401 protein-coding genes, 17 tRNA genes, 3 rRNA genes, 1 other RNA gene, 2 pseudogenes, 8 riboswitches and 2 other annotated features (2 of these 434 cut by a window edge) are annotated in these 461373 nt (G+C 37.2%); of the genes and pseudogenes, 300 read left to right on the forward strand and 124 right to left on the reverse strand.

Translation table 11 applies throughout. The annotated features are described in order from the left end of the window. The 4 genes in view from LCP48_RS01200 to LCP48_RS01215 are tightly spaced (each overlapping or abutting the next) and all read left to right on the forward strand, a layout consistent with a single transcriptional unit that may run on beyond the window. Nucleotides 1-1349, forward strand: partial view of a Na+/H+ antiporter subunit D gene (locus LCP48_RS01200; protein WP_004233145.1) — the 3' portion only. Its footprint begins 157 nt before the window's first position; only the last 1349 of its 1506 coding nucleotides appear in the window; its start codon lies off the left edge, out of view; it ends in the stop codon at nucleotides 1347-1349. Beyond that, on the forward strand, nucleotides 1349-1831 hold the full coding sequence (locus LCP48_RS01205) for a Na+/H+ antiporter subunit E (protein WP_004233146.1): 483 nt from the start codon (nucleotides 1349-1351) through the stop codon (nucleotides 1829-1831). Before LCP48_RS01200 ends, LCP48_RS01205 begins: the two co-directional genes overlap by 1 nt. Further along, entirely contained in the window at nucleotides 1831-2115 is a 285-nt protein-coding gene (locus LCP48_RS01210) for a Na(+)/H(+) antiporter subunit F1 (RefSeq protein ID WP_004233151.1), read from the forward strand. Before LCP48_RS01205 ends, LCP48_RS01210 begins: the two co-directional genes overlap by 1 nt. Next, nucleotides 2093-2461 carry a Na+/H+ antiporter subunit G gene (locus LCP48_RS01215; RefSeq protein WP_004233152.1) on the forward strand — a complete coding sequence of 123 codons (369 nt, stop codon included), beginning with the start codon at nucleotides 2093-2095 and terminating at the stop codon, nucleotides 2459-2461. Before LCP48_RS01210 ends, LCP48_RS01215 begins: the two co-directional genes overlap by 23 nt. Before the next feature lie 165 nt (nucleotides 2462-2626). On the opposite strand, the gene LCP48_RS01220 is transcribed toward LCP48_RS01215, so the two are convergent. Together LCP48_RS01220 and LCP48_RS01225 are read right to left on the reverse strand one after the other, a co-directional pair. Further along, nucleotides 2627-3340 (reverse strand): DNA-binding response regulator, encoded by a 714-nt coding sequence (locus LCP48_RS01220; RefSeq protein ID WP_009371508.1) that lies wholly within the window; start codon nucleotides 3338-3340, stop codon nucleotides 2627-2629. Nucleotides 3341-3354: 14 nt separating this feature from the next. Then, nucleotides 3355-6363 carry an ATP-binding protein gene (locus LCP48_RS01225; RefSeq protein ID WP_225340590.1) on the reverse strand — a complete coding sequence of 1003 codons (3009 nt, stop codon included), beginning with the start codon at nucleotides 6361-6363 and terminating at the stop codon, nucleotides 3355-3357. A 422-nt stretch (nucleotides 6364-6785) separates the two neighbouring features. On the opposite strand from LCP48_RS01225, the gene LCP48_RS01230 reads away from it, so the two are divergent. From LCP48_RS01230 to LCP48_RS01240, 3 genes are all read left to right on the forward strand, one after another. Continuing rightward, on the forward strand, nucleotides 6786-7580 hold the full coding sequence (locus tag LCP48_RS01230; protein ID WP_004233155.1) for a transporter substrate-binding domain-containing protein: 795 nt from the start codon (nucleotides 6786-6788) through the stop codon (nucleotides 7578-7580). A gap of 133 nt (nucleotides 7581-7713) precedes the next feature. Further along, on the forward strand, nucleotides 7714-8373 hold the full coding sequence (locus tag LCP48_RS01235; protein WP_004233158.1) for an amino acid ABC transporter permease: 660 nt from the start codon (nucleotides 7714-7716) through the stop codon (nucleotides 8371-8373). Continuing rightward, the gene (locus LCP48_RS01240) at nucleotides 8366-9088 is read left to right on the forward strand and encodes an amino acid ABC transporter ATP-binding protein (protein WP_004233160.1); all 723 of its coding nucleotides are present in this window, start codon (nucleotides 8366-8368) and stop codon (nucleotides 9086-9088) included. Before LCP48_RS01235 ends, LCP48_RS01240 begins: the two co-directional genes overlap by 8 nt. Nucleotides 9089-9139: 51 nt before the next feature. On the opposite strand, the gene LCP48_RS01245 is transcribed toward LCP48_RS01240, so the two are convergent. The 3 genes from LCP48_RS01245 to LCP48_RS01255 all read right to left on the reverse strand — a co-directional run bounded on the left by LCP48_RS01245 (nucleotide 9140) and on the right by LCP48_RS01255 (nucleotide 11320). Next, entirely contained in the window at nucleotides 9140-10183 is a 1044-nt protein-coding gene (locus tag LCP48_RS01245) for a saccharopine dehydrogenase family protein (protein ID WP_004233162.1), read from the reverse strand. Continuing rightward, the gene (locus LCP48_RS01250) at nucleotides 10180-10884 is read right to left on the reverse strand and encodes a class I SAM-dependent methyltransferase (protein WP_004233164.1); all 705 of its coding nucleotides are present in this window, start codon (nucleotides 10882-10884) and stop codon (nucleotides 10180-10182) included. The genes LCP48_RS01245 and LCP48_RS01250 overlap by 4 nt, the downstream gene beginning before the upstream one ends. Nucleotides 10885-11026: 142 nt before the next feature. Then, nucleotides 11027-11320 carry a hypothetical protein gene (locus tag LCP48_RS01255; protein ID WP_004233172.1) on the reverse strand — a complete coding sequence of 98 codons (294 nt, stop codon included), beginning with the start codon at nucleotides 11318-11320 and terminating at the stop codon, nucleotides 11027-11029. A 131-nt stretch (nucleotides 11321-11451) separates the two neighbouring features. Between LCP48_RS01255 and LCP48_RS01260 the strand changes: the two genes are divergently transcribed. From LCP48_RS01260 to LCP48_RS01300, 9 genes are all read left to right on the forward strand, one after another. Next, nucleotides 11452-12504, forward strand: coding sequence for a helix-turn-helix transcriptional regulator (locus LCP48_RS01260; protein ID WP_004233174.1), 1053 nt, complete (start codon nucleotides 11452-11454; stop codon nucleotides 12502-12504). 1080 nt (nucleotides 12505-13584) lie between these two features. Continuing rightward, entirely contained in the window at nucleotides 13585-14649 is a 1065-nt protein-coding gene (locus tag LCP48_RS01265; RefSeq protein ID WP_009371511.1) for a hypothetical protein, read from the forward strand. Between the two features lie 19 nt (nucleotides 14650-14668). After that, nucleotides 14669-15781 (forward strand): hypothetical protein, encoded by a 1113-nt coding sequence (locus LCP48_RS01270; protein ID WP_225340591.1) that lies wholly within the window; start codon nucleotides 14669-14671, stop codon nucleotides 15779-15781. Nucleotides 15782-15808: 27 nt separating this feature from the next. After that, nucleotides 15809-16927, forward strand: a complete 1119-nt coding sequence (locus LCP48_RS01275; RefSeq protein WP_004233182.1) for a hypothetical protein — start codon at nucleotides 15809-15811, stop codon at nucleotides 16925-16927. A gap of 42 nt (nucleotides 16928-16969) precedes the next feature. Continuing rightward, nucleotides 16970-17446, forward strand: coding sequence for a GNAT family N-acetyltransferase (locus LCP48_RS01280; protein WP_004233183.1), 477 nt, complete (start codon nucleotides 16970-16972; stop codon nucleotides 17444-17446). A gap of 94 nt (nucleotides 17447-17540) precedes the next feature. Then, nucleotides 17541-18236 (forward strand): phage tail protein, encoded by a 696-nt coding sequence (locus tag LCP48_RS01285; RefSeq protein WP_009371514.1) that lies wholly within the window; start codon nucleotides 17541-17543, stop codon nucleotides 18234-18236. A gap of 208 nt (nucleotides 18237-18444) precedes the next feature. Continuing rightward, nucleotides 18445-22530 (forward strand): S-layer homology domain-containing protein, encoded by a 4086-nt coding sequence (locus LCP48_RS01290; protein ID WP_225340592.1) that lies wholly within the window; start codon nucleotides 18445-18447, stop codon nucleotides 22528-22530. A 172-nt stretch (nucleotides 22531-22702) separates the two neighbouring features. Further along, nucleotides 22703-24457, forward strand: coding sequence for an RTX toxin (locus tag LCP48_RS01295; protein WP_202342712.1), 1755 nt, complete (start codon nucleotides 22703-22705; stop codon nucleotides 24455-24457). A 22-nt stretch (nucleotides 24458-24479) separates the two neighbouring features. Beyond that, nucleotides 24480-26954, forward strand: a complete 2475-nt coding sequence (locus LCP48_RS01300; RefSeq protein ID WP_225340593.1) for an S-layer homology domain-containing protein — start codon at nucleotides 24480-24482, stop codon at nucleotides 26952-26954. A 48-nt stretch (nucleotides 26955-27002) separates the two neighbouring features. Here the strand turns inward: LCP48_RS01300 and LCP48_RS01305 are convergent, their stop codons facing one another. Continuing rightward, the gene (locus LCP48_RS01305; RefSeq protein WP_225340594.1) at nucleotides 27003-27710 is read right to left on the reverse strand and encodes a response regulator transcription factor; all 708 of its coding nucleotides are present in this window, start codon (nucleotides 27708-27710) and stop codon (nucleotides 27003-27005) included. Nucleotides 27711-28220: 510 nt separating this feature from the next. Between LCP48_RS01305 and LCP48_RS01310 the strand changes: the two genes are divergently transcribed. Beyond that, nucleotides 28221-29036: a metallophosphoesterase gene (locus tag LCP48_RS01310; RefSeq protein ID WP_004233924.1), complete on the forward strand. Its 816-nt coding sequence runs from the start codon at nucleotides 28221-28223 to the stop codon at nucleotides 29034-29036. Between the two features lie 14 nt (nucleotides 29037-29050). On the opposite strand, the gene tatC is transcribed toward LCP48_RS01310, so the two are convergent. From tatC to LCP48_RS01330, 4 genes are read right to left on the reverse strand one after another with little or no spacing between them, the layout of a single operon-like run. After that, a complete protein-coding gene (gene tatC, locus LCP48_RS01315) occupies nucleotides 29051-29896 on the reverse strand; it encodes a twin-arginine translocase subunit TatC (RefSeq protein ID WP_225340595.1) in 846 nt (281 codons plus the stop codon). 11 nt (nucleotides 29897-29907) lie between these two features. Further along, nucleotides 29908-30111 carry a twin-arginine translocase TatA/TatE family subunit gene (gene tatA / locus LCP48_RS01320; protein WP_004233914.1) on the reverse strand — a complete coding sequence of 68 codons (204 nt, stop codon included), beginning with the start codon at nucleotides 30109-30111 and terminating at the stop codon, nucleotides 29908-29910. A 27-nt stretch (nucleotides 30112-30138) separates the two neighbouring features. Beyond that, nucleotides 30139-31851, reverse strand: a complete 1713-nt coding sequence (locus LCP48_RS01325) for a GMC family oxidoreductase (protein WP_004233912.1) — start codon at nucleotides 31849-31851, stop codon at nucleotides 30139-30141. A 13-nt stretch (nucleotides 31852-31864) separates the two neighbouring features. Further along, nucleotides 31865-32614: a gluconate 2-dehydrogenase subunit 3 family protein gene (locus LCP48_RS01330; RefSeq protein WP_004233910.1), complete on the reverse strand. Its 750-nt coding sequence runs from the start codon at nucleotides 32612-32614 to the stop codon at nucleotides 31865-31867. A 329-nt stretch (nucleotides 32615-32943) separates the two neighbouring features. Between LCP48_RS01330 and LCP48_RS01335 the strand changes: the two genes are divergently transcribed. After that, on the forward strand, nucleotides 32944-34941 hold the full coding sequence (locus LCP48_RS01335) for a methyl-accepting chemotaxis protein (protein ID WP_225340596.1): 1998 nt from the start codon (nucleotides 32944-32946) through the stop codon (nucleotides 34939-34941). Nucleotides 34942-34989: 48 nt separating this feature from the next. On the opposite strand, the gene LCP48_RS01340 is transcribed toward LCP48_RS01335, so the two are convergent. Beyond that, complete coding sequence (locus tag LCP48_RS01340; protein ID WP_004233904.1) at nucleotides 34990-36165, reverse strand: alanyl-tRNA editing protein; 1176 nt, start codon at nucleotides 36163-36165, stop codon at nucleotides 34990-34992. Nucleotides 36166-36321: 156 nt separating this feature from the next. Here LCP48_RS01340 and LCP48_RS01345 point away from each other — a divergent pair, with 156 nt between their 5' ends. From LCP48_RS01345 to LCP48_RS01375, 7 genes are all read left to right on the forward strand, one after another. Continuing rightward, nucleotides 36322-36609, forward strand: coding sequence for a DUF6509 family protein (locus LCP48_RS01345; protein WP_004233902.1), 288 nt, complete (start codon nucleotides 36322-36324; stop codon nucleotides 36607-36609). A gap of 150 nt (nucleotides 36610-36759) precedes the next feature. Continuing rightward, nucleotides 36760-37905 (forward strand): VanZ family protein, encoded by a 1146-nt coding sequence (locus tag LCP48_RS01350; RefSeq protein ID WP_225340597.1) that lies wholly within the window; start codon nucleotides 36760-36762, stop codon nucleotides 37903-37905. Nucleotides 37906-37918: 13 nt separating this feature from the next. Next, nucleotides 37919-39253, forward strand: coding sequence for an FAD-dependent oxidoreductase (locus LCP48_RS01355; protein WP_004233896.1), 1335 nt, complete (start codon nucleotides 37919-37921; stop codon nucleotides 39251-39253). A 14-nt stretch (nucleotides 39254-39267) separates the two neighbouring features. Then, a complete protein-coding gene (locus LCP48_RS01360; RefSeq protein ID WP_004233894.1) occupies nucleotides 39268-39744 on the forward strand; it encodes a glutathione peroxidase in 477 nt (158 codons plus the stop codon). A 149-nt stretch (nucleotides 39745-39893) separates the two neighbouring features. Continuing rightward, nucleotides 39894-40661: an ABC transporter ATP-binding protein gene (locus tag LCP48_RS01365; RefSeq protein WP_004233892.1), complete on the forward strand. Its 768-nt coding sequence runs from the start codon at nucleotides 39894-39896 to the stop codon at nucleotides 40659-40661. Continuing rightward, nucleotides 40648-42516: an ABC transporter permease gene (locus LCP48_RS01370; protein ID WP_225340598.1), complete on the forward strand. Its 1869-nt coding sequence runs from the start codon at nucleotides 40648-40650 to the stop codon at nucleotides 42514-42516. Before LCP48_RS01365 ends, LCP48_RS01370 begins: the two co-directional genes overlap by 14 nt. A 1-nt stretch (nucleotide 42517) precedes the next feature. Further along, nucleotides 42518-42877 (forward strand): YxeA family protein, encoded by a 360-nt coding sequence (locus LCP48_RS01375; protein ID WP_004233888.1) that lies wholly within the window; start codon nucleotides 42518-42520, stop codon nucleotides 42875-42877. A 72-nt stretch (nucleotides 42878-42949) separates the two neighbouring features. Here LCP48_RS01375 and LCP48_RS01380 read toward each other — a convergent pair whose 3' ends face one another. Both LCP48_RS01380 and LCP48_RS01385 read right to left on the reverse strand, forming a co-directional pair. Continuing rightward, nucleotides 42950-44368 (reverse strand): sensor histidine kinase, encoded by a 1419-nt coding sequence (locus tag LCP48_RS01380; protein ID WP_225340599.1) that lies wholly within the window; start codon nucleotides 44366-44368, stop codon nucleotides 42950-42952. Continuing rightward, on the reverse strand, nucleotides 44365-45087 hold the full coding sequence (locus LCP48_RS01385; RefSeq protein WP_004233885.1) for a response regulator transcription factor: 723 nt from the start codon (nucleotides 45085-45087) through the stop codon (nucleotides 44365-44367). Before LCP48_RS01385 ends, LCP48_RS01380 begins: the two co-directional genes overlap by 4 nt. A 191-nt stretch (nucleotides 45088-45278) precedes the next feature. Between LCP48_RS01385 and LCP48_RS01390 the strand changes: the two genes are divergently transcribed. The 4 genes from LCP48_RS01390 (at nucleotide 45279) to LCP48_RS01405 (ending at nucleotide 49763) form a co-directional block, all read left to right on the forward strand. Next, nucleotides 45279-45893, forward strand: coding sequence for a PH domain-containing protein (locus tag LCP48_RS01390; RefSeq protein WP_004233883.1), 615 nt, complete (start codon nucleotides 45279-45281; stop codon nucleotides 45891-45893). An 84-nt stretch (nucleotides 45894-45977) separates the two neighbouring features. Continuing rightward, nucleotides 45978-47336 (forward strand): acetamidase/formamidase family protein, encoded by a 1359-nt coding sequence (locus LCP48_RS01395; RefSeq protein ID WP_225340600.1) that lies wholly within the window; start codon nucleotides 45978-45980, stop codon nucleotides 47334-47336. 198 nt (nucleotides 47337-47534) lie between these two features. Further along, entirely contained in the window at nucleotides 47535-48089 is a 555-nt protein-coding gene (locus tag LCP48_RS01400) for an HPP family protein (protein ID WP_004233879.1), read from the forward strand. A 228-nt stretch (nucleotides 48090-48317) separates the two neighbouring features. Then, on the forward strand, nucleotides 48318-49763 hold the full coding sequence (locus LCP48_RS01405) for a hypothetical protein (RefSeq protein ID WP_225340601.1): 1446 nt from the start codon (nucleotides 48318-48320) through the stop codon (nucleotides 49761-49763). Between the two features lie 39 nt (nucleotides 49764-49802). Here LCP48_RS01405 and LCP48_RS01410 read toward each other — a convergent pair whose 3' ends face one another. Next, entirely contained in the window at nucleotides 49803-50987 is a 1185-nt protein-coding gene (locus tag LCP48_RS01410; RefSeq protein WP_004233875.1) for a CaiB/BaiF CoA transferase family protein, read from the reverse strand. A 504-nt stretch (nucleotides 50988-51491) separates the two neighbouring features. Between LCP48_RS01410 and LCP48_RS01415 the strand changes: the two genes are divergently transcribed. Further along, nucleotides 51492-53060 (forward strand): sensor domain-containing diguanylate cyclase, encoded by a 1569-nt coding sequence (locus tag LCP48_RS01415; protein WP_225340602.1) that lies wholly within the window; start codon nucleotides 51492-51494, stop codon nucleotides 53058-53060. A 354-nt stretch (nucleotides 53061-53414) separates the two neighbouring features. Here LCP48_RS01415 and LCP48_RS01420 read toward each other — a convergent pair whose 3' ends face one another. Next, the gene (locus LCP48_RS01420; protein WP_004233871.1) at nucleotides 53415-53771 is read right to left on the reverse strand and encodes a winged helix-turn-helix transcriptional regulator; all 357 of its coding nucleotides are present in this window, start codon (nucleotides 53769-53771) and stop codon (nucleotides 53415-53417) included. 125 nt (nucleotides 53772-53896) lie between these two features. On the opposite strand from LCP48_RS01420, the gene LCP48_RS01425 reads away from it, so the two are divergent. From LCP48_RS01425 to LCP48_RS01440, 4 genes are all read left to right on the forward strand, one after another. After that, nucleotides 53897-54523, forward strand: a complete 627-nt coding sequence (locus LCP48_RS01425) for a nitroreductase family protein (protein WP_225340603.1) — start codon at nucleotides 53897-53899, stop codon at nucleotides 54521-54523. Between the two features lie 308 nt (nucleotides 54524-54831). Next, nucleotides 54832-59190 (forward strand): S-layer homology domain-containing protein, encoded by a 4359-nt coding sequence (locus LCP48_RS01430; protein WP_004233867.1) that lies wholly within the window; start codon nucleotides 54832-54834, stop codon nucleotides 59188-59190. A 712-nt stretch (nucleotides 59191-59902) separates the two neighbouring features. After that, complete coding sequence (gene slmA, locus LCP48_RS01435) at nucleotides 59903-60085, forward strand: salivaricin M family lantibiotic (RefSeq protein WP_004233864.1); 183 nt, start codon at nucleotides 59903-59905, stop codon at nucleotides 60083-60085. Nucleotides 60086-60190: 105 nt separating this feature from the next. Continuing rightward, on the forward strand, nucleotides 60191-61453 hold the full coding sequence (locus LCP48_RS01440) for a DUF4135 domain-containing protein (protein ID WP_225340604.1): 1263 nt from the start codon (nucleotides 60191-60193) through the stop codon (nucleotides 61451-61453). Here LCP48_RS01440 and lanM read toward each other — a convergent pair. Together lanM and LCP48_RS01450 are read right to left on the reverse strand one after the other, a co-directional pair. After that, a pseudogene (lanM, locus tag LCP48_RS01445) lies at nucleotides 61408-62613 on the reverse strand (type 2 lanthipeptide synthetase LanM); the annotation flags it as partial. The gene LCP48_RS01440 and the pseudogene lanM overlap by 46 nt on opposite strands. A gap of 73 nt (nucleotides 62614-62686) precedes the next feature. Continuing rightward, nucleotides 62687-62917: a plantaricin C family lantibiotic gene (locus tag LCP48_RS01450; protein WP_004233859.1), complete on the reverse strand. Its 231-nt coding sequence runs from the start codon at nucleotides 62915-62917 to the stop codon at nucleotides 62687-62689. A 167-nt stretch (nucleotides 62918-63084) separates the two neighbouring features. Between LCP48_RS01450 and LCP48_RS01455 the strand changes: the two genes are divergently transcribed. The 3 genes from LCP48_RS01455 to LCP48_RS01465 are packed head-to-tail and all read left to right on the forward strand — an operon-like array spanning nucleotide 63085 to nucleotide 65473. Beyond that, complete coding sequence (locus tag LCP48_RS01455) at nucleotides 63085-63999, forward strand: ABC transporter ATP-binding protein (protein WP_202342732.1); 915 nt, start codon at nucleotides 63085-63087, stop codon at nucleotides 63997-63999. Next, entirely contained in the window at nucleotides 63992-64726 is a 735-nt protein-coding gene (locus LCP48_RS01460) for a hypothetical protein (RefSeq protein ID WP_009373593.1), read from the forward strand. The genes LCP48_RS01455 and LCP48_RS01460 overlap by 8 nt, the downstream gene beginning before the upstream one ends. A 12-nt stretch (nucleotides 64727-64738) precedes the next feature. Beyond that, nucleotides 64739-65473, forward strand: coding sequence for an ABC-2 transporter permease (locus LCP48_RS01465; RefSeq protein WP_004233856.1), 735 nt, complete (start codon nucleotides 64739-64741; stop codon nucleotides 65471-65473). A 7-nt stretch (nucleotides 65474-65480) separates the two neighbouring features. Here the strand turns inward: LCP48_RS01465 and LCP48_RS01470 are convergent, their stop codons facing one another. Both LCP48_RS01470 and LCP48_RS01475 read right to left on the reverse strand, forming a co-directional pair. Next, nucleotides 65481-66506, reverse strand: coding sequence for a sensor histidine kinase (locus LCP48_RS01470; protein WP_225340605.1), 1026 nt, complete (start codon nucleotides 66504-66506; stop codon nucleotides 65481-65483). After that, nucleotides 66503-67165 carry a response regulator transcription factor gene (locus LCP48_RS01475; protein ID WP_004233853.1) on the reverse strand — a complete coding sequence of 221 codons (663 nt, stop codon included), beginning with the start codon at nucleotides 67163-67165 and terminating at the stop codon, nucleotides 66503-66505. The genes LCP48_RS01470 and LCP48_RS01475 overlap by 4 nt, the downstream gene beginning before the upstream one ends. Nucleotides 67166-67364: 199 nt before the next feature. Between LCP48_RS01475 and LCP48_RS01480 the strand changes: the two genes are divergently transcribed. Further along, nucleotides 67365-68132 (forward strand): ABC transporter ATP-binding protein, encoded by a 768-nt coding sequence (locus LCP48_RS01480; RefSeq protein ID WP_009373595.1) that lies wholly within the window; start codon nucleotides 67365-67367, stop codon nucleotides 68130-68132. Beyond that, nucleotides 68119-70119: an FtsX-like permease family protein gene (locus tag LCP48_RS01485; RefSeq protein WP_004233849.1), complete on the forward strand. Its 2001-nt coding sequence runs from the start codon at nucleotides 68119-68121 to the stop codon at nucleotides 70117-70119. Before LCP48_RS01480 ends, LCP48_RS01485 begins: the two co-directional genes overlap by 14 nt. A gap of 468 nt (nucleotides 70120-70587) precedes the next feature. On the opposite strand, the gene LCP48_RS01490 is transcribed toward LCP48_RS01485, so the two are convergent. From LCP48_RS01490 to LCP48_RS01515, 6 genes are all read right to left on the reverse strand, one after another. Further along, nucleotides 70588-71388: an alpha/beta hydrolase gene (locus tag LCP48_RS01490; RefSeq protein ID WP_225340606.1), complete on the reverse strand. Its 801-nt coding sequence runs from the start codon at nucleotides 71386-71388 to the stop codon at nucleotides 70588-70590. Beyond that, nucleotides 71385-72383, reverse strand: coding sequence for an ABC transporter substrate-binding protein (locus tag LCP48_RS01495; protein ID WP_004233840.1), 999 nt, complete (start codon nucleotides 72381-72383; stop codon nucleotides 71385-71387). Before LCP48_RS01495 ends, LCP48_RS01490 begins: the two co-directional genes overlap by 4 nt. A 45-nt stretch (nucleotides 72384-72428) precedes the next feature. Then, nucleotides 72429-73613: a helix-turn-helix domain-containing protein gene (locus LCP48_RS01500; protein ID WP_004233839.1), complete on the reverse strand. Its 1185-nt coding sequence runs from the start codon at nucleotides 73611-73613 to the stop codon at nucleotides 72429-72431. A 32-nt stretch (nucleotides 73614-73645) separates the two neighbouring features. Continuing rightward, the gene (locus tag LCP48_RS01505) at nucleotides 73646-73840 is read right to left on the reverse strand and encodes a hypothetical protein (RefSeq protein ID WP_004233838.1); all 195 of its coding nucleotides are present in this window, start codon (nucleotides 73838-73840) and stop codon (nucleotides 73646-73648) included. A gap of 75 nt (nucleotides 73841-73915) precedes the next feature. Then, entirely contained in the window at nucleotides 73916-74068 is a 153-nt protein-coding gene (locus tag LCP48_RS01510; RefSeq protein WP_225340607.1) for a hypothetical protein, read from the reverse strand. Then, nucleotides 74047-74622 (reverse strand): ABC transporter substrate-binding protein, encoded by a 576-nt coding sequence (locus tag LCP48_RS01515; RefSeq protein ID WP_004233834.1) that lies wholly within the window; start codon nucleotides 74620-74622, stop codon nucleotides 74047-74049. Before LCP48_RS01515 ends, LCP48_RS01510 begins: the two co-directional genes overlap by 22 nt. A gap of 145 nt (nucleotides 74623-74767) precedes the next feature. Here LCP48_RS01515 and LCP48_RS01520 point away from each other — a divergent pair, with 145 nt between their 5' ends. The 3 genes from LCP48_RS01520 to LCP48_RS01530 all read left to right on the forward strand — a co-directional run bounded on the left by LCP48_RS01520 (nucleotide 74768) and on the right by LCP48_RS01530 (nucleotide 79481). Beyond that, a complete protein-coding gene (locus tag LCP48_RS01520; RefSeq protein ID WP_009373601.1) occupies nucleotides 74768-76330 on the forward strand; it encodes an AraC family transcriptional regulator in 1563 nt (520 codons plus the stop codon). Between the two features lie 101 nt (nucleotides 76331-76431). Then, nucleotides 76432-77376: an ABC transporter substrate-binding protein gene (locus tag LCP48_RS01525; RefSeq protein ID WP_004233831.1), complete on the forward strand. Its 945-nt coding sequence runs from the start codon at nucleotides 76432-76434 to the stop codon at nucleotides 77374-77376. 179 nt (nucleotides 77377-77555) lie between these two features. After that, entirely contained in the window at nucleotides 77556-79481 is a 1926-nt protein-coding gene (locus tag LCP48_RS01530) for an ABC transporter substrate-binding protein (RefSeq protein ID WP_225340608.1), read from the forward strand. 199 nt (nucleotides 79482-79680) lie between these two features. Here the strand turns inward: LCP48_RS01530 and LCP48_RS01535 are convergent, their stop codons facing one another. Then, complete coding sequence (locus LCP48_RS01535; protein WP_009373605.1) at nucleotides 79681-80958, reverse strand: hypothetical protein; 1278 nt, start codon at nucleotides 80956-80958, stop codon at nucleotides 79681-79683. A 943-nt stretch (nucleotides 80959-81901) separates the two neighbouring features. On the opposite strand from LCP48_RS01535, the gene LCP48_RS01540 reads away from it, so the two are divergent. Further along, nucleotides 81902-82567: an AfsR/SARP family transcriptional regulator gene (locus tag LCP48_RS01540; RefSeq protein ID WP_263643092.1), complete on the forward strand. Its 666-nt coding sequence runs from the start codon at nucleotides 81902-81904 to the stop codon at nucleotides 82565-82567. Nucleotides 82568-82606: 39 nt separating this feature from the next. On the opposite strand, the gene LCP48_RS01545 is transcribed toward LCP48_RS01540, so the two are convergent. Then, nucleotides 82607-84247: an S-layer protein gene (locus tag LCP48_RS01545; RefSeq protein WP_225340609.1), complete on the reverse strand. Its 1641-nt coding sequence runs from the start codon at nucleotides 84245-84247 to the stop codon at nucleotides 82607-82609. Nucleotides 84248-84501: 254 nt separating this feature from the next. On the opposite strand from LCP48_RS01545, the gene LCP48_RS01550 reads away from it, so the two are divergent. From LCP48_RS01550 to thiC, 3 genes are all read left to right on the forward strand, one after another. Then, nucleotides 84502-86601, forward strand: a complete 2100-nt coding sequence (locus tag LCP48_RS01550) for a methyl-accepting chemotaxis protein (RefSeq protein ID WP_004233815.1) — start codon at nucleotides 84502-84504, stop codon at nucleotides 86599-86601. Between the two features lie 111 nt (nucleotides 86602-86712). Then, nucleotides 86713-87642, forward strand: coding sequence for an AEC family transporter (locus tag LCP48_RS01555; RefSeq protein ID WP_225340610.1), 930 nt, complete (start codon nucleotides 86713-86715; stop codon nucleotides 87640-87642). A 60-nt stretch (nucleotides 87643-87702) separates the two neighbouring features. Further along, a riboswitch (TPP riboswitch) is annotated at nucleotides 87703-87817 on the forward strand. Nucleotides 87818-87957: 140 nt separating this feature from the next. Continuing rightward, complete coding sequence (gene thiC / locus LCP48_RS01560) at nucleotides 87958-89736, forward strand: phosphomethylpyrimidine synthase ThiC (RefSeq protein ID WP_004233811.1); 1779 nt, start codon at nucleotides 87958-87960, stop codon at nucleotides 89734-89736. A gap of 122 nt (nucleotides 89737-89858) precedes the next feature. Here the strand turns inward: thiC and LCP48_RS01565 are convergent, their stop codons facing one another. Continuing rightward, nucleotides 89859-91364: a catalase gene (locus LCP48_RS01565; RefSeq protein ID WP_004233810.1), complete on the reverse strand. Its 1506-nt coding sequence runs from the start codon at nucleotides 91362-91364 to the stop codon at nucleotides 89859-89861. A 297-nt stretch (nucleotides 91365-91661) separates the two neighbouring features. After that, complete coding sequence (locus tag LCP48_RS01570) at nucleotides 91662-93116, reverse strand: helix-turn-helix domain-containing protein (protein WP_004233808.1); 1455 nt, start codon at nucleotides 93114-93116, stop codon at nucleotides 91662-91664. A gap of 290 nt (nucleotides 93117-93406) precedes the next feature. Between LCP48_RS01570 and hutH the strand changes: the two genes are divergently transcribed. The 30 genes from hutH to LCP48_RS01720 all read left to right on the forward strand — a co-directional run bounded on the left by hutH (nucleotide 93407) and on the right by LCP48_RS01720 (nucleotide 112851). Beyond that, nucleotides 93407-94912, forward strand: coding sequence for a histidine ammonia-lyase (hutH, locus tag LCP48_RS01575; protein ID WP_192807182.1), 1506 nt, complete (start codon nucleotides 93407-93409; stop codon nucleotides 94910-94912). Between the two features lie 167 nt (nucleotides 94913-95079). After that, complete coding sequence (hutU, locus tag LCP48_RS01580) at nucleotides 95080-96750, forward strand: urocanate hydratase (protein WP_202342744.1); 1671 nt, start codon at nucleotides 95080-95082, stop codon at nucleotides 96748-96750. After that, nucleotides 96747-98024 carry an imidazolonepropionase gene (gene hutI, locus LCP48_RS01585; protein WP_004233803.1) on the forward strand — a complete coding sequence of 426 codons (1278 nt, stop codon included), beginning with the start codon at nucleotides 96747-96749 and terminating at the stop codon, nucleotides 98022-98024. The genes hutU and hutI overlap by 4 nt, the downstream gene beginning before the upstream one ends. Before the next feature lie 153 nt (nucleotides 98025-98177). Beyond that, nucleotides 98178-98978: an NUDIX domain-containing protein gene (locus tag LCP48_RS01590; RefSeq protein WP_004233802.1), complete on the forward strand. Its 801-nt coding sequence runs from the start codon at nucleotides 98178-98180 to the stop codon at nucleotides 98976-98978. Between the two features lie 80 nt (nucleotides 98979-99058). Further along, entirely contained in the window at nucleotides 99059-99613 is a 555-nt protein-coding gene (locus LCP48_RS01595) for a cysteine hydrolase family protein (RefSeq protein ID WP_004233799.1), read from the forward strand. 19 nt (nucleotides 99614-99632) lie between these two features. Beyond that, nucleotides 99633-101090 (forward strand): nicotinate phosphoribosyltransferase, encoded by a 1458-nt coding sequence (locus LCP48_RS01600; protein WP_009373611.1) that lies wholly within the window; start codon nucleotides 99633-99635, stop codon nucleotides 101088-101090. A 25-nt stretch (nucleotides 101091-101115) separates the two neighbouring features. Further along, on the forward strand, nucleotides 101116-101730 hold the full coding sequence (nadD, locus tag LCP48_RS01605; RefSeq protein ID WP_009373613.1) for a nicotinate-nucleotide adenylyltransferase: 615 nt from the start codon (nucleotides 101116-101118) through the stop codon (nucleotides 101728-101730). A 170-nt stretch (nucleotides 101731-101900) separates the two neighbouring features. Beyond that, complete coding sequence (locus LCP48_RS01610; RefSeq protein WP_009373615.1) at nucleotides 101901-103754, forward strand: SLC13 family permease; 1854 nt, start codon at nucleotides 101901-101903, stop codon at nucleotides 103752-103754. Nucleotides 103755-104145: 391 nt separating this feature from the next. Further along, nucleotides 104146-105698 (forward strand): 16S ribosomal RNA (locus tag LCP48_RS01615). A gap of 180 nt (nucleotides 105699-105878) precedes the next feature. Further along, nucleotides 105879-108806: ribosomal RNA gene (locus LCP48_RS01620) — 23S ribosomal RNA — on the forward strand. Between the two features lie 66 nt (nucleotides 108807-108872). Then, nucleotides 108873-108988: ribosomal RNA gene (rrf, locus tag LCP48_RS01625) — 5S ribosomal RNA — on the forward strand. Together the 16S, 23S and 5S rRNA genes with 17 tRNA genes alongside form the textbook arrangement of a ribosomal RNA operon. Nucleotides 108989-108999: 11 nt before the next feature. Beyond that, nucleotides 109000-109075: transfer RNA gene (locus LCP48_RS01630), tRNA-Val, on the forward strand. A gap of 4 nt (nucleotides 109076-109079) precedes the next feature. After that, nucleotides 109080-109155, forward strand: a tRNA-Asp gene (locus tag LCP48_RS01635). An 8-nt stretch (nucleotides 109156-109163) separates the two neighbouring features. After that, nucleotides 109164-109239: transfer RNA gene (locus tag LCP48_RS01640), tRNA-Thr, on the forward strand. 7 nt (nucleotides 109240-109246) lie between these two features. Continuing rightward, nucleotides 109247-109330: transfer RNA gene (locus tag LCP48_RS01645), tRNA-Tyr, on the forward strand. Between the two features lie 4 nt (nucleotides 109331-109334). Further along, nucleotides 109335-109408: transfer RNA gene (locus tag LCP48_RS01650), tRNA-Trp, on the forward strand. Nucleotides 109409-109456: 48 nt separating this feature from the next. Next, nucleotides 109457-109532 (forward strand) — tRNA-His (locus LCP48_RS01655). Nucleotides 109533-109541: 9 nt separating this feature from the next. Beyond that, nucleotides 109542-109616: transfer RNA gene (locus tag LCP48_RS01660), tRNA-Gln, on the forward strand. A 13-nt stretch (nucleotides 109617-109629) separates the two neighbouring features. After that, nucleotides 109630-109702: transfer RNA gene (locus LCP48_RS01665), tRNA-Lys, on the forward strand. A gap of 18 nt (nucleotides 109703-109720) precedes the next feature. Then, nucleotides 109721-109797 (forward strand) — tRNA-Arg (locus LCP48_RS01670). Nucleotides 109798-109812: 15 nt separating this feature from the next. Then, nucleotides 109813-109889, forward strand: a tRNA-Pro gene (locus tag LCP48_RS01675). A 15-nt stretch (nucleotides 109890-109904) separates the two neighbouring features. Then, nucleotides 109905-109980, forward strand: a tRNA-Ala gene (locus tag LCP48_RS01680). A gap of 13 nt (nucleotides 109981-109993) precedes the next feature. Next, nucleotides 109994-110086, forward strand: a tRNA-Ser gene (locus LCP48_RS01685). A 6-nt stretch (nucleotides 110087-110092) separates the two neighbouring features. Next, nucleotides 110093-110168, forward strand: a tRNA-Phe gene (locus LCP48_RS01690). A gap of 5 nt (nucleotides 110169-110173) precedes the next feature. After that, nucleotides 110174-110247: transfer RNA gene (locus LCP48_RS01695), tRNA-Gly, on the forward strand. Between the two features lie 4 nt (nucleotides 110248-110251). Then, nucleotides 110252-110325: transfer RNA gene (locus LCP48_RS01700), tRNA-Ile, on the forward strand. 7 nt (nucleotides 110326-110332) lie between these two features. Further along, nucleotides 110333-110409, forward strand: a tRNA-Asn gene (locus LCP48_RS01705). Nucleotide 110410: 1 nt separating this feature from the next. Next, nucleotides 110411-110482 (forward strand) — tRNA-Glu (locus LCP48_RS01710). 740 nt (nucleotides 110483-111222) lie between these two features. After that, on the forward strand, nucleotides 111223-112269 hold the full coding sequence (locus tag LCP48_RS01715) for a nitric oxide synthase oxygenase (RefSeq protein ID WP_004227663.1): 1047 nt from the start codon (nucleotides 111223-111225) through the stop codon (nucleotides 112267-112269). Nucleotides 112270-112320: 51 nt separating this feature from the next. Beyond that, on the forward strand, nucleotides 112321-112851 hold the full coding sequence (locus LCP48_RS01720; protein ID WP_216485943.1) for a hypothetical protein: 531 nt from the start codon (nucleotides 112321-112323) through the stop codon (nucleotides 112849-112851). Between the two features lie 67 nt (nucleotides 112852-112918). On the opposite strand, the gene LCP48_RS01725 is transcribed toward LCP48_RS01720, so the two are convergent. After that, on the reverse strand, nucleotides 112919-114127 hold the full coding sequence (locus tag LCP48_RS01725; RefSeq protein ID WP_202342920.1) for a CynX/NimT family MFS transporter: 1209 nt from the start codon (nucleotides 114125-114127) through the stop codon (nucleotides 112919-112921). Between the two features lie 177 nt (nucleotides 114128-114304). After that, a riboswitch (Lysine riboswitch) is annotated at nucleotides 114305-114481 on the forward strand. A gap of 82 nt (nucleotides 114482-114563) precedes the next feature. Between LCP48_RS01725 and LCP48_RS01730 the strand changes: the two genes are divergently transcribed. The 5 genes from LCP48_RS01730 (at nucleotide 114564) to LCP48_RS01750 (ending at nucleotide 119549) form a co-directional block, all read left to right on the forward strand. Continuing rightward, nucleotides 114564-116027 (forward strand): amino acid permease, encoded by a 1464-nt coding sequence (locus LCP48_RS01730; protein ID WP_009373363.1) that lies wholly within the window; start codon nucleotides 114564-114566, stop codon nucleotides 116025-116027. A 152-nt stretch (nucleotides 116028-116179) separates the two neighbouring features. Next, on the forward strand, nucleotides 116180-116872 hold the full coding sequence (locus LCP48_RS01735) for a response regulator transcription factor (protein ID WP_318528166.1): 693 nt from the start codon (nucleotides 116180-116182) through the stop codon (nucleotides 116870-116872). A 4-nt stretch (nucleotides 116873-116876) separates the two neighbouring features. Beyond that, entirely contained in the window at nucleotides 116877-117812 is a 936-nt protein-coding gene (locus LCP48_RS01740) for a sensor histidine kinase (protein WP_225340612.1), read from the forward strand. Nucleotides 117813-117943: 131 nt separating this feature from the next. Next, a complete protein-coding gene (locus LCP48_RS01745; protein ID WP_004227675.1) occupies nucleotides 117944-118867 on the forward strand; it encodes an ABC transporter ATP-binding protein in 924 nt (307 codons plus the stop codon). Next, nucleotides 118860-119549: an ABC transporter permease gene (locus LCP48_RS01750; RefSeq protein WP_004227677.1), complete on the forward strand. Its 690-nt coding sequence runs from the start codon at nucleotides 118860-118862 to the stop codon at nucleotides 119547-119549. Before LCP48_RS01745 ends, LCP48_RS01750 begins: the two co-directional genes overlap by 8 nt. A gap of 47 nt (nucleotides 119550-119596) precedes the next feature. Here LCP48_RS01750 and LCP48_RS01755 read toward each other — a convergent pair whose 3' ends face one another. Then, on the reverse strand, nucleotides 119597-120862 hold the full coding sequence (locus LCP48_RS01755) for an Nramp family divalent metal transporter (protein ID WP_004227679.1): 1266 nt from the start codon (nucleotides 120860-120862) through the stop codon (nucleotides 119597-119599). 208 nt (nucleotides 120863-121070) lie between these two features. On the opposite strand from LCP48_RS01755, the gene LCP48_RS01760 reads away from it, so the two are divergent. From LCP48_RS01760 to LCP48_RS01795, 8 genes are all read left to right on the forward strand, one after another. After that, entirely contained in the window at nucleotides 121071-121766 is a 696-nt protein-coding gene (locus LCP48_RS01760) for a response regulator transcription factor (protein WP_004227680.1), read from the forward strand. After that, entirely contained in the window at nucleotides 121756-123051 is a 1296-nt protein-coding gene (locus LCP48_RS01765; protein WP_004227681.1) for a HAMP domain-containing sensor histidine kinase, read from the forward strand. Before LCP48_RS01760 ends, LCP48_RS01765 begins: the two co-directional genes overlap by 11 nt. Further along, on the forward strand, nucleotides 123048-123716 hold the full coding sequence (locus LCP48_RS01770; RefSeq protein WP_004227683.1) for a PepSY domain-containing protein: 669 nt from the start codon (nucleotides 123048-123050) through the stop codon (nucleotides 123714-123716). The genes LCP48_RS01765 and LCP48_RS01770 overlap by 4 nt, the downstream gene beginning before the upstream one ends. 90 nt (nucleotides 123717-123806) lie before the next feature. Beyond that, nucleotides 123807-124331, forward strand: a complete 525-nt coding sequence (locus LCP48_RS01775; RefSeq protein ID WP_004227684.1) for a PepSY domain-containing protein — start codon at nucleotides 123807-123809, stop codon at nucleotides 124329-124331. Between the two features lie 187 nt (nucleotides 124332-124518). Beyond that, nucleotides 124519-124668: riboswitch (cyclic di-AMP (ydaO/yuaA leader) on the forward strand. 118 nt (nucleotides 124669-124786) lie between these two features. Next, nucleotides 124787-126610 carry an APC family permease gene (locus tag LCP48_RS01780; RefSeq protein ID WP_004227686.1) on the forward strand — a complete coding sequence of 608 codons (1824 nt, stop codon included), beginning with the start codon at nucleotides 124787-124789 and terminating at the stop codon, nucleotides 126608-126610. A 164-nt stretch (nucleotides 126611-126774) separates the two neighbouring features. Next, nucleotides 126775-126876: riboswitch (purine riboswitch) on the forward strand. A gap of 135 nt (nucleotides 126877-127011) precedes the next feature. Then, on the forward strand, nucleotides 127012-127596 hold the full coding sequence (locus LCP48_RS01785) for a xanthine phosphoribosyltransferase (protein ID WP_225340613.1): 585 nt from the start codon (nucleotides 127012-127014) through the stop codon (nucleotides 127594-127596). Continuing rightward, on the forward strand, nucleotides 127596-128894 hold the full coding sequence (locus LCP48_RS01790; RefSeq protein WP_004227687.1) for a nucleobase:cation symporter-2 family protein: 1299 nt from the start codon (nucleotides 127596-127598) through the stop codon (nucleotides 128892-128894). The genes LCP48_RS01785 and LCP48_RS01790 overlap by 1 nt, the downstream gene beginning before the upstream one ends. Before the next feature lie 206 nt (nucleotides 128895-129100). Next, nucleotides 129101-129487, forward strand: coding sequence for a DUF5071 domain-containing protein (locus tag LCP48_RS01795; RefSeq protein WP_004227689.1), 387 nt, complete (start codon nucleotides 129101-129103; stop codon nucleotides 129485-129487). Between the two features lie 22 nt (nucleotides 129488-129509). Here LCP48_RS01795 and LCP48_RS01800 read toward each other — a convergent pair whose 3' ends face one another. Beyond that, nucleotides 129510-130421 carry a hypothetical protein gene (locus tag LCP48_RS01800; RefSeq protein ID WP_004227690.1) on the reverse strand — a complete coding sequence of 304 codons (912 nt, stop codon included), beginning with the start codon at nucleotides 130419-130421 and terminating at the stop codon, nucleotides 129510-129512. A gap of 211 nt (nucleotides 130422-130632) precedes the next feature. Here LCP48_RS01800 and LCP48_RS01805 point away from each other — a divergent pair, with 211 nt between their 5' ends. Next, on the forward strand, nucleotides 130633-131154 hold the full coding sequence (locus LCP48_RS01805) for a DUF2179 domain-containing protein (protein WP_004227692.1): 522 nt from the start codon (nucleotides 130633-130635) through the stop codon (nucleotides 131152-131154). A 43-nt stretch (nucleotides 131155-131197) separates the two neighbouring features. Here the strand turns inward: LCP48_RS01805 and LCP48_RS01810 are convergent, their stop codons facing one another. Continuing rightward, on the reverse strand, nucleotides 131198-132484 hold the full coding sequence (locus tag LCP48_RS01810) for a DUF2252 domain-containing protein (protein WP_004227693.1): 1287 nt from the start codon (nucleotides 132482-132484) through the stop codon (nucleotides 131198-131200). A gap of 181 nt (nucleotides 132485-132665) precedes the next feature. Between LCP48_RS01810 and LCP48_RS01815 the strand changes: the two genes are divergently transcribed. Continuing rightward, nucleotides 132666-133235 (forward strand): YitT family protein, encoded by a 570-nt coding sequence (locus tag LCP48_RS01815; RefSeq protein WP_004227695.1) that lies wholly within the window; start codon nucleotides 132666-132668, stop codon nucleotides 133233-133235. Nucleotides 133236-133266: 31 nt separating this feature from the next. Here the strand turns inward: LCP48_RS01815 and LCP48_RS01820 are convergent, their stop codons facing one another. From LCP48_RS01820 to LCP48_RS01835, 4 genes are all read right to left on the reverse strand, one after another. Further along, complete coding sequence (locus LCP48_RS01820) at nucleotides 133267-134163, reverse strand: DMT family transporter (protein WP_004227698.1); 897 nt, start codon at nucleotides 134161-134163, stop codon at nucleotides 133267-133269. 103 nt (nucleotides 134164-134266) lie between these two features. Next, nucleotides 134267-135427 (reverse strand): PucR family transcriptional regulator, encoded by a 1161-nt coding sequence (locus LCP48_RS01825; RefSeq protein ID WP_009373348.1) that lies wholly within the window; start codon nucleotides 135425-135427, stop codon nucleotides 134267-134269. Nucleotides 135428-135588: 161 nt separating this feature from the next. Beyond that, entirely contained in the window at nucleotides 135589-137007 is a 1419-nt protein-coding gene (locus LCP48_RS01830) for an amidase (RefSeq protein WP_216487086.1), read from the reverse strand. After that, nucleotides 136997-137182, reverse strand: coding sequence for a hypothetical protein (locus LCP48_RS01835; protein WP_004227701.1), 186 nt, complete (start codon nucleotides 137180-137182; stop codon nucleotides 136997-136999). The genes LCP48_RS01830 and LCP48_RS01835 overlap by 11 nt, the downstream gene beginning before the upstream one ends. Before the next feature lie 296 nt (nucleotides 137183-137478). On the opposite strand from LCP48_RS01835, the gene LCP48_RS01840 reads away from it, so the two are divergent. From LCP48_RS01840 to LCP48_RS01850, 3 genes are all read left to right on the forward strand, one after another. After that, on the forward strand, nucleotides 137479-138360 hold the full coding sequence (locus LCP48_RS01840; protein WP_004227704.1) for an EAL domain-containing protein: 882 nt from the start codon (nucleotides 137479-137481) through the stop codon (nucleotides 138358-138360). Continuing rightward, nucleotides 138338-139288 carry a GGDEF domain-containing protein gene (locus LCP48_RS01845; RefSeq protein WP_004227707.1) on the forward strand — a complete coding sequence of 317 codons (951 nt, stop codon included), beginning with the start codon at nucleotides 138338-138340 and terminating at the stop codon, nucleotides 139286-139288. The genes LCP48_RS01840 and LCP48_RS01845 overlap by 23 nt, the downstream gene beginning before the upstream one ends. A 419-nt stretch (nucleotides 139289-139707) precedes the next feature. After that, nucleotides 139708-141102, forward strand: coding sequence for an L-cystine transporter (locus LCP48_RS01850; RefSeq protein WP_004227708.1), 1395 nt, complete (start codon nucleotides 139708-139710; stop codon nucleotides 141100-141102). Between the two features lie 47 nt (nucleotides 141103-141149). Here the strand turns inward: LCP48_RS01850 and LCP48_RS01855 are convergent, their stop codons facing one another. The 3 genes from LCP48_RS01855 to LCP48_RS01865 all read right to left on the reverse strand — a co-directional run bounded on the left by LCP48_RS01855 (nucleotide 141150) and on the right by LCP48_RS01865 (nucleotide 143473). After that, nucleotides 141150-141464, reverse strand: coding sequence for a hypothetical protein (locus LCP48_RS01855; protein ID WP_004227712.1), 315 nt, complete (start codon nucleotides 141462-141464; stop codon nucleotides 141150-141152). Between the two features lie 100 nt (nucleotides 141465-141564). Continuing rightward, the gene (locus tag LCP48_RS01860; protein WP_404805882.1) at nucleotides 141565-142104 is read right to left on the reverse strand and encodes an SLOG family protein; all 540 of its coding nucleotides are present in this window, start codon (nucleotides 142102-142104) and stop codon (nucleotides 141565-141567) included. A gap of 223 nt (nucleotides 142105-142327) precedes the next feature. Then, complete coding sequence (locus LCP48_RS01865; RefSeq protein ID WP_004227718.1) at nucleotides 142328-143473, reverse strand: DUF418 domain-containing protein; 1146 nt, start codon at nucleotides 143471-143473, stop codon at nucleotides 142328-142330. A gap of 103 nt (nucleotides 143474-143576) precedes the next feature. Here LCP48_RS01865 and LCP48_RS01870 point away from each other — a divergent pair, with 103 nt between their 5' ends. After that, nucleotides 143577-144278 (forward strand): response regulator transcription factor, encoded by a 702-nt coding sequence (locus LCP48_RS01870; protein WP_004227720.1) that lies wholly within the window; start codon nucleotides 143577-143579, stop codon nucleotides 144276-144278. Further along, nucleotides 144275-145918 (forward strand): sensor histidine kinase, encoded by a 1644-nt coding sequence (locus tag LCP48_RS01875; protein WP_004227722.1) that lies wholly within the window; start codon nucleotides 144275-144277, stop codon nucleotides 145916-145918. Before LCP48_RS01870 ends, LCP48_RS01875 begins: the two co-directional genes overlap by 4 nt. A gap of 128 nt (nucleotides 145919-146046) precedes the next feature. On the opposite strand, the gene LCP48_RS01880 is transcribed toward LCP48_RS01875, so the two are convergent. Next, complete coding sequence (locus tag LCP48_RS01880; RefSeq protein WP_004227724.1) at nucleotides 146047-146943, reverse strand: TetR/AcrR family transcriptional regulator; 897 nt, start codon at nucleotides 146941-146943, stop codon at nucleotides 146047-146049. 158 nt (nucleotides 146944-147101) lie between these two features. Between LCP48_RS01880 and LCP48_RS01885 the strand changes: the two genes are divergently transcribed. The 12 genes from LCP48_RS01885 to LCP48_RS01945 all read left to right on the forward strand — a co-directional run bounded on the left by LCP48_RS01885 (nucleotide 147102) and on the right by LCP48_RS01945 (nucleotide 162685). Then, on the forward strand, nucleotides 147102-148616 hold the full coding sequence (locus LCP48_RS01885) for an MDR family MFS transporter (RefSeq protein WP_225340615.1): 1515 nt from the start codon (nucleotides 147102-147104) through the stop codon (nucleotides 148614-148616). Between the two features lie 158 nt (nucleotides 148617-148774). Then, a complete protein-coding gene (locus LCP48_RS01890; RefSeq protein ID WP_004227730.1) occupies nucleotides 148775-149794 on the forward strand; it encodes a serine hydrolase domain-containing protein in 1020 nt (339 codons plus the stop codon). Continuing rightward, complete coding sequence (locus LCP48_RS01900; protein ID WP_404805646.1) at nucleotides 149791-151104, forward strand: ABC transporter substrate-binding protein; 1314 nt, start codon at nucleotides 149791-149793, stop codon at nucleotides 151102-151104. Before LCP48_RS01890 ends, LCP48_RS01900 begins: the two co-directional genes overlap by 4 nt. Nucleotides 151105-151190: 86 nt before the next feature. After that, on the forward strand, nucleotides 151191-152138 hold the full coding sequence (locus tag LCP48_RS01905) for a carbohydrate ABC transporter permease (protein WP_004227732.1): 948 nt from the start codon (nucleotides 151191-151193) through the stop codon (nucleotides 152136-152138). 12 nt (nucleotides 152139-152150) lie between these two features. After that, a complete protein-coding gene (locus LCP48_RS01910) occupies nucleotides 152151-152978 on the forward strand; it encodes a carbohydrate ABC transporter permease (RefSeq protein WP_004227733.1) in 828 nt (275 codons plus the stop codon). Further along, nucleotides 152965-153963 (forward strand): N-acetylglucosamine kinase, encoded by a 999-nt coding sequence (locus tag LCP48_RS01915; RefSeq protein WP_216485458.1) that lies wholly within the window; start codon nucleotides 152965-152967, stop codon nucleotides 153961-153963. The genes LCP48_RS01910 and LCP48_RS01915 overlap by 14 nt, the downstream gene beginning before the upstream one ends. Before the next feature lie 20 nt (nucleotides 153964-153983). Further along, a complete protein-coding gene (gene murQ, locus LCP48_RS01920; protein WP_009373331.1) occupies nucleotides 153984-154889 on the forward strand; it encodes an N-acetylmuramic acid 6-phosphate etherase in 906 nt (301 codons plus the stop codon). A gap of 51 nt (nucleotides 154890-154940) precedes the next feature. Then, complete coding sequence (locus LCP48_RS01925) at nucleotides 154941-155822, forward strand: MurR/RpiR family transcriptional regulator (RefSeq protein ID WP_202342940.1); 882 nt, start codon at nucleotides 154941-154943, stop codon at nucleotides 155820-155822. A gap of 304 nt (nucleotides 155823-156126) precedes the next feature. Then, nucleotides 156127-156633, forward strand: a complete 507-nt coding sequence (locus LCP48_RS01930) for a phage tail protein (RefSeq protein ID WP_004227739.1) — start codon at nucleotides 156127-156129, stop codon at nucleotides 156631-156633. 12 nt (nucleotides 156634-156645) lie between these two features. Further along, nucleotides 156646-157146, forward strand: coding sequence for a phage tail protein (locus LCP48_RS01935; protein ID WP_004227740.1), 501 nt, complete (start codon nucleotides 156646-156648; stop codon nucleotides 157144-157146). A gap of 22 nt (nucleotides 157147-157168) precedes the next feature. Next, a complete protein-coding gene (locus tag LCP48_RS01940) occupies nucleotides 157169-157693 on the forward strand; it encodes a phage tail protein (RefSeq protein ID WP_009373329.1) in 525 nt (174 codons plus the stop codon). A gap of 48 nt (nucleotides 157694-157741) precedes the next feature. Further along, on the forward strand, nucleotides 157742-162685 hold the full coding sequence (locus LCP48_RS01945) for an S-layer homology domain-containing protein (protein ID WP_225340617.1): 4944 nt from the start codon (nucleotides 157742-157744) through the stop codon (nucleotides 162683-162685). 180 nt (nucleotides 162686-162865) lie between these two features. Here the strand turns inward: LCP48_RS01945 and LCP48_RS01950 are convergent, their stop codons facing one another. From LCP48_RS01950 to LCP48_RS01960, 3 genes are all read right to left on the reverse strand, one after another. After that, nucleotides 162866-163948 (reverse strand): ABC transporter ATP-binding protein, encoded by a 1083-nt coding sequence (locus LCP48_RS01950; RefSeq protein ID WP_004227743.1) that lies wholly within the window; start codon nucleotides 163946-163948, stop codon nucleotides 162866-162868. 106 nt (nucleotides 163949-164054) lie between these two features. Next, on the reverse strand, nucleotides 164055-164915 hold the full coding sequence (locus tag LCP48_RS01955; RefSeq protein ID WP_004227745.1) for a PucR family transcriptional regulator: 861 nt from the start codon (nucleotides 164913-164915) through the stop codon (nucleotides 164055-164057). Nucleotides 164916-165056: 141 nt separating this feature from the next. Further along, complete coding sequence (locus LCP48_RS01960) at nucleotides 165057-167243, reverse strand: MMPL family transporter (RefSeq protein WP_004227747.1); 2187 nt, start codon at nucleotides 167241-167243, stop codon at nucleotides 165057-165059. Between the two features lie 124 nt (nucleotides 167244-167367). On the opposite strand from LCP48_RS01960, the gene LCP48_RS01965 reads away from it, so the two are divergent. The 6 genes from LCP48_RS01965 (at nucleotide 167368) to LCP48_RS01985 (ending at nucleotide 171976) form a co-directional block, all read left to right on the forward strand. After that, nucleotides 167368-167988: a TetR/AcrR family transcriptional regulator gene (locus LCP48_RS01965; protein WP_004227749.1), complete on the forward strand. Its 621-nt coding sequence runs from the start codon at nucleotides 167368-167370 to the stop codon at nucleotides 167986-167988. Nucleotides 167989-168181: 193 nt separating this feature from the next. Continuing rightward, nucleotides 168182-168478: a cupin domain-containing protein gene (locus LCP48_RS01970; protein ID WP_004227751.1), complete on the forward strand. Its 297-nt coding sequence runs from the start codon at nucleotides 168182-168184 to the stop codon at nucleotides 168476-168478. Nucleotides 168479-169011: 533 nt separating this feature from the next. After that, nucleotides 169012-169143, forward strand: coding sequence for a hypothetical protein (locus LCP48_RS23285; protein ID WP_009373326.1), 132 nt, complete (start codon nucleotides 169012-169014; stop codon nucleotides 169141-169143). A gap of 83 nt (nucleotides 169144-169226) precedes the next feature. Beyond that, nucleotides 169227-169655 (forward strand): helical membrane plugin domain-containing protein, encoded by a 429-nt coding sequence (locus LCP48_RS01975; protein ID WP_004227758.1) that lies wholly within the window; start codon nucleotides 169227-169229, stop codon nucleotides 169653-169655. Between the two features lie 45 nt (nucleotides 169656-169700). Further along, nucleotides 169701-170885, forward strand: coding sequence for an NAD(P)/FAD-dependent oxidoreductase (locus LCP48_RS01980; RefSeq protein ID WP_004227760.1), 1185 nt, complete (start codon nucleotides 169701-169703; stop codon nucleotides 170883-170885). Nucleotides 170886-171016: 131 nt separating this feature from the next. Continuing rightward, nucleotides 171017-171976, forward strand: a complete 960-nt coding sequence (locus LCP48_RS01985; protein ID WP_004227762.1) for a methyl-accepting chemotaxis protein — start codon at nucleotides 171017-171019, stop codon at nucleotides 171974-171976. Between the two features lie 96 nt (nucleotides 171977-172072). Here LCP48_RS01985 and LCP48_RS01990 read toward each other — a convergent pair whose 3' ends face one another. Both LCP48_RS01990 and LCP48_RS01995 read right to left on the reverse strand, forming a co-directional pair. Then, a complete protein-coding gene (locus LCP48_RS01990) occupies nucleotides 172073-173569 on the reverse strand; it encodes an alanine/glycine:cation symporter family protein (RefSeq protein WP_004227764.1) in 1497 nt (498 codons plus the stop codon). 101 nt (nucleotides 173570-173670) lie between these two features. Continuing rightward, nucleotides 173671-175275 (reverse strand): M20/M25/M40 family metallo-hydrolase, encoded by a 1605-nt coding sequence (locus LCP48_RS01995; RefSeq protein WP_225340618.1) that lies wholly within the window; start codon nucleotides 175273-175275, stop codon nucleotides 173671-173673. 403 nt (nucleotides 175276-175678) lie between these two features. Here LCP48_RS01995 and LCP48_RS02000 point away from each other — a divergent pair, with 403 nt between their 5' ends. Then, nucleotides 175679-176407 (forward strand): IclR family transcriptional regulator, encoded by a 729-nt coding sequence (locus LCP48_RS02000; RefSeq protein WP_009373710.1) that lies wholly within the window; start codon nucleotides 175679-175681, stop codon nucleotides 176405-176407. 81 nt (nucleotides 176408-176488) lie between these two features. On the opposite strand, the gene LCP48_RS02005 is transcribed toward LCP48_RS02000, so the two are convergent. Next, nucleotides 176489-177733: an MFS transporter gene (locus LCP48_RS02005; protein WP_225340619.1), complete on the reverse strand. Its 1245-nt coding sequence runs from the start codon at nucleotides 177731-177733 to the stop codon at nucleotides 176489-176491. 66 nt (nucleotides 177734-177799) lie between these two features. Next, nucleotides 177800-178064, reverse strand: a binding site (T-box leader). Nucleotides 178065-178116: 52 nt separating this feature from the next. Next, nucleotides 178117-178740 carry a hypothetical protein gene (locus tag LCP48_RS02010; RefSeq protein WP_004229871.1) on the reverse strand — a complete coding sequence of 208 codons (624 nt, stop codon included), beginning with the start codon at nucleotides 178738-178740 and terminating at the stop codon, nucleotides 178117-178119. Nucleotides 178741-178804: 64 nt separating this feature from the next. Between LCP48_RS02010 and LCP48_RS02015 the strand changes: the two genes are divergently transcribed. Then, complete coding sequence (locus LCP48_RS02015; RefSeq protein ID WP_202342972.1) at nucleotides 178805-179773, forward strand: quinone oxidoreductase family protein; 969 nt, start codon at nucleotides 178805-178807, stop codon at nucleotides 179771-179773. A 47-nt stretch (nucleotides 179774-179820) separates the two neighbouring features. Here LCP48_RS02015 and LCP48_RS02020 read toward each other — a convergent pair whose 3' ends face one another. Further along, the gene (locus LCP48_RS02020) at nucleotides 179821-180627 is read right to left on the reverse strand and encodes an EcsC family protein (protein WP_009373716.1); all 807 of its coding nucleotides are present in this window, start codon (nucleotides 180625-180627) and stop codon (nucleotides 179821-179823) included. 105 nt (nucleotides 180628-180732) lie between these two features. Next, a complete protein-coding gene (pdxR, locus tag LCP48_RS02025; protein ID WP_004229860.1) occupies nucleotides 180733-182094 on the reverse strand; it encodes a MocR-like pyridoxine biosynthesis transcription factor PdxR in 1362 nt (453 codons plus the stop codon). Between the two features lie 98 nt (nucleotides 182095-182192). Between pdxR and LCP48_RS02030 the strand changes: the two genes are divergently transcribed. Further along, on the forward strand, nucleotides 182193-182777 hold the full coding sequence (locus LCP48_RS02030; protein WP_004229859.1) for a GNAT family N-acetyltransferase: 585 nt from the start codon (nucleotides 182193-182195) through the stop codon (nucleotides 182775-182777). A 118-nt stretch (nucleotides 182778-182895) separates the two neighbouring features. Beyond that, nucleotides 182896-184068, forward strand: a complete 1173-nt coding sequence (gene ldmS, locus LCP48_RS02035; protein ID WP_216485292.1) for an L-aspartate--L-methionine ligase LdmS — start codon at nucleotides 182896-182898, stop codon at nucleotides 184066-184068. On the opposite strand, the gene LCP48_RS02040 is transcribed toward ldmS, so the two are convergent. The 4 genes from LCP48_RS02040 to LCP48_RS02055 form a co-directional block, all read right to left on the reverse strand. Beyond that, the gene (locus LCP48_RS02040; protein ID WP_004229855.1) at nucleotides 184065-184772 is read right to left on the reverse strand and encodes an ABC transporter permease; all 708 of its coding nucleotides are present in this window, start codon (nucleotides 184770-184772) and stop codon (nucleotides 184065-184067) included. The two genes, ldmS and LCP48_RS02040, sit on opposite strands and share 4 nt — an antisense overlap. Then, complete coding sequence (locus tag LCP48_RS02045) at nucleotides 184769-185617, reverse strand: ABC transporter ATP-binding protein (RefSeq protein WP_004229854.1); 849 nt, start codon at nucleotides 185615-185617, stop codon at nucleotides 184769-184771. Before LCP48_RS02045 ends, LCP48_RS02040 begins: the two co-directional genes overlap by 4 nt. Before the next feature lie 146 nt (nucleotides 185618-185763). Next, nucleotides 185764-186720 (reverse strand): LytTR family transcriptional regulator DNA-binding domain-containing protein, encoded by a 957-nt coding sequence (locus tag LCP48_RS02050; RefSeq protein ID WP_009373724.1) that lies wholly within the window; start codon nucleotides 186718-186720, stop codon nucleotides 185764-185766. Between the two features lie 11 nt (nucleotides 186721-186731). Further along, nucleotides 186732-187310, reverse strand: coding sequence for a dienelactone hydrolase family protein (locus LCP48_RS02055; RefSeq protein ID WP_009373726.1), 579 nt, complete (start codon nucleotides 187308-187310; stop codon nucleotides 186732-186734). 368 nt (nucleotides 187311-187678) lie between these two features. On the opposite strand from LCP48_RS02055, the gene LCP48_RS02060 reads away from it, so the two are divergent. From LCP48_RS02060 to LCP48_RS02070, 3 genes are all read left to right on the forward strand, one after another. Beyond that, nucleotides 187679-188728, forward strand: coding sequence for an NAD(P)/FAD-dependent oxidoreductase (locus tag LCP48_RS02060; RefSeq protein ID WP_009373728.1), 1050 nt, complete (start codon nucleotides 187679-187681; stop codon nucleotides 188726-188728). Between the two features lie 449 nt (nucleotides 188729-189177). Beyond that, a complete protein-coding gene (locus LCP48_RS02065; protein ID WP_036219543.1) occupies nucleotides 189178-190692 on the forward strand; it encodes a DEAD/DEAH box helicase in 1515 nt (504 codons plus the stop codon). An 18-nt stretch (nucleotides 190693-190710) separates the two neighbouring features. Continuing rightward, nucleotides 190711-191490, forward strand: coding sequence for a YqhG family protein (locus LCP48_RS02070; RefSeq protein WP_004229840.1), 780 nt, complete (start codon nucleotides 190711-190713; stop codon nucleotides 191488-191490). Between the two features lie 39 nt (nucleotides 191491-191529). Here the strand turns inward: LCP48_RS02070 and LCP48_RS02075 are convergent, their stop codons facing one another. Beyond that, a complete protein-coding gene (locus LCP48_RS02075) occupies nucleotides 191530-191850 on the reverse strand; it encodes an ArsR/SmtB family transcription factor (protein ID WP_004229838.1) in 321 nt (106 codons plus the stop codon). Then, complete coding sequence (locus LCP48_RS02080; RefSeq protein WP_004229836.1) at nucleotides 191850-192272, reverse strand: SRPBCC family protein; 423 nt, start codon at nucleotides 192270-192272, stop codon at nucleotides 191850-191852. The genes LCP48_RS02075 and LCP48_RS02080 overlap by 1 nt, the downstream gene beginning before the upstream one ends. 224 nt (nucleotides 192273-192496) lie before the next feature. On the opposite strand from LCP48_RS02080, the gene LCP48_RS02085 reads away from it, so the two are divergent. Beyond that, entirely contained in the window at nucleotides 192497-193126 is a 630-nt protein-coding gene (locus LCP48_RS02085; protein WP_009373732.1) for a LysE family translocator, read from the forward strand. A gap of 257 nt (nucleotides 193127-193383) precedes the next feature. On the opposite strand, the gene LCP48_RS02090 is transcribed toward LCP48_RS02085, so the two are convergent. Then, nucleotides 193384-194067, reverse strand: a complete 684-nt coding sequence (locus tag LCP48_RS02090) for a hypothetical protein (protein WP_004229831.1) — start codon at nucleotides 194065-194067, stop codon at nucleotides 193384-193386. Between the two features lie 241 nt (nucleotides 194068-194308). Between LCP48_RS02090 and LCP48_RS02095 the strand changes: the two genes are divergently transcribed. From LCP48_RS02095 to LCP48_RS02115, 5 genes are all read left to right on the forward strand, one after another. Continuing rightward, entirely contained in the window at nucleotides 194309-195217 is a 909-nt protein-coding gene (locus LCP48_RS02095; RefSeq protein WP_004229830.1) for a LysR family transcriptional regulator, read from the forward strand. Between the two features lie 83 nt (nucleotides 195218-195300). Then, entirely contained in the window at nucleotides 195301-196008 is a 708-nt protein-coding gene (locus LCP48_RS02100; RefSeq protein ID WP_004229828.1) for a CoA transferase subunit A, read from the forward strand. Further along, entirely contained in the window at nucleotides 196005-196646 is a 642-nt protein-coding gene (locus tag LCP48_RS02105; protein ID WP_081456923.1) for a 3-oxoacid CoA-transferase subunit B, read from the forward strand. Before LCP48_RS02100 ends, LCP48_RS02105 begins: the two co-directional genes overlap by 4 nt. A 70-nt stretch (nucleotides 196647-196716) precedes the next feature. Beyond that, entirely contained in the window at nucleotides 196717-197130 is a 414-nt protein-coding gene (locus LCP48_RS02110) for a VOC family protein (protein WP_004229824.1), read from the forward strand. Nucleotides 197131-197225: 95 nt separating this feature from the next. Next, entirely contained in the window at nucleotides 197226-197570 is a 345-nt protein-coding gene (locus tag LCP48_RS02115) for a monothiol bacilliredoxin BrxC family protein (protein WP_004229822.1), read from the forward strand. A 22-nt stretch (nucleotides 197571-197592) separates the two neighbouring features. Here LCP48_RS02115 and LCP48_RS02120 read toward each other — a convergent pair whose 3' ends face one another. Beyond that, nucleotides 197593-198057: a hypothetical protein gene (locus LCP48_RS02120; protein WP_225340620.1), complete on the reverse strand. Its 465-nt coding sequence runs from the start codon at nucleotides 198055-198057 to the stop codon at nucleotides 197593-197595. 178 nt (nucleotides 198058-198235) lie between these two features. Beyond that, nucleotides 198236-198428, reverse strand: a non-coding RNA gene (gene ssrS, locus LCP48_RS02125) — 6S RNA. Between the two features lie 246 nt (nucleotides 198429-198674). Here ssrS and LCP48_RS02130 point away from each other — a divergent pair. Further along, on the forward strand, nucleotides 198675-199013 hold the full coding sequence (locus LCP48_RS02130) for a zinc ribbon domain-containing protein YjdM (RefSeq protein WP_004229817.1): 339 nt from the start codon (nucleotides 198675-198677) through the stop codon (nucleotides 199011-199013). 51 nt (nucleotides 199014-199064) lie between these two features. Here the strand turns inward: LCP48_RS02130 and LCP48_RS02135 are convergent, their stop codons facing one another. Further along, nucleotides 199065-199577, reverse strand: coding sequence for a zf-HC2 domain-containing protein (locus LCP48_RS02135; RefSeq protein ID WP_004229815.1), 513 nt, complete (start codon nucleotides 199575-199577; stop codon nucleotides 199065-199067). Between the two features lie 103 nt (nucleotides 199578-199680). Further along, complete coding sequence (locus tag LCP48_RS02140) at nucleotides 199681-200319, reverse strand: YfbR-like 5'-deoxynucleotidase (protein WP_004229813.1); 639 nt, start codon at nucleotides 200317-200319, stop codon at nucleotides 199681-199683. A gap of 172 nt (nucleotides 200320-200491) precedes the next feature. Here LCP48_RS02140 and LCP48_RS02145 point away from each other — a divergent pair, with 172 nt between their 5' ends. Continuing rightward, nucleotides 200492-200932 (forward strand): hypothetical protein, encoded by a 441-nt coding sequence (locus LCP48_RS02145; protein ID WP_004229811.1) that lies wholly within the window; start codon nucleotides 200492-200494, stop codon nucleotides 200930-200932. A gap of 388 nt (nucleotides 200933-201320) precedes the next feature. Here LCP48_RS02145 and LCP48_RS02150 read toward each other — a convergent pair. From LCP48_RS02150 to LCP48_RS02170, 5 genes and pseudogenes are all read right to left on the reverse strand, one after another. Continuing rightward, nucleotides 201321-203161, reverse strand: a pseudogene (locus LCP48_RS02150) (FtsX-like permease family protein). Beyond that, entirely contained in the window at nucleotides 203151-203912 is a 762-nt protein-coding gene (locus LCP48_RS02155; protein ID WP_004229809.1) for an ABC transporter ATP-binding protein, read from the reverse strand. Before LCP48_RS02155 ends, LCP48_RS02150 begins: the two are co-directional and overlap by 11 nt. A 103-nt stretch (nucleotides 203913-204015) precedes the next feature. Continuing rightward, entirely contained in the window at nucleotides 204016-205002 is a 987-nt protein-coding gene (locus LCP48_RS02160; RefSeq protein ID WP_004229808.1) for a sensor histidine kinase, read from the reverse strand. Further along, entirely contained in the window at nucleotides 204999-205688 is a 690-nt protein-coding gene (locus LCP48_RS02165; protein WP_004229805.1) for a response regulator transcription factor, read from the reverse strand. Before LCP48_RS02165 ends, LCP48_RS02160 begins: the two co-directional genes overlap by 4 nt. Before the next feature lie 132 nt (nucleotides 205689-205820). Next, a complete protein-coding gene (locus LCP48_RS02170) occupies nucleotides 205821-208859 on the reverse strand; it encodes a hybrid sensor histidine kinase/response regulator (RefSeq protein ID WP_225340621.1) in 3039 nt (1012 codons plus the stop codon). A gap of 280 nt (nucleotides 208860-209139) precedes the next feature. On the opposite strand from LCP48_RS02170, the gene LCP48_RS02175 reads away from it, so the two are divergent. Continuing rightward, a complete protein-coding gene (locus LCP48_RS02175) occupies nucleotides 209140-210156 on the forward strand; it encodes a GGDEF domain-containing protein (RefSeq protein WP_004229802.1) in 1017 nt (338 codons plus the stop codon). Between the two features lie 56 nt (nucleotides 210157-210212). Here the strand turns inward: LCP48_RS02175 and LCP48_RS02180 are convergent, their stop codons facing one another. Together LCP48_RS02180 and LCP48_RS02185 are read right to left on the reverse strand one after the other, a co-directional pair. Then, nucleotides 210213-211373, reverse strand: coding sequence for a response regulator (locus tag LCP48_RS02180; protein ID WP_009371788.1), 1161 nt, complete (start codon nucleotides 211371-211373; stop codon nucleotides 210213-210215). Nucleotides 211374-211409: 36 nt separating this feature from the next. Continuing rightward, complete coding sequence (locus LCP48_RS02185; protein ID WP_004229797.1) at nucleotides 211410-211595, reverse strand: putative motility protein; 186 nt, start codon at nucleotides 211593-211595, stop codon at nucleotides 211410-211412. 298 nt (nucleotides 211596-211893) lie between these two features. Here LCP48_RS02185 and LCP48_RS02190 point away from each other — a divergent pair, with 298 nt between their 5' ends. From LCP48_RS02190 to nhaC, 8 genes are all read left to right on the forward strand, one after another. Beyond that, nucleotides 211894-212658, forward strand: coding sequence for a 3D domain-containing protein (locus LCP48_RS02190; protein ID WP_004229795.1), 765 nt, complete (start codon nucleotides 211894-211896; stop codon nucleotides 212656-212658). 161 nt (nucleotides 212659-212819) lie between these two features. Then, nucleotides 212820-213371, forward strand: a complete 552-nt coding sequence (locus tag LCP48_RS02195; RefSeq protein ID WP_004229793.1) for a superoxide dismutase family protein — start codon at nucleotides 212820-212822, stop codon at nucleotides 213369-213371. Nucleotides 213372-213661: 290 nt separating this feature from the next. Further along, nucleotides 213662-214651, forward strand: coding sequence for a TAXI family TRAP transporter solute-binding subunit (locus LCP48_RS02200; protein WP_004229790.1), 990 nt, complete (start codon nucleotides 213662-213664; stop codon nucleotides 214649-214651). Nucleotides 214652-214776: 125 nt separating this feature from the next. Beyond that, nucleotides 214777-215292 (forward strand): DUF1850 domain-containing protein, encoded by a 516-nt coding sequence (locus tag LCP48_RS02205; protein WP_004229786.1) that lies wholly within the window; start codon nucleotides 214777-214779, stop codon nucleotides 215290-215292. Then, nucleotides 215289-217331 carry a TRAP transporter permease gene (locus tag LCP48_RS02210; RefSeq protein WP_004229779.1) on the forward strand — a complete coding sequence of 681 codons (2043 nt, stop codon included), beginning with the start codon at nucleotides 215289-215291 and terminating at the stop codon, nucleotides 217329-217331. The genes LCP48_RS02205 and LCP48_RS02210 overlap by 4 nt, the downstream gene beginning before the upstream one ends. A 225-nt stretch (nucleotides 217332-217556) precedes the next feature. Continuing rightward, entirely contained in the window at nucleotides 217557-217700 is a 144-nt protein-coding gene (locus LCP48_RS02215) for a hypothetical protein (RefSeq protein WP_004229777.1), read from the forward strand. Nucleotides 217701-217904: 204 nt separating this feature from the next. Continuing rightward, entirely contained in the window at nucleotides 217905-219014 is a 1110-nt protein-coding gene (locus tag LCP48_RS02220) for an amidohydrolase (protein WP_004229775.1), read from the forward strand. Nucleotides 219015-219293: 279 nt separating this feature from the next. Next, entirely contained in the window at nucleotides 219294-220742 is a 1449-nt protein-coding gene (gene nhaC / locus LCP48_RS02225) for a Na+/H+ antiporter NhaC (protein ID WP_036219355.1), read from the forward strand. 85 nt (nucleotides 220743-220827) lie between these two features. Here nhaC and LCP48_RS02230 read toward each other — a convergent pair whose 3' ends face one another. Then, the gene (locus LCP48_RS02230; protein ID WP_225340622.1) at nucleotides 220828-222069 is read right to left on the reverse strand and encodes a PadR family transcriptional regulator; all 1242 of its coding nucleotides are present in this window, start codon (nucleotides 222067-222069) and stop codon (nucleotides 220828-220830) included. 80 nt (nucleotides 222070-222149) lie between these two features. Between LCP48_RS02230 and LCP48_RS02235 the strand changes: the two genes are divergently transcribed. Together LCP48_RS02235 and LCP48_RS02240 are read left to right on the forward strand one after the other, a co-directional pair. Continuing rightward, nucleotides 222150-223262 carry a mandelate racemase/muconate lactonizing enzyme family protein gene (locus LCP48_RS02235; protein ID WP_004229770.1) on the forward strand — a complete coding sequence of 371 codons (1113 nt, stop codon included), beginning with the start codon at nucleotides 222150-222152 and terminating at the stop codon, nucleotides 223260-223262. Between the two features lie 11 nt (nucleotides 223263-223273). Continuing rightward, nucleotides 223274-223957, forward strand: coding sequence for a hypothetical protein (locus LCP48_RS02240; RefSeq protein ID WP_004229769.1), 684 nt, complete (start codon nucleotides 223274-223276; stop codon nucleotides 223955-223957). A 61-nt stretch (nucleotides 223958-224018) separates the two neighbouring features. Here LCP48_RS02240 and LCP48_RS02245 read toward each other — a convergent pair whose 3' ends face one another. Then, nucleotides 224019-224729: a Fe-S oxidoreductase gene (locus LCP48_RS02245; RefSeq protein ID WP_004229768.1), complete on the reverse strand. Its 711-nt coding sequence runs from the start codon at nucleotides 224727-224729 to the stop codon at nucleotides 224019-224021. 119 nt (nucleotides 224730-224848) lie between these two features. On the opposite strand from LCP48_RS02245, the gene LCP48_RS02250 reads away from it, so the two are divergent. Continuing rightward, nucleotides 224849-225280 carry a DUF4395 domain-containing protein gene (locus tag LCP48_RS02250; RefSeq protein WP_004229767.1) on the forward strand — a complete coding sequence of 144 codons (432 nt, stop codon included), beginning with the start codon at nucleotides 224849-224851 and terminating at the stop codon, nucleotides 225278-225280. A 260-nt stretch (nucleotides 225281-225540) separates the two neighbouring features. On the opposite strand, the gene LCP48_RS02255 is transcribed toward LCP48_RS02250, so the two are convergent. The 3 genes from LCP48_RS02255 to LCP48_RS02265 all read right to left on the reverse strand — a co-directional run bounded on the left by LCP48_RS02255 (nucleotide 225541) and on the right by LCP48_RS02265 (nucleotide 228649). Further along, nucleotides 225541-226503, reverse strand: coding sequence for a DMT family transporter (locus tag LCP48_RS02255; RefSeq protein ID WP_004229766.1), 963 nt, complete (start codon nucleotides 226501-226503; stop codon nucleotides 225541-225543). A gap of 175 nt (nucleotides 226504-226678) precedes the next feature. Next, nucleotides 226679-227908, reverse strand: a complete 1230-nt coding sequence (gene pepT / locus LCP48_RS02260) for a peptidase T (protein WP_225340623.1) — start codon at nucleotides 227906-227908, stop codon at nucleotides 226679-226681. A gap of 90 nt (nucleotides 227909-227998) precedes the next feature. Next, a complete protein-coding gene (locus LCP48_RS02265; RefSeq protein ID WP_004229764.1) occupies nucleotides 227999-228649 on the reverse strand; it encodes a lysoplasmalogenase in 651 nt (216 codons plus the stop codon). A 132-nt stretch (nucleotides 228650-228781) separates the two neighbouring features. On the opposite strand from LCP48_RS02265, the gene LCP48_RS02270 reads away from it, so the two are divergent. Beyond that, nucleotides 228782-230461 (forward strand): hypothetical protein, encoded by a 1680-nt coding sequence (locus LCP48_RS02270; RefSeq protein ID WP_225340624.1) that lies wholly within the window; start codon nucleotides 228782-228784, stop codon nucleotides 230459-230461. A gap of 42 nt (nucleotides 230462-230503) precedes the next feature. Here LCP48_RS02270 and LCP48_RS02275 read toward each other — a convergent pair whose 3' ends face one another. Beyond that, entirely contained in the window at nucleotides 230504-230929 is a 426-nt protein-coding gene (locus LCP48_RS02275) for a hypothetical protein (protein WP_004229759.1), read from the reverse strand. Between the two features lie 204 nt (nucleotides 230930-231133). Beyond that, nucleotides 231134-231865 (reverse strand): class II chromate reductase ChrR, encoded by a 732-nt coding sequence (chrR, locus tag LCP48_RS02280; protein ID WP_004229757.1) that lies wholly within the window; start codon nucleotides 231863-231865, stop codon nucleotides 231134-231136. Between the two features lie 367 nt (nucleotides 231866-232232). On the opposite strand from chrR, the gene LCP48_RS02285 reads away from it, so the two are divergent. Then, nucleotides 232233-233756, forward strand: coding sequence for a succinyl-CoA:acetate CoA-transferase ScpC (locus LCP48_RS02285; protein WP_202342076.1), 1524 nt, complete (start codon nucleotides 232233-232235; stop codon nucleotides 233754-233756). 73 nt (nucleotides 233757-233829) lie between these two features. Here LCP48_RS02285 and LCP48_RS02290 read toward each other — a convergent pair whose 3' ends face one another. Together LCP48_RS02290 and LCP48_RS02295 are read right to left on the reverse strand one after the other, a co-directional pair. Then, nucleotides 233830-235311, reverse strand: a complete 1482-nt coding sequence (locus LCP48_RS02290; protein WP_004229752.1) for a DASS family sodium-coupled anion symporter — start codon at nucleotides 235309-235311, stop codon at nucleotides 233830-233832. 195 nt (nucleotides 235312-235506) lie between these two features. After that, nucleotides 235507-236139, reverse strand: a complete 633-nt coding sequence (locus LCP48_RS02295; protein WP_004229750.1) for a glycerol-3-phosphate acyltransferase — start codon at nucleotides 236137-236139, stop codon at nucleotides 235507-235509. A gap of 157 nt (nucleotides 236140-236296) precedes the next feature. Further along, a riboswitch (SAM riboswitch) is annotated at nucleotides 236297-236410 on the forward strand. A 116-nt stretch (nucleotides 236411-236526) separates the two neighbouring features. Here LCP48_RS02295 and LCP48_RS02300 point away from each other — a divergent pair. The 3 genes from LCP48_RS02300 to LCP48_RS02310 all read left to right on the forward strand — a co-directional run bounded on the left by LCP48_RS02300 (nucleotide 236527) and on the right by LCP48_RS02310 (nucleotide 239992). Then, nucleotides 236527-237828, forward strand: a complete 1302-nt coding sequence (locus LCP48_RS02300; protein WP_004229748.1) for an O-acetylhomoserine aminocarboxypropyltransferase/cysteine synthase family protein — start codon at nucleotides 236527-236529, stop codon at nucleotides 237826-237828. A 330-nt stretch (nucleotides 237829-238158) separates the two neighbouring features. Next, nucleotides 238159-238542 carry a hypothetical protein gene (locus LCP48_RS02305; protein WP_004229747.1) on the forward strand — a complete coding sequence of 128 codons (384 nt, stop codon included), beginning with the start codon at nucleotides 238159-238161 and terminating at the stop codon, nucleotides 238540-238542. 463 nt (nucleotides 238543-239005) lie between these two features. Beyond that, a complete protein-coding gene (locus LCP48_RS02310) occupies nucleotides 239006-239992 on the forward strand; it encodes a homoserine dehydrogenase (protein ID WP_004229746.1) in 987 nt (328 codons plus the stop codon). Between the two features lie 59 nt (nucleotides 239993-240051). Here LCP48_RS02310 and LCP48_RS02315 read toward each other — a convergent pair whose 3' ends face one another. After that, nucleotides 240052-240282, reverse strand: a complete 231-nt coding sequence (locus tag LCP48_RS02315) for a MerR family transcriptional regulator (protein ID WP_004229745.1) — start codon at nucleotides 240280-240282, stop codon at nucleotides 240052-240054. Between the two features lie 155 nt (nucleotides 240283-240437). Between LCP48_RS02315 and LCP48_RS02320 the strand changes: the two genes are divergently transcribed. The 4 genes from LCP48_RS02320 (at nucleotide 240438) to LCP48_RS02335 (ending at nucleotide 244430) form a co-directional block, all read left to right on the forward strand. After that, nucleotides 240438-241301 (forward strand): DMT family transporter, encoded by an 864-nt coding sequence (locus LCP48_RS02320; protein WP_225340625.1) that lies wholly within the window; start codon nucleotides 240438-240440, stop codon nucleotides 241299-241301. 76 nt (nucleotides 241302-241377) lie between these two features. Further along, complete coding sequence (locus tag LCP48_RS02325) at nucleotides 241378-242070, forward strand: response regulator transcription factor (RefSeq protein ID WP_225340626.1); 693 nt, start codon at nucleotides 241378-241380, stop codon at nucleotides 242068-242070. After that, nucleotides 242048-242203 (forward strand): hypothetical protein, encoded by a 156-nt coding sequence (locus LCP48_RS02330; protein ID WP_225340627.1) that lies wholly within the window; start codon nucleotides 242048-242050, stop codon nucleotides 242201-242203. The genes LCP48_RS02325 and LCP48_RS02330 overlap by 23 nt, the downstream gene beginning before the upstream one ends. Nucleotides 242204-242219: 16 nt before the next feature. Then, nucleotides 242220-244430 carry a sensor histidine kinase gene (locus tag LCP48_RS02335; RefSeq protein ID WP_225340628.1) on the forward strand — a complete coding sequence of 737 codons (2211 nt, stop codon included), beginning with the start codon at nucleotides 242220-242222 and terminating at the stop codon, nucleotides 244428-244430. 36 nt (nucleotides 244431-244466) lie between these two features. Here the strand turns inward: LCP48_RS02335 and LCP48_RS02340 are convergent, their stop codons facing one another. Then, complete coding sequence (locus LCP48_RS02340; RefSeq protein ID WP_225340629.1) at nucleotides 244467-245615, reverse strand: acyl-CoA dehydrogenase family protein; 1149 nt, start codon at nucleotides 245613-245615, stop codon at nucleotides 244467-244469. Nucleotides 245616-245924: 309 nt separating this feature from the next. Here LCP48_RS02340 and LCP48_RS02345 point away from each other — a divergent pair, with 309 nt between their 5' ends. From LCP48_RS02345 to LCP48_RS02360, 4 genes are all read left to right on the forward strand, one after another. Continuing rightward, nucleotides 245925-247010 carry a metallophosphoesterase gene (locus LCP48_RS02345; protein ID WP_225340630.1) on the forward strand — a complete coding sequence of 362 codons (1086 nt, stop codon included), beginning with the start codon at nucleotides 245925-245927 and terminating at the stop codon, nucleotides 247008-247010. A 97-nt stretch (nucleotides 247011-247107) separates the two neighbouring features. Beyond that, nucleotides 247108-247944, forward strand: coding sequence for an undecaprenyl-diphosphate phosphatase (locus LCP48_RS02350; protein ID WP_004229718.1), 837 nt, complete (start codon nucleotides 247108-247110; stop codon nucleotides 247942-247944). A gap of 295 nt (nucleotides 247945-248239) precedes the next feature. After that, nucleotides 248240-249532: a globin-coupled sensor protein gene (locus LCP48_RS02355; protein WP_004229715.1), complete on the forward strand. Its 1293-nt coding sequence runs from the start codon at nucleotides 248240-248242 to the stop codon at nucleotides 249530-249532. Nucleotides 249533-249747: 215 nt separating this feature from the next. Continuing rightward, entirely contained in the window at nucleotides 249748-250710 is a 963-nt protein-coding gene (locus LCP48_RS02360) for a 2-hydroxyacid dehydrogenase (RefSeq protein ID WP_004229713.1), read from the forward strand. Nucleotides 250711-250748: 38 nt separating this feature from the next. On the opposite strand, the gene LCP48_RS02365 is transcribed toward LCP48_RS02360, so the two are convergent. Further along, nucleotides 250749-251549 (reverse strand): TIGR00266 family protein, encoded by an 801-nt coding sequence (locus tag LCP48_RS02365; protein ID WP_004229711.1) that lies wholly within the window; start codon nucleotides 251547-251549, stop codon nucleotides 250749-250751. A gap of 580 nt (nucleotides 251550-252129) precedes the next feature. Between LCP48_RS02365 and LCP48_RS02370 the strand changes: the two genes are divergently transcribed. The 4 genes from LCP48_RS02370 to LCP48_RS02385 all read left to right on the forward strand — a co-directional run bounded on the left by LCP48_RS02370 (nucleotide 252130) and on the right by LCP48_RS02385 (nucleotide 258238). After that, complete coding sequence (locus tag LCP48_RS02370; RefSeq protein ID WP_004229708.1) at nucleotides 252130-253608, forward strand: aldehyde dehydrogenase family protein; 1479 nt, start codon at nucleotides 252130-252132, stop codon at nucleotides 253606-253608. 26 nt (nucleotides 253609-253634) lie between these two features. Further along, nucleotides 253635-254807 (forward strand): saccharopine dehydrogenase family protein, encoded by a 1173-nt coding sequence (locus LCP48_RS02375; protein ID WP_225340631.1) that lies wholly within the window; start codon nucleotides 253635-253637, stop codon nucleotides 254805-254807. A 9-nt stretch (nucleotides 254808-254816) separates the two neighbouring features. Next, nucleotides 254817-256010 (forward strand): acyl-CoA dehydrogenase family protein, encoded by a 1194-nt coding sequence (locus LCP48_RS02380; protein ID WP_004229701.1) that lies wholly within the window; start codon nucleotides 254817-254819, stop codon nucleotides 256008-256010. 128 nt (nucleotides 256011-256138) lie between these two features. After that, on the forward strand, nucleotides 256139-258238 hold the full coding sequence (locus tag LCP48_RS02385) for a beta-propeller domain-containing protein (protein WP_225340632.1): 2100 nt from the start codon (nucleotides 256139-256141) through the stop codon (nucleotides 258236-258238). Between the two features lie 424 nt (nucleotides 258239-258662). On the opposite strand, the gene LCP48_RS02390 is transcribed toward LCP48_RS02385, so the two are convergent. Next, nucleotides 258663-260072 (reverse strand): polysaccharide deacetylase family protein, encoded by a 1410-nt coding sequence (locus tag LCP48_RS02390; RefSeq protein ID WP_004229690.1) that lies wholly within the window; start codon nucleotides 260070-260072, stop codon nucleotides 258663-258665. Between the two features lie 336 nt (nucleotides 260073-260408). Between LCP48_RS02390 and LCP48_RS02395 the strand changes: the two genes are divergently transcribed. After that, entirely contained in the window at nucleotides 260409-261161 is a 753-nt protein-coding gene (locus LCP48_RS02395; protein ID WP_009371811.1) for a threonine/serine exporter family protein, read from the forward strand. 12 nt (nucleotides 261162-261173) lie between these two features. Further along, nucleotides 261174-261650: a threonine/serine exporter family protein gene (locus LCP48_RS02400; RefSeq protein ID WP_004229681.1), complete on the forward strand. Its 477-nt coding sequence runs from the start codon at nucleotides 261174-261176 to the stop codon at nucleotides 261648-261650. A 45-nt stretch (nucleotides 261651-261695) separates the two neighbouring features. Here LCP48_RS02400 and LCP48_RS02405 read toward each other — a convergent pair whose 3' ends face one another. Beyond that, nucleotides 261696-263720 carry a GGDEF domain-containing phosphodiesterase gene (locus LCP48_RS02405; RefSeq protein ID WP_004229679.1) on the reverse strand — a complete coding sequence of 675 codons (2025 nt, stop codon included), beginning with the start codon at nucleotides 263718-263720 and terminating at the stop codon, nucleotides 261696-261698. A 186-nt stretch (nucleotides 263721-263906) separates the two neighbouring features. On the opposite strand from LCP48_RS02405, the gene LCP48_RS02410 reads away from it, so the two are divergent. The 4 genes from LCP48_RS02410 to LCP48_RS02425 all read left to right on the forward strand — a co-directional run bounded on the left by LCP48_RS02410 (nucleotide 263907) and on the right by LCP48_RS02425 (nucleotide 269643). Beyond that, nucleotides 263907-264803 carry a DMT family transporter gene (locus LCP48_RS02410; protein ID WP_004229677.1) on the forward strand — a complete coding sequence of 299 codons (897 nt, stop codon included), beginning with the start codon at nucleotides 263907-263909 and terminating at the stop codon, nucleotides 264801-264803. A 66-nt stretch (nucleotides 264804-264869) separates the two neighbouring features. After that, entirely contained in the window at nucleotides 264870-266591 is a 1722-nt protein-coding gene (locus tag LCP48_RS02415; protein ID WP_225340633.1) for an ABC transporter ATP-binding protein, read from the forward strand. Further along, complete coding sequence (locus LCP48_RS02420; RefSeq protein WP_004229670.1) at nucleotides 266591-268423, forward strand: ABC transporter ATP-binding protein; 1833 nt, start codon at nucleotides 266591-266593, stop codon at nucleotides 268421-268423. The genes LCP48_RS02415 and LCP48_RS02420 overlap by 1 nt, the downstream gene beginning before the upstream one ends. Nucleotides 268424-268773: 350 nt before the next feature. Then, on the forward strand, nucleotides 268774-269643 hold the full coding sequence (locus tag LCP48_RS02425; RefSeq protein WP_004229668.1) for a GNAT family N-acetyltransferase: 870 nt from the start codon (nucleotides 268774-268776) through the stop codon (nucleotides 269641-269643). Nucleotides 269644-270346: 703 nt separating this feature from the next. Here the strand turns inward: LCP48_RS02425 and helD are convergent. Next, nucleotides 270347-272569 carry an RNA polymerase recycling motor HelD gene (gene helD, locus LCP48_RS02430; RefSeq protein WP_225340634.1) on the reverse strand — a complete coding sequence of 741 codons (2223 nt, stop codon included), beginning with the start codon at nucleotides 272567-272569 and terminating at the stop codon, nucleotides 270347-270349. Between the two features lie 155 nt (nucleotides 272570-272724). Between helD and LCP48_RS02435 the strand changes: the two genes are divergently transcribed. Further along, nucleotides 272725-273441 (forward strand): glycerophosphodiester phosphodiesterase, encoded by a 717-nt coding sequence (locus LCP48_RS02435; RefSeq protein WP_225340635.1) that lies wholly within the window; start codon nucleotides 272725-272727, stop codon nucleotides 273439-273441. 91 nt (nucleotides 273442-273532) lie between these two features. Here the strand turns inward: LCP48_RS02435 and LCP48_RS02440 are convergent, their stop codons facing one another. Continuing rightward, a complete protein-coding gene (locus LCP48_RS02440; RefSeq protein WP_004229659.1) occupies nucleotides 273533-274555 on the reverse strand; it encodes a DUF2804 domain-containing protein in 1023 nt (340 codons plus the stop codon). Nucleotides 274556-274738: 183 nt separating this feature from the next. On the opposite strand from LCP48_RS02440, the gene LCP48_RS02445 reads away from it, so the two are divergent. Together LCP48_RS02445 and LCP48_RS02450 are read left to right on the forward strand one after the other, a co-directional pair. Continuing rightward, nucleotides 274739-275233 (forward strand): amidase domain-containing protein, encoded by a 495-nt coding sequence (locus LCP48_RS02445; RefSeq protein WP_004229655.1) that lies wholly within the window; start codon nucleotides 274739-274741, stop codon nucleotides 275231-275233. Nucleotides 275234-275330: 97 nt separating this feature from the next. Next, nucleotides 275331-275903, forward strand: a complete 573-nt coding sequence (locus tag LCP48_RS02450; protein ID WP_225340636.1) for a nitroreductase family protein — start codon at nucleotides 275331-275333, stop codon at nucleotides 275901-275903. 56 nt (nucleotides 275904-275959) lie between these two features. Here LCP48_RS02450 and LCP48_RS02455 read toward each other — a convergent pair whose 3' ends face one another. The 3 genes from LCP48_RS02455 to LCP48_RS02465 form a co-directional block, all read right to left on the reverse strand. Beyond that, nucleotides 275960-277342 carry a dipeptidase gene (locus tag LCP48_RS02455; RefSeq protein WP_225340637.1) on the reverse strand — a complete coding sequence of 461 codons (1383 nt, stop codon included), beginning with the start codon at nucleotides 277340-277342 and terminating at the stop codon, nucleotides 275960-275962. Nucleotides 277343-277436: 94 nt separating this feature from the next. Further along, a complete protein-coding gene (locus LCP48_RS02460; protein ID WP_455906472.1) occupies nucleotides 277437-278636 on the reverse strand; it encodes a site-specific integrase in 1200 nt (399 codons plus the stop codon). 59 nt (nucleotides 278637-278695) lie between these two features. Then, nucleotides 278696-279268, reverse strand: a complete 573-nt coding sequence (locus tag LCP48_RS02465; RefSeq protein WP_225340639.1) for a helix-turn-helix domain-containing protein — start codon at nucleotides 279266-279268, stop codon at nucleotides 278696-278698. A 168-nt stretch (nucleotides 279269-279436) separates the two neighbouring features. Here LCP48_RS02465 and LCP48_RS02470 point away from each other — a divergent pair, with 168 nt between their 5' ends. From LCP48_RS02470 to LCP48_RS02515, 10 genes are all read left to right on the forward strand, one after another. Further along, nucleotides 279437-279661: a helix-turn-helix transcriptional regulator gene (locus LCP48_RS02470; protein WP_225340640.1), complete on the forward strand. Its 225-nt coding sequence runs from the start codon at nucleotides 279437-279439 to the stop codon at nucleotides 279659-279661. 2 nt (nucleotides 279662-279663) lie between these two features. Further along, the gene (locus LCP48_RS02475) at nucleotides 279664-279933 is read left to right on the forward strand and encodes a hypothetical protein (protein ID WP_225340641.1); all 270 of its coding nucleotides are present in this window, start codon (nucleotides 279664-279666) and stop codon (nucleotides 279931-279933) included. A gap of 45 nt (nucleotides 279934-279978) precedes the next feature. Then, a complete protein-coding gene (locus tag LCP48_RS02480) occupies nucleotides 279979-282642 on the forward strand; it encodes a phage NrS-1 polymerase family protein (RefSeq protein ID WP_225340642.1) in 2664 nt (887 codons plus the stop codon). Between the two features lie 358 nt (nucleotides 282643-283000). Beyond that, nucleotides 283001-283237 (forward strand): hypothetical protein, encoded by a 237-nt coding sequence (locus tag LCP48_RS02485; RefSeq protein ID WP_225340643.1) that lies wholly within the window; start codon nucleotides 283001-283003, stop codon nucleotides 283235-283237. A 660-nt stretch (nucleotides 283238-283897) separates the two neighbouring features. After that, the gene (locus LCP48_RS02490) at nucleotides 283898-284221 is read left to right on the forward strand and encodes a hypothetical protein (protein WP_225340644.1); all 324 of its coding nucleotides are present in this window, start codon (nucleotides 283898-283900) and stop codon (nucleotides 284219-284221) included. Nucleotides 284222-284284: 63 nt separating this feature from the next. Beyond that, complete coding sequence (locus LCP48_RS02495) at nucleotides 284285-284446, forward strand: hypothetical protein (RefSeq protein ID WP_225340645.1); 162 nt, start codon at nucleotides 284285-284287, stop codon at nucleotides 284444-284446. Next, complete coding sequence (locus tag LCP48_RS02500; RefSeq protein ID WP_225340646.1) at nucleotides 284433-284882, forward strand: hypothetical protein; 450 nt, start codon at nucleotides 284433-284435, stop codon at nucleotides 284880-284882. The genes LCP48_RS02495 and LCP48_RS02500 overlap by 14 nt, the downstream gene beginning before the upstream one ends. 149 nt (nucleotides 284883-285031) lie before the next feature. Continuing rightward, on the forward strand, nucleotides 285032-285301 hold the full coding sequence (locus LCP48_RS02505; RefSeq protein WP_225340647.1) for a hypothetical protein: 270 nt from the start codon (nucleotides 285032-285034) through the stop codon (nucleotides 285299-285301). 535 nt (nucleotides 285302-285836) lie between these two features. After that, nucleotides 285837-286835, forward strand: coding sequence for a HipA family kinase (locus LCP48_RS02510; RefSeq protein ID WP_225340648.1), 999 nt, complete (start codon nucleotides 285837-285839; stop codon nucleotides 286833-286835). Further along, nucleotides 286802-287686: a DUF3037 domain-containing protein gene (locus tag LCP48_RS02515; RefSeq protein ID WP_225340649.1), complete on the forward strand. Its 885-nt coding sequence runs from the start codon at nucleotides 286802-286804 to the stop codon at nucleotides 287684-287686. The genes LCP48_RS02510 and LCP48_RS02515 overlap by 34 nt, the downstream gene beginning before the upstream one ends. A 93-nt stretch (nucleotides 287687-287779) precedes the next feature. On the opposite strand, the gene LCP48_RS02520 is transcribed toward LCP48_RS02515, so the two are convergent. Beyond that, a complete protein-coding gene (locus LCP48_RS02520; protein WP_225340650.1) occupies nucleotides 287780-287995 on the reverse strand; it encodes a helix-turn-helix domain-containing protein in 216 nt (71 codons plus the stop codon). A gap of 320 nt (nucleotides 287996-288315) precedes the next feature. Between LCP48_RS02520 and LCP48_RS02525 the strand changes: the two genes are divergently transcribed. Further along, on the forward strand, nucleotides 288316-288645 hold the full coding sequence (locus LCP48_RS02525; RefSeq protein ID WP_225340651.1) for a hypothetical protein: 330 nt from the start codon (nucleotides 288316-288318) through the stop codon (nucleotides 288643-288645). 82 nt (nucleotides 288646-288727) lie between these two features. Here the strand turns inward: LCP48_RS02525 and LCP48_RS02530 are convergent, their stop codons facing one another. The 6 genes from LCP48_RS02530 to LCP48_RS02555 form a co-directional block, all read right to left on the reverse strand. Further along, nucleotides 288728-289168, reverse strand: coding sequence for a hypothetical protein (locus tag LCP48_RS02530; RefSeq protein ID WP_225340652.1), 441 nt, complete (start codon nucleotides 289166-289168; stop codon nucleotides 288728-288730). 145 nt (nucleotides 289169-289313) lie between these two features. Then, the gene (locus LCP48_RS02535; RefSeq protein ID WP_016995199.1) at nucleotides 289314-289472 is read right to left on the reverse strand and encodes a hypothetical protein; all 159 of its coding nucleotides are present in this window, start codon (nucleotides 289470-289472) and stop codon (nucleotides 289314-289316) included. 171 nt (nucleotides 289473-289643) lie between these two features. Beyond that, nucleotides 289644-290180 (reverse strand): ImmA/IrrE family metallo-endopeptidase, encoded by a 537-nt coding sequence (locus LCP48_RS02540; RefSeq protein ID WP_225340653.1) that lies wholly within the window; start codon nucleotides 290178-290180, stop codon nucleotides 289644-289646. 5 nt (nucleotides 290181-290185) lie between these two features. Continuing rightward, nucleotides 290186-290542, reverse strand: a complete 357-nt coding sequence (locus LCP48_RS02545) for a helix-turn-helix domain-containing protein (RefSeq protein WP_225340654.1) — start codon at nucleotides 290540-290542, stop codon at nucleotides 290186-290188. Nucleotides 290543-291288: 746 nt separating this feature from the next. After that, nucleotides 291289-292032 carry an SDR family NAD(P)-dependent oxidoreductase gene (locus LCP48_RS02550; protein WP_004225564.1) on the reverse strand — a complete coding sequence of 248 codons (744 nt, stop codon included), beginning with the start codon at nucleotides 292030-292032 and terminating at the stop codon, nucleotides 291289-291291. A 23-nt stretch (nucleotides 292033-292055) separates the two neighbouring features. Beyond that, the gene (locus LCP48_RS02555; RefSeq protein ID WP_225340655.1) at nucleotides 292056-292811 is read right to left on the reverse strand and encodes an SDR family NAD(P)-dependent oxidoreductase; all 756 of its coding nucleotides are present in this window, start codon (nucleotides 292809-292811) and stop codon (nucleotides 292056-292058) included. 192 nt (nucleotides 292812-293003) lie between these two features. Here LCP48_RS02555 and LCP48_RS02560 point away from each other — a divergent pair, with 192 nt between their 5' ends. Both LCP48_RS02560 and LCP48_RS02565 read left to right on the forward strand, forming a co-directional pair. Next, a complete protein-coding gene (locus LCP48_RS02560) occupies nucleotides 293004-294134 on the forward strand; it encodes a LuxR C-terminal-related transcriptional regulator (protein ID WP_004225562.1) in 1131 nt (376 codons plus the stop codon). Nucleotides 294135-294426: 292 nt separating this feature from the next. After that, nucleotides 294427-294975 (forward strand): RNA polymerase sigma factor, encoded by a 549-nt coding sequence (locus LCP48_RS02565; RefSeq protein ID WP_004225561.1) that lies wholly within the window; start codon nucleotides 294427-294429, stop codon nucleotides 294973-294975. A gap of 106 nt (nucleotides 294976-295081) precedes the next feature. Here LCP48_RS02565 and LCP48_RS02570 read toward each other — a convergent pair whose 3' ends face one another. The 5 genes from LCP48_RS02570 to LCP48_RS02590 form a co-directional block, all read right to left on the reverse strand. After that, nucleotides 295082-295528, reverse strand: a complete 447-nt coding sequence (locus LCP48_RS02570) for a MarR family winged helix-turn-helix transcriptional regulator (protein ID WP_009371643.1) — start codon at nucleotides 295526-295528, stop codon at nucleotides 295082-295084. Nucleotides 295529-295551: 23 nt separating this feature from the next. Further along, complete coding sequence (gene spx / locus LCP48_RS02575; RefSeq protein WP_004225558.1) at nucleotides 295552-295956, reverse strand: transcriptional regulator Spx; 405 nt, start codon at nucleotides 295954-295956, stop codon at nucleotides 295552-295554. 437 nt (nucleotides 295957-296393) lie between these two features. Further along, entirely contained in the window at nucleotides 296394-297965 is a 1572-nt protein-coding gene (locus LCP48_RS02580) for an ABC-F family ATP-binding cassette domain-containing protein (protein ID WP_004225557.1), read from the reverse strand. 34 nt (nucleotides 297966-297999) lie between these two features. After that, a complete protein-coding gene (locus LCP48_RS02585) occupies nucleotides 298000-298185 on the reverse strand; it encodes an SE1832 family protein (protein ID WP_004225556.1) in 186 nt (61 codons plus the stop codon). A gap of 191 nt (nucleotides 298186-298376) precedes the next feature. Beyond that, entirely contained in the window at nucleotides 298377-299423 is a 1047-nt protein-coding gene (locus LCP48_RS02590) for a PseG/SpsG family protein (protein ID WP_009371641.1), read from the reverse strand. A gap of 365 nt (nucleotides 299424-299788) precedes the next feature. Between LCP48_RS02590 and LCP48_RS02595 the strand changes: the two genes are divergently transcribed. From LCP48_RS02595 to LCP48_RS02615, 5 genes are all read left to right on the forward strand, one after another. Beyond that, a complete protein-coding gene (locus tag LCP48_RS02595) occupies nucleotides 299789-300619 on the forward strand; it encodes an oxidoreductase (RefSeq protein ID WP_009371640.1) in 831 nt (276 codons plus the stop codon). Nucleotides 300620-300746: 127 nt separating this feature from the next. Then, nucleotides 300747-301301, forward strand: coding sequence for an NADPH-dependent FMN reductase (locus LCP48_RS02600; RefSeq protein WP_009371639.1), 555 nt, complete (start codon nucleotides 300747-300749; stop codon nucleotides 301299-301301). Between the two features lie 112 nt (nucleotides 301302-301413). Beyond that, nucleotides 301414-305196 carry a DEAD/DEAH box helicase gene (locus tag LCP48_RS02605; RefSeq protein WP_225340656.1) on the forward strand — a complete coding sequence of 1261 codons (3783 nt, stop codon included), beginning with the start codon at nucleotides 301414-301416 and terminating at the stop codon, nucleotides 305194-305196. Between the two features lies 1 nt (nucleotide 305197). Beyond that, nucleotides 305198-305950, forward strand: a complete 753-nt coding sequence (locus LCP48_RS02610; RefSeq protein ID WP_225340657.1) for a hypothetical protein — start codon at nucleotides 305198-305200, stop codon at nucleotides 305948-305950. Nucleotides 305951-306099: 149 nt separating this feature from the next. After that, the gene (locus LCP48_RS02615; protein ID WP_225340658.1) at nucleotides 306100-307170 is read left to right on the forward strand and encodes a glycosyltransferase family 2 protein; all 1071 of its coding nucleotides are present in this window, start codon (nucleotides 306100-306102) and stop codon (nucleotides 307168-307170) included. 235 nt (nucleotides 307171-307405) lie between these two features. On the opposite strand, the gene LCP48_RS02620 is transcribed toward LCP48_RS02615, so the two are convergent. Then, nucleotides 307406-309595 (reverse strand): DNA topoisomerase III, encoded by a 2190-nt coding sequence (locus tag LCP48_RS02620; RefSeq protein ID WP_004225545.1) that lies wholly within the window; start codon nucleotides 309593-309595, stop codon nucleotides 307406-307408. A 235-nt stretch (nucleotides 309596-309830) separates the two neighbouring features. Here LCP48_RS02620 and LCP48_RS02625 point away from each other — a divergent pair, with 235 nt between their 5' ends. The 19 genes from LCP48_RS02625 to LCP48_RS02715 all read left to right on the forward strand — a co-directional run bounded on the left by LCP48_RS02625 (nucleotide 309831) and on the right by LCP48_RS02715 (nucleotide 329145). Next, nucleotides 309831-310700: a MurR/RpiR family transcriptional regulator gene (locus LCP48_RS02625; protein WP_004225544.1), complete on the forward strand. Its 870-nt coding sequence runs from the start codon at nucleotides 309831-309833 to the stop codon at nucleotides 310698-310700. 5 nt (nucleotides 310701-310705) lie between these two features. Next, nucleotides 310706-311821: a M20 peptidase aminoacylase family protein gene (locus LCP48_RS02630; protein WP_004225542.1), complete on the forward strand. Its 1116-nt coding sequence runs from the start codon at nucleotides 310706-310708 to the stop codon at nucleotides 311819-311821. Between the two features lie 23 nt (nucleotides 311822-311844). Then, a complete protein-coding gene (locus LCP48_RS02635; RefSeq protein WP_225340659.1) occupies nucleotides 311845-312657 on the forward strand; it encodes a GNAT family N-acetyltransferase in 813 nt (270 codons plus the stop codon). Nucleotide 312658: 1 nt separating this feature from the next. After that, a complete protein-coding gene (menC, locus tag LCP48_RS02640; protein WP_004225539.1) occupies nucleotides 312659-313765 on the forward strand; it encodes an o-succinylbenzoate synthase in 1107 nt (368 codons plus the stop codon). A 39-nt stretch (nucleotides 313766-313804) separates the two neighbouring features. Then, nucleotides 313805-314857, forward strand: a complete 1053-nt coding sequence (locus LCP48_RS02645; protein WP_004225538.1) for a YkvI family membrane protein — start codon at nucleotides 313805-313807, stop codon at nucleotides 314855-314857. Between the two features lie 306 nt (nucleotides 314858-315163). Then, on the forward strand, nucleotides 315164-315781 hold the full coding sequence (locus LCP48_RS02650; RefSeq protein WP_009371632.1) for a TetR/AcrR family transcriptional regulator: 618 nt from the start codon (nucleotides 315164-315166) through the stop codon (nucleotides 315779-315781). Between the two features lie 119 nt (nucleotides 315782-315900). Further along, nucleotides 315901-317043: an acyl-CoA dehydrogenase gene (locus LCP48_RS02655; protein WP_225340660.1), complete on the forward strand. Its 1143-nt coding sequence runs from the start codon at nucleotides 315901-315903 to the stop codon at nucleotides 317041-317043. Nucleotides 317044-317086: 43 nt separating this feature from the next. After that, nucleotides 317087-318721, forward strand: coding sequence for an AMP-binding protein (locus tag LCP48_RS02660; protein WP_004225535.1), 1635 nt, complete (start codon nucleotides 317087-317089; stop codon nucleotides 318719-318721). Between the two features lie 15 nt (nucleotides 318722-318736). Beyond that, nucleotides 318737-320095, forward strand: coding sequence for an acetyl-CoA carboxylase biotin carboxylase subunit (locus LCP48_RS02665; RefSeq protein WP_202342054.1), 1359 nt, complete (start codon nucleotides 318737-318739; stop codon nucleotides 320093-320095). A gap of 68 nt (nucleotides 320096-320163) precedes the next feature. Continuing rightward, nucleotides 320164-320376 (forward strand): acetyl-CoA carboxylase biotin carboxyl carrier protein subunit, encoded by a 213-nt coding sequence (locus LCP48_RS02670; protein ID WP_004225532.1) that lies wholly within the window; start codon nucleotides 320164-320166, stop codon nucleotides 320374-320376. A gap of 14 nt (nucleotides 320377-320390) precedes the next feature. Next, complete coding sequence (locus tag LCP48_RS02675) at nucleotides 320391-321308, forward strand: hydroxymethylglutaryl-CoA lyase (protein WP_216485778.1); 918 nt, start codon at nucleotides 320391-320393, stop codon at nucleotides 321306-321308. Beyond that, nucleotides 321305-322087 carry an enoyl-CoA hydratase gene (locus LCP48_RS02680; RefSeq protein WP_004225529.1) on the forward strand — a complete coding sequence of 261 codons (783 nt, stop codon included), beginning with the start codon at nucleotides 321305-321307 and terminating at the stop codon, nucleotides 322085-322087. The genes LCP48_RS02675 and LCP48_RS02680 overlap by 4 nt, the downstream gene beginning before the upstream one ends. 53 nt (nucleotides 322088-322140) lie before the next feature. Then, complete coding sequence (locus tag LCP48_RS02685; protein ID WP_004225528.1) at nucleotides 322141-323679, forward strand: acyl-CoA carboxylase subunit beta; 1539 nt, start codon at nucleotides 322141-322143, stop codon at nucleotides 323677-323679. Nucleotides 323680-323723: 44 nt separating this feature from the next. After that, complete coding sequence (locus LCP48_RS02690) at nucleotides 323724-324377, forward strand: VanZ family protein (RefSeq protein ID WP_004225527.1); 654 nt, start codon at nucleotides 323724-323726, stop codon at nucleotides 324375-324377. 332 nt (nucleotides 324378-324709) lie between these two features. Continuing rightward, nucleotides 324710-325435: a hypothetical protein gene (locus tag LCP48_RS02695; RefSeq protein WP_004225526.1), complete on the forward strand. Its 726-nt coding sequence runs from the start codon at nucleotides 324710-324712 to the stop codon at nucleotides 325433-325435. A 24-nt stretch (nucleotides 325436-325459) separates the two neighbouring features. Then, nucleotides 325460-325954 carry a Cys-tRNA(Pro) deacylase gene (ybaK, locus tag LCP48_RS02700; protein WP_004225525.1) on the forward strand — a complete coding sequence of 165 codons (495 nt, stop codon included), beginning with the start codon at nucleotides 325460-325462 and terminating at the stop codon, nucleotides 325952-325954. 119 nt (nucleotides 325955-326073) lie between these two features. Continuing rightward, nucleotides 326074-326709 (forward strand): YczE/YyaS/YitT family protein, encoded by a 636-nt coding sequence (locus LCP48_RS02705; RefSeq protein WP_225340661.1) that lies wholly within the window; start codon nucleotides 326074-326076, stop codon nucleotides 326707-326709. A gap of 101 nt (nucleotides 326710-326810) precedes the next feature. Next, entirely contained in the window at nucleotides 326811-327887 is a 1077-nt protein-coding gene (locus LCP48_RS02710) for a hypothetical protein (protein WP_009371628.1), read from the forward strand. A gap of 58 nt (nucleotides 327888-327945) precedes the next feature. Then, the gene (locus LCP48_RS02715) at nucleotides 327946-329145 is read left to right on the forward strand and encodes a glycine C-acetyltransferase (RefSeq protein ID WP_225340662.1); all 1200 of its coding nucleotides are present in this window, start codon (nucleotides 327946-327948) and stop codon (nucleotides 329143-329145) included. Nucleotides 329146-329277: 132 nt separating this feature from the next. Here LCP48_RS02715 and LCP48_RS02720 read toward each other — a convergent pair whose 3' ends face one another. The 6 genes from LCP48_RS02720 to LCP48_RS02745 form a co-directional block, all read right to left on the reverse strand. Then, nucleotides 329278-330474, reverse strand: a complete 1197-nt coding sequence (locus LCP48_RS02720; RefSeq protein ID WP_225340663.1) for a CaiB/BaiF CoA transferase family protein — start codon at nucleotides 330472-330474, stop codon at nucleotides 329278-329280. Further along, nucleotides 330471-331631, reverse strand: a complete 1161-nt coding sequence (locus LCP48_RS02725) for an alpha-hydroxy acid oxidase (RefSeq protein WP_009371625.1) — start codon at nucleotides 331629-331631, stop codon at nucleotides 330471-330473. Before LCP48_RS02725 ends, LCP48_RS02720 begins: the two co-directional genes overlap by 4 nt. 14 nt (nucleotides 331632-331645) lie before the next feature. Then, a complete protein-coding gene (locus tag LCP48_RS02730) occupies nucleotides 331646-332425 on the reverse strand; it encodes an enoyl-CoA hydratase/isomerase family protein (RefSeq protein WP_004225519.1) in 780 nt (259 codons plus the stop codon). A gap of 13 nt (nucleotides 332426-332438) precedes the next feature. Next, nucleotides 332439-333110, reverse strand: coding sequence for a methionine ABC transporter permease (locus LCP48_RS02735; protein ID WP_004225517.1), 672 nt, complete (start codon nucleotides 333108-333110; stop codon nucleotides 332439-332441). Then, a complete protein-coding gene (locus LCP48_RS02740) occupies nucleotides 333103-334128 on the reverse strand; it encodes a methionine ABC transporter ATP-binding protein (protein ID WP_225340664.1) in 1026 nt (341 codons plus the stop codon). Before LCP48_RS02740 ends, LCP48_RS02735 begins: the two co-directional genes overlap by 8 nt. A 106-nt stretch (nucleotides 334129-334234) precedes the next feature. Continuing rightward, nucleotides 334235-335065, reverse strand: coding sequence for a MetQ/NlpA family ABC transporter substrate-binding protein (locus LCP48_RS02745; RefSeq protein ID WP_004225511.1), 831 nt, complete (start codon nucleotides 335063-335065; stop codon nucleotides 334235-334237). Nucleotides 335066-335153: 88 nt separating this feature from the next. Beyond that, a riboswitch (SAM riboswitch) is annotated at nucleotides 335154-335258 on the reverse strand. A gap of 122 nt (nucleotides 335259-335380) precedes the next feature. Between LCP48_RS02745 and LCP48_RS02750 the strand changes: the two genes are divergently transcribed. Continuing rightward, nucleotides 335381-335884 (forward strand): PPC domain-containing DNA-binding protein, encoded by a 504-nt coding sequence (locus LCP48_RS02750; protein ID WP_004225507.1) that lies wholly within the window; start codon nucleotides 335381-335383, stop codon nucleotides 335882-335884. 42 nt (nucleotides 335885-335926) lie between these two features. Here the strand turns inward: LCP48_RS02750 and LCP48_RS02755 are convergent, their stop codons facing one another. Further along, the gene (locus LCP48_RS02755) at nucleotides 335927-337096 is read right to left on the reverse strand and encodes a pyridoxal phosphate-dependent aminotransferase (protein WP_004225505.1); all 1170 of its coding nucleotides are present in this window, start codon (nucleotides 337094-337096) and stop codon (nucleotides 335927-335929) included. A 96-nt stretch (nucleotides 337097-337192) separates the two neighbouring features. Here LCP48_RS02755 and LCP48_RS02760 point away from each other — a divergent pair, with 96 nt between their 5' ends. Continuing rightward, a complete protein-coding gene (locus tag LCP48_RS02760; protein WP_004225501.1) occupies nucleotides 337193-337987 on the forward strand; it encodes a carbon-nitrogen family hydrolase in 795 nt (264 codons plus the stop codon). Between the two features lie 53 nt (nucleotides 337988-338040). Here the strand turns inward: LCP48_RS02760 and LCP48_RS02765 are convergent, their stop codons facing one another. Continuing rightward, nucleotides 338041-339609, reverse strand: a complete 1569-nt coding sequence (locus tag LCP48_RS02765; protein WP_009371623.1) for a PucR family transcriptional regulator — start codon at nucleotides 339607-339609, stop codon at nucleotides 338041-338043. Nucleotides 339610-339842: 233 nt separating this feature from the next. Here LCP48_RS02765 and LCP48_RS02770 point away from each other — a divergent pair, with 233 nt between their 5' ends. The 14 genes from LCP48_RS02770 to LCP48_RS02835 all read left to right on the forward strand — a co-directional run bounded on the left by LCP48_RS02770 (nucleotide 339843) and on the right by LCP48_RS02835 (nucleotide 356162). Beyond that, complete coding sequence (locus LCP48_RS02770; RefSeq protein ID WP_225340665.1) at nucleotides 339843-341255, forward strand: amino acid permease; 1413 nt, start codon at nucleotides 339843-339845, stop codon at nucleotides 341253-341255. 22 nt (nucleotides 341256-341277) lie between these two features. Further along, a complete protein-coding gene (locus tag LCP48_RS02775; protein ID WP_004225494.1) occupies nucleotides 341278-342807 on the forward strand; it encodes a CoA-acylating methylmalonate-semialdehyde dehydrogenase in 1530 nt (509 codons plus the stop codon). A gap of 33 nt (nucleotides 342808-342840) precedes the next feature. Next, nucleotides 342841-344193, forward strand: coding sequence for an aspartate aminotransferase family protein (locus LCP48_RS02780; protein ID WP_225340666.1), 1353 nt, complete (start codon nucleotides 342841-342843; stop codon nucleotides 344191-344193). A gap of 492 nt (nucleotides 344194-344685) precedes the next feature. Next, on the forward strand, nucleotides 344686-346269 hold the full coding sequence (locus LCP48_RS02785) for a glutathione ABC transporter substrate-binding protein (RefSeq protein WP_009371622.1): 1584 nt from the start codon (nucleotides 344686-344688) through the stop codon (nucleotides 346267-346269). Nucleotides 346270-346335: 66 nt separating this feature from the next. Continuing rightward, nucleotides 346336-347259: a nickel ABC transporter permease gene (nikB, locus tag LCP48_RS02790; protein WP_004225489.1), complete on the forward strand. Its 924-nt coding sequence runs from the start codon at nucleotides 346336-346338 to the stop codon at nucleotides 347257-347259. A 13-nt stretch (nucleotides 347260-347272) separates the two neighbouring features. Continuing rightward, a complete protein-coding gene (locus LCP48_RS02795; RefSeq protein ID WP_225340667.1) occupies nucleotides 347273-348169 on the forward strand; it encodes an ABC transporter permease subunit in 897 nt (298 codons plus the stop codon). Between the two features lie 11 nt (nucleotides 348170-348180). Continuing rightward, nucleotides 348181-349173, forward strand: a complete 993-nt coding sequence (locus LCP48_RS02800; protein ID WP_004225486.1) for an ABC transporter ATP-binding protein — start codon at nucleotides 348181-348183, stop codon at nucleotides 349171-349173. After that, a complete protein-coding gene (locus tag LCP48_RS02805) occupies nucleotides 349166-350131 on the forward strand; it encodes an ABC transporter ATP-binding protein (protein WP_225340668.1) in 966 nt (321 codons plus the stop codon). Before LCP48_RS02800 ends, LCP48_RS02805 begins: the two co-directional genes overlap by 8 nt. An 18-nt stretch (nucleotides 350132-350149) precedes the next feature. Then, nucleotides 350150-351028 carry a sugar phosphate isomerase/epimerase family protein gene (locus LCP48_RS02810; RefSeq protein ID WP_004225483.1) on the forward strand — a complete coding sequence of 293 codons (879 nt, stop codon included), beginning with the start codon at nucleotides 350150-350152 and terminating at the stop codon, nucleotides 351026-351028. Between the two features lie 13 nt (nucleotides 351029-351041). After that, entirely contained in the window at nucleotides 351042-352100 is a 1059-nt protein-coding gene (locus tag LCP48_RS02815; protein WP_225340669.1) for a Gfo/Idh/MocA family protein, read from the forward strand. A 1-nt stretch (nucleotide 352101) separates the two neighbouring features. Continuing rightward, a complete protein-coding gene (locus LCP48_RS02820) occupies nucleotides 352102-352983 on the forward strand; it encodes a sugar phosphate isomerase/epimerase family protein (protein WP_004225480.1) in 882 nt (293 codons plus the stop codon). A gap of 14 nt (nucleotides 352984-352997) precedes the next feature. Next, on the forward strand, nucleotides 352998-354149 hold the full coding sequence (locus LCP48_RS02825; protein ID WP_225340670.1) for an ROK family transcriptional regulator: 1152 nt from the start codon (nucleotides 352998-353000) through the stop codon (nucleotides 354147-354149). Between the two features lie 18 nt (nucleotides 354150-354167). Beyond that, nucleotides 354168-355169, forward strand: a complete 1002-nt coding sequence (locus LCP48_RS02830) for an asparaginase (protein ID WP_225340671.1) — start codon at nucleotides 354168-354170, stop codon at nucleotides 355167-355169. 12 nt (nucleotides 355170-355181) lie between these two features. Next, nucleotides 355182-356162, forward strand: coding sequence for an N-acetylglucosamine kinase (locus LCP48_RS02835; protein ID WP_004225471.1), 981 nt, complete (start codon nucleotides 355182-355184; stop codon nucleotides 356160-356162). Between the two features lie 57 nt (nucleotides 356163-356219). On the opposite strand, the gene LCP48_RS02840 is transcribed toward LCP48_RS02835, so the two are convergent. Beyond that, nucleotides 356220-357386 carry an FtsW/RodA/SpoVE family cell cycle protein gene (locus tag LCP48_RS02840; protein ID WP_004225468.1) on the reverse strand — a complete coding sequence of 389 codons (1167 nt, stop codon included), beginning with the start codon at nucleotides 357384-357386 and terminating at the stop codon, nucleotides 356220-356222. A gap of 243 nt (nucleotides 357387-357629) precedes the next feature. Here LCP48_RS02840 and LCP48_RS02845 point away from each other — a divergent pair, with 243 nt between their 5' ends. From LCP48_RS02845 to LCP48_RS02855, 3 genes are all read left to right on the forward strand, one after another. Next, complete coding sequence (locus LCP48_RS02845) at nucleotides 357630-359300, forward strand: methyl-accepting chemotaxis protein (protein ID WP_004225466.1); 1671 nt, start codon at nucleotides 357630-357632, stop codon at nucleotides 359298-359300. Between the two features lie 351 nt (nucleotides 359301-359651). Beyond that, a complete protein-coding gene (locus tag LCP48_RS02850) occupies nucleotides 359652-360605 on the forward strand; it encodes an L-threonine 3-dehydrogenase (RefSeq protein WP_004225462.1) in 954 nt (317 codons plus the stop codon). A 189-nt stretch (nucleotides 360606-360794) separates the two neighbouring features. Beyond that, nucleotides 360795-362414: a long-chain fatty acid--CoA ligase gene (locus LCP48_RS02855; protein WP_004225461.1), complete on the forward strand. Its 1620-nt coding sequence runs from the start codon at nucleotides 360795-360797 to the stop codon at nucleotides 362412-362414. A 43-nt stretch (nucleotides 362415-362457) separates the two neighbouring features. Here LCP48_RS02855 and trpB read toward each other — a convergent pair whose 3' ends face one another. Together trpB and LCP48_RS02865 are read right to left on the reverse strand one after the other, a co-directional pair. After that, the gene (trpB, locus tag LCP48_RS02860; RefSeq protein ID WP_004225459.1) at nucleotides 362458-363621 is read right to left on the reverse strand and encodes a tryptophan synthase subunit beta; all 1164 of its coding nucleotides are present in this window, start codon (nucleotides 363619-363621) and stop codon (nucleotides 362458-362460) included. A 58-nt stretch (nucleotides 363622-363679) separates the two neighbouring features. Further along, nucleotides 363680-363879 (reverse strand) — a binding site (T-box leader). A gap of 68 nt (nucleotides 363880-363947) precedes the next feature. Then, complete coding sequence (locus LCP48_RS02865; RefSeq protein WP_004225456.1) at nucleotides 363948-364430, reverse strand: QueT transporter family protein; 483 nt, start codon at nucleotides 364428-364430, stop codon at nucleotides 363948-363950. Between the two features lie 6 nt (nucleotides 364431-364436). Then, a riboswitch (PreQ1 riboswitch) is annotated at nucleotides 364437-364481 on the reverse strand. Nucleotides 364482-364802: 321 nt separating this feature from the next. Between LCP48_RS02865 and LCP48_RS02870 the strand changes: the two genes are divergently transcribed. From LCP48_RS02870 to LCP48_RS02880, 3 genes are all read left to right on the forward strand, one after another. Then, nucleotides 364803-365825 (forward strand): ABC transporter substrate-binding protein, encoded by a 1023-nt coding sequence (locus LCP48_RS02870; RefSeq protein WP_009371613.1) that lies wholly within the window; start codon nucleotides 364803-364805, stop codon nucleotides 365823-365825. Nucleotides 365826-365909: 84 nt separating this feature from the next. Further along, nucleotides 365910-366938 (forward strand): ABC transporter permease, encoded by a 1029-nt coding sequence (locus tag LCP48_RS02875; protein ID WP_009371612.1) that lies wholly within the window; start codon nucleotides 365910-365912, stop codon nucleotides 366936-366938. Beyond that, nucleotides 366931-367725: an ABC transporter ATP-binding protein gene (locus tag LCP48_RS02880; protein WP_004225432.1), complete on the forward strand. Its 795-nt coding sequence runs from the start codon at nucleotides 366931-366933 to the stop codon at nucleotides 367723-367725. Before LCP48_RS02875 ends, LCP48_RS02880 begins: the two co-directional genes overlap by 8 nt. A 475-nt stretch (nucleotides 367726-368200) precedes the next feature. On the opposite strand, the gene ilvA is transcribed toward LCP48_RS02880, so the two are convergent. Next, a complete protein-coding gene (ilvA, locus tag LCP48_RS02885) occupies nucleotides 368201-369463 on the reverse strand; it encodes a threonine ammonia-lyase IlvA (protein WP_009371610.1) in 1263 nt (420 codons plus the stop codon). A gap of 288 nt (nucleotides 369464-369751) precedes the next feature. Here ilvA and LCP48_RS02890 point away from each other — a divergent pair, with 288 nt between their 5' ends. Beyond that, nucleotides 369752-370495 (forward strand): TerC family protein, encoded by a 744-nt coding sequence (locus LCP48_RS02890; RefSeq protein ID WP_004225430.1) that lies wholly within the window; start codon nucleotides 369752-369754, stop codon nucleotides 370493-370495. Between the two features lie 42 nt (nucleotides 370496-370537). Here LCP48_RS02890 and bshB2 read toward each other — a convergent pair whose 3' ends face one another. From bshB2 to LCP48_RS02905, 3 genes are all read right to left on the reverse strand, one after another. Next, nucleotides 370538-371227 (reverse strand): bacillithiol biosynthesis deacetylase BshB2, encoded by a 690-nt coding sequence (bshB2, locus tag LCP48_RS02895; protein WP_004225429.1) that lies wholly within the window; start codon nucleotides 371225-371227, stop codon nucleotides 370538-370540. A gap of 13 nt (nucleotides 371228-371240) precedes the next feature. Beyond that, on the reverse strand, nucleotides 371241-371591 hold the full coding sequence (locus LCP48_RS02900; RefSeq protein ID WP_004225428.1) for a YojF family protein: 351 nt from the start codon (nucleotides 371589-371591) through the stop codon (nucleotides 371241-371243). Nucleotides 371592-372148: 557 nt separating this feature from the next. Further along, nucleotides 372149-372430: a hypothetical protein gene (locus tag LCP48_RS02905; protein WP_004227607.1), complete on the reverse strand. Its 282-nt coding sequence runs from the start codon at nucleotides 372428-372430 to the stop codon at nucleotides 372149-372151. Between the two features lie 196 nt (nucleotides 372431-372626). Between LCP48_RS02905 and LCP48_RS02910 the strand changes: the two genes are divergently transcribed. Further along, on the forward strand, nucleotides 372627-373175 hold the full coding sequence (locus LCP48_RS02910; RefSeq protein ID WP_004227610.1) for an acyl-CoA thioesterase: 549 nt from the start codon (nucleotides 372627-372629) through the stop codon (nucleotides 373173-373175). A gap of 45 nt (nucleotides 373176-373220) precedes the next feature. Here the strand turns inward: LCP48_RS02910 and thiD are convergent, their stop codons facing one another. Continuing rightward, nucleotides 373221-374051, reverse strand: a complete 831-nt coding sequence (gene thiD, locus LCP48_RS02915; protein ID WP_004227611.1) for a bifunctional hydroxymethylpyrimidine kinase/phosphomethylpyrimidine kinase — start codon at nucleotides 374049-374051, stop codon at nucleotides 373221-373223. A 175-nt stretch (nucleotides 374052-374226) separates the two neighbouring features. On the opposite strand from thiD, the gene LCP48_RS02920 reads away from it, so the two are divergent. The 5 genes from LCP48_RS02920 to LCP48_RS02940 all read left to right on the forward strand — a co-directional run bounded on the left by LCP48_RS02920 (nucleotide 374227) and on the right by LCP48_RS02940 (nucleotide 377168). Then, nucleotides 374227-374904: a uracil-DNA glycosylase gene (locus LCP48_RS02920; protein WP_004227613.1), complete on the forward strand. Its 678-nt coding sequence runs from the start codon at nucleotides 374227-374229 to the stop codon at nucleotides 374902-374904. Between the two features lie 75 nt (nucleotides 374905-374979). Continuing rightward, nucleotides 374980-375156 (forward strand): hypothetical protein, encoded by a 177-nt coding sequence (locus tag LCP48_RS02925; RefSeq protein ID WP_004227616.1) that lies wholly within the window; start codon nucleotides 374980-374982, stop codon nucleotides 375154-375156. Beyond that, on the forward strand, nucleotides 375156-375422 hold the full coding sequence (locus LCP48_RS02930) for a YwdI family protein (protein ID WP_004227621.1): 267 nt from the start codon (nucleotides 375156-375158) through the stop codon (nucleotides 375420-375422). Before LCP48_RS02925 ends, LCP48_RS02930 begins: the two co-directional genes overlap by 1 nt. 26 nt (nucleotides 375423-375448) lie before the next feature. Further along, nucleotides 375449-375829 carry a DUF423 domain-containing protein gene (locus tag LCP48_RS02935; protein WP_004227623.1) on the forward strand — a complete coding sequence of 127 codons (381 nt, stop codon included), beginning with the start codon at nucleotides 375449-375451 and terminating at the stop codon, nucleotides 375827-375829. A 163-nt stretch (nucleotides 375830-375992) separates the two neighbouring features. Further along, nucleotides 375993-377168, forward strand: a complete 1176-nt coding sequence (locus LCP48_RS02940; protein ID WP_004227626.1) for an amidohydrolase — start codon at nucleotides 375993-375995, stop codon at nucleotides 377166-377168. Between the two features lie 82 nt (nucleotides 377169-377250). Here the strand turns inward: LCP48_RS02940 and gerQ are convergent, their stop codons facing one another. Together gerQ and LCP48_RS02950 are read right to left on the reverse strand one after the other, a co-directional pair. After that, complete coding sequence (gene gerQ, locus LCP48_RS02945; RefSeq protein ID WP_004227629.1) at nucleotides 377251-377586, reverse strand: spore coat protein GerQ; 336 nt, start codon at nucleotides 377584-377586, stop codon at nucleotides 377251-377253. Between the two features lie 22 nt (nucleotides 377587-377608). Continuing rightward, nucleotides 377609-378034 (reverse strand): cell wall hydrolase, encoded by a 426-nt coding sequence (locus tag LCP48_RS02950; RefSeq protein ID WP_004227631.1) that lies wholly within the window; start codon nucleotides 378032-378034, stop codon nucleotides 377609-377611. 245 nt (nucleotides 378035-378279) lie between these two features. On the opposite strand from LCP48_RS02950, the gene LCP48_RS02955 reads away from it, so the two are divergent. Then, complete coding sequence (locus tag LCP48_RS02955; protein WP_004227634.1) at nucleotides 378280-378450, forward strand: hypothetical protein; 171 nt, start codon at nucleotides 378280-378282, stop codon at nucleotides 378448-378450. A gap of 470 nt (nucleotides 378451-378920) precedes the next feature. Here LCP48_RS02955 and hemQ read toward each other — a convergent pair whose 3' ends face one another. Next, nucleotides 378921-379670, reverse strand: coding sequence for a hydrogen peroxide-dependent heme synthase (hemQ, locus tag LCP48_RS02960; RefSeq protein WP_004227638.1), 750 nt, complete (start codon nucleotides 379668-379670; stop codon nucleotides 378921-378923). Between the two features lie 156 nt (nucleotides 379671-379826). On the opposite strand from hemQ, the gene LCP48_RS02965 reads away from it, so the two are divergent. Then, a complete protein-coding gene (locus LCP48_RS02965; RefSeq protein ID WP_004227640.1) occupies nucleotides 379827-380660 on the forward strand; it encodes an octanoyl-[GcvH]:protein N-octanoyltransferase in 834 nt (277 codons plus the stop codon). A 36-nt stretch (nucleotides 380661-380696) separates the two neighbouring features. Here LCP48_RS02965 and LCP48_RS02970 read toward each other — a convergent pair whose 3' ends face one another. Further along, nucleotides 380697-381347, reverse strand: a complete 651-nt coding sequence (locus LCP48_RS02970) for an RsfA family transcriptional regulator (RefSeq protein WP_004227650.1) — start codon at nucleotides 381345-381347, stop codon at nucleotides 380697-380699. Between the two features lie 235 nt (nucleotides 381348-381582). On the opposite strand from LCP48_RS02970, the gene LCP48_RS02975 reads away from it, so the two are divergent. The 3 genes from LCP48_RS02975 (at nucleotide 381583) to LCP48_RS23290 (ending at nucleotide 389047) form a co-directional block, all read left to right on the forward strand. Next, nucleotides 381583-381807, forward strand: a complete 225-nt coding sequence (locus tag LCP48_RS02975; RefSeq protein ID WP_004227652.1) for a YuzB family protein — start codon at nucleotides 381583-381585, stop codon at nucleotides 381805-381807. Nucleotides 381808-382009: 202 nt separating this feature from the next. Beyond that, nucleotides 382010-383317, forward strand: coding sequence for an HD domain-containing protein (locus LCP48_RS02980; RefSeq protein ID WP_225340672.1), 1308 nt, complete (start codon nucleotides 382010-382012; stop codon nucleotides 383315-383317). Between the two features lie 372 nt (nucleotides 383318-383689). Continuing rightward, a complete protein-coding gene (locus LCP48_RS23290; RefSeq protein ID WP_263643093.1) occupies nucleotides 383690-389047 on the forward strand; it encodes a collagen binding domain-containing protein in 5358 nt (1785 codons plus the stop codon). A 52-nt stretch (nucleotides 389048-389099) separates the two neighbouring features. On the opposite strand, the gene LCP48_RS03000 is transcribed toward LCP48_RS23290, so the two are convergent. Further along, nucleotides 389100-389768 (reverse strand): class A sortase, encoded by a 669-nt coding sequence (locus LCP48_RS03000; RefSeq protein WP_004231515.1) that lies wholly within the window; start codon nucleotides 389766-389768, stop codon nucleotides 389100-389102. A gap of 121 nt (nucleotides 389769-389889) precedes the next feature. Beyond that, nucleotides 389890-390075, reverse strand: coding sequence for a 2-hydroxymuconate tautomerase (locus LCP48_RS03005; RefSeq protein ID WP_004231516.1), 186 nt, complete (start codon nucleotides 390073-390075; stop codon nucleotides 389890-389892). A gap of 166 nt (nucleotides 390076-390241) precedes the next feature. On the opposite strand from LCP48_RS03005, the gene LCP48_RS03010 reads away from it, so the two are divergent. Continuing rightward, the gene (locus LCP48_RS03010; protein WP_004231517.1) at nucleotides 390242-390760 is read left to right on the forward strand and encodes a YwhD family protein; all 519 of its coding nucleotides are present in this window, start codon (nucleotides 390242-390244) and stop codon (nucleotides 390758-390760) included. A 351-nt stretch (nucleotides 390761-391111) separates the two neighbouring features. Here the strand turns inward: LCP48_RS03010 and LCP48_RS03015 are convergent, their stop codons facing one another. Further along, nucleotides 391112-393166 carry a transglycosylase domain-containing protein gene (locus LCP48_RS03015; protein WP_004231518.1) on the reverse strand — a complete coding sequence of 685 codons (2055 nt, stop codon included), beginning with the start codon at nucleotides 393164-393166 and terminating at the stop codon, nucleotides 391112-391114. Between the two features lie 301 nt (nucleotides 393167-393467). Between LCP48_RS03015 and speB the strand changes: the two genes are divergently transcribed. From speB to LCP48_RS03120, 21 genes are all read left to right on the forward strand, one after another. Continuing rightward, nucleotides 393468-394340, forward strand: coding sequence for an agmatinase (speB, locus tag LCP48_RS03020; RefSeq protein ID WP_225340673.1), 873 nt, complete (start codon nucleotides 393468-393470; stop codon nucleotides 394338-394340). Nucleotides 394341-394562: 222 nt separating this feature from the next. Continuing rightward, complete coding sequence (locus tag LCP48_RS03025) at nucleotides 394563-394838, forward strand: hypothetical protein (protein ID WP_004231520.1); 276 nt, start codon at nucleotides 394563-394565, stop codon at nucleotides 394836-394838. Between the two features lie 24 nt (nucleotides 394839-394862). Beyond that, nucleotides 394863-395495 (forward strand): membrane protein insertase YidC, encoded by a 633-nt coding sequence (gene yidC / locus LCP48_RS03030; protein WP_004231522.1) that lies wholly within the window; start codon nucleotides 394863-394865, stop codon nucleotides 395493-395495. A gap of 156 nt (nucleotides 395496-395651) precedes the next feature. Then, nucleotides 395652-396083: a YwiB family protein gene (locus LCP48_RS03035; protein WP_004231523.1), complete on the forward strand. Its 432-nt coding sequence runs from the start codon at nucleotides 395652-395654 to the stop codon at nucleotides 396081-396083. Beyond that, the gene (argS, locus tag LCP48_RS03040; RefSeq protein ID WP_225341007.1) at nucleotides 396083-397750 is read left to right on the forward strand and encodes an arginine--tRNA ligase; all 1668 of its coding nucleotides are present in this window, start codon (nucleotides 396083-396085) and stop codon (nucleotides 397748-397750) included. Before LCP48_RS03035 ends, argS begins: the two co-directional genes overlap by 1 nt. Nucleotides 397751-397981: 231 nt before the next feature. Further along, a complete protein-coding gene (locus LCP48_RS03045) occupies nucleotides 397982-398371 on the forward strand; it encodes a MerR family transcriptional regulator (protein ID WP_036219385.1) in 390 nt (129 codons plus the stop codon). Further along, a complete protein-coding gene (locus tag LCP48_RS03050; RefSeq protein ID WP_004231528.1) occupies nucleotides 398364-399866 on the forward strand; it encodes a class I adenylate-forming enzyme family protein in 1503 nt (500 codons plus the stop codon). The genes LCP48_RS03045 and LCP48_RS03050 overlap by 8 nt, the downstream gene beginning before the upstream one ends. 1 nt (nucleotide 399867) lies before the next feature. Next, nucleotides 399868-401535, forward strand: coding sequence for an acyl-CoA dehydrogenase family protein (locus LCP48_RS03055; protein WP_225340674.1), 1668 nt, complete (start codon nucleotides 399868-399870; stop codon nucleotides 401533-401535). A gap of 57 nt (nucleotides 401536-401592) precedes the next feature. After that, a riboswitch (cobalamin riboswitch) is annotated at nucleotides 401593-401775 on the forward strand. Between the two features lie 136 nt (nucleotides 401776-401911). Further along, a complete protein-coding gene (locus tag LCP48_RS03060) occupies nucleotides 401912-402880 on the forward strand; it encodes an ABC transporter substrate-binding protein (RefSeq protein ID WP_004231531.1) in 969 nt (322 codons plus the stop codon). Next, entirely contained in the window at nucleotides 402877-403878 is a 1002-nt protein-coding gene (locus LCP48_RS03065) for a FecCD family ABC transporter permease (RefSeq protein WP_004231533.1), read from the forward strand. The genes LCP48_RS03060 and LCP48_RS03065 overlap by 4 nt, the downstream gene beginning before the upstream one ends. Next, complete coding sequence (locus LCP48_RS03070; protein ID WP_009371951.1) at nucleotides 403875-405335, forward strand: adenosylcobinamide amidohydrolase; 1461 nt, start codon at nucleotides 403875-403877, stop codon at nucleotides 405333-405335. The genes LCP48_RS03065 and LCP48_RS03070 overlap by 4 nt, the downstream gene beginning before the upstream one ends. A 12-nt stretch (nucleotides 405336-405347) precedes the next feature. Further along, on the forward strand, nucleotides 405348-405911 hold the full coding sequence (locus LCP48_RS03075) for a cob(I)yrinic acid a,c-diamide adenosyltransferase (RefSeq protein ID WP_004231536.1): 564 nt from the start codon (nucleotides 405348-405350) through the stop codon (nucleotides 405909-405911). 361 nt (nucleotides 405912-406272) lie between these two features. Then, nucleotides 406273-408492: a heterodisulfide reductase-related iron-sulfur binding cluster gene (locus LCP48_RS03080; protein WP_225340675.1), complete on the forward strand. Its 2220-nt coding sequence runs from the start codon at nucleotides 406273-406275 to the stop codon at nucleotides 408490-408492. Between the two features lie 196 nt (nucleotides 408493-408688). Next, nucleotides 408689-409894: an acetyl-CoA C-acetyltransferase gene (locus LCP48_RS03085; RefSeq protein WP_225340676.1), complete on the forward strand. Its 1206-nt coding sequence runs from the start codon at nucleotides 408689-408691 to the stop codon at nucleotides 409892-409894. Beyond that, a complete protein-coding gene (locus LCP48_RS03090; RefSeq protein WP_004269435.1) occupies nucleotides 409894-410745 on the forward strand; it encodes a 3-hydroxybutyryl-CoA dehydrogenase in 852 nt (283 codons plus the stop codon). Before LCP48_RS03085 ends, LCP48_RS03090 begins: the two co-directional genes overlap by 1 nt. 59 nt (nucleotides 410746-410804) lie before the next feature. Beyond that, on the forward strand, nucleotides 410805-411941 hold the full coding sequence (locus LCP48_RS03095) for an acyl-CoA dehydrogenase (RefSeq protein ID WP_004269436.1): 1137 nt from the start codon (nucleotides 410805-410807) through the stop codon (nucleotides 411939-411941). Between the two features lie 127 nt (nucleotides 411942-412068). Then, nucleotides 412069-413205 (forward strand): acyl-CoA dehydrogenase, encoded by a 1137-nt coding sequence (locus LCP48_RS03100; protein ID WP_225340677.1) that lies wholly within the window; start codon nucleotides 412069-412071, stop codon nucleotides 413203-413205. A gap of 3 nt (nucleotides 413206-413208) precedes the next feature. Beyond that, nucleotides 413209-413841: a TetR/AcrR family transcriptional regulator gene (locus tag LCP48_RS03105; protein ID WP_004269438.1), complete on the forward strand. Its 633-nt coding sequence runs from the start codon at nucleotides 413209-413211 to the stop codon at nucleotides 413839-413841. A gap of 91 nt (nucleotides 413842-413932) precedes the next feature. Then, nucleotides 413933-417181 (forward strand): fused isobutyryl-CoA mutase/GTPase IcmF, encoded by a 3249-nt coding sequence (gene icmF, locus LCP48_RS03110; RefSeq protein ID WP_202342017.1) that lies wholly within the window; start codon nucleotides 413933-413935, stop codon nucleotides 417179-417181. A 448-nt stretch (nucleotides 417182-417629) separates the two neighbouring features. Then, nucleotides 417630-418172, forward strand: a complete 543-nt coding sequence (gene rpoE, locus LCP48_RS03115) for a DNA-directed RNA polymerase subunit delta (protein WP_004269441.1) — start codon at nucleotides 417630-417632, stop codon at nucleotides 418170-418172. A gap of 444 nt (nucleotides 418173-418616) precedes the next feature. Continuing rightward, nucleotides 418617-420209: a CTP synthase gene (locus LCP48_RS03120; protein ID WP_004269442.1), complete on the forward strand. Its 1593-nt coding sequence runs from the start codon at nucleotides 418617-418619 to the stop codon at nucleotides 420207-420209. Nucleotides 420210-420260: 51 nt separating this feature from the next. On the opposite strand, the gene LCP48_RS03125 is transcribed toward LCP48_RS03120, so the two are convergent. Beyond that, the gene (locus LCP48_RS03125) at nucleotides 420261-420791 is read right to left on the reverse strand and encodes a DUF2529 family protein (protein WP_004269443.1); all 531 of its coding nucleotides are present in this window, start codon (nucleotides 420789-420791) and stop codon (nucleotides 420261-420263) included. 153 nt (nucleotides 420792-420944) lie between these two features. Here LCP48_RS03125 and LCP48_RS03130 point away from each other — a divergent pair, with 153 nt between their 5' ends. The 40 genes from LCP48_RS03130 to LCP48_RS03325 form a co-directional block, all read left to right on the forward strand. Then, nucleotides 420945-421304: a response regulator gene (locus LCP48_RS03130; protein WP_004269444.1), complete on the forward strand. Its 360-nt coding sequence runs from the start codon at nucleotides 420945-420947 to the stop codon at nucleotides 421302-421304. A gap of 707 nt (nucleotides 421305-422011) precedes the next feature. After that, nucleotides 422012-422866 carry a class II fructose-bisphosphate aldolase gene (locus LCP48_RS03135; RefSeq protein ID WP_004269446.1) on the forward strand — a complete coding sequence of 285 codons (855 nt, stop codon included), beginning with the start codon at nucleotides 422012-422014 and terminating at the stop codon, nucleotides 422864-422866. Between the two features lie 153 nt (nucleotides 422867-423019). Then, on the forward strand, nucleotides 423020-423670 hold the full coding sequence (gene fsa / locus LCP48_RS03140) for a fructose-6-phosphate aldolase (RefSeq protein ID WP_004269447.1): 651 nt from the start codon (nucleotides 423020-423022) through the stop codon (nucleotides 423668-423670). Nucleotides 423671-423732: 62 nt separating this feature from the next. Beyond that, a complete protein-coding gene (locus tag LCP48_RS03145; RefSeq protein ID WP_004269448.1) occupies nucleotides 423733-425019 on the forward strand; it encodes a UDP-N-acetylglucosamine 1-carboxyvinyltransferase in 1287 nt (428 codons plus the stop codon). A gap of 94 nt (nucleotides 425020-425113) precedes the next feature. Further along, entirely contained in the window at nucleotides 425114-426070 is a 957-nt protein-coding gene (gene glpX, locus LCP48_RS03150; RefSeq protein ID WP_004269449.1) for a class II fructose-bisphosphatase, read from the forward strand. 224 nt (nucleotides 426071-426294) lie between these two features. Next, complete coding sequence (rho, locus tag LCP48_RS03155) at nucleotides 426295-427578, forward strand: transcription termination factor Rho (RefSeq protein WP_004269450.1); 1284 nt, start codon at nucleotides 426295-426297, stop codon at nucleotides 427576-427578. Nucleotides 427579-427713: 135 nt separating this feature from the next. Then, complete coding sequence (locus tag LCP48_RS03160) at nucleotides 427714-429615, forward strand: helix-turn-helix domain-containing protein (RefSeq protein WP_009371946.1); 1902 nt, start codon at nucleotides 427714-427716, stop codon at nucleotides 429613-429615. A 77-nt stretch (nucleotides 429616-429692) separates the two neighbouring features. Continuing rightward, complete coding sequence (locus tag LCP48_RS03165) at nucleotides 429693-431417, forward strand: ABC transporter ATP-binding protein (RefSeq protein WP_009371945.1); 1725 nt, start codon at nucleotides 429693-429695, stop codon at nucleotides 431415-431417. 37 nt (nucleotides 431418-431454) lie between these two features. Then, entirely contained in the window at nucleotides 431455-432249 is a 795-nt protein-coding gene (locus tag LCP48_RS03170) for an ABC transporter ATP-binding protein (protein ID WP_004269453.1), read from the forward strand. 32 nt (nucleotides 432250-432281) lie between these two features. Beyond that, nucleotides 432282-433334: a FecCD family ABC transporter permease gene (locus LCP48_RS03175; protein WP_216485804.1), complete on the forward strand. Its 1053-nt coding sequence runs from the start codon at nucleotides 432282-432284 to the stop codon at nucleotides 433332-433334. Next, entirely contained in the window at nucleotides 433331-434365 is a 1035-nt protein-coding gene (locus tag LCP48_RS03180) for a FecCD family ABC transporter permease (protein WP_004269455.1), read from the forward strand. Before LCP48_RS03175 ends, LCP48_RS03180 begins: the two co-directional genes overlap by 4 nt. Before the next feature lie 123 nt (nucleotides 434366-434488). After that, nucleotides 434489-435538 carry an NAD(P)/FAD-dependent oxidoreductase gene (locus LCP48_RS03185; RefSeq protein ID WP_004269456.1) on the forward strand — a complete coding sequence of 350 codons (1050 nt, stop codon included), beginning with the start codon at nucleotides 434489-434491 and terminating at the stop codon, nucleotides 435536-435538. Between the two features lie 203 nt (nucleotides 435539-435741). After that, nucleotides 435742-435945, forward strand: coding sequence for a 50S ribosomal protein L31 (gene rpmE, locus LCP48_RS03190; protein ID WP_004269457.1), 204 nt, complete (start codon nucleotides 435742-435744; stop codon nucleotides 435943-435945). 116 nt (nucleotides 435946-436061) lie between these two features. Then, nucleotides 436062-436634, forward strand: a complete 573-nt coding sequence (locus LCP48_RS03195; RefSeq protein WP_004269458.1) for a thymidine kinase — start codon at nucleotides 436062-436064, stop codon at nucleotides 436632-436634. A gap of 173 nt (nucleotides 436635-436807) precedes the next feature. Continuing rightward, complete coding sequence (gene prfA / locus LCP48_RS03200) at nucleotides 436808-437884, forward strand: peptide chain release factor 1 (protein WP_004269459.1); 1077 nt, start codon at nucleotides 436808-436810, stop codon at nucleotides 437882-437884. Then, nucleotides 437871-438731, forward strand: a complete 861-nt coding sequence (gene prmC / locus LCP48_RS03205; RefSeq protein WP_009371939.1) for a peptide chain release factor N(5)-glutamine methyltransferase — start codon at nucleotides 437871-437873, stop codon at nucleotides 438729-438731. Before prfA ends, prmC begins: the two co-directional genes overlap by 14 nt. 44 nt (nucleotides 438732-438775) lie before the next feature. Further along, nucleotides 438776-439363, forward strand: coding sequence for a stage II sporulation protein R (locus LCP48_RS03210; RefSeq protein ID WP_004269461.1), 588 nt, complete (start codon nucleotides 438776-438778; stop codon nucleotides 439361-439363). Nucleotides 439364-439464: 101 nt separating this feature from the next. Next, nucleotides 439465-440499 carry an L-threonylcarbamoyladenylate synthase gene (locus LCP48_RS03215; protein ID WP_004269462.1) on the forward strand — a complete coding sequence of 345 codons (1035 nt, stop codon included), beginning with the start codon at nucleotides 439465-439467 and terminating at the stop codon, nucleotides 440497-440499. A gap of 169 nt (nucleotides 440500-440668) precedes the next feature. Then, complete coding sequence (locus LCP48_RS03220; protein ID WP_004269463.1) at nucleotides 440669-441166, forward strand: manganese efflux pump MntP; 498 nt, start codon at nucleotides 440669-440671, stop codon at nucleotides 441164-441166. Between the two features lie 22 nt (nucleotides 441167-441188). Beyond that, nucleotides 441189-441629, forward strand: coding sequence for a low molecular weight protein arginine phosphatase (locus tag LCP48_RS03225; RefSeq protein ID WP_004269464.1), 441 nt, complete (start codon nucleotides 441189-441191; stop codon nucleotides 441627-441629). Nucleotides 441630-441637: 8 nt separating this feature from the next. Further along, nucleotides 441638-442921, forward strand: coding sequence for a methyl-accepting chemotaxis protein (locus tag LCP48_RS03230; RefSeq protein WP_004269465.1), 1284 nt, complete (start codon nucleotides 441638-441640; stop codon nucleotides 442919-442921). Nucleotides 442922-443249: 328 nt separating this feature from the next. After that, entirely contained in the window at nucleotides 443250-443687 is a 438-nt protein-coding gene (gene rpiB, locus LCP48_RS03235) for a ribose 5-phosphate isomerase B (protein WP_004269466.1), read from the forward strand. A gap of 86 nt (nucleotides 443688-443773) precedes the next feature. Next, a complete protein-coding gene (locus LCP48_RS03240) occupies nucleotides 443774-444316 on the forward strand; it encodes a TIGR01440 family protein (RefSeq protein WP_004269467.1) in 543 nt (180 codons plus the stop codon). 54 nt (nucleotides 444317-444370) lie between these two features. Next, complete coding sequence (glyA, locus tag LCP48_RS03245) at nucleotides 444371-445612, forward strand: serine hydroxymethyltransferase (RefSeq protein WP_004269468.1); 1242 nt, start codon at nucleotides 444371-444373, stop codon at nucleotides 445610-445612. A gap of 285 nt (nucleotides 445613-445897) precedes the next feature. Further along, nucleotides 445898-448054, forward strand: a complete 2157-nt coding sequence (locus tag LCP48_RS03250; protein ID WP_225340678.1) for an EAL domain-containing protein — start codon at nucleotides 445898-445900, stop codon at nucleotides 448052-448054. A gap of 124 nt (nucleotides 448055-448178) precedes the next feature. Next, complete coding sequence (gene upp, locus LCP48_RS03255; protein ID WP_004269470.1) at nucleotides 448179-448808, forward strand: uracil phosphoribosyltransferase; 630 nt, start codon at nucleotides 448179-448181, stop codon at nucleotides 448806-448808. A gap of 157 nt (nucleotides 448809-448965) precedes the next feature. Further along, nucleotides 448966-450087: a non-hydrolyzing UDP-N-acetylglucosamine 2-epimerase gene (gene wecB / locus LCP48_RS03260; RefSeq protein WP_004269471.1), complete on the forward strand. Its 1122-nt coding sequence runs from the start codon at nucleotides 448966-448968 to the stop codon at nucleotides 450085-450087. A gap of 537 nt (nucleotides 450088-450624) precedes the next feature. Continuing rightward, on the forward strand, nucleotides 450625-450996 hold the full coding sequence (locus LCP48_RS03265) for an ATP synthase subunit I (protein ID WP_009371933.1): 372 nt from the start codon (nucleotides 450625-450627) through the stop codon (nucleotides 450994-450996). Nucleotides 450997-451033: 37 nt separating this feature from the next. Further along, on the forward strand, nucleotides 451034-451744 hold the full coding sequence (gene atpB / locus LCP48_RS03270) for a F0F1 ATP synthase subunit A (protein ID WP_009371931.1): 711 nt from the start codon (nucleotides 451034-451036) through the stop codon (nucleotides 451742-451744). Between the two features lie 63 nt (nucleotides 451745-451807). Continuing rightward, the gene (atpE, locus tag LCP48_RS03275; protein ID WP_004269474.1) at nucleotides 451808-452032 is read left to right on the forward strand and encodes a F0F1 ATP synthase subunit C; all 225 of its coding nucleotides are present in this window, start codon (nucleotides 451808-451810) and stop codon (nucleotides 452030-452032) included. Nucleotides 452033-452204: 172 nt separating this feature from the next. Then, nucleotides 452205-452726 carry a F0F1 ATP synthase subunit B gene (atpF, locus tag LCP48_RS03280; RefSeq protein ID WP_225340679.1) on the forward strand — a complete coding sequence of 174 codons (522 nt, stop codon included), beginning with the start codon at nucleotides 452205-452207 and terminating at the stop codon, nucleotides 452724-452726. Continuing rightward, nucleotides 452723-453259 (forward strand): F0F1 ATP synthase subunit delta, encoded by a 537-nt coding sequence (locus tag LCP48_RS03285; protein ID WP_004269476.1) that lies wholly within the window; start codon nucleotides 452723-452725, stop codon nucleotides 453257-453259. The genes atpF and LCP48_RS03285 overlap by 4 nt, the downstream gene beginning before the upstream one ends. Before the next feature lie 28 nt (nucleotides 453260-453287). Beyond that, complete coding sequence (gene atpA / locus LCP48_RS03290) at nucleotides 453288-454796, forward strand: F0F1 ATP synthase subunit alpha (protein WP_004269477.1); 1509 nt, start codon at nucleotides 453288-453290, stop codon at nucleotides 454794-454796. A 47-nt stretch (nucleotides 454797-454843) separates the two neighbouring features. Next, a complete protein-coding gene (gene atpG, locus LCP48_RS03295) occupies nucleotides 454844-455701 on the forward strand; it encodes an ATP synthase F1 subunit gamma (protein ID WP_004269478.1) in 858 nt (285 codons plus the stop codon). 51 nt (nucleotides 455702-455752) lie between these two features. Continuing rightward, a complete protein-coding gene (gene atpD / locus LCP48_RS03300) occupies nucleotides 455753-457168 on the forward strand; it encodes a F0F1 ATP synthase subunit beta (RefSeq protein WP_004269479.1) in 1416 nt (471 codons plus the stop codon). 24 nt (nucleotides 457169-457192) lie between these two features. Beyond that, nucleotides 457193-457600, forward strand: coding sequence for a F0F1 ATP synthase subunit epsilon (locus LCP48_RS03305; RefSeq protein ID WP_004269480.1), 408 nt, complete (start codon nucleotides 457193-457195; stop codon nucleotides 457598-457600). A gap of 81 nt (nucleotides 457601-457681) precedes the next feature. Next, nucleotides 457682-457921: a DUF1146 family protein gene (locus LCP48_RS03310; RefSeq protein WP_004269481.1), complete on the forward strand. Its 240-nt coding sequence runs from the start codon at nucleotides 457682-457684 to the stop codon at nucleotides 457919-457921. A 460-nt stretch (nucleotides 457922-458381) separates the two neighbouring features. Further along, a complete protein-coding gene (murA, locus tag LCP48_RS03315) occupies nucleotides 458382-459692 on the forward strand; it encodes a UDP-N-acetylglucosamine 1-carboxyvinyltransferase (RefSeq protein ID WP_009371928.1) in 1311 nt (436 codons plus the stop codon). Between the two features lie 81 nt (nucleotides 459693-459773). Beyond that, nucleotides 459774-460712, forward strand: a complete 939-nt coding sequence (spoIID, locus tag LCP48_RS03320; RefSeq protein ID WP_225340680.1) for a stage II sporulation protein D — start codon at nucleotides 459774-459776, stop codon at nucleotides 460710-460712. 37 nt (nucleotides 460713-460749) lie between these two features. Continuing rightward, nucleotides 460750-461373: the 5' portion of a M23 family metallopeptidase gene (locus tag LCP48_RS03325; RefSeq protein ID WP_004269484.1), read on the forward strand. Its footprint extends 54 nt past the window's final position; 624 of the gene's 678 nt are visible here — the first part of the coding sequence; it begins with the start codon at nucleotides 460750-460752; its stop codon lies beyond the right edge, outside the window.

The following is a 461373-nucleotide window of genomic DNA, read 5'->3' on the forward strand; positions in this document are numbered from 1 at the left end:
AACAGGGTGTGATGCGCATTGACTTTAGTGGATGGGCACCACCATTTGGAATCTCATTTGTAGCCGATTCATTTGCGACACTATTAGTGTTAGTTGCAAATATTGTAGCCCTTATTTGTATGCTATATGCAATTTTTACAATGGAGCTAAGATATGAAAAAATGTATTTTTATCCATTTACCTTGCTGATGATAGCAGGTGTCAATGGTTCATTTTTGACGGGCGATATTTTTAACTTATTTGTGTGTTTTGAAGTGATGTTGCTTGCTTCCTACGCACTGATCAGCTTAGGTGGCGAAAAAATTCAGCTACGTGAAGCATTGAAATATGTGCTTATCAATATTGTAGCCTCTTGGATTTTCTTAGTAGCACTAGCTTTTCTGTATGGAACAGTAGGCACATTAAATATGGCCCATATTTCAGTTCGTGTAATGGAGGCAGGAGCTAATCCTCTTATTACAACAGTAGCGCTTATTTTCTTAATCGTCTTTAGCTTGAAGGCTGGACTTTTATTATTCTTCTGGTTGCCAGGCTCGTATAGCGTACCACCAACTGCCATTGCTGCTTTATTTGCTGCTTTATTAACAAAGGTAGGGATGTATGCACTTGTTCGTTCCTTTACATTGCTGTTCCCTAATAATCCTGAAGTCACACACACAGCTCTCGGCATCATGGCTGGAATTACAATTATAGCAGGCTGTATCGGTGCACTTTCAGGTCGTGATGTTAGAACAATAGCCTCCTACAATGTATTAATTGGTGTTGGTTTTATAATAATTGGGCTAGCAGTAGGTACAGAGTCAGCCTTACAAGGTGTTATCTACTATTTAATGCACGATATGATAGCTAAGGCTATGTTGTTTTTAGCTGTTGGCATGATGATCTATCTCACTGGGGAAACAGTAATTGATAAGATGAGTGGACTTATCCGTAACTATCCCTTTTTTGGATGGTTGTTCTTTATAGCAATGTGTTCACTAGCTGGTATACCCCCACTAAGTGGTTTTTTAGGAAAGGTTTTAATTGGACAAGGAGCGATAGAAGGTGGCCATTTCGTTCTATTAGGTCTAGGGTTTTTCTCTAGTTTAATTGTTTTATATTCATTGTTAAGGATATTTCTTTCTTCGTTTTTTGGCGAAACCATTATTAGCCTAGAAGATGAAAAACCTTTACCTAAACGTATATTGTTGCCTTTAACATTACTGGCTGTTTGCACATTTGGATTAGGGATTGGGGCAGAAAAACTGGCACCATTTGTCACAGATGCAGCTGAAACTCTTTATACACCATCTATCTATATCGATGCAGTTTTAGATGGCGAACAATGGCAAGGTGAGGTGAATAAATAATGGCGATGCAGTTTATTTTAAATTTATTTATCGCAACACTTTGGTTACTTCTACAGGATGAAGTAACACCACAATTTTCGACATTTTTAATGGGTTTTGTTGTAGGCATGGGTATTCTATATGCGATGCATCGCTTTTATGGTACTCAATTTTACATGCGGAGGGTCTTTTCCATCATCAAGTTATTATGGTTGTTTAATTGGGAGCTATTTTTATCAAGCTATAGTGTATTAAGACAAATCACTACACCTAAGCTAAATATTACACCTGGTATTTTCACATATAAAACTGTATTGGAGGGTGATTGGGAGATTACAGCTCTTGCCTTACTATTAACATTAACACCTGGCTCTGTCGTCATGGAGGTATCAGAAGAGGGAGATATCTTTTATATCCATGCTATGGACATAGAAGAGTCAAAGGATGCAGTTATACGATCAATTGGAAAATTTGAACAAGCAATAATGGAGGTGACACGCTAATGATTAACAATATATTACTTCTTGCACTTGCTTTCTTCAGTATTTCCATTGCGCTGTCGTTATATCGTGTTATTCGTGGTCCATCAATGCCTGATCGAGCGATAGCTCTCGATACAATTGGTGTTAATTTATTATCAGCTATTGCGATTGTCTCTATTATATTGAAGACTAAAGCATATTTAGAAGCTATACTTATTTTGGGCATTTTAGCGTTTATCGGAACGATTGCATTTACAAAATATATAGAAAGAGGTGTAATTGTTGAACGTAAATCAAATGATTGAATGGGCAGCAGTTATCCTTATTCTTATAGGTTCCATTGTGAGTGTTATTAGCGCATTTGGAATGATTCGCCTACCAGATGTTTATACACGATCACATGCTGCTACAAAAAGCTCTACATTATCTGTCTTAACCTGTTTGTTAGGAGCGTTTATCTATTTTTGGGTGCATGACGGTTTTGTTAGTGTACGGCTCATTTTAGGTATTCTTTTCGTCTTTGTGACAGCGCCCGTTGCAGGGCATTTAATTTGTCGTGCAGCCTATCGTTCTCGCGTTCCATTAGCCAAGGGCTCTGGTGAAGATGAATTAAAGTCAAAATTGTTCCCTGAAGAACATACGATAAAATAGAAGGAGAACTGCTTTGCCCTAAAGCAAACATAGATTGTTCAAAGAGAGCGGGGAAATCCCTGCACAAGAGATGAGAGAGCATAGCCAGAAGGTAGTAAACATTGGACATTTCATAACATTCAAGTGAAAGGGAAGTTGATTGGTTTAATCAACTTCCCTTTCAAATTATTCTTGAAAAACTAATTGATACCCAGAGCCTCTTACCATCACAATTTTAGCTGTATGACCTGGAATCGTTTCAAGTTTTTTTCTTAAATTGCTGATATGAACTCGTAAGGCTTGTGTTTGTCCAAAGCTATCCTCGTCCCAAATAAGTCGGTACAGCTCGGCAGCTGGAAAAGCTTGATTACAATGCTGTGCTAAAAAGAATAAAATTTGGAATTCCTTTGTTGATAAAGTTAATACAGTATCACCAATTGAAACTTTTCCTGAGTGTATATGGAAGTGTAATGTATGAATAATTTTGGTTCCTTCATTTACAGAAGTATGTTCAATTGGTTGTATTAATTTTTTATGCTGCCTTCGTTCAAGTAGCCGCTCAATTGTTTTTAAGAGTCGGTTGTGGTCAATGGGCTTTAAAATATAATCTATAGCCTGTACATTAAAGGCCTCTAAAGCATAATTTTCGTAAGCTGTAACAAAGACAATATCTATATAGCTTGAAACATTTTCTATTTTAGAAGCAAATTCAAGACCAGTCATTTCAGTCATTTCAATGTCTAAAAACAAAATATCAGGTTTTAACATATCAATATTTACTAAACCATCTTTAGGATTCTGGAAGGTTCCAATAATCTCAATAGAGCCACTTGCCTTTAGCATGGATTCTAATAAACGTATGGCTAAAATTTCATCATCTATAATAACTGCTTTTAACAAGCTGCTCACATCCTCTATAAAGTAATTATTGGAAATCTTATTTCAACAGTCGTTCCTTTGTTTTCGTGGCTATCAAAATGGATAGTAGCGTTGTCGAATTTTTTTAATCTTTTGGAAATATTTAAAATACCAATGCCTTGACTAGCTGTTTTTTCACCATTTTGAATTTGCCTTAAAAGCTCTGAAGATATACCAATGCCGTTGTCAATCAGTTGGAAAATTACCATATGCTCTTCCTGCCTTATAACTAATAGTAGCTCGCTAAGCTCTTTTCTGATTTTCAAACCATGAAGAAGGGCATTCTCTACTAAAGGCTGAAGCAGTAAAGGAGGAATAAGGCATTGGATAGGCTCATCCATGCAAATATTAAATTCTAATTGCTCAGGATATCTAGTGCGATGAATATTTACATAGGCCTCAATAAGACTAAGCTCCTTTTCCAAAGGGACGAGACTGTTGGCATTTTCAAAGGCAAAACTATTACGTAAAAATGTGGCAAAATCTGTAATCATTGCCCGTGATTTATCTAAGTCTAAATAGCTTAGAGACAGAATGGAATTTAAGACATTATAAATAAAATGCGGTTTAATTTGTGCCTGTAAAAATGCGGTTTCCATCTTCACAGCTGTTTCTGCAGACTCCTTCAATAAAAGAAGATTGCGTACCCTTGTCTTTAGCTCGGTAGCATCTAAAGGTTTATGTAAAAAATCATTTGCACCAGTTTGAAAGGCTGCAATCATATCCTCTGGGCGAACCGCCGCAGTCAACATTAGAATAGGTAGCTCTGTAGACGTGTAATTTTGTCTAACTTGTTGACATATCTCATAGCCAGAAATAGAGGGCATCATAATATCTAAAATTAATAAATCGATACTAGGTTGTTGTGTAAGGTACTCAAATACATGATGTCCATTATCAATTGCTATAATAGAATAGTTTTCTTGTGTCAATATATCTATTAGTACCTTTAAATTAACAGCATCGTCATCCACAATAAGAATTTTTTTCTTTCCTATTTTTTCAACAATATGTGGAAATGTTAGAAAAGGATGCTGGTATGTTTGGATTGGCAATGATGGTAATTCCTCATTAGTCGGCTGACCTTTTCGTAATTTGAATGAAAAGGTAGTACCTTGTCCGACAATAGAATCCACAAATATTTTTCCACCCTGCCGCTCGACAAGCTCCTTTGTAATATGTAAACCTAATCCACTGCCACCGATTGAATAATTGAATTGTTGGAATGGGTTAAAAATGGTTTTTAAATTTTCTGGTGCTATCCCACACCCAGTATCCTTAACCTCAATTACTAGGAATGACTGTTTCTCATAACAAGTTATATCAATTTTTCCTTCATTTGTATAATTCACTGCGTTATGAATTAAATTATATAAAATTTGGCGAAGACGGTTTTCATCAGCTTGGACAAAGGTTCCCCGTTCTATATGATTATAAATTTTGACATTCTTGCTAATCGTGTAGGAAAGCACTTCTACAGTCATATGTGCAATGGCATATAAATCTACAGATGTCATCCGCAATGTTAATTCATTCTCCTTCAACTTTGAAAAATCAAGTAAATCATTGACTAAATAGGATAGACGTTCTGCAATATTGAAAATAAGTGATACTTTTTCTTTTTGTTCGTCCGCTGAGATAGGTAAACTATTATCCTTTAGCATAGACTGCGAAATGCCTATAATGCCATGTAAAGGCGTTTGGAATTCATGAGAGGTTTTAGCGAGAAACTCATCCTTTAATTTATCTACACGTATCAGTGCCTCTGTTAGCTTGCCTTTTTCTAAATAAGAATCTGCAAAACGATGAGAAATATATAGGGAAAGCATTGTCAGGCAAATAAATGGTAACAATGGTGGTAGAGCACTCAGTTCAAGATTAATATTTGTATTTAACGTTGCAACGATAAAATAAAGCAAAATGGCTAGGGAGCTTAATGTTAAATACATTACTCCAGTCGCACGTTTGTAAATTGCTATAATTTGCACATAGAAAATATAAACAATATTTGCGAATACATACAATGAGTTGATATTCTGAAATAGTGAATTAATGGACGTTGGAAGCAATGCAACAAGCATTAGAAGGGTACCTATTGCGCAAAACACTTTCACAACTAAACGGTTCATATGGTTTATTAGAGCACGGTAAAAATATAACAATATAAAAAGGCCTACAGCTATACTAGAGATCATTTGTATTTTCTGAAATGGAGCATAGGGAATATTTATAAAGTCTAGTAATAACTTTTCCCCATGGGTAAGGGTGTAGACCCCACTTGCAAAACAAAATATAGAGAAGTAAAGCTGTTCTATACCAAATTTTGAATAAAGATATGAGCCAAAAAAATAGATAAACATTGTTAAAAAACCTGCTAGGGTAATTAAATCGTAGAATATGGCACCCTCTCGAAGCTTTGCAATACTAGATTGATCCCCTAAAAAAATGGAGCTAATAATTCCTCCTCCTGGTGCATAATCAAAATTGGCAACATGTACAATCAATTCAAGTTCTTTTTTATCAGGCGAAAAATAAGCTGTATATGGAGTATTGTGGGGTATATAGCTGCTATCCTCAGCTGGCTCTCCACTATGTCCAATGCGCTTTCCGTTAATATACAATGCGTTCGACATTCGAATGTTACTCGTTTTAATTCCTAAAATATCTTCGGTATCATCGATTAAAACCTTGAGACGATAAGTTCCACTTTCAAATACAGGTATTTGTTGCCCATCAATTGTATATTTTGTCCAAGCTGAAGGGACATTAACAAGATAGCTTTGATAAGAATCAAAGGTTTCACCGTCCACTAAATGATTGGGGATAAATGCCCACTCCCCATCTAATTTGATAGGCGTATTATCGTGAAATGAATGATGACGTAAATCCATCACACCTTCAATCGCTTGCGGCCCATGCGACTTAGGTTGAGTTAAGAAAAAGGTAATGCCTGCTATCAGCACTGAGCCAATAATAATTGCGAACAATAACGATAATTTTTTCATCGTAAAAATCCCTTTCAAATGATTTATTTGGATTATACAAGATAACTTACGGCATTAATACAAAATTCCTACTAGCGATGAACTCTAAATATTGCGAGCTTAAAGGATGGCGATAATCTCTATCTCTGAACTGTTGAAATTAAGTTGTTTTTATGATGGGGGAATAAATAATGCGAAAACGGAAAATAGTAAAGTTACTTTGTAAAATGAATGAAAACAAAAATAAATTGACTTATCAGAAAATTATGCATATAATATTTAGCTAAAATTTTTTTAGTTTATCTTGATTATTATTTCAAAAGAGTATATCTTAATTAGCAGATAGATTTTTTATTCTTCAACATGAATAAATATCCAATCAACTATATGCGAGAAATGTATTCTCATACACAATAAATTATAAATAAAAGGAGTTACAATTTATGAAGAACAAGTTATTCATCATGATGCTGGTACTAGTAATAGGTGTACTTGCAGCATGTGGCACTAAAGACAATAATGCAAGCGATACAGGATCTACTACGGATACAGAGGGTAAGCAAGTATTAAAAGTTGGTACATCAGCTGACTATGCGCCATTTGAATATGTGGATGCAGCAAAAGGCGAAGAAATTATTGGTTTTGATATTGATCTAATCAAATTAGTTGGAGAAAAAATAGGCGTTGATATGCAAGTGCAAGATATGGACTTTAACAGTTTAGTGCCAGCACTACAAGCCGGGAAAATTGATGTCGTTATTTCTGGTATGACACCGAATCCAGAGCGTGAAAAAGTGGTAGATTTCTCAGATAAATATAATGAAACAGAGCAAGTAATCCTTGTTAAAAAGGATAGCGGTATTAAAAAAGAAGCTGACTTAGCTGGTAAAAAAATAGGTGTACAAACTGCATCTATTCAGGAAAACTTAGGTAATGAAATTGCGAAAAAGGTTGATGTAACAGTAGAAGGACGTACGCGAATCCCTGAGATTGTGCAAGATATGATGTCTAAACGTTTAGACGCAGGTATTTTAGAGGGTGGCGTTGCGAAAGGCTATTTAAAAACGAATGATCAATTAGAGGCTTTCCCAGTGGAAGAACAGCCTGAAGATTTCAAAGCAATCGCTGTTCCAAAAGGAAGCGATTTAAAAGATAAAATTAATAAAGCTTTAAAAGAGCTAGCTGAAGAAGGCAAAATCAAAGAGTTAGAAGAAAAATGGTTAGAAAAAGTTGAATAATAATTGCGTGCGATAGCTCTACTTTTGGGCTATCGCTTGTGCTTTTCATTATTATCCTTTAAGCCTCTTCTAAATTTGTGTTTGGTACAAAAAACAAAGCTACATCATGATGAAAAAGAAAGGAGGGGGCGCTGTGAATTTAGATTTTACAGCCATTGTTCCCTCTATTCCTTATATTTTAAAAGGGATAGGTGTTACACTTCAAATTGCAATCGGTGCATCCATCATTGGTTTTATCGTAGGTATACTTTTAGCATTATGTAAAATTGGTAAAGTGAATTTTTTACGTTGGTTTGCTGATTTCTATACGTCGATTTTCCGCGGTACACCTCTTGTATTACAATTACTAATTATTTATTATGCAGTACCACAATTACTAGATATCCAAATTGATCCTATTCCAACAGCTATTATTGCTTTTGGTTTAAACTCAGGAGCATATATTTCAGAGATTATCCGTGCTGGTATCAATGCAGTTGATAAAGGACAAATGGAAGCTGCACAAGCACTGGGTATTCCATATGCAAAAATGATGAAGGATATTATTATTCCGCAAGCAGTAAAAAATATTTTACCTTCCTTAGTAAATGAATTTATTACATTAAATAAAGAAACGGCAGTTGTGACAGTAATCAGTGCATTAGATATTATGCGTCGTGCCTACATTGTAGGTGGTTCAACATACCGTTATCTTGAGCCATTACTTTTTGCAGGGGTAATCTATTACATCATGACGCTTGTTTTAACGTTCCTTGGTAAACGAATCGAGAAAGGAATGAGAAAAAGTGATTAAAATAGAAGATTTATACAAATCTTATGGGCAGAATGAAGTATTAAAGGGTATATCAACTGAAGTTAAAGAAAAAGAAGTAATTGCTATTATTGGACCTTCAGGATCAGGTAAATCGACATTTCTTCGTTGCTTAAATTTATTAGAAACTCCGACAAGTGGGAAGGTAACGATTGCAGGGGATGTCCTGACAGATAAAGGGACAAATATAATGAAAATACGTGAAGAAGTAGGTATGGTATTTCAGCATTTTCATCTTTTCCCTCATAAAACGGTGCTTGAAAATTTAACATATGCGCCAATCAATGTGAAGGGTATAGATAAGACTACTGCTATCAACAAAGCAGAAGAGTTACTAAAGAAAGTGGGTCTGTTTGAGAAGCGTCAAGAATATCCAAATCGCTTATCGGGGGGACAAAAGCAACGTGTTGCCATTGCGCGAGCACTTGCCATGGACCCTAAAGTTATATTATTTGATGAGCCTACATCGGCACTTGACCCTGAAATGGTTAAAGAGGTATTGGCCGTTATGAAAAACCTCGCAGATTCTGGGATGACTATGTTGATTGTGACACATGAGATGGGCTTTGCTCGTGAGGTTGCTGATCGTATTCTTTTCCTTGATGGCGGCAAGCTCATTGAGGATGCTCCTCCAGAACAGTTTTTTTCAGCGCCATCAACACAGCGTGCTAAGGATTTTTTAGAGAAGGTTTTATAATAAAACAACAGGCATTTAGCTTCTCCGTTAGATGAGAGCTAAATGCCTTTTTTATTGAAAGGACCTATCAAAATAAGTCTGTAAGGTTTCTAATGTAAATAATTCCTCAATATGATAGGCTCCTGCTGGATGTTTATTGTTAAGGAACTCGTTAGCTATATATGCTGCAACTTTCGCTGTTACAAGTGATTCATCGCGATCAAGAAAGCCTAATGTAAAGCTTGCTTCTTTGTGATGTTTTTTCCCAATGGCTTCTATTTGTATGCCACACACATCAGAACCAATTTTTATTTTTTGAATAAGTGAAGCAAGCAAGATTTGTAGACGGTTAAATTTTAATAAGCAAGCAATTCTACTCTTTTGTAAAAAGGATACAAATTTATTTAATGGCTCAACATCAAAGCCTAATCTTGTGACGATAGGGATAGAAGGGAAATGCTTTGTTAATGTATGCTGGTCAGAAAAATTAAATTGATACACACTTCGTTTCCCAATCTTTTTAAATTTAACGGTTCTCTTATTAGTAAAATTAGCAACCTTCTGATTGTTGTAGCTACTAAACGGTTTATTTAATTGTTGCAATATCCAAAGAATTGCCGCTGTGCCATGTGTATCGCCTGCCCCAAGTAAAATGGAAATATGCATCTTCTCGAGGGAGGATAATTGCCTTGCAGCATGCATGGCCATTAAGTTGGTCAAACCTGGAGCCATACCAACACTAAAAATGGCTGTAGAATGTTTCTGTACAGCTAGTAAGTGGAGTGACTCTAACTTTTTAAGAAAGCTATAACTTGCAGTAATATCGATATAGATAATCCCTTCATTTAAGCAGAGCTTTGCAAATGCAGTATCTTTTTGCTCTAGACACATAATGACCAATAATACATTTTCTAATTGCTCGGGGTGCACTTTTTCCGACACATCCAATTGAAGAGGTCTTACTAAGTTTTTATGCTGGACACAGAAATCCTTAGCCTTTTCTATATTTCTTCCCGCAATCCATATTCTGTTGGGATAGCTGTGCAACAATAATTTTGCAATTTTCCCTCCCACTTCACCATAGCCTCCGATGATTAAGATATTCCCATTTTTCATATAGTAGTTTCTCCCTTAATAGCAACTAAAGCGTCAATCATATGTGATTTAAAATAGGGAATGGTTGTTGTAAAGCCAGCCTCTTTCAGTAAATTAATAAGCAATTCAAGAGTAATCGGATGGGTTGTGACGCTAAAGGATTGCTCAAAGCGTTGCCAATGATCCTCACCTATTCCGTTATGAAGCATGGAGCTTCGCCAATAACAAAGCTCATGTTTGAACGTTTGTGAAGTTAAATCAGCATTTATCGATGAAATAAATAACACACCTTTTTCTTTTAAGCTATCCGCAATCTTTTGAAGCATTGTTCTCTTTTGGTCAAGGCTTTCTATGAAATGTAAAACCAAATGACAACTAGTTACATCGAAGACCTCATTTACTCTTAAGGATAGTAGATCCTTCTCAACCCACATAATAGTAGGTCGATGTGGTAGCGAGTCAATTTGTTTAGCAGCCAGCTCCAGCATTACCTTTGATGAATCGACTGCTGTGAAATGGGCAGAAGGAAATGATTTGCCTAATGTGAGCAATTCCTGTCCGCCTCCAGCGCCTACCACTAAAAATTTATTTACAGTAGTAAAATCCTGAAGTATATTGACCATCATGTCATAAATAAGGTTATAGCCTAAGATTTTTTGTCGAATGGACTGTTGATAAGTGTTGACAGAAGGACTGTCCCAGCTATGTATAGATCTATCCATTAAAATACCTCCAAAACAATTTATTTTTATGCGTTAAAAAATTTCGAGAGCAATTCCCTAGTATCTGTGTAGGGCTATTCCCTAAAAATATCTGGTGGACCACCTTAAATAGGTATGAAAATAGTTTGATGTGCTAAACCTCCTATAAGTTGTAATGGCACTCTTTTTGCATATAGATTAGCTCCCATATTAAGAGGAAGTACCCTAAATTGTGCTTGTTTTTTTGTATTTGAGCTAAAAGGGTATCTACTGTTTCCCAGATAATAAATTCAATATCCTTCTGTTGTTCTGCCAATAGAATGCTTGGAAAAATAGCAGGCGATTTAGGTGCACGAATAGTAGCTTTAAGAGCTTGCTGTTCTTCTGAATGCTCACTATCCACAATTGTTGGAGATGATTTCTCTGAGCAGCCACTAATAACGGAAGTAGCTAGCAAGACAATAAAATTTTTTACAAAATAGTGTTCCTCCTTGTTGAACTTCTGTACAATTCAATTAAGAATTATTCTCAATTATAAACTTTTGGAAAAAAAGAAATATCCCATATTTCTGGGGGAGGTAGGTGTTTATGAAGGAAACACAATATTGGCAACGAAAATCTGACCATTGCTTAAAGCACAGCAGTAATTCATTTGAATATCGCCAATTGATGATCGAAGCTCTACGGACACATATAAATTTTGATGCGTATTGCTGTACATTAACGGATACACATACACTTTTTTCTGTAGGAGCAGTCACTGAACAATCAGTAGAGGCGATTCATCAGGAAATTATGGATTTGGAATATATGACAGAAGATGTAAATAAATATGAATTCTTAGTGCACAGTGGGCAAAACATAGGCAGGTTAAGCGATTCCTCAAGTCGAAGCTTTCGCTATAGAGAAGTTTTAATACCCAATGGCTTTAGTGATGAAGTAAGAGCCGCATTAACTTACCAAGGACAATGCTATGGTTTTTTAACACTTTTCAAAAGAGCTAAAAATGAGCAGTCTTTATTTAAAGATCAAGATCTAGTGCTTATAAAAAGACTGATGCCAATCATGGGTGAATCATTAAAGAAGTTCCATCATTATATTATTGAGGAGAGGATCCTAACTGTAGAAGGAGAACAAGGCATTGTTATTTTTGATAAAGGGTTAAAAATTCTTTCAAGTAATACCAAAGCTTGTGAATTGCTATCCATTTTAAGAAAGTATGAAAGTTTAGCAGAAATTCAAGTTCCTAAGCCTATTCAAGCTATCTGTGCAAAACTACTTGCTGACAAGTACAATTCAAATACTTCTTTAATAGTACCTATCAAAGATACAGGCTATATTGCTATTCGGGCATCACTTTTGCTGACAAGCCAACAAGAACAGCAAATCGCTTTATTAATAAATGAAGCATCATCAAGAGAAATGCTCAATTTCTTAATAACGGCCTATAATCTTACCCCCAGAGAAAAGGAAGTAGTATTTGAAGTTATTAAAGGGATTCCTACAAAAGAGATTGCTTATAATCTTAATATTTCAACCTACACGGTACAAGATCATTTAAAGGTAATTTTTCAAAAAGTAAATGTCTCAAATCGAAATGAGCTAGTATGGAAAATTTTTTCCCGCTTCCAATTAGATTAATAAGTTGAACTAACGAATCTGCTAGCTCTCTAGCAGATTCTTCGTGTTGTTGAAAAAAGATGATGTCAACGGCATAAAAAGCGACTTTGCAAGGTGAGCGGTTGATTTCCGTTCCGCCAGCGTCCTTTCCAGGAGGAGTCCGATGAGCTGCTTCACTCACTAGCGTTGGCTCTAGGGTCTCCACTGTGACGCTAAATCCCTTAGGAGTACGCTGGCTCCACTCCAATCCAAAAGTGTCCTTTCCTTATCTTTCATACTTAGCTGTAGTAAACAAAATAGCCCATTATTTGTATTACTAGAGAAAGGATAGGCTTTTTTTCATTGTAGAGAAGTGACGGGTGACAACACCTCTTCATAAAGAGTAGTGAAGACATCCACCTAATTTGAAAACCTTTGCTAAAAAGGTAACACTTTTGTGGGGCGGATTGGAAGGCTTGGTAGCTTTCTAGTAGATTCTTATTATTTATTAACATTCAATCAGTAGGTTTGTGATTGGAAGCTATTAAGCTACATCAGTGATAGTTAAAAAGAAGCCAATAACTATACTTTAGCTACTAGTATCACTAATCATAATAAAAGGTTAAGAAAAATTAACCTAAAAAATGGAATGAATTCATAGTGAAATCTATTGACCTATAATATAATGAAAAAAAGGCAAAAAGCCACAAAATAAATGAAATAATAGACTTTTTATTTGGGCATTAAGTATTAGTTATTACTAGGCTTTTAAAAATCTGAATTTTATGATAAATAAAGCGAGGGAGATATAACAGACATGTGTTAAAAAAGATTTACCTGAGTAACTACATATAATCGACATCTCTATTTTGCCAAGTTACTAAGGCTATGGAGTAGGAACTTATATAATTATTAATCTTCAGCAAAAGGCAAAAAAAGAAAATAAACCAGTGATATTGCAAGTTCTTCATATAAATTCTGCAAGAAAGCTATATGAAAGATTAGGGTTTCAAGTGGTGTCAACTGATGAAAACTATTCAAAAACGAGATGGCAGTAAACGTATCAAGTCTTTTGAAGCTGGACCCGTCCATTATTAAAAACTAAAGCGAGGTGAATGTGAATTGCCAATATCAAATTCGGCTTTACAGACATATGAAGAAAATTTACAGCAAACGATTCAGTACTTTTTTAATTTAGAGGGACAAGTCGAAAGTGTCATTGTACACATTGACAGCAGTATCAAAAACTATATTCAAAAAAAAGAAAGAAGATTTTTATTAGCAAGTAAAAAGAAAGAAAAACATCTCGAAGAAGTAAGAATACTACAATCGGATTTACAAAAATCTTTAATTGGTATGGCACATATTAAACAGCTACTTGTCAATGAAATAAACACTTTGCAAAAAAATAACAGAGAATTACAGCAAACTTTAAAGGATATGCTTCCCCTACTTCCATTTGCAGTATCAAGCATCCCTTTTGAGACAAGTCTTTCTTCAAATGTTCAATTCAACATAATGCTGTCCCTCTTAATTGAAAAAGAGATAGTAACAAAATTACCCCTTCTAACTGCAACAATTGAATCGAGTCAAGTAAATGAAATAATAGTATCCCTAGACAATTTTGATGTGAACATAAAAGAGCAAATAAATGCAGCAAAAAGCAGTGCTGCTAAATTAATGTCAATCATTATGGATACTGAAATTGAATGGGACAGACAATTTGGCGATGTCGTCTCAAATTTAAATCAAAGTGATAGATTGTCAGAATCGACCTATACGCAACTTGATTTCATTGCTGAGATTAAAAGCAAGGGTGAGCAGTTGAAAATATGGGCCGATCACTATCAAATGCTTCATACAATGCTTGAAAAAGATATGGAATTCCAAGAGGCTGTACAACTAACGGCAAAAGTATTAAGCGAAAGTTTAGAGGAATCAGCGCAAATCTATCAAAACCAGAGAGTTTTACAAGGAGCTTATCTACTTGAAACAGGCGCGACCTATGTGACATTAGCACAAGATTTAAAGCTTTCTGAACAACAGGCAAAGCTATTAGTAGCAGCATACTTATTGCTAAACCAAGAGAGCATAGTAGTAGTTGCTGAACAAGTGAATTTGGAATTGATGAAGATTGAAGCTTTTTATAAAGAAAATAAAGAATTATTTTCTTTAATTATTTCCTAATCAGAAAGGAGAGAATGCTATGCCAATTTCGGAATACCAATTAGACAATTATGTGAAGGAACTTCAACCCAGTATTAAAAATATAATTGAACTAGAAGACAAGCTTGGAAAAGCCGGTGGAGATATAGACAGTATTTTATCTAAATTAAAAGATGAAGGATTTGATCTAGGTGCATGGCTTGGTGATAATCTATTTCGGACAGATAACCCGAAAAGGAAAGAAACAGCTATTCAACTGTTAAATGACTTAAACAATGAATTAAGTAATGCGAAAATTGATTTAAATATTTTAAAGCATGATATCCAAGAAGAATTAAATACTTTATTAAAAGAGTATGGGGACTGGAAAACTTACTTTGATAATAGGTTACCATTTATTGCGTTTTCCATAGCTGTACCTAAATTCCAGGCTTTTAACCCCTTTCATCGATTAATGCTAGGGTTTGTATTAACCGTCGTATTGAAAGATATATTACTACCAATATTTGAGGTATTAGGGTTAGGTGTTGTAGGTCTTATTGTTGTGGTGGTGTTAATAGATGGAATAATTCAAGGCGAAAAAAGAATGGAGCTATTTGAAAATATCCAAAAAGAAACAAAGGCTGCGATGGAGGATGTTAAAAAGCTAAGGCAGGATATCAATGATGTGCAGGTGCAAGTAAATACCTTTTTTGAAGATGTGGCAAAGAGCTTTCAAGAAACAGGCTTGTTAACAAAGTCATATACAAACCATCAGGAGCTAGTATCGTTTGTTAAACAACAGGCTGGCACATTAAGACGTTGGTCGGATCAATATGATTCGATGAAGCGAATGATTAATAAAGGCTTAGATATTGAATTTTCAGCAGAAGTGGTTGCTGCAAATCTAGTAAATAAACAAGATGATGAAAATGAATTAGACAATTACAGCAAACTGTTAATGGGTGCCTACCTTATTGAAATGGGAGAGCCCAATAGTGTAGTTTCTCAAAAGCTTGATATGTCTTTAGAAAGAATTAAAAAAGTAAAAGCAACCTACATGTTATTTAAAATGCATACACCAGATGAGATTGCACAAGTCTTGGACATGGATGTAAATGAGGTTATGACAATTCAAGAGACAAATAGCGATTTAATAGCAATTGTTAGCTAAAAAATAATCTTAGAATGGATGGATAATATGGCGATTACAGAAGCAACATTAACAACCTATGTCGAAGAATTACAGCCCGCACTAAAAAATATTTATGAAGTAGAAGATAAGCTTGCTGAATGTAAAGAGGGAATTGATAGCATCATTTCTAAGCTATTGGACGAGGATTTAGAAATTAGTGCATGGCTTGGTGATAATCTATTTCGTACAGATAACCCAGAGCGAAAGGCACAAGCAATTAAGCTTTTAAAAGAGCTGAAAAGTGAGTTAAGTGAAACATCAATTGACTTAAATATTTTAAAGCATGATATCCAAGATGATTTAAATAGTTTGCTAATGGAATTCCTCGAATGGAGAAAATGCTTTAAAAATACGTTGCCACTGATTTCTTTATCAATCGTTGTCCCTTCTTATAAAAAAATCGCTTTAGATAAGTATGTGGCGCTTACATTATTTGTAGTTAATCAATGGATTGGAAAAATAAAAGTGCTGGATAGCTTAGTTGCGAAACTAGGTACGCTTGGTGCAATAGCCGCTGTCCTCTACCTTATTACAGGAATTATTCAAGGAGAATTGCGGAAAGAGTATTTTGAAAATATTCAAGCAGAAACGAATAAGGCAAAAGATGATTTAACGAAGACTAAACAAGAGATTTATCGTGGACAAAGTCAAGTTAATGCTTTCTTTAAAGATCTTGCAATGACATTTAAGGAGACAGAACTTTTACACGATACTGTTGTAAATCATCGAGAGCTAGTTTTCTTAGTAAAGGAACAAAATTATACATTACGCAAATGGTCTGATCAATTTAATGCGATGAAACGTATGCATGAAAAAGGGATGGATTTATCAGTGGCAGCGAGTATAGCTGCAGAAGCATTATGCAAAAATGCTATGGATCAAAATGAGTTACAAAAAATCACTAATACTTTATTAGGATCGTATTTGATAGAGAACCATACGGATTTAGCCCAAATCTCAAATACTCTAAAAGTTTCTGGAGATCAAGCAAAGAAAATAAAAGCCATGTACATGTTGTTTACGAAGCATACACCTTCCGAGATAGCAAGAGTTTTAGAAATGGAAGTCCAAGAAGTCGAATCTATACAAGAAGAAAATAAGGATATTTTAGCGAGTGTTGCTTGATATTGATTGAAAATTCAGAAAAGAGGTGAGTAGCAAAGAAAAATGAAAGATAAAGTGAAATTGCGAGTGGCATTACCTGAAGAGGAGGATACCCTTTATTCATTATTTATATCTACAAGAAAAAATGAATTTGCCATATTAGAATTAGATGAGCAACAAATAGAAGGTTTATTACGTATGCAATACGATGCTCAAAAAGCTTCTTATCAGCATCAGTTTCCTAATGCCAAATATGAAATCATAATGTATGAAGGTTTAGGAATTGGTAGATTGATAACCGAGGTACAGCAGGAAGCAATACGTCTAATTGATATTTTCATACTTCCTGAATATAGAGGTAGAGGAATCTGTACAGTGCTATTGAGGGAATTTCAGCATGTAGCTGCTGAATCTAGATTGCCAATAGAATTAACTGTGTTGATGGGGAATCCTGCACAGAGGTTGTATGAGAGATGTGGGTTTGTTGTTATAGATGAAACGTCTCCGTATTTATTAATGATTTGGGAGGTTGATAGATAAGTGGGTATTCGATAATAAGGGTGTTTGAATTTAGTGAGATTAATTGATAGTAATTTTGAAAAATAATTTATAAGTGAGAAGGGAGAATTTAATAATGGAAGCTTTTGTTGGAACTATATTACCTTGGTCTTTAGATTGGGCTCCTGATGGGTGGTTATTATGTCAAGGTCAGGAATTGCCAATAAACCAATATCAGGCGATTTATTCTTTAATAGGAGTAAAATATGGAGGGAATGCTACAACTACGTTTAAATTACCCGATTTACGAGGTAGAGTGCCAGTAGGAATGGGACAGGGTGTAGGATTAGCAAATAGGCCAATTGGACAAATGGCAGGCAGTGAAAATGTGACCTTGCAAACTGGTCAGATACCACCACATATTCATACTGTTACATTAAATAATACATTTAGTGCAGGAATTAGTGGTGGAAGTATTAGTAATGGGGCTTGTGAAGTAACTGTGAATTTACCTAAGAATGCAACCACGGTACCAGGGAATACGACATCTGTGCCAGGTTCAAATAAATGTTTAGGTGTAGCAAAAACGGCTACTAATCAAGATGTAAACATATACAGCACGAATTCACCCGATACTACACTTCAGAATGATTCGGTGAATGCAACAGGAACAGTAACGGGAACAGTAACAGGAACGGTGAATGGGACGGTAACAGGAACAGTAAATACTGGTATAACAGGATCCGGCACTCCGATTGCGAATATGCAACCTTATCTGGTTATAAATTATATTATATGTTACCAGGGTATTTATCCGATGAGGCCATTTTAGCAAGTAAACTAAAAATTTTATAACGCTAATTATTTGATAAACACAACATATAGTTTCATATTTTCATAGCATTTTGGACATTCTTAAATGGGTCTTTAATAGTGAGAATACAAATTTTTAAAGTGCTTATATATTGGAATTCAAATCTTGATTTGTATAAACAATCCTTACAATCAAGGAGCTAAATTTATTTTGAGGAGAGGATTGAATGGAAAATAAAAAGCGGTTGAAAATTACTTCTGTCTTTGTGGTTGGTTTATTGCTTTTTAATTTAATTTCTTTTGGTGTATTTGGAGGTATGGAAGTAAGTGCTAGTTCAGATACAGGGGGTGAGAATGTTGCGTTAGGGAAAGCAGTTACAGTATCAAGTGAAGTCGAAGAAGAATGGGGAGTAAGTGGTAACGCTGTTGACGGTGACGAAACAACCTCATGGTATTCATGGACTACAAATGATTCTCCAAGTAGTGAACCTATTTCAGAAACCAATCCAGCTTGGTTAATGGTTGATTTAGGGAGTCCTCATATAATTAAGCGTTGGAAAGTTATTGCTTTTTCAATGACAGAGAATTATCAATTCAAAGATGTTTATTTAGAAGCCAGTAAGGATGGAGATGTTTTTACTCCTATTGATTCTTCTTTAAATAATACTACAATTGATCAAAATGGATATACAGTCACTATTAATAAATCGCTTTCCCCTACGGTGACATATCAATATTTCCGCATAAAAGTAACAAATGTCGAGCCTCTAATGGCTGAGGCTGGAAAACCAAATCCAACAAATATTTATGAGTTCGAATTATGGGGGTCTCCAGCTGGCGAAATAGTAGATGCCGATACACCAGCAATCGGGACGCAGCCAACGGGAGCAACTGTAAACCAAGGAGCCACAAATCCGACGTTAAGTGTAGGGGCAAGTGTAAGTGATGGAGGAACCCTGAGCTACCAATGGTACAGTAACACAACGAATAGCACGAGTGGAGGAACTCCAATTAGCGGAGCAACAAATGCGACCTATGCAGCCCCAACCTCTACAGCAGGCACGATGTATTACTACGTAGTAGTGACAAATACGAATAGTGGAGTAAGTGGCAATCCAACTGCTACTGCGACAAGTAATGTAGTAGGGGTAACAGTGAATGCGTTAGTAGATGCTGAGACGCCAGCAATCGGGACGCAGCCAACGGGAGCGACTGTGAACCAAGGAGCCACAAATCCGACGTTAAGTGTAGGGGCAAGTGTAAGTGATGGAGGAACCCTGAGCTACCAATGGTACAGTAACACAACGAATAGCACGAGTGGAGGAACTCCAATTAGCGGAGCAACAAATGCGACCTATGCAGCCCCAACCTCTACAGCAGGCACGATGTATTACTACGTAGTAGTGACGAACACGAATAGTGGAGTAAGTGGCAATCCAACTGCTACTGCGACAAGTAATGTAGTAGGGGTAACAGTGAATGCGTTAGTAGATGCTGAGACACCAGCAATCGGGACGCAGCCAACGGGAGTGACTGTGAACCAAGGAGCTACAAATCCGACGTTAAGTGTAGGGGCAAGTGTAAGTGATGGAGGAACCCTGAGCTACCAATGGTACAGTAACACAACGAATAGCACGAGTGGAGGAACCTTGATAAGCGGAGCCACGAATGCGACCTATGCAGCCCCAACCTCTACAGTAGGCACGATGTATTACTATGTAGTAGTGACAAACACGAATAGTGGAGTAAGTGGCAATCAAACTGCACCAGTTACAAGTAATGTAGTAGGGGTAACAGTGCATGCGTTAGTAGATGCTGAGACACCAGCAATCGGGACGCAGCCAACGGGAGCGACTGTGAACCAAGGAGCCACAAATCCGACGTTAAGTGTAGGGGCAAGTGTAAGTGATGGAGGAACCCTGAGCTACCAATGGTACAGTAACACAACGAATAGCACGAGTGGAGGAACTCCAATTAGCGGAGCAACAAATGCGACCTATGCAGCCCCAACCTCTACAGTAGGCACGATGTATTACTACGTAGTAGTGACAAACACGAATAGTGGAGTAAGTGGCAATCAAACTGCACCAGTTACAAGTAATGTAGTAGGGGTAACAGTGCATGCGTTAGTAGATGCTGAGACACCAGCAATCGGGACGCAGCCAACGGGAGCGACTGTGAACCAAGGAGCCACAAATCCGACGTTAAGTGTAGGGGCAAGTGTAAGTGATGGAGGAACCCTGAGCTACCAATGGTACAGTAACACAACGAATAGCACGAGTGGAGGAACTCCAATTAGCGGAGCAACAAATGCGACCTATGCAGCCCCAACCTCTACAGTAGGCACGATGTATTACTACGTAGTAGTGACAAACACGAATAGTGGAGTAAGTGGCAATCCAACTGCTACCGCGACAAGTAATGTAGTTCCTGTAATAGTAAATTCAGCACATACTATTACTATCACCTACAACGGCAATACAAACACAGGGGGCACAGTTCCAACAGATAGTGAAACGTATGAGCAAGGAGAAACTGTAACAGTTCTAGGTAATATAGGAAATCTAGTAAAAGTGGGTTACACGTTTGAGGGCTGGAACACGCAAGCAGATGGAACTGGAACAGATTATGCACCAGCTTCAACTTTCATAATGGGTAGTGGAAGCATCATATTATATGCAAAATGGAATCCAGTGACTGTGACACATACGGTAAGTTTTGATGTAGACGGAGGAAGTGCTGTCTCTAATCAGACGGTAGTACATGAAGGAAAAGCAAGTCAGCCAACGAAAGCGCCAACGAAAGCGGGCTATACATTTGGTGGCTGGTATACAAGTAATGCCTACACAACACCATATAATTTTAATACTGCAATTACAGCAAACACAGTGATCTATGCAAAATGGATTAGTAATAATACAGGTGTGGGCAATACTGAGCCTTCACCAAATCCTGATTCTGGTTCATCAACACCTTCAACCAATGTAGAGGAAATTGTGGTAGATGTTGAGTCTGGTGATGGTGACCTAGTTTCTAAAACAACAATAAAACGAACAAAAAATGTCGATAACACTATAAACGATGAAGTGACATTAACGGCACAGAGTGCAACAGAGACAATTAGAAAATTAAAGGAACAAGGAAATGATAAAGCAAGGATTATTATCCCAGACGAGAAGGATCAAGTAAATCAAGTCCAAGTGTCCATTCCTAAACATGTGCTGTCACTTTTTCAAAATGGGGCAGTCCATCTCGAAATTGTTACCGATAACGTTAGAATTGAAGTGCCAAAAACTTCATTGGAAATGTTTGGTGAAAATCTATACTTCCGACTCGTTCCGATAAAAGGGCATGATAAACAGCTAGAGATTGTAGAACAAGCCAAAAGGGAAACCGTTGTGCAGCAATTGGTAGAAGGTGCGGTTGTAGAGTTACTTGGTCGTCCAATGAGCATTGAAACCAATATGCAAAGCCGTCCTGTTAAATTAACATTGCCGTTGCCTACAGATTTAACAGATGAACAACTTGCCAATTTGGCGATCTTTATCGAGCATAGTGATGGCACAAAAGAAGTTGTACGAGGGAAGGTTGTAGAATATCAAAAGGGAATAATAGGTTTACAGTTTGAGGTGAATAAATTCTCTACCTTCTCCATTCTCTACTTACCAGAGAAGGAAGAAGTGAAGGAGCCAACTACAGAGGGTGTTACACATCTACCTTACATTCAAGGCTATCCAGATGGTACCTTCCGTCCGAATGCTCCTGTTACAAGGGCACAGATGGCAAGTATGTTTGCTCGTCAATTAACAGGTAATGCCATACCGCAAGCAAAGGCAACCTATACAGACACATTCCAACATGATGCTAAAGATGCAATCGAATTTGCAAAGGAAAAGGGTCTGTTTAAAGGGGTTACAGCAACTAACTTTAATCCAAACGGCTTGATTACGCGTGCACAGATGGCTACAGTGGCTGCCCGCTGGATAGAACAGCAATGTGTAGAACGTCCTGATGCCGATTTCTGTCCATCAACCTCACAAAGTCCAGCATTCAAAGATGTGAGCGTCCATCATTGGGCAGTGAAAGCAATTGATACTGTCAATGCAGCAGAAATTATGACAGGAATAACAGCCGATACATTCAATCCAGATGGATTTTTAACACGTGCACAAGCAGTGAAGGTATTAAATCGACTGTTTGAACGCCAAGTCTTCAGTGAAGATCAAATACCATTATTTAAAGATGTTCCAAAACACCATTGGGCATTTTATGAGATTCAAGAAGCCGCAGTAAAGCATATTCATGAAAAATAGATAAAAAAATAATATAAGGTTATTCAATATTGCTAGCAATATTGAATAACCTTTTTTTGATAAATAAAGGTTAAGAAAAATTAACTTTTATCATTAATGAATTTTGTAGTTAGGATTTTAGTTCTATTATATAATTTTATGTGAGTTGAAAGTCATAGCGAAAGGGAGAGTAATGTTAATTATTTTACATATATGGGAGGAAACGATTTTGCGTCAAAATACACGTAGTAAAAATTGTACTAAGAAAATTATTTTGCTAACTTTAATCTTTAGTTTTTGTTTTCAAGCACAATTAACTTATGCAACTTCTATTAATCATCCACCTGTTGTGGTAGCTTCAGAAAGAATTCAGAAGCAAACAATGACACTTGATCAAGCAGATATCGTGATTGATGTAAGTAAGCTATTTTATGATGCTGATAATGATTCATTAATATTTAAAGCTATTCCTGATTCTGTGGAGGTAGTAACAGCCGAAATTAACTCAAATCTATTAACACTAGAGGCCCTATCCCCAGGAAAAACAAGAATAAAAGTTAGTGCTGATGATGGGAAATTAGGGAGAGCTAGTAGTAGTTTTGAGGTAGAGGTCTTACCCAAGTTGAATAACTTACCTACCGTTGTTCAAATAATAAATGACCACATAGGACACGTAGGGGGAGCTCCAATATTAATTGATACAAGCAATGTTTTTACTGATGTAGATAACGATAACTTGACATTAGATGTAGATTCAAGTAACGAAACTGTAGCTACAGCACAATTGAATTCACAAATGATAACTATTGTACCGCTGGCTGTGGGGCAAAGTATAATCACTGTACAAGCGGATGATGGTAATGGAGGAATTGTCTCTACAACCTTTAAATTAACAGTTACAATTCCACCTAACCAGCCTCCTGTGGTCGAACAAACAATTAATAACAAAACAGGTACTGTGGGAAATGTACTAACAATAGATGTTAGTAATATTTTTTCGGATCCAAATAATGATGTTCTTACAATAGAAGTAAACTCAAGCAATGAAACTGTTGCTACAGCTCAAATAAGTGGGCAAATAATAACTATTTTGCCGTTAGCAGTAGGGCTTAATACAATTACAGTGCAAGCGGATGATGGCAAAGGAGGGAAAGTATCAACTAGCTTTACAGTTACCATAGACAATCCTACAGTGAATAACTCGCCAGTTGTAGCTCAGACGGTTAGAAATCAACGAGCAACTATTGGTGGTATACCTTGGAGTATTGATGTAGGTAATGTATTTTCAGATGCTGATAACGATTCGTTAACATTAGCTGTAAGTTCTAGTAATAGTGGGGTAGCTACGGCTAGTTTAAATGGTACAACCCTTAACATGACACAAAAAGCAATAGGGACAAGTATTATTACTATCACAGCAGATGATGGCAAAGGAGGGCTAGAATCTACAAGTTTTATATTCACTGTAGATGCTCCAAGTATTTTTATATCTGATTTTGTACAAAGTGGAAACTATAATGATGTCCTAGAAATATATAATCCTACTACATCTCCTCTATATGGTTATCAATTAGAGATACAGCAATATAATTTAATTTCAATGCAGCATAGTGTTCAAGAATTAGATATATCTTTAGTAAATCCAAATATGAATTTTGTAGTGATTCATCCCTATTTTTATGATTTTATGGATATTACCTTATCATATTATTACAACGAAGAATTTATTTTTAGAGATGCTTCTAAAATAACGGTGTCAATTACTTTAAAAGACAGTAATGGGAATATTGTTGATATATTAGGAACAAAAGATTCGACAACCGCTATATTGGAAAGTAATGGAGGTTATATTAGAGATAAAAGATTGCAATCAGGTTCTACAAATTTCAATATTTTAGAGTGGACTTTATTACCTAAAGACGACTTTTCTACTATCGGACATTACTAAACTATATTCTAACGAGGAAAGGGTGATTTTTATTCAACATTCTAAAAGAAAAATACTAAACTTAATTATGATATTTACCTTAGTTGCTTGCTTGCTACCTTTATCATCTGTAGCAGCAAAAAGTAGTCTAACTTCATTTAATACTGCCACTAATACGGAAGAAATGAAGTTGGCAATGACTACTGACTGGAGTGTATTACATTATACTGCTAAAGCTAATGAATTATTTCAAAGCTTTAAATTAGCAGACCAAAACTATTTAGCTAATAAGCTAATAGATGAAAGACCACAAAGTGGATATACATCTACAAGTACATTAAGACAAACATACTTAAATGCAGTCAATAATCGTTCTTATCTTATTAATGTTAACAGTACGACAGACTCATTAACACTATGGACAGTGTTCATTGATGATGATCATTTAAATTATAATAACTACAATCTTCTCACTATTGAAGATCAAGATGAAGTTTGTAAGCAAATTCTACTTGCCCGTCCTAATCAAGGATATGAGTCTATAGAAACTTTACAGTCTGTGTTAGATAGCAAAGTATCCAGTATACTTGTTCAAAAGGTACAACTGGATAAAGAGACACTTAATATTCAATATGCTCAGGGTGATACCTCAGCAAATGTCACTAAAAACCTTACTTTACCAATTATCGGGGATAATGGAACAACGATTAATTGGATATCTGACAAACCTGAGGTAGTTCAAAATAATGGAAGCGTTGTTCGCCCTACTATCTCCACAGGAAATCAAAAGGTTACGTTGACAGCACAAATTTTCATCGGTAATTTTGTGGATACTAAAAGCTTCACCATTGATGTAATGGCATTATCTAAAAGCCATAATGCCTTTTTAAAGGATTTGACAATTTCACAGGGAGCATTAAATATGGCATTTAATAAAAATACAATGTCATATACCGCTATTGTTACTTCTAGAGTAGATAGTATATTTGTTAATCCATTAGCTGAGGATAAAAAAGCTGAAATCACAATAAATGGGAGATCAGTTGAAGAGCCGATAAAGCTTGTAACAGGTGTCAATACAATAAAAATTTTGGTAACGGCTGAAGATGGTAGTCAAAAACTTTATACAATTGTAGTGACAAAGGAGAATACTTCTACTAATAGTGAAAATACCTCTACATTAGAATCTTCTCCACCTTCTTCTACAGAGAGTTTTACTGTAAATGTGGAGTCGAGTAATGGAAAAGCCGTTTCTAAAACAACTATTAAGCGATTAGTAGATGTAGATGGATTGGTGAAAGATGAAGTAATTCTTACAGAAGCAAGTGTATTAGAAACTATCAATAAATTAAAAGAAGAAAAATCGGATCAAGCTCGTATTGTTATTCCTAATTCGCAGGATAATGTAAAGCAAGTGGATATATCTATACCTAATAATATTGTTACTCTACTAAAAGAAAGTCGTTTAAATTTAGAAATATCAGCTTATGATGTAAGTGTCAATGTCTCCAATGAATCATTGGCAACGTTTAGTGATAATTTATACTTTAGATTAATTCCTTTAAAGGGACAAGCTGAACAATCACAGGTTGAAGAACGTGCAAAAAAAGAGTCAATTGTGCAAGAAATAGCTAATAGTTCATTTAGTAAAGTATTAGGGCAACCCATGAAAATTGAGACTAATATGCAGAATAGACCTGTATTATTAACTCTTCCATTACCTACAGATATTACACAGGAACAGCTCAATCATCTGGCTATTTATATCGAGCATAGTGATGGCACAAAAGAAGTTGTACGAGGGAAGGTTGTAGAATATCAAAAGGGAATAACAGGTTTACAGTTTGAGGTGAATAAATTCTCCACCTTCTCCATTCTCTACTTACCAGAGAAGGAAGAAGTGAAGGAGCCAACTACTGAGGGTGTTACACATCTACCTTACATTCAAGGCTATCCAGATGGTACCTTCCGTCCGAATGCTCCTGTTACAAGGGCACAGATGGCAAGTATGTTTGCTCGTCAATTAACAGGTAATGCCATACCGCAAGCAAAGGCAACCTATACAGACACATTCCAACATGATGCTAAAGATGCAATCGAATTTGCGAAGGAGAAGGGTCTGTTTAAAGGGGTTACAGCAACTAACTTTAATCCAAACGGCTTGATTACGCGTGCACAGATAGCTACAGTGGCTGCCCGCTGGATAGAACAGCAATGTGTAGAACGTCCTGATGCCGATTTCTGTCCATCAACCTCACAAAGTCCAGCATTCAAAGATGTGAGCGTCCATCATTGGGCAGTGAAAGCAATTGATACTGTCAATGCAGCGGAAATTATGACAGGAATAACAGCCGATACATTCAATCCAGATGGATTTTTAACACGTGCACAAGCAGTGAAGGTATTAAATCGACTGTTTGAACGCCAAGTCTTCAGTGAAGATCAAATACCATTATTTAAAGATGTTCCAAAACACCATTGGGCATTTTATGAGATTCAAGAAGCCGCAAAAAAATAACCAAAAAGAGGGTACGCGATTCGAATGTAATCGCAGTGCCCTTCTTTTTCATAGCTCGAAAAGGAATTTATATCCCGAACCCCTCACTGTTATAATCTTTGCTCTATGGCCAGCAACGGATTCTAGCTTTTTTCGTAAATTACTAATATGAACCTTCAATGCCTGTGTATGCCCAATACTTTCCTCTGCCCAAATAAGCTTATACAGCTCTGATGGGGGAAAAATTTGTCCTGGTCGTTGAGCTAGAAAGAAAAAAATTTGAAATTCCTTTGTAGATAAGGCCAATGCTGTGTTACCGATATATACTCTTCCGGAATGAACATGAAATTGAAAATCCTCTATTATATGAGCATCTTCCTCTATATGGTGTACAGCAGCTTTTACTGGAAATTGCTTTCTACGCATGGATATTCTCTTGATTGTCTTCATCAAACGTTCTTTCTCAATAGGCTTTAAAATATAGTCAACAGCCTGTACATTAAAAGCTTCTATTGCAAAACGCTCATAGGCAGTGACAAATACAATATCCATTAAAAAAGGAAAGTCTGCAATCTTACTAGCAAATTCAATACCATTCATTTCCGCCATATCTATATCCAAAAAAAGAATATCAGGTTTGAGTATAGGGATCTTTGCTATAGCTTCTAGTGGATTTACGAATTTTCCGATAATAGTAACAGCGCTATTATCATGTAACGTAGCTTCTAATAAATTGATTGCTAAAATTTCATCATCAACTATGATGGCTTTTAACATTTTTTCACCTCTTAACATCTAAATTTAGAATATTATGTAGCGCAACTGTACTTAATAAATTTTTCGTCATCAATTTTATACTTAGCAATGGAAGCTGGACTCTAAAGTTATTCAATTCTGAAAATTATGTAATCTATTAGGTAGTAAAACACCGTTTACCGTCCAATCTAATTGGATCATTACCTACAGTACAGCAATTTTTTCTCCTTTAACTGATTTAAGTTTATTAGTATTCTCGCACTTTAGTAAATGAGATGCATTTCCCAAATCGTGATGTATTATGAGTGGATAATAAAACATGCCTTTCTACCCATAGTATAGCATGCCAATAGTTAACGAAAAATAGATTAAACCGTGTATCATAATCTACTGCTAAAAATTTTAAGTTAAGTGTATTTGTGCATTTTGTGTATTTAAAGTGCATATACTTACAATCACTCTGTTTTTTGCTTATAATAAGAAAGTAAGAAGTATTTCTGAAAAAAGTAGCCACAAAGTGAGCGATTGCGATTGAAAAAATTATTATATGGTATCTTCTTTGTTGTTTTTATAGTCATTTTTTTGTACGTAAACAATCACTGGCTAGTCGTAAGTAAACATGTGTTTGAATCAGAAAGTGTGCCTGACAGCTTTGATGGGCTACGCATTGTACAAGTTTCGGATTTACATGACGCTGTCTTTGGTGACAAGCAACAAAAATTGATTGCTAAGGTAAAGGATACAAAGCCTGATTATATTTTTATCACAGGTGACGTGATCGATAGTAATCGCTATAATTTAAAACAAAGTCTACAAGCAGTGGAAGGACTAGTTAAAATAGCGGATGTTTATTATGTACTAGGAAACCATGAGGTAGCGTCAAATAAGGTGAAAGAAATTTATGAGGCGCTGTCATCGTTAGGGGTACATATTATGGCCAACGAATCGACCGTGTTAGAGCGCAACGGGGAGCGCTTGGCGATTGTTGGTATTGAGGATCCGTTAATGGGTAGAACAACAGAAGATATGCTGGACATTGCAACGGCCTATTTGCCAGACGATATGTTTAAGTTGTTACTAGCACATAGACCAGAAATATTTAATACGTATGTAAATTATCACATAAATTTAGTATTTTCGGGGCATGCGCATGGTGGGCAAGTTCGTATTCCTGGGCTTGGAGGACTTGTTGCACCAGGACAGGGGCTGTTTCCAAAATATACAGCTGGTGTCTACGAAGCAGGCGCGACGAGAATGGTAGTTAGTAGAGGGTTAGGTAATAGCTCAGTACCATATCGCATTTTTAATCTACCAGAAATTATTGTGATGGATCTAAAGAAAAAATAAGCACTGCGTAAAATTTACGCAGTGCTTTCAATTTGTTTGCGTTCTATACGTTTAACGAGGTAAATACTTATTTCATACAAAATAATCATCGGTATTAATACGAGTAATTGACTTATAAAGTCTGGGGGCGTGACAACAGCGGAGCCTACGCCCATTGTGATATAAGACCAGCCTCGTATTTTTTTCATGGATTCAGCAGTCAGTACACCAATGGCTGATAAGAATAGGGCAACAATCGGTAACTCAAATAATAGACCAAGCGGTACTGTAGTCATGATTAAAAAGTGCATATATTCATTTGCTGATACCATTACATCGAAATTGGTAGCCCCAATGCTTACTAAGAATGTATAGCTAAGTGGGTTTACGACGAAATAACCAAAAGCTACTCCTACTAAAAATAGAACTAACATGATTGGAGCATAGAGGCCTAAAATTCGACTTTCCTCTTCTTTTAAGCCTGGTTTAATAAAGCTCCATAGAAAGTGGACGAGGAAAGGCATTGCAAGACCAAAAGCTAAAGTAGTTGAAATTGTCATGTAAAATTTAACTACTTCTAGCGGTCCTAAAATAACGAGTGAGTGACCTCGCGTTATAAATGGAAACCAAATATTAATAGTAGAAAAGACAACAATGAAAAATAAAATAAAAACAGTTAACCCTTTGATAATTTGCTTACGTAAATCACTAAGATGCTCCAATAATGAGGTAACAGGTATCAGGGGTTCATCTGACACATGATCCTCTTCAATTGCTACATTAGGTATTTCAACTAAAGCCTCCACTGGTTTTGGAGGCTCAGCTTGTGGTTTATCTAAAGGGCTTAAATATTTTCTTTTTCCGTCTTCATATGGATCCATAGGAAACCCTCCTACGAAGCATCAGATTTTTTTTCGACCTTTTTCACGGTATCATCTTCATCATCCATAAGTCCCTTAGTAGACTTTTTAAATTCTGCAAACGTTTTACCAACCGCTCCACCGATTTCTGGTAATTTTCTTGGGCCAAATACAATTAATACAATCACTAAAATAATGATTAATCCAGGTACTCCAATTGCTCCTAGACCTCCCATAAGTCTTGCCTCCTTTAGAATGCTTTTTTATACTAATGAACCACCTGATTGACTGTATTTGATGACTCCCTCAGCACAACGGTAGGCAAGTGCCCCTAATGTGCCTGTTGGATTATAACCACTATTGTGTGCAAAGTTGCCTGCACTTACTGCGAAAAGGTTATCAACATCCCAGTGCTGTAAGTAATTATTCACAACCCCTTGTTCTGGTGTTAAGCTCATCACCGTACCACCAGTATTATGCGTCGTTTGGTAAGGTACGATATTGTAATCGGTAATTTCCGCGTTAGGGACAATTGTTTTTGCACCCATTTCCTTCATAATGTCAGCTGCACGTGCAGAGATGTATTTATGAAGAGCTCGATCTTGATCAGTAAAATTGTATGTTAACTGAGTTAATGGTAGCCCGTAAGCATCCTTATAGGTAGGGTCCAGTGATATATAGTTTTCCTTATGTGGCATAGATGCTCCTTGCGCACCAATCCCAAATGAACGTGTATAGTAATAAATAGATTGCTTTTTAAATTCTGGTCCCCAAGTAGGCGTATCAGGCGGGGTTGGATTTGAGCCGATTGGTCGTGTACCTGTCTGTGTAAGCGCAATATTACCTCCGTGAATAAAATCTAAATCACTATGGTCAAAATTATCCCCATTGTAATCGTCTATACACATGCCTAACGAACCTGCACCCATAAATGTATTGTATTGTTCCTCGAAGAACCCAGCGGCACCAGGCAAGATTTGATAACAATAGTTTCTGCCAAGTGTTCCTTTGCCAGTAGTAGGGTCATATCTTTCACCAATGTCAGAAACCATTAATAGCTTGGCATTATTAAAGACATAACTAGTTAATACAACAGCATTAGCTGGCTGAATGAATTCTTCTCCCGAAACAGTATCGATATATCTTACACCTGTAGCCTTGTTACCTTGCTTTAAAATTTCAACAACATTGGAATTGAAGCGTAAATCAAAATTTCCTGTCTTCAGGGCTGTAGGGACAACTGTAATTTCTGCAGATGACTTTGCACCATATTCGCATCCAAAGCGTTCACAAAAACCACAATATTGGCAAGCGTTGATCGTTTCGCCATCTGGGTTTTTATAAACCTCTGATACGTTAGCTGATGGAACCATATAAGGTGTTAGCTTCAGGTTTGTTGCAGCTTTTTCGAATTGTGCAAGCATAGGCGTTTTTTTCATAGGCGGTGTTGGATAGGGATTCGAACGCTTTCCACTAAATTTATTTTTATCATCACCCGAAATACCAGCTGTTTTCTCGAACTTATCGAAATAGGGCTCTAGCTGATCATATGTTAAGCCCCAATCCTGAATCAGATAATCCGGTCCCAGCTTATTAGGTCCATAACGTTTATCTGTTAATGTTTTGATTTGGAAATCATAGGGTAAAAATCGATAAGTCATGCCATTCCAGTGTGTCCCTGATCCACCCAGACCCTCTCCAAGTAGGAAGGAGCCAAGCTGACGCATTGGTAATGCCTTCATATTGCGATCATTACGAAAGCTTACGGTCTCTTTAGAAAGATTTTGCATTAAATCATATCGGATGGCATAACGGTATTCGTCATGAACATTTAAATAATCCTCAGTCCCACGCTTTTGACCTCGCTCTAAACCGACTACCTTTAAGCCAGCTTTAGCACATTCTGCAGCAACGATACCGCCAGTCCAACCTACACCAACTGTTACTACGTCTACACTCGGTAATGTTTTAGCCATTTTTTATCCCCCCTTAATGGTTGCCTAATGGATTAGGCTCAATTTTTTGGAACTTGGCATCTTCTATTTGTGTAATATACGCCATCTGGTGACCAGGGAAGCCCTTCATACGCCAGCCATCCATATTGCGATTTCCTCCATACATAGGGTCAGAATAAGCTCCTTCTAATGTTGCTGCTCGTAATAATGTAAAGAAGAACGCGGAAGTAACCCCAACCATTTCTATGTCACCTTTTTGGAAGGCAGTTAATATTTCATCCATTTGTTTGCCATCTAAATCGTTAAAGCTTTTCTTATAACGCTTTTGTGCTTCATCCTCCATTTTTTGAATACCCTGTCTAAAAATTTCCGCTCGCGTTAAACGGCTTTGGTAGCCTTGAGTTGGGGCACCTACATCAAATGGACCTTGCATATATTCTTTAGAGTTACTCCCATAATTTCCTGCAAGTTGATGATCGATAAAATAGGGAACGTCTAAACCAATAGCCCCTGGTCCCAAATCGTCCTCTGGAAAGATACGTTCCGTGGCCTTTGATAAGATACTAAAATCTTTTTCATTTCTGAAAAACATCTTAGCTTTTGGGGAGCCTGTGGCCTCATTCGTTGTTTCATGACCACCATGCTCTAGGGTAGAAGTACCTTTACCATTGATGTTGTAACCAACTAATCCTCCAATTAAACCACCACCGACTAATGTACCAGCAGCAATACCTGTAGTTTTTAAAAAGTCTCGACGAGAAACATTATTTTTGTCTGTACTCATGGAAATCCTCCCCTCAAAATGTGTTAAACGGATCCTATCTTTAATAATCAGCAAAAAATGTGAATTATAATCAATTTTTGTTGGAAAATGTTTTAATTTCCTCCATTAGCTTGATGTACTCTCCTTTTAAATGACAAGAGGGATCTATGAATTGAAAATTTTGTAGAAAATTGTTAGCACTATAAAGGTAGTGTAAATGGTATTATTATACATTTATTAATCATATTGGAAAACTTTTGTTGACTTCTACTTTTAGTGACTTTACTCTGAAGTTATGTGAAAATATGCGGATTGTATAGCTAAAAATGGAAGAAGTGAGAAAAAGAGAAATGTGGTTAAAAGGTATTGGCGGTAAATTAATTGTTGCAATTATAGCTCTTGTATTTGTAACATGTGGCACGCTTGGGCTATCTACTTGGATAAATAGTACAAAAGCCGTGAATGAGCAAGTGGAATCTAATTTGGTATCTAGAGCAGTGGATGTTTCTCAATACATAGAAGAACACTTCCAATTAACACTAGTGGAGGTGGAGGCAATTGCAGAGCAAGAGGCAGTTCGGAGCATGGACTTTGAAAAGCAAAAGCAGTATCTATCGAAACGTCTTGCCAGTAATGAGAATTATTTAGGTTTTGGCATTATCGATGCTAATGGAGTTGCCCATTATCTGGATGATACAACAGCTGAACTAGGGGATCGTGATTACGTAAAAGAAGGTTTTACCGGTAAATCTGTCATGTCAGAAATTACGATTAGTCGTGTAACAGGTGAACCAGTCATTTTAATTGTTTCACCAATTGATACAGTGACAGGTGAAAAAGCTTTATTATTAGCACGTATTGACGGCTATTACCTATCTAAAATTGTAGAAGACATTAAGGTTGGAGACAGTGGCTATGCATTTATGTTAGACGCTAACGGAACAATTATTGGACATAATAATCACTCGTATGTGAAGGAGCAATACAATCCAATTAAGGAAGCAGATGAAACAGGTATTAAGACAGGAAGAGCAATGGCTGCTAAAGAAATGATTACTAATGATAACGGTTATTTTTCTTTTAAAATGGAAGATACAGGAACTAGTCTAATGGGCTATCATACCCTTGATAATGGTTGGAAAATGGGGGTCATCGCACTAGAAGATGAGATGCTTTCAGGGCTTTCTAAGCTTAAGACCAACTTCATTGTCACTACGATCATTGTTTCGATACTTGGGCTATGCATCTCATTTGCCATTTCTCGCTCTGTTAGTAGACCACTTCAACATGTACTTCGCATTAGTGAGGGCTTATCGAAAGGAGACTTTACACAGGAGATTCCAGAAAAATATTTGAAACGTATTGATGAAATGGGAACGATGGCACGTGCATTAGATCGCATGACTGATAATATGCGGGAAATGATAGCCAAAGTGAGTCAAGAAGCAACGGCAGTGAATGAAGCTGCGTGTGATTTAATGGGGGATGTAAATGGAGTAACAAAGCGTTCAAAGCAAATTGCTGGTGCAATAAGTGAAGTAGATCGCGGGGCACAAAGCCAAACTGTGATGGCAGAGGAAAGTGCCTCAGCAATGGAACAAATGGCGATAGGGATACAAAATGTAGCTGAAGTTGCCTCCTCAATTGCTTGTAATACAGATTTTATTTCCCAGAAAATTAGTGAAAGCAATCATGCAGTTCAACAATCCGTTCTATGTATGAATGATATTCAGCAAGGCACAACAGATGAACTAACAATTATTCACAAACTAGAAAAAGAGTCAGAAGAAATTAGCTTAATTTCAAAAATGATTACCGATATTTCCGATCAAACAAATTTATTGGCATTGAATGCCTCTATTGAAGCAGCACGGGCTGGAGATGCTGGTAAAGGCTTTGCCGTTGTAGCAGAAGAAGTTCGCAAGCTATCGGAGCAAACAGCAGAATCAGCTACTAAAATTAATGTGCTCATCGAAAGAGTTCAATCTTATACATTAGAAGTAGTAAAAGCAGCGGAATCTGGTGAAGATAATGTTGAGCGTGGTTTAGCTTCCATTGAGGCAGTAGGAGAACGCTTCGAGGAAATGGTTCAAGCAGTAGGAGAAATAGCAGGTCAAATTGAAGAAATGAATGCTTCAGCTGAACAAATGTCTGCCAATACGGAGGAAGTTTCCGCGTCTATGGAAGAAATGGCAGCTACTGCACATGCGGCCAGTGATTATGTGCATGAGGTAACAGATGCAACAGCGGAACAGTTGAAGACGGTAGCAGTAATGAACAATCAAACTGAAAAACTATCAGAAATGGCAAAACGTTTATATGAAGCCATTCAAAAATTTAAATATTAAATAATAGAGGAGCTGTCTATTAATGACAGCTCCTCTATTATAATGCAATTAAACGTCTTGCATCGCTGCTAGTAATTCTTCTTTCGAAACGGTGCAATCGCCACCACCTTGTACCATTTGGTCACTTCCTCCACCTTTACCATTAATAAGAGGCAGTGCCTTTTGGGCAACATCCTTCATGCTTTTTGAAACATTATTCCCTCTTGCTGCGACGAATTGTAGTTTGCCTTCATTTTCAGATACAAGTAGAGCTATTACATCTTTTTGTTCCGTAACAATCAAACGTGCTATTTTTTGTAGCTCTTGCATTGTTCGCTGATTAAAAGCAGCTGTTACTACACCTTCGCTATTAACAAGTGCCCTTGCTTCATACGTGAGTAATTCCTCTTTCGCAGCAGCGAGTGCTTTTTCTGTAGTTTTTTGAGTAGATAAAACTTTTGAAAGTGCTGTGGCAGCTTCAACCTCAGGGACACTTAATTGACGAGCAACGTCCGCTAATATTTTTTTACGCATGCCAAGCTCAGTCAAAACGCGTTGACCACACACAAAAGAAACGCGCACATTACCCTTCATTTTTTCGGTACCTAATATTTTGATGGTACTAACTTGCCCTGTGGATGTAGGGTGAGTACCACCGCAACCGTTGTAATCAAAATTAGGGATAATCACAAGTCGAATGTCTCCCGTCACTGCGACTTCTTTACGAAGATTATAGTTGCCCAGCTCTTGCTCTGTAACCCAGGTAGTTTGAATGGGGCGGTTCTCTAGAATAATGTCATTGGCTCTTGCTTCTGCTGCTGCAAGCTGTTGCTCAGAAATCGTTTCTATAGCAAGATCAATTGTTACTTGCTCACTGCCTAGATGAAAGCTTACAGTCTGCGCATTAAAAAGCTCTACAAAAGCAGCTGTTAAAATATGTTGCCCAGCATGCTGCTGCATATGATCGAACCGTCTTGACCAATTTAACTTGCCATGTACCACACCATCTAAAGTTGATAGATCACCTTCAATATAGTGACGAATTTCATCATTCACTTTTTCAACATCTATGACCTTCAACGCATTCAATGTACCTGTATCGTGAGGTTGACCACCACCAGTTGGATAGAAAGCAGTGTTCGATAGTACTACATAATGACGGTCGGATTCATCAGTTCCTTTACTAATAATAGTTGCATCAAACTCTTGTAACATAACGTCTTGATAATATAATAGCTCTTTCATGAAAAAGCCTCCTCGTATGTAGGGAAATTTAGTTCTAAATTAATTCCATTTCATTGTGGCATAATTAACTACAGGTGTATACGGGTTTTCTAGTTGACCCATGCTGAAATTGATTTAATATAGAAAAGAACAGCTAAAGAAAAAGGAGCAAATATAATGGAAATTACACAATTCTCAATGGAAGAAATTTTAGACCCAACAAATATTATTGAAGGTAAGCGTTATGAATTTATTCTGGATGTAGAAATTGATGAAGAGGATGAGCTTTACCACGAAGCTGGTATTGAAATTCGTGTCCTTATTGGTGAAAAAAACGAAGAACCATTTATATTAAATTACTTCATCATGGAAAAGGCTGAAGGTGAATATTTAGACTTTGCATTAGAGGATGATGAACTAGAAGAAATTTTGACATTCTGTAAAGAAGAAATAGCAAAAGCATAGTAAGTAACAGGTAGAGAGTATATATTCTTTACCTGTTTTTTATTGAATTAAGGATTATGTAAGCATGATGAAATATACATGTAGTATTGAAGGACTAAACTTAGTTTTAGTGTTCAGAAAATAGGGCAATTTATAGAAAGAGGTGTTTCTATGTCAACGTACACACAATCCATTTTTATAGCATTTTTCATAACCATTATTTTATCCTTTGTACTATTTATACCATGGCTGATTTATACGTATCGCAAATATGGATACTTATCGATGTCCAAAACCATTATCATGTTCTCATTTATTTTTTACTTTTTATCTGCGCTTTGCTTAGTATTACTACCATTTCCGTCTACAAGAGATACTTGCTCACTTCAATCCGCAGACACCGTTCATACTAATTTGCGACTTTTTCAATTTGTTGATGATGTTTTAAAGGATAGTGGCGTTGTTGCCACAAATCCATCTACATGGCTTGCTATCACAAAACAGCAGGCATTTTTTCAAGCCTTCTTTAATTTCTTACTATTAATGCCATTCGGCGTTTACTTGCGATATTTTCTTAAAGAAAGAAGGTACTGGAAACGTGCATTTTTAATTAGCTTTTTGCTAACATTGTTTTATGAGGTCACACAAAGAACAGGCATTTATGGCATCTTTAATTGCGCATACCGAATCTTTGATATCGATGACTTATTACTAAACAGTGTAGGTGCGCTCCTAGGTTTCTTCTTAGCACCAATTGTTTGGGCATTATTCCCCTCTCATGAAGAGGTTGAGGCTAAAGCTGCTGAAATGGAAAAAAATGATATTGTTAAGCCGATTTCTATTTTACTAGCATTGGTCATTGATTTATTTATCGCTCAATTGGTTTGGGTGATTATTGGTGTTCTGACAGGGTATAGCGGTACTTTTGAATTTTTAGTGAAAATGGCTCTGTACATTATACTCTTTGGTTTGATACCAAGTATTATGAATGGCGCAACGCTTGGTATGAAGGTGATGCGATTTACAATGGTCAACAAGAATGGCAATAGTATTGTAAAGCAATCATGGCGTCGTTGTATTGCTATTATCGCTACCTTGAGTTTAGCAGATGCCATTACAACATTAGGAGACATCCAATTAGATATGGATTCACCATTTTATGTTCTACAAATTGTCATTTCTCTACTTGCCGCAATAGCAGGTTTTACACTTACAATGATATTAGCCGTTCATGTAGTAAGGGTCATCGTAAGTGGTGGAAAACGACGTTTGTATATCGATCAATATGCTGATTTAATGGCAACAAGGAAAAAATAAGGGGGCTTATAGAATGAAATACGTCATCATTGGGGGAGATGCTGCAGGTATGTCTGCAGCAATGGAAATCTATCGAAATGTTCCAGGAGCAGAAATAACTACTTTAGAACGCGGTTTTATTTATTCATATGGGCAATGTGGATTGCCTTATGTTGTAGATGGTCGTATTTCATCAACCAAACGTTTAATTGCAAGAGATGTCGAAACTTTTCGAGATAAGTATGGCATTGATGCAAGAGTTGGCTATGAGGTAGAGAATGTAGATATAGAGAAGAAGGTTATTACAGGTACACAAGCAAGTGGCGACAAATTTGAGTTTACCTACGATAAACTTCTTATTGCAACAGGTGCTAGTCCAGTCATGCCTGTGAAAAGGGGGAATGAGCTAGATGGTATCCATACGGTAAAAACAATTCCTCAACTGGAAGATTTGATGGCAGATTTAACACCAGAGATTGAGCAGGTAACCATCATAGGTGGTGGCTATATTGGTTTAGAAATGGCTGAAACCATACATGCCTGTGGGAAAAAGGTAAGACTTGTTCAGCGCGGAAGTCATGTGGCCCGTATTTTAGATGAAGAACTTGCTCAGCATGTGCATGAGGAAGCGAAAAAGAACGATGTAGAGCTGTTATTAAATACGAGCGTTGAGGCTTTTGAAGGAAATAAACGAGTGGAACGTGTTATAACAGATAACGGCATTCTAGAGACGGATTTAGTCATTGTCGCTTCAGGCATAAAACCAAATACACAGTTTTTAAAGGATACTGGGATTGCACTTGCAAAGAATGGGGCGATCATTGTAAATCGTCATTTAGAGACTTCCCTTGAAAATATTTATGCAGCTGGCGATTGTGCAACTCACTTTAATATTGTGAAAGAACGTTTAGATTATATACCGTTAGGAACAACTGCCAATAAGCAAGGTCGTTTAGCAGGACTCAACATGTCAGGCAAATTTGCTCCGTTTAGAGGAATTGTGGGCACATCTATTTTAAAGTTCTTCAATTTAACTATTGCTACAACAGGCATTAATGAGCGCGATGCTAAAGAGCTTGGTTTTGACTATGAGGCGTTTAAATTGTCTGCACGCCATATAGCTGGGTATTATCCCGGTGCACAACGTATGTTTATAAAAGTGGTCGTTCGCAAGCGCGATCAATTGTTATTGGGTGCGCAAATCGTGGGACCAGCGGGAGTCGATAAGCGTATCGATGTGTTTGCGACAGCATTATATAGTAAAATGACCTTACCTGATTTGCTAGATTTAGATTTGGCCTATGCACCACCATTCAACGGTGTTTGGGACCCTTTGCAGCAGGTGGCAAGAATGAATGGACGTTTATAATAGGAGGTAGAGAGATGAGCATTTATGATATTAATGTAACTTTAGAAGATGGTACTATCTATAGCCTTGAACGTTATAAAGGAAAGCCGATGCTAATTGTTAATACAGCTTCTAAATGTGGCTTTACACCACAATTTGAAGAATTAGAAGGTCTCTATGAAAAGTATCAGGAGCAAGGTCTTGTTGTACTTGGTTTTCCATCAAATCAATTTAAACAAGAGCTAGCGACAGCTGAAGAAGCGGCCTCCCAATGTCGATTAACATATGGTGTGACATTTCCCATGCATGAAATTGTTAAGGTGAATGGTAAAGAAGCACATCCTATTTTCGATTATCTTACTTCCCACTCCAAAGGATTTTTAGGCAATAGTGTTAAATGGAACTTTACAAAATTCCTTGTAAACCGTAATGGAGAGGTTGTTGGACGATACGCCTCAGCAGATAAGCCAAGTAGCTTTGAGGAAGATATTCAAAAAGTATTAGCTCAATAGATTAGAAAGGTTCATGCACAACATGTGTATGAATCTTTTTTTGTTTATAAATTCCAAAAGCAGTGGATTTAAGGTTGCTGTAAGCTTGCGACAAATTTGCTGTAAGTTTGGGGTCGTATACTAAAGTCAGAAAGAAGAGGTGAGCGTATATGACGCCATTATTAAAGGTACAAAACGTTGGAAAAACTTACGGCAAAGGCGCAAATACTTTTACAGCGCTATCGAATATATCATTTGAAGTAGCAAAGGGAGAGTTTGTTGGGGTAATGGGTCCTTCTGGGGCTGGGAAATCTACGCTTCTTAATGTATTAGCAACGATTGATACGCCAACGACTGGTGAAATTATTATTGAAGATACTAATTTGGCACGTATGAAGGATGCTGAATTAGCAGATTTTCGTCGAGATAATTTAGGGTTTATTTTCCAGGATTATAACTTGCTTGATTCTTTAACAGTGCGCGAAAATATTGTCTTACCACTAGCGATTGCAAAAATGCCGACAAAGGCTATTAATGCGAGAGTTGATCGCATTGCTGCATTGTTTGGAATTAGTGATTTATTAAACAAATATCCTTATCAAATTTCAGGTGGGCAAAAGCAGCGTACAGCCTCATCGCGAGCATTAGTGACAGAACCGAAACTAATTTTTGCCGATGAGCCTACAGGTGCGCTAGATTCAAAATCTGCAACCGATTTATTAGAAAGCTTAAGTGATTTAAACCAATCTCAAGCCGCAACGATTATGATGGTTACTCATGATGCCTTTGCAGCTAGCTTCTGCCAGCGCATTCTATTTATTCAGGATGGACAGCTATCTAAGGAAATTCAACGTGGGACTCTAACGAGGAAGCAATTTTTCCAAGAGATCTTGCAGGTGCTATCTAGCATCGGGGGTGGAGTAAATGACGTTATTTAGTTTAGCGCGTAAAAATATTCAACGCAATTTATCGAATTACTTTTTATATATTGCCTCAATGGTATTTAGTATCGTTATTTACTTTACGTTTGTGACACTCAAATATAATGATGACCTTTCAGCCTTAAAGCAATCGTCACAACAAATTAAAGGATTGATGAGTGCCTCGTCAGTCGTACTTCTGTTCTTCATTGTCATCTTTATGGCCTATTCCAACTCGTTTTTTATGAAGAAGCGGAAAAAGGAAGTAGCCCTTTACTCGTTACTAGGTGTACGTAAGCAAAAAATTGGCTTAATGCTCTTTTTTGAAAATTTAGTCATAGGACTTGTCTCTCTAATGTTTGGTATCCTTCTAGGTTTCTTTATGTCCCAAGGGCTATTAATGATACTAGTACGCTTAATGGGCTATGAAGTGGTTGGTAGCCTGACATTTTCAATGGAGGCACTAATTAATACAACGGGCATTTTTGCACTACTGTTTTTATTCACATCCTTACAAGGTTACCGTGTAATTTATCAATTTAAGCTAATTGATTTATTCCACGCAGACAAACAGGGAGAGCAAATTCCACGTGCTTCATTAGTAGCTGCTCTACTCGGCACTGTACTTATTGCATTTGGTTATTATACAGCTGCCTCTGATATGTTTACGAGTGAAATATGGCGATTCTTTACGGTATTAGGTACGCCATTAATGGTTATAGGGGTGACAATTACAGGGACATACCTTCTATTCCATAGTGTGAGTGTCTTTGTGTTAACAGCATTAAAGAAAGCAACATCATGGTCCTGGAAGGGTTTAAATTTAATCGGTGTTTCTCAATTGTTGTATCGTATTCGAGCCAATGCCAAATCGTTGTCAATCATTGCAATTTTAAGTGCCACTACGATTACAGCAGGTGGCGGTGTCTTCGGTATGTATTATAATGCAGAAGCTTCTGTACGTCAGATGCTGCCAAACACATTTATGTGGAAAGGCGAGACAGTAGAATTTTCACAACAAGATGTCTTATATAATGAAGCACTGGCTGTGAAAAATTTACGTGTAGATAATGAATTCTCATTTTTCGAATATACATTACTTAAGGAATCGGACTATAATCGTTTAGCAAAATTACAAGGCAAGGATAAAGAGCTACACATTCCAGAGGGTTCTACGGTTTTACTTGATGCAGCCTATGATGAACGATTTTCACATGATTATACAGGTGAGGACTTTAAGCTACAAAACGGAGACTCCTTCCATGTAGAGAAGATGTACACGGAAAGCGTGTTAAACTTTATAGCAGCTGGAACAGTTCTCGTTGTGAATGATCAAGAGTTTAAAGCTACTGATGCCGATGAAATTATGATGCAGGTTGTTGGATTGGATAATGATTTGAAACAACAGGATGTGTCGAAAGACATTTACCAGCAGTTGTCTTCTGAACAACAAGAATCATTTTCTAGTGTACCGCAAAGCTATGAGGATAGTTTAGCAACAGTTGGTGCTCTATTGTTTGTGGGAAGCTTCCTAGGATTGGTTTTCCTAGCAGCAACGGGCAGTATTATCTACTTCAAAATTTTAACGGAAGCCGAAGAAGATCAGGAAAAATATGCTATTTTAAATAAAATTGGTGTAAATAGTAAGCAAATCTTAAAGACAGTAGCAGGACAGGTCGCTGTTATCTTTAGTGCGCCACTTATTGTGGGGATTGCACATAGTGTGTTTGCATTACTAGCATTTTCACAGCTATTTAACATGAATATTACAAAACCAGTCATCTTGTGGATGATTGCATATTCAGCTATTTACTTTATTTATTATATCTTTACCGTTCGTTCGTTTTATAAAATAGTGAGACAGGGGAATTAATATGAAAAAAGTATTTTTCGGAATAGGTGCGTTGTTCATCTTATTCGTAGCAGGGTTGATTGTATTGATGACTGTAGATTTTAACCGATTAAATAAAGATACCTACTATGTTCATATCACGGCTGATGGTGAGGTAGAGGAGTATAAGGCAGATAGTGGTGAAATCTTTAAAATGTATTGGTACGAGCTACCTACTTACGATAAAAATGGGGAAGAAAAAACATTAAAGTTTTCCGCTCATAAAAATTTACGCCAGGATGCTTATTTAAAGCTTTACGTGAAAAAGGAAACAGAAGTTACTTCATTTGATGAAGTAAAATTCCATGAATTACCTGCTAAAGTACAGGATCAAATGAAATAGCACCAAGTAGGAGTCTCAAAATTTGAGACTCCTTTTTTCCACACGAAAGAGCAGTGCCAAAGTATTTAACGTTTAAATTGAACTTGTATTTGGTTTACTATTTATTTGGTATCCCTTTTCTAGTTCAATACTAACGCATGTACCTATTCCTTTTTCCGAGGTGATGGTTACTGTTCCTCCATGGGCCTCAATGATATCTCTAGCAATAGCTGTACCTAAACCAGTACCCGCAGTATTGTCCGTATTTGTGCCACGGTAATAGCGTTCAAAAATATGTTCTAGATCCTCTGGGGCTATCCCCTTGCCATTATCAGAAATTGTTAGAGTATGCTCATCAACAGACACATGGACAGATACATCGGGAGCATTGTGAAGCAATGCATTGTGTAAAAAGTTCATGATAGCTCTGCGCATAAAATGTTCATCGATTTGATGCAGACTGTTCTCGGTTGTCGCCTCAAACGTAAGATTAGCCTGTTCATATTGTGGGGTATTTAATGTTTCAATCACTATCTCGCGAATAAAAGGCACCATGTTCACTTCATTTAGTGTAAGTGGAAGCTGTTGGTGTCTTAAACGCATCGTTAAATTTAGGTCATCCAGTAGATTTTGCATATACAATGCTTGTTTTTCTATAATTTTTGCGTACTCGATTTGCTCAGTATTTGTTATTTGTGCATCATTCAATAGTTCTGCATAACCTCGAATAGAGGCAAGTGGCGTTTTCATATCGTGGGAGACATTACTAATCCATTCTTCACGCATGATTTCTAGTCTCTTTCGCTCCTGTTCATGGGCTGCCAATTCTCGTGATACTTCATTTAAGTTTTCAAAAACCGGCTTGTAGACACCACCAGGAGTCTTGATAGACGTATGATCATGATTCTTTAAATGGTGAATGCGATCTATCATCGCATAAAGAGGTTTCGTTAATGTACGACCAAAAAGCCACCCTACTAATGTAGCTACTAACAAGTCAGCAATCACGATGAACAGGCCAAATTTCCCTATAAACTGTAAGAGTGATGTGCCAGAAACATGCGTAACAAGCCTTGTAACACCGCTACCTTTAATACCAATTAAATAACTAAAGGGATCCTTACTGCCAATATACACCGTAGTATCAGAATCGAATTCTTTATATTTATATACTTGAATTAAGTCGATAGGTGCATAGTGCAATGGTGCTTTATCTGGTGCAAAATGAGCATCAATCACTTGACCATTTTCATCAAGCAATTGTATCCAAGCATTTCTTTGATGCAATTGTTCGAGTCCATCTTCACGTATGGAGGTTGCGCCATTTTTTGTCTCGATATGTTTTTGAAATTCTCGCACAAAGTTTTCCTCTTCGGTGGCAGAAACGCCTTCAGAGTCAGTTGTTAGCCGATAAGTAAGGAGTCCCATGAAGATAGCTGTATTGACAAAAATAACAATGATGACGATAGAAAGTACGGAAAGGAGAAAGCGAGCGGTTAATTTCCACTTCATTCTTGTGCCTCTTTGGGCATGACAAACTTATAGCCAAGTCCTTTTACAGTTGTGATATATAGAGGATTAGAGGCATCCTCCTCAATTTTTTCACGCAACCGGCGAATATGCACCATAACAGTGTTATCAGAACCGAAGAAATCCTCTCCCCATACACGTTCAAACAATGTTTCTTTACTTAAGATTCGATTGGGATTGTTCATAAAGCACGCCATTAACCCAATTTCCTTAGCTGTTAACTCCAATAATACGCCATTTTTATGCACTTCAGTTTCATCGGCATTCAACTGAAATGGTCCAATTTGTAGTGTTTTTTCAACAATATTCGTTATGGTATCTTGTGTTTGATAGCCAGCTCTACGTAATTGCGCCTTCACACGATAGGCTACTTCTTTCGGGCTAAAAGGTTTTGTAATATAATCGTCTCCGCCAATGGCTAGTCCTAAAATTTTATCAATTTCCTCATTTTTAGCAGACATGAAGAGCACAGGGACATGGGATACTTCACGGATACGTCTACATAAATCGTAACCCTCACCATCGGGAAGCATGACATCTAGAAGTATAATATCGGGTGTTGTTTGTTGAAAGCTTGTCCAAGCATCGCGAATGGTACTAGCTGTATAAATTTGTTTGTAGCCCTCTTTTTGTAAGCTTACTTTTAGTAGATTCGCTAAATCTGCCTCATCATCCACTACTAAAATGGTTGGTTCTTGCACTTGTTCACACGACCTTTCGATTTGGAAGAATCTTTACTGACAATTATTATAAATGAAATGTATAGAAAAGAGGAAATGTTGGGTTGTATTCTACAAGAGAGGAAGTACATTTTTTATATAAACCACTACAAGGTGAAACCTTTACAGATTCTAAAGCGTAAAAAGAGTATTACAAATTAGGAGGAATGGCGATGTTTAAAAAAATAGCAGCAGATGCGCTTGGACTTTCAGATATTGGTGTGGTTGTGCCAAGAGAGGACTATGATAAGACAGATGCAGATGATTTTATCTTACATGAAATTGATGAAAAAATTTACTTTTTAATTAAAACGAAGGCTGATGAGTATTGCTTTACAAATCGTGCAATTATTCATGTAGATGGCGAAAGTGCTATGAGCAAGAAACGATTACTGCGACGCTATGACTACTCAATGTATACTGTGACAGAAGTTTTTCTCGAAACAGCAGGAACAATCGACCTTGATGTCGAAATTAAGTTTACAATTGGCAATTCCGCACTATCCATCGACATTCATAAACGCTTTATTGATGACATTAAAGATTTATATAAAGCACTACATGCCATTAGCTATGAACAAAAGAACAATGCTTATAAGCTAGAAGTAGCGGAAAAAAGTTTAAACATAGCATCATCATCACTTGGTCGAATTGGCAATGACAATATATCTCCTGCGTCGTCATTCAAAGAAATTACAAGCTTTGCGAATACTTGGATGATCGATCATAAAGATAAGTATAAAAAAGAAGACTTCTCACATATTTTTGATTTATATATGAACAATTGATAAAAATAGCTCTCTGCAAGTGTAGAGAGCATTTTTAACATATAACGATATACATAAAAATTATTCTAGGAGCGTGATTAGAACATGACAAACGACATGCATGTGCTAGAAAAAGAAGAGGTAGAAAGTGATGATTTTATACAGCAACCTCAAGCCGCTGAAACATTGTTCGTAAATGAGTTTATTGATGGTATTTTAGATCCATCACAGAAGATGTTAGGGCCGCTTAAGGATGGTGGAACGATTATTGCCAATACAACACCTGGATGTTGGGGACCCATGCTTACTCCTACTATTCGTGGAGGACATGAAGTAACGAAGCCCGTGTTTGTAGAAGGAGCAGAGGTGGGTGACGCCATTGTTATAAAAATTAAATCTATTCAGGTCACATCTCTTGCAACTTCGTCTGGCCATGATGAAGCAATTGTAGATCGATTCATTGGTGATCCGTTTGTTTCAGTAAAATGTCCGGGCTGTGGCAAGCTTCACCCAAGCACAGTTGTAAAAGGAATAGGCCCACATGCAATTCGATGTTCTACATGTGATACAGAAACGGCACCCTTTAAAATGACAAACGGCTATACGATGGCACTTGATCATAAAGGGCAAATGGGTGTAACTGTTGGACGAGAGGGTGCTAGACGAATTGCACTTGATGCTAGAAACTATATGAGAACACCTGAAAATTCTGTACAAAATCCTGTTGTTGCATTGGCTCCAAGCGACTTAGTAGGTGTATTGGCGAGAATGCGACCATTTTTAGGTCAGCTTGGGACAACCCCTTCTAAAGCGATGCCTGATTCACATAATGCAGGTGACTTTGGTTCATTTTTAATTGGAGCCCCACATGAATATGCTTTTACTCAAGAAGAATTGGATTTACATCGTACCGATGGACATATGGATATCAGCCGAGTACGAGAAGGTGCGACTATTATTTGTCCAGTCAAGGTACCAGGCGGTGGTGTATATATTGGAGATATGCATGCTATGCAAGGGGACGGCGAGGTTGCAGGACATACAACCGATGTAGCGGGTATTGTGCAGCTTCAAGTAAAGGTATTGAAGAAAGTAGCTTTGGAAGGCCCAATTTTACTACCAAATGTAGAAGACTTACCTTATACAGCAAAACCCTTTACAAAGGAAGAAAAACGTCGCGCACGTGAGCTAGCGGAGGAGTTTGGTGTTAAACAGGTAGAGGATGCATTCCCGGTGTCGGTGATTGGTTCTGGTAAAACGTTAAATGAGGCGACTGATAACGCGATTAGTCGAGCTGCGAAGCTATTTGAGATGAGCGAACCAGAGGTTTTAAATAGAGCAACTATCACAGGGTCCATTGAAATCGGACGCCATCCAGGGGTTGTCACAGTCACTTTCCAAGTACCTAAAACTGTATTGAAAAAGGTAAGAATATATAAAACTATTAAAAAACAGTATGACTAATAATGATTTCTTGAAAAAGCAAACTTTTAAAAGTTTGCTTTTTTGTATGAGCTACAAGTCAGATAAGTAAATGTTTGTCTGAAATTTGAAGTTTGGATTGAAATCTATTGTTGTGTTGATATAATAGTTAAAGTTTAACAATGAATAACAGGACCTTAAATAAAACAGTTGAGTATAGAAGAGAAAAGTTGGTGTCTAATGACAGAAATTATAGGTGAGGAAAACAAAATAGAGAAAAAGAATAGTATAAAACCTTTTATATTAAAAATGAGAGGAGGAGGTCATGCTCCATCTCGAACAAATTTCGCTGATGCCTTTACTGGAGCGATGGGAGGATTAATATGCATTTTTGTGTTGCTATGGTTAACTAACATTACCAATTCACCTTGGTTAATGGCCTCATTAGGCGGTAGCTGCGTTCTTGTATTTGTCGTCTGGAATGCACCTTTGTCCCAGCCCCGAAATATAATTGGAGGTCATTTTATTTCGGCATTTATCGGGTTGGCCATGTATTCATTACTAGGCCCCAATATATTGTCTATTAGTCTTGGTGTCGGATTAACTATATTTTTTATGGCCTTTTTAGGTGTCATACATCCGCCAGCGGGCGCCAATCCTATAATTATTATTTTAGGAGGTTATGGTTGGAGTTATTTACTAACCCCTGTATTAATTGGAGCAGTCATAATTGTATTTTTCGGTTTGTTGATCAATAATTTACGAGAAAAAAGAAAATATCCGTTGTTTTGGTAAAGATGATATCCATCTATAAAGTGTGTTCACTTATATAGGTGGTTTTTTATATTGTTAACGTTTTTGCTATGCATACCCATATTTTTTTAGCATATGTTAGTTAAGATTTGTTATATTGAAGAAAGAGTGTAAAAATCATGTATTTGAATGATAGGGGAAGATCTTTGTTGGTAGAAATTGATGGGAGGATCCATTTTTATGCTGTTGGACTGTGATGAGCAATTATTCATGGCTTATAAACAAAAAAGTAAAAAGGGTGCTGAAAATATACTAGCAACTTGGCTGGAGGCAGAGTCAAATCTGCGAGAAGATCCAAAAATACTTGGTACTTCGCTTTCACCCAATCTATTTTTAGTAAACGAAGAAACGGCTAAGAATATTGCCTTTTCCACAGCACGTAAATATTGGGGTCATGTATCAACAGAAATGCAAATATATTTTGACAAATATGGTTTAGATTCAAAATTTGTGAATGAGCGTCTCAGTGCTTTTTTCTATACACAAAAAGGTAAAGATACTTTTTTTGAGCAGCTTTTTGCACAACATACAATAGACTTAGAACGATTAATTTGGTTAGTCTTTGGGAAACGAATGCAAATAGCTATGCCAGTTAATGAGCTACAATCAATTATTTTATATAAATTTCAAGATGAATATTTAGTGCATATGATGTATAAAGAGCATGCATCTTTTTGGCATTGGCTTTTCACAAAAAAAGTTTATTCACTGCTTATCCACAAACCTTTAGAGCAATTCACATTTCTTTATGAAATAATGGGACATTTCGAGCATTCTGTGAGAGAAAATTGTGAACATGTGGATAACTTTGTGAATAACTATAAAACGATACTGGATAAGTGTATAACTCATGTGGATAAGCATAATGCTAGCTGTTTGGCAAAGAAACAATTACGTCTTTATCAAATTGTTACTCATTATCGCTTATCAGAAGGTGATTTTAAAAGTGTCAAAGCGCTTATTACCTCATTTGAAGCTGAATGGCGCTACTCAATGTATGCACTATCAGAGAAGGAAAAAGTGTTAATTGCCTATATTTTATTTCATATAGCAAATAGAGAACAGCAGAGTGAAAAGGTTATATATTATGGTGAATATTTATTAGAGGATGAGCGAATAAATAATTATGCCATTGAAATATTACTGGAGTATAAAGAGCTATTACCAAATCGTAAACCAACACCACCTGCCATTATTAAAAATTATCAGCTAAATTATTTAGAAAATTTATATGCCATTCTACTGGAGCACTATGTAAAAATGGCACGTTATGAGGATGGCTTACTTTTATTAAAAGAGCATGTTTTAGCATCGAATAAAAAAATCAATTCTTCATTAGTACACAAAAATTTTAGTAGTGAACAACTTATTGCAATTGAGGCATATGTTCAACAGGATATAGCACTTCATGTGAATAACTCTCTACAACATATTGGTTTGTCTGTGGAAGAGTGGCGACGCAATTATCGTCAACCAAATGCACCATACTATGTTGTCGCACAAAGTGCATCCCTGCATATGTTAAATATTTTAAGAGTTTTGTTTGTAACTGAGCAGTACGAGCTTTTTGAAAAGTTAATGGAGATTTACAAAAAATATCTACTAATAGATGATCATTTTGAAAACCTGCGTATGTTTATTAGTGCATATGTATAAAAAAGGTGTCTAATACTGTGATGTATTAGACACCTTTTTTTACTCTAAAACGCCTTTTTCCTTCAAAGCCTCAATTTGTTCAGCATCAAAGCCTAGAGATAGTAAAACTTCCTCATTATGCTCGCCTAATTTAGCACCAACATGCTTGTATTCAGGCTGCGTACCATCAAATTTAAACGGAGAGGCAATTTGTTTTTGCATAGTGCCATCGCTTTTGGGAATAGTCACAATCATTTCTCGTGCCTTTAGCTGTGGATGCTCACATGCTTCTGGAAATGTTAGAACTGGCTCTACACAACCTTCGAAATCCTCGTTAAACACTTCAAGCCATTCCTCATATGTTTTGGACAAGAAGGCGTCGTGAACAGCCTCTTTAAAACGAATTTGCGTGTAGTAGGAGTCATTGAAGGTATTATCGATCAACTCAGGAATATCGAGTGCTTCACAGAGTAATTTGCGAAATTGAGGCTCTAAACTACCGACAGAAAAAAAACGCCCATCCTTTGTTTTGTAAAAATCATAGTAACTGCCTCCATTTAAAATTTCTTGCTCTGGCTGTGGGACACGTCCACCTCCAATAAATGCTGCACCATACATAGCATTAAGTGAAAAGACAGCATCTGTCATACTAATATCGATGAACTGTCCTTCTCCTGTTTTTTCACGATGGAGGGCAGCAGCCAGTACGCCTATTGCTGCATGCATTGTCCCTCCAGCTATGTCAGCTAGTTGGACGCCCATGGAAACAGGTTTTTTATCCTTATGGCGTGAATAGTCGAGTAAGCCTGCTAATGATAGATAGTTATTATCATGTCCTGGACGATTACTATATGGCCCTGTTTGTCCGTAGCCAGTTATCGCACAATAAATAACCTTAGGATTTATTTCTTTAAGCGCTTCATAGCCGATGCCAAGTCGATGCATTACACCAGGTCGAAACCCTTCGATAATAACGTCATATTCCTGTACAAGTGATTTAACAATGTCGATAGCTTCTGGTGATTTTAAATTTAGCGTTATAGACTTTTTTGATCGATTTAAATGTTGATGGATATATGCCTCATGATCCTCGTCATAGGGAGGCATAATTCGCGTTAAATCAACCCGCTTTGAAGATTCAACGTGGATAACATCTGCTCCTAAATCAGCAAATATCATTGTCGCCATTGGTCCTGGTAGTAATGCAGAAAAATCGAGAATTTTTAACCCCTTTAAAATACCCAAATCTTCCAACCCCTTTTTGTGTAGGCTACACAACCATCTGTATGATGATGGCGAGTAGCGCTTTTCTCATAATCCCCATTGTGTGAAAAGCGTATTCTATATACTGTATTATTACAGTTTATTGTATTTTAATGAGTATTATAACAGATTGAATCTTAACTTGCCTATGCTAATTTTTATTATAAAATAAACGCTTCAACTTTTATATGTCAGAATAACAATAAAAGTAAAAAAATTTAGAATTTAGATTTTTTATCAAATTTCAGATAATTAGCGTCAGCTGTTGGAATTTTTAATCTAAGTAACTAAAATGTTGCAATTTTGTTTGCTAGATTCTATATGATACGATCTCGTTTATTGATACAATCCTAGAGGTGTGTTGGATTCTTCTTACACAATTAATACATGTTACTTTTACCTATAGGAGTCTTTGCTTATAATAGGCACTAATTGTTTAAGAATCTCAAAATATACATATAAAAAATCATAAATAGGAGGGGAAAAATGAAATCGCACCGATTAAAGTTAAAGCATCTTATAATGGGCGTAGCAATGGCAGCATTCTTTTTAACAAGCATAGGTAGTGTTTGGGGCGGCTATAGGATGAACATTGATTCCATTAAGGAAAATGCGCTAGAAACGAATAGAGTTTATGCTCAAAAATTGGCCTCAACTGCTGATTCCTATCTACATGAAGCTTTTCAAATCTTAGGATATAGTGCGGAGCAGGTCAGAACGAAAATGGATGATGAACAAGTATTGAATCAGGAAACAGAGCGTTTGAGATTGCAAAATCAAATGTTCAATTCGGTGGTTATAACAAATGCAAAGGGACTTGTTTTATCTGTCTCTCCGCCCTCTATAGAAATTAAAGGACAGATTTTAACATCCATTGGCGCTAAAGAGGCATTAGCCAAAAAGACACCCATTATTTCTAAGCCATATGAGGCGATGACAGGGCGGCTCATCATTTTTATATCACATCCTATTTTCTCGGAGTCCAATGAATATCTAGGAATGATTGCTGGCACTATTTATTTAAAAGAACCTAATGCCTTTAAAACCTTGTTGGGAGAACATTATAGTAAGGATGGTTCTTACGTATATGTAGTTGATTCAGAAGGACGAGTTATCTATCATCAAGATCCAAGTCGTATTAATGACATTGTAACGAAAAATAAAGTCGTTCAAGCTGTTACATCTGGCAAGGATGGTGCCCAACTGGTTGAGAATACAAAAGGAGTGAAAATGCTAGCTGGCTATAGTGCAGTGCCATCGACAGGGTGGGGAGTTGTTGCGCAGAAACCTTTAGAAGTAGCATTAGCCCCTTCATTTGATCGTGTACAGGAGGTCATTATAAAATCTGTCCCTCTTATGTTTGTTTCGATTATCATTGTACTTTGGGCTGCAGCACGTATTGCGAATCCCTTACAACAATTAGCATCATTAACAGAAGAAAGTTTAGATAAGAAAAATGTAGAAGGTTTAAAATCTGTTAGTGGATGGTACTTTGAAGCCTATTCTTTGAAGAATGCATTGGTTCGAAGTTTATCGTTTCTACATGGACAGGTCTCCTTTTTCAAAGATCAATCTACTGTTGATCCACTGACAGGGATTACGAACCGACGTACAATGGATTCAATGCTTGCTGAATGGTTAGCAAGTAAGGTACCACATGCCATTATTTTGTTAGATTTAGACCACTTTAAAAGTGTGAATGATACATATGGACATGCAGTAGGTGATAAAGTTTTACAATTTTTGGCTAGACAAATGGAATCAGTAGCTAGGGAAGGCGATGTATGTTGCCGTTACGGTGGCGAGGAATTTGTCATACTTCTGCCGAACGCGACGATAGAGGAAGCCACACTAGTCGCAGAACAATTACGAAAAACTTTGGCCGATACGGTCAGTCCATGTGGTAGACCAATAACATTATCTGCAGGAATAGCTGCCTATCCAGCAATGGCACATACAACTGAAGCGCTCATTGAAGCGGCTGATGACGCACTTTACCTTGCGAAACAAGAAGGGCGAAATCAGGTAAAAGTTGGAGTATTAAAAAAGGAATAAAAAAATACAACAAAAGAGCTTACAACCCAAATTTTTGGGGTAATGATTAATGCAAACATCATTTGGGCAAGCTGTATATAAGTCATCAGCCACATGACTTTTAAATTATGTTCAAATGATATGTAACTCGGGCCACATCTCTTGATCGACTTGACAAGACGTAAGGTTATCCCCCTTTCCCTTATGACACCCCAAGTACGACTAGATGTATGCCTATATATCGTCAAAAGCCAAGCGAGCACCGATGCTCCTTGGCTTTTTAGCATTTTGTGGAATATTCTAACAGAGTAACAAGCTGTAGTTTTGATACGAATTATAGAAAGGTGATTAGTACAAGGAGCCTTTAAGGAAAACTTAGCTTTCTTTTTGATGACAACAAATTTGTTGCTCCTTGGCAATTCCCTTTAAACGTGCATAATCATTTCCCCATGTACACATTGTATTTAAAACGGGTATAAATGACTCTCCTAAATCTGTTAAACTATATTCTACTTTTGGTGGTACTTCTTTAAATATTTCTCTTCGAACAAGTCCGTCTCTTTCTAACTGTTTCAATTGATCGGTTAGAACTTTTTGCGTAATTCCGGGTATTAATTCATAAAACTCTTTCGTCCTTACTGATTGTTGACTCAAGAAAAATAGTATTAAACATTTCCATTTGCCACCTGCAATATCCATAAAAATATTGATTCCTGTATTATAGTTCACCATGGGCTTCCTCTCCTAAATAGGCACAAAAAAGTGGCTATACCACTTTTTTGTGCGTTATTTTCTTATTTATTATTGCTTACTATAATTAGAGGCGCAATACAATAAAAACTTAGGAGTTGTTCATAATGAGTGTAAAAGATACTTTAGAAAAAAGACGTTCAGTTAGACATTATGATTCAAATTATAAAATTAGTTCAGAAACATTGACTGCCTTAGTTGAAAGTGCAAGTAAGTCGCCTAATGGAAATAATATTCAAGCAACACGATACTTAATAATCGAGGATGCGAAATTAAGAAATTTAGTACTACCTATAGCTTTTAATCAACAGCAAATAGTAGAAGCTTCAACGTTAATCGTCATGTTGGGCGACTATCAGGCATTTAACAAAGGTAATATTATTAAAATTCATGAGGAGGGGTACCAGGCAGGTTATTTTGATGAATCATTAAGAGACTATCTTGCGAATGCTGCAATAAATTATTATGAAGGTAAGACAAAAGAAGATCTAAAGTTAGAATTAACTAGAGATGTAAGTCTTGCCTCAATGTCCTTGGTTTTGTTAGCGAATGAAGCTGGTTTTGACACAATTACGATGTCAGGCTACGATTCTAAGAAATTGAAAGAGATCTTAAATATTTCTGATAGGTATCTTGATGTTATGCTGATTGCTATTGGTAAAGGTATAAAAGCAGGTCATAAAACTGTTAGGCATGATGTAAACAAGGTAATTTATAAAAATGAAATAATTTAGTGTTATTAAACTAACCAAACTTTTAAAAGTTCAAAATTAATAGCTAATAGAGAGAAGCCAATTACGAAACTATTTTTAAATGGCTTCTTTTTTATGTATTGCAAACGATGAATTTTTAAATATTGAGTGATGGAAAGCTTATGAACTCGCATAGTAAAGAAATCGTATTTTAGTCTCTAACTCTAGAAGAAATTTACCCTACTATTTTAGATTTATCTATGAAGGTTAGCTAGCCTTTGGTCGATATAAAGGATATGAGCAAATGATATTTGTACGTATCAAAATACATAAGCGAAAGGAAGAGTGGAATGGATAAATCTAAAATCCAAAAAGTAAATAAAGCCTTGATTGCAACCGTATTTGCTTCAAGTGGGATTGCTGTTGTAGTACCTCCACCAAAAGCAGCAGCGGCTACTTCTCCCTTTACGGATATTAACCAATACTCGGATAATTATAATGAAATATTAAAACTATATTCTCAGGGCGTAATGAGCGGTTTTGCGGATAATACTTTCCGTCCTGATGTCAGTGTAACTCGTGGAGAGGCAGCGAAAATGCTGGCAACGGCGTTAAAATTGGATACAAAAAATATCCAAGATCCTTACTATAAGGATGTTCCAAAGGGCAATCAATATTATAAATACGTAGCGGCCTTGCAAAATGCAGGTATTATGTCGGGCTATTCAAATGGCATGTTTATGCCGAATGAAGTGTTGACTAGAGGGGAACTAGCCAAAATGGTTGTAGTTGGATTCCATCTAGAGGTATCCCCTACGTACAATAATATTTTCAAAGATGTGAATAGCAAAACAAACAATGCCATCTATATTCAAACTTTAATCGATTTGAATATTACAAAGGGCACAACTCCCGTTACATTTTCTCCATTTGATCCTGTTACTCGCGGACAGTTTGCTTCGTTTGTAGTGGGTTCACAAGAGAAGAAAAGTAATGAAACATCTTACAAAATCACAAATGTGGATGATGATGCTGTTTATATAAATGGTCAATCTTATACAATTCCAGAAAGCCTTGCTCATATTTTTAACGAATATAATGCTCCTGTGTTAAAAGGTGCTGTCATTGAGGGTGATTTATCGAGTAAGGGAATTCGCTCCATTTCAAAATTAACACTTAATGCAAGTGGAACAAGCACACGTTCTTTAGATTTTGATGGAAATTACGGTTCTTTTGGCGCAACGATTGTAGTAAATGGTAATTATATCGAATTCTCGAATATGACGCTGACAGGGACAATGTTTGTCAACGAAACCGTTCGCCCACCATTGCATTTAGGGGCTACTTACAATCAACCATTAGCTCTTGGTCGTGTGGCAAGTAACAATATTTCATTTATTAATTGGTCAAACCCAGATAACAATAAAGGCGATGATTCGTCAACTAACAATTCGAACGATCTTCAAAATTGGACAAAACCAAATACTGAAAATGATAAGCCATTTGTTAACTGGTCTAAAGAAAAAGAGGAAATGAAAAACGTTGAGAAGTACCTAGAATTTTATAACAGCAGTGTTTCTCGACTAGTAGTATCTCAAACAGGTACAAAAATTGAAACAAATACAAAACTACCACGGGTAGACATCATTGGAAATGTGCGTGAGTTTGAAATTCAAGGCGATATTGGTACGTTAAATTTAAATACAGAAACAAAACTTACAATTTATGGTTCAGGAAATATCGATTGGATCAATTACAATAGCTACACAGATCTAGAGCTGTATATTGATGGACGAATTGGCACATTATTTGTTGATAATTCATATGGCAAAATTGATATTGGAGATTATACGTATATTGATAAGGTCATCTTACCTAAGGATGGATCACCAAATAATATCTTCGACGATTTCCTCGATGATAAAGATAATATAGGCAATATTACTGATCCAGATGGCAAACCAATTGATAAAGAGGAAAATGAGAATCAAAATCCTGATGATAAAACAAAACCAATCATTAGTATTACAAATGTAAAAGTACTAAATGGTAGCGAAATTCAAGCAGATTTCACTTCTGATGAAGTCGGTACGTACTATTATATTGTGCGTGAAAAGGGCGCAGAGGCACCAAATAAAAGTGAAATGGTTAACCGTCTCTCAAATAAGAACGTAGCACATGGAACTGCGGCAGCCATCAAAGGAACAAACTCAATTAAGGTTTCTAATTTAGGTGAGAAAAAGGAATATGTTATCTACATCATGGTTGTGGATGGCTCGAAAAATGCATCGGACATAGTTTCTCAAGAGTTCCAAATGAAAGATGCTTCACCACCAGTAGTGAAATCCCTCCAAGTTACGCCATTACATGGAGGAACACGTGCTGAATTTACTTTTACAGCCAGTGAACCAGGAGACTATTACTATTATATACGTAAGAAAACAACAGCAACTGATCCAACAACGGCTGACATCGTTGCTAACCCAACAGGAAAAGGCGAAGCAAAAGCTAGTGAACTTGGCATAAAAGGCATTCTAACGGGTTTAGATGCAGAAACAGAATATCAGCTTTATGTTGTGATGAAAGATAATTCAGGTAACTTCTCGATAGACCCTCCTGCAGTAAAAGATTTTAAAACTGGTGCGCTTGATAGTGTTCATCCATATGTAGAACAAGGAAAGTTAGTAAGGAAAAGCAATAATCAGTTTGAACTTACTGTTAGTGAAGCATTAGATCCAGAAAATGCTAACGATATTAACAATTATTTATTAACGGGTACAGTTATTGTTAACGTAACTGGAGAAAAAGGAATCAAACCATCAGCTGTAGAGTATAAAGCAGGAGATAAAAAAGTTTTATTAACAATACCATCTGATACGGGGTTTGTTAATGGTGATACGTTGCGTGTAACAGTATTACCAGGTGTTAAAGATTTAGCGGATAATGCGTTTGAAAATACTGGCACAGTGAAGCCAGGTGACCCGGTTCGTAACTATGCTGAGTATAAACATGAAGACACTGTGGAACCAAAGATAACAATAAAAGATCCAGTGAATAAAGCGGATGAATCTGATGGTTTCCGTAGAGCTGAAATCGAATTTGAGCCTAATAAAGCGGGAACGTATTACTATATGATCCTACCTAATACAGTAGTAGATAATGGTGAGACGAAGACTTTCCAACAATATTTAACAGATCATAAAATTACTGAAAGAGATTTTATTAATGAATTTGCAGGTGACACTAGTAAATCTGGATATTTCCAAATTGGTGGAAAAGATATATATATTCAACGTGGCTCAGGTACGGCAGATTTAGAAACAGCTACGCAAAAATTCCCTGTATCTGTGGAACAAAATAAACTCGATCCGTTTAATAGCTATTCTATTTATATGGTACTAAGAGATCGTGGAGGAGAACTTTCTAAAATCGCAGGTCCTAAGACTGTATTCGAAGATACTAAGGCACCTTTAATTCGTAATTTAGAGATTAAGCCAAAAGAGAATGATGATACAAAAGCAACTATTAGCTTCGAGACAAATGAAACAGCAAAAGTTCATTACTGGTTTGTGGAAAAAAGAATTAAAAATAAGGATGGTATATTGATTGATAATCCTGATGCTAATTTAACTGCTCCAGCAGATGAAAAATATTTAGAAACAAAACTCAAAAGTAGTCCATCTGTTGAAAAGATTGGAAAAGGTCTGTCAGGGACGGTTGATGCCAGAGGCGTTACTTTAAAGCCACATACTGAATATTTAGTTTATGTTGGAGCCGAGGATACACCTGGAAACTTTACAATTTATAAAGCTAATGTTCCATATAATGATCACGATAGAACTTCAACAGGATTAATGAAACAAGATTTCTACTCTGATGGTACACCACCAAGCATTGGCATGGTTTCCCCATTGGATAACAAATATTATCCAGGTCTTATTTATCGTAACAGCGACGATACATTTACCATTACTTTTAGTGAAACAATTATGCGTGATGAAAATGGTAAATCTAAACTTGTAAGTACAGGTGATACAGTTGATGTTAATTTAGCAGATATTATGACGATCACGACAAAAGATTCCAATGGTAATGAGACTGATGTGACAGCTAAGTATGCCCCTGTTACTTATACTACTGGAACAGATACAACGAAAGCTAGTAAGCTCATTATTAAATCGAAAACATCTAATGACGCAAATCAAACAATAACAGTTACAATGAAAGAGAGTACTCGAGATTTTGTGATTCAAGGCTATGAAGGCCATAAGTTCGTTAATAAGGCACAATACCTATATAGAACACTGGATGCGAAGTTTATGGAAATTAAACTCGGCTACTTGAATACATCGGGTGACGATAGAAAAGTTCAAGCGACATTTGATTTACTAGGTTCTGCTCAACAATTCTATGAAAATGGCGAATCACTGAAGTACTATTATTTATCCGATACTGCAGGAACAAATGAAACAGTTATTGCTAATAGAACACCTTCACAAGTGATTCAAGCGGTTGTATATGGTACAGACAGTTCTTTAGCAAAGGGAACAGGAACAGTTGCTACTAATGTTGCTCGTGTTACAAAAGAACTAACACATCCAGCCAAATTCTTCAACGGAGACTGGGTGACAATTGTATTAGAAGACAAGTATGGTAATTTCCATAAGTTCTATGCAAAGGTTGGATACAAAGATCCTTCAATACAGTAAAAATAAAAACCAAGTGATTATTAAATGATCACTTGGTTTTTTATTTTTAGAACAATGAAGGTGGAATTTAAATGTGCCAGCCTTGGTTCAAAAGGAGGCCCTTGATTCAAAAGTATGGGGAGTTTCATTTTCAATTGGACGATTGCCAGACTGTGCAGGAGATTTTATTTTTTATAGAAGATAGGGCGCTTGAATTCCCTAAAGAAAGTACATTATGGAATAAGTTGCCTTCAGCGGAAAATAATAAGGTTACTTCTTTAGGTAGTACTACCTCCTACTTTAATGACCCTGTTTCATTAAAGAACAGCTTAATTTAGTAGTAGAAGCCTTTAGTAATATGCAAAAAATAAATAACATGAATAATTCATAAGCCAAACTACAATCTATCGCAGTTTGGCTTTTATTTGAGAATATTTTTAATTATAATGATAGCTTTTGTGAAGTTGGAAAGTTTACACCTTATCGGGAAGCTTCTTATAGTAATCATTTAGAAGTCTTAATCTTTCTCCATAGGGGACATCCCTCTGTACAATTCAAAAGAAGCTCCAAAGCTAAATATTAACAAAAGAAATAAGGTGAATTACTATATAACGCAAAAATTATTGCGGCAAATACGGATTTTTTTTAGGATAGATTCCTGTAATATTTTAATTGGCCAAGGAAATGATGCATGCATATGTAGCAAAATTTAAAGAACTAGGGGAGATTTAAAATGAAAAAGAATAAAAATGAAAAATCAATTAATAGTCTTCAATATGAAATCCAAGCACAAGATTTAGATGGAAAATCAGGTGCTGGTATTCTTACTGCTATTCAATTAACATTAGCGAAAAAATGTGGAGGCTATTTTACAGCTTCATACGAATGTACTAGTAATAATATTCCTTGTAATTAATATTTACTTTGAAGGAAATGCTCAGAAGGATTTTAATCCTTCTGAGTTTTTCTTATAACCAACAAAAAACTCTTCTAACTTAAATTTTAAAAAGGAGTTGTAGGCATGCAACAACTGAATTTAAATATTACCGAAGACGAAAAAGAAATACTTTTATTTTGGAAAGATTTTTTTCCTGAATTCAAAGAAGATGATGATTTAGAGAAACTTTTTTTGCGAGTATACAATAATAATATTGAAAATTATTTGAAGGATAGAGAAATAGAAGATACATATCAAAAAGAATTTATAAATAAAATTATGGCTTTTAATATAAAGAATGATAATGAGATAATCTTTAACAATATAATGGATAAATATTTTCATGATTTTAAGTGGATTGGTTTTTTTAGACCATTATTATTAAAATATGATGACACAATAAAAAATATTATTAACTCTAAGCTGTTTAAAGATAGTGAGAGGGCATTTGATTTAATTTATTGTCAAATGTTGCAGAGTTTGGTTAATAGATCATTTAGAGTTATCGTATTAGAGATTAATCTAGCAAGACAAGAGAATATTTTATTAGGTAAAGATTCTGAAGAGAGATACACTTATTTTGTTAAAGAATTATTATTAGATAATAATTTTCTTGCTAAAATATACAATAAATATCCAGAATTAATACGTATTTTAGATAATTATTTAGAAAATACAACTAAATATTTAAAAGAAATCTTAAAAAATCTTAATGATGAAAAGAACTCTCTTTTTATGCAAATGGAAATAAATAAAGATATTAAATTAGAGAACATCGAATTTAGTCATGGAGATACTCACAATGGAAATAAGTCGGTTGCTAAACTAATATTTGAAAATAATTTCAATTTAATGTATAAACCTAGATCTTTAGAAATTGAAAAAGGCTATAAAGATTTAATAGACTGGCTGGACAATAGAATATCTGGCTTTAAAAAGCCATATGCAGCTAATGTATATAGCAATAATAATTATGGCTTTATGGAATTTATAAATAATAAAGAATGTGATAACCCTGAAGAAATTTCAAATTTTTATTTTAAAATGGGGGAGCTCTTAGCTATACTATATAGTTTAAATTCTAGGGATTTTCACATTGAAAATATCATAGCATTTGGGGAAAATCCAGTTTTGGTAGATTTGGAAACCCTTCTACATAAAACTGTAGAAATTAATGAAGAGGAAATAAGTAGTTATGAAAATATACTGAGTATTATCGGTAATTCTGTTGCAAGTATATCAGTGTTGCGTTTGGTATATCCCGCCATTCCGCCGAAATCGACAACCTTAATGGTATTTTCGTTTTTATTAATAGTCATTCTGCTTGGAAGGAGATATATTGAATAGACAGACCTATTAATAAAGTCTTGTGTTTTATTAATAACAGTTTTCTCACTTAACTTTTCTTCAAAATCTGGCTGTAATAAAGTTTCTAAATCTATCAAGTAAGGATATTCTCCTGAGGCTATTAAGTTTTCACTATGGAAGTCTTTGGAATTTAAAGCGTAAAGTAAACATAATAATTGTCCTGATCTAATATAAAAGCTTTTGACTTGTTCAATATTGTTACAGGGCTTGTATTCAATAAATTCCATCCAACCATGATTGCTTGTTGTATATATTTTTGCTGATTTAATTTTTTTTAAGTGTTTACTTTGATTATTCTCCATCCAAGATAGAAGGTCAGAATATTTTTGGTCGAATGCTAAAGACCTCGGTTTATATACTACTTTTTTATTATCTTCAAATGTTAAGATGGATACAGTTTTACCATCATTATGTGTATCCCCCATATTTAGGGATACATTAATTAACTTTTTAATATTTTCAGTGTTAAAAAGAGTTTTAAAGATATTTTTTATTTCTTGAGTTGTAGCACTTAAAATATCAAAAAGGAATTTTAAATAATTGTTAATTGTTAACAACAATAAATTTGTCAGTGACTCATATTCCATATATAAGGACTTTAAATATTCCTCATTTTGTAGTTTTTCATTGATGTAATATTGAAACCTATCTTCAGATGTTTCGCCTATAAGATTCCCTTGTTTTTTTTCAAAATCTATTTCAAATACTAGCATTTTATAACTAATATTGAAGGAAATATTGTACATATGAATGAAAATATCAGAGTAAAATGTTCTTTTACTATAAACTAAATCAAATTTTTCAAAGTGATCGAACCATTTTCCAAACTCCTTTAAAAATAGAGGTTTAAAGAAATTTAAAAATGGGAAATCCTCTTTATTTAAAGTAGAAAGAATGCGAAAGAGATTATTATTCGGTTTAAAGTTAAAAAGTGAATCAATCTTTTGCTTATTAAGAGCAAATCTCATTGATTCTTTTTCCCATTCTTCTTTGAAATCAACAAATTTTCTATTTGTCGTTTGGTGAATTAAGTCTTCAACTTCAATTTGCGTTTTAACTTCAGGGAAAAATTTACTCCAATAATCCAATACATCTTGAAAATCAATTTCTTGATCTAATACCTTCTCATTTATAATCATAATTTGCTCCTATCTAAAAAGGGTGGTACCTAATAAAAGTACACACCCTTGTTATAAATCTTCTTAATAAAAATTAGCAGGGAGTTGTTCCGTTACATTCTGCAGACCAAGTACAAGCCATTCCATAGTTATTCCCTAATCCAACAGCGTTGGCAATTGCTCTAGAGATAGCATCATTTGTGCCACCAGCTATTAATGACATATCTTGTTCATTAATTTCTTCAAAAAGATTTCCAGCAGGATTAATTTCATTTATTGCTAGTTTATTTTTTATAATTGGGTTTTTTGTAAATTTTGTATTCAAGTTAATCGCTCCTTTTTTTGTTATGAGATATCTCACTTACTATCATATCTTGTATTTTTTACAAAAAATTCCGTATTTACCGAAATTACCTATAAAAATATTGATTGTATAGAAATGGAAATGCTATTATATGTAATTGAAACAATACGTGAGAAGGAGGAGAAGAAATGAGTAATATTTTAACATTGTCGAACATCACAAAGAGTTATCGAAATAATAAAGTAATTAATAATGTTTCTTTCTCAGTTCCAAAAGGTGAAGTAATAGGTTTAGTTGGACCAAATGGTGCAGGGAAAACAACCCTTATGCGAATAATTATGGGATTAATAACGAAGTTTGAGGGGGAAGTTCGGTTTGATATTGAAAAGCAGCCTTTACAACATATAAAACGTATTGGAGGACTGATTGAATACCCTAGTTTTTATCCCCATATGAGTGGAATGGATAACCTTATTTATTTTGCAGAGATTTCAGGGGGATATGATAGAGATAATGTTTCATCTGTAATCCATTTATTGGGGATTGAAGGTTTTGTTCATAAGAAGGTAAAAAGGTATTCTTTAGGAATGAAACAGAGGTTAGGAATTGCACAGGCATTAGTTAATAATCCTAAACTATTGATTTTAGATGAACCCACAAATGGCTTAGATCCAGAAGGAGTTGCTGAAATAAGAGAAATATTGGGAAAAATTTCAAAAGAAAGAGGGATATCAATTCTTGTATCCAGCCATATTTTATCAGAAATTGAAGCTGTTTGTGATAAAGTTTTGTTTTTGAAGAAGGGAACAGTAGTAGATTATATTGATTTAAAAACAGAAAAACAGACTGATAGAGAGCTACATGAATTTATCATAGAAACTAAAAAAATAGAAATGGTAAAAAACTATTTAAATGATGTACAAAACATACCTTTTATAGAAATAGATCAAGATAAAGTAAAATTTCAATATCTTTATAAAGATTCTGATTCTCTTATAGTAGATTTAGTAAAAAATGAAATTAGTATAAATGCTATTTATCCACTTCGCAAAGATTTAGAAAAGAGATTTTTTGAGTTAATGGGAGGAAATAAGATTGAATAGCACTTTAAGAATATCAATATTAGAGGTTAAACAATTATTCAAAAGATACGGCATTTGGTCAAGTTTATTTATTGCAGTTTTATACACTATTACAATTTATCTAAAAAGGCCCATGTATCCATCCCCTTCGAATTTGGATACATATTACAATTACTTTGGTGATATTTCGTACTATATTATTCTCATTCTGCCTTCTTTTATTATGTCCAGAGAGTTTTCATTAAAAACTTCTAGAATTATATTCACAGGATCTTTATCACGTATAAATATCGTCCTATCAAAATTACTTTCATTGATTTTAATTGGATGTATTGTTGGAACTATTCACCGATTACTAGCCAATTTATTGTGGGTATTGGAACATAATAAATTTACTCTGAATAATCTTACACACGATATTTTTACTAATCTAACAAATTATTTACTTATTTCCTTTTTTGTTTCAAGTTTATCTTTCATCATTGGTTTCATTACGTTCAGTCAAATTGCAACAATAGTTTCCATTATTTCTATGTTTTCATTTGAGAGTATGATTAGAGGTATTATTCTAATAAAATTAGATTCTACAACAAAATTAGCTCTTTGGATTAAAGAGAATCCACTGGCTTTGGTTTATAAGGGAATGCAATATAATAATTTATCAATATCAAATAATATTTGTTTAGCATTAACAGGCTTAGTATTATTTTTAATATCTTTAATAATTATTAATAAAAGAGAAATTTAGGAGATTGATAATATGACTGGTATGTTTTCTATAAGCCGAATGGAAATAAAGAAAATATTTGATACATCAACATGCGTTTTTTTAATAATATTATTTATTACTACAATTATTGATAATGTTCTTTATTATCAGATGAACTTAAGTAAAAGCGTAGAGTTAAGCGGAAATATTGGTATTTCCTTATTTATTATACAAATTTATTTTATTTACTTAGGTAGTAATATGATAGGATCCGAGTTTAGTTTTGGAACTTCGAAAATGGTATTCAGTAGTATGTTCAGTAGAAGTCAAATAATTCATATTAAAAGTGTTTCATTTTTATTTTATACTTCTTTATATGGCATTTTTAATATATTAATTGGATTAACTGTTCAACTTATCATAGGTAAACATTTCTCTAGTATGGAGATCCTAAGTACGCTATTCTCCGTTTGGATTGTATATATAGTTTATTTCGCTTCTATCTTATCAGTAGGAATATTTACAATTTCTATTACGTTTAATCGCGTTTACTCATTAATAGCTGGATATGTTCTATATATTTTTTTATATAACATTGGTATACAAATTGTAGAAAGAGATGAAAGTTGGATGAAGACGATTATGGAGAATACACCATTTTACATTGCTTCTGATGGTTTTTCTACTCTATACTACAATATTAATGATATTATTTACTTAAGCTTCTTTTCAGTAGTAATTTATATAATAGGTCTCTATATTATCAAAAAAAGAGATTTGAAATAAATAAACTCTATATATTTTGTTTAGATTCTTGGAATAATCGTAGTTTATCAGGGAAATATATTTTAAATGTAGTGCCAGTATCTTCTTGAGAATCTACACTTATGCGTAACCCTAATTTTTTGCACAAGGTTTCACAAAGGTACAAACCCATACCAGTAGATTTAACATAGTTTCTACCATTGGTTCCCGTGAACCCACGTTTAAAAATTCTCTCAATATCAGATGAAGCTATACCTATACCATTGTCTGATATTAACAATAAAGTACCGTTTTCTACTTTTTTAGCAATAAAGGATAATTTAAGTGGATTATGACGATATTTGATAGCATTATCTATTAATTGCTTTAAAATAAAAATAATCCATTTTGAATCAGATGTGACTTTCAAATCAAGGTTATCCTTATATATGCTACCATTGGCACGAATAATACTTAGAGATAATGATTTAATAGCTAAATTTACAGCCTTATCAAGTGTAAATGTTTCTATTCTATAATCTTGAGTTAAAGTACTACTTCTTGCATAGTATAGAGCTTGTTCAACATAACCTTCTATTTTTAATAGTTCTTCTTGAATAAGTATGTTTTCAGGTGTCTTATGGTTACTTAAAATTAACTTTAGTGCAGTGATTGGTGTTTTTATTTCATGTACCCAAAGTTCAATGTAGTCTGTATAATCACGTTGAGCGTTTTTCAAAGAGAACATACAATCATTCATGTATTTTGTTGCTTCATTTAAGATGTTGTAGAAGAATTTCCCTGAAAAAAAAGGGGGTTCCTCTACAATATCTGCGATGTATGTTTTTTCTTTGATTTGTTTTGAAATATTTTTTATTTCATTATAATATTTACTTAATTGATAGTATTTAACTATAATTGGTGTGAAAAAGAAGAATAGAAGAATTAAATCTATTACTATTACTAAACTTCCATTTTCATTATACAAGTAGAGGACACTAGAGATAATTAGCAAAGATAGTAAATGAAAAAGTATTGCTAACTGTTTTTCCAAAAAAAATTCAATTAAACTCATAACTGATAACCCTGTCCTCTCTTCGTTAATAAATATTTTTTTAAACCGATCGATTCCAATTTGCGCCTTAACCTCGATATATTAACATTTAAGGTATTTTCATCAACAAAATCTCCGTTTTGCCAAAGCTCATTCATTATTTCATCTCTAGAAACTACGTTTCCTTTATTCATCATCAATAATCTAAGAATGCATAATTCATTCTTTGTAAGTTCTATTTCTATATTATTATAAATAGCTTTGCTCTTTAATATTTCCAGTGTTAAATCTTTATAAGAAAGAATAGCACTTTTGGAAATTTCGTAAGTTCTCTTTAAAACGGATTGAATATGAGCTAAAAGGATTTGTAAATCATATGGTTTTGTAATAAAGTCATCTGCTCCTATTTGAAGACTTAATAGTTCGTCAAAGGAAGTGTCACGGCTAGTTACTATAATAATGGGCACAGAAGACACTTTCCGAATTTCACGACACACTTGAAAACCGTCTTGAAAAGGAAGGTTAAGATCTAAAATAATTAAATGCGGCATGCTTTGTAGAGCATCTTCTACAATTTTTGTGAAATCGTCGCCACTTATGCATTCATACCCATATCTCTCTAGAAAATCAAAAAGTTCCTTTCTGATAATTGGATCATCCTCGATAATGAATATTTTCATTTTTAATCTCCCCTTAATCGAACCAATGAATGGTTTTATTTCCATAATTTATACCTTTTCGTTATATTATAGTGCATAGTAAGTAAACTTACAAAACGGTAATATTATGATACAATAATCGATTTTTTGTTAATTCATTGAATGGTAATATTATGGTAGCAAAAGGATAAGTCATCCATAAAAGGAGTGAAATTGGGAAGTGAATACAATATTAAAAGTTGAAAATATTGAAAAGGTGTATGGTAATAAGGGTAATGTAACCCATGCATTAAAAAACATTTCATTTGAAGTGCAAAAAGGCGATTTTATAGCAATTATGGGACCAAGTGGAAGTGGTAAATCGACTTTACTTAATTGTATTTCAACCATTGATACTGCTACGGCTGGTCATGTATTTATAGATGGCGAAGATGTCACAAAACTAAAGGGCCATAAATTATCAAAATTTAGAAGTGAGAAGTTAGGTTTTATATTTCAAGAATATAATTTACTAGATACACTAACTGCTTTTGAAAATGTTTCTTTGGCATTATCTATAATTAATTATCCAGTGAATGAAATTGAACATGAAGTCGATAGAGTTGCAGCCGCTTTGGATATAAAGGAAGTATTGTACAAATACCCATATCAAATGTCAGGAGGACAACAGCAGAGAATTGCGGCAGCGAGAGCCATTGTTACAAGGCCTACATTATTATTAGCCGATGAGCCAACAGGGGCTCTTGATAGTAAATCTGCTAAAATGTTGCTGAAAAATTTAGAAATATTAAATCAGCAACAAGATGCCACAACTTTGATGGTTACTCATGATCCTTATAATGCTAGTTATTGCAGAAGGATTATTTTTCTAAAGGATGGAGAAATTTTTAATGAACTAATACGAGGAAAAGATGATCGTAAAACTTTCTTTAATCGAATAATGGAGGTTGTTGCACTACTAGGAGGAAATATCAATGATGAGTTTTAAATTGATATATAAAAATGTAGGCAGAAGTATTAAAGATTATGCTATTTATTTTCTAACTCTTGTTTTAGGTGTCAGCCTATTTTATGCATTTAATTCAGTATCATCACAACCAGCTTTAAATGATTTAAATTATTCTATGGAGATTTTTGGGGATGCATTAGTTACGTATATTGGACTTTTAACAAGGTTTATTGCAATTGTTTTTGCTTTTCTTATCATATATGCCAATCAATTCATAATGAAGCGAAGAAAAAAAGAAATGGGTATTTATATGACATTAGGGATGAGTAAATGGCGGATATCCTTTATTTTTGTAGGTGAGACCTTTTTGGTAGGGTTATTTGCTTTAATTATAGGCCTTGGGCTAGGATTTTTAATGTCACAAGTTATTTCGATATTAGCTTTAAAAATGTTTGTAGGTGATGCAGTAGGATATAAATTGTTGTTATCAAAAGAAGCTATAAAAGAAACTATTATAAGTTTTTCAATTATTTATATTATAGTAGCACTTTTTAATACTCGTAATATTATGAACATTAAACTTATCGATTTATTAACTGCGAATCGTAAAAATCAAGAGTTAAAGGTCTATAACAAATGGGCTACAAGTAGCCTTTTTTTAGCAGCAATTACTTTAATAACTACTGGAATACTATTGTTAATGAAATTAGGACTTGATAAGAATTATTTAACTGTGATAGTCTCGCTTCTTGGTGTTGGTATTATTTTGTTTTATTATACCATTTCCAGTGTGATGGTGTTCTTGGCTAAAAGAAACAAAAAGCTGTATTTTAAAGAACTAAATTCATTTTTGTTTCGACAATTCGGAAGTAAAATGCAAATCAATTTTCTAGTAATAAGTATCTTAAGTGCATTACTGATAGCTTCACTAGTTGTTCTAGGTACAGGATTTAGTGTTACAAGTTCTATGAATAAACAAGTTACCACGGCAACCCCATTTGACTTAACAATTGTAAAACCATATGAGGATAACAAAAATCTTTTAGAAACAGCAAAACAAGATGGCATTCCACTGAAAGAAAATCTTAAAAGTTATGTAGAGATAATGTTGTTTAATGCCGATTTAACTTATGGAGAATTGTTTAAAGAGCAACAAGTAAAACTATCTGATTTAGAACAAGAGATACTTATGTCAAAAGTTACTTTAATAACTGAAACAGATTACAATAAAATATTGGAACTATCTGGAGAAGAGGGAATTCAGTTAGGAGAAAATAAATTCATTATTAATGCAAACTATGAACCTTTTAATAAACATATTCAATATTTCTTAAATAATGAAGGGAAAATAAGAATTGGTGATAAGGAGCTCACTCCTGCAAACAAAAAAATATTTGGTAACATTACTTACTTAACAAATTCAACAAGGGCAAATGATGTAGGAACAGTGGTTGTTCCAGACAATATGAAAAATTATATGAATCCTGATAGTTTCTTATTGAATGGTGTTTTTCCCTCTCAAGAAATTGAGGGGACGGTCTATAAAATAATGAATAATAAATGGATTGAAAAATCTCTTGAAGGAGAGATTTATTATGTAACTAAGAGTGTGATACAAGACACTTACTTTGGCATATTTGGAGTAATAGCTTTTATTAGCAGTTACTTAGGAATAATTTTAATGATTGTCACGTTATCGGTACTAGCATTACAGCAATTAACAGAAACCCAGGATAACAAAGAAAGATACCTGACATTATCGAAAATTGGTGCAAATAAAAAAATGATTAATAGGTTGTTATTTAGACAAATTGGATTTTATTTTATTTCACCTTTAATTTTAGCTAGTTTCATATCAATCTTTACTACTAAGGTTGTATTAGAAAAATTAGAACCATTTTTTGAAGTTTCTATCAAACAGAATATGTTTTTAAGCTTTGGTATTATTTTGTTGCTATATGTAATATATTTCATTGCAACTTATCAGAGTGCAAAACAGGTAATTTTAGACAATAGACTTAAATAAAAGGAGTAGATAATATGACTGAATTTCTAATGGGTTTTGGATTATCGGAGGAAATAGTTGAAACTATTAAATGGTGGATTCCGTATTTAAGTTTTATAATGATCATAATCATCGTAACTATTTTATTTAAGGTTATCCGTAAAAAGAAAATAAAGAATTCGCAGAATTAATAAGCCATTTAGTTTATAAAAGTATTATTCTTGGTTAAATGATCTTAGAACTAACTTTCATTTTTAAATGACTGGCTCCACATAATTTTTTATATAAATGCACGTTACTATTGACAATTGAAGCAGTCAAAAATAATAGAGTATTCAACTTAAACCCAGTGCTTTTCTGGCCTTATGATCCATTGCTTTAGAATCACAAGTTGAGGAAATCGCTAGCATACTTAAGGATCATTTAGAGAAAGAGAAGTAAATGTTATAAAAATGCCCAAGTGGAATGATTACCACTTGGGTTTTTCTACTACGTATCTAAAAACCGAGGAAGGCGGGCAAGCATACAAGGTAGGACGCTCACATGGTCCTCCTCATCAAACTTCACATAATTAGTATGAATGTTTTGGTCGCTTAAACGCTTCATTCGTTCAGCCGCTAGATCAGCTCCTTCTAACATATCAGGCAACTCGTTAGCACCGATTGTGAGTAAGAGATTAATAGCATGCTGACCGTTCCAATCTTCAAAAAATCTGTCTATTACTTTTAGTACCGCATTGTCAGCCCACCAAATAGAGGGACTGCCAGCTACAATATGACTGAATAAGTGAGGTCTTGCACATAAAGCATATAGTGTGAAAAGGCCGCCTAAGGAATGACCAACAATCGCTTGCTTCTTTTTATTGATAGGCCATTCCTTTGCTATAGCAGGTATGAGCTCATGTTCAATAAAATCTAAGAACTCATTGGCTTTGCCATTTGGAGGCCAAGGCGTTCCATTTGGACGTGGTGGCAGATGTTCTTTGCTAACAGGTAGTGTAAAATCGAGACAGCGTCGCTCCATATCAAAAGGTTCCTTTGAGGGATAACCGATGCCAATAACAAGAATAGGATCATAGCCTTTTGGTTTACGGGTTTGTAATTTCACTGCCTCTGCAAGTGTTGGAAAAAGGGCGTCCCCATCTAAGGCGTAGATGACAGTATAACCATCTGCTGGTGGTTCATCTGTTGGGCTTGCAAATAAAATGCGATAATCTAGCTGTTGACGAGATGTCGTGGTAACTTCAAAGTAGTTTTCTAATGTATAAGGTTTCTTTGTCATTGTTGTCATGGCGCTAAAAATTCCAATACATCTTCTATCACTTTTCCTTGAGCATGAATACCGCCATTTAGCCAGTAATCCTCGGATGTCTCAAATACTTGATCGTTTTTGAAGGCTGCCGTACTTTTCCAAATTTTACTGTTTTTCAACTCATTTAAAAATTCATCCCCAAGATTACCATCATTGATTAGGAAAATATAATCGGCATCCAGTTCAGGTACAATCTCTAATGATACTTCGAAGGCGCCATTTTTCACGTAGCTGCTTTGTTCAAATCCTAATTCATGTGTTAGGACATATCCACTAAAATACTCATCAGTCATGAAAAACATACCTTTTGCATTAAAGCGAATTAAAGCAATTTTTTTACCTTTTGTTATAGAGGATAGCTTTGTTTTTGCTACATCTACTTTTTCTTGATAATCCTGTAAAGCTTGCTCAGCCTTGTCTGTTTCATCAAGTAGTTGCCCTAAAACTTTAATAGAGCCTTCTAAATTACTTGCAGCATTATTAAAAACATAGGTTGGTGCGATTTTTGCATATTTTTCATAGGTGCCATTATCCACATAAAATGAATTGTGCAAAATAATTAAGTCTGGTTTATCTGCCATAATGGCTTCGGCTGATGGGGGACCGCTTGCAAAGCTAATTTCTGGTATACCCTGTAACTGATCTTGTAAATAAAGCTGTGGCTTAACACCGTTAGACCATTGCATAGTAGGCTTGATACCAAGAGCTAGTAATGAATCCTCCATGACAGGTGCAAAAATTTTAGTAGGCTTAGCTGGTAGTGTTACTTCATTCCCGACCTCATCTTTTAGTGTTAGCGGGTAAACACTTTGCTCCTTTGTACTTTCTGAGGATGCCTGCGTTTCTACCTGTTCCTCTTTATTGCTTAATTGGGTATTGCAGGCGGAAAGTATGCCCATAGTTAGCAAAAACATCGCTAATAAATAGGCAGATTTTATAATTGTATGACATTGATTATGACAATTTTGTGTCATTGTTCATCAAACTCTCCTTCCGATGATAATCATTCTCAAATGAAATTATAAATCACTGTCTGATACGTTACCATGGACGGGGACAGGAAAAGGATTTGGATTTTTTCCGGTTAGCATAAGTAACATTTCATCTAGCATTCGGCTTATAGCAATAGCTGAGTATTCGAACCAAGGATTCGAAGGTAAAACATAGACATGTCCATTTTTTACAGCACGGAGTTCTTTCCAACGATCAAGGTATTGTAGAGTAAGCCAATAATTTCGGGTTGGTGAATCTGGACAAATGATAAATAGCAAGCGGTCAGGGTCTATATTTACTAGCTGATCAAATGTAATATGCTCATTATATGTTTGTTGGCGAGCATCGACAGAACGAAGCTGTAAATCTGTAAACAGTACATCCTGAATCCCTTTATTACAATACATAAATAATTGATCACCGCATAAACGAAGAACGGCAAACGTATCATTTCCAGCAACTTGATTAATTTCTAATCTCGCCTGTAATACCTTTTGTTCATATGTTTGAATGAAGCGCTCACCTACGCTTTGCTTTTTAACAGCTACAGCTAATTCTCTCAGTTGTGTTCGCCAATCCTTCGCTTGTATAAAGACATTTTTGATGCCAATTGTTTGAAGCCAATCAAGCATGGAGAGGGAGGGTTCCTCTTGAAAAATATGAATATCTGGCTTAACAGAGGCTAATTTTTTGAAGTTGTCCTCTGATTCTGTATCAAATATATTAACATGTACGGGAATTTTCTCTTGATAATGATGGTAATAATAAGGACTCCATTTAGCATTCAGCGGAGCTGCAACTGGTATGATACCAAGCGCTAATAAATTTCCAGTAGCGGAGACCGAAAAAGTAGAAATACGCTGGCGAGCCATCTTACTATAAGCAGAAGGTGAAATCCCAACTTCCTTTTTAAATTTTCGGCTAAAATAAAATTCGTCACTGTAACCTACTTTTCTAGCAATCTCACGAAGTAATAAATCGGTATCACGCAGTAATTGCTTGGCATGTCCGATACGTAGCGCCGTTAAATAATGTGTGGCACTTTGACCGAATGCCTTTTTAAATGCCTCTCCAAAGTAGCTGGAACTCAGACCCGAAATGAGTGCTAGATGCTTAATCGTAAGAGGTTGATGATGGTTTTTAGCAATATAATCTCGAATATCCTTTAATGATATTTGAGTTGTCGTATCTGTTATACTTTCCGTTTTCATATAAATGTCACTCCTTATTATAAGTATGAGAATTACTTGGCAGTAACCAATAGCTTTGGTAATGCACCGAGTAACTTCTCTCTTGTAAAGGCATCTCCGTAATTCCACTTTGTTGCATCCACTAAATAAGCATGGTTAGTTTGTACAGCAGGGAGTCCTTTCCAAATATCACTATTAATCAATTCCATCGTAGCCATTTGCGATTCGGGTTTATCAGATAACAACATAAAGATGTGGTCACCAGCATACTGAGGTAAGTGATCTATTGGTATTTCTTTATACCCCTCGCCTGCTTGAAGTAGTTATTTGACTTGGGGGTGAGGCTGAAAACCATCTGGATGAAAAAGGGCAGGGGATAGACCTGTACAGCCCATAATAAAAAGGCGTTTGCCATGATCAAAAGTCAAAACAGATGCTGTTTCGCTAGGCTCTATCACTGTTTGTACTGCTGCCACATAGTATTTTCTTGGATTTTAAAATATTTTAGCCAATCTTCTGCACGCTGTTGTTGGCTAAGCCACTGCCCTAATAAAAGGACGCGTTCCTCCAATGAATCCCAGGAATTTAGGGTAACCGTTGGTGCAATAGAAGATAGAGCTTGATATTGCTGCTCGTCATTATTTGTAAAGATAATTAAATCAGGGTTCAGTTTGGAAGATTTTTCAATATTGATAGGGAAGGAAACATCTTGAATATAAGGAACATGGATTTTATAGAAGGATTTACTAATAGAGTTTTTGTCACCACCTATTGGCTGCACATCAAATATCAACATATCCCCAAACGTTTCTCCATGGTAAATAACACGATGTGGTGAACGAGGGATTGCTACCTCATGCCCTGTCCAATCTTTTACAACAGTTTTTTGTTTATATTGTCGTGCAAACTGTTTTGGAGGAATTCCAATTACCTGTCGGAAGCGGCGATTAAAATAATATTCATCATCCTTTGCCTTCTCTGCTGTGGAAGAAGATTGAGTTCCGCATGCAGCCAAAAGGATGGAAATCATTAAAATGCCAGTTAAAAAAGCAATCTTTTTTTATAAATTTTTTCAAAGCTGAGAGCCTCCTAATTCAATTGATTTCTCTCATTCTATTTCATTATAATGAAAATGATAATCAATATCAATTTGATGTTTAGGAGATAGAGTTTAAATGTACAAAGACAATCAGTTACTGTCCCATCTTTTTTATCAACCTATACAAATAGTGAAATTAAATGAAATGTTAAGTGACATAGCACAATTCACCTACCCATTGATGGTCATAGTATATGAGGGATATATAGATTGTACGCTTCAAGGTAGGCACGTCAGGCTTAGTTCAAATTCTGTCATGCTTTTAGATAATACTGACGATTTTCATCTTCTTGAAACATGCGAAGGCAGAGGGATCGTCATTCAATATCGTGTATATGGTTACAAAACTAATCGTTTATTGCAAGATTCTATCGTAATTGAGCAATGCTCCTATCGACTGATGAATTTAGCTAAAGAAGTAGAAAAAGAAGCGAACACTGAGAGCAATAATCCGTTTCGTTTACAAAAATTATTTGGTGAAATGCTAGAAGTGTTATACAGCCATTTGCGTGATAATAATCAAAAAAAAGAAGGACTATGGATTGATAAAGTACTTCATTATATTAATCTACATTTTCGTGAAGAATTAACAAGAGAGCAGATGGCTGAAAAAGCACAAGTAAGTCCAGAACATTTTTCTCGTACGTTTCATAAGCACACAGGCTATACATATAGTGAATATTTAACATTACTAAGAATACGAGAATCACAGAAAAGGCTATTGTTTACAATGCCTAAATTAGATGAGCTTGCCGAGGAAGTTGGCTACAATGAGGGAACTTATTTAAGTCGGAAATTTAAAGAAAAAGTAGGTGTAACACCAACAGTCTATTATCAGAAATCGAAGCGTGTCCTTGCACTCAATACCAATCATACAGCATGCTTACTAGCTCTTGGTATTACGCCAGTGTTGGGTGTATACTCTCCTTTTCTAGAGGGTATCAAGTCTGTCCCTAGTACGCAGAAACTGAAAGGCTATGAGTATGATATTGCTTCAAATTATCAGGCGATTACCGCAGCATGTCCAGATATCATTATTAACTACAGTGGGGGTGATGAAAAACCATTATTACTGTCAGTAGCTCCTATATTCGAGCTACCATGTAGAGAATTAAGCTGGCGAGAGCAATTTAGGTTGATTGCCCATATCGTTGATCGACAAGAAGTATGTAAGAGCTGGCTCCAGCAATATGATGAACAGATAGCTCAGTGTAACGATATTCTTGACCAACAACTTGGAGCAAGGGGGACTGCTATTGTTTGGGAAATAGGTAGTCATCAAGCATATTGTTTAAATAGTAGTCATGGAAGAGGGAGTCATATACTGTACGATGATTTGGGCTTTAGTCGACCAGCTGCGATTGTCACACGAAATATTGAACAAACAGGTTACTTATCAGTAGATATTGAAGATATTGCTTATTTTTCAGCGGATTATATATTCGTCACGGCTCTTCCTCCAAAAGATTTTGGAAAAGAGCATCTCTTGAGGGTATTACATTCAGAAAAATGGCAGTCACTTACAGCGGTGCAAAAGAAACAGGTGTATTTTTTGAATCAGTATGAATTATTTTATGGCTATGACCCATTATCTACAGCTACTCAATTACAAAAATTAATGGAAGTATTAACATCATAAATATACAGGGGAACAAATCACTTTCATACATAGACAGTTATTTTACATTCTTCTACAATTAATGAGAATTATTATCAATTGGTATGTGTGGAGGGAAAAAATTGCTGAAACAAAATAGAAAATTCATAGCGCCACTATTTCTTTTAATATTGCTTCTGTTAACGGCTTGTGGAGAAAAGGAGAAAAATTCTAGTCTGACTGCAGAGCAAGATACAAAAGAAGCAGAGACAAAAACGGTTCAGACGACAAATGGTGAGGTTGTTATTCCGACTAGTCCTCAGCGTATTGTAGCAGAGGAGTATATTGCAAGTTTGCTTGTATTAGATGTGAAACCTGTGGGAGCTCCTGGGTTGGCACTTGAAAACTATTATTTAAAGGATGCATTAAAAGGTGTAGAAGAAATCGGTGATTATGGGAAACCGTCGATTGAGAAGATTATCGCGCTCAAACCTGACTTGATTATTACTGGCAATGGGGAAAATTATGATGCTTTAAGTAAAATTGCTCCTACAATTGTCATTCCATATGGTGAATTGAAGGGTGCGCACGAAGAACTTACTTATTTCGGTGAGTTGCTTGGCAAAGAGCAAGAAGCTAAGGATTGGCTGGCGCAATATGATCAAAGGATTGCCGATGCCAAAGCACAGGTAGATGCGATTATTCCAGAGGATGCAAGCTTCTCTATTTTAGAGGATGCAGGCAAAACGTATTATGCATATGGTGATAATTTTGGACGTGGTGGACAACCAGTTTATCAAGCACTTGGTCGCAAACCACCTGCTAAAGTAGCAGATGAAATGATGGAAAAGCAGTGGGCTGAAATTTCCGAAGAGGTGCTGGCAGATTATGCAGGAGACTACATTATTTTGACTTCAGATGATCGCACAGTTGAAGATTTTAAGGAAGATCCTATATGGGGGAGCTTGCCAGCCGTAAAAAATAATCATCTTTATGTTTGGCCAGAGGAGCGCTCATGGTATTATGACCCAACTGCTGTGTTAGCTCAGGTAGAAGAATTAACAAACTGGCTTACGAATAAAAAATAAGCTATATAATTGAAAATGCTAGTACAACATACAAAACAAAATTAAATGAAATTTCATAAAATCACTCAGGCATAGGGTTGTTTGAGTGATTTTTCTATGCTTATACAGGTTTATATTGAGAATGATTATCAATTATAATAAACTTGTAGGTAGTGAAGAATTGGAAGGAATGATGTAGGATGCTACCAAAAGAGGAGTTTCTATTTCTTTGGAATCACGCAACGATCAAAGTGCTCGATTTAAGATATGAGCTATTAAAACCTGAGGAAATCGGAAAATCGTATAAATTGCCTGCAAATATGTTTCTTTATGCCACAGGTGGTGGTGCGGAAGTTCAAATTGATTTAATAAACTATACACTAGAGGGCTTTCATCTTATTCACGGTGGAAAGGGCACCACGCTACAAATAGTGGCTACAGACAAAGGATTTGAATATTTTTTAATATTTTATCGAGCTTCCATTCCTTTAACCTCAAATAAAATGATAGCCAGAGCCTTGCAAAGAAATAATCCTTTCAACTATCAATACAGTCTTGTTCCTAACTCACCTATTACAATGTTTGAGAAAATATATTTTATGTATAAGCAGTGGGAAAATGCCAATAATCTCAGCAAATTTACTGTTAAATCGCTATTCTATCAATTATTAAATGAAATTTTCATGCAGTTAGATCAGGATAGTGTCGACATTCAAAAACTAAATGTTTCTAGTCAAATTAAAGCCTATCTAGAGCAAAATTATGCACAGCCATTGACCTTAGAATCCATTGCGAAGGCATTGCGCTATAGTCCATCTCATTTATCCATTCAATTCAAGCAACAATTAGGTTGCAGCCCGATTGAATATTTAATTCAGCTACGTATTGAAAAAGCTTCTATTTTGCTTGAGAAGACAAATGCTAGCTTACACGATATCGCTATGGGTGTCGGCTATAGCGATGTCTATTATTTTAGTAGACTTTTCAAAAAGAGAGTAGGCGTTTCACCAACAAAATTCCGTCAAAAGAAACAAGGAAGTGATCTGATAAAAGATAGTCCTTCAATGTCTGAAAGATACTCCATTGTCGATTGGAGCTTCCAAGATTATATTGAGAATGGTTATCAATATAATGAGAGGAAGTATGAACCAATGAACAAAAAAGGATTATCAGCTATTGCAACACTTTTCCTTTGTCTGACGCTTTTATTAAGTGCTTGCAGCAGCGGGGCATCAAACAATGCAGGAGGCGGAGAAAAACAAGTCTCTACTACACAAGTAGCCAGCGAATCACAAACAAAAATGGTCTCTACTATGAAAGGAGACGTAGAAATACCCGTTAACCCTGAGCGAGTAGTAGTGATGTATTATACAGGTGATGTACTAGCATTTGATGTGACACCAGTGGGTTCCTCTAAAATACAAGAGGGAGCAGCATTTGAGGAAGAATTAAAAACAGTTGAAAGTTTAGGTGAATGGTTCGAGCCAAATGTCGAGGCAGTAATCCAATTAAAACCTGATGTCATCATTATTCCAAGTAAGGATGAGCTTTACGATCAAATGCAGAAAATTGCACCTACTGTCATGATCGATTTCTCAACCTCACTAGATGAACGTTTAACAAAGATTGGTGAAGTACTAGGGAAAGAGAAAGAAGCAAAAGAGCTTTTAGCTAATTTCTATACAAAAGTAGAGGATAGCCAAGAGAAGCTAGAAGAGGCAGGTATTTCAGATAAAACGGTTAGTATTATGGAAGGCGGCAAAGGAAAAATGTCCGTTGTGACAAGTTATACCTTTGGACGTGGTTCCCAAGCTATTTATGAGTATTTAGGAATGAAAGCACCAGATATTATTCAAAAGAAAATAGATGATAAAAACAACACCAATGAGGCAATCGATGTTTCTTTAGAAGTATTAAAAGATTATGCAGGAGATTATGTGTTCCGCTCATCTTATGACGGAATGGTAGATTTAACAGATCATCCAGTTTGGTCTAATATTCCTGCTATTAAAGAAGGAAGGCTTATCGGAATAGATTTTGGTTTTTGTTACTACAACGACATTTATTCATTATCAAAACAGCTAGATTTCATTGTGGACCAACTAGTTGCTACAACTAAAAATTAAAAAATTGATGGTTTACCCCATAAATGATTATTAATACATAACATTTATAGAGAGGTTATATTTTTATTTAAAATGAGACAAATTTGATTATTTGACTTTGTCTATTCTTTTTTAAAGTGCACTTCTAATAATAGAGATTAACTTTTCAAAAAGAAAGAAAGCACTAAAGAAACCAACATTGTTTCTTTAGTGCTTTAATTTAATTTCTTACGATTTGGAACGTGCCAGGAGTAGTAGTTTGGATAATATGACGATTTCCACTGATGGTAAAGTCAGCTGGAACTTGCCTGCCAAAACCATTTGAGCGATTGAAGGAAGAATTGGCTGGTAAGCCTTCAATTATGATTTCCATATTTGCATCAAAGGTTACTGGTTGTTTATTCAATGTAGCTTGAAGAGTAATTCGATTTGCCTTTTTTGTTACTTGAATATCCATAACCCCTTCATCTTCATTGACAAGTGTATAAAGTGGAGGAATAATGATGGTCATTTTGTCTTCTGTTGTTAGAATATAACGTTCCGTGTCATTTTCTGATGCGGCTACATTAATTTTAGCTTTATAGTTATTTTTATTTTTTATCATAGCTGTAATTTTCCCTGGGACAGCTGCTGCATCAGATAAAACAGGTGTTTTTGGTATGTTATCTTTTGAAGGAAGTGTGTGTGTTCCTTGTACAAAATCCACTAAAGTCCATACATTTGGGACGAGCTGCTGCTGAACAGGTGTTAATGCTTCAAAAGAAGTTTTGACTGCCTGCACATCCTGAGCTGTCGATGTTTTTGGTGATAAAGCTGCAATAGCGTTTTCAACTTCTTTAGCTGCTGCCTTATCCTTTACAACCAGCTGTTCTGCATCAAGTAATTGCTGCTCGATACCTACAGGTAAAGAAATATTCGAATACCTACGTAGTGCATTAAGCTCTGCTCGGGCATTGGCTACATCTTTATGGAACGAGAGACGAGATGAATTAATCAATTGAATTTTATTGACCACCTTGTCAACAGATGTATTTGGCGCGATATAGGAAGTTAGAATTTTTTGCGCAGATGCACTTACAAAGGTTTTTTGCGCTGCATTCAGGGTATTATACCAATCTTTTGTTTCAGTAACATTTTGATAATAATTAGAGGACGTAGAATCCACAGAATACAATTTCTCTTCAATTTGTGCTGCAAGCTTACGATAAGCAATTCTTGTCTGCTGATGTGCTGACAATGTGGAGTAGTTCGTAACATACTGTTTTTCTGTTTCCGTTAAAGCATTGTAAGCCTTCAAAGCTGCCTCTAAATTGGTTTGGAAAGTAGCAGTTGTATTGTTAATATTGTTAATTAGTTGTATAACATTTGCCACGTTAGCATTGTAGTTAGCAATTATGTAGGCTGGCTTTGGTATCTCAGTAGCCGATACTGGTGCGCTATAAAGAAGTGAGGGCACGGCCACTAAAGACAGTAATGCTAACTTTTTTTTATTTTTCATATGATGAGAAACCTCCTATTTCCATAATTATTATAGATAAAATTGGCCTCGGTTCGCAGAGGTTATCCAATATATGGTGTTGTTTTAATTTTATCATAGCCTAGGATATTTTTAAGCATTTTTAGATGAATAGGTAGATAGTTGATAGATTTTTTGATAATAATACATATCTTTCGACTCTAAGAGAAATACTCATGGTGACTTCAACACGAGCCAAGCAGTTGTGATAATGAACCGTATGTTTGAGAGAGGGCCAGTATATGATGTGAGAGGAGGTTCCAAATTCTCACGTTTATTTAATCAAGATGGGAAACAGCTTTCAAAATATTAAAAGTTAGTGGCAAGAGGTGCTTGGTAATGTTTAGAAATTGTTGAGGAGGTTATGTTAGTTTATTGTTGTGATTATTGTGAGAATCACAGCGTACAATTTGAAGAAGGACTAGATAGGCTATTATCTAGTTCTTTATTTTAATTAAGGGATTGCTAAATTTATGAACGAAAAATATGTTGGTATAGTGGCTGATTTATTCAATTACTTAACATGTTCAGGATTTGTTTAGAAGAGTGTAGTAAGCTATTATTTGTAATCTTGTCAATGTCTTAAATCTTAAATAAACCGAGAAAGACTTGGCTTTTTGTAAGCCTAGTCTTTTTTGGGTTAAGTGATCCTGCAACCAAATGTTGTATTTTTAGTTATTGTCATGCCTGATATGGACGGTTTAGCATTGGGTGAAAAGATTCAAGAAATTGTAGCAAACCTGTACAAATTTCACGTTTAGAAAAAACTATAGAACGGCTAGAGCAAATCAATAAGAAAGTAAAAGAAATTAAACCTAGACTAACAGTAATCAAGCTTTTTGGTGGCCTTCATGTTGTTTTACCAAATGGTCAGTCACAACCGATTAAATGGCGAACTTCCAAAGCTAAAGAACTATTTGCTTACATGCTAGAGCATAAAAATGAAATGATTTTCCGTGATACCATTCTTGAGTTATTTTGGCCAGAGTCTGATATTGATAAAGCTTCCAAACAGCTTTATACAGCCATTTATACCATACGGAAAACATTAAAAAACTATGGGGTGGAGGGCGTAAAAATTTCAAGTCCTTTGCTAAGTTCTGGCTACAAACTAGTAGTTGAAAATATTGTGGTGGATGTAGAACAATGGCTAACTCGCTTAAAATTATTACCTCCAATACAGCAGACAACAGTGGATGAACATGAACAAGTATTCCAGATGTATACGGGTGATTATTTAGGAGACTGTGATTATTTATGGGCGGAAAGTGAAAGAGAACGCTTAAGGAGACTATGGTTGCACCATGCTCAGCAACTAAGCGAATTTTACATAAGAAATGAAAGTTACAATGCTGCTATAAAGGTGCAGGAAAAAGTGCAAGAACTATACGCTGATGCAGAAGACAACTATTTTACTTTAATGAAGCTTTATGAGCTACTGAGTAATTCAGCTGCCGTTGAGGAGCAATACGGGCTGTTAAAAAAGATGCTTCAAGAGCACTTGGCAGTGGAACCAAGTGAGGAGATTGAGGATTGGTATAGGAGGTGGAAACAGACAAATGCTACGTCTTACATGGATGTGTTTAGCTAATATGAAAGGGACTCTGCATAACGCAGAGTCCCTTTCATATTAGTTGTATTTTGTGGTTTTCATATTGTTGTAATAAATAAGCGCATCGTTTAGGTTATTAAATGCATTTGTAATTTCAGTTTGAGTTGCTTGGTAATTATTATAAACTAATTGTGCTTGTTCGATAGCATACATTATTTTTTGATATTCAGATAAGGTAGTCCATTGTGAATAAAGTGGTACATCGCTACCATCTCCTTTATTAGAGACTGAACCAATTCCCGTAGTTGCAGATGTAATAAGTGTTTGCAAACTAGTTTTCTCAATATAATATCCATTATTACCATACTTATAAGCATTCTTATAAGTCCAGATGGCGTTGTTTAAATTATTGATTGCGTTGGCGATATCAGTTTGAGATGCATAATAATTATTTACGACTGCTTGAGCAGATGAAACAGCAGAATCAATTGCGTTCTTTTCGGATTGTGTAGTCCAAGGGTTATTGTAATAAACATCCGAGCCGTTATTCCAAGAAACTGTTACGTATTGAACAGAGTTGATTAAGGATTGTAATGAAGCTTTATCACCATAGCCGTATTTTGTTCCACTCTTCTGTGCAGCCTGGTATACTGCTAGTGCATTTTTATACTGACTTATAGCATTTTTTACTTGCTCTTGTGAGGCACTATTATTGTTTGCTACAGCTCTTGCACTTGTTACTACAGATTCGAATGCAGTACGTTCTGTCTGTGTTGTCCATTTGTCCGTATTTAAAACATCATAGCCGTTTACAGATACTTGTACATACGGTGGGGATGCGATAAGTGTATTAAGTTCTTTTTTATCAATGACAGGAAGCGTCACGGAGACACGACTATCGTCCACCTGTACATTGTTTACGAGATGTCCTGAATCTAAAGCTACTTTAGTACCGCCTTTTACAACGATTTGCTCGATTTTACCCTCACCGTAAAGGCTGAAATCATTTGCCACATCAATTGTAAGCTTTTCTATATTGGACATAGCTTCAAACGATGTAACTTTTCCTACTACATCTACTTTGGAAAGCGTTTGGTCAGAAGATATATTGACTTTAGTACGTTCCAAATTGATGTTTGATGATTTCATATCGATTAAAGTGACGTATAGCCAACTTACCTTTTTCGTTACAATTGGTTTTAGTGTAATTGTTTCCTCTACTGCTACTTCATCGAGTGTAACGGCTTTTTTTACTCTATTTGTAATGATGAGCTGACCATCCACACTAACATCTTGAATCTTTACATAGTCAGCGTTTACAGTAAGATCTCCCGAGATTTGTGCGTCACCTCCATCAAAATAAACAGATTTTTTGCTTGTACCTGCTTTGTTTAATATTAATGAAGTAACGTCCGTAATTTGACCATTTTTCACTACAATGGTAGCTCGGGCATTTGTTAATGCAGCTTTATTTGAAGTATCAAATAGGGGTTTTAATGCCGATTGAATTCTGAATGTACCATTAGATGTTATCACAGTATCTTTTGTTATGTTTTTGATCGTTACGGATTCACCTATTACTTTTTTTGCTGCTGCTACATGTGTCTCATATGAATTTGATTGAATTTGAGATGAGGCGGCATTCGCAGTAGACATTGGTAATACTAGTGTCGCTGTAATAGCCGTGGCCATTAATGTTGATAGCGCTTTATTTTTCATGTAAGTCACTCCAATCATTCTATTTAATAGTTAATATATCATATTTTCCTATAATTTAGAATTAGAAGAGGATGTTTTACTATGAATCTCAATTCAAATAAGTCATTAGTCCTTTATATTGAAAAATAATTATTTGGTGAAGTATCGGTATTTTTCTCTATAATTCTGTAAAATTTCTACTTTATTCGCTAAATATTTTATTGTGATACAATCATCCATCCATTATTATTAGTATAAAAGTGGGGGTGTTAGTTATGAAAAAATCAAGAGGAATTGCCTTAAAACTTTCTTCCCTTATAATAGGATTATTTCTCATTTTATTTTTATCCTATACGGTCATAACGGGGATTATTATAAAAAAGCAAAGTGTTGAAGACGCAGAGCATGGAACATTACAATCAGCTGAATCTTCTGCAGCTATTATGAGTGAAAGATTTAAGAAAGCCAATACGACATTACAAACAACAAAGCGTATCATAGAAAGCATGGAGAAGAATAATACGTTGTCTACCAAGGGTGTCATAGACGTAATGGAAAACAATTTAGCTAGCAATAATGACATTCTTGGAGTAGGAGCAATCTTTGAGCAAGATTCTATTATTTTAGAACCAACTGAAGCTGCTTTAGTAGATACTAAAAAACGTTTTATCCCTTATTTAAGTAAGAACGGAAATGATATCTCGACTGCTCTAATCGAAGGTATTGATGATAAGAGTATTTCTGAATGGTATTGGGTACCAAAAGAAGAGAGACGTGCAGTTTTGACAGAGCCCTATGATTATAATGTAAACGGACAATCCGTATTAATGACAACCATTTCTGTGCCATTAATCAATGCTTCCGGAACATTTTTCGGTGTATTGACAGCCGATGTATCAATCGATTTTTTAAATGATTTAACAAAATCGAATGCCCCAGAAGGCGGTTATGCGGCAATTATTACGAATAAAGGTGTGCTAACAGCTAACAGTTTTGGTGAAGAATTAGTTGGGCGCAATATGCAAGAGGATCCTACTTGGACAAGTATTAGTAAGACAATGGAAAATGGCGAGCTAACAAGTATGTACGTTGACTCTGATCAACTGAAGGAAAAGGCATATAATGTTTTTGCTCCAATGATTTTAGAGGGTATTGACGAAACATGGACTGTTCAAGTCGTGTTAGCTGAATCAAAGATTCTAGAAACATATAATCATGTATTTGTATTTACGATTATTGCTTCCATTATTATGGTGGTTTTGATGACAGCTGCAAGTGTGTTATTCATCTATAAACAACTAAAACCACTTAAATTTTTACGTGCATCGATTGAAACTGCAGCCGAAGGGGATTTAACACAAAAGGTGGAAGATCGATATATTAAGCCTGATGAAATTGGTGCAGTTGCTGTGGCCTATAATAATATGTTAGATAAAACCAATAGTGCGATTCAAACTGTACTAAATTCCACGAGGTTATTGAACCAATCTTCTAATCAGGTAAATGAGGCATTTAATGAGGTAGTTGCTTCTAGTCAGGAGGTTTCTGTAGCTATCAACGAGATTGCACAGGGAGCTTCGAAGCAATCAGAGGATACAGAAGAAACAAATTATCGAATGATGGATTTATCAGATCAGATTGATGCGATTACGGCTCTTTCTAATGAAATGGATGAGCTATCTCATAAAACAGGTGTAACAACAGAAAAAGGATTGCTTGAGGTTGAAAGTTTAAGAGAGCGTAATATGGAGACAAATGAAATGAATGGGCGTATCCAGCAGCAAATGGAATCATTAGCTTCTAATATTGCCAATATTAATCAGATTATTGCTTCGATCCAAAGCATTACCGAGCAGACTAATCTGCTAGCTTTAAATGCAAGTATTGAGGCTGCACGTGCTGGTGAGCATGGTAAAGGATTTGCTGTAGTTGCAGAGGAAGTTAGAAAGCTAGCAGAACAATCTAAAAATGAAACAGAAATTATTAAGAGTACAGTAGAAAGCATTCTTGAAAATTCTCAGCAGACAGTTGCTGTGATTGCATCTAATGCAGATTTAATGCAATCTCAAAATGAGTCAGTACAAAGCACGCAACTAGCATTTAAAGATAGCAGTGACTTGTCAGGTTCAATTGCAAATTCTATTAGTGAATTAATGAATAAACTATCTAGCATGTTAGAGCATAAAAATCAGGCAATCATGGCGATCCAAAGTATTTCGGCTATTTCAGAGCAAACAGCAGCCTCTGCGGAACAAGTAAGTGCTTCTGCAATGGATCAACAAGCAGAATTACAAAAAGTAGCAGAGTCTATTCAAAATATGAACGATATTTCAAACGAGCTACAAGAAGTTGTAAATCGATTTAAGCTTGTTTAAAAGCAAAGGCTGCCTTCAATATAGAGGCAGTCTTCTTTTATTGTGAAAGTCAGCGAAATTGACCTAGAAGGAATTCAACACTACTATTCACACTGAGAGGGGGACATTGATATGATGTATCTCGGAATGATTTTCTTTCAAATTGTTGTACCTATTTTAGTGTTACTTGTAATAGGCGCTATCCTACAAAAGAAATTTCGCTTTAATTTAAAAGCATTGTCTCAGCTTATTACATATTGCTTTATGCCGGCAGCTGTTTTTGTAAATTTATATGAAACACATGTGGAGTTATCGGTACTGGGAGAGGTCGGATTATTTATTGTACTCTTTATTGGTAGTCAAATGTTACTCAGTCATTTTATGGCAAAAGGGCTAGGTTTAGCTAGAACAGAGGCAGCTGTCTTTAAAAATAGTGTGGTGCTTATTAACTCGGGCAATTACGGTATTCCGGTGGCTCAAATGATATTTGCCACGCAACCTATTGGAGTAGCCATTCAGGTCATGCTCGTAATCTTTCAAAATATGACTACGTACACATATGGTTTATACAATTTAATTTCTTCTACAAAGTCAGGTATGACAATCATCAAGGATTTCTTTAGAATGCCTATTATTCATGCGCTGATTATTGGTGTCGCTATGAATTATTTTGATATCGGTATTCCACAGTTTATCAAAATTCCAGTAGAACATGTAGCAGATGGATTTATTGCTGTGGCCTTAATTACTTTAGGTGCGCAATTATCACAACTAGAGATGAAATCAATGTTTAATAAAACTGTCTTTATCAGCTGTTTTACGCGATTAATTATTGGACCATCTGTTGCATTAGCCATTATTTATATATTGGGATTAGATGGAGTCGTCGCACAATCACTGTTTATAGCTAGTGCCTTTCCAACATCCCGTAATAGTTCTATTCTAGCATTGGAATATGATGTAGAATCAGCAACAGCCGCGCAAGCTGTTTTATTTTCAACCATTGTAAGCTGTATAACGGTAACCATTGTGATCTATTTTGCGGAAGTATTATTTACCTAGTAAGATAAAAAATAACTTCCATCTCTTAGTATTATCTGCTACACTAGCATCAAACTAAATAGTATTAACTAGGGGAGTCTGATGAGTCAGGCTGAGAGGGGAACGCTACAAAGTTTCTTGACCCTTTGGACCTGATCTGGCTCATACCAGCGTGGGAAAGTTAAGAAGCTATTGCAGAGTATGCAATCAATAGACCTTTACATTCGTGGCCGGATCCAAATAATTATTTTGGATTCGGCCTTTATTTTTTGGATTGTTGGGGTGAGCTAGAATCGGTCCTTAGATTAAAATAAATTTAAGGGAGAGAAGTAGCTCATGTCAGCAATTAGTGAAAAGAATATTACCATTATGTCTAGCTTTGAAGGAAGTAAAAAAGTATATGTGGAAGGATCACGCCCAGATATTCTAGTACCTATGCGAGAAATTGCATTAAGTCCGACAACAGGCAGTTTTGGAAATGAAGAAAATGCTCCTATTCGAGTATATGATACGAGTGGGCCCTATACAGATCCAGCCTACCAAGTAGATATTACGAAAGGTTTACCTGCCTTACGAAATGCATGGATTCAAGAGCGAGGGGATGTAGAAGCATATGAGGGACGCTCCATTAAACCGGAGGATAATGGCTTTCGTCATGTTGATGACCCGCGTATTCAAGAAAATGTCTTCCCTGAGTTGGCGAGAAAGCCTTTGCGTGCTAAAAAAGGTAAAAATGTGACACAGCTTCACTATGCACGAAAGGGGATTATAACGCCTGAAATGGAGTTTGTAGCGATTCGTGAAAATATGAATCCTGAATTTGTACGTTCAGAAATTGCAGCTGGACGAGCTATAATGCCTTCTAATATTAATCACCCTGAGGCAGAGCCAATGATTATTGGGCGTAATTTTCATGTAAAGATCAATGCGAATATCGGGAATTCTGCTGTATCTTCTTCCATTGCAGAAGAAGTTGAGAAAATGACCTGGGCAACTCGATGGGGCGCAGATAATATTATGGATCTATCGACTGGTAAACATATTCATACAACTAGAGAATGGATTATTCGAAATGCTGCAGTGCCAGTGGGAACAGTGCCAATTTATCAGGCTTTAGAAAAGGTAAATGGTGTAGCAGAGGATTTAACGTGGGAGGTTTATCGTGATACTCTCATTGAACAAGCTGAGCAGGGTGTGGATTACTTCACCATTCATGCAGGTGTCCTTTTACGCTATGTACCACTAACAGCAAATCGTGTGACAGGTATTGTATCTCGAGGGGGCTCTATCATGGCACAGTGGTGTTTATATCATCATCAAGAGAATTTCCTGTATACACACTTTGAGGAAATCTGTGAAATTATGAAAGCTTATGATGTTGCTTTTTCCTTAGGTGATGGTTTACGCCCCGGCTCAATTGCAGATGCCAATGATGAGGCACAATTTGCAGAGCTTGAAACACTAGGCGAGCTAACACAAATTGCTTGGCAGCATGACGTTCAGGTGATGGTTGAAGGACCAGGTCATGTACCAATGCATCTGATTAAAGAAAACATGGACAAGCAATTAGAGGTTTGTAAGGAAGCGCCCTTCTATACATTAGGACCACTCACAACAGATATTGCTCCAGGTTATGACCACATTACATCAGCCATTGGGGCAGCCATGATTGGATGGTTTGGTACAGCGATGCTTTGTTATGTGACTCCAAAAGAGCATCTTGGTTTACCAAATCGCGAGGACGTTCGTGTGGGCGTTATCACTTATAAAATTGCTGCACATGCTGCTGATTTAGCAAAAGGTCATCCAGGTGCACAACAACGAGACGATGCACTGTCTAAAGCGCGCTTTGAGTTCCGTTGGCGTGATCAATTCAATTTGTCCCTAGATCCAGAGCGTGCAGTAGAATATCATGATGAGACACTGCCAGCAGAGGGAGCAAAAACAGCACACTTTTGTTCTATGTGCGGGCCTAAATTCTGTAGCATGAGAATTTCACAGGACATTCGTAATTATGCGAAAGATAAGGATTTGAATACGACTGAAGCGATCCATCAAGGTATGAAGGAAAAGGCAGAGGAGTTTAAAAAAGCAGGCAGTCAAATTTACCAATAATGAAAGAAAAGGCTTATGTCAAAAAATAGACATAGGCCTTTTCTTAATCAAAAAACTCCATGTGAATAGTAGATTCACATGGAGTAAAAGTTGGATTTGGATATCAATAATAAAGTGGAATATTAAACGTTTGTTGGTTGTTTTACATATGGGTTTGTAAGGTCCATACCTTCTAAGGAAAGACCCATCGCTTTAGCGACACCTTCACCATATGCTGGGTCAGCTAGATAGCAGTGAAGAATGTGACGGCGTTTGATGAATTCTTCAACAGAAGCCATATCATTCGCGGTATTTTCAAATAGACGTTGTTGCTCTTCCGCAGTCAATAGACGGAATAGTTTACCTGGTTGCTCAAAGTAATTATTATCGTCTTCACGGAAGTCATGAATACCTGCATGACCATCAATGCGTAATTCAGGCTCTTTATGGTCTAAATTATGCTCCCACTCGCCATAGCTATTTGGTTCATAGCTTAATGTCGAACCGAGATTGCCATCAAAGCGCATTGCTCCATCGCGGTGGAAAGTACGGAATGGACATTTTGGTGCGTTGACAGGAAGCATATAGTGATTTACACCAAGACGATAGCGTTGTGCATCCGCATATGCAAAGATACGCCCTTGTAACATTTTATCTGGGGAGAAGCTGATACCAGGAACAATGTTAGAAGGTGCAAATGCGGCTTGTTCAACTTCTGCAAAGTAATTGTCTGGATTTTTGTTTAACTCGAACTCACCTACAGGAATTAATGGGAAGTCTTTTTTATACCATACCTTTGTTAAATCAAATGGGTTGTATGGTAGCTCACGAGCTTGTTCCTCTGTCATTACCTGAATGTACATTTTCCATTTAGGGAAATCTCCTTTTTCAATTGCTTCATATAAATCACGTTGTGAAGATTCACGGTCTTGACCAATAATCTCATTCGCCTCGGCACCAGTTAAGTTCTTAATGCCTTGCTCTGTACGGAAGTGGAATTTAACCCAAACACGTTCATTATTAGCATTGATAAAGCTATACGTATGAGAACCAAATCCGTGCATATTACGGTAACTAGCTGGAATACCACGGTCAGACATAACAATTGTCACTTGGTGAAGTGCTTCAGGTAATGAAGTCCAGAAATCCCAGTTAGAATTGGCATTTTTCATATTTGTACGTGGGTCACGTTTTACCACATGGTTTAAATCTGTAAAATGTAATGGATCGCGGAAGAAGAATACAGGCGTATTGTTCCCTACTAAATCCCAGTTTCCATCTTCTGTATAGAATTTAAGGGCGAAGCCACGAATATCTCGCTCTGCATCTGCTGCACCACGTTCACCCGCTACTGTAGAGAAACGTGCGAACATTTCAGTTTTCTTGCCGATCTCTGAGAAGATTTTCGCCTTAGTATATTGTGAAATATCATGCGTTACAGTAAAAGTACCAAATGCACCTGAGCCTTTTGCGTGCATACGACGTTCTGGAATTACTTCACGATTGAAGTTTGCTAGTTTTTCAACTAACCATACATCCTGAAGTAAAAGAGGGCCACGTGGACCTGCTGACATAGAGTCATGGTTACTTACTACTGGAGCGCCACCTGCTGTTGTAAAGCGACGGCTACGATCATTTGCGTTTGTCATATTAGCTTACCTCCTGAAAAAAATGTGAGTCAAACTCTTCGTCTATAACTATAACAAATATAAAATAGAATTGCTAGTACATTATAATAATTATCGTTAAAGAATATTTGTATTTTAGTATAAACTATAAATATATGCGCTAGACATACGAATTATACATAGTTTCTAGCTTTAATTTATTTTATCTGATCTCAATATTATAGATAATTATCACGATAAGGTCATGATAATGACATCATGATAAGAATCTTTATTGAAAATAAAATCAACTAATTGAAAATCATTTTAATCAATCTTTTATTTTTTTCTATATCGGTTAGGTGTAATACCAATTTGTTGCTTAAATAATTTTATAAAATAATTTGGATCATCAAAACCGTTTAAATGAGCGATTTCGCTAATAGCAAAATCTGTTTCTAGCAGCATTTTTGTAGCATGATGAATTCTTACTTGTTGTAAATAGCGCTTAAATGGCAAGCCTTGTTTTCTTGAGAAAATCGTACTTAAATAATTGGGGCTTATTCCAAGCTTATGAGCAACAAAGGGAAGAGACAGTGCACTATCTTTAAATTGTTGATCAATTATTTCTATAGCTAGTTCAACATAATCAGCTCGTTTCTCTATTCGAGCTACCGTTGCTAACTCAATTAATGTCTGCGTGAAAGAAATAATCTCATTGAGTATCGTATAAAATATAGGATGCTCAATGATTAAGTGAAATAGCTGACGGTAGTTTTGTTCGATAACCGCTTTTTCATGTAATTTATATTTCAGCATAAAGCGTCTAATTTGTGCTAAGACACTCGTCAGATGAATGCGTAAATCATCTTGCTCATAATATATGCCTTCATTAGAAAGCTGGTATAAAAATGTTTTAACGGCCTCTAGGTTTCCATCTTCCAAACTACTTATTAGTAATTGTTGCTCTTCTGGTGTCAGTAAGGGATCAAAGGGCTGAGTTTCATATTGTTTGCTCGCGTAAAAAATATGGCCAAAGCCCTCATAAAAACTTTGATGTAGTGCACGCTTTGTTAATGTATACATATTTTTAATGGTTGTAGGTATTCCATCATATATCCCAATATTTAAAGAACTATTACTAATCAATCGCCATTCCTTCATAAGTGTACGTACATCTTTTTCCACAATCCTTATATCATTTGTTTGAAAAAGACATACGATTCTATTAGATAGAGGATAGGTTTTCATATGAAAGTGAATCGGTGTCTGTTGAAGCCAATTGTAAAGCTTATTGAAGGTTTCAGTATGCTCGGGTTCAATCATTGTGAAATGTATCGTTGTCTCAATTGAACCAGATTTATTATCTAAAAATAATTGATTATAAAAGGAATCGTTTGTAGCCTCTTGCGCATCTTCTGTAATCTGGGGTGTGCGAAGAGAAATGGTTGTGAGTTTTTTCTTTAATAGCTCTAAATCAATAGGCTTCACAAAAAGATGAGCCACTTGTAAATCAATTGCTTTCAAAGCATTTTTAAATAATGGCTCTGTTGTCATGGCTAAAATGGCACCAGAAAGCTTCTGTAAATCGCGATAAAGACCTGCTAGGCGATTATTAGGAAATAAATCGATATTTAACAGTATGGCATCTGGTTCAAATTGTCGAATAATTTGAGGCACTTCTGAAATACTTGTACACATTTCAATCAAAACATCTCCAGGGAAGTATGTATGTAAAAACCACTTTATTCCTGCTAGGTCAGTAGGATCGCGATCAATTAATAACAGTTTCATACCATCAGCCTTTCTTAAAATATTCAAGTTTCATATAAAAGTACGGTTTTATTAATAAAAATAACATAGTAATCTAAAAAAAGTCTTGTTTTCTCTATTAAAATTCTCTATATTCTGAAAAAAGTAGTTAGTACAATGTAAATAGAGTAATTGATCATCAGCAAAAATCAACTTTGGATATGAAAACGCTTAAAAAATTTGATACTGATGTTTTCAAATTACGAAAATATGAATGAAGATAACTTATTTACATAGCCATATAGGGAATAGGGGGATGTCATGTGAAGTCAATCATCGAGCTTGATGGCAATACATTAACAAGACAACAAATAGAGGAAATCGTGAAGGGGCAAGCAACAGTTGCACTTGCTACAGAGAGTTTAGAACGTATTCGTTTAAGTAGAGAGCGTATCGAAAAGCGTTTAGCTGAAGGCCAAACAATTTATGGTGTGAATACAGGGTTTGGTAAACTTAGCAATATAAAGATTAAAGAAGAAGACATTGAGCTATTGCAGCTAAATTTATTACGATCAGATGCAACCGGTGTTGGTGAACCATTCCCAACAGATGTTGTACGTGCAATGATGGTGTTACGTGCCAATGCTTTAGCCAGAGGATTTTCTGGCATTCGTGAGGAAACAGTCCAACTATTGTTGAATTTTATTAATAAAGGTGTTCATCCGATTGTTCCGTCACAAGGTTCAGTTGGCGCAAGTGGTGATTTAGCGCCTTTATCACATTTGGCATTAGTGTTAGTGGGAGAAGGAAAGGCTGAGTTCAACGGAGAAATCATGAGTGGTAGTGATGCGCTAAAGCAAGCCGGGTTAACCCCTGTTAGACTTCAAGCTAAAGAGGGGCTAGCATTAGTTAACGGTACACAAGCTATGACGGGGATAGGTGTATTAACGGTCAATGAAGCTGAACGAATTGGTCTTGCAGCGGATATGGCTGCTAGCTTAACACTGGAAGCTTTAAAGGGCATTACCTCGGCATTTGATCCAGCACTTTTAGCAGTAAGACCACATCCAGAGTTAGAACTAGTGGGCGGGCGTATTCGTAAGTGGCTTGATGGCAGTAAACGTGTGACAAAGCAGGGTGAAATTCGCATGCAGGATGCTTATTCACTACGTTGTATACCGCAAGTCCATGGTGCTTCTTGGCAGTCATTTTTCTACGCACAGGACCGTGTTCAAACTGAAATGAATGCAACAACTGATAATCCAATCGTTTTAGAAAGCGGGGAGGTTTTATCGGGTGGGCATTTCCATGGACAGCCAATAGCCTTGGCAATGGACTTTTTGAAAATAGGTGTATGTGAATGGGCCAATATTTCAGAACGCCGTACAGAACGCATGGTAAACCCTCAACTTAATGAAGGGCTACCACCATTCCTAGCAACAAACCCTGGGATTGAATGTGGACTTATGATTGCTCAATATACAGCAGCCTCTATTGTCTCAGAAAATAAAGTTTTAGCACATCCTTCGAGTGTAGATTCTATTCCTACATCAGGTAACCAAGAGGATCATGTAAGTATGGGAACAACTTCGGCACGTCAAGTACGCCAGATTGTTCATAATGCTGCTCGCGTTGTAGCTATCGAATTGATTTGTGCATCACAGGCTATTCATTTAGACAAGGCAGAAGAGCAATTATCTCCTACTACAAGTAAATTCTTAAAGAAGGTGCGTGAATTCTGTCCACCATTGCTAGCCGATCAACCAATTGGCGATGAAATTGAAGCATTGGCTAAATATCTACTATCAAGTAATGATTTAGTAAATGAGTATGTGTAAATTGCATTGAATTTTTGATAAAAAAGAGCAAAGGCGTCGCTCGGTTATCACCGAGTAGCCTCTGCTTTAAAAATATTTATATGTTCTTAAGTCTGAATATTCAGTTATTAATAGGTTTAGACAATAACATTCACATTATTTTTAATAGGAAAAGGAGCGTGTTTTGAATGGTATTTAAGACAGATATTCGTGCACCACGTGGAAATGAACTAACATGTAAGGGATGGACACAGGAAGCAGCAATGCGTATGTTAATGAACAATCTTGACCCAGAGGTGGCAGAGAATCCAGATGAACTGATCGTTTATGGGGGTATTGGTAAGGCTGCTCGTAACTGGGAAAGCTATGAACAAATCATTGCATCTTTGAAAGAATTAGAGAATGATGAGACTCTATTAATCCAATCTGGAAAGCCAGTAGCTGTATTCCGTACACATGAGCATTCCCCTCGAGTGTTGATTGCCAATTCAAACCTTGTACCAGCATGGGCAAATTGGGATCACTTTTATGAATTAGAAGAAAGAGATTTAATGATGTATGGTCAAATGACTGCTGGGAGTTGGATTTATATTGGTGCTCAAGGAATTTTACAAGGCACTTATCTGTCCTTTGTAGAAGCAGGCAAAAAGGTATTTGGCACTGCTGATTTACGTGGTAAATTCATCCTTACAGGTGGTATGGGCGGTATGAGTGGTGCGCAGCCATTAGCAGGGAAAATGGCTGGTGCTGTAATCTTAGTTGTTGAAGTTGAACGTGCTCGCATTGAACGTAAAATCAAAGAAGGTTACTGTGATTATATTGTAGAAACTGTAGATGAAGCAATTGCATTAGTTAATAAATTACGTGACCAAAATGAGCCAGCATCCATTGGCCTTGTTGGTAACTGTGCTGATGTTAATCGTGAGTTGTTGAATCGTGGAATTATTCCAGATTTTGTGACAGACCAAACATCTGCACATGATCCGATTAATGGTTATGTACCTAATAGCATGACCTTTGAAGAAGCGCTAAAACTTCGCAAAGAGGATGTAAAAACATATGAGCGTAAAGCAAAAGAAACAATGGCAGAGCATGTTCGTACAATGCTAGAGTTTCAAGAGGCAGGCGCAGAAGTATTTGATTATGGGAATAACATTCGTGCCTATGCCAAAGAAATGGGTGTGACCAATGCCTTTGATTTCCCAGGCTTTGTACCAGCGTATATTCGTCCGTTATTCTGTGAAGGAAAGGGCCCATTCCGTTGGGCGGCGCTTTCAGGAAACCCTGAGGATATATATAAAACAGATGCACTGGCAAAAGAGATGTTTGCTGAAGATGAGGGGCTAGTCAATTGGATTGATATGGCACAAAAAATGGTGAAATGGCAAGGGTTACCTGCACGTATTTGCTGGCTAGGCTATGGTGATCGTCATCGTTTTGCATTAAAGGTCAATGAAATGGTTGCAAATGGTGAATTATCAGCACCAATTGTCTTTGGCCGTGATCACTTAGATTCAGGTTCTGTAGCATCACCAAATCGTGAAACAGAAGGGATGCTAGATGGTTCGGATGCGGTATCGGATTGGCCAATTTTAAATGCCCTTGTTAATACTGCGAGTGGTGCAAGCTGGGTAAGCGTACACCATGGTGGTGGTGTAGGAATGGGTTATTCACAGCACGCAGGTCAAGTCTTAGTAGCAGATGGATCAGAGCTTGCTGCTGAAAAAATTGCACGTGTATTAGTTTCAGACCCTGGAATGGGCGTTGCTCGTCATGCTGATGCAGGCTACGATATTGCTATCAATACAGCAAAAAACAAAGGTGTCCATATACCAATGTTAAAGGGTGATGTGAAGTGACCATTCTAATAAAAAATGCAAATGAAGTAATTACACTTAAAAGTAATGCACAAGGGCCACGTACAAAAGAACAAATGCAGGAAATTGCAGTAATAGAATATGGCAGTGTTTTAATTGAAGAAGAGCGTATTGTAGCAGTAGGAGCTTATGAACAACTAGAAGTCGACTTCCCAGAATTAATAAAGAAAGCAGAAACGATTGACGCTACTGGTAAGCTTGTTATGCCTGGCTTAGTGGATTGTCATACACATTTAGTGCATGGTGGAACACGCGAGCAAGAGTTTAATATGAGATTAAATGGTTCTACCTATATGGAAATCATGAATGCAGGCGGCGGCATTCATGCTACAACAGAGCGTACACGAGAAACAAGCTTTGATGAATTATATAAAAAGACAATGCAGCATTTAGATGTATTTTTAAAGCATGGCGTAACAACAGTTGAAGCAAAATCAGGGTATGGCTTGGACTGGGAAACGGAAAAGAAACAGCTAGAGGTCGCAAAAGAATTACAAGCTACACATCATATTGATGTCATTAGCACGTTTATGGGAGCCCATGCAGTTCCTCGTGATTATAAGGGGCGTGAGGATGAATTTGTGGATATTGTGGTCCATGAGATGCTGCCAAAAGTGGCGGAACTTGAGTTGGCTGAATTTAATGATGTATTTTGTGAAAAGGGCGTCTTTACACCCGACCAATCCCGACGTATTTTAGAGGCTGGAAAAGCACTAGGCTTAACCCCCAAAATACATGCGGATGAAATAGAACCTTATCAAGGCGCCGAGCTGGCTGCGGAAGTAGAGGCCATTTCTGCGGAGCATTTGTTAGTTGCTTCTGATAAGGGAATTCGAAAAATGGCTGAAGCGGGTACAATTGCTGTATTGCTGCCAGGTACTGCATTCTTTTTACGTGCACCTTTTGCAAGAGGGCGTCTAATGATTGACGAGGGAGTACCTGTGGCGATATCAACAGATTTTAACCCTGGGTCATCCCCAACAATGAGTCTACCCTTCATTATGAATTTAGCTTGTATGCATATGGGTATGACATTGGAGGAAGTATTAACGGCAACAACAATTAATGCAGCATATGCACTAAATCGAGGCGAGCAAATTGGTTCCCTTGAAGCACATAAAAAAGCTGACGTACTTATCCTTGATGTTGCGAATTACAAGCAACTGCAATATTTCTACGGCATGAACCATACACATACAGTAATCAAAAATGGGCAAGTTGTTGTACAAAACGGAATTCTGCTGAAAGATCAATAAAAATAATGGGCATAAATAAGGCTGAGTAGCTTTATTTATGCTTTTTTTTATAAATTAGTTGCAAATGCTTTGCTGAAAGAATATAATTCTTATAAATAGTAATTATTGAATTACAAATTACTTAAACCTTGTAATTATAGAAGGGGTTATACAATGAAAAAGTTTCGTACCGAAGAAGAAGTGCTTGCACATTATGATTCTTCAAAATATCTAACACCTGATGGATATACCGCAGATATTGCTATTTTTACAATTACCTCAGAGAAAACAGAGGAAAAAGCACCGCCAAACATGACGCTAAAGATTATGTTAATTAAGCGTGCTACTAAGGATGCTGAAGGAAATCCCAATATTGAAGGAGGGAAATGGGCGCTTCCTGGGGGCTTTGTAGATGCAATTCAAAAAGAAACTGCCTTTATTGCAGCAAAGAGAGAATTAAAAGAAGAAACAAATGTAGAAGGTTTACATGTTCAACATTTTGGTGTTTATGATGAGATTGATCGAGATCCACGTGGTTGGATGATTTCGAATGCATTTTATGCCATTGTTCCTGAGACATATATTGAGCAACGACAAGCGAATGATGATGCAGATGATGTAGAACTATTCGATATAGAAAGTGTATTTACGCTTCCATTAGCTTTCGATCATCGAAAAATCATTTCCGATGCGTTGCATTTTATTAAAAGGGATATGATACAAACAACTGTTGCCAAAAACTTTTTACCACAAGAGTTTACATTGTCCGAATTGCAACGGGTACTTCTAACAGTTGGAGAAGATCCGCGAATCTCTAACGATTCCGTATTCTTTACAAAAGCACCTAAATTACCATTTATCGAAAAAGCATTGGATGAAGAAGGAAAACCGAAGAAAACAAAAAGAAATTCGTTTCGGCCTTCCCAGCTCTATACATTTAATGATTTCGAAATGGTAGAGTCTATCTATCATTAGGAAAGATCCGTCTTTCCTGTTTATTTTAAAGAAAGTAATTTGTAATTTAAGTATTACTAATTAAAAAGTGGAGTGATGAAATGATGAAAAAGCGTGCATTAATTAATATTGATTATACAGTGGATTTTGTTGCGACGGATGGGGCTCTTACTTGTGGAGAGCCTGGGCAACTGCTCGAACATGCAAATGTTGATTTAACAAAGGAGTTTATTAAGAACGGGGATTTTACAGTATTTGCGATAGATGTTCATGAAAAGGGAGATGTTTATCATCCAGAAACAAAGCTATTCCCTCCTCATAATATTCGTCATACAGAAGGTAGAGAGTTATATGGTGCATTAAACTCATTATATGAAAAAAATAAAGACCAAGATTTTGTCTATTACATTGATAAAACGCGTTATTCTGCTTTTGCAGGAACAGATTTAGAATTGAAATTGCGTGAAAGAGGAATTACTGAGCTGCATTTAATCGGCGTTTGTACAGATATCTGTGTTCTGCATACAGCAGTGGATGCTTATAATAAAGGGTTCGATATCGTCATTCATAAAAATGCTGTCGCCTCCTTTAATCAAGCTGGACATGAGTGGGCGTTAAATCATTTCGAGCATACTCTAGGTGCCACTATTATTTAACATGAATGGAGGGGGAAATATGAAATATGTAGATGATAGTTTCATGTTACACACGGACCTATACCAAATTAATATGGTTCAAACTTATTGGCAAGATGGTGTTCATCAACGTAAAGCTGTTTTCGAACTATATTTTAGAAAGCTTCCATTTGGCAATGGCTATGGAGTTTTCGCTGGATTGAAAAAAGTGATTGAGTTTATTAATAACTTTGGTTTCTCTCAAAGCGATATTCAATATTTACGAGAAGAGGGGAAGTATCCCGAGGAATTTCTTGAATACCTAAAAGAACTTAAATTTACAGGGACAATTAAGGGGATGAGAGAGGGAGAACTGGTCTTTGCTAACGAGCCTATCCTACGAATTGAAGCACCATTAGCAGAGGCCCAATTAATTGAAACGCCGTTGTTAAATATCGTTAATTATCAAACCCTGATTGCGACAAAAGCTTCACGTATCAAACAAGTGACGTGTGAGGATGTGGTAATGGAATTTGGAACTCGCCGCGCACACGAATTTGATGCTGCCATTTGGGGAACTCGCGCTGCTTATATAGGTGGATTCTCTGCAACAAGCAATGTAAGAGCAGGAAAATTATTCGGTATTCCTGTGTCAGGAACACATGCCCATGCGATGATTCAAACCTATCGAGATGAATATACTGCGTTTAAAAAATACGCAGCAGCACATAATGACTGTGTTTTCCTAGTAGATACTTATGACACACTACGTTCCGGTGTTCCTAATGCGATCCGCGTAGCAAAGGAGTTAGGGAATCAAATTAATTTTATTGGTATCCGTTTAGACAGTGGAGATTTAGCCTATCTCTCAAAACAGGCAAGGAAAATGCTAGATGATGCAGGATTTACAGCAACCAAAATTATGGCTTCGAATGATTTGGATGAATATACAATTATGCATTTAAAGTCACAAGGGGCGCAAATTGATGCTTGGGGAATCGGAACTAAGCTGATTACAGCCTATGATCAAGCAGCTCTTGGTGGAGTATACAAATTAGTTTCGATAGAAAACGAAAGTGGAGAACTAGTTGATACCATTAAAATTTCAGCAAATCCTGAAAAAGTGACTACACCTGGACGTAAACGTGTTTACCGTATTATTAATGCGGAGAATGGTCATGCTGAGGGAGACTATATAGCGTTAGATGATGAAAATATCCAGCAAGAAGAAAGATTGAAAATGTTCCACCCTATTCATACGTATATTAGTAAATTTGTTACAAATTTTACGGCGAAAGAGTTACATGAAAGTATTATAGAAAATGGAAATATTGTTTATGAGGAGCCAACTATTCAAGAAATACAAAAATATGTACAGGAAAACTTACATTTATTGTGGTGTGAGTATAAACGAACAATGAATCCGGAAGAATATCCAGTCGATTTAAGTCAAGCGTGTTGGGACAATAAAATGGCAAGCATACAGGCAATAAAAGAAAAGATTTCACAACATATTTAAAAGTAACTGCTAGGAGGTAGAGACGATGGCGAGAATAGGCATTTATGGTTCATCATTTGATCCTATTACCAATGTCCATCTTTGGACAGCAAGCACTGTGGCACATCGGTGTAAGTTAGATAAGGTTATTTTTTTGCCTTGTTCAAATAAACGCAAAGATAAAACCATAAAAACAGCCGATACACATCGTTGGAATATGCTTCAGTTAGCTATTGCTAAGGACGATCGTTTTACCGCAGATTCCTATGAGATGGATCAAGAAGGCTGGAATATCTACACATATGACACCATGAAATTCTTTAGAGAGAAGAACCCAGAGGATGAGGTGCATTTTATTATGGGTGCTGATTTACTAGTGGATATTGGCGCAGGTTTATGGAAAAAGGGCGACGCATTAGTAGCGGAGAATAAATTTATTGTAATGGCACGACATGGCATCGATATGCTATCAACCATTAGTCGTTCACCAATTTTAAGAAATAATGATGATGGAAGATTCCATCTGTTAGATAAAGGGCTAGCGATGGAAATTAGCTCTACCTATATTCGAGAAGAATTTGCAATGGGGGGAGAACCGAGATACCTCTTGCCTACTGCTTGTTACAACTATATTAAAGAACATCATCTTTATCAAAAATAAAATAGTGAAGCTACAATTATAAGTGTGGATGACTACCACACTTATTTTAATTTTGAAAAGATGGTGAATTTTATCATATAGAGCTCAGGGTAAGCTATAATAAAAAGAGTAATGGAGTACAATTTTTTTGCTGTCAATTTTTAATAATGATTAATGTTAGAAAGGAATTCATGAATGTGCAGCTTACATTAACATTTCTTATTTTAGGAGCAACAATTTTCGCATTTGTGACCAATAAAATACGAGCAGATCTTGTAGCAATTGTGTCACTTTTAGCATTTGTCGTTATGGATATTTTGACGCCCGCGGAGGCATTAGCTGGTTTTTCAAACTCTGTAGTTTTAATGATTGCAGGGTTATTTGTCGTGGGTGCAGGGATCCTACGTACGGGCCTGGCAGGCATGGCGGGCCAACTCTTACTAAAATGGTCAGGCAATAGTGAGCTGAAGTTATTTGTGCTACTACTTATTATTGTAGGATCGGTTGGTGCATTTATGAGTAATACGGGTACAGTCGCCTTAATGATGCCAATCGTTGTAAGTATAGCAATTAGTATGAAAATTAGCCCTTCTAAATTTCTACTACCACTCTCCTATGTAGCAAGTCTTTCTGGTTTGATGACACTGATTGCATCCCCAACCAATTTAATTGTCAGTCAGTTATTGGTTGATCGAGGCTATAACAAACTTGGCTTTTTTGAAGTAACTCCTATTGGTATCGTGGGGATGATTGCTGGTATTTCCTATCTAGTACTTGTAAGAAATATTTTATTACCAAAGGATCAAAACCGTACACAGACCAATGAAGGTTATAAACTTTCGCCAAAAAAAATTATTAAGCAATATGATTTAAATAATCGTCTATTTAAAATCTCCGTTCCTGAGGCGTCACCTATTATTGAAACATCGTTAGCGGAATTAAAACTACCAGCTAAGTATATGCTTTGTATGATGAAAATTCATCGGAAATCACAGGAGGGCATTAATTTACTACCGATGACTTATCAAGAAATGGCAGGACCAACTAGTGTCATTCATGCCAAGGACGAGCTATACGTTCAAGGAGAAATAGAAGATATTCGTCGTTTTGTTGAAGATTATCAACTTGAGATGCAAGGATTAGTAGAAGGGGAAGCAGATGAACTGGTATCGAAGCATCTTGGCATTGCAGAGGTATTGCTCACACCCAATTCGAGCTTTATCAATGAAACGGTTAGTTCCCTTGGATTCCGGGAGAAATACAATCTAAATATCATTGGTATTAATCGTAAGGGTGGTTACAAGCTTCAGGATATGGTGTCTCACAAATTAAAATTTGGAGACGCAATATTAGTACAGGGAGCATGGGATGAAATTCTTTTGTTAGCAAGAGAAACGCAAGATGTTGTGGTTGTCGGGCAGCCGAAAGAACACGCAAATGTAGCAGCAGCAACAGGCAAGGCTGGAATTGCAGGGATTATTATGTTGTTCATGATTATTTTGATGGCTTTCGAAATTTTTCCAGCTGTCATTTCTGTAATAATTGGTGCTGTACTTATGATTTTAACAGGCTGCTTGAGAAACATGGAAGATGCCTATAACAATATGAATTTTGAAAGTATCGTGCTAGTAGCTGCCATGTTACCAATGGCGACAGCGTTAGAAAAAACAGGGGGCATGACCATTTTATCTGATGGTATTATTAATGCTTTAGGTGATTTCGGACCATACGGCGTACTCATAGGAGTTTATATTTTGACAGCTGTTTTTGGTCAATTTATTAGTAATACGGCAACTGCTGTATTGTTTGCACCCATTGCCATGAGTGCAGCCATTGCAATGGAAGTTAGTCCCACAACATTTATGATTGCAGTCGCAGTTGCAGCAAGTATGGCATTTGCTACGCCAATTGCTTCCCCTACGAATGCACTGGTAATGACGGCGGGGGGCTATAAATTTATGGATTTCGTAAGAATAGGAGTTCCGTTACAACTTGTTATGTTTATTGTGATGATGATAGCCATCCCGTTCTTTTTCCCATTTTAAAAACTCGGTTTCTTTACCGAGTTTTTTGTTTTTTTAAGATCTATTATTTTTTTGTAGGAAATTATGATAAAATTATTTTCTAGTTCATGGTCTAACATTGAGCTAGCTTGTTAATAGATTTAATAGTTATTAATATAGGAAGTTTTACTTTGATAATAAAAAAATTAAAGTTTTTTATTAAAAAGTGTTGACCTTTTAAAAATAAGGGTGTAGTATTATACAAGTCGCCAGGGTGACACGCTAAAATAAAGCAAAACATGAACCTTGAAAACTGAACAAGCAAAACGTAATCAATAAAGTTTTAAGTAGCTAGCTTCGGTTAGTGAACAAAACAAAAATTTTGGACATCAAACATGATGCCAGCAAAACAATTTGAGCTAATCAAATTTCTTTTATGGAGAGTTTGATCCTGGCTCAGGACGAACGCTGGCGGCGTGCCTAATACATGCAAGTCGAGCGAACAGAAAAGGAGCTTGCTCCTTTGATGTTAGCGGCGGACGGGTGAGTAACACGTGGGCAACCTACCCTATAGTTTGGGATAACTCCGGGAAACCGGGGCTAATACCGAATAATCTCTTTTACTTCATGGTGAAAGACTGAAAGACGGCATCTCGCTGTCGCTATAGGATGGGCCCGCGGCGCATTAGCTAGTTGGTGAGGTAACGGCTCACCAAGGCGACGATGCGTAGCCGACCTGAGAGGGTGATCGGCCACACTGGGACTGAGACACGGCCCAGACTCCTACGGGAGGCAGCAGTAGGGAATCTTCCACAATGGGCGAAAGCCTGATGGAGCAACGCCGCGTGAGTGAAGAAGGTTTTCGGATCGTAAAACTCTGTTGTAAGGGAAGAACAAGTACAGTAGTAACTGGCTGTACCTTGACGGTACCTTATTAGAAAGCCACGGCTAACTACGTGCCAGCAGCCGCGGTAATACGTAGGTGGCAAGCGTTGTCCGGAATTATTGGGCGTAAAGCGCGCGCAGGCGGTCCTTTAAGTCTGATGTGAAAGCCCACGGCTCAACCGTGGAGGGTCATTGGAAACTGGGGGACTTGAGTGCAGAAGAGGAAAGTGGAATTCCAAGTGTAGCGGTGAAATGCGTAGAGATTTGGAGGAACACCAGTGGCGAAGGCGACTTTCTGGTCTGTAACTGACGCTGAGGCGCGAAAGCGTGGGGAGCAAACAGGATTAGATACCCTGGTAGTCCACGCCGTAAACGATGAGTGCTAAGTGTTAGGGGGTTTCCGCCCCTTAGTGCTGCAGCTAACGCATTAAGCACTCCGCCTGGGGAGTACGGTCGCAAGACTGAAACTCAAAGGAATTGACGGGGGCCCGCACAAGCGGTGGAGCATGTGGTTTAATTCGAAGCAACGCGAAGAACCTTACCAGGTCTTGACATCCCGTTGACCACTGTAGAGATATAGTTTCCCCTTCGGGGGCAACGGTGACAGGTGGTGCATGGTTGTCGTCAGCTCGTGTCGTGAGATGTTGGGTTAAGTCCCGCAACGAGCGCAACCCTTGATCTTAGTTGCCATCATTTAGTTGGGCACTCTAAGGTGACTGCCGGTGACAAACCGGAGGAAGGTGGGGATGACGTCAAATCATCATGCCCCTTATGACCTGGGCTACACACGTGCTACAATGGACGATACAAACGGTTGCCAACTCGCGAGAGGGAGCTAATCCGATAAAGTCGTTCTCAGTTCGGATTGTAGGCTGCAACTCGCCTACATGAAGCCGGAATCGCTAGTAATCGCGGATCAGCATGCCGCGGTGAATACGTTCCCGGGCCTTGTACACACCGCCCGTCACACCACGAGAGTTTGTAACACCCGAAGTCGGTGAGGTAACCTTTTGGAGCCAGCCGCCGAAGGTGGGATAGATGATTGGGGTGAAGTCGTAACAAGGTAGCCGTATCGGAAGGTGCGGCTGGATCACCTCCTTTCTAAGGATTATTTCGGAATACAAACCTTGGGTTTGTAAGATTACGTTTTGCGTTCAGTTTTGAAGGTTCATTCTTCTGAATGAAACACTTCAAAACTTGTTCTTTGAAAACTGGATAAAACGACATTGAAATTGTAACAAACACATTTATTTTTTAAGTTTTTTATAGGCTTAATAACTTGGTTAAGTTATTAAGGGCGCACGGCGAATGCCTTGGCACTAGGAGCCGAAGAAGGACGGCACTAACACCGATATGCTTCGGGGAGCTGTAAGTGAGCTTTGATCCGGAGATTTCCGAATGGGGGAACCCACTACGTTTAATCGCGTAGTATCTTGACGTGAATACATAGCGTCTTGAAGGCAGACCCAGGGAACTGAAACATCTAAGTACCTGGAGGAAGAGAAAGAAAAATCGATTCCCTGAGTAGCGGCGAGCGAAACGGGAAGAGCCCAAACCAAGAGGCTTGCCTCTTGGGGTTGTAGGACACTCAATACGGAGTTACAAAAGAGCGAGTTAGATGAAGCGACTTGGAAAGGTCCGCCAGAGCAGGTAAAAGCCCTGTAGTCGAAAGTTCGTTCTCTCCTGAGTGGATCCTGAGTACGGCGGAACACGTGAAATTCCGTCGGAATCCGGGAGGACCATCTCCCAAGGCTAAATACTACCTAGTGACCGATAGTGAACCAGTACCGTGAGGGAAAGGTGAAAAGCACCCCGGAAGGGGAGTGAAAGAGATCCTGAAACCGTGTGCCTACAAGTAGTTAGAGCCCGTTAATGGGTGATAGCGTGCCTTTTGTAGAATGAACCGGCGAGTTACGATTACGTGCAAGGTTAAGCTTTAGAAGGCGGAGCCGCAGCGAAAGCGAGTCTGAATAGGGCGAAGTAGTACGTGGTCGTAGACCCGAAACCAGGTGATCTACCCATGTCCAGGGTGAAGGTGAGGTAACACTTACTGGAGGCCCGAACCCACGCACGTTGAAAAGTGCGGGGATGAGGTGTGGGTAGCGGAGAAATTCCAATCGAACTTGGAGATAGCTGGTTCTCTCCGAAATAGCTTTAGGGCTAGCCTCGTGATGAGAATACTGGAGGTAGAGCACTGTTTGGACTAGGGGGCCATCCCGGTTTACCGAATTCAGACAAACTCCGAATGCCAGATATTTATACACGGGAGTCAGACTGCGAGTGATAAGATCCGTAGTCAAAAGGGAAACAGCCCAGACCACCAGCTAAGGTCCCAAAGTAATCGTTAAGTGGAAAAGGATGTGGCGTTGCACAGACAACCAGGATGTTGGCTTAGAAGCAGCCATCATTTAAAGAGTGCGTAATAGCTCACTGGTCGAGTGACGCTGCGCCGAAAATGTATCGGGGCTAAACGATTCACCGAAGCTGTGGATTGACATCTACGATGTCAGTGGTAGGAGAGCGTTCTAAGTGCGTTGAAGTCAGACCGGAAGGACTGGTGGAGCGCTTAGAAGTGAGAATGCCGGTATGAGTAGCGAAAGACGGGTGAGAATCCCGTCCACCGTATGACTAAGGTTTCCTGAGGAAGGCTCGTCCGCTCAGGGTTAGTCGGGACCTAAGCCGAGGCCGATAGGCGTAGGCGATGGACAACAGGTTGATATTCCTGTACCACCTCCTCACCGTTTGAGAAATGGGGGGACGCAGTAGGATAGGGTAAGCGCGCCGTTGGTTGTGCGCGTCCAAGCAGTAAGGCGTGTGTGTAGGCAAATCCGCACACTGTAACGTTGAGCTGTGATGGCGAGTCCGTATGGACGAAGTTCCTGATTTCACACTGCCAAGAAAAGCCTCTATCGAGGTGAGAGGTGCCCGTACCGCAAACCGACACAGGTAGTCGAGGAGAGAATCCTAAGGTGTGCGAGAGAACTCTCGTTAAGGAACTCGGCAAAATGACCCCGTAACTTCGGGAGAAGGGGTGCTCTTGAGCGTGCAAGCGCATGAGAGCCGCAGTGAATAGGCCCAGGCGACTGTTTAGCAAAAACACAGGTCTCTGCAAAACCGTAAGGTGACGTATAGGGGCTGACGCCTGCCCGGTGCTGGAAGGTTAAGAGGAGTGGTTAGCGCAAGCGAAGCTGCGAATTGAAGCCCCAGTAAACGGCGGCCGTAACTATAACGGTCCTAAGGTAGCGAAATTCCTTGTCGGGTAAGTTCCGACCCGCACGAAAGGCGTAACGATCTGGGCACTGTCTCAACGAGAGACTCGGTGAAATTATAGTACCTGTGAAGATGCAGGTTACCCGCGACAGGACGGAAAGACCCCGTGGAGCTTTACTGTAGCCTGATATTGAATTTTGGTACAACTTGTACAGGATAGGTAGGAGCCAGAGATCTCGGAGCGCCAGCTTCGAAGGAGGCGTCGGTGGGATACTACCCTGGTTGTATTGAAATTCTAACCCATGCCCCTTAGCGGGGCAGGAGACAGTGTCAGGCGGACAGTTTGACTGGGGCGGTCGCCTCCTAAAAGGTAACGGAGGCGCCCAAAGGTTCCCTCAGAATGGTTGGAAATCATTCGTAGAGTGTAAAGGCACAAGGGAGCTTGACTGCGAGACCTACAAGTCGAGCAGGGTCGAAAGACGGGCTTAGTGATCCGGTGGTTCCGCATGGAAGGGCCATCGCTCAACGGATAAAAGCTACCCCGGGGATAACAGGCTTATCTCCCCCAAGAGTCCACATCGACGGGGAGGTTTGGCACCTCGATGTCGGCTCATCGCATCCTGGGGCTGTAGTCGGTCCCAAGGGTTGGGCTGTTCGCCCATTAAAGCGGTACGCGAGCTGGGTTCAGAACGTCGTGAGACAGTTCGGTCCCTATCCGTCGTGGGCGTAGGAAATTTGAGAGGAGCTGTCCTTAGTACGAGAGGACCGGGATGGACACACCGCTGGTGTACCAGTTGTCTTGCCAAAGGCATCGCTGGGTAGCTATGTGTGGACGGGATAAGTGCTGAAAGCATCTAAGCATGAAGCCCCCCTCAAGATGAGATTTCCCATTACGCAAGTAAGTAAGATCCCTCAAAGACGATGAGGTAGATAGGTTCGAGGTGGAAGTGTGGTGACACATGGAGCTGACGAATACTAATCGATCGAGGACTTAACCAAAACGTTTGAAACATTCAATGTATCGTTTATCTAGTTTTGAAAGAATAAGTCTTTCAGCTGAATAAGTGAAGTGATGATGGCAAAGAGGTCACACCCGTTCCCATACCGAACACGGAAGTTAAGCTCTTTAGCGCCGATGGTAGTTGGGGGCTTCCCCCTGTGAGAGTAGGACGTCGCTTCGCTTATTTTTTGTGGAGGATTAGCTCAGCTGGGAGAGCATCTGCCTTACAAGCAGAGGGTCGGCGGTTCGAGCCCGTCATCCTCCACCATTTTGGTCCCGTGGTGTAGCGGTTAACATGCCTGCCTGTCACGCAGGAGATCGCCGGTTCGATCCCGGTCGGGACCGCCATTATTATTGCCGGTGTAGCTCAGTTGGTAGAGCAACTGACTTGTAATCAGTAGGTCGTGGGTTCGACTCCTATCGCCGGCACCATTCCCTTGGAGGGGTAGCGAAGTGGCTAAACGCGGCGGACTGTAAATCCGCTCCTTAGGGTTCGGCGGTTCGAATCCGTCCCCCTCCACCATTTTAGGGGCATAGTTCAACGGTAGAATAGAGGTCTCCAAAACCTTTGGTGTGGGTTCGATTCCTACTGCCCCTGCCAGGTATTGAGGTACTCGTTCATAATATAGCTAATATAATTTATATAGTGGCGATTGTGGCGAAGTGGTTAACGCATCGGATTGTGGTTCCGACATTCGTGGGTTCGATTCCCATCAGTCGCCCCATTTTAAAATTGGGGTATAGCCAAGCGGTAAGGCAACGGATTTTGATTCCGTCATGCCTAGGTTCGAATCCTAGTACCCCAGCCATTTTTAATTGCACGAGCCATTAGCTCAGTTGGTAGAGCATCTGACTTTTAATCAGAGGGTCGAAGGTTCGAGTCCTTCATGGCTCATCATTTTTTAATTAGCATGCGCCCGTAGCTCAATTGGATAGAGCGTCTGACTACGGATCAGAAGGTTATGGGTTCGACTCCTGTCGGGCGCGCCAATAAAATCATGTTTACGGAATGTAGCTCAGCTTGGTAGAGCACTTGGTTTGGGACCAAGGGGTCGTAGGTTCGAATCCTGTCATTCCGACCATCTTTCATGATAAATGGGGCCTTAGCTCAGCTGGGAGAGCGCCTGCCTTGCACGCAGGAGGTCAGCGGTTCGATCCCGCTAGGCTCCACCATTGTAATATTTTTGGAGGTATACCCAAGTCTGGCTGAAGGGATCGGTCTTGAAAACCGACAGGCGGGTAACACCGCGCGGGGGTTCGAATCCCTCTACCTCCTCCATTTTTCGGGTCAGTAGCTCAGTTGGTAGAGCATTAGATTGAAGCTCTAAGTGTCGGCGGTTCGATTCCGTCCTGACCCACCATTATTGCGGGTGTAGTTTAATGGTAAAACCTCAGCCTTCCAAGCTGATGTCGTGAGTTCGATTCTCATCACCCGCTCCAAAATGGGCCTATAGCTCAGCTGGTTAGAGCGCACGCCTGATAAGCGTGAGGTCGATGGTTCGAGTCCATTTAGGCCCATCATTATTCCGAAGTAGCTCAGTTGGTAGTAGCACCTGACTGTTAATCAGGTTGTCGCAGGTTCGAGTCCTGCCTTCGGAGCCACGGCCCGTTGGTCAAGTGGTTAAGACACCGCCCTTTCACGGCGGTAACACGGGTTCGAATCCCGTACGGGTCATCAAGCATGTAGCACAGATGTGTGTTACATGCTTTTTTCTATTCTCCTTTAAGATATTCTCCTTTTTCATGTTGTTGAGAAAAGATCACTAGCAGAAAAAGACACCTATTAGCAAGGTAAGAGGTTGATTTCCGTTCCGCCAGCTTCCTTTCCAGGGGGCGTCCGATGAGCCACTTCACTCATTTACGTTTGCTCCAGGGTCTCATCTGTGACGCTGGCTCCACTACAATCAACCATTCTGCAAAGTTTCTTTACTTTACTTTTTTCATAGTAGCATAGCGATCAAAAAGCCCATTATCTGTATGCTTAGAGGGGATAAGCTCTTATTTTCAATGTGGAGTAGGGAATCAGTTACAACAGCCATCCATAAGTGAATACCTTCAATTTATTTGTGGGATAAAAGAGGAAGACTACTTGATTGCCGGGGTTAGCCAGAAAGAGGCTAGCCGCACCGCGAAAGCCAAGCGTCAGCATGTAATTAGCCTAAAATGGAAAGACTTTTATCTTTCACAAAAATTCTATTGATGGCTTTGCTACAACACTATGAAGGTTACATGATTAATATAGACTTTTTACAATAGTTAGGATCCCTCTCCCTTACATTCTCTTAAGAAAGAGAGTCTATAGAGTAAATATGAACAAACTATTTCATATATAAAATATGTATGTTTTTTCAATTACTATTTTCATGGTGCTTGTTGTTTTGTTCCTCTAATATGAGGATAAGTGGAGGAATCGATATGAATATACAGGAGATACAGCAATTTTTAAGTCTATATCAGACAGAACAAAATGAATCAGAACTTTGGTTAAAGAATAGATTACAGGCAGTTAAGGATGCAGGTGAATATCACCCAACAACAGAGGAGCTAGTTTTTGGCGCACGGGTGGCATGGAGAAATAGCAATAAGTGTATTGGACGTCTGTTTTGGCAGTCACTGCATGTAGTAGATGCACGTGATGCTTTAGATGAAAAGGTTATTTTTCAAAAATTACTAGAACATATAGATTATGCGACAAATCATGGGAAAATCCGTCCAACTATAACAGTGTTTGCTTCAGATAGAGTACGGATTTGGAATCATCAACTAATTCGTTATGCTGGCTATGAAACGGAGGCAGGCATTATTGGTGATTCGCAGTCCATTAAATTTACAAAAGTGTGTGAGTCGTTAGGATGGAAAGGTAAAGGAACTGATTTTGATGTACTACCACTCGTTATCCAGGTGGATAATCGTGCTCCTCAAATGTTTGTAATTCCTGAAGAAAATATAGTAGAGGTCTCAATCCGTCATCCAGAGTCAATCGATGTGGAAAAATTAGGAATGAAGTGGTATGCCGTACCTATTATTTCGAGTATGCGTTTTCAAATGGCTGGAATTGATTTTCAAGCAGCTCCATTTAACGGCTGGTATATGGGAACAGAGATTGGTGCACGAAATTTAGCAGATCATGATCGTTATAATATGTTACCTGCAATTGCAGAGATTTTTAATCTTGATACAACCAAACAAGCGTCTCTTTGGCGTGATCGTGCTTTAGTAGAACTTAATATTGCTGTTCTTCACTCATTTAAAGAAGAGGGTGTGAGCATTGTTGATCATCATACAGCAGCTCAGCAGTTTAAATTGTTTGAGGAGGCAGAAAAATCAACAGGAAGAGAAGTTACTGGCAACTGGACATGGTTAATCCCACCACTTTCCCCTGCCACAACTCACATATTCCATAAACCCTATGTAAATATATATCATACACCAAATTATTTTTATCAAAAACCATGCTATTAGTGTAAAGGAATTGTTTACTTTCAACAATTTTGATGAGAGAGGGCGCTTACTATGTTAAATCAGCAAATTCCCAATATCCCATGGAGACAATTGACGACACCTTATGGTAGAGGTACAGCCATTCCTAAGCTGATAGAACAGGAGCAATACACACAACTAGCTGAATTAATTGAACATCAAGGTACACTGTGGCAGGTGACACCATGGGTTTTGCTTGTCCTGCTAAAAAAGCTTACTAGTAAAAAATTAGAGGTTGTCTCCTTACAAGAGGTACAGTTATATTTAGCTGTGGCACATGTTATTACCAAGGATTATCTCGACCCAGTCAATACTGTTAAAAATATGCAGGAGCTATTAGACGTCAGCTATTTGTGGATAGAAAATGAGGATAATGATGAGCAGGAGTGGGAGAAAGAAACGCCAAAGGGCTATGAGGAGCAAGCTTTTGTAGGCTATTACTTTTATAGTTATATGCTTTTACAAGAGGCTGTTCCTATTTTTTCTACTATAACAGCTCGTAATAATGAAGCTTCAGAATGCCTAGCTGAATTGCTAACATTACTCCAGCAACTCGACAATTAAGTAATGTGTAAACACTATATAGAAATAGAGCAGATGGAGGAAGCTGAACCACCTGCTTTATTTAATTTTAATGCACATATTCATCCTTAGAAGCTCTCATTGAGCAAAAGAAGAGTAACATTGCTACAACGACAAAGAGCCATCCCGCAATATTCCAGCCACCAAATAAATCATGCAAGTAGCCAAAAAGAATAGGACCAATTGCGGCAAATAAATAACCCAAAGATTGTGCAAAGCCTGATAAATCTGCTGCTTCAAATGCAGTACGAGTACGGAGAGTGAAGAACATCATTGCTAGGGCGAATGAAGAACCACCTGCTAACCCTAGAAGAACCATCCACAGGACCCCAAGACTTGTCCATTCCATGACAACTCCAACAAAGCCTACTAAATAGAAGGATGTAAACATCAATACAAGTGGGCGTTGAGAAGTCATTTTACCTGCAATAATAGGGACTGCCAAAGCCATTGGTACTTGTGAGAATTGCATGATTGAAAACATCCAGCCAGCATTATCAGGCGCTAAACCTTGAGCAATATAAATCTCAGGTATCCACGCTGCTGTTGTATAGAATAATAAAGACTGTAAACCCATTGCCCCTGTGACAGCCCAAGTAACAGGTGATTTCCATAAAGGTGTACTGGTCTTTTTAGATGTAGTAACTGGTTCTGGGTAATTTGACTTTAGTTGAGGTATCCAAATTAAGATTGTAATTAGAACGAGTATGAGTGCAATGGAAAGCGCACCTTGCCAGCCTAACGATGAATTAGCTATCGGATAGCTAATACCAGCTCCAAGGCCAGCAGTAAAATTCATGGACATGGTGAAAAAGGCCATTAATAAACCCACATGATAGGGAAATTTCAATTTTAATAATCCTGGAATTAGTACATTTCCAAAAGAAATGGCTACGCCAATTAACACAGTACCCAATAGAAGTAATTCTGTCGTACCAAGTGAACGTAGGACAATTCCTAAGGCCAAGAGAAAAGTTGATAAAAATAATGTTAGCTCAAGCCCTAGTTTGCGTGCTACAACTGGTGCAAATGGAGATATAATAGCAAAAGCCAGCAATGGAATCGTTGTTAGAAAGCCTGCCAATACATTAGATATTCCAAGATCTTCACGGATAAAGGATATAATTGGACCAACAACAGTTAGTGGCATTCGTAATGTAGAGGCTATAAAGATAACGCCAAAGACTAAAAGTAAGGTTGTTCCTGTCCAGCTAATTTTTTTACTTGGATAACTAGTGGTATGATCATTTGTAGTCAAAATAAATCCCCCCTAATAATAACCATTCTAATTGAACTACTATAACACTTTATCACACTATTAAAAATAGTAGAAGATTCATAAAATACGGAACATTTCTTGCAGTATTGAAATGTCTATGGTCTTATGTTAGTATAATAAACATCATAAATTTAATAATTATATGCCTCATGTTTGTATTGAGGTAGAGGTCGCGATATTTATAAGTATGCTAATTGAAATGACAAGCATTGATGAGATTAGCTGAAAGGAAATATTGCCGAAGTGTGAGGGGACTTGAAAACCTCATGCTGGGGCTGTCTCCGAAAGGAACAGAACTGTCACGTTTGTACAACGTGTTGAGCTATCATGTAGGGAAAACTGAGGATTAACGTAGCCATCACAGTGTATATGTGATGGCATTTTTTTGCCTCATAAATAGGAAGGAAGCTATATCGTGAGTGAAATAAAAGTAAATCAGCTCGGACATAAAGCGCCGAAGCTGAAAAAAGAATTAAAAAGCCGTCATATTACAATGATTTCTTTAGGCGGTACAATTGGTACGGGGCTATTCTTAGCTAGTGGAGGTGCTATTGCTCAGGCAGGGCCTGGGGGAGCATTGCTTGCCTATGCTTTAATCGGTATTATGGTGTATTTTTTAATGACAAGCTTAGGGGAAATGGCTGCCTATATGCCATCATCAGGTTCATTTAGTACATATGCAACCAAATTTGTAGATCCCGCTTTGGGCTTTGCATTAGGCTGGAACTACTGGTATAACTGGGCAATCACCATTGCTGCCGAAATTGCTGCTGTGTCATTAATTATGAAATATTGGTTCCCAGAAAGCTCATCAGCACTTTGGACAGTATTATTTATTGCTGTTGTATTGACGTTTAATTTACTATCCGTAAAAAGTTATGGTGAAAGTGAATATTGGTTTGCCATGATTAAAGTAGCAACGGTTATTGTTTTTATTATCATTAGCTTACTAATGATTTTTGGTATTTTAGGTGGGCAGGCTCCTGTAGGTTTTACTAATTTCTTTGTTAGTGATGGGCCATTCCATGGTGGCTTCCTTGCTACATTTGGTATTTTCCTAGCTGCAGGATTCTCATTCCAAGGGACAGAATTACTAGGAATTACAGCTGGTGAAACAGATAATCCTGGTAAAAATATTCCGAAGGCTGTTAAATCTGTATTTTGGCGTATTCTATTGTTTTATATTTTAGCGATTGGTGCAATCGGGATGTTGATTCCATTTACAGACGAACGTTTGTTATCAGAAGATATCGCAGTATCACCGTTTACACTAGTGTTTGACCGTCTAGGTATTGCCTTTGCTGCTTCTTTAATGAATGCCATTATTTTAACGGCTATGCTGTCAGCAGGAAATTCAGGACTATATGCATCTTCTCGTATGCTATGGCAATTAGCAGTGGATGGACATGCACCTAAATTTTTTGCAAAGCTAAGTCGTAGAGGTATTCCGATTTATGCACTTATGGCAACATTAGCTGTAGGCTGTTTAGCATTTTTGGCATCCTTCTTTGGCGATGGAGTGGTATATATCTGGCTATTAAATGCTTCTGGAATGTCTGGCTTTATTGCATGGCTAGGTATTGCGTTTAGTCATTATCGTTTCCGCCGAGCGTTTGATGCACAGGGCTTGGATCCAAAGTTATTACCTTATAAAGCCAAATTATATCCGTTTGGACCACTATTTGCTTTTACAGTTTGTATGATTGTAGTCATTGGACAAAATTACACAGCCTTTACAGGCGATAAGATTGATTGGTACGGTATGCTTGTTTCGTATATTGGGATTCCATTATTTTTAGCATTATGGTTGGGCTATAAAATAAAGCACAAAACAAAAATGCTTCCACTTAAAGATTGTGATTTAAAAGTTGAAGATTAAATAATAGAGCTGTTCTGTAAACCTAAGAGTGATGGTTTATGGGGCAGTTCTTTTTTCAATACTCATAAACAAAATCTCTCTAATCAAACATCATAAATATGGTAATGTAATATACATATGGAAATTGGGTTTGATAGGAGAGGTGCATGATAGTGCAAAAGCATATTTTACTTGTAGAAGACGATGAAGCCATTCGTGAAATGGTTGATAATTACTTAACGATGGAAGGTTTCAAAGTCACAACAGCGACTAATGGCGAAGAGGCATTACATAATTGTTTGCAAAATACCTTTGATTTGGTCATTTTAGATATTATGATTCCTAAATTAAATGGATTGGAAGTATTAAAGATTATTAGAGAGCAGGCAGCACTTCCTATCATTATTATGTCTGCAAAAGACAGTGATGTTGATAAAGCGTTGGGCTTAGGATTAGGGGCAGATGATTATATCGCTAAACCCTTTTCTATGCTGGAATTTTCAGCACGTGTAAAGGCTGTTATCAGAAGAGCGACGAAATACTCTAGTCAAGCTGAACAAAAGCAAGAGGTCCTCGAAATTGATAATTTAAAGATAGATATCGTTAATTTCTCAATAGCAAAGAGTGGACAAGAGATAAAGCTGACATCAAAGGAATTTTCCATTTTAAAATTGTTTGTGACAAATCGTCAAAGGGTTTTTACCAAAGAGCAAATTTATCAGATGATATGGAAAGATGCCTATTACGGAGATGAAAATATTATAAATGTACATATCAGAAGACTACGTGAAAAAATAGAAGATGATCCATCAAATCCTCAGTATATTAAAACTCTATGGGGAATCGGCTATAAGTTTGAGGGATAAAAATATGATGATATTTCTATTAATAATAATTGTATTGCTAATCGGAGTCCTAATTTTTCAATGGAAAGTCAAGAGGGAACAAGAACGCGCTATCCAATACATTCATAGTAAACTACACGTAATTGTAAATGAACAGACATATGAAAAGATTCTAGTAACAACTACAAATTCAGAAATTCAACAGTTACTTATTACACTGAATGCTTTGCTAGATCAGCATCAAAAAATCCAGGCTACGCATCGTAAAATGGAAAATTCCATGAAAAAGATGTTGGCCAATATTTCGCATGATCTTAAAACACCTTTAACCGTTGTACTTGGCTATATTGAAATGCTTCAACTTCAAAATGCGATGAGTGACGAAGAACGCCAACGATTACTTACAGGTGTACATGCTAAAACATTAGAAGTGTTAAAAATTATCCATACATTTTTTGACTTGGCAAAATTAGAGGCTGGGGACACAGATTATCCAATCACTAAAATCAATGTCAGTGAAATATGCCGTAAAAATATTTTGTCTTTTTACGATCTGGTTACTTCAATGGGATTAGATATTAATATTGGTATTCCTACAAGCCCCATGTATGCCCTTGGTAATGAAGAAGCATTAAATAGGGTTCTAAACAATCTACTGTCTAATGCTATTGCGTATGGAGCAGATGGCAATGTAATTGGAATTACCGTAAGACATGAAGAAGCCAATATTGATATTGATGTGTGGGATTGTGGCAAGGGTATTGATGAATATCATATCGATAGCGTATTTGAAAGGATGTATACACTTGAGGATTCTCGAAATAAATCTTTTCAAGGCAGTGGTTTGGGACTAACGATTACAAAGCGGCTAGTAGAAATAATGAATGGCTCCATCCGGTTATCGAGTATTCCTAATGAAAAAACTACTTTTACCATTTCGCTAAAACGAATGATGTATTGAATCCAATTGTGCTTGTAAAGCTTTAAGGCTTTGCAGGCTTTTTTACTTAAGAAATTTGTAAGAATGCAGTAATAAAATAGAGAGTTTCATTTTTTATAATGAAGCTAGTCACAATTGAGGGAGAGAATTACATGACATACATTGTAAAAACAAATCAGCTTACGAAAGTTTATGATGGAAAAGAAGTTGTTTCAGCTGTCAATATGAACGTTAAGAAGGGGGAGATTTATGGATTTTTAGGTCCCAATGGTGCAGGTAAAACCACTGTTATGAAGATGCTAACTAATCTAACGAAGCCTACTAGTGGGGATGTAGAAATTTTAGGGGAGAAATTGACAGACAAATCCTATGAATTACTAAAAAGAATGGGAACAATTATTGAATATCCTATTTTCTATGAAAAATTAACGGCTAGTGAGACCCTGGAATTACATTGTGAATACATGGGTTATTATGATAAGAAAGAAATTGCACATGTTCTTAATTTAGTAAAGTTAACCAATACAGAGAATAAGCAGGTTAAAGATTTTTCTCTTGGGATGAAACAGAGATTAGGCATTGCAAGAGCCATCATTACAAAGCCAGAGTTACTTATATTAGATGAACCAATTAATGGATTGGACCCAGTTGGGATAAAGGAGTTAAGAGAGCTTTTCAAGATGCTTTGTAAGGAGTACGGCATAACTATTATTATCTCTAGTCATATTTTGGCTGAAATAGAACAATTGGTCGATACAATAGGTGTTATTAAGAATGGAAGGCTCATCACTGAGGTAGCAATGGATACTATTAATCGTGATCAGGTCAATTATACCGAAGTGATCGTAAGTGATGGGAAAAAGGCAGCGTTTATTATTGAAAGCGAATTAAACATTACTAATTTTAAGATGATGGATGATAACTCTATACGTATATACGACTCAACAGTATCTCAACAAAGCCTATCAAGAGCATTAATTGAACATGACGTGGAGATTGAAGAGATTAGTAAAAAAACAAGTTCATTAGAGGATTATTTCTTAAAGCTAATCAATGGAGGCGTTGTCCATGCTTAATTTAATGCGTTTAGAAATGAAGAAATTCCATTTAGGATCATATGTTAGAGGAGCTATCATTGCTAATTTAGTCATTCTCGGGTTTCTGTTTATGATTTTATTTATTTCTAAAGTTGAAGGAGATCCAGGGCTTGAAAATTACAAGGTTGCTTTAAGTGTCATTGATACATTTGTAAGAGCAGTTTTTATTATCTTTGCTTCTACGTTAATAGCTAAGTTAATCATCGGAGAATATAAATTTAAAACCATTACTTTAGCCTTTATGTATCCGATAAGTAGAAGGAAATTAATGGTCGCAAAGCTTGCTATTGTCATGCTATTTACTTTCAGTATGATCATTATCTCCAATGCTCTTATTACAGCCATTTTTTGTGTCGTAAGCGATCGATATGAATTAATTCCAGATGTACTATCAAGTTCTTTAATTATTCAGCATATACCTTCTGTATTGATGAATGCGATAGCTGCCTCAGGCATAGCTTTAATCCCATTGTATTTTGGGATGAGAAAATACTCTATACCGACAACTATCATTTCATCTATTATAATTGTGTCTGTAACTTCGTCAAATTCAGGTGACTTTACTTTAAACGATATAATTATTATTCCAATTACTTTAGCAATCGTGGGTCTGGGTATTGCTTATTTAGCCATTAGAAATATCGAAAAGGTGGATGTTTAATCAAAAAGATACCAGGTGCTCATTCCTATAGAGTACCTGGCTTTTTATTATCCAAAAATTGTTTCCCAAAGTAAGTAAATGTTTAACGTAACAACAATGACTACGACAAACCAACCTAAAACAGTTGTAATACGGTGATTAACTAGGCTTCCCATGATGTCTCGTTTACTTGTAAACATAACAAGAGGGACAAGTGCAAAGGCAATACCAAATGATAAAACAACCTGACTAAGAACCAAAGCATAGGTAGCATTCACACCAGAGGCAATGATTGCAAGTGGTGGCACCATGGTAATCGCTCTACGTAAATAAAGAGGTATTTTTCTTTGAATGAAGCCCTGCATCACTACGTCACCGGCTAAAGTCCCTACAGAGGAGCTAGCAAGCCCTGCAATAAGTAAACCAAGACCAAAGGAAATGGCAGCCAGTGGGCCGAGCGCATCTTTTAAGCCATTATAGGCAACATCTAAATCTTCAACAATAACGCCTTGGGTATGGAATACTGCTGCGGCAATTATGAGCATGCTCATATTGATGGCACCAGCAATAATCATAGCGATGATAATATCGATAAATTCAAAACGGAAAATACGTTTTTTTTCTGCCTCATTTCGACCAATAATACGACTTTGTGTTAAAGAGGAATGTAAGTAAATAGCATGAGGCATAACGGTTGCACCTAAAATACCTGTTGCTAATAATAGTGAATCTACACCTTCAAAGTGGGGTGTGAACATACCGATCGCTACATCGCCCCATGCTGGCTGCGCTAAAAATGTTTGGAAGGCAAATGCCAATACAACAATTAATACCATGCCAGAAATACCTGCTTCAAAGGCTCTAAATCCTCTTCTTTGCAGCTCTAAAATAGCAAATGAACCCACTGCTGTAATCAATGCGGCGGGAAGCATTGGGATATTGAAAAGTAAATAAAGCCCTAATGCTGCTCCGATAAATTCAGCGAGGTCAGTGGCAATGATGACCAATTCTGCCTGTATCCATAAAAAGATAGATGTTTTTTTAGAAAAATGCTCGCGTGCGACTTCAGGTAAATTTTTTCCTGTCGCAATTCCAAGCTTGGCAGACAGAGATTGAATTAACACAGCCATTAAATTAGAAAAGGCTATAACCCAAAGTAGCAGGTAGCCATATTGAGAGCCTGCTGTAATATTTGTAGCAAAATTACCAGGATCGATATAGGCGACTGCTGCAATGAAAGCAGGTCCTAGAAATGGTAAAAATCTTCGCCAACCTTTTATATCTCCATCTAAAACCGCCTCTGCAGCCGATTTTGTGACTCGTTTGTAAACCATATTGTTCCCTCGTTTCAAAAAGTATCACCGATGAAATAAAGTTTCCTATAGGAAAATGAGATATTAGTATTCTAACGCTAGGAATAAAAAAAGTGAAGTGGTTTGCTTTATCTTTCTATAAGTATGTGCCATTCTCATCATTTTCTAATTAGACTTTCACCACTTGTATCGTATACGATGAAAAGAAAAGGCGAAGGACGGATTCGACATGACACATCGAATTTTAATTATAGAAGATGAAGAAAATATTGCGAGAGTGCTACAACTGGAGCTTCAATTTGAAGGATATGAGGCAGCAATGGCCCATACAGGAACAGAGGGCTTACTACAATACCGTGAGCAGCAATGGGATTTAATTTTACTTGATATCATGCTACCTGAGATGAGCGGTATTGATGTGCTAAAGCGTATTCGTGCAACAGAATCTCAAACACCTGTTATCATGCTAACTGCCAAAAGCGAGGTAGAGGATAAGGTAAAGGGCTTGGATTTAGGAGCCAATGATTATGTGACAAAGCCTTTTGAAATTGAGGAGCTACTGGCACGAATTCGCAATGCATTATGGTTTTCGCAGAAGGTAAGTCCAAAGCAAGTTGCACTTTCATTTGGCCATTTATCGATAAACGAGCAAACAAGGGAAGTTGTATATTTTGATAAGGAAATTCAGCTGACACCTCGTGAGTATGATTTGTTGTTCTATTTACTAAAGCATCCTAAACAAGTACTGACAAGGGAGCAAATATTAGAGGCTGTGTGGGGCTATGATTATTATGGGGATACGAATGTTGTGGATGTTTATATACGTTATGTACGACAAAAGCTTGAGGCTGCTAATCCAACACCTCTTATCCAGACAATTCGAGGTGTTGGATATGTGCTAAAGGAACATAGTTATGAGACTTAAAACAAAAATCCATCTACTAACAACATTGCTTATGCTAGTTATAGTAGTGGCAACAAATAGTGGAATTTATTTGTTGTATGAGAAATTTGCCTATGATACGGAATATAATCAGCTTCAGTCACGGGCAAATGAGTTAAGCTCTACACTGAGTCAGTTAAATGCACAAACCAACCTACAGCAAGTATTAAGAGCCTATATGCCAACAGATGGTGCCGTTTATATATATGATGGTGAACTTTTGAAAACGAAGGTTCAGGCTACACTCGAAATGCAAGAGGTCCCTTCTATTACCTATACAATGCCTGCCATTTGGATCGACGGAACGGTGGTGGACATAACTTTGCAGCAATCTATGGAAGAAGTAGAGCGGACATTAGATTTGTTAAAGGTCATCTTAGTTGTTGTATCTGTTGTGGCATCGATTCCTATTTTCCTAGCGAGCTTTGTACTCGGTCGACTTATTTTATTACCGTTAGAACGTTTAAATGAGACCATGCGCAAAAGTGCATCTACTGGGAAATATGAAAAAATAGATACCACAGAAAAAGGTGGGGACGAATTAACAAACATAAACCGCACTTTTAATATGATGATGGAGAAGCTTGAACAACATTATCAGAAGCAACAAGAATTTGTATCAAATGCCTCCCATGAATTAAAAACTCCTATAACTGTCATTGAAAGCTATGCAAAACTACTCCTAAGGAGGGGGTTTGATAATCGGGAGGTTGCTCAGGAATCCTTACAAGCTATTGCCAATGAATCATCTCGTATGCATGAAATGGTATTGCAATTGCTAGAACTAGCTAAAAACAAAGAGCAATTGGACGTTCATTTCGAACAACTAGAGCTTGCCCCGTTCTTAAATAAAGTAGCTTTACAAATGGAACAGGCTTATCATCGAACATTTAGAATTGATGAGCAGATTCCAAAGTTTATTTATAGTGATGAAAAAATATTGAAGCAACTACTTTTTATTTTGCTGGATAATGCTAGGAAATATAGTGAGGATGAAGTACGTATTCAAGCCACTGAAACAACCAATCATGTACGTATTACCATCCAAGATTTTGGTATTGGTATTCCAATCGAGCATATTCCTCATTTGTTTGAGCGTTTTTATCGTGTAACAGAGGATCGTAATCGTAAAACAGGTGGTTCGGGGCTAGGGCTAGCAATAGCACATGAACTGGCACAACAATTAGGTATAACGATAGATGTGAAAAGTAAGCTAGGGGAAGGCTCAAGCTTTACTTTATGTATACCAAAGGAGGGACAGCAATGAAAAAGTGGATGTTAGTAATTGTTGGTATTATCCTTTGTAGTGGAGTAATTTGGTTTGTTCAACATCGTTATTTTTACGTTCAACCTATTAGTGAAGCGGAGGCTATTCGCCATATTGAGACTATCTACAATGGTCATGTTACACAAGTTGAAAAACAAGGAAATACCTTGGAAATGCTTTTTACGCGAGAGAATGTCAAGTATGCAGCTATACTTGACGTTACGACACAACAGATAACTGCTCTAATCATGAAAGAAGGACAAAGTAAATTACTATTAACAGAAAAGCAGATCAGACAAATGGTTAAAAAGGAATATGGAGATGTAGAAAGCGTTATGCTTACAGACTCCGTTTATACTGTACGTGTTGAAAATAAGAAAATTCAAATGGATTTAACCCTTGATGGTTATACTGGCGAACTACTGGCAGAGAAAAAGGTTGAGCCACAAGAACAACCTATCGAAGAGCCTATTATTACTGAGCAACAGGCTATTCAAATAGCTCTTAAGCAATTAAAGGGTGAAGTGGATTCAGTTGATTTTGAAGAAACCTCAGAGGGTGGATACTATTTAGTTGAGATTGAAACGCAGGAGGACGAAGCTACATTTCAAATTCATGCTGTTTCAGGAAAAGTACTGTCTGTAACATGGGATGACGATCATTAAATCATTCTCATGAAATTCTAATGTTCCTCTTATAGTTCTATCATCTTCACTTGGTAAGCTAAGTTTAGATAAAACAAAGGAGAGATGAACATGAAAAAAATGATAATGATTCCAGCACTAGTAATTACTCTTGGAGTGGGTGCAGCGATTGGCTCGACGACTTTATTATCAGGAAATGCCCAAGAAAAAAAGGTCTTATCCATGCAGGAAATTGAGAAGAAAGCGCTAGCGGTAGTGGATGGTACAGTTGCCAATATCGAATTTGACCAAAATCAGTTTAGCTCTATTTATGAAGTAGAGGTGTATACAGATACAGAAGAATATGATTTAAAATTTGATGCTTATAGTGGGAAATTACTCAAGCAGAAAAAGGAACGTCTAGATGACGATGATTGGGATGATCATATTCCTGCTACGACTGCTACAACAAAAATAATTACAAAAGAGCAGGCTGTCAAGACAGCCCAAACAAAAGCAAAGGGTAAAGTGACAAAAATTAAACTTGATGATGGTGTATATGAAATTGAATTAAAAGACGGTCAATATGAATACGAAGTAGATGTGGATGCAGTCTCTGGGAACATTATAAATTTTGAACAAGGCTTTGATGACTAATTTAATGAGCTGTCTTAAAGGGAGAACATACCTTTAAGGCAGTTTTATTGTTTTTATTGTGGGTATTTACTAGATATTCAGGAAATTTACTTTAAGAAGTGGTTATTTATATGTTCAAAAAAGAAAAATTTTCTTCTTTACTTTTTCAATTAGCAGGCGTACTATGACATCATTATAAAAGTTTCAAATTTCTAAATCGCTGAAGCAACTAAACGCGGGGGAACCAATTTTGATGGATGGCATAGCCATTCTTGGGGTGAATCTCTTCCTTTTGGAGGAGTAGGGCTACTCAGGCCCGAATCCGACAGCTAACCTCGTAAGCGTTAAGAGCAGAAAGGTGGAGCTTGGCAGACGGATGAGCGTCTACAAGTCTTATTTAGTGATGACTTGTAGGCGTTTTTTGATGTCATTTAGAAAGGCGAAACACATTCTATGAAACTAGAAGGTGTTTATCAATGAAATCCTCATTCAAACGTTATGTAATCGGCAAACCATTAAGATCCGATGCGTTAGGGGAACAAAAGCTAAGTAAAACAAAGGCATTGGCTATATTATCGTCAGATGCATTGTCGTCAGTAGCCTATGGACCAGAACAAATTTTAATTGTTCTGATGACGGTAGGTACAATGGCTTTTTGGTATACTTTACCTATTGCCGCTGGAGTGGTTATTCTACTCGTGGCATTGATTTTATCCTATCGTCAAGTTATCTTCGCCTATCCACATGGGGGAGGCGCTTATGTCGTATCACGAGAAAATTTAGGCGTGAATGCAGGTCTTGTTGCAGGGGGTTCTTTGCTTGTTGATTATATTTTAACGGTAGCAGTAAGTGTGTCGGCTGGGACAGATGCCATTACATCTGCATTTCCAAGTCTTCATGCTTATAATGTACCCATTGCTATTATATTTGTGATTTTCTTAACGATTTTAAACTTGCGAGGTGTAACAGAGTCAGCCTCTATCTTGGCTTACCCAGTTTATCTATTTGTAGGCGTTATGGTGTTGCTAATCGGGATTGGGCTCTATAATGTGGCAACTGGACAGGTGCCTGCAGAGTTACATCCAAAGATTGGTACACCAGTGGCAGGGATTAGCCTATTTATTTTATTAAAGGCATTTGCATCAGGAAGTTCAGCGTTAACAGGAGTAGAGGCTATTTCTAACGCAATACCTAATTTTAGAAATCCTGCTCCAAATAATGCTGCTAAAACGCTTTTAGTAATGGGCGCCATTTTAGCCGTTTTATTCATCGGGATTGTTAGTCTAGCTTATTTTTATGGCGTTGCACCAACAGAAGAAGCAACAGTCGTTTCCCAACTAGCAGAAGCTAGTGTTGGTCGGAATTTTCTTTATTATATTGTCCAGGGGACAACTGCAATGATTTTAGTACTTGCCGCAAACACAGGGTATTCAGCATTTCCCTTGCTTGCTGTGAATTTATCGAAGGATGGTTTTATCCCAAGAATCTTCCAAATCCGAGGGGACCGTCTTGGCTATTCAAATGGTATTTTAATGCTAGGTATTGCTGCCATTGTTTTAATTATACTTTTTGACGGGGCCACAGAGCATTTAATTCCGCTCTATGCAGTAGGCGTATTTATTCCCTTTACATTAGCGCAAACGGGGATGATGAGAAAATGGTGGCGCGAAAAATCTAAAGGCTGGGTAGCAAGATTTACGATCAACACAATTGGGGCCGCTATCTCTTTCATCGTGGCAATGATGTTTTTTGTGACAAAAATGCCTCAAGTTTGGCCGGTGTTTATCTTTTTACCAATTATTATTTTTGTATTCCATCGCATTAAGCAACATTATCAAGCTGTTGGAGAACAGTTAAGGTTAAATCATGAGGAACTGGCTACTATTGAGGGGAATGTTTTCATTGTGCCAGTAGCTGGCATAACAAAGGTGGTTGAAAACTCCCTACATTATGCCAAATCACTTAAGGTTGATAAAGTGATAGCCTTTTATGTAGCTTTTGACCAAGCAGATGCAAAAGCTTTTGAAGAGAAGTGGAATGCCTGGCAACCTGATGTACGATTAGTTACCTACTATTCACCATATCGCAGCATTACACAGCCATTAATTAAATTTATTGATAAAGTAGAACATCAATGTACGAAGACAGGTCATAAAGTAACGGTTGTTATCCCTCAATTCTTACCGAAAAAAGGGTGGCATCATATGCTACACAACCAATCGAGTCTTCTCATTCGTACATCATTGTTATTTCACAGAAATGTCGTCATTATGACAGTACCGTTCCATTTATCAAAATAATGCTAGCAAGCTAGAAAATAGTCTGTTATAATCAGTACGTTGATTGAAAACACGAACGTTTACAATTAAAAAGTTCCAGAATACCATTAAATTCCGAAAAATCAAACTTTTTTTGGTGAGAGATAGTAGCTCTTGCCGAATAAAGTGATAAATTGGTTATTCTGATAGTTTCATACAAATTCACTCATATAATAGCGAGAATAGGGCTCGCAAGTTTCTACCGATTTACCGTAAATGAATCGACTATGGGTAGCAATGCTTTTAGAGAACTTCTATTTTAATGATGTTTTCTATTCATTTCGACGTTTTTGCGCTGAATGCTTTGCTCCACTCGTAGCAGAATGGAATCAAAGTATTCAGCGTTTTTTTATAATTTTTTACGAAAGAAGGATATGAAAGAAATGAAGTTATTACAAGACAAAATTATGCAAGAGGGTAAAGTATTATCTTCATCCGTATTAAAGGTTGATACATTTTTAAACCATCAAATTGATCCAATGCTAATGAAGGAAATTGGTCATGAATTCGCAAATCGTTTCTCTGATCAAGTGATTACAAAGATTTTAACAATAGAATCTTCAGGTATTGCCCCATCTGTGATGTTAGGCTTAGAAATTGGCGCACCTGTCGTGTTTGCTCGTAAACGTAAATCATTAACGCTTTCAGATAACCTTTATTCATCAAAGGTACATTCATTCACAAAAAATGAAACAAATGAGATCTCAGTCTCACGTAATTTCTTAAGCGAAGATGACAATATTTTAATTGTAGATGATTTCTTAGCCAATGGTGAGGCTGTCAAAGGCTTACTTGATATTGCTGCACAAGCGGGTGCAAAGGTTGTGGGAGTTGGAATTGTTATTGAAAAGGGCTTCCAAGATGGAGGGGAATTATTGCGTGAGCAAGGTGTTCGCGTTGAGTCATTAGCAATTGTAGATTCTCTTGAAGATGGCAAAGTAACATTTGCTATGGAGGCTCGCGCGTAATGAATACCTTTAAATCGACTGCGCTAGCGATTCAACATTTACTTGCAATGTATGCCGGAGCCATTTTAGTGCCACTGATTATCGGTGGGGCAATTGGCTTCGATTCAACACAAATGACGTATTTAGTAGCGATTGATATTATGATGTGCGGGATCGCTACACTTTTACAAGTTTATTCAGGTAAATTCATTGGTATCGGCTTACCTGTAGTACTTGGCTGTACATTCACAGCGGTAAGTCCAATTATTGCGATTGGTACAAACCCAGAGCAGGGTATTACGGACATTTATGGTTCTATTATTGCCTCTGGTGTAATTGTAATGATAATTGCGGGCTTCTTCGGTAAGCTTGTGAAATTCTTCCCACCAGTCGTAACAGGTTCAGTTGTTTCAATTATCGGTATTTCCTTATTACCAGTAGCATTAAACAATATGGCAGGTGGACAAGGTGCTGAGGATTTTGCTTCTGCTTCTAATGTAGCTTTAGCCTTCATTACATTGGTTATCATTTTAGTCGTTTATCGCTTTTCTACAGGCTTTGTTCGTGCTATTTCTATTCTGATAGGATTAGTAGTAGGTACCGTTTTAGGTGCCTTCATGGATAAGGTAGATTTCACGCCAGTTGCAGATGCGAATGTATTTCACATGGTACAACCTTTCTACTTTGGCATGCCAACATTTGATGTAACGGCGATTATTACCATGACACTTGTAGCAATGGTATCTTTAGTAGAATCATCTGGTGTCTATTTTGCGTTAAGTGATATTTGTAATAAAAAATTAGATTCAAAAGATTTGGCTCGTGGCTACCGTTCAGAAGGTCTAGCTTCAGTAATTGGTGGTATTTTCAATGCCTTCCCATACACAACATTCTCACAAAACGTGGGACTAACGCGTATGTCAGGTGTTAAAGATCGTAAAGTCATTTACATCACAGGTGGTTTACTAGTAGCACTTGGCTTCCTACCAAAAATCGCAGCGTTAACAACGATTATTCCTACATCTGTACTAGGTGCCGCAATGTTAGCGATGTTCGGTATGGTCATTACACAAGGTATGGGGATGCTCGTACCAGTTATGAACGAGTCAGCAGAAAACGCGATGATTGCTGCTATTGCAGTCAGTTTAGGTGTTGGTGTATCAGTCGTTCCTGGCATTTTTGATGCACTACCAGAAAAAGTTTCTATTTTAACATCTAACGGTATCGTTTGTGGTTCAGTCACAGCGATTATCCTGAATATTTTATTCAACATGATTGGGCCAAAGCATAAAAAAGACCCGATGCACGGGGAAGTATAAAGAAAAATATTAAAAATCATCTAAGTGCTCTATTTTTAATTAAAACAATATTGTCACCTGCTTTTATCTATTGCTATAGATTTGAGGAGGTGGCATTTTTTTGAAGGGCTATTTAATGATGATGTATTTTAAAGTGGGACAATGGGCGTGCTTACTTGCTTAAATGAAAAAATTGTCATGTATAATTAAATAAGGGAGAGATGCAGATGGAAAACTTTGAAGATCTTTTGCCAAGACATAAATCTGATAATGCGAGAGTAGAAATGATTAAGAAAATGGAAAGAGATAAAATAATGCCTTTACTGCCTAGCCTCCTTGAATGGGTTCAAGATATGAATTGGCCAGTGGCCCCAAGTGTATTAGAGTTACTTTTAACTTTTCCAGAAGAAATTGTGCCACATGTGCAAGAAGTCTTATCTTCAGATGATGATAACTGGAAATGGTTTATTTTAAACTATTTAGTTATTGAATTACCAGTAGAGTCTAGAGTTCAGTTTAAAAAATATTTAACAAGAGTGGCTGAAAGACCTACACGGAATGAACTCGCAGAAGAAGTTAATGAAATTGCAAAAGAAATTTTGGAGACAATTTAAAAAATAGTATGTAGAGAAATATTTAGTTTAGTTTCTTATTATTTTTGTCACGTATAATAACTTCATATGGAATTTCCTCGATGGATAGTTCTTCTTTTTTTAATTCTATTATCTTATCCACATAATACATTAGCTGCTTAACCTTTTTGTTAGATTGCCAAAACCCTTTTGGTTTTTCTAAGTCAGTTTTAATAATTATTTGTAACGGTTCAGGGTGGAACGAATATGCAAATCCTCTGTATTCCTTAAATTGTTTTTTAGTTTCGTCTCTGATTGCACTAAATACAGGTTGCCATTCTTGGTCTTTGATTTTACTTTTGCTTTTTTCTTTTATTAAAACCTTTAAGTTCATGTTGGTATTAGAATAAACTGAACTGGCGATAAGCTTTTCGATTTCATTCTTATTTATTAATTCCCCGTTTATTACCTCAATTATGATTCCCTTACTTGGGTCAATAGTTAATGAATAATTGGTTTTATCATAACCATTCGCTTTTAATAAATCTAAGGTTATTTTTAGTACTTCATTTAACTTACCATGTTCCTCACTTAATTCGTAACCATCCAATACAATGTAATCCACTTTGAAGTTTTTGAAACCCGACTCTTTTGTAATATTTAAGATGATATTATCAATAATACTCTTATTCCTTTCAATAAAGTCTTTATCTTTGGCTTGAATTGTAAATACACGGTTATCTTCGGAAAAACCAAATCCTATTTGATCGAATCCTTTTTTAGTAAACTCTAGGGAAATTTTGTTTAATATCTCGTTTTTCTGCTCAATTTTCTTTTTAGTTTCCTCCATACTTTTAACTAAAGTCATTTCCAACTTTTCTTCAGAATGAGCAGACCTTGATTTATCTACATTTATCGTTATGACCATGGCAATAATGGTAGTGGCAGTTATAAAACCAATTAAGGTTTTTTTCATAATAGTCACCCCTCAAGTAAAATTTTATGTTTTTAACTATTGATTATGATTTTTGTTAAAATTTGTTCCTTTAAAATAACTCTAGACAGTCATATGGAATGTTTAACATTAGAACTAAAAGGGAATTTAAAATAGAGTTGTTGAAATCGCATGTAACTCTCTCTTTCAACATATACTTATATAAAACTACTCTCAGAAAGGTCTAGTACAAATGCAAAGTATTGTTTTAATTTTAATCCTACAATTAGTATATGTACCTTTTTTAACATTACGAACAATATTTTTAGTAAAGAATATCACGTTCCTTGCTGCGATATTTGGGATGCTGGAGATGTTGGTATATGTATTTGGCCTTTCACTCGTTTTCAGTGGGAAGCAAAGTATGTTATCTATGGTTGTCTATGCAGTTGGGTTTGGATTAGGTATATTTTTAGGAGCAAAAATAGAACGAAAGCTAGCGATAGGCTATGTTTATACAACCATTAATACGCAAAATAAGAATGAAGAGCTTGTGAAATTTCTTCGCAACGAAGGGTTTGCAGTCACGATTTATATAGGAGAAGGGCGAGATAGTAACCGCTATAAATATGAGATCTTAACGAAGAGGAATCGTGAAGGAGAGCTCTTTCAAATAGTAGAGCAATTTGAGCCGAATGCGTTTATTATCTCGTATGAGCCTAAATCATTTAAGGGCGGCTTTTTACTTGCTCGTATGAAGGCTAAGCAAAAATAATAGTCAATATGAGAGGACCTTCGCTAAAAGCGAAGGTCCCTTTTTACATTTTTGTTTCAACCCAGTTTTTAAATAAGTCATAATCTGTATAGACGGTTTCTTTGTAGCTCATTGCTTGTAAAATTGTATGTTCTATAAATACATTTCGTTCTTTACCGATCGCTTTTAAAATCTCCTCCTCGCTGTGATAGGTAAAAACATGAGAATAATCGATGTCAGCTCGTGCATGTATTTTAGCGGCAATTTTCCCCATAAGTGATGTTGTTGTAAAGTAATCCTCTACATCCTTATAGTTTTTAGGCTTAATCTTCTTTTTATAAGGAGAACGTTCTCGAATATAAAATTCCTGACCATTCATTGTAATAAAGGCTAAATGTGGATCCTCTAAGTGGTGCATGGCTTTTTGAGTTCCAACTACTCGTGCTCCTTGGTGCTCATAATGAGCCCAAAACAGATCCTGATAGGGAAGAAAGTAGGCAGGTATGGCTGTGCGTACTTCTTTCATTTCTAACACTAAATTTTCAACTCCTGATGCACCCTTTTCGTCTTCCACTAAAATATAGTAACGTTTTAAACCGATAGATGCTGTCCCAGAGCCATACTTATAAGCTATGTCCCTAATTTTATAAGTAGAAAGTGCCTTTGAAATGGCACTGTATTCCTCAGCAGTGACTGGTTGAATTTCTTCATTCCATAAGAAAGCACGTTCGCCATCTTCATTGAGATACGTAATATCTTGTAAAAAGTAAGATCTTTGGCGTTTTTCAAGCTTTTTCAATAACCTCTTTGCGGGTCCCTTTGTATTATCTTTTGTAAAAATGAGTGTTAGAGGATCATCCTGTTTACGCTCAAATCGTTTTAGCTGATCAATATAACTGTTAAGAAAATGTTGAATAGCCGTTTCTTGGGTTACCTTATGTAAGCCTTGTTCCTCTAAATAGAGCGCAATACTAACACTCATTCTAACAATGTCGTATAAATAAGAACCAACATAGCCCTCATCGAAATCATTGACATCAAAAACAATGGAGCCAGCTTCATTTTGAAAAGCACCGAAGTTATCCATATGCATGTCACCTTGAATCCAAGTCGGTTTTCTATCAGGAGTATGGAAGATTGAAGCTGATTTTGTCATATCAAAATAAAAGAGATAGGCACTTCCACGGAAAAATCGAAAAGGACTTTCAAGCATTTTACGGTATTTCTCCAAGCGCTGTCCCTCTGTTAAACGCATTCGTTGACCATCAAACTCTTCAAAGATTGTTTCCAATTGTTCTTGTCTTAAAAAAGTTCTTGTATGTTTAACTTGTTCCAATAAAGCATGCTCCATATCATAATCCCCTTTGTTAATTTAAAATTTATCTGTATATACGGAAATAAATTGAATAAGTTTCGAAGAAATTTAGCAAATGTACTCGATAAAAATGGCTAATCATCTAAGGTTATTTCATAACATGTTCAATAACCTATTTTCATACTATAAGACATGCATAGACACGGAGGGGGGTTGTATGTATTTCTTTACAAAAAGTCTTGTCATTATAATAGGAAGTATTTCATTGTCGTTAGGAATAAACTTATTTTTAACGCCCTATGAAATTTTAGATGGGGGAGTAGTAGGGTTAGCGCTAATATTACATTATTTATATAAGCTCCAAATTGGTTTAATGATTATTATCATTAGTATTCCGATTTTTATTATTGCGTGGTTTAAATATAAAACCTATTTTTACAATAGTATACATGGCTTACTAACGTCTTCCTTCATTATCGATTTTTTAAAGCCTGTCCGCAATCTTGTGCAAATTGATGCGCTCTATAGTGCCATTCTTGGAGGAATACTTGTAGGCTTTGGTATTGGTCTAATGCTGCGTTTTCAGACAAGCACAGGGGGGACTGACTTGATAGCACAATTTATCTGTGATAAAACGGGTATCAATGTTGGGGTATTGATATTTTTTATTGATTCCATCGTGATTGTTATAGGCGGATTCCTCCTATCCACCTCGACCTTTCTATTATCTATAATTACAGTGCTAGTTGTGGGGATTACGACAAGCATTATTACTAGTCGAGTTTAATAAACAAAAAAAGTTCCAGTATAAACTGAAACTATTTGGGGGACTGATTATCGAGTGCTTTCATTAGCTTCTTTTTTGGATGTGCGGGTTTCACTTCGGCAATTAGTATAGCTAGTAAAATAAGTACGGCACCAACGACCATACGGCTTGTTAGCATTTCATGCAAGAAGATTACGGATAAAACCATGCCGAAAAAAGATTCAGTTGATAGTATAATCGCAGCTTTTGTGGCAGTTGTATATTGATTGGCCACATTCTGGAAAAGATAAGCTATGGTCGTAGAAAAAATCCCTAAATAAACAAGAGAGTAAATTGCCTCTTTTTCAAGTGACGTAGGAATTTCACCTTGGCTAATGACAACGAGAACACCTATAAAGGAAGCTGTGAGAAACTGAATAATAGTTAGAGCAATGGCATCTTCCTTTTGAACAAAAAGGTTAGTACAAAAGATATCAAAGGCAAAAGCAACAGCACAAGCTAATGATAGGGCATCACCTATATTCATTGTCAAGGAGCCTTGTAATGATAAAAAGCCAATGCCCACAATCGCCATTATCGAACCAATGATTTCGTAGCCATCGATACGACGTTTATAAACGGCATATGCTATTAAAGGAACAATAATGACATTTACTGCGGTTAAAAAGGCATTTTTAGATGGTGTAGTATATTGCAGTCCGACTGTTTGAAGGGCAAACGCTATATATAAAATCGTACCTAATAAAGCTCCCTTCCAAATTACTGATTTCGAAGCCTTTTTTAAGCGGGCGCCAAATAAAACGGTTAATATGATGGAAGCTAATAAAAATCTGCCAGCCATTACTTGATAAGCTGTTAAATATTCTAGAGCAATGGCTGTTACAACAAATCCACTACCCCACACGATTGCAGTAACTAATAACATGCCATCAGCTATGTAAGTTTTCATGTTTTCTTCCTCCTAACTTCAATAGAATAGCATAAGAGAGAAGAAAAGAATTTGATTTTATTTCTAAATATTCAGGCGTTTTTTTGTACTTATTCCAAAGCGATTAGTCATTGTTCATTTTGCTATGTAATAAGTACAATTTAACGGCTGCAGCTAGGCGTTCATAAAAAACATAATCATTATCTATGGGTGCTACTAGCTGACGTATTTTAGCCATACGATAGCGAATTGTATTTGGATGACAGAATTGTGCTACAGCCACTTCCTTAATATTTCCTTTTTTAATGATATAAGTTATGGCGGTTTCCATTAAGTCTGGATCAGCCTTATCATCAAGTAGAGGGGCTAAAAAGGAGGTAACATAGTCCATAGCGAATGTTGTATCTTTACGGTATAACTCGATTAATAAACAATCGGACGCGAGATTCTTATAATGACAGTTAGGGAGCATATCGATTTCAGCAAAAATATTGGCAAAAAAAGCTTCGCGTAATGCCGTTGGGAATCCAGTCTGGGTATCATTACAACTGCTATAGCCGAAAGTGATGGTATCAGTGGGTATGGCGTATAATGCTAGCCATTCATGTAAAACCCTTTCAAATTGGAATTGCTGAGATGGATGTGTCATGATGATAAATAGACTTTTTTTATAAGAACAAATCATACCCGATTTTAATAGTGGCTCCAACGTGTAAAAGGGCTGCATCCAGCTCGGATGGATTGTGTCACTAGCTTGTAAATTTGCTATAAATACATATTTTTCAAAGGGCTTATTGAGCTGTTGTAAAATGGATTTGATTTGCTCCTGTGTTACATCTTCCTCCATTAGCCTTCGTAAAATCGTTTCTATAAAATAGGAATAATCCTGTGTCTTAGCATAAGCCATTGTTTCTAAAATGATTTTTTCAAAAAACTCATCTCCACCAAAGCGCAATATAGGGAAATTATGCTGTTCTGCATACATCAAAACTTCTTCAGGTAATTCCTTAAAAATAACAGGCTTATAAGCTAAAGCACTAGCCCCAAGCTCAATTAGATTTTTAACAGCATTGAGTAAATACTCAGGCTTTTGTTTAGCAAATAATAAACTACTTAACACAACGCTGTTGGGGGTAAAGATGGTATCTCTGACATGGTGGATGTCAGGTGAAAATTCAAAGTCTAATATTTCTACATTTTGAACAGCTTTATGTAAGCCGCTGTGACCAGCAATAACAGTGAAGTCTTTTGTAATAGGTAGTTGTAAAAATTTCTCTACATTCATGTGTGGATCATTGCCTTTCCTGTAATAAGCTTCTTGCTTCTATTATAAAATTACTTGTACATAAAAAACCATTAGTATAAATGCTAGCAGGTTTCTCCCACAAAAAAATCTGCTCATTCAGCGGTATACCGTGAAGTGAGCAGATTTCCAGTGCTTAACGTTTAGATATTAGCAAAAATATTTGGTTTTCTAGTTCTCTGTGGATTTGCTTGCTCAACAGCATAGCCTACATTTAAAATGCGTCCTTCTTTAAAGGCTGGTCCAATAATTTGTAGACCTATTGGTAAGTTTCCTTTAAAGCCACAAGGAACCGAGAGGGCAGGTAAGCCTGTTAAGTTACTAGGGCCTGTAAAGCGGATAATATTATCAATTAAATCTACCTTTTTACCGTTTAACACTGCAAAATCATCCCCAATTGTACTAGCTACAACAGGTAGGGTAGGGGAAATGAGCACATCTACCTTATTAAAAATCTCTGTAAACTCCTGCTTGATTTGACGACGTACCTGCTGAGCCTGCAAGTAATCGACTGCAGAAGGCAATTCACCAAGCTCAAATAGCAGACGAATATCGTCACCAAAGTCTTGTGGTCTCTTTTGTAAATCTGAATGGTGTATAGCTGCTGCCTCTGAAAGAGACGTCACAAGCTCTGCCCATTCTGCATATTGTAGGGAAGGAATACGCACCACATCTACTTTAGCGCCTTGATCCACTAAGCTTTGAATACTTGCTCTAACAGCCTTCTCGACATCAGTATCAACATTATTAAAGAAGTACTCTTCATTGATACCAATCACTAGATCCTTGATATTGGCAGTAAGCTGCTTCTCATAGTTGTCTATTGGAATATCAATGCAGGTAGGGTCTCGATGATCAAAACCAGCGATAACTTCGAGCAAGCCCGCTGCATCCTTAACGGTCTTTGTCATCGGGCCAATGTGGTCTAAGCTCCATGCTAGCGGGTAGCAGCCGAATTTACTTACACGACCGTGTGTAGGTTTTAAACCTACAATGCCGCAAGCAGAGGATGGAATTCGAATAGAGCCTGCTGTATCTGTCCCTAGTGAAGCAACACTTGCTCCAGCTGCAACAGCCGCACCAGAGCCTCCACTTGAACCACCAGGAATTTTATCTAAATCCCATGGGTTACGGACAGGGCCGTAATGAGGGTTGTTATTGGTAATTCCCCAAGCATATTCATGCATGCTTAATTTTCCAGTGAAAATAACACCAGCGTCACGAAGCTTTTCAACTACTGTCGCATCATAATCAGAAACGAAGTCCTTATGAATTTTTGAGGACATCGTTGTTATTTTATCTTTAAAATACAAGTTGTCCTTTAAGGCCATAGGTATCCCATGATACATACCCTTATAATGACCTTGGAGAATCTCCTGTTCAACTTCTTTTGCCCTTGCTAAGGCTTCTTCCCGATAAAAGGCCATATAGGAATTAATTTTAGGCTGACTTTCCTCAGCAAAATCTAAAATAGCTTTCGTTAATTCCACGGGAGATAGCGACTTTGATGCTAGTAAAGGTGCCAACTCTTCAACAGATTTTAAATGTAAATCAGTTGTCAATATGATCACCTCCAGGAATACTACGTACAGCAATGTCCGCATCATTAATCGCAATACCTTCTAAATTGCTGCGAAGTGACTGCATACCTTCCCAGCGTGTTTTTAATAGTTCAAGGTGTTCAGGTTTCGGTGTAATTCCTTTGTTCTCCAATAACTGTTGAATAGACAAGCTCATTAACAGGATCCTCCCTTGAATAATTTTTATCTAAATAGGTTTCCCTATTAAGACCAATACAGTAAAAACACAAAAAAATATAATAGGTAATATAAACCTATTATTACAATCATACACTAATATCATTTTATATCAAATAAATTATTTGTAATAGTTTTAATATTGTGAAATATTAACTAGAAAAGCGTTTTGTTAAAACCTATTGCTAGAACTTGCTCTTTTTACATTCGGTTCACAGTCTATTTACAATCAAAGCGTACAATGAACCATAATAACCAAATTGAAGAGGTGCAAGAATGGAGTCTGCAGTGGGACAAAGTATAAAAACAAGTAATATATTTTCTTTTTTTAAATATTTATATGGGCAGCATCAAAGCAGTTCATTATATATGAAACGTTTAAAGGCATTGAAACAAATTATTCAGCATAACGATTTACATACATACTTTCAACCTATTGTAGATTTACAGTCAAAGCAAACAATAGGATTTGAAGCATTAAATCGACCATTACCCTCAACATTATTTAACAGTGTGGATCAGTTTTATGAGTTTGTAGGACAAACAGATTGTGTTTTTTTATTTGAATGTTTTTGTAGAAATCTTTCCTTGCAACGTTTCAAGGAACGTTTACACAAAGACTTGGTGAATAAAAACTTTTTAGTGTTCCTTAATATACATCCGAATGTTTTATTAGATAAAAAATATCACAGTGGCGAAACGTTACAATTATTGAAGGAGCTTGGTATTAAGCCTCAGCAAGTGGTTTTTGAACTGACTGAGCGGAGTGCAGTAATAGATTTTATGGAGTTTGAACGTGTATTATCGCATTATCGATCACAGGGCTATCGCATTGCCGTCGATGATGTGGGATCTGGCTATAATAGTTTAAAAACGCTCATCTATTTAAAGCCAGAATTTATTAAGCTAGACCGTTCATTAATTCAATTCATAGACCAAAATAATGAACAACAGCAGCTTGTCACATTGTTAATGAAATATGCTGAACAAGCCAATACTAAAATCATTGCTGAAGGGATTGAACGACAAGAGGAGCTTGATTATCTCCATCGTATTGGCATTCATTATGCACAGGGGTATGCGATAGGAAAGCCAGCAAAGGAAATATATATGGGGAAAATAAGGGTGGGTGACCATGAAGATAGGGGAAGTCATTGAGAAAGTTCCATGTATTGATGAATTTGTGAAAAATAAAGAAGTAGATGTACTTTTTACAAGTAATCCATCGTTGCGTAGCGTTGTTGTTGTGCGTGATGAAAAACCAATTGGCCATATTACACGCACACATTTCTATCAAAAAATCGGTACTCGGTATGGCTATCATTTATTAATGGAACGTCAAAATCAGCTGATGATCAAGAAAAATCCTTTAATCGTTGATCGTAATACACCAATCACAGAGGTTAGTACATTAGCTATGGCTAGACCTCCTGAGGATTTATATGATGATGTCATCGTCACGAAAAACAATCTTTATTATGGCATGGTTAGTATTCGAGAGTTATTGTTAAAGCTTGTTGATACACAAGTAGCCATTGCAAGCTTCCTGAATCCATTAAGTAGTCTTCCTGGCAATAAATTAATCGATGACAAATTAGAGGAAGCATTACAGCTATCGCAATATAGTTTAATTTATTTTGATTTAGATCACTTTAAATCCTACAATGACACATATGGCTTTAATAAAGGCGATAAAATTTTACGGTATTTAACAGAAATACTAAAAAGACATATTTGCGGCGTAGAAGAATTTTTAGGACATATTGGTGGAGATGATTTTGTAGCTATTCTGCCGTATTATGAGGTAGAAAAGATTTGTCAAAAGATTATTGATGACTTTGATGCCAACATACTTAGTTTTTACGAGTTAGAGGATTTAGCATATGTTCAGGTAGCTAGTAGATCAGGCGAATTGGAACCTTTAACATGTACATCCTTATCCATTGCCATAATTACGAATGAATATCAGTATTTTGACTCTGTCGAACAGTTATCCAATGCGGTAACACATGTGAAAAAACAGTGTAAAAAAATCGCTGGTAGTTGTTACCTCATTAATAAACAACAAAACTATTTTGTTCATTAGCAAATTATGCTAGATTTGTGGAACTAATATGTAAAATATATGAAAAATTAAAATTTGGTTACAAGAGGTTTAGATGGATTCAAGAAGACTACACATTTGGCTACCTGTCACCTGCTTAGAAAGAGCCTAAATTTTAGAAAAATGCTTAAAAGGCTGCCCCTACACTGTTAAAAACTAACAGTATAGGGGCAGTTAATCATTTGTCACCAAATGTAGTGCAATTGATTAAACTAGCTATACAATTACACTCTTTCCTTTGTCGGAGGATGATTGTTACGCCATTATTCGGGGAATAATTCTAAGCAAGAAAGCATTCTGTTATAGGAATTTATTAATCTTAATAAAACATACTTGAATTATAGGGATTATGGGTATATAATTCGATTACATTATTATAAAACATCTTAGGAGGCATTCCATTGTCGAATTTACAAATCATTCTTAACGTAGCAGTGTTACTTGTGTTCGTTGGAATTTTATATGTTATGAATAAAAAGCACGTGAAGTTTTCTAATCGTGTTTTTGCCGGTTTAGGCTTAGGGATTGTACTTGGTCTTGGACTTCATTTTATTTATGGTCTCGATTCTGAAGTATTAGCCAAAACAACATCTTGGTACAATATTATCGGTACTGGGTATGTGAAACTGCTCCAAATGGTAGCAATGCCATTAGTATTTATCTCCATTTTAATTGCATTTACTAAAATGAAGATTGGTAAAAATTTCGGAAAAATGGCAGCTCTTATTTTAGCCATTTTAATCGGTACAACAGCCGTTTCTGCAGCTGTAGGTATTCTTTCTGCAACAGTCTTTGATTTAGATGCAACACAAATTTTACAAGGTGATGCTGAAACTGCACGTGGTCAATACCTTGAAGAGAAAACAACGGGCTTAGCGGCTCCTGATTTACCAACACAAATTATTGAGTTATTCCCAGCAAATCCGTTCCTTGATTTAACGGGTGCTCGTTCTACTTCAACGATTGCGGTTGTAATTTTCTCAGCATTCCTAGGTTTTGCTTATTTACGTGTGGCACGTAAAGATGAGGGAACTGCAGCTACAATTAAAAAAGGTTTAGATGCCATCTATGCCCTTGTAATGGGTGTCGTAACAATTGTATTACGCTTAACGCCATACGGAATTCTCGCGATTATGGCTCGTACTGTCGCAACATCTGATTTTGGAGCGATCTACAATTTAGGTAAGTTTGTCATTGCTTCTTATGTAGCACTATTTATTGTTTTAATCGTACACTTATTAATCATTACATTAAGTGGTTTAAATCCATTTACGTATTTGAAAAAATCGGCAGAAACATTATTATTTGCCTTTACATCACGTTCTAGTGCCGGTACTTTACCGATGAATATTAAAACGCAAACAGGTCGCCTTGGGGTATCTGAGGGGATTGCAAACTTCTCAGGCTCATTCGGATTATCAATCGGGCAAAATGGTTGTGCCGGTGTATATCCTGCGATGTTAGCCATTATGATTGCACCAACAGTCGGCATTAATCCACTTGACCCTGTGTTTATTATTACAGTTATCGCAGTAGTAGCGGTTAGCTCGTTTGGTGTAGCAGGTGTTGGGGGTGGTGCAACATTTGCAGCTATCCTTGTATTATCAGCGCTTGATTTACCAATTGCTCTAGCAGGTGTATTAATCTCTGTTGAGCCTTTAATTGATATGGGTCGTACAGCGTTAAATGTAAGTGGTTCAATGACTGCTGGTGTTACAACAGCGCGTATTACTAAAGAATTAGATACAGAAATGTATAATAATAAAGAGTTAGGTGCTCAAGTAGCAGACCTATAAGATCGAAGAAGCCCCGTTAAAGTTTTAACTTTAACGGGGCTTCAGCTTTATACGATTTTTACATAAAAATCCTTACCATTGATTAATTCAGATATCTCAATATTATAATTTTGTTTATAGTAATCATAAATATTGTAGGCTAAACCGGAGTGTCCATTCAAATAGGTTCCCTTTTTAATTTCTTTACGTGGATTATGGAAATCAAAATATAAGCGTGAATCATGACTCATTGAATTTAAAATAGCAAGAAATTCTTGTTCTTCAATATGAATTCCCCGTGTATACCGACATTCTCTACGATACGTATCATGTGACACATTTACGGGAGAAGCTTCAAGAATCATTTCAATATGTTTATTCAAATGATGACAGCTCCTTTCAAATTATAGGTAAAAACCATAAGAACAATCAGCTTTTATTACTTCTAGTATATAATTGTCAGAAAATTATATCAATATTTTTCTACCAGTTTTGCTGTTGAATTTCTTCAGCTATTAATTGTAAGTCATAGGCAGTTACTGTTAAAAGGTTATAATCATGGGACTCCATATAATTTTCTGCAAGCCGTTTGATATATTTCGGTGAACCCTCATTTTCTTCATCATAAATTAATAAAAGTCCATCTGTATTTTGGATAATAAATTTGTCCTTCTCAATAAATTGCCAAGGAGCTTCATACGGTTTTTTGGTCACGCTTGTGACAAAATCAGCTTGGGCAATTAATGCTTGATACTTTTCTTTTTTATGATCTTGCCAATTTTTCTCTTGCTCTAAAAAAGGTGTGATCACGGCGTATTTTAAAAGTGGGAATTCTTTTTTTAACATTAAAACAACTTCAGCACTCCAAGTTTCTACGCCCTGCTGACCGCTGATAATAACCCATTCAAGTCCTTCATCAAGCAGTGTACGTAGACGAGCTTCCAGTGCTTTCTTTATGATGACAATACCAGGATGTTTATCATTAAAGATACCAAGCTCATGTGGTTTATAGCCAGTAATCATAATACGCTGTAACACCAAAATACCCCCTAAGCTGTATAGTTGTAAATACTAGTATACAGCAAGGGGGCAAATGAAATCGATGTTATCTATGAAAAGGCAAATAGTGTTAAAATTACTGCTACAGCTGCACAAATGCCTAAAAACCACCATGAGTCTGTAAAGTCTTCTTTTGTGTCACTATTCATAAAAAATATTCCTTTCTAATTTGCTTGTTTGAGGGGTGTTACTTTACTTGCCCAGTCCAAGACCAATTTGTCCATATTCGTAAGATTGTTTCAAAGGGACCACGTTTAAATTTCTTTAAATAGGCAAGGCTGAAAACACATTGCAAGCTATAAACAATGATTCCAAAAAGGATTCCGCCAAAGACTCCTAATTTGCCATATAAGCCAAGGCCATAGCCATAAAAAACAGTTGTACAAATGATGGTTTGTAGTAAATAATTGGTTAGTGATAGTTTGCCAACGCTCTCAAATGCAGGAGCTAGTAGTTGAACTGGACGGGTGTTATAAATGTATGCTGCGAGGCAAACATAGCCAATCGCTAATAACTGGGAGCCGCCCATTAATAAGATCGAAGAAAATGCACTTATACTTTCTATAAAACTTAAACTTTTACATACGAGTCCTATGGGTACAAGGAGAGCACCTAGCTTATACCATTTCATTTCCTTGTTCATCTCCACGAAGGCTTGCTTTTTAGCGAGCGCCATCCCAAACAGGAATAATGGTGCGTAGAACATAGGTGCAAAAATTAATATAATGAAAATAAATGAAGGATCCTCCATTCCTGGTACTTCAGCATTAGCTCTAAAATCAAAAATTTCTAAGTAGCTTCCGTTAGCGTAAACATCATCCGCTTGCTCGATGTATGTCTCTATCTCTTTTTGTTCTTTTTTAGATGTTTCCATAGAGCCGTATGTTAACGCCGTAGTTAATACAAATAGGATACCAGCCCAAATAAATAAAGTTTTTGGTTTACGATTAATAAATGGGATTAAAAATAACATCATACAGCCATAAGAAAATAGAATATCGCCTTCCCACAATAAAATAGAATGTAATAAGCCAAGGGCAATTAAACCTGTTGCACGACGTAAAATAGACCAGCGGCTTTTATTCTTTTTTCTGCGGATGGATTCAATTAGTTTAATAAGTGAGAAGCCGAATAAAATAGTGAAGATGGGCATAAATGAGCCTTCAATCACAACTTTTACAAAATATAAAGCCCCGTTATCTAAGGTAGAAAGATTTTTTAATTCATCTTTGCCATACATCCCGAATTGGAAGATTAGCAAATTTGCCATTAAGATGCCAAATAAACTAAATCCACGCATTGTATCAATGAAAGTAACACGATTAGTTGTCATTGCGTTTTATCTCCTTAATTGGTTATCTTATACATATAATAAATAGGGAAGCTTATGGTGAAATAATGACTACCTTAAAGTAATCTTAAAAGTAGGTGAGGAAATGCAGGAAGCATCAATTTTAGTGTTAGAGGATGAACGTGCCATTGCTGAAATGATTGAAATCATTTTAAGAAAAGAAGGAATTAACAATATTACCTTATGTAATACAATAGAAGAAGCAAAAGATGAAATGAATACTAAAACATTTGACTTTTATCTATTAGATATCATGCTACCCGATGGAAGTGGGCTGGATATGGCGAATAGTATTCGAGAAAAAAGTGATGCCCCTATTTTTTATTTAACCGCAAAAAGTAGTGATGCAGATAAGCTTCGTGGTTTTATGAATGGTGCAGATGATTATATTACAAAACCATTTAACCCCTTAGAGCTTGTAGCACGAGTAAAAGTGCAGCTAGTCCGTTATATGAAGAAAAAAAGTGTACCAGAAAATCACATATTTACTTGTAGCCGTTTTACATTTGACATTGATGCAGCAGAAATTGAGGTAGACGGTGTAAAGGAAATAATTAGCGGTCGCTTGTTTCATTTACTAAAATATTTATGTGACAATGCAGGGCAAGTGTTATCAAAAGAGCAAATATACGAACGTGTATGGGGTGATTGCTTATTTGATGATAATACAGTGATGGTACATATAAGAAAGCTGCGAGAAAAAATAGAAAAAAATCCTGGAAAGCCGACATGCATTATCACTGTCAGAGGCATTGGCTATAAGCTTGTTGGGGACATTTCTTCATGAAGCCAGCTGGAAAATTAACACTCCGTTTTGTTTCGTATTTCATCATATTCTATCTATTGATCATTTCAGGTTTTATTATAAGCTTGGTGTTTTTTGCTATTTTTATCAATGACCGTGTTGGTGACAACATTCATGTGATGAGCTCCTTTGAAATCGAAGATGATGCAGTTGTAGAGAAAGGGAAGACAGTTAAAATTGCTGATTATTTAGTGAAGAGAGCTGAAGAAAATGTTGGACAGCTGTATTTATTTGATCCAACCATGACGATTGTTGATTATACAGGAGATACCTGTGGACTATGTGGAAAGTCAGATAGTGAAATATTGGCATTGCAGCAACCAGGCATGCATACATGGGAATTGCCGAATTACTACTTATTATTTCTTCCGACTACTCCTGTGCAACCGCTTTTTGAGGAGGCACTTGAAAACTGGACAGCAACAGGGGACATTTCAGCTGTAACACGGCAACGTCTAAAAGAAAATAAAGCTAGTGTTGAAATTTATGACGAGCAATGGAATCGGATTGAGGTCATAGGCGAACGTTATGAGAAGCTAAATAAGCCACAATTACTAGAGGAAAAATACGATATTTTCGAGCATGCGGAGCTAAAGCAAAGTACAACCTTAGCCAACGATAGGACATTTGTTGTAAGAATGCCTAATCCATCGTATAAGCCATTTGAAGAGCCTTTTAATAAGGCAATGGTACTGTTTGTTTCTATCTTCTTTGGGGGACATGTTATTTTGCTGTTGGGTGTTATTTTCTTATCTATTAGTATTTCACGTCAATTCGTGCGACCACTTGTCTATGTGATATCGCGCATTGAGCGACTTACCCAATTCGATTACAGAGAGATTAGTGACAAAAAAATCCATCATAGAAAGACAGGGAAGTTGAAAAGAAAATTTAAACTGTTCCAACCTGTAGAAGAGTCACTCAATCACTTATCGGAGCGACTTGATTCAAATGAAAGGCAAATCAAGCATGCAGAGCAATTACGGGAGGAGTGGATAACAGGTTTATCGCATGATTTAAAGACCCCGTTAAGCTCAATTTACGGCTATTCAACGATGCTGGCATCGCAGGATTATGAATGGACAAAGGAAGAGATGCGTATTTTTGCAACAACCATGCAGGAAAAGGCAACCTATATGGATGCACTGATTCAGGATTTGACGTATACGTATCAATTAAAAAATAAAGCCATACAGCTAGATAAAGTGGTACTGCCGCTAGCAACATGGCTACCGCAATTTGCAGACGAACAGGTGTGTGTGAAGGTGTATGGTGATGTGTTGTTACAAGCAGATGAGCTTTTACTCAAGCGAATAATGGATAATTTAATTACCAACGCGAAAAAATATACACCTGAAGGAACGAAGGTACTTGTGGAAGCACAACATACTGGTAAAGAAGTGATGCTTACCATTGCTGATCAAGGACCAGGTATTCCTCAGGAGGAGCTCGATAATCTATTCGAACGCTATTATCGAGGTACGAATACAACAGACGATATTACAGGAACAGGGCTAGGACTAGCCATTACGAAGCAGCTCATTGATTTACACAATGGCACAATTAGTGTTCGTTCAGGTCAAAATGGGACAATCTTTGTGCTAAAATTTCAATGTCATTAAGGTGAATCACTGTGTTTTCTTAATACTGGACAAAAGTCTGTCATAGAACTTAATTTCATTCAACAGAGTAAAGAGGTATCAAAGTATTCATTTGATACCTCGTTTTTTATTTATTTTTCGTACAGCGTTCAGCGTTCAGCGGGCTGTTCAATTTTTACGTAACGCCATAAGTTATTGGCGATGTCACGGGCTTCTGCTATATGTTCAGTGCCGACGAAAGCCTTACGAAAAGGTGTAAGAAGTGATTCGATGATAAAAAGCTTTGGTTTTTCTTTCTGCAATTCTTCTAATAAGAATTGTGCATACTCCAAACCCTCCATAGTTTCATTATTTGATAATCCCTTTGTAAATCCTTGTAGTTGTTCAATAACCATTTCTTTTGTAACGGTCTTATAGTTCACGACATTTTGAATGGTATTAATCATTTCAACACTTACGATAATCTCTTTCGACTCAAGCATAGTGGGTATAATAACGCTAATATTACGCAATGCTACACGTACAATAGCTTCTCGATTGATATATTTATAATCGGCAATAAAGACAGCGCGTAGAGTGAGGTTAATCATTCCAAGTGTTTGAACTGCACATTCATAGCTAATAGGGCTAATCTCTTCTCCAAAGACTTGTACTAGACGATTGGCGAGCCATTCTAGTTCTTGTAAATGGTAATTAATAATAATTTTTTTTAGTTCTTTATCTCTTGATTGGAAGATGGATTCGAATATCTGTACTAAATTATGTTCACGATTGACATACATGAGAACAGCGACTTGCTGCGTCAATACCTCTAAATCTGTAGGGTCTTTGCCATAAATGAGCTCGTGGCGACGATTACTGGCTTCTTCACGACCTTCATCTAAAATGGCGATTAAGCATTCATTTTTCGAAGTAAAATGATTATAAAATGTACCTTTAGAGATTTTAGCTGCATTGATGATGTCATTAATCGATGTATCTAGAAAGCCTTTTTCAATAAAAAGTTCACGTGCTGCTGTTATAATTTGTCTTTTTCTTTTGTTCATAACCTCACCTTTTTTTATAATATTATACTCTTATTCTACACTTGAAACGCTTATATATCAACGTTTATAAAAAATATAAACTTATTTGTTGAAAAAAGTAGACTACGAGTATAAAATAAGTTTTATCGTAAAACACAAGAAAGAATTGAGGGATATAAATGAATAGTGAGCAAACAATGAAAAAGCCCCCTTATGGCATGATAGCTATTCTATTTGTGGGTGCTTTTGTTGCTTTTCTAAATAACACATTGTTGAATGTGGCATTACCAACAATCATGAAAGATTTTGGGATCAACTATTCAAAAGTACAATGGTTAGCAACAGGGTATATGCTTGTGAGCGGTATTTTAGTGCCTGCTTCAGCATTTTTTGTGACACGTTTTAAAAATAGGCATTTATTTATTACAGCGATGTCTATCTTTACAATTGGAACAATTATGGCAGGTTTCGCTCCTAATTTTGGCGTGCTGGTAGCAGGTCGTATGGTGCAAGCAGCAGGAGCTTCTAGTATGTCACCACTTTTAATGAACGTTATGCTAACAAGTTTCCCGAAAGAAAAGCGTGGAGCAGCAATGGGGATCTTTGGTTTAGTTATGATTATGGCGCCAGCAATTGGTCCTACATTATCAGGGTATATTGTGGAACATCATGATTGGCGTATGCTTTTCCAAATGATTATTCCATTTGCTTTAATTAGTTTATTATTTGGCGTTTGGAAACTAAGAAACGTGATGGAGACACGTGAAGTTCACTTAGATTTCCTTTCAGTACTTTTATCAACAGTTGCATTTGGTGGTATTTTATACGGCTTTAGTACAGCAGGGGATAAAGGTTGGTCAAGTCCGTGGGTATATGGCACGATTACAATCGGCTTCATTGCTTTAGTTATTTTCGTTGTTAAACAGTTGAAAATGGATGAGCCATTATTGGAATTACGTATCTATAAATATCCAATGTTTGCTTTAGGGTCAGTTATCTCAGTTATTGTCTCTATGGCAATGTTCTCAGGGATGATTTTAACACCAGCATATGTACAGTCTATCCGTGGTATCGAACCATTTGAAGCAGGCTTGATGATGCTTCCAGGGGCACTTGTCATGGGGATTATGTCACCAATCACTGGTAAGCTTTTCGATAAATTTGGTCCACGTGTGTTGGCCATTATTGGATTAACGATTACAACAATCGCAACATTCGGTTTAACAAAGCTAGAAATTGATTCAAGCTACACATTTATCGTATCGATGTACACAATCCGTATGTTCGGTATGTCTATGGTCATGATGCCTATTATGACAAACGGTTTAAACCAACTACCACAAATGATGAATCCACATGGTACAGCTATTAACAACACATTACAGCAGGTATCAGGAGCAATTGGTAGTGCAATTTTAGTTACATTCATGAATAATCGTACAAAAGCCAAAGCTGAGGAATTAATTGTCGAGGCAAAAGCAAATGCGGCACAAGCAGGGGCAGCACCTACAGCTGAGCAAATGCAACAAATGCAAGATCAAATTATGCAAACGGCCTTATTAGATGGTATTACACACTCATTCTTAATTGCCGCTGGTATAACAGTAATTGCAGTCGTGCTTGCATTCTTCTTAAAACGCGTAAAAGTTGAAAGCGCAGCAGCGTCAATGGATTTAAAAAAACCAACTAAATAATCAAAGTAGCCCTAGCCAGTAAATATTTACTGGCTAGGGCTTTTTTATTGAGTACACATGAAAAAAAATTTTAGGATTGGTGTTATTTTTCATCATTTTATTTTATATGATAATACTAATTTACAGAAAATTAAGATATTTAATAGTGAGGTGCTTCCTTGGTAGATGCATATATAACTGGCTTAGTGAAAGAACAGAAAATTCCAGGTGCTGTATTAATTGTTCAGCAGCAAGAAAGAAGGCTATTTTCAGGCAATTATGGAGCTTATACAGCTGTGGATGGCAGCGAGCAAGCTATTTTAAGTAATACGTTGTTTGATTTAGCCTCCTTAACAAAAGTTGTCGCAACACTCCCGGCTGTTTTACTCCTGATCAGTCGAAATCAAGTTTATATAACAGATCCAGTTCAAACCTATTTGCCTGATTTTAAATATCCCCTTATTACAATCCAGCATTTATTGCAGCATTGCTCAGGATTGCCAGCAGATTTAACACCTGTAGTTAAGAGACATCATAAGCGTGACATCCTTCAGGAGGTACTGGCAAGTGATGTAGTATGGCAGCCAAATGAACAAGTGCAATATAGTGATTTAGGTATGATTATTCTAGGAAAGGTGATTGAGAAAGTTACTGGCATTTCATTAAAAAGTTTTGTAGAGCAAGCGGTTTTTAAGCCATGGGGCATGCATCATACATCTTTTCAACTGCCTGTGCATACAAGAAGGCTTGCAGCATCTACAGAAATGGTGGCAGGTCAATTTGTGCAGGGAATAGTCCATGATGAGAAAGCTTTATTACTAGATGGTATTGCTGGTAGCGCAGGTTTATTTTCATGTGTAGAGGATTTAGCAAAGTATGCGGAAATTTGGTTGGGGATCAAGCACCAAAGTGTGATTCCATATGAATGGTTAGAGCTTGCCTATACGGAAACTTTTAAAACGAGGGGTCTTGGGTTTGAAGTATGGGGAGGTGAAGAAGCATCATTTTGTTTTGGTAGGAGGTGGAGCAAGGGTTCATTTGGTCATACAGGATTTACAGGCACGAGCATTTGGATGGACCCTGTAAAAAAGGCATTTGTCATTTTACTAACGAATGCTGTGCATTATGGGAGAAATACAAACATGGGAAGGATTAGAGAGAAGCTTCATACGATGATTTATGAAAAATTACTGATATGAAGGGTGGATCTGCTGGTATGAGACAAAAGAGTAAATGGTTATTGCTGCTTCTTTTATTACTCGTTGTGGGTTTAGTAGGCTGTAACACGAATGAGAAAATAACGACCTCAACAACACCTGATAATAAAGAGAAACCGAAAACTGAAGAGGTTTCGCTAACAATAGGGAGTTGGCGCACAGAAGATGTTGCCAAGTATGAAAAAGTGATTGCTTTATTCAATGAACAACATCCTGAAATACATATTTCATTTAACCCAACTAAAAATACTGAATATAATACAGTCCTCAATACAGCATTACAGGCTGGAGAGGGTCCAGATATTTTTCACTTACGTCCTTATGCAGCTGGATTGAAGCTTGCAGAGGCAGGTTATGTTGAGAAGATAAACGGCTTAAATGGATTGAATGTATTTCCTGAAGAAGCATTAAAGGCATCTCGCGATGACGAAGGGAATCAGTACGGTGTACCAATTAACTTAAGCTCTACACAATTTTTCTATAATAAGAAGATTTTTAAAGATAATAATCTTGACATTCCTACTACATGGGATGAATTCATGGCATTAAATGATCAATTATTAGTAAAGGGTATTACACCAATTGCAATGGGTACAAAAGAAGGCTGGCTATTATCTTTGCTACACGGTATTGTCGGTCCTGCTGTTTATGAGGGTAATGACTTTTATCAAGCAGTGCTCGCAGGAGAAAAGGATTTTACAGATCCGCAGTTTATTGAATCCATTCAAGTAATGAATGACTTGAAAAAGTATTTTCCTGTCAATTCTGAAGGCTTAGGAATGGATGATATCCGTACTTTGTTTGCGCTAGAAGACGCGGCTATGTTCCCGTTAGGTAGCTGGGAAATTCCTGTTGTATTAGAAATGAATCCAGATTTAGATTTAGGTTATTTTCCTATTCCATCTAAAGAGAGTAATACAACAGTGACGACTTGGGTAGATGGTTCATTTGCGATCAATGCTAATTCGAAAAATAAAGAAGCAGCTAAAGTATTTTTAGAATTTTTAACAACTAAGGAGTTTGGCGATTTGTTTGTAAAAGAGTTTTCTATGATCAGCGCTATTCCAGGTATTACCTCTGACGATGCATTGTTAAATGCTATTAGTCAATCAACTGCAAATGAAGCAACGCCATATATGTGGGTAACTAATTTTACTGGTGGGGACCCAACAACAAAGAGCTTGCTTGAAAGTGAGCTACAAGGCATGTATTTAGGTCAAGTAACGCCTGAAGAGGTTGCCACAAAAGTACAGGAAAACGCTAAAACTTGGTTTACGCCATTTCAAAAATAGTGAAAGCTTCAAGTCAGCAGACCCCTAAAGTGTTATAAGGAGTTTAGGGGTCTTGTTGTTTCATGATTAGTAAAAGGAGGCTACTCATGATAAGAGAATATACAGCTTCATCAGTTAGAAGGAGGAAATCTAGAATAAGATGGACTATCCATCTTTTTCCTATCCCTGCGCTGATAATCTATGGGTTGTTTGTGCTTTATCCGATAATAGCGGCCTTATCCTATAGTTTTTTTGAATGGAAAGGGATGGCTCGTGGCGATTTTATTGGTTTCCAAAATTTTGTGACTCTTTTTACGACAGAACCCTATGGCTCTATGTTTTGGAACGCCTTTAAACATAATGTCCTCTATTTTGTTGTGCAAATGATTGTTATGAATGGATTAGCCTTTTTTCTTGCCTTTATTATTTATCAAAAAATTAAAGGAGCAGAGTTTTTTAAGGCTGCTTTCTTTCTACCGCGTTTATTATCAGTTATTGTTGTAGGTTTCTTATGGAAGCTCATTCTCAATCCTAATTTTGGTACTTTAAATGTCATTTTGGAGAAATTAGGTCTTGAGACCTTACAAAAGGCTTGGCTTGGGGATCCCAAAACGGCATTAATCGCCATTATTTTAGTCAATTGTTGGTTTGGATTAGGTTTTGGTGTCTTAATTTTTCTTGCTGGCTTTCAAGGGATCCCAAGTGAGTTAGTCGAAGCTGCAAAGTTGGATGGCGCTAAGGGCTTTACTTTATTACGTACGATTTACTTACCTTTAATGGTGCCATCAATAATGATCATGGGCATTTTAACATTTATCCAGTCGTTTGAAGCATTTGAATTAGTATATGCAATGCAGGGCTCCATGGGAGAGCCTTACTATTCTACAGATACGTTAGCAGTGTTTTTTTATCGCTTAGCATTTGGTAGCTCTACCGCTTCTGGCACAACAGCTATTGGGTTGGGTTCGGCGTTGGCTACAGTACTATTCTTATTTATATTAGTTTGTACCACGCTATTTTTACGCTTTGCCAATAAAAGGGATGTTCAAATGTAAGGGGTGAGTCTAGTGAAGCAAGGCGCTATTTGGGTTCGACCATTTTATTATCTTGTGGTGTTTACGGTGGCGACCATTAGTTTATATCCAATTTTGTTAATGATTTTATCTTCATTTAAAAAGAGCGTGGACATCTATAAAAATCCATTGGGTTTACCGACTAGCTTTAGCTTAGATACTTACCGTACATTATTAGCAAAAATTCCATTTACCACGTACTTTCTAAACAGTCTATTTGTCAGTATTGTATCTGTTGTACTAATAGTGGTTGTTTGTTCACTTGCTGCATTTTATATTGCTCGCTTTAAATTCTCTTGGAATCAGGCATTGTTCTTTATTTTTTTATTAGGCATGATGATTCCTATAAAGTTGGGGATTGTACCGCTCTTTATTTTAATGCGTGATTTAGGGCTGATAAATTCCTTATGGTCTTTAATTTTGATGAACATGGCGACAGGTATTCCACTATCCATGCTGATCTTAACTGGCTTTTTTAAAACGATGCCTTATGAATTGGAGGAAGCAGCCCGTATAGATGGGGCGGGGAACTTAAGGGTTCTTTGGCATGTAATGTTACCGTTAATGAGACCTGCACTTGGAACAGTGGTGATTATAAATTTTATTGCTTCATGGAATGATTTCTTCTTTCCTCTTATTTTTATTACAGAAAAAATGAAACGGACAATACCTGTTGGAATGATGTCACTTTTTGGGGAGCATTCGGCAGATTGGGGCTCTCTTTTTGCAGGTTTAACATTAGCTTCATTACCAATGATCCTATTATTCTTTATTGCCTCAAAGCAATTTATGGAGGGACTGACGGCTGGTGCCATTAAATAGGCAATACATTATTGGGGTCGATGGTGGTGGGACGAGAACCCGTGCAGTGATTGGGACAAGAAATGGGGAAGTGCTAGCTTTTGTTGAAGGAGCTGGAACGAATATAAAATCAACCCCACCAGACGAGGTAAGGCTACATATTATCAAGCTCCTTGCCACATTACTACAAAAGATAGATGCAACAAATAATGATATTGCTGCGGTGTTCTTATGTGTGGCAGGGGGCGATCGCCAATTAGATAAAGAACGCTGGGAGCAATGGATTAGCTTCCTTTTCCCTGCTAGCTCCTGTAAGATAACCATCACCAATGATGCGGTAGCGGCACTTACTAGCGGCACATATACACAGCAAGGGCTCGTTGTGATAGCAGGAACGGGTTCCATCGTATATGCGGTTGGAAAAAATCATCAAGTTAGTCGTGTTGGAGGATGGGGTTATTTATTAGGAGATGAGGGCAGTGGGTACTATATTGGGCAAGAGGCCTTGCGATTGATTACGCGACATTATGATGCTATTGGCGTGAATGAGGATCTGTTTACTGCGACTATTTTGGAGCAGCTAGCGTTAAAAGATCCTAATGAAATTATTACGCGTGTTTATGAGCATCCACAGCCACGTGTACTCATAGCCTCTATAGCTCGTGTAGTGTTGTGTTTAGCAGAGCAAAATAATGATAGGGCACAAAAAATTATTGAACACGCTACACATCATTTAACTCAATTTATCCAAATAATGTTAAAAAATGAGCCGCAGCTAAAAGGTGACTCTATTGTCCTATGTGGAGGTTTATTCGAAAATTTTTATTTTGTTCAATGCTTTCGAGAAAGATTACAGCTTGCTAAAATACTTAATCGACTAATACAACCAGAGGTGCCACCTGTTATAGGAGCTTTCGTTAATGGACTTCTCAGTGAAGGAATTCCAATCACAGAGGCTTTACAACAAAAGGTAAAAGGAACTTGGATGAGTATCCATGAAAAATAGTATGGAGGGATTTGATTTCAATGGAACGAATGACAAAACTGACGACTGAAGGCTATCATCCAGATACGACAAACCTAGACTTAATGTCCACTATTGAAATTGTAAAGCTGATGAATGAAGAGGATAAAAAAGTACCATTAGCCATAGAAAAGGTTTTACCTGAAATCGAGCAAGCTATCACAGCTGTTGTGCATGCACTAAAGAATGGCGGTAGATTATTTTATGTTGGTGCAGGGACAAGTGGGCGAATTGGTTTGCTAGATGCCGTAGAATGTCCACCTACATTTAGTACGTCACCAAAGCTTGTGCAGGCAATATTGGCTGGAGGAGCAGATGCAGTAATGATTGCCATAGAAGGTGCAGAAGATGATCTTTCATTAGGAGAGGTTGAACTACAGAAACACCAGCTAACAGACCAAGATGTAGTAATAGGGATTGCAGCAAGCGGTCGAACGCCTTTTGTCAAAGGGGCATTAAACTATGCTCAACAACTAGGGGCAAAAACAATCAGCTTAGTCAGCAACGCTCATTCTATTATTAGTAAGCATGCAGATATTGCTATAGAGGTGATTACAGGACCAGAAATTTTAACAGGTTCTACAAGACTAAAGGCTGCAACAGCTCATAAACAAATATTAAATATGATTACAACGACAACCATGATTAAGCTTGGAAAGGTCTATAAAAATTTAATGGTGGACGTTCATGCTAGTAATTTTAAATTGCGTGAGAGAGCCAAACAAATCGTCTGTGAGGTAACGGGTGTTTCTTATAGTCAGGCTGAAAGTGTTCTAGAGCAAAACAATTATCAAGTAAAGCTCGCGATTGTGGTGCTACTAACGAATGCAACGATTGAAGAGGCAAAGGAATTACTTGCTCAATCAGAAGGGCATGTGCGTAGAGCGGTGGCACTAAAGAAATATTGAGGAAAGAGGTGCGTGGATAACTTCCTTTTATCTAGAGATGGAGCTGGAAAAATGGAAAAAATAAATGCGGGTTTAATTATGCTTGCTGAAATGTGCGAAAAGCTTCCACTCTCCGAAAAAAAGGTGGCCAGCTATATATTAGCACACCCAACACAGGCTATAAAAATGACAGCGGTTGAACTAGGAGAGGCAAGTCAAACAAGTAGTGCCGCAGTTATTCGGCTGTGTAAATCGTTAAATATTAGTGGTGTTCAAGAGCTGAAATTGCGCATTGCTGGTGATTTACAACATGCTAAAACTGAAGATCGGGATATTGAGGCGAATGAAGCGTTGCCATCGATTGTAGAGAAGGTAACGATGCAAAGTAGTGAAATTTTGACACAAACAGCTAATTTAATCGATATTGCTGAATTAGAACGTGCCATAACGGCCTTATCACAAGCCGATAAAATTATATTTTTTGGAGTGGGTGCATCAGGTATAGCAGCAATGGATGCAGATCAAAAATTTTTACGAATCAATAAAAATAGTAGGGCATTTGTAGATTTGCATTTAGGAGCTACAGCCGTTGTCAATACACAGAAGGGGGATGTGGTAGTAGGTATCTCCTTCTCAGGGGAAACGCATGAAGTGGCTAAAATCCTTGAAATAGCTAGCCAAACACCAGCCACTACAATCAGTTTAACACGCTATGGTAGTTCACTAGTGTCTAGCCTAGCAGACATTTGTTTATATGTATCTCCCAATGTTGAAGCTACCTTTAGAAGTGGTGCCACTTCCTCACGTCTAGCGCAGTTACTTGTCATTGACATTTTATTTATGGGAGTAGTGACGAGTGCCTATGAGGAGACAGTGGATCATTTAGATGAAACACGTTCAGTTATTCAAAGGCTGCATAAAAAAGTGGCTAAACGAAAAAATAAAATAAAATAAAAACATATTAAAGTTTGTATGTTCAGACTGTAGACAAAAGCTATCGAGAAGTTTCTCTCGATAGCTTTTGAATTTTTCTTTCTCAGAAATAAAACGAATTCAGGTTTGGAGGTAGATAGTTAGATGTAATATCAATACCCACTTTTCTGAAATCTTTCTTATAAGCAACAATATTGTATTGATATTTTGGATTAAATGGTAGGTGAGTTAGTCCGTTTTGGAAAAAATATATTTTTTAACCTAATTTTAACCTTGTTATTGTAATGTGCTAGGTAAAGCAATATTTTGTAAGGAGGTTTTAAGGATGGAACAATATGTCGGAGAAATTCGATTATTTGCTGGTGATTATGCCCCGGATGGCTGGGCTCTTTGTAATGGTCAACTATTATCCATTTCCGAAAATGAAATACTTTTTTCTCTGATTGGCACAACCTATGGGGGAGACGGACAAACGACCTTTGCATTACCCAATTTTCAAGGCAGGGTTGTTGTACATCAAGGACAGAATCCAATGACTGGCACTACCTTTGTCAATGGTCAAATGGGAGGAGTGGAATCTGTCACTTTAATCTCATCACAGCTTCCTGCACATACACATCAGGTAAAGGCATCTTCTCTTGATGGCACAACACCCAGTCCAGAAAATGCTGTTTGGGCAAAAGATATACAATATTCGACACAACCACCAAATGGCACAATGAATGCCGCCATCATTTCAAGTGTTGGAGGAAATACACCTCATGACAATGTAATGCCATTTTTGACAATTAGTTATATTATTGCGCTTTACGGTATGTATCCAATGGAATAGGAGGTATGAAGGATGAGCGAACCATATGTAGGTGAAATTCGATTGTTTGGCTTTGGTACAGTTCCGAGGGGCTGGGCACGATGCGATGGGCAAGTATTGCAAATTAATACAAACCAAGCTCTATATTCAATTTTAGGAGCAACTTATGGTGGTAATGGAACATCGACCTTTGCATTACCTGATTTAAGAGGCAGAGTTCCAGTTCATGTAAGTAGTAGTATCACACTTGGAAAAAAAGCAGGAGAAGAGGTACATGTATTAACAACTAATGAAATGCCAGCTCATACACATGTTGTCAATTGTAGCTCGGTAGGTGCTACGTTGAAAGAAGCTACTGGTAATGCATGGGGAACATCGACTAATAATATCTATTCAGTCAATCAACTGAATACTAATATGAACGCGCAAGCTTTGTCAGCGACAGGAAACTCACAGCCGCATCAAAATATGCAGCCTTACACTGTAGCAAATTACTGTATAGCTTTAGTCGGAATATATCCATCAAGAAACTAGGGACGAAAGGAGGTAGGAAAAAGTGTCAGAAGCATATATTGGGGAAATTAGAATATTTGGTGGTAATTTTGCACCAAGAGACTGGGCTTTATGCAATGGTCAGCTTATAAACATTGCTTCGAATAGTGCATTATATGCAATTTTGGGTACCAGATATGGAGGAGATGGAAAAACAACATTTGCTTTACCTAACTTAAATGGTAGGGCAGCTATTCATCAAGGAACTGGAGCAGGATTAACACCGAGAAGTGTTGGAGCATCTGGGGGTTCAGCTACTGTTACACTATTAACGACTCAAATGCCTAGTCATAATCATATAGCTACTTGTAACAATACTCAAACAACAAATAATGAGCCAACTGGAGCAATATGGACCGAACAACAAGGTAGAGGTTCTCTCCCGGTATACTCAACTTCTTTGAATACATCAATGAACGCCTTAGCTATTGATCAAACTGGGGGAAGTCAACCACATAACAATATGCAACCATATTTAGGACTGAGTTTTATTATTTGTTTATATGGGGATTGGCCTCCTAAGAGTTAATGATTCATTAAATGAAGGGTGTGAAACAACCAAGAAGGAGAATATTAAATGGGAAAAAAGATATTTACAATAACCTTATGTTTGATGTTAATCGCTTATAGTCAAATGGTAGGAATAGGGTTCGTGTCACCTTTAAAAGTGGAGGCGGCTGCATGCGATTCGCCAGATTTTCCAAGTTGTATACAGGATTTAACACAAGCTTCGTGGAAAGATGATACAAATAATGGCTTTGTAGTGAGTGGTATTCCTGGTGATGATGGTATTAATATATTCCAGTATAGCAATGGATCACAATTTCCAGCTGGTTATTATTTTGATGCAGATGAACATTCCCCACCAAAATCAATTAGAATTTCTGCTGGAGAAAGCTTTGCAGGTGGTATCTTCGATTTAAAATCATTAAAAATTAATACGATTAATAAACACCCTGAAAACGATGCATTGTCCTTAACAATTCAAGGGTATGATGGAGCAGGAAACCCAAAAGGAAATCCAGTAACTTTTAAGACAGTTGCAAATCATGAGCCTATATATGATATTCCTATTAATATAGAGGGTATTAACTCATTTGTAATAACTGCGAGTGTTAAATTTATACCCGTTGTAAATGCGGGACTATGGGATTTAACTTTTACTCAATTTACGATTGATATCCCAAATAATAATCCGCCAACAATTACAAATGGTGCTATTGCTACCTCAAACATTACTACATCAGAAGTACAGTTGGGCTGGGCTAAAGCCTCTGATGATATAACAACACAAGGGGACTTAGAATATCGAGTCTATCAATCTAGTAGTAATAATATTGGTACGGTTAGTACAATTGAATCGAATGGGACACCGTTAGGCGGCTACACCAAAGATATTACTTCCTTTAATGTGGCAGGTCTTGCTGCCAATACTACCTATTATTTTAATGTCATTGTCAAAGATACTGATGGCAATAAGAGCGCATATATGATGCAGCAAGTAACAACCCTAGCATTAAATAAGCCACCGACATCCAGTAATGGAACCGTAAATGTAAATGAGGGTCAAGTGTATACATTTAATAATACTTCCTTTGCTTTTTCTGATGAAGATGCTGGAGATACTTTGCAACAGATTCAAATCTCTACAATCCCAAATAGCGGGCAGCTCTTCCTCGATAGCAATAATAATCAGCAATTTGATGGTGGGGAAGCTATTACAAATGGGATGACAATTAGTAAGGCTAATTTAGATGCTAGTAAATTAAAATATGTTACTGAAAATGGTTCTAATTCATTTTTTACATTTATGGTAAGCGATGGGGTTAATTATAGTACTAACTATACAATGAATCTAGTCGTCAATGCGCGTCCAGCAGTGACAATTACACCAAATAATTCTAGTCCAACAAATAGCAATCCAATTCTTATAACTATGGTATTCAGTGAGTCAGTGACAGGCTTTACAGTTGATGATATAGCTGTTACAAATGGAAATGCTACATTACTGACAGGAAGTGGTACCACATATACGGCACAAATATCACCTAGTGCAGATGGAGCTGTGAAAATCAAAATTCCTGAAAAGGTTGCTGCAAATAGCGGTGGTGCATTGAATAAAGCATCAAATGAATTACAAATAATCTATGACGGTACACCACCAACTAATATTGACCTTAATAATACTATAGTACAAGAAAATAAGCCGATTGGTACAACTGTTGGTACATTGACAGCAACAGATTCAGGAAGCTCACAAACATTCACGTATTCATTACAATCAGGGGATATGAGCTTCTTTACGATAAATGGAAATGTATTAAGAACCAATGCGCTGTTTGCATACGATACGAAAAATAGCTATAAGATTACAATCAGAGTAACAGATGAGGCTGGCAATACGTTGGATAAGGAGTTTACAATCCAGATTACTAAAAATCACGCACCAACAGGCTCTATCATTGTTAACAGTGGGCAAATCTCGACAAGTTCTATAAATGTTACCTTAACTTTGACGGCAACAGATTTAGAAGGAGAAGCAATAGAAATGCGCTTTTCGAATGATGGTATTACTTGGTCCAGTTGGGAGTCAAAAGTATCTACGAAAAGTTGGACATTGTCAAATGGAGAAGGTAGTAAAACAGTTTATATGCAACTAAGGGATACTGCTGGCAATATATCAAATGCATTCTCAGATACAATTGTTCTAGATACAACACCACCAGTCATAACAGGGGTTACAAATAACGGTGTTTATAACACTGACGTAACAATTAGTCTTAATGAAGGAACGGCTACCCTGAATGGAGCAGCTTTCACAAGTGGAGCCACTGTAAGTACATCTGGAAATTATACTTTAGTAGCAACAGATAGTGCAGGGAATACCACAACTATTACATTTGTGATTGATAAAGCTCTGCCAAAAGCTGTAGAGGTAAAGATCAAATCGAATAATCTGGATCCTACAAAGGCTAAGGCAGGAGATACGATCACCTTAACAATGAAAACAGATAAAAATATACAAGCACCTATAATTACCATTTTGGGGAAAGCTGCTATTGTAACAGGAGCATCCACAAACTGGCAGGCAACATATGTTATAGCCAATGGAGATTTAGAGGGAACAGCACCTTTTACAATTAACTTTAAAGATCTGTTAGGTAATTCGGCAATAGAGGTAAATGACGTAACTGATGGAAGCTATGTCATTGTCGATAGCGTAAAGCCAACAGTAAAAAAGGTGACAATGGCTTCAAATAATGCTAATCCAACAGTTGCTAAGGTAGACGATGTAATCACAATCGACTTTGAGACAAGTGAGGACATTCAATCACCAGATGTAACAATCCTAGGACAAACAGCAAATGTAAATGATAAAGGTGATGGGAATGCTAAAACATGGCAAGCAAGCTATACATTGAAATCTGGAGACGCAGAGGGACCCATTATCTTTACAATTGATTATCAAGATATAGCGGGGAATGAGGGCTTACAGGTAACAGAGGTTTCATCAGGAACAATTGTGATGTTTGATAAAAAGTCTCCTGAAATAACAACCTATTTCCCAGCGCATCAGGCAATTACTGTACAGCCTGCAGATAATCTTGTATTAACATTTGATGAAAAGGTCTTACCTGTAACTAGTAAAAATATTGTCATAAGAAATGCTACAGATAACCAAATTGTCGAAACAATTGCTGTTACACAAGCAAATGTTTCTGTTACTAATGAAACTGTGACAGTAGATCCTACATTGGATTTAGCCCATAACACCACTTACAGCATTCAAATTGACGCAGGTGCATTTACTGATGTAGCAGGTAATGCGTATAAAGGTATTACTAATAATACTTCCTGGAATTTTACAACTAGTGCACTGCAAACATATACGGTTACGTATGACAGTAACGGGTCTGATGGGGGGACAGTACCAACAGATTCAAAGCAGTATAAACATCAGGACACTATTTTAGTACTGGGCAATACAGGTAATCTAATGAAAGCAGGCTATACATTTGTAGGATGGAATACGAAGGCGGATGGAAAAGGTGTTACTTATAAAATTGGGCAAACGATTCAAATGGGGAAAGGGAATTTGATATTGTATGCTTTGTGGTCTAAAAACAATGTACCAGGAGATGGAGGATCATCAACGCCTAGTACACCAACACCTGATCCTGTTGCACCAAGTAATCAGCTAAAGATAAATGTTGTAGATCAAAGTATGCCAGATGATGTGCTCCTCCAAACCGTGTTAACACGTGTATTGAGTAACGGTAGCTTTCAAGATACAGTAAACTTTACAGTTGCAAATGCAAACGAATTTCTCCGGATCTTAGGGAATAAGGAAGATAAAAGATCTCGACTTGTGATCCCTAATTTGGAACCACCAGCAAGTGAAACAAAGGTGATACTTGAAAGAGATGCTGCTAAACGACTAATTGAGGGCAAATCACATTTTAGTATAGCCATGGGAATGGTCAAAATAGATGTTCCTTTTACTTCAATGAATGATTTCAATGAAGATATTTTCTTCCGAATTGTACCGATTAAGGATGCATTGCGGCAAAAAGCTATCGAGGATCGGGCTAAACAAGCTGAAATAGTTTTACAACAGGGTAATGGCGCTAATGTAAAACTCGTTGGTCAGCCAATATCTATCGACACAAATCTACAAAACCGTCAAGTAACATTGCTACTACCATTACCAGCGAATCTCACATCAGCTCAACGAGAAAATATCATGGTCTATGTAGAACATAGTAATGGAACAGCTGAAATAATACGTGGGCGTTTTGCAGAATTTACGAGAGGGCAAACAGGTATAGTATTTGATGTAGAGCACTTTTCTACATTTTCTCTACTTTATGTAGAACAACCGCAGGAAGAAGAGCAACCAGAGAAAGAACCAATAGAGGTAGACAGCACATTTTCTTCCTATATTCATGGCTATACAGATGGCACTTTCCGTCCGAATGCAAATGTCACTCGTGCCCAAATGGCAGCAATGTTGGCAAGAAACCTAAGTGACAATCATGTACCAGAAGCGCCTAACCTATTTTATGCAGATACAGCTACTTCATGGGCAAAAAACGATATTGAATATATTCGTACAGAAGGAATTATGCAAGGACATCATGATCGTTCATTCGGGCCGAATGAAATGATTACTAGAGCCCAAATGGCGGTTATTGCTGTAAGATGGATTGATAAGCAATGTGTAGAAGGGTCTACAGATACCTTGTATTGCGAAAAAACCACAAGTGGAGAAACATATCGTGATGTGGCGTTCTCACATTGGGCAGCAAAAGAAATCAGTCGCATAAGTGCGATAGGTATAATGGTTGGCTCAGGCAATGGTGAATTTAGACCTGAAGAGAAACTAACACGTGCACAGGCAGTAAAGGTACTGAATCGAATCTTTAATCGTCCAATACCAACTGAGGACACAGAACAAATCTTCAAGGATATACCTAAAGAGCATTGGGCTTACTTTGAGATTCAAGCCGCAGCAAAATAAGATTAATAGAATAAGCACGCTAGGTGATAATGCCTAGCGTGCTTTTAATTCGTTTGAAGAAATCAATTAATTTCTTATTTAAATGTACCAGATGTAAGTTTGAATATAAATTTGATTGCCATCAATGGGATATACAGCTGGCTTTCTCTTCTAGAACTCGTGGATTCGAGCATGCATGCTTCAAAGACGTTCCTCTGTTTGAGGATCGAAGAAATGAATCTTTTCTTCCTTCATAACTAGGAAAACCTTGTCGGATGGATGCAAATTGTTATCAGCCTGTACTCGAGCAATAAAATTTTGATTCGCTAAAGAACAATAGAGATAAGTTTCTGCTCCGAGTAATTCTGCAACATCAATTGTTGCAGTGAAAGTGTAAGGGGAAATAACATCAGTCATTTGTAAATCCTCAGGTCGTATCCCCATAATAATCTCTTTCCCTAAATAATTTTTTTCCTTTAACATTGGTAAATGCATGGATGGGATAGGGAAGCTTTGCTCGCCTAAAAGGATCTCGGTATCTGTTAGACGACAGTGGAAGAGGTTCATGGATGGTGAACCAATAAAGCCTGCTACAAACATGTTTAGTGGTGTATTATATACTTCTTTAGGTGTCCCAATTTGTTGTATAAGGCCATCCTTCATCACTACCAGACGGGTAGCCATCGTCATAGCCTCTGTTTGGTCATGTGTGACATAGATCGTTGTCGTTTGAATTCGTTGATGGAGCTTCTGGATTTCTGCCCGCATTTGTACACGTAATTTGGCATCCAAATTCGAAAGAGGCTCATCCATTAAAAATACCTTAGCATCTCTGACAATTGCTCTTCCCAGTGCTACACGCTGACGTTGTCCACCAGATAGAGCTTTTGGTTTTCTTTTTAAATAATCCTCTAATCCTAAAATCTTAGCAGCTTCTTTAACACGACGATCTATTTCCTTTTTATCGACCTTTCGTAGCTTTAAGCTAAATGCCATATTATCATAGACTGTCATATGTGGATATAAAGCATAGCTTTGAAATACCATTGCAATGCTACGATCTTTCGATTCCACATCATTCATGAAAACATCGTCAATGTATAGTTCTCCCTTTGATATATCCTCTAAGCCAGCAATCATACGTAAAGTTGTGGTCTTACCACAGCCAGAAGGGCCTACAAATACAATGAATTCTTTATCATGGATATGCAAATTAAAATCAGTTACGGCTTGGATATTTTTATCGTAAATCTTATAGATATGCTCTAACCGTAATTCCGCCATATATACTGCACCCCTTTACAAGTCATAATTTCATTGTAAATGACTTTAGAATAGAGTGATATGGAAAGCTTGCACAGTGTTGAAGGCATAATTTGTGCAGTTTGTCTTAAAGTGATTCTAAGAAAATAATGGCAAGATAAACTTCTAGTCGATGGGAAAATTGCCGAATATCCTTTTGCGTCATTTGTTGAAATTTTTCTAGGCGATTTTGTAAGGTATTACGGTGCATATACATTTTTTTAGAGGCTAATGTAATATTTCCATCGCATTCAATCAATTTCTTGATTGTATGGAGTAATTCTGGCTGAGAAGTGGCTCTTTTTAGGATAGAGGAGATAAAAACCTCTTTCTCTTGATAGGCTAGATGCTGCGTTACATATGGCACTAAAAGCTCTTGCTGTGTGAGTATATGCTTTGGTGTATAAGTCCAAATGGATGGTAGAAGGTGAACATACCAGTTAAATCGTTCCTTGGTCGTGGTGATGTTGTGTATAATATCAGAAACAAAAATCTTAAAATGAGTCTCTAAGTCTGCCATTAGGGGATTAACATAATGAGCCAAATCTAAGAACTCATTGCAGTCGATACATTCGATTATGACAAATAATTGTGGTTGAAGCGATAGCAGTATAATATCCTTCCCAAGTAAAGCTTCAAAGATTGAACGCAATAATGTAGATGTGGTAAAGTCTTTATCAAAATGAAGAAATAACAAACGATGCATAGGAAGAGTAGTTGGAGCAATATCTGTTTTATCTGTTAAATAATCAAGCCAAACTATATCATAGTTATCGGATAAGACAGTGGGTTCTGAGAATATTCGCAATAGCTCATATTCATTTTGTGTCATTGTGTGTATTGGAATTTCGTAAAGCTGATTGTCAAAATTAAATACATAATTTCCATCAGTTCTACCTGAGAAGGGGCTTAATAATGGGAAACGTTGCTGTAATTTTTGAAGATCCATGCATGCCACTCCTTATTTAAATAGAATGTGATAAGGTCAATTTACTATCATTATATGATGAAATGCTTATAGTATTAATATAAAAAACACGGACATGAGCATGTATGACAATCATACCTAGCTAATGTCCGTGTTATCTATTTAGGCATCTTTTTTAAATAACTTACCTGGCCAGAAAGCGTATTTACCTAGTACTGTTGTGATAGCTGGTACAAGTAATGGTCGTACGATAAATGTATCGAGCAATACACCAATGGCTGTCACAACACCAAATTGAACAAGCACTTGAATCGGTAATGTTGCCAGCACCGCAAATGTACCTGCTAGGATGAGTCCAGCAGATGTAATAACGCTTCCTGTTCGGACAACACCTTCTTCTACAGCTGTTAAATGGTCAGTGGTTTTACGCTTTTTCCAAATTTCTGAGATCATAAAGATATTATAATCCTCTCCGAGAGCTACTAAGAACACGAAAGCATACAATGGAATAGCTCCAGAAATTGCTTCGGCCCCCATGATATGATGTAAAATTAACCATCCAGCGCCTAATGCCCCAAAATAAGAAATAATAACAGTGGCTAATAGATAAACAGTGGCTGTAATAGAACGTAAATAGACAAATAATAATAATGCAATTAAGGCAATCATGGTTGGCATGATTACTGTTTCATCTCGCTTAGTTATTTGTTGTGTATCATATTGACTAGCTGTTTCGCCACCAAGCCAAACATGTTTCTCAGCGTTGTTGAGACCTTGTGCCTCTAGTATTTTAATAACCTCTTTTTGTAGTTCAGGAATATGAGCTAATGACTCCTGTGCATAAGGGTTGGCATTGAAATTGAGTTCATACAAGTGTATATTCTTATTTTTTTCACCAATTTGTACATCTGCCACACTATCAATATAAGAGATAGCTTCAAGTTGTTGCTGGATATTGATATCAGTACCTTCTGTGTCGATTACTAATTGAACAGGTGCTAGTTCTCCAGGCGAAAAATTCTCCTCTATTAATGTAAATCCTTCTCTAGACGGCATATCTTTTGGGAAGGATGAAAGCAAATCAAATGTATATTGAATTCGCGGAACAAATGCCGCCAACCCTCCAAGCAAGATGACAGTTACAGCGATAACGACCCAAGGTTTATGGGTAACAAATTGACCAATTTTATGACTAATCTTATGTGAAGGCTTATGCTGTTTCTTGCCCTTTTTATTGGCCATTTCCTCCGTTCGAGGAGTGAAGGGGAAGAACGCTACTCGCCCAATAAGGACAAGAATTGCTGGTAGGACAACAAGTGCTGCGACCCCCATGACAAGCACACCAAAACTAAATGGTACGGCAAAGCGTTGAAATGCGCCATAATGGGCAAGACTAAGGGTCGCTAAACCTATAACCACTGTTAGGGCACTCATTAAAATAGCACCACCCGATTCTTTAACAGCTAGCTTCATTGCGACAGTCTTATCCTCAACATCAAAGAGTATTTCTCTATATTTTGAAATTAAAAATAAACAATAGTCAGTACCTGCACCGAAAAGTAAAACAGTCATAATGGAAACAGCCTGTGAATCTTTATCTATCCATCCCTGTTCAGCAAAAAAACCAAGTGTCGGGCTAATCACACCATAGGCAAGCCCTACAACAATTAAAGGAATAATAGCTAGCAATGGCGAACGATAAATAATAATAAGTAATACCAAAACGAGTAATACAGTTGCGATTAATAGCTTCACATCTGCTTGTGAAAATAAACTGACAGCATCAGTGGCAATTCCCACTGGTCCAGAATAGCGCACATGAAGTGCATCGCTTGATAATTTATCATCTAATTGGACTTGATAACCTTCCATTATTTTTGTCAGCTTATCTAAACTATCCTGTAGCATATCTGTAGCGACACCTTTTTCAAAAAACACCGGTGTAACAATTGTTGTACCATTTTCAGAAGCGGAAGCCATTAAAGCCTGAGGAGGCATTTGATCAAATGGTGGAACCATTGTTTGATGGGCTAAGGGCTTTGCTTGCAGCTCCTTGTATACACCCTGTATAGCCGAAAAATCATCAGGTGTTAAGCCATTTTCGCGATGCCACACCAACAATAGAGGTGTTCCAGCATCATTAGGAAATTGCTCTGCAATAATGGACGCAGCTTGCTCAGACATTTCTGTGTCAGGTAAGTTTTTGCCTGACTCACTTTCTATGCTATTGATTTGTGGCCAAGCAAATGAGAATACAACTACTAATAACACCCAAAAAGCTAGTGCTAATAATCTACCCTTTTTACTTGCAACCATTGAGCCCCATTGCTCAAGTGGATGTTTTTTCATCAAAAGACCCCCATTTCATGTAAGTGATTTAATTATATATACTAGAAGGTTAATTAATCAATCCATAAATATTAATATGTTATAATATGCGTAAAAAGAATGTTTAATTAAGGAGGCGAACTTGTTGAAACAATTACCGCGTGTTCTCGGGAGACCTCGCCATGATGAAAATGCGAAACCTACAAAAGATATTGTCCTTGAAACGGCCACAAGACTTTTTATTAAAGAGGGCTACAAAAATATTTCAATGGATGATGTAGCAAAGGCTTGTAACGTAACAAAGGCGACTGTCTATTACTACTACCCAACTAAAGGGGATTTATATACATCTGCTTTAATCGCTATGATGGATCGTATCAAGCTATCTATTCTACAAATTTTAGAGCAGCCTAAACCATTTAAAGAACGACTCGAACAGCTCGTTGAAGTTCATTTATCAGCCACGATTGATATTGATATGAAAAATTTTATGAAAGAGGCTACCATCAATCTTTCGGAAACGCAGCTGAGACAAGTTCAAGCATCCGAAAATGGTATGTATCAAACAATAGAGCAGTCTATGCAAGAAGAGATGGAAAAGGGCACAATTCGAAAAGGAAATGCAAAGTTTTTCGCTCATAACTTTATGGCATTAATGACTGTAGGGTATTTTAAAGATGGCGATGGTAAAACTTTGCTAGGCTCAGTAGATGTGGCGGCAAAGGAAGTAACAAATTTCTTCTGGCTTTCTGTTGAAAAACGTTAACATAAAATAGGTTTTTAAAAGGAGTTATCTCATTTATTTGGGATACTTCTTTTTTAGTGATGTAAGTCACAGACAATTAGAGCGATTCTTTATTATAGTGGGGGTGTGGCCTAGAAAGTAGTGGAACATCGTAAATCAAAAAGAAACTATATTAGCCTAAAACTAGGGACAACAGTGTAATGGGGGAATGATAATGACAATTATATCAATCCAAGCGATGCTTGAAGAAAAGACTAAACATATTGGTAAATTAGGGAGTATCGCTGGTGCAGATATTTTGAACATTCAATTGCGTGCAGGTGAAAAAATTGCTGAGCATCATGCGGACAATGAAGTGCTAATTATTGTTCAATTTGGTGAAGCTCGCTTTATCGTTGAAGGTGTGGAGGGAATTTTGACACAAGATACAATTTTAGCTTTAAAACCATCTGAAAAGCACAGCTTAGAAGCAATTACAGACGTTTGTGTTATTGTAATTAAATTAAAATAAAGACAAGCTCCTACTTTATATGGAGCTTTTTATATGCTCATTTTTGAAGAACTATAATTTTATGTGGTGACAGCCGTGCAACGATAGAGATGCCTTGTAGAAGCTGATTATGCTTCATAAACGTTTGATACAACAGTTGCACAAGCCCAGCTTTCTGCTCTTATAGAGGAGACGGAAAATCATTAGAGTGAAGCTATTTCTAAAGAAATGAGTGAAAGACTTGCTTCCTTTATTCTAAAATCTACTTCGTTAGCCAAGAGTGATACATTTCTATTGACACTAACAAAAAAGATTTAACTTCCTTAATGAATACTACTAGAGAAACCTGAAGCCGTCGATTATCTGCTTTCCAAAAAGAAGGGGATATAGAGATGACAGGAAAAAGAATGTTCATTAAAAATTATATGCATTGGAAAATTTATTATAGCAAGACAGTTAATAGTTGATGAAATCAATGAATTTTGAAAAGATTGTCGAAATTGTGATATAGCTCATTGAAATAATGTACAAACAGTCTTATAATGAAGGTTGTAATGTCACCAAGACAAGATAAGGATGGTATTATGATGCGCTTTTTGCGATTTAAAGTAAACATTGTAATAACAAGTCATACGAATCGCTATCCAGCCCTTGTGACTGGTGATTGTGTAGGATATACGCTGTAACGACTGTTAAGTTTTACCTTAATGGTCTTTTTTACATGTAAGTAATAAAAAATAGTACTAGTGATGGCAAAGGAGAGTTCAAAATGTCAGAAACGAATAACCAAACACAGGCTGAACAAGTAACTGTGAGTAAAGAGCAATTAGATGTACTAGATCAATTATTAAAGCCTGAAGTTCAAGAATCACTTACAACTTTAGTTGAGCAATTACCGAAGTTAACTGAAATGATGACATTATTAACGAAATCATATGAGTTTGCTCAAGCTGTTGCAACAGACGAAGTGCTTAAAAACGATACTGTTGGAGCAGTAACAGAAATCGCTGGTCCTGTAGTTGGCTCTGCGAAAAACCTTGCAGCAACTGCAATTGAAGCGAAAGACCGTGCATCTGAAAGCCATGAAGTAATTGGTTTATTCGGTCTTGTGAAAATGTTAAAAGACCCTCAAGTTCAAAATGTTTTCCGTTTTGTTAATGCTTTCTTACAAGTAAGCTCAGAACGCAAAGCCAAATAAGACTAAAGGTAAATTCAATTCGTAAGGACGGAGGATTAATTAATCATGTCAAAAGAAATCGTCATCTTAGGTGCAGGTTACGCTGGCGTTTTAACTGCATTAACAGCACGTAAGTATCTATCAGCTGATGAAGCTAAAATCACTGTAGTAAACCAATTCCCAACACACCAAATTATCACTGAGCTTCACCGTTTAGCTGGTGGTACAATTGCAGAAGGTGCTGTTGCATTACCACTTAAAAAAATCTTTAAAGGTTTAGATATTGACCTACACATTGCGAAAGTATCCAAATTTAATGTTGATACTAAAAAAGTTGATCTAGATAATGGTTATACATTAACTTACGACACACTTGTAGTATCTTTAGGTAGCCAAACAGGATTCTTTGGTATCCCAGGATTAGAAGAAAACTCTATGGTTCTTAAATCAGTAAATGATGCCAATAAAATCAACAAACATATTGAAGACCGCATTAAAGCATATGCACAATCTAAAGATGAAGCAGATGCAACAATCGTTATTGGTGGTGGCGGTTTAACAGGTGTTGAGCTTGTTGGTGAAATCGTGGACAACTTCCCGAAAATCGCTGCAAAACATGGTGTTAATTTTGCTGATCTTAAAATTAAACTTGTTGAAGCTGGTCCAAAAATCTTGCCAGTTCTTCCAGATACACTTATCCAACGCGCTACTGAAAGCTTAACTAAACGTGGCGTAGAATTTATTACAGGTACACCAGTAACAGGTGTTGACGGCAACGTTATTTCTTTAAAAGATCGTGAACCAATTGTTGCAAATACACTTGTTTGGACAGGTGGGGTAGCTCCACTTCCAATCGTAGGCGAATCAGGTCTAGCTGCTGATCGTGGCAAAGCAACGATTAATGAATTCTTACAATCTACATCTCACGAAGATGTCTTTGTTATTGGTGATGCATCTGTTGCCCTACCAGCTGATGGAGGTCGTCCACTATACGCTCCAACAGCACAAGTTGCATGGCAAATGGGTGAATGTGCTGGTTATAATGTATTTGCACAATACAAAAACCAAGACATGAAAGCATTCTCAGCTGTAAACTCTGGCACACTTGCAAGCTTAGGTCGTAAAGATGCTGTTGCTACAATTGGTGCAAGCAACACAGAGCTTAAAGGCCTTCCTGCAACATTAATGAAAGAAGCTTCTAATATTCGTTACTTAACACATATTAAAGCTTTGTTTGGTTTAGCCTATTAAAAAACAAAACACTCACTGCTATCACGCTATGTCGTTGTTAGTAGTGAGTGTTTGTTTTTTTCTTAAAATGTATATTAATTACTTTAAATCCAGTAAAATAAATACATATTCATATTCTATTTTCTGAGGTGATGGCTGTGTTAACAATGTTTCGATCAAAAAAAGTAGATATAGAGCAATTTAAGGCTAAAATTGATGAACTGAATGCAAAGCTGGATAAGAAAGATCATGATTTTCAAATTTTTTTAAATGAGTTACATAAGGAAATCATTGAAACTATTGAACAACATAACAAGGTAAATGACCAGCATACTATTTTAGGAGAAATGGTCGCAGATATTGTAGGAGAGTTTAATAAAGTGGAGGATAGCACAATTCAATCCAATAAAATTTCTGAAAATGCCCTAGATAAAGGCAATTTATTAATCTCTTCCTCGGATCAAATGATGACATTATCGGTTGAAAGTAAGCAGGCTGTTCAGGAGGTAGAGCATTTGATTGATGCGTTAGGAGAGCAGTCTCAAAAAACATCTTTAAGCATGAGTAATTTAAGTGAGCGCTCAAAGCAAATAGCGGAAATAGTAAATGTTATTGGAGAAATATCAAATCAAACCAATTTATTAGCTTTGAATGCATCTATTGAGGCAGCAAGAGCAGGGGAGCATGGTAAAGGCTTTTCGGTTGTTGCCGAGGAAGTTCGCAAATTAGCTGAAAATACGAAAACAAGCACAGAAGATATTGCTAATTTAACAAAGAAAATAGAAGAACAAATTGGACTTGCTTACGAGGATAATAAAAATAATATGCAGCTAGTAACAGAAGGCATTGATAAAAGTGCTAAAACATCAGTGAAAATTGATCAATTGCTGCATATTATGACAAATGTTCAAACGGGAATAAATGAGCTATTAGCTTCCATTAAAGATCAGAAGCTATCAAACGAAGACGTTATGCATAAATTTAATAGGACGACAGCCTTATTTGATGAAACAAATCGCGTTCTAACAAGCCATATTGATGAATCAGAAATTGTAACAAAAAAATTATTAGAGGCAGTTGATCAAGTAAAGCATTTTCCAACTGAAAGATAGATAATCTAACTTAAATTCTATGGAAATTTAATAAGCAAGAACCCTGCATAGCGGCAACTTTTCAACTTCTTAGTGACTACTACAGGGTTCATTTAATTATTTCAAGTCGCCAACTTTTTCTTTTAATGCGGCTAATTGATCTGGATAGTTTTTTTCAGTTATTTCATTCCACAATTCAGCATCTTTAATTCCACATCTTTCGGGAATAAAGACTGGGTCAAGCCCCATCTTCTTTTGCTCTTCATAATCTCTTAATGTAGCTATACCTGGCTTTGTTAATAAGATAATAGCAATTAGGTTTAACCATGCAAGTGTACCTACACCGATATCAGCAAGATTCCAAGCAGTTGATGAGGAACGAATCGTTCCAAAAAAGATAGAAATCACTAGTAGTACTTTTACGACAATAGCAATAGTAGCAAAGTTTTTATTGTTTCTAAATAAGTAAGCAACATTACTTTCCGTGTATACCCCAAAAGCAAGCATAGTAGTTATTGCAAAGAAAAATACAGCGATAGCAACAAAAGGACTTCCTAAACCAGGAATGAATGAGTTAATTGCTTCTTGTGCGAATGCAGTACCTGCTTCAACTCCTGGTAGATTCTCAACCAAAAATCCCCCATTAGGATGGGCAATATTGTAACTGCCTGTGGAGATGATCATAATGGCTGTAGCTGTACAAACAAGTAGTGTATCTACATAGACCGAGAATGCTTGGACAAGCCCTTGTTTAGCAGGATGAGATACTTCTGCGGTACCAGCTGCCTGTGCTCCGGTACCTTGACCTGCTTCATTTGAATAAGCCCCTCTTTTTACTCCCCACATAATTGCATTTCCAAAAACAGCACCGAATGCAGCATTTAAATTAAAGGCAGAGCTGAAAATTAAAGCAAATATTGCAGGTACCTCTTTTATATTGATAAATAAAATAATAAATGCAAGAAGTATGTAAGCAGTTGCCATAAATGGTACTGCATATTCTGCAACTTTTCCAACCCTTTTAATACCGCCAAAAATAGCAAATCCAAATATTGCTGAAACAATAATACCTGTAATTATTGGTGAAATCCCGAATGCATTTTTTGTAGAATCAGCAATATTAAAGGCTTGAACACCTGAGCCAGTGAAACCAGTTGCTATAATTGTAGCGATAGCAAATAATATAGCAAATGGCTTATTTTTTAACCCTTTCTCAATATAGTATGCTGGCCCTCCACGATACTCTCCTGCGATTTCTTGTTTCCAAACCTGAGCTAACGAGGACTCAATATAGGCAGCACCAGCTCCTAAAAAGGCTATAACCCACATCCAAAAGATAGCACCTGGTCCTCCAAAATAAATTGCAGTAGCTACACCAGCTATATTCCCAATACCGACACGTCCACCCAATGCCATTGCAAAGCTTTGAAAAGATGAAACGCCATTTGCCGAAGTTTTTCTATTAAATAATTGTTTAATCATATCTTTGAAGAGACGCACCTGTGGAAACTTCATAATAAGCGAAAAGTAAACGCCAGCTCCTAAGCAAAGATAAACTAATGCATTACTCCAGATAATCCCTGCTATTTTACCAGTTAAAGCGGCAAAATCCATATAACAACCTCTTTCTATTTTGTACTGTGTCATCTTAGATTATTAGGTAACAATTCAAATGAAAGGATATGAAAGCTACTTTGAATGAAGTTTCTTTTTACTTAAAATAAACTTTTAATCAATGTATCAATCATAATTGGCATCTCTTTAAACGCACTATCCACATGCAATCGCTCTGTTTTTTGATGGGCATCCTTACCAAATGGTCCGACATTTAATACAGGACCTTGTAATGCTGCCATCTCTTTGAATGGAATATGGTACGTATCGCCCCATACAGGTGTGTTCCGTTCAAATGCTAGCCACTCATTGGATGCATCTGAATAGTTGACATAGCTTAAATCACAAATTCCGTTAAAGTAGTGGATCTGCTCCACCTCAATATCAAATGTTTGAGCTGTTTGCTTCATTAATTCAATCGACTGTTTCACTAATGGGTGATTGGATGAATTAATGGCTGGATAGTAAGGGGGTGCATATAGCAGGACTGTGGCAGGTGCTAATTCCTGACAGCGAATCATGAGCTGATCCACAATACGAATGGATTTTTCACGATCATCCCATACACGATGCTGCTGAACCTGCTGCTTAATCGCTTGTACTTCCTCAGCCCCTAATTTACGGATCGCATGCTCCAATAATGCCTCGTAGCGTAAGACCTTTACCTTGCCCACACCCTGCACATTTTCTCTTGTACAAATGTCTTGATAGTGCGCATTGCAAGCAGCCATTGCCTGTAACGCAACTTCCTCAAAAATAGCCATTACCTCTGCCGCTGTCCGTTTTAACAAAAAGACATTGTAAAGTGCCGCCGCACGGTATGGTGTTTGTGTAGAATACTCCATTTTTAAATCTTTTAATTGTAGAGAAACAGGTAGTGGTGTACTTTCACCTAAATCTGTTTCACGGAAAAGGGGATTCCACTCCATATGCTGTGTCATATAGGAAGCGATAAAGGGAGCCGTCATCCCTTTTAATGGCTCACCAACATGTGTCTCTTTTCCGTAGAACAAAGCAGCAGGCATGATTTTACCAATTGTACCTGAATAAATATATTCATTCGTATCCGATGGCCCTTGTGAAAACGATGGCTCACTATTTAAAAATAATTTATAAGTTAAACCGTGCTGTTCCCGCAGTCTCACCAGTTCCACAACAGCCGCTCTCATACCAGCAGAGTTGACTTCCTCATCAGGAACCGTCGTTAAAATCAAATTAATCGGCCATTGCTCTAAGCTTGCCTTTTCGATCAACTGCATGTGTAAGGCAAGACCCATTTTCATATCCATTGTGCCGCGACCAAATAAATAATTCCCAGACGCCAAATCAATCCGAGCTGCCTCTGGTAAATCTTTTAGGTATTTAGGTTCCATTAGCTTTTTCGTTAGTTCTTCTGGATAAAAGGCTAACGGCTCTAGTTCACCATATTCCTCCGTATGCACGGTATCGAAGTGACTGATTAACACAACGGTTTCTGTTGCCGTTGGATGCTTATAGAAGGCTGTCACTGCATTTCTGCCAAGCCCTGCATCATGTAATTCAATCAAGTCTGGATGCTTTTCAAAGTATGGAAGCGTTAACAATTTATCTTTTAAGCGAAAGGCAAATTTATTTTCGCCCGCCGTTAATGTTCGGCTTTCCCAGCTCACAAGTTCACATAATAGGGCACGTAGTTTTTCGGGTGTATCCCACATAAAAGTATTCATAATTTTTGCTCCTTTTGATAGTTAAGTATTTTATTTTTCAAGCTGATGTATTTTTATTGTTTTTTCACTATATGAAATTAAATCTGCATAGTGGAATATAAATTCATCGTAAATGCAAAACAACAAATTGTCAATTTGAATTTTTATGAATACTCGTAATTTTCCACACTAATTGAGTGGAACTATGTATATATTTCATGTAGCATCTATTTATATGCATAAAAATTAGTTAAAATAAAATGAAACTATATTCAAAAGCAGGGCTACATGTAAAAAATTGAAGGTACATAAAAATTTGATAATTTGCATGAATTTTAATTTCATAATGATCCTAGTCAAAGCTAACTAGATCTATAAAAACCTTAAGATAGTTCATATGGGGAAATGAAAGGGAGTAATTGTAATGATTCAATCAATCGAAAGAGCTATGTTAGTTATAAATATACTGGCGAAGCATCCGAAGCGTTTTTTTACTGTGCAAGAAATTTTTAATGAAACAGACTTGCCTACTAGCACAATTTACAGATTATTATATACATTAGAAAGTTTTGATTTAGTAGAGAGAAATGATAATAAAAAAGAATTTCGATTAGGGTATACATGGTTGCAACTTGGCATGAAAATGTATCATGAGACGGATATTAGAGAAAAAGCACATCCTCTATTAGAAAACCTTGCATATAATGTTCGCGAAACAATCTATTTAAGTATTGCGAAACAGTTTGCATCCATTATTATTGATCGAATTGATAGTCCTAAAAATGTCCGTATTATTGATATGATTGGTGAAAAAATCCCGTATCCTATAGGAGCTCCAAATAAAGTATTGCTTGCGTTTTCTAAAAGCGAAGTACAGCAACAATTTTTCCAACAACTTGAGGAGCCTGAGAAAGAAAAATTGATAGAGAGCCTCAATGATGTAAGAGAAAAAGGCATTGCCATAAGCGTTGGAGAAAAAACAAAGGGGACAGTATCCATAGCAGCTCCTATATTTGATTCAAATAAACAAATAATTGCAGCCATTAGTGCAGAGTGCTTTGAATATGATACAGATGCTGAAAAATTAGAAAGTATAACACAGGAAGTCATTAAAACGGCACAGCAACTATCCTTTGAATTAGGGTATATATAAAATTGCTTATTTCGATAAAAAACCATCTAGTGTCAGTAATTAGTAGACATTAGATGGTTAAATTTTGTATGAAAAGTGAGATTACTGTTGCTTGCTACTTATCAACCTTTTATAATAGTGGCTTTTCGAAGGTTTCATATTTAGCCATAGTAGAATGACAGCTACAAATGCCATCATAAAGGATGCACTAATGACAACTGAGCGTATAGTAATCCATTCAGCGAAAACCCCAAAAATAGTAGTAAAAATAATAATAAAAAGGGCTTCAAAAAATCCATAAATACTTCCTATTCTACCCATGCTCTCAGAAGGAATATTATTTTGATAAAATGTATAAAATCCTGTATTCGCAAAGGCGGTAGCAAAGGATAATACAAAGCAACCTAAAGCAGCTATAAGAAAGGAAAAGGAGGATGTAAATATTAAATAGCCCAATGCTGTTACGAGAGACCCCATACCTATTAACCAAGAAGTTGGTATTTTTTCAACAATAACAGAGTTGGTTAGCGAGCCAATTAAAACACCTACCCCTGCGATACTGACTAAAATACCATATTCTCCTTCGGATAAAGCTAATATTTGTGTTGCAAAGGCAGCCTCCAAAGAATCAGTAGCTGTCATCAAGATGATGATAGCACTAAACAACAAATAGACAACCATCACATAGGAATTTTTTAAGCTAAAGCGTATGACCATTTGCCAATCCTGAAGCAATACGCGATAAAGAGATGTTTTTCCTGTACGATTAACAAATTTTTCAAGGGCTTCAATATTTGGCATTTTGAACGTTATACAGGCTGATAGAAATAAAGCAATCGCGTTTAAATATATGGCCATATGGGGTGTTCCGACTGTGAATAAGAAACCTGCGATTGCTGGCCCAGTTAGAAATGCACCAGAGTCAAGTAAGCTGCGTAATGAATTAAAGCGTTTCCTTTGATCGATAGGAATTAACTTAGTGATATAAGTCATAGATGTCGGCTGATACATAGAGCTAGCTGCTGTAATGAGAAAAACAAGGACATACATCCACAAGAGGCTTGTAAAGCAGGGGAGTATGACAATGAGTATAGATTGAATCATATTTAGAATAATCATTAGCTTTTTCTTATTAAAACGATCGATTAGGCTCCCTGACCAAAAATTAGTGAACAAGGAGGAGATCGCTCTTACAATATACAATCCAGAGACAGCCAGAGCAGATTCTGTGAGGTTTAACACAATTAAATTTAAGGCGATAAAATAAACCCATTCGCCAACACTGGAAACACCAATACTACATAATAGGATGGCAGGATAGCGCCAGCTTTCTAAAGCTTTTCTCATATAAATTCCTCCTTAAGCAAAGTGACGATTTGCAAAATAAAAAACCCCACCCCCAAGACGATTAGTCTTAGGGACGAGGTTGTAGAATTTATATACTCACGTGGTGCCACCCTAGTTCACTATTATGTCACCATAATAGCCTTTTCAGTACGGCATAAAGCCTATGCTTATACTGTAACTCTATAACGGGAGTTCCCGTCGCACCATCATTCAAACAAAATCCAATGCGCTACTCCGAGGCTTGTTTCAATAATTCGTTCTTACTCGTTTTCAGCAATCCGAGCTCTCTGGGAAGAACAGCCTTATTTACTCTTCTCTTCAATGTATTTTCGCTAGTGTAACATATGTACATAATTCTGGTAAATAGTACTATAAAAATTTAACTAATTATTTTGTAGAAAGATTTTTAATTGTGTGATAAGCGACTGGCAAAGCTGTATAGATAAAACAGCATTCAAAGGATTTTCAAGTGAATGATTAAGGTCCTCCAAAACAGCAAGCTGAAGGGTAGCAAGTTGGGCTAGCTTCTCCTGTGAATAATGAGGGTCAGCTGTACCAATTGCCAAAAATGCATGCTTGTCTAATAGATTTATCATTGTATGTTGAAGTGAAAGTAATGGGGTGAAAAGTACATAACGAGCAGGGATAGAAGAGGTCTGCTGCATATAATAATCGACAATAGGCATAGTACCTAGAGATTTTCCTAGATAAACGACTTCTCTATAAGACTTTGATTGCAAGCTGTTCTCTACAATCGGGTTGGCAACATGATAGACCATTTTTGATATGGCTTGGGAGTCCTGTTCGAATTGCTGTTGCTCAAATGTATAATTGATTTGGACGACATCATAGCCAAGTTCTAGCATTAATGCTGTAGAATAATAAAGTATAGGTTTATCATAGGTATAGCCCGTGCCAGAGAGCATAAAACATATCTTATCGCTTTTTCTATCAAAAAAGTTGTAGGATATACCATTATACATGGCTTGCTTAGGTTTGATTTTCATGAATATTCCTCCATCATTTCTATATATAGTATATAATTTTACTATAGCAAGGAGGGAGAAATTTATGAAGGCTATTATTATCAATGAATTTGGTACATCTGATGTTTTAACATTTATTGATTGTCCAAAACCGATTATTTCTGAGGGAGAAGTCTTAATACGGACAACCTATACAAGCGTAAATTTCGCAGATCTTAAAAATCGCACAGGTAATAAAGCTAAAGCAAATTTTCCGATGGTTCTTGGTTTAGATGTTGCAGGGGTAATTGAAGAAGTTTTTAATGATAGCAGTGGTTTTCAAAAGGGTGACCAAGTTATCGCCTTCCCGAAAAACGGTGCTTATGCAGAATTTGTTGTAGCAAAGGAACAACTAGTTTTTAAAATTCCTAGTGGTTTACCAATCGAGAAGGTAGCAGCTGTACCGACTGTTTTATTTTTATCCTATATGTTAACACATCAAATAGCAGCAATTGGTCAGCAAGATGCTGTCTTAATTCATGCTGCTTCTGGTGGGGTAGGGACAATGCTTGTCCAAATGGCAAAAAGGCTTGGAGCTAAACAGATTATAGGTACGGTAAGTAATTTAGAAAAAGCCCCAATCGTTTACCAGCTTGGTGCGGATCATGTACTTACATATGATCAATTTAGTACAAATGTCAATGAACTTACAAAGGGTCGGGGTGTTGATATTGTGTACGATTCCATTGCAGGAGCTATCACCGAGGAGAGTTTAAATTGCTTAGCGCCTTATGGCACTCTTGTCCAATTCGGGAATAGTGGAGGCAGAGCAGGAAATATAAAAACAGCAGATTTACACAGTAGCTGCCGTAATATAAAAGGATTTAGCTTAGGTACGACAAGAGCTTTGAAGCCAGAACTGTTACAACAGGTGGCGCAGGATATTTTCTCTTTAGTAAACGAAGACAGTTTTCAGGTGCCAATTGCAAAAGTATTTGCCTTAGAGGAAATGAAAAAGGCTCATGAATTTATGGAAAGTCGTCAGCATCAAGGAAAAATACTTATTAAAATATAAAGCACAAAAAAGATGACACCCATATTTGGAGTGTCATCTTTTGTCGATCAACAATCTAGTTCAGTAAGTTTTTCATAAATACGTCTTTTACGATAAAGCATAATACCAGTTTCGGCTACATCCTGAATCATGCCTTTATTAGCATAGGCTCCAAAAACCATCCCTGCAATAGGGATCATTTGAAACAGCTTTTTCCAGCCTAGCTGATCACGATATGTGTAAAATACTTCCTGCCATCCTTGAAGCTGAGAAATCATGTTATCTGAAGCCTTTTTTGAGCTATTCATAGTAGAAAGCTCCTGTAAGATTGCTTCTTTACCAACAATATCAGCAGAGGTAAATTGTAGACATTTTACAATAAAAATACGTTCCATTTTATCGTTCGGATCATAGCCATGTATAATTGCTATTTCTTGCAAAGTTTTAAGTGCAGTCCCTAAAATCATTGGAATATCAATAGCTAAAGTAAAGATGCCACCAAAGCCAGTAGAGGCTCCTTGTACAGTAGCAAATTTCACACGTTCATTTTGTAATTTATCACTGAGGGAGATCATGTCCTCTAAAGGAATTTGACCAATATCAGATATAGTTATTATATGCTGTGTGGAAGAATGGTCACGAATTTTTTGTATCATGGCTTGTTCATTGATTAAATACTTTCCACCGGACTGAATATAATTGCCTAGTTCATCTACCAATAAGGCAATTTTATTTTGAAGAAAGGCAGGTGTCATTTTATCTAATAATTTAAATGGTATTCTACCTAATTTCTCCCAAAACCATAAATCTTTTTGATCTTTTTCCCACACCTGAATCTCTTGTAAATGCTGCTCTAATAATTCTCGATTCTCCATTATTGTCTTATCCCCTTATGTGTCCATTTAACTTTAAATACGAAAAAAACTATTTAAAGTTTCGCTTTATTTAAATGAGATTTCGACAAACTAATGAATCACATGCTATTGCCAAACGGATGCAAGGAGTGCAACTCCTTCATTTATTTGCTGAAGTGTCAGTCCACCATACCCTATAATGATCAGTTTTTCATTTGTTCCGTTCTGATAGGAGGTAGAGCATGGATAGACTTGAACCCCTACCTCTTGAGCAAGCTGGATCGCTCTACTCTCGGTAAGATGTTGTGGTAGCTTGATGACTATATGAAGTCCAGATTTTTCACCGATTACTTGAAATTCATTTGAAAAATTTGTAGAGATGGCAGTCAATAATACTTGCAGCTTTTTACGATAGATTGTTCGCATTTTTGCCAAATGCTTATCGAATAGACCTTGTGCAAGAAAGTCTGCTAAGACAAGCTGATCTACTTTGGAGACAACCGATTTTTGCTCAGAATGAAAAGTCATAAACGGCACTACTAGAGACTTTGGAAGGATCATATAACTAATGCGTAATGATGGAAGCAATGTTTTCGAAAATGTTCCGAAATAAATGACACGCTGAAGCTGATCCATTTTTGCTAAAGATGGGATTGGTAGCCCCTTATAACGAAATTCAGAATCATAATCATCTTCAATAATAAGACCCGCGTTCGAGTTAGCCCATTGTAACAATGCCACTCTTCTTTCTATGGTCATAATCATGCCTAATGGAAATTGATGTGCAGGTGTTGTGTATAACATGTGAATCGGTGTTGAAGGGAGTGTAACCCCTGAATAGTCCACAGGAATCGCCTCTGTGGATAATCCACATTGCTGTAAAACGGCACGCACTCTTTTAAATCCTGGCTCCTCTAATCCAACGCGTGTCGCAGACCCAAGAAAATGACAAAGAGCCTGAAGCTGACTTTGTGTACCACTATAAATAAATACCTGTGAAGCATCACAACTAACCCCACGAGAACGCCCTACATAGCGGGCAATCTCTGTGCGTAAAGTTGTCTCTCCCTCCCAAGGGCTTGTTGATAAGTTGTAACTATTAAAATGCTTTTTTATAAGCTTGTGCCAAGCAGCATAGGGAAAAGCCTCGTTGTCCACATGTCCATTTGTAAAATCAAATTGTATATTGTTAGGGATATTAATACTTGGAACAGATACATGCTGGGGTACTTGCTGTAGCCAATCAAATTCAAAGGGCGCAATAAAATAACCAGAACGCTCTTTACTATAAATATAGCCTTCTGCAAGTAACTGTTCATAGGCTTCCTTGATGGTGTGTACACTCACATTCAATGTTAGGGCGAGAGCTCGCTTAGAAGGTAGTTGTTCATGAGCAAGTATTTTTTTAGTGATAATAGCATGCTTTATTTCTTCATAGATTTGAATGTATTTCGCTAGATTGCCTGTAAATATAATGGAAAGCTCCACATGATTGCCTCCTCCTCTGGTATGGTTGATTTTTTAGTAATTGGTTATATATATCATATCAATTTTACCGTTAAATAAGTAAAAAGGAGTGAAGTGTAATGGAATTTATAACATTGGAAAACGAAATGGTTAAACTAAAACCTTTAGAATTAAGCGATTTACCAGGAATTTTAGAGACAGGAAGTTATCCAGAAATTTGGTCCCATATGTCCACAACGATAGAAAAAAAGGAGGATGTAAATAAATTTATGGAAAACGCATTAAAGGCAAAAAACGAAAAAACAGAATTTCCATTTGTAATTGTGGATAAACAATCAGGGGACATTATCGGGTCTACACGTTTTATGGATATTGATGACAAGCATCAGCGATTAGAAATTGGCTATACATGGCTAACACCCGCATACTGGCGTACAGCTATTAATACTAATTGTAAGTACTTGCTATTACGATACTCTTTTGAACATCTTCATTTACAACGGGTACAAATAAAAACAGATCATGATAATATCCGTTCTCAAAAGGCCATTGAGCGAATTGGTGCTACAAAAGAGGGAATATTGCGTAACCATATGATTCGCAAGGATGGGACAACTAGGCATACTGTTATGTATAGCATCACAATAGAAGAATGGCCACAGGTGAAAAAGCATTTAGAAAGGATGTTAGTTCAATTAGGATAGTTGTAGGTATAAAAAGGAATTTATATAATCCATAAAACCTTTTTTTCTTATAAAAAGTGTCAAAAAATAAAGGGGAGGGTAGAGTAGAGTACCGAAAAATTGAAAGAGGGTAATCTACTTGAAACCTAAATACACGTTAAGACAAATTTATGGTGAAAATGCTGTGTATACACCAAGAACACCGTATAGTGATAATCCGTGGATGATGGATGATCCTCATAAGCTAGATGCTTTAACCTCAAGAGAAGTTGCTATTGCCGATATCCCCGTGCTAGTACATCGAGCAACACAAACAGAAAAGGCGCAAGAGCTTCATCAATTAGCAGGATTACCATGGGTAGAACAGCCTTATAGTTATGAGACGCAAGAGGAATATCTGGCACAGATCCAAACTTGGTGTAAGGAAGGGAAGACCATTGTATGTCAATATATACATGACCTGGAGCATATGGATCGTCAATGTTATTGGATGGATGCAGAGAAATTTAATGAGTTGAATACAAAAGCTTATATTGATCATTTAATTGATAGCAAATATGTACCAAGTCGTCTAAATGTGGAAACGTATAGACTTTCAGATGCCATTAAAAATTGGCAGCCCCCTGTAGTATTAAAGCCTGGTGATGATTCGCCAACTTCGGGAGGGTATGGCGTTACCATTTGTCATAATAAAGATGAGTTGACGGAGGGTTTACGACAATTTCGCATGACTGGAACTGAAAGTATAATTATTGAGGAGCTTTTACAGACAAAGGACAACTATAGCTGTCAATTTGTTTACTCAGAGGAGCTAGGTATTCAATACTTAGGAGCTTCCCAGCAAATTACGGATGATAAAGGCATTTACGAAGGGAATATCATTGTAGATAAAGTACCCGAAAAAGTAATTGAAGTAGGAAAGCATATTATGGAACGTGGCGTTGAGGAAGGCTTTGTCGGTGTGGCAGGCTTTGATTTGATTGTCACGGAAGCTGGTGATGTTCAAGCAATAGACTTAAATTTTCGACAAAATGGTTCAACTTCTATGCTGATGTTTCATGATGCTTTAGGAAAGCCCATCAATAAATTTAGCTCCTATTCATCACAAAGCCCACATCAGAATGATCACTTCTATCAAACAATTAAGAAATATATAGAACAGGGTATGCTATTTCCTTTATCTTTCTATGATGGTGATTATTTTGAGGAGCCCGTCCCTTCAAGATTTGTTGGTGTATGGTATGCAGATACGCTAGAAGAAATTGAAAAACGAGAGAAAGAATTATTATCTGAAGAAAAGAATGGTCTTTAATCGACCATTCTTTTTTTATAGAAAATTGCTGCTAAAAACCAAGAAATAAGAGACCAAGCTATAATCGTCACCATAGGAATGATCATATCTGTCATGGAGTACTTTCCTTCTAATGCTTCTGCTAAAAGTAATAATTGAGAGCTTGGTAGCCACTCTGCGATCTTTAGAAAAGGGTAGTTAGATGCTAAAGTCAGTGCAAGTGGACCGAAGGAGAAAATAAAGATAACAGGTAAAACGATAATTGAGCCTTCCATAATAGACTTGGCAAATAGTCCACATATTGTTCCAAGTGCAATATAAAATACAGTAGATAATAATAAGGCTATAGATAAGATAACAAGATTGGCAGGTGTGTACCCAACAAGAAAGATAGAAAGTGCGAGTACAATAACGGTCACGATGAGAACAAATAAACTTTTGCCAATTAGAATATCTCCAAGTGAAGCAGGGGAAAGCATAAGGCTGCGTAATGTATTCTTTTCTTTTTCCTCTGCGATTAAACAGCATTGTATATAAGTTGTTACCATAGAGAACGTTATATTGATGGGTAGGAAATAAGCATTGATAGTAGCTGCTCCTGATTTGTTGTATAAAAATGCCAAAATTAGTGGTAGAAGTATCATTGTTGATACGGCATAGTTACGAGAAAATTCTTTATAATCTTTCACTAATATAGCTTGAATGCGTGTCATTGAAATGTTCATACTAAATCACTCCCTGTTATTTGCATAAAAATATCACCCAATGTTGGCTCATTTGTATTAATTCTTGTCACTTCATTGGAATGCATCCATTGATACAGTTTTTCTGCATCTTGTGCACCATTTTGTATAATTTCTTGCATACCATTTTTGAGTTCAACCGTTATGGAATCAGTACCAAATTCCTTTTTTAAGTCCTTTGGTGCACCTATTGCTCGGATTTTCCCCCTATGAAGGAATGCTACACGGTCACAAAGTATCTCTGCTTCGCTCATATCATGAGTAGTTAAAAATATCGTCGTACCCAAGTCATTTAATCTTCGTAAGCCATTATAAATATGCTGCGTATTCACAGGGTCCAAAGCAGAAGTAGGCTCATCTAAAAATAATAGTTCGGGCTTGTGCATAATGGCACGTGCAAGTGTAACACGTTGAATCATTCCTTTGGAAAGCTGACTGATCTTCTTTTTACGTTCTGCATATAAATTGACAAATTCTAAAGCTTCTTTTACAGCAGAATGAGATAGTTGATATAAATTACTATAAAGTAATAAATTCTCTTCAATAGATAGTCTTGTATACAAGCCACTATTATCTGTTAAAATTCCAAAACGTTTACGATTTTGACTTTGCTTCATTATAGATGCTGGTTGCCCAAATAACAGAACCTTGCCTGCTGATTTATCTGTTTGTGCTGTTAATATTTTAATAGTAGTTGTTTTACCAGAACCACTTGGCCCTAAAAAGCCGAATATTTCCCCCTTTTTAATGGTAAAAGAAACATCTTGTAATGCTGTTTCATTATTAAATGTTTTTTTCAAGTTTTGCACTTCAATCACTGCATTCATGTATAAACCTCCTGTTTGTTGTTGATGTCTACACTATAAACAACAAGTAAAAGGGGTACAGTAAAAATGGGGTGAATGGCAGAAAAAAAAGCATGGGAAGAACATTATTGAAGGTGACAGGAGTCGTTTATTTCCTGGGAAATCTACTAAATTCCGAGTATTTCCTTTAAAGTTGCAAGTTTATTTTTCGACAGTGGAACAACTGTCTTTTCTGTACTGTTGAGTGCTAAGCTATAGCTATTGCGTGTCCAAGTAATAATCTCTCGAACTTTTTGTAGATTAACAATATAAGAACGGTGACTTCTAAAAAAGCCGAATGGTGTCAATTTTTGCTCCAGATCGTTTAGTGATAGAGTACATGGATAGGCTTCACCAGCTACATAAATGGACACTTCTCCTTCAACGCTTTCGATATAATCTATTTCCGGTGGATTAAATAAAATAATTTTATCATTTTTCTTTGTTGGGATTTTATCTAGTCGAATGGGTGCATCTTCAAGAGGCTTTGGAGCTTGCTCAAGGCTACCCTCTTTTACGTCTAAAGTATGTAAGTCTACCCCATCTAATCGATATATAGAGGTACCTGCAACCATTAAATCTTCAAGATTATTGGATAATAAAATAATAATTTTATGCTCTTTTGAGAGAATTTTTAATAATTGTTGGATAGTTTGCTTCGAATATTCATCTATATTTTGAAAGGGTTCTTCTATAATTTGAATAGATGTCGGATGTAGGTACATATTCAATAGCTTTAATCGCTGTTTTTCACTATTAGAAAGCTTACTAATTCTATTGTTTTTTTGTTCAGTAAGCTTAAAAAGCTTCAATATATTCTCTGTTTCATTAGTTGGGCGGTTAAAAAGCTTTAAAATGAATTGGATATACTCGCGAGCTGTTAGTCGCTCATATAATGAACTTTCACGAAAAGAAGTATACGTATCATCTCGTTTCATAAACCATTGCATTAATGTATGTATTTTGGAAACATCTGTATAGATGCCTATAATCATGCCAGGTTGTAGAGAAAGATGAAAGCTTGGATAAATAACATTGCCTGCTTCAATATATGGATCAACCTGAATATCAATATTTTGTTCCACGTTTATTCCTCCTATAGCTTGCTAGCTTGTAAAAAGTATTTGATGTTGTTGAGTGCTTGTGAGTGGCTTATCTGACAGTAGTTTGAGTTAGAGTCATCCATAAAGCCATGTAAGCCTTGATATTGTTTGATCTGAACATTCGGTATGCTTGCAAGTGTATCCTTCAATGATTGAACATCAAAGCTATCCTCATGGCTAGGTAAAACAACCAAAGTTGGGCAAGATGGAATGTTATCAAGATATTGGCGGATTCGGGAGCCATACACACAAATGACACGATGTAGAGGGAGGGTAGTTAATCTCCAGGCTAAAGTTGCTCCTACACTATATCCAATTAATATTACCTCATTGTAATTTTCACATGCCTCCAATAATTTTTGTGAAAGCAACTCAAGAGGAGCATCAAAGCCAACTGTCTGTAAGAAAAAGTCATAGGCTTGTTTTTCCTGCTTATATGGAAAGGAAAGTCCTTCTGGATAAAGTGAAATAAGGGAAACAGCAGTGTCCTCATCGCCGTATACTTGTATTTGTTCTTCAATAAAAGGATTAACTCCATAGATTTCATGTAAGATAAAAATTTTTCTTTTCATTGTGTCCTCTAATACCTTTTTTCCAATAGTGTATCAAAAAGTAAGTAAAACGTATAATCTGCTTTTAGAATGAACAGTGAAAAGCATAATGATGAATACTTTTTTGCACAAATACATAAGATTATTTTTCAGTATTTTTTATACTAATTACATAAATGAAAATGTTAATAAATGGTGACCAAATCTGTTAGTAATATCTCGATTTGGTATAATTTTATTTGATAATGATTATCATTATCGTATAATGGGGTTAAGGAGGATTTTCCAAAGCAATATTTACAATTAGACATTTACGATTGAGCTGTCATGTAGTATGAGTTAGTCCAATTGTTGAGATAGTAATGACCAAATGAAAGGTGTGTTAGGAATTGTTAGAACAAGAATTGTATGATGTAACCATTATTGGTGGTGGGCCAGCCGGTTTATATTCCAGCTTTTATTGTGGTTTACGTGAAATGAAAACCAAGCTAATTGAATCACAACCACAGCTAGGCGGTAAAATTCATGTTTATCCAGAGAAAATGATTTGGGATGTTGGAGGTGTAACGCCTATTTCTGGGGGACAACTAATTAAACAATTAGTTGAGCAAGCCTTAACCTTTAATCCTTCTATTTATACAAATGAAAAAGTGCTGTCCATTGCTAAAAATGAAGATGGAATTTTTGTCATCGCAGCAGAGTCAGGGAATATTCATTACTCCAAAACAGTTATCGTTGCTATTGGTGGTGGCATTCTAAACCCTCAAAAAATTGAAATTGAGGGGGCTGAACGCTTTGAAGTATCTAATTTAAATTACACAATTAAATCCTATGAAAAATTTAAAGATAAAACAGTTATTATTTCTGGTGGTGGTAACACAGCGGTAGACTGGGCATTAGAATTAATGGAGGTAGCATCCAAGGTCTATTTAACTTATCGAAAAGATACATTGTCTGCACATGAGGCTCAAATTACAGAGCTTGCAAATAGTTCGATCGAATGCCATTTCAATTCTGAAATAACTAAGCTGATGGCAGACGATCAAGCAGGAATGATTAAAGCTATTGCTTTAACAAATCATGAAACAGGAACTGTAACAGAAATTCCTATTGATGAAGTGGTTATTAGTCATGGGTATGTGCGTGATAAAGAATTGTTAGATAATAGTCCATTAGCCATTGAGCGCAAAAATGATTATTTTATCGCTGGTACGATTAATAGTGTATCATCGATCCCAGGCCTTTATGCTGCGGGTGATATTTTGAGCCATGATGGTAAAATTCATTTAATTGCAGCAGCCTTTCATGATGCACTTCATGCAGTGAATAGTGCGAAGAAGTATATTCAACCTGATGCTTCTGAGGGAGGTATTGTTTCCTCACATAATGACATTTTCAAACAACGTAATCGTAAGCTATTACAGGAAAGTTTAAAATAATCAATTTTAGGAGCACTAATATATTGTTGGTGTTCCTTTCTTTTTGTCTTGATGTATATATTTTAGAAGAAATACTTCTAATGGACTGTCCATATAAAAAAGTAAACATATCGCTGTTTATGGAGTATATATAAGAAAATTACACAGAGAATATGATTGTAATGGATATCGCGAAACATTTTAATAAAGAACCTATCGATTTGAGAAAAAATGAGTGTTCGTCAAATGCTTATCTCACGGATGTGACTACTCAAAAATCTAAAATATACCTGAGAAACTCTCATTTATCCATTAAAGAGTTTGCTAAAAAAATCTACAAGACAATTCCGTAAATATATGAATTATCAAATACCTAATGAAAAATAACTTTCATTAGGTGTTTTTCATCTAGAAAGAACATAGCTTTTCCTTTTTTGGACACCCTAAACTAGAAAAAATGACATGGGGTGATGATCATGAAAATAGAAAGGTCGTCCGAGTGGGAAGAGGGCTTTATCGATCGATTAAATCATCTTGAAAAATGGGATAGCTGGACATTGTACAAGATGAACTATGATATTGTGAAAATGAAACTAATTCCTGATTTTACAGGATTGCAGGCTACAAAGTATTTACCTAATTTACAACCTTTGAGACACCAGTTAGAAGCAGCCGAAACAGTTATTGAACGTATGAATGGGAAAGCTATTTTAGCTGATGAGGTGGGGCTGGGTAAAACAATTGAAGCGGGCTTAATCTTAAAGGAATACCTTATTCGAGGGCTTGTGAAGAGAGCATTAATTTTGGCACCTGCTTCTTTAATTAATCAGTGGATTGAAGAGTTAAACATAAAATTTCATATTCCTGCCGTTGCATATAAAAAAAATTGCCCGATAGAGCGCTATGATGTCCTCATTATGAGTATGGATACGGCAAAAAAGAGTCCGCATAGAGAGCGCATTTATGAGCAGGATTATGACATGATAATTATTGATGAGGCACATAAATTAAAAAATAATAAAACACAAATTTACGAGTTTGTACAAGGCTTAAAGAAAAAGTTCTGCTTATTATTAACTGCCACACCTATTCAAAATGATATCTTTGAATTGTATTATTTAATCTCCTTATTAAAGCCTGGACATCTAGGTAACTATGACGCCTTCCAATCGGCTTTCTCTGCTAGCAAGCATGATTTAGAGCATGATGATTATTTAAAAGAGTTGGTTAATCAGGTAATGGTCAGAAATCGTAGGGAAGATACGGGGATTGATTGGACAAATCGTCGTGTTCAAATTGTGCCGATTACATTTACGAACGAAGAAAGAGAAGTTTACGAAATGCTTGGCAACCTTCAAAACACAGGGTCATTTTCATTAATTACGTTGCAAAAAGAAATGTGTAGTAGCAAGGAAGCTACAGCCTTAACATTAACGAATATGCTAGAGGATCATGTGCAACCACACGAAATTGAAGCGATTATTACTAAATTAATGACCTTGGAAGTGAATTCAAAGGCGGAAAAGACATTGGAAATTGTTAAGCAAGCGAATGACAAGGTTATTATTTTTACAGAATATCGTGCTACGCAAATATATTTGCAATGGTACTTACATTCTAATGGCATATCAAGTGTGCTGTTTAATGGGAAATTTAATAAAAGTAAACGAGATTATATGAAGCACCTATTTAAAGAAAGAGCCCAGGTGCTCATCGCTACCGAGGCAGGAGGAGAGGGGATAAACCTTCAATTTTGTCATCATGTAATCAACTATGATTTACCTTGGAATCCAATGAAGCTAGAGCAACGTATTGGCCGTGTCCATCGTTTGGGACAGGAGCATGATGTCCATATTTATAACCTTGCCATTGAACATACAATTGAAGAGAAAATCTTGGAATTGCTTCATACAAAGATTGATGTGTTCGAGAAGGTGGTTGGCGATTTAGATGCTATTTTAACAAACTTTAAAGAATCTGTATAAGGGTAGGGAGGTGCAGCTATGTATCCGCAGCAAGTTCACCACTATTTAAAGGAATTTTTTATGGAGAATGACTGTGCAATTTTAGGAGAAGAGAATCATTATCTAACCGTTCAATTAACGATAGACATAGATAAAAGAATTATGAATAGGCCATTTTATTGGCAATATGTTGAAGCAACAAATAGTGAACCAAACCCAGCGCAAGTAACCTTCATTACAAATCAAACGGCAATGGTTGGTAACCTATTTGGGGAAGCTATTCATTACGGCTCACCACGTTTAAATCAGATATTTTTAGCTACAAGAGAACTAGGAGCCTATGTTCAATTGTTTGAAAAAGTGGATCGTGATATGGGGCAGGTTATTTTAACGCCCTGGTTAGGTGTTAACTTTAAAGTTTCGTATTGCTGTGATCGTACAAAAGAAATGCTTTACTCATTTGGCATTAATTTATTGACTGGCGTCATCAAGGAGGATTTTCATGAAACGATTTGTTCTTCGGACTTTAACATAGAACCTGAAGAAAATGTATTTCATGTGCAATATATTATTAAGCCTGCCAGAGCACTGGAAAGATTGAAAGCTACAATTGAGTCAATTATTGAGCAGGATGATCATTCTTGGGCAATGGAAGCACAAAAACGATGGCAACGTGATCAACGTGTATTAGATTATTTTTATGAGGATATAGAGGAAAAACCAGAGTGTTATGAAATTGAAAGAAAAGCATTGGAGGAGCAATATGAAGCAAAAATTAAAATAGAAGTCATTAATGGGGGATTATTTTATCTCTTTTAAATGAGGAGCTGTCTGACAAAGGGACAGCTCTTTTTTGCTTTAATGATCTTCAACCATGCTTTGAAGCTGAGCCAATTTATTATCCCAAAATAAATGAAAGTATTGGAGCCAATCTTCAATCTCCTTTAAACGCTCACTATGCAGCGTATAGATTTTTTCACGACCTTTTTTTTGAGCAGAGATTAGCTCCGCCTGTTCCAATATTTTTAAATGCTTTACAACAGCCGTTCGACTAATTGTAAAATGCTCAGTAATATTGGAAATAGGTCTGTCGCTTGCTGCAAGGAGCTGTAAAACACTTCTTCTTGTGGGATCAGCGATTGCTTGAAAAACATCATACTTTATGGCTGCTTCAGTCATTAGAATTCAGCAGCCTCTTTTAATTTATGATTAATAATCATTGTCCATCCGTTATCCATATTAGTACGTACGGCTTCAGTAGCAGTGTTTGCTTTAGGAATAATATGTGAAGCTTCCTTCCAGCCACCATGTGTTAAAGTAAATTCAGTAAGCTTGCCTACTTCTTTTAACTCAAAAGTTACGAACCAGCCATCTTGATCCCAAGCAAATCGTAGAAAGTGCGGTGCATCTACACGTTCTACTTTACAGGGTGATGGGCCGAACGGTGATTGAATAGTGAATTCGTACCCTTCGATAGGTTGAAAATCATTTGGCATAAACCAAGAAGCTATTTTGTCAGCTGTTGCGACAGTCTCCCAAACTTTTTCGATAGGGGCATTCAATGTAATTGTTTTGACAATATCCTGTAATTTTTCAGTCATGTTCCAATACTCCTCTTTGATTGATGAATGATACCTCTGTGTAATGATATTCAACGTTATTAAGTCCACAGCCAGAGGAATCTGTATAAAATATAACCGTAAGGTGTTATGAATATATAACACCTTATGGTTATATGTCAACGGAAAAATTTCGTATCTTTCTGTTGGTCTTGGCGTATGTTACAATTACTTTTATAATTTTCTGACAGAAAGGGTGGCGTAATATGGTCAATATATCTGTATTCTTAGTTATGTGCATTTTACTTATTATTTTACCTGGCCCTGATACAGCGATTGCAACAAAAAACACACTGACTGTAAGTAGAAAGGGCGGTTTACAAACAATCATTGGTTCTTGTTGCGGTTTATTAATTCATACTTGTGCGGCTGTTATTGGCCTTTCGGCGATCATTGTGAAATCTGCCTATATATTTGCTGTTTTAAAATATGTTGGTGCGGTTTATTTATGTTATTTAGGAATCAAGACCTTGTGGACAATTCGAACACAATCTCCAGTTGTACAAGATGAAGCAAGTATAGAACACAAATATTCTCAACAATCCTGCTTTAAACAAGGGTTTCTCACAAATGTGACAAATCCAAAGGTCGCAGTATTTTTCCTAACATTTCTCCCTCAATTTGTAGTTGGAAATAGTGGAACATTTTTTCCTTTTTTAATAATGGGTCTCATTTATACAGCATTAACAATGCTATGGTTTATTTTCTACGTGTACCTTTTAGATCGAATTAGTGCATTTATGAAAAAACCATCAACTAAGGCAGTAATTGAAGGATTAACTGGTGCAATATTAATTGCGTTTGGCATTAAATTAGCATTAGAAAAAGCGCACTAAAAAATACACCACTATAAAGGTGGTGTATTTTTTGTTGGTAGTTATTAAGATAGGGTCGTTTCTCTCTTTGAAAAATTTCTATTTAGGTTGGCTTATATTTGTCAGTAGAAGATTTTTAAGTCTTTCTTGTAAAAATTTTTTCTTTTCTGCACGTTTTTTATAGAAAGAAAAAGATTTTATAACAAATAAAGCAACTAGTATGATGACAATCAATGAAATAAATGAAAATAACATCGTAAAATCCTCTATCCGATTCGTTACATAGAAAGTTCGTTAGTAACAAAAATTTTATTCGTAATAACAAAGGTTAATAATATATTTAAAGCAATTAATTTTGGTCTGCCTTGTTGCTGAATAATAATGTGAGAAAACTTTAAATTAGCTATACGGTTAGCTAATGTATACTCCTCGGCTCCTGTTACCTGTCTACCATCGGGGGTACATCCTAAAACAAAATGCCCAGCGTAAGAATTCTTGAGCACATAGGGATGCATGGATTGATAATGAACTTCCATGATCGTATCTGCCTCAATCATATAATGATGAGTTACTAGAAATTTTTTTAACGCGCCTTTTAGGTCAATGGCGATGGCTGTATCAGCTAGAATTGTGCGAAAATAAACAGGCACGATGTTGGCATGTTTAATATAAGGCTTTACCTCAATGCAGATTTCACCAGAATGTTGTACAAATAGCTGAATAATTGCTTGATGAATTCCATCTGTTAAAGTGACCATAGTATTTCCGAAATGAGCACTTTTAAAGAAAATACTGTCATCAGCAATATAGCCAACAGCAATATGACGATTCTCAATATGTAGCGATTTTGCTTTCACTCCTAAAACTTCCTCACAGTTCTTTAATTCATAAACATGTTGCTGAAATGTAAGACCTAAATAATGCCTATTAACTATTCGATTTTCAAGCAATTGCTTCAACATCTGTTACATCTCCAATCTTTGATAAATTATGACAATATTTATAATTGATTGTAGGTCATATAACTCTCAAAAAACTCTCCAAAAGTCGAAAAGATGCGTATAATGGCAGGGGTGAAAATATCTAAATTTTATAGTTCAACCCATTGCAAAGGATTAAAAAGAAAGGATGGAGAATTTATTGCTGAAGGGTAGTACTTGTAGTTGCTTTTATAACAAATACAAATATATGGAGAAGATAGTGATGGAATTAAGAGATTTAAAAGCCTTTATGGCTGTTGTTGAGCATAGGAGTTTTACAAAGGCTGCACATGATTCCTTTGTATCTCAGCCTTCATTAAGCAAAAGTATTAAAAAATTAGAACAATCATTACAAGTTGATTTGTTGAACAGATCAACGCGTAATGTAGAACTTACTGATGCAGGTAGTATTGTTTATAATCAAGGGCAAAAAATAATGCATGCTGTTCAAGAACTACATATTTTGCTAGACGATTTATTAAATATTAAAACAGGTGCTATCAAGTTAGGGATTCCACCTTTAATTGGAACATTATTTTTCCCTGAAATCGCTAGGGGATTTCATCAGCTATATCCTGAAGTACATTTAGCACTTATCGAACGTGGTGCAAAAATGGTAGAAATGTTAGTTGAAAATGGAGATGTTGATATGGGCATCGTTGTATTACCAGTAGATGAAAGGAAGTTTGCTGTTCAATCCTTTATAGAAGACCAGTTTTATGTCTTTATGAATGAATCTCACCCCTATGCACACCAGAAATCCATAGCTTTACAAGATTTAAAAAATGAAACGTTCATTATCTTTGCAGAGGAGTTCACGCTTCACGACTATATAATTAAATCCTGTGAAAGTGTTGGTTTTACACCTACAATCGGCTATAAAAGTTCACAGTGGGACTTGATTGTAGAGTTAGTATCCTCCAATTTAGGGGTTACATTGTTACCCCATTCCATTGCAGCTAAGCAAACAAATACCAATGTGAAAATAATTCCATTAAATGATTTTGAAATGCCGTGGCGTTTAGGGATTATTACGAAGAAAAATACATATCAATCTTATGCATTAAAACAGTTACTTGAAATGATAGGTAGGAATGGGGAAAATAGATTTATTCCATATAGGAATAAGTAGTATTCTAATTAATTCCTTTACTTGTAAAATAGCAATGATGTAGAATTTTCCTTAATAAACGAGCAATTCAGGGAGGTTTCGAGATGGGGAATGGCAAGGTATGGAGTTCGTTTGAAGAGGCGATTGCGGATATTAAGGATGGAGATACATTAGCTGTAGGTGGCTTCGGGCTATGTGGTATACCCGAAAAATCAATCGCAGCATTAGTGCAACAGGGAACAAAGGATTTAACCGTTGTCAGTAACAACTGTGGTGTAGATGACTGGGGATTGGGTCTACTATTAGCAAACAAGCAAATAAAAAAAATGGTTGCTTCTTATGTAGGAGAAAATAAGATTTTTGAACAACAATTTTTAAGTGGTGAGCTAGAAGTAGAGTTGACACCGCAAGGAACTCTTGCAGAGCGTTTGCGTGCAGGTGGAGCGGGAATTCCTGGTTTTTACACAGCTACAGGGGTTGGAACGCCAATTGCTGAAGGAAAAGAAGTGAAGGTTTTTGATGGCAAAGAATATATTTTGGAAGAAGGTATTGTTGCTGACTTTGCTCTGGTCAAAGCATGGAAAGCCGATAAGCTAGGAAATTTAGTTTATAGAAAAACATCACGCAATTTTAATCCATTAGCTGCTATGTCAGGGAAAATTACAATAGCTGAAGTGGAGGAAATTGTAGAAGTAGGCGAGCTAGATCCCGATCACATTCATACACCAGGGGTTTTTGTACAACGTGTATTATTAGGTGAAAATTACGAGAAACGTATTGAGCGTTTAACGGTGAAAAAGGGGGAAGCATGATGGATACAAGACAAAAAATTGTTAATCGTGCAGTAAAAGAAATAGCCAACGGTATGAATGTCAATTTAGGCATAGGTATTCCAACACTTGTTGCGAATGCGATCCCAGCCGATTATGACGTACTCTTACAATCCGAAAACGGACTTCTCGGTATTGGTCCTTATCCAGTAGAAGATGCAGTAGATCCTGATTTAATCAATGCAGGTAAAGAAACAGTTACGGCAGTTCCAGGAGCATCCTTCTTTGACAGTGCAGAATCATTTGCAATGATTCGCGGTGGACATATTGACCTTGCCATCTTAGGAGGTATGGAGGTATCGGAAACAGGAGATCTTGCTAACTGGATGATTCCTGGGAAAATGGTGAAGGGCATGGGTGGCGCAATGGACCTCGTCGTTGGTGCCAAGAGAGTGATTGTCGTCATGGAGCATGTAAATAAAAATGGTGAATCTAAAATTAAAAAACAATGTGAACTTCCACTAACGGGTAAAGGTGTCGTACATCGATTAATTACAGATTTGGCTGTATTTGATTTTACGAAAGATGGCATGCAACTGATAGAATTAGCAGATGGTGTTTCTTTAGAGGAAGTAAAAGAGAAAACCGCTGCTCCTTTTAGCGTCGCTCTTATACAATAACTTCAGACCTAGGACTGTTTTCAGCGTTATGGTCTTATTTTACAATAATCTAAAAGGGGATTTCATAACAATGGAACAACAATGGACAAATGAATTAGCAGTCGCACAGGTGCGTGTAGCAAGACCAACCGATCAGCTAAAGGAAGTAGAACGGTTTTACTGTGAAGGTGTCGGATTAAAGAAAATTGGTTCGTTTACAGAACATCGTGGCTATAATGGTTTAATGATTGGTCTTCCAAATGCAGGTTATCACTTAGAATTTACAGAGCATATTGACGGTAGCCCTTGTCCAGCACCAAGTAAGGACAATCTACTCGTACTTTATATCCCAAACAGAGATACGATTCGTCATATTGCCGAACGTCTTGCGGTCATGGGATATCCCGAAGTTGAGCCTGAAAATCCATATTGGGCTGAAAAAGGGGTAACCATTGAAGACCCGGATGGCTGGCGTCTAGTATTCATGAATACGGAAGGCATTTAAATAGGAAATTTTAAGCACGAGCACGTATGTAGTCTCGTGTTTTTTGTAACCTAAAATACCCACCGTAGTATATAATCTGTTTAGGGGGTTACTAAATGCAACGAATAATGACATTAATCAAATGGTGTGAGGTTTTGGAGCAATCGAAGTTCAAACCTTGCCTTGTGTTAAAAATTAGCATGACATGTATTAGTAGTATTTCAGCATTAAAGGAATATAAAGTATTACAAACGAAATTGCCTAAATATCTTGTCATTGTACAAATGGATCGGGTAATTTCAAATGCTATTGCCTGTGATCTTCAAGTGAAGCACGAATCACCTCAACTAATAATCCTGCAGGGTGGTAAAGGAATTTGGCAAGCAACTCACTACAAAATAAAGCACTCTCTTTTAGAAAACGCTATAGAACAATATGTAAAAAAAGATACTCCACAATAGGCTGTGGGGTATCTTTATGTGATTAATCTTCCAAAGCCTCATCTTCATGATAATTTGTAGCGCTAGACTCGATATCGACCTGTAGATAATTGGCCCAGTCTATTTTGTGAAAATCCTCTTCACTAAAATAAATATTCAAAACCTCAGTCATTGTTTTGTCCCCATCAGGTTCAGTGAGAGGAGCATACCAAGTAATAGCCGGTGTCTTCACATTTTTTAATTTGGACAAATCAGCGAAAATTTTAGTAGAATCCTTTAGCATCTGGCTTTTCGATCCTTCTGTTACATCTGTATCTTGTATGGAAATTGTGACAATACCGTCTTTCGACTCATCCACAGAGAATTCGTTTTTCACAATCGCGCCTACAATATCTTCAACATTCGTATTTTGATCGACTGCCACTTCCTTTGGTTCAGCGCTCTTTCCACAAGCTACTAACAGTAGTGAAGTAAAAACCAATAGATAAATTATTTTCTTCAATGTCATAACCTCCCTTGTTACTCCATCTATGTGCAAAATGGGAGGGAATTATACAAAATACAAGAAGGTTGTCCTTACTTTTTATGAATGGTTAGGAAGTGATTGAATAAGGAGAAGCGGAGAATAGCCAGAATATAAAAAAGCACCTTAACCAAAATAGCTAAGGTGCTGTATCAATCATGTATAAAAAGCCGCGTATGCCGTAGTTATTATAGAAAGTTTTAAACCACCACTCCTCAAAGTGGGTGTTCGCAGAAGTTTTCCTGCTTATCCTCATGCACCGTAGTGTGAGGCCCGTCATTTCAACTCCAATAATAAAACTCCCTTTTACAGCTTAAAGGTTAAAACTTAATATTATACGAACAATGCAGCCTTTATGGATATAATAAAGCATGATCGATAAACATGCAAGTAAGATGATAATGGCAAATTAGTCAATGGGCAAGTGTTCCAAATCGCGTTATAAACATCTTGTACTACCTTCAAAAAGGTGCTGATGTTTCATATTTTTTTCACAAATGCGAACATAAAATACGAACAACCTTTGCTAAATAAGGTCGACTATGTAAAGATAGGAGCATAAAGAGGATTTTCCTAGTAAAAAGTAAAAGGAGGTAGTAAAAATGGCAGCTTATCCGAATTGTCCAAAATGTCATTCTGAATATACATATGAGGATGGAGCAAACTATGTATGTCCAGAATGTGCACATGAATGGAGTATGGACGCAACTGAACACGAACCAGATGCACTTATTGTAAAAGATGCAAATGGTAATCTGTTAGCGGATGGCGATTCAGTTACTGTTATTAAGGATTTAAAGGTGAAGGGTAGTTCTTCCACTTTAAAAATTGGGACAAAGGTAAAAAGTATCCGTTTAGTGGAAGGCGATCATAACATCGACTGTAAAATTGATGGCTTTGGTGCCATGAAATTAAAATCAGAATTTGTGAAAAAGGCCTAACAAACAAAATGCACCTCAACTTTGATAAAAAAGTTCAAGGTGCTTTTTTGTTTATTGAAAAACCCTACGTAATAGAATGGCAAAAGCTGCGCCAATTAAGGCGAAAATGGTATGTAAAAGTGCGATGTAGCCAGCTCCCATCACTAGCGTTCCTATTTCGGTTAAAGAAAAGGTTGTAATATAGAGCTCATTATTAAGATTATTAATGATAGCCCAAACGAATACAGGCACAGAGCTTATGATAAAAACAATCCATATGTTTTTATAGAAAAGGTAAGAAAGACAGCCGAAAAGAGCATATGAGATGACAAAGCCCTTTTGATTGCCGAGTAAGGAAGAATTAATGGCAAACATAAAGGATAATACAATAAATATGATATGAAAAAAGGATAATGTTCTTTTCATGGGTAAGTATGCGTTCTGAGTTGATGAATTGACTACTAGCTGCTGACATTGCTGACAAGTTGTTAGATGCCGTTCGACAAATTCTATTGTTGATGCTTGAAGCAGTTGTTTTTTATAAAGAGGTATTAAATCTTCTATAATTGAGCATTCCTGTGACAATACTTTCCCTCCATTCAATCTCTCCTCATTATACGACTTTTTGTGGAAAATAAAAAAAGCCTTCCGTGAATTTTTCAATCGGAAAACTTGTACATGCACCTTATTAGTTTGATGTTAATACTTCATTTGTTAATGCTTGAATATCGATATGTGTTTTTTCCTTTACTGCGTCCTTTAAAATTTCTGTGCGGAAATAGTGGACGGTCGCTTCAAGCGGAATAGCCAAGAGTTTTGAAAGGGCTGATTGGTACATATAGACAAATTCTTTGTCAGTATTACCACGCTTTAATTCTGCGAAAGCCTCGTAAAACTGGTCGAGTTTATCAGCAAATTCAAGTAGCCGACCCTCTAAAGTATGATCCTTTCCTTCTTTCATCCGTTCAAAGAAAACAGCCTGAAATTCTTGTGGGATTTCATTGATGATAAATTTTTCCATCATCTTTTCTTCCACGTGTGCGAGCATTTGCTTTAACTCTGGGCTAGCATGTTTTACTGGTGTCTTAATGTCACCAATAAACACTTCCGCAAAGTCATGATTGATTGTCTTTTCATATAAAGATTTCCAATCAACTGTTGCACCGTGCATTTCTTCTAACGTTGCGAAAAACATCGCATATTGTGACACTTTCCAAGAATGGGCTGCCACATTGTGCTCTTCAAATTTGAAGCGACCAGGGCAACGAATAATACGCTCTAAATCATTAAGACTTGTAAAAAATTGGTGAATTCCTATAAAAATCACTCCTTTTTGTTTTATAAGTGCATGTTACTATAAACAATACCCTCTTTATACGGTTTTCAAACAATTTAACAATGATTCAAGCTGTGTTTACAAAGGATTCACAATTGCTGATAAAGTAAATTCAGCTTGAATGCTATAATGAAGGGGACTGATGAAAAGGGGAGTACACAGCATGTTTTCCATTTATACACTTCTTCTTTATATACATATTTTAAGTGCTATTCTTTCGATTGGGCCTTTGTTCGTTGTGCTCACCATTGTAAAAAAAATGCGTACAGCTTCCATGGATGACATGCCACCATATATAGAAGCCTTTAAGGGGGCCATTACGCTAGTCAAACATTCGGGGCATGTACTAGTAGCCTCGGGTATTTTGTTAATGTGGCATGCGGGCTATTATTGGAATACCTCGTGGATTGTATTAACCTTCCTCGTGATGTTTGCATCCATCGTATTTCTAGCAAGAGCGTTTAAACCAACGTTGCGTACTTTTAACACACCAGCATTTAATCATCTACAATTTGTTTCACTGTTGCATCGTAAAACATGGATGTATATAGTATTATTGCTTATTATGCTATGGCTGATGGTAGCAAAGCCCGTTCTTTGGTAAAAAAGATAATGTCATCTGCAAAAAAGCCCTTTTCACAAGGCGAGAGGTTGATTTCCGTTCAGCCAGCGTCCTTTCCAGGGGGCGTCCGATGAGCCGCTAAATCCCTTAGGAGTGACGCTGGCTTCTCTTCAATCAACCATTCTGCAGAAGTGTCTTTTCCTTATCAGCAGTAGCGATCAAATAACCCATTATTTGAATTAGGGCTTTTATTTTCAATGTGGAGAAGTGATGAGTGACGATACTCCTCATTAAAATGAGTAGTTAACACCTTCACTTTATTTGAAAAACTTTGCTAAAAGAAAACATTTTCACCTTTCATAAAGATTCTATTAATTGGTTTGTTTTTCAACACTATGAAAAAATCGCACCCTTAAGGAGTGCGATTTTTTTAGCTTACTAAGCGTTTAAAATAACTTTTTCGAATGAATACATAGCTAATGAGGAAAAGTACAAAGAAACAACAAGAGCTAGCTATGGAAACTTGTAAAAATGCTGTAGAAACCATTGTTCGCATAGCCAAAAGGGTAATTAGCAAGAGTGTAATAGCTATGGTGAATGGTACAAAAATAAGAATCGCCAATTCTTTAGTGATAATGGTAGCTAATTCATTTCTAGAAAGTCCTAACTTACGGATACCAATATACTTTTCCTTCTCTTGTTGTAATGTTGTTTGTAAATAGAAGTACAATATACTCATGGCTGCACTTAAGAAAATTAGACTTAACATGGAGCCGATAAAGAACATGACGCTTTTGACAAACATCTCTGTGTTATATAAATCAATTTTGGATGTTACATAACGTTCTCCAGGTAAAGAGGGTAAGTTATTAGTAATTGTATTCGCCAAATTTGTATGGGCTGTCCATTCTTCCAATTCATAGATATACGTTTTATAAACAGGGTAGTCAATGGTTTTGTAAATGTCATCAGGTACAATGAAATAACTTTGTTGGAAGCCAGTAGATAGCAGATTTTGCTCATGGGTGCTGGCTAGTTTGAAAGACTTTATAAACAGGTCGCTGGCAGTGTTTATTATTGGCGCTTCACCACGATTACCAGCGGCGGCAATAAACTCATCTTTACTTAGTTTGATTTCCTGATGCTGTATCAGATTAAAATTTGATAAAGGCATATAGCCAATACGTTGATCTTCGTTTGATTTAAATTCAATAAAATACTTGTGAGCTTCAACCGTTGATAAAGTATTTTCAAGATAATCAAGATCAGCCTTGACCATGTTGTCATCAGCTTTTGGATCAGCAATATATTGAAAGCTATATGGATAATTTTCTTCACTAGTCTTTTTTACATTGTAATAAGAGCTAAATAAAATACTTGTACATAGAAAGACACCGCTTAATAGGATAGTAATGAGAAACAGCATATTTGCATGTGATTTCATTTTTGCATTTAAATTGGACGCCAAAAGCATATTTGTTTTTTGAAGATAGGCAGGAGACTTTTCATATATTTTCAAAAACAAACGAAATCCTTGTGTAATAACTAAATAAATCGTACAAAGAATGCTAATAAAAAATAACAGATAAAAAGGACACTTAACGTGTCTACAATGGAATGCTCGATTTTTAGCAAGCAAGCTAAAGTGGCAGACATCAAAATACTTAGTATTAATAACCCATAATGAGGCTTAATAGATTTCTCGATAACTGTATCACTTTTTAAGAGTTGGATAGACGCTTCTTTATTAATGAACCTCGTAACAACTGTCGATATCACAACAAATAAAATCAGAAATAATCCTATGGTTATACTAATTGCTTGAAGAGGCATGTACATACCAAATGTTTCTGCCTTTAAAATGACTTTTGCACCCATTAAGAAAAGAGGTATAATGACAAGGCCGAGAACGATAGCTGCCAGAATAGCTAAAATGCCAATTAACAGATTTTCACGGAAGACCAGCTTACGAATCTGCTTCATGGAAGCCCCAGTAATCATAAATATTCCTAAGGTCTTGGTCTTCTTACGTAAAAATGCTGTGATTGAATAGGTAATGTAAATAAAAGAGAATAAATAAACGAGCATACTAGCTAGCATTAAAGAAATTCCAAGTGTAGAGTCTGGATCGAGGCTCTTCAGATTTGGATGAAAGACGATAACAGAAAATAGAAAGAAAATAATAATAGAAAACATACTACTCAAGAAGTAAGAAACATACGTCCATTTGTCACGTAAAATATTTTGAATCACAATATGATTAAAGCTCATGCTGTCCACCACCTAGAAAAGCAAGCGTGTCCATAATTTCCTGATAAAATTGCTTACGGTTGTTGCCTCGATGTATTTCGTTATATAATTTCCCATCTTTAATAAAAATAATGCGATTGGCAAAGCTTGCCACATAAGGATCATGTGTCACCATGAGAATAGCCGTATCAAGCTCTTGATTAATTGAGGAAAATAAGTTCATGACATCATTGACAGCCTTTGAATCCAAGTTTCCTGTAGGCTCGTCTGCTAACAATAAACTTGGCCCATGTATAACGGCACGAGCGATGGCTACTCGTTGTTTTTGTCCACCTGAAATTTCATAAATACGTTTCGGCAATAGTTCCTCGATACCGAGAAATTGAGCGACATCCTTTAAACGTTGAAGCATTTTTGAAGCAGGTAGGCTATCTAATGTTAATGGCAATAAAATATTTTCTTTCACTGTTAATGTATGCACAAGATTAAAATCCTGAAATACAAAACCTAGTTCAGTGCGTCTAAATTTGGCGAGGTCCTCATCATTTAATGCGTAAGGATTATGATTGTTTATGAAGATATCGCCAGCGGTAGGACGATCAATAGTGGATACACTATTTAAAAATGTTGTTTTCCCACTACCTGAAGGTCCCATGACAGCTACAAATTCCTGTTGCTGTAGCTGAAAATCGATACCGTTTAACGCTTTATAGGTGATCTCACCGATATATTCCTTGTGCAAATTGGTTACTTGTAGTATGGCGTTACCCAAATTAAAACAACTCCTTTATGGTCATTAGATACCTTTAGTATAGAAAAGGAGCGGCACATAACCTATTTCTCTTGATGACGTGAAGATGACAAAGTTGTCATCTTCATTTTTTAAGACTGTTTGAAAAATTAATGGAAAAAATAGTGACATGCTCAGAAGATTGTAAAGTGAAGGGGTGCTCTAGTGTAGTTAATATTTTTTTCACTAGATATAAGCCTATACCTGTTGCTTCGCCACTTGATCGCCCCTTCATACCTGTATAAAATAAATCAAAGACTCGTGCTATTTCGCTAGAAGGGATGGTCTCACCACGATTGGTTATGTGTAAAGCCTCATGTTCATAGTCGATATGAATGGTGCTTGCCATTTCACTATATTTAATGGCGTTATTTAATACTTGATAAAGTACAATTTTTAACCACTTTCGATCTGAATAAATGATTTGGTCTTCAGCAAACGTCAGCTTTGGAAAAACTTCTCTTATGATAAAAAAATCCTTCAAATCATTGATGACTTCTTGCACGAGCCCTTTTAAAACAATAGGTTCAATTTTTAAATCAGCTACTAAATGTGATGTGCGCTCATACGTTAATAACTGATTGAGGGTAAATGTCAATTTATTGCACTCTTTATTGATGGTATGCCATTGCTGCAATTCATCAGTGGTCTTGTTGGGTGTAGCTTGAACGATTAATTGAATAACAGATAAAGGTGTCTTCATTTGATGTGCAAAATGTGATAGAACAAGTTGCTTCTCATGTGCTTGTTCTTCCAAGCTTTGCTGTTGGGTTAAAAATAAATACTGTATTTGCCTTAGCTTTTTACTATAGTATTGCTCAATAGCTGCACGTGGTTCAAATAAATGAAGGTCATCTTCTGTGTGGATACTTTTTTGTAAATGATGATAAAATTTTCTTCTTCGATAATAACGACCAAGTAGCCACAGAATAAACAGAAAGCTGACAAGAAAAATAAAGTAGGCATAGTGTGCGGATAGGTCATCTAATACATGAATAATCAAAGGTAATAGGAGGAAGCTTATGCTATAGAGAATAATGATACTAAGATGATCTCGAAAGAATAGCTTCATTTACCTTTCTCCACCAATTGATATCCAAGACCACGAATCGTTTTAATCTCAAGTTGAGAGTGTACGGTTTCAAATTTTCTACGTAATCGGCCAATATTCACAGACAAAGTATTTTCCTCAACAAAGGTTTCATCATCCCAAATAGCACTTAAAAGCTTTTGACGCGGCACTACATTAGGGTAAGCTTCGAATAATAACTTACTAAGTTGCATTTCTTTTAGCGTTAACAGGCTCTCATTGCCTTTTGTTTGAAGACGAACTGTATCTGGATTTAAGGTAGTATTGGCTATTGTTATGGTTGAAGTCTCGGTTAAAGCATATTCACCATAGGTACGCCGAAGTAGTCCATTTACTTTTGCCATGAGGACATCCAATGAAAAGGGCTTTGTAATAAAGTCATCGGCACCATTTTCAATTCCATATACTTGATCAATATCATTTACTCTGGCAGAGACAATGATGATGGGACAGGTTGAGAGTTGACGGATTTTCCGTGACCAAAAATAGCCATCGTAAGTCGGGAGATTGATATCCATAATGACTAGGTGTGGTTGTATCGTATTAAACTCTTCAATAATGTGTGGAAATTGTTGTACAGTAAAGCATTCAAACTGATATTTAGCTAAATGCTCGACAATCAGTGAAGCTATATTTGCATCATCTTCTATTATGTATATTTTGTACATACCTATCGATCCTTCCTTTATTCTATATGTATAATGTACCCTCATTTCAAAAAATCTATAGAAAAATTGTTATTTTAAACTTGAGAAAAGAGTCACTACAGATTCAAATTGGCACTGTAATGACTCCTGTTTTTAATCTTTAGGTATATGGAAAGTAACATTTGTACCCTGATTAATAGTACTTTGAATTTGTAATTGTTGGCCATAAATTCTTTTAAGTCGTAGATTTGTATTTCTTAATCCTATACCAGAGCTTGTCCCTTTGTAATCTTCTTGCAATTCCTCCAATTGAGTAGGGCTAATTCCCACACCATCATCAATCACACTAATGGATACATAAGTTGTAAATTCTTTAATACGAATACAAACAGTACCGCCTTCTTCTTTCTTTAATATACCGTGTCGAATGGCATTTTCAACTAACGTTTGTAAAGAAATTGGAGGAATATCAATTTGTATTGTTTCATCAATATCCCATTCAATCTGAATTAATTCTCCAAATCGCTGCTGTTTAATGTAAAGATACGAACGAACTAAATCGAGCTCATGCTGTAGTGGTACTACTCTTTGAAGATTTCGGACATCGAAGCTAGCATGTAAATATTCACCAAAGTGATGCATTAAATCAATCATTCTATCTGTATCAATAGTACTAAGTGAGGCAATGGTATTAAGTGTATTAAATAAGAAGTGTGGTTGGATTTGAGATTGCAGCCAAGCACTTTCTAGATGTAGACGTTGTTGAATACTATATTTTAAATCAATTAAAGCTCGACTTCTTACTTTTAGCTCTAATGCATTAATAGGTTTTGTTACATAATCATTAGCACCGTAGGCAAAGCCTGTATAAACATCTTCAGGGTGCTTTCTTATCGTCAATAATAAGATGGGTAATTCCAGTAATGAGTATTGTTTTCGTATTTTTTGAATCACAGCATAGCCTGAAATATACGGTAGCATTGCATCAACAATTACTAAATCCCATGCTTCTTGCTGAATGAGGGCTAGAGCTTTCTCACTGCTTGTAACAGTAGTAATTTCGTATTCAGAGATAGAAAATATACTTTTCATGGTTGCTAAATTCATAGGGTCATCATCAATCATTAAAATCCTGAAATGCTTATCTGACACCATGGATAACTCTCGTTCATTTGTTGTGGATAGCTGAGTTTTAGCTTGTGCATTAAAGGTTGCGTATTCCTTATTTTGTGTGCTTTCATCTGCAAGAGGTAATGTAAAATAAATATTCGATCCTTTGTTAGGAATAGATTGTATATTTAACGTACCACCATGCAATTCAATCAGTTTTTTTGAAATAAGTAGGCCAATGCCAATGCCTTCATCATATTCCTGACCCTGTTCATAGGGAGAATACAAAAGACTTTGTACAACATTGTCCATTCCTTGTCCAGTATCACGAATGTGGATAATAGCCATATGCTGTTTTTCACGAGCAATAATTTCTATAGAGCCTTCACCTGTGTACTTTAGGGCATTATGCAAAATGTTAAATAGGATTTGAATAAGGCGATTTTCGTCGGCTAATACATTTGGGAAATCTGGTGGTACTAAAGATACCATATGTATTTGCTTACCATTTGCAATAAAGCGGAGGATATCAAAAACTCCATAAACAGCACCTTGAAGATTTACACTTTGTGTATGAAGATGTAAATCTCCTTCTTTTAAACGAGTAAAATCCTGTATGTTGTTTAACGTAAAGGACATACTTCTACCTATATCGATTAGGTGTTTGAGGTTTTTTTCATCTTCAGTAACAAGTTTGTTCTGTTTGTTGTCATAAATGGATTGACCTAGGGTAATCATCCTATTCATTGGACTCCAAAGTTTCTCTGCATTGCTTGTAAGGAATTCATCTTTTAAAGCATCCTCGTGTTGTAGCTTTGTCACTAAGTTTTGAATTTGCTGAGAGTTCTCATGAAAACGTTTGAACCAATAGCTAGAAAAACCAAGCATGATAAATAAATAATCGAATGGATAAACGGGAATATCGAATACGTATATAGATTTAATGAAGCCCCATATAATACCATTTGTTGTGCCGATAGCTGTTAGTGCAATAAAAGCAGAGCTTCTTTTTTGGTTTTCTAGATACTCTCTAAGAGCCAGTATCACTACGTAAAGAAAGGATACTAGATAAAGTACGAAGAAAATATTCTTCGTAGGTATCAGCCATGGCATTGGTAAAACAATCGTGAGTATTGCATTCAAAATATAACAAGCAAAAATCCATTGAAATGTTTTAGTGTTGTGATATTTGACTAAGAGGACTCTCATAAACTGAACAAAGAAAAAGGAGGCTCCTAGGAAAATAATAGTAGAAAGCTTATAGGACCATACATAATTCAGATGCAACCAATCCAGTAGGGAGCGATCAAACGTAATTAATTCATCTGCTAAGGGCAAAAGAAAACCAAATGTGAAAAGTAAAACGATAGATTTTCGATAGATGAACAAATATACAAGTATGCTAAAAAGAGAGAATATGATTAGCATAACTACAATAGTTGAAAGAGATAGCCCTACAATTAATTGATGATGCGTCATTGCTGAAGCAGTGCCAAATAAAATCCTTTTATTAATAATAGGACTTGTAGGTGTATCAAAATTAGATACATGAAGTGTGAGATTAATTTCAGATTGCGTATTAGTAAAATAAACAGTATAAGGTGCAGCTTGGCCTTCATGGTCTTCCGCATTATCTGCTACTTTTCCTGATTTACCTACTAGCTTTCCATTTATATATAAGTTTGAAGCAGTTGATATAGCAGGGATACGAATGGCATATCGATCATTATATGAAGTGTTAGGTAGCAGAATTCTTAACTGATAAGTGCCATAGGGTTGAGTTGTTCGCTCTTTTTTTAATGCAGGAATATTTTGTATATTATAGGTATTGCTATGACTCTCTTTGTTACCTCCCTTATTTTCAGAATTCACAAATTGTCCGGGATAATAGATCCACCCTCCATCCAAAGAAATAACTTCTTCCGATATAGTCAAATTGTTTATGTTGACCACACCATCTTTGGCACTAGGCTGATGTGTAGAGGGGAGGAAATAGTTTAACCATAATATCCTTAGAAAAGTAAGGGCTATAAAAATGGCAATAATAATAAGTAGATGTCGGGTAGAAGCTTTTCTCAACACAGCAATTTTTCCCTCCTAATGAATCTCTATCTACCATGCCACGAAATTGGAAAAAAGAAAATATAATGGATAATAAAAGAATGCTTTAAGCCTATATAAATAGAACAATTTGGAGTTAGTAGTACTATCGATTTTTTCCTTTTAAATTGAAAAAGGAAAAAATCATTAGTGTTTAAGTTTTCTTTAAGAGGTTTAACGTATGATGATTGAATAAGTATATCAAAATTTAAACATAGATAAGATTAACGACAAAACATCTCAATGGGAGAAATGGTCTATTGTGGGTAAATTCAAGTTAAAGTTATCGTTTCTTATTATTAGTGTGACAACTATTGTTGTCCTCATGACATCTAGTATTAGTATTTGGATTAGCTATCGGAATTTCAATGAAATTTTGAAGGAACATAAAGCAAATGTACAAGAAACTTATGTAATGGAAGTCTCGACAATTACGGAAAGCTATTTACAAGATGCTAAGACAGATGACCATTCATTAGAGCCGTATACGCAACAAATAGTTGATACTTTATTTGGTGAAAGAATAGTGTCCTTCAATTTGTTCTTTAAAAAAGTCCTAGGCCCAATCATAATAGTTATAGCAACTATTATGGGATTTGCTATTTGGTTTGCTATCAAAATTATACAGCCTCTTAAAGAGCTATCGAAAAGGATTGAAGAAGATGAAGGAGTACAAGGGATTGAGGAAATCGCTGATTGGTATCATGAGGTAAATTTATTGAAAAAGAATGTTCAAAATATGATGATCTGTTCGGAAAGTAAAATCAATGACTTAACAGAGCAGTTGAACTTAGATTCATTAACAGGGATTCTTAATCGCAGAAGAATGGATCAAATTTTACACAAATTAATTATTGATAAGGTTCCGCATGCCATTATCTTAATAGATTTAGATGATTTTAAAAGTATAAATGATACATATGGTCATACTGTAGGGGATGAAGTTTTAAAAGCCTTTGCGATTACTATGCAGAGCAGTGTCGGGGAACAAGGTTTTTGCTTTAGATTTGGCGGCGAAGAATTTATGGTCATCTTACCTTCTATGAATATAGAGGATGCAGTCCAACTAGCAGAAAGTCTCCGAATTAAACAAGCTTTACAAGAAACTGTGTGTGGGAGATCTGTGACAATGTCTGCTGGAATTACGGCTTTTACCCCTAATGTCCAGAGTCCCAATCAACTGATAGAAATTGCAGATCATGCTTTATATAAGGCTAAACAATCTGGAAGAAACTGTTTATGTATTGTAAGTAATATGAGACAAATGATTGTTAAATAATATTAAACTATATAAGCATGCTAGCACTTAACGCTAGCATGTTTTTTCATATGTCCTTAGGGGTAAACGCTTGTTTCGTACTCTTTTTCATGTGCCTGTAAGACATTTTGAAAAAGTTCTGTGGTTTCCTGAGATGGTGACACATTTAATTCTGTTAAGAGAAGGCTATTAAACGTATGATATATTTTTATAGCTTCTGCGCGATTTCCAATTTCAGTATAATGTTGGATTAATTGCTGCACGATTTTGTCGGAATACGGATTAAACTCTAAAGCAAATAACAATGACCGCTCTCTGTTTTTAAGATTCTGATTTTTAGAGTAATAAAGTATCAATTCATCAAGTAGTTGACTAAATTGTTTATTCATCAAATTTGCTTTACTAGTAGTCCATGCATAGTCCATTGTTGCCATAAACTCACCATGGTAATTTTGGATGAGTTCCTCAGCTTTTTCAATATTTAATCTTCCTGTTTCAGCTTTGGTATTTAAGATATCCTCCAAATCAAAGGCATCACATTGAAAATCGTTTAGTTTCAAAATATAGCAGCCATTCGCATATTCAATGACATCCGTGTAGCCATAAGCTGAAAGTGTTGTACGTAAGTAGGAGACAGTAGTATGCAATTGTACTCTGGCTTTTTTTACATCCGTATCACTCCAAAGTGAATCTAAAATATAATCACGAGGTACTGGCATATGAAGCTGTAAAAATAGAAAGGCAAACAACTCTTTTGTTTTAATTGTTCTCCAATGAATTACTTTTTCATCAAAAGAAACGACAAACTCTCCAAAGCATCTGATTTGAAGCATAGGCTTTTGATGCGTTCGAGTTTTCTCCGATGATAGTTCTTTTTGGAACAGCTTTTGTATTCTGTTAATTGTCATTTCTAAGCGAGATTTTGAAACTGGCTTTAATAAATAATCAAGAGATTGTACATCAAATGCCTGAACAGCATAGTCTCGATAGGCAGTTACAAAAATGATACAGATATTTTTATCCCATGTTTTTATCAATTGTGCTATTTCTAATCCGCTCATACCGGGCATTTCAACGTCTAAAAATGCTACTTGAAAGTCTAAGTTAGGTCCTTCTTTCAGTACATCCTTTGCTGTAGTAAAGGTTCGAATGACCTCTATGTTATCAAATTCATTTAAATGTTTTTCCATACTAACCAGAGCTAATGGCTCATCGTCCACGACAATTACCCGAGTCACATAAGGAACCTCCTTTCGATAAATATGGCTGTATGATCAGATTGAGATATCTATTATAGATCCTTTGTATGGGTGAGTAGGAGCTGTTTGTTGCTGAGGTAGTTCTTTCAGTAATTCAATTGCTGTAGTTGTATTTAAATTAAGAGCATTTTGCATGACACTCATCTGTACTGTTTGTTGGAGCTCCATCAGCTGGGATGACATAAGTGAATTAACTTCCATTTTTATATTCCCTCCTTTTCTTTTTTATCGGCTTAATATAGCAAATATCTAATATAAAAAAGGCCTAAACAGCCCTACTGAATTATAGTTTATCCGCAATAAATTGATTAAATTACTAAAAAATTAATTGAAATTGTATATTTTTCCGTTTTTATAGTAATAATTCCTAATATCAGGCAGCTAGTCCTGAGTTATTAATTTGCAAACTTATTGTTGCTTACATAATAGAGCGCTCAACTCTAGTGTGCTAGCAACAGATTTGCAACAAATAATTAAAATGATGGAGGTATTACTAAACATGAAGAAAAGAGCATTAGCTTTAGCGGTAGTATTGACATTTGGTGTGAGTCTCTATGCTAGTCCTTCCTTTGCTAAGGACAAATCGCCAGGTAATATACTATGGGCACTCCCGCAAATTTATAATTTAACTGTAGGTGAGTTCCAGCAATTAAATGAAAAGGATTCATTATGGTTTTACCCAGAGCAAGACTTAGTAAAAGACACGTCAAAAGCAGAAGAACCGTTGGGGGATGAATATGTCATCAAGGGTGGCGATACTTTATTTTCAATAGCTCGTATTAATAATGTGACGGTAGACGATTTGAAAAAATGGAATCACCTTGCGTCAGACTTGATTTTAGCTGGTGAATCGCTAGCTATTAAAGCGTCAGCTGCAAAACCAAAGCCAAAAACTTCCGAGGGGATTGCAACAGCTACTAAGCCTGCTGCACCAGCCAAAACAAAACCAGCAAGTGCTCCAGCAACTGTTTCTGGTAAAACATTAACAATGCGTGCTACTGCCTATACAGCCTATTGTGAAGGCTGTTCAGGAATTACAGCCAATGGAACAGATATAAGATCGAATCCTAATTTAAAGGTAATCGCTGTAGATCCACGAGTTATTCCACTCGGTACGAAGGTTTGGGTGGAAGGTTATGGTGAAGCAATTGCTGCTGATACAGGGGGAGCTATTAAAGGAAATAAAATCGATGTATTTATTCCTACTGAAGGACAAGCACTTCAGTGGGGTGTCAAAACAGTAACGGTAAAAATCTTAAATTAATTATGGAAGGGGTTTCTCGAACTTTGGGAAATCCCTTTTATTTTGGTTGAGTTTCCTATTCAAGCTCCAATGAAATAGGAGCCATTATAGAAGCATAAATGACTAATTGTGCATAAGTACTGAAGAAATTGGAAATCATCAGAAAGAGAGGAGGTATTTTTATGAAAAAAATAAGCTTAATGAGTCTTTCTTTACTAATTTTTGTTGCGGGTTGCAGTTTTTTTGATAAGAAAGAGGAAAAAGTAGCTGTCAATGCATCTTCCCCTTTAACAGCTACTGCAAAAGTGATTGGTGCTAACAATGAAAGCTATGGCAATGCATATCTTCAAGAGGAAGATAATGGCGTTATGATGACGCTTGCATTAACAGGCTTACCACCAGGTACACACGGTATCCATATTCATGAAGTAGGAAAGTGTGAGCCACCTAAATTTGAATCAGCAGGAGCCCATTTTAATCCAACAAACAAGGAACATGGTAAATTAAATCCTAATGGCTATCATTTAGGGGACCTACCAAATTTGGAAATTGGTGAAGATGGCAATGTGGATCTTAACTTTTTAGCTGAGGGGTTAACTTTACAAAAGGATCAACCTAATTCGCTATTAGATAGTGATGGAAGTGCTATTGTCATTCATGAATCAGCGGATGATTATAAAACAGATCCTGCTGGTAATTCTGGAGCAAGAATAGCCTGTGGAGCCATTCAATAGTATACAATGTCTGACTGTATCTGTTTGTTTTCAGATGCAGTTTTTTATATTCTATTCATTATTTATACAGTTAGAATAGTTATTTTATTTTATTAAAAAAAGAAAATATGAGTTTATTATAGATATAAAGGGGGTAATTAAATAAAGCTATAGCTCTGTAAATTAATGGTTGTTAAGTAGTTTTGTATAATTATAAAAGTCTGAATTTACTATAAATATATTGACATTATTATACTAAGTTTGTTAATTTTAAATAGATTCTTAAAAATAACCAAAGGGGGAAGGTTACTATGAAGAAGAAACAATTTAATCTAATAATGCTATTAAGTATCTTTGCGCTTATGATATTAGCCGCATGTGGATCAGATAGTGGTAGTGGTTCGAAGGACACTGGAGAAGACTCCGAATCAACCGAAAAACCTAAGTTTTTAAGTTTATTAACAGGTGGCACACAAGGTACTTACTATGCGCTTGGAGGTACGTTTGCTGATTTAATTACCACTGATACAGGCATTAAAACTACTGCAGAAGTATCTCAGGCATCTGCTGCCAATATGACAGCTTTACAAGAAGGAAAAGGTGAGATTGCATTTGTTCAAACGGATATTGCTTATTATGCTACTGAAGGTAAGATGATGTTTGATGGCAATAAAATTGATACAATTTCAGCTTTGGGTGCGCTTTATCCAGAAACAGTGCAACTTGTTACAACTGAAGCTTCAGGTATTAAAACATATGCAGATTTAAAAGGTAAAAAAGTATCAGTGGGTGCGCCAGGCTCGGGTACTTACGCAAATGCTGAACAATTACTTGAAATCAATGGATTAACAATGGATGATATCAAGGCACAAAACCTTGATTTTGGTGAATCAACAGATGGTCTTCAATCAGGTCAAATAGATGCTGCATTTATTACAGCAGGTACACCAACAAGTGCTGTTGAAGCGTTAAATGCTACAACGAAAGTGAATATTATCGGTTTAGATGCGGGTAAAGCTGATGAAATCATTGCTAAATACCCTTACTATGCAAAAGACACAGTAAAAGCTGGTACTTATGGTATTGCAAACGATGTGGAGACAGTTTCAGTTCTGGCTATGCTAGCGGTGAAGAAGGATCTTCCGGAAGATGTTGTTTATTCAATGACAAAAGCTATTTATGATAATACAAATAAAATTTCTCACGATAAAGGAAGATTTATTAAGGCAGAAACAGGTTTAGATGGTATTAGTATTGACATTCATCCAGGCGCACAAAAATACTTTAATGAAAAGAAATAGTGTGAATAGTGCTTGAAACTTTCTAAAAAATACGAAGGGGCTCGTTGCATAAAGCTTCGAGTCTCTTTCTTACTTTTAGGATATAGGATTAGGCGAATAGCTTTTAAAGTGGGGGAATAGGTCGAATGCAACAGAGAAAATTCATCATAACAGTCCTATTAAGTATCTGTCTATGTATTGTCATATTTCTTCCTCTTCAAAAGGTGTTCACCTTTACAGAGACTCGTTTATCCCATCCTAAAGTGCACTACATACCCATTTTAGATGAGCAAACCTTTCAAATAAGATACACCCACTCCATACATAAGTCAGATGTATTGGAATCCTATCAATATATAAAAGGTAATCGTATTGAAATGCTTGAAATGGAATATGAAGACTTAGCTATTGGTATGCCAGGCTATGCAGAGGAAAATCAAACACTTATTCAACGGAACGGTAAATATGTTCTCCGATTTAACAATAGTGCCGTACTTGAGAATTTTACGATCTATATAGGTGATTTAGATTTAGATCTGGTATTCAATTATGCAGATGGAGAATATGATTTGAAAAAAAATTTACAGAGGGGTAAATCCTATTTATTTGAAATTAAGCGTTTGTCGCTTTACGAACAGTGGAAAGGAGTAAGGATGAAATGACAACACAAGAGAAATCAAAGAAAGAAAAAAAAGTAGAAGAATTTGAGCAAATTTCTGCTGAAGAGCAACAAGCCATACTTGAAAAATATGATATAGAATCCAATGTAAGAACCATTTCAGGTGTAATGAAGCATGTTATATTCTATGGCCTTTTAGCATTTTCGCTATTCCAACTTTACACAGCTATTTTTGGGCAATTTCCTGCTCAAATCCAACGTACCATCCACTTAGGCTTTGGTTTAACATTAATTTTCTTATTATTTCCAGCAAGAAAAAAAGCACCCAAGCATAAAATTGCCTGGTTCGACTATATTTTAGCATTACTAGCTATTGCAGTAGGTTCGTATTGGTCTATGAACTATACAGAACTTGTGAATCGCAATGGCTCCATTACACAGGTAGACTTTATTGTTGGGCTAATAGCTGTTGTACTAGTTCTTGAGGCTGCTCGACGTGCTGTAGGGTTGCCAATTACAATTATTGCAATCGCTTTCTTGATTTATGCTTACTATGGCCCGTATTTCCCAGCATTTATGGCACATAGAGGTCAGGATTTGGAAAGTATCGTCAATCTTATGTACTTTACAACTGATGGGATATTCGGTACACCGATTAGTGTATCAGCCACATTTATTTTTGTATTTTTACTATTCGGGGCATTTCTTGTGAAAACAGGGGTTGGCCAGTATTTTAACGATCTAGCAGTTGCACTAGCTGGAAAATTAATTGGTGGTCCTGCGAAGGTAGCTGTATTCTCAAGTGCACTTCAAGGTACGATTTCTGGAAGCTCTGTAGCAAACGTAGTAACGTCAGGCTCCTATACAATACCAATGATGAAAAAACTAGGCTATCGAAAAGAGTTTGCTGGTGCTGTGGAAGCAGCTGCATCGACAGGTGGTCAACTTATGCCGCCAATTATGGGTGCTGCTGCCTTCCTAATGGTTGAATTTATTGGTCGAGGGATTACGTATTGGGATATAGCAAAAGCGGCAGCTATTCCTGCTCTTTTATATTTTACAGGTATTTGGATTATGACACATTTCGAAGCAAAAAGAGTTGGTCTAAAAGGTCTGCGAGACGATCAAATGCCAAATCGTCAAGAGGTATTTAAAAAGATTTACCTTCTATTACCGATTGTGGCGATTATCATATTAATGCTAACGGGTACACCAGTTATGCATGCTGCATTATATGGAATTATCATTTCAATTGGTGTGACTATGTTTAATAAAGAAACGCGTCTTAAACCAAAAGATGTGATTGATGCGTTGGTAGAAGGTGCTCGAACTGCATTAGGTGTCGTTGCAGCTACTGCTTGTGCTGGGATTATTGTGGGTGTCGTTGTAAAAACAGGACTAGGTTTAAGTTTAGCAAATAGCTTAGTAGCTTTAGCTGGTGGGAGTATTATTTTGACACTTATTTTTGTCATGATTGCATCGCTTATTCTTGGGATGGGTGCACCAACAACAGCTAACTATGTGATAACATCGACAATTGCTGCACCAGCAATAGTGGCATTACTATCTCCAAATACACCACAAGAATTAGTGCCAGTAGTTGTATTACTATCTGCTCATTTCTTTGTGTTCTATTTTGGTATTATTGCAGATATTACACCGCCTGTAGCCCTGGCTGCGTTTGCGGCATCAGGTATTTCTGGTGGTGACCCTATCAAAACGGGTGTAAATTCAGCGAAACTTGCGATTGCGGCATTTATTATACCGTACATGATTGTTTTCTCCCCAGCATTATTAATGATTGATACAACCATTCCGCAAATTTTATGGGTAGTATTTACTGCTATCACGGGAATGGTGGCAATTGGTGCAGGGGTGATCGGCTACTGGTATCGTAAACTTTTCTGGTTTGAAAGAATTATTTTGATTGCGGCAGGACTATTACTAATCTATCCAGAAAAATTCTCGGATTGGGTAGGTTTAGGAATATTTATTGTGATGTTTGTAATTCAATTTCTATCCCATAAAAAAGGAAATCATCCCGATAATATGAATGGCAAAACGGGAGTTTCAGTCTCGTAAATTTTGGGTTTGCATAAAAATCTGCTCAATTAATAACTATTAATGAGCAGATTTTTTTAAAAGGGAAACTCGTTTTAGAAATCATAAGAATCAGTGGCATTTTTAATCTAATTTTGTGATAGGTTTTATAGTTATAATGCATAATGGATATAATTTATTGCAATTTACTAAAAAACTATTGTATAATCCTTTTATCAGAAAATTCAATAAATAAGGAGTGGTACAATGGGGAAGTTGCAAAATTCAAAGTTTGAGACGTATTTAATGGATCAAGAATCTGATTTGCGTGAAGAGGAAGAGAAAAATGGGGAGCAAATGGTAAATATTCAATATGAAGAGTATCCAGAAGGGTTTTTTACAAGTTTATAATGAAAATTTGGTGGGCTATGTTGAAAGTATACTAACTTTTAGCATAGCCCATTGTATTTTATACCTCTATTGATAAATGGCTTTTTCAGTGCATATGAATGTAATATATGATTTAAATAAGTGAATTAGGTCTGAAGACATATGTACTTTTCTGAAAAAGATTCATGTATAATGGGAAACAAAAATGCGTATAGAGGTGTAGTTATGTCGAAAGCTTTAACAGTAGAAGAAACGATTTATCAATGGTTTGATCATTTTCATCAATATCCCGAAGTAAGTTGGAAAGAGTTTGAGACTACTAAAAAAATTGCTTCCATACTGGATGAATTGCATGTTAGTTATCGTTTATTAGGTGATATACCAGGATTAATAGCTGAAATTGGGACTGGTAATGAAATTGTTGCAGTACGTGCTGATATTGATGCTTTATGGCAGGAAGTTGATGGGAAATGGCAAGCAAATCATTCGTGTGGACATGATGCGAATATCTCAATGGTTCTTGGTGCATTATTACTACTGAAAGATCGCACCTTACAGCATCGTGTTCGTTTCATTTTCCAACCTGCTGAAGAACTAGGAAATGGCGCGTGCGCAACGTTTGATAGAGGCGCAGTTGATGGAGTATCACATTTATTTGGTGTTCATTTAAGACCAATAGAAGAATTACCACTTGGCAAAGTTTCGCCTGCGATTCATCATGGTGCTGCTTATTTTTTAGAGGGATCTATTCAAGGTATAGATGCACATGGTGCTAGACCACATCAAGGTAAAAATGCCATAGATGTTATTATGGCCGTGCAACAAATGCTACACAGCATTCATTTATCACCATTTGAACCTCATTCTGCTAAATTAACAAAAATTATTGCAGATGGGGGTAGTACAAATATTATTCCTGGTAATGCTAGTTTCTCAATGGATGTTCGCGCACAACATAATCAACAACTTGAATTGCTGCGCAGTAAAATTGAATCTGGCTTGAAATCAATACAACAACAATTTGAAATTGATATGAGTTGGAAGTGGGTAGATTTCACACCAGGTGCTGAAGTTTCCCCAACTGCTGCGCTCATGGCGAAGAATGCCATCATTGAAGTTTTGGGAGAAGAGCATTTAGCAGATGAAATAACTACACCGGGCAGTGATGATTTCCATTTCTATACAGTTAAAAAGCCGGAATTAAAAGCGGCAATGATTGGAATTGGTGCAAATTTAACACCAGGATTACACCACCCTAAAATGTCATTTGATCGTAGTGCCTTAATTGATGCTGCGGAAGTACTTGCATGTGTATTAGAAAAAAAACCTGAATAAAAAAATTATAAAAAGCTATATGAAAAAATGTAATTATTTTTTCATATAGCTTTTTTGCATGAACATTTTTAATAATGTATGGATATTCAAGGGTTTGCATTGTTTTTTATTGCTACTTGAAAACGTTTTATTACGCTAAAATAAAGGGATTTGCTAGGGAAGCATAAATTTTTTGCGTTGACTTTTAATTTTTTGAATATTAAGCTAAAAAACGTAAAAATTTATTTGCGTCTTGAAAAAACCGAAAAGGGATTTGGTGCAAAAAAAGGGGATGGGACGATGAAAAAAGAAATTAGTGCATTTTGGGCACTTCTTACATTTGCAATTATGATTATTACGATGCTTATTACAGTAGTTGTGTTAGAGCAGAGTCCTCACGTACCATTAATTGTTGGCACAACTGTAGCGGCAATTATTGCCAAATTACATGGATATAAATGGTCTGAGATTGAAGAAATGATGTATAAAGGCATACGTTTAGCGTTACCAGCAGTTGTCATTATTATTTTAGTAGGCTTGACGATAGGTGCTTGGATTGGTGGAGGGGTCGTTGCAACAATGATTTTCTACGGCTTAAAATTAATTTCACCAGCTTGGTTCTTAGTGACAATCATGCTATTATGTGCAATCGTATCTTTAGCTATTGGTAGTTCATGGTCCACAATGGCAACAATTGGTGTTGCAGGTATGGGTATTGGTTTAAGTATGGGAATTCCAGCAGCGATGATTGCTGGTGCGGTTATTTCAGGTGCATATTTCGGAGATAAAATGTCACCGTTATCAGATACAACCAATCTCGCAGCAGGGCTGACAGGAACTAACTTGTTTGACCATATTAAGCATATGTTGTATACGACAATACCAGCATTAGTAATCGCATTAGTAGCTTTCGGTATTTTAGGTAGGAAATTTGCTGACATATCAATGCAATCGAAAGAAATTTTAACAACATTAAATGTGATGGAAGAAAGCTTCGTTATTTCTCCTTGGTTATTACTTGTACCAGTTGCTGTTATTGTTTTGGTTGCAAAAAGAGTTCCTGCAATACCAGCTTTAATTATCGGGATTGTCTCTGGCTTCTTATTACAAATTTTTGTTCAAGGTGGTACTGCAACTAGTGCGGTTCATGCATTACAAGCAGGATTTGAAATTTCTACAGGTAATCAAATGGTAGACGAGCTATTTAACCGCGGTGGGCTAGAATCTATGATGAATACGGTTTCAATGACAATCGTAGCAATGACATTCGGTGGAGTGTTAGAATATTCAGGAATGTTAAAAGCATTAATGAATCTTGTAATGAAGTTTGTTAAATCTACAGGAAGTTTAGTTGCTTCAACAATTGCTGCTTGTTTTACAACAAATGCAACTTGCTCTGAGCAATATATTTCCATTGTTGTTCCATCTCGTATGTTTGCGAATGTTTATCAGGAGCGTGGATTACATTCGAAAAACCTCTCGAGAGCACTAGAGGACGGTGGGACATTAACATCTGTATTCATCCCTTGGAATACCTGTGGGGTATTTATTTTAGGGACATTAGGTGTAGGTGCTATGGAATACGCACCATATGCGATTATTAATTTTGTTGTACCAATCATCTCGATCATTTATGCATATGTTGGTTTTGCGATTGTTAAGTTGACGCCAGAAGAAATGGCGGCTGCAGAGCAACGTAAAAAAGAAAAAGAATTAAGTAATTCTGATAACATGGTAATGGTAGACTAGCTATTAAAATTCTCTTTATATTACAAGTTTAAAGAAAATTCTCGCAGATGATAGTATCTGCGAGAATTCCATTTTTAATAGGTGTTTAGTAAGTTGCAAAATTCAATTGGTAAATTTTACGAGGACGTCCTTGCTGATGGGTCATTTCTTCACCAACAATATTTACATAACCATTATCAACTAATTTTTTAATAATACGCTCTGTAGTACGTCGTGTTACTTGGAGGTATTCAGAAAGATTTTGAGATGTAAATTGAGCTGACTGTCGTTCGTTACTGAAATTGATTATTTTAGAGATATTCAATGGACTTAAACATGTAAGCTTAGCCATTTGTAAAACATAAGGATCATCGGTTTTTAAAGAAATTTTACCTTCTGTATTCGGGAAAGGCCCTAATAAGTTTTTATGTTCATCAAGAATATAAATTTCAAAAGGTTTAGTAAATGTTAAAGCATGCTGAGCATTTTGTGTGGCCTCCAAAATGGAATAGCCATAGCCGAATGCTAGCTTAAAAGGTTGTTCAACTTGCTGTATGAGCTGCTCTAAGTTTTCCTTTTCGAGAGCATTTTGAAGATGTCCAGCAGTTGTGTATAGCTCAAAGGAATGCGTTGTAATTTGCTTAATGGTTGAAAATGTAGCTTTCGCAATTTCACTTAAAACAGTTGATTCAATGGAAGAATTTTTAGGGATTTCTAAGAGACCCACTACAGCCTTGAAAGCTTCTGATTTGGTTAATAGTGATTTTGATTTTGTTTCTTCAAGGCATTGAATAATTGACTTAGTAGCATCTAACATTCGCATTGAGGGTATTTGAAGTGCTTGTAGTTCATCAAATACACTATGAATACTTGTAATGACAAAATCAATACTTTTAGAATTCCACAGGGCGATATGGCGTTTTAAAATATTCTCAGTTGGTTCAGTAATCGAAATATGCTGAACATGTGGCTTTTGACCACGAAATTCTATTTCTGCTAAAACATTATCAACGAATGCAGGATTCATTACATCAATGGATATCCTGTCGATAGCTACAGCATGTTTGGCTACTAATGATAACAATGTTGTAGAAATGGTTGTTTCATCTTGCTTAATATAATTCCAAGGTATTGGAATTTCTGAAAGTAATGATTGAGTGTGTAGATAGGGTAATGTTCCTCCAAATAATATTGCATCACATGGTTTTATTTGCTTCATCAAAGTAGGCGCTTCAGAGGGGTGGCTGTAAAGATAAAATTCTAATTGAATATCGGCTATGTTTTGTGCGATACTAATAATACGCTTCATAAATGCTTTTGAACATATCATCGCTATTTTGGTAGACATGGGCATCGATCCTTTTCTATTTTTTTAAACATTTAACGACGTATTAGCGACAACTTAAACGACAGAGGAGACTGATTACGATGAAAATTAAACAAGTAGAAATTTTTGCTATACATTTACCGCTAATTGATCCATTCATCATTAGTTATGCTACATATGATACAATGCCTTCCATTATTTTAAAAGTAACTACCGATACAGGTGTGGTAGGGTATGGTGAAGCTGTTCCTGATGAACATGTAACAGGTGAATCATGGGAAAGTACATATGCTGTGCTAAAACATCAGCTTGTCCCAGCTATTATTGGGGAAAGTCCAATGGCCTTTGAAAAGCTACACGATAAAATGAATAAAGTTGTGAAAGATGTACCCGCAGCAAAAGCAGCGATCGATATTGCTTGCTTTGATATTGCTGGGAAAGCCTTAGGGGTGCCTGTATACCAACTCTTAGGTGGACGTTATCATGAAAAATTCCCAATCACACATGTACTAAGTATTGGAACACCTGAAGCAATGGCAGAAGAGGCAGCTAACCGAGTAGAAATGGGCTATCGCTCTTTTAAAATGAAGGTAGGTACAGAGGTGCTTCGTGATGTAGCCCGTATAAAAGCGGTACGTGAGCGAGTAGGCGAAGACATTGCTATTCGAGTGGATGTAAATCAAGGTTGGGGTAATGCAGCCACTACTTTACAAGGTTTACGTGCTATGAAAGATTTAAATATCGATTGGCTAGAGCAACCTGTCGATAGCGAAGACATTGATGGAATGGTAGAAATTAAATCAAAGTCTGATGTGACATTAATGATTGATGAAGGACTACGAGGCGTACGTGAAATGCGTGAAATTATTGCCAAGCGTGCAGCAGATAAAGTAAATATTAAATTAATGAAGTGTGGTGGCATCTATCCTGCTATGAAGCTTGCTGTGATGGCGGAAATGGCAGGAATTGAATGTCAAGTTGGTTCCATGGTAGAGTCGTCAGTTGGTTCTGCTGCAGGTTTCCATGTAGCATTTTCTAAGAAGATTATGACGAGTGTAGAACTAACGGGTCCATTAAAATTCTCAAAGGATGTTGGGAACTTACATTATGATGTACCATTTATTTGCTTAAATGAAAAACCAGGATTAGGTGTAGATGTAGATGAAGCTGTCATCCAGGAATTATGTAAGTTTTCAACTGTTGTCACAGCCTAAGGAGGCGTAATATGGAAATTATCTATGATGGTATGCTTGGTGAGACACCGTTTTTTGTTATAAAATTAACGCTCCAACATTTACAACAAATTGAAGAGCTACAAGTTGAGGTTTATGAAGCATTAGCAGACCAAAGTATCCTCCAACCCTTAAGCACAGAGGAATTTGAATATATTTTAAATGGTCATGGAATGATGATAGGTGCTTATGTAGGGGAAGAATTAATTGCCTTTCGTGCACTGTTAAATCCGCCAATTGATGAAGAACACCTTGGCTATGATTGTGGAATTGCAGAAAACGAATTTCAACGTGTTTTATATCAGGAAATATCGAATGTTTCACCAAAATATCGAGGTTACGGATTACAGAAAACATTAGCTACCGTAGTGATGGAAAATATCGATTTAGAAAAATACGATTATGTTTGCTCCACTGTAAAGCCATATAATATTCCGAGCTTAAAGGATAAATTCTCGCAAGACCTCGTTATTAAAGGATTAAAAATTAAATATGTAGATAAGCTTCGTTATATTTTTTATAAAGACTTACGACAAGAGATGTCCCCGAATTTTACTGAAAAACAAGTGATATCGATGGGAGACACAACTGCGCAACAGCAACTTTTAAAACAAGGTTTCCTTGGCACGTCTATGTTTGAAGAAAACAACGATTGGTTTGTAGTATACGAAAAATAAAGCACAAAGCCTTACCATTCACATGAATTTGTGGAAGGTAAGGCTTTTTTAAAAGGCTCTATTATTTTTTCATTGGGCAAAAACCACAAGCCATTAAACCTGGGATATCTTTAGAAAAACAGCATGATTTTCTTACAGGAACGTTGACTAAATTAGTCGGGCTAAGACCACCTGTATATTGTGCCCACCAAGATTTATTGGAGAAGCGTGCCCATGTTTTTGGGTCCTCTAAAGCCTCAATATCCTCCATGGCTTGATCGGCTAAGCCGGGATTAGATAATAATATATGATAATGCCATAGCAAATAGCCGAAGAAATTTTCCCAAATGGTAAGGGGGGAGATGGAGGTTACTTTACGAAGCTGTTGGACAATGACATGGCCATCGTAAAGAATTTTTTCAATAACAGCTTGGCGTTCATCTTCTTCAACGTAGCGCCAATCATTTGGATTAGCAAACATAGCAACAGTAAAGCTATTAAATTCCTTGGCAGCATCAAAACGCAATTCAAGTGGCTTACCATCCCATACTTCGTCATAAGCGGCAAGCATATAAAATTGCATAGCAAAAAACATCCCATAGCGGCGTGCAAAGTGAGAAATAGCTGCTGTTTCTGTAGCTGCATCTGTTATACCCATCATAAGGTTTAAAAAATCAGGATGGTAAAAGTCTTTATGTATATCAGCTAAAGTAAATAAAGTCCGCTTAGGTTCAGTTGTATAAATACTGTACGAGTTTAATTGTTGAACTTGATCCATTGTTAAAGCTGGCATAGTTATCCTCTTTTCCTTTGAACATCTGTTAACTTCATTATAAAGTAATCATTTTTGCTTCACAAATGGAATATCATGTTGTAAAATACATTAAACATATCAGAAAGGTGGGTTTTAAGGTGTCGCAACTTCATACAATTCCAAGACCACTTGTTAGACTGAACCAGTGGACGATTCTTCTGAGTGTCATTTTATCATGGGTAACAGGATTTACCTGGATATTAGTAATTCCACTAGCTGCAAATTTACTAGGTATTTTATGCAACTATAACCCGATACTTCGTGTAGGGAAGCTCTTTTTAACAAAGGCTCCATCTACATATATACCAGAGGATGCTCAGCAGCAAAAATTTAATTCAAGTATTGCTAGCCTTTGTTTAGCAGCTGGTTTATTCGGTTATCTGTTACATTGGCAGGTTGTTGGTCATATCTTTACTGGCCTGGTTGCAATTGCATCATCCATCGCAATAGCAGGCTTTTGTATAGGCTGTTTTTTACATTTTCAGTTGAAGCAATGGCAGTACCGACGCTCATTAAAAAAATCTTTTTGAAAAAGTAAAAAAATGATGAGATTATGATTGACATTTTAATTGATAATGATTATCATTATCGTATAAAGATTATTCCTCGTCTACAATACAGTGTAGAGAGGATGAACTTTAGCTACTTTTCTCCAGAAGTTTGCTAGTTCATGATTACGCTCCTAAAACCCCCCTCATTTTTTGGGAACGTGAAAATCTCAGACGACTTATTCTAAAGTTAGAATAGAGTCGTCTTTTTTTTGTAAAAACACAGCTCATAAAATGGACTGCTAAGAAGTTGTGTTTTGTTGCACAGCATTCTTTTTCCCGATAATCATTGTATAGTAACTATGTAATAGCATACCAACAATGATGACTCCGAGACCTGCAAGTGCAATAGGGCTAGGGAAGGCAATTCCTAATAGTAATACCTCACCTATAATAACAAAAAGAATTTCTGTTGACTGGGTTGCTTCCACTGCGGCTAGCTTGCCTTGATGGTCTCTTACGCGATCCGTTGCTATGAAAAATAAAACTGTTGCTATAACGCCTGAGCTGATTCCGACAAGCAATGATTGAAACATTTGACTTGCGGAGGGAAGTCCTATTGTAAAAATGGCATAAATAGCCATGATGATCCATGCTGGCATTGAAGCAATGGTCATTCCTAACACTCGTTGAAAAGTATCGATTCGTCCCCCGCAAACTTCCATCATTTTACGATTGCCAAGAGGGTAAGCAAAAGCTGCAACGATGACAGGTAAAATACCAAGCATTAAACTTTTAAACGATACTGATTGTGCATGAGGTATTTGTATAAGCAAAATACCTACTAAAATGACACATGAAATAAGCAAGGATACGAAAGGTATTTTTTGTCGCACTGTTTTACCAGCAATGATCGAAACAAAAAGAGGAGCTAATAATACACCAGCAACGATTGTAAACTGCCATGTACCTGAAACCAACCAACCTGGACCAAAAGCAGCAGCAAATGTTAATGGCGCATAAAATAAAACAAATCCAACAAAGCTCCAAAGTAGCCATGCTATAGGCTGTGCTTTTATTTCTCCAGAAAGCTGTGAAAAGCCCTTACGATAAAAGACAATGATAAGCAAGAAAGGGAGCATAAAAAAATATCGTAATGATGCACTCCATAGCCAACTACCACCTTGCATTTCCATTGCATGATTTAAAATAAATGTCACGGCAAAGAAAAGGGAAGCTAAAATACCTAATGCAATTTCTTTCATAAACATCACCTCAATTTGAGTTTATAACCTCAAACCCTTTATGTAATTTGAAAATTCAGTAATTATAGCTGAAAAAATTACGAAGAGAGGACAAACCTCTCTTCGTAGCTATGAAAATTTTTCATGATTCTTTAGGTAAATGCGTTAGAAATAAGCTCACTCAAAATTAAAACTATTATTTTGCTTGCTGTTCAAAAAGCTGAACGATTTCTATAATAACTTGAGTTGCTTTTTCCATTGTTTCAGCGGATACATATTCGAATTTACCATGCATGTTTTCGCCACCAGCGAAAATATTTGGTGTTGGAAGGCCCATATAGGATAATTGTGAGCCATCTGTACCACCACGAATCGGCAGGGTATTCGGTGTAATATCTAATTTTTCCATTGCAGTACGTGCAATGTCAACAATTTCTTTTACAGGCTCAATTTTTTCACCCATATTGAAGTATTGATCTTCAATGGTAATACTCAGTGCTTGCTCACCAAATTGTGCTTGAATTTTAGCTGCAGCATCACGCATTAATTGTTTTTTCTCCTCAAACTTTTGGCGATCATGGTCACGCACGATATAAGAAAGCTCAGTATGCTCAAGAGCCCCTTTAAAGCTCATTAAATGAATAAAACCTTCATAACCTTCTGTCTTTTCAGGAACTGCGTCAGCAGGCATTTCATTTTGGAAGGAGATGGCCATTGTAATAGCATTCACCATTTTATTTTTTGCTGAACCAGGATGGACGCTAGTGCCTTTTGTAATTACTTTTACGCCAGCGGCATTGAAGCTCTCGAATTGTAGTTCGCCAAGTGGTCCACCATCCATAGTATAGGCATAGTTTGCACCGAAAGCAGCGACATCAAATTTATGTGGCCCACGACCAATTTCTTCATCTGGTGTGAAGGCTACACGGATTTTACCATGCTTAATAGTAGGATTTTTAATGAGGTACTCCATTGCTGTCATAATTTCGGCAATCCCTGCCTTATCGTCAGCGCCTAATAATGTAGTACCATCTGTTGTGATAAGTGTTTGGCCAACATAGTTTTTAAGCTCTGGGAAGTCAGTCGGAGACATAACTAAGTTTTCGTTTAACTGAATATCTCCACCATCATAATTATCTACACGCTGTGGCTTCACATTTGTGCCTGTATAGTCAGTAGCTGTATCAACATGGGCTAAAAAGCCAATAGTTGGTACTTCTTTATCTGTATTAGCTTCTAATGAGGCAAATAAATAGCCATTTTCATCTAATGTAATGTCTGTCAAACCAATTTCGGCAAGTTCGTCTTTTAAAACATGTAATAGGTCAAATTGTTTTTGTGTAGAAGGAGTTGTTTCGCTTGTGAAGTCTGATTGTGTATCAATTTTTGCATAGCGTATTAATCGCTCAATTACTTGTTCTTTCATAAGTATGGCCTCCTAATGTGTATATGTTAAAGTTCTTTGTGCATTCACAAAGCCGATTCCAGCCGCAATTATGCCTTGGCATAATTGATATTATTGTAACACTTTACTTCGGATTTCGGAATATTGAAGGATACTTAAAGCAATAAGTAATTGGGCGCTATAATAAGTCAGCATGATAATTTCATGAGAAAATGCTAGTGGCATGACAAATTTGTTAATAGCTAAATAAGAGTCAGATGCAATAAATAATAATGCACCACTTGTTGCCAGCGTAGAGCCAGTTTTAATAGCTGTCCAGCCCATTGTGAGTATCACAGAAATATAGGCGATTACTGCAATACCAAGAATGGTTTCACCTGTTTTAAAGACGGATCCCGCAATCCATATAGCCATACTTGCTCCATAGAATAATAAAAGTATTTTTGCCCAAGTTGGTACTTGCCGTTCATTTGCAGTAGAGAAAGCGAAAATATAAAAGATATGCCCGATAAGAAAGCTAGTTAGACCGATTAAAAACCACTGCAATGTATAGTCTCCAATCATGCAGAATACAAGTCCAGCAATAATCAAAAGTTGGTACTTTTTAATATGTAACGGCTTTTGAATCGCAGCTAAAATAATGATGAGCAACATAGGAATCACTTTAAAGATGAGTTTTAAACTTTCAGCAATATGGGAAAAGAGAAAAATATAATAAAGACCCAATAAAATAATGACACCTATTAATAATTTTTTTAACAAATTTTTCAGCTCCTTTCCTTTTGAAATTCAATATTTATGGTAGAATTCCTTTCTGTACAACGTATGTATGAAACTTTTTTAGTATGTAACCGTAAAGTAAGTAGTGAGAAAGAAGAAGAGAGGATGAACCAAATGACTAAGCTACTAATAGCTTCAGCAGTCATTGCATTGATCGCAAGTGTGTTAGTGACACCGCTTATTACAAAGAAGAGAGAAGATGGACAATCGAAAAAGGTAATCGGATACTTTTTTATTGGAGTCTTTGTACTAGGGTTTTTAGCCACAGGGATTACGTTATATGTAACAAAAATTGATGTAAATTGGCTTGTTTTTTGGCCAGCTATTATTTTATTAACGTTAGCGGGTGCTCTGCTAGCAAGTGGTATCGAACGGAAGATAAAAGGTGTTTTATTTTTAGCAAGTTTAGGTGTAGCTGTGTATGTTTTATCAGCACCCTTATGGAATGCTAATGAAAAATTTAAATCATCTGAAATGAAGGAAGAAGTTGAAATAAAACCATTCGATGAGACACAAACACCTGCAAGTGTACCACCGAAATTTGCTCGCAATAAAATGAAAAAGGCTTTCGGACAAGTGCCAAATACGAGCTACTATGAATTAGGGCGCTTACAAATTCAAAAAGTGAAGGGCGAATATGTTTATATCGCACCAGTTGAATTTTCTGGATTCTTTAAATGGATGAACGGTGGTACAACACCTGGTTACTTCATAATGAGTGCTACAGATTCTGCGGATAATCCTAAATTTATTAAAGAGGAAATGAAATATGTACCTTCCGCATATTTAAATGCTAATTTAGAACGTCATATTCGTTTACAACATCCATTACTTATTTTTTATGGTGACGTACAGTTGGAAGTAGATGATGAAGGAAAGCCGTACTATATTCGCTCATATGGGGAATTTATTTCTGCGCGTAATGGCTTTGATGTGAAAGGAATTGTCTTGGTTGATGCGCTGACGGGGAAATCAGAGGTCATTAAACTGGATCAAATACCTGAATTCATTGATGGTGCTGTATCACCAGAGACAGTAAGTTTACAAAACAGTTATTTCGGTAATTATGTACATGGTTTTTGGAACAGTATGTTTGGTAAAAAGGATGTAAAGATTCCTTCTGATGAAGGAACAGAGTCGAATGTTAGCCCAATTTTCGATGAGAAGGGTGATATGTATTACTTTACAGATTTTACAAGCCCTAAAGAAGGTGTGGATTCAATGTTAGGCTATTCACTAACAAACGCACGAACAGGGAATGCAACATACTATACAGGGAATCAAGACTCAAGTTATATGGATTCACAAGGTAATTTACAAATAATAGAGAAGAAATTTATTGAGAAAAAGTGGAATGGCGAAATGCCAGTGTTATATAACTTTTATGGGGAAGCGAGCTGGCTGACAGCGGTGCTAGATTCCAATGGTTTCTTACAAAATTATTTTATTGTTTCTGCAGCAAATCCTGAAATTTCCGTTTACGCTACTACTCCTAAGGAGGCATTGAAACTATATAAAACAGCCTTAAGTCGAGGAGGAAATACTGTAGATGGTAGCTCAAGTGCTGAGGAAAAACAAATAAGTGGTAAGGTATTACGTGTATATAAAGAACGTCTAGGCGATTTTACAACTGTATCTTTCTTATTAAACAATGGTGAAAATTATTTAGTGAGTGCCGAAACAGAACCTTTAGCAATTTATTTACAGGAGGGTGATGAGGTAATACTCACTTATGGTGATACAGGTGAGCAGTTCCTACCAGTTCGTTCACTTATAATTAGAGGACTACAATAAAAAGAACAAAAGACGATCTTGTTATTACGAAGATCGTCTTTTTTATGTAGCTTGCTCTTGAACATAGGTAAGCATCTTTTCTCTATGGTTCATAAATAATCTTTTAGCATGATCATTTAGTGTAAAGATTTCTTGTATATACCCCTGTAACAATTTATCTTCATATTTAAAAGCATCGCCGTAAGTGTTTTCTAAAATATAGGATAATAAAAGAGCATGCAAGACAACTACTTCTAAATTCTGTGTATTCGTGATGAATTTTAAATTGAGAATTGTAGTATGAGAAACGAACTGATTGACATACTCAATGGGTTTTTTATATACACTCAAATCAATATGTGGCTCGAGTCTTTTTCTTAATTGGGTGCATTCATTATTTAAGTCTTCAATTTTTAAGAATAAACCTCTTACACTTCTCTTATGTTGTTGTTCCAAGGTGCGAGCAAGATGTTTATTGATATTGGACATTGTTTGTATAACTCCTTTCTTTAATAGGTATCATTTATTAATATGAATGGAATAGCTGGAAAAGGAAAGAGTCTTTTCGTTTAATTTATGGTTAGATTTATAGAAGGAATCGTGGCAATATACCTAGATTGAATATATATAGGTAATATTTTTATGTAAAAAATGGAATTATTATCATACGATAGTAATTCCATTTTGGTTCATTTATTTCCAATTAAACCCTTTTGTTGCTAAAAACTCTTTGATATGCGGACGTCGTTGTTCGATTAAAAAATCAGCCATCTGCTTTGTCCAGTTATCAATTTTTCTGTTTGACGAACGGCTGTTATAGTATATTTCCATTTCCTCGTTGTAGGCAGGTAAAAGCTCTTCATATTTTTCAACTTTGTATTCATTTTCATGTAATACAGCAGATACAGGTAAACGAGGTTTTACCTCATTGCGACGTGCAGGAACGCCAATTGTTAGCCCGAATAATGGGAAAACGTGATCAGGCAGATTAAATAATTCACTGATTTCAGAAGGTTTATTGCGTACACCTCCAATATAGCAAATGCCATAACCCATTGATTCTGCCGCAATAACAAAATTCTGTGCGAACAATGATACATCTGCTACCCCAACAAGGACATTTTCTGCAGAATCAGCTACAATATCCACTCCTTCTAGTTTCCCCGCCATTTGAAGTCGCTTGAAATCTACGCAAAAAACAAATGCCCCACCTGAAGTTTCATATTGACGTGGATTACCAGAGAGTAAGCCTAATTTTTCCTTTTTATCTGCATCTGTTACCCATATTACACTATAGGCTTGCACAAAATGTGATGTTGCAGCCATTTGTGCTGTTCCAATTAAATCTTCAATGATTTCTTTTGAAATCGGTTCTCCATCATAGATGCGTACCGAGGAATGGTTACGTAATAGTTCTTTAACCATTAAAAACTCTCTCCTTTGTGTCTGTTCTATACCTTGAGCATAGCACGCTTTTCTAGCAAAATCGAATAATGAGGAACAAAAAGTTATTTATAAATAATTTATAAATGTCGAAATTATCTCGTAAAGTAAAATATTTCATTTGATATAGATTAAATATTCTAAATAGTATAAAATTATGGAAGCGACTGTTTATTTGGTTGTGCTACCAAAAATTACATGATCTTTATTCACAAATGTTTAGACAGCATTAGCTATTAGGTGATGAAATCCTCCTGGAATAAAGATACATTCTCTGACGGATGTCACAGATTTACTGGAACCAAATATGCAAGTTGAACAAAAATGAAGTGGAATGGAGGAATAGGGAATGGAAGAAAAGTTAGCGAAAAAGCTTCGTTATGAACAATTACGAAGCAAGGTTGTAACAGCAGAAGAAGCAGCTTCTTGGATTAAGGATGGCATGGTATTAGGGATGAGCGGATTCACACGTGCTGGCGATGTAAAGGTTGTACCTCTTGCACTCGTAGAGAAAGCGAAAAAAGAGGATTTTCAAGTAGATGTCTTTACAGGTGCATCACTTGGACCTGAGGTAGACCAATATTTAGCAGAAGCAGGGGTCATTCGTAAGCGAGGTCCTTTCCAAGCAGATGCTGGCATTCGTAATAAAATCAATAGCGGTGATATCACATTTGTCGATGCCCATCTTTCCCATAATGCTGAGCTTGTTCGTCAAGGTATTATTGGACCAATTGATTTTGCGATCATTGAAGCGGCTGCTATTACAGAAGAAGGCTTATTAATTCCTACAACTTCAGTTGGTAACTCTCCCATTTTTGTGCAAGAAGCAGACCAAGTCATCATTGAATTAAACGTAGCACAGCTTGATGCATTAGAAGGTATACATGATATTTACGTACCTGCACAACAAGGAAAACGTGATCCAATTCCTTTACAGAATGTTTCAGATCGTCTTGGTATAATTGGAATTCCACTAGATTTAGATAAAGTAAAAGGCATCGTCATTTCGGATATATTAGATGCGCCATCAACGATTGTCCCAGCTGATGAAGAGACAGATGTTATGGCTAATCACTTATTAAATTTCCTACGTGAAGAGATTAAAGTAGGTCGCTTAACAACAAGTTTACGACCAATTCAATCTGGGGTAGGCTCAGTAGCGAATGCTGTATTGCTCGGCTTTAAAGATTCTGAGTTTGAGAACTTAGAAGTTTATTCAGAAGTTCTCCAAGATGCAGTATTTGAATTAATGGATGCAGGGAAAGTGAATTTTGCATCTGCTACTTCTATTACCCTTTCTGAGCAAGTAGGAAACCGTGTTTATGGGAATTTTGAAAAATATGCTGATAAATTAGTGCTGCGCCCTCAAGAAATTTCAAATCAGCCTGAAATTATTCGTCGACTCGGATTAATTTCAGTGAATACAGCATTGGAATTAGATATTTACGGCAATGTGAATTCCACACACGTTTCTGGTACAAAGATGATGAATGGTATCGGAGGGTCTGGTGACTTTGCTCGTAATGCACGTTTAGGAATTTTTGTGACAAAGTCTTATGCTAAGGGTGGAGATATTTCGAGTATTGTTCCAATGGTCTCGCATGTGGATCATACGGAGCATGATGTTGATGTCATTGTAACTGAACAGGGCGTAGCAGATTTACGAGGACTTGCTCCAAAAGAACGAGTGGGACTTATCATTGATAATTGTGCACATCCTGATTATAGGGAGCAGCTGTGGCAGTACTTTAATGATGCCAATGAGGCAACGGGTGGACATCACACACCACATGACCTAGAAAAAGCACTATCATGGCACGTTAACTATGCGAAAAACGGTACGATGAAGGATCCTGCTTTTACGAAACAATAGTCTTATCTTAAAAGCCTTGAAGGACAAATAGTCTGTTTCTTCAAGGCTTTTACGTTTTAATTTAATGAAAGTTCTATAATAATCCAATCCATTTCCAATACGTTGCAGAGAACAAAAGTACGAGAAGGAAACCGATAATGGTTAATGGAATTCCAGATTTCAAGAAATCCTTTGTTGTAAAGGAGCCTGTACCATAGGCAAGCATGTTTTGTGGTGCACTAATTGGTAATAGGAAGCCAAAGCTTATGACGAATTGTTGCACAATAACAAAACCAACTTGATCAACATTAGCCGTTAATGTGGAGGCTAAAACGATAAACACAGGTATAAGTGCTGAGGCTAAGCTAGTTGCGCTTGCAAAGCCTAAATGAATCAAAATGTTAAATAAAGTTACGAGTGCGATGGTTGCTAGTAAAGGCATAGTATCTAGCCCGAGTGAACCAAAAACTTTATCTGATAACCATGCAGCACCTTGCGTATTTAGTAAAATGGTTCCTAACATAATGCCTACCGCAAAGACGATAATTGTTCCCCATGGAATATGAGGCTCAACTTCCTTCCACGAATACACACCGATTTTAGGCATTAATAGAATTGCGATAGCAATAATTGTGACTGTTGTCGTATCAAATGGATGTAGTTTTCCTTCAGTTGCCCAGAAAAATAGTAAAACTACGGATGTAATGATTAAACGAATTTCAGGAGCCTTTAATGGGCCAAGCTCTGCAAGCTGTTTTTTGATGACCTCTTTACCACCTTCGATATTGCTAGTCTCAGGTTTAATTAAAGCAATCATAATGAAAAATAAAAAGATCGACATAATAATTGAGAAGGGGGCGGCATAAAGTAGCCAAGCACCCCATGAAATATCCACATTAAATTGCTCTTGGATAAAGTTTAAAGCCACCATATTTTGAGCTGCTGCAGTCTTAATACCGATATTCCAAATGGAAACTGCTTGTACCGAAGTAATAACTAATAAGGCAGCAAGCCGACTATCACGTGGTAAACCAAAAGCTGCCACCATTCCAAGTAATATCGGTACTACTGCGCCAGCTCGTGCTGTAGCAGAGGGTACAAAAAATGCGAGGACGATAGAGACTAAAATAGCGCCAAATACGATAGCTTTTGTTTTCGTTCCTACCAATGAAAGAATCCAAAGAGCAAGTCGTTTATGTAGATTAGTAATTTGCATTGCTGCCGCTAGAAAAAGAGCTGCTGCTACTAAAGCAACGGCAGAATTACTAAAGCCGCTTAAAGATAATTTTAATGCGCTAGCTGTTCCTAGCTCTGTAGTTGGATCCTCCATTGACGGAGCGAGTCCTAGTAAAACAGTTACTAGTGCAATGATCATGGCCGAGCTCACAGGATATGAAACGGCCTCTGTAACCCAAAGGATGACTGCAAAAGCTAAAATGGCTAAAGCTCGTTGCCCAGCTATAGGTAAATCACCATTATTAGGTAAAAAGGTAATAATGATTAGTAACGCGAATGCCAAGCCAATCCACAGTGGCTTTAAATTAAGTTTTGTAGCTGCTTGCTTTGGGGAAGACATATTTTCTCATCCTTTCTACAATAAAAATGACGATTATTATCCATAACATCGGCCTGTATAATGTTTTATTAAGATAAGAATATGTTGATTTTATTGTAGAAAAAAATCTATGTGAAAATTGTGTTTTTTACAGCAATATGAGTAGATAAAGAGAAAATACATGGTCACAAAGAATACAAAAATATCCATGAAATATTATTTCTTTTTCTTAAAGGCAGAAGTTACTTTAGGCTCTGTGCCATTGGCTAATCGTTTAATATTTTCAAAGTGCAGGATGATGGCTATGCCAAAAAGAAGAAGAGCTATAATGGTTGGGCCAATGCCAGGAATCCATAAATAAGTTGCTGTACAAAACACGAGATAAAATTCTAGAACACCAACAATTAAATAATTTGTTGCAAAGGATAAAATAACAAATAAAATAAGTGCAAATAAACCAATCTTCCAATCAACAGCAAGTAAAATACCAATGATGGAGGCAGTTCCTTTCCCGCCATTGAAGCCCATGTAGAAGGGGAAATTATGACCTAAAATAACCCCAGCAGCCATAATATAAGTAAGCAGCCAAATTTGTTCTTCTGTTAAATGAATGGCGTCAGCTAGATAAAAATGCGCACCTATAATAGCCACAACACCTTTGCCTATATCGATGAGGGCTACTAAAACGCCATATTTCCAGCCAAGGGAAAGAGTAGCATTAGAGGCACCAGCATTACCGTGGCCTGCCTTTTTTAAATCAACCCCCGATAAAAATTGAGCCACTTTAGAGCCGTGAATACAGCCTATTAAATAGCCAATCATAAGAAAAATGATCACGGCCTTTACCATAAAAATACTCCTCTCAAAATTTTTTTTTTAAAATAGTGTATGCGTTCATATTACGTATAAGAGCAGACAGAAGTTTCGGAAAAAATAAAATTTACATGTTGACAGAAAAAAACTCTATGTTTATACTGTGTAACAACGATGGAAATTGAATCTCATACTCTTATCAAGAGCGGCGGAGGGATAGGCCCTATGATGCCCGGCAACCAGTAAGCAATGAGCTTACTAAGGTGCTAATTCCTACAGATTCTTACTTGGATCTGGCAGATAAGGGGAGGAAAACTTGCAACCGCAACCCTCTTCTTAGCTGAAGAGGGTTTTTGTTTTCTACAGAAAAATCCTCCTCATCTCCGGTACCATCGTAAAAAAATAACCATTTGGAGGTACACAATGACAAATTTTAAACCAGAAACATTGCTGTTGCATGGTGGTCAAGAGCCAGACCCAGTGACGGGTTCTCGCACAGTTCCAGTCTATCGCTCAACTGCTTTCGTATTTAAAGATACTGCTCATGCGCAACGTCTTTTTGCCTTAGAGGAAGCAGGGAATATTTACACACGAATTACCAATCCAACAGTTGATGTGTTTGAAAAACGTGTGGCTTTATTGGAAGGTGGAACAGCAGCAGTAGCACTTTCATCTGGTGCAGCAGCTATCGCATTTTCCATTTTAAATCTAGCTGGAGCTGGTGATGAGATAGTAGCAGCTAGTTCTTTATATGGTGGTACGTATAATTTATTTGCTAACACATTACCAAACTACGGTATTAAAACAATTTTTGTAGATGAAACAAATCCAGAGAATTTCAATGCGGCGATTACTGATAAAACAAAAGCGGTCTTTGCAGAGGTTTATGGTAATCCAAGCTTAAAGGTTTTAGATATTGAAGCAGTAGCTAAAATCGCACATGATAATGGTCTACCATTAATTATTGACAGCACGTTTGCTTCTCCTTATGGTTCTACACCTATTGAATACGGCGCAGATGTTGTAGTTCATTCTGCAACTAAATGGATAGGAGGTCATGGTACAACTTTAGGGGGCGTTGTTGTAGACGCTGGTAAGTTTGATTGGACTAGCGGTCGATTCCCTGGTTTTACTGAACCAGATGCCTCTTACCATGGGCTACGTTATGGAATTGATACAGCTTCTGCAGCCTTTGCTACAAAGCTACGTGTACAATTATTACGTGATTTTGGTCCAACATTAAGTGCTGATGCTGCCTTTAATTTATTGCAAGGGTTAGAAACACTTCATCTGCGTATCCCTAAACACAATGAAAATGCATTGGCAGTGGCTGAGTATTTACAAAACCACCCATCTGTGGAGTATGTAAATTATAATGGCCTAGAAGATTTTCCGACACATGAGTTAGCAAAAAAATATTTAAGAAATGGCTTCGGTTCAGTGCTTACATTTGGCATCAAGGGTGGACGAGAAGCTGGGCGAAAGCTTATCGATAGCGTGAAATTATTTTCACATGTAGCAAATGTAGGTGATGCAAAGTCATTAATTATTCATCCAGCTTCCACTACTCATCAGCAACTATCAGCAGAAGAATTAGTTCAAGCTGGTGTAACCGAGTCGCTCATTCGCTTATCCATCGGTTTAGAGGCAGTAGAGGATATTATTGCTGATTTAGATCAAGCCATTACACAGGCTACAACAACTGAACAAACAGTAGAAGCTTAAAGTTTAAAGCAAATGGAAAATGTTGTGACGTTAACGTATTTTCTCATTCGATTAGCCTCATTTGGCAATGCGTTAAACGTTGCTACATCAATCTATTACTGCACCCGTTAATTATCAGAACCTTATAAAAAATAATACCAAGTAATTTTATATGTATTATTGACTTTGTTAAATCCATGTTATATACTAGGAAATAAGTTAACAGTACGAAAATTTTTAAAAAAAGGTAAATGTTTTCATAAGTGCTCCCCCACTTTTGAATATATAGAAGAGTAGTTGCCTAGCCAGTGACTACTCTTCCCAAAAACTGATGATAAAGGAGTGTTTAAAATGGGTAACATCTATAGTGCGCAAAACATTGTATCCTATCTAATATATGAGCTAAATGAAGGGCATGTATTTGTCAACAATAAATCCATTCAACACCTTCTTACATCAGTCGAAAGAAAATGGCAGGAAGTATTTGGTCATACAGCATTTCAAGAACGTGTTTTTACTGAAGAAGACTTTACTGTTAAGGAAGTATTTGAGGCATATGAACAGTATGGTGTGAGCCATATCTCACTTCCTGCGACAGAGTTTTACTTGAAGTATGGTACATTTCAATTAGTGGAACGTACGTATGCAATACCAAATTTTACAGAAGAAGAGATTAGTCTTGTTCAACAAGCTTTAGCACAATACCGTTATCAATTGCTTTCAAAAGCAAGTTAAAACCCCCTCATATTTTTAAGCTCATTCTCTGCTGCTACAGGGAATGAGTTTTTTCTTTAAAGGGATTGTAATGAGTGTCTGAGCATACATATATATAATAGAAGAAAGACATTCATATATTGAAATGTAAATAGTCAATATTTGTTCAAATCTTATAGAATGATTAATAAAACGTATAATAAAGGGAATGAAACCGATTTCTTTTGCACATCTAGAGAAAACAAATGTCCTTCCTAGAAAGATTTTTCTTGTGCAAAGTGTGTATTTGCGTTACAATTTTCTTTAAGTTAAATTTTGAATTATTTGAATTTGTATGTGTACTAACACATATATAAATAGCGAAACTCATACAAAGAGAGTTGTTGGCTAAAGACTGCGGTGGGTGTCAAATTGTCATGACACAACCCCATGGAGAGTTAGCTTTAATGAAACTGCGGAATGTAAGTTGGAGGGAATAATAAGAATGGCAACTATAAAGGCAGCGATTTTAGGATTTGGAACGGTAGGTCAGGGGATTTACCATATTTTAAATGAAAAACGAGAAGAACTAAAAAATAAATTAGGTATTGAATTAGAGGTAGCGAAGATTTTAGTGACAGATGCTAGTCGTGAACGTGTACCAGGCACAGCAAATTTGATGACAACAAGTATGGATGAAGTCTTAGCAGAGCCAGGTATGCAGGTAGTGTTTGAAGCAATTGTGAACGAAGAACCTGCATACAGTTATTTAAAGCGAGCGGTGGAACATAAGTGTCATGTTATTACTGCCAATAAAGTGATGTTTGCCAAAAGAGGTTTGGAGTTGCAGGATCTTGCAAAAGCAAATGGCGTTTTTGTAGGCTATGAGGCTACTACTGCTGGTGGCGTACCTGTTATAAAAACAATGAAAAATATCTTACTTGTAAATGATGTAAGTCGTATACAAGGTGTCTTAAATGGCACATGTAATTATATTTTAACAAAAATGCGTGCACAGGGCTGGTCGTTCGAAACAGCTTTAAAAGAGGCACAAGGCTTAGGTTACGCCGAAGCAGATCCATATAATGATATATCTGGGCAGGATGCATTTAAAAAATTAATGATATTAAGTGCCTTAGCTTTTGGTGAGCAGCCTGACTGGTCAGATGTAGAGGTAATTGGGATCGATAGTATCTCTGCTGAACAAGTTCATGAGGCATGTGAAAAGGGTCTACGTTACCGTCATGTAGCTGAAGTGGAAAAACTAGCTGACGGTAAGATTATTGCAAAAGTAGGTCCTCAACTAGTTGATAAAGAGCATCCACTTTATCCAGTCGATGATGTGTTCAATGCGGTGGCATTAGAGACTAACTATATTGGTACACTAACATTAATCGGTCCTGGAGCAGGGATGTATCCAACAGCGAGTGTCATGGTAGAAGATTATGCTGAAATCATTGGGAAAAGAGCAGGATTTGTTGTGACAATCTAATAAAAGCTTTAAAAAAGGCCCGCCATTCAACAATGTTCAATTGTATGAATGGTGGGCTTTTAGTCTTCATCTTTGACGTCTATGTCCTCTGGAATAGGAGTAGCACGCCAAATTTCAATTTCCTCTTTTATACGTTCCAATTGTTTAAAATAAGTGCTGAATTGTCCACTATTGATTAAAATTTGTTGGCCATCGTAAACAGAACGGATGCGTCCTTCGTAAATTAGACGCATTACTTGATCCTCAGGCATACCAAGATCTATAGCTGTCTCTTCAATTGATTTGTACATACGATTCGCTCCTTTTACTGCTTTTATTATAACGTCCATTCATGAGAAAACATACTATTGGAATTAAAAGAAAAGTAAAAATGATAATTGTTTGATTTTGGATAAATATGTATGATTAGTATGGATAAAGATGTGAAGCGGGGATGAGTTGATAAATGCTAAATTCATTGTTTGTATTACTAGCAGCTATTCTATGGGGAATGACAGGTACTGCCCAAACATATTTGGATCAAGGGGTATCTCCAATAGCAGTGGCCATGGTTCGTTCTGCAATTGGTGGCAGTTTATTATTAGTTATTACGATTATAATGAGGAAAATTAACTTTTTAAGGTGGTCATGGAAATGGACAATTTTAGCTGCGGCTAGTATTGCGCTTTTCCAAGGTCTTTTCTTCTCATCCATTCGCCTAACAGGTATAGCCATTGGAACTGTTGCTACTATTGGTAGTGCACCAGTGTTTTCTGGTGTTTTAGAGTGGCTAGTATGGAAAACACGTCCCACAGCGGTATGGGGACTTGCTACATTGATGGCCATTATCGGATGTCTTTTATTGTTTATGAATAATGGAGAGGATTCTGTTCACGTTGGCGGTTTCATATTAGCGCTTTGTGCAGGTTTATCCTTTGCATTTTACACAAACATAAGTAAAAAATTAATGGCACAAGAAGAGGCATTACCCGCAGTTGCTATGACATTCTCCATTTGCGCTTTGTTTTTACTGCCGTTTTCTTTACAAGGTGGATTTTCCTGGTTAGTAAATGTGCACAACTTATGGACAATGTTATTTATGGGGATTATGTGTACAAGCGTAGCGTATTTCCTGTTTTTAAGTGGACTACAAAAAATTAGTTCATCCTCAGCTGTAACACTTTCATTAGCAGAACCCTTGACTGCTGCAATTCTTGGTGTGTTTTTAGTTGGAGAACACTTAAGTGTAGTTTCCTGGCTTGGAGTAGCGATGCTTTTAGGTGGCATTGTTGTTTTAACATTGGGTGGGAGAAAAAAGCTAAAACCTTAAGAAATTCTTCATTTTTATAATAGCTGGTTTTTAAGATTTAGAAGATACACTTATATTTGAGAGCGAGGTGTATATCATGACGAAATTAACAGTTCTTGTTACAGATGACGATCAAGATATTCGTGATGGTATTGAAATCTATTTAAAAAATGAAGGCTATCATGTCATTAAAGCAGCAGATGGCTTAGACGCATTAAAAAAGCTAGAGAACAATGAAGTACATTTAATAATTTTAGATATCATGATGCCAAATATGGATGGAATTACAGCAACCTTTAAAATTAGGGAAGAGCGCAATATCCCCATTATCATGCTAAGTGCAAAGGCGGAGGATGGCGATAAGATTCATGGATTATCGGTAGGAGCAGATGATTATGTGACAAAGCCATTCCATCCATTAGAGCTATTGGCACGTGTAAAATCACAACTGCGCCGTTATGTGCAGCTAGGAACGTATAGTGAGGGAGCTACAAAAGTGGAAATAGACGGACTAGTTCTTGATGAAGAGGCAAAAGAAGTTGTACTAGAAGGAGAAGCAGTTCGACTAACCCCGATAGAATATAAAATTACAGAACTATTAATGAAAAATGTAGGGCGTGTGTTTTCGATTCGTGAAATTTATGAACGTGTTTGGAATGAGGAAGCTTATAATGCTGAAAATATTGTAGCTGTTCACATTCGGAAAATACGTGAGAAAATTGAAGCTGATCCGAAAAATCCACGCTATCTAAAGGTGGTATGGGGCGTTGGCTATAAAATGGAAAAATAAACTAGAGAAGTATATGACAATTGCAGGATTTCTAGCAGGCGTTGTTGGATTCATTTATTTTGGTGTTTATGCCTATCAAATTGTCAATTCTCGCTCCTCAGAGGTTTTACAGTTACTAGAAAGAATTTTTTAGAGGAGTGTAAAGACTTATGGTGAAAAAATGGAAATCTCTTCTCGTGTTAATGTGTTTAATCTGGACAGTTTTCGGTATCTTTACTTTTTATCATGTGGGGTACCAGTATATTGGGAAATCATATTTCGAATCGGAAAATTTCCAGCATGAAATCGATAATTTCACTGCAGAACTAGGACCGTTAGTAATTAATGTACCGAATGCAGAGGAATTGAAAAATAAAATTGAGATTACCCAAACTGAAATAGATGATCATCGTAATTACTATGGTACATTAGGGCAGCAAATCGAAAATATTAAAGCACAATATGAACAGCGCATTCAGGAAGCTGTAGATGCCAATGCTACAGAATTAAAGACAAAACTAGAGACTGAACGGGATACTAAAATTAAAGATATTACCGCAAATTTTGAAGATGATGAGCATGTACGAAAGAAGATTTTTGCAGAAAAAGAAGAACTTATTGATAAATATATCAAAGCCGCTCAAACTGAATCCAAAAACTTTAGTAAAACCTATGATTATTGGTCATATGAGTTGACAAATACAGAAAATGGTAAAATTTACCGTTCTGGTGATGTTTCTGAAAGTAGTGCCTATAAAATAAAGTATACTGATCGAAAACCGCTATATGCATGGAATATCAGTGATAATTTAAGAGATATTTTTTACCGTACAGAAACGTATGTGAATGTAGATGACCTTTACGAAACGACAGAATATACAGGTGTAATAGCTATCTCTAAAAAAGCAGTAATATCAGAAGATTTGATACAAGGAGGATACCAACAATTTCAACAGTTTCAGCGCAATCAATATACCCATTACTTTATTTGGATCACAAGTATTATAATGGCCGTCTTTGTATGGAGGGGGCGTAAGGACTTATTACAGATAGTTATGAGCATGAAGGAAAAAGATCTATTAACAAAGTATAAAATTGATGTTCAAATTATTCTTTTATTAATAACAGCCTTTATGTATTTCTTTTCAGCACAAGTTGTTTTTGAATCTATAGAATATAATTCAATATATAATAATAATTATGTTCGTTTTATACTTGATATTGCCTTTAAAATAGTTGTTCTAATGGTAATTGGTAGTGCTTTCTTCGTGCAATTAATTTGGTTGTATACAAGAGTAAATACTTTGAATAAGCTAGAGGAAAATGTGAAATCGAGCTATTTATGGTCACTTGGGGATTCGTTGACTGACTTATTTATTAATCGTTCGATCGCATTACATTCAATTGTAATGCTAGCCGCAGCCTTCTTTGGAGGTGGTAGCCTTGTTGCTACCATGATAGGAGGCGGAGCTTTTCCAGTCCTTGTACTTGGCATTTGTATGTTTATAGGATTTCCTGCTATGATTGTTTTCCTATCCAGAATGGGTTATTTAAACCGTATTATGAAAGATACGAAGGATATGGCTGAAGGGCGTTTAAACCGTGATGTAAAGGTAAAAGGTAAATCTCCGCTTGCAGGTCATGCAGAAAACCTCAATCATTTACGAGAAGGTGTGCGTACGTCCATGCATGAGCAGGCGAAAAGTGAGCGTTTAAAAACAGAGCTGATTACAAATGTGAGTCATGATTTACGTACTCCTTTAACCTCAATAATTACGTATACCGATTTATTAAAGAAGCCAAATATTACAGAGGAAGAACGGAAACAATACATTCATATACTGGATAAAAAGTCTGAACGTTTAAAAGTGCTGATTGAAGACCTTTTTGAAGTATCGAAAATGGCTAGTGGTAATATTGAACTTCACCGCAGTCGAGTAGATTTAACACAGCTTATCCAGCAGGCTGTAGGGGAGCATAAAGAGGATTTAACACAGTCACAACTAGATTTACGAATGACCATGCCTCATGATCCAATCTTTGCATATGTGGATGGTCAAAAATGGTGGAGACTTATTGATAATTTAATTGTCAATGTCTTGAAGTATGCGCTAGAGGGAACGCGTGTTTATGTGACATTTAAGCGTACGGCAGATGGCGATGCTGAATTTACGGTGAAAAATGTAGCAAAGTATGAAATTAGTGAAGATGCTGAAGAATTATTTGAACGCTTTAAACGTGCAGATGCCTCACGTCATACAGAGGGCTCAGGGCTTGGATTAGCCATTGCACAATCCATTGTCGATTTACATGGAGCAAGAATGAGCATTGATGTAGATGGCGATTTATTTAAAGTAATCGTTCGAATTCCAGCAGTTTAATGGTAAAAAGGCGGCAAACTTCTGCCGCCTTTTTTATTATAGGCCTAAATTTTTGGCGATAATAACCTTCATGACTTCATTAGTACCAGCATAGATCGACATAACAGGTATATCTCTATATCTTCTAGCAATCTTATATTCCTCCATATAGCCATAGCCACCATGCAATTGCATACATTGCGTAGCAAGGTCACGTGCATTTTCGGTAATCCAGTATTTTGCCATAGAAACTTTTGTCACAACATCATTGCCTGCAATATGTTCTTCAATCAATGATTCCAAAAAGGATTTACCAAGCTCAATTTTAGTAGCCATTTCAGCTATTTTAAATTGTGTATTTTGGAAGTCACCAATTGTTTTGCCAAAAGCCTGACGTGATTTCACATAGTCTAGCGTTAGCGTAAGCATATCCTCAGCGGCTGTTTGTGCGGCAATCGCTACTGCTAATCGCTCTTGTTGCAGTTTTTCCATCATATAATGAAAGCCCTTGCCTTCTTCTCCAAGTAGGTTTTGAACAGGCACTCGACAATCTTCAAAATAGAGTTCAGCTGTATCTTGGGCATGCATACCAACTTTTTCGAGCTGTCTTCCTTTTGTAAAGCCAGGTGTGCCCTCTTCAATAACAAGTAGGCTAATACCACGATGTTTTTTCTCAGCCTGAGGATTTGTTTTTACTGCGACAACCGCTAAGTTTGTATGGATGCCATTTGTTATAAAGGTTTTTTGACCATTTACGATATAATGGTCCTCATCGCGAATGGCTGACGTTTTGATATTAGCCAAGTCTGAACCTGTACCAGGCTCCGTCATTGCAATAGCTGTTATATAGTCGCCTGTAACACATTTTGGCAGCCAACGAGATTTTTGTTCGTGTGTCCCATATGCTTCGATATATGGGACAACAATATCATTATGCAGGCCAACCCCGATAAGACTTGAGCCTATACGTTCAAGTTCTTCTTGTATAATGACGCCAAAGCTGAAATCCAAGCCCAGTCCGCCATATTGTTCTTCTACTTGTGGGCAAAGATACCCCATATCACCAAGCTTACGCCAAAAAGAAAGCGGAATAAGATGATCCTTTTCCCACTGTGCATAATGCGGTTCAGCTTCTTCAGCTAAAAACTTACGAAAGGTTTTGCGAAATAACTCATGCTCTGTTGTTTCAAACTTATAACGTGTCATTTGAAATAGCACCCCTTTTTCCTCGTAAATACGCGAATTTGCTCGTTCATCTACTATGTTACTGGAAGAAATGTGAAAATAAAAGTGGTATTTAATATGTAAATGACGAAAATGTCATCTATATACAGTGAAATGTCATGTAAAACGAGAGTAACGAATGAAATGAAAAGGTAAACTTAAATTTGTCATAGAATAAAGGGACAAGTTCCTACTTTCTTTAGAAGATTATTCAAGTGCTTTAAGCAATATGATTGATAAGTATAATGGTATAATCAATTAAATTATAGAAAGAAAGTAGAGGACTTGGTTATGCCAAAAGTAATCGGCGCTGTACTTTTAATTAGTATTTATAGTGCTTTGACTTTCTATTTAGGGTGGGGAGTAAAGCAGTGGCTTGTAGCAATGGGGTGGTTTCGTTTTCCAGTATTATTTTGGATCGTGCTATATATGGTTGCTTTTAGTATTATAATCGGAAGATTACACGAGTCATTACGAGTGTTTTCTGTAATCAGTAATTATTGGATGTTTATCTTTGAATATGGCTTATTGCTATGTTTAGTTGCACAATTCATTATTTGGCTTACACCTTTTAAAAACGTGCAAATAATAGGTAGTATAGGAGTAGCAATCCTATTCTTGTTAAGTATTATTGGCTCCTATTTAGCCTACTCTCCAGTTGTTCGTCATTTAGAAATAACTGTTGATAAACAAGATAGTGATTTAAACACACTAAGAGCTGTTGTGGCATCTGATTTTCACTTAGGTGTGTTATCACATAAACGACATTTACAACGTTTTGTCAGTTTAGCTAATGAAGCACAACCAGATATTGTGTTGTTAGCTGGGGATATTGTGGACGATGACCCTAAATGGTTTGTTCAAGAGGGTATGGCAGATGTCATGAAACAATTAACATCTACATATGGAACATATGGTATATTAGGTAACCATGAATATTATGGCAAAAGAATTCCTGAGTTTATTAAGGAAATGGAAAATGCCAATGTGAAAATGCTCCTAGATGAAACAATTCTTATAGAAGAGGCGTTTATATTAACAGGGCAAGAGGACAGAACGAATAAAGAAAGAAAACCACTTGAGGTACTAAAGCCATCTGCTAATTTACCATGGCTTGTAATGAATCATACACCTGACGATTTGAAAATGCCTTCAAAAATGGGCGTTGATTTACATATGTCTGGTCATACACACAAGGGACAACTGTGGCCGAATCAGTATATAACAGCTCGTGTATTTGAACTGGATTATGGTTATAAATTGAAGGAACAGATGCATACACTTGTTTCATCAGGCTATGGCTTCTGGGGCCCACCGATGCGAATTGGCAGTAGATCAGAGCTTTGGGTAGTAGATATAACATTTAATAGAATGTGATAATCTAACAACCGGCTTCTTAGGTGAAATGGCAGTAGTATATACAAACGTAGTATTTTATAATAAGTGGGTATTTGATTAGAAAAGGTAAGGTGACATGGTGGAAATTATAGAGTTATTAAAAGCATTAATATTAGGCTTTGTTGAGGGTATGACAGAATTTGCACCAGTATCTTCTACGGGGCATATGATTATCGTGGATGATATGTGGTTAAAGACAGAAGAGTTTTTAGGGAAATATCCTGCCAACACATTTAAAATTGTTGTACAACTTGGTTCCATATTAGCAGTTATCGTAGTTATGTGGAAACGTATGCTAAGCTTAGTTGGTTTATATAATATTGAAGGTCAAGCTAAGTCCATAAATGGCCGCTTTAACTTATTGCATGTTATTGTTGGTATGCTACCAGCAGTTGTCTTAGGTTTTGCATTCAAGGATTTTATTGACGACCATCTTTTTAAAGTAGAACATGTTGTATATGCACTAGTGGCAGGAGCAATTCTAATGATTGCTGCAGATAAATTGGCACCGAGAAAACCAAAAGTTGATTCTTTAGATAAGATTTCTTATGGTTTAGCATTTAAGGTAGGGCTAGTACAATGCCTATCTCTATGGCCAGGTTTTTCTCGTTCAGGTGCAACGATTTCGGGTGGGGTACTATTTGGTATGAGTCACCGTGTTGCAGCTGATTTTACATTCATTATGGCTGTGCCCATCATGGCAGGAGCTAGCCTCGTATCCGTTTTGAAAAACTGGGATACTTTATCAATGGACTATTTTGGCTTCTATGCTGTAGGATTTATTAGTTCGTTCGTCTTTGCATTACTGTCCATTAAGTTTTTCTTAGCGCTTATTTCAAAGGTAAAATTAATGCCTTTTGCCATTTATCGTTTAGTTTTAGCCGCAGTTCTTTGCGTTATCATTTTCATGTAAACAATAAGTCACGCTTCTTCTTCAAGAAGCAGTGGCTTTTTTTGCGTCAAAATTATTGTATCATCCATCCGTTTTTTTCAATAAAGTGAGAAAAAATGAGCATAAAGAATCATATCGAAGCATAAATTAATAGCAAATTATAATAATATTAGACAACATTTACCTACATGTTGTTCATTTAACTGTTTTGAGATTATAATTGATACATAAAGTGTCTAATTATTTGTTGTTTTTTTATAAAAAGTAGGAATATAGACTTAGTAAGATATTTGATTAAATATATGAGGTGGAGAAAATGTTTCAACTTATCAATAGATCTAAGAAAAGTACAATTGAAATAAGCAATGAAACAACAATCGGTATTTTTATAGAAGATCCAGACCGTTTACTACAATTAAATCTTGTAGGGTTAAGTGTGCATGATCTTCAGCTGATTAATAGTTTAAAACCATATGTAGAAAGAAATGTAGTAGAAGTGGTAGCTGCATTTTATCATGCAATAGAAAGTGTTCCTGCCTTACAAAAGGTCATTCAATCACATAGCTCCAGCGAACGTTTACGTCAGACATTACGTCACCATATTATTGAAATGTTTGAGGGGCGAATAGATGAAGCCTTTTTAGAGAAGCGAAGACGTGTGGCAAAAATGCATGTAAAGATTAATTTATATCCGAAATGGTATTTAGCTGCATTTCAAATACTTGAGAAATCACTTCGCAAAATAGTCTATGAACTACGATTACCAAAGGGCGAAGAAGAGAAGTTTTGTGATGCTATCAGTAAAATATGTAATTTTGAACAACAAATCGTTTTAGAAGAATACGATAGCTACGCAAGTATACTAATTGAAACACAACGCAATAATGTTAGGGACCATGTAAAGGATGTTATAGGCGGAATTTCTACACAATTAGAGGTTCAATCACAAACTACGACTGAAACAGTAACAGAACTTGTATATAGCGCCAAGCGTGTCAACGCTTCTTTGAAGGAAAGTATGTATGAGGCAGAATCAATGCAAAAAGTGTCTAGTGAAGGCTATATTAAAATACTATCCATTAATGAGCAAACAGGGAAGATTCATCATAAGACCGTAGAAATGGCAAATATGGTGGAGCAATTAGATGCTTCCTCTTCGAAAATAAATGCCGTTGTAGAAATTGTGAAAAGTATTTCTGGGCAAACAAATTTACTTGCGTTAAACTCTGCAATTGAGGCGGCACGTGCTGGTGAGCATGGTAAAGGATTTGCAGTTGTTGCAAACGAAGTACGCAAGCTTGCAGATCAAACGAAAAGCTCTGTTGAACAGATTGCTGAGTTAATCATGACGTCAAATGGTATCACAACACAAGTTGTACAAGCTATTCAGAACATACAGGAGCTTGTAAATAGTAGTATCGAACGTAATGCTGAATCTCTAAAAGCTTTTGATGCGATTTCTGGTTCTGTAGAAAATTCGATCTCGAATTTCCAAAAAGTTGATAATCAAGTATCTGAATTAGCTACTATTATTGAATCGATTGGTGAATCTTCGGAAGAATTAGCGAGGGCAGCTAATCGCTTAAATACAACAATAAGAGAGTTTTAAAAGAAACATAGCTATGCATACTGTCTATGCATAGTTTTTTAGTATGTGAATTAAGATAAAAGGTCTTATTTTATGGATAAATCAACTAATAGGCTGATGAATTAGCTAATAACAAATTTTATAGAAAGAGGAAGATTACAAAACCCTAGAAAATGCTTGTTTTAAGTGTTACGCTATAGGCGAATTAGGGAATTGAGTAGAGGGGTGTTTGGAGCATGAAAAAGAAATTATTTATAACACGTAAGTTTCCTACACATATTGTTGAACTGTTACAGGAATTTTATGAAATCTCACAATGGGATGAGGAAGAAATTGTGATTCCACGTGAAAAATTGCTAGCAGCTGTCGCTGACTGTGAGGTACTGTGGGTAACGATAGCCGATCAAGTAGATGAAGAATTACTTTCGCATGCCCCCAACTTAAAATTAGTGACGAATTTAGCTGTTGGATATAATAATATCGATGTGAAGGCTTTAAAAAAACGAGGCATTATGGCGACAAATACGCCCGGAGTTCTAACTAATACAACTGCGGATTTAGTATTTGGCTTACTGCTTGCAACTGCTCGTAGAATTCCAGAAAGTGAAAGATATTTACGTGAGGGCAAATGGAAAAGCTGGTATCCAATGCAACTGGTTGGCAAGGATGTTTCAGGAGCTACAATTGGCATTATTGGCATGGGGAGAATTGGCCAAGCTGTTGCTAGAAGAGCAAAAGGGTTTGATATGAAAATCTTGTATAATAATCGCAGACGTCGTCATGAAGCAGAAGAAATGTATGGCTTCCAGTATGTTTCGCTGGAGGATCTATTAAAGCAATCTGATTTTGTTGTGATTATGACACCTTATAATAGTGATACGGAAGGACTCATTGGTGCAAAGGAACTTGCTTTGATGAAAGAAGATGCGGTATTAATTAATGCCTCACGTGGTGGAATTATTGATGAGGATGCGCTGTACGATGTTCTGAAAAATGGGAAGCTTTGGGCTGCAGGACTAGATGTGTTTGAACAAGAGCCAATTGCGATGGATCATCCTTTATTAACACTTCCAAATGTAGTAGCTCTGCCACATATCGGTAGCGCGTCATTAGAAACGAGAACGGCAATGCTAATGTTAAATGTAAAAGCTTTGACTGCTTATGGACAAGGAAAGGCAATATCCAATCGAATTGATTAAAAAGAGGAGCATATCGGTGAAAGATATGCTCCATTTTTTTATCTATTGAATAAATCGAATAAGCCACCGATACCGCCTTCACCTTTAGATTGACCGCCTCCACCTTGCGAAATAGGTGCAGCTGCAAAGACACGACTGGCTAAACGGCTAAATGGTAATGATTGTACCCACACTGTTCCAGGACCACGTAATGTAGCAAAGAAAATTCCTTCGCCTCCAAACAGGGCTGTTTTTACGCCTCCAACCATTTCAATATCGTAATCTACATTGGATGTCATTGCTACCAGACATCCTGTATCCACACGTAAAACTTCACCTGGTTGTAATGTTTTTTCATGAATGGCTCCTCCTGCATGAACAAACGCCATGCCGTCACCTTCTAGCTTTTGCATAATGAAGCCTTCACCACCGAAGAAGCCTACTCCAATTTTTTTCTGAAATTCAACGCCAACAGAGACCCCTTTAGCAGCAGCTAAGAATGCATCTTTTTGACAGATAATTTTACCGTTTAATTGGCTTAAATCCATCGGAATAATCTTCCCTGGGTATGGTGATGCGAAATAAACATGCTTCTTACCTGAGCCAACGTTTGTGAATGTTGTCATGAATAAGCTCTCACCTGTTATTAGGCGTTTTCCGGCACCTAATAATTTACCCATTAGACCACTTTGTGAGCCACCTCTTGAGCCGTCACCAAAAATAGTTTCCATATGGATCGAATCATCCATCATCATTAACGCTCCTGCTTCTGCAACCACTGTTTCCTGAGGGTCAAGCTCAACTTGCACATATTGCATGTCGTCACCAAATAACTTGTAGTCAATTTCATGATTATTCATAAAGGGATTCCTCCAAAAATAAATTTAATGATATTGTATACGATTATAAGCTACATTGGTTTCAATAGAAAATTAAATATTTTAGAAAAAAAGGGAATTAGTTAGAAAATGTCGAATATAAAAAACTAGAATGTGTATTATTTATTTTCATTTAACTAAGGGTATTGTGAATATACATAACCTTAAGAGGCTTCTAAGATTAGAAGTCATCCTCTCTATTGAGGTAAGGAAGTTAAGTGGAAATAAAGCCTCTGGCAGTTGTCACCGATTATTATGGAAATGCTAGTATGACAAGGTGTGGTTTTTATTGAAAATTCGGAATTTTGACATATTTTATCTCCGTTCACTCCAAGATTCCTAATGAGACATTTATTCTTTTGGTGGGGAGCAATTATTGATTGTATGGAGATAAAGCCACTGGTAACTGTCACGGATAGTGAAACGTGCAAGCACATTCCACTACTCGGACGCAATTATCCAAAGGCGAAATGGATTCTGGTTAAATTCATAGACTTATACCTATGGAATACGACTGGTACAACAGCTGAGGCATCATAGAGTATTTCAGGGGGTGTATGTAGTGGAGATTAAAAACTATATCGGTGGTAAATGGATCACACATTCACATTTACAAAGTATAGCAGTGACGAACCCTGCAAACGGTGAGCAGCTTGCTACCATTCCACGTTCTACTTCGAATGAGGTAGGCGAGGCTGTAGCTGTTGCTAAACAAGCACAAAAGAGCTGGGCACTTATACCAGCACCAAAACGTGCAGATTATTTATATGCCATCGGTCAAAAAATGAAAGAGAAAAAAGAACATTTGGCGACCGTTTTAACAAAAGAGATGGGCAAGGTCATTGAAGAGGCTAGAGGAGAAGTCCAAGAAGGAATTGATATGGCATACTATATGGCTGGTGAAGGACGTAGATTGTTTGGTGAAACAACACCGTCTGAGCTTGCCAATAAATTTGCTATGAGTGTAAGGGCACCTATAGGCGTTGTAGCACTCATTACACCTTGGAATTTCCCTGTTGCTATCGCCACGTGGAAGTCATTTCCTGCCATTGTTGCAGGGAATACATTCATTTGGAAACCTTCTAATGAGACTCCAATGATGGCCTATGAAATGGGTAAAATTTTTGAGGAAGTAGGCTTACCAGATGGTGTTGCTAATATCGTATTTGGTACAGGACCTACAGTAGGCACAGCATTAATTGAACACCCTGACGTCAAGGTTATTTCGTTTACAGGTTCTACAACAACGGGCAGTAAAGTAGCTGAGCTTGGCGGGAAGCATTTGAAAAAGGTTTCTTTAGAGATGGGTGGCAAAAATGCTGTTATTGTCATGAATGATGCTGATCTACAGCTAGCTACAGAAGGAATTTTATGGAGCGCATTTGGTACTGCTGGGCAAAGGTGTACAGCATGTAGCCGAGTCATTGTGCATAAAGATGTAAAAGAACAATTAGAGAAACGTCTCTTAGATGAAATGCAAAAGCTCACAATTGGGGATGGTCTAGATGAGGGAGTAAAAATCGGGCCAGTGATTAATAAAGCAGCATTGGAAAAAATTAATCACTATGTACAAATAGGTAAACAAGAGGGTGCTACATTATTAGCAGGTGGCAGGATACTAAATGAACCACCTTATGATAAGGGGTTCTATTATGAGCCAACATTGTTTACGAATGTGAAGCCTGACATGATTATTGCTCAAGAAGAAATCTTTGGTCCAGTCGTATCTCTAATTGAAGTGGCAAGTTTGGAAGAAGCAATTGAAGTAAATAATGGTGTGAAATTTGGCTTATCTAGCTCAATATTCTCACAGGATGTCAATACAATTTTCCGCGCGCAACGTGATTTAGACACAGGTATCGTTTATGTAAATGCTGGCACAACAGGTGCTGAAATCCATTTGCCATTTGGAGGTACTAAAGGGACAGGAAATGGGCACCGTGATTCAGGTGTAGCAGCCCTAGATGTATACACAGAGTGGAAAAGTATTTATGTAGACTACAGCGGTAAATTACAAAGAGCACAAATCGATACAGAGTAACAGATCAACGAAAGGGGATGTTCTTGATGAAAGTTGTTGTATTAGGTGCAGGTTTAATGGGGAAAGAGGTAGCTCGTGATTTAATAAAAAACGATAAAGTGGAGCGTGTGTATTTAGGTGATATCGACGTGAAAGTTGCACAGGACTTTGTAGATACGCTAGATACAAATAAGGTAGAAGTGGTAGAGCTACACGCAGAACGTGACGATTCATTAATGAACGTTATTTCGAAGGGTGATGTTGCCGTCAATGCATTGTTTTATTCGTTCAATGAACGAGTAGCAAGAGCAGCTATAGAGGCGGGTGTCCATTCCGTTGATTTAGGTGGTCATATCGGTGGCGTTACAGAGAAGATATTAGGTTTACATGAGGAAGCGAAGGCAAAGGGTGTTACAATCATTCCTGACCTAGGTGTTGCTCCTGGCATGGTCAATATTCTAGCGGGCTATGGTGCTTCAAAATTAGATGAAGTAGAATCTATTAAACTATTTGTTGGTGGTATTCCAACTGAGCCAAAGCCTCCGCTTCATTATACACGCGTATTTTCTTTAGATGGCGTATTCGATCATTATACTGAGCCTTCAAAAACGATTCAGAAGGGCAAGCTTGAAGAAGTTCCATCCCTATCAGGCGTTGAACCTATTTATTTTGATGATTTCGGTGTGCTTGAGGCATTTTATACATCTGGTGGTATCTCCACATTGTATAAGACATTCCCGAATGTCCGCACATTAGAATATAAAACCATCCGTTATAAAGGCCATGCTGAGAAATTTAAACTTTTAGCAGACTTAGGTTTCCTTGATTCTGCGAATAAGGTAGAAGTGGATAATCAAGAAGTGCCTGTTCGTGCAGTTGTACGAGAGGCACTCAAAAAGAAACTTGAATTGGGCACAAAACCTGATGCTGTATTGTTACGTGTTATTGTAGCGGGTGAAAAAGCCCAACAGCAGGTGACATATGAATATGAAATGGTTGTACGTAAAGACATGACAATTAATGAAACAGCTATGGCACGTGCTACCGCAAATACGATATCAGTTGTTGCTCAGATGATTGGTGCCGGTGCTATTACAGAGCATGGTGTATTCCCGCCTGAAGCAATCGTGCCAGGTGATACGTATATTGAAGAGATGGCTAAACGAGGTGTGGTCATTAAAGAGACATCACACAAGTCTGCTATGATTGTGAAATGGTAGGTGCTAACCATGAACTTTGAAATGTCCACTGAGCAGGAAATGCTAAGAAAAACAGTAAGACAGTTTGTTGATGAGGAAATCATTCCCTATATTGCAAAATGGGATGCTGAAGGTGGCTTTGATGCCAAGATTTGGTCCAGACTGGCTGAGCTTGGCTTAATGGGGGTTTGTGTTCCTGAACAATACGGAGGTAGTGGCATGGATTATAATGCACTTGCTATCGTATGTGAGGAGCTTGAACGGGGAGATACGGCATTTCGCACAGCTGTATCTGTCCATACAGGTTTAAATAGTATGACCCTAATGCAGTGGGGGACTGAAGAGCAAAAGCAACGATACCTTGTTCCACAAGCTAAAGGTGTACGAATTGGAGCTTTTGGTCTCACAGAGCCAGGGGCAGGGTCTGATGTAGCTGCCATGACAACAACTGCTGTACGTGATGGTAATCATTATATCCTCAATGGGCAAAAAACGTGGATCTCCTTATGTGATATTGCAGACCACTTTATCGTATTTGCCTATACTGACAAATCAAAGAAACATCATGGAATTAGTGCGTTTATTGTAGAACGTTCCATGGCTGGCTTTACATCTAAAGCGATTAAAGGAAAATATGGTATTCGTGCTGGTAATACAGGTGAGCTCTTTTTTGAAGATTTACGCTTGCCAATTGAAAACCGACTAGGTGAAGAGGGCGAGGGCTTCAAAATTGCCATGTCTGCGCTAGATAATGGTCGATTTACAGTAGCGGCAGGTGCTGTTGGTTTGATCCAAGCTTGCATAGAGGCTAGTGTGAAGTACTGTCATGAACGGGAAACATTTGGCAAACCTATTGGTGAGCACCAGCTTGTAGGACGAATGATAGCTAATATGGAAGCAGGCTATCAAATGAGTCGTCTCCTTGTCTATCGTGTTGGAGAATTGAAAAATAAAGGTGTTCGAAATACTCGAGAGACTTCATTGGCAAAATGGCAATCTTGTGATTTTGCGAATAAGGCTGCGGATGATGCGGTACAGATTCATGGAGCCTATGGCTATTCAGACGAGTATCCAGTTGCCCGTTATTTAAGAAACTCCAAAGCACCAGTAATTTATGAAGGGACTCGCGAAATTCATACGATTATGCAGGCGGATTATGTATTGGGAAGACGCCAAGATAAGCCTTTAAAAAATATGTTGCCTAAATGGCCATTTGAAGAATAAACGAGAGGGGAAACACTTCCCTCTCGTTTTTTGTAGTGCCTTAACTTACTTAGAAAATTTCAGAAAAATGTAACTTTCCTCTTTTTTACTAGTCTAATTAATAAACAAGTATATGAAGGAGAGGAAAAATGATGAAAAGTAAATGGTTCGCAATTATGCTGATTATCGTTCTAGCTATCGTGCCTGGTATTTTTACATGGATAGTGAATACAGATGTGACGGCAAAGGCGGCTAGCGCAAGTATGGCAACACAAAACTGGCAAGCATCTTTTTCAGTTGCTTTAAAGAAAAACAAAATAACTGAAGAATATGTCTATATCACTACGGAAAAAGGACACAAAGTACCTGCAACAATTGAATTGCTGGAAGATCAAAAAACGATAGTGGTGAAAAAGTTAGCACCAGGTAATTATCAATTGCATGTAAAAAAGGAGGCCTTTGCACAAGGCGGACTGAAAATAGCTTCGCAGACAATTCCATTTACAATTATCGAGACATTAACAGCCGTTAAATCGGAGAAAGAGTTACAGCAGTATTTTAAAAAGTTGTTAACAACTCAAAGAGTAGAAGTTAGAGAAGAAGAGAGCTTACAAAGTACAGCAAGTGAAGATAAAGCAACCGCTAATAATGAGTCTACAACTAATAATCAAGTAGAGGGGGTAGAAGAGGGAGACATTGTAGTTGTCAAAGATGGCTTTATTTACAATGCAAAAGATCAGAGCATTACAGTTGTGAATGCTAAAGATCCTAAAAATTTAAAGGTGGCTACAAGTATCAAATTAAAAGATTCCCAATATATTTCTAAGCTTGCGCTATATGACAATCTATTAATTGCTATCGGGGATCAATATATTGAAAAAGCTGGCACAGCTATGGTAACAGCCTCAATTTATGATATTTCAAATCCAAGCAATCCAAAGCATGTACGTGATGTTGGGCAAGAAGGCTTCTTGCAGGATATTCGCATAACGAATGACACATTATATTTAATCGGAAATATGTATCCAAATTACTGGATGCTACAAGAAAACAATAAAACCGATTTAAAGCCTAAAACATTTGATAGTATGGCAGGATTAGAGTACAAAAGTCTGCCTTTAGAAAAAATCTCAATCTTACCAAATACGATGGATGGTACGTATAGTTTAATTACAGCTGTCGATTTAAAAAATGGAGCTAAGACAACGGCCAATACGAAAGGGTATTTAGGTGGAAGTAGTGGTCTTTATATGTCAGAGAATGCCCTGTATTTAACGACACCAATGTATGAAAGTAATATTGATGTTTCATCAGAAAAGCGCGTCATGGATATGATTTGGTTACCGAGGTCAGCCGACACCCAAATTTTCAAGTGGAATGTAGATGGAACGACTTTGAACTTTGTCGGAAGTACGGAAGTAAAGGGAACTGTGCTAAATCAGTATTCAATGGATGAATATAAGGGGAACTTCCGAATCTTTACAACAGAAGGTAATACGTGGAATGAGAAAAGTACTTCCTATAACCATCTCTTTATTTTGGATGAACATTTAAAACCGCTTGGTTCAGTAAAAGATATGGCGCCTGGAGAAAAGATATATTCAGCTAGATTTATGGGAGAAAAAGCATATGTGGTGACATTTAAACAAGTGGATCCACTATTTGTCATTGATGTAGCGAATCCGAAAAAGCCTGCTGTACTAGGGGAATTGAAGATTCCTGGCTTCAGTAATTACCTACATCCATTAGATGAGACGCATTTAATTGGTATTGGTTATGATACGGAGCAACGCTATGATTCGTATACAAAACGTAATTTTACTGTGACAACCAATATGAAGATGTCCCTATTTGATGTATCAGACTTCCGAAATCCGAGAGAGCAATCAACCGTAAAAATTGGTGGGAAAGGTTCTTCCTCTGAAGTGCAATACAATCCTAAAGCGCTATTCCGCAATAAGGAATTCAACTATTTTGGCTTCCCTGTAGTACTGTATGAGGCAGGTAAGGGAGACGAAGTTGTCTATCAAGGTCATGGTGCTCAAATCTATGAGATTACTGCAGAGAAAGGGATTGTATTGAAAGGAAATATAATCAATCGTAATAATAATGAAGCCTATGAAAATTGGGAGCAGGTTGTACAACGTGTTGTTTATATAGATGATACGCTGTATACAATAGCGCGTAATGAAGTGAAGAGCTATCAGTTAAATGACTTCAAGCCTTTAGATACTTTAACAATAAAATAATAAGAAAAACAAAACAGTCAATTGAAAGGTATCAAGCAGCCTTCTACTCCAATCCTGTTATCTTTTTAGCAACGGTTTTCAACGATAGTGAAGGTGTTCATTATTCTTTATGATGAGGTGTTGTCACCCATCACTTCTCTTCATTGAAAATAAGAGTTTATTCACTCTAAGAATACAGATAATGGGCTATTTGATCGCTATGCTACTATGAAAAGGAAAGTCCTTTGCAGAATGACAGATGAGACCTTGGAGTGAACGTAAGTGAGTGAAGCGGTTCATCGGACGCCCCTGTAAAGGATGCTGGCGGAACGGAAATCAACCTCTCACCTTGCAAAGTTATTTTTCTGCCGTTGACACCATCTTTTTTCAACAAAAAGGAAAGTCCAATGAATATTGAAATTCATTGGACTTTTCTTTGTAAATACTATTGGCGATATGGCAGTATCTCGGATACAGTCACAAATTCATAGCCCTGCTCTTGTAAATAGGAGAGAACAGCGTCAAGTCCGTCTGCAGTAGATTGATGAATATCATGCATTAAGACAATGGCATTATTGTGTAAATTATTTTTCACGTGTGGCAATAGCTGCTGTGCATTTCGATGTTTCCAATCCAATGTGTCGATTGACCATAGCACTACAGGGATAGGAATCTCAGCATTAATGGTGTCATTAGTTGCACCGTATGGTGGTCTAAAAACTGTGGCACCTTGATTGATTGCCTTCTCAATTTCAGTGGCAGTAGTGTTATATTCTTTCATCACTTGTTCCTGCGTAAGCTTTGTTAAGACAGGGTGGTTCCACGAATGGTTTCCAATTTCATGACCGCGCGCAAGAACATCCTTTACGATGTCAGGATAGTATTGTACACGACTACCGAGCATGAAGAAAGTAGCCTTTGCGTGATACTTATCAAGAATATTTAAAATTTGCTCCGTCACTTTTGGATGTGGACCATCATCAAATGTTAAAGCAATACGTTTTTTATTCGGATCACCAGTTGGTGGTGGATTAATGGGTTTTACATTTTCCATTGCGATTTGAAATTCGGAGGCTAACAATGGGTTAATAAGCGAAAGGGGTAGTTTCACTATTGGGATACCTGCTGCTCCACTAGCAATCTCATATTCATCGAAATAGATTTGTAATGAATCGTCAACAATAGCAAAGCGATTGAAGTTAGACCATTTTGGTTCTGTAGCTTTTAATAATTCATCGTTGAAAAGCTCATCCTTTAATTGGAGGTTTTTTTGCAAATCTTTTCGGACGTTTACAGCCAACGTAGATAAGTTATTCTCATCATTTTGTAAGAGCGTTTGGATCGTAACTTGTTCGCCCGTTTCGTTGTTAATGAAGAATGTTTTTGTGGAGACTTCGTGATTGGCTCCTCCTACATATAGCATTTTTGTTAGCACAAAGGAATAGTAATGCTCTCGGTATGGAAAAGTTTCAAGACTAATATTTAATTCACCCATAGCTTCTTTATCTTTATTTTTCTTCATCGATGTTAGATAGTTTTCTTTTGAATCCGATATGTACTGTAATACGGCATCATTAAAAACCTCGTTATCTGTTTGCGGGTAATGAATAGCAAATGGTGTTCGTTTGTCATTTGAAACGTCTGTAACAATACGTATGCCTGGAAACGCAGAACTTTCGGTCGATAAATGACTATTCACCGATTCCGTCTCCGATTCTTTTGAAGCACTAATCTTTTGAAACTTGAAGTCATCCTTTGAAAGGATAATAAAAAGTATAATAGTTGTTAAGGTCACAATAAGGCTTAGTAATAAGAAATCAATTATTGGACCGCGTCTTTTTCTGCGTTCCTGCATGGTTTTGGATACGCTCCCCTCTTTTTTATTTTCTATACAATCAGACGTGCCAGTCATTAAAAAAGTTATACAAATCTAGAATCTTTTTATGTATTTTTGTGGAAATATATTAAGATCACTTTTTCTTCAAGAATCAGCGAATTAATTGTAGTTGTACTTCTATTTAAGAGGTTGTAAAATACCTACTAAAATAGAAAAAACACATGCGTAATATTAGTGTAACTGTAAAAATAAATTGAAAGATAATCCATTGCTTATGAAAAATTTTCAGTTGAGTTTTTATTGGCAGTTCGTTAATATTGGCAAGGAACCTTTTGAAGGAGGCAGATAGCTGCAATGGTCTTACAAGATGCGGATAATGAACTTACGATTGACTGTTTGTTGCTTGCAGGACGCATTATGATTGAAAGTGGTGCAGAAACATACCGCGTAGAGGATACGATGCTGCGTATGGCACATTCTCAAAATATGCCAAATGCTCAATGTTATGCCACACCAACTGGCATCATTTTTTCGTTAGGCAAGACACAGCCAACAAGAATTACATCAATTCCCAGTAGGGTTACAGATTTGCAAAAAATCGCCTTGGTAAATTCAGTATCTCGTAGACTCACATCTCAAATCATAACATTAGAAGAAGCTTATGACGAGTTAAAGTCGATACAAAAAACAAATTATTTTTTACCAACTTATTTGCAAGTTTTGGCAGCTGCGCTTGCTAGTGGTTGTTTCCTTATTATGTTTAAGGGTGGATGGTCGGATTTTCCGATAGCTTTTTTAGCAGGCGGGCTAGGTTTCCTAGTACTTGTAATCATTAATCATTTAACAAGGGTAAAGTTTTTTTCTGAATTTACAGCATCACTCGTCCTCGGCTTTGTTGCCTTCTTTGCAGTAAAGTATGGTTATGGTACTGAACTTGATAAAATTATTATTAGTTCCGTCATGCCACTCGTACCAGGTATTTTGATAACAAATGCTGTTCGTGATTTAATGGCAGGTCATTTTATGTCAGGGATGGCAAAGGGAGCAGAGGCCTTTTTAACAGCCTTTGCTATTGGTGCAGCTATTGCCGTCACATTAGGATTTTAGGAGGCGGACAAAATGCAGATGATGGACATTATTATACAATTAATAGTTAGTTTTTTTGCGACAGCTGGGATTGCCATTATTTTTAATGTTCCTAGAAAAACACTACTTCATTGCGGACTCGTTGGGGTAATTGGCTGGATCATATACTATGTTCTAACAGAGCAAGGGATGGATGTTGTCAAAGCTTCTTTCTTAGGCTCATTTGTCATTGCCATTGTTGCTCATTTATATGCCCGACGCTTTAAAATACCCATGATTATTTTCATTGTTGGTGGAATTATACCATTAGTGCCAGGGGGCATGGCTTATAATGCAATGAGAAATGTGGTAGAAGATGATTACTTACAAGGCTTGCAATATGGCTTAAAGGCATTTTTAATTACAGGTGCTATTGTTATTGGACTAGTTTTTGCAGAAGTAATTATTCAACTCATATTCCGCTCAGTGCGTTCAAGTAAAGTAAAATTACAAAAGGTTTATAAAAAATAGAAGGAGGCTGCGTGTAACGTAAACGCAGCCTTCCTTCTTCATTTATTATTGTTTAGTCAGTAATAGTTCAATCTCTTCAGGTGTAACAGGCTTGCTAATATAATAGCCCTGAATGGCATCGCAGCCGTAAGTGATTAATAGATCTGCTTGTTCAGCTGTTTCTACACCTTCAGCGACTACTTTCAATTCCATGGATTTACCTAGTTGTACCATACCATTCATAAGCTTTTGGCTCTTTTCGGATTTCAAGAGTGAATTTGTAAACGTTTGATCGATTTTTAATGTACTTATTGGTAAAATTTGCATATATCTAAATGAGCCGTAGCCAGTACCGAAATCATCTAAAACAAAGGAAATGCCTTCGTTTTCAAGCTTACGCATTTGCTGTGCAATAGACGTTGCGCCTTCAGCTTCTAAAGCAAATTTTTCAGTAATCTCAATTTGTAATAGGTTCGCTGGACAACCTGTTTTTGTAATCATTTCAAGTATAGATTTTGCCATATTCTTATCACGGAATTCGCGTACAGAAGAGTTAATAGATACTTTTAAATCATAGCCTGCCTTTTTCCAAAGTAAGGCTTGTTCACAAGCCTTTTCCAGCATGAAGGACCCAATATTATTAATTAAACCTGTTTCTTCAGCGATAGGAATTAACTCATCAGGCGTTACGACACCTATTACCTCATCTTCCCAACGTACAAGTGCTTCAACAGCAGTAACTTTTCCAGAATACACATCGATTTGTGGCTGATAGAGTACCTTCAAGTTCTTTTGGTCAAGTGCTTGGAGTAGGCGCTTTTCAATTAATGCTTTACGATTTAAAGCTTTATGTGTTGCTGTTGATAAAGAAACAATTTTATCTCCGCCAGCCTCACGGACTGTTGAAATAGTAGCAATGGATGCCTTCATAAGCTGAGAGAATGTTGATTGATCCTCAGGATATCTAGTTATGCCGCCACTAATAGAAATTGGTACAGCAATATTGTCGCTATAAATCGGATGTTGTTGTAAGTAAGATAAAAAGCCTTGAATAAACCATTCACTTAAAGGCGTAATGACAACAAAATCATTTTCATTTATACGAGCCATCGTGCTATCTTGGAAATACATTTTTATACGATTTGTAAATTCAACAATAAGGCTTTGATCGATTTGTTGATCATGTAATTCTTTAAGTGTATAAAATTTATCAATACTTAGATAAACAAATGAAAAGTGTCTCTCATCGTCAATCATATTGGTGATTACTTTTTCAAGTCGATGCGCATTCATCAAACCAGTTTCTGTATCGATGTAAGCAATTTTTTCAAGTTGGTGTTGAATCGTTTTTGATTTCGTTACATCCTTTTCAATTAGGATAAACTGTTGTTCATTTGTTTCAAGATTAACGAGGGGGATAGCCGTTAGTAGCACCCAATAGGATTGCCCCGTTTTTGTGATTTTTTCAACTTCTCCCTGCCATGTATGACCATTATTTAAATTACGCCAGATCGTATGTGTTATTTTTTCACTCACTTCATTATCAGGGAACAGTTGCCAAAAGGTTTTACCGATAACACGCTTTGGTGTCCATTGGCTTGTTTTTAGAAATTCATTATTACATTCCAAGATAAATCCATCGTGATCGAGTGTAACAGTCATAAAGGTCGCATCTAAACCTTGCTTAAGATTTACAAAGGTATTGCATTGAGAGATAGCCTGCGTCATTAATTCTGGTAGCATAAAAATCAATAGAATAAAACGCTCTCCCTCATCTGTAAAAGGTTTAGCTAGCAGCGCTGTTGTTATTTCTGCATTTGAAGTTGTGTGTACTTGAATTTTTTCTAGATACGTACTGTCCTCATTTTGTAAAATAGATTGAAATGTTTCGACAGGAAGCTGACGCAGTAGATTTTCGTGTATAGATGGAGTAGTATTTCCTTTAATATCATTAGCTAATAAGCCAATCAGATGTTCAGCACTCTTTCCCCAGACTGTTGCTTGTCCATCTTGATTAATGATAATTGCAGGAAAAGGAAGTGAATTTAAATAATGTTCATCAATCGTAAATGATTTATGCATATGACTCATGATTATTCGATCTCCTTGGGTAATCAATATATACTAATATTATAGATAATAATCGGGAATTAGTCATTATGAATATATTTGTAAATATTTGATAGTAAAAAATAATAGGACTTTTCTAGTGAAATACAAGAAATGATTTGAAGAAAAGTAACAATTTTTAGTACGTATATAGGAAGCAGGATTGGTATGAAACGTTTAAAAGGAATAATATTTATCGTCTCGGGTGCTATGTTATGGGGAGCAACTGGCCCTTTAATGGAGTGGTTGCTTAATCATACACCTTTGACAGTATCCTTTATGTTAACAATCCGTTTATCGGTTGCAGGTATATTACTACTTACATATTTATTGTTAACAGGAAAAAATATTTTTGGAATTTGGCAGCACAAACTATGGGGGAGGCAACTCATCGTTTTTGGTATTGCAGGTATGCTTGGTGTACAATTTACATTTGTTGCTGCAATTAATGAAAGTAATGCTGTGCTTGCTACCTTACTACAGTTTTTAGCGCCAATATTTGTTGTCGCGTATGTCTCTCTTAGTTTAAAGAAATGGCCACCAAAATATCAAGTGTTAGGTATTATTGGTACCCTTATAGGGTTATTTCTGTTACTAACGAATGCATCATTTGAAAGTTTGCTTATTAGTCCAAAAGCCTTGTTATGGGGAATAGGAGTAGGCTTAACATTTGCATTTTACACCTTGTATCCTGCACGCTTAATGAAGGAGTGGAGTGTGCTTTTAGTAGTGGGCTGGGGCATGCTGGTGGGTGGCTTCACTTTAGGCTTAGTAAGCCGTGTTTGGCAGCAGTCCACTCAATGGATTGTTCTAGTAGATTTTAAAATTTTAATGTTATTAGTTGCTTTAATATTTTTTGGAACAGTAGCTTTTATATTATTTTTAAGTAGTATGAAATACATTTCGGCAGTTGAAACGAGCATTCTTTCTAGTATTGAGCCATTAACAGCAATGGTTATCTCTGTTATTATTTTCGGTACTTCTTTAGGTTTTTGGCAATTAATAGGAGTTTTCGTTATGCTTGTTTGTGTAACATGGCTTTCAATAGCGGGAGAAAAAGCATAAATATACTATTGTGTTAGTAGTTTTTGACTACCTTTAAATTTTATCTACCAACAAGGGGGAAAGAATATGAAAGAAGTTTTTTCCTATGTAAAGCCATATAAATGGACAGCTATTTTTGCTTTATGTTTAATGCTTTTAGAGTTATTTGTAGAGCTTGTGCAGCCACTCATTATGGCAAAAATAATCGACGAGGGAGTAAGGGCACAAAATCAAGGAATGGTTTTGCAATGGGGGGCTGTTTTACTTGGGCTATCTTTCGTTGCCTTTCTGGCGGGCGTTATCAATTCTTATTTTTCTTCCCATACAGCTCAAAGCTTTTCGTATGATCTTCGAAATGCCATGTTTGATAGGATTCAATCCTTTACGCTAGCAACCTATCAAAAATTCTCCACTGCATCACTTATTACTCGATTAACAAATGATGTCACACAAGTACAAATGGTGCTGTTTATGAGCTTGCGTATTATGCTTCGAGCGCCACTTGCTGTGATAGGAAGCATTATTATGGCTTTTGTCGTAAATCCGAAATTAGCATTATTTTTAGTTATCGGTGCACCCATCATTTTTATTTTTCTTCTTTTTATGGTGGCAAAAGGTGTGACTTATTTTGGGCGTGTACAAAAGAGGGTCGATCGTTTAAACAGAGTTTTACAGGAGAATTTACAGGCGATACGATTAGTAAAGGCTTACTTAAGAGGGGCATATGAGGCTTCACGCTTTGATGAAGTTGCATCACGGTTAAAGGTTGATACTGTGAAGGCCTTACGCATAATGGAATATATTATGCCTGTTCTTTTGTTCATTATGAATATGAGCCTGCTCGCTGTTTTATGGTTTGGTACAAAACAAATTGCTACAGGAACAACGCCACTTGGTGATATTGTGGCTATTGTGAATTATGCAATGCGTATGACAGGCTCATTTTCAATGTTCGCTTTTATTATTATCTTCTATGCACGTGCGAAGGCATCTGCAGAACGTATGGCTGAAATCCTTTCCATTGAAAATGAGGTTGAAGAGACGTCCCTTTTAGAAGAAGTATGTCATGCAACACAATATGGAGAATTAACCTTTGACCATGTTAGTTTTACTTATCCAGGAGGAGATGTTCCTGTTCTGTCAGATGTAAGCTTTCAAGTTAAGTCTGGCGAGAAACTAGCGATCATGGGGGCAACTGGTGCAGGGAAATCAACTTTATTACAGCTCATTCCTCGGTTCTATGAAGTAACGCAAGGCCAAATACTTGTGGAAGGTCAGGATGTTCAACATTGGGATTTACAAGAGTTGCGGGAAGTGATTGGCTATGTCCCTCAGCAGTCATTGTTATTTACAGGAAGTATTGCAGATAATGTGCGTTGGGGAGATACACAGGCTAAAATGGATGCTGTATTACAGGCTACAATGCAGGCGCAAATTCATGCATCTGTTGAAGATTTTCCAAATGGTTATGATACAAAGGTTGGGCAAAAAGGTGTTAATTTATCGGGGGGGCAAAAACAGAGGTTATCTATAGCTAGAGCTCTTTTGAGAAAAGGACATATTTTAATGCTTGATGATAGTACTAGTGCCTTAGATGTTAAAACTGAACAGTCTTTGTGGGAGGCATTGAATGAAGAAAAAGCAACGATGCTTGTTGTTACGCAAAAAATACGTACAGCTAAAGGTGCAGATCGCATTTTACTGATTGATGCTGGAAAAGTAGTTGCTTATGGCACACATGAAGAGCTATTAGAGACTTCCTCGCTTTATAAAAAAATAGCTATCTCTCAACAGGAGGTGGAGGATTAATGGGATTTTTCCAGAAACCTTTTGGCTATGAACCGCTTTTGACAAAAGATGATGTGAAACAGGCTGTGAAGAAAAAGAAGGGGCCACGTGCAGCTGATTGGAAAAGTACATTGCTGCGGTTATGGAAAATTGTCGACGAACAACGTGCACTGCTCATTGTAGTGCTCTTATTAGTGATGATTAGCTCCATATTAGCTTTAGTTGGCCCTTATGTAATCGGTCAAATGATTGATCACTATGTTATGCATGGCAAGCTTTCAGGCTTAGGTAAGGGGATTGGCTTATTAATTGGTATTTATGTGTTATTAGCCGTTTCACTTTTCCTACAAAACTATTGGATGATTGGCATCGCCCAGCAAACGATCTATAGATTAAGGACAAGTGTATTCACTCATTTTCAAAGACTGCCAGTGGCATTCTTTGATCGTCGTCAGCATGGCGAATTGATGAGTAGAATGACGAATGATATTGAAGCTGTCAGCTCAACATTAAATAGTTCCTTTATTCAGGTATTTTCAAGTGTACTTACGCTTGGAGGAACCGTCATTATTATGCTCAGTCTAAGCCCATTGCTGACAGTTCTGACGATGATCATTATTCCACTGATGTTTTGGGCGATGCGATGGATTACACGTCGTACAGCACCACTGTTTAAAGAACAGCAGGCAGCTATTGGCGCCTTAAATGGGATGATAGAAGAAACAATTTCAGGACAGCGGATTGTGAAGGCATTTTCACAAGAGGAGCGAATGAAAACAGAATTTCGTGAAAAAAGTTTGCGCTTAAAAAGAACTGGTTTTTGGGCACAGACATACTCAGGTTATATTCCTAAAGTTATGAACTTCTTAAATAATATGAGCTTTACCATTGTAGCCGGTGTAGGAGGAATCCTTGCGTTATATGGACATGTATCGATAGGGGTAATTGTTATATTCACTGAATATGCACGACAATTTACACGTCCTTTAAATGATTTAGCAAACCAGTTTAATACGGTACTTTCAGCTATTGCTGGTGCAGAACGTGTATTTTCCTTGCTTGATGAACAACCAGAGGCAGAAAATGTGTCAGCACAAAAGCATCAGCTATTGGGACATGTAACGTTTAAGCAGGTGTACTTTAAATATGAACTAGAAGAAGAGGGGTACACACTAAAAGATGTAGACTTTAAAGTGGAACCTGGTCAAACGGTAGCCCTTGTTGGTGCAACTGGGGCTGGTAAAACGACAATCCTTCAACTGATTGCAAGATTTTATGAGGTCTCAAAGGGAGAGATATTATTTGATGGTATAAATGTACAGCAAATTGATCGACAATCCCTTCGTTCACAAATGGCCTTTGTCTTACAGGATCCATTTTTGTTTGAGGCTTCTGTTCGCGAGAATATCCGATATGGTAGACTGGATGCGAGTGATGCAGAGATTGAGGAAGCGGCCAAGCAAGCTAATGCACATGAATTCATTATGAAACTAAAGGATGGGTATGATACTATTCTTGCAGCGGATGGACGCGAGATTTCCCAAGGCCAAAAGCAATTACTTTCTATAGCAAGGGCACTTATTGCTGATCCGAAAATTTTACTATTGGATGAAGCGACAAGCAGTATCGATACTGTGACAGAACTAGCCATACAAGAGGCACTCGATACGTTAATGCAAGGGCGTACCAGCTTTGTGATTGCACATCGTTTAAATACTGTCCATAATGCTGATATGGTCTTAGTTATGCATAAAGGGGAATTAGTGGAGGCTGGACCTCAGCAAAAGCTAATCGAATCAGGTGGTCTTTATGCACAAATGCTACATTCATCCTCACACCATCTTGAGGAATAGATGGAAAAAGAGTAATTTCATTTGAAGTTGCTCTTTTTTATTGAATTAAAATGTTATTAATTTGAATAATTAGTAAAATTTTTATTAAATTAGGAAGTGGTATATAGTTTAAAAGTAACAGGTTGCAACAGAATAAATATCTCTATTTTCGAAAAATTAGTATATTATTTTATAGCTATTTTTTCTAGTAAATTTCAGTCATTTTACTGAATTTTTATAGTATAAATCCTTTTATTTTTCTAATATTTGAAGTAAAATTCTGATTAATAGCGGGTATTAATATATTTTGTTGCCAGCTTATTTTCATTCTTGCTACAATAGGGCAATAGTCTGTTACAGGAACGGAGTAAATGATGAATATTTCAGTGATGACAGTGTCTTTTCCATTAGATGGAGAAACATTGAAAGAAGTAAAGTTATTATGTGAAGAAGCAACAGTTCAAGATTATCGAGTATATGAAACCATTATGAATGTACCGATGGCTAGCTCTTTCGAGAATAAAGGCTTTATGGTACTAGCGTATGAGGATGATAAGGATTTACTAGTTGGTGCTGCTAGTGCTATCGACTTAATGGGACTTCATACATATGAGTGGTCATTAGTGGTGACACCTGCATATCGACAAAAGGGTATTGGAACTGCGTTAGTTGAGGGTATACAAGTAGGGCTAAAAGAAAGAGGGGCAGAGGGTCAATTAGCTGTAGTAATTGATGGTTCCCCTTATGGGCACACATTTATTGAAAACAAAGGGTTTACTTATAGTTTTTCAGAAACGACTCTAGAAACAAAAGCAGAGCCCGTTACATTACGAGGTGATATAAATATTCAAGCCTATAACGGAGAACAAGCTGAACTGATTACTATTTATTGTGAGGCTTTTGGGGATCTACCCGAAGAATCAAAAGAGCTTATTGCTTTTAATACATCAACAAATGGAAGAGAGCTTTGGATTGCTTACAGAGATGGTGCAGTTGTTGGAACAGTGACTACAGCTAAGGAAAATGAAATCCAGTGGGTAACAGCACTTGCTGTACATCCAAATTGTGAAGGACAAGGTATTGGGACAGCCCTTCTTTCCTTTTCAAAGGATTATGCGAGTAAGGTTGGTGCAGCGTTTGTCATGCTAGATGTAGAAGTAGACAATAAAAAAGCACTTTCTGTCTATGAAAAAGCAGGCTTTATGAAAGCACAGCAAATTGATTATTATGTAAAACAATAGAAAAAGGGTGATGAGTGGTATTTAATATTAACTCATCGCCCTTTTTTATCATAATTACCTACTATCTTCATATAATATTAATAAGCTTTAAGAAAGGAGTCGTGATCATGCGCATGCCAGCATTGCCAAAAAAGAAGTCGCCTCCAAAGGAAGCCCCTAATTCATGGTGGAAAGTTGTGAAAGCTTATTTATCCAAAGGGAAGTTTTATAAATTACCCCCAAGAAATTAATGATGCAAAGAAAAAAGTCGCGAAAAGGCGACTTTTTCAAAGTGTTAAAAAACAAAATAATCAATAGAATTTTTGCGACAACTGAAATGAATTTCTGTTGCAGGCCACTTACTTTCCTATGGGTGAGCGCCGAGCCGCTTTCTCTTGCACCGCTCCGTTTAGAGGCTCGCCTGTCTCGCTATCTCAGGGAGTCAAGTAGCCTTCCACTCCAACCCACTACCTTTTTTGCAAGGGTTTGCACTACTCCTTTTATTGAGGGGTGTTGTAACGAATTACTTCTCCAAATTGAAAATAAGAGCCTATCTCCCTAAGAAGACAGATAGTGACCTATTTGAGCTATGCTAGTATGAAAAAAGTAAAGACATTTGTAGAACGGAAATCAACCCCTCACCTTGCCAAAAGGTCTTTGTCTGCTAGCGACATCCTCTTTTTTCAACAACATGAAAAAGTCGCCTTTTAGCGACTTATTAATTTTATAATAAAAATGTCTCTTTGGATGGTCCGATTAAGTATAGCTCGTGCATGGCTCGTGTAAGAGCTACATAAAGTAGCTTTCGGTCAATTGATGTATCGTAAAAGGGTATATCATAGGCAGCTACAATGACGGCATCAAATTCAAGTCCCTTAGCTAAGTGACTTGGCACAACAAGTAACATTTCTTGATTAATAGATTCATTTTCCGTTAGTAGTTGTGAAGCAATATCATTGTCTTTTAAAGCCTGTTGCATAGTAATGGCTTCTGCAGTAGTTTTGCAAATTAAAGCAATGGATCGATGGCCATTTTGACGAATGGCTTCAAAGATCTCTTTAATTTTGAAGGCATCGAATTGCTCCGCTTGAATAAAGCTTGGTACGTTACCGTGACGCACAACGGGTTCTACTAAAGGTAGCTGTTCATTCATTTGTGCTAGAATTTGATTCGCGACTTCCATAATTTCAATTGTTGTTCGATAGCTTTTTTGCAAAGTGCGGAAGCTTGCACGGGGAAATAAGCTTTGGACAGGCTCCCAGGCTGTTAATGAGCGATAGCTATGGATACCTTGTGCTAAATCACCGACCATAGTGAACATATCTGTATCAAGACCTGCTTTTAAAGCAGCAAGCTGAAATAAACTGTAATCTTGGACCTCATCGATAAAGACAACACGCATCTTCCATTCATCTGCAATGCCTTTTAAACGTGCTTGTAAATAGTATAGTGCAGCTAAATCTTCGAGTGCCCATTGTTCTTTACGATGTGCCTGCAAAAATTGTTGCTGTTCAAGGTAATGCCATTCAGGGGTGAGTTCTGCTAATAGTTCTGCATCGGTGAGAAGGGAACGATAGAGTGTTTTAATATTATGTTTTGGAAAGCGACGCATATAAGCTGATGCCGTTGTCTTCGTTTCTTTTTCAATGGCAGGAATTCGTTCATCACGCTCATCAATGAATTTTGTGACAACACGTCGCCGTTTTTCATCATCTCGAATTCCATTTAAGGCTTTACCCAATGCCTCATCATACTTTTTATGGAGTGTAGCTAAAACAGCCTGTTTTTTTTGACGTACATGGCTTGTTAAGACCTTTTTAATATGCTCAAGTCGCTTTTCGATAGGCATATATGAAAATTCATATAAAAACAGCTTCTTCAGGTGGGAAGCACGCATGATACAGTATTTTTCAATATAGACATCTTCGAATTGCTCTGCAATCTTTTGTTCCAGCTTTTGTACATAGCGTTCGATGACATCACGATAGTAAAGTGAGCCTTTCATTTCAGCAATCCAGGCAGTAGGCTGATGACTACCTCCAGCAACGAGTAACTCTAATTGCTCATTTGAATTTTGAAGCTTAAGCTTTAACTTTGTGGCAGAAAGAACGTAGTCTGTAAAAGTAGTTTGGCATATTTTATCGACGCCAAGCTCTGGTAAAACATCGCCTATATAATCAATAAATAGCTTATTCGGTGCTAAAATCATGAGCTGCTCAGGATTAAAATGTTCACCCATTGTATAAAGGAAATAGGATATTCTGTGTAGAGCAATGGTTGTTTTTCCACTGCCAGCAGCACCTTGCACAATAATTGGTTGACGAAGATGTGCTCGAATAATTTCATTTTGTTCCTTTTGAATTGTTGAAACAATTTCAGTTAGACGAACATCAGCTTTTCCAGCCAATGCTTCTTGTAGTAGTTCATCATTTGTTGTTAGATCAATATCTCTTATATCGAGTAATTCGCCATTTTCGATCTTGTATTGCCTTTTAGCAAAGAGATGTCCCTTATGAACTTCACCACGGACATCGTACTCCATGTCACCAAGACGTCCATCATAATAAACATTAGCTACGGGTGAGCGCCAATCAACAATAATGGGCTCATGGGTTTCACGATGAAATAGTGATGTCTTCCCAATGTAAAGGAATTCTTCTGGGTCACCGGTTTTTTGGAAATGGATTCTAGCGAAATAGGGCTTCTTGCGAACGGCCTCTAGACCTTCTTTTTGATTACGTGCCATTTCAAAAAATCTGGCATTTGTTAAGATATTTAAATAACTTAAACTCGAATCTAAGTAATCAAGATCGGCCATAGATTTACGGATATTTTCTTGAGCAGATTTTAAATCTCGTTGTGATTCGTCTAATATTTGTTGCATATAGCCCTGGGTATACGCTAACCGCTCTACTTCAGCCTGAAAATCTGGATGTTGTACAGTCATTTTTTAGCACCTCCTAGGTACTTACAATTTCAAAGTAGATTATCATACTACTATATATAATATTTACCAGCAAGTGAAAGCAAAAAGTTAATTGTGCTACTATTACATGGGGCTGGAAGGTTTTTCTTTGATAATAATAGAGGAGGTTATTGAATTTGGACATATTTGCACATAGAGGTGTTTCGATAAACTATCCAGAAAATACGATGGCTGCCTTTCAAGCAGCATCAAAGCTCCCTATAGCAGGGATAGAGCTAGATGTTCATTTAACTGCAGATAAAGAGGTAGTGGTGATTCATGATGAGACCATTGATCGTACCTCCAATGGCTCAGGCTATGTAAAAGATTTTACATTACAGCAATTACGTACATTTGATTTTGGTTCGTGGTTTTCACGGGAGTTCGGAGATGAAGTAATTCCTACGTTAGGGGAAGTGTTGGAGTTATTTGCAGGTACCAATCATCGTATCAACATTGAACTGAAAACAGACATTATTGCCTATGAAGGAATAGAAGCGCTCGTGCTCAAAGAAGTAGCAGCACAGCAAATGACAGAGCGGGTGATCATTTCATCTTTCAATCATGAATCATTGCAAACAATATCAAAAATAGCGCCCTATATAGAAAGTGCAGCGTTGTTTGCAGAGGTGCTGGTGGATTTCCCAACTTACATTGCTCTTATACCAGCTAAGGCGTTACATGTAAGTTTGCCAACTTCCTTTCGTAAATCAGTTAAACTAGCTCTCGCTGAAGGCGCAACTGTCCGTGTGTATACCGTCAATGAACAATGTGATGCTCGACGTTTGCAACAGCTCGGTGTACAGGCGATATTTACAGATGATCCAGAAAAAATAGTAAGAGCCCTTAGTTAGAGCAAAAGTGGACAGCTAAGAGACAAAAGCTTCCGTGGAATCATTTGTATTTTCAAAATACCCACGGAAAGCACCGTCTTCTAGAGGGTTTTTACCATTTTGCACGATGTTCCTCAATACATCCGAGCATTTGTTGAATAACCAGTGTTTCACCATTGTCGAGTAAAATAGAACCGTCGTAATAGCCAAATAGCTGATGTACCTCTGATTTAACTAGTTTGGCATTCGTTTGGGCTATACGCTCAAAAAAGGGTGAAAAGGTTAAGGAGACCTGATTGGAAAATTTAGTTTTTACTTTCCAACGCTGCATATAATCTTCGGAATCATAGTGAAATAATAAATCTTCATGTATTTTTGTCATTTTACCATCAACAAAAACAGCATTTTCAGTCATGCCTGTGCCATCTGTCCATTTACCTCCTAAATTAAGCCCGATCCGTCGTCCGCGTACTCGTTGAGAGGCCATTCCCCAATTCCATAACGCTTCACGTGGCCATACACCTCGTCCATAATCCAACACAGCAAAATTCTCCTCAGCTGAGAAATTAAACCGTCGAGTACCAATTGTGACAACACCTGATGTTGGCAGTATGTGATGCTTGCCTGTGAACTGAAATGTTTTGCGATTCCAAGGAATGACTACATTTAGGGTTTCGTCAGCTGGTGGGTGCTGAATGATAAGCTTTGCTCGTAAAACATCTCCGTCAAAGTTTGGTATGGAAACAGATAGATGTGTTTCATTTTGTATATATAATAAATCAATCATCATTTCACTATTTTTAAATGAAACAGATTCTAAAACCTGTGTAGGCATTTTTAGTTTACCACCAAAGGGGATTGTGATCGTTTTTTCAAAATAGCGCTGTGTTTCATATTCAAGGAAATAAACGAAGCAGACTGCTGCGTAATCTAGATGACTAATCGTAGCTGAAAACAAGATTTCATCACCGTAGACACACCAATAGTTCCATTTCTTTTTGCGCATGAGATGGCCGCTTAAATTGCTATTAATAAGTGGTTTGCGTGCAAATCCGATGGCTGCTGGATTTAAATTACCTTTTTTATCGCATAAAAGAGTTGGCTGTAAAATCTCTTTCTCAGCATGCTGCCTCACATTCAACATCCCTTCTGGTCATAAAATAAAATTGACATATCTTTAAACCCTATTGTAGCAAAAATGTTCTTGAAATTGGAAAGGAACATGCTGAATATAATGGATTTCAATAAGAATTATGAGGAAGGACCTAACTAATAGAAACGCTTAAATAGACATATGATGGCATGAGGAGGTTATGGTGTGGCAAAAATGTATAATAGGCAGGCTGCAGTTCAATATGCTAATTTGTGGTGGAACAGACGCAATCCTGCTTTTCCAAATTTTGATGTAGATTGCACAAACTATATATCTCAGTGTTTACTTGCAGGGGGGGCACCGATGCGAGGTGCACCAAGTAGAGAGAAAGGCTGGTGGATTCAGCAAGGGAATTGGAGCTTTAGCTGGTCTGTTGCCCATTCATTAAGATGGTATTTAGAAGGATCTACAACTGGATTGAAGGGTAGACGTGTTCAATATGCAGAGGAACTAGAGCTTGGAGATGTCATTTTTTATGATTTTCAAGGGAATGGGAGAATTGACCACTCCGTTATTGTGACAAGTATTCAAAATGGTATTCCTTATGTGAATGCCCATACCTCAGATAGTATTAATAGACCTTATTTTTACGAGGATTCCACCGCCTATACACCAAGCATGACCTACTTTTTCTATCATATAGATGACAGCTTTGCTTAGGAACAGGTAGTTTTAAAGCATACAAATATATGATAATGTGAAAGATAGAAGAGATAAACTCTAATATGTTGTCTTATGGTAGAAGGAGAATTGATATATGAGCGAACAAATTTTATCTGTTAGAGATGCAATTATTCAACGCCGTTCCATTAAAAAGTTTAATGGCCAGCCTGTAGAGCGTGAGGATTTAATGGCTATTATTGACGATGCAGTATGGGCTCCCAACCATGGTAATCGCGAGCCGTGGCGATTAGTTATTGCCTGTGGAAAGGAATTAACAAACCTTCATCAGTTGTTACGGGACTTAACAATTCCTAAATGGCAGGAGCTTTCAAGCGAAGATTTAGGGAAGCAGATGTTGAAATTTACATTACCAGGTGGCTATGCCTTTGTTATCGTGCCAGAGGATGCACGTCAAAAAGAACGTTTAGAAGATTATGCAGCGGCAAGTACATTTATTCAAAACATGCAGTTACTGGCATGGGATAGAGGAATAGGCTCTTGCTGGAAAACACCAGGCTTCCTAGATAACCCAAAATTCCGTGAAGCTTTAAAGGTACAGCCAGGTGAGCGTGTCATTGCTATGCTACAAGTTGGTTATTTTGATGAGGTGCCAAAAGGCAAAGAACGCAAACAAGCAGCTGAAATCGTTACAATTTTTGGTGAGTAATCAAACAAAAAATCCCTTCACTTTAAAAGTGAGGGGATTTTTTAATTAATCGATATTTATTTTTGTAATTCTGAAACCTCATATAAATAATCACTCAGAACACGTAAGCCTTTATCAAAGTTTTCTAAATGGAAGTGTTCATTTGGGGCATGGAAGTTTTCACTTGATAGACCAAAGCCCATTAACACTACAGGTAATTCTAAAATTTCATCAAACGCAGCGACGATAGGGATGGATCCACCGCCTCGTGTGTATGCTGTTGGCACATTATACACTTTTTCATAAGAGCGTCCAGCAGCCTGGATAAATGGATGATCGAAAGGCGTTAGGAATGGACGGCCTTTATCGAATTCAGAAATGTTGATTTCCACACCAGCAGGTTTGTGCTTTTCAACATGTGCTTTTAAAAGTGCTACAATTTCATCTGGCTCTTGATTTGGTACAAGACGGCATGTGATTTTAGCGCCAGCTTCAGCGGGTAGCACTGTTTTGATGCCTTCACCTGAGAAACCACCAAATACACCGTTAACCTCTAGGGTTGGGCGGGCCCAAGTACGTTCTAAATAAGAATATCCTTGTTCACCGAATAATTCTTTTACGCCAACTTCCTGTTTAACAGATTCTTCATCGAAGCCAAGCGCAAGATAAGCCTCACGTTCCTCTTCTGTTAATGGCAACACTTTGTCGTAGAAACCTTCAACTTGAATTGTACCATGCTCATCACGGAAGGATGCTAAAATTTCAGCTAATGCATGAATAGCATTTTGTACGCCACCACCATAAAGACCGGAGTGTAAATCTCCCTTAGCTCCACGCACATCAATTTGAATGCCCGTTAAGCCCCGTAAACCATAGCATACCGCAGGCTTCCCAGGACCATAAAGACCTGTATCGGAAATTAAAATTAAATCGGCGGCTAGTTTTTCTTTATTTTGCTCAACATAGGCAGGTAGATGTGGACTACCAATTTCTTCTTCACCTTCATAAATGAATTTAACATTAACTGGTAATGTCCCTGTTGTAGCAAACAATGCCTCAATCATTTTTAAGTGCATAAAGACTTGTCCTTTATCATCACTTGCACCACGAGCAAATAATTTATTGTCTCGAATTGTAGGATTGAAAGGCTCACTGTCCCATAAATTTAATGGATCAACAGGTTGAACATCATAATGACCATAAAATAAAATAGTTGGTTTACCTTCAGCATGTAGCCAATCCGCATAAACAACAGGGTGCCCAGCTGTTTGTGTAATGGAGATATTTTCAAGATTTAGTTTTTCAAACGCACTGGCTAGCCATTCAGCTGCATGTTGAATATCCACTTTATGCTCGGATAAAGAACTGATACTTGGAATACGTAAAAATTCATTCAATTCATTTAAATGTGCCTCACGATGTTCTGCAAAATAAGCATCAATTTGCTGTAAATTAGTCATTTAGCATCCCTCTTTCTAATATTTCGATAATAGAAATAGTATAGCATAATGTGGTAAGGAAGTGCCTTAATATCAATGGTTTCAAACATCTTTATTACTGATTAGCCCCAATTTTAGCCCCACTAGCCTGTAAAGTCTGACTAAATAATGATACAGATTCAGCCTCTAATTCCTTTAAAACATGGCCATATACATCCATAATCATCTTCGGTGTATTGCCTAATCTTTCAGCAATAACCTTTACATTTAGTCCACGATTTAACAAGATGGTGCAATGTGTATGCCGTAAACCATGTATCGTTGTTTTTGGCAGTCCAGTTCGATCTAGGATTTTATTAAATGCATAAATAGGACTTGTCGGAGCGATCGGATCTGCAGCATGTTCAAATATAAAAACAAACGTATCATCTTTTGATAAATCATCTTGCAATCTGCGTCCATTTTTTAATAATGCCTTTTTACACCATTTTAAATAAGCCTCAAGTTGCTTCATAACTGTTTCATCTACTAGAATGGTTCTATAGCTATTTGTTGTTTTGGGTGTATGGATGCCGATAACATCCCTGGTACGCTCAATAGTAATAGTGTTGTTTTTAAAGTCTATATTCTTCCACTGCAGTCCTAATGCTTCACCTCGGCGTATACCTGTGTAAGCAATTGTGAGGAAAAAAGTGTAGTGGGTAACATTTTCATTTTGCTTGGCATCATCTAAAAAAACGACCAATTCATCTGGAGTAAGGAAGTTAGATGCTTCCTTTTTCTTTTTGGTACTAGTTGGGATAGTTACTTTCGTGAAGCGGTTCCGGTTAAGTATCTCTTCCTCGACGGCTGCATTAATCGCTATTTTGAATATAGTGTGCCAGGCATGTATTGTACTTGGCTCATATTCACCGACCAGAGCATTAATAAAAACTCTTTGATATGTTTGCTTATCTAATTTTTGTAGCTTGTAATGACCAAGTAGGGGCTTTAAATGAACACGCACAATGATTTCACGTTGAACCTGTGTACCTTTTTTCCACTTGCCTTTATTCGTGTCATACCATATATCTAGCCAAGCACCAACAGTTATCTGATCATTTTCTACATACTTCTTATCACCATTCAGCATTGCTGCCTTCACTTCTAAAAGGGCTTTCAATGCTGTTTTTTCTGTTTTAAAGCCACTTTTCTTCTTCTCACGGCGTTTCCCAGTAGGATCATAATACTTATGTCGAAACATCCACAGTTTTTCTTTCTTCGCATTGAAATAGTGATATATTTCAGGTTCCTTTGCTGATTTATATAATTTCACCTTGTCCATTCCTCTCATGCTTGGGCGGCGTGTGTATAGGAATAGGTAAGGTGTTGAGTTTAAAAAGTGTTAATTAAATCATTGATGCAATCAAGTAAAAACTGATCTAATTGTTCCTCTATATAGTCAATGACGTATACTGGAACCTTTAAACTTAGATTGTCTAATTCAACTTGGAATATTTCTGAAATATCCTTTTTTATGTTAACAACGTTTTTATGTTCATCAAGATTTGTAGATGTGTCTACACAAAAAGCAAAATTTAAAGTCTGTTCCTCATATTTAAGTTTAAAGTTGATTTTAAAGGTCGCTTTGACTAGTGAAATATATTCATGTCCATACCCTTCAACAGGATCCGCAACGAATAAATCTGTTAAAGTATCTACTTTATGGTCTGATGTAATGTCATCAAAAGAAACACTCAAATTAACAAATGTGAATAAATCCCCTGGTGTACATTTTAAAAGTGTACATAGCTGCGTTAAAGTATCAAATTGAATACCCGAACCGTAATTATTGTACAGATTTGAAATGGTTGTTCGGGATAGTGTAGTTTGGTCTTTAACATTTTGTATATTTAAGCCTCTTTCTGCCATTAAAACCCTCAAATTGCAGTGAATAAAACCCGCCATTTTCACACTTCCTTTTATTGATAATTGTTTGAATTATATCACAATCAAATCAAAATAACCAATATGCTAATCAAAAATGATTGACTTCCAATTAAAAAAGAATTATCATCAATAAACAAATCGTTATAACCAATATATTGGTTAACTTGATTAGGGGGAGGTTTTGTTTTGGCTATTCAATTGAAGTCACAAGTTATTTTTAAAGAAGCTTTAATTAAATTGGGTTTTTCAAAAAGGGGATTTGCAAGATTTATAGGCGTTTCAGAGGCGACTTTAATTCAAATTTCAAATGGAAAACAATCTCCTAGACCTGAAACAGCTAGGAAAATTTGTAAGGCTCTAAATGTGGAATTTGATGAAATTTTCGCAATTTCTAATGAAAGGGGTGACTAACAATGATACCTACCCAAATTGAAGTTTCGCTCGATAAACAAGCCATTCGACAATACATAGAGAAGCGGCTTGATGAGGAAATACGAGAGGTATTGTGGTTGATAGATCTAAACAAGATGGCAGAGCTTACCTGTATGTCAAAACGCCAGTTAGAGGATGTCATTACTTGTGATATACGTATGCGGGCAATTGAGATTAGGAGGAATCGCAAACGTTGGTGGCCAGCGAAACAGGCTTTTGAAGTTATCAGTTTGATAACAAGTGAATGGTGAAAAATACACAGCTTGGGCGGCAGTGTATATAGGATTAGGTCATAAATGAAAGTTGGTGGAAAAGTGACTACCTTAAACACAGAAAACGAGTTTCAAGAAATGCAACAAGACTTTTTAAATCATATAAATAGGATGAAAAGTGATAATTTCTCACAGATCCCAGCAGAATTACAGGCTATTACTAGATGGATTGTGTGGAAGTTTGAAACGAAAAATGGAAAACCAACAAAAGTTCCTTATCAGCCTAACGGAAAACATGCAAAGACGAATGAACCTACTACTTGGGGTTATTTTAATGAAGCTGTTGAGGCTGCTAGAAGTGGACAGTATGACGGTATAGGCTTTGTATTTGCCCAAAATGATGAGTACATTGGTGTAGATATTGATAAATGTTATGAAAATGATGAGTTCAATGAAACAGCTCGCACAATTATAGATAACTTAGATTCATATACGGAGTTTTCACCAAGTGGCACAGGGGTTCATATCATTGTGAAAGGTGCTTTACCTGAACACATTACACAAACAGGCTTTAAAAACGCATCATACGGTGTCGAACTGTATTCATTTGGGCGATATTTCACATTCACTGGAGATCGGGACAATGACAATGAAATCCAGGAACGTTCTGACGAAATCGCAGAGCTTATTGAGAAATATTTCGGTAAAGAACAACTGGCACAGTATACAGAAACCGAGTTTAATAGCGAGCCTTTTAATATGGAGGATGATGCGGAGACGTGGAAGAAAATGTTTGCCGATAAAAAGAACGGTACAAGCATTTTAGCCATGTATAATGGCGAATTAGTACGAGATAACGACCATTCCGCAACAGATTATTATTTATCTCAGGAGCTCGCCTATTATTGCGATAAAGATTTTGTGAAAATGGATAGAATGTTCCGCAACAGCGGACTGTACCGAGAAAAGTGGGATGAGCAGAGAGGTGCAACGACTTATGGTGAGAGGACACTTATAACAGCTGCAGCAAGTAAAAAGAAAACAATATCTGACTATAAAAAGGAATATAGCCCAGCAGACGACTTTCCTATAGAGAAAGTAAATGGTGAGGTTCCATTCCCAAAAGGTTACCACTATGAACATGGATGCCTATATCAAGAGAAAGAAAGGAAAATAGGTAATAGTGGGATGGTTGAAATATCAAATGTGATGATATGCCGTCAAATTCCTTATATCACTCGCTCTTTTACGAATGTAGAACATCCACAATTGTATTATGAGCTTTCTTGGTCTGATAAAGGGAGAAGCTACAAAGAAGTTATTCCAGCAGGTGACCTCTCCATAAAAAAGGAGCTGCTTAAGTTGTCATACAAGTCTTTAGCTGTTACGGATAATAACGCAAAGGACTTAATTACGTATTTCGACAGGCTCAACATGATAAGGCGATCAGACCATGAACTTTTAGTAGAAAGGCTAGGACATATAAAAAATACGTTTATTCATCCAATAACAGCGAATGGCATAACAATTTTACCGCCTGATATTGGAGAAAAGCAGCTACTAGAGGCCTTTCAAACATCAGGAACCGTGGAGGATTGGATAGAGCATGTATTGAAACCTATTCAGAAGTATCCTAGAGCATTATTAATGGTAGTGGCATCATTTACCTCTGTTTTGCTACAAGACTTAAAAATGAAACCGTTCATCATTGATTTATCGGGAGTAACTTCACGAGGAAAAACAACTGTGTTAAGAGCTTGTGCAAGCGTATGGGGTACAGAACATTTAGTTTCGGAATGGAATTTAACCAAAGTAGCTGCAGAACGAAAAGCATCATTCTTAAATAGCTTTCCGCTTATCTTAGATGATACAAGAAAAGCAGACGAAAAACAGTTACAGGGCTTCATTTATAACTTTAGCGGTGGACGTTCAAAAGGTAGGGGATCTGTTAGTGGTTCACAGCGTGAGTTTACCTGGGGAAACCTAATGCTTTCTACTGGTGAAGATTCACTTAATGCTTATGCTGAACGTGCAGGTGGTGTGGCTGCAAGGATATTACCAATTACAGGCCTACCATTCGAAGGTGAGAATTATCAGTTTTTCAATGATCTCTATAAAGCTATTGAAAAATATTACGGTTCCATAGGTTTAGAGTTTTTAAAGAAGTGGCAAGAACAAAAACAAAATGCCATTCCTTATTTCGATAGTAGTTATAACGAAAGGTTCCAGCAAAAAGCCTATGGAAATGAAGTTATCTCACGCATAGCACGATATTACGCTGCCATTGTGTTTACGGCAGATTTACTCAACAATTTCTTCAATTGTAACATTGATTTAACAGTATTAGCTGATTTATTTGACGAATTAAATGCAGAGAACAAAGCAGTGGACAAGCCTATGCAGTTATTAGAAATGATACTACATGAATTAGATGCAGATCGTGATTCAATTCTAAGCGAATTCGCACATCTAAGCTCCAAACCATTAAAAGCTATTTATAGAAACGATACTTTATTTTTATTACCTGCATACTTGAAAGAAAAGCTGAAGGTAGAAGAGAAAACAATAAGAAGTGAATGGTTAAGGAGAGGCATAACGGTTGAGAGCATAAAAAATAACAAAAAGGTTGATTATCGCCAGCTTAAAGTTAGTGGTTCTAATTATCGAGTAGTACCTTTAACTAGCACAGTTGTTGAAGAACTGGGGTTTGATTTTTCGGAAGAAAGAACAGGAGCATATACAAGGTAGCAAGAGGTAGCAAATTAAAAGATAGTTTTTGAAAGGTTTGCTACCTCCATAATCTTTATATATCAACGTTTATACGTATAAGTAGCAAAGGTAGCAAAAGTAGCATAATAAATATATACACATGAAAAGATTGTAGCGAAGGAGCTAATTTACATTAAGTATTTATATATAGATACCCTATATTTTTTTCGGGCTACTTTTGCTACCTTGTTACCTTATCCTCTTAAACCCTTGATACGTCTATGTTTATAAGGGTAGCAAGAGGTAGCAAATAGAAAAATTGCTCTCTACTTTTGCTACCTGTATGAAAAAAGTGTGTAAGTAATCTTGAAACATATAAAAAAGGTGAGTGAATCCAATGTTAAATTATACAGAATCTGTTGAAATTCAGTTAGAAAATTTGAGAAAGCAACTTGATGCTTTAAAAGATGAAACTATAAAAGTAAATGAAAAGATTATTCAGATTATCAGTGTGCCAGTATCATTTGAAAAGAATGGCGCACATCGAATCATAGCGTTGGCTTTAACGAATCGAGGGAATCTATGGGGAATTGCTATAAATAGTTTTGGCGATTGGTACACAGTCGAGCGGTAATAATAGCATGTAAATTAGTGAAACAAACTCAACACAAAGTTGCAACGTTCCAAAACAACTCGATTCATTTTTCAGTGTACTGAGACATGCTAAGAAATGCTAAGGTAGAAACGTTCCCAAACTTGAATAGGGCTGTAATAAACGGTAAGAAATTGTGAGGTGTTTGTGATGTTTGAGCCTTGCAAAACCTATCATTAAACGGAGTACTACCATGCTGCAGAACAGTAGAAATTAGGCCTCAAAAGGTTGCATCCTTTTGTACGCATGGTTGCAACCTTTTTATAAATGGAGATTGTAGTATTATCAAGTATTAAGCGTGTAAAGTGTTTAATTATCATTGATTACAATTGATAACCTTATACTCGGATTTACTTGTATTTGCTAGTATTCACCCTAAGAAATCCTAAGATTATTTTGGTAACGTTACTATTCAAATGGAACGGAGTACAACAGTTACAGAACGGAACAGCAATGTTGTACAACATTGAAGGTAACTAGAAAAACTGAGTATTTTATTATAAATTGGAGAGTTTTTGAAACAGAACTAGACGGCTGGAAAATGTACAATCCTCATGCTCATAAATTGATAGCAAATGATAGCGTAATAACCTATATAAGTAATCCACTTTTACAAAACGAACACCGATAAGAGGTGATACTATGCAACGAGATACAAAAGGAAGGTTTTTACCTGGTAATACAATAGCCAAAGGTAACAGTGGCAATACAAAGCCGAAATATGGCAATCAGAACGCAAAGAAGCATGGTCTGTTTTCAAAAGTGCTGCATGGTCAAGAAATTGTGGGGGATGACTTGATTTTATACGCTTTTCATAAAGGTATAGCTATTCGATTTTATAAAGGTGAATGGCAGGATCATGGAGATGGTTTCACCATCTTTGGAGATAAAGCAGAAAAAGCAGCTTCTTTGCTAGGTATGTCATTTGAAAAGGTAATGATAAAGAGTGAGGAAACTCTTATGTAGGTACTGTATGAGTTGATAGAGTACCTACACAGATAAATGAAAGTGTGGTGTGCAAATATATATATGAACTTAGCAGCAATTAGCGATGATTTCAGCGAGCAAATGGCAGTTATGACAGAGGGTACAATTTACGATAGGAACAGCAGTGCATTTAACTGTGTGCCAGAACTAGAAGGTCGCATAAGGGAAGCTATGTATTTACTGTGGAAGGATGCTAACATCTGACGAGTTGGCCAACTATTTAGAACGAACAGCAGAACGCTATTTTCAGGAGTTGTATGAGTTTTCTTATGGTGTCACTTTATACGATGAAGATTGTTGGTTAGCAAAAGGTACTGAACGTTTAGCCTTAATGATAGTAGCTGAAAAAGAGAATCGTAGACGACAAATAGAACGCCTCAGAAAGGGCTACAAGCGTTTTAATATGATCTTGGAGCTATTACCCACAAAAGATAATGAAGTGCTACAGGCGTTCTATCTGAAGCGTCACAAGGTAGATTATGAGCAGTTGCGCGAAATTATTGAAAAGCACCTTTCAAGGATAGAGGCAGTTTATGAGGCAGATACAAGAGCAGCCGAGGAACGGACCAAAGAGATTAGTGCAAAAATAGAAGGACCAGCGCCTAAAAGAAAGTATCGATGTGGTCGATTGAGAAGATGAATAGTGAATATAGTTGGAAGGCTGCGCTTATTGTGCGGTCTTTTTTATTTAGGGAATTTCTATAGAAGTATGCTCACAGTGGATGGGCTTCATTTCTGGGTTATGGTATGATTAGTATAATAAATATGACAGAAAAGGAGGGAGTTTAGATGAAGGAATGGCTGCTTGAAAAATTAGATGATGCATCTTGGGCAATAAGTTGTGAAGGGTATAATGAAAAAGTAATACATACAATTTATCTAGGGATATTAGTATTTAGTATAGTATTGGTACATGAAGCTAGAGACATGGCTCAATCGGTGGGGTTTGAAGGAGATACGTCCTTTTCATCACTTTTCTTGTTGTCTCTCGAGGCATGTTGCCTGGTATCCTTTATAGTAGGTCTAATTTTAGCTCTCTATAGAACAAAGGTTAATTAAAACATTTAGGCATGATCACATGAACGTAGCTTTTTCTCATGGCTTAAATTTATATGATGTTGCGGTAATCTGAGCCGTGTTTATAGTGCGCAGTTTTTAGCTGACCTTGAAATTCAAGGTGCGTCAATTTTGACACAGGAATAAGCTATCGAATATATCGGACACCTTAAGGATATTCTCAAGCGTTTTGGACTTTAGCTATTAACTGGCACTTTCGACAGCTTTCAAAAGTTTCCCCTTAAATTTGATGAGCATGGCTACACCGTGAGTGCTATTATGAAAAGGGGCGCTTCCTAACAGAACAGTGTTCCCTGTGCACCTCGAGTTTATAGCGTTTTTAACGTAAAATAGGTTTCAGAATAGAGGAAGAAAGAATAAGCAGTACGAAGTCACATCTAAAAGGTGTGGCTTTTTTATCATAAGAATAGTATAGCTAAATGTAGTGACAAAGTTGTATGAATTTGTAATAATTGTAATAGAATCATTGGTAATTTATAATAAAGAAAGCAATTATATGAAATGAGGAGGGAGATTGTTGATTAATAGAATAAATGTTAATGCGGTATTAAATCCGTTAGGCGAAGGAATAAGTCGACCTTCTTTAATTCTAGGAGACGATTTTAATAGATACGTTCTAAAGACTCAAAAGGTTTTTGAAGATAACAAAATGGTAACTTATGATTGTATGTTTTTAAATGAATTACTCGCTTATCAAATTGCATGTTACTTGAGCGTACCAATTCCAGAAGTGGCAATAGCGTATCTTAGTGGGAAGTTAATCGAAAAAGATCCTGCATTAACTTTTGTACATCGGTTTTATGAAGGTAATTTATTTGCAAGTATGGAATTAAAAGATACAGAAAATAATATGGTTGAAAATTATAGGGAAATGATACAAATGAAAAAGCCTTATATTACAAGATCATGGAATACTTTTTTCTCTAATATAACTAATGTCGATGATATTTCCAAGATACTTGCATTTGATTTACTTATTGCTAATTTCGACAGATACGGAAATACAGGTAATCTTCTTGTTTCTAACCATTCTAGTTCAAGAAGAATATATGCAATCGACCATGGGCATGCTTTTTTTGGGCCGAAATGGGGAATAGAAAAGGTAAATGTCATGAGGAGCGTAGAAAATACATATCAGTATATTGATGGGTATATAAATATCGCTTTTGGAAATAATGTGAATCAAGGGTTGTTAGATGGACTTGGACCTGTTTTCAATTCTTTGGAAAATAAAATTGATTTAACAAATGTAGTGGAACACAGCTTTAAAAATGTAGTAAACTTAATCGAAGATATATCAGAGCCTCTTCTGGATGAATGGTTTAAAGAAATACCAGACGAGTGGTTTGTAAAAGGGCAAAAAAGTCAACAAATAGCATTCCATAAACAGTTTATTTTAAATCAAAAAAATCTTGTTAGATTTATTATACAACGAATGGCGGAAAGAAATGCTTTTTCTAATTATCTAGGAGGTGAGTTGCAATGGAGGAAAGAAAAGAATGTTGGTATAGTATAGTTCGTTATTGTGCGGATGATTTAGCTGGCGAGATAGTGAATGTTGGAGTGGTTATGCATTCGTTTAACCAGACTATTGAGACGAAGTATCTTATACTTGACGAAAATTCTCCAAAGATAAAAGCTATAGCTAACTCCAATATAGATGTTGCGTTATACAAATCATATAAGGATAAACTTGAATATTATTTGAAAGAAAGTATACATGACCTTTTGGGAAATGTCGGTGAAATAGGGGTTGGCTCTCCTGTTGCTGAAGATTTTCTCGAAAAACTGTACGAGTATTACAAAGATCAAAAATTAACACTAACTAGACCAAGCTTTTCTCTAACTGCAGATTATGAAAAATTGTTTAACAAAGTTTTTGAAACATATATCGGTAGTAAGTATCTGCAAGTTAATGATAAACATGTAAGTGTTAAGAAGTATGTGAGAGAGGTTTTTGAAGAGCATGATTTACTTGGGAAAAAGGTAATGTATGATTTTCCTATTTCACCTATAAAAGACTTAGAGGATCTTTTAAAAATTAATGTGGATTTTGGTTACAAAAACGGTGTGTGGAATTATCTCCAAGCCGTTCCACAATTCTCTGGTCCAAGTAAAAACACAGAGTGGTTTGCTAAAATGAAATTAATGTTTGAAAATATAGAAGATGATGCGAGAATGCATTTATTGTTTAAGTCTTCTGAGATATTGGATCATAGAGAATTCAATGAAGTTTTGGCATACTTAACAAAGATGGATAAAGAAAGAATCGTAAAATTGGATTTGGATGAAGAATCTAAAGTAATTGAACTGTGCAAAACTATCGAAAATGATGCACATGATATTGAAGAAATTCTTATATCGTAATTAAGATGTAAATTACGCTTGGTAAGCAAAATATCTATACTCATAAAAACACTTTCAGCTGCATGATGAGCCGAGAGTGTTTTTTGTTTATGGTTATATTTTTTCCCCATCTTTCATTATGAAGTTAATTTCATAATTAATTTCTAATGCTTCAGAAATCTTCTCGAGATCACCTTCACTGAAATTATTACGTGTCATTTTGTTATGTAGATTTTGACGTGTGGTTCCTAATTTATCCGCTAAATCTTTAACAGTCATATTCTTTCTACCGAGAATAATTTTAATTTTTTCGCTGGTAGTTAATTTCATACGTAACAACTCCTTTCAATATATAGTATATCATTTAGTGTACTTACATACAAATTCTTTATAAAGTAAATAAAAAAGTTTACTTTATAACTTTACATTGTAAATTTATTAGTGTACTATATGGTTAGCAACGGGATTACCAATCATATACAACCATCAATGGTTAGTCGGTGAATGGACTAGAAATAGCCGACATGTGCTAGGAAGGAGAGTGGAAATGAAAGTAACAGTTAAAGAGTGGTGTGTCATGTCAGACCACAACAAGCAATTACTTTTAAATGCAGTAGCAAATAAATAAACTGTGAAAAGGGGAAAAATAAATGCAGCAACATACACAGCAATTAGAAACATTAATACACAGTAACAGCCATGAAGTTTATTGCTTATCAAGTCAAATGATTCAACTAAAGGTTATCCAGGGAGCCGTAGCCCTATTACTCGAGCGTATCGAGGATATTGTACAGAAGGGGCGACATGAAGATCGAGGCGGTTTAGCAGCATTAGTTATATTAGAAATTATGGATACTGTACGTTTGATTGATATGGGCTTTTATCCGCTCTATACGACATTGCAAGAAACGGTGAATACAATTGAGGGTATTTCCAGTGAACTCTTCAATACTGTTGTTAGTGACACTCTCACACAATAAAAAAAGCCACTGCTGGAACAGTGACTAGTAAAAAAATAACACAGATTGACGTTTTAGGAGCCAGTGTATGGCTCCTTTCAAATTATCTTCTATCATCAGCTAATGCAGATAATACGAAATAACAGATTATTGCGATTACTACTAATGTAATCAGTAGTAGAAGGAAATAGCTCCAAAAATAAAGAGAAGTAAATAATAAGGCAAAGCCAGTAATTCCTGTAGCAACTAAAAACCAAGTCTGATATTCGTATCTTTCTCTAAATGAGAAGTAAATAAAGCTTAATCCTAATGTTATTACAGCTATAGATGAGATGAAATTTAAAGAAAGCCCAAACAAATAGGGACCAGGACTACCAAAGTAGTATTTTCCAAATTCAAAAATAGTTTCGGGTTTTGGAAGACCGTTATTAAAGTCTACACTATACCAGCTTACAAAAACAGCAAGTACAATAACAGATAATACATTTAGCCAGTTTGAAGTGAGACCTTCTAGTAATCTTACATAGCCTCTGATTAAAGCCATACCACCACTCCTTTTTTGTGAATTTTAGTAAAAAATTATTGTGTGAATTTACGATTTGTTTATTTTAACTAACACTTTGTAGAAGAGACTAAAAAGAGGCACGATGGAAGAATAGGCTGTCCCAATATTGGACAGCCCACTTCAATTATTCCTGTTCTTCTAGTTCAGCTACTGGAATAAACCAAGCTCGATAGCCATACGTTTTCGCCCAAATAATCTGTTGAGTACGAGGGTCTTTACGCCAAGCACGGAAAATTCCCATTGACTGGTGTTTTTCAGACCAAACTAATTTTTGGTTCGTCATTGAAATAACCTCCTTTGCAATTTTACTTGCAAAGGACTAAGAATTAATGCTATTATTACGAGGAACCCTACGAAAAGTTCAGTAATAAATAGTTATTAATTCACTACATTTATTTAAGTAGGTCCTTTGCAGGATCTATTTTTTTTATTCTTATACATCCATAAAACCTCCTTATTTATTATTTAATACACGTTCAATTCTTACCCTGGCCATCGCTTTTGAAACTTTATATCGTTCTGCTATTTCTCCAGCAGTTATTCCAGGAGTTATAGCTTCTTCAGGTACAAGTAAATTCCCTGCGAATTCATCCGCTTGCCATTCTGGATCCATATAGGCAGGGCGTTTAGATTGTCCTTTATCACGATTAAGACTTAGTCTTTCGTGTGTATGGAGAAAGAAATGACCCAATTCATGAGCAGCGGTAAACATGTGAATACCGACTTCTCGGCCTTCAGTAATTCCATCATATACTCGATCTTCTAAAATGATTTCTCTAGTTAGAGGATATGTTTTTGCATATGCTCCTCCCAATTCGCCTTCATCAACAACTTGTAAATTAAAGTTTGTATCCAAAAGTGGTAAGATTAACTCGTAAAATTTAATCATTGGAAAGGCATCTTGTACACCTAACCCCAGAATCTTTCTAAGAGCTTCTGCTACACGTCGAATGTCCACCTTCGACATCGGGTCAGCTGAGAGATTGGTCATGAGCATCACTCCTTATGTTTCAGAATATTGAAGATTTTTTGCTTATCATCACTATCAAGATCTGCATAATGACGAGCTAAAGCAAAAAGTACATCCATATCCTCTTGGCTTTGATTTTCTAATGAAATTTCAACACTTTGTTGTGCCTCGTAAAATGAATCTTCTAACTTCTCAAATTGTTCAGTAGATAAATTATATAATTCTCCTATATCGTTTATCCATGAACGAGGAACATTTCTTTTCCCATTTTCAACAGCTGATAAATGAGATACTGTAACACCTAAATTCTTTGCCATATCTTTCATAAGTTCACCATGTTCTATTCGCAACTTACGCAATTCTTTACCAAATGAAGTTAGCACAGTCGTTCCTCCTCCTCGCTAAATTATTAGTACATTTATAATATACACAATGATGATAACCTGGTCAACATTTTTGATGAATGAATGATCTATTTATGATATATATGTATCAAGTTATTTTTTGTGCTGCTCTATTTCTAATAATAGATTGATAAAATTTATGAGGTACATAAAGAAGGGCAAGCCATTGAAGCTGTACGATAGGTAACACTTATAGATCGCAAAATGGATCATCGGGGCATCTACATACCTAGTGTAGGTGCCTGTTATGTTACCAAATAAAAAAAGATTGAAGTGGTTAGCCCCAATCTAAATAACTCACACATTCCTATACACACGCTCGCCTAATTTTTAATTAGCCCCATTCAGCCCCAACTAGCCCCAAAGCAAAGCTATTATATGCATTATATTGCAATTACTGTTGATGCTAGATTACCGTTGAAACGTTGATACATAAGGCTTTCTAACTGATGAATATACTACCGTGCATTCTGAAAATAATAGAAATAGTATAGCACAATTTGCTTTTAGGAATCTTAAATTGAATTGAAAGATTACACATAGCACCTACAAAATAAACCACAAGAGCTAAATAGCAATTGTGGTTGAGTCTTACTTAGTGGGTTATAAATTCGTCATTTTTCAGTGAAGGGTTCAGATACAACAGCCAGATCGCTTCGTACTATTAACGGCTAGAATGCATCATTAAATGCACTAGCTTTCAGGCAAGTCTATTCAAGGCCTCATTAGTGAGCAGTATAACCACCATCAACAAGAAGGGTTGTACCATTAACAAAGCTTGCGTCATCGCTAGCTAAGAAGAGAACGGCTTTAGCGATTTCTTCAGGTTTACCAAGTCGACCTTGTGGGTGAAGGGATGCTAAATATTCTTTCTTCTGAGCATCGACCTCAGCTAATAGGGGAGTGTCGATATAGCCAGGACACACTGCATTTACACGAATACCCTGTTTAGCGTAAGCAGTACATAGGTTTTGTGTTAATAATTTAACGCCACCTTTTGCAGATGAGTAGGCTGTAGGGTTTGGTAAGGCAACGAAGCTATGAATGGAACCAGCGTTAACAATGACGCCACCTGTTCCTTGAGCAAGGAATTGTTCAATGGCGTATTTATCAGAAAGAAATACACCAGATAAATTAATATCAATTGTTCTTTTCCATTTTTCAAAAGAAAGCTCGTGTGCTGGTGCATCGTCAGCTACGCCTGCATTTGCATACATAATATCAAGTTTACCGTATTTAGTAATGGTTTCCTTTATCATGTTTTGAATGTCCGCTTCACTTGTTACATCTGTTTTCACGAAGAGTGTATCAAAACCATTGTTATTTAATTCTTCAGAAACGCTTTGTCCACGATCAGAAAAATCGGCAATAACGACTTTAGCTCCTTCTTCTACAAAGAGACGAACTGTGGCTTCACCAATCCCACTAGCTCCACCTGTAACAATTGCTACTTTATCTTTTAGTTTCATATAAATGACCACCTTTAGTAATGTTATTTTGCTGTTGCTCCGCCATCAATAACGAATTCTGCACCTGTTGAAAAGGAAGATTCATCAGAAGCTAAAAATAATACAGTTTGCGCTACTTCCTTTACAGAGCCTAAACGTCCTAATGGGAATAAGTTTTTACCTAATTCATCTTTTGAGCTTCCTGTTTTTGCTGATGCATAGTCTGCCATACCTGTATCAATGTAGCCAGGATGAATGGAGTTGACACGTACGCCGTATGGAGCATACTCCATAGCAGCATCTTTTGTCATAATGCGAACAGCCCCTATACTAGCGCCGTATAATACGTGACCAGCTGCCCCTGTTAAGCCTGCAATAGAGGAAGCATTAATAACAGAACCATTATGTTGCTTTGTCATAAGCGGCATAATATGCTTCATGCCTAAGAACACACCTGTCACATTGATGGACGTTAAGCGGTTCCAGTCAGAAAGCTCGATTTCTGCAAGAGGTTTTATGATATAGATACCTGCATTATTGAAAAGAATATCCACTTTCTTAAATGTTTTTATTGATTTATCTGCTACCTTTTTCCAGTCTTCTTCATTACTTACATCGTGCCGGAAAAATACTGCCTCACCGCCGATAGTTTGAATATCACGGACTGTTTCGTTCCCAGATTGTTCATTTATATCAGTAATAACTATTTTTGCTCCCTCTTTAGCAAATAATAGTGCAGTTTCTTTCCCGATTCCTGTACCTCCACCTGTAATAATGGCCACTTTGTTTTCTAATCTCATTTCAAGCACGCACCTTTCATTATTTCTGGTTATATGGTTGCTTGAGGATTCAAAAGTATTCTCATTGTCTAGCGATACCTTCATCTTACTCCTTTCAATTTGAAATACTATCCTATAAGATGCTGTATAATATAGTGAGTGAATATCCTCCATTTATAGGGGTATTTTTAGTGTGAAGGAGAAGAATTTCCTATGACGCATCCATTTCAATCAATTGAAGAAGTAACAATTCAAGAGTTTGTGTTGTTTATTAAAATTCATCATAAGCAAATTGAAGAGAATACAATTATTTACCTTAATCTAGAACCTTCTATAACTGGGGCAGATCGAAAAAGAGCAGCAATGCTATTAGATTCATTTTTGCGTTTAATGACACATGCAAATATCGATGAACTAAATAATGATGATAAGTATTTTTTTAACACATGGCTTCAATCACAGTTGTCCATTATTGATAGGAAGAGCTTTAATTTATTTCAATTAATTTTTGAGAAATCATTGATTACTTTTATGATTCAACAGAAGAGTAGTCGAACGAACGCCATCTTCATGTATGTATTATCGACATTTACGTTACTTGTAGAGCTATACTATGGCTGTGAGGAAGATAACCAAACTGGTAACATAACTACTGAAAATCAAAAAATTAGGCATCTACAGCTATTAGATAGGCTTGATAAATTGCTCATTAGTTCTTCAGGTTATCAGGATTTAGCCCTTATTTTAAAAAAATGTGAAGAGTATTTTAGTTATAAAAGATGTGTATTTTACGCATATGTCCCATGGTCCAATCAATTTTATGGAGTTATTGGTGCAGAGCTACCTAAGGTGCAAAGCATGAAAGGGGAGTTGACTGGAGAAAACACAATACTTAGTTCAAGAAAACCCATTTATTTAAAAAATCCTAAAAATTACGTGAAAGAAGAGCATATCCAATTATTTAATTTATCCTCGATTATTTTTATTCCCATTTTGTGTGAAGATCAATTATTTGGATGGCTAACATTTGATCAGCTAGGGGAGGAATTTGATTGTACAAAGGAAGAATTAACTCTCCTTGAGGAAGTAGGGAAGCGTTTAGGTTTATTTTTATCACGTAAGGGCGAGAAGGTAGAAAAGAATACCGTGCTTCATTTAACTGAAAGGGAATCGATGATACTTGGCCTGCTTGCCGAAGGATATGATAATAAAAAAATTGCTGGTTTATTATTTTTAAGTGAGCATACTGTCAGGGATTATGTAAGCAGTCTGATGACAAAGCTCAAAGCAAAGAATCGAACACAGGTCGTTGCCTCAGCCTTTCGTCTAGGGCTGCTAACCTAACACACCAATGCACTTCTATTAGGAGTGCATTTTTTGTTTCTTCAAATGCTAATTAATATTCTGACAATAAATACTATTGAAAATATAGTTTAATTAATAGGTAACTATTGTCATCACAAGCTTTTTTGAAGGGAAAGCAGTATAGTAGTAAAACAATTTTTACGAATATTACAAGTGAAAGCGATTAAGCTTACACGATTGTAATGAAATTGAAAGCCAATGCGATAGAGTGTAATACATTATTTTGCGAGAATGTGTATAGAAGCAAGAACAAGAAGCGGAGGCATACACAATGAATGAAAAATTAGAAGGCGTATACGAGGAATTCAATCGTTATATATATCATTTATGTTTAAAACTAACTCGCAATAATATAGAAGCTGAAGATTTAATGCAAGAAGTTTGGGTTAAGGTTGTACGCTATGAAGATAGCGTGGCCGAAGTAGAGCATATTAAAGCTTGGCTGACAACTATTACAATGAATACATTTAGAGATCGCTATCGTAAAAAAGTACGACGTAGCAAGTATATGATGAACCAACCTGAAACATTAGACGTACCGATTCTAGATTTGGTTCCCAATAACGATATTTCTACAGAAGAAAAAATTGAAAAGGACATTGTGACAAAACTAGTCCAAGATAAAATGGAGCAATTAGATGCCATTTATAGAAAGACTTTATGGTATTTCTACATAGACCAATATTCACTTGCAGAAATCTCTACAATTATGAAAGTTTCCATTGGTACTGTGAAATCTCGTTTATTCCGTGCAAAGGCTCGATTAAAAGAAATGCTCATGTCAGATACAGCTATTGTGGAATCTGTGCTACCAGCTTAATAAAGCAGATTGGTCGCACATCACGGTACTTAGACGGAAGTATTTGGTCGACTAATCAAAAAAGATGCATTCGCAAATAGTTGCAAATGCATCTTTTTATTGTGCTTCAATCTGGCCGATTTGTCTCCACATCCAATAAACATTTAGAAAAAATAGTTCGTAAGGTTTGCAGTTCCTCCGCTGTTAGCATACCAAACATATTATTAATGATTTCACTCACTTGTTGACGAGATTCCTTTAATATGTTTTCACCGTCAGCTGTAATGACTAGTTGAGAAGCACGGCGGTCTGTGGCATGCTGTGTTTTTTCAATAAAGCCACCATTTATCAGCTTGGTTGTTAAAACAGTGACGCCACCAGTAGTTACTTTTAACCGCTCAGCAATAGCAGAAGGGCGTTTTGGGCCCTCCTGCGATAAGTAGTCTAAGATTAAAATATGGGATTTTGAAAAGCCGAGTACATTATGATTATTCCACTCGTTTGCCCACTTGCGCTCAATAGATGAAACGACTTCAAACAACGAGGTAATGGCTTTTTGTTTTTCTTGGTCCATAGAAGGTCATCTCCAAAACTGTTTTAACTTTCTTGTGCCAATCTTGTCATCGCATTTAATTCGTAAGCACGTACTTTTCGTGGGATAAAACGACGGATGTCCATCTCATTGTAGCCAACTTGAATACGTTTTTCATCTATTATAATAGGGCTACGCAACATTCTTGGGTGTGCCTGAATGATAGCAAATAGCTCTTGAATAGAAAGTTGGTCGATGTCGATATTTAAGTTTTTAAAGTCATTTGAGTTTGTTGCAATGATTTCATCTGTGCCATCTTCAGTCATGCTTAGAATTTCTTTGAATTCTGCAAGTGTAAGTGGGTGAGATGTAATACGTTTTTCTTTATATTCTATGTTGTGATCTTTTAACCATTTAAGTGCTTTTCTGGATGAAGAACAGCTCGCTTGTGAGTAAATTGTAACTGTCATTCTTCATTCCTCGCTTTCTTTTTTAGATTATATTTTACAAATAGCTTATTAGTAAGTTAATAGTTTATATATATATCTTACTAGTAAGCTATATATAAATCAATAGTTAATTGAAAAAATTTCTCAATCGTATTATTATTTTTTCAGTTATATTAAAATATACGAAGATAAGCGTAAAAAGTTTCGTTTATTCAGCTTACAATGATGTAAGTTTATGTTAACTCTTTAGAATTTGTCTTTTTAAGCTATAAAATCGATGATGAGTTAATAGGGACTACTAGAATTCTAAGTTGTCTTGTAGGAGAGAGTTAGTTGGAAGTAGGAGTAAAATTGTTAGTCCACTGATTATAGTATGTTTAAATGAGGCTATTTATACATCGAAGTTAAAAAATTTAAAAGAGCAGCCCCGTAACATGCTGAGGCTGCCCTTGAAATAATTAGTCTTGGCCTTGTTGTCCAGAAGTAAACCAATCTTGAACATTCCAGACTTTTGTTACGAGTCCTTCATAGAAATCAGGTTCGTGACTTACTAGCACAATGGTACCTTTAAATTCTTTCATGGCACGTTTTAATTCATTTTTTGCATCTACATCTAAATGGTTTGTCGGTTCGTCGAAGAGAAGCCAGTTAGCTTCCTCCATCATTAATTTACATAAACGCACTTTGGCTTGCTCGCCACCAGATAATGAATTAAGCGGACGTGTAATATGGTCAGTTTTTAGGCCAGCTCTTGCTAAAGCTGCACGTACTTGGGCTTGTTCCATAGAAGGGAAAGCATTCCAAACATCATCAATTGGCGTGATTTTCTCAGCTTTTACTTCCTGTTCAAAATAGGAAGGATATAGGTAGTCACCGCGGACTACTTTCCCACCAAGCGCATTAATTTTACCTAACATTGTTTTTAATAATGTGGATTTACCCACACCATTCATACCGACTAAAGCAATTTTTTCTCCTCGTTCAATCGCAAAAGATAGTGGAGGAAGTAATGGCTTATCTTTATCGTAACCAATTACTAAGTTCTCAGCCTCTACAACGTAGCGGCTAGATGAACGGGCTTCTTTAAAACCAAATTCTGGTTTTACAGCTGTTTCTGGGCGATCAATTCGCTCTAAACGATCAAGTTGCTTAGCACGTGATTTTGCACGACCAGTAGTGGAGTACCGTGCCTTGTTTTTAGCTATAAAATCTTCTTGCTTCTTGATGAATTCCTGTTGCTTTTCATAGGCTTCTATATGCTGACGTTTATTGATTTCAGCAAGTTCAAGGAATTTTTCGTATGTTGCAGTATAACGAGTTAATTTTGAAAATTCCAATTGGAAGATGACATCCACTGTTTCGTTCATAAATTCTGTATCATGTGAGATTAGAAGGAAGGCATATGGATAGTTCTTTAAATAAATTTTCAACCAAGTAATATGTTCCTCATCAAGATAGTTCGTCGGCTCATCTAGTAAAAGTACTTTAGGTTTTTCTAATAAAAGCTTAGCGAGGAGTACCTTTGTGCGCTGTCCACCAGAGAGGGCAGCTACATCACGCTCTAAGCCAATGGCATCAAGTCCAAGTCCACGTGCCACCTCTTCAATTTTCATATCTAATGTATAAAAATCACCTGCATCTAATGCATCTTGTACTTCTGCCATTTGTTCTAAAAGTACTTCTAATTCTTCAGGCGTTGCGTCTGCCATCTTGCCTGTAATTTCATTCAGCTCTTCTTCTTTTTTATATAATGGTAAAAAGGCATCGCGTAACACTTCACGCATTGTTCTACCAGCCGTTAGTACGGTATGTTGGTCTAGATAACCATAGTGTGTACCAGGAAGCCACTCAACTTTTCCTGTATCGTGGATCGTTTGACCTGTAATGATGCCCATTAATGTAGACTTACCAACACCATTAGCTCCTACAAGTCCAATATGATCACCTTCCACTAAGCGAAACGATACATCTTTAAAGAGTGTACGATCACCGAAAGAATGACCTAAATTTTCTACTGTTAATATTGCCATATCTGTTCCTCCAACTATCTTTCTTGTTTACATTTTATAGTTCTGCAAGCTGCTTGTTAAGTTCTGCTAATTGAGCTTCCATATTCGCAAGACGTTGCTCTGCCTTAGCTACCTGATCGTTGTGCCCAGTAGACTCCAACTTTTCTATATCACCTTGTAAATTCATATAGTCCATTTTTAACTCTCTAATTTGGTATTCAATATCACTTTTTGTTGGCATGAAGACTACTCCTTTTGAGACTATTTTTATAGTGAATGCGTGTAAAAGCGATGGAGGTTTTAAGAATCCCCCACCGCTTATTCTTTAAAATCAATCGGGTACTTGTTGAATTTACTTATGGCCCAACTTCTGTAAAGGTGTTGGAGTGAAAAATTCTTATATATTGTATCATAATCATCTTAGAAGTAGCACTAAGTAGAAGCGATATTATGACGATCATAAGCAAAATCTAAGAGTAATGCTTGAAGTGTTTCATTATTACCAGCAAGATTGAGTTGTCGCTGTTTTCTCACTGCTCGTTCACTGCGAGCTTCGTGTAAAAGAAATTCCATGACAGCATTTTGGATTTGTGATTGCTTCATTTTTCGACCAAGTCCTAGATGGATAAAGCCATTATGCTCACGAGGGAAAGCATGTAAAAGTTCAGCTTCAGTTTGCGCAAGTGTAATGCATGGCACGCCATAAGAGGCAATTTTATAAGGTGTATAGTTAGCATTACAAATAATGACATCTGCTTTAGGTAGTAGTTTGAGGAGTGCATTTTTATCTCGAAGAATAGCAGTATTGCGACGACTAAGTACCATCATTTGCAAGTCATCCGTTGCATGGCGATAGCTTTCGTCAATCATAACTGTAATTTGTAGTGGTATTTGAAGTTGAGTTAGGTGTCGAAGTGTTCGATACGTTAAATTATGCTCGTCCCCATCCTCGAAAGCGACAACGATATGAGGCGGATTTTCAGGTGTTTTACTATCAGATATATTATCGAAATGCTGATAAGCATCAGGCAGGGCAAAAACAAAGCTTCCACCAATATAATGTGCTGGTAAATAATCTTTCACTTCTTGATAGAGTGCTAGTAGTACACAATCACAGGCTTGGCCACCTTCACCAAAATCATCAAAATGAATAATTGTTTTGCAGAAAGGTCGTAATTCTTCTACTTGCCAGCCTTCAGAATTTCGCCCATCTCTAACAATTAAATCAGGTTGAAGTCCTTTGATTTGCTTAGGTAATTCGTTAAAGTGATCAAATAGAATAGGAGAAACTCCTTCATTCATTAAAATTTGGATTCCGTCATTTGAAGGAGTCTTTACAAAGATAAAAACCTTCTCATTCGAAAGTAGTTTAGCTAATGTTGAAACCCGTTCAAAAGGATACAGCCCTTTATCAATACAGCTTTCAATAATGAAAACAATCGTTTTTTTTGGTTCAATTGCGTGTGTTTCGTTTTGCAAATGTATCCCATCCTTTCCTCTGTCTCTTTAAATTATGGCGAAGAAAGAGCAAGTATGTGTAAAATTTAGGATTTGCTCATGAATGTCTCTAGAGGAATCTTCTAAAATAGCTATCTTTAATCAGTTTTAATTATCAAAAAATGGTCGATATATAGAGAAAGGCGAATTGTAGGAATATACATAACAACTGGAAGGTCTTTATCTTGGCTCAGAAAAATCCCTCTACAAATGAGATGATGGCATGTTTTATTTAACTCTGATGTGTCAAGATAAGGTCTACGCAGGGTGTCAAGGATTTTAAAGGCGAGCTTTTAGAGTGAGCCGTAATTGATATACTATCAATAAGTAGAAGGACGGGAGAAAAAATGAGTATGCGTGCAGCGATTGTTGTAGGGGCGACTGGTTTAACCGGCTCCGCTCTAGTTGAACAATTATGTGAAAATGATGAGTATATTTCAGTAACAGTTATTGCACGAAGAAAGCTAACTTATATGCATCCAAAGTTAGAAGTGAAAATTCGTGAATTTGATAGAATAGAAGAAAATGATATAGGATTTGCTCATGAATTGTATTGTTGCTTAGGTACAACCATTAAAAAGGCAGGCTCTCGTGAAATGTTTGAAAGGGTAGATTTTGAATACCCGTTAGCAATTGCATCTTTAGCAAAAAAACGTGGAATCCCTCATTTTCTTGTGATTACGGCAATGGGAGCTAATGAGAATTCTCCATTTTACTATAATCGAGTTAAAGGCAAACTTGAGCGTGATTTAGAGGAACTAGGCTTACAAAGACTTTCCATTATTCGCCCCTCACTCTTAGTAGGGAACCGTGATGAATTTCGATTAGGAGAAAAGGCAGGAGAAAAATTATTAAAGCTTGCACAGCCTTTATTGATTGGACCTTTAAAACGTTCTAGAGCGATTGAAGCTACACAAGTGGCAAAGGCTATGATTATCATTGCCCTGTATGGTAAACAACAGCCAGTCACTATTTATCCATCAGATGAGTTAGCAACATTAGAGTATCCGGAAATACCAGAAGAGGACATTTCAAGAGAAACATTATTTGATTGGAATAAGCTAAACGAAGGCGAGAAAGTTAATCGGGAGGTTGTCATTAATCGAGATAAATATAAACTTGAGGAAACGGTCATTGATAAGGAGGTCCATTTCCGACAACGTGACCAAGATAATTAATTTAGGGATTAAATTCTCGTTCCGTCTAAAGACTGAATTTATATCAATTGGCATGACAATCCTTTCCGAGCCACTTTTCATTTGTTACAATATTATTGTAGAAGATGAATGTGGAGGCAAAGTAAAGATGAAAATTTTACTCGTAGATGGCACGATGTTTGGTCTTAAAACTGGTGCTATTTTAGAGCAAGTGGAGCAATATATTAAAGAATTAGATGCTAGTTTCGAGTTAGAAATGATGCATTTTAGTCAATATAAGCATCAAATTGTGGATGGTTCCCCATTAAATGATGATATGAAAAAAATGATTCAACAATTTGAGGAGGCAGACGCTTACATTATTGCAACGCCTATTTTCCAAGCGTCTATTCCAGGTGTTTTGAAAAATGCCTTTGACTTCTTACACCCTAAAACAATGCGCTATAAGCCTGTATCCATTGTTGCAAATGGAGGCACATACCAGCATCACCTTGTAGTCGAAAATCAGCTAAAACCTATTTTAGACTACTTCCGAGCGCTTGTTACGCCAAACTATGTGTATACACATACATCACATTTTGATGCAGATAATACTATTGTAGACGCAGACGTTCATAGTCGTTTACGGGAATTAGCTCGTGTATTTGTTCAATACTGTGAAATGAGCAAGAACTTGCCGAAGGAAACAATTGACCAACATTAAGATAGCCCTTGTACGGTGGTAAGAAATCACTGTGCAGGGGATTTTTCTTTGTAAGTATTGTTTTAGGATGTGATAAAATAAAACTTTAGTGACTCAGAAAGGAGGGCTGCTCATGCAGGACATCGCTTTACTAGAAAAACAACGCTGTAATCTTATTTTGACCAATAAGGCGAAGGAAGCGGTAGAGGAATGCTCAGCAAACGAGCATGCCTTTTTTGCGTTACAAAGATCTTTTACTGTCTATATTGAAAAACGAAAAGCAAAAACAGTTGGTGAAACCTTTTTATCCATCTATTTTAATGCGGAGGACAATGAAAAATTAAGCGATCTTCTTGCTGAGAAAACGGTTATTATGGATTGTTTGCTAAAGGTGGAAGGATTGCTGGCAACCAACATTCGATTTGTCCATATGCGTGGACCTATTAACACAAATCGTCGCTTAGCAGCCACATTACAATTTGTGACGAAACCTAATAATGGAGCAGGTATTCCACTTGAGCTGCACACCAAAATAAGACAGCTACCGATTGCAGAAGAACGTACAGAGTATGTAAAAAAACGTATAGCCAGCTGGGAAGGCTATTTAAAAATACAAGAACGAGATGCAACCATTGATGATATTCATACAGAATTTAAGCAAAGCTATTTCAATGAAGACTTTACACGCTTAATCATTGTATGTCCCTACATAAAGAGTAAAGAATGGAAAAAGCTAGAGGGGTTAAGTGTTAGCATTCAAGGAATTCGAGGCGAAATAGGACAGGTTATAAAGGCTAATACAGGAAAGCAAACGGTAGAAATTGATGTAAAGCCTTTTATACAGGATTTGGCTCGCAAGGATGGACTGAATCTTCGTTCAAAACAAGCGAGCTTTAGTAATTTTGCAACATTAAGCCAAATTCGACGACTACGTAATGGTTTTACAAAGCTAGAAAAGGGTGAGGCAGTAAACCCTAATTTAGAAACAATACTGTTTGAGAGACGTCCTACAGTTCGTGCATCCAAGCTACGCGAAGATATTGAATTTCATAATAATTTAAATGAATATCAACGACGAGCCGTTTTAGGTGCACTATCAGTTGAGGATTTGTATGTCATTCAGGGTCCACCTGGTACGGGGAAAACAACTGTCATTTCAGAGATTTGTCAGCAAAATGTTAAAGCAGGCTTAAAAACACTTGTTGCCTCACAGTCTAATTTAGCTGTAGATAATGCATTAGGACGCTTACTGTCCAATCAAGAAATCCGAATTTTACGCTATGGTAGAACGGAAAGTATTGAGGAAGAGGGTAAAAAATTTATAGAGGAAAATGTGGCACTTCAGTGGCGTGCGCAGACACTTGCTGCGATTGAAGAAGCAATTACAATATTTCCAGAACGTCAGCAAGAGCTAGAAGCAAACCTTGTAAAAGCAAAAGATGAGCTAGAGAAATTAGAGCAATGGCTAGAGCAATTAACACAGGAAATGGCTGCAAAAGAGCAGGCAGCTATTGAAGAACCCATTTTACAGCAGGAGATTCAAGCATTAAAAAAAGAATTGAAGGTTGCTAAAACAGAGCAACAAACATGTGAGACTCAAAAAGAGCATTATGAAAAGCAGCTCGCACAAATTGGGCCAATTGTACAGCAGCTTGAACAGACAATTGCTGATTACCCTTCAGTCGAGCAACTACAGGGTATGATTCAGGAAACTACTGAAAAAGTGAAACATCTAGAGGCTGCTGCTCAATATAAAGAACTACAAGAACAAAAGCACCAGTTAACACAGCAATTTGAAGAGATACAGCAGAAATATGAAATCGAAAGCAATCGTCTAGTAATCATGAAGGAAGCGCAAAAATATATATATACATTAACCTTATTTGAGCTTATTCAGCGTTTTTTACAACATTATCAAATTCGCCCTTCTCATGTACTTTCGCAACAAATAGGTCGCTTGCAGCATTTAGAGGATGCGAAAGATTTAGAGGCATGGTCAACGATTAATGCTCGTTTACAAAAGGCAATTGTGAAGTTAGAGGCTTTGGTCACGCATGAAGTCAAGGAGCGTGCCCTTGCTAAAAGTAGACTACAACCAGTACAATCGTTTTCTTTGCAAAACCTTACTGGTGTATTCGCACAATTAAACACGGCTTTTCAAGATGGTCAAGCACCCGCAAGTGATGTTATGGAAAGTTATTTGCTCGGGTTATATATGCGTCGTGATTTTGTTTGGCAAAAGGGGATAGCACTAAAGCAACAGCAAGAGCATAAAGATCAGGAATACGAAACTTTTCGTAAAAATCTTGTAACTTTAATTCATCAGGAGTGTGCAATAACTAGCTTTGATGTGCAAAGTTACCAGCGGCAGCTTCAACCATTTTTACAGCATACTGAGCGGTTACAACAATTAGCAAACGCCTTTCGGATTACTGAAGAACCAGAAGAATCTGTAGACTATTTAAAAATTCGTGCCTCCCAAGCTAGAGAGTCTCTTCTACAAGCAAAGCAGCAACTTGAGGCAGTGGAGCAGGCTAAAGTACAACTTGTTCCTAAACAAGCCTCTTTACTGACTGTCCAAACAAACTTGCAGGAAGTAGAACAGCAGCTAACGCTTATAGAAGAACAAATAAAAGATATTAATATAGCTGGATTGAAGAAAGAAAAGCAACTAGCTACCTATACAAAGCTTTTACAATCTATGCCAGAACGAACGGCTGAAGAGGTGAAGGAAGCTATTCAAACTGCAAAGCAAGCAATCGAAGCATTCCAACGTCAGGAAAAACAGCTACCTCTTCACAAAAAACTACAAGAACAATGGCGTGAAAAATTACAAAACGCAACAGAGTATGATTTAGATGAAATTCGAAAACTGTATGTACGTCATGCGAACGTTATTGGTACAACATGCGTAGCTTCTGCCAGTAAGGAGTTTATGGAAAATTATCCGACCTTTGATGTGGTTATTATTGATGAAGTTTCAAAAGCAACACCACCTGAATTGCTCTTACCAATGCTAAAGGGGAAAAAAGTTATTTTAGTAGGTGATCATCATCAGCTACCACCATTACTTGGGGATGATACGCTGGAGGAAACATTAAAGGCAATGCTAGAAGAAAATCCAAACTTTGAAGGCGCACAGGAATTAAAAAATCTGTTGCGTGAATCATTATTTGAGCGTTTATTTAATAATTTGCCACCAACACATAAGCAAATGCTAGCATTGCAATACCGCATGCATGAGAAAATCATGCAAAGTATCACACCATTTTATGCGGAAGAAGAAAATGGCTTGCAATGTGGCATACCAGATTCGGATGCAGCAAGAGATCATGGCTTAGAAGGGCAGTTTATAAAACGTGATGACCATTTACTGTGGATTGATATTCCAACAGAAAAACCTTATTTAGAGGAGCAAGTAAAAGGCGGAACGAGTCGTTTTAATGAAGGAGAATTGCTCACAATTAGACGTATTTTACTAGATCTCAATGAAGCGGTGAAGGCAGCAAAAGAAGCAGGGCGTATGCCGCAGGATGCTCAAAAAAGCGTTGGTGTCATCAGTTTCTACGGTGAGCAGGTAAAGAAAATTAATCGCCTTCTTCAGCAAGAATTAAAGCTACCACATCTGCAATTTAGAACAGGGACTGTTGATAAATTCCAAGGGATGGAAATGGATGTCATTTTAGTGAGCATGGTTCGTAATACACCTAAAGGCGGGGATATTGGCTTTGCCAGAGATTATCGTCGATTAAATGTCGCGCTATCTCGTGCCCGTGAGTTACTACTGCTTGTGGGAAGTGCAGAAATGTTTGCAAAACGTGCAAAACATCAAGAGACAAGAGAGATGTATGCGAATTTATTAAAAACAGTAAAATCCTACGATGGCTTACGTAATCATGAAGGATTGGTGATATAGATTGTCAAAATTACAACAACGACTAATGCGTGAGCTTCAGCAGAATCGTAATATTAAGATTGTCAAAATGGCTGAATGGTGTATTCCCATTCGAACAGTTGATGTGACCTATGAGCCTGTTCGTCGTTCAACAATGGATGTCTTAATGACAATGCTTCTGCTTAGTATTCAAGAGGCGGATTTTAGCAACGCACAGGAATTGAGCGAGCTATTGCTGGTAGACCCATTATTTATTGAAGACTTGGTTTCTTTAATGATTCGAGTAAACCTTGTGAAGAATGAAGATGATTTCTATAGGCTAACTGAAAAAGGACAGAAGCAGCTAGAACGAGGTATTTTTGAAGAAGAACTAGAGGAAGAAACCTCTACACTTTACTTTAGTCCCTGCCATCAATCGTTTCTCACTATCGATACGAGTAATGATGAATATGATGAATTGCCAGAGCTCTATCGTTATATTGACAAAGAGGCAGAACAACAGGAACAATTTGAGGAATCCATGGTGATTGCAGCTTTACAGGAAGCGGATGAAGAAGAGGAAGGTAGCTCTCAGAAAGTCATCGCAAAAATTGTTCAAACAGAAGCTCAACAAATTAATGATAGCCCATGTTTAGAGTTTGTTCTTTATGATAAGGAACAGGATATAGTATTTGTAAGAGTTTGGAATACATTACTCAATCAATGGGATCATCATTTAGAGCAACAGCTTACAGACGAAGAACAATTAACATGGCGTGAGCAATATTTATCTTGATTCAATTTCAATTGCTAGAAGAAACGAACGTAGATCGCGTTCGTTTTTTTACTTTAATTATAAATTTACAGAGTTAGGTGATAATTGAAAAATTTTTTCGATAAAATACTGCATTAGCATAAATTAAACCATTGCTAAGGAGGGGACAGATGTCAACGATTAGTTTATGTATGATTGTTAGAAATGCACAATGTACGATTGAAAGATGCTTAGATTCGGTTCAGCACCTCGTGGATGAGGTGAATATTATTGATACTGGTTCAACTGATCGTACAAAAGAGATTGTCCAAAATTTTACCTCTCGAATTTATGACTTTTCCTGGTGTGATCATTTTGCTAAAGCTAGAAATTTTTCCTTTCAGCAGGCAACAAAAGACTATATTTTATGGCTCGATGCTGATGATGTTATGACAAAGGAAAATCAGCACAAGTTCAGCCAACTAAAGCAATCGTTATTTCCCTCTATTGATGCTGTAACAATGGATTATTATTTGACGCTTGATTGTGATGGGGAAGTGGAGTGTAGTGAACGAAAGTTTCGTCTAGTAAAAAGGGCGAATCATTTTCAATGGGAAGGTGCTGTTCATGAGAATTTAAGGGTGTCAGGGCAGCTCTATCATAGTGATATTGCTGTCACACATTTACCGTTAACGAAAGATATTCATCGCAATATAAGTATTTATGAGGGATTAATAAAGAATGGACATTCTCTTTCAGCAATTGAGTCATTTCATTTTGCGAATGAACTAAAATTACATCACCGTTACCTAGAAGCTATTAATCAATACAATCTATTTTTGGATAGCAACTTAGGCACTACAGATAATCGCATTGAGGCTTGTTTACATGTAGGAGAATGCTATCGGCATTTACATGATGATCAACAAGCACAGCAAGCTGTTTTACAATCTTTCTTATATGATCGACCAAAGCCAGAAGCATGTTGCCGAATGGGCCAATTTTTTATGGAGCAATTAAAACATAAAGAGGCTATTTACTGGTACTCTCAAGCCTTGCAACAAGCTCCTGCCGATACAATGACTATCCAAAAGCGTGCTTATTCAACGTGGATTCCACATCTACAATTAAGCCTTTTGTACAGGGAATTACGATTATTTGAAAATGCCTTTCAGCATAATCTAGAGGCACAAAAATGGAAACCGAATCATCAAGAAATAATCAATAATGAAAAATATTTACTTAGTCAATTAAAGATATAAATCTTTCTTATGGGAAAGGTACATCAATAAACAAGACATAAATAGCTTGGCCAATTAACAATGAAACACCTACAACAACTGTCATAAAAATCACATTACGTGGCCTGAAATTTTTTGCTTCCATTAAAAACCTCCCTCGATATAGAATATTCAGTCAATTCAAGATATGTTTTGAAGGGATGAGTATGCATAATAAAAGAGCAAATTCACATTAAGAGTGAATTTGCCCTTTTAATTAATCGAACTTTAACCCCTTCAATGCTTCAGCAAGTGCATTGTTCACAGGTTCCTCGTTGTTTTGCTGCTTTAAGTACTTTTGTACGGAGCGCTTGTCGACCTTGCCTCCGCCTTCTTTTTTGCGTCTTGCTTCAAAGGCAGATAATTTTTCGCGATAGCCACATTTACAAACGAAAATTTGACCATCACCTTCTCCGCGAAGCTCTAATTTTTTATGACATTGTGGACAACGTGCATTTGTGGTACGTGAGACATTTTTACGATGACCACATTCGCGATCTTGGCAGACAAGCATTTTTCCTTTCTTGCCATTCACTTCAAGCATTGGTTTACCGCAATCAGGACATGATTTGGTAGAGATATTATCATGCTTATACTTTTTGTCACTACCCTTAATCTCTGTAACAATTTCCTTTGTGTAATTTTTCATCTCGCTAATAAATACATCTTTTTTTAGCTTGCCCTTTGCAATAAGCTCAAGCTTTTGCTCCCAATCTGCTGTCAGGGCAGGAGATTTTAATTCCTCTGGCACTAGGTCGAGTAGTTGACGACCTTTAGAGGTAATATAAATATCTTTGCCACCACGCTTTTCTATTAAGAAGGAATTGAAAAGCTTTTCAATAATATCTGCACGTGTAGCGACTGTGCCAAGACCACCCGTAGATTTTAATGTGTCGGCTAATTTTTTATCATTCGTTGCCATATATTTTGTTGGGTTTTCCATGGCTGATAAAAGAGTAGCTTCATTAAATCGAGCAGGTGGCTTTGTTTGACCAGAAGTTTGGGCAAGAAGCTTTACTTTTAAAATATCGCCCTTATCAATGCGTGGTAGTATTTGTTCCTTTACGTCATCTGCTGTGTCCTCATCATCAAAGCGATGCTCATAAACTTCCTTCCAGCCAGATGATAAAATCGTTTTTCCACGAGCAATAAAGCTTTCATCGCCAATTTTCGCACGCAGTGTTAGTTGTTCATATTCAAAAGCAGGCAGTAGAACAGCTAGGAAACGCTTTACAACAAGATCATAAATTTTACGTTCCTTATCTGTGAAAGCTGAATAATTTACATAGCCCTCTGTTGGAATAATCGCATGATGATCTGATACTTTACTATCATCGACAAAGGCCTTTGTTGGTTTGATTGGTTTAGTAAGCAGTTTATTGGCGATGGAGCGATATTCACCAATACCACAGGCCTTTAAGCGTTCTGGTAGTGTAGCAACGATATCCTGTGAAATAAAGCGAGAATCCGTACGTGGATAAGTTAACACTTTATGTTGCTCATAGAGTTTTTGCATGATATTCAATGTTTCTTTCGCTGAGTAGCCGAAGATTTTATTGGCATCTCGCTGCAATTCAGTTAAATCATAAAGACCAGGTGCAAATGATTTTTTAGGTTTCTTTTCAATGTCCGCAACGATGGCATTGCTATTTCCTATTTTTTTCACCAGTGTATTGATTTTATCTTTATCAAAGCTACGACTATTACCATTTTGGTCTTGCCATGTGAGCTTTAAGTTATCAGTTGTTTGCGCTTCAATACCATAATAAGTTTGTGCCTTAAAGTTTTTAATTTCATCTTCACGTGCAGCAATTATTGCTACTGTTGGTGTTTGTACACGTCCGCAATTCAACTGTGCGTTAAAGCGGGTAGTTAAAGCACGAGTAGCATTAAGCCCGATATACCAATCTGCCTCTGAGCGAGCTACAGCAGAGGCATAGAGATTATCATATGCATTGCCTGGCTTTAGATTGGCAAACCCATCTTTAATTGCCTTATCTGTAACAGAGGAAATCCATAAGCGTTTCAAAGGCTTTTTAATTTTCACTTTATCGAGTATCCAGCGTGCTACTAATTCACCTTCACGTCCAGCATCTGTAGCAATGATGATTTCATTAACATCATTACGTGTAAGCTGACTTTTGACCGCATTAAATTGCTTTCCAGTTTGCTTTATAACCGTTAATTTTAAGCGTTCAGGTAACATGGGGAGATCTTCAAGATTCCATGTTTTATATTTCACATCATAGCTTTCTGGGTCAGCCAGTGTTACAAGATGTCCAAGCGCCCAAGTCACAATGTATTTATCTCCCTCAAGGAAGCCATTTCCTTTTTTATTACACTTCAGTACACGTGCAATATCACGTGCTACAGAAGGTTTTTCAGCAATTACTACGCTCTTTGCCATTGTTAACACCCTTTCATAGTTCCATGGTTTTAAATATAGCATAGGTTGAGTGGGTTCGCAGTTTAACTGAAGCGAAATTTATTAAATGTCGGAGGATAGATTTAGGCAGGTAACAGTAAGGAAACATAAATTTCAGAAAAAATATTGAATTCTGAAAATTATTATGTTAGTCTAGTGTACATAAAAATGAAGTAACGACTTCATAGTATAGATAAAAAAAGGATGAGCTTCTTTTATGAGAGATCAAACAATTCAGCAAATGATTCAAGAGAAATATCAAGAGTTGTCTAAAAGTCAACAAAAGGTAGCTACATTCATATTAAAAAATTTACAGACAGTAGGAATCCACTCTGCTTCATATGTAGGGGAAAAGGCCGGAGTAAGTGAAACGACAGTTATCCGTTTTTGTTACGCATTAGGCTTATCTGGTTATGCACAATTGCAACGTCAGGTAACCATGCATTTATTTAATGAAGGGAATGCAAGTAGTTTGCAGAATTATTTGCAATCGAAGCAAGCTCTTTTTGAAAATCCACGTTTTTATGTAAAGACGATGGAAAAGGATGCATCTCGCATTTTAAATATGGCTAAAAACATTAACGAGGAAGACTTTAATCGAGCTTCAGTATTGCTCCATGAGAAGAAAAAAATATATATTGCAGGGAATGGCTCTTCCCATTTAGCTGCACAGTGGCTTCATTTTACATTAAATCTTTTGCGACCGAATGTTGTTTTATTAAATTTTGAAACAAGTGAGGTCATACGTGCTATTCAAGAGATTGATGAAAATAGTGTAGTAATTATTTTATCATTCCACCGTTACTTTAAAGAGCCGATCCAATTTGCAGCTGAATTACAAGAAAAAAAATGTGAGATTATTGGCATAACCGATTCTCAGATTGCACCTATAACTCAATATGCAACTATCACCTTTGTGAATGAACAACAACAAGAAGTTTCAACAATTGATGCTATGCCAGCACTCATAGCATTTTTAAATACACTAATAGCAGGAATGACTGCTCAAGATCATGACTATTATGAAAATCAGCGCGTAAAATATGACGATTTTCAAAATAGCTTTTTAGCAAACCGATGGAGTTGACTAATATGAACCAAATTTTACAAGAGTTACAGCCACTTCTTACAGATATTTTTAAACATTTACATGAACATCCAGAAGTTAGTTGGCAAGAGCACAATACAACTCAATATATAGCAAATTTATTAAGAGAGGCCAAAATGGAGCCACACCTTTTTGAAGATATGACAGGACTTTATGTTGATATAGGGGAGGGAACACCTAGGGTAGGGTTCCGCACTGATATAGATGCACTTTGGCAGGAGGTTAATGGTGTCTTTCAAGCTAACCATTCTTGTGGACATGATGGTCATATGACGATGGCTATTGGAACTGCATTGCTGTTAAAGGACATGGAGCATTTACTGTCAGGTGCTGTACGCATACTATTTCAGCCTGCTGAGGAAAAGGCCCAAGGAGCACGCGCATTTGTCGAAAAAGGTATTATAGATGATTTAGATTATTTATTTGGTGTTCATGTTCGACCATTAAAGGAATTACAGGATGGTTCGTATGCGCCAGCATTATACCACGGAGCAGCAAAGCTTTTTACAGGGACCATTATTGGGGAAGAGGCACATGGCGCACGGCCAGAACTCGGCATTAATGTAATTGAGGTTGGAGCAGCTATAGTCGAAGGTCTTCAAAAAATTTGGACGGATCCAACTATCTCTGCCTCTGTCAAAATGACACAGTTTAATGCAGGAGGTACCTCCACAAATATTATTCCTGGTAAAGCTAGCTTTAGCATTGATGCACGAGCTCAAACAAATGAAGTGATGCAGGTAATCACAGAGGGGGTAGAGCGTGTAAAAGCATCTGTTGAAGCGATGTATGGTGCCAAGATATTCTTACAGGTAGATGCTCATATAGTGGCAGCATTGGTGAATGATGAAGCCTTACAACATATGAGGGAAGCTATTATTGATGTCGTTGGGGAAAAGGCTTGTGCTCCATCAGTTGTTACACCAGGAGGGGAGGATTTTCATTTTTATACCTATGAACGTCCGAAGCTTAAAGCTACAATGCTTGGATTAGGCTGTGGAGTTACTCCTGGCTTACATCATCCACAAATGACCTTTAATCAAGATCGGCTGTTAGTAGGAGTAAATATTATTACAAGGGCTATTTTGAGAACATTATAAAGATATAGAAAGAAGAGATAGCTATGATAGAGATAAGAGAAATCAAAACAATAGAACAACTTGAGCAGGTTCAGCAATTAGAGTTGAATGTATGGGGAATGCCTGCTATTCCTCTCCATCAAACGCTGACAGCAGTGAAAAATGGGGGCATCGTTGTAGGTGCTTATCAAGAAGATAAATTAGTCGGATTTAGTTATGGTTTTGCGGGTTTTCGAGAAGGAAAAAGCTATCTATGCTCTCATATGTTAGGGATTGATGAAGAATATCGATTACTAGGCATAGGAGAAAAGTTAAAGTACGAACAGCGAGCTATTGCTATTGAACGTGGCTATGACTTAATGGTATGGACATTTGACCCTCTTGAAACCCGAAATGCTTATCTTAATTTATCTAAATTAAAGGGTATTTGCTATACCTATATAGAAAATTGCTACGGTGAAATGCAGGATGGTTTCAATAAAGGGCTACCCTCTGATCGATTTGAGGTGAGCTGGCATTTAACTTCAGATTATGTGGTGAACGACATTACAATAGCAGTAGCGGATGCAAAACCAGTGGCAAGCTGTGAACTTACAAAGCAGGGCTTATTATGTTTAAAAATGACTGAAAATTTCGAATTTGCAGAAGGGTTGTATACGCTACCTGTTCCTAAGGACTTTCAAGCCTTAAAAGCACAAAATCCTAGCTTAGCATTGGATTGGCGTTTCAAAACAAGAACTATACTAAAGCAACTATTTTCAGCAGGGTATGCAGCAATTTCACTGCAACAACGAGAATGCTATAACGAATATGTTTTAGTGAAAAAAGCAGCTTTAAATTTGGAAGGGGCATTTTAATATGAAAATTACAGAAATCACAATACGACAATTGAAGATGAAATTAAAAGCACCGTTTACAACAAGCTTTGGCACGTTTGATGAGAGGGACTTTTTAGTCCTCGAGGCAAAAGATGAGACAGGCTTAATCGGTTGGGGAGAATCAGTTGCCTTTCATTCACCTTGGTACAATGAAGAAACACTTCAAACAAACTGGCATATGCTTGAAGACTTCCTCATTCCTCTTATTTTAAATAAAGAGATTCATCACCCCGATGAAGTGAGTCAACTATTTGAGCCGATTCGCAAAAATAATATGGCGAAATCGACGATAGAAGGAGCTATTTGGGATATATATGCACAGCAAACTGGCCAATCCCTAGCAACAGCACTTGGTGGTAAAAAGGATAAAATTGAAGTAGGTATTAGTATCGGAATACAAAATTCGATCGAGGAGTTAGTAACATTAGTTGACGGCTATGTAAAGGAAGGTTATAAGCGCATGAAAATCAAAATAAAACCGGGCTGGGATATAGAGGTTATGCGTACATTAAGGGAAACATTTCCTGATGTAGCCTTTATGGCGGATGCCAATTCAGCCTATCGTCTAGAGGATACTGAAACATTGAAACAACTGGATGCATTTAACTTAACAATGATTGAGCAACCACTGGCTTCAGATGACATTATCGACCATGCTTCATTACAAAAATTAATGGAAACACCAATTTGTTTGGACGAAAGTATCCATTCGTTAGAAGATGCACGAAAGGCTGTAGAACTAGGGAGCACCAAAATTATAAACATAAAAATTGGTCGTGTTGGTGGCCTAACAGAAGCAAAAAAAATACATGATTATTGTGAGACACATAACATCCCAGTATGGTGTGGCGGCATGTTGGAATCTGGTATTGGTCGTGCGCACAATGTAGCCTTAACAACGTTGTCAAATTTTATATTACCGGGAGATACTGCTGGCTCTAATCGATATTGGGAAAAGGATATTATCGAACCAGAAGTAGTTGTAAAAGATGGTTATATTGAAGTACCACAACAAGTAGGAATTGGTTATGAAATAAATAGGGAAACGGTTAATTCCTTCACAGTCGCACAGAAAACATATCAATAAATAGACTTAAATTTATTATATTAGAATAGTAGGTGGGCTATGAAAAAAAGTTGGCAGATAGGTGGAGCATTTGTAGGCTTAATTGTTGGAGCAGGGTTTGCATCGGGTCAGGAAATAATGCAGTACTTTACTAGCTTTGGCTTGTACAGTATGGTAGGTGCCATTGTTGCTACCCTTGCCTTCGCATTTTTAGGAATGAGTTTAGCTCAATTAGGAACAGATTTACAAACAACATCACATAAAGAGGTGATCTATCATATAGGAGGGCGATATGTTGGCATTATTTTAGATATCGTTATCACGTTTTTCTTATTTGGCGTTGCTGTTGTCATGTTTGCTGGATCAGGCTCAACATTTCATCAGATGTTTGGCATCAATCCAGTAGTTGGTAGTATTTTTATGGTTGTTATAACTATACTAACCTTACTATTAAATGTTAATAATATTATTAATTTAATAGCATTGGTTACCCCTTATTTAATGGGTATCATTTTTATTATTTTGATTTATTCTATCTTTACGATGGATATATCTATTGCAGAGCAAAATACTTTAGCGAAAGCACAATCATCTGCAGCATCTAATTGGTTAATGGGAGCGTTACTTTATGTTTCCTATAATATCGCTGCTGGTGCAGCAATGTTAATTGTAATGGGTGGAACAGTAAAGGACCGCAAAGTTGCTGGCAGAGGTGGACTACTTGGCGGTTTAATGCTTGGTATCTTAATTGTATTAATCAATATAGCCATGTTTGCTAAAATAAATGTTATTGATGGAGTAGCGATGCCAACATTAGAATTAGCAAAACAAATTCACCCTATAGTAGGTGTCTTAATGTCTATTGCTTTATTAGGGATGATGTACAATACTGCGGTGGGGATGTTCTATTCATTTACAGTTCGATTTATTGCGCCAGACCATCAATATTTTAAAGTAGCTATTGTAGTTATAGGATTAATAGGTTTTGCTGCAAGCCTAGTAGGATTTACTACATTAGTTGGTAAAGTCTATTCAACAATGGGCTACTTAGGTTTCGCCTTAATTGTTGCTGTTATTATTTCGTGGCTACGTAAACTACCAAAAACTTTATAAAGTAAAAATTTCCCTTTTGTGAACGTAAGGGAAATTTTTTTGTTTTTTTGTGATGAAAGCAAGATATATATCATACAGTTAATTTGTGTTTGCGAAATCTATTCATGCTGTTTTAAGTAAAAATTATGCTCGAAACTTTAGAAAAAAGCTATTCGGTGCTAGACACCAATTTTTGAGAATGTTATATTTGTATTGTCATAGTATTTTTATAATTAGGAAAAAATAGAATGCTTTATGGGTTTAATGGTTTTTCCTGATTATAAGGAGTGATGAAGTATAGAGCTAGATGAAGGATGATAGGTGCCTATGGTAAAGAAAACGTTAAAACAAAGAATTGTAGAAGCTTCAGTTGAATTGTTTCAACAAGATGGTTATCACAATGTAACAGTGGATCGTATTGTGGAATATATTGGGGCATCAAAGGGTGGATTTTATCATAATTTTAAATCAAAAGATGAACTGTTGTATGAAATTCATGATGTCTTTATTTCATATGTTATTCAACAATCGCAAGCTGCATATGACAAATTCGATACACCCATCACACGTTTGTGTGCCATGCTGCAAACACTGACACAAGTATTTGATATGTATCAAGCACATATTACGATTTTTTATGAAGAAAGTCGTTCACTCTCAGATGAATATAGTGACATCATCCATAAAAAGCGAGATCACTATCGTGATATTTTACAAAGAGTGATAGCAGAGGGTCAGAAAGCAAAGGTTTTTCGTACCGAATTACCTTGTACAATTGTGACAATGGCAATTGTCGGGATGATTAACTGGACATACAAATGGTTTAAGCAATCAGGACCATTAACGATGGAGCAAATCACAGATGTTTTTACCGATATGGTATTACGGGCAATTGTGACAGATCAAGCCATGGAAGAAGCAAAGCAATTTATAATAAAGGGGTAGCCAGTAGGAAACACTGGTTTTATTATTTGTTTTTACAAACCGACTAGTCGGTATTAACTGTAAGCAATTGTTCTTAAGCTACATTTACTATGGCAAATTCGACATTAGGGGGACTAGGGATGAATTTTGAATTAACAAAAGAGCAAGAAATGATTCGAGACATGGTGCGTGATTTTGCTGAGAAGGAGATTAAACCGTATGCTCGTGAGGTTGATGAGACATCAACAATGAGAATAGAGAGCTTTAAGAAGATGGCAGAAATAGGCTTATTGGGTATCCCGTTTCCTGAGGAATATGGTGGATCAGGTGGTGATACGGTGTCCTATGCTTTAGCTGTAGAGGAGATTGGTCGAGCATGTGGGGGCACAGGGTTAAGCTATGCAGCTGCTGTTAGCTTAGGAGCCTCACCAATTTACAACTTCGGCACAGAGGAACAAAAGCAAGAGTGGCTAGTTCCATTAGCTAAGGGTGAGACATTAGGGTCATTCGGTTTAACAGAGCCAAATGCTGGTTCAGATGCAGGGGGCACACGTACTACAGCTATTATTGATGGTGATGACTACATCATTAACGGAGAGAAATGCTGGATCACCAATGCAGGATATGCTCGACAAATTATTGTAACTGCGGTAACAGGTAAACGTGAGGATGGTAAAAAGATTATTTCTTCTATTATTGTGCCAACAAACACACCAGGCGTAACAATCAACTGTAATTATGACAAAATGGGTGTACGTGGCTCCAATACATGTGAAATTGTGTTAGAAAATGTTCGTGTCCCAAGAACAAATCTATTAGGGGATGAAAAACGTGGCTTTAGCCAGTTTTTAAATACATTGGATGGTGGTCGTATTTCCATCGCTGCTCTTTCTGTTGGAATTGCCCAGGCTGCTTATGAAAAGGCACTAAAATTTGCGAAGGAACGTGAGCAATTTGGTGCACCTATTTCGAAGTTACAGGCGATCCAATTTAAATTAGCTGACATGGCGATGGAAATAGAGCTTGCTCGTACGTTAGTACATAAAGCGGCATGGTTAAAAGATCAAAAGAAGCCATTTGGCAAAGAAGCTGCCATGGCTAAACTATTTGCTTCTGAAATGGGCTTCCGTACATGTAATCAAGCAATCCAAATTCATGGTGGTTCTGGATATATGAAAGAATACGATGTAGAACGTCATTTACGTGATATTAAATTAATGGAAATCGGTGAAGGGACATCTGAAATTCAACGTCTTGTTATTTCTCGTCTAATTGGCTGTTAATCATCATTAGTTAAGTTAAATAGCATAAATAAGGGGGATCTTCATGGCAGAACTTGTGTATCAAACAATTGGTCAATTGCTAGATGAACAATCAAAAAAGTACCCGCAGAATGAAGCATTGGTCTATGCTGACAGAAATTTACGCATGACTTATGAACAGCTAAATCGTCAAGCACGATACGTAGCGAGAGGTTTAATGGCTCTTGGAATTGAAAAGGGAGACCATATCGCAGTATGGACGACGAATGTTCCTGAGTGGGTACAGCTTCAATTTGGTACAGGGAAGATGGGTGCTCCAATTGTAACGGTAAATACGAATTACCGTGCGAGTGAGTTGGAGTATTTATTGAAGCAATCTGATGCTAAAACGATTTTTTTAATTGAAAATTATCGAGACCATTCTTTTATCAATACACTGCAAGAGTTATGTCCAGAGCTTGAACATTGTGAACCAGGTAATTTGCAATCAAAGCGACTACCTTTATTAAAAAATGTTATTTTAATCGGTGAAACCAAATACCCCGGCGTACTTAATTGGTCAGATGTTTTAACAGCTGCCGAGCAAGTAACCGAGGAACAGTTAGATCAGAGAGAGCAATCTCTCCATTATGATGATGTCATTAATATTCAATATACTTCTGGTACAACAGGCTTTCCTAAGGGAGTCATGCTAACGCATTTTAACTTAGTCAATAATGCTGTCAATATTGCTGAATGTATGCGTTTAACGCCAGAGGATCGTCTATGTATCCCAGTTCCATTCTTCCATTGCTTTGGTTGTGTCATAGGCACATTAGCCATCACAACGAGTGGTGGAACGATGGTACCGGTACAGGAGTTCTCACCTGAAGAGGTACTAAGAACCGTTCAACAAGAGAAATGCACTGCATTACATGGCGTGCCAACAATGTTCATTAGTGAACTGAATTTATCGAATTTTGCATCTTTCGATCTTTCAACTTTACGTACAGGCGTCATGGCAGGATCAAACTGTCCAATTGAGGTTATGAAAGCGGTCATTGAGAAGATGGGCATGAAAGATATAACAATATGCTACGGTCAAACAGAATCATCACCTGTTATTACGCAGACAAGAACGGAAGACCCGTTAGTGTTAAAGGTGGAGACGGTTGGCCGCGCATTACCTAACCTAGAAGTAAAGATTGTTGTTCCTGGAACTACCGAGGAAGCTCCGACGAATGAACAGGGAGAGCTGTGTACAAGGGGCTATCATGTGATGAAGGGCTATTATAAAAACCAGGAGGAAACAGATCTGGCGATTGACGAGGATGGTTGGTTGCATACAGGTGATTTAGCAACAATGGATGAAGCAGGTTATGTCCGTGTAACAGGTCGTTTAAAGGATATGATTATCCGAGGTGGCGAAAACCTATATCCTCGTGAAATTGAGGAGTTTCTTTATACACATCCGAAAATTTCAGATGTTCAGGTTGCTGGTGTTCCTGATCCTGTTTATGGCGAGGAGGCGGCAGCTTGGATTGTTTTAAAAGAAGGGGAGCAGGCTACAGCGGATGAAATCCGAGATTATTGTCGAGATAAAATTTCTAGACATAAAATTCCCCGACATATTTTCTTTATTGATCACTATCCAATGACTGCATCTGGAAAAGTTCAAAAATATAAATTACGAGAAGATTTTGTTATGACCGTAAAGTAAGGAGGGGCAGTGAATATGTTCAACAAGGTATTAATTGCAAATCGTGGAGAGATTGCTAGACGTGTGATCAGAACATGCAAGCGCCTAAATATTCATACGGTTGCTATCTATTCAGAGGCAGATGCAGAAAGCTTACATGTGAAAGATGCAGATGAAGCTTTCTGTGTGGGGAAGCCACCGGTTGCACAGAGCTATTTAAATATCGACCGCATTCTTGAAATTGCACTAGAAAGTGGCGCAGAGGCTGTTCATCCGGGCTATGGTTTACTATCAGAGAATGCAAATTTTGCGAAACGTTGTACAGAGGCGGGTTTAGTGTTTATCGGGCCAAGTGCTGATGTGATTGCTTCAATGGGCAGTAAATTAGAGGCACGTAAAACAATGAAAGCTGCAGGTGTACCGATTGTAGAGGGTGTAGAAGCGCCTGTGAAGGATGTAGAAGAAGCCACTAGCATAGCGGAGCGTTTAGGCTATCCGATTATGTTAAAGGCATCTGCAGGCGGTGGCGGTATCGGTATGCAACTAGTTGATAATGCCGAGGAACTAGCCAAAGCTTTTGAGGGCAATCAAAAGCGTGCACAATCATTCTTTGGTGATGGCACGATGTATATGGAGCGGTTCATTGCTAACCCTCACCATATCGAGGTGCAAATTATTGCAGATCATCAAGGCAATGTTGTTCCATTATTTGAACGTGAGTGCTCTATTCAACGAAGAAATCAAAAAGTAGTAGAAGAAGCACCATCCCCGTTCATCTCACAAGAGACAAGAGAAAAAATGCTAGAAGCGTCAGTTAAGGCGGCAAAGCATATTGGTTATGTCAATGCTGGAACAATCGAATACTTGGTTGATGAAGATCAAAACTTTTATTTTTTAGAAATGAATACAAGACTACAGGTAGAGCATCCCGTTACGGAGGAAATTACGAAGCTTGATTTAGTAGAAGAGCAATTAAAAATTGCGGCAAAACAACCTCTTACATTTACTAGAGAAAGTATTACTAAAGAAGGGCACGCGATTGAAGTGCGCATATACGCTGAAAATCCTTCGACATTTTTCCCGTCTCCAGGTACCATTACGACTCTTGAATTACCGACCGGTGAAGGAATTCGACATGAATGTGGCGTAGAGTCTGGTTCAGTGGTAACACCATTCTATGATCCGATGATTAGTAAATTGGTAGTGTGGGGGGAAACAAGAGAAATTGCCTGTGAAAGATTAGCACAAGCGCTAAAGGTGTATAAAGTGGAGGGGATTCAAACGAATATCCCGATGCTTTTAAAAACCATCACACATGAGCAATTTTTAAAAGGGTATACGACAACAAAATTTGTAGAGCAATATTATTTACCGCAATTAGCAGAAACAAAATAACAATGATCATGTATTCGTGTTTCCGAAGAGGGACGAATACATGATAAAAAAATTAGGAGTGAATGATTATGGCAACAGTAAAAGCAAGCATGGCAGGAACAGTATGGAAAATCGTCGTAACAGAGGGCGAGAAAGTGACAGCAGGTCAAGATGTAGCCATTTTAGAATCGATGAAAATGGAAATTCCAATTGCAGCAGAAGAGGATGGCGTAGTGACGAAAATCATTGCCAATGAGGGAGACTTTATTAACGTTGATGATGATATTTTAGAAATTGAATAAGAGGAGGCTTGTTTATGCAGTTACCTAAGCAAGTCACAATCAAAGAAGTTGGTCCCCGTGATGGCTTACAAAATGAAAAAACGCATATTTCAACAGCTGATAAAGTGCAATTAGTAAATTTATTAGGTCAAACAGGATTAAATTATATTGAAGTGACATCTTTTGTGCATCCCAAATGGATTCCTCAATTGGCAGATGCAGTCGAGGTTCTGCAAGCCATTAAAAGACATAAGGATATTACCTATGCGGCACTTGTACCCAATATGCGGGGCTTAGAACGCGCATTGCAGGCTGAAGTAGATGAAGTAAGTATTTTTATGTCTGCCAGTGAAAGCCATAACCAAAGTAATATTAATAAAACCATAGAAGATACATTTCCCATATTAAAGGAAGTTGTAGAAGGAGCTCAGGCTGCAAAGAAACATGTTCGAGGTTATATCTCAACGGTTATTGGTTGTCCCTATGAGGGTTATATACACCCTGACAAGGTATTACGAGTAACGGAAAAATTATTGGAGATGGGTGTGACTGAAATATCGCTTGGTGACACAATTGGTGTTGGTGTACCGACGCAGGTTGAGTTTCTTTTAGAGGAATTACTAAAAAGGTATCCTGCTGAAAAATTTGCCATGCATTTTCACGATACACGTGGGACCGCATTAGCCAATATTATGAAATCCTTAGAGATGGGTATTACTAAATTTGATAGTGCGCTTGGTGGGCTAGGGGGCTGCCCATATGCAAAGGGTGCCTCAGGTAATGTAGCCACAGAAGATTTATTGTATTTATTTGATGAGATGGGCATTGAAACAGGCGTAGATCGACAAAAGGTGCTAGAGGCAGCACTCTTTATTGAAGAGAAGTTAGGCAAAGCTGTTGCATCAAAGCAAATGGCGATTGTCCGCAATGAAAGGAGTGCAAATCAAGGATGACACAACTCGTTCGTTTTGAAGTACTAGAGGATAGTATTGGACTTATTACACTTTCAAGACCAGAAGCTGCGAACGCTATGTCGGTTCAATTACTGCATGAGCTGTCTGACACGCTTGATCAAATCAATGGAGATCCAGCAGTGCGTGTAGTCCTTCTAACAGGTGCGGGCGAAAAGGCATTTTGTGCAGGTGCTGATTTAAAGGAACGTAAAGGAATGTCTGATCGACAAGTGAAGCAGATCGTGCAACTGATTGGTGCCACTGTGGCAAAAGTTGAAACGCTTGCACAGCCTGTTATTGCTGTCCTAAATGGTGTAGCCTTTGGTGGAGGCTTGGAGTTGGCACTAGCTTGTGATTTACGAATTGCTGCTACACATGTAAAGCTTGGCTTAACAGAAACTTCACTCGGTATTATTCCAGGTGCTGGGGGGACACAGCGACTTCCACGTTTAATTGGTCTTGGTAAAGCAAAGGAATTAATTTATACAGCACGTAGGCTCAATGCCAAAGAAGCTGAAAATTATGGCATTATCGAATATGTTTATGAAGGACATGAGGTATTAGATAAGGCACAACAGCTTGCACTGGAAATGGCAAAAAATGCACCACTCTCTTTAGTGCAAGCCAAAGTTGCGATCAATCAAGGTGTTGAGGTAGATTTAGCTACCGGGTTAAAAATTGAATCACTTGCATATAGTGCACTGATCCCAACGGAAGACCGATTAGAGGGCTTACTTGCCTTCCAAGAGAAGCGAGCGCCACAATATTCAGGGAAATAAAACGCCAAGAAATCATTTTGGTGTAATCGATTGGGCAAAGGGAGGAAATAAACATGAGCAATATCTCGACAGAAAATACACCACCTACAATGAAAGATAAAATTTTAGCAGGTGGATTACCAAAATATCATGATAAAAATGCACAACAAGGCAAGCTATTTGTACGTGAGCGTCTTGAACTTTTACTTGATGATGGTCTTCAATCGGAGGATGGGCTCTATGCAAACTGTTTAGCAGGGGATTTACCAGCAGATGGCGTTATCACTGGTATTGGTAAAATTCATGGTCGTACGGTTTGTGTGCTAGCTAACGATTCAACGATTAAAGCTGGTTCTTGGGGAAAACGCACAGTTGAAAAAATGATTCGCATTCAAGAAACAGCTGAAAAGTTGAATTGTCCATTACTCTATTTAGTGGATTCAGCAGGTGCACGTATTACAGATCAGCTTGAAATGTTCCCAGGCCGCAGAGGCGCAGGCCGCATTTTCTACAATCAAGTCAAACTGTCAGGAAAAGTTCCGCAAATTTGCTTATTATTTGGTCCTTCCGCAGCGGGTGGTGCCTATATTCCTGCATTTTGCGATATCGTGGTGATGGTAGAAGGGAATGCTTCTATGTATTTAGGATCTCCTCGAATGGCCGAAATGGTTATCGGTGAAAAAGTAGATTTAGAAACAATGGGTGGCGCAAAAATGCACTGTTCCGTTTCGGGTTGTGGAGATGTGCTTGTTAAATCCGAACAGGAGGCTATTACTTATGCGCGCAAATATTTAGGATACTTCCCTAATAACTATGCAGAGCGTAGCAAGGTAGAGGCTCCCAAACCACCGGCCTCATTTGATAAATCTATTGAAGAATTAATTCCTCAAAATCAAAATGTTCCATTTGATATGTATAAGCTAATTGATCGTATTATCGATGAAGATTCATTTTGTGAGGTTAAGAAATTATTTGCACCAGAATTAATTACAGGCCTTGCCCGAATTAATGGTCAATCAGTCGGCATTATCGCTAACCAACCACGCGTCAAGGGAGGCGTGCTATTCCATGATTCTGCTGATAAAGCGGCGAAATTTATTTCACTATGTGATGCATTCAATATCCCACTGTTATTCCTAGCAGACGTTCCAGGCTTTATGATTGGTACTCAGGTAGAAAAAGCAGGAATCATCCGTCATGGTGCTAAAATGATTTTTGCCATGAGTGAGGCAACTGTTCCTAAGCTAACGGTCATTGTGCGTAAAGCGTATGGTGCAGGATTATATGCAATGGCTGGCCCTGCGTTTGAACCAGACTGCTGTATTGCCTTATCAAATGCACAAATTGCCGTAATGGGACCAGAAGCTGCTGTCAATGCAGTCTATGCCAATAAAATTGCAGAACTTCCAAAAGAAGAGCAAGCAAGCTTCATTGCCGAGAAACGTAAAGAATATCAAGAGGAAATTGATGTGTATCGCTTAGCTTCAGAGCTTATCATTGATGATGTGATTGAGCCTAATGAGCTGCGTAAGGTACTAGAAAATCGCTTAGAACTTTATATGTCAAAATACTTATTATTCTCACAACGTAAGCATGGGGTAAACCCAGTTTAAACATACTTATTATAAGGCTGTCTCTCTGGTAGGAGACAGCCTTTTTGGGTGATAATTTTTTCAGCTACTTGCAAGCTATAGTTGAGCATATTAAAATATGGGAAGGAATAAAAGGGAAGTGGGTGTTAAGCTTGTCTAAAAACAACATAGCGGATGTTCAAAACAATGCCAAGCTCCCATTACCATATCGGGATGTCATTGATACATATTATTTGCCGCTAAAGGTTGCAGGTTGGATTTTATTTAGTATCTATTCATTTATGGCTTTTTATAAATTGGTTATTGATCGCTTAGTAGATGTAGTCGTCATTTTATTAAAGGGAGATTACTCTATAGGTGACTTAGGATTGTTTGATTATAGTAGCTGGCGATTAACTACTAATTTTATACCCTTCGAAACGATTCTCCGTTATATAAACTACTCTCAGTATTTTAATTGGGAAATTATAATCGTTAACTTACTTGGCAACTTATTAATTTTTACTCCAATGGGCTTTTTACTGCCTTTACTATCGAAGAAATTCCGAAAAGCGTGGGTTATTATTTGTTTAGGCTTTATTTCTAGTCTTGCTGTTGAAACCGTTCAATTTATTTTTACCGTTGGTTCTGCAGATATTGATGATTTAATTTTAAATACAATTGGTGCATGGCTTGGTTACTTAGCCTATAAAGGTATATTGATTAGACCAAAAAAATGAGAAAAACAGTCCAGTATGAAGGGGCTGTTTTTTTATTTAATGTTGATTAACACCATTTGTTTAGTGTATATGGTAATAAATTTTATTGAAAAGTGTATGGAGCTAATAAATGAATATGGAAATATGAGCTGAATGAGGTTCTTTCTGCCTATTTTTGAAAATAATTAATATCTCTTTAGGAGCTTAGTAGTCATTAGTGCTTGAATTTAATAGTGAAAATTCCGATAATGAGTGTACAGAAACTATTAAAATGGTATAGATAGAGTGTGAGGAAGAATGTTCATATCTATTAACTTATTAGCATATGAAGATAGAAGGGCGAGGTGAAAACAATGAAAATATCAAATCTAATGGAGCAAGAAAGAATTTCATCCCAGCATAATCGTAAAAAAATACTTCAGCGTAAAGAGGCAGGAGATGCCTATAGAAAAAATGCGATGTATTTTCAGCCAAAGAAAAATCCATTATTGATTGAACTTGAAAATTTATTATTAGGACGTACTGACCAAGATTTGTACGATCAACAGCAAGAAGAGTCAAAAGAAGTAACTCCTCAGCAGAAAGCCATTATGGAAGATTTACAGCAAACTGAAAAGAATGTACGGGCCCATGAGCAAACTTATAAAGTAGGAATGAATGATAACGCTGATTCCTCGAATATATCCGATTCAGAACAAGGTGACACACTGCACATTTTAGAGCAGGTACGTAATGCAGCATTGTCATCAGCAGAGCCTTCTCCTCTAGATTTACGTGTGGCGCAAAGTGTTGACGCTCAAATACAGCATATGTTAAATAATGCAAATTTTGATGACGTTGCCACAAATGAAAGCGAACCATCTTTTGTACGTGACATCATTGAAGTGAAGGTTCCTGAACGTTACTCGAAGGAATTGAAATTGGACCCATTTGCAGATACAATTTTCGGTAAGAACTATGAGACTGCATTCAAGTTAAGAGTATTTAAACAGGCATCGGAAAGATATGCGGCTCACGTTCAAATGACGAAAAATGGCTATCGTCCAGACAAGGATTCTATGTTCTCTTTGATAGCCTGATGCTGTAGATAGGAGATTGTTGACATGGCAAAGGCAAAGTATGCGAAAACGAATGCGATTCGTTTATTAGAACAACAAAAAATTCATTTTGATGTGATGGAATATGAAACAGGGGACGGTCAAGTAGATGGTGTTTCTGTAGCTGAGAAAATAGGGCAGCCTGTTGCTCGGGTATTTAAAACATTAGTAGCAAAAGCAAGTGCACAAAGGTTGTTTGTATTTGTAATTCCAGTAGCTGAAGAGCTAGACTTAAAAGCTGCCGCCAAGGTAGTTGGGGAAAAGAAAATTGAAATGTTAGCGGTAAAAGATCTACTTAGCCATACTGGTTATGTTCGCGGTGGATGTTCACCAGTAGGGATGAAGAAGTTATATCCAACGGTCATCGATGTATCTGCTCAAGAACAAGGTAGTATAATCGTTAGTGCCGGGAAAATTGGTATGCAAATTCATGTACAAATAGAAGATCTGAAGAATATAACAAAGGCACAACTTGCCTCAATTACAACTACCCATGAGTGAGAGAATGGGTAGTTTTTTATGTGGTAAGATAAACGGTTTAGTTCAAGCACTATAGCTTAATTTTGGTTGAAAGTATGATACAGTAATAGCAATATTATTCATAGAGAGAAGGATAAGGAATGCGTAGAATAATGGGGTGGCGTTGGACCTTTTTTATTGGTGGCTTAATGGTGATGTCACTTGGCATCACGATGTCGATAAAGGGGAAAATTGTGGGCACAAGCCCATGGGATGTTTTACATGTAGGTCTATTTCAAAATTTTGGGTTAAGTATTGGCACATGGTCTATTGTAACAGGACTCTTTATAGTTGCTTCAACATCCATTGTATTGCGTCAATGGCCAAAGATAGGTACTTGGCTCAATATGCTGTTAATTGGCTCGTTCATTGATGTATTTAACTGGATGTTACCCTCGACGGATGTATATGGCTTACAAATTACATATTTTATTATTGGCTTATTTGTTTTGAGCTTTGGCTGTGGGATGTATATTGCACCGAATATGGGCGCAGGACCAAGGGATACCTTAATGATGATACTTGTCGAAAAGTTTGGTGGATCCATTAAAACAGCAAGAATGGGAATTGAAGTACTTGTAACCATTGTGGGCTGGCTTCTAGGAGGACCAGTTGGAGTAGGGACAGTATTGATCGCCTTAACTTCAGGCTATATTGTGCAATATTCATTACCGTATTGTCGTAAAATCTTGATGAAATGTATTGGAAATATGGAAGGCATGAAGCCATTCTATTAAACCAAGAAGCTACTTATATCTGTAAAGGATAGAAGTAGCTTTTCATTTTTTTTAGCGTTCTTTCATATAATGCAGGGCACAAGCTAAAGGAGGAACGACATTTGAACGGAAATGTAACGTATTATTTTGGACACGCATTGACTGGCCAAGGTGTGAAGCATTTATATAAAGAAATGATGGAAGAGGCGTCTCTCGTTTATTTTTTGCAAGGGCCTGCCACATTTAAAGGTTCAGAGCTGTTAAAAGAACTAGGATACTTCTATGTGAAACAGGGCTTTGCTGTCGAGTGGTTTAAGCATGCTTTATTAGAGGAGGTTGTTGAGGCCGTTTATATAAAAGGCTGTAACAGACTTTTTGTATGGGCATCTGAGTGGAATATCGAGCCAACTTTACTCGGTACAAAGCATCGTGTCATGTCTTTCTATGAATGCTTAGAAGACATACAGCTTAAAAAGGTTGGAGAACAGCTTGCAGAGGCGATGCAGGAGCGTGCAACATGGCGTGAAAAATGCATAGCGAAACTGGATCAAGCAATCAAGCTACATGATGACTGGGAGGTTATCACACAAAGCTGTATGAACTGGCAGGCATTAAATGAACAGGTGGAAAATTTAAAGTCGGAAGTGTTCCAATCTATTATTCTGAATAAAACAGGTATGCGGACACATCGTTTACTGGGAACGCTAACTCCTAGAGGTGCGGAAAATACAGTGGATAGTATCACCAAAAGTATCACGACTCGCTTCATGATTAAAGGTAAGCCAGGTACAGGCAAATCTTCACTAATGAAAAGCTTAGCCGATGAAGCAAATGCAAGAGGGCTTGATGCACAAATTGTTTGGTGTGGCTTAGATGCGGGATCTGTAGATATGGTCATTATCCCAGAGCTTAATTTCTGTATTTTTGATAGCACAGAGCCTCATATCTTTGATCCAGAGGATGGTAGGTTAGGGGATAAGATATTTGATATTGGTCAACATTGTGCGCTGTCAGAGGAAGCAGAAACTGCGATCGAGGCAGTGCGAGCACAATACAAAGAAGCTATACAGGATGCGATGGGCCATTCCAAACGATATGCAGAAGCTGAATATACCGTTCGTCGTTTATTAGATAATTGTCTATCGGCTTCTTTATGGCGCGAAAAAACAGCGCCACTATTCGAAAGATTAACAAAGTAATGTAGCTAATGGCTTGCATGTGCTAAACTAGGAGCGAGAACAGTTTTCCTAGGGAAGGATGATACGCTTGTCAAAAGTATTGAATGCATTTTTAGATGAAAACCTACAAGCCTTACATGAACAGGGCTTATACAATGAAATCGATCCAGTAGAGGGAGCAAATGGCCCAATTATTCAGGTCCGTGGCAAAAATCTTGTTAACTTATCCTCTAACAACTATCTTGGTTTAGCAACAAATGAAGAATTAAAGCGTATTGCCAAAGAGACAATTGATAAATACGGTGTTGGAGCAGGTGCTGTTCGTACAATCAACGGGACACTTGACTTGCACGTAAAATTAGAAGAAAAGCTTGCTGAATTTAAAGGAACAGAAGCGGCTATTTCTTATCAATCTGGATTTAATTGTAATATGGCAGCTATTTCGGCTGTAATGGATAAAAATGATGCCATTCTATCTGATCAATTAAACCATGCCTCTATTATTGATGGATGTCGCTTATCAAAGGCAAAAATCATCGCGTTTAATCACTCTGATATGGAGGATTTACGTGCAAAGGCAAAGGCAGCAAAGGAATCAGGTTTATACAATAAAATCATGGTTATCACAGATGGTGTCTTCTCAATGGATGGTGATATTGCTAAATTACCTGAAATTGTGGAAATAGCTAAAGAGTTTGATTTAATCACGTATGTGGATGATGCACATGGTTCGGGTGTAACAGGTAAAGGAAAAGGAACTGTGAAGCATTTTGGATTAGAAAAAGAAATTGATTTCCAAATTGGTACATTATCAAAAGCCATTGGTGTAGTAGGTGGCTATGTAGCAGGTAAGAAAAATTTAATTGATTGGCTAAAAGTTCGCTCACGCCCATTCCTATTCTCAACAGCATTACCACCAGGTGATGTAGCCGCTATTACAGCAGCAGTGCAAATGCTGATTGATTCAACAGAGCTACACAATAAGCTGTGGGATAATGGTAATTATTTAAAAGCGGGGCTTGAGAAGATTGGCTTTAATATTGGTGCGTCTGAAACACCAATTACACCATGCATCATTGGGGATGAAAAGTTAACACAGGAATTTTCAAAACGTTTATTTGAAGAAGGCGTTTATGCAAAATCGATTGTCTTCCCAACAGTTCCAAAAGGTACAGGTCGCGTTCGGAATATGCCAACAGCGGCACATACAAAAGAAATGCTTGATGATGCAATTGCGATTTACGAGAAGGTTGGTCGTGAATTAGGCGTTATTCAATAAGAAAAAGGCTTCCTCGTGGATGGGGAAGCCTTTTTTTGCATGATAGAAAGGAAAAAGTGAAGGATAGAATCGAAAAAGTGACCGATAGAAGCTTAAATCTAATTGATAGCGATCTAAAAATAGACAATCTCTTTATTTTGACCCAATTATTTTGCCTGCCTTGAGTTGTTGAATAGCTTGATCAGAAATATTTAATGCCTGTAAAATTTCTTCATTATGTTGTCCTAAAGAGGGTGCTGCACTTGTTAGCTGTCCAGGCGTTTGTGAAAACTTAGCTGGGAAGCCCAATGTTCTCATTGGTCCAGCAATCGGGTGCTCATAGGACAGTACCATGTCACGCTCTAGTATATGAGGGTCATTTAATGTTTGGTCATAGGAATAGATTGGACTAGATGGTACACCGTGCTTATCCAATAGTTCGAGCCAATAGATAGCCTTATGCTTAGTTAGCTCGCTTTCAATTTCTGCCTCCAGCTCCCTCACATGTTGGGCACGTGAATAGTTGGTAGCAAAGAGAGAATTGTCTAACCAATCAGGTCGATTGACAACTTTTACGGCAAAAATCTCCCATAGCTTTTGATTGCCAGCACCTACTAGAATATAGTCATCCTGTGTTTTGAAACCTTGATAAGGCGCTGACACACGATGGGCGGTTCCAGTTCGCTCAGGTAACTCACCCTTTCCGAAGTAAGCAGCGGCCTCCCAAACAGTCCACGCAAGACCTGACTCCACTAAGGACACATCTATATATTGACCTTCGCCACTACGAAGCTTATAAATATAGGCCATTAAAATGGATTGTAAGGCTGTTTGTGCAGCAGCAATATCATTCACCGCAAAGCCAACTTTTACAGGTCGTCCATCTGCTTCACCTGTCATATGCATTAAGCCACTCAGACCCTGAGCCATAATATCATAGCCACCCTTTTGACTATATGGACCTGTTTGACCATAACCGGAAATAGAGCAGTAAATTAGGCCTGGATTGATGGCTTTTAATGTGTCATAATCGATACCAAGCTTTTTCGTGACACCTGGTCGATAATTTTCCACAAGTACATCAACAGATTGAATCAATTCTTTAAATAAAGCCAGTCCCTCAGTAGTTTTTAAATTGATGCAGACACCTTTTTTATTACGATTAACCATCATATACATATGACTTTCTTCATTAACGAATGGACCCATTGTACGGGTATCATCTCCGTTTGGATATTTTTCAATTTTGATAACTTCTGCACCCATATCTGCTAATACCATGGTGCAATAGGGACCTGCTAAGACTTGTGATAAATCGACAACCTTTAATCCTTGTAGTGCTTGTTTCATTTACCCTCAGTCCCATCCTGTTTGACTAATGTGATGTTGCGTAATCCTTTGACAGAGGTGGCACCGGCTAATGCGATAGAAACCTTTAATTCATCATAAAGATTGGTCATCACCTTTTCAACGCCTTGTTGTCCTTCAAGGGCAAGTCCATAGACGAAAGGACGTCCTATTGCAACGGCATCCGCTCCTAAAGAAAGTGCTTTTAAGGCATCCATGCCACGATATACACCACTATCTAATATAATAGGAATTTGTCCATTCACAACTTTCGCAATAGCAGGAAGGGCATCGAGTGAACCAATCACGCCATCTAATTGACGGCCACCATGGTTTGATACAATAATGCCATTTATACCATTGTCGATAGCTAGCTTTGCATCTTCAGAATGTAAAATTCCCTTCAATAATATAGGAAGATTTGTACGTTTTTTTAACTCTCGAACATGCTCCCAATTAAGTGTTGGGTGGAAGACATTTTGCAAGACACCTTGTACATAGGACTCGAATGAATCATCAGGTAAAGAGGCTGTAAAAACGGGATCATTCATATAATTTCCTCTTGCATAGCCTAGCTTCAATGGTGAAAACTGATTGCGTACATCTTCTTCACGCCAGCCAAGCATTACGGTGTCGACAGTTAAAACGATCGCTTCAAATCCAGCTTCCTCCGCACGTGCAGCCATACTAAAAGCAATTTCTTCATTGGTAGACCAATATAATTGAAACCATTTTGTTGCAGAAGGCGCAGCTTGAGCAACTTCTTCAAGAGCAAAAGTGGAAACAGTGCTTTGTATATAAGGGATATTTAAAAACTGGGCAGCACGTGCAACGGCAAGCTCACCTTCATCGTGAACCATTCCGTTCATGCCCACAGGAGCAAAAAGCAAAGGAGTTGGATATGTTTTACCAAACAAATGAACGGATGTATCAACGTTTGACACATCATTTAAAAAACGGGGAACAATGGAATACTTCTCAAAAGCTGCTCGATTATTGCGCAGTGTTTGTTCACCGCCAGCACCTGAACGGATATAGCCAAAAGGTCCAGCTTCGATTTTTTCCGCTACGGCCTTTTCTAAATCTGCAAAGCAAATGGGGAAGGGGGCTTGTGCAGTTATATTTTTTAAGAGTAGATCGCCATCAGTTATGTTTGTCATCGTTACTACCTCACTTATTTATTGAAAATAGGCTTTCTTTTATTTAAAAAGGCTTGAATACCTTCGTTATAATCGTCTGAACTAAATGAATCCAAAACTAACTGTGCCAACGCATCATTTTCTTCATTTTCACCATCAACAATTGCCTGGATCACTTTTTTGATTCCTGTGTTTGCAATGGATGATTTACTTAATAAATGTTCAGCGAATTGCAATGTCGCCTCATCAATATCCTCTGGTTCGTGGAGGGCCGTGATTAAACCAATATTTTTTCCTTCTTCAGCTGTGAAAATAGTAGCTGTGTACAAAATTTCCTTTGCCTTAGCGACACCAACAATATTGATGAGACGTTTCGTGCTTTCTAAATTATAGACAATACCTATGTTTGCAGCGGTGATGCCTAGCCTACTCTTAGGTGTTGCTAATCTAAAATCACAAGCGTTTGCTAACTCTAAGCCACCACCAATTGCTAAGCCCTGAATCATAGCAATTGTCGGATGCGGAAATTTATAGAGAGCATCGATCGCCTTTAGAGCCAATTCATTATAGGCTTTGGCATTGTCTGTAGCATAACGAACATCTAAAAACTCGCTAATATCTGCACCGGAAGAAAAGGCTACATCATTGACACCGCGAACAATTAAAAGTTTGATGGAAGAATCTATACTGAGTAGCTCTAGTTGGTCTACTATGGCTTGAAACATTGCCCTTGATAAAGAATTTCGTTTATCTGGGCGATTTAATACTAACGTTGCAATATAGCCATTTTTCTCTACATAAATTTCGTTTGTCATCTTCATTCTCCTCTTAATCTTTTTTCAACTTCGCGGCGAAGCGGTTACCGATGGATTGAATGCTTTGCACAAGGATGATTAAGATAAAGACAGTTGCATACATCACATCAACCTCATAGCGTAAATGACCGTAACGATAGGCAAGGTCACCTAAACCGCCAGCACCAACCATTCCTGCCATTGCTGTTGCACCAATTAATCCTATTGTGGCAATCGTTAAGCCTAAAATAATAGATGGTCGTGCTTCACGTAATAGGACATGCCAAATGATATGGCGACGTTTAATACCCATAGCTGTGTAGGCTTCTACTACTCCGGAATCCACTTCTAAAAGCGCAGATTCCATCAGTCGTGCAATATAAGGAGCTGTGTAAACAACTAGCGGAACGATTACACCTTTAACACCAATTGTTGTACCTACAATTAACTTGGTAAAAGGTAAAATGAAGAATAATAAAATGATAAATGGTACAGAGCGAACAATATTGATAAATAGATTAAAAAATTGATAGAAAAATTTATTTTCAAAGGATTGTCCTGGTCGTGTTAAAACAATTAATAGCCCTAATGGAATACCAATCAGAATGGAGAACAATAATGAAATTCCGACCATTTGAAATGTTTCGATAATTGCTTTGCCAATAACATCTGACCAATCTGTAAAGAAACTTTGGATACTACTCATTGAACGCACCTCCTAATTCTTCCACTGCCACACCATTTTCTGAAAAATACGCTAACGCCTTTTGGACAATCTGCGTCTCGCCATGTAAATGCACCACAATATTGCCGACAATACCGTTTTTTAATTCAATAATATTAGCTGTTAAAATATTTGGTTGTACATCGTATACCTTAGTGACTTCGGCTAATAATGGCTTACCAGTACTTTCACCAAGGAATGTTAAACGGATTACACTTCCTGAAACATTTAATTGCTCAATAAGAGAGGTGGATAAATTACGTTGTGAAATTGTATTTAAAAACTTTCGCGTTGTAGGGTGTTTCGGTTTCGCAAAAAGTTCAATCGCTGTGCCAAATTCCACAACTTTCCCTGATTCTAGAACAGAAACCTCATCGCAAATTTTTTGAATTACATTCATTTCATGTGTGATGAGCAGAATCGTAATGCCTAATTCACGATTAATTTTTAACAACAATTCAAGAATGGCTTCCGTTGTCTCAGGATCAAGTGCACTTGTTGCTTCGTCACTAAGTAAAATCTCTGGTTCCTGTGCTAAGGCACGTGCAATCGCCACACGCTGTTTTTGACCACCTGAAAGTTGATTTGGGTAACTATCTAGTTTATCTGTTAAACCGACAATTTCAGCATACTTAGCTACTCGGTTTTTTACTTCCGCCTCTTTATAGCCTAGAAGCTTTAAGGGAACTGCAATATTATTGTAAACTGTTGCTGTTTTTAATAGATTAAAGTGCTGGAAGATCATCCCGATTTTTTGGCGTGTTTGACGTAATTCTTGAAGAGAAAGGGTCGTAATGTCTACATTGTCTATCACTACTTTTCCTGCTGTAGGACGTTCTAGTAGATTAACGCAACGAATGAGTGTACTTTTACCAGCACCACTATAGCCGATTACACCATGAATTTGTCCCTTTTTTACATGAAGATTAATGCCATCCACAGCTTTTATGATGCCTTTTTTCGACTTGAATTCTTTTGAGATATTTTGTAATTGAATCATGCGATTGTTTGCTCCTTTCTCCACCTTCTAAAAAGCAAGAATCTGCTCGTTTTCCTATAGAGGAATTTCGGCAGATTCTTTGGCTTATAGAAGCTTCCTGAACATATTACCAGCTAGGGATTACAGAACCTTTGAATTCCTCTTCGATGAATTGACGTACTTCATCAGATTGGTAAGCCTCAACGAACTTTTTAATTGTTGGATCATTTTCATTTTCAGCACGCACGACAATATAGTTCACGTATGGAGAATCAGTAGATTCCAATAAAATAGAGTCATCTTTAGGGTTAATACCAGCTTCTAATGCAAAGTTTGTATTAATAGCTGCTACGTCTACTTCACTAAGTTGTTTAGGAATTTGAGCTGCCTCTAATTCAATGAATTTTAAATTCTTTTTGTTTTCTTCTACATCACGAATCGAGGCTGTTAAGTCTGCGCCATCTTTTAACTTAATATAGCCAGCTTCCTGTAAAACAAAGAGGGCACGCGCTCCATTCGTTGGGTCATTTGGTAAGCCAAACGTTGCACCGTCAGGAATGTCATCAAAGGATTTATATTTTTCAGAGTAGATACCCATTGGATTTAAAATCGTTTTGCCCACTGGTACTAAATCTGTTTCATGATCTTTATTAAATGTATCCAGGAAAGGCTCGTGTTGATAGCTGTTCGCATCAAGATCACCTTCAGCTAAGGATGTATTAGGTAAAACATAGTCAGAAAATGATTTTAGCTCTACTTCTAGCCCGTTTTCTTTTGCTACTTTAGCGGCTACTTCTGCAATTTGTTCGTGTGGACCAGAAGTGACGCCTACAACGATTTTCTTTTCATCAATTCCTTCAGCTTGGCTTTTACTATCTTCTTTAGAGCCACAGCCTGCTAAAGCTGCTACTAATGTTAAACTTGCTAAACCTACTAAAAATTTATTTTTCTTTTTCATGAAAATACCTCCAAGATTGTTTTTATCGGTTTTTTGAAAATAAAAAAACTCTCTTACAAATTAAGAGAGGCTCATGAAAAGATGTCCTCTCTTATCTATCAAACGAAGTTCGTTTGCAGGATTTAGCACCTTCCTTTAAAAAGGAGGTTGCCGAGCTTCATAGGGCCAGTCCCTCAGCTACTCTTGATAAGAGATTTATAATATTTTTTTGTAATTCCGATAGAACTAATATAATTTATAGGGTATAGTAAGTCAATAAATAATTTTTTAATTTTTTATATAATTATAATATTTCGACGCAAAAGAGGGATAACGATGTCTGTAAGAGTTAATTATGGTATAGGTTCATTTGGTAAGGTTATTAGTGCTCGTTTTCTAACAGGAACAGATATCATTGAAGGGATTGAAGCGCTTTGCGAAGAGAATAATATAGCGTCAGCCACAATTGTAAGCTGTATTGGCAGCTTTCAAAAAAGTAGCTTTGTTTATTTAGTGCCAGATGCAACAGCTCAAATTCAAGTTCGTTTTAGTGATGTGATGGAAAAAGAGGGACCATTAGAATTTATTCAAGGTTCAGGTGTGGTGTGTAAACGAGATGGTGGATATGAGACACATTTCCATGGCTCTATGAGTGATCAATGGGGTGTTGTATCAGGTGGGCATTTAATAAAAGGGGGAAACCCTGTTATTACTGCTGACATAGTGTTGGCAGAGGTACAAGGTATTCAACATATTCGAAAATGGGATGATGAAACAGGTCATGCTCAATTTTATCCATTAGAAAATGGTTTAGGGCAACCAAGGAAAATTGAAAAATAATAATAATCCTGTAGCTAGAGATAGCTACAGGATACGTCTTATTTATCTATTAAACAATTGTAATTGCTCGATTCTATGGACTGCTTCACGTAAGCGCTCCTCACTAACCAGCAACCCTACGCGTACATAGCCTTCACCATATTGACCGAAGCCATTACCTGCTGCTACAGCGATATCAGCTTTTTCGAGCAAAAGATCAGCGAACTGTTCACTTGTATAGCCTAGTGGTACCGGGAGCCATGCGAAGAAGGAGCCTTTTGGAGCCGTAACATGCCAGCCAATTCTTCGAGCTTCTTCAATGAGTACATTTCGGCGACGCTCATAAGTAGCTCGTAGTTCATCCGCACATTGTTGGGAACCTGTCAGTGCTACTGCTGCGGCTTGTTGAATGGCAGGGAATTGGCTACAAAACAGATGATCCTGAATAAGATTAATAGCAGCAATTATCTCGGCATTCCCTACAGCGAAGCCTATACGCCAGCCAGCCATATTATAGGTTTTCGATAGGGTATACATTTCAACTCCTACTTCTTTTGCACCCTTTGCTTGAAGGAAGCTAACTGGTTTATTACCGTCAAATCCTATTGCCCCATAAGCAAAATCATGTGATACGATAATATTGTGTTCCTTTGCAAAGCGAACAGTCTCTTCAAAAAACGCAAGTGATGCTGTACCTCCTGTAGGGTTGTTCGGGTAATTTAAGTAAAGAAGCTTTGCCTTTTCTTTCACTTCATCAGGTAATGCATCATAATCAGGTAAGAAATCGTTTTCGGCAAAAAGTGGCATCACTTCAAAATTGACGTCTCCTAGTACAACACCTGATAGGTAATCTGGATAGCCAGGGTCTGGTAAGAGCATCGTGTCACCAGGGTTTAACACTGCTAAAGGTAACTCAACTAGACCAATTTTTGTTCCACCAAGAATCGCTACCTCTGTATCTGGATTTAGTTCTACCTGATATTCACGTTGATAAAAGTCGGCAGCAGCTTGGCGTAATTCAGCGAGACCTCTAAATGGTGAATATTTGTGGTTTTGAGGATTTTCAGCCGCTTCCTGTAATGCTTGAATGATGTGAGTAGGCGTTGGCTGATCGGGATTTCCTTGCCCAAGGTTAATGACATCACGCCCTTCTTCTAGGGCCAAGTTTACTTTTTGAACGAGTGCTGCAAAAAATTGAGTGGGTAGTTGCTGTAGTTTTTTCGAGAATTCCATGCATGATCACCTTTTTCAGAATATAATAATTATTATTGAAGAATATGAAGCAAATAGTATTACTTTTTCTGTTAATTGTCTAGAGGAGGAATGGATATGAAAATCGGATGTATTCAATTAAATGTTGGCTTTGGCAAAGTTGAAGAAAATTTTGCGCGTGCTGAGGAGAAGATTCATGAAGCTGCAAAACAAGGGGCAGAAATTATTGTGTTACCTGAAATGTGGAATACAGGCTATGCTTTGGAAAAACTGTCTGAGCTAGCAGATATCAATGGTGAGCGGACAAAGGCCTTTTTGGCTAAACTTGCTAAGGAACTTGATGTACATATTGTAGGGGGCTCTGTTTCAACAAAGAAAGGTGACAAATTTTATAATACGATGTATACCTTCGATCGTAATGGAGAGCTTGTTGGGGAATATAGTAAGGCACATCTTTTCCGTTTAATGGACGAGCATCTTTACTTAGAGGCAGGGAATGAAATGAATCGTTTTGCTCTAGGTGACATTGAAGCTGCTGGTGTTATTTGCTATGATATTCGCTTCCCAGAATGGTTACGAGCCCATGCATTACAAGGAGCAAAGGTATTATTTGTACCAGCGCAGTGGCCAACTCCAAGGATTGACCATTGGAAAACATTGCTACAGGCTCGGGCAATTGAAAATCAATGCTTTGTCATAGCCGTTAATCGTATTTCAAAAAAGGTAGAAAATTTTAATGGGCAATCCATGATTATTCAGCCTTGGGGAGAAGTACTTTGGGTTGGTGCTGAGGACGAGGAAATAGCGGTGATCGATGTAGACTTTTCTATTGTCGATGAAGTACGTGGAAGAATCCCTGTTTACGATGATCGCAGACCTGAACTGTATCAGGATGTAGTTGTGAAAGGGTAATAAAGGGGCACGCTTAGGAAGGTAGATAGCCTTTTGAGCGTGCCAACTTTTTTCTAGCGCTTATCCTCGATCAATGAATTGGCTAGTAGCATAAATTCAAGTGTAATGCGGTTATGCCCATTCATAAAATTTTTACCTAGTAAACTTTCAAGCTTTTTTAAGCGGTGATAGAGTGTTTGACGAACAATAAACAATTGATTCGCTGTTTGCTGTTTAGAGCCATTTGTTTGTAAATACACCTGCAATGTTTCGAGAAGCTTACTATTATATTTTTCATCGTATTCAATAACTGGCTGTAAATAGTCGTAAATCACTTCCTGTAAATCCACCTGCATTTGTAATTTATAGATTAAATGATATAAATGCAGGTCATCGTAAAAGAACGAGGACGTTTGTACTTTTCGACAAATATATAAGGTTTCTAGTGCAGTTTGATAGCTTTTAGGAATTTCATCTACATCACAAACAACCTTCCCAATAGCTATCTGATAACCTTGTGCTTGCTGCTTTTTATAAAATTCAGTTTTGGCCAAGGAGCAAAACATGTTATTTAACATATCACGAATGGCTTTACTATCTTTTGTATGCAGTAAAATAAAAATAACATAGCTTTTTCTTTCAAATAAAAATGGAATAAAGCCATGTTGCTCAAACAGATTACGGTAATAAAGCTTACTATAGACAACATCCTCCTGTGCCTTTGTCAATGTATTAGGAGAAGCCAAAATAAAGACAGTGCCACTAGATTGTGTATAGTTAGCATAATGTGTAACGATAAATTTATAAATTTCCTCCTTAGACAGTTTTTGATCAATCCAATCAGCTAAAATCGAAGCATCCTCAATATTCTTTTTTTCCTCAATATAAAACTCTCGCATTAAAAGCTGTGCCAACGCTGTTGCTGTACGATCTAATATTAATAATTCAAATTCAGAGAAAAGCCCATCTTTTCGATAAATTGATAAATCGGCATAATGTTGATCAAATAGAAAAATAGGCTCATGTTTAAATTGCTGAGTCGATGTATTCAATGTTAGGAATTGCTGCCGCTTTTTATATGCCAAATTCGGGAAAAAGACAGGTTCTCTTCCCTTAATGGAAAACATAATTTGTATTTTTATTTCATTATACATATTTTGTAAAATATCGTCCGTGTTTTGTCCCAATACTGCATTTTTGTTCAATGTTTGTGAGTAAGCTTCTAGTGAAGAAATCAATAGATATTGCTGATTGATAATTTGGCTATGTAAATCCTGTGTAATACGAACGAAAGGAACTGCTTCATGGAAAACAATAATAGGAAACTGGTGGCGGTTGGCAAGCGTTAAAATCGCTTCAGGTACTGCTTGAATAGAGGTGCCATATTCAATACAAAGTGCAGCACATTTTTTTTGAATGATGGCTTCTATAAAGGATACGAAGTCCTCAATACTATGTTGGAGACTAAGCCCTGTAGTTAATACTAACTCTTCACCAACTAAAAAATTATCAACATGTATGATTTCTAGTACATGCACCCATTTAACGCTCCTTGTTAATCCCTCATGACCTGCAATTACCTCCGCATTTTGAAAATATTTATTCTGTAAAACGTCTAGTACTTTTAGTTGAAATGGGCTCAATTTTGCCCCTCCTTTCGATATGCATCTCTGTAATTAAAGTTCAATAATTTCTGCTTGGTGCTACAAATTTTCTTATAAAATCGGTTTAAAATTATTTTAAGAATATTTAGTCTATTTTACATTATGTATAAAACAAAAGTATAGAATTTTACAGTTTGTCTATTACTTCAACGTTATGAAAGATGTAAGATTTTTGTAAGCGATCAAGTAATCTACTAAAAGAGGTGACAGATATGGGGCAACAAACGCATTTGCAAAGAGGATTAAAAAAGCGGCATATGACGATGATTGCGATTGCCGGAGTAATCGGTGCTGGCCTATTTATGGGAAGTGGCTCGGTCATTAACCTAGCTGGCCCAGGGGCAATTTTATCGTATATATTTGCAGGAATTATCGTTGTATTAGTTATGCGTATGCTAGGTGAGATGGCGGCTGTCAATCCAACGAGTGGGTCGTTTGCACACTATGCACATGAAGCCATTGGTCCGTGGGCAGGTTTTATGATTGGATGGCTGTACTGGTTTTTCTGGGTGATTGCGATTGCTTTAGAGGCAACAGCGGCAGCAGCCATTATTCAATATTGGTATGACGGGATTCCTTTATGGCTATTAAGTCTGTTATTAACCGTAGCACTTACTTTAACAAATGTTCTTTCTGTCAAAGCTTTTGGTGAGTTTGAGTATTGGTTCTCTCTTATTAAGGTTGCAAGTATAGTCGTTTTTCTTGGTCTCGGTGCATTTATTATTTTTGGTATCGCCCCCAACTTTAATGCTGTAGGTATGACCAACTTAGTTGAACAGGGCGGTTTTTTACCAAACGGTTTTGGCGCTGTTCTAATGGGTGTGGTCATAGTTATCTTTTCTTTTATGGGGACAGAGATCGTGGCCATTGCTGCTGGTGAATCGGATGAACCTTTAGCAGCTGTTACGAAAGCTACCAATTCTATTACTTGGCGTATTTTAATTTTTTATGTGGGTTCTATAGCAGTTGTTGTGACGCTATTGCCTTGGCATTCTTCAGATATTTTAACAAGTCCTTATGTAGCGGTACTTGACTATATTGGTATTCCTGCTGCTGCACAAATTATGAATTTTGTTGTTTTAACTGCAGTATTATCGTGCCTAAATTCAGCACTTTATGCTACCTCACGAATGGTATTTTCTTTAGCGGAAAAAGGAGAAGCACCAAAAGCGTTTTTAAAATTAAACAAAAATGGTGCACCTGTCAATGCTATACTTGCCGCAACATTTTTCTCGTATATTGCGGTCATAATGAATTATGTTTCGCCAGATAAAGTCTTTATGTTTTTATTAAGTTCTTGTAGTGCTATTACGTTAATTCTTTATTTAATCATTGCCTTTTCACAATTAAGAATGCGACGAAAGATTGAACAAGAAAATCCAGAGCTATTAAAGGTGAAGATGTGGCTATTTCCGTATTTAACGTATTTCACAATACTAGCCACAACAGCATTACTCATTGCGATGTTCTTTATAGAGTCAATGCGCTCACAAATTTTATTTACATGCGTTATTGTGGCCATTGTGATGATGTTCTATATGCTTACTCAAAAGAAAAAGGTGATTAAACAAGCCGATGAATCAAGTTCCCTTTTCACAAAAGACGAGTTTGATTTTGAACAATAAGACGATGAAGGAGTGATCCATTATGACAGTTCAGCAAGAAATGAAAACGCTAACACATTTTATCAAAGGAGAAGAGGTAGCAGGTACAAGTAACAGATTCTCAGAAGTATATAATCCATCAACAGGTGAGGTCATTGCAAGAGTACCGCTTGCTTCAAGAGACGAGGTAAAGCATGCTATTCAGCTTGCAAAAGAAGCCTTTCCAGCATGGAAAAAAACATCCATTGGTAAGCGGGTAGAAGTATTACATCGATTCCGTCAGCTGTTAGTAGAAAAGCAGGAAGAGCTTATCGCTGTGATTTGCCAGGAAAGTGGGAAAACAAAGGAAGATGCGAAAGGTGAAATTGTTCGGGGGATTGAATCAGTGGATATGGCAATCAGTGCCCCACAAATGCTAAAAGGGGAGTACTCGGTTAATGTGGGTGGTAATATTAATGCCTTTTCTGCCAAGTCGCCACTTGGCGTAGTGGCTACCATCGCACCATTTAATTTCCCTGTTATGGTACCTCTCGCTATTACAAGTATGGCTGTTGCAGTGGGGAATGCCGTTATTCTAAAGCCATCTGAACGTGTACCTATTTCAGCATTATATTTAAGTCAATTATGGAAAGAGGCAGGTCTGCCAGACGGTATTTGGACAGTTATCAATGGTGACAAAGAGGCAGTGGATGAATTGTTAGAAAACAAAGAGATTCAAGCTATCTCATTTGTTGGTTCCACGCCTGTTGCTGAATATATTTATCAAACTGGGACAAAGCACAATAAACGTGTGGCAGCATTTGGTGGTGGGAAGAATTTCATGATTGTTATGCCAGACGCCAATTTAGAACAGACAGCAAATGCTTTTTTAGGAGCAGCATATGGCGCAGCATCTCAGCGCTGTATGGCTATTTCCGGTGCACTTGTTGTAGGCAAGGATACGGAGCAACGTTTTACGGAAATATTGAAAAATAAAATTTCTCAACTAAAGGTAGGGCCTTATACAGAGCAAGACGTCGATTTTGGTCCAGTCATCACTAAACAGTCCAAGGATACAATTATACGCTATATCGATGGGGCAGTCAGTGAAGGGGCAAATCTTGTCATCGACGGAAGAAATCCAAAAGTATGTGAAACGTCTAATGGTTTTTATCTTGGTCCTACTTTACTTAATCATGTCACACCAGAAATGACGATCTTCAAAGAGGAGGTCTTTGGTCCAGCACGTATTGTAGTGGGGGTGGACTCTCTACAAAAGGCTATCGATTTAATAAATGATCATGAGCTTGGTAATGGTGTCACAATGTTTACAAGCAGTGGAGCGGCGGCGCGTAAATTCCAAGAAGAAATAGAAGTGGGCATGGTAGGGGTTAATGTGCCAATCCCAATCCCAGTTGGCTATCACAACTTTGGTGGATGGAAACGATCTAAGTTTGGTGAAGGGCATATGTTTGGCCCCGATCAGGCGAGATTCTTTACAAAGGCAAAAACGATTTCTGAACGTTGGCCCGATGAGACAGAGGATACAGCAAGCTCCTTTGCGTTCCCAAGTAATGACGATGCGAAAAACTAATGTAAGAAAAATAATAGTAAGGGGTGTTTGGCGATGACGCAGATCAATCTTAAAAGTGATGTATTAGTAAAGGATGAGCAATATGTATGGCATTCCATGAAACCTTATAATCCGCAGGCTACGTATGTGGTGGAGAAATCTGATGGTGCAAGAATCACTGATACAGATGGTGTAGAATATATTGATGCGATGGCTGGGCTATGGTGTGTCAACGTTGGTTATGGTCGTAAAGAATTAGCGGATGCAGCACATGAACAAATGATGAAAAATGCATATGCACCTTTATCTCAGGGACATTTGCCTGCAGTAGAATTAGCTGAAAAGCTAAATGAAATGCTTGGTGGCGATTACGTTATTTTCTTCTCTAATAGTGGGTCAGAGGCAAATGAAACAGCATTTAAAATAGCGCGACAATATCATCAGCAAAAAGGGCAAAGTTCGCGCTATAAAGTTGTCTCTCGTTACCGTGCGTATCATGGTAACTCCTTTGGGGCATTAGCGGCAACAGGGCAGGCAGAACGTAAATATAAATATGAGCCACTGTCACCAGGTTTTATCCATGTTGCACCACCTGATCAATATCGTGAACATGAAAGTGATACGAGCGCGCCATTAGATTTAGCAAGTGTAAAGGCTGTAGATAAAACCATGACATGGGAACTGAGCGATACCATTGCAGCGATGATTTTAGAGCCTATTATTACAGGTGGTGGTGTCATTATGCCTCCAGAAAACTATTTAAAAGGTATTGAGGAAGTATGTAAAAAACACGGTGCTTTAATGATTGTGGATGAGGTTATTTGTGGTTTTGGTCGAACAGGTAAGCCCTTTGGATTTATGAATTATGGTGTAAAGCCTGATATTATTACGATGGCGAAAGGCATTACAAGTGCTTATTTACCACTATCAGCTACAGCGGTAAAGCGAGAAATATATGAGGCATTTACAGGCTCAGATGCATACGGCTATTTCCGCCATGTAAATACATTTGGTGGCTCACCAGTGGCATGTGCAGTCGCATTAAAAAATATTGAGATTCTTGAGCAAGAGGCGTTATTTGACCGTTCTAAGGAAATTGGTGCTGCAACACTTGAAGCATTGCAACAAGAATTACAGCATCACCCAAATGTAGGGGATGTACGAGGCAAAGGTTTATTGATTGGAATTGAATTAGTGGTAGATAAAGTTTCGAAAGAACCTTTACCCGTGGAGAAAGTGAATGCTGTCATTGCAGCATGTAAAGGGCAAGGGGTCATCATTGGGAAAAATGGAGCTACCGTAGCAGGGTTTAATAATGTCTTAACGTTATCACCACCACTTAATATTGCACAAGAAGATCTTGACCGCATATTAAATGTGGTTGTGAATAGTTTAAATACGCTATAGTGACTATTCATAAAAGTTCTAAAAGCCGAGTAATTAAGGCTTTTAGAGCTTTTATTGTAGTACTTTGGAGCATAAATGAGCTAAAGGGATAATTATTATAGCTCAATAAAAATAATTATAAAATTCAGAAATTTATTAAAATAATACTGGAAATATTAGATTTCATAGTTTATAGTTGTTAAAAAATAATTAATTTTCTGATAAAAATTTTAAGAAATGTCCTGATAGGGTATATTTTTTTAATTACTTATTTTCAGCAGTGGAATAAATACATCTTGTAATTTGAACTATACTTTCTGATTAAAAGCAATTGTGATAGTTGAGGAAGCGATGTCTTGCCTGAATTGAATTGTCTAATCATAAGAAAATATAGTTAATTTTTTACCTACTTATTTTCAGCAGTGGAGAAAATAAATGTTTTTTGGTAATTATATTTCTTAATTTAAGTTATAAGAAATATTATTATATATTTTTACAAAGGGAGTAGATGAGATGAATTATGTTAAAAAATTGGTTTTTGTCATTCTATGTACGTTGCTTTTAGCGGCATGCGCAGAGAAAGACAATTCTAACGCATCAAATACTGGAGATAAGTCTACTACAGAATCAGGTACAGCTAGTTCTAAAAATGAACTTGTCATCGCTGTAAATGAAAATTTTATTTCAATGGATCCGCATAACACAGGGGATACGAATTCGAGTTCTGTACAGGAGACAATGCTAGAAGGTTTGCTTGGCTTCGATGCAGATGGACAAATTATTAAGGTTTTAGCAGATGACTATTCAATTAGTGAAGACGCTCTAGTCTATACGTTCAAACTTAAAGAAGGGGTTACTTTCCATGACGGGGAACAGTTTAATGCTGAAGCTGTAAAGGTCAACATTGAACGGATCATGAATGATGAAAGCTTACGTTTATATTCTCGTGGTTTTAGCTTAATCAGCAATGTTGAAATTCTAAGTGACTATGAAATTAAAGTTACTTTAAAAGAACCATATGGACCAATGATTACGCGATTCGGCGTTGCCAAAATGATTAGTCCAAAAATGATTAAAGAAAATTCAGCAGATATACCTAAAAAACCTGTTGGTACAGGACCATATAAATTTGTTGAATGGGTACAAGGAGACCATTTAACAATTGAAAACTTTGATGGCTATTGGGATGGTGGAGAACGTGTTGCTAAAATCACCTATAAACCAGTGCCAGAAAATGGGTCGCGCGTAGCGATGCTAAAAGCGGGTGATGCTCAGGTTATCTATCCAGTGCCAGCACAAAATATTGATGAGCTTTCTAATAGTAAAGATGTAGAGGTGAATAAGGTTCCTTCTACAATTGCACATTATGTCTCATTAAATACCTATAAAAAACCTTTGGATGATATTAAAGTTCGACAAGCCTTTAACTATGCGGTGGACAAGGATGCTTATTTAAAAGTGGTGAATGCAGGGCTGGGTTTACCATTAGACTCCATTATTCCTTCTAAAACCGTTTATTATAAGCAGCAAAAAATGTATGAACACAATATTGAAAAGGCAAAAGAATTATTGGCTGAGGCAGGCTATCCAGATGGCTTCGATATTGAAATCTGGGGGAACACAAACTCAGATACGATGAAGGGTATGCAGTTTATTCAACAACAGTTAGGTCAAATCGGTGTAAAAGTAGAAATTAAATCAATGGAAGAAGGAACTTTATCAGACGAAATCTATGGTGCACAAACACCAGATGATGCGAAATTACAAATGTGGTATGTGAGTTGGTCAGCGTATGCTTCGGATATAACGAATGCAACAAAGCCTCTTTTCCATAGCGTATCATTCCCACCAAATGGTGCAAATACAGCTTATTATCATAATACGGAGGCAGATCAATTAATGGATGAAGCTAATTCTATTTCAGATGTAGATCGCCAAGCTGAACTATATGAAAAATTACAGGAAATCGTTTATCAAGATACACCTTGGATTTTCTTAGGGGTAGATGAAGTTGTATATGGTGTACGTTCAAATGTGAGCGGTGTACTAGTAAACCCTACAGGTGGACTTGATGTGAAGAATGCCAAAGTGGAGTAATGAACAGTAAAAGGAATTGATGCTCGTCAATTCCTTTTCTACAAAAATAGAAAGGAGGAAGGCCGCATGTGGAAGTATGTAGCAAGAAGAACTGTTGAAATGATACCGATATTAATTGTCATTTCCATATTAACATTCTTATTTATTCATTTCATACCAGGTGACCCTGCACGATTAGTAGCTGGTAAGGATGCCACGCTAGAAGATGTTGAAAATGTACGCCATGAGTTAGGTTTAGATAAACCCATTCTTAAACAATACATGGATTATATGAAAAATCTTGTGACGGGTGAGCTTGGAACATCCTTAACAACAGGACTACCTGTCATAGATATGTTTAAAACAAGGTTTATGCCTTCTCTTCATCTTACTTTCCTTTCCATGTTTTGGGCTACATTAATGGGTTTGGTGATTGGTGTTCTTTCTGCCATCAATAAAAACAAATGGCCTGATTATTTTGGAATGGTAACGGCTGTTTCTGGCATTTCGATTCCGGGATTTTGGCTGGGCTTATTATTGATTCAATTATTTTCAGTGCAGCTAGGGTTATTTCCAACAGGTGGATTAGACGGCTTTTCTAGTTATATTTTACCCTCCTTGACCTTAGGAGCTGGCATTATGTCAATGATCGCTCGATTTACTCGTTCTTCTATGCTTGAAACGTTACAAGCAGATTTTATAAGAACAGGGAGAGCAAAAGGACTGAAAGAACACTCCGTTATTGTGACCCATGCTTTAAGAAATTCCTTGATTTCTGTGGTAACTGTAGCAGGCTTACAATTTGGATTTCTCTTAGGAGGATCGGTGGTAGTGGAGACAGTTTTTAGTTTTCCAGGAATGGGACGACTTCTAATCGATTCGATTGCCTTTCGAGATTATCCCGTCATTCAGTCTGCACTGCTGTTATTTGCATTTGAATTTATTTTAGTCAATTTAATTGTTGATGTGCTTTATACCGTGTTAAATCCAAAAATCCAATTAAATTCTTAAGGGAGGGAACAAAATGACTTCACCAACTACTGTGCAAAATAGCCAAGTGCAAAATACACAAAGAAAATACTCTCCTCTTAAAGAATTTTGGAAGTCTTTTAAAAAACAAAAGGCTGCTTTGGTAGCAAGTATCTTTATAGGATTGTTAATTGTAGTCGCCATTATTGGACCTTATATCGCACCGTACGACCCTTTTGAACCAAATTATGATGCTTTATTAGAGGGACCAAGTGCAAGTCATTTGGCAGGAACGGACGAGTATGGTCGAGATATTTTTAGTCGTTTGATAGTAGGCGCAAAAATATCCTTGATGGTGAGTTTCAGTGCCGTATTTTTAGGCTTAATACTAGGAATTATTTTAGGTTTAATTAGCGGTTACTTTGGTGGGTGGATTGACAAAATCATCATGCGTAGCTGTGATGTACTGTTTTCATTCCCTGATTTATTGTTAGCGATTGCCATTGTAGCCTTATTGGGCCCTGGTATTAATAATGTCATCATTGCTGTGATGATCTTTAGTGTGCCATCTTTTGCACGTTTAGTTAGAGGTGCTACATTGAATGCGAAAGAGAATGTATACGTAGAGGCAGCACAATCAATGGGAGCTTCACATGTTAGAGTGCTGTGGAAACATATTTTCCCTGAAACCATTAGTGAATTAATCATTTTTGTCACAATGCGTATAGGAACAGCCATTGTAGCAGCTTCTGGTTTAAGTTTTTTAGGCTTAGGTGCAAGCCCTGAAATGCCTGAGTGGGGAGTCATGCTAAGTAGTGGGCGTGACTATTTAGGAACATCTTCGCACGTAGTCATCATGCCAGGCATTGCCATATTTTTAACCGTACTAGCATTTAACTTAATAGGTGATGGATTACGAGATGTATTAGATCCAAAAATAAAAAATAATTAAGGAGAATGCCTATGCCAGAACATGTATTGCGAGTAAGTGACTTAGAAACGTCCTTTACGCGTGATAATAAGGAAATCAAGATTTTAAGAGGTGTCAATTTTTCCATCGGTAAAGGAGAGATAGTAGGCTTAGTGGGAGAATCGGGCAGTGGAAAAAGCTTAACATCGTTATCCATCATGCAATTATTTCACGGTACTACAGGCAAAATCGTCAATGGCTCTATCCATTTTAATGGGCATGACTTGACGAAAATGTCCGAATCAGAAATTCGGAAGATTCGTGGTAAGCAAATGGCCATGATTTTTCAAGAGCCCATGACTTCTTTAAATCCTGTCTTAAAAATAGGCAAGCAGTTAATGGAAGCAATTGAGATGCATTTGAAGCTGTCGAAGAACGAAAGTAAGCATCATGCAATCCAAATGTTAAAAAGCGTGGGCATAGGAAGGGCCGAGGAAATCATTTATGAATATCCACATCAGCTCTCAGGAGGAATGCGCCAGCGTGTAATGATTGCAATGGCTATGGCCTGCCACCCTAATTTACTTATTGCTGACGAACCAACCACTGCGCTCGATGTCACGATACAAGCTCAAATTTTAGAATTAATGAAAAAGCTAAAAGAAGAAAATGAGACAGCTATTTTATTAATTACACATGATTTAGGTGTTGTTGCGGAAATGTGCGATAGGGTAGTGGTCATGTATGCAGGGCAGGTTGTAGAGGAAGCAGATGTCTTTGAATTATTTGCTAGCCCCAAGCATCCCTATACAAAAGGTTTAATTGCATCTGTACCGAAAATTGGTGATAACAAAGAAGTATTAGATTCTATCAATGGTCAAGTACCATCCCCACAAAATATGCCGAATGGTTGTAAATTTGCTCCACGTTGTAATCAAGCGATGTCTATATGCCATCAGGAGAGTCCACCGACAGTAAAAATTTCAGCTACACGCCAATGTAGCTGCTGGCTATATGTGAAAAAGGATGTGGAAGTAAATGCCTAACAGTATATTAAAAGTGGAGAATTTAAAAAAGAGCTTTCAAATAGCCGGAGGGTTATTTCAAAAAAAGCAATATGTTAACGCGGTTATAGATGTTTCCTTTGAAATAGAGGAAGGTACGACATTCAGTCTAGTTGGAGAAAGTGGTTGTGGGAAATCTACTACAGGCAGATTAATTACTAGATTAATAGCACCAACGAATGGAAGTATCGTTGTGGATGGGAAAGAAGTAGCTACTGCAAAGCCATCTGAATTAAGGCACTTAAGGCAAACTGTTCATATGATTTTTCAGGACCCATATGCCTCATTGAATCCAAGAATGAAGGTCAAGGAGCTTGTTGGGGAACCTTTAGAAATTCATACAAAACTTTCGAAAGCAGAGCGTGAAAAACTAGTGCTTGAAATGCTGGAAGTCGTTGGATTAAATGCTGAACATGCCGATCGCTATGCACATGAGTTCAGTGGTGGACAAAGACAGCGTTTAGGTATTGCACGTGCTTTAATAACAAAGCCAAAATTAATTATTGCTGATGAGCCTGTGTCTGCGTTGGATGTATCTATACAATCGCAAATATTGAATCTATTAAAGCAATTACAGCAAGAATATAAAATATCGTATCTCTTTATTTCTCACGATTTAAGTGTTGTAGAGCATATTAGCCATTATATTGGGGTTATGTATTTAGGATCCATTGTAGAAATTGGGCGTAAAGAAACCATATTTCATGAACCAAAGCATCCATATACACAAGCGCTTATTGCTTCCGTACCAATTGCAGACCCAACATTACGAAAAAAGAAGATCGTTTTGACTGGTGATATTCCAAATCCTAAAAATCCGCCAAGTGGTTGTACCTTCCACACAAGGTGCCCCTTTGCATCAGATATATGTAAGCAAGCTATACCAGAAATGAAGAAAATTAACGAAGAGCAAAGTGTTGCATGTCACTTTGTTAACTAATGGAGAGGATGTTTATAAATGAAAATAGGGTTAAGCACATACAGCATGGTTAAAAAAATGAGACAGGGAGAGATGGATGTTCTGGATGTTTTACAATGGGTAGCAGACAACGGTGGTCAGCATGTAGAATTAGTGCCCTATGAATTTACTGTTGTAGATAACTATGAACTTGCAACTGAAATTAAAGATAAAGCAGCAGAGCTAGGATTAGAGTTATCCGCCTATTCGTTACCAGCTAACTTTATTCAGGATACAGAGGAAGCTTTTTTAGAAGAAGTTGAACGTTTAAAGAAACATATTGATGTAGTACATCATATGGGTATTCAGATTTTGCGCCATGACGTTACTCTTTTTACCTTACCAAAGGAGCAAACATCCATTCATTATTACAACGAGCACTTTGAAGAAATGGTTAGAGGCTGTCAGTTAATTGCAGATTACGCGAAACAATTTAATATTACGACAACGATTGAAAATCATGGCTTTAATGTTCAAACAAGTGATCGTGTACAACAATTAATTCATGCGGTAAACAGAGACAACTTTAAAACAACTTTAGATATCGGTAATTTTTTATGTATTGATGAAGAACCTCTCATTGGTGTTATGAAAAACATTCCTTATGCTGCTACGGTACATTTTAAAGATTTTTATATTCGTCCTTATTATGAAAATCCAGGTGAGGGCGAGTGGTTCCGTACAGTTCATAACAACTACATCAGAGGTGCTATTGTCGGACATGGCGATATAAATATTCGAGAAATTATTAAGCTCGTAAAAGGCAGTGGATATGATGGCTATCTTACTATTGAGTTTGAAGGAATGGAAGATTGTCAAGTTGGTTCAAAAATAGGAATGGATAATGTACGTCGTTTATGGGACGAATGCAAGCTCTAAAGGGGGAAAGTACATGAACAAATTAAAAGTTTGTGTCATTGGCACAGGTTCTATTTCAGATTTTCACTTAGGTTCCTATACGAATAATCCATTCGTTGAATTATATGGCGTGTATGATGCTTCTATTGAACGAGGCAAAGCGAAAGCAGCCCAATTTGGAGCAACGCATGTTTTTTCTACGAAAGAAGAGCTATTCGCAGATAAAAATGTGGATGCTGTCAGTATTTGTACATGGAATAATACGCATGCAGAATTGGCGATTCTTGCTTTGGAAAATGACTTACATGTTCTAATAGAAAAGCCGCTATCTATGACGTATGCAGAGGCTCTAAATATCCAAAAGGTTGCAGAAAAGCATCAGAAAGTATTTCAAGTGGGCTATGTAAGACGGTTTGCAACAAATACCAAAGTACTGAAAAGCTTCATTGACGATAACAAATTGGGCGATATTTATTATGCCAAAGCTTCCTGCCTAAGAAGATTAGGGAATCCAGGAGGCTGGTTTGCAGAAATTGATAAGTCTGGTGGCGGACCTTTAATTGATCTAGGGGTACATGTAATTGATATATGTTGGTATTTAATGGGTAGACCAAAGGTGAAGCGTATAACAGGTCATACTTACAATCAATTAGGAAATCGAAATCATATTGAAAATTTATCCTTTTACAAGGCTGCAGACTATGATGCTACTAAAAACACAGTAGAAGACTTAGCAAATGCCCTCATTACATTTGAGAATGGGGCGTCGCTAATGGTAGACGTTTCCTATACACTACATGCTACAAAAGAAGAAATAAGTATTAAGCTATATGGCACGAACGGTGGAGCAGAGCTAGAGCCTGAATTAAAAATTGTAAGTGAAGAGCATAATACGATTTTAAATATTCATCCTCAAATTAACGATCTAACATTTGATTTTGCGACTGCCTTTCAAAATGAAATCAATTCATTTGTTGATTGTTGCCTTCATCATTATGAATCAGTTGCACCTGTGGAAGATGGGGTAGAAATTATGAAAATCTTAGAAGGTATTTATATTTCTGCAACTGAAGGAAAGGAGGTTGTTTATTAAAATGGTGAAATTGGATAATAAAATCGGTGTGATAGTAGACAGCTTTCGTTTACCTATTCGTGAAGGTTTGTTAAAGGCGAAAGAAGTTGGTGCACAGGGTGTACAAATGTATGCCGTTTCAGGTGAATTGGACCCCGATAACCTAAGTGCTGAACAGAGAGCAGAATTGAAGGCGTATATCTTAGGGTTAGGTCTAGAAATCTCTGCCTTATGTGGAGATTTAGGAGGACATGGCTTCCAAGATAAAGCAGAAAATGCCCGGAAAATAAAGAAATCCAAAGACATACTGCAATTAGCCAAGGACCTAGGAACATCCATTGTTACAACCCATATCGGTATTATTCCTGAAGATGAAAATGACCCAATCTATCAAACAATGCTGGAAGCTTGTGAAGAATTAGGACAATATGCTACATCATTAGATGCTTATTTTGCGATTGAAACAGGACCAGAAACGAGTAAAACATTAAAAGGGTTTTTAGATAAGCTATCAACGAACGGTGTATCGGTTAATTTTGATCCTGCCAATATGGTGATGGTAACAAAAGATGATCCTGTAGCTGGAGTCAAACTATTAAAGAAGTATATTGTACATACACATGTAAAGGATGGTATTCAACTACAGTCAACGAATCCTAAAGATGTGTACGGGTACTTAGGATACGATTCTGGAACATCTCATGATAAAATAGAAGAAATGGTGGAAAATGGAGAGTTTTTCAGAGAACTTCCATTAGGTCATGGAGATGTCAATTTCGAGCTTTATTTTTCAGCTTTACAAGAAATCGGATACAATGGCTATTTAACTATTGAACGAGAAGTGAGATCAAATCCCGAAAAAGACATCAAAGAAGCTGTACAATTCATAGAAAAGTTTAAATAGGGGTTGAATCTAATTTGAAGAAGCAAGATCAAGTACAAATGCGAAGACAAAATAAATATATTGTGCTTGACGCAATAAGGCAGATGGCGCCAATTTCAAGAATTCAATTATCAAAACATACAAAAATGAGCCCTACGACCATTACTCGTATTGTGCAGGAGCTAGAAGCGGAAGGCTTTATTCTTGAAGGGGTATCGGAAGAAACAGCCATTGGTAGACGTCCTACGTTAATTCATATGCGCGAAGATGCTTTATATACGATTGGGATAGAAATTGATTGCTTTACTATTCGAATAGGGATACTAGATTTCTTGGGGAAGCTTATTGCCTTTCAGGAAGTCAAATGTAGCATCAAGCATCAATACGAAGAAGCCATACATCTACTAAAACGATCTATAGAAAATATCATGACAGAATATCAGATTGCTCAGGATAAATTACTAGGCATTGGGATAGGAATTCCAGGAGTAATCAATAACGATGAAGGAATTATCGTTTCCTCTGAGCAATTGAAGTGGGAAAACTGCCATATAAGAGAAGATTTAAATGGTGTTTTGGGTTGTGAAGTCATCGTAGATAATGAATTAAAAATGCAAATCATTGCTGAAATTGGTGATATCTATACGCCACTGTATTCAAATTGTATTTTAGTCGGAATTGGAACGGGAATAGGAGCATCCATATTATTAAATGGAGAAGTGTATCGTGGCATTCAAAATAAAGCTGGAGAAATAAGTCATATAACGATTAATCCCTTTGGTGAAATGTGTCACTGTGGTAAAAGAGGATGCTTATCGATGTATGTTTCTGAAGTTACGCTGTTAAAAAGAACACCTAAAAATCTTAATATTCAATCAATAGAAGAGATTTTGCAGTGTGTTGACCAAGGTGAGCAATGGGCAATCGATATTCAACAAGATGTAGCTACTTTTCTAGCTATAGCCATCAATAATCTAGTTTGTTTATACGAACCAGAGGCTGTCATCGTCAGTGGAGAAATTATTGAGCACAATGTGACATTTCAAAAACTTCTTAGTGAAAAGTGTAAACAGTATATATGGAAGGAATTACAACCCTATTTTGATTTACAGTTTTCAAATCAATTAAAAGAAGGGGTTGTTAAAGGAGCGGCATTACAAGCACAAAAGCAGTTGCTGTCTGTTTAAAGAAAGGTTGGTTGATTCGTGGCTTACTCAGAATTTTTAAAGGAGTATCGTTCAGGATTAATGGAAAATGTGCATTATGGACAAATGAGTGCTGTGAATCTAACGAAGGAAGAATTTGTCTCTGTAGGTCAAGACTATGAGCCTGTGTATTTTCGTTCTGCAGCAAAACCATTTCAAGCCATTCCCATTTTTATGACTGATTTTATAGAAAAATACGGGATTACTTCAAATGAAAGTGCATTATTTCTGGCTTCGCAAAGAGGCGAAATTTATCATCAAGAGGCATTACTCTCTTTGCTGGAAAAACTCCCAATTCATGAAAATGATTTAATTTGTGCAGCATCCTATCCATTAAATGAGGAACCTAAAACACAGTATATTCAACAGGGATTTGAAAAGAGGAAACTCTTTCATAATTGCGCGGGCAAGCATTTAGGATTTTTAACTGCATGTCTAGCAAATGGCTATGATGTCAAGCAATATTGTCATCCAGCACATCCACTGCAACAGATGATAAAAAAATATATTGCTTATTTAAGTGAATATGAGATAGAGAGAATTCATACAGGGATTGATGGCTGTGGTGCGCCCGTCTTTGCGATTCCGTTAAAAAACATGGCCATTGCCTATTTAAAGTTAGCACGACCAGAATTAATTGATGATCAACTAATTCGTGAAGCAGTAATCAAGCTTACGTCAGTGATGAATCAAGAGAATCATATCATTGCAGCGCAAAACTTTATTTGTACGGCATTATTAAAGGACCCTAATATTGTGGCAAAGGGTGGAGCACAGGGTGTATACTGTTTTGCTCTTAGAGATGAAGGGGTAAGTTTTGCCTTGAAAATTATGAATGGCTCAGAAAGTCCATGGCCGAATGTAATTGCTTCTGTATTGGAACAAATTCAGTATAAAAATCAAGAAACACTTGAGCGTATTAAAGCATTGTCTCCTACATTTGTGCGCAATGATGCAGGGGTAGAGGTAGGAGAAATTGTATCTACAATTAAAATTGTCTAGAGGTGAAGGCACTTGCATGTTTTGGCAATAGACGGTGGTGGAACGAAAACGATTGCAACAATCTCAACATGTCATGGGCAAATTATGGCGCTAGCAGAAACAGGCAAAAGTAATCCCACGTCCATGAGCTTTGAGCATTTTACAGAGACGATAACAGAATTAATAAATGATTTAAAAAGACAACAGCCTCACGAATTTCAACGCATTACAAAGTGCCATGCGGGCTTGTCTGGTGTAACAGAAAATAATAATGAGAAAATTACCTATGCATTATTAACCTCGCTTTTACCGAAAGACTGTCAACTATCACTATCGAATGATGGAATGAACGCGCTGTATGCGGGGACCTTGGGGCAGCCAGGCATTGTACAAATTTCTGGTACGGGTGCGATTACACTCAGTATAGATGCATCTGGAAGAATTGAGCGCACAGCAGGATGGGGTTATATTTTTGATGATGAGGGCAGTGGCTATGATATTGGCATACGCACATTAAAAGCGGTATTTAAAGCATTCGATAAAAGAGGTCCTGAAACGCTTCTAACAGCAGCGGTATTAGAATATTTTCGTTTACATTCCGTTCCAGAGATAATTGAAGTGGTATATGGTGAAGGACATCCGCGGGATACCATATCTCCTTTAAGTAAGGTTGCAATTGAATGCGCTAAACGTGGTGATGGAGAAGCCAATACAATTATTGATCAAGTGTGCCATGTTTTTTATCAAAGTATAGATGCTTGTTACAAAAAAAACCCGTTTGCAGATAAGCGAGTCAAAGTAGTGCTGGCTGGTGGAGTTTTTAATGAATTGGAGCTTTTTACTAAAAAATTAATCGCTATTGATAAAAAGAATCGTAATCAGTATGACTTCGTGGGTGCTTATAGCTTACCAGTAGGTGGTGCCGCTTTAGCTGCTTTAAATTTACCATATAATGAAGCAAAGCTATTTATCGATCAACATAATGCAAGTATGAAGAAGTTTTTAACGAATTAATCCCCCTTAACTTAGCAAGTAGAGAATAGTATGTACAATATCTCTACTTGCATTTTGTCAGTCTCCTACTTTAAACATATATCCCTTATATGAATTATGAATAATCATGACGATTCCGATAAGCATAAAATTGGATAATAATGAACTTCCGCCATAGCTTAAAAAGGGTAGGGTGACACCTGTGACAGGTAAAAGCCCAATTGTCATACCGATATTTTGAGTAATTTGAAAGGCTAGTAAGCTTGAAATACCTGCCCCCATTAAAGTCATAAAGGGGTCTCGCGCTACTACCGTAATAACAACAATACGATAGATAACAAAAAATAGTAGCGCGATTACAAATGCTCCTCCAATAAAACCTAGCTCTTCTGCAATAGCAGCGAATATAAAATCGGTATGTTTTTCTGGTACATAGACATTATTATGTAGATAGCCCTTGCCCACAAATTCTCCTGATCCGATAGCCATAAAGCCCTGGCGCACTTGAAAAGAAGAATCTGTATATTCATAAGGCTGAAGCCACCCATAAATTCTAGAAATCTGATGTCCTGATAGAGCACCCAAAACCTTCTCTGTAAAAAATTCATTAAATCTGACATAGAGCACTACCATCGTACTGACGATAACTAGAGGAACGGCCGTAAATACAACAAGAAGCTTTCTATGAATACCTGAAAAGAAAATCATGGGTAAAATCATTGCCATATACAACATGACCATACCTGTATCGGGTTGTCTATAAACAAGTAGCGTAGGAGGAAGGACAATTAGCCCGATTTTTATAAGTAACCAAAAATCTGCTAGATAAGAGGGGCGGACATTTTTCTCTTGATGAGCAATAATGACCCTACTCACAACTATTAAAAAAGCGAATTTTAAAAATTCCGATGGTTGGAGAGAACCTAAAAACGGGATTTGATACCATGATTTTGCCTGATTGATCGTTCGAGCAATGCTTTCAGGTGCAACAATAAGACCAGCCGTTAAAGCAACTATTAGGAAGTAAAATGGCCATCCAATCTTCTTCAACTGTTCAATATCAATCAAAGATATTCCAAGCATGATGGTTAATCCGATGATATAAAATAAAAACTGTTTGATAATAAAGGAGCTTGAATACTGTTCAAAATTTACACTACTAGAATGGACAAAAAGGCAACTAATAGCGCCGAGTAAAAGAAGACTTATTACTAAACTCCAATCTAACTTCTTGAATTGCGTCAAATGTAACACCTCCATTCTCTATTATGAACGCTGACAATGTATGGAAGGTTGCGGATGTTTTTCTAAAAATAGTATGAATAAGAAGCAATCATCTGGCTAATTTAGCGAGTTAAATTACCTAAATAAAACTAAATGATGGGTATAAATTCTTAATGTTTCGATTAAAATTTACAAAAATATAACACTGGCTTTATATCTCTATACTATCATTATTGGTAAGAGTTGGAGGAGGAGCCAGGGATCATGCATTTTTTCCGTTTCATTAAGGTGAAGGACAAGTTACTTGTACTCATGATTGTTTGTGTATTATCGAATGTATTGCTAGGTATATTCAGTGTAGATTATTTAAGGAAAATGTCGTGGCATGCAAGTGAGAGTTATACACAGGGACTTGTCCCAATTGGATGGCTAAATGAGCTAGAAGAATCACAGCGTCGATTAGATTTAATAGTAGATTCGAAGGGCAACGATAAAGAAATGACAGCCATTTTACAAAATATGGCGCAGCCTTTAGAGCATCTAGATAGCCAAGAAATTGATAAAAAGATGAGTCATCAAATTAAGAAGTATAAGTCATTGCTTAAGAAGCAGGAAGAAGCCATCGAGAACTTTAAGCAATTGAACCATGGTGAGCTAGATCAGTTTTATGTGCAAACATTTTTACCAATTAGTCAGGAGAGTCATGCATTATTAGAAGACACGCAAAATTATTTGGTTCAACGAGCAAAAGATCAACAGCATGCTTATCAGAAAGATGTACAATTCGGTTACTGGTTACTAGGTGGTGTATGCTTAGCGGTTGTCTTGCTTGTTATCCTTATCGGCTTTATCGCAACGAAGGCAGTTAATGTACCAACCCGTCAACTAAAGTCCTTATTAAAACGTGCAGAACAAGGTGATTTCACTGCCAATGCAAGTTATGTAGCTCATGATGAGCTTGGTGAAGTAGTACTGTCCTACAATCAAATGGTAACAGAGGTGAAACGACTACTCCATACTGTGACAGACAGTGCCTATGAAGTAGAAGAAATGACAGGGAAATTGCAGAAATCCTCTGAGCAATCATCAACAACGACATTAAAAATAGCGAAGGATGTACAATCTATCTCAGAGTCAACGTCTGCTTCTTCTAGTAAATTAGCTTCGAATACGGCTTCCTTAGAGGAGGTTTTAAATGATGTACAGGTTATTTTAGAAAAGGTTCAGGTTGTAGAAAGTTTTGCGCAAAAAACGGCCAGAGATGCAGAAAGTGGAACTGAAATTGTGCAGGCTAATTTAACGCAAATGCAAGCTATTAAGCAGGCGGTTGAAAAATCTAATACAGCTATCTTTAATTTAGTAGAGCGGGCTGCATCGATCGATCAAATGATTGAAGTAATAGAAAGAATAACAGCACAAACTAATTTACTGGCTTTAAATGCGTCAATTGAAGCCGCAAGAGCAGGAGAGCATGGTAAAGGTTTTGCAGTAGTGGCTAATGAGGTTCGCAAGCTTGCAGAGCAAACTGTTCAATCGACACAAACGATTACATCCATTGTACAGAACATCCATTTAGATTCGAATTATGCGGTACAAATGATGGAAGGCGTTTTAGTGGCGACTGAAAAAGGTGTAGCTGTTACAGGACAAACTGCGTCAAGTTTTGATCAAATTTTAGAAAAAGTACATACTATTAAGCCTTATATGATGGAAGTATCTGCTACGGTTCAAGAGATTGCCAATCACACGAAAAAGGTAAGTGAGGATGCAGGTATGCTGACAGCCTTATCGGATACGAATGCCGTGTCTACTAAGCATGTTGCTAAGTTAACAGCTGATCAATTAACAGCTCAGCAACAGTTCCATAATTATATAAAGGAATTGCGCAAAGTATCAAAAGTTTTGCAAATAGCTGTCAAACGTTTTTCGATATAATTTAATATTAAAGAATAATATTCGAAAAGGGTCTTCTTTGCAAAAAATAGCAAAGAAGATTCTTTTTTTGCATGGTTACAAAACTAGCTTATGAAAGTGTAAATGTTTTGTGTTTTTGAGATGTACAAATGTGTTTTATATATTTTTGTAGCACAATGTTTTTCATGTTCTCATATACTGTGAATAAGGGATTATCTGTTCTTTGTAAGGAATATTATTAATATAATTGTTGTATTTTCAAAACGAACACATTATAATGAATTTCATTGAAAGTGTTATTAAATCAATGTTTATTAATGTATTTTTGTACTTTCAGAAAGTACAATTGTTCACATGTGGAGGTTTTGGGAAATGAAAAAGATTATTGTTACTGGAGCACTTGGTCAAATTGGTTCTGAGCTTGTAGAAAAACTTCGTGGTATTTATGGAGAGGACAATATACTTGCTACAGACATTAGAAAGCTTGAACATACTAAGGGCCCATTTGAAATATTGGACGTGACAGATGGACAAAGAATGCATGATTTAGCAAAGGACTTCGGTGCAGATACAATGATGCATTTAGCAGCATTATTATCAGCTACAGCAGAAAGAAATCCATTGTTAGCTTGGAATTTAAATATGGGTGGATTAATGAATGCGTTGGAGGTTTCGCGTGAGTTAAATATGCAATTTTTCACGCCAAGCTCAATTGGTGCGTTTGGTCCGTCTACACCTAAGGAAGATACACCACAGGATACTTTGCAAAGACCAACAACTATGTATGGGGTAAATAAGGTAGCGGGTGAGTTATTATGCGATTATTACTTCAATCGTTTTGGTGTTGATACACGTGGCGTACGCTTCCCAGGACTAATTTCTTATGTAACACCTCCAGGTGGTGGTACAACAGATTATGCAGTAGAAATTTTCTATGAAGCCATCGAACAAGGCAAATATACATCGTATATTCAGGAAGGTACATTTATGGATATGATGTACATGCCAGATGCCTTACAAGCTATTGTGGATTTAATGGAAGCAGACGGTAGTAAGCTTGTTCATCGCAATGCTTTTAATATTACAGCTATGAGCTTCGAACCTTCGCAAATCGCGGCTGAAATCAAGAAACACTTACCAAATTTCACAATGAGCTATCAGGTAGATCCAGTTCGTCAGGCCATTGCAGATAGCTGGCCAAACTCTTTAAATATTGAAGCGGCTCAAAAAGAGTGGGGCTTCAAAGCAGAATATGATTTAGCTAAAATGACAGTAGATATGTTAGAAAAATTGAAAATCAAACTGCATAAAAAAGCCATTTCATAAAAGATGGGCAACGGGTGAAGATCTAAACTTCATCCGTTTTTTTATATATAAAAGAAAATTATTGGAATATATAGATTAAATTATGAAATTAAAATATAATAATATTCGGAATATTAATAGTATTCAGTTTGATTGATGCTATGACGATTTCACAAGGGGAAATTCACAAATGAAGGGATGATGGGTTTTATGATGCAAGCACCATTAGTTTTAACTAGTTTTTTCAAACGAGCAGAGAGCTATTTTGCAAGAAAATCAATTATTTCACGGACAAGCCCACACAAAATACATCGTTTAACATATGGGCAGTGGGCAAAAAGAACGCGTCGTTTAGCAAATGCCCTTACAAAGCTTGGGATGACAAGAGGAACAAAAGTCGGCTCCTTTGCGTGGAATCAGCATCGGCATTTAGAAGCTTATTTTGCTGTGCCTTGCTCAGGGGCAATCTTACACATGGTAAATATTCGTTTATCAGAAGAGCACTTAATCTATATTATTAATCATGCAGAAGATGAGATTTTAATGGTCGATGTAGATTTATTGCCGATCATTGAAAATATTGCGCCAAAACTTAAGACAGTGAAACACTATATCATTATGACGGATGAACCAGCTTTGCCGAAGACTACACTACAAAATGTTTTATCCTATGAGGACATATTAGCATCGGCTGATGAAAATTTTCAATTTCCAGAGGATATTGACGAGGAAGCACCTGCTGGTATGTGCTATACAAGTGCTACGACAGGGAATCCAAAGGGGGTTGTCTATTCTCATCGAGGTTTAGTTTTACACAGTATCATGCTGAGTATGTCTGACTCTATGGGGATTGCGGAAAGGGATGTGGTGATGCCGATTGTACCCATGTTTCATGCAAATGCATGGGGCTTACCTTTTGCTAGTGTCAATGTGGGTGCTACACAAGTTCTACCAGGCCCACAATTTACTTCAGCATTAATAATGGATTTAATCGAGCAAGAAAAGGTTACATTAACTGCTGGTGTACCGACCATTTGGATAGGCGCCCTACAGGAGCAGGAAAAGAAAGAGCGAGATATTAGTTCTTTAAGAGCGATATGCTGTGGTGGATCTGCTTCACCAACTCGACTCATTCGGACATTTGAAGAAAAGTATGGTATTCCTTATATTGTTGTCTACGGCATGACGGAAACTACACCAATCGTGGCATTGTCCAACTATATGTCTTGGATGGAAGATTGGCCGATTGAAAAACGTATTGAAGCTCGAGCGATGCAAGGGATGACAATGGCAGGTATCGAATCTAGTATTATTAATGAGGCGGGTGAGGTACCTTGGGATGGCGAAACAATGGGGGAATTACGTTTAAAAGGCCCATGGATTTCCAACGAATACTATCGTGATGAGCGAACAGCAGATGCCTATCGAGATGGTTGGTTATATACTGGTGATATTGCTGTACGAACAGCAGATGGCTTTATTAAAATAACGGACCGTACGAAGGATCTTATTAAATCAGGTGGGGAATGGATTTCCTCTGTTGATTTGGAAAATGCACTGATGACGCATGATGCCGTTTTAGAAGCAGCTGTCATTGCCGTGCCCCATGCTAAATGGCAGGAGCGTCCATTAGCTTGTGTTGTATTGAAAGAGGGACAATCAGTAACAGAACAAGAGCTTCTTGCTTTTTTAGAAAATCAATTTGCCAAGTGGTGGGTACCAGATGCAGTCGTCTTTTTAGAAGAAATTCCAAAGACATCTGTCGGAAAATTCCTGAAAGCGAAGCTGCGAGATAATGTAGCAGAAATTTATCCTAAATCATTGGTATAGGTAAAAGAGCGACTTCCATTTATGCAAGTCGCTCTTTTTTGAGTTATTTAGTTAACATGTGGAAGACTTGCTCAACGTCTTTATCGCCACGACCAGAGATATTAATAATAATGCTTTCCTCAGGTGATAAAGTTGGTGCTAATTTTAGAGCATGTGCGACTGCATGTGAGCTTTCAAGAGCAGGAATAATACCTTCAACCTTAGAAAGTACTTGGAAGGCATCTAAAACTTCTTCATTTGTCACGGTCACATACTCAGCACGACCGATTGTTTTCAAATGGCTATGCTCAGGCCCCGCACCTGGATAATCTAAACCAGCTGCTATTGAATAGGTAGGGAGTGGGTTACCTTCTGCGTCCTGAAGTACTAAACATTTGAAGCCGTGTAGCTCTCCTGGTGTTCCTTCGTTTAAGGTAGCAGCTTTGTCTGGCTCTATTCCAATAAGACGAACATCCTCGTCCGCAATATAGTCAGCAAATGCCCCAATAGCATTACTACCGCCTCCTACACAGGCAAGAACAGCTGTTGGCAGCTTTCCTTCCTTTTCTAAAATCTGTTCACGACTTTCACGGCTAATCACTGATTGAAAATGTTTAACCATTGATGGGAAGGGGTGTGGTCCAACTGCTGAGCCTAATAAATAGAAGGTTGTTTCATAGTTTTCTACTAAGTCAGCGAATGCTTCATCTACTGCATCCTTTAAGCGGCCTTGCCCTTTATCGACAGCTACAACTTTCGCTCCGAGAAGTTCCATGCGAAATACGTTCAATGCCTGACGTTTTGTATCTTCCAAGCCCATATAAATCGTGCAATCCATTCCAAACATGGCACACGCTGTAGCTGTTGCTACACCATGTTGACCTGCACCTGTTTCGGCAATCACGCGATTTGCTCCCATACGTTTAGCTAGTAAAATTTGTCCTAATACATTATTGATTTTATGGGAGCCTGTGTGGTTAAGGTCTTCACGTTTTAAATAGATTTTTGCGCCACCTAATTGCTTTGTTAAATTCTCTGCAAAATAAAGAGGGGATTTACGACCGACATATTCACGGAAATAGTAATCTAATTCTTGCTTAAAATCATCATCCTCTTTATACTTTTGAAAATTCTCATCTAGTCTATTTAAAACATTTTGAAGCTCCTTTGGAACAAAGCTTCCACCAAATTCACCGAAATATCCCTTTTTTTCTACTACTGTACTCATCTTAACTCGACTCCTCTATGCTAATTTTTCCAAAAAAAAAGCCACTCCAATCCCTCATAAAAAGGACGAGTAACCGTGGTGCCACCTTCATTCGCAATTTTTGCGCGCTTTCCTGCTCCGGTAACGGGGAGCGAAACGGCCTTACATTTGATAAGGCTGCTCTGAAGTCCATTCACAAGTTTGTACTACTGGTTTGCACCAACCACCAGCTCTCTTAAAGTAACAATGCTTGCTACTACTCTTCTTCCTTGCATTTGTTAGAAAGAATTGTAGAGTATTTTCAGAATAGTGTCAAGAAAAAAGACGAATCTAAAAAGATCCGTCAGTTAAATTAAATTTTTAAAGTGAAGGCGTTTGTTTAATACATACATAATCGGTGCACCTACAGCTAATACAACAAATTCACCCGCCGCGACTGTTAGCCAAGTCCAGAAAAATGGCAACGCTAAAGCCAAGTTCAGCTCAAAGGCAATGATAAACATAGTACATGTAAAGAGTAATGTATTAATAATTAAACGTGCCCAAATATTTTTGACAAATTTACAGATTAAAATAAACAGGCCGAGTGTAATCATTGAATGACCTACACCAAACACTAAATCGTAAATGCCAAGTGGTGAAAAAAGATTAGAGATCAATACACCAATAATAATCCCTACGGCAAAGCGTGGATTAAAGGCCACTAAATGGTTAAACATCTCAGATACTCGGAACTGAACCTCTGTAAAACCAAATGGTGCAACAAGCATGGTTACAGCTATATAGAGAGCCGCAATGATACCACTTGCTGCTAAAAATTTTATCTTCATATTCATTTCTCCTTAGTTTTTTTTCGTGGGATGGTTACGAACCACGGTGCTTTCACACAAGTAAATATTCTATTATAGATATCTAGTAGAAGTCAAATGTCAGACTTTGTCTATAATGTCCTATCGTCGCAAAATTGTCATAAATATTTTTTACTATGCTGAAAAAAGATATCGAATTACTAAAACAGCGTAGTTTAGCGGTTTAAAGCGCCAAATTAAATGAAAAACTAAAATGTTTTGTCATTTTTAAAAGTCAGAACATTCATAATGTTGTTGACGGAGCTCGATAATAACGATAATATAGCGATACATTCACACTTTGTTTGGATAAAGTGCGATAGATATTCGAGAATATAATTCGGGGGGATTATTGTGAAAAACAATGTAAAGAAGTTGTCATTCCTTCTTTTTGGATTAGTGTTGCTTCTTGCTGCTTGTGGTAGCGGTGGCTCTGGTACAACAGATTCAAAAGGAAATGAAACAAACAATGCTAGTGAGAGCGGAAATGCAGACGATAAAACATATAAAATCGGGATTACTCAAATTGTTGAGCATCCATCGTTAAACGCAGCAACGGAAGGCTTTAAAAAAGCAATTGAAGATGCTGGCTTAAAAGTTGATTACGATCCACAAATTGCACAGGGAGATAATAGCCTTAACACAACGATTGCTAACAATTTAGTAAGTGCAAACGTAGATTTAATTTTTGCAAACTCTACACCTTCTGCTCAAGCCGCTGCAACAGCAACAAGTGACATTCCGATTATTTTTACATCGGTTACAGATGCTGTTGGTGCACAGTTAATTGACTCAATGGAGAAGCCAGGGAAAAATATTACAGGCACAATCGATTTACATCCTGAAACAATTTCTAAAACTGTAGCATTCCTAAAAGAACTTGGTGCGAAAAAAGTAGGAATGGTCTACAATGCGGGTGAGCAAAACTCAGTTGCACAAGTTTCAGAAGTGAAAAAGGTTATGGACGAACAAGATTTAGCGGTGGTAGAAGCATCAGCATCTACTTCAGCAGATGTAAAACAAGCGACAGAATCTCTAATTGGTAAAGTAGACGCTTTCTATATTATTACTGATAACACAGTAGTTTCTGCATTAGAATCGGTAATTGATGTTGCCAATACGAATAAATTACCATTAATCGTAGGAGAACTAGATTCTGTGGCACGTGGCGGTTTAGCCGCTTATGGTTTTGAATATTTTGATATCGGTTATGAAGCAGGTCAAATGGCTGTGAAAATTTTAAAAGGTGAAGCGACACCTGCCGATACACCAGCACAATACCCACAAAATCTGAAATTATTAATCAATAAAAAAGTTGCAGATGATTTAGGAATCGAAATTAAAGATTCTTGGGGGGCCGAAATTCTAGAAAAGTAAAACGAAGCGGGGTGAACTATCCCCGCTTTATCTTCATTTTACAAGCGATATAAATAATAAAGAGATTTAGGAGATGATTCAACGATGTTTTTAGCATTATTTGGCGCAGTGGAGCAAGGAATCATCTATGCAATTATGGCACTTGGTGTATATTTAACATTTCGGGTGTTAGATTTTCCGGATTTAACGGTTGATGGAAGCTTTGTAACAGGGGCGGCAACTGCAGCAACAATGGTTTTGCTTGGCTACCACCCAATCTTAGCGACTTTAGTGGCAATTGTTGCTGGATTTATTGCTGGATGTATGACAGGAATTCTTCACACGAAAGGAAAGATTAATCCGCTTTTATCAGGAATTTTAATGATGATTGCTTTATACTCGATTAATCTACGTATCATGGGGTTAACTGCAGAAAATACGATAGGTCGCCCGAATATTCCACTACTAAACTCTGAAACAATCTTTTCAAAGTTTCAATCTTTCTGGAGTAATTTAGGGATCGATGATGCTATCAATAACCTATTAAAAAGCATAGGCTTTCAGCATGTACCAGGTACATGGAGTGTGCTGATTGTTGTATTAATCATCACGATTTTAATTAAGTTAATAGCAGACTGGTTCTTAAAGACAGAGGTTGGGCTAGCTATCCGAGCAACTGGTGATAATAAACGAATGATTCGCAGCTTCTCTGCAAATACAGATACACTTATCATTTTGGGGCTAGGACTTTCCAATGCGCTTGTCGCATTTTCTGGAGCTTTAATCGCACAATACTCGAAGTTCTCTGATGTTAGTATGGGGATTGGTATGATTGTGATCGGTCTCGCATCCGTTATTATTGGTGAAGCTATTTTTGGGACTAAAACCATTATCCGTACAACGTTTGCAGTCATTGCAGGAGCCATCATTTATCGAATTATATTAGCTTTAGCATTACGTGTAGATTTCCTTGATTCAGGGGACATGAAATTAATTACGGCGATCATTGTTATTTTGGCACTGATCTTACCTCAATTTATCAATAAGAGTAAAGAACGTAAACGTAAAGCTAAACGTGCTGCAGAACTTTCACAAGTAAAAAAAGTAGAGCAGGGAGGAAATGGCCTTGCTTAAATTACATGGTATTAATAAGGTATTTAATGAAGGAACACCTGATGAGAAGATTGCACTTGCGGAGATAAACCTACATTTAAAGCCAGGTGATTTTGTGACAATTATAGGTAGTAATGGTGCAGGTAAATCAACGATGATGAATATGATTTCAGGTGCTTTAACACCCGATTTCGGTACAGTATTGATTGATGGTAATGATGTGACAAGTTTGCCTGAATATAAACGCTCTCAATACATTGGTCGTGTCTTCCAGGACCCAATGGCAGGAACGGCACCTACGATGACAATTGAAGAAAATCTAGCATTAGCATACTCTCGAAATAAGCATAGAGGGCTACGCAATGGTGTGGACAAAAAGCGTCGTGAATTTTTTAAAGAATCGCTAGAGATGCTTGGTTTAAATCTTGAGAATCGTCTTTCTGCTAAGGTAGGTTTACTTTCAGGTGGGGAACGTCAAGCTTTGTCGCTCTTAATGGCTACCTTCACAAAGCCATCTATTTTATTGCTGGATGAGCATACAGCTGCACTAGATCCATCACGTGCAGAATTAATTACCCGTATTACGAAGTACTTAGTGGAAAAAGATAATTTAACCACATTAATGGTAACGCACAATATGCAGCAAGCATTAGATTTAGGGAATCGTCTGATTATGATGGATAAAGGCCAAATCATTTTAGAAGTTGGTGAAGATCGCAAACATGAATTAACAATCCCTGATTTAATGTCTGAGTTTGAACGTATTCGTGGGGAAAAAATGAATTCAGACCGTGCTCTATTAGGTTAATATCGAAACGCTCATACACTTGTATGGGCGTTTTTTATAGTGTTAAAAATTTCTTCAATAGTGTTTTTTATGAATGGTGAAAATGAATGTCTATTGCAGGTTCCCTAAATCCATGTGTAGGGGGTGCCGATCTATCCTATGGGAGAGGCGTTGTCACACATCGTTTTTCCACATTGTTCTCTATTGTTAGTATGAAAGAAAATGAAAAGACACATTTCAAAATGGTTGATTGGAGTGGAGCCATCGTCACTCCTAGGGGATTTAGCGGCTCATCAGACGCCACCTGGACGCTGGCGGAACAGATATCAATCCCTCGCCTTGCCAGAATGTCTCTTTCCGCAGACAATATTGTTTTTTCAACATCATATAAAGCGCTCATGCACTAGTTTGAATAATTTTATTTAGGGAAATTAAACGATCGATAAACTTTATCGCATAAAAAAGCCTCACTTTCAGAGAAGTGAGGCTCTTCATTTTAAACGAGTAAGCCAAATAGTTGAATATCGTTGTTTACTTCTTTGTATTTGAAGCCGAATTCATCCATTCGGGCAAGTAGTCCTTCATATTCAGCACGATCACCTAACTCAATGCCGACTAGTGCAGGGCCACTTTCTTTATTATTTTTCTTCGTATATTCAAAGGTAGTAATGTCATCGTTTGGTCCAAGTACACTCGTGAGGAATTGACGTAATGCTCCGGCACGCTGAGGGAAGCTGACGATGAAGTAGTAAAGTAAGCCTTCGTGTATAAGTGACTTTTCTTTAATTTCCTGCATCCGTCCAATGTCATTATTCCCACCACTGATGATGACAACGACTGACTTACCTTTAATTTCTTCTTTATAAAAATCAAGAGCTGCCACTGATAATGCTCCTGCAGGCTCAGCGATAATCGCATGTTTATTATATAGATCTAGAATGGTTGTACATACCTTGCCTTCAGGTACAAGAACAATATCGTCTAAATAGCGACGACAAACATCATAAGTGTGGTGACCAACGCATTTTACTGCAGCACCATCAACGAATTTATCAATCCAATCAAGGGCAACTGCGCCACCTTCAGCAAAGGCAGCCTTCATACTACCAGCACCAGCAGGCTCCACACCAATAATTTTACTAGTAGGAGAGAGATTTTTAATGTAGGCAGACACGCCTGACATTAAGCCACCACCACCAATACTACCGAATACGTAGTCGATTGGTTCCTCCATATCATTCATAATTTCTACCGCTACTGTACCTTGGCCAGCAATGACATCGAAATCATCAAACGGATGAATGAAAATTTTATCATGCTCTTCACAATAGCTCAACGCGCTTTCAGCAGAATCATCGAATGTATCTCCCGCCAAAATAATTTCCACATATTCCCGTCCGAACATACGCACTTGGTCTATTTTTTGCTTCGGCGTTGTTTGTGGCATAAAAATGCTTGCTTGAATTTTTAATTGGGCACAGGCATAGGCTACACCTTGTGCATGATTGCCTGCACTTGCACAGACAACCCCAGCATTGCGCGCTTCATCCTCGATTTTTTTAATTTTATAATAGGCACCACGAAGCTTGAATGAGCGTACATGCTGTAAATCTTCGCGTTTAATATAAATATTAGCTCCGTATTTCTCGGATAAATAGTCGTTTTTTTGTAGTGGTGTGTGCACAACTACATCTTTTAAAAAATGATGTGCAATCAGGACATTCTCCACCTGCACGGTTCTAGTATCAGCAACTTCCATAGTATTCATCCTCCGTTATACGTTTAAAACATTTATCTATGATAGCACACTTTATTTGCTTTTTGTGATTAATTTTTAGTAAATTCTAAATTTTCCGTGTCTATTTTGAGATGTAAGCGTTTTATCTTGATATAGCTAAGTCTTTTATAAAAAAGCAATGTGTCAGAACTAGAACTTGCTCAATTTAAGGGGAGACAATCTGTTGTCTCAAATCTAAAAATACTACTCTCATAACAAAAATGGTCAAGCATATACTAGATTAGCTTAGGACAAGTAGGAGGGTATGTAGTGGAAATCATTCAAGGAATTTTATCAACTTATTGGAAGTTTTTTGATTTGGCGATGTGGCAAGAAGTACTAATGGACCCTGTCTCCTGGGGACTAATATCCTCATTAATTATTATAGAAGGTTTGCTGTCGGCAGATAACGCTTTGGTATTAGCAGTACTAGTGAAACATTTACCAGATAAACAGCGCAAGCGGGCATTAATGTATGGTATGCTAGGTGCCTATTTTTTTAGATTTTTATTTATTGGCATAGGTGTTTATCTAGTAGAATTTTGGTTTATTAAAGTATTAGGTGCTTTGTATTTAGGTTGGCTTTGTGTTGCTCATTTTCTTCACATTGGGAATGAGGATAGTGTAAAAGAGGTAAAGAGGTCAGGATGGATGGTGCGTCTTTTTGGCACGTTTTGGGCAACTGTCATTTCTGTTGAGCTAATGGATATTGCTTTTTCAATTGACTCAATCTTTGCCGCCTTTGCGATATCAGATCAAGTCTGGGTGCTTTTAATCGGAGGGATGTTAGGAATATTAATGATGAGGACGATTGCAGGTGTTTTTTTAATCATCATTGAAAAAATACCAGAGCTTGAAGCAACAGCCTTCATTATTATAGGCGTCATCGGCTTAAAAATGTTAGTGAGTGTTTTCAATATCCACATCCCTCATTATTTATTCTTCCTTTTCTTAGTGATTGCTTTTTCTATTACAATTATTGTGCATATGATGAAGAGAGTAAGAGCTGCTTAATTAAAAAGTACTGTTCTCCAAAAATGAGAACAGTACTTTTATTTATTTTACATATTTATCTGGGTCAACAATATAGAATTTTTCAACATTAAGCCAACTCTCGCTCATTGGTTCCCCGTCATCAATACGTTTTTCAGTCTCCTGCATCATCCAACCAGTCTGAGATGCATGGGCTTGTAATGCTTTTAATTTGTCCATTCGCATTTCATGAATATCATGGACCACATGTGGTTCACCATTTTTTTCAATCGTATCATTGGCGAAGGCACAACCGAATATTTGTGGACGAGCAGCCTTTGGCATACGACGTACAGCTTCAACAACAGCACGTGCTGTTGCTTCATGGTCTGGGTGGACAGCAAAGCCAGGTAAGAATGTGAAAATTAAAGAAGGCATTAGTTCTTCAATTAGCCCTTCCATTAGTTTTACCATTTTCTCATCATCTTCAAATTCAATTGTTTTATCCCGTAGACCAAGCATGCGTAAATCTTGAATACCCATTGCCTCTGCTGCTGCAACCAATTCCTTACGACGGATTTCAGGTAAAGACTCGCGTGTAGCAAAGGGTGGGTTACCTAAATTACGCCCCATTTCGCCTAATGTTAAACAGGCATATGTAACAGGTGTATTCATTTTCTTCGTATAATAGGCAATGGTCCCCGCAATTGAGAAAGCCTCGTCATCTGGGTGAGGGTACACAATTAAAATATGACGTTGTGGTTGTAAATTCAAATAGTCGTCCCCCTTAGTAAGTAAATGGCGTTTCACTAATTTCAAGCGCAATCGCCAATTTTCCAGAGTAGTCTAGTCCAGCCATTAATAAACGGCCTAAATCATCTAATTCAAAATGTGTAATGCCTTGAGCATAAACCCAGCCATGAGGTAATTTTAAACCCACACGATGAGGTGCATTATCTACAACCTTAGCAAGCTCATAGTTAATTTTAGCATTGCGAATAAAAGCACCTGCATTAAAAAACTGTTCATCATAGTGTGCTGCATAAGATCCGTTTGTCGTCTCAAGATGAATATAAACGTCTTTGTTGGCGAAAGAATTCAGCAATTTTTGCAACGTCTCTACTTGTACTTCTTGCATCTTAACACTCCTCTCGATCATTTCTCCTTTAAGTATAGTAAAAAAAATTCGCAAAGGGAAATTGATTGCTTTGATAAAAAAAGTGATGATTTATATTTATAAACCTTACTGCATTTTGGTCCAAATTTTTTGAGAGTGTAAAAATGAATCCTAGCATCCAAGGAAATAAATCACCATCTCTAATCTATGACAAGTTCTTAAGCAATATTCTTGAAAAAATTATTGTAATGTATCAATATAGGAAGTGTGAAAATAAATATGTACACACTGTGTCGTTTCACATTGTATCCGTTTTCACATCTGAAAAGATATTGCAACCATGACTTCTTCCTAATTCGTGTGTGTTAGACAGCTCCACCTGTTAAAGGTAGTATTATTTCAGAAATAATGAATTCTATCTTGGTACAATAGATGACGTTCCTTGAACAGGTTAGGCAAGGTAGCTGTGAAAAAGGGAAGAAAAATGAAGCTCATTATCATAATATAATAAAAACCGCGACTCTCTTTTATGACAGAGAGTCGCGGTTTTTTGTACGTTCGTGTAGGCTATGTATTTGTTAGTATCGATTAAGTTTTCGTTCAATTGTATCTAAACGATTATTAACATTTTGTAATTGTTTAAACATTTGCTTCATATAAAAATTTTGATCTTGGGTTTCAGTAGTTTTGGCTTGTGCCAATTCTTCCTCCTCCTGCAGAGCTAGTATTGTGGCAAGGGTGGATAACGAGTAACCGAGTGTTAATACGATGGAAGCAATTACTTCAACTTTTGAAGAGGTGATTTCTCCAGCTAGTAAACCGGATTCTTCCGTTAAGTCTTCTACCTTGTTTTTTTTCATTTTTTCCCCTCCCATACAGCTAATATATGGGGTATGAGGCATTAACGTATCTTGTCCTATTTTAATCTTTATCGGATAAATACTCATCATTAAATGATTGTTTAATGTTTGTAATTTTCTAATAATTACATTGATTTTTCCATTTAAATATAGCATTATAGTAGAAATAAACAAGACGTTTAGAGGGGGAATTGGTGTGAATAAGGACTTTAAATATTGTAAGGAATCAAGAGTGATGCGTACAAGTCGTGTATTTCCAAACGATGTGAATAATCATAATACATTATTTGGCGGACGATTGATGAGCGATATTGATCAAGTTGCTTCCATCTCAGCTGCAAAGCATAGCAGAAGAGATTGTGTTACAGCCTCAACTGATTCAGTCGATTTCCTACATCCCATTCGCCCAACAGATTCGGTTTATTTCGAATCCTATGTAACTTGGACGGGAAGGTCTTCTATGGAGGTTTTTGTCAAAGTCATTTCTGAAAACTTGAAAACTGGGGAGAGAAAGGTGGCAGCGACTGCATTATTAACTTTCGTGGCATTGGATGAAAATAACAAACCAGCACTGGTCCCACGAGTAATACCTGAAACAGTAGAAGAGACAAAATTGCATGAAACAGCTTCAGAACGAGCGAAGGCCCGTGCTGAACGTAAAAAGGAAAGTAAAGCATTAGCGCAATTTATATCTATGAATGATCCATGGGATTATCGGCTAGAAATGATGGAGAATTATATGTGAAAAAAGAGGGATGTCTCAAATGACTTTGAGACATCCCTTTCATCCTTATATCTCTGTTACTGTTACATGTGGAGCACCAAAGCGAGATTTCGCTCCATGCATGACAGGACCTACATATTCATTTAACGGCCAGCCATGTGCAATAGCTGCGGATACAAACTCTTTTGCTTCAATAACAGAATCTTTAATAGTAAGACCATTCGCAAGATTGGCTGTCACAGAAGCAGCAAATGTACAGCCTGCACCGTGGTTATTTGTAGATGCGACTTTTTCAGATTCTAATAAGTAGAATGTTTCACCATCAAAGAATAAGTCTGTTGCTTTTTCAGTAGCCAGTGCTTTTCCACCTTTAATGACAACAGCTTTAGTTCCTAGTTCATGGATTTTACGAGCGGCAATCTTCATGTCGTCAATGTTTTTTGGTGTACCTGTGCCAGCTAATTGTCCAGCTTCAAAAAGGTTTGGTGTTGTTACCGCTGCTAGTGGTAAAAGATGCTGAATCATGGCATCTGTGTTACCGGGATTCAGTACTTCATCGTCCCCTTTACATACCATAACAGGATCGATGACAACATTTGAAGTCTCTGAATTTGCAATAGCCTTTCCAGCAATACGAATAATTTCTTCTGTTGAGAGCATTCCTGTCTTAATGGCATCAATTCCTGTGGAAAGTGCTGTGTCAATTTGTTTTTGTAGTAAATCAGTTGGCAAAGGTGTGACGTTATGTGTCCAGCCATTAGGGTCCATTGTTACGACAACTGTTAATGCCACCATACCATATGTACCGTGCTCTTGGAATGTTTTAAGGTCAGCTTGCATTCCTGCACCGCCTGATGTATCTGAACCAGCAATTGTTAATGTTTTTTTTAGAGTCATGTAAAGGATCTCCTTTATCGTTAAGAGTTATAAAATTAACATCTAGTATAGTCCGATTCTGATTCTATAAAAATAGCCAGAATACTATATTTTTATATGGTCAGTTTCAACTGAAGCTTGAATTCATCTTTAATTTTTTGTACCGTTGTAAGAAGAGAAAGGGGCTTAAAGAACGATGAAACAAGTATTCCCGAATGATTGGCAAGCAGTACTCAAAGAAGAATTAGAAAAACCATATTATCAACACCTACGTCAATTTGTAGCAAATGAATATTCGACACAAACTATTTATCCACCAATGAATGATGTGATGAACGCATTCTATACAACAGCATATCATGATGTGAAGGTTGTTATTTTGGGACAAGACCCTTATCATGGGCCTAATCAAGCGCATGGGCTAAGCTTTTCTGTTAAACCAGGTATTCCACATCCTCCTAGCTTACGGAATATGTTTCAAGAGCTACAGGATGATTTAGGCTGTCCAATTCCTCAAAATGGAACGCTAACAAAGTGGGCTGAACAGGGTGTTATGCTATTAAATACGGTGCTTACGGTTCGAGCAGGACAAGCGAACTCCCATAAAGAACAAGGATGGGAGCAATTTACCGATGCTGTTATCGATCTATTAGCTGCAAGGGAAGAACCACTAATTTTTGTTTTGTGGGGTAAACCAGCGCAACGCAAAAAGCAATTAATCCGAAAATATAAAACACCTCATGTCATACTGGAAGCGCCACACCCAAGTCCCTTAAGTGCTTATCGAGGATTCTTTGGCAGTAAACCTTATTCAAAGATTAATCAACAATTAGTGGAGTGGGGCAAGCAGCCGATTGATTGGTGTTTAGAATAGATTGGCACAAATCGTTTGCTTTATACGCTTTAGCAATCATGTTACATTTAATATAGAAGAAAGTGAGGGACATTGATGAAGGTGAATTGTTTTAAGTGTCAACTTTTTAAAGTAACCTGGGACCCTCAAAACCCACGAGCATGTGCAGCTTATGGCTTTAAAACAAAGCAAATACCATCCGTTGTTGTGAAGCAATCCTCGGGTGTGGATTGTTTAAAATTCGTACCAAAAGTAGAAAGTGGGAGAATGTAATGATTTCTTATCAAGCCGTTATACAGCAACTTGAAAAACAATTATCTAACGCAAAAAATGCGGGGAATGATCAGCGAATTCGTGAGACGCTTACAGCCATTCGAGCATTATGTGATGTGGTGTTAGATTCTTCAAGTGATGCACCATCAATCACTCCTCATAAGCATGTACCGCAAATGCTTGTGTCAGAGTCAAAACCATCCACTTTATATACAGCAAAGATTGAAGAAGATGGGGCAAATGGAGATTCCATTTTTGATTTTTAATCCATTTTAAAGGTAGGGTAATGAAAATGAAAAGATTTATCGTGACTGGTGCTCTTCATGGCCTATTAGCAGTAGCATTGGGTGCATTTGGTGCACATGCTTTAAAGGAAATTTTAGATGAATACAGTCGAGGTATTTGGGAAACGGCTGTTCAATATCAAATGTTCCACGCTACAGGATTACTATTCATTGGTCTGTTAATGAGCTCTAAACTATTAGGTGAAGTGAAACAATTAAATCTAGCAGGTATTTTCTTTAACCTTGGTATTGTTTTCTTTTCTGGGAGCTTATATGTTCTGGCGATAAGTGGTATTAAAGTATTAGGGGCTATTACACCAATTGGTGGCGTACTATTTTTAGCTGGATGGCTACTTATTATTTTAACTGCTCTCAAGCATGCTCGTTAATTTTAAGTTGACTCTCTTACATGATTTGTAGGAGGGTTTTTCTTTGTTATGAGTCATCTTTCAAAGATAGGGATTTAAATCCTATCCATTTTGTAAGAATTTATAGTACACTACTAATATTACTTGCAATATTTCGAAAATACCAAAAGTGAGGTTACATAGTATGGAAAAACTATTTACATTACTGGATGCTAACTATAATGAGATGGTAGGGATTCGTCGCCATTTACATGAATACCCTGAATTATCCTTTGAAGAAGTCGAAACGCCATCCTATATCGCTACTTTTCATAGAGGATTGGGGCATGTGGTTCGAGAAGGAGTGGGAGGACGTGGCGTCGTAGCGATACTACGTGGCGGAAAGCCGGGCAAAACGGTGGCATTACGAGCTGACTTTGATGCATTAGCGATACAAGAAGAGAATGATGTACCTTACCAATCTAAAATAGCTGGAAAAATGCATGCATGTGGACATGATGGACATACAGCTACATTGCTTGGGCTAGCTAAGGCATTGAATGCAATGAGGGACCAAATTGAGGGCAATGTCGTATTCATTCATCAGCATGCAGAGGAAGTGGCGCCAGGTGGAGCTAAGCCGATGATTGAGGACGGTTGTTTAGAAGGTGTAGATGTTATTTTTGCTACACATTTATGGGCACCTACACCATTAGGAGAAATATTAGTGAAAGATGGAGCCATCATGGCTGCTGCGGATAAAGTAGAAATAACGGTTCAAGGAAAGGGTGGTCATGGCGCAGAGCCTCATCATTCTATTGATGCTGTTACCCTAGCCTCCCAATTTGTCGTCAATGCTCAACAGCTTGTTTCAAGACGAATTGACCCATTGAAATCAGCTGTTTTAACAATCGGTCATTTTGAAGCAATTAATCCGTTTAACGTTATAGCTGATCGGGTAGTTTTAGCGGGGACAATTCGTACATTTGAAGAAGAAGTACGCATACAAATGGAGCAGGAGTTAGAAGCAGTATTAAATGCGACTTGTCTGGCATTTGGGGCAAGTTACGAATATCGTTACACAAGGGGTTATCCACCTGTTTATAACCATCAGAGAGAAACCGAGTTTTTGGCACAAATGGCGTCGACTGTACCAGGGGTAGATCAAGTAATAACATGTCCGCCATTTATGATTGGGGAAGATTTTGCGTATTATTTAGAAAAAGTACCAGGCACATTTTTCTTCACAGGAGCTAAAAAGCCAGAATGGGAAACAGCCTATCCGCATCATCATGCACGCTTTGATTTTGATGAACGTGCCATGCTAATTGCAGCAAAAACCTTAGGTAAAGCAACCTTAACGTATTTAAAAGAAAATTGAACATAGCGAATGATAAAAATCCGCATACGCCCATCGACTTTTGGTCAGTGAGTGTATTGCGGATTTTTACTTAGTGATAGAATTATGGATTTTGATTAAAGTAAGCCATTTCCTCATCATACTCAGCAAAATCGAAATAAATCATAGGGAAAAGAAAACGATGATTAGACTTAAGCTCACGAATAATGACATGATCTCGACCAGCTGCTTCTACCACACCACGAACAGTTTTTGTGTTTTTTCCCTGCTCTACTGCGTGCTCAAAAGAAAAATGGAAGGTAGCTGGTTTTCCACGGTTCAAACGTAAAATATTTTCTATATAGGACTCCTCACGGCCAGGTGGTCGTCCGCTCGGAAGTGTGACTGGAGGAGGAGTCATTTGTTGTTGCGTTGTTGGTGTCCAATAATAAGGCATCATCAATTATCAACCTACTTTCTTTTTAAATTTGAGGACAATCTTGTTCAGTTGGCGAGAAAAAACAATGGGATTTGAACCTGCCAGTATTCCATTGGCCATACCATTGTGCAGGACAATCACCTGCTGGCATGAAAAACCACAAAGAGCGGGTAGCTGGATGAAATCTTTCACCCTGAATCACCCTTTTAGCTAACCGGATATCTTGATCACGTGCTCGTTGATAAAAATAACCCTTTTGTGTTGCCTCAAAGCCTCCCGGACGTTGATAAACCATTTGTTCAATTGTTCGAATATCACCAAAATCTAAACAATCACCTCTTACACGATTAACGCCAACATTCCCAACCATCAGCATGCCTAACTCTCCTTCGCCTTCTGCTTCGGCACGCATTAGTCTTGCGAGTAGGGCTGTCTGTGCATCATTCGTCTTAATAACAGCGATTTTCATACCTCCTCGCAGACAGTATATGCACGAAGGTATAGTAGTCATGTTCAATTTTGTTAAGAAAGACAATCACATATTAAAGTTACTATGCATATAGTAGTAATAACGACAAGTACGTAGAAAATACTTCAAATCCTGCAAGGCTCGATAGTTTTTATAGCAAAAAGGGTAAATAGAAAAAAATAGATTTAGGGGAACGTGAGATCAATGAATTGCATGTGTATCTAATACATGTGAGGTGATGGCTTATGGAAATTGGCGTTTGGTTTGGGATCTTATTAAGTGCAGTACTGGCTTTTCTATTAGGGGAGTTTTATGGACAGCCGCTCCATTGGTATCTCTTTATTGTCATTATAGTGATTGGTTTTTTTATTCAAACGGTTATCTTAATTTTAAAAGTAAAGAACGAGAGCTCTTAATGAAGTATGTAGAAGAAACGTGTTGGGGTTAAGAAAGTGTCATCGCTAAAAGATGGCACTTTTTTATATTGTGAGTATAAATTTGCTAGTGTGGAAAGCAGAGCATCAGGAAAAATGCCTTTACAATGCTTGTTTTAGCTGCTATTCAATAAGACATAATTATTCTTGCTTAGTAAGTATATTAAAAATATAGCGTGACATACTGAAAATGACTTTATTTTTGCTTTTATGAAGGAGCGTTTCCATGCGTATTTTTAGTATGTTTGTAGCGATTATCATCAGCGCTTTTCTGGCAGTTGGAATAGCAGAATATTATCATCAACCATATAATTGGTACTTAGTTTTTCTTATGATTCTAACTGGGATTTTTATTCATATTATTATTTTAATATTCGAATCCGAGAATGCAGAAGAAAACGAAATTTAAAAATGCGAGTCCCTATTGGTGGACTCACATTTTTAATTAGATATTAAACAGTTAAGAATTTAACCAATTTATCTTTATCAAGAAGGTTTCCGACGAAAAATTCCCCGAATTCGCCATAGCGTGCTGACACTTCGTCAAAGCGCATTTCATATACTAATTTTTTGAATTGCAGTACGTCATCAGCAAATAAAGTTACGCCCCATTCGTGATCATCGAAGCCTACAGAGCCAGTGATAATTTGTTTTACTTTACCAGCATAGCCGCGACCAATCATTCCATGTGAACGCATTAATGATTTACGCTCGTCCATTGATAGCATGTACCAGTTGTCATTCCCCTGACGGCGTTTATCCATTGGATAGAAGCATACATATTTAGCACGTGGAAGTTCAGGATATAGACGTGCACGTACATGTGGATTTTGGTAAGGATCTTCATTTGATTCGCCAGCTAAATAGTTTGAAAGCTCTACCACAGATACATAAGAATATGTAGGAATTGTAAAATCTGCAATAGCTAATTTATTGAATTCTGCTTCAAGCTCTTGTAACTCATCCATTGTTTCACGCAATGTCATAATCATAAAGTCAGCTTTTTGACCAACGATTGCATAGAAAGCATGAGCACCTGTTTTAGCTACGTCTGCTTCGTTCAGTTTTTCTAAATAAGCAATAAATTCCTCTACTGCTGCTTGACGTTCCTCAGCAGAAACAAGTTTCCAAGATGCCCAATCAATTGAGCGGAAATCATGTAAAGCGTACCAACCATCTAACGTAATTGCTGCTTCATTCATTATTGAAAACACTCCTTTATAAGTGAATACCATTCAAAAATTAGTTTATCATAGTTTGTACAAAATCCCTAAGTTCATGATAGTAATTCACGAATTTGACACCATCTAAAGATCATGTATTCTAAAGAGAAGAGATGTAATAAGAGGAGTACCGATATGAAACATATTTTACAACAGCCAATTTGGCGTTATTATGATCAATCCATTAGTGCGAAGCAAAGATCACCGCTTGAATCTTTTGCGACGGACGATACATTGTGCCAATTAGTCGGCCAATTGATGTCTCCTCCAACAATTCGTACATGGGTTCATGAGGCATCTGTTGTGCTAGGTATTCAAGACCATCGTTTACCTTATGTTCAGCAAGGTATGGAATTACTAGAATCTAGAGGCTATCATCCTATTGTTCGTAATTCTGGTGGACTAGCGGTTGTGCTAGATGAAGGGATTCTTAATATTTCCATTGTATTGTCTGAACAAAAAGAGTCGCTCAGTATAAACGATGGCTATGATGTAATGGTAGATCTTGTGAAGGGATTGTTCCCAGAAGTAGCTGAAAAAATTAAGGCTTATGAAATAGTGGGCTCTTATTGCCCAGGTTCTTATGATTTAAGTATTGATGGGAAAAAATTTGCTGGTATTTCACAAAGACGCTTACGTCAAGGGGTGGCAGTGCAAATTTATTTATGTATTGAGGGGAGTGGCTCACAACGCGCGGCACTTATCCGTGACTTTTATGAAGAGAGCTTGCAACAAGAGGAAACAAAATTCGCTTACCCTCAAATCGTGCCAGAAGTCATGGCTTCGCTATCGGAGCTTATAGACCCTCATTTAACAGTAGAAGCGGTTGTTATTCGTCTACAGCAACTACTTAATCAGTGGGCCGAGGAAGTACGTCCACAGTCCTTTTACGACGAAGAATTAACGTTGTATGGTTTTTATTTACAGCGCGTTTTTGAGCGCAACACCAAAATGCTTGAACGTAAGTAAGCTTGTTGATTATATGAACCAGAAAAAGCGATGCGGCTAATTTAGCGCATCGCCATTTTCTGGTTGATAAATAGAACTGCTAGTTACAAGATTTCCGTTCTTCTCCATTTTAAAAACAGGTGCAATTCGCTCTTCCTCTTCATCAAGCGTAACAAGACGTCTAGCACGATTCATAATTTGAACAAATTGCTCGTAATCTTTGCGAATCGCTCGATTCTCCTCTTCTAGTTTTGTAATGGTTTTCTCTAGTTTTTTATTTTTCTCAGATGTTACATGTACAAGTTGTCGCCATTTTGAAGATTCATTTCCTACTTCACCAGAATGCTGTAAACGTAGTAAATAAGCTATGACAATATCAAGAGAAAGGGCAGATAGCGGAATTGATTTTCCTTCTGCAGCACTATTATTTACGGTAAACATACTAGAAGCACGGCGTCTTGCTGGCGCTCCCAACACTCGCATTCTCTCTTTTCTTTCCTTTTTAGCTTCTGCTAATTGTTCCTCGTATTCTTTACGAACAACGGCATTCCAACGAAAACCACAGGCCGCCGCAGTACGATTTAATGCATCGCCTGCTTCTTCAAATGCATTAAGCTGTGTGCTTCCTTCTGTTACATGACGGATTACAGCCTCTGCTAGTAATTCATCGTTTTCTTTTAACCAAGCATCTTGTCTTACTTTACTCATATTAAAATCCTCCCACCTTTATCTGGAACTTGTTATTTAAGACTAGCATGACCAATCTTTTAACCTTTTATTCATCTATGTAGAAGGAATTATGCTTGAATAGAAGGGGAAAAGTACGATACAATACCCGATGTAGGTTTGTGCACATGCTGCATACTTAAATATGTGAAGGTCATGTGTGCAATAGAGCGAGATTATGTTTGAAAAATACTATATAGAAAGGGTTGTTGACAAAATGGCAAACGAATTTAAAGTTTGCGATGAATGTCAGGCCGTTAACTTAAAAACGTTAATTCCAAAATTAAAGGAAATCGATCCTGATGCAACCATCGAAATTGGCTGTCATTCTTACTGTGGTCCAGGACGCAAAAAGACATTTACCTTTGTAAATAGCCGACCTGTTGCTGCATTAACAGAAGATGAACTAATGGAAAAGGTTTTAGCAAAATTAAAAAAGTAAAACTAAAAGCTATCTCTACTTGGGGGATAGTTTTTGTTTTGCTTTTTTTATATGTTGAGAAATTAGACCAATATAAATATAAAAATAATGATAAAGGTAATCGAAATAGGTTGTTAATATCTATAGAAAAATGGCAATAAGTATGCTAGTCCTAGATTTATCGCATATAATAGAACTATAACAAAATGGGGGTGCTATCCAAATGACATATGCAAACGCTAAATTAGAAGAAGAAAAGGTATTTAAAGATCCAGTACACCGTTATGTACATGTTCGAGATCAAGTGATATGGGATTTAGTGGGTACAAGAGAATTTCAGCGTTTACGTAGAATTCGTCAACTAGGTACCACATTTTTAGTATTTCATGGAGCAGAGCATAGTCGCTTTAGTCATTCTCTGGGGGTTTACGAAATTGTACGTCGCATAGTAGATGATATCTTTGTAGGGCGTCCAGATTGGGATGAAAGTGAAAGATTATTAGTGTTATGTGCAGCCCTTTTACATGATTTAGGTCATGGCCCATTTTCCCATGCCTTTGAAAATGTATTTGAGCTTGATCATGAATATTTTACAAGGCAAATTTTGTTGGGAGATACACAAGTAAATGCGATCTTAAAAAAAGTGGCAGCTGATTTTCCTGAAAAGGTATCCCAAGTAATTGAAAAGACATATCCAAATAAGCAAGTAATTAGTTTAATTTCGAGCCAAATTGATGCAGATCGTATGGATTACTTACAACGTGATGCTTATTTTACAGGTGTAAGCTACGGTCATTTTGATATGGAACGGATTTTAAGAGTAATGCGTCCAAGAAAAAACCAAGTAGTAATCAAAGCAACAGGCATGCATGCGGTGGAAGACTATATAATGAGTCGCTATCAAATGTACTTACAAATTTATTTCCATCCTGTTTCACGAAGTGCAGAGGTAATATTAAATAATATATTAAAAAGAGTAAAACAATTAAGCTTAGCGGGCTATACATTTAAGCATGAGCCTACTCATTTCCTAGCATTTTTCCGAAATGTTATTACATTAGAGGATTATCTTGCGTTAGACGAGAGTATACTTTTTACATATTTTCAGTTATGGATGCAAGAGGAGGATGCCATTCTAAGTGATTTAAGCCGCCGCTTTGTGAATCGTAAGCTATTTCAATACATTGATTTAGACCCTGGAGTAGAGCTCAATAAATATCAAAAACTCCAAGAGCTTTTCAAAAAGGCAGGATTAGACCCCGATTATTATCTTGTACATGATACAACAGCAGATCTGCCATATGATTTTTACAGACCAGGTGAGGAAGAAGTGCGTGTACCAATTTTTTTAGAAATGAAAAATGGTGAGCTACGGGAGCTTTCACGTGAATCCATTATTGTGGATGCTATCTCAGGGCGTATGAAACGAGATCATAAAATCTATTTCCCATTAGATTTCTTAGAGGACGATTCAACAAACTCAACTGTAAAAAAACAAATATTAATGTTATTAAGGAAAGACAATAAATAAATATAAATTTTAAAAATAATAAAGCAGTAAACACGTTCCAGGGGGATGTTGTTTACTGCTTTATTATTTTTAGATAATTGTTTAGAAACTGTTAAGTTGAATTAGATATAATTAATCAATAATTTTGAAATGGAGGTGGTGCCTGTTGGTTGTTGTCATACAAAAGTTCTATGAAGATGTATTGAGAAATTTGTGAATAATTCTAATGACCTATATTAAGATAATGGTTGATTTTTATTTGCGATGTTTCCATAAAAATTAAAGGGAAGAGAGTGTGACCTATTGTTTGTTCATTCCTTTCCTAAACACGAAAGGATTAATCTTTGTAGCAAACAGTATCAGGTATCTCTCTAACTAAAAAAGGAGAGAAACATGAAAAAATTAAACATAGCGATTATTATATTGCTACTTGTATTTCAAACAGTACTTTCACCAATTTCAGTGTTTGCCGACGAGAGTCAACCTCCTGTGACTCCTCAAAATGAATCTAGCGAAAATACTGTGATTGATTCTGATGGAGAAGAAGGAAACCAAAATATAACAAGTGAAGATACTGCTGAAGTGACGATTCCAGAGGAGGAAGCAAAGCCAGAAAACCAGCCACAGCTAATAATGCCATTAGGTGCGCCAGTAGGTTACCCTGTTGAAAATATGCAAGCAGATGTGACGATGTCATTTAGTGGCTTAAAGCTCTTTTCACAAGGTGGAGCATTAATTACAAATGCTACAGATTTAGCAAATTATTCAGGGCCAAAACCTAAAAAGGGTGATGTAGTATATCTAAACTACACATTCTCTTTGGATCCAACAATTGATTATGGGATAGGTTCTACGTTCACATTCCAATTACCTGCCAATATGATTGAAGAGTACACAGCAGGTTCTTTTAATCAATCAAGAACATTAACAGAGACTGGTGATTGGTTAGCCTATTCGTCAAGCTATAACAGTGCTACAAAAACAGTAACAGTCACAATAGATAGTGAATTAGAACAAGGGCAATCAGGTAGTATGAATTTTGAGTTTATGGCGAAATTTGATAATTTTGCTGATGAAAGTGAACTTGAACAATCATTAATAATCCCTGTGCTTGGAGGAGCGGATGTTCAACTAGACTTTGAATTTGCACCTACAGGTAGTGGGCAATTATTAACTAAAAATGCTGGTTCTATTACACGTGACGCAAGTGGTGAAGTAACGATTCCATGGACAGTTTGGGTGAATACTGGTGGGCAAAAACTTGAAAGTGCAAGTTTGAATGATGTACCAGATATAAAGCATGAGCTGGCAGGAAATATTACAGTTGAGCGATATAAAATAGGTTTGAGTGGATTTAATCCAAATAGCCCAGGTGCTGTAGACAATACAAGCATTGAAACCTCATTCCCTATCTCATTGACAGATGGATACTATGCATACAAAGTAACATATAACACTGTGGTAACAGCAGATCCAACTGCATCAAGTATGCCATATACAAACGTAGCTACTTTGACAGGGACAAATATTCCTGCTAACACAACAGCCAATGGAATACAAACTGTACAGTATGGACCAAGCTTAGATAAAACAAGAAGTGGCGATAAATATAATTCGACATGGACAATCAAGTATAACTGGCTAGGTCAAAAAATACCTGCTGATAAAGCGAAACTAACAGATACACTAACAGGCTCGTCGCCAACAACTGGTAAGCATAAAATTGATTACAGTAGTTTTGAAGTATATCGTGTAACTTTATCGAATGACGGTCAAACGGAGCAATCTTCAATTCTGTTAAGTGAAGGTCAAGACTATAGCTTCGATTCACAAAATAATTATAATTTTATAATCAACTTTGACCATTCAACAAATACTACAGGTCCAGCTGGTGAGGTGACATCAGCGTTTAAAGTTGTCTATGATACAGAGCTGGAAGATGAATTTGTTACAGATGCAAATACGGGCACGATTACAAATACTGTAACAAGAGGAGATAGTGATTCAGACACAGCAACTCTAGACCTGGCTTCAAACATTTTTAATAAAGCACGCGGGGCAATTGACTATGTAAACAAAACAATTACATGGACTTTAACCATTAATGCAGAGAAAGATTTGAAAAACTTTGTAATAGAAGATGACTTTACAACCACAAATAAAGCTGGAGAAACGTTAAAACACACATTAACACCATGGAACGGTACTGACTTCTATGAGGTTACTGGTGCAAATGGTTTAACGTACACAATTACAGATAAGGCGGGTATTGCCCCAACTATAGGCAACGAAGGTTTTAAAATGGAATTTTCAAGTGATATTCCAAAAGACCGCACAGTTACTATTCGATACAAAACAAAGTACGATATTAAGCCAAACGGAGGTGTAGCAACAGCGTATATTAATACGGCTGATGCAACATGGGATGGCGCAATAGATTCTCATAACCAAGTATTAGATAGAACTGCTAATTATACGCCAGATTCTACTTCTCCAACAAACAATAATGGCTACAAAAAAGTTACTGTAGATAACAATACACAAGAATTTTCTTGGCGTATTGGGGTTAATATCAATAAACAAGATATTAACAGTGCTACTTTAACAGATACATTAGGTGCGGGTCATTATATTCCTGTTCCAGATGGTCAAACATTAAAAGATCAAATTATCATATCTAAGCTAAACTTAACAACAGAAGAGGGAACAAAAAATGGTACATTAGATCCTGCTAAATGGACTGTTACAGAAACACTAACAGATAACAAGGTTACAGGTTTTGAAATTACGTTTATTAACCTAGATCCAATTACTGATAACAACGAAGCGTATTTAATTGAATACAAAACTAAAGATGCTGACGATATTTTTGGTCAAAACTCAACTACTGCTCCAAGAGATTACACAAATACAGCGACTTTAGATACACCACACAATGGAAGCTATAATTATAATGCAACAGCAAAAATTAGTAATCTTGCAAATGAGTTAATTAAAAAATCAGCGACACCTGTTCCAGCCAGCGATATTATTAATTGGACAGTTACAGTGAATGCTTCTAATTCAAAATTAGGAAATATTACATTAACAGACAAACCATCAAGTAACCAAAAAATATTAACAAACACGTTCAAGAAACAAGAGATTAAATTAAATGCAAATGGGACTTCTCAAAATATAGGATCCCCTATTACTGTAGATGCTAGCGAAATCGTCTTCAATCAAGATGGTAGTTTTAGTCTTAATTTGGGAGAATTAAATGGCAAAGGTTATGTTGTTACGTATTCCACATTCTTTATGGGGGATGGTAACGCGGGTGAAACAATTTCTAATAGTGCCTCTATTGGTTACGCTGGAGCAACGGCTGCAGGTACAAGTGACCACGGTGGCGATAGCAAAACATTTAAATATAGCTCATCTGATACAAGTGCATCAGGTGTTAAGGGTACATTGCAATTAAAAAAATATAAAGTAAATCCTTTAACAGGTAAACGTGAAGAGTTTGCTGGTGTTAAGTTTGAATTATGGAATAAAAATAACACAATCAAACTTGATGAAGGAACAACAGATGCAGATGGTACATTGACATTTGAACAAGTACGTTATGGAAAGTATACGTTAAGAGAGGAATCACCAACGGGCTATATTGCGATTGCGCCAATCACGATTACAATGGGAGCAAATATAGATATTACTCCAGGTGTCGATGGTAAAGCATATGTTATTGATAACATTGAGGATGTTAATTTAACAAATGCCTGTCCAGCATTCACATTAACAGTGAAAGATATTGATGGTAAAGCTATTGCTAATAAAAATATTAAATTAATTGATAGCAACGGCAATGCAAAATACACGGGTACAACAAATGCTGCGGGGCAAGTATCAGATATTAAGAGACCTGGTACAGGTGGTAAAGAAGTCCAAGCAGGCGTGTATACAGTAGTGGATGAAAATGACAGCCCATTAGGTACTGTTACCGTGAAGTATGGTACGGGAGAATGTCAAGATACTATCCAACCTACAAATTCTTGTCCTAACTTTACAATTAATGTGAAAAATGAGAATGGAAATCCACGTCCTAATGTAACAGTTACACTTAAAGATCTAAGTAATACTGTTATAGCTACTGGCACAACAAATAGTGATGGTCAATTCATCATTGATAAAACAACTCCAGCAGGAAAATATAAGCTATATGAGGGTACCCAATATTTAGGGGAAGTAAATGTTACGTATCACAATGATAATTGTCAGAGTGAAGTACAGTTAGCACCAAAATGTGAAACGTTTGAATTAACTGTCTATGATGTTGATGGTAATTTAGTTGCTGATGGTACTGCAGTAACGGTTAAAAATAAAGATACAGGTAACATTATAGCGACAAAAACTACAAAAGACGGTGTAATTGAATTAAGCGATTTAGAGCCAGGGGTTTACACAGTTGTAGTTGATGGTGAAGAAATTGATGAGTTTGAAAGCAATATCGATTGTAAAGAGAGCGTTCAACCAACACCAAAATGTGATAACTTCACAGTAATGATCAAAGATAATAATGGTATCATCAAGCCAGGTAACGATGTCATTATTAAAGATAAATCTGGAAAAGTAATCACAACGAATAAGGATAAAGATGGAAATTTAACATTTGTATCTAAAACAACACCTGCGGGTAAATATGATGTATATGACAAAAATATTTACTTAGGTGAGATTGAAATTTCTTATGCGAGTGTTCCTTGTGAAATTACATTATCAATTGCACCAGTTTGTCCAGCCTTTACAATGACAATTAACAATATGTTTGGTCAACCACGTGTAGGCGTAAAAGTAACAATTACAGGTGCAGATGGTATAGAGGTTGAAGATAATGGTTCAACAGAGTTTATAACAGATAGCAAGGGTCAAATTACAATCAGTAATTCAATTATCAGGTCAGGTAAGTATATTGTAAGAGAGAATGGTAAGACAATTATTGGTACAGTTATCGTGGGTAATACATGCGAGGCTAAAATTCAGCCAAATCTACCAGTAACACCTCCTACACCTAATCCTGGAAATCCAGATCCAGACCCAGAGAAACCAGTGGATCCGAACAAACCAAATCCAGATCCAGAGAAACCGGTGGATCCGAACAAACCAAATCCAGATCCAGAGAAACCAGTAGATCCGAACAAACCAAATCCAGATCCAGAGAAACCAGTAGATCCGAACAAACCAAATCCAGATCCAGAGAAACCAGTGGATCCGAACAAACCAAATCCAGATCCAGAGAAACCGGTGGATCCGAACAAACCAAATCCAGATCCAGAGAAACCGGTGGATCCGAACAAACCAAATCCAGATCCTGAGAATCCAGTAGAACCAAACAAACCAAATACAGATTCAAACAATTCGGCCAATCCTGGAAAAACTGAGGGATCTAAACCTTCTGTTCAAGGTGTCATTGATCAAGGGAAAAACTTACCGCCTTATAATCCAACTAAAGCTACAAAAGATACACTAGATGCTTATAAGGATTTCTTGAATAAGTATAGTCAATTAACTAAAGAGGAACAGGAAGCTGTTGCAGAATCACTTGATATTAACAAAATTAAATCGGATGCAAAACGATTAGAAGCTCAATTAAAAGCACAAAGTAAATTACCTCAGACAGATGGTGCCAATCAAACAGCACTAACGCTGATTGGAGTAGCACTTATTCTTGGTGCATTATTCTTCTTACGTCGCCGCAACGCTGAAGTTAAATAATTATTTAAAAGAAGCCCCTAAGACTCTTAAATCTTAGGGGCTTCACCTATTTTTAAAATGCTTCTGATAGCTTTTCAGGTGATTCATCAAATGGATATTGTTGAACAAAATCAGCTTGTATGGCAAGACGCTTTGTTCCATTATCAGCACATGTAATGAGTGTTAAAACAGTTTTATTTGGAATATCATCGATTACATAAATATCTGTTGCAGCAATGATTTTCTTAGAAGCTAATTGATATTCATAAATATTGGTTAAATCCGTTATATAGATTGTATCTCCTATACTTGCTTTATATAGAGGACTAAATAAGATATCCTTCTCTTCAAAATAATGTCCTGCTAAGGCGTAGTTTCCCTGCCCGAGGCTTTGATTTGGCTTCATGGTACCTGCCCCTACGGCCAGTGCAGCATTTCCAACACCCTTGACAATCGGAAGTTGCATGTCAACACTTGGTATGGCGATACTACCAATTATGGGCATTTTATTCGCCTTTGTTTGAGCCTTTAAGACCTCTGCTATGGACAGCGATTTTACATCCTCAAATACATAATCTGCATCAACCTGATTATTCTTTTCAATCTCTTCTACAGTGATTTCAGTAGTATTTAATTGATGGCTTAAATGCGCAATGATCGCATTTTGAATGGGGCTGATAAATACAAGTATTAGGCCAAGGGCGAGCATAGTGATGAGCAAAATTATCTTCAGTTTATTCATTACGTAGATCACATCCTTGTTTTTGAAATAGAAGGTTTTATTCTAGCAAAAGATGGTTAACTTATGACCGTTTTTAAAAAATGGATAGAGCGTTAAGATGCTTGCTCTATCCATCTTACTATTATTTGTCGCTAAAGCGAACGCCTGCAACGCCGTAATGGTTTTTAGACATTTCTTCAATAAAAACTGTTACATTTTCTGCAGGTGCATTAACTGTGCGAGATACTGCTTCTGTTACTTCTTTTACAAGAGCACGTTTTTGTTCCTCTGTACGACCTTCAAGCATTTTCACTGTTACGTATGGCATAATATTGCCTCCTTTATAGAATAATGTTGTATAGTTAGTTTATAAGAAAGTATAAACTTCTTACTTACGTTGAGGCATATACGCAATGGCGAAAATAGTAATTGTTTCGACAAAATATGCGTTGATATGCTTTCCTTTATAATAGCAGAATGGAGGATATTTAAGTATGACAAATGAAGAAAAACCAAAACAAAAAATGGGTTTTACCATTATAAAAAATGATCCAACAGATGGACATAAAGGGTTTGGTATCGGTTCACTTTCATTAGAGAATGTATCGCCTGTAATAGTGGATGTAGAAGAGGGGACGGCTTCTGTTGAAATTGGTGCCATGCATGCAAGAAGTGACGTTGAGCGTGGTATTAAATTTACAATGGACCGTGCTGATTCAGAGGGCGGGAAACCGTATTGGCTTGTGTGGGTGACGATAGACCATAAAGAAAATGGGCCATATTATGCTGGAGTTACAGCCTGTGAGATGGTTGTAAATCGTGAAAAACGACGTGGCTATAAAATTCTAGCTGATCATGTGAATAAAATGGATAAATCCATGAAACGTCATATTATTGTAGAGCATATGGATGCACCGTCTAAAAAAGTGTTAGCTTCTTTCCTTAAACAACTTAATCCTGAATTGTGGGAACGTAGTGAGGAGCAATTGCGTCAAGACTTATTTGTCGAATAGACTCGTAATGATTGAACAATCTGTGACATTTTGCAATCGCTTTCGATATTAGGTTGAAAGTGTGTTTGAAACAAAGTACACTTGAGGCAGAGCTTACATTTTAGTAAGCTAGGACACTTGGTATCGCGAATGTGATGAGCGCTATGCGGCATTTGAACAACCCAAACCCAAGCCAAATGCCCCATGATGCTCATACTTCGCGGACCATAAAAAAGAAAAGCTTTCTGTTCCCACGGACACGTCTCCGGGGAAGAGAAAGCTTTTCTTATTTTTCGTATATCAGTTACTTTGTCGAGAGCCTTCGTAGCTTAAAACGTATTAGGATTAAAAAGGTTTCCGAAATTATCTTGTTTAGTCCTTAAATATAGAAAATGGTAGCATATTCCAAAATTCTCCCCATGTATTACTGTCGAGAATATCGAAGTTTGTACATTTTTCAGTTGGTACATCCTTCGACTCTACATAGACTAGACGTTGTTTAGGACAAGCGTCAGTCGCTAATTTACCTGTTTCAATATCAATGACAACGCCCTCTACACCTTTAGGTTTTTTGAAATCCTCATTTTTTGTACCTTTGTTGACCGTTTCCATAAAGTCAATCCAGATTTGTTTTGTTGCAGCAGTATCTTCCTTGGTAGTAAGGTTTTTACCCTGATCATAGCCATTCCATACACCAGCAGTTAGTCTTGGTGTAAAACCAATTAACCATTGATCACTATTCGTAGAACCTGATTTAGCAGCATATGTGTGTGTCATACGTGAACGAATACTGATTCCTGTAGCGGGTGAATAGTCACTGAAAACCGGATCAAAGATACCTGTCATCATTTCGGTTAAGATGTATGCATTTTCTTTAGAAATGGCTGTTTCAGCTTTGCTTGCTACATCTTTGTTTTTATAAATAACATCTCCATGTGCATTTTTAATGGATACAATGGTTGTTGGTGTTGTTTGCTGTCCTTGCGATGCCAAAATATTATATGCATTTGTCATTTCGTATAATGTCGTTTCAATCGTTCCCAGTGCAATTGATAAATTATCCTTCGCGCCAATTCCTACATTAAAACGGTTTGCCATATCATGAAACTCTTTGAAGCCAATGTCCTCTAAGGTTTTTACTGCGTAAATATTGTCTGAGATCGCAATTGCTTGTGCCATCGTCATATCATGATCTGCAAATTGACCGTTGACGTTTTTAGGTGCATAAGTGCCACGCCCATTATCATACGTAAAAGTTGTTTCCCCAACATCTAAAAAAGTTAGTGGAGTGTAACCATTTTCTAGTGCCGCTGCATATAAGATCGGCTTAATAGTAGAGCCTGGTTGACGTTTTGCTTGTGTAACTCGGTTAAATGAGCTTACTGAATAATCACGACCACCAACTAGTGCAGTGACAGCTCCTGTTTTAGATTCCATACTTACAAACGCAGATTGCAAATCATTGGCAGGCATATTTTTGGCTACTGCTTCTTCAGCCGCTTTTTGATGCTCCAGATTAAGCGTTGTTTGAATCGTCCAGCCACCTTCACTAATATCAAGGTTTTTTGATTTTAAGATTTCACTGGCTTCTTGCCAAGCCACATCCAGGAAATAAGGGGCAACAGATTTGGTTGCAACCCAGCTATCATTTTTTAAGACGAGCTGCTCATTTTCAGCACGCGTTTTTTCCTCTTGTGTAATGGCACCTTGGTCAGCCATAAGTTTTAAAATAACGTGTTGACGATTGGTAGCCTTATCTAAATTGGCAATTGGTGAGTAGATACTTGGTCCTTTTGGTACGCCTGTTAGCATGGCTGCTTCAGCAAGCGTTAAATCACTGGCAGATTTTCCGAAATAAAAACGACTGGCAGCTTCTACTCCATACATGCCATGACCGTAATATACCGTATTCAAATAGCCCTCTAGTATTTCGTCCTTGTCATAAAAAACTTCTAATCTATAAGCATACAGGGCTTCGTTTAATTTACGTGTCCAAGACTTTTCATGGGAAAGATAAAGATTACGAGCATATTGTTGTGTAATAGTACTAGCTCCTTGAACCTTACCGCCAGCTTTAATGTCCACTAAAATGGCACCAGCAATACGTGAATAGTCGAAACCTCCATGTTGATAAAAATCTTTATCTTCAACAGCAACAACTGCTTCCTTTAAATAAGGTGACATCTCATCGAGGCCGACCCAATATCGTCGTTGATTTGTAAAGTGATCCCCAATTTGGTTCTCATTTTCATCTAAGAAAATAGAAGCCTTTGGTACGGTTAAAGGCGGTGCACCAGCCACTTGAACATAGATGCGGAGTGCGACAAACGCTACGACAATTGCAGATGTAAAGGCCACAAATAACGTAAGGCTTTTGCGTGTGCGCTTTACACGTTGTTGCTTTCGATGATAGCTTTTTCGTTTCATCCGACTTCACCTCGTTTTCTCACAACTTCGAACTTAGCTTTAGTATGTGTTCGAACATTCATCTTTAATCGAAATTCTAACTAAAAACTATTGCACTTTATTCAAAAACATCTATACTTTTTTTGTACTACTTGAAATGCTGGCATTCGACAAAAAAATCGCACCTTGTAGATTTTAATCGAAATTTGCTAGACGTTCCAATAATGTATACGAGGATAAAAGGATACAGGTTTCATTACAATCCTGTAAGCCATAATAGAAGAAGACGAAAAATGATGATTAATTATATGGAGGGCTAGCAATGAGATTTGATGAAGCTTATTCAGGAAATGTTTTTATAAAAAGTCATCCTACATATGACGATGCACAGGCAGTAATTTATGGCATGCCAATGGATTGGACAGTGAGTTATCGTCCAGGATCACGTTTCGGTCCGCAGCGTATCCGCGAGGTATCCATTGGTCTTGAAGAGTACAGTCCATATCTAGATCGTGAGCTTGAGGAAGTAAAGTACTTTGATGCAGGTGATATTCCACTACCATTTGGGAATGCACAGCGTTCATTAGATGAAATTGAAAAATTTATTGAAAAATTATTAGCGGATGGCAAGATTCCTGTCGGCATGGGTGGGGAGCATCTAGTGTCTTGGCCAGTAATGAAGGCTGTATCAGCTAAATATGATGATCTTGCTATTATTCACTTTGATGCACATACGGATTTACGTGTGGAATATGAGGGAGAGCCACTTTCGCACTCTACACCAATTCGTAAAATTGCGGAACATATAGGACCAAAAAATGTCTATTCATTTGGTATTCGTTCAGGTATGAAAGAGGAATTTGAATGGGCAAAGGAGAACGGTATGCACATATCAAAATTTGAAGTGCTTGAACCGTTAAAAGAGGTCCTACCAACAATAGCTGGACGCAATGTGTATGTAACAATTGATATTGATGTTTTAGATCCAGCACACGCACCAGGAACTGGTACAGTAGACTGTGGTGGTATTACTTCGAAAGAATTACTCGCTTCCATCCATGCTATTGCAGCAAGTGGCGTAAATGTAGTAGGTTTCGACCTAGTTGAAGTAGCACCGATCTACGATTCTTCAGAGATGACAGCAAACACAGCCTCAAAATTATTACGAGAAATGATCTTAGGCTGGGTAAAATAAATAAGATTGGTTAAATGGGGTGAGCTATGAGCAAGCCCCATTTTATATTTTTGAAATGAAGAATGAGCCTTAGCAAAAAATTGAAACTTATTTTACTTTATAGCGTAGATAAGTAAGGTAATAGTTTATATGACAAAGAGAGAAAGATTGATGAAAACAATGTCATCTTTTAGTTAGTAAAATGTATGTTTCTTCAATTTTAATAAAGGAAGGAGGAGTATTATGATTTGGTCACTTCTCATGAATGATTTATTCATTTTTGTCAGTACAATGGAATACTTTTGGTTATTAGCATCTTTGGTTTTAACTGTATTAAGTGTTCATTTGCATCTGTATCTCGTCAATAAAATAACCGTTCAAGATGTGAAGGACGAGGAGTTTGAAGTTGACTATACTATCACGAATACTTGGACTCCACCTATGCTAACGTGGTTTGTTCTGTGTATTAGAATGTCCGAAGACAATGAGGAAGAAAGTGTATCTCCTAGTTTGATTTAAACTTTAAAACTAGGAGGAAAACCATTGTTAACATTTTTAGCACAACCTATTATTAACCTCATTCATTTCATCCATTCTTTTACAGGTAGCTACGCACTTAGTGTCATTGCTATTACGATTGCAGTCAGATTAATTCTTATGCCGTTATTTATTCGATCGGCAAAACACCAAAAACACTCAAAAGAATTAATGACTACCATTAAGCCTGAGTTAGATGCGCTTACAGACAAATATAAGAATAGTCAAAGCGAATCTGAAAAAAGAATGGTACAGCAACAAATCCAAGAGCTAACTTCAGCTTCATTGAAAAGCTCTTTACTAGGTTGTTTACCAATCCTTATTCAATTACCGATATTATTTTCACTGTACTACGCAATTAAGCTAGATTTAGTGATTGCCAGTGAAAATTTCCTTTGGATGAATTTAGGAACAATTGATATTGGGGTTTCGATGATTGCTTGTTTGATTTATTTCATTCAAAGTTGTATAGCCCTAGAGAAAAGCCAACCATTAAATATGAAGATAATGGTATTTATTAATCCAATCATGATCCTCATTTTTAGTCTGTTTAATCCAGCGATTATTCCGATCTATTGGACTGTTAGTGCTTTATTGTTAATAGTTCAACAGTTGATTATAAAAAAATGGTATAGATAAAATGAAACCCTCTCTTTCCGTTAATGGAAGGGGAGGGTTTATATTTTCTCGAATAAACTTGTTGAGGAGCTTTACTTCACTTCTATCTTGAAAAACCATAAGTATTCATCCTATAATAAAAAGGTTATAGTAAAAGACTAAAAAGGGGCATCCGTTATGGCGAACGATGTAAGATCGCAAGTGAACATAAAGCTCATTTCTACCATTCGTCCAAGTGATGGGGAGTCCGAAAGTTATGAAATGTGGCTCAAAGGGCAGCTACTTGAAAAAGCAGGAAGCTTGTATTTGAAATATGATGAGGTGCAGGAGGATAAAACCATCCGCACAACGATGAAGTTAGGTCATGAGAAGGCACTAATTATGCGTGCTGGAGCGGTTAATATGCGATTACCGCTGAACATAATTGAACAACAAAAAGGGCATTATGAAAGTGAGTTCGGTGCTATGCCACTCGTGATTGATACGAAAAATATGACGTTTACAAAACTGGCAACAAGCGGAGATTTCCATGTACAGTACGATTTACTAATGGGTGGGCAATCCGTTGGCAACTATACATTAGATATTACATTTACGGAGGTACAATGATGAACGCAGTAGAACAAGTACAACAGGCTATTAAAGCAGCGATCGTGCAGGCTGTTGAAAAAGCTGGTCTAATTGAGGCTGGCACAGAATTATCGATTCACCTAGAAACACCAAAGGATAAAGCAAATGGTGACTATGCAACAAACATTGCGATGCAATTAACAAAGTTAGCTAAAAAGCCACCTCGTGCTATCGCCGAAGCTATTTTAGAAAATCTTGATACAACAGGCACAGATATTGAAAAGATCGATATTGCTGGCCCAGGCTTCATGAATATCACAGTGCGTAAAGATTTCCTAACGGAGGTAGTGACACAGGTGCTTGAGCAAGGTACGGACTATGGTCGCTCAAATGCTGGCGCTGGGGAAAAGGTTCAAGTGGAGTTCGTTTCAGCAAATCCTACCGGAGATCTTCACCTAGGACATGCTCGTGGCGCTTCTGTTGGTGATTCCTTATGTAATGTGTTGGATATGGCTGGTTACAGTGTTTCTCGTGAATATTATATTAATGATGCAGGTAATCAAATTAATAACTTAGCTTATTCATTAGAAGCGCGTTATAAACAAGCATTAGGAATGGAAGCTGAAATGCCAGAAGACGGCTATCATGGGCAAGATATTATTGATATTGCAGGTAAATTAGCAAAAGAGCATGGTGATGCAATTTTAGCAAAATCAGATGATGAGCGTTTTGCCTTCTTCCGTCAGCACGGTTTAGCTTTAGAATTAGATAAATTAAAAACAGACCTAGCAAACTTCCGTGTAAATTTTGATGTCTGGTATTCTGAAACGTCTCTATATGAAAACGGAAAAATCGAAGTAGCTTTAGATAAATTAAAAGCCAATGGACATGTGTTTGAAGAGGATGGTGCTACTTGGTTCCGCTCTACAACATTTGGTGATGATAAAGATCGTGTGCTAATTAAAAATGATGGGTCATTCACATATTTAACACCAGATATTGCTTACCACGAAGACAAAATTGTCCGTGGCTTCGATAAATTAATCAATATTTGGGGAGCTGATCATCACGGATATATTCCACGTATGAAAGCAGCGATTCAAGCGCTTGGTTATGATCGTGATACGTTAGAAGTGGAAGTTATTCAAATGGTTCAGCTTTATAAAAACGGTGAAAAATTCAAGATGTCTAAGCGTACAGGAAATGCAGTCACAATGCGTGAGCTTGTAGAAGAGGTTGGCCTTGACGCAGTTCGTTACTTCTTTGTAAAAACAGCTGGCGATTCTCATATGGACTTTGATCTTGACCTTGCAGTATCACAATCTAATGAAAACCCTGTGTACTATGCACAATATGCGCATGCACGTATTTCATCTATTTTACGTTCAGCAAATGAACAAGGCTTTGCTGCTACAACAGAACATCTCAATTTGTTAACAGCAGAAAAGGAAATCGATTTACTGAAAAAGATTGGTGATTTCCCGAAAGTGGTAGCGGAAGCAGCGAAACACCGCACACCGCACCGTATCGCAAACTATATTCAAGAAACAGCAGCTGCATTCCACAGCTTCTACAATGCAGAAAAAGTATTAGATGCTTCAAACAAAGAGTTAACAGAGGCTCGTTTAGCATTAATTACGGCTGTCCGCACAACAATTGCGAACGCACTACGCTTAATCGGCGTATCTGCACCTGAAAAAATGTAATTAAACTTTAAGCTCCTAACATGAAAAGTGTTGGGGGCTTTTTTAATGGATCGAAGGCTGAATATGAGAGATAAAGTTCTAAATGTGAAGGATAGAAGGACAAAAGAAACGGATAAACCATGGAAAATTAGCTGTTTTAAACTTTATTTTTCTGTTAATTCCAAAAATTTTGTTGAAGTTTACGTTAACGTCAATGGTATACTATTGCCAATTAGGAAAGGGGAGATGGTTTTGAAGACGATTCAGGAGGTAGCAAAGGAGTTTAATGTGTCTACGCGGACAATTCGTTATTATGAAGAACTTGGGCTTCTTTGCCCCCATCGTTCATCTACCAACCTACGAACCTTTTCCAAAAAAGAATTGGCGAAGCTCAAGCTTATTTTCAGAGGCAAGCGTTACGGATTTTCGTTGGAGGAAATCAAAGAGATGGTTTTACTATTTGATTTTGATCGCTCAGGAATTCAGCAATTAGAGCGAACGGTTGAATACGGAGATCAAAAAATTCAAGAGATTGAGAGTAAAATAGCTGAGCTGACGCAGATGAAGCATGAGTTACAACAAATGCATGGCATGTTTAGTGAAAAATTAGCGACTTTAAAGGGAGAGATGCAAGATGAATAGTTCCAATTTGTTAGCACGTAATGCCCGTAAGTATCCGAAAAATGAAGCCGTTATTTGTCATGGCAGAAGAGTAACCTACCAAGATTTAGATAAGCAGGTGACACGCTTTAGTCATGCTTTACTAGAGCAGGGCGTAAAGCCGAGGGATAAGGTTTTAATTTTTATGCCAAACGTTTTAGAGTTTGTTGTCAGTTACTTTGCTATTCAGCGTATCGGAGCGATCGTTGTGCCAGTCAATGCGAAATTTACATTGCAAGAAGTAGAGTACGTGGCGCAGCATGCCGAAGCGAAGGCAATTGTCGTACATGAGGCTATTTTTGCAGCAGTTGAGCAACTAGCTGGAATTCCGTTAAAAATTAAAACAGGTCAAGAAAAAGTGGGATGGCATCAATATGAAACAATGCTTCAAAATGCTAGTACACAAACAATTGATTGTCAGTTTCAAGAGGATGACCCTTCCACGATTTTATATACATCTGGTACGACAGGAAAACCAAAGGGTGTGTTATTTAGCTACCGTAATATTTTAACAGTGGCGCAAATGATAGCTGTTGAAATGGAGGTAAAGCCTGAGAGCCGTATTTTGCTCATGATGCCATTAACACACTCTGCACCATTACATTTATTTTTAATGGCGGGTGTATTGGTAGGCTCAACAAATGTATTAACACCAACTTTTACACCCGATTTATTCATTGACTCCATTGAAAAGGAGAAAACAACACATTTCTTTGGTGCACCTGTTGCTTATTTATTAACGGCACAGATGCCAAGGCTACATTCGGCAGATTTGTCTTCTATGAAATGGTGGGTCTATGGTGGGGCACCGTTATCTCAAAGTGAGGTTCGATTCATTCAGCAGGCATTCCGTACAAATAATTTAACTTGTGTATATGGATTAACAGAGGCAGGTCCAAGTGGTTCATTATTATTTGGCAAGGAGCATGAAGCAAAGGCAGGAAGTATTGGTCAGCGGGCGCCACTTGGTACAGAATTGCGTATTGTGAATAACAGTGGAGAAGATGTAAATGTAGGCGAAGTGGGGGAAATTGTCTTGTTGGGTGAGGGTAACATGATTGGCTACTATAAGGATGAAGTAGCAACTAATGAAGCCTTTATTGACGGTTGGTTAAAAACAGGAGATCTAGCTCGTAAGGATGAAGATGGTTTTATTTGGATTGTAGATCGTAAAAAGGATGTCATTATTTCGGGTGGTGTCAACATTTATCCGAAAGAAATTGAAGATTGTTTATTGAGCTTTGAAGGGATATTCGAGGTTGCGGTAATTGGTGTGCCACATCCGCAATGGGGGGAAACGGTAAAGGCGGTGTATTCTGCTAAACAAGACATCGATGAGGAAGCTTTGAAAGCTTATTTAGAGGAACATCTTGCAAAATTTAAAATACCACGTATTTTTGAAAAAGTGGAAGCGCTACCACGCAATGCATCAGGCAAAATATTAAAACAAAATTTGAAGGGGCAAGAGGTGAGATAGTATGAAAGTATTACAAAAAGAAGCAATGCGTACTACGAACTTTTTTACGGAAGATGACACGCTTCAAAAAATAGTAGAAATGATGTTAGATAAAGAGTTTTTATCCTATGCCCAACGAGAGTTAACAGATTTTGGTGAGCTATGTGCAGGTGATATTGATACGAGGGCAAAGCATACAGATCGACTGGGTGAGCCTCGCCTTCAAAGATATGATGCCTATGGTAAAGAGATATCAGAGGTTTGGGTTAATGATGGCTATAAAAAAACGATTGAAGAGACATATAATACTGGGATTGTAGGTTATGTACACAAGCATATTCCGCAGCTAGGTCACAAGGGGAATTATGTTTATAGCTTTGCACAAGGTTATTTGCTATCACATGCAGAACCTGGATTTTATTGTCCCGTAACATTGACGATGGCTACTGCCTATCTATTAGATCATTATGCAGATGAAGAGGTAAAGCAACGTTTTTTACCACATGTTTGTGCAACAGGTGACACAGATTTATATGAAGGTGCGACCTTTTTAACAGAACGTCAAGGAGGCTCTGACGTCGGTGCAAATGTGGTGGAGGCGAGAAAGGATGGCACTGCGTATCGTCTATATGGTGAAAAATACTTTGCATCCAATGCGGGCATGTGTGGTGTAGCGATGGTATTGGCACGAATAGAAGGGGCGCCAGCAGGTTCCAAAGGCTTAACGTTGTTTGCAGTTCCTTGGCGTAAAGAAGATGGAACAACAAATCATCTACGTATTCGCCGATTGAAAGATAAATTAGGCGTTCGGGCAGTTCCATCTGGTGAGGTAGAATTTGATGGTGCACTTGCCTATGTTGTAGGGGAGCAAAATAAAGGGATTTATTATATGCTAGAAGCACTAAATCTCTCAAGAATTTGTAATGCAGTCGCTTCTATTGGTATTATGCGTCGTGGCTTCTTAGAGGCAAAACATTATGTAACCAATCGACATGCATTTGGCAAGCCCTTAACACAATACCCTATGATTCAGGATACTTTAGGGAAATTTGCAGCTAAGTTGCACGTGGAAGTAGCGACAGTTTTTGATCTTATTCAATTATACGATAAAGTGACAAGTGGACAGGGAACACAGCAAGAACTTATTATGAATCGTTTATATATTGCCATTATGAAAAAAGAAACGGCAGAGCAAGCTGTTCACTATGCCAGTGAGGCAATTGAATTACACGGGGGTAATGGCTATATAGAAGACTTTGTAACGCCCCGCTTATTAAGAGATGCGCAAGTGTTGACGGTGTGGGAGGGGACGGCTAATATTTTGGCCTTAGAACTCATTCGTTTAGTGGATAAGTTTCATGCACATGAACTGTTTGTCTGTGAGATGGAGGAACGATTAGAGAAATTAGCTGACAGCTCACTAGTACAAATCGTTAAAGAACAATTGGCGAATATTTCTATGAAACTGCAAATTTTTAGCGCTTTAGACGCGGCAACGAAAACTTTTGAAGCAAAAGGTATGGCTGAAAAAATGGCTCACCTTTATGAAAGTGTCATAGCGGTTGAGTGGGCACATAAATTTGGTGGGAAATATGAAAAACTAGCGGACGTTTATTTAGAACAGACATGGTCACTAAGAGAAATGGGTGCTCAAATGAAAACAGTCCAATACTTTTCTGAAATTGTATAATGGCCGGGTAGTCGTCTTGAATGGAGGCGACTTCTTTCATTTTCATGTATAATGAAATCAACTGAATATTATAAAGGTTCTTTACTTAAGTAAAGTGAAAAGGGAAATCGGTGTGATTCCGATGCGGTCCCGCCACTGTAAGTGTGAGTTTTTTCAAATGATGCCACTGAAGATTTCGGGAAGGCTTGAAAAATCGCAAGTAGCACTAGCCAGGAGACCTGCCTTTATAACGACATGACAACCTACGAGGATAGGGTGGTGGATTTTGTATCAGTTTTTTGGTGCGATTTTGCCCCCTCATCGTTCAAAGATGAGGGGTTTTATTTTGATGCAGAATAAAGCGAAATGTCGCATGGACCAACGAAGGAGGATTCACATGAAGAAATTTTGGAAAATAGGATTATCAGCATTTTTAGCAGTAGGCTTGCTAGCTGCTTGTGGGCAGGAAGCAAAAGATAACAAGCCATCTAACGAGCAGCAAACACAGCAAGAAACAGCACAAGTGGATGAAGCAACATTCCCAATGACGGTAACAGATGCCCTTAATAAGGACATTACACTTGAAGCACCTCCTGAGAAAATTGTTTCACTTATTCCAAGTAATACTGAAATCCTTTTTGGACTAGGTTTAAATGATGAAATAGTTGGTGTTACTGACAACGACGATTATCCGCCAGAGGCAGCTGAGAAGGATAAGGTTGGTGGTATGGAGTACGATATTGAAAAAATTATTGCCTTAAAACCAGATATCGTTTTTTCACACGAATCTAGCATGTCTCTTTCAGAAGAGGCTATTGCACAGCTTGAATCAGCAGGTTTGAAAGTATTTGTAGTAAGAAACGCACAAGACTTTAATGAAACATATACAACAATTGAGCAACTTGGACGTGCTACAGGAAAATTACCAGAGGCAGAAAAAATTGTTGCTAATATGAAGGCAAAAGTAGAAGAAGTTTTGTCTAAAGTCAAGGATGTTGAACCCAAAAAAGTATTAGTTGAAGCATCAGATGAGCCAGATATTTATACAGCTGGCAATGGTACGTTTATGAACGCGATGCTTGAAATGATCAATGCAGAGAATGTAGCTGTAGATGGCGATAATTGGTATAAAATTGATGCAGAACAAATTATCGCAAAAAATCCAGATGTCATCGTGGTGACATATCATTATGTACCAGATATTTTAACGAAAATACCAAAACGGGCGGGCTTTGATACGATTAATGCCGTAAAAAATAATGCGATTGTGCAGGTAGATGAAAGTACTACAAGTCGTCAAGGGCCACGTTTAGCAGAAGGTCTAGAAGAATTAGCAAAAGCAATCTATCCTGAGGTATTTAAGTGAAAAAAATAGCACTAGCCTATACACTAACATGTACGCTTCTTCTTATTAGCATCTGGTGTGGCGTAGCGATAGGCTCAGTTCATATTCCATTAGAAGTATTATGGAATAAGGCGGTTGATGAAACAGCCGCCAATATTTTTTGGAAAATTCGTTTGCCTCGCGTGTTATTAGCGGGACTAGTAGGCGCATCTCTAGCTATTGCTGGAGCAGCATTCCAAGGTTTATTAAAAAATCCATTAGCAGATCCATATACACTAGGGGTTTCATCAGGGGCATCTGTTGGTGCTGTTTTAACGATCTTTTTTAGTATTTCTATACCTGTTGTCGGTTTGTATGCGCTGCCAACCTTCAGTATGATTGGTGCTATCATCACGATGGTAGTTGTTATGAGCTTTGCTAGACTCGTAGACCGCTCATTGAAAATGGAAACGTTGATATTAACAGGTGTTATTTTTAGTTCATTTTTAGGTTCCCTTATTTCATTAATGATTGCCTTATCTGGTGAAGAATTACGTCAGGTAATAGGCTGGCTACTTGGTTCTGTTTCGATGCGTGGTTGGCCATATGTCCAAATGATCATTCCATTTGTGATTGTAGGTTCAATTATGCTATGGACACAAAGACGAGAACTAAATGTTTTGTTGTATGGTGAAGAGCGGGCAAAACATTTAGGTGTTAATGTGAAGCGTAGTAAATATTTGATATTAGCAGGTGGATCCATGCTCACTGGAGCGGCTGTAGCGGTTTCTGGCACAATTGGCTTTGTAGGATTAGTGGTGCCGCATATGACAAGGATGATTTGGGGTTCTGATCATCGCCATTTATTACCATTATCTTTTTTCAATGGTGCAACATTACTCATTATTTGTGACTTAGTAGCACGAACAATCATTGTGCCAAGAGAGCTACCAATTGGTGTTATTACGGCATTTATTGGAGCTCCTGTTTTCTCCTATATTTTTTATAAGCAGCGAAGAAGTAAGGGGGTACGGGCATGATTGTTGTTGAAGAGCTATCAGGTGGCTATGAAGATGTACCAATCGTCAAGGACATCAGTTTTACTGTTGAAAAAGGAAAAATTCTTGGTATTCTAGGGCCGAATGGTAGCGGGAAATCTACATTATTAAAAGTAATGAGTGGTATTTTACCAGCTACTGCTGGAACCATTTCGATTGATGGACAAAATATTTTTTCTTATAATGCTCGTACTTTGGCAAAAAAAATGGCTGTATTACCACAGCTTCATGCAAATGCTTTCTCGAACAGTGTGAGAGAGGCAGTTTCACTGGGGCGCTACCCGCATCAAACAGGCTTTTTCTCGAGTTGGTCTGAACAGGACGAACAGGCTGTACAACATGCTATGCTACAAACAGGTGTAAAGCGATATGAGCATACACCAATGGAATTTTTATCTGGTGGTGAACAACAAAGAGTATTTGTAGCACAAGCCTTAGCTCAAACTGCAGAAATACTATTACTGGATGAACCAACTAATCATTTAGATATTGCCCACCAACGTCAAATTTTAGATATGGTTCGGAAGGAAGCCATGGAGTGTGGTTTAACGGTTGTTATGGTACTACACGATATGAATTTAGCCTCTCTTTATTGTGATGAATTATTGCTGATGGAAAGCGGACGAATGAGAGCACTTGGTGCACCACATGAAGTATTAATTGCCTCCCAAATTGAAGAAGTTTATCAAGCACGGGTGACTACATATGCTCATCCTGAAATACCAAAACCTCAAATTACAATCATGCCCGCAGCTACAGACTACCAGCAGCGAGCTGTCATCAAAAAAGAGCATTTAATGATAACTGAACAATATATCCAACTTCAATCAGAGCTTCCTTTGAAGACCGTATCTTCGGCAGTTCATAACCCAGGTATAGGCTGGCATAATTGCTTATTAAATCGCTCAGTTCCTGGTGATTATGTCATCAGCGATGTGAAACGAGAAGTTAAAGAATTTTTAAAAAGGGAAAATTTTTCACCTACCAATACTGTTGTTATGCTAACTGCAGTACCAACAGCTCTAGTGGCCATCAATGAATTTTCAGCACCTTTTGGCAGTATAATCGTAGCTGTAACTGCTGGCGTAGGCAATGCAGTTGATGTTTCTCGAGTACATGAAAGACAAGATGATCCATATATTGGTACTATTAATACATGGGTTATCATTAATGGCTGTTTATCTGAAGAGGCATTTTTTCAGGCATTGATGACAGCAACTGAGGCAAAAACAAAGGCGTTGCAATCAGAAAATATTCTTGATGAACGGAGTGGAACCATTGCAACAGGCACAGCTACAGATAGTCTGTTAATTGCTGCAACTCAAAAAGGAGAAGAAATGATGTATGGTGGCCCAATTACAGAAGTTGGTAAAACGATTGCAAAGGGTGTCTATGAAACAACAGTTCAGGCGATTAGGAATTACAAAAACCAGTTTTAGGAGATGAGAGAAATGAAGCTTTACACGAAAACAGGCGATACGGGGAAAACAAGTCTTATTGGAGGACGGGTTGATAAAGATAGTTTACGTGTGGAAACATATGGGGCAATCGATGAATTAAATTCCTTTATTGGGAAGGCTGTAAGTGAATTAGACCAAGCGCTCTTCAAGGACATTTTAACAGACCTAGAGACAATTCAGCATGAGCTGTTCGATGCTGGTGGAGACCTTGCTAATGTGATGAAAGAACGTCATTATAAATTAACAGAGCAACCGATTGAAGTACTTGAAGCTCGTATAGATGCTTTATCAGACGAAGCACCACCTTTACAACGTTTTATTTTACCAGGAGGTGCACCAGCAGCGGCAACTTTACACATTGCACGCACGGTTGCACGTCGAGCAGAGCGTGAGATGGTGACACTCATGAAAGAAGTTGAAGATGTACCAAAGGTTGTACAAAAATATTTAAATCGCTTATCGGATTATTTATTTGCAGCTGCACGTGTTGTAAATGCTCGCTTAAACGTTGCAGATGTTGAATATATCCGCAGTGGGAATGTTTTTAAAAAATAAAGTTTGATTGAGTAAAGGTTTTTGTACAAAAAATGAATTGCCATGTATTTAGCTAAGGGGCGGTATAGGTTTGTGTGCAAATTTAGCAGATGTTCAAATGTCTAATGAATATGCGACATCCCAATAAGTAAATAGTTAAGGAAAGTAAAAAATGGCTACTTTGAAAAAATTCAGGGTGGCTTTTTTTCTTGTAAAATGTAAGAATATAAAATTATCAGAAATATTTCCGTTTTATGTTGACTGAATGCTCACTCATTTATTAGAATAGGAATATAATGATAAAGTGAAGTACATTTCTGTATGAACTAGCAAATTCGTCACAAAGAGAGAAAATTACGACAAACTAAAGGGGGGACCAACCATGAGTCCATTATTAATTGCTAACATTGTCTTAACAGTCGTGGTTGTGCTTTATGCAGTAGGATTGTTCTTCTACCTGTTGAAAACACGCTATAAGTATGTGCAATTGGGGAAAAAGGTTGAGTTTGATGAAAGTGTTAAAGAACGACTTCGTTATATTATGGTCAATGTATTTGGTCAAAATAAGCTATTAAAGGATCCAAAGAGTGGTTTAATACATGTTATGTTTTTCTATGGATTTTTGATGGTACAGTTAGGGGCCATTGATTTAATTTGGAAAGGACTAGCACCAGAGTCACATCTGCCACTAGGCATTTTCTATGGTGTCTTTACATTCTTCCAGGAACTAGTAGTTTTGATGATTTTAATCGCGGTAGTGTGGGCATTTTACCGCCGCTATGTTGAAAAGCTAGTGCGTCTAAAACGAGGATGGAAAAACGGCCTTGTATTAATTTTCATTGGGGGGTTAATGGTATCTACATTAATCGCTAATGGTATGGGATTAATTTGGCATGGTGAGGGATTAACTTATACGGAGCCAGTTGCTTCAAGTATTGCTGCTATTTTTGGTTTCTTACCTACATCTGTTGCCGCTGGTGTGTTTTATGTAATGTGGTGGGCACACCTTTTAATTCTATTAACATTCCTTGTATACGTACCACAGTCTAAACATTTCCATTTAATTGTCAGTCCGCTTAATGTTTACATGAATCGTTTAGATCGTGCTGGTACATTAACACCAATTGATTTTGAGGCCTTAGAAAATGCTGAAAGCGAAGAGGATATGCCTTCTATTGGGGTAGGACGCATACAGGACTTCACAAAAAAGCAAATGCTCGATCTATATTCTTGTGTAGAATGCGGACGTTGTACAAACATGTGTCCAGCAACAGGAACAGGAAAAATGCTGTCTCCTATGGATTTAATCGTAAAATTGCGTGACCATTTAACATTTACGGGCGCAGTCGTAACAAAGCAAAAACCATGGGTTCCTTATCAATTCTTTGCCAATACAAAGGGTAATCAGCTTGCAATGGCAGCTGGTGCTGAAGGTGCTGTAATTGAGGATATCTACAGTCCATCTTTAATTGGCGATGTCATTACAGAAGAGGAAATTTGGGCTTGTACGACATGTCGTAACTGTGAGGATCAATGCCCTGTAATGAATGAGCATGTTGATAAAATTATTGATCTACGTCGCTATCTAACAATGACTGAAGGGAAAGTAAATCCTGATGCTCAACGTGCAATGACGAATATCGAACGACAAGGTAATCCTTGGGGCTTGAACCGCAAGGAAAAAGAAAATTGGCGTGATCTAGATCCAACAATCCAAATTCCAACTGTAAAAGAGCTGAAAAAATCTGGCGAGGAAATGGAGTATTTATTCTGGGTTGGTTCGATGGGAGCTTTCGACAATCGCTCTCAAAAAATCGCTTTAGCATTCTGCCGTCTATTAAACGAAGCTGGTGTGAAGTTTGCAATCTTAGGTAATAAAGAGAAAAACTCAGGGGATACACCTCGTCGTTTAGGGAATGAATTCTTATTCCAAGAGCTAGCTACAGCAAATATTGATGAGTTTGAGAAAAATGACGTGAAGAAAATTGTAACAATCGATCCTCACGCCTATAATATCTTTAAAAATGAATATCAAGACTTTGGTTGGAAAGGTGAAGTGTATCATCACACTGAGTTATTAAATCAGTTGATTGAGGAAAATCGTCTAGCGCTAAACTATGAGGTTCATGAAACGATTGTTTTCCATGATTCTTGTTATTTAGGCCGCTACAATGATGTATATGATGCCCCACGTGAGATCCTCCGAGGAATCCCTGGCGTGAAGCTTGTTGAAATGGAACGTAACCGTGAAACAGCGATGTGCTGTGGAGCTGGTGGTGGATTAATGTGGATGGAAGAGCATGTAGGAAATCGCATTAACGTAGCTCGAACAGAACAGGCTCTTGCAACAAATGCATCAGTTATTTCATCGGGCTGTCCTTACTGCCTAACTATGCTAGAGGATGGTACAAAGGCAAAAGAGGTTGAAGACTCTATTGGAACATTTGATGTTGCAGAATTACTAGAACGTTCCGTGTTTGGTGAAAAAGTAAAGGCAGTTAATCCTTCTTCCGAAGAAACAGAAGAAACATACGAAGAAGTGGTAGCGTCAATAGAAAATGCTCAACAAGACGAGGATACGGAAGCGAACGCAGAAAAATGATTGCTATTGCAGAAATATTTTAGTTATCTGAAAAATATAAATTGCACAATAAAAAATTGTTTTGTAGAATAAGATTAAATGGGAATGGGAGTTGAGATAATAAACTCCCATTTTTCCTCGATAGAAGTCGAGCGAGCGTTCAGTCAATAATGCTTTGCAGCTTCATCGAGAACGTAAAACAAAAGGGGTGTTTTACTTGAATAGAGCTGTAATTTTAGCAGGGGTAAGAACTGCGTTTGGTAAATTTGGAGGTTCATTATCAGCATTACATGCAAGTGATTTAGGTGCGATTGCAATTAAAGGGGCATTAGAGAATGCAAATCTTGCACCTGAGCAAGTGGATGAGGTAATTTTAGGTTCTGTTTTACAAGGGGGACAGGGGCAAATTCCTTCTCGACAGGCTGCTCTGAAGGCAAATTTACCAACAGCAGTAAAAACAGAAACAATCAATAAAGTTTGTGCTTCAGGGATGCGTGCGGTGACATTAGCAGATCAATTGATTCGTTTAGGGGACGAAGAAGTGATTATTGCGGGTGGCATGGAATCTATGTCCAATGCACCATATTATCTTCTGAATGGTCGAAATGGTTTGCGTATGGGAGATTCTACAATGGTAGATGGCATGCTATATGACGGCTTAACATGTGCTTTCGATAAAGCAAGACCGCATATGGGTAGCTATGGTAATGCAACAGCTAAAGAGTTCTCGCTAAGTCGAGAAGAACAGGACACTTGGTCAGTACGCAGTCATGAACGTGCGCTAGCCGCAATTGAAAAAGGTTACTTTGCTGAAGAAATCGTACCAGTAGAGATTCCTCAACGGAAAGGTGATCCACTTATTGTTGATATAGATGAGGCACCAAGAGCAGGAACGTCTTTGGAAGTACTGGCGAAGCTAAAACCAGCCTTTGACAAAGATGGCACGATTACAGCAGGTAATGCACCTGGGGTTAACGACGGTGCATGTGCACTTGTTGTCATGAGTGAGGAACGTGCAAAACGTGAAGGTAGAGAACCATTGGCAATAATCATTGGTCACGAAGAACTTGCGCTTGAGCCAGAAAACTTCCCACAAACACCAGGTCTTGTTATTAATAAATTACTGAAAAAGACTAACAAATCATTAGCAGATATTGATTTAATTGAAATCAATGAAGCCTTTGCAGCGGTAGCTTTAGTCAGCAAGCAGTTGGCAGATTTAGATGCAGAAAAAGTGAATGTTAATGGCGGTGCAGTTGCTTTAGGGCATCCTATTGGGGCATCTGGTGCACGTATCATATTAACACTTGCACAGGAATTGAAGCGTCGTGGCGGTGGCATTGGCATTGCCGCAATTTGTTCAGGCGGCGGCCAAGGTGATGCAATTATGATTGAAGTACCAAAAACAGGGGGACTGAACTAATGGGAATTCAAAAGGTAATGGTCATTGGTGCAGGGCAAATGGGCTCTGGTATTGCCCAAGTTTGTGCACAAGCAGGCTTTGATGTGAAATTGAACGATATCAAACAAGAATTTTTTGAGCGTGGTTTAGGGGTTATTACCAAAAATTTATCACGTGATGTAGAAAAAGGGCGTAAAACAGAAGATGAGAAGGCTGCTGTTCTAAGTCGAATTAGTATGTCACTAGATTTACAGGATGCTAGTGATGTAGATATTATCATTGAAGCAGCTGTGGAAAATATGGAAATTAAGCAATCCATTTTTAAGCAACTTGATGGCATTGCGCCAGCCCATGCTATTTTAGCTACGAATACATCTTCACTGCCTATTACAGAAATTGCAGCAGTAACAAAACGTCCAGAGCAAGTAATTGGTATGCACTTTATGAATCCTGTACCAGTTATGAAACTTGTTGAAATCATTCGAGGTTTAGCAACAACAGATGAAGTGTACAAAGCTGTTGAAGAGATGACGGTTAAATTATCGAAAACACCAGTAGAAGTGAATGATTTCCCAGGATTTATTTCAAACCGAATCTTACTACCGATGATTAATGAAGCGATTTATGCACTTTACGAAGGTGTGGCGACAAAAGAAGCAATTGATGATGTGATGAAGCTTGGTATGAATCATCCAATGGGGCCATTAACATTGGCAGATTTCATTGGATTAGATACTTGTCTTTACATCATGGAAATTTTACATGAGGGTCTTGGAGACAGTAAATATCGCCCTTGCCCACTGCTACGTAAATACGTTGCAGCTGGCTGGCTAGGTAAGAAATCAGGAAGAGGTTTTTACGTTTACGAGTAATCCTATGGGGATGGGGTTATTTAGATGTTTCGGGACAACTTAGAGGGGTGACATTATAGATGCATTTGCAATTTACAGATGAGCAAATTATGATGCGCGATATGGTTCGTCAATTTGCTCAGGAAAAAATTCAACCATGGGTGGCGCGAATGGAAGCGGGAGAATTTCCACGTGAACTTCTACAGCAAATGGGTGAACTTGGCTTAATGGGGATTACGACGCCAGAAGACTTAGGTGGCTCTGGCATGGATTTTACATCTTATATTATTGCGATTAATGAACTATCAAAAGTAAGCGCTGTAATGGGTGTTATTTTATCCGTCCATACTTCAGTTGGAACGAATCCAATTATTTACTTTGGGAATGACGAACAAAAGAAACGTTATGTACCAAAGCTTGCAACAGGCGAATATTTAGGTGCATTTTGTTTAACAGAACCAAGTGCAGGCTCAGACGCTGGCTCTTTACAGTCTAAGGCAGTGCGTGATGGCGATGATTATGTGATTAACGGCTCCAAAGTATTTATTACAAATGGTGGAGAAGCTGATGTGTATATTGTATTCGCCTCAACTAACCCAGCTGAAAAAACAAAGGGTATCTCAGCATTTATTGTTGAAAAGGGAACGCCTGGTTTAATCATCGGAAAAGATGAGCATAAGATGGGCTTACACGGCTCACGTACAGTTCAGCTGACATTTGATAATTGTCGCATTTCAGCTGACAACCTACTTGGGGAAGAGGGAGAAGGCTTTAAAATTGCGATGGCCAATTTAGATGTTGGACGAATCGGCATTGCGGCACAAGCGTTAGGAATTGCTGAGGCGGCACTAGAGGCGTCTACTGCCTATGCTAAAGAACGCATTCAATTTGGCAAGCCGATTGCCGCGCAACAAGGTGTTGGCTTTAAGCTTGCTGATATGGCAACGGCAGTTGAATCTGCAAAACTGTTAGTCTATCGTGCAGCCGATTTACGAGCAAAAGGTTTATCATGTGGAGCAGAAGCTTCAATGGCTAAACTTTTCTCATCACGAACAGCGGTACAAACGGCAATAGAGGCTGTTCAAATATTTGGCGGCTATGGCTATACGGAAGATTATCCAGTAGAGCGCTATTTCCGCGATGCAAAGGTGACAGAAATCTATGAAGGTACAAGTGAGATTCAACGACTAGTCATTAGTAAACATTTACTGAAATAAAGCCTGATATTGCGAATGGTACAAAGTGATGTGTACCGTTCCAGAGTGAGGGAAAAACGCTCCTAATCTAAACTAACAATAATCAGGTAATACAAAACAGAGTCTAACTAAAAAGGGGAAATGGACAATGAACTTTCAGTTAACAGAAGAGCATGAACAATTACGTGAAATGATTCGTGATTTTGCTATAAACGAAGTGGCGCCAACAGCTGCTGAACGTGACGAAAATGAAGAATTTGACCGTGCGATTTTCGATAAAATGGCGGAGCTTGGGCTTACTGGTATTCCATGGCCTGAGGAATATGGTGGTGCAGGTTTTGATTACCTTGCATATGTCATAGCTGTTGAGGAACTTTCACGTGTTTGTGCCTCGACTGGTGTAACTTTATCTGCACATACTTCACTGGCAGGTTGGCCACTTTACAAATTCGGTACAGAAGAACAAAAACAAAAATACCTTCGTCCAATGGCTGAAGGCAAACATATTGGTGCATATGGTTTAACAGAACCTGGCTCTGGCTCTGATGCGGGTGGCATGAAAACTTATGCAAAAAGTGATGGCGATGATTATATTTTAAACGGCTCAAAAATCTTTATTACGAACGGTGGAGTAGCAGATACATATATTGTATTTGCAGTAACAGATCCAGAAGCAAAACATGGCACATCCGCATTTATCGTGGAAGCTGGATTTGAAGGTTTCTCTGTAGGGAAGAAAGAAAAGAAATTAGGAATTCGTTCATCTCCAACAACAGAGATTATTTTTGATAACTGTCGTGTTCCAAAGGAAAATCTATTAGGGGCTGAAGGGGAAGGCTTTAAGATTGCCATGACGACACTAGATGGTGGACGTAATGGTATTGCAGCTCAAGCAGTAGGAATTGCACAAGGAGCACTCGATGCAGCAGTTGACTATGCCAAAGAACGTGTGCAATTTGGTAAACCACTCACTGCAAATCAGGGCATTTCCTTTAAATTAGCTGATATGGCAACGCAAATAGAGGCTTCTCGACTTCTTACATACCAAGCGGCATGGTTAGAATCTAATAACCTACCATATGGTAAGGCATCTGCAATGGCGAAATTAATGGCTGGCGATACAGCGATGAGTGTAACGACAGAGGCGGTTCAAGTATTTGGTGGCTATGGTTATACAAAAGATTACCCTGTAGAGCGCTTTATGCGTGATGCTAAAATTACACAAATTTACGAAGGTACGCAGGAGATTCAACGTCTTGTTATCTCGCGTATGCTAACGAAATAATTGATGACTGATAAAGATAAAAGGCCCCAAGTACAGTCAACCGTAAAAGATGAAAATCTAATCGCCATTCGTCGTGAACAAATGATTCAAGGCGCTATTAAGCTATTTAAAGAAAAAGGCTTTCACCGTGCCACGACGAGAGAAATTGCAAAAGCTGCAGGCTTTAGTATCGGTACTTTGTATGAATACATCCGAACGAAAGAAGACGTTCTATACCTTGTTTGTGACAGTATCTATCACCATGCGATGGAGCGTCTTTCAAGTTATGAGATTAAAGCAGGAACAATTGATGAGTTAAAAGAAATGATTCGGGAATACTTTCTGCAAATCGATAGTATGGTTGATGAGCTAACAATCATGTATCAAGAAACAAAATCATTGTCGAAAGAAGCACAACGCTATGTTTTTAGTAAAGAGTTTGAAATGGTTGCCACATTTGAACGCTTGTTACAGCGATGTGTGCAGTCTGGCGAACTAACAATGACAGATAAGCAAATTCATTTAGCAGCCAATAACTTAGTTGTTTCAGGACAAAGCTGGGCGTTTCGCAAATGGGCTTTACATCGTCAGCATTCTATTGACGAATTCATTGACATGCAAATCACCTTGTTCATTTCAGGCATAAAGGGGTTTTAATATTTTGTAAGGGGTTTGTCGGCAATTGCATATAGCGATATTGCAATTGCTGGCTTTTTTTATTCAATATGGGAGAAAGTGGGGATTTCATATGACAAAGGTAGAAGTATATCGTCCAAAAAATCACGTACGTTTTGTGACAGCATCGAGTCTTTTTGATGGACATGATGCTTCAGTCAATATTATGCGACGCATTTTACAATCGAGCGGTGTAGAGGTAATCCATTTAGGTCATAACCGTTCTGTTGAAGAAGTCGTGAATGCTGCGATACAAGAAGATGCACAAGGGATTGCTGTTTCTTCTTATCAAGGCGGACATATGGAATACTTTAAATATATGTATGATTTACTGCGTGAAAAAGGCGCACCACATATTAAAATTTATGGCGGTGGTGGAGGAGTTATTCTACCTCGTGAAATTAAAGAGCTTCATACGTATGGCATTGCAGGGATATTCTCACCAGAGGATGGCCGTGTTTTAGGGCTACAGGGAATGATTAATGAACAAATTAAAGGAACAGATTTTCCTACTGCAACAGGTAATTATTTAGAGAAATTAAAGGCTTTAACGACAGAGACGCCTGAAATTTTAGCCAATCTAATAACAGCAGCTGAGTCAAATGACGATGAAGCTACGAAAGAAATGCTAGCAGAGGCAAGAAAGCTTTCAAAAGGTACGCCTGTAATGGGGATTACGGGAACAGGTGGTGCAGGGAAATCATCCTTAACGGATGAACTGATTCGCCGCTTCCTAAAAGAATTCCCAGATAAACGTGTAGCCATTCTATCAGTCGATCCAACAAAGCAAAAAACGGGTGGAGCATTGCTTGGGGATCGTATTCGCATGAATGCTATTTTTAATAACCGTGTTTATATGCGTAGTTTAGCAACACGTGGCTCACGTACTGAATTATCTGCATCAATTGGTGATGTGCTAGATGTAGTACGTGTAGCAGGTTATGACTTAATCATCGTAGAAACAAGTGGAATTGGTCAAGGTGATGCCGAAATTACTAAATACACGGATCTATCCATGTATGTCATGACAAGCGAATTTGGTGCACCTACACAACTTGAGAAAATTGATATGATTGACTTTGCGGATGTTATTGCGATCAATAAATTTGAGCGAAAAGGCTCAGAGGACGCCCTTCGACAAGTACAAAAACAATATCAACGTTCACGCGAGCTTTGGGATGAATCACTTGATAACATGCCAGTCTATGGTACAATAGCTAGCCAATTTAATGACAAAGGAACAAATGCATTGTTCGCTGCTCTTGTTAAAATAATTAACGAAAAAACAGGTTTTAATTGGGAAACAAGCTATGAGCAATTTGCGAAAACGCAAAAGCAAGATGTTATTATTCCAAACGATCGCCGTTATTATTTACGTGAGATTACGGACACTGTCCGTGGCTATCATAAAAAAACAGAGCAGCAGGTGGCATTTGCTCGTCGACTGTTCCAATTAGAAGGTGCTATTGCAGCCGTTCAAGAAAAAGCGCCTGATGATGTGCTTGTGGCGTCGCTGACTTCTTTAGCAGAAGGTGTTAGAGATGAATTAACAGCAGAATCTAAGCGTATATTGGATAATTGGCAGGCATTAAAAGAAGCTTATGCTGGTGATGAGTTTGTGACAAAAGTTCGCGATAAAGAAATTCGTACCATCTTAAAAACAACTAGTCTTTCTGGCACGAAAATTCCAAAAGTAGCCTTACCGAAATTTGAAGACTATGGGGAAATTTTGCGTTGGGTTTATAAAGAAAATGTTCCTGGCGAATTCCCATATACGGCGGGGGTTTTCCAATTCAAACGTGAGGGTGAAGATCCGAAGCGTCAATTTGCTGGCGAGGGAACACCAGAACGGACAAATAAACGCTTCCACTATTTATCAAAGGATGATGATGCAAAACGTTTATCTACAGCATTTGATTCTGTAACATTGTATGGGGAAGACCCAGATTACCGTCCAGATATTTACGGTAAGGTTGGAGAATCAGGTGTATCGATCTGTACACTAGAAGATATGAAAAAGCTTTACGCAGGCTTTGATTTATGTGCACCGTCTACATCTGTATCAATGACTATTAATGGACCAGCACCTATTATTTTAGCGATGTTTATGAATACAGCAATCGATCAACAAGTTCAATTACGTGAGCAAGAGCTAGGGCGAACTTTGACAGTTGAAGAGTTTACCGAGACACGTGAAAAAACATTGCAAGTTGTACGTGGAACAGTACAAGCTGATATTTTAAAAGAAGATCAAGGACAGAATACATGCATTTTCTCAACAGAGTTTGCCTTACGTATGATGGGCGATATTCAGCAATATTTTATAGACCATAAAGTACGTAACTATTATTCTGTCTCCATTTCGGGTTATCATATTGCAGAAGCTGGAGCAAACCCTATTTCCCAATTAGCCTTCACCTTAGCTAATGGCTTTACGTATGTAGAGTATTATTTAAGTCGTGGCATGAATATCAATGACTTTGCACCAAATTTATCATTCTTCTTCTCAAATGGACTAGATCCAGAGTATACAGTAATCGGCCGTGTGGCACGACGTATTTGGGCTATTGTAATGCGTGATAAATACGGTGCTAATGAGCGCGCTCAAAAGCTAAAGTATCATATTCAAACGTCAGGGCGCAGTTTACACGCACAAGAGATTGATTTTAATGATATTCGAACAACATTGCAGGCTTTAATGGCATTACAAGATAACTGTAATTCATTGCATACAAACGCCTACGATGAGGCCATTACTACACCTACGGAGGAATCTGTAAGACGTGCTATGGCAATTCAAATGATTATTACAAAAGAGCATGGTCTAGCAAAAAATGAAAACCCACTACAAGGCGCATTTATTGTTGAAGAATTAACAGATCTTGTGGAAGAAGCAGTTCTTGAAGAGTTTGATCGTATCAATGATCGTGGCGGTGTGTTAGGTGCTATGGAAACACAATACCAACGTGGTAAAATACAAGAAGAATCTATGTACTACGAAATGTTAAAACATTCAGGGGAGTTACCAATCATTGGTGTTAATACTTACTTGAACCCAAATCCACCTTCAGATGCTGATATAGATAATATGGAAATTGCGCGTGCATCGACAGAAGAAAAAGAGACGCAAATTCGTAATTTACAAGCTTTTTGGAAAGCACATGAAGAGGAAAGTGAAGCTGCAATTGCACGTCTACAAGAAGTGGCCGTCAATAATGGCAATATTTTTGCAGAGCTGATGGAGTCAGTAAAAGTAGCAAGTTTAGGACAAATTACAAAAGCTTTATATGAAGTTGGCGGACAATATCGTCGTAATATGTAAGCGAGGTTGTTCAAAACTCTTGTTTTCTATTTCAACTATCATGCTCCTCTAATTTCTAGTGTCTAGTCTTAAGATTAGGCACTTCTTTTTATTTTCGTTATAATAGAAATGTAAAAAAGGGGAGGCGCAGTAGAGGATGAAATCAGCTATTCACTACATAATTATATTAGCTTTAGTATTGGGAGCCTTTTTCCTGTATAATAAGCAAATTGGCGCTATTCCTTTACTACTATTATCTGTCTATTTGTTTTATCTTGGAATAAAAAAAATGCGTAATATAAAAAACAGTAATTGAAGCTAGCAAAGGGGCTAAAACTTTGTATATAATGGGTATTATGCTTATTGTATGGAAAGAACCTTTTGTGTGGCCTTTTTTGCTGCGCTTGGAGAATAAAGCACCATGTAATTTTAAAACGTCCATTGTGATGAGGGAAAGGAAGTGCACGAATTGAATTTTCGTGAAATGACAAAGGAACAATTAACAGAAGAATCGTTAATTAACTTAGCTTATGCAATTTTAAATGAAAAACGTGCCTCAGTGTCTTTTAATGATTTATTAAAATTAATTCAAGAGCTTGTGGGCTATAGTGATGCAGAAATGAAATCCCGTCTGTTACAATTTTATACAGATATCAATATTGATGGTCGCTTCTTATATAATCAAGAAGCAGGCTGGGGCTTACGTGAATGGTTTAAAGTAGAGCAAATCGAAGAAGAAACAGCGCCTTCTGTTAAGACTCAAAAGAAAAAATCTAAAGCTGCCTTTGATGAAGAGGATCTTGATGAAGATGTAGACTTAGATGAAGAAGATATCGACTTTGATGAAGACTTTGAAGAGTTCATTGATGAAGAAGATCTTGAAGAAGAAGATGACGATAAAGAAGATATCGACTTTGATGATGAAGAGCTAGAAGAAATTGATGAAGAAATTGATGAAGAGTTTATCGATGAAGAGGAAGAAGAATTTGAAGAAGAAGAGGAAGAAATCTAATACAGTACTCTTAGAATTTTCTTTCTTTTAAGCTAGAAGCAAAAAATCTTGACTTCTATCACGGTTACGTTTAATCTTTTACTTGGGCTCCTTAAAAGAAGGAGAAAGACCGTGTATATAATACGCTCCCCCTGCAAACCTATGCAGGAGGAGCGTTTTTTTGTTTTTAACTTTAATCATTTTAGTTCTCCCATACTTTTAATATCGATATGAATATAAATGTTTTTAATTATTCATGATGTATAGTAAACGGTGACTGAATAGTTATTAGAGTTTTATGGTTTAAAGGAAAGTGGAAAAGAGATAGAACCGATTACAGCTTCGAATCGACTACATTTTGTAGACATTCTCGGCTTTTCTTTTTTTAGGGTATTAGAATGTAAATGGTTCTGATCCCCCCTAAACGCACTAATATTTTAGAACATCATAAGGAGGAATTTATTCATGACGAAGTATATTTTTGTAACAGGTGGGGTTGTATCATCACTTGGAAAAGGGATTGTTGCAGCATCTTTAGGCCGTTTATTAAAAAATCGTGGGTTAGAAGTGACGATTCAAAAATTTGACCCGTATATCAATATTGACCCAGGTACGATGAGTCCTTATCAACATGGTGAGGTTTTTGTAACAGATGATGGTGCTGAAGCAGATTTAGACTTAGGACACTATGAACGTTTTATTGATATTAACCTAGGGAAACATTCTACAGTAACTTCTGGTCGTGTTTACCAATCTGTATTACAGAAAGAACGTCGTGGAGATTATAACGGTGGAACTGTCCAAGTAATTCCTCATATTACAAACGAAATTAAAGATCGTATCCAACGTGCTGGTCGTGAAACAAACGCAGACGTTGTGATCACAGAGGTTGGTGGAACAGTAGGTGATATTGAATCATTGCCATTCCTAGAAGCCATTCGCCAAATGAAAACAAATTTAGGGCATAACAATGTCATGTATATTCACTGTACACTTATTCCCTATATTAAAGCAGCTGGTGAACTTAAAACAAAACCTACACAGCATTCTGTTAAAGAATTACGCTCTTTAGGTATTCAGCCAAATATTATCGTAGTTCGTACTGAACAAGAAGTACCACAAGAAATGAAAGAGAAATTAGCGTTATTCTGTGATGTTCAACCACATGAAATTATTGAATCTCGTGATGCTGAGCATTTATACGAAGTACCATTAAACCTACATGCGCAAGATATAGATGATATCGTTTTGGATCATTTTGGTATGGAAGCTCCAGAAGCAGATATGGAAGAATGGCGTGACCTTGTAGAAAAAGTGAAGAACTTACCAAATAAAAGAAAGGTAGCATTAGTCGGGAAATACGTAGAACTACAAGATGCTTACATTTCTGTAGTTGAGGCATTAAAGCATGCTGGATATGCATATAATTCTGATATTGAAATTGACTGGATTAATGCAGAACACGTTGATGCTGACAATGTTGCCGCGCTATTAAAAGGTGCTGACGCTATTTTAGTACCAGGTGGCTTTGGTGATCGTGGTGTTGAAGGTAAAATTTTAGCAACACAATATGCACGTGAAAATAATGTTCCTTTCCTAGGCATTTGTTTAGGTATGCAATTAGCAACAGTAGAATTTGCACGTAATGTTCTTGGCCTAAAAGGTGCTCATTCTACAGAACTTGATGCAAATACAGAGTATCCAATTATCGACTTCTTACCAGATCAAAATGATACTGTAGATATCGGTGGTACTTTACGTTTAGGTTTATATCCATGTAAATTAAAGGATGGTTCAAAAGCAAGCAAAGCTTATGGTAAAGAGCTTGTTTATGAGCGTCATCGTCACCGCTATGAATTTAACAATGAATATCGTGAGGCAATGGAAGCAGCTGGCCTTGTCTTCTCAGGTACAAGCCCTGATGGCAAATTAGTTGAAATTATTGAGCTGCCAGAAAACAATTTCTTTGTAGCCTGTCAATTCCACCCAGAGCTAGTGTCACGTCCTAATCGTCCACAACCATTGTTCCGCGACTTTATCGGCTCAACATTTAAATAATCAAAAAGAGTTGTCTCGTTATACACGAGACAACTCTTTTTAAGTTGATCACTACAATTCTTCTTCATCCAACCCAAGCATTTCATCATAAGCAATTTTGACAGCTTCATATACAAAGAGTCCTGCAAGTGCATGTGGTACAACAATACGTTGACCTAGATCATTTGGTATTAAACCGCCTTTAATGCGCGTAGAAACATACGTATAGGCTAAATCTGCAAGAGGGTTATCTCCACTAGCTGCTTCACTAGCTATAGCAGCAAAGGGAATAAATTGTGTATTTAATTTTTGTGCTAAGACGAGTGCTTCTTCATCATATGCACTACGAGTAAAAATGCAAACCCGATCAGCTTCTGTTAAGCTTGTGTCTGTAGTCCAAGGAGCTAACTTGCTAAAGGGTTCGACTGCTTGAAGTGCATTTAATTCCACAACCTGCATTTCTCCAAAGCAAGCAAAATAGACGTTTCCTTCGCCGATTGCGGCTTGTGCTAATAACCTTGCTGTCTCCTCGATAGCATCTTCTTCATTTTGTGTAATTCTTTGTAATAATCCACTTAATTGTGTTGTTAGAATTTTTGACATGTTTCCACCTCTATTCATATTATAGAGGGTAAAAGCTAGAAAGCAAAAGCAGATAATTTATAATACTAGAAGGTATTAAGCTGGAAAAGGAGAATTATACATAATAAAGAAAGTTTTTGTGTAAGAATAAAACTAAAAAGGGCGGAATGCGATGTGAAACGATTACTAATTGTCGATGATCAGCAGGGAATTCGTTTACTTTTAAATGAAGTGCTGAAAAAGGAAGGATATATTACATATTTAGCAGCGAATGGTTCAGAGGCATTAAAGTATGCAGACGAACAAGAGATGGATTGTGTTTTACTGGACATGAAAATTCCAGGAATGGATGGTATTGAAATTTTGAGACGTTTAAAAAAGAAATTTCCGAAGCTGCCTGTTTTTATGATGACAGCATACGGAGAATTGGATGTTGTGCAAGAAGCTTTAGAATTAGGAGCCATTCGTTACTTTACAAAACCGTTTGATATTTTCGAAGTGCGTGATGAAGTAAATAAAGCTTTACAAGTTTAAAAAGCAGGCAGTGGACACACGGCCTGTTTTTTATGTTGATTATTAGCCCCTGCTTTTCAGGGGAGTAGGACTTCGTTGCGTTGCTCTTCACTTCGTCACCCTGCCGCTACGTTACACGCCGCTTTCGGGTAGAAAATAATAGCCCCTGCTTTTCAGGGGCTAGGACTTCGTTGCGTTACACTTCACTTCGTCACCCTGCCGCTACGTTACACGCCGCTTTCGGGTAGAAAATAATAGCCCCTGCTTTTCAGGGGCTAGGACTTCGTTGCGTTACACTTCACTTCGTCACCCTGCCGCTACGTTACACGCCGCTTTCGGGTAGAAAATAATAGCCCCTGCTTTTCAGGGGAGTAGGACTTCGTTGCGTTGCTCTCCACTTCGTCACCCTGCCGCTACGTTACACGCCGCTTTCGGGTAGAAAATAATAGCCCCTGCTTTTCAGGGGAGTAGGACTTCGTTGCGTTGCTCTCCACTTCGTCACCCTGCCGCTACGTTACACTCCGCTTTCGGGTAGAAAATAATAGCCCCTGCTTTTCAGGGGAGTAGGACTTCGTTGCGTTGCTCTCCACTTCGTCACCCTGCCGCTACGTTACACTCCGCTTTCGGGTAGAAAATAATAGCCCCTGCTTTTCAGGGGCTATTATTTTTGCTATGATTGAGGAGCATGTTTATGTAGAAAGAATAGTCCTATGAGGAGGATTTTTAGTATGGCATTAGTATCTATGAAAGAGATGTTAATTAAAGCAAAAGCAGAAGGTTATGCTGTTGGTCAATTCAACATTAATAACCTTGAATGGACTCAAGCAATTTTACAAGCAGCTGAAGAAGAAAAATCTCCAGTGATTCTTGGTGTTTCTGAAGGTGCAGGTAAATATATGGGCGGATTTATTTCTGTTGTTCATATGGTAAAAGGTTTAATGGAATCTTACGGTACTACAGTTCCTGTAGCAATTCACCTTGACCATGGTTCTAGCTTTGCAAAATGTAAAGAAGCAATTGATGCAGGCTTTACTTCCGTGATGATTGATGCATCACATCACCCATTTGAGGAAAATGTGAAAATTACTTCAGAAGTAGTAGAATACGCACATGCTAAAGGCGTTTCTGTGGAAGCAGAATTAGGAACTGTTGGTGGAGATGAAGATGGCGTAATCGGTGGTATTATTTACGCTGATCCAGAAGAATGTCGCAAAATGGTTGAACTAACTGACATTGACTGCTTAGCTCCAGCACTTGGCTCTGTACACGGTCCTTACAAAGGAGAGCCAAACTTAGGCTTTAAAGAAATGGAGGAAATCTCTAAATTGGCAGACCTTCCACTTGTTTTACATGGTGGTACAGGTATCCCAACAAAAGATATCCAACGTTCTATTTCATTAGGTACGGCTAAAATCAACGTCAATACTGAAAATCAAATTGAAGCAACAAAAGTAATTCGTGAAATTCTTGACAACGACAAAGTTGTTTACGACCCTCGTAAATTCCTTGGTCCTGCACGTGAAGCCATCAAAGCTACGGTTATTGGTAAAATTCGTGAATTTGGAAGTGCACAAAAAGCATAATTTTTGCATTTAATATGTTACAAAAGCATAGATAAATACACATAATAAGAGAAGTGTTGATGCTTTCAATCGACCTTCTCTTGTTTTTGAAATAAAGAAATTTTGGAAAATATTTAATAATAATAAGAAAAATGATCAGGAGGAAATAATAATATGAAGTTTTTCATTGATACAGCAAACTTTGAAGAGATTAAAGAGGCACATGCATGGGGTATTTTATCAGGAGTGACAACAAACCCATCGTTAGTGGCTAAAGAAGAGAATGTTTCTTTCCATGATCGTCTTCGCGAAATCGCTGAGCTTGTTGATGGCTCTGTAAGTGGGGAAGTTATTGCACTTGATGCAGAAGGAATGATTAAAGAAGGTTTGGAGTTAGCTGCTATTGCGCCAAACATCACAGTAAAGCTACCTATGACACCAGCTGGATTAGAGGCATGTCGTTTCTTTGCAAACAAAGGTATTAAAACTAACGTGACATTAATTTTTAGTGCTAACCAAGCATTAATGGCTGCGCGTGCAGGTGCTACATACGTATCACCATTTATCGGCCGTTTAGATGACATTGGTCAAAATGGTGTTGAGTTAATTGAAACAATTGCAGATATTTTTACAATCCATAATATCGATACACAAATTATCGCTGCCTCTGTCCGTCACCCTCAACACGTTACAGCAGCAGCTTTAGCAGGTGCACATATTTCAACTACTCCGTTTAAAGTATTAAAACAGCTTTTCCACCATCCATTAACTGAAAAAGGAATTGAAGGATTTTTAGCGGATTGGAATAAGAGAAAAGGCGAATAATAAGATTATAAAGTGTGCAAATTGCAAAAATACTACTTTCCAATCATGAGGGAGAACGCAAAATGGATGTTTATAAAATTACTGGCGAAAATCGTCTACAAGGTACAATTAAAGTTAGTGGTGCAAAAAATAGTGCAGTCGCCTTAATTCCTGCATCAATTTTGGCGAACTCTCCAGTGACTATTGGGGGGATACCCGAAATTTCAGATGCTTGGACGTTAAAGGCTCTATTAGAGGAAATTGGTGGGGAAGTTTCATTTGAGAATGGGAAAATGACAATCGATCCAACAGAGATGATTGCATTGCCCTTACCAAACGGTAACGTTAAAAAGTTACGTGCTTCTTATTATTTAATGGGTGCTATGCTTGGACGTTTCAAAAAAGCAGTTATTGGTTTACCTGGAGGTTGTTTTTTAGGACCTCGACCTATTGATCAACATATAAAGGGCTTTGAGGCTTTAGGAGCTAAAATTACGAATGAACATGGAGCCATTTATTTACGTGCAGATGAGTTAATTGGGGCAAAAATTTATTTAGATGTAGCAAGTGTTGGGGCTACTATTAATATCATGCTTGCTGCTGTCCTTGCTAAGGGACGTACTGTCATTGAAAATGCTGCAAAAGAACCTGAGATAATTGATGTTGCGACACTTCTAACAAATATGGGTGCCAATATTAAAGGTGCAGGTACAAGTGTCATTCGTATCGAAGGCGTAGAAGAGCTACATGGTACTGAACATACGATTATACCTGACCGCATTGAGGCCTCCACATTTTTAATTATGGCTGCAGCAGTTGGTGATGGTATAACGATCGATAACGTTATTCCACTGCATTTAGAAGCAATTATTGCCAAGCTTCGTGAAATGGGTGTAAAATTTGAGATTGGTGAAGAAAGTATTTATGTGCCAAAAACAGACCTCTCAACATTACAGGCAGTGGATGTCAAAACATTGGTATACCCTGGATTCCCAACGGATATTCAACAACCACTTGCCGTGTTAATGTCGCAAGCCTTTGGTTCCTCAAAAGTAACAGATACTATTTACACAGCTCGTTTCAAGCATATTGATGAGCTTCGTCGTATGAATGCAGATGCTCGTGTAGAAGGAAACACAGCAATTATTAAAGGGCCAAGTAGATTACATGGCTCAACTGTAACAGCTACAGATCTTCGTGCTGGAGCAGCTTTAGTGTTAGCTGGACTCTTAGCAGAAGGAGAAACTGAGATTCAGGATATCTATCATATCGAACGTGGTTATAGCTCACTTATTGAGAAATTACGTGATTTAGGCGCTGATATTCGACGTGAAACAATTGTGGCACGTGTAGCTGAGACAAAGGAATAATGAGAGCTAAAAGTTTTCAACCAATTATGTTACAATAGAGGTAATTTGAATGTTTTGGCACGAAAAGGTGCCCATAACGGGAGGCAAAGCAACAATGGAACGTAGTTTATCGATGGAAGTAGTACGAGTAACAGAAGCAGCAGCAATCGCATCCGGGAAATGGATGGGGCGCGGTTTGAAAATTGAGGCAGACGATGCAGCAACAACAGCGATGCGCAAAATGTTCGATACAATTCCAATGCATGCTACAGTAGTAATTGGTGAAGGCGAAATGGATGAAGCACCAATGCTTTATATTGGTGAAGAACTTGGTTTACGAAATGGTGGTCCTAAAGTAGATATTGCGGTGGATCCTTTAGAAGGTACAAATATTGTAGCAAAAGGTACAAATGGTGCTATGACAGTTCTTGCTATTGCAGATAAAGGGAATCTGTTAAATGCACCAGATATGTACATGGAGAAAATTGCTGTAGGACCAGAAGCAGCGGGCAAAGTGGATATCAATGCTTCGGTCACTTATAACTTATTACAAGTAGCAAAAGCTAAAAATAAAGATATTTCGGATGTTGTAGCTACTCTTTTAGATCGACCACGTCACCAAGCGATTGTTGATGAAATTCGTGAGGCTGGTGCACGTATTAAATTTATCCAAGATGGCGATGTTGGTGCTGCAATCAATACGGCCTTTGATGAAACAGGTATTGATATTATGTTTGGAACAGGCGGTGCACCTGAGGGTGTTATTGCGGCAGTAGCTTTAAAATGTCTTGGTGGTGACTTCCAAGCAAAACTAGTACCAGAAGATGAAGAGCAATTAGAACGCTGCACAAAAATGGGTGTGGATGTTGAAAAAGTACTTTATTTAGATGACCTAGTAAAAGGTGACGATGCTATTTTTGCAGCGACAGCTGTAACAGATTGCGAGCTTTTAAAGGGTGTTCAATATAAAGGTGCTTATGCCTTAACTCATTCAGTAGTTATGCGTGCTAAATCTGGTACGGTTCGCTTTGTTGAAGGCCGTCACGCTCTTGAGAAAAAACCTAGATATTAATGTTATTTTCTTCTAAAATATACCTAGTACATCTATTGTGCTAGGTACCTTCTTCTTTTAATAACCATCCCATATTATTAAGGCAATGTTTAGTTATATGGTGGAAAGTATTCCAATAGATATTATTAAAGGCAACCATATAATCGTTGGCAGAGCCAAGCGTAAACTTCAATGATAACCCCATTAAATTGAATTATATTTTGAAAAAGACTGGAGTTGTGCATATGTCTGCATTGACAATCGCTCAATTAGAAAACATGACGTTAAAAGAGCTTTACGCCCTTGCACGCCAATATAAAATTTCTTATTATAGCAAGCTAACGAAAAAAGAATTGATATTTGCTATTTTGAAAACGCGTTCAGAGCAAGAGGGCTATTTCTTTATGGAAGGCGTACTAGAAATTGTTTCGCAAGAGGGCTTCGGCTTCCTTCGACCAATCAACTACTCACCAAGTAAAGAGGATATTTATATTTCTGCATCCCAAATCCGTCGCTTTGATTTGCGTAATGGGGACAAGGTTTCAGGAAAGGTTCGTCCACCGAAGGAAAATGAGCGCTATTATGGCCTATTACAAGTAGATGCTGTCAACGGCGAAGATCCTGAAGTAGCGAAAGAACGAGTTCATTTCCCAGCACTAACACCTTTATATCCAAATCGACAAATTAAACTAGAAACAACACAACGCAATTTATCCACACGTATAATGGATTTAGTTGCACCAGTAGGCTTTGGACAACGTGGATTAATTGTAGCTCCGCCAAAGGCAGGGAAAACGTCTTTACTAAAAGAGATTGCAAACGCTATTACAACCAATCATCCACAAGCAGAGTTAATTGTCCTACTGATTGATGAACGACCTGAGGAAGTGACGGATATTGAACGTTCTGTCAATGCAGATGTTGTCAGCTCAACATTTGATGAAGTACCGGAGAACCACGTCAAAGTGGCTGAAATAGTATTAGAACGTGCGCGACGTTTAGTGGAACATAAGCGTGATGTAATTATTTTAATGGACTCCATTACACGTTTAGCTCGTGCTTATAACTTAGTGATTCCACCGAGTGGACGTACACTTTCTGGTGGTATTGATCCTGCTGCGTTCCATAGACCAAAACGTTTCTTTGGTTCAGCTCGTAATATTGAAGAAGGCGGTAGTTTAACAATTTTAGCGACGGCTTTAATAGATACAGGATCTCGTATGGATGAAGTTATCTATGAAGAATTTAAGGGAACAGGGAACTTAGAGCTTCATCTTGATCGTCAGTTAGCAGAACGCCGTATATTCCCTGCACTTGACATTCGTCGTTCGGGTACACGTAAAGAAGAGCTTCTTCTAGAGCCAGAACAACTTGAAAAGCTATGGGCGATTCGTAAAACATTCTCTGATGCACCTGATTTTGCAGAGCGCTTCCTGAAAAAAATACGTACAACAAAATCAAATGAAGAATTTTTTGAAAAGCTAAATGAAGATATGAAAAAAGCAACAAAGGGTAAGGGACTTTTATAAATGGCATCACCATTGACAAACAAATTGTCAATGGTGATTTTTTTTTTGTATATGTTTATTTTATAAATGTGTATTGAAATTGATAATCATTATCAATATAATGATAAGTAAATATGTGTTCTGAAGGAGACGAAGATGAATTTTGATGCCTATATGCTTCTTTGGCAAAATGCATTTATCCAGTTGAAGCAAATTGATTACATAAATAAATCAGACATTCATGTGTCAAAGGTTTTAACATATAGCTCGTTTCTTATTGTCACAGCAGGCGGTGCACAGATTGTCATTGATGATCAATCTTATCATGTGCAGCGCTTCAGTATTTTTCATATCGGAAAATCTCAATGTCTTCACATTAGGGGACAGCAAAGTGTTAGCTATTTTCTCATTAGCTATAAGGGAGATGTCATGTACAAAGATGCCTTTATACAGCATTTGCACATGCACTATCAACCATTTCAAACGCATTTCTCTTGTGTACCCGCAAATCCGATAGTCATTCACAGCATCCTTCAAGATATGTATAGCAAATGGCAATCTGGCTCTATACAGGAGCATTTATCTGTAAGGGCGTCCTTCTTTGAAATTATCTATCATGTCTTTCGAGAATTAGCAGAAGGACAAGGAAAACCACATGAAATTGATAAGGCGGAAGCCGCACGATTATTTATAAAGCAACACATTCATCAACCACTGTCTATCCAGACATTAGCAGATATGCTTCAGGTTAGTACACGGCATTTATTACGCATCTTTAAAGCCCGCTATGAAATAGGTCCACAAATATATTTACAACAATTGAGAATAGAGCAGGCTAAGCAGTATTTATTAACCAATCAATATGGCATAAAAGAAATTGCCATATCTCTTGGATTTGAAGATGAATATTATTTTAGTCGTGCTTTTAAAAAAGCAACAAATCTGGCTCCAAGTAGCTTTAGGCTGAAATATGCATCTAATATGTCCGAAATTGCCATTACAAATGAGAATCATTTTCAATACAATAATAATCAGCTCGCGCAAGCAAAACGATTTGAGAATGGAGAAAATGAAATCATGATGAAGAAGATGATTCACCATATAAAGCTTCCTTTTTTATTAAGCCTGTTCGTTTTATTAACAGCGTGTAATGAAGAGACAAGCCAATCTAAGATTGATGAACCAACATCGCCCGAGAAGGCAGAGACTAGAACCGTAACAGATGATAGTGGACGCGAAGTAGAAATTCCAATGAAGGCAGAGAGAGTCGTAACTGATTGGTATCTGGGACAAATTTTAGCGTTAGATGTTGTACCAGTCGGAGGCGTAACGGCTAACCTTGATTATGCTGCTTTCTTAAAGCAACACTATAAGGATGGTGAAATTACGAATATTGGTACAGATGGTAAGGTGTCATTAGAAAAAGTTTTAGAATTAAAGCCAGATTTGATTATTACTTGGAATGTAGAAGATGTAGCAAAGTATGAAAAAATTGCCCCAACAATTGTTTTCGCTGAAGATGCCCATCAATCAGCGACTGAGGAGATTAAGGCAATGGGGAATTACTTAGGAAGACAAGCAGAGGCTGAGGCTTTTACAAAAGAATTTGAAGATGGGATCGCCAAAGCTAAAGAAAAAATCATGGATGTGATTCCAAAGGGATCTACATTTACTATTTATGAAATGTTTGAAAAAAATGCAACGATTATAGGGAAATCTAGTGTTTCGGGCGGTAGAGCACTCTATCAAATTTTAGACATGAAGCCTCAAGAAAAGGTGCAGGAACTGTTTGAGACAAAGGAAGGAAATAATGGACGCTATGATATTTCCTATGAGGTAGTAGGTAACTATGTAGGTGACTATAACTTCATGGTTAATTTCTTTAACAAAGAAGGCCAGTTGCCAGCAACATGGACAAACTTAGATGTCGTTAAAAATAATCAAGTATTAGAGCTTCCATCTGAATATTATTTTGCCTCTGACCCACTCTCTGGCTTACACCAAGCTGAAGAACTAGCTGACAAAATAGTTAAATTTACAAAGGCTCATCAACAATAACTGAGATAACAGGAAGAGCTATTGTTGATAGCTCATTTATAGATACGTAAAACGAGATCACAATAGGAGGCTACACCATGTTATTACGGCGATTTTTTTCATATTATAAGCCCTATAAAGGTTTATTTATTTTAGATTTTAGCTGTGCCATATTAGTGGCATTAATAGAGCTTGCGTTTCCGATTGTTTTAAATAAAGTAATTGATGATATTCTGCCAGATGGGGAATTAAAGTGGATTATTATGGCAAGCTTATTGCTGTTTGCATTATATATTTTTAACTCCATTCTACATTTTATCGTTTCGTATTGGGGACATATGCTGGGCATTAATATTGAAACAGATATGAGAAAAGAATCCTTTAGTCATGTGCAAAAGTTATCCTTTCGGTATTTTGATAACAACAAAACAGGGCATCTTGTTTCTCGTTTAACAAATGATTTGATGGATATTGGTGAACTTGCTCACCACGGTCCAGAGGATATCTTTATTGCAGCTATGACGATTATTGGAACATTTGGTGTCATGTACTATATTGATCCAACCTTTACGATTCTTATTTTCTTACTTGTACCGATTATCTTAATCTTAACCATTATTTTCGGAAAATTAATGTCCAAGGCATTCCGTCAAATGTTTGGAGATATTGCAGATTTTAATGCACGTGTTGAAAACAATGTAAGTGGTATTCGTGTTGTACAAGCTTTTACAAATGAAGATCATGAGATTAAACGCTTTAAAGTAAATAATGAAAGATTCCGTATGACAAAGCTTTTTTCCTATAAAGTAATGGCTTGGAATGAAGCAATTTCAGGCATACTCACGAAGGTATTATCACTCTTTACTTTATTTGTTGGGGCTTATTTTGTATTAAATGGGCATTTAACAAATGGTGATTTTATCGCATTTATTTTACTTTCAGGTATTCTCTTAGGACCAATTAACAAAATCAATATGTTTATAGAAAGCTATCCAAAGGGCATGGCAGGATTTAGGCGCTATATTGAATTCCTCGAAACGGAGCCCGAAATTGCGGACCGTCCAGAAGCGAAAACAATCGATGAAATTGATGGTGAAATTACTTTTTCTAATGTATCGTTTGGCTACGCTGCCAATAATCGTGCCTTACATCAAATTAATTTAAAGGTACGTCCTGGTGAAACGGTTGCCTTAGTAGGACCTTCTGGTGCAGGGAAATCTACGATCTGTAGCCTATTGCCACGTTTTTATGAGGTGAATGAGGGTTCCATTAAGATTGATAGTGTTGATATACGAGACTTTAAACTGCAATCTTTACGTTCGCATATCGGGATTGTCCAGCAAGATGTCTTTTTATTCGATGGTACCATTCGTGAAAACATAGCCTATGGTGATTTAAATGCCAGTGAAGAAGATATTTGGTATGCCGCACAACGAGCACAATTGACGGATGTAATCAATGCTTTACCAGAGGGGATGGATACACTCATTGGTGAACGTGGTGTCAAATTATCAGGCGGACAAAAACAAAGATTATCAATTGCACGTATTTTCTTAAAAAATCCAAAAATCTTAATACTAGATGAAGCAACATCTGCATTGGATACAGAAACAGAACAAGCTATCCAGCAAGCCTTAAACGAGCTTTCTATCGGTCGTACTACATTAGTGATTGCCCACCGTTTAGCAACGATTAAGGATGCAGACAGAATTGTTGTGGTATCGAAAAAGGGCATTATTGAAGAAGGCACACATGAGCAACTAATGGAACGCCAAAATGCTTACTATGGCTTGTATACAGCCCAATTTGGTTTACAAATGTAAAAGTAATAGCATTCTCAAAAATGAAAGGAAGTTAAAAATGTCAGTACTAGAAATAGATCATGTTGCGATTGGTTATTCCTCAGCGCTCATCGTCAATGATTTAAGTGTGGAGATTCCGAAAGGCCAAATCTCCACGATTATTGGTCCTAATGGTTGTGGCAAGTCTACTTTATTAAAGGCTGTTGCACGTGTATTACGCACACAAGATGGAGCTGTCTATTTAGATGGCAAAGCTATACATCAATTAAAAACAAAAGAAGTGGCCAAAAGAATGGCTATTTTACCTCAAACAGCAACAGCACCAGGAGGATTAACGGTTTTTGAACTGGTTTCCTATGGTCGTTTTCCTCATCAAGTAGGGTTTGGTACATTGCAAAAGGAAGACTATGAATATATCCATTGGGCTATTGATGTTACGGGGCTAAGAGAATTTAGTGATCGACCAATCGAAGCATTATCAGGTGGGCAGCGTCAGAGAGTATGGATAGCTATGGCATTGGCGCAAGGCACGGATATTTTAGTACTGGATGAACCAACAACTTATTTAGATTTAGCACATCAGCTCGATATTTTATTGTTGCTACAAAAACTAAATAAGGAAGAAGGACGAACAATTATCATGGTTTTACATGATTTAAATCATGCATCACGGTTCTCTCATTTTATGATGGCCATGAGAGACGGCAATTTAATGGTGAATGGTAGTCCAAAAGAAGTGATGACAAAAGAAAATTTACAAAGGGTATTTAATATCGATGCAGAAATGGCTGTATGTCCCTATAGTGAAAATCCAATCTGCCTATCTTATCAGTTGTATGATATGAAAAAATAAAAGCTAGTTGGAAGTTATGAGGAGGAAATAAAATGACTACGTCGACAGGAGTAGGAGAGCTCCACGATTTAGAAGAGCTACAGAAGCGATCTCATCCGATCCGTGGAGTAGTGGCTTTAATCGTAGGAGTAATTGGATTAATAGTTGCCATTGGCTTATCAATTTCTTTTGGTGCAGCAGATATTTCATTGGGTACTGTTTGGACCGCAGTTACCCATTTTTCACCAGAATTAACAACACATCAAATTATCCATGATATTCGCTTACCACGGGTACTTGGAGCAGCGTTAGTCGGTGCAAGCTTCGCGGTAGCGGGTGCGATTATGCAGGGGATGACACGTAACCCTTTAGCTGACTCAGGGTTATTAGGCTTGAACTCAGGAGCTGCCTTTATGTTAGCCGTATGTTTTGCCTTTTTCCCTGGGCTACCCTATATGTATTTAATTTTATGGTCCTTTGTAGGTGCAGGTCTTGGTGTGGCCATCGTTTATGGTATTGGCTCGCTTTCTAAAGGTGGCTTAACACCTATGCGACTAGTTTTAGCAGGAGCTGCTGTTAGTGCATTACTTGGAGCGCTCGGAGAAGGGATTGCTCTTTATTTTCGTATCGGACAAGACCTCGCATTTTGGTATGCGGGTGGTGTTTCGGGCACAAAATGGAGCCATCTACAAATCTTATCTCCATGGATACTTGTTGCAATGATAGGAGCTCTTATCCTATCGCGTTCCATCACCGTACTGAGCTTAGGTGAAGAAATTGCAGTCGGGCTAGGGCAACGTACTGCTGTGGTTAAAATATGGGGAATGATCATTGTTTTAGTTTTAGCGGGTGCAGCAGTTTCTGTTGTCGGTGCGGTTGGTTTTGTAGGATTAATTATCCCTCATTTAACCAGATACATAGTTGGTCATGATTATCGCTGGATCATCATTTGTTCCTTGGTATATGGAGCATTGCTTGTTGTGTTAGCTGATTTAGTAGCACGTGTTATTAATCCACCTTATGAAACACCCATTGGTGCGCTCATAGCCTTTATTGGAGTACCATTCTTCCTTTATTTAGCTCGAAAAGGAGGGAAAGAACTATGAGTAACAGCTATTTAACACCAAGTCAGCTGAAGGCGAAAAGGAAAAATTTTTCCATCCTTGCTACGCTCATTGTGTTAATCGTTATTACCTTTGTCATAAGTATGAATACAGGTGTCATTAAACTGACACCATTAGAGGTTCTTCGGACTCTTTTTGGTCAAGGTGACGCACAACAGCAGCTTATCTTATATGAATTCAGACTTCCTAGAATTGTGATTGCTGTATTAGTAGGTATGGGTTTAGCTATATCAGGCGCTATTTTACAGGGTATTTCTAAAAATGCCTTAGCAGACCCAGGAATCCTAGGGATTAATGCGGGAGCCGGTCTAGCCGTTATGCTCTATGTGTCATTTTTTCCAACTACGAAAGCAGCACCTGTTTATTTACTGCCGATACTGGCTTTTGTAGGAGCAGGTTTGACAGCTGTACTGATTTATTCACTTTCTTATCGACGCCATGAGGGGATTACACCAATGCGTTTAATTTTAACTGGGGTAGCTGTGGCAGCAGGGATTAGCTCGGCTATGATTGTGCTAACACTACGTCTATCACCAGAGAATTATCAATTTGTAGCAACATGGTTAGCAGGTAGCATTTGGGGCTCAAATTGGAGATTTGTTCTGTCGTTATTACCATGGTTAGTTATCTTATTGCCATTCGTCTATTCAAAATCACGTGTATTAAACATATTGAATTTAGGTGAATTAACAGCAGTAGGACTAGGTGCCTCGATTGAAAAAGAGCGACGCTGGTTGTTGGCTGCTGCTGTTGGTTTGGCTGGAGCTAGTGTTTCTGTAAGTGGTGGTATTGGTTTCGTAGGACTTGTTGCGCCACACTTAGCTCGACAGCTTGTTGGGGCCAAACACCAGTTTTTATTGCCAACTGCAGCATTATTAGGAGGATTTTTAGTGTTAATGGCTGATACAATTGGTCGTTCCATTTTAGAACCTTCAGAAATTCCAGCAGGGATTGTGGTAGCAGTTTTAGGAGCACCCTATTTCTTGTATTTACTAGCACGATTAAAAGAGTAAATAGCACTTTTTTCTTTGTGTGTAAATAGTATGGTCATGAGAGGAAAGAATAGACTGTTATTAGATTAATTCTTGTCAAACAGTTTACGTTTGAATAGATTAGAAGGGGATGGAGAAGAGGAAATGTCAGAGGAACTATATGATGTAACGATTGTTGGTGGTGGTCCAGCAGGGCTTTATACTGCTTTCTATAGTGGAATGCGAGATTTAAAAACGAAAATTATCGAGTATAGCTCACAACTAGGTGGTCGTATGTTAATATATCCTGAAAAAATGATTTGGGATGTAGGTGGAGTAACACCTATTTTAGGTGGTCAGCTTATCAAACAACTTGTGGAGCAAGCTGAAACCTTTGATCCAACGGTAGTCTTAAATCAAAAAGTGGAAAAATTAGATAAGCAACAGGATGGAACATTTATTTTAACATCCTCTACAGGAGAAAAGCATTATTCCAAAACGGTTATTTTAGCAGTAGGCTATGGCGTCCTTTCTATGCAAAAGCTTGAAATTGAAGGAGCGGATCGCTACGAAGTAACGAATTTACATTATACAGTTCAGGAATTAGAAATCTTCCGAGACAAGCATGTGTTGATTTCAGGTGGTGGTAATTCAGCGGTTGATTGGGCAAACGAGCTAGAGTCAATTGCCGCAAGCGTCACGATTGTTCATCGTCGAGATGATTTTGGTGGACATGAAAAAAATGTCTTACGTATGAAAGAATCCTCTGTTCATGTAAAAACGCCCTATGAGGTCGTTCAATTGCATGGGGACGGTGATTTAATTCAATATGTATCCATTGTCAATAAAGATACCGATGAAATGGAACGAGTAAAGGTAGATGCTGTCATTGTAAATCATGGTTTAAAATGTGATTACGGTGCGCTTGAAGAATGGGGATTAAACATCCAGGATGGCGTAGCGATTGTTAATGAGAATCGGGAAACGAACGTAGCAGGTATCTATGGAGCTGGCGATTTTATTGATCATCCTAGTAAAGTTAGACTAATAGCTGGTGCATTTACGGATGGAATACTAGCATTAAATAGTGCAAAACTATACTTGGAACCAGATGCACCGAAAGTAGCCTATGTATCTTCACATAATATTCGCTTTAAAGAGCGAAATGAGAAAATTGGGTTAATAGACAATGATTATCGTGAAGTTCGAGGTTAGGTATTAGGGATAGTTTGCTTTTAATATTTTTTACTTGAAAATAATAAAATGCCTATGCTATACTTCAAAAGTATGCAACGTGTACATATGTAGCTGACGTTCCACTTCGACACAAATTTTGTAGTCGACATATTCGGGCTATGTAAGGTACAGTTCGATAATACTCTGTTCCAGATGGTTCAGGGCGAGAGGAGAAAACGAATATGAAACAAGGAATTCATCCAGACTACAAAGAAGCAACAGTAACTTGCTCTTGTGGGAACACTTTCAAAACTGGTTCAGTAAAAGAAAACATCGTTGTCGAGTTCTGCAACGAATGTCACCCATTCTACACTGGCCGTCAAAAATTCGCGTCTGCTGATGGTCGCGTGGATCGTTTCAACAAAAAATACGGTCTTAAAAACTAATGTTAGTTTAATACCTGCCAAGCATGCGCTTGGCAGGTATTTTTTTCAGTAAATAATACACGTTGATGCAAGTCTTTTCAAAATCCAGATTGACACAAAGAAAGGGAGAAGACAAAATGGCACAGCTATATTTTAAACATGGTGCAATGAATAGTGGGAAGTCAATAGAAATTCTAAAAGTTGCCCATAATTATGAAGAACAACAAAAACCTGTAATGATGTTTACTTCAGGTCTAGATACGCGTGATGATGTGGGTTTTGTTTCCAGTCGAGTAGGTTTACGACAACAAGCCATTCCTGTTTATGAAGATACAAATATTTTTGAAATAGTGAAAACGAATGCTGTCAAACCTTATTGTGTGCTTGTGGATGAAGTTCAATTTCTAAAAAAAGCACATGTTTTACAGCTAGCTAACATTGTAGATAAATTGGACATACCCGTAATGGGCTTTGGTTTAAAAAATGATTTTCAAAATGAGCTATTTGAAGGTAGCCAGTACATGCTTACATATGCAGATAAAATTGAGGAAATGAAAACAATTTGCTGGTTCTGTCATAAAAAAGCAACAATGAATTTGCGAGTAGATGAAAGTAGAAAGCCAGTTTACACAGGAGATCAAATTCAAATCGGTGGCAATGATTCGTATTACCCTGTTTGCCGAAAATGTCATGCAAATCCACCGCTTTAAAGCTAAGTAGCTTGTTACAGCGCTAAGAAAAAGTAGCATACATGTGAAAATTTCCTTATACTAAGTAGTGGAAATAAGAAATGAAAAAACCATTACGCCTTAGCGTAATTTTGATGAAAGCGGCTTCTCTATTAAAAAGAAGCAACTTAAAAAACTAAATAGAGGTGAAATCCATGTTTGATCGATTACAGGCAGTGGAAGATCGTTATGAAAGGCTTACTGAGCTTTTGAGCGATCCGGATATTGTTAATGATAGTAAGAAATTACGCGAATATTCTAAGGAACAATCAGATATCCAAGAGACAGTAGATACTTATCGTGAATATAAAAGTGTGAAAGAACAGCTAGTAGATACACGAGAAATGTTAGATAGCGAAAAAGATCCTGATATGCACGAAATGGTAAAGGAAGAATTTAACCTTTTAAAAGCACAGCAGGAAGAGCTAGAAGAGCGATTACGTATTTTATTAATTCCAAAAGATCCGAATGATAATAAAAACGTTATTATGGAAATCCGTGGGGCAGCTGGTGGTGACGAGGCTAATATTTTTGCAGGTGACTTGTTCCGTATGTATTCTCGCTATGCAGAAACACAAGGCTGGAAAATTGATATTATGGAAGCTACACCAAACCCAATGGGTGGCTATAAAGAGGTAATCTTTATGATTAATGGACAAGGAGCCTATTCAAAATTCAAATTTGAAAATGGCGCACATCGTGTACAACGTGTCCCTGCTACAGAATCACAAGGCCGAATTCATACATCAACAGCAACAGTTGCTTGCTTACCTGAGGTTGAGGAAGTGGATGTTGAAATCCATGAAAAAGATATCCGTGTAGATACATTCGCATCTTCTGGTGCGGGTGGTCAATCTGTAAATACAACGATGTCTGCTGTTCGTATGACCCATTTACCAACAGGTGTTGTGGTTTCGATGCAGGATGAACGTTCACAAATTAAAAACCGTGAAAAAGCAATGAAAATTCTTCGTGCTCGTGTTGCAGATATGTATATGCAGGAAGCGCAAAAAGAGATTGATGCTACACGTAAATCAGCTGTTGGATCTGGTGATCGCTCTGAGCGAATTCGCACATACAATTATCCACAAAACCGCGTAACCGACCACCGTATCGGCTTAACGATTCAAAAGCTAGATCAAATCGTTGAAGGCAGACTAGACGAGATTATCGATGCTCTTATTTTAGAAGAACAAGCATCGAAGTTAGAGCGTTTAAATGATGACTTATAAAAATGTGATGGAGGCCCTTGAGTGGGCTTCTTCTTTTTTAGTGGATAATGGTTGTGAACAAACAGCAGCGCGGATTGTTATGCAACATGTGCTTGGTACTAGTTATGGAGAAGTTATGTTGCATTTGCAAGATGAATTAACAGCAGCACAGCAAATGAAATTTATTGAGCTTATAGAAGAACATGCCAATGGACGCCCTGTCCAATACTGTGTTGGGTATGAGGAGTTTTATGGTCGTTCATTCTTAGTCGATGAATCTGTCTTAATACCACGACCTGAAACAGAGGAATTGGTACTTGGAACAATTAATCGACTACCTAAATTATTTACAAAGCAAACATTGAAGCTGGCTGATATCGGTACAGGTAGTGGAGCCATTGCTATTTCAATGAAGCTGGAATGTCCAGCATTATCGGTCATAGCTACCGACTTATCAGAAGCTGCACTAGCAACTGCTCAAAAAAATGCAAAGCGATTAGAGGCAGATATTGATTTTAGATTGGGAGATTTAGCTGATCCACTTGCAGGAGAAAAATTTGATATTGTTTTATCGAACCCACCGTATATTGCATTTAATGAGGCACAAGCAATGTCAAGCGTTGTGCTAGAGCATGAGCCGCATAGCGCCCTCTTTGCAGAGGAAGATGGTCTTATGTTATATAGAAAATTAGCTGAACAATTACCAGCTTATATGAATAGGCCAGCGTTGATTGGATTAGAAATCGGTTATACACAGGGGGAGAAAGTAGCCAAATTCTTTCAAGATAGTTTTCCACAGGCGACAGTTTCAGTAGAAAAGGATATTAATGGTAAACCTCGAATGATTTTTTGTGAGCTACATGTATAAAGTTTCTTAATCTTGCCAACAATGTTGAGCAAGGAGGGATTTTTATGTTGAACGAATACAAGATTATTAGATTACCTAAACAAAATATCTTTCTAGCTTTTGCTAGACTAGTATTAATTGCGATTGTTTTACAGTTATGTGTTTTATATATTCCAACATTAGTAGGTTTGGCGAAGGAATCTTCCGTTGATGTGCAAGAAAAAGATTTTCGTATACGTGTTATTGCAAACAGTAACACTGCACAAGATCAGCTAGAGAAACAGCAGCTTGTTCAAGATTTAAAGCCATACTTTCTACAAGTAGGTACTGCTGGATTTGCTGGGAATGAGCAAATACTTTCGTTAAAACAACAAATTGAAGCTGAACTGAGTGAAAATTATCCACAATTGGATACACAGGTTGTTGTTGGGGATAATTTATTCCCACCCAAAAGACAAGGTGCTGTACTTTATCCACAAAATGTCTATCAATCAATTGTTGTAAAGATTGGTGATGCACGTGGAGATAACTGGTGGTGCAGTATCTTCCCATCGATCTGTGAGCCTGATAAAGAAGAGGTAAAAGAAGAAGTAGAAGAAAAAGAACAAGTTACATTCTTTATATGGGAATGGATAAAAGGACTTTTTGAATGAATTGTGCACAAATTCAGACAACTTATACACATTTTTTAATAAGTTATAAACAATATGTGGATAATTCAGTAAAAACGAATAATTGAAGGTAGGTATTAATCATGAAAACTGTTTGTAAGGTTGTGGACAGTAATGTGAATAGTCAGATTAATTATACACAAGCTGTGGATATCTTAAATGCAGGAGAGGTAGTCGCATTTCCAACAGAGACGGTTTATGGCTTAGGAGCGATTGCCACAAATGATCTGGCAGTTAAAAAGATATTTGAAGCAAAAGGTCGACCTTCAGATAATCCTTTAATTGTCCACGTTGGTACAAAAGAGGAAGTAGCGATCTATATCGACCATATTACTGACATAGCTAAACAATGTATGGATTTATTTTGGCCAGGCCCATTAACACTAGTGATGCCAGCAAAGCCAAATGTCTTAGCTAAAAGTGTCACAGCTGGGTTATCAACAGTAGGCATTCGAATGCCTGATCATCCAGTAGCGCTCGCCTTACTACAACAGCTCCAAAAACCACTTGCTGCACCAAGCGCTAATCGTAGTGGAAAGCCAAGTCCTACAGAAGCCGTTCATGTTTTAGATGATTTAGAAGGGTACATACCTTATATTTTAGATGGAGGTTCTACAGGCATAGGGCTTGAGTCTACTGTACTAGATGTGACACATGAACCTCCAGTAATTTTACGTCCAGGTGGCATTACGAAGGAAATGCTTGAGGCTAAGATTGGCCCAGTGATTCAACCAACTAAAATAGAACAGAAGCTAGACGCAACGCCTAAGGCACCGGGAATGAAATATACGCATTATGCACCAAATGCTCCCGTGTATTTAATAGACTGTGATGTTGAGAAAGTCAACGAAGCTGTTCTACATTTACAGAGACAAGGACATCGTGTAGCACTACTTGCACCTGAGAACTTTGAGGAAATTAAAGTGGATTTTTACTTCTCTATAGGTGAAGCAGGAAGTAAAGAAGAAATGGGTGCGGCCTTATATAATGCACTTAGAGCATGTGATAAAACTACCGCTACCGTAATATTAGCAACAACTACTTCGATAGAAGGAGTAGGTGCAGCTATTATGAATAGACTTGAAAAAGCCTCTGGAGGTAAATGGTATTCATTGTAAATAATAATTGAACAATTATAGGCAAAAGACATTGAAGCACCACATGTTTTTTGTCTTTTTTTGTCCAATTAGTATATGTTAAAAATGAAAAACAATAGTAAACAGTTATGATAATAATGTATTTTCGAGCATAAAATGATAAAATATTAGGGAGCGAAGGAGTGCATTCTTGCAGGGAATTCTTGCAGGTATATTAACGTCTGTTGATGTGATTGGTCTATATGTTTTGCTGCCAAATGTTAGATATCGATTATTTTTATCATTATGGACGGCTGCATTACATATGCTTTTTCCTTTATTAGGATTTGAATTAGGAAATTATTTAGTTCGATTTCTATTAGAATGGGGACAATGGATTTCAAGTATTTTATTATTTTGTATTGGTATGCATTTATTATTATTTTCTCACAGAGATGAAAAAGTAACGATTTCACCTGTACTTTTAGCTGTGACTGCAAGCCTAGACACCTTTTCAGTTAGTGTTTCTTTTGGTATGCTTAACTTAGAAAAAACGATTTTTATTATGAGTGCAGGCTTAAGTGCATTAATTTGTGCTTATGGGTCATTAGTTATAGCACGTAGAAGCCAAGTCTTTTTTGGCAATAAAATTCAAGTAGTTGCTGGCATGATATTTATAATCATGAGTATTCTAGCTATTCAACAATAGATAAAATTGGAGAGTGATAAGTGTGAAAATATTATTTGTTTGTACAGGCAATACTTGTCGCAGTCCGATGGCAGAAGCTATTTTAAAACATAAACATTTAAACAATGTAGAAGTGCGCTCAGCGGGTATTTATGCGATGCCTAATGCACAAATGTCAGCACATGCACAACAAGTGTTAAATGAAGCCCAAATGTCCCATGAACATTTTGCGACGCAATTATCACAAGCTGAAATGGCATGGGCAGACTTAGTTTTAACGATGACGACTGCTCACAAAGATACCATCATTTCCAATTATCCAGAAGCTGAGCATAAAGTATTTACATTGAAAGAGTATACAAATGAGGGCAGTTTAGAAAATGTAGTGGACCCTTATGGTGGTAATAGCGCAATTTACGAAGCAACATTTACAGAATTAAAAGAACTGGTCGATCAATTAATACAAAAACTAGAAATGAATTGAGGGGTCCTATGAAAAAACAATTTGGTTTACGACTAAAATTGGTGTTATTTGTTAGTGTTCTTGCACTAATCACCTACAGTGTCAGCTTTATATTCATTGAGTTTTTACAACCTACCTTCTTCCCTGACACAAATCGTAAAGTTTTTGAAGTGATTACGTATGCGTTAGGCATAACTTGGTCAGGGATATTAGCTGCCTTTTTAAGTGTAATCCTCATCAAGCCTTTACAGCAGCTTGAACATTCAGCAACACTTGTGGCGGAAGGAAAAATAGGACAGGATGTACAAATGCCTAATACAAATGATGAGATTCGATCTGTTGCAGAGGCATTCCAACAAATGGTGTTAAACTTACGTCAAATGGTGGAAAGTATTGATCATAACTTCCAACAAACGAATCAATCGATTATCCAGCTTTCAGATGAAGCAGGAGTGGCAACAAGAAAGGCAGAAGGCATTGCGTCTACCGTAAAGCATATTTCTACAGGAGCAGAAGCATCTGCGACAGCTGTACAAGATACTGCTGAAGCGATTGAAGATGTAAGAACGCTTGCAACAGAGGTAAATAGTAGGGCAGAGGCATCAGCATCACAAACTAAAGAGATTCTACATAATTTATCGACAACAACAAAAGCCATTGAAACATTAGTGAATAGTATACAACAAATTGCGACAGGCAATAATGAGGCATTAAAAAGCATTCATGCGCTAGAAGAGAATGCTGGACAGGTAGAACGAATAATTAGCTTAGTTGGTGATATTGCAGCACAAACCAATCTGTTGGCACTAAACGCCTCTATAGAAGCTGCTCGTGCAGGAGAACATGGAAAGGGCTTTGCAGTAGTAGCTGAAGAAGTCCGTGGTTTGGCTGATGAAAGCGCAAAAGCAGTGCAAGGAATTACAGCTTTAATTCAAACCATGCAGCAAAACGTAGAAGTAGTTGTGAAACAAATGAACGAGCAAGTTGCCTTTGCAACAAAGGAAGCCGATCGAGTTTCTGAAACAACAACAGCAGTAGAAAATATGGCTTCTAATGTACATGAAATGGCAACATCAATTGTTGAAATTTCTTCTTTAATCGAACAGCAAATGCATAATATTGAAACGACAGCTAGACAATCACAAGAAGTTGCTGCCATTGCGGAACAAACGTCAGCAGGTGCACAGGAAGTTCGTAGTGCAGCTGAAGAGCAAGCCTATGCAATTGAACAAGTCGAGCATCTGGCTCAAAGTTTGAAAAAGCAATCAGAAGCATTGCATAAAATGATTCAACAATTTGATAGACAAGCGTAGTCCTGGAGGTTATACATAAATCCCATGAAAAATCGGATTTATGTATAACCTTTTTTATTAAAGGATAATTTATGTCCACTGTAAGTAAAAAGCTAAAAAAACTTCAGAAGATGGAATATTACAACAAAAGACCATTATCCGAACTTATTAACATGATATTCACATTATCCACAAAAAAATAGATTTAAAAGTGAATGTTTTTGTGTTAATATACAATTAATGTTCGTCTTTCGGGAAAAATCAACGTAAAAATACAAGAAAAATCGTGTTATTCTTCAGAAAGAAGTGGTACACTAAGGTTGACTATAATTCGAAAAGAGGGAACCCAGTGAGAATAGCAATTTCTTCTGATCACGGAGGCAATAACTTACGTCGTGAGATTATGCAGCTATTAGATGAACTTCAAATTAGCTACGAAGATTTTGGTCCACAATCTGCGGATTCAGTAGACTATCCAGACTATGCAAAACCTGTATCTGAGGGTGTTGCTAACGGAGAATTTGATAAAGGCATTTTAATTTGTGGCACAGGAATTGGTATGTCCATTGCCGCTAATAAAGTCAAGGGCATACGTTGTGCATTAGTACACGATGTATTTAGTGCCAAGGCAACGCGTTGCCATAATGATTCAAATATTTTAGCAATGGGCGAACGTGTAATTGGCCCTGGCCTTGCACGTGAAATCGTACAAGCATGGCTAGAAACCGATTTTGAAGGTGGCCGCCATGTACGCCGTATTGAAAAAATTACTGAACTAGAGCAATAGTAGTTTTGTTATTCCATATATGGCATTCGTATAGGATGTCATATATGGCATGATTTTAATGGATATAGATGAAGGAGCTGAGCTTAATGGTGGTAAAACAAATACGAACACATTTGACTCAGTTACTCAGTGAATTTGAAGAGCAGGTAACATTACAACCCCATACAATTTTTGTAGTAGGGTGCTCTACATCTGAAGTGATTGGTCAGAAAATTGGCACAGCGGGAGCATTGGAGATAGCAGAAGCCATTTTTGAGCCGCTACAAGAATTTGCAGCAAAGCATCAATTGCTTTTAGCATTCCAAGGTTGTGAGCATATAAATCGAGCCATTACTATGGAAGCATCAACAGCTGAAAAATTTGGCTATGATCCAGTAGCAGTTGTCCCAGTTCGTACGGCAGGCGGCTCAATGTCAGCATATGCCTATACGCAATTTGATAATCCAGTGATTGTTGAAACAATACAGGCACATGCAGGTATTGATATTGGACAAACATTAATCGGTATGCATTTGAAAGCAGTAGCTGTACCTGTTCGAACATCGGTAAAAATGGTAGGAGAAGCTGTTGTGACGATTGCAACAACACGTCCTAAGCTAATTGGCGGAGAACGTGCAGTATATAAATAATTACCACCCTAGTGGTAGAGATGAATAACGATACTTTAGGAGGCTTTTTCAAACATGGCATATGAAAAATTAGCAGTACAAGACAAAGCAGTATTAGATGGAATTCTTGCAGAAAAAACTCGTCAGCAAGCAAATATTGAATTGATTGCATCCGAAAACTTTGTTTCCGAAGCAGTGATGGAAGCGCAAGGATCAGTACTGACAAATAAATACGCTGAAGGTTATCCTGGTAAACGCTATTATGGTGGCTGTGAGCATGTAGACGTAGTAGAAGATATTGCACGTGATCGTGTAAAAGAACTCTTCGGAGCAGAATATGCAAATGTACAACCACACTCAGGTGCACAAGCAAACATGGCTGTTTACCATACGATTCTAGAACCAGGTGACACAGTTCTTGGTATGAACCTTTCACATGGTGGTCACTTAACACATGGTTCTCCAGTAAACTTCTCTGGTGTTCTATATAATTTTGTAGAGTATGGTGTAACACAAGATACACAAGTGATTGATTATGAAGATGTACGACAAAAAGCTTTAGAGCATAAACCGAAACTGATTGTTGCAGGTGCATCTGCTTATCCACGTGAAATTGACTTCTCTAAATTCCGTGAAATTGCAGACGAAGTCGGAGCCTATTTCATGGTGGATATGGCACACATTGCTGGACTTGTAGCTGCTGGCGAACATCAATCACCAGTGCCATATGCTGATTTTGTTACATCAACTACACATAAAACATTACGTGGACCACGTGGTGGATTAATTCTTGCTTCAAAAGAATGGGAGCAAAAACTAAATAAATCTGTATTCCCAGGCATTCAAGGTGGCCCATTAATGCATGTTATCGCTGCAAAAGCTGTAGCATTTGGAGAAGCTTTACAACCAGAATTTAAAGACTATGCAAAACAAATTAAAGCCAATGCAAAGGCTTTAGCAGAAGTATTAATTGCTGAGGGTGTTGAAATTGTTTCTGGTGGTACAGATAACCATTTATTACTGCTAAATGTTAAATCTCTTGGTTTAACAGGGAAAGTAGCAGAGCACGCTCTAGATGAAGTAGGTATTACAACAAATAAAAATACAATCCCTTACGATACTGAATCTCCATTTGTCACTTCTGGAATTCGTATTGGTACTCCAGCGGTCACTTCTCGTGGCTTTAAAGAGGAAGATATGAAAGAAGTAGGAGCAATTATAGCGGCTGTTCTTAAAAGCCCTGAAGATGAAGCAGTTAAAGCAGATGCAAAAGATCGTGTGAAGGCATTAACTGATAAACATCCATTATATGTATAATCAATAGAATAATAGCTGTGTTTAAAGTACAAAATTTACTTTAAATACAGCTTTTTATTTTGGAAATAGAGGATTAAACTGTAAAAAACATCTTTTTTCTAATAAAGTAGAATAATCCCCTTATTTTTGAATAAATTTACATAAAAACGGTATAAAGGGATATATTATAGTAGGCAGAGGACAGATAGTGTCCTAGAAAAGAAGTTTTTTTTAATAAAAGTGAAAATTTAATTAAATTTTATGTACAATGGAAATGAGATTAAGGGATAGAAAAGGAGGGGTTAGATGGTCACTAAATCGTTAAACACAGATTATGATGTATTATTAAACAGCATTCGCAAATTAGGGAATAATTCGAAAGAAAGCTACGTTATTTTTGATGCGACGAAGCATCATTGCATAGTAGAGTGTAATGATTCTTTTTGTATGCTTACTAATGCAGCACGTTCACAAATTCTCAATACTGATTATTTTTCATGGCTATCAATGGATGAAAAAAAGACAACCATTGAAATGATTAAAGAAAAAATACATAACGGCATAATGGTGCAGGCGAAGCTATATCATAATGGCATCGATAAACCTCCCTTTTGGGCAGAAATACAAGCATTACCATTTTGCAATGAGGCAAATATAACGCAATTTGTTTTAGTATTTGTGAAGGATGTTACATATTATCATACGGAAGACTTCTTAATGCGTTTAGAAAATGATATGTACAGGGCAATTGAGAAGGAGTTTACTTTCGAGCAAAAGATGAAGCTTATTTGTCAAGGTCTCGATGGATTTTTTATGCCAAATATTGCGAGTATGGTGCTCATAAAAACAGAAGTAAACCAATTACAAGTTTTCATAGGAGATAATCAAACAAAGAGCGTACCAAGATGTTGTGCAAACAATGATTTCTTTAATAAGGTCATGCAATCAGAAACCTCTACTTTCATAGAGAATTTAGATGGAGTGAATATTCCTGAAGAACATAAGCAATATGCTTCGCTAGCTAAAAAGCCGCATGGATGGTTTATCCCTATACGTAATCAACAGCGGCAAGTAATAGGTGTTTTCTCGATATTTAGCCAAAAAACACAAAGTGACCAAATGCTTAAAAATTTGTTTCGAAAAATTGGTGCTCTTGTTGCATTGGCTTATTCATATGCAAGGACGCAGAAAAAAATTTGGGATTTAGCCTATACAGACATTACAACAGGTCTACCTAATCGTCACAGCTTTGTTAATACGATTGAAAGAGAAGTTCAGCAGGGTCAAAGCGGCTTTATTAAAATATTAAAACCGAGTGAATTTCATCAAGTAGTTGAATTGTATGGTCGTGAAATTGGTGACGAACTTTTAAGACAACTTGCCAAACGTCTTGAGCAAGACAAGTCAGAGAGTATTGAGTATGTTGCTAGATTTACAAGCTCTAGTTTGATTATGACTACAATGTCACTTCATGAAGATTTACATGATTATGAGATGAGAATAAAAGAAACGATTCGCCAACCTTTTATTATAGGAGGAAAGCAAATCTATATTACATTAAAAACAGGAATTGCTTCCTATAGTGATGACATTAATATTAATGATGCGATTCGTTTTGCAGATAATGCGTTATCCTTTGCAATCGATAGGCCAGGTACACATACTGAAATATTTACAACAGAGAAAAATGATGTGCTTGTACAGAAGATGACAGTCTTAAATCATTTGTCAGAAGCCATCAAAAATAAAGAAATAACAGTCCACTTACAGCCTAAAGTAGATTTACGCAATGGGGATATTCAAAGTATCGAAGCACTTGCAAGGTGGATTTCCCCAAAATTGGGTTTTGTTTCACCAGCGGTCTTTATTCCAGTAGCAGAGAGTGCTGGTAAGGTTCGAGAAATTGATGTACTTATTTTAGAGACGGTACTCTCATGGCTTTCAGAACGACAACGCCTAGGAAAGAAATTAGTGAAAATAGCAGTCAATATTTCACCGGATCATTTTTACTACACGCACTTTGTTCAGGATACACTGAAACTTGTGCGGAAGTATAATATTGACCCTAGCTATATTATCTTAGAGGTGACAGAAAATATTGGTTTAGTAGATTTTCAATCAGCCTATAAGATCATTCAAGAGCTAAAGAGCTATGGCTTTAAAACATCCGTAGATGATTTTGGCACAGGCTTTTCTTCGTTAAGCTATTTGCAACAACTACCGTTTGCTGAACTAAAGATTGATCGTAGCTTCATCAATGCTATAGAAGATCCAGCAACACTGGCTATTGTTCGCTCTATCATTCAGTTAGCATTAAATTTAGGAATGATTTCAGTGGCAGAGGGCATAGAGACAGAGGAACAGGTTGAGATTCTACGTGCGCTAGGATGCACAGTAGGACAAGGATACTTCTATTTCAAGCCAATGCCAATTGAACAATTAGATATCATCCTTGATCAGTAACATAGTTTTGACAAAAGAATAGATGACAAATGGAGTTCGCCTAAATTTATTTTTGAGGCGACTCCTTTTTTCTGTTATACTAGTTGAGATAAAAATGAATCCGAACGGTGAGGAGAGAATCCCTTTGAGCAAAGTCTATGTATTTGATCATCCACTAATCCAACACAAATTAACTTATATTCGCGACAAGAACACAGGAACAAAAGAATTTCGTGAGTTAGTAGACGAAGTGGCAACACTAATGGCATTTGAAATTACACGTGATATGCCAGTAGAGGAAATTGAAATTGAAACACCTGTAACAATCGCAAAAACAAAAGTACTTTCTGGTAAAAAACTTGCAATCGTACCGATTCTACGTGCAGGTATCGGTATGGTAGATGGTGTATTAAAGCTTATCCCTGCTGCAAAAGTTGGTCATATTGGTCTTTATCGTGATCCAGAAACATTAAAACCAGTTGAATATTACGCAAAACTTCCTGCAGATGTTGAAGAACGTGATTTCATTATTGTAGATCCAATGCTTGCAACTGGTGGTTCTGCAGTGGAGGCAATTCATTCACTGAAAAAACGTGGAGCTAAAAACATTAAATTCATGTGCTTAATCGCTGCACCAGAGGGTGTAAAAGCTATTCAAGAAGAACATTCGGATGTAGATATTTACATTGCTGCACTTGATGAAAAATTAAATGACCATGGTTATATTGTACCAGGCTTAGGTGATGCCGGAGACCGTCTATTCGGTACAAAATAAACATCCATACATGAAATTTCCTCATTTAGGAAACTAATAACTTGTGAAAGCGTCCTTCAAATTGAAGGGCGTTTCATAGTATGTGTAAGTAAGTAATCTCTTATCGACAGGAGCTGGACCTTACCATACAATAACAAAAAGGACGGTGCAGATCGCTTTGACAAAAAAATGGAAAGTAATGACAATTTTTGGTACAAGACCAGAAGCAATTAAAATGGCTCCTCTTGTTTTGGAGTTACAAAAGTATCCTAAGCAAATAGAATCTATTGTAACTGTAACAGCACAGCATCGCCAAATGCTCGATCAAGTATTAGAGACGTTTAGTATTACACCAAACTATGACTTAAATATAATGAAGGATCGCCAAACATTAATTGATGTAACGACAAATGCATTACAGGGTTTAGATAAAGTAATGAAGGAAGCACAACCAGATATCGTTTTGGTACATGGCGATACAGCAACGACTTTCATTGCAAGTCTCGCTGCGTTCTATAACCAAATTGCTATAGGACATGTAGAAGCGGGACTGCGAACATGGAACAAATATTCACCATATCCAGAGGAAATGAATCGCCAACTAACAGGCGTGATGGCAGATTTACATTTTGCGCCAACTGAAGTATCTAAAAAGAATCTTTTAGATGAGAATAAAAATCCAGCGACGATTTTTGTTACAGGTAATACAGCAATAGATGCATTAGCAACAACAGTCAGTGAACACTACACGCATCCTGTACTAGATAAAATTGGCGAGGACCGCATGATTTTATTAACGGCACATCGTCGCGAAAATCTTGGTGAACCAATGCGCCATATGTTTAAAGCGATCACTAGAATACTGGCAGAACATGAGGATGTTCAAGTTGTTTATCCAGTTCATATGAATCCGGCTGTAAGAGAAATCGCTAATGAAATTTTAGGGAATAATAAACGAGTGCATTTAATTGAGCCTCTTGAAGTATTTGATTTCCATAACTTTGCGGCAAATTCATATATGATCTTAACGGATTCGGGCGGTGTACAAGAAGAGGCACCTTCATTAGGGAAGCCAGTGCTTGTTCTTAGAGATACGACAGAACGTCCAGAGGGGATTGCAGCAGGAACATTAAAGCTAGCAGGAACAGAAGAAGAAACAATTTACGCCTTAGCAAAGGAATTACTAACAGATAATAATGCCTATGAAGCAATGGCTAAAGCGTCAAATCCATATGGGGATGGACATGCATCTAAGCGTATTGTTGAAGCATTGCTAGGATTTTTACAAAAAACTAATTAATATACTATATTTTATATTAAAAATAAGTCTAATGTACCTGTTGAAATGGGTAAGCTAATTTACGAGCATAATCTTGTCGTAAATTAGCTTTTTTTATGCATGAGAAGGTTGAGAAATTTTGAAACTATGAAATTTCATACACAAATTTGTCAACAATTTGACAAGAGTATAGAGGCTGTGAAGTTTTTCTCCTTTACCAATTGACTTCAAATATCTCCTATTGTATGCTTACAAAGGGTAAGAATGATAAGGGTTTCTGTTCATAAATAGGACGTTGAAACACTTGTTATATCAACTTTCTACTAAATTGACAGTTCAAAATAAGACTGTCGATTTGCAACGTTTTGTGCGTTTCGGTTTTTACCGAGTCGGTAAGGGGTGTAAGTTATTTTTTTGGGCATTTACACCTGTAATTGAAATGACTCTCCCATTACTATTCCGCTGTGAGTAGTGCTTTTCACTGCTCTTTTCTGATTTCACATAGTGGTCAGCAAACGTTTTCATTACTCGAAAAAATGATTCAGGAGATTACAACCAATGCTAGATTTGCATCACATTTTTGCTGTGCAGAAGAGGGCGTTATTTTTTTTGCTTGCACTCTGCGCATTAGGCTGGGGATTTACCCCCTATCAAACTGTTTTTGCGGGCATCGCAGTCGGTGCATTCTTTGGTACGTATAATTTTTGGATTTTAGTTCGGCGTATGGAGAAGTTTGACAGATCCATTAGTGAAGGGAAGAAAATAGGCTCACTTGGTACAGCGCTTCGCTTTGGATCAGGTGTTGCGGCAGTCGCAATAGCCATTACGTTGCCAAACTATTTTCACTTAATTAGCACGGTTATAGGGCTAATGATTCCGTACGTTTTTCTCTTTGTCGAGAGAATTGTGTCACATGTAAGGAACCGCTGATGTGCTTTAAATTAGAAAGAGAGGTGAAAAAATAACAATGGATCACAAAGCTCCGTTACTAGAAGTCGGGTTTTTAACATTTAACTTATCAACAGTTATGATGTTACTAGTTGCAGCAATTATCGTATTTTTAATTGCCTTTATTTCAACTAGAAGTCTAAAACTAAAACCAACTGGCATGCAAAACTTTATGGAATGGATTATGGATTTCGTAAAGAATATCATCAAAAGCAACATGGATTGGAAAACTGGTGGACGATTCCATGTTTTAGGTATTACGTTAATTATGTTTATCGCAGTATCTAACTTATTGGGTCTTCCTTTTTCTATCATCTATGACCACACGCTATGGTGGAAATCACCAACAGCTGACCCTACAGTAACAATGACATTAGCAGCAATGATATTAGTCTTAACGCACTTCTATGGTGTAAAAATGAAGGGTTCAGGTCATTATGTTGGTACATTCTTTAAACCAATGTCATTCATGTTCCCACTTAAAATAGTAGAAGAATTTGCAAACACATTAACATTAGGTCTACGTCTTTACGGTAACATTTACGCAGGTGAGATTTTACTAGCCTTACTTGCAGGTTTAGCATCATCAGGTGCCGTGGGATTCATCGGAGCAATCGTTCCTATGATGGCATGGCAAGGTTTCTCAATTTTCATCGGCTTTATCCAAGCCTTTATCTTCACAATGTTAACAATGGTTTACATGGCTCATAAAGTGAGCGATGACCATTAATATAAAGCATATATACTATGCTTGAACTACAAAAACAAACAATTCCAAGGAGGAAATTTTCAAATGACAGGTTCATTAGGTTTATTAGCAGCAGCAATCGCAATCGGTTTAGGTGCACTTGGTGCAGGTATTGGTAACGGTCTTATCGTATCAAAAACAGTAGAAGGTATCGCTCGTCAACCAGAAGCTCGTGGCGTTCTTCAAACTACAATGTTCATCGGGGTTGCATTAGTTGAGGCCCTACCGATCATCGCAGTAGTAGTAGCATTCATCGTTATGAACAAATAATTCAGTTGAACACTGAATTTTACTAGTGGCGAAGCAGGATTCTCCAGATGAAACTTCGCCCTTCATTTTGGAACAGATAAAAGCTATGTGCAAATATAGCTTTTTAAAATAGGTAGTTTTTTAGTCATTAAATTATGTTGAAGTTAAAGCTCTTGAAGGGAGTGAAACAATCGTGTTTTTAGATAATCTTGTACTAGGTGCAGGCGGTGCTTCGTTAAATAGTGGAGATATCATCGCAACATTAGTTATTTTCATCGGATTAATGTTACTACTTAGGAAATTCGCTTGGGGTCCACTTATGGGCATCATGCAACAACGTGAAGAATTAGTAGCGAGTGAAATCGAAGCAGCTGAAAAAGCGCGCAAAGAATCGCACCAATTTTTAGAAGAACAAAAGAGCCTTCTTAAGGAAGCTCGTACAGAAGCACAATCGATTGTTGAGGGCGCTAAAAAGCAAGGCGAATTACAAAAAGAAGAAATTCTTACTGTAGCTCGTAATGAAGCAAACCGCTTAAAAGAATCGGCTTTACGTGAAATTGAGTCTGAAAAAGAAAAAGCTATTGCAGCTGTACGTGATGAAGTCGTTTCATTATCTGTACTTGCAGCATCTAAAGTCCTTAGCAAAGAGATTTCTGAGGCAGACAACCGTGCTCTAATTGAAGAGACGATTGCGAAGGCAGGGGAAGCTCGATGAGTAATTCAACTGTAGCAAAACGTTACGCTCAAGCGCTTTTTGAATTGGCGCAACAAAAAAATATTCTTACTGAAGTTGGAGCAGACTTAAGTGAACTAACAAAAGTAGTAAAAGAATCTCCTGATTTTTTAACGCTTTTAAATGCACCTAAGTTCTCCGTCGAACGAAAAAAACAAATGGTAGCTGATATCTTTAATGGTGCAACACCAGAAGTTTTACACACTGTTCAACTTCTAGTTGAGAAAAAACGTGTAAACGAGATGACACAAATTGCTAAGGCATATGCTGAACTTGCTGCGCAAGCACAAGGCACTGCAGATGCAACAGTATTTTCAACACGTATACTTTCTGCAGAAGAAAGCGCTAATATTTCAGCAGCGTTCGCGAAACTTGTTGGAAAACAATCTTTAAATATTACAAACGAAGTTGATCCATCTTTACTTGGTGGTATTCGTGTTCAAATCGGTAACCATATTTATGATAGCTCAGTAGCAAACAAACTAGAGCGTCTAAAACGTGAATTAATCGGTTAATAATTTAGAAATGTGAGAGGTGACATACATGGGCATCAAGGCTGAAGAAATCAGCAGTCTGATTAAACAACAGATTGAGAATTATGAATCTGAACTTAAAGTAAGCGAAGTTGGTACAGTTATCCGTATTGGTGACGGTATTGCTCTTGCTCATGGCCTCGACAACGCCATGGCTGGAGAACTACTAGAGTTCTCTAATGGTGTTATGGGTATGGCTCAAAACCTAGAAGAAGGTAACGTTGGTATCGTAATCTTAGGTCCATACACTGACATCAAAGAAGGCGATGAAGTTCGTCGTACAGGTCGTATCATGGAAGTACCAGTTGGTGAAGAACTAATTGGTCGTGTTGTAAACCCACTTGGACAACCAGTGGATGGACAAGGTCCTATCAACACTACAAAATCTCGTCCAATCGAAAGTCCAGCTTTCGGTGTAATGGCTCGTAAATCAGTACACGAACCACTACAAACTGGTATTAAAGCGATTGACGCATTAGTACCAATCGGTCGTGGTCAACGTGAGTTAATCATCGGTGACCGTCAAACTGGTAAAACATCTGTAGCTATCGATACAATTCTTAACCAAAATGACCAAAACATGATTTGTATCTATGTAGCAATCGGTCAAAAAGAATCTACTGTACGTGGTGTTGTAGAAACTCTTCGTAAACATGGCGCTTTAGATTACACAATCGTTGTGACAGCTTCTGCTTCTCAACCAGCTCCATTATTATTCTTAGCACCATTTGCTGGTGTATCTATGGCTGAAGAATTCATGTTACAAGGTAAACACGTATTAATCGTGTATGATGATCTTTCTAAACAAGCATCAGCTTACCGTGAACTTTCACTTCTTCTTCGCCGTCCTCCAGGTCGTGAAGCATATCCTGGTGACGTTTTCTACTTACACAGCCGCTTACTTGAACGTGCTGCGAAGTTAAATGAAACATATCAAAATGGTTCAATTACAGCTCTTCCATTCGTTGAGACACAAGCTGGGGATATCTCTGCATACATCCCAACTAACGTAATCTCAATCACTGATGGACAAATCTTCTTACAATCTGACTTATTCAACTCAGGTGTACGTCCAGCGATTAACGCCGGTCTTTCTGTATCACGTGTAGGTGGATCTGCTCAAATAAAAGCGATGAAAAAAGTTGCGGGTACACTACGTCTTGACTTAGCTGCATTCCGTGAGCTTGAATCATTTGCTCAATTTGGTTCAGATTTAGATAAAGTAACACTTGCTAAACTTGAGCGTGGTAAACGTACGGTTGAAGTTCTTAAACAAGACCTTAACAAACCACTAAAAGTTGAAAAACAAGTTGCAATCCTTTACGCATTAACTAAAGGTCATTTAGATGATATTCCAGTACAAGATATCGTTCGCTTCGAATCAGAATTCTTAAGCTGGTTAGATTCAAACCACACAAACGTTTTAGATCATGTTCGTACTACTAAAGAGCTTGCTCCTGATGCGGATTATGAAGCAGCAATCAATGCATTCAAAAAAACTTTCGCTAAATCAGAATAAGTCTTAGCTAGTCACTTGATTAAAAAACAGAAGGTGGTGAAATACCAGTGGTAAACTTACGCGAAATTAAAGGTCGTATTACTTCAACAAAGAGTACGAAGCAAATTACAAAAGCAATGCAGATGGTTTCTTCTTCTAAGTTACGTCGTGCAGAGCAAAATGCTAAAGCTTACGTTCCTTACATGGAAAAAATTCAGGACGTAGTAGGCGCGATCGCTTCAGGGACAAAAGACAGCGGACATCCAATGTTAACTGCTCGTCCTGTTAAGAAAACGGCTTACTTAGTCATTGGTTCTGACCGTGGTCTTGCAGGTGCTTACAATTCAAGTATCCTACGTCAAGTACAACGTACGATTAACGAGCGTCATAAATCAAAAGACGAATACGTTATTTTAGCAGTAGGTCGTGTTGTTCGTGACTACTTTGTGAAACGTGATCATAATGTCATCAGTAATGTTGTCGGTCTACCTGACCAACCAACATTTGCTGATATTAAAGAAATCGCTCGTAATGCTGTTGGTATGTTCATTGATGGTACGTATGACGAACTTTATATGTACTATAATCACTTTGTCAGCGCTATTGCTAGCGAAGTGACAGAGAAAAAACTTCTTCCATTAACAGATATTGCCCCTGCAAGCGGTACTGCTTCTTATGAATTCGAGCCATCTGGCGAAGCAATTCTAGAAGTGTTACTTCCACAATATGCGGAAAGCTTAGTTTATGGCGCATTATTAGATGGAAAAGCAAGTGAACATGCTTCTCGTATGACGGCTATGAAAAATGCAACAGATAATGCAACTGATCTTATCTCAGACCTTTCTTTGCAATATAACCGTGCACGTCAAGCGGCGATTACACAAGAAATTACAGAAATCGTTGGTGGAGCTGCAGCCTTAGAATAGGCAAGCAGCTTCCCAATGTCGTATAAGAATACGATAGGAGGGTACACAGTAATGAATAAAGGACATGTTATTCAAGTAATGGGTCCAGTTGTTGACGTTAAATTCGACAATGGCCAATTACCAGCAATCTATAACGCTTTAACAGTTAAGATTGAACGTCCTAATGAAGAACCAACAATTCTTGCATTAGAAGTTGCGCTTCATTTAGGTGATGATTCTGTTCGTACAATTGCGATGTCATCTACTGATGGCTTACAACGTGGAGCAGAAGTAACAGACTTAGGAAAAGCTATCTCAGTACCAGTGGGTGAAGTTACACTAGGTCGTGTATTCAACGTACTTGGAGAAGTAATTGACTTAGGTGAAGAGATTCCAGCAGACGCACGTCGTGATTCAATTCACCGTGAAGCACCAACTTTCGAGAATCTTTCAACTACAGTTGAAATTCTTGAAACAGGTATCAAAGTAGTAGACTTACTTGCACCATATATCAAAGGTGGTAAAATCGGTCTATTCGGTGGTGCCGGTGTAGGTAAAACTGTATTAATCCAAGAATTAATCAACAATATCGCACAAGAGCACTCTGGTATCTCTGTATTCGCTGGTGTAGGTGAGCGTACTCGTGAAGGGAACGACTTATTCTTCGAAATGAGCGATTCAGGCGTTATCAAGCAAACAGCGATGGTATTCGGTCAAATGAACGAGCCACCTGGCGCACGTATGCGTGTTGCTTTAACTGGTCTTACAATGGCGGAATACTTCCGTGATGAGCAAGGTCAAGACGTACTTTTATTCATCGACAATATCTTCCGTTTCACACAAGCAGGTTCTGAGGTTTCTGCCCTATTAGGTCGTATGCCTTCTGCGGTAGGTTACCAACCAACACTTGCAACTGAAATGGGTAAACTACAAGAGCGTATCACATCTACGAACAAAGGATCTGTAACTTCTATTCAAGCGATTTATGTACCAGCCGATGACTATACTGACCCGGCTCCAGCTACAACTTTCGCCCACTTAGATGCAACAACTAACCTTGAGCGTAAATTATCTGAGATGGGTATCTACCCTGCGGTTGACCCATTAGCTTCGACTTCTCGTGCATTATCACCTGAAATCGTAGGCGCTGAGCACTACGCAATTGCTACTGGTGTACAACGTACAATCCAACGTTACCGTGAATTACAAGATATCATTGCAATCTTAGGTATGGATGAGTTATCTGATGAAGATAAACAAACAGTAGAACGTGCTCGTCGTATTCAATTCTTCTTATCACAAAACTTCCACGTAGCGGAACAATTCACTGGTCAAAAAGGTTCTTATGTACCTGTAAAAGAAACTGTTCGTTCATTCAAGGAAATCCTTGATGGCAAATGGGATCACCTACCAGAAGATGCTTTCCGTCTAGTTGGTTCAATTGATGAAGTAGTTGAAAAAGCGAAAAGCATGGGCGTAGAGGTTTAATACTAGGGACGAGGAGGAAAAAATATGAAGACAGTTCTAGTCAATATTGTCACTCCCGACGGCCCAGTATACGATTCTGAAGTATCAATGGTAATCGCTAAAACAACTTCAGGAGAAATCGGTGTTCTTGCAGGCCATATTCCAATGGTTGCTCCACTTGCAATTGGTGCAGTGAAGCTTAAAAAAGAAAACGGTTCGACTGATATTGTTGCTGTAAGCGGTGGTTTCATTGAAGTTCGTCCAGAAAAAATCTCAATTTTAGCGCCGTCTGCTGAAATTGCTGAAAGCATCGATGTTCAACGTGCTAAAGAAGCCGTTAAACGTGCTGAAGGACGTCTTCAAAGTAAACAAGACAACATTGATTTCAAACGTGCTGACCTAGCATTAAAACGTGCGTTGAATCGTATCAACGTTCATGAGGGTAATATCTAATTCATTTTTAACGGGCAGATGCGACATCTGCCCGTTTTTTAAGGTGAATAAATATATTGAGGGAGAAATGGAGGATGCTACATGGAAATATATGAAGCGATTGGACAAGAAGCTTTATTGGGTATTTTATCTCACCTATTTTTTATTGCTATTACTTTTTACGCCTTACAAGCTTTTATGATTGAAAAACTATTTAAAAAAAATCGAGTTTTTCAAATTCAGCTCATTTATATTTTACTTAGTATTGCGATTGGCTCAGCAGTATCAAATTTCTTTCTTCAAATATCTAGCTGGTCAGGCAAACTCCCTTATTTATTTTAAAGAATTTGTTTCTTTCATAAATTTATAGGTCTACATGCTTCAAAGGACTTTATAATACCATTTGTGTGGCCCTTTGAACTATGTAAAAAGACGCTAATACATTAAATTCTTATGAATTTCACGCTATTAGCTACCAAGATAGCCATTGATAAATGTACGATAATAGGTGCCCGTCACTTCATTTTTTATAGAAAAAAGTGAAAAGTTGTTTTTTATTCATATATCTTTGGGTATGTATTAGAAGCGAACGGGTTATTGGTCATTCACAAAAAAAATTTAGCAGCGTACAATAAATAAATAGCAAAAAATCTAATAATAGCTTAAAATAGTGATTTGGACGCTTGAACGAGCGTTAGAAAAGTTGTACTATAGAGTTGTTTGTTTACTGATTATGACATTATACTTCTTCATTAAAATAAAAATTTGGTAGGTTAATAGATTGAATTCGGAGGGACATAGGGTGGATAAAATAATAGTGACTGGCGGCCAAAAACTACAGGGAAAAGTACGTGTAGAGGGCGCAAAAAATGCAGTGTTACCAATCCTTGCAGCAGCTTTACTTGCTTCAAAAGGAGAAAATGTAATTAAAGAAGTCCCTAATTTAGCAGACGTCTTTACAATAAATGAAGTACTTAAAAGTTTAAACGCAGCAGTTACATATATACCTGAAGATAATGCCGTATATATAGATGCAACAAAAGAACTTTCAAGTGAAGCACAATTTGAATTTGTTAGTAAAATGCGTGCATCTATTTTAGTAATGGGATCTCTACTTGCTCGTAATGGCTATGCGCGTGTAGCACTTCCTGGAGGCTGTGCAATTGGATCACGTCCGATTGAATTACACTTAAAAGGCTTTGAAGCAATGGGTGCAAAAATTTCATTTGGCCATGGCTATGTTGAGGCGAAGACAGAGGGTCGCTTAAAAGGGGCTAATGTGTATTTGGATTTCCCAAGTGTTGGGGCGACTGAAAATATTATGACAGCTGCATCTTTAGCTGAAGGGACAACTGTAATTGAAAATGCAGCGAAAGAGCCTGAAATCGTGGATCTTGCAAACTTTATTAATAGTATGGGTGGCCGTGTAATCGGTGCGGGGACAAATACGATTCGTATTGAAGGAGTCGATACATTATATGGAGTAGAGCATCATATTATTCCTGACCGTATTGAAGCTGGTACATTTATGGTGGCAGCAGCTATTACTAGAGGAGATGTGGTGATTGAAAACGCAGTCCCTGAGCATATGACTGCTTTAATAGCTAAAATGCGTGAGATGGGCGTAGATATTACTGAGTTGGATGAAGGAATCCGTGTACGAGTTCCTCAAACACTAAAAGCAGTTGATATCAAAACAATGCCACATCCTGGTTTCCCAACAGATATGCAATCACAAATGATGGCATTAATGCTTACTGCTGAAGGTACGAGTATTATTACAGAAACGGTATTCGAAAACCGTTTTATGCATGTTGAGGAGTTCCGTCGCATGAATGCTGGTGCTAAAATAGAGGGACGTTCTGTGTTTATCGAGGGGCCTGTGAATCTTCAGGGAGCTGAGGTAATGGCAACGGATTTACGAGCTGCGGCTGCATTAATTTTAGCGGGTCTTGTATCTGAAGGAATGACACGTGTCACAAAACTTCATCATTTAGATCGTGGTTATGTTGATTTCCATGGAAAGTTAGCATCTCTAGGTGCTAATATTGAACGTATTACAGAAGAAGTAGTGACAATTGAAGATGTAACAGTTGAATTGCCTACAAACTAAATAGATTTTAAAACCCTTTGCTTTTTATGCAGAGGGTTTTTGTTTTCTCATAACTACAAGAAATCTAGCATATTATTCCTTATGAAAAAATGGATGATTAGTATAGGTGTCATTTGCTTGATTGGGGCATTATATATGCTTCCTTTAGTAGGGTTTAGTGAAAGACAAGAGGCTATCATACCTCAAGCTAGTGATAAGAATGCTTGTGAAATATTTATAGAAGTGGAGGGGCAAGAAGAAAAAATCCCTTTGGAAACGTATATTACAGGGGTAGTTGCTGCAGAAATGCCCGTTTCTTTTAAAAAAGAGGCACTGAAGGCACAAGCTATTGCAGCACGCACATATGCGTTGAAAACGACAAATTACGGTAAAATTGCGATCGCCCCAACCGTGGCAAAGCAAGTCTTCTATGATGAAGAACAGAGAAAGGCGAATTGGGCTAGCAATTTCCTGGGAAATGAAAAGAAAATTGTCGAAGCTATTAATGAAACACAAGGACAAGTTATTCTTTATAATAATGAATTGATTACAGCTATGTTTCATTCAACAAGCAATGGTAAAACAGAAAGTGCTTATGGATATAGTGGAAATGATATACCATATTTGCAAAGTGTTGTAAGTATATCTGATCAAGCATCTCCTAAGTTTGAGGCTGAGCAAGAATGGACTTTAGCTCAATGGAATAAGCTCTGGCCTATACAATGGCAACCTAGTGATTTTAATCGTATGCAGTTATTTTATAATGATTCTGGGCGAGTAGAACGTTTACAGCTAGGGAATAATGTCTGGACAGGGAGAGAGGTAAGAACGCTCCTTGGTATTCCATCAACTGATTTCACAATCATCTTTAATGCCAATAAAAGAAAGGTTCAAGTGAAAACTCAAGGTTATGGGCATGGAGTGGGCATGAGTCAATATGGAGCGGAGGCAATGGCAAATGAAGGGAAAAAAGCTGCCGAAATTTTACACTATTATTATCAAGATATTGAAATAAAAAAAATAGATGCATGTTTAAAATAACTTCTAGTTGTTCACACTGCAACTAGAGGTGATGAAAATGAGAGAGGATAAAAATAACAAAGCTTCTCAAAACCAAGATCCAAATCAAAAGGAAAATGGCCAATTACAAAAGAAACCGTGGTTTTGGCCAGTAGTTTACACAGGTGGTGCACTTGTTCTAGCAGGATTATTATTTGGTTACAATAGTCTCGTATCAAAAGTAGAAGAGGCTCCTTTACCAGACTTAGCTGAAGTAGATCCAGGTCCTGTAGTGGAAACGAATGCACGAACAGAAAACATGATGTATCCATTCAAAGAAGAGAATTTTAGTAAAGTACAAGTCTTACAAGAATTTTACGAGTTAGAGGCAAATGAAGAGTCTCGTGAAAATGCACTAATGGTATTTAATCAAACATTTACTACATCTTCTGGAATCTCTATTGCTATGAATGGCGAAGAATTTGAAGTACTAGCTGCAATGAGTGGTAAAGTACTAGAGGTAAAACTAGACGCATTTACAGGCAATAAGATCGTGATCGAACATCCAAATGGTATGCAGACACATTATAGCTCTGTGAAGGATATCGCTGTTAAAGAAGGCGATGAGGTTACACAAGGTCAAGCATTAGGAAAAGCAACGGACAACGAGTGGAATCAAGCGGCTGGCGTCCATATGCATTTC

The sequence above is a fragment of the Lysinibacillus capsici genome, from assembly GCF_020217405.1.
GTDB lineage: Bacteria > Bacillota > Bacilli > Bacillales_A > Planococcaceae > Lysinibacillus > Lysinibacillus capsici.

Excerpts from the sequence above, each read along its gene's own strand:
- LCP48_RS01205 (WP_004233146.1), top strand. The coding sequence starts at position 1,349 with ATGGCGATGCAGTTTATTTTAAATTTATTTATCGCAACACTTTGGTTA.
- LCP48_RS01210 (WP_004233151.1), top strand. The coding sequence starts at position 1,831 with ATGATTAACAATATATTACTTCTTGCACTTGCTTTCTTCAGTATTTCC.
- LCP48_RS01225 (WP_225340590.1), bottom strand. The coding sequence starts at position 6,363 with ATGAAAAAATTATCGTTATTGTTCGCAATTATTATTGGCTCAGTGCTG.
- LCP48_RS01230 (WP_004233155.1), top strand. The coding sequence starts at position 6,786 with ATGAAGAACAAGTTATTCATCATGATGCTGGTACTAGTAATAGGTGTA.
- LCP48_RS01245 (WP_004233162.1), bottom strand. The coding sequence starts at position 10,183 with ATGAAAAATGGGAATATCTTAATCATCGGAGGCTATGGTGAAGTGGGA.
- LCP48_RS01250 (WP_004233164.1), bottom strand. The coding sequence starts at position 10,884 with ATGGATAGATCTATACATAGCTGGGACAGTCCTTCTGTCAACACTTAT.
- LCP48_RS01260 (WP_004233174.1), top strand. The coding sequence starts at position 11,452 with ATGAAGGAAACACAATATTGGCAACGAAAATCTGACCATTGCTTAAAG.
- LCP48_RS01270 (WP_225340591.1), top strand. The coding sequence starts at position 14,669 with ATGCCAATTTCGGAATACCAATTAGACAATTATGTGAAGGAACTTCAA.
- LCP48_RS01275 (WP_004233182.1), top strand. The coding sequence starts at position 15,809 with ATGGCGATTACAGAAGCAACATTAACAACCTATGTCGAAGAATTACAG.
- LCP48_RS01280 (WP_004233183.1), top strand. The coding sequence starts at position 16,970 with ATGAAAGATAAAGTGAAATTGCGAGTGGCATTACCTGAAGAGGAGGAT.
- LCP48_RS01285 (WP_009371514.1), top strand. The coding sequence starts at position 17,541 with ATGGAAGCTTTTGTTGGAACTATATTACCTTGGTCTTTAGATTGGGCT.
- LCP48_RS01290 (WP_225340592.1), top strand. The coding sequence starts at position 18,445 with ATGGAAAATAAAAAGCGGTTGAAAATTACTTCTGTCTTTGTGGTTGGT.
- LCP48_RS01295 (WP_202342712.1), top strand. The coding sequence starts at position 22,703 with ATGTTAATTATTTTACATATATGGGAGGAAACGATTTTGCGTCAAAAT.
- LCP48_RS01305 (WP_225340594.1), bottom strand. The coding sequence starts at position 27,710 with ATGTTAAAAGCCATCATAGTTGATGATGAAATTTTAGCAATCAATTTA.
- tatC (WP_225340595.1), bottom strand. The coding sequence starts at position 29,896 with ATGGATCCATATGAAGACGGAAAAAGAAAATATTTAAGCCCTTTAGAT.
- tatA (WP_004233914.1), bottom strand. The coding sequence starts at position 30,111 with ATGGGAGGTCTAGGAGCAATTGGAGTACCTGGATTAATCATTATTTTA.
- LCP48_RS01325 (WP_004233912.1), bottom strand. The coding sequence starts at position 31,851 with ATGGCTAAAACATTACCGAGTGTAGACGTAGTAACAGTTGGTGTAGGT.
- LCP48_RS01330 (WP_004233910.1), bottom strand. The coding sequence starts at position 32,614 with ATGAGTACAGACAAAAATAATGTTTCTCGTCGAGACTTTTTAAAAACT.
- LCP48_RS01335 (WP_225340596.1), top strand. The coding sequence starts at position 32,944 with ATGTGGTTAAAAGGTATTGGCGGTAAATTAATTGTTGCAATTATAGCT.
- LCP48_RS01340 (WP_004233904.1), bottom strand. The coding sequence starts at position 36,165 with ATGAAAGAGCTATTATATTATCAAGACGTTATGTTACAAGAGTTTGAT.
- LCP48_RS01345 (WP_004233902.1), top strand. The coding sequence starts at position 36,322 with ATGGAAATTACACAATTCTCAATGGAAGAAATTTTAGACCCAACAAAT.
- LCP48_RS01350 (WP_225340597.1), top strand. The coding sequence starts at position 36,760 with ATGTCAACGTACACACAATCCATTTTTATAGCATTTTTCATAACCATT.
- LCP48_RS01355 (WP_004233896.1), top strand. The coding sequence starts at position 37,919 with ATGAAATACGTCATCATTGGGGGAGATGCTGCAGGTATGTCTGCAGCA.
- LCP48_RS01360 (WP_004233894.1), top strand. The coding sequence starts at position 39,268 with ATGAGCATTTATGATATTAATGTAACTTTAGAAGATGGTACTATCTAT.
- LCP48_RS01365 (WP_004233892.1), top strand. The coding sequence starts at position 39,894 with ATGACGCCATTATTAAAGGTACAAAACGTTGGAAAAACTTACGGCAAA.
- LCP48_RS01370 (WP_225340598.1), top strand. The coding sequence starts at position 40,648 with ATGACGTTATTTAGTTTAGCGCGTAAAAATATTCAACGCAATTTATCG.
- LCP48_RS01375 (WP_004233888.1), top strand. The coding sequence starts at position 42,518 with ATGAAAAAAGTATTTTTCGGAATAGGTGCGTTGTTCATCTTATTCGTA.
- LCP48_RS01380 (WP_225340599.1), bottom strand. The coding sequence starts at position 44,368 with ATGAAGTGGAAATTAACCGCTCGCTTTCTCCTTTCCGTACTTTCTATC.
- LCP48_RS01390 (WP_004233883.1), top strand. The coding sequence starts at position 45,279 with ATGTTTAAAAAAATAGCAGCAGATGCGCTTGGACTTTCAGATATTGGT.
- LCP48_RS01395 (WP_225340600.1), top strand. The coding sequence starts at position 45,978 with ATGACAAACGACATGCATGTGCTAGAAAAAGAAGAGGTAGAAAGTGAT.
- LCP48_RS01400 (WP_004233879.1), top strand. The coding sequence starts at position 47,535 with ATGACAGAAATTATAGGTGAGGAAAACAAAATAGAGAAAAAGAATAGT.
- LCP48_RS01405 (WP_225340601.1), top strand. The coding sequence starts at position 48,318 with ATGGCTTATAAACAAAAAAGTAAAAAGGGTGCTGAAAATATACTAGCA.
- LCP48_RS01415 (WP_225340602.1), top strand. The coding sequence starts at position 51,492 with ATGAAATCGCACCGATTAAAGTTAAAGCATCTTATAATGGGCGTAGCA.
- LCP48_RS01420 (WP_004233871.1), bottom strand. The coding sequence starts at position 53,771 with ATGGTGAACTATAATACAGGAATCAATATTTTTATGGATATTGCAGGT.
- LCP48_RS01425 (WP_225340603.1), top strand. The coding sequence starts at position 53,897 with ATGAGTGTAAAAGATACTTTAGAAAAAAGACGTTCAGTTAGACATTAT.
- LCP48_RS01430 (WP_004233867.1), top strand. The coding sequence starts at position 54,832 with ATGGATAAATCTAAAATCCAAAAAGTAAATAAAGCCTTGATTGCAACC.
- slmA (WP_004233864.1), top strand. The coding sequence starts at position 59,903 with ATGAAAAAGAATAAAAATGAAAAATCAATTAATAGTCTTCAATATGAA.
- LCP48_RS01440 (WP_225340604.1), top strand. The coding sequence starts at position 60,191 with ATGCAACAACTGAATTTAAATATTACCGAAGACGAAAAAGAAATACTT.
- LCP48_RS01455 (WP_202342732.1), top strand. The coding sequence starts at position 63,085 with ATGAGTAATATTTTAACATTGTCGAACATCACAAAGAGTTATCGAAAT.
- LCP48_RS01465 (WP_004233856.1), top strand. The coding sequence starts at position 64,739 with ATGACTGGTATGTTTTCTATAAGCCGAATGGAAATAAAGAAAATATTT.
- LCP48_RS01470 (WP_225340605.1), bottom strand. The coding sequence starts at position 66,506 with ATGAGTTTAATTGAATTTTTTTTGGAAAAACAGTTAGCAATACTTTTT.
- LCP48_RS01475 (WP_004233853.1), bottom strand. The coding sequence starts at position 67,165 with ATGAAAATATTCATTATCGAGGATGATCCAATTATCAGAAAGGAACTT.
- LCP48_RS01485 (WP_004233849.1), top strand. The coding sequence starts at position 68,119 with ATGATGAGTTTTAAATTGATATATAAAAATGTAGGCAGAAGTATTAAA.
- LCP48_RS01490 (WP_225340606.1), bottom strand. The coding sequence starts at position 71,388 with ATGACAACAATGACAAAGAAACCTTATACATTAGAAAACTACTTTGAA.
- LCP48_RS01495 (WP_004233840.1), bottom strand. The coding sequence starts at position 72,383 with ATGACACAAAATTGTCATAATCAATGTCATACAATTATAAAATCTGCC.
- LCP48_RS01500 (WP_004233839.1), bottom strand. The coding sequence starts at position 73,613 with ATGAAAACGGAAAGTATAACAGATACGACAACTCAAATATCATTAAAG.
- LCP48_RS01505 (WP_004233838.1), bottom strand. The coding sequence starts at position 73,840 with ATGTTGTTATCTGATAAACCCGAATCGCAAATGGCTACGATGGAATTG.
- LCP48_RS01515 (WP_004233834.1), bottom strand. The coding sequence starts at position 74,622 with ATGATTTCCATCCTTTTGGCTGCATGCGGAACTCAATCTTCTTCCACA.
- LCP48_RS01520 (WP_009373601.1), top strand. The coding sequence starts at position 74,768 with ATGTACAAAGACAATCAGTTACTGTCCCATCTTTTTTATCAACCTATA.
- LCP48_RS01530 (WP_225340608.1), top strand. The coding sequence starts at position 77,556 with ATGCTACCAAAAGAGGAGTTTCTATTTCTTTGGAATCACGCAACGATC.
- LCP48_RS01535 (WP_009373605.1), bottom strand. The coding sequence starts at position 80,958 with ATGAAAAATAAAAAAAAGTTAGCATTACTGTCTTTAGTGGCCGTGCCC.
- LCP48_RS01540 (WP_263643092.1), top strand. The coding sequence starts at position 81,902 with ATGCTAGAGCATAAAAATGAAATGATTTTCCGTGATACCATTCTTGAG.
- LCP48_RS01545 (WP_225340609.1), bottom strand. The coding sequence starts at position 84,247 with ATGAAAAATAAAGCGCTATCAACATTAATGGCCACGGCTATTACAGCG.
- LCP48_RS01550 (WP_004233815.1), top strand. The coding sequence starts at position 84,502 with ATGAAAAAATCAAGAGGAATTGCCTTAAAACTTTCTTCCCTTATAATA.
- LCP48_RS01555 (WP_225340610.1), top strand. The coding sequence starts at position 86,713 with ATGATGTATCTCGGAATGATTTTCTTTCAAATTGTTGTACCTATTTTA.
- thiC (WP_004233811.1), top strand. The coding sequence starts at position 87,958 with ATGTCAGCAATTAGTGAAAAGAATATTACCATTATGTCTAGCTTTGAA.
- LCP48_RS01565 (WP_004233810.1), bottom strand. The coding sequence starts at position 91,364 with ATGACAAACGCAAATGATCGTAGCCGTCGCTTTACAACAGCAGGTGGC.
- LCP48_RS01570 (WP_004233808.1), bottom strand. The coding sequence starts at position 93,116 with ATGAAACTGTTATTAATTGATCGCGATCCTACTGACCTAGCAGGAATA.
- hutU (WP_202342744.1), top strand. The coding sequence starts at position 95,080 with ATGGTATTTAAGACAGATATTCGTGCACCACGTGGAAATGAACTAACA.
- LCP48_RS01590 (WP_004233802.1), top strand. The coding sequence starts at position 98,178 with ATGAAAAAGTTTCGTACCGAAGAAGAAGTGCTTGCACATTATGATTCT.
- LCP48_RS01595 (WP_004233799.1), top strand. The coding sequence starts at position 99,059 with ATGATGAAAAAGCGTGCATTAATTAATATTGATTATACAGTGGATTTT.
- LCP48_RS01600 (WP_009373611.1), top strand. The coding sequence starts at position 99,633 with ATGAAATATGTAGATGATAGTTTCATGTTACACACGGACCTATACCAA.
- nadD (WP_009373613.1), top strand. The coding sequence starts at position 101,116 with ATGGCGAGAATAGGCATTTATGGTTCATCATTTGATCCTATTACCAAT.
- LCP48_RS01610 (WP_009373615.1), top strand. The coding sequence starts at position 101,901 with ATGAATGTGCAGCTTACATTAACATTTCTTATTTTAGGAGCAACAATT.
- LCP48_RS01715 (WP_004227663.1), top strand. The coding sequence starts at position 111,223 with ATGAATATACAGGAGATACAGCAATTTTTAAGTCTATATCAGACAGAA.
- LCP48_RS01720 (WP_216485943.1), top strand. The coding sequence starts at position 112,321 with ATGTTAAATCAGCAAATTCCCAATATCCCATGGAGACAATTGACGACA.
- LCP48_RS01740 (WP_225340612.1), top strand. The coding sequence starts at position 116,877 with ATGATGATATTTCTATTAATAATAATTGTATTGCTAATCGGAGTCCTA.
- LCP48_RS01745 (WP_004227675.1), top strand. The coding sequence starts at position 117,944 with ATGACATACATTGTAAAAACAAATCAGCTTACGAAAGTTTATGATGGA.
- LCP48_RS01750 (WP_004227677.1), top strand. The coding sequence starts at position 118,860 with ATGCTTAATTTAATGCGTTTAGAAATGAAGAAATTCCATTTAGGATCA.
- LCP48_RS01755 (WP_004227679.1), bottom strand. The coding sequence starts at position 120,862 with ATGGTTTACAAACGAGTCACAAAATCGGCTGCAGAGGCGGTTTTAGAT.
- LCP48_RS01760 (WP_004227680.1), top strand. The coding sequence starts at position 121,071 with ATGACACATCGAATTTTAATTATAGAAGATGAAGAAAATATTGCGAGA.
- LCP48_RS01765 (WP_004227681.1), top strand. The coding sequence starts at position 121,756 with ATGAGACTTAAAACAAAAATCCATCTACTAACAACATTGCTTATGCTA.
- LCP48_RS01770 (WP_004227683.1), top strand. The coding sequence starts at position 123,048 with ATGAAAAAGTGGATGTTAGTAATTGTTGGTATTATCCTTTGTAGTGGA.
- LCP48_RS01775 (WP_004227684.1), top strand. The coding sequence starts at position 123,807 with ATGAAAAAAATGATAATGATTCCAGCACTAGTAATTACTCTTGGAGTG.
- LCP48_RS01780 (WP_004227686.1), top strand. The coding sequence starts at position 124,787 with ATGAAATCCTCATTCAAACGTTATGTAATCGGCAAACCATTAAGATCC.
- LCP48_RS01785 (WP_225340613.1), top strand. The coding sequence starts at position 127,012 with ATGAAGTTATTACAAGACAAAATTATGCAAGAGGGTAAAGTATTATCT.
- LCP48_RS01790 (WP_004227687.1), top strand. The coding sequence starts at position 127,596 with ATGAATACCTTTAAATCGACTGCGCTAGCGATTCAACATTTACTTGCA.
- LCP48_RS01795 (WP_004227689.1), top strand. The coding sequence starts at position 129,101 with ATGGAAAACTTTGAAGATCTTTTGCCAAGACATAAATCTGATAATGCG.
- LCP48_RS01800 (WP_004227690.1), bottom strand. The coding sequence starts at position 130,421 with ATGAAAAAAACCTTAATTGGTTTTATAACTGCCACTACCATTATTGCC.
- LCP48_RS01805 (WP_004227692.1), top strand. The coding sequence starts at position 130,633 with ATGCAAAGTATTGTTTTAATTTTAATCCTACAATTAGTATATGTACCT.
- LCP48_RS01810 (WP_004227693.1), bottom strand. The coding sequence starts at position 132,484 with ATGGAGCATGCTTTATTGGAACAAGTTAAACATACAAGAACTTTTTTA.
- LCP48_RS01815 (WP_004227695.1), top strand. The coding sequence starts at position 132,666 with ATGTATTTCTTTACAAAAAGTCTTGTCATTATAATAGGAAGTATTTCA.
- LCP48_RS01820 (WP_004227698.1), bottom strand. The coding sequence starts at position 134,163 with ATGAAAACTTACATAGCTGATGGCATGTTATTAGTTACTGCAATCGTG.
- LCP48_RS01825 (WP_009373348.1), bottom strand. The coding sequence starts at position 135,427 with ATGAATGTAGAGAAATTTTTACAACTACCTATTACAAAAGACTTCACT.
- LCP48_RS01835 (WP_004227701.1), bottom strand. The coding sequence starts at position 137,182 with ATGAGCTTGTCTATTCAACAGTTATTGGAGAACAAAGGAATTACACCG.
- LCP48_RS01840 (WP_004227704.1), top strand. The coding sequence starts at position 137,479 with ATGGAGTCTGCAGTGGGACAAAGTATAAAAACAAGTAATATATTTTCT.
- LCP48_RS01845 (WP_004227707.1), top strand. The coding sequence starts at position 138,338 with ATGAAGATAGGGGAAGTCATTGAGAAAGTTCCATGTATTGATGAATTT.
- LCP48_RS01860 (WP_404805882.1), bottom strand. The coding sequence starts at position 142,104 with ATGATTACTGGCTATAAACCACATGAGCTTGGTATCTTTAATGATAAA.
- LCP48_RS01865 (WP_004227718.1), bottom strand. The coding sequence starts at position 143,473 with ATGACAACTAATCGTGTTACTTTCATTGATACAATGCGTGGATTTAGT.
- LCP48_RS01870 (WP_004227720.1), top strand. The coding sequence starts at position 143,577 with ATGCAGGAAGCATCAATTTTAGTGTTAGAGGATGAACGTGCCATTGCT.
- LCP48_RS01875 (WP_004227722.1), top strand. The coding sequence starts at position 144,275 with ATGAAGCCAGCTGGAAAATTAACACTCCGTTTTGTTTCGTATTTCATC.
- LCP48_RS01880 (WP_004227724.1), bottom strand. The coding sequence starts at position 146,943 with ATGAACAAAAGAAAAAGACAAATTATAACAGCAGCACGTGAACTTTTT.
- LCP48_RS01885 (WP_225340615.1), top strand. The coding sequence starts at position 147,102 with ATGAATAGTGAGCAAACAATGAAAAAGCCCCCTTATGGCATGATAGCT.
- LCP48_RS01900 (WP_404805646.1), top strand. The coding sequence starts at position 149,791 with ATGAAGGGTGGATCTGCTGGTATGAGACAAAAGAGTAAATGGTTATTG.
- LCP48_RS01905 (WP_004227732.1), top strand. The coding sequence starts at position 151,191 with ATGATAAGAGAATATACAGCTTCATCAGTTAGAAGGAGGAAATCTAGA.
- murQ (WP_009373331.1), top strand. The coding sequence starts at position 153,984 with ATGGAACGAATGACAAAACTGACGACTGAAGGCTATCATCCAGATACG.
- LCP48_RS01925 (WP_202342940.1), top strand. The coding sequence starts at position 154,941 with ATGGAAAAAATAAATGCGGGTTTAATTATGCTTGCTGAAATGTGCGAA.
- LCP48_RS01930 (WP_004227739.1), top strand. The coding sequence starts at position 156,127 with ATGGAACAATATGTCGGAGAAATTCGATTATTTGCTGGTGATTATGCC.
- LCP48_RS01935 (WP_004227740.1), top strand. The coding sequence starts at position 156,646 with ATGAGCGAACCATATGTAGGTGAAATTCGATTGTTTGGCTTTGGTACA.
- LCP48_RS01945 (WP_225340617.1), top strand. The coding sequence starts at position 157,742 with ATGGGAAAAAAGATATTTACAATAACCTTATGTTTGATGTTAATCGCT.
- LCP48_RS01950 (WP_004227743.1), bottom strand. The coding sequence starts at position 163,948 with ATGGCGGAATTACGGTTAGAGCATATCTATAAGATTTACGATAAAAAT.
- LCP48_RS01955 (WP_004227745.1), bottom strand. The coding sequence starts at position 164,915 with ATGGATCTTCAAAAATTACAGCAACGTTTCCCATTATTAAGCCCCTTC.
- LCP48_RS01960 (WP_004227747.1), bottom strand. The coding sequence starts at position 167,243 with ATGAAAAAACATCCACTTGAGCAATGGGGCTCAATGGTTGCAAGTAAA.
- LCP48_RS01970 (WP_004227751.1), top strand. The coding sequence starts at position 168,182 with ATGACAATTATATCAATCCAAGCGATGCTTGAAGAAAAGACTAAACAT.
- LCP48_RS23285 (WP_009373326.1), top strand. The coding sequence starts at position 169,012 with ATGTCACCAAGACAAGATAAGGATGGTATTATGATGCGCTTTTTGCGA.
- LCP48_RS01975 (WP_004227758.1), top strand. The coding sequence starts at position 169,227 with ATGTCAGAAACGAATAACCAAACACAGGCTGAACAAGTAACTGTGAGT.
- LCP48_RS01980 (WP_004227760.1), top strand. The coding sequence starts at position 169,701 with ATGTCAAAAGAAATCGTCATCTTAGGTGCAGGTTACGCTGGCGTTTTA.
- LCP48_RS01985 (WP_004227762.1), top strand. The coding sequence starts at position 171,017 with ATGGCTGTGTTAACAATGTTTCGATCAAAAAAAGTAGATATAGAGCAA.
- LCP48_RS01990 (WP_004227764.1), bottom strand. The coding sequence starts at position 173,569 with ATGGATTTTGCCGCTTTAACTGGTAAAATAGCAGGGATTATCTGGAGT.
- LCP48_RS01995 (WP_225340618.1), bottom strand. The coding sequence starts at position 175,275 with ATGAATACTTTTATGTGGGATACACCCGAAAAACTACGTGCCCTATTA.
- LCP48_RS02000 (WP_009373710.1), top strand. The coding sequence starts at position 175,679 with ATGATTCAATCAATCGAAAGAGCTATGTTAGTTATAAATATACTGGCG.
- LCP48_RS02005 (WP_225340619.1), bottom strand. The coding sequence starts at position 177,733 with ATGAGAAAAGCTTTAGAAAGCTGGCGCTATCCTGCCATCCTATTATGT.
- LCP48_RS02010 (WP_004229871.1), bottom strand. The coding sequence starts at position 178,740 with ATGAAAATCAAACCTAAGCAAGCCATGTATAATGGTATATCCTACAAC.
- LCP48_RS02015 (WP_202342972.1), top strand. The coding sequence starts at position 178,805 with ATGAAGGCTATTATTATCAATGAATTTGGTACATCTGATGTTTTAACA.
- LCP48_RS02020 (WP_009373716.1), bottom strand. The coding sequence starts at position 180,627 with ATGGAGAATCGAGAATTATTAGAGCAGCATTTACAAGAGATTCAGGTG.
- LCP48_RS02030 (WP_004229859.1), top strand. The coding sequence starts at position 182,193 with ATGGAATTTATAACATTGGAAAACGAAATGGTTAAACTAAAACCTTTA.
- LCP48_RS02040 (WP_004229855.1), bottom strand. The coding sequence starts at position 184,772 with ATGAACATTTCAATGACACGCATTCAAGCTATATTAGTGAAAGATTAT.
- LCP48_RS02045 (WP_004229854.1), bottom strand. The coding sequence starts at position 185,617 with ATGAATGCAGTGATTGAAGTGCAAAACTTGAAAAAAACATTTAATAAT.
- LCP48_RS02055 (WP_009373726.1), bottom strand. The coding sequence starts at position 187,310 with ATGAAAAGAAAAATTTTTATCTTACATGAAATCTATGGAGTTAATCCT.
- LCP48_RS02065 (WP_036219543.1), top strand. The coding sequence starts at position 189,178 with ATGATCATGAAAATAGAAAGGTCGTCCGAGTGGGAAGAGGGCTTTATC.
- LCP48_RS02070 (WP_004229840.1), top strand. The coding sequence starts at position 190,711 with ATGTATCCGCAGCAAGTTCACCACTATTTAAAGGAATTTTTTATGGAG.
- LCP48_RS02075 (WP_004229838.1), bottom strand. The coding sequence starts at position 191,850 with ATGACTGAAGCAGCCATAAAGTATGATGTTTTTCAAGCAATCGCTGAT.
- LCP48_RS02080 (WP_004229836.1), bottom strand. The coding sequence starts at position 192,272 with ATGACTGAAAAATTACAGGATATTGTCAAAACAATTACATTGAATGCC.
- LCP48_RS02085 (WP_009373732.1), top strand. The coding sequence starts at position 192,497 with ATGGTCAATATATCTGTATTCTTAGTTATGTGCATTTTACTTATTATT.
- LCP48_RS02090 (WP_004229831.1), bottom strand. The coding sequence starts at position 194,067 with ATGTTGAAGCAATTGCTTGAAAATCGAATAGTTAATAGGCATTATTTA.
- LCP48_RS02095 (WP_004229830.1), top strand. The coding sequence starts at position 194,309 with ATGGAATTAAGAGATTTAAAAGCCTTTATGGCTGTTGTTGAGCATAGG.
- LCP48_RS02100 (WP_004229828.1), top strand. The coding sequence starts at position 195,301 with ATGGGGAATGGCAAGGTATGGAGTTCGTTTGAAGAGGCGATTGCGGAT.
- LCP48_RS02105 (WP_081456923.1), top strand. The coding sequence starts at position 196,005 with ATGATGGATACAAGACAAAAAATTGTTAATCGTGCAGTAAAAGAAATA.
- LCP48_RS02110 (WP_004229824.1), top strand. The coding sequence starts at position 196,717 with ATGGAACAACAATGGACAAATGAATTAGCAGTCGCACAGGTGCGTGTA.
- LCP48_RS02115 (WP_004229822.1), top strand. The coding sequence starts at position 197,226 with ATGCAACGAATAATGACATTAATCAAATGGTGTGAGGTTTTGGAGCAA.
- LCP48_RS02120 (WP_225340620.1), bottom strand. The coding sequence starts at position 198,057 with ATGACATTGAAGAAAATAATTTATCTATTGGTTTTTACTTCACTACTG.
- LCP48_RS02130 (WP_004229817.1), top strand. The coding sequence starts at position 198,675 with ATGGCAGCTTATCCGAATTGTCCAAAATGTCATTCTGAATATACATAT.
- LCP48_RS02145 (WP_004229811.1), top strand. The coding sequence starts at position 200,492 with ATGTTTTCCATTTATACACTTCTTCTTTATATACATATTTTAAGTGCT.
- LCP48_RS02160 (WP_004229808.1), bottom strand. The coding sequence starts at position 205,002 with ATGAAGCTATTCTTTCGAGATCATCTTAGTATCATTATTCTCTATAGC.
- LCP48_RS02165 (WP_004229805.1), bottom strand. The coding sequence starts at position 205,688 with ATGTACAAAATATACATAATAGAAGATGATGCAAATATAGCTTCACTG.
- LCP48_RS02185 (WP_004229797.1), bottom strand. The coding sequence starts at position 211,595 with ATGGAAGTTAATTCACTTATGTCATCCCAGCTGATGGAGCTCCAACAA.
- LCP48_RS02190 (WP_004229795.1), top strand. The coding sequence starts at position 211,894 with ATGAAGAAAAGAGCATTAGCTTTAGCGGTAGTATTGACATTTGGTGTG.
- LCP48_RS02195 (WP_004229793.1), top strand. The coding sequence starts at position 212,820 with ATGAAAAAAATAAGCTTAATGAGTCTTTCTTTACTAATTTTTGTTGCG.
- LCP48_RS02200 (WP_004229790.1), top strand. The coding sequence starts at position 213,662 with ATGAAGAAGAAACAATTTAATCTAATAATGCTATTAAGTATCTTTGCG.
- LCP48_RS02205 (WP_004229786.1), top strand. The coding sequence starts at position 214,777 with ATGCAACAGAGAAAATTCATCATAACAGTCCTATTAAGTATCTGTCTA.
- LCP48_RS02210 (WP_004229779.1), top strand. The coding sequence starts at position 215,289 with ATGACAACACAAGAGAAATCAAAGAAAGAAAAAAAAGTAGAAGAATTT.
- LCP48_RS02215 (WP_004229777.1), top strand. The coding sequence starts at position 217,557 with ATGGGGAAGTTGCAAAATTCAAAGTTTGAGACGTATTTAATGGATCAA.
- LCP48_RS02220 (WP_004229775.1), top strand. The coding sequence starts at position 217,905 with ATGTCGAAAGCTTTAACAGTAGAAGAAACGATTTATCAATGGTTTGAT.
- nhaC (WP_036219355.1), top strand. The coding sequence starts at position 219,294 with ATGAAAAAAGAAATTAGTGCATTTTGGGCACTTCTTACATTTGCAATT.
- LCP48_RS02230 (WP_225340622.1), bottom strand. The coding sequence starts at position 222,069 with ATGTCTACCAAAATAGCGATGATATGTTCAAAAGCATTTATGAAGCGT.
- LCP48_RS02235 (WP_004229770.1), top strand. The coding sequence starts at position 222,150 with ATGAAAATTAAACAAGTAGAAATTTTTGCTATACATTTACCGCTAATT.
- LCP48_RS02240 (WP_004229769.1), top strand. The coding sequence starts at position 223,274 with ATGGAAATTATCTATGATGGTATGCTTGGTGAGACACCGTTTTTTGTT.
- LCP48_RS02245 (WP_004229768.1), bottom strand. The coding sequence starts at position 224,729 with ATGCCAGCTTTAACAATGGATCAAGTTCAACAATTAAACTCGTACAGT.
- LCP48_RS02255 (WP_004229766.1), bottom strand. The coding sequence starts at position 226,503 with ATGAAAGAAATTGCATTAGGTATTTTAGCTTCCCTTTTCTTTGCCGTG.
- pepT (WP_225340623.1), bottom strand. The coding sequence starts at position 227,908 with ATGAAAGAACAAGTAATTGAGCGATTAATACGCTATGCAAAAATTGAT.
- LCP48_RS02270 (WP_225340624.1), top strand. The coding sequence starts at position 228,782 with ATGACTAAGCTACTAATAGCTTCAGCAGTCATTGCATTGATCGCAAGT.
- LCP48_RS02275 (WP_004229759.1), bottom strand. The coding sequence starts at position 230,929 with ATGTCCAATATCAATAAACATCTTGCTCGCACCTTGGAACAACAACAT.
- chrR (WP_004229757.1), bottom strand. The coding sequence starts at position 231,865 with ATGGTTAAAGAACTATTACGTAACCATTCCTCGGTACGCATCTATGAT.
- LCP48_RS02285 (WP_202342076.1), top strand. The coding sequence starts at position 232,233 with ATGGAAGAAAAGTTAGCGAAAAAGCTTCGTTATGAACAATTACGAAGC.
- LCP48_RS02290 (WP_004229752.1), bottom strand. The coding sequence starts at position 235,311 with ATGTCTTCCCCAAAGCAAGCAGCTACAAAACTTAATTTAAAGCCACTG.
- LCP48_RS02295 (WP_004229750.1), bottom strand. The coding sequence starts at position 236,139 with ATGGTAAAGGCCGTGATCATTTTTCTTATGATTGGCTATTTAATAGGC.
- LCP48_RS02300 (WP_004229748.1), top strand. The coding sequence starts at position 236,527 with ATGACAAATTTTAAACCAGAAACATTGCTGTTGCATGGTGGTCAAGAG.
- LCP48_RS02305 (WP_004229747.1), top strand. The coding sequence starts at position 238,159 with ATGGGTAACATCTATAGTGCGCAAAACATTGTATCCTATCTAATATAT.
- LCP48_RS02310 (WP_004229746.1), top strand. The coding sequence starts at position 239,006 with ATGGCAACTATAAAGGCAGCGATTTTAGGATTTGGAACGGTAGGTCAG.
- LCP48_RS02315 (WP_004229745.1), bottom strand. The coding sequence starts at position 240,282 with ATGTACAAATCAATTGAAGAGACAGCTATAGATCTTGGTATGCCTGAG.
- LCP48_RS02320 (WP_225340625.1), top strand. The coding sequence starts at position 240,438 with ATGCTAAATTCATTGTTTGTATTACTAGCAGCTATTCTATGGGGAATG.
- LCP48_RS02325 (WP_225340626.1), top strand. The coding sequence starts at position 241,378 with ATGACGAAATTAACAGTTCTTGTTACAGATGACGATCAAGATATTCGT.
- LCP48_RS02335 (WP_225340628.1), top strand. The coding sequence starts at position 242,220 with ATGGTGAAAAAATGGAAATCTCTTCTCGTGTTAATGTGTTTAATCTGG.
- LCP48_RS02340 (WP_225340629.1), bottom strand. The coding sequence starts at position 245,615 with ATGACACGTTATAAGTTTGAAACAACAGAGCATGAGTTATTTCGCAAA.
- LCP48_RS02345 (WP_225340630.1), top strand. The coding sequence starts at position 245,925 with ATGCCAAAAGTAATCGGCGCTGTACTTTTAATTAGTATTTATAGTGCT.
- LCP48_RS02350 (WP_004229718.1), top strand. The coding sequence starts at position 247,108 with ATGGTGGAAATTATAGAGTTATTAAAAGCATTAATATTAGGCTTTGTT.
- LCP48_RS02355 (WP_004229715.1), top strand. The coding sequence starts at position 248,240 with ATGTTTCAACTTATCAATAGATCTAAGAAAAGTACAATTGAAATAAGC.
- LCP48_RS02360 (WP_004229713.1), top strand. The coding sequence starts at position 249,748 with ATGAAAAAGAAATTATTTATAACACGTAAGTTTCCTACACATATTGTT.
- LCP48_RS02365 (WP_004229711.1), bottom strand. The coding sequence starts at position 251,549 with ATGAATAATCATGAAATTGACTACAAGTTATTTGGTGACGACATGCAA.
- LCP48_RS02375 (WP_225340631.1), top strand. The coding sequence starts at position 253,635 with ATGAAAGTTGTTGTATTAGGTGCAGGTTTAATGGGGAAAGAGGTAGCT.
- LCP48_RS02380 (WP_004229701.1), top strand. The coding sequence starts at position 254,817 with ATGAACTTTGAAATGTCCACTGAGCAGGAAATGCTAAGAAAAACAGTA.
- LCP48_RS02385 (WP_225340632.1), top strand. The coding sequence starts at position 256,139 with ATGATGAAAAGTAAATGGTTCGCAATTATGCTGATTATCGTTCTAGCT.
- LCP48_RS02390 (WP_004229690.1), bottom strand. The coding sequence starts at position 260,072 with ATGCAGGAACGCAGAAAAAGACGCGGTCCAATAATTGATTTCTTATTA.
- LCP48_RS02395 (WP_009371811.1), top strand. The coding sequence starts at position 260,409 with ATGGTCTTACAAGATGCGGATAATGAACTTACGATTGACTGTTTGTTG.
- LCP48_RS02400 (WP_004229681.1), top strand. The coding sequence starts at position 261,174 with ATGCAGATGATGGACATTATTATACAATTAATAGTTAGTTTTTTTGCG.
- LCP48_RS02405 (WP_004229679.1), bottom strand. The coding sequence starts at position 263,720 with ATGAGTCATATGCATAAATCATTTACGATTGATGAACATTATTTAAAT.
- LCP48_RS02410 (WP_004229677.1), top strand. The coding sequence starts at position 263,907 with ATGAAACGTTTAAAAGGAATAATATTTATCGTCTCGGGTGCTATGTTA.
- LCP48_RS02415 (WP_225340633.1), top strand. The coding sequence starts at position 264,870 with ATGAAAGAAGTTTTTTCCTATGTAAAGCCATATAAATGGACAGCTATT.
- LCP48_RS02420 (WP_004229670.1), top strand. The coding sequence starts at position 266,591 with ATGGGATTTTTCCAGAAACCTTTTGGCTATGAACCGCTTTTGACAAAA.
- LCP48_RS02425 (WP_004229668.1), top strand. The coding sequence starts at position 268,774 with ATGATGAATATTTCAGTGATGACAGTGTCTTTTCCATTAGATGGAGAA.
- helD (WP_225340634.1), bottom strand. The coding sequence starts at position 272,569 with ATGACTGTACAACATCCAGATTTTCAGGCTGAAGTAGAGCGGTTAGCG.
- LCP48_RS02450 (WP_225340636.1), top strand. The coding sequence starts at position 275,331 with ATGAGCGAACAAATTTTATCTGTTAGAGATGCAATTATTCAACGCCGT.
- LCP48_RS02455 (WP_225340637.1), bottom strand. The coding sequence starts at position 277,342 with ATGACTAATTTACAGCAAATTGATGCTTATTTTGCAGAACATCGTGAG.
- LCP48_RS02465 (WP_225340639.1), bottom strand. The coding sequence starts at position 279,268 with ATGGCGGGTTTTATTCACTGCAATTTGAGGGTTTTAATGGCAGAAAGA.
- LCP48_RS02475 (WP_225340641.1), top strand. The coding sequence starts at position 279,664 with ATGATACCTACCCAAATTGAAGTTTCGCTCGATAAACAAGCCATTCGA.
- LCP48_RS02480 (WP_225340642.1), top strand. The coding sequence starts at position 279,979 with ATGAAAGTTGGTGGAAAAGTGACTACCTTAAACACAGAAAACGAGTTT.
- LCP48_RS02485 (WP_225340643.1), top strand. The coding sequence starts at position 283,001 with ATGTTAAATTATACAGAATCTGTTGAAATTCAGTTAGAAAATTTGAGA.
- LCP48_RS02490 (WP_225340644.1), top strand. The coding sequence starts at position 283,898 with ATGCAACGAGATACAAAAGGAAGGTTTTTACCTGGTAATACAATAGCC.
- LCP48_RS02495 (WP_225340645.1), top strand. The coding sequence starts at position 284,285 with ATGAACTTAGCAGCAATTAGCGATGATTTCAGCGAGCAAATGGCAGTT.
- LCP48_RS02500 (WP_225340646.1), top strand. The coding sequence starts at position 284,433 with ATGCTAACATCTGACGAGTTGGCCAACTATTTAGAACGAACAGCAGAA.
- LCP48_RS02505 (WP_225340647.1), top strand. The coding sequence starts at position 285,032 with ATGAAGGAATGGCTGCTTGAAAAATTAGATGATGCATCTTGGGCAATA.
- LCP48_RS02515 (WP_225340649.1), top strand. The coding sequence starts at position 286,802 with ATGGAGGAAAGAAAAGAATGTTGGTATAGTATAGTTCGTTATTGTGCG.
- LCP48_RS02520 (WP_225340650.1), bottom strand. The coding sequence starts at position 287,995 with ATGAAATTAACTACCAGCGAAAAAATTAAAATTATTCTCGGTAGAAAG.
- LCP48_RS02525 (WP_225340651.1), top strand. The coding sequence starts at position 288,316 with ATGCAGCAACATACACAGCAATTAGAAACATTAATACACAGTAACAGC.
- LCP48_RS02530 (WP_225340652.1), bottom strand. The coding sequence starts at position 289,168 with ATGGCTTTAATCAGAGGCTATGTAAGATTACTAGAAGGTCTCACTTCA.
- LCP48_RS02535 (WP_016995199.1), bottom strand. The coding sequence starts at position 289,472 with ATGACGAACCAAAAATTAGTTTGGTCTGAAAAACACCAGTCAATGGGA.
- LCP48_RS02540 (WP_225340653.1), bottom strand. The coding sequence starts at position 290,180 with ATGACCAATCTCTCAGCTGACCCGATGTCGAAGGTGGACATTCGACGT.
- LCP48_RS02550 (WP_004225564.1), bottom strand. The coding sequence starts at position 292,032 with ATGAAACTAAAAGATAAAGTAGCAATTGTTACAGGTGGAGCTAGTGGG.
- LCP48_RS02555 (WP_225340655.1), bottom strand. The coding sequence starts at position 292,811 with ATGAGATTAGAAAACAAAGTGGCCATTATTACAGGTGGAGGTACAGGA.
- LCP48_RS02560 (WP_004225562.1), top strand. The coding sequence starts at position 293,004 with ATGACGCATCCATTTCAATCAATTGAAGAAGTAACAATTCAAGAGTTT.
- LCP48_RS02565 (WP_004225561.1), top strand. The coding sequence starts at position 294,427 with ATGAATGAAAAATTAGAAGGCGTATACGAGGAATTCAATCGTTATATA.
- LCP48_RS02570 (WP_009371643.1), bottom strand. The coding sequence starts at position 295,528 with ATGGACCAAGAAAAACAAAAAGCCATTACCTCGTTGTTTGAAGTCGTT.
- spx (WP_004225558.1), bottom strand. The coding sequence starts at position 295,956 with ATGACAGTTACAATTTACTCACAAGCGAGCTGTTCTTCATCCAGAAAA.
- LCP48_RS02580 (WP_004225557.1), bottom strand. The coding sequence starts at position 297,965 with ATGGCAATATTAACAGTAGAAAATTTAGGTCATTCTTTCGGTGATCGT.
- LCP48_RS02585 (WP_004225556.1), bottom strand. The coding sequence starts at position 298,185 with ATGCCAACAAAAAGTGATATTGAATACCAAATTAGAGAGTTAAAAATG.
- LCP48_RS02595 (WP_009371640.1), top strand. The coding sequence starts at position 299,789 with ATGAGTATGCGTGCAGCGATTGTTGTAGGGGCGACTGGTTTAACCGGC.
- LCP48_RS02600 (WP_009371639.1), top strand. The coding sequence starts at position 300,747 with ATGAAAATTTTACTCGTAGATGGCACGATGTTTGGTCTTAAAACTGGT.
- LCP48_RS02605 (WP_225340656.1), top strand. The coding sequence starts at position 301,414 with ATGCAGGACATCGCTTTACTAGAAAAACAACGCTGTAATCTTATTTTG.
- LCP48_RS02615 (WP_225340658.1), top strand. The coding sequence starts at position 306,100 with ATGTCAACGATTAGTTTATGTATGATTGTTAGAAATGCACAATGTACG.
- LCP48_RS02620 (WP_004225545.1), bottom strand. The coding sequence starts at position 309,595 with ATGGCAAAGAGCGTAGTAATTGCTGAAAAACCTTCTGTAGCACGTGAT.
- LCP48_RS02625 (WP_004225544.1), top strand. The coding sequence starts at position 309,831 with ATGAGAGATCAAACAATTCAGCAAATGATTCAAGAGAAATATCAAGAG.
- LCP48_RS02630 (WP_004225542.1), top strand. The coding sequence starts at position 310,706 with ATGAACCAAATTTTACAAGAGTTACAGCCACTTCTTACAGATATTTTT.
- LCP48_RS02635 (WP_225340659.1), top strand. The coding sequence starts at position 311,845 with ATGATAGAGATAAGAGAAATCAAAACAATAGAACAACTTGAGCAGGTT.
- menC (WP_004225539.1), top strand. The coding sequence starts at position 312,659 with ATGAAAATTACAGAAATCACAATACGACAATTGAAGATGAAATTAAAA.
- LCP48_RS02645 (WP_004225538.1), top strand. The coding sequence starts at position 313,805 with ATGAAAAAAAGTTGGCAGATAGGTGGAGCATTTGTAGGCTTAATTGTT.
- LCP48_RS02650 (WP_009371632.1), top strand. The coding sequence starts at position 315,164 with ATGGTAAAGAAAACGTTAAAACAAAGAATTGTAGAAGCTTCAGTTGAA.
- LCP48_RS02655 (WP_225340660.1), top strand. The coding sequence starts at position 315,901 with ATGAATTTTGAATTAACAAAAGAGCAAGAAATGATTCGAGACATGGTG.
- LCP48_RS02660 (WP_004225535.1), top strand. The coding sequence starts at position 317,087 with ATGGCAGAACTTGTGTATCAAACAATTGGTCAATTGCTAGATGAACAA.
- LCP48_RS02665 (WP_202342054.1), top strand. The coding sequence starts at position 318,737 with ATGTTCAACAAGGTATTAATTGCAAATCGTGGAGAGATTGCTAGACGT.
- LCP48_RS02670 (WP_004225532.1), top strand. The coding sequence starts at position 320,164 with ATGGCAACAGTAAAAGCAAGCATGGCAGGAACAGTATGGAAAATCGTC.
- LCP48_RS02675 (WP_216485778.1), top strand. The coding sequence starts at position 320,391 with ATGCAGTTACCTAAGCAAGTCACAATCAAAGAAGTTGGTCCCCGTGAT.
- LCP48_RS02680 (WP_004225529.1), top strand. The coding sequence starts at position 321,305 with ATGACACAACTCGTTCGTTTTGAAGTACTAGAGGATAGTATTGGACTT.
- LCP48_RS02685 (WP_004225528.1), top strand. The coding sequence starts at position 322,141 with ATGAGCAATATCTCGACAGAAAATACACCACCTACAATGAAAGATAAA.
- LCP48_RS02695 (WP_004225526.1), top strand. The coding sequence starts at position 324,710 with ATGAAAATATCAAATCTAATGGAGCAAGAAAGAATTTCATCCCAGCAT.
- ybaK (WP_004225525.1), top strand. The coding sequence starts at position 325,460 with ATGGCAAAGGCAAAGTATGCGAAAACGAATGCGATTCGTTTATTAGAA.
- LCP48_RS02705 (WP_225340661.1), top strand. The coding sequence starts at position 326,074 with ATGCGTAGAATAATGGGGTGGCGTTGGACCTTTTTTATTGGTGGCTTA.
- LCP48_RS02715 (WP_225340662.1), top strand. The coding sequence starts at position 327,946 with ATGATACGCTTGTCAAAAGTATTGAATGCATTTTTAGATGAAAACCTA.
- LCP48_RS02720 (WP_225340663.1), bottom strand. The coding sequence starts at position 330,474 with ATGAAACAAGCACTACAAGGATTAAAGGTTGTCGATTTATCACAAGTC.
- LCP48_RS02725 (WP_009371625.1), bottom strand. The coding sequence starts at position 331,631 with ATGACAAACATAACTGATGGCGATCTACTCTTAAAAAATATAACTGCA.
- LCP48_RS02730 (WP_004225519.1), bottom strand. The coding sequence starts at position 332,425 with ATGACAAACGAAATTTATGTAGAGAAAAATGGCTATATTGCAACGTTA.
- LCP48_RS02735 (WP_004225517.1), bottom strand. The coding sequence starts at position 333,110 with ATGAGTAGTATCCAAAGTTTCTTTACAGATTGGTCAGATGTTATTGGC.
- LCP48_RS02740 (WP_225340664.1), bottom strand. The coding sequence starts at position 334,128 with ATGATTCAATTACAAAATATCTCAAAAGAATTCAAGTCGAAAAAAGGC.
- LCP48_RS02745 (WP_004225511.1), bottom strand. The coding sequence starts at position 335,065 with ATGAAAAAGAAAAATAAATTTTTAGTAGGTTTAGCAAGTTTAACATTA.
- LCP48_RS02750 (WP_004225507.1), top strand. The coding sequence starts at position 335,381 with ATGTCTGTAAGAGTTAATTATGGTATAGGTTCATTTGGTAAGGTTATT.
- LCP48_RS02755 (WP_004225505.1), bottom strand. The coding sequence starts at position 337,096 with ATGGAATTCTCGAAAAAACTACAGCAACTACCCACTCAATTTTTTGCA.
- LCP48_RS02760 (WP_004225501.1), top strand. The coding sequence starts at position 337,193 with ATGAAAATCGGATGTATTCAATTAAATGTTGGCTTTGGCAAAGTTGAA.
- LCP48_RS02770 (WP_225340665.1), top strand. The coding sequence starts at position 339,843 with ATGGGGCAACAAACGCATTTGCAAAGAGGATTAAAAAAGCGGCATATG.
- LCP48_RS02775 (WP_004225494.1), top strand. The coding sequence starts at position 341,278 with ATGACAGTTCAGCAAGAAATGAAAACGCTAACACATTTTATCAAAGGA.
- LCP48_RS02780 (WP_225340666.1), top strand. The coding sequence starts at position 342,841 with ATGACGCAGATCAATCTTAAAAGTGATGTATTAGTAAAGGATGAGCAA.
- LCP48_RS02785 (WP_009371622.1), top strand. The coding sequence starts at position 344,686 with ATGAATTATGTTAAAAAATTGGTTTTTGTCATTCTATGTACGTTGCTT.
- nikB (WP_004225489.1), top strand. The coding sequence starts at position 346,336 with ATGTGGAAGTATGTAGCAAGAAGAACTGTTGAAATGATACCGATATTA.
- LCP48_RS02795 (WP_225340667.1), top strand. The coding sequence starts at position 347,273 with ATGACTTCACCAACTACTGTGCAAAATAGCCAAGTGCAAAATACACAA.
- LCP48_RS02800 (WP_004225486.1), top strand. The coding sequence starts at position 348,181 with ATGCCAGAACATGTATTGCGAGTAAGTGACTTAGAAACGTCCTTTACG.
- LCP48_RS02805 (WP_225340668.1), top strand. The coding sequence starts at position 349,166 with ATGCCTAACAGTATATTAAAAGTGGAGAATTTAAAAAAGAGCTTTCAA.
- LCP48_RS02810 (WP_004225483.1), top strand. The coding sequence starts at position 350,150 with ATGAAAATAGGGTTAAGCACATACAGCATGGTTAAAAAAATGAGACAG.
- LCP48_RS02815 (WP_225340669.1), top strand. The coding sequence starts at position 351,042 with ATGAACAAATTAAAAGTTTGTGTCATTGGCACAGGTTCTATTTCAGAT.
- LCP48_RS02820 (WP_004225480.1), top strand. The coding sequence starts at position 352,102 with ATGGTGAAATTGGATAATAAAATCGGTGTGATAGTAGACAGCTTTCGT.
- LCP48_RS02845 (WP_004225466.1), top strand. The coding sequence starts at position 357,630 with ATGCATTTTTTCCGTTTCATTAAGGTGAAGGACAAGTTACTTGTACTC.
- LCP48_RS02850 (WP_004225462.1), top strand. The coding sequence starts at position 359,652 with ATGAAAAAGATTATTGTTACTGGAGCACTTGGTCAAATTGGTTCTGAG.
- LCP48_RS02855 (WP_004225461.1), top strand. The coding sequence starts at position 360,795 with ATGATGCAAGCACCATTAGTTTTAACTAGTTTTTTCAAACGAGCAGAG.
- trpB (WP_004225459.1), bottom strand. The coding sequence starts at position 363,621 with ATGAGTACAGTAGTAGAAAAAAAGGGATATTTCGGTGAATTTGGTGGA.
- LCP48_RS02865 (WP_004225456.1), bottom strand. The coding sequence starts at position 364,430 with ATGAAGATAAAATTTTTAGCAGCAAGTGGTATCATTGCGGCTCTCTAT.
- LCP48_RS02875 (WP_009371612.1), top strand. The coding sequence starts at position 365,910 with ATGTTTTTAGCATTATTTGGCGCAGTGGAGCAAGGAATCATCTATGCA.
- ilvA (WP_009371610.1), bottom strand. The coding sequence starts at position 369,463 with ATGGAAGTTGCTGATACTAGAACCGTGCAGGTGGAGAATGTCCTGATT.
- LCP48_RS02900 (WP_004225428.1), bottom strand. The coding sequence starts at position 371,591 with ATGCAAGAAGTACAAGTAGAGACGTTGCAAAAATTGCTGAATTCTTTC.
- LCP48_RS02905 (WP_004227607.1), bottom strand. The coding sequence starts at position 372,430 with ATGAAAAAAAACAAGGTAGAAGACTTAACGGAAGAATCCGGTTTACTA.
- thiD (WP_004227611.1), bottom strand. The coding sequence starts at position 374,051 with ATGACTCTAAAAAAAACATTAACAATTGCTGGTTCAGATACATCAGGC.
- LCP48_RS02920 (WP_004227613.1), top strand. The coding sequence starts at position 374,227 with ATGAAACAAGTATTCCCGAATGATTGGCAAGCAGTACTCAAAGAAGAA.
- LCP48_RS02925 (WP_004227616.1), top strand. The coding sequence starts at position 374,980 with ATGAAGGTGAATTGTTTTAAGTGTCAACTTTTTAAAGTAACCTGGGAC.
- LCP48_RS02930 (WP_004227621.1), top strand. The coding sequence starts at position 375,156 with ATGATTTCTTATCAAGCCGTTATACAGCAACTTGAAAAACAATTATCT.
- LCP48_RS02935 (WP_004227623.1), top strand. The coding sequence starts at position 375,449 with ATGAAAAGATTTATCGTGACTGGTGCTCTTCATGGCCTATTAGCAGTA.
- LCP48_RS02940 (WP_004227626.1), top strand. The coding sequence starts at position 375,993 with ATGGAAAAACTATTTACATTACTGGATGCTAACTATAATGAGATGGTA.
- gerQ (WP_004227629.1), bottom strand. The coding sequence starts at position 377,586 with ATGATGCCTTATTATTGGACACCAACAACGCAACAACAAATGACTCCT.
- LCP48_RS02950 (WP_004227631.1), bottom strand. The coding sequence starts at position 378,034 with ATGAAAATCGCTGTTATTAAGACGAATGATGCACAGACAGCCCTACTC.
- LCP48_RS02955 (WP_004227634.1), top strand. The coding sequence starts at position 378,280 with ATGGAAATTGGCGTTTGGTTTGGGATCTTATTAAGTGCAGTACTGGCT.
- hemQ (WP_004227638.1), bottom strand. The coding sequence starts at position 379,670 with ATGAATGAAGCAGCAATTACGTTAGATGGTTGGTACGCTTTACATGAT.
- LCP48_RS02965 (WP_004227640.1), top strand. The coding sequence starts at position 379,827 with ATGAAACATATTTTACAACAGCCAATTTGGCGTTATTATGATCAATCC.
- LCP48_RS02970 (WP_004227650.1), bottom strand. The coding sequence starts at position 381,347 with ATGAGTAAAGTAAGACAAGATGCTTGGTTAAAAGAAAACGATGAATTA.
- LCP48_RS02975 (WP_004227652.1), top strand. The coding sequence starts at position 381,583 with ATGGCAAACGAATTTAAAGTTTGCGATGAATGTCAGGCCGTTAACTTA.
- LCP48_RS02980 (WP_225340672.1), top strand. The coding sequence starts at position 382,010 with ATGACATATGCAAACGCTAAATTAGAAGAAGAAAAGGTATTTAAAGAT.
- LCP48_RS23290 (WP_263643093.1), top strand. The coding sequence starts at position 383,690 with ATGAAAAAATTAAACATAGCGATTATTATATTGCTACTTGTATTTCAA.
- LCP48_RS03000 (WP_004231515.1), bottom strand. The coding sequence starts at position 389,768 with ATGAATAAACTGAAGATAATTTTGCTCATCACTATGCTCGCCCTTGGC.
- LCP48_RS03005 (WP_004231516.1), bottom strand. The coding sequence starts at position 390,075 with ATGCCATACGTAACAGTGAAAATGCTTGAAGGTCGTACAGAGGAACAA.
- LCP48_RS03010 (WP_004231517.1), top strand. The coding sequence starts at position 390,242 with ATGACAAATGAAGAAAAACCAAAACAAAAAATGGGTTTTACCATTATA.
- LCP48_RS03015 (WP_004231518.1), bottom strand. The coding sequence starts at position 393,166 with ATGAAACGAAAAAGCTATCATCGAAAGCAACAACGTGTAAAGCGCACA.
- speB (WP_225340673.1), top strand. The coding sequence starts at position 393,468 with ATGAGATTTGATGAAGCTTATTCAGGAAATGTTTTTATAAAAAGTCAT.
- LCP48_RS03025 (WP_004231520.1), top strand. The coding sequence starts at position 394,563 with ATGATTTGGTCACTTCTCATGAATGATTTATTCATTTTTGTCAGTACA.
- LCP48_RS03035 (WP_004231523.1), top strand. The coding sequence starts at position 395,652 with ATGGCGAACGATGTAAGATCGCAAGTGAACATAAAGCTCATTTCTACC.
- argS (WP_225341007.1), top strand. The coding sequence starts at position 396,083 with ATGAACGCAGTAGAACAAGTACAACAGGCTATTAAAGCAGCGATCGTG.
- LCP48_RS03050 (WP_004231528.1), top strand. The coding sequence starts at position 398,364 with ATGAATAGTTCCAATTTGTTAGCACGTAATGCCCGTAAGTATCCGAAA.
- LCP48_RS03055 (WP_225340674.1), top strand. The coding sequence starts at position 399,868 with ATGAAAGTATTACAAAAAGAAGCAATGCGTACTACGAACTTTTTTACG.
- LCP48_RS03060 (WP_004231531.1), top strand. The coding sequence starts at position 401,912 with ATGAAGAAATTTTGGAAAATAGGATTATCAGCATTTTTAGCAGTAGGC.
- LCP48_RS03070 (WP_009371951.1), top strand. The coding sequence starts at position 403,875 with ATGATTGTTGTTGAAGAGCTATCAGGTGGCTATGAAGATGTACCAATC.
- LCP48_RS03075 (WP_004231536.1), top strand. The coding sequence starts at position 405,348 with ATGAAGCTTTACACGAAAACAGGCGATACGGGGAAAACAAGTCTTATT.
- LCP48_RS03080 (WP_225340675.1), top strand. The coding sequence starts at position 406,273 with ATGAGTCCATTATTAATTGCTAACATTGTCTTAACAGTCGTGGTTGTG.
- LCP48_RS03090 (WP_004269435.1), top strand. The coding sequence starts at position 409,894 with ATGGGAATTCAAAAGGTAATGGTCATTGGTGCAGGGCAAATGGGCTCT.
- LCP48_RS03095 (WP_004269436.1), top strand. The coding sequence starts at position 410,805 with ATGCATTTGCAATTTACAGATGAGCAAATTATGATGCGCGATATGGTT.
- LCP48_RS03100 (WP_225340677.1), top strand. The coding sequence starts at position 412,069 with ATGAACTTTCAGTTAACAGAAGAGCATGAACAATTACGTGAAATGATT.
- LCP48_RS03105 (WP_004269438.1), top strand. The coding sequence starts at position 413,209 with ATGACTGATAAAGATAAAAGGCCCCAAGTACAGTCAACCGTAAAAGAT.
- icmF (WP_202342017.1), top strand. The coding sequence starts at position 413,933 with ATGACAAAGGTAGAAGTATATCGTCCAAAAAATCACGTACGTTTTGTG.
- LCP48_RS03120 (WP_004269442.1), top strand. The coding sequence starts at position 418,617 with ATGACGAAGTATATTTTTGTAACAGGTGGGGTTGTATCATCACTTGGA.
- LCP48_RS03125 (WP_004269443.1), bottom strand. The coding sequence starts at position 420,791 with ATGTCAAAAATTCTAACAACACAATTAAGTGGATTATTACAAAGAATT.
- LCP48_RS03135 (WP_004269446.1), top strand. The coding sequence starts at position 422,012 with ATGGCATTAGTATCTATGAAAGAGATGTTAATTAAAGCAAAAGCAGAA.
- fsa (WP_004269447.1), top strand. The coding sequence starts at position 423,020 with ATGAAGTTTTTCATTGATACAGCAAACTTTGAAGAGATTAAAGAGGCA.
- LCP48_RS03145 (WP_004269448.1), top strand. The coding sequence starts at position 423,733 with ATGGATGTTTATAAAATTACTGGCGAAAATCGTCTACAAGGTACAATT.
- glpX (WP_004269449.1), top strand. The coding sequence starts at position 425,114 with ATGGAACGTAGTTTATCGATGGAAGTAGTACGAGTAACAGAAGCAGCA.
- rho (WP_004269450.1), top strand. The coding sequence starts at position 426,295 with ATGTCTGCATTGACAATCGCTCAATTAGAAAACATGACGTTAAAAGAG.
- LCP48_RS03160 (WP_009371946.1), top strand. The coding sequence starts at position 427,714 with ATGAATTTTGATGCCTATATGCTTCTTTGGCAAAATGCATTTATCCAG.
- LCP48_RS03165 (WP_009371945.1), top strand. The coding sequence starts at position 429,693 with ATGTTATTACGGCGATTTTTTTCATATTATAAGCCCTATAAAGGTTTA.
- LCP48_RS03170 (WP_004269453.1), top strand. The coding sequence starts at position 431,455 with ATGTCAGTACTAGAAATAGATCATGTTGCGATTGGTTATTCCTCAGCG.
- LCP48_RS03175 (WP_216485804.1), top strand. The coding sequence starts at position 432,282 with ATGACTACGTCGACAGGAGTAGGAGAGCTCCACGATTTAGAAGAGCTA.
- LCP48_RS03180 (WP_004269455.1), top strand. The coding sequence starts at position 433,331 with ATGAGTAACAGCTATTTAACACCAAGTCAGCTGAAGGCGAAAAGGAAA.
- LCP48_RS03185 (WP_004269456.1), top strand. The coding sequence starts at position 434,489 with ATGTCAGAGGAACTATATGATGTAACGATTGTTGGTGGTGGTCCAGCA.
- rpmE (WP_004269457.1), top strand. The coding sequence starts at position 435,742 with ATGAAACAAGGAATTCATCCAGACTACAAAGAAGCAACAGTAACTTGC.
- LCP48_RS03195 (WP_004269458.1), top strand. The coding sequence starts at position 436,062 with ATGGCACAGCTATATTTTAAACATGGTGCAATGAATAGTGGGAAGTCA.
- prfA (WP_004269459.1), top strand. The coding sequence starts at position 436,808 with ATGTTTGATCGATTACAGGCAGTGGAAGATCGTTATGAAAGGCTTACT.
- prmC (WP_009371939.1), top strand. The coding sequence starts at position 437,871 with ATGATGACTTATAAAAATGTGATGGAGGCCCTTGAGTGGGCTTCTTCT.
- LCP48_RS03210 (WP_004269461.1), top strand. The coding sequence starts at position 438,776 with ATGTTGAACGAATACAAGATTATTAGATTACCTAAACAAAATATCTTT.
- LCP48_RS03215 (WP_004269462.1), top strand. The coding sequence starts at position 439,465 with ATGAAAACTGTTTGTAAGGTTGTGGACAGTAATGTGAATAGTCAGATT.
- LCP48_RS03230 (WP_004269465.1), top strand. The coding sequence starts at position 441,638 with ATGAAAAAACAATTTGGTTTACGACTAAAATTGGTGTTATTTGTTAGT.
- LCP48_RS03240 (WP_004269467.1), top strand. The coding sequence starts at position 443,774 with ATGGTGGTAAAACAAATACGAACACATTTGACTCAGTTACTCAGTGAA.
- glyA (WP_004269468.1), top strand. The coding sequence starts at position 444,371 with ATGGCATATGAAAAATTAGCAGTACAAGACAAAGCAGTATTAGATGGA.
- LCP48_RS03250 (WP_225340678.1), top strand. The coding sequence starts at position 445,898 with ATGGTCACTAAATCGTTAAACACAGATTATGATGTATTATTAAACAGC.
- LCP48_RS03265 (WP_009371933.1), top strand. The coding sequence starts at position 450,625 with ATGCTAGATTTGCATCACATTTTTGCTGTGCAGAAGAGGGCGTTATTT.
- atpB (WP_009371931.1), top strand. The coding sequence starts at position 451,034 with ATGGATCACAAAGCTCCGTTACTAGAAGTCGGGTTTTTAACATTTAAC.
- atpE (WP_004269474.1), top strand. The coding sequence starts at position 451,808 with ATGACAGGTTCATTAGGTTTATTAGCAGCAGCAATCGCAATCGGTTTA.
- LCP48_RS03285 (WP_004269476.1), top strand. The coding sequence starts at position 452,723 with ATGAGTAATTCAACTGTAGCAAAACGTTACGCTCAAGCGCTTTTTGAA.
- atpA (WP_004269477.1), top strand. The coding sequence starts at position 453,288 with ATGGGCATCAAGGCTGAAGAAATCAGCAGTCTGATTAAACAACAGATT.
- atpD (WP_004269479.1), top strand. The coding sequence starts at position 455,753 with ATGAATAAAGGACATGTTATTCAAGTAATGGGTCCAGTTGTTGACGTT.
- LCP48_RS03305 (WP_004269480.1), top strand. The coding sequence starts at position 457,193 with ATGAAGACAGTTCTAGTCAATATTGTCACTCCCGACGGCCCAGTATAC.
- LCP48_RS03310 (WP_004269481.1), top strand. The coding sequence starts at position 457,682 with ATGGAAATATATGAAGCGATTGGACAAGAAGCTTTATTGGGTATTTTA.
- spoIID (WP_225340680.1), top strand. The coding sequence starts at position 459,774 with ATGAAAAAATGGATGATTAGTATAGGTGTCATTTGCTTGATTGGGGCA.